Here is a 461,373-nt window from a genome sequence, read left to right on the forward strand (position 1 = left end):
CTCGGCCGGCAGCCCGACCGTGATCACCAACGTTGGGGGCCTTCCCGAGATCATCGAGCACGAGCGCAACGGCCTGGTGGCGCGACCGGGCGACGCGGCCGACCTTGCCGACCGGATCGTTCGGATGCTCACGGACGCGGCGCTGTCCGCACGGCTAGCCCGGCAGGCCGCCGCGGACTGCGAAGCCCGCTACCACCCCAGGGTGGTCGCCCAGGCCACGGTTGACTACTACAACAAGGTTCTCTCGGGCACCCTTGCACACGGGGACTCGGCGTGAACATCTTCGGATACCTGGCGCTCTTCGGCTGGTACGCGGTGATCGTCGCGCTCTTTGCGGTCCTCCCGGCGCGTCGGGCGATTGTGGCGGCGTACGTCGCGGGCTGGCTCTTCCTTCCGAACGAAACGGTGATGATGTCGGGGATCCCGAACTTCACCAAGGGGTCGATCCTGGCCACGGGGGTGCTCGCCTGCGCCGCCGTGTTCGACTTTCGAGGGCTCGCGGCCCTGCGGTTGCGGCTGTCGGACCTTCCGATGGTGGTCTTCTCGCTCTCCCCGCTCGCGTCGTCGTACAGCAACGGCCTGGGGTTCTACGACGGCATCTCGCAGGTGATGTACTACAGCTTCCTCTGGGGCATCCCGTATCTCCTCGGGCGGGCGTACCTGAACGACTGGAGCGCGATGCGGGACCTGGCCGTGGGCGTGTTGCTCGGCGGGGTCGCGTATGTGCCGCTCTGCCTGTTCGAGATGCGGATGAGCCCGATTGTTCACCTGCGCGTCTACGGCGTAAACCCATTTGTCGGTGCGATGGATACCTTCCGCTTCGGCGGGTGGCGGCCGATTGTGTTTCTGTCCAACGGGTTGGAACTGGGGCTCTGGATGAGCGCGGCCACGCTTGCGGGTGTCTGGATGTGGCGGAGCGGGACGATCAAGCGGATCGCCGGTGTGCCCGCGATCTGGGTGGTCGGCGTGCTGGGAGCGACCACGTTCCTCTGCCGGTCGCTCGGCGCCCTGACGCTCCTCGCCACGGGGATGGGCGCGCTGTTTCTGGTCCGATGGACCAGGATCCGCACCATCGCCGCGGCTTTGGCGGTCATCCCGTTCTTCTACATTACGGCCCGGTCCCTCGATCCGAGCACCTGCGGCCAGTTGGTTGATGTGGCGGCGATGATCAACCAGGACCGCGCCGAGTCGCTCCTGTTCCGGATGCAGAACGAGGACATACTGGTCGCGAAGGCCCTTGAGCAACCGTTGTGGGGCTGGGGCGGGTGGGGGCGCAACCGGGTCTACAACGAGGACGGCAAGGACATCTCGATTACCGACGGGTTCTGGGTCGTCATCATTGGAATCAACGGGACAATCGCCCTCGTGGCGGTCTTTGCGGTGATGGCGCTGCCGATGCTGCTGGTGTGGCGCCGCATCCCCGCGGTCTACTGGTCCGCGCCCGCGTGCGCGCCGGTCATCTGGGCCGCGACCATTTCCGCCCTGTTCGCGGTCGATTGCCTGTTCAACGGGATGATCAACCCCGTTTACGTTCTGGCGATGGGCGGGGCGGTATCCGTTACCCGGCGAGGGGTGTTTGGCTCAGCCCGGCCGCAGCCGCGGCAGGGAGGCCCGGCTCGGCGCACGTCCGCGTAAAGGCCCCGCGAAGAGTCTGTGCGGGCTCCGGGGCGCGCGCAGGGGTCGAATCGCTCGCCGTGCACGCGCCATTGAGCCGATGCGATGGTGCTGGATACAGTCTGTCATTCGCGGGAGGCCACATGGTTATTATGCCGTTTGATCGGGATGCGCTGCGAGCCAAGGTCAGGTCGGCGAAGCCGTATCCGTTCTTCTGCCTCGACAACTTCCTCGACGAGTCATTCGCCGAGGAGGTGCGGTGCTCGTTCCCGTCGTTCGAGCAGGCCGAGAAACTCGGCCGCAAGTTCTCCGCGGTGAACGAGAAGAACAAGATCCAGATTACGGATTCGACAAAGTTCACGCCGCCGGTCCTGAGACTCCACGAGGCCCTTGCCTCGCAGGAGTGGCTCGACACGGTGGGTTATGTCTTCGACATGCCCGGGCTTCTGGCCGACGCCTCGCTCGGCGGCGGCGGCATCCACGAGACCGGACCGCGGGGCCACCTGGACGTTCACGTCGATTTCAACGTGCTCGACGAGAACGGCTGGCACCGCCGGCTGAACATCCTCGTGTACTTCAACAAGGACTGGAAGCCGGAGTGGGGCGGGAACATCGAGCTGTGGGACAAAGACGTGAAGGTCTGCCACCACTCGCTCTCGCCGGTCTTCAACCGCTGCGTCATCTTCGAGACCAACGAGATATCGTTCCACGGCGTCTCGGCCGTCAAGTGCCCCGAGGGCAACAGCCGCAAGTCGTTCGCCGCGTACTACTACACCAAGGAAGCCCCGGCGCACTACCCGGGCTTTGCCCACTCGACGATCTTCAAGGCCCGGCCCGACGAGAAGATCAAAGGGAACGTGCTCATGCCGCTGGAGAACGCCTCTCGGGCCGCCAAGGGTGCGTTCGAGTCGCTCAAGAAAGCGGTCAAGCCGCTCATCAAGCCCGACAAGAAGGACTGATCCCGCCGCGGCACAGAGCCCCGCGCGAGACCGGACGCAACGGCATGCCGCTGCTCGTCGTGATCGTCAACTACCGGACCGCCGACCTGGTGATCGACTGCCTCCGGTCGCTCGCGAGCGAGGTCGCCGCGCTCCCGGGGACGCGCGTGGTCGTGACCGACAACGCATCCGGGGATGGTTCGGCCGAGAAGATCCGCGCCGCCATTGATGGGCAGGGGATGGCCGCCTGGGCCCGCGTTCAGCCGCTGGAGCGCAATGGGGGCTTTGCCTACGGCAACAACGCGGCGATCCGCGGGGCGCTCGGCGGCCCTGACGCACCAGAGTTGGTCATGCTGCTCAATCCTGACACCGTCGCACGGCCCGGGGCGCTCACCGAACTGGTGGGGTTCCTTCGGGCCAATCCGAGGGCGGGGATTGCCGGTGGCCGGCTCGAGGAGCCCGACGGGACGCCGCAGTGCTCCGCGCACTGGCTCCCGGGTCCGATGAGCGAACTGGAGCAGGGGGCGCGGACAGGCCCCATCACCCGGCTGCTCGGCCGGTTTCGTGTCTCTCGCGGTGTGAGCGACACGCCGCACCGCTGCGAGTGGGTATCCGGCGCCAGCATGATGATCCGGCGCGAGGTGTTCGAGCGGATCGGGCTGCTCGACGAGGAGTACTTCCTGTACTTTGAGGAGGTCGATTTCTGTCGGCGCGCGGTGGACGCCGGCTACGAGATATGGTTCGTTCCCGGGTCCTGTGTCACACACTTTGAGGGCTCGGCAACCGGGATCGCCGCCGCTCGCCGCCGCCGCGCCGGGTACTGGTACGACTCGCGCCGGAGGTACTTCGTCAAGAGCTACGGCGTGCTCGGGCTCATCGCGGCCGATGCGCTCTGGCTCGTTGGGCGCACCATCCTTCGGGTCCGTCGCCTCGTCGGCCTCGGCGGCTCGACGGCGCAGGACCCGCTGCGGTTCACCCGTGACATCGTGCTCGGCGATCTCGGGGCGGTGTGCTCGGGCAAGGTGTGGTCGATCGATCGCCGGGTGCGACCGTTATGAGTCGCATAGGGGTTGTCGTCATCGGGCGCAACGAAGGGGATCGGCTGGTCCGTTGCATTGAATCTCTGCTCGGACAGGGCGCGCCGGTGGTGTTCGCGGATTCGGGATCGACCGACGGGAGCGCCGAGCGGGCCCGTTCGCTGGGCGCCGACGTCGTCGTGCTCGATTCCTCGGCAGCGCACACCGCGGCGAGGGGACGGAACGCGGGCTTCGCACGGCTGAAAGAAATGGCGGCCGGCGAGCCCCCCGAATACGTCCAGTTTGTGGATGGGGACTGCGTCATCGACCCGGGTTGGCTGCAAAGCGGCGCCGCGGCGCTCGACGCGGATCCCTCGCTCGCGATCGTCTGCGGGGAGTTGCGGGAGAAGGACCGCGACGCCACCGTCTATGCCCGGTTGCTCGACATGGAGTGGCACGGCCCGGTCGGACGAATCGACACCAGCGGAGGCATCTTCATGGTCCGCGCCCGGGCGTTCGATGAGATCGGCGGCTTCCTGGTCGGGCACGCGGCGGGAGAGGAGCCCGACTTGTGCGCCCGTCTCCGGGGTGCCGGGTGGGGAATCGCCCGGCTGGAGGCGAGCATGGGCATCCATGACTCAGGGATGACGCGGTTCTCCCAGTGGTGGCGGCGATCATCCCGCGCCGGATGGTCGTACGCCAAGGCGTGTGCGTCGGGGAGTGTGCAGCGTTCGCTCAAGGGCCGGCTCCGATTGATGATGACCGGGGTCTGGGCCATAGGGCTGCCGCTGTTCGCGCTTGCCGTGACGCTGTTCTCGGCGTGGGTCTGGCCGATCGTTGTCGCGTGGGTTGTTGTCGCGGCGCTCTACGGAACACTGCTGTGGCGGATCTACCGGTTCCGGCGCGGACTCGGGTCGCCGCCGCGGGACGCGCGGCTGTATGCTGCGTTCTGTGTGCTCTCCAAGTGGCCGGAGTTGTGCGGCCAGGTCCGGTTCTGGGCGCGGGGCTGAGGCCGGGGCTTGACGATCCGCTACGCCATCGTCTGCGATCCAAAGTGTCTTAGGCAATGGCATGCGCGCTGCATCGAGGAGTTGCTGGCGGTGGCCGGGCCAACGTGCATCGGCGTGCTGGCGCGCGGGTCACGGGCCCGCCCGGATGGGGCATGGAGCCGGTTCGAGCGGCGGATTGCGAGTGTTCCGGGCAGCGCGATGGCGCCCGCACAAGGGTCGCCAACCAAGGCTCTTGATGTACTCGATGATGCCGGGGTGGCGGGGGCGGACCTGCTCGTGGTCCTGGGTTCGATTGACGACCGGCACCTTCCATCGCCGCCGAGGCTGGGAGTCTGGGCATTCTCTCACGATCGACCCGACTCGTTCCCGGTCGGGCTGGGCCCGATGCTCCGGGGTGAGCATGTTGTGCAGATCTCGCTTGTGCGGATCGATAACGGGTCGACGGTTCACACCGGGGCGAGCGGCGTTATCGCCAAGTCGTACCCGCGCACGCTCGATGCGGCGCTTCTTGGCAGCGCGGGGTTCGCAGCGCGGGCGCTGCGTGAAGCGATGGTGACTGGACAGTGCCCGCGTGTCGACCGGCCGGCAGTCCAGGAGGCCAAGGGCGATCCCGATGCGGCTCTTCCCCAGCTTCGCCGCATGACTCGGGCGGCTCGGATCCGCGATGCGGCGAAGTGGCTTTTCAGGCACGAGCAGTGGGGGGTCGGCGTCGCGGATCGGCCGATCTCGGACTTCCTTGGCGATGGGGAGCTACCGCCGATCCGCTGGCTCCCGCGCTCGCGGCGGTCGCACTTCATCGCGGACCCCTTCGCCCGACGCCGCGGGGACACGCTGTGGATTCTCGTGGAGGAATACGAGGCGCGCGAGGCCCGGGGCGTGCTCTCGATCGTCCAGTGGCGCGACGGGGGCCTCCCAGCCCCACCCCGCCGCGTGATGGAGCAACCGGTTCATCTCTCCTACCCGTTCCTGGTCGACGACGGAGATGAGATCTACTGCATCCCGGAGACCGGCGAGGCGAGAGAGGCGGCGCTGTACCGCGCCGATCCGTTTCCGGATCGCTGGGTGAAGGTCTGCACCCTTGTCGAAGGGCCGGCGCTCCTCGACCCGACTGTTGTCCGGCACGAGGGGACCTGGTGGCTCTTCGGCTCCATCGAGGAACGAGAGCGGGTCATGGCCCTCCACGCGTGGCACGCCGAACACCTGGAAGGCCCGTGGAAGCCGCACGGGCTTAACCCGCTCAAGTCCGACATCCGCAGTTCTCGGCCCGCCGGGACTCCCTTCATGCACGCCGGAAGGCTCTACCGGCCCGCCCAGGACGGCTCGCGGGAGTATGGAGGGGCCGTCGCCATCTGTGAGGTGGAGTCCCTGACTCCGGCTGCGTTCCGCGAGCGGGTGGTCCGGGTGGTGCGTCCGGACCCTCGCGGGCCGTACCCTTGCGGGCTGCACACGCTGTCGGGAGTCGACAGCCAGACCGTGATCGATGGAAAGCGGCGCGTGTTTGTGCCGATGCTGTGTGCTCGGCAGCTCGCAACGCTGGCCAGGAAGGCGTTTGGTGTCCGCGGGTGAAGCGTCCGGTAAGTCGTACTCTCAGAACATGCCAGCAACAGCGCAGGACAATCCGGCACAGATGCGGGCGCACACCGCGGCCGAGCCTGTTCGTTCCGAGGGAGCCGGGACCGCGAGGCGGCTGCGCCTGGCCTATCTGACGAACCAGTATCCGGCGGTCAGTCACACATTCATCCGGCGCGAACTGCTGGAGATCGAGCGACTCGGTCACTCCGTCCTTCGGCTCTCGATCCGCCGTCCGATGTCCAAGATCGTGGACCCGCAGGACCACGCGGAGCAAGAGCGGACGATCACCTGCCTGTCGCAGCCGGCCTGGCGGCTCATTGGGTCGGCGGTGATCGTCGCGACGACGAGACCACGGGCGTTCGTTCGGGCGATCGGGACGAGTTTCCGGGAGGGATGGGGCAGCGGGCGGGGTGTGCTCAAGCGGGTCGCGTACCTCGTCGAAGCGTGCTACCTGTTGCGGACGCTTCGCCGTGAGCGAATCCAGCATGTGCACGTCCATTTCGGCACGAATGCCGCAACGGTGGCACGCCTGGTTCGGCACCTTGGCGGACCGGGCTTCAGCATGGTCTGCCACGGCTCGACCGAGTGGGACGAGCCCAAGCAGCTTGATGTCGGAGGCAAGTGCTCGGAGTGCGTGTTCAGCGTCGGCGTGAGTCGGTACACCGTGTCGCAGATGATGCGGTGGACGCCGCGGAAGCACTGGGATCGCATCCACATGGTGCGCTGCTCCGTGTCCGAATCGTTCTTCGAGGAACCGGCGCCGATGGCCGACGATGCGTCGTCGATCGTGTGCGTCGGCCGTCTCAGCGAAGAGAAGGGGCAGCCGCTGCTGGTGGAGGCCTTTGCACGCGCGCTCGAGCTTGGGGGCGAGGCGACCAGCCGCGCCCGATTGATCTTCATTGGTGACGGGCCAACCCGGCACAACGTCGAGGAGCGCATCGCGCGATTCGGGCTTCAGTCCCGGGTCGAACTCCTCGGCAACCAGCCCGAGGATGAGGTTCGGCGGCGTCTGCTCGCCTCACGCGGCCTCGCCTTGCTGAGTTTCAACGAGGGCCTGCCCGTCGTTCTCATGGAGGCGCTCGCCCTCGCCCGTCCGGTGCTGGCGACCTTTATCGCCGGCGTGCCCGAGCTCGTCAGGTCGGGCGAGAACGGCTGGCTGGTTCCGGCCGGGGATATCGAGGGTTCCGCGCAGGCCATTGTCGAGATGTTCCGCACCCCGGTCGCCCGCCTCCGGGAGATGGGGACGCGCGGGCGGGCCCTGGTCGTCGAGCGGCATGACCCGCGCATCGAGTCCAGGCAGTTGGAGAGCCTGTTCCTGAGGTACGTGCCGGGGTCTGACTAAGGAGACAGGCCGCGCTGCCGAGTCGACTCGCGCTGCGCGGCTCTACGATGTGCGGAATCGCTGCAGCCATCGGACGCCTCGATGACGCCACGATCGCCGGCGTGGGCCGCGCGAACGACGCGCAGGTCCGTCGCGGACCCGATGCGCAGGGCCGCTGGCGGAGCGGCGACGCCGATCAGGTCGGGCGAGGTGGCGTTGATTTCGCGTTCCGCCGCCTCAAGATCATCGATCTCTCCCCGGCCGGTAACCAGCCGATGGTGGACCATGCCAGCGGCAACGTGCTGATCTTCAACGGCGAGATCTACAACTTCCGCGTGCTGCGCAGCGAGCTGGAGGGGCTCGGGCACCGGTTCGCCTCCCAGGGCGATAGCGAGGTCATCCTCAAGGCGTACGCCCAGTGGGGGGAGGAGTGCATCGCCCGGCTGCGGGGGATGTTCGGCCTCGCGATCTGGGATCCCACCCGCCGGAGTGTGCTGGTGGCGAGAGATCGCCTCGGCATCAAGCCGGTGTACTGGTCGCGGGTCGCCACCCGCAATGGGCACGCGGTGCTCATCGCGTCCACGCTCCGGGGCCTCCTAGCCACCGGGCTCGTCTCGCCGCGGCTGGACCGGACGGGCCTGGCGACCTACCTCTGGAACGGATTCGTCGTCGGCCCGGGCACCATCGTCGAGGGTGTCAGCCTGCTGCCCGCGGGGACGACCGCAACGGTCGATATCACGGACCCGAGGATCGAACCTCGCCGCTACTGGTCGATTCCCGCGGCCGTCCGCCGTACCTCTGATGCCACGGCCGCCGCCAGTTCGCTTCAGGAGGCCGTCTCGCAGCACCTGGTCAGCGATGTTCCGCTGGGGATCTTCCTCTCCGGCGGTAAGGACTCAAGCGCGGTGGCCGCGCTCGCCGTTCGCGGATCGACCGCGCCCGTCCGGACCTTCACGATCACGTTCGAGGAGGAGCAGTACGACGAATCCACCTACGCGCGCCGTGTTGCCGAGGCTCTGGGCACCGAGCACCACGAGGTCCCGCTCACCGGCCGGGTCTTCCGGGATGGGCTGGAGGGTGCGCTCGACGGGATCGACCAGCCGACGTTCGACGCCATCAACTCCTACTTTGTCAGCCGCGCGGTCCGGCAGGCCGGGTTGACGGTCGCGGTTGCGGGAACCGGCGGCGACGAACTCTTCGGGGGCTACCGCTCCTTCCGCGACATCCCGCGGGCCGCCGCGTGGGCCCGGCGGCTCAGCGCCGTTCCGGCCGTTGCGATGATGCCAGCGGCTGAGGCGGTCGCCCGGGTCAAGGCGATGTCGTTCGGGCCCTTCCCGCCGCAGACGCGGTGGGGGCGCTTCGCCGATGCGATCGGCACCCGCGGGCGGACCGTGGAGTTATACCAGGTTGCGTACGGGCTCTTCACGCGGCGGTTCCTGCGGCAGCTTGATCCGGAGGCGACGACCCTGGCGCCGTTCGGTCTGCCGCCGGGCCGGCTCGAAGAACTGCGATCGATCGCCTGTGGGCGGGGCCAGCTGGAGGCCATCTCGGCCCTCGAACTGGAGATGTTCCTCGGCGAACGCCTGCTGCGGGATACCGATGCGGCGAGCATGGAGGTCTCCCTTGAGGTCCGCGTCCCGCTCGTCGACCACGAGTTTGTCGAAGCGATGTTCCACCTGGATCAGGTTCGGAGGTTCGAACCTGTCCGCTCAAAGGCACTCCTCTCGGAGATCGCGCTCGGCGACATCCCGCCTGAGGTCTTCGACCGGCCGAAGCGGGGATTTGAGCTGCCGCTGGACCTCTGGTGCAAGGAAGAGCTCCGCGGTCCCATCAGCGATCTGCTGGCCAATCGGTCCCTGTGCGAGTCCGTCGGCATTTCCGCCGACGCGGTGCAGCGGCTGTGGCACGCCTATCAATCCGGCGCTCCGGGTCTGTACTGGTCGCGTGTGTGGAGCCTCTTTGTTCTGCTGTGGTGGTGCCGCCGCCACGGGGTAACGCTCAACTGATGGCCACGACGATGCCCCGCCGTTACGCTCTCATCTCGCCCTGCCGCAACGAAGCGCAGTACATGCGACGGACGCTCGACAGCACGATCGCGCAGACCGTGCCGCCCGCGCTGTGGGTGATTGTGGACGACGGTTCGACGGACGAGACGGCGGCGATTCTGGATGAGTACGCCTCGAGGCACCCCTTTATCCGCGTCGTCAAGCGCCCGGACCGCGGGGTCCGCAGCGTCGGGCCCGGCGTGATCGAAGCGTTCTACGCCGGCCTCGACACGGTGGCGCTCGACCAGTTCGACTATGTGTGTAAGTTTGATCTCGACCTGGAGATGCCACCGGGATACTTCGAGATCCTGATGAAGCGCATGGAGGCGGAGCCCCGCCTGGGCACCTGCAGCGGAAAGCCCTACTACCCGGACCCGGCGACGGGCCGGCTGATCAGCGAGAAGTGCGGCGACGAGATGTCCGTCGGGATGACCAAGTTCTACCGTGTCGAGTGCTTCCGCGAGATCGGGGGGTTTGTCCGCGAGGTCATGTGGGACGGCATCGACTGCCACCGCTGCCGCATGCTCGGCTGGATCGCCGCTTCCTGGGACGACCCGGACCTGCGGTTCAAGCACTTGCGAGCCATGGGTTCGAGCCACAAGGGCATCTGGACGGGCCGGGCGCGGCACGGGTTTGGCCAGTATTTCATGGGCACGTCCCTGCCCTACATGACGGCCAGCGCCCTGTTCCGAATGACCCGCCCGCCGCTGGTTGTCGGCGGGGCCGCGATGTGGTGGGGCTATGTGTCCAGCATGCTCGCGGGGAAGCCGCGATTCGGCGACGCCCCGTTCCGCCGCTTTCTCAACTCCTACCAGTGGCGATGCCTGCTCCGCGGCAAGGCCGCCGCGACGCGGGATCTCAATCGACGGCAGGGGGATCTCTGGCACAAGCGGCGCGGCATGCACGCGGGGACGTCGCCCCAATGATCGCGCCGGATCCACTCTCTGAGCTCTCGTTCATCGAGTTGATGGGCTTCACGCTGCACCGGGTCAGCCTCGCCGCAGCGGTCGACCACATCGCGAAGGCCATTGATCGCGGTCGGGGCGGATGGGTGCTCACACCCAACCTCGACATCATCCGGCGGATCGTGACCGATCCGTCGTTTGCGGCGCTCGTGAGCGGCACCACGCTCCGTCTTGCCGATGGCATGCCCCTGGTCTGGGCCAGTCGTCTGAAGGGGACCCCACTCCCCGAGCGGGTCGCGGGATCAGACATGATCTGGTCGCTGAGCCAGCGCGCGGCGGGGGAGGGGCGATCGGTTTTTCTGCTCGGGGGTAACCCCGGCGCGGCCGATGACGCGGCGAGGATCCTCGCGGAGCGGTACCCGGGACTGAAGATCGCCGGCACCGAGTGCCCGGCACTTGGATTCGAGAGAGATCCCGACGCCATGGCCGCCCTTCAGGCCCGGCTCCTCGGGGCGCGGCCCGACATCGTCTACGTCGCCCTCGGGTCGCCAAAGCAGGAACGCCTGATTCAGGTGCTCTGGCCGGCGATGCCGTCGGCCTGGTTTCTTGGCATCGGCATCAGTTTCAGCTACGTGAGCGGGGACGTGAGGCGGGCACCGATGTGGATGCGCCGGACCGGTCTGGAGTGGGTCTACAGACTCTCACAGGAGCCCGGGCGGTTGGCCAGGCGGTACCTGGTGGAGGGTGTCCCGTTTGCCGTTCGGCTATTCTGGCGGTCGCTCAAAGAGCGACGCCAAGGCACCCTAGTTTCCCTGTGAAAGCCCCTAGTTGTATTCTCCTGAGAAGGTGGAATGCCTGCTTTGGGGGTGGGACTGGACCGGTTATTCGTTCAGGGTGCGCCAGTCTTTGCTCACCTGACTAGGTGGCGCTTCCACTTCGGCCTGCGCGTTGTATAGTTGCCCCTATCAGTGATCGTCTGCCGGCGAGGCCAGGGAGCGGGACCGGTGATGTGGTGAGTTACCGGAACCAGGCCGACATTCGTTGTCAGGCGATGGGAAAGGCAGGATGGCTGTGCGTATCGGTGCTGCGAGTCTTGTGGGGGATTCCTCCGCAACGGAGGCCGGCGGTCGGATTCGACGCGTACAGAGTGTCGTTCTTTTGGCCGGGACGGTGCGCCATACGGATTTGGGCCGGGCGATCAGCCGCTCGCTGGTTGACCTACCAGTCCGTTCCGGCGAGACCGTGCTGACCTTCTGGCGTGACCAGGTCAGCCGATTCGGCGAGCGGTACGGCCTTCAGAATACTCCCTTGCGGGTGGTCGTGGATCGTGCTTCGACGCGCCCGGCGGTTCGCGATGAGGGCGGCCCCTTGGGCGTCGTGATCGAGAACGATGTTGCCGAGTTCCGCGGCACGGGCGGCCTGCTCCGTGACCTTACAGCCGGGTACGAGCCCGATGACTACATCGTGGTGGCCAATGGTGCACAGGTATTGCTGCGGCCGCTCCCCGATCTCATTGAGTTGCTGGCGCAGGCCCTTGGGGACATCAACCTCCTGGCCCATGACGACGGCTCGCCCGTGGGGCTGATGCTCGTGTCGTGCAGGGCGCTCAGGGCGATCAAGGACCGTGGCTTCGTCGACTTCAAGGAGCAGGCGCTGCCCGAACTTGCCAAGTCGTTCGACGTCCGGGTTGTCACCGTCTCCTTCGCCGCGGCCAAGCCGATCCGCAATGCCAGCGGGTACCTCACCGCGCTCTGGCACCTGCACCGCAGCGACGAGGGGCTTCCGGACGAGCCGGATCCGTTCCTTGAGGATTGGTTCGATACTTTCGGCATCATCGAGCCCGGCGCCTCGGTCGATCCGACGGCTCGCATCCACGACTCCGTCGTTCTGGATGGCGCTCGGGTTGGCGCGGGCGCCGTGCTGGTCCGCTCCGTGGTCTGCCGCGGCGGTGTCGTCCGTCCCGGTGAAGTCGTTACGGACCAAGTGGTAGGGGCGGGTACAAAGCTCCGGCGGCTGGTAGGTCGCTAGCAGCACAGCATGAAGCTCAGAGCGGCGGCAAGGAATGGCTGGAGATCGTGGCATCTCGCCCTGCTGCTGGTGTACTGCTCCGCCGGTATCGCGCTCACCTGGCCGGCATGGCGCGACCTGTTTGAGGTTGCGGTTGAGGACGAGGAATCGAGCCACATCCTGCTCGTTCCACTTGTTGCCCTCTGGCTCGCTTGGGTTCGGCGTGCACGATTGCGCAATGTTCGTCCAACCGGCACGATGATTGGTCCAGTGCTCGTCGCTGCCGGATGGATCCTGGGGGCCTTCGGTTTCAATAACGCTTACCAGTCCCTGTGGCAAGCGGGGGCTGTCGTGCTCGTCGCTGGCTGCGCCCTGACGGTTCTCGGGACCGGGGTGCTGTTCCGACTCTTTCCGGCATTCGCGGTGCTCGTGTTTCTGGTCCCGGTTCCCGGCCAGGTCCGAGAGACGATCGCCCTTCCCCTGCAGACGGCGACCGCGGCGACCACCCAGATGGTGCTGGAGGTCTTCGGCGTGGCGGTTGAACGCTCGGCCAACCTGATGATCGTGAATGGCCGCGAGGTTGCAGTCGCCGAGGCGTGCAACGGCTTGAGGATGGTGTTCGCGTTGTTTCTGGTCGGGTACGCGTTCGCCTTCGCCCTGCCGCTTCGCGCTTACGCCCGAGTTCTGGTCATTGCATTCAGCCCGATTGCGGCGACAGGGTGCAACGTCCTGCGCCTCGTGCCTACCGTTCTGCTGTACGCGTATGCCCCGCAGTATGCGGACCGCTTCCACGCGGTCAGCGGCTGGCTGATGTTGCCGGTCGCCTTCGGGCTGCTTCTCGGGCTGATCAGCCTGCTGCGCTGGGCACTAATACCGGTGTCCAGGTACACCCTGGCTTACCAGCCGACGACGGCCTAGAGCCGCCAGAAAGGGGGACCGTGTGGCGGGCAATCTGGCGAAGATCCTGACCGCTGTTCTCCTCCTCGGCGTCATGATCGACGTCAGCGGTCGTCCGCCGGCGGTGGATGCCGACCCCTACCACACCCAAGTCAGGGCCGCGGTCGCCCGCATTCCCACACGTATCGGCGTCTGGAGCGGCGTCGACGAGCCGGTTCCACCCGCCGCGAGGGCCCTGCTTCGCCCCAACGCCATCTTCTCTCGCGCGTATTCCGACCCGGTCACGGGCCAGACTGCCACCCTAGTTCTTGTCCAGTGCCGGGATGGCCGAGGCATGATGGGCCACTACCCGCCCGTGTGTTATCCGGCCCATGGGTGGGAGGAGGGTGAGCCCGAGATTCCGGTCGACGTTCAGGTGGCTGGTCAGACGATCCCGATGACTCGCTATTCGTATGTGCAGGGAGGGTTCAACCGCCGAAAAACAAAGGTGATCTATGGGTTCTTTGTCATCCCGCGTACGGGATTGGCACGGGAGATGGACGGTGTGAGAAGGGCAGCCTCTGATTACCGAACGCGGGGACTTGGCGCTGCCCAGGTGCAGGTCATCCTCGGCGACGGGCTGTCACGGGCCGAGGAGGCCGCGATGGTCAGGGAGCTGCTGGCCCCTGTGGTTCCCGTCATCGACCTGATCCGATCGGGCGAGGTGGAGTCGACGCGTTGAGCACGAGCATCGAGGTTGTTGATCGCCGCCGCGATGGCGAACTGGCCCCGGCCGGCGGCTTCATGCCGCCCGCCGCGCCAGCCGGCGGCGGCGCCAACGGCCTGGCGATGATCCATCGGCTGCTGCGGGGCCGCTACCTCGCCGCGCTCCTGCTCGCGATGGCCGGCGCTGTCGCCGGCGCCTCGGCCGGTTGGATGCGGGGGAGCGAGCTCTACACGAGTGAGGGGCAGATCTACGTCCAGACGGAGCTGACGCCGCTGCTCTCCCAGATTCCGGAGAACCGATCCAGCAATCCACGCAGCTTCGTGGAGATCCAGATCAAGCGGCTCAAGTCCCCGGCGGTCATCGAAGAGGTCGTCGATGGCGATGGTTGGAAGTCGCTCAACCGCCCGGGTGGGCCCGAGGGGCAGCGGTGGATCAAGCGGATGCTGTTTGTGAACTCGGATATCCGAGTGCCTGAACTCATCAACGTGGTCTTCATGGACCCCAACCCGCGGGCCGCGCAGCTTGTGGTTGAGCAGGTCATCCGGGCGTACGAATCTCAGTATTCCGACAAGCAACGGATCGATGACGCCAAGAAGATCGAGGAGCTCAAGGCCCTCCGCGAGGAGAAGTCGCAGAAGATCGAGGACCTCAACAGCCACATGCTCGCCGAGGCGATGGAGTTCGGAACCGATGACCTGACGGCCCGCAAGGAGATCACCCAGAAGCGGGTCCGGGACACCGAGGAGGAGCTCGACCGGATCGACCGCGAGCTCGCCAATCGTGCCGCCGCCGCCGAGCGAAACCCCGGCGACAGCGAGAACGCCAACGACCGCTCGCCGAGCGAGATCGCCGCGGTCGACAACCAGATGCGGCAGTACCTCCAGGATCGCATCACCCTCGCCGGAGAGATCGACAGCCTCCGGCTCAGGCTCGGCGAGAATCACCCGGATCTCCGCTCCCGGCGGGACCGGCTTGAGCTCATCGAAGACAACATCAAGAACTACGCCAAGATCTGGAACGACCGGGCCCGTGCCGGGGTCGCCGCGCCGGCCAACCCGGCCGGCGCGGTCGTCCCGCTTCTGGAGAGCACCAGCCAGCTCCAGGCGAAGCGAGCGTCGAACGCGAAGCTGCTCGAGGCCTATCGCGCCGAAGACCAGCGTGTGGGCAACGCCAAGCTCCGAGTCGATCCGCTGCGAGACCAGCTCGCCTACGAGCGGGGCCAGTACAAGGAAATCAACCAGCGCATCGACCAGCTCACGATCGAGTCGCGCAGCCTGAACAACCTCACCGGCAAAATCCAGATTGAGAGCTACGGCTCGCTCCCGGACCAGCCCAAGGACAGCCGCAAGAAGTGGGCCGCGGTCGGCCTCGTGGCCGGTGGGGGGTTTCCCATCGCCGTCATCCTGCTCATCGGGCTCCTCGATCGCCGCTACCGCTATTCCGATGAGGCCAGCGAGGCTAACGCCAGCGTCCCGTTGCTCGGCATCCTCCCTCACCTTCCCAGGCACCTGGGCAGCCCGGAGGACGCCGCCGCGGCCGCTCACTGCGTCCACCGCATCCGCTCCCTGCTGCAACTCGCCGGCCCGGCGAGAAAGACGTTCGCCGTGACCAGCTCGGTCGCGGGCGACGGTAAGACCAGCCTCGCGCTTTCGCTGGGCCTCTCGTATGCCGCGGCCGGTTCTCGCACGTTGCTGATCGATTTCGATCTCATCGGGGCCGGGCTTACCTCTAGCCTTTCGGCCAAAACCGACCACGGCATCGGTGACGTGATCAGCGGCGCAGCGCCGGACGCCGCCGCTCGTATCGTCCAAACCCGCACCGAGAACCTCTGGCTCCTTCCCTGCGCGAGAGGCGACGACCGGCACGCCAGCCGCCTCTCTGCGGCCCTCGTTCGGCGCACGATCGATTCTGTTCGTGACGCCTACGACGTCGTCATCATTGATACCGGCCCGATCCTCGGCAGCCTGGAGGCGGCGTTCGTCAGCGCCGTCGTCGACGGTGTGATCCTTGTCGTCGGACGCGGCCGCCACCGCTCTCACGTCGAGCGGGCGCTGGCCCAGCTCAACTCCGTGGGGGCCAACCTCATGGGCCTGGTGTTCAACCGCGCCTCGTCCTTCGACTTCCGCAAGTCCGTGACGAGCGGCTCGATGCGGTCGGTCGGCGAGCACCACGTCCCCGCGGGCCCCGACCACCCCGCCGCGAAGCGTGACAAGGAGCTCCGCCGTCTCAGCCCTGTCGCCCAGACGGTCGTCATCGATGTGCAGACCGTGCCCGACGACCCCAACGGGACGCCGCATGCCAACGGAGCGCCGAACGGGGCCTCGGGAAACGGCCCCTCCGCCCCTCCGCCCCCAGCCCCCCCCGCCCCGGCCGGCAGCGCGGGCGGAGGCTCACGCGATCGGTAGAGTTGAACCATGGTCGGACTCGCCGGAACAGGCAGGGAGCACACGGTCTGGGGTCTCGACGCGGTCGCGCTCCAGGCCCGCTTCTGGGCGTCGCGCGGCGTGCAGGTGGTCCGCCTCGGGGAACCGTCGCAGATCGTCGATCACGCCGAGCTCTTCCTCCTGACGAGCCAATCCACGCTTGCGTTCTTTGACCTTCCCGCGCTCCTCGAGTGGCTCTCTTGGACCGAGCCCGACCTCACATTCCTCCGCCTCCACGACACCAGCGACCAGGGCTACCGCGAGGTCCTCGCCACTGGGAAAGACGGTCGATTCGCGGGGTTCCGTCGCGTGTATCGCGGCGGGCCGCGCGAGGTTGCCAGGGTCGCCGTGACAACTGACGCCCGCCTGGCTCAACTCTGGCAAGGCTCGCCGGATCCGCTGTCCGGATGGAAGCTCCTCCGCCGGATGGTGCGGCGCGGCAACCGCGCTGCGACCAGTGTTGATGCACGTGTCTACGACTCGCGCGAGCCCGAGGATGTCGCGCGGTACATCCGCGACCTGGTGCAGGTCTGGCGACGCCCCGATGCGACGATCCCCAGGGTGCGGCGGATCGCCAGCGGTGTGTGGGCCGACGAGGGCGTCAGCGTCCCCTCCGGCGTCAGCATGAGCGGGCCATTGTGGATCGGCGCCGGCCGCACGCTCGAACCCGGCGCTTCCGCCGTCGGCCCGGCGGTGATGTGGGATCGGCCCGAAGCCCGGCCGCCGATCGATGAGATCAAGTGGCTCGAACTCGAGGCCCTCAACCCGCCGGACCAGCCCCGGCCGAAGTACAAAGGCCGCCCGGCGCGGGCCGTCAAGCGGGTGTTCGATCTTGCGTTCGCGTCGCTGGCGCTGCTCGCCTCCCTCCCGCTCTACCCGCTCATTGCGCTGGCGATCTACCTGGAAGACGGGCGTCCGATTTTCTTCGGCCACCTGCGAGAGTCCGTGGGCGGCCGCGAGTTCAAGTGCCTGAAGTTCCGATCGATGCGGCGCGATGCGGAGCACATCAAGGCCATGCTCAAGGAGAAGAACCAGGCCGACGGGCCTCAGTTCTACATGGAGAACGATCCGCGTCTTACAAGGGTCGGACGCTTCCTCCGTAAGACGCAGCTCGACGAGATCCCGCAGTTTATTAACGTGCTCAAGGGTGACATGGCCATCGTCGGGCCGCGGCCGAGCCCGTTCGACGAGAACCAGTTCTGTCCCGCGTGGCGCGAAGCCAGGCTGAGCGTGCGCCCTGGCGTTACCGGCCTCTGGCAGATCCGCCGTACCCGCGCCGCCGGGTCCGATTTCCAGGAGTGGATCAAGTACGACATCGAGTACGTCGAGAAGCAGTCGCTCGCCCTGGACCTGTGGATCATCTGGCGGACGATCGTCCTCGTGTTCCGCGGGGTGGCGAGGCAATGAGGCTCAAACCCAAGACGGTCCGCCGGCTGCTGCTCGGTGCCGGTGTGATCGCCGTCGTCATCTCCTCAACCGTGTGCCTCGTCGTCGTCCGCAAGTGGCAGCACCGCCGTCAGGGCGACCGCCTCCGTGCTCAGGGTCTGACGGCGTACGCGGAGCACCGCTACACAGATGCGATGAACACCCTCGGGCCCTACCTCCGCGGGCTCACGTCCTACGCCGGCGACGGAGAGTCCCTCCTGGCCTACGCCCGTTGCCGCGAGATGGTCCCTCTCCCGCGGGACGCCCACTTGCTGGAAGCCGTGACGGTCTACGAGACCTACCTGCGGGGCCACCCGGCCGACCGCTCTGCCTCCCTTCATCTGCTGTCGCTCCTCATGAGCACAGGGCAGTTCAACGACGCCGCCGAGTACGCGGCAACCCTCCGGCCAGGGGACCTCGCCGCGGCCACGCCCGAGGATCTCCCGGTGCTCAGGCGCGAGGCGGCTGCGCTCCTCACACTCCGGCGCTTCGACACCGGATTCGCCCGGGTCGTCGACCGCTGGATCGAGTTGGAGCCGGAGTCACTCAAGGCCCACCTGATGTACTCCGCCTACCTCGTGGCGTCGGGCCAACCGGCGCAGGCCAAGGCCCGCGCCGACCGACTGCTGGAAGAGCACCCCGGTGACGTCCGATTCCGCCTTCTCTCGCTCCTGTCGCCCGGCTCGCACGACCGCCCGCTGGTGGATGAACTCTGTGCTCTCGCCGGGCTCGACCCTCGCTCTGCCGCGCGTACCGGCGAGGCGAACTACCCCGACGAGTTCTACGTCGAGCGACTCGTCGAACTCTTTGACACGCTCGGCCGGCACGACCATGCCGCAGCCGTCCTGGCCGACGCTGCGACCCGGATCGATGATCCGCAAATCCGGTTAGCCTCGTTGCGACGAGCGTGGCAGTCCGGCCAGCCCACCGAGGTCAACGACCGTCTCGCGGCCATGGGTGAGCCCGACCCCGATGCCTCCGCCGAGTGGCTTGGGATCAGAGGGCTGTGCCTGCTGACGCTGGACGACCCCGGCGCTGCATCGGCGATCGCTTCGGCGCTCCGCGCGAAGGCCGACATGGCCTCGAGCGCGTGGGCAAGAGCGATCGAGTCGTGGATGGCGACGCCGCAGCGCCGATCACTCCCGCTTGAATCCATGCGTCTTGCACGCCGGGATCTCCCCGGGTCACCCGAGGTCGCGTTCCTGTACGGCGAGATGCTGGCCGAGAACGGTCTATCCGAACAGGCCAGAGTCCAATGGCGCTCGGCCGCGATTTCCCCGCGTGCACCCGGTTGGTCCCGTCCGTGGATCCGGATCAGCGAGAGCCTTCTCGCCGACGGCCGACCCGATGAAGCGCTCGATGCGGCGGTGTCGGCGCTCGCGGCCTCGCCCGGCAGTCTGCCGGCACTTTCCGCCTGGGTCCGCGCCCAGGCTGCCCAGGTCATGGCCGGGCACCCAGGAGCGCCCGATGCCGACACCGTTCTAACGAGGATCGAATCGGCCGTCCGTCAGGCCAGCGCCGGCGACAGATCCCAGAGGGATCCACTCCTCGCCGACCTTCTTCCCATGAGATCGGTCCTGCTCGCCGCGATCGGGCGTCGGGACGAGGCAATCCGCGCTGTTACCGATGCGATGGTGTCCTACCAGTCCAGCCGCCACATCCTGGAGGGACTCGCCGAGGCGAGCCTTCGCGCAGGTTTCGGCGTTGAGATTGAGTGCCTCGACGCCGCCGAATCGATGGGTGGCCCGACTGCTCACAGTTCCGCTCTTCGAGCCGCCGCGTACCGGAACGCTGGTAATCCGGAACGCGGTCTGACCGTTCTGGCGGCAGGTGCTTCCGCGGCCAATCCTGCCGACCGTGTCGAATGGGATATGGCCGCGGCCAAGTACTTGGAAACGATCGATCCTGAACAGGCAGCGCAGCGCTGGCTTGCCGTGGCGGATGCTCACAACGAGGACGTTCTCGTTCAGGTCCTCGCGTCTCGCTCTGCGGCCGTGGTTGCCCGGCCTTCCGCCCTGTCCCGTGTTGCGCAGCGGCTTGGGTCGATGCGGGGGCCGTCAGCCGACAGCCCAAGCGAGATTCTCCGCCTGGTTGAGGCCGATCAGGTGCTGCAGGGCGCCGTCACGCCGTCATCGCGAGACAGGGCGGTCTCCATCCTTCAGGGTCTGGTCACGGAATCTCCAAGGGATATGGAGCCGCGCGAGCGGCTCATCTCGGTCCTTTTGCTGAGCGATTCGGCAAACGGCGTTGTCCCGCACACTCTCGACGCCGTCGAGCAGCTCCGCGCCGCCGCCGCGGTGGCCCCCGCCCCAGCGCCCTACCTCCTCCGTGCGGCGGTGCTGCTCCAACGCGAACGGGATTTCGAGGCCGCGCGCCAAGAGCTCGTCGCCATCCTGTCCCTGCCCGCTCTCGATCCCGGCTCGCGGCGGCACGCCGTCGAGCTGCTGGTGCAGCAAGGCGATTGGCTGACAGCCCTCCCCGCGATGGAATCCATGGTTGGGCCGGACGGGGAGGCGCCGGGTGAACTGCAGCTGATGCTCGCCAATGCCTACGCCGCCATCGGTCGCGAACACGATGCGAGAGCAGCATACCGGCGCGCCGCGGCCAGCCCGCCACGCAGCCCGACGCAGATCGTGTCCCTGGCGGCCGCCTTGTACGATCGTGGCGACACCGACCTCGCCGCGCGTCTGCTGTCGTGCCTTTCTTCCCTCGATGGGATCTCCCTCGCGCGGCAGCGACTCGCTGTGGGCGAGTTCCACGCCGCCGTTGAAGAGCCAATAGAGGCCGTTGCCGCCGCGGAAGCAGCGCTGGCGCTTGAGCCGGGCTTGGCTGATGCCGAGCACCTTATCGCCCGGTCACATGCCGCGATGGGCGACCGCCAAGCCTCGTTGCTCGCCGCCGACCGCGCAATCTCCGCGGGCCACCCGGACGCATCCCTCTCCGTCTTCCGCGAGCAGGTACGACTCACATTGGGCGGCGATCAGGCCACACTGGCGCTACTCGCCGACGCCATGGCCGCCTCCCCCGCCCACGCAGCGGATGTCGCCGCGGCGCGGGCCCTGGAGTTGCTCCGTGTCAACGGCCGGTCGATGGAGACCGAGGCGCTGCTGCAGGTGGCTCGGGACAACCCGGCTTCGCTGTTCGCCCAGATCACGGTGCTGGAACGGCTCATCTCTCGCCCGGCCGATGCCGAAGCCGCCCTCCGTCTTGGTCGGACGGCGATGGCGGCATTCCCGCAAGACGCCGAAGTCGCGAGGCTCACGGTGACAGCTGCAAGGCTCGCGGCCGAGTGGAACCTGATGTATACGGTCGCCCAGCAGTGGCGCCATCGGGCTCTAGGACGCTCCGTCGAGGCCGATGCCGCGGCCGCCCAGGCGCTCTTGCAACTCGGTCGACCATCGGACGCGCTGAGCCTTCTTCAGTCTCGTCTTGATCAGTCACCCCGCCTCGCATCGATGTCCGCCGGGCTCGAACTCCTATCGCTTGCGGCCAGGGCGATGGTCCGAGTTGGTGATGAGGCACGCGCCTTTGCCCTGCTGGCGCCACTCCTCAACGCACCCGGTCCGATCCGAGAGGCGACCTGGCCGCAACTTGCGTCCCGAGAGGTCCGCCCACCGTCCCGCGCCGCCGCATGGCTCAGCCGACTTGAGTCCTCGGTCCCCGCCGATCTGACCGACGAGCGACTTGACGTCGCCGCGGCATGGCTGGCGCTCGCCTCCAGGTCACAGGATATCGCGATTGAGTGCATCAACCGCGCCGAAGCGATCATCGAACCGGCTCTGAAAGACGACGGCCTTTCCGCGGCGTACGCCCACGAACTGTGGGCCGATTGCCAGCGGCGCCGCGGCCGTGCCGACGCCTCGGCCCGCAGCCTTGCCCGCGCCGCCGACCTCTACGAAGCCCACATCAGCCTCTCGTCGGATGCCACTCGACCGCGATTGCTCCTGGCCGCTGTCCGTGAACGGCAGGGCGACAGGAACGCCGCGATCGCCCTCTACGAGGGGCTCCTCGCGGATCCCGCTGTACCGGTCGCGTTCCTACCGATCATCGAGAACAACCTCGCGTTTGCCCTCCTCGCCGCGGGCAGCTCTCAGCAGATTGATCGCGCTCGGTCGCTCGCATCGCGGGCGGCTTTGCAGACCCGCTCCCCATGGGCGCTCGATACCCTCGCCCGCGCCGAAGCCATGGCAGGCCGTCGCAATGCCGCGATCGACGCCTACCGCGCTGCGCTGTCGGCATCCCCGGCCTTTCCGTCGTCGCTGATTGGCCTTGCCGATCTCCTGAGCACAGGATCGCGCGAGGAGCGGCGAGAAGCCACGGACCTGCTCGCGCGACTGCCCCAGGACTCGCCTTGGCAGTGGCAGACTCCCACGCCCGCCGATCTCGCCGAGCAGCTCGAACTCGTGCGAGCACGGCTGAGGTCTGATAACCATTGACATATCGCAAGTATTGAGACGACAAGAGCTTGCCGAACCAGAGGTGGCTCGTCTCAGATCATGCCAGAGCTACATGCGATTCCTAGGGTGACTCGCAGTGACACGTCGTGCTCTGATCGCGCTTCTCATTCCGAGTCCATCGGCCGAAACCCCGTGTTGGGAACCGATCAATCCCTGCCGGAATGTCTTGAATCTGCTTGTGCCGGCGGGTATTGTGGGCCTTGGCTGAGTGCGGTGGCCTGCGGGCCGCGGCAGGACTCGCCGGCCGGGTATGGCACCCGTTGTTTTGCTCCATCCGCGAGAGAGGTACTCGCGGCTCGGGTTCGGGCGCGCCGTGCGGGGTCCGGACACTTTCGAGGGGAGCATCGCACAACTCGTGCGGGTGGCGGGGAACGAAGGGAGGAATGCCATGTCGTACGGTCTTGTACCGTCGATTGTCGCCTCCGGGGTGCTGGTTTCGTCCGCGATAGCCGAACCTGTATCGCTGCGCGACGTTGGGGGTGTACCTGGGGGTGCACCAAGGGGCGGTGGGTCGACTCAAACTGATACTGCCAACCGTCCGGGCGAACCTGCGCCATTGGTTGCCGCCGCCCCGCTGGTCGGTCCGACCCAGTGGGCCGATGCATTCGGCGTCACACGGGTCTCTCGCAGCGCCTCCGGCCTCGCTGGCGAGGAGGCCTATGTCGACCTGATGACCAGCCTCGTGGCTGCTGATGCGACCTCGGTCCACCCCTCCGCTTCGATGATCCCCGGAGTTCACGTGGCCGATCCGGTTGTGGTCGTGCCGCTCCCCCCGACCGTTTACGCGGGCGCCGCGACGCTCGGCGGAGCCATGGCCGTCACTGCCTGGCGCCGTCGCCGAACGCACCACCGCACGGTCTGAGAAGGGAATTTGGTTCGCAGCGATTACGCGCTGCCCCGACCGTATTGACGGTCGTAGTAGTCTCGATACGCGCCGCTCTTCACCCGATGCCACCATTCGGGGTTGTCGACATACCACCGCACGGTGCTCTCCAGCGCCTCCGGCCACGCCGACCGGCTCGGCTTCCAGCCCAGTTTCGCCGCGATTTTGGACGCATCGATCGCGTAGCGAAGGTCATGCCCGGGCCGGTCCGCCACAGGCTTGATCATCTCCTTCCCCTTGCCCATCGCGTCGAGGATCGCGTGCGTCAGTTCCAGGTTGCTCCGTTCGTTGTTCCCGCCGACGTTGTACACCTCGCCCGGGATTCCTCGCTCCAGCACTGCCAGTACCGCCTCGCAGTGGTCGTCCACGTGCAGCCAGTCGCGCACGTTCCGGCCGTCGCCGTACAGGGGCACCTGCTTGCCTTCCAGCAGATTGGTCACGAACAGCGGGATCACCTTTTCGGGGAACTGGTACGGTCCGAAGTTGTTCGAGCACCGGGTGATCATCAGCGGCATGTGGAACGTGTGGAAGTACGCCCGGACCAGGCAGTCCCCGGCCGCCTTGCTCGCCGCGTACGGGCTGTTGGGCTGCAGCGGCGTCTCCTCGGTGAACTTCAGCTCCGGGTTCCCCAGCGGAAGCGACCCGTACACCTCATCGGTGCTCACGTACACGAACCGCCCGACGCCCTTGCCGCCTTTGGCCTTCCTCGCTGCGTCCAGCAACACCTGCGTCCCGCCCACGTTGCTCGCGATGAAGGGACCCGAGTCGAGGATCGACCGGTCCACGTGGCTCTCCGCGGCCATGTGCACCACCGCGTCGCACTCCTCCATCAGCGGAGCAACCGCCGCCGTGTCGCGGATGTCGGCGTGCACAAAGCGGTAGTTCGGGTCCTTCTCCACATCGGCAAGGTTCTCGAGGTTGCCCGAGTACGTCAGCACGTCGAGGTTGGTCACCCGCACGCCCGGCCGGTGCCGCAGCAGGAACTTCACGAAGTTGGAGCCGATGAACCCCGCGCCGCCGGTGAGAAGGATGTGAGTGGGAGTGGGGGGCATGGCGCTTTCCTTGGGCTACGCGAGCCGACCCATCACGTCGGCCAGATTGTCCTTCCAGTCCGGCATGCGACCCACCAGACGCTCTGCGCGTGAAAGGTCGAGCACGCTGTACGCGGGCCGTCGCGCGGGACGAGGATACTCCGCCGATGTACACGGAGCGACTTCGCAGCGGTGAGCCAAGCCGGCGAGACGCACGATCTCGGTCGCAAACTCGAACCAGGTGCACTCACCCCCATCCGTGACGTGGAATGTGCCGCGAGCCTCTCGAGCGATGAGACTGAGCGCGGTACTCGCGAGGTGGTCGCACGATGTAGGCCGGCCTCGCTGGTCGTTCACGACGCGAAGGCAAGGCTTGTTCTTCGCCAGATCCACGATCGTCCGAACGAAGTTCTTGCCCGACGTCGCATACAGCCAGCTTGTACGGATGAGCAGGTACTCGCAGCCCGAGGCCTCGATCAGTTCCTCTCCAACCACCTTGGTCCGGCCATAGGCGTTGATGGGTGAGCGAGGGTGGTCAACGGGATAGGGTGTGTCGGAGTCGCCATCGAAGACGTAGTCCGTGCTGAAGTGGACGAGCAGTGCTCCCTCGTCGCGACAAACCTTCGCGAGAGCTCCGACGCCCTCGCCGTTGACGCGGCGTGCCGCGGCTTCATTCGCCTCCGCGCCGTCCACATCGGTCCAGGCAGCACAGTTGATATAGGTGCGGTATCCGCCGACCGCGAGGCGTCGGATGCTCTCGGGGTTCGCCAGGTCGACGGAACTCCGGTCTGGTACATCGACTCGAACACCGTGCAACAGATCGGCCTGCTCAAGCAGGCCGTGCCACGACCAACCCAACATGCCGGTGAACCCAATGAGGACCACTGGCTGTCGCGCCCGTGGCCCGTTGTTGACCAGACGCGGAATCATCCGTGGCGAACCCCCCACGGAAACCCCTCGATACTGTCGTGCGCCCGCCGATCCTCATCAGGGCTCGCCGCGTTGTACGCGTGCGTCACGTAGTACAGCAACCCCGCCGGTGTATCGCCCACTGTTGCCGCCCCGTGCCACAGCGGCGGCGGGATGATCATCACCCCGGGCCGCTTCTCGCCGATCACCCCCAGCCAGGCCGTGCGGTCCTCCTCCCGGTACACCCCGACCTTGATGTGGCCCTGAAGGCAGATCCAGAAGTCCGTCTGAAGCGAGTGCCGGTGCCACGCCTTCACCACGCCGGGGTACTGCACCGAGTAGTTCACCTGCCCCTGCGGAGTCATCACCCCCTGCAACTGGTTCATCATCGACCAGCCCCGGTCGTCCGCAAACAGCGGCTGCGGCACGAACACCGGTTCGCGCCCTTCCCTCGCCGCCTCGAACGCCGCGGTCACACCGCCGTTCACGATCCGTGGAAACTTCGGGGTTAGCACGCTGGTCCTCTCGCCGCAAATCCGCGGCTACGCACGCCCGGCAACCTTTTTCCGGGCTGGCGTGCCCGCCGCCCCTTTGCCCGCCGCGGCGCCGCCATCACGGGCCGCGCCGATCCCATCAACATGGTTCGCGCCGCTCTGCGCGATGAGCGTGCTCGCCCGGTGCAGGCTCTCGAACGTCCCGGCATCCGTCCACCACCCCTCCAAAATCTCGTGCGTCAGATCGCCGCGTTCCAGGTAGTAGTTGTTGACGTCGGTGATCTCCAGCTCGCCCCGGCCGCTCGGCTTGAGCCCCCCGCATACCTTGAACACATCCGCATCGTAGAAGTAGATCCCGGTCACCGCGTACCGGCTCGGCGGGCTCTGCGGCTTCTCGATGACCTCCACGATCCGGCTGCCCGGGTCGTCATTCTCGAACTTCACCACGCCAAACCGCTCAGGATCCGGCACTTCCTTCAGCAGGATCTTGGCGCCCGTCCGTTGGGTAAAGAAGTCCCCCGCCGCCTTGCGGATGTTCTTCTCGATGACGTTGTCGCCGAGCACCACGCAGATCTTGTCGCCATCGGCAAACTCCTCGGCGAGTTTGAGGGCATCGGCGATCCCTCCTTCGCCCTCCTGGTACGCGTACTCCAGGTGGCTCACGCCAAGGTGCTTCCCGTTCTTCAGCAGCTTGAGGAAGTCGCCCGCGTGCTCGCCGCCGGTCACGATCAGGATGTCGCGGATCCCCGCGTTGAGCAGGCACTCGATCGGGTAATAGATCATCGGCCGGTCGTACACCGGCAGCAGGTGCTTGTTGGTCACCAGCGTCAGCGGCCTGAGCCGCGACCCCAGTCCACCAGCGAGGATGATGCCTTTCATCGAGCGCCCTCCACACCGGCACCGGGGCTTATCGGACCCCCGCGTCCACCACGATCCGCCGATGGCGGAAGAACCTCGATCCGCGGTGCACGAAAACCGGCTGACTGTTCATCGGCAGTATACCCCAGGATCGTTCGTCCCCGGGGCGTGCCGGCCGTCAGGTTTCCGCTAACCGGTCCGTCCACGGCGCCGGTGCCGTCCGCAGTGTCCGCAACGCCAGTTGGATGTCAAACGTCAAGTCTCGCGGCCGTGGGGGGGCAAGAGACACATCGCTCTGTCGCATCGGGACGATCGGCGATGCATCAAGACCGTGCGCCCGGGCAATGCCCAATCCGATCTCGTACCTCGACGCCGCCACCGGCCCCCCAAGGTGCAGCAGACGCGGCGGGTTCTCGATCGTAAGCAACTCCGCCACTGCGCCGGCAACATCGCTCACGTGGATCGGCGACCGCACCTCGTCCGTGAACAACTCCATCCTCTGCCCGCCCGCCAGGTTCCCCACGACCTGGTCCGATGCCGACTTGCGTCCGGAGGGGCTCCGGCCCAGGCAGAGCGCCAATCGAAGGACGACAGCGTTGGCGCCCGATCCCAGCACCGCTGCTTCGCCCTCGAGCTTGGTCTGGCCGTAGACGTGCAGCGGCCGCGGCTGGTCGGTCTCGGTGTACGGCGCGGACCGCCCGTCGAACACCTGGTCCGTCGAAAAGAAGATCATCCGCGCACCGGTCGCCGCGCACGCCTCCGCGATGCTCCGAGTCGCCTCCGTGTTCACCAGGCGTGCCAGCACCGGATCCCGCTCGCACGCGCGGATATCGGGCATCGCGGCGCAGTGCACCACGGCATCCAGCCGCGAGGAGGCCACGGCTCGGCGGAGTGACCCCGCGTCCGCGAGGTCGTACGCCACGACGCCGTTCCCGCTTGCTCCCGCGGCCGCTCGAACGCCCCGCACCACAAAGTGCCCGCGCCGCTCCAGCCACGATGCGATGTGGCTCCCCACAAACCCCGTGCTGCCCGTTACCAGAACCCTCAGCGGTGCGCCCATGGCCCCATTGTTCCATGTTCCCCGGCCTAGAACACCACCTCGATCCGCAGCAGCCCGGCGACCGTCGAGTCCACATCCGGCGCGTTGATCGGCGACCAGATCACCTGCAAGTCCGGCTGCACTGTCAGCCACGGTGTGATCGAGATCCGGTAGTACAACTCCATGACGGTCTCGTCCGCATTCCCGCCGTCCGGTGCGCCCCCATCGAGCTGCGTCCAGGAAAAGTACAGCCCCGCCGAGTCATCATCCCGGCCCGGGAACGTGCCGTTGAGCAGCAGCCCACCGCCCGCTTGCCAGTTGGTATTGGTCACTGCGGCGCTCGCCCATCCGGCCTGCGCGAACACGTACAACCCCTGGTCGTCGGTTTCGGCGGCCCCCGGTCGTCGCAGCACCTGCTGCTGACCCAGGAAGTACATTCCGGCCACCCCGTTGACATCCGATCCATCCGTCTCGACGAAGTCGCCCGATTGGTACCACCCGCCGAGCGACATGTGGCCCGCGCCCAGCTCGCCAACCCGCTCCCATGAGAGCCCTCCCTGCCCGACCGCGTAGAACTCGTCCGCGCGGAACAGCGACGAGAATCCGATTGCCCCGGTCTCGACGCCCTCCGCCCCGGACCCATCGAAGATCCCGCCGCTGATGTACGAGTGCTCGCTCGGGTGCACGAAGAAAACGAATCCCATCGCCGGATTGGGGTACGTGGGCATGCCGAAGGCGGTCGGGCTGATCGACGAGCTCAGGTTGAGGAAGTTGGCCGTGGCCGGCATCAGATCGAACTCGGTGTTCGCATCGATCTTGCCGATCTTGAGCCGCAGCCCATCTTCGAACAGCCTCTGCTCGTACCACGCCTCGTCGACTTCGGTCACGTGCTCGGGCGCCGCCAGCCAGGAGATGGTCTGGAACGCGCCGCTCGGGTCTGGTGTCTCGGGCACATCGTTGGACTGCACATCGACAAAGAATGAACCGCCGCTGATTCCCAGCAGCTTCTCGAAGTCGAGCGTCGCGTCCACCTGCAGCAGCCCGTACGACCCGGCTGTCTTGTCCAGGCCCCCTTTCCAGATGCTAAACCAGTCGAGCGTGTACGACCCCTCGACAGTGACGCCGGCATCCTCGAGCCACGTTCGCGCCCCGCCCCAATCCCCCGTGGCCTGCTGCCACGCCCACCATGGTCGCCCCCCCTCGCCGAACCAATCACGCTGCTCGATCGCCGGGGCTGCCTCCTTTATCGCAGTCCCATCCGCCGTCGGCTGCGCCGCCCCCAGCGCGGCCGCGTTGATGCCCGCCCCCAGGAACCCCGCAAGCACGATCACCGCCGTCCCCCCATGCAGGCACCCGCCTATCGGGGCATGCGCTTCCAAGCCGGGACCAAGGCCGTCGCCGCCATCGTTGCCCATGCAAGACTCTTCGATCCGCCACCGTTCCTGTCGCCACCAAACGCCGCAGCCCTGGTGGTCGCCACGGGGCGACCCACAGTCCTGTGGCTCAACCGCCCTCCGACTACGGAAGCGGCGCACACCACGTCTCTGGAATCGATCGGTGCTCCCGCGCCGACCCGTCAAGCATCACCGCGTTGAACCCATTCGCCCGCCCGTGAAGCCGCGCCAGCCGGTCCGCCGCGTGGAGCGGCTGCCGGAAGTCAAGCATGCTCCAGCATCGTTCCTGCGGACGGCCATCGTCGCCCGGCGGGGGTTGGGACGAGTCTACGACAAGCGGGGCCACACCCGGGTCCTGCACCGCGTCGAATCGGATGCACGCCATCCGCGCCGGCGGCGCAGTGTCATAGTTGTCCGGATCGCCGGGCTGCCCGGCGTGGCCGGTCGCGTTCATGGCATAGGTCCTCGTCAGGGTCTCTCCATGCTCCGCATCGTTCGTCGGGCACACCAGCACGCCGCGGGCTGAGTACAACTCCGTCGGTGTGCTCCCGCCCATCCCCGCCGACTGCTGCACCACCAGCGCCCAGTTCGGCGGCTGAGCGTACGGCTGTCCGATGGCCGGCCCGGTCCCGCGGTTCTCATCGGCGTACCCCTGGCAGATGATCCCGATCTGCCTCAAGTTCGACAGGCACACGACTGCGCGCCCCGCCTCCCGCGCCTGCCCCAGCGCGGGGAGCAACACGCCCACGAGCACCGCGATCACCGCGACAACCACCAGCACCTCAAGAAGCGTGAACCCCGCCCCGGCGCTCCCCCGGCCGTCGGCTCTAGAGTTCATCATCACCCGGCCTCGTCGCTCACGGTACATCCTGGATCGAGCATACCGGAGTCTTTACCTGATGGCACCACGCTGGTTCGTTCCTTTGATCTCATGGATCCTTGCGCCCGCCCTCGCCCTCGCCCAGCCCGGGCCCGAGGCAGAAACACAGCACTGGGCCGGCACTATCCAGCTCCCCGGTGGCGCCGCCATCGAAGCGGTCTTTACGCTGATCCCCGTTCCCCCCCAGCCGGACTCACTCGACGCCGGAGCGTGGGTCGGCACGATGGACATCGCTCCGGCCCCGGGCATCGGCGGCGCAGTCGCCGTCCCCCTCGAACAAATCGAGATCACCCCTACCGAACTCCGCTTTGCCATGCGTTCCCCCGATGGCAGTCGCAACCTGGTCAATGCCACCCGCGCGGACGGGGCCGAGACCGCCGAGGGCAGCTTCGTGGTCGGAGAGGCAACCGCCCTTCGTCTCGCGATGAAGCGGGTCTCACCCGAGGCCGCCTTGCTCCTCGTCCCTCGCAGGCCCCAGCAGCCCCGGCCCCCGTACCCCTTCAGGGCCGAGGACGTCGCCTTCGACCAGGGCGACGTCTCTTCCTCCATTGCGGGCACATTGACTCTTCCCGACGGCCCCGGCCCCTTCCCGGCGTTGATCCTCCTGAGCGACGAGGGCGCCCAGGGCCGGAACTTCGACACCGAACTCCACCAGCCCTTCACGGTCCTCGCCGCCTCCCTTGCCCGTTCCGGGTTCGCGGTGCTCCGCTGCGATGATCGCGGCGTCGGGCGCTCCGCCGGCGACTACTCCTCCGTCACGACAAGCAGCCTCGTCGACGACGCCCTCTCGATGACCCGCTTCCTCGCGGGCCGCAAGGACACCGACCGCTCACGCATCGGCCTCATCGGCGTCGGAGAGGGGGCCACCGTCGCCGCGCTCGCGGCCGCGAAGGCAGCCGACCCGTCCATCGCCGCCCTCATTCTCATCGCGCCGCCGGCACTCCCCGGCGCCGAGCTCGTCGCCGCGCGGGAACTGCGAGCCATGCTCGGCCAGGGCGAGGACCCCGACTACGCCGCGGCTCGGCGCGACCGCCGCTTGGCGCTCTTCCGCGCCGTCGCCGAGGGCGCCGACGAGACCACCCTTCTCGCCATGATCAAGGCCGATCTGCAGGCCATGATCGACACCAACCGCGCCGACATCGTCGGGCTCAACGCCTCGACCATCAACGAGTTCGCCAGCGAGTTCTACATGTCCTCGACCCGCCCGCACCGGCGCGAGTGGCTCGGCGCCGATCCGCTCCCGGCCTATCGGGGCATCCGCTGCCCCGTTCTTGTTCTCGCGGGAGAGCTCGACACCGTCATCCCAACCGACGACAACCTCCCCAGGGCCGAGGCCGCCATCCGCCAGTCGCCTGCGAAGGACGTCACCGTGACCCGGCTCCCCGGTCTCTCCCACCTGTTGCAGCCCGCGGTCACCGGCTCTCCGGAGGAAGCGATGCAGATCGAGACCACCATCGACCCCGCCGCGCTCGACGCCGCCGCGTCGTGGCTTCGCGCCCGGATGATGCCCCGGCAGCCCTGAGCCCTCCGCCTGCGTGTACAGTTCGCCGCCGCCCAATCCCGTCTGCCCCGGAGACCGACCTTGACCCGATACGTGCTCCCGCTCGTCCTCGCCGCTGTGTTCGCGTCGTTCCCGGTTGCCGCGAACGCCCAGCTCCTCCCAGCGGTCGTCGACGGCTTCAAGGTCCGCCCGGGCTACGAGGTCACCGTCGCGGTCCAGGACCTCCCCGGGGCACGCTTCCTCGAGGTCGACGACCAGGGCACCGTCTACTGCTCCCTGCCGCGATCCGGCCAGATCGTCGCCCTCAAGGACACCAACGGCGACGGCACATTCGACTCGCGCACCATCTTCGTCGCCAACAAGCCGCTCGTCCATGGCCTCTGCTTCTTCGATGGGTGGCTCTGGTTCGCCACATCCGGTTCGATCCACAAGGCTCGCGACACCAACGCCGACGGCGTCGCCGACGAGGTTGTCGACATCGTCCCCGCAGGCTCCATGCCCCGCGGCGGGACGCACTGGTGGAGATCCCTCCTCGTCACCCCCGACGGCCTCTACACCTCCATCGGCGACGGCAGCAACATCTCCGATCAGACCAAGACCGACCGACAGAAGATCTGGTCCTTCTCCCTCGACGGCTCCGGCAAGCAGCTCTTCGCCAGCGGAATCCGCAACACCGAGAAGCTCCGCATCCGCCCCGGCACCAGCGAGATCTGGGGATTCGACCACGGCTCCGACAACTTCGGCGAACCCCTCGGCGACCGCCCCGGCATCGACCAGCCGATCACCGATCTCAACCCGTCCGATGAGTTCAACCTCTACACCAAGGGTGGCTTCTACGGCCATCCCTTCATCGTCGGCGACCGCATCCCCCGCTACGAATACCGCGATCGCGCCGACATCCACGACCTCGCCAAGAAGACCATTCCGCCGCAATGGAAAGTAGGGGCCCACTGGGCCACCAACGGCTGGTGCTTCATCGATCCGGCCATCAACGATCGCACCGGCGCATTCCCCAAGGACCACAACGGTGACGCCTTCGTCGCCTGCCACGGCTCGTGGAACTCCTCGCTCCGCGTCGGCTACTGCATCGCCCGTGTCCTCTTTGATCCCACCACCGGCCGCCCCTACGGGCTCCTCAAGGTCGTCGACACCATCGATGCCGGCGACAACGTCGCCGCGCGACCCGTCGATTGCGTCCAGATGCCCGACGGCTCCATCCTCTTCAGTTCAGATCAGCCCGGTCGTATCTACCGCCTCCGCGCCACCCCCTCGAAGTAGGCCACCCTCCTCAGCCGATGCCCCGCCACGCCCCAATCCGCGAGACCCGACAGCGCCAAGCCATCCGTGAGGTGCTCGACGCGGCCGACCGTCCCCTCTCGCCCCTCGAGGTGCTCGGGCACGCCAAGTCCAAGGTCCCCCGCCTCGGCCTCGCTACCGTCTATCGCACCCTCAAGGCCCTCGTCGATGAGCGGTGGCTCGTCCCTGTCAGCATCCCCGGCGAATCGCCCCATTACGAGCGAGCCGGCAAGGCCCATCACCACCACTTCCATTGCCGTGGCTGCGGCGGCGTCTTCGAGGTCCACGGCTGCCCCGGAGACCTCAAGCCCCTCGCCCCGCAGGGTTTCCGCGTCGAGGGCCACGAACTGATTCTCTACGGCGTCTGCCGCCGCTGCCGCGCCGCCTCCTGATTCCCGCTCCGCCGAAACCCGCCCGCTAGAGGTCGATCGACTCCCCATACACCGGCAGGTGCGTCCGAAACCCCAGGTCCCGCTTCAGCCGCGCCGCGAGCGCCTCGCGCTGGCGATCCTCGCCGTGCGTCAGCAGCGTCGGCGGCTTCGACGCCTTCATCGCTGAGGCCCACTCCACCAGTGTCGACTGCCCTGCGTGCGCCGAGAATCCGCCCAGCGTGTGCACCTTGGCCCGCACCTCGATGTCCGCCCCAAGCACACGCACGTTCTTTGCTCCATCCACCAGCCGCCTCCCCAGCGTCCCGCGCCCCTGGTACCCGCAGAACAGCACCCGCGTGTTCGGATTCGCCAGCCGGTTCTTGAGGTGGTGCACGATCCTCCCGCCCGTGCACATCCCCGATGCTGAGATGATGATCGCCGGCCCCGAGATCCCGTTGAGCGCCTTGCTCTCATCCGCAGTCCGCACGTAGTGCAGCCCGCGATACTTCAGCGGCCTGATCCCCTTCGCCAGCAGGTCCTGCGTCTCCTCGTCCGCCCCGCTCGCGTGCGACCGGTACAGGTTCGTCACCTCCAGCCCCATCGGGCTGTCGACGTAGATCTCCAGCTGCGGCAGCGTCCCCGCCCGTTCCAGTTCCCCAAGGTGGTAGACCAGTTCCTGCATCCTCCCCACCGCAAACGCCGGGATCAGCACCACACCCCGATCCGCGGCGGCCTCCGACAGAACCCGCGCGAACTCCTGAAGCGTCGCATCCAGCCCCTTGTGGTCCCTGTCGCCGTAGGTCGATTCCAGGATCAGCCAATCCGCCGCGGTCGGCGGCACCGGGTCCCACAGCATCGGCGCCCCGATCGGTCCGAGGTCCCCTGAGAACACCACCACCACCGACCTCCCTCCCTCCCTCAGCGTCATCTCCACGCTGGCCGCCCCGGCGATGTGCCCCGCACGCAGAAGCCGCACCTGAACCCCCTCGGCGACCTCCACCGGCTCGTCGTACCTGGCCGTCGAGAACCGTCTCATGAACCTGGCCACGTCGGCCTCACCGTACAGCGGCCGGTCCGCCATCGCCGATTGCGTCGGCTTCCCGCGCGACCGCCGCTCCGCATCCATCGCCATGATCCCCGCCGAGTCCTTCAGGATGATTCCCGTCAGTTGCTCCGTCAGTTCCGTCGCCCACACCCGGCCACGGTCCTTGCTCGGCTCCGCATACCCGCCCTCCTCAAGGATCGGCATCCGTCCGCTGTGATCCAGGTGCGCGTGCGTGAGCACGACCGCATCCAGAGCGCCAAAGTCGATCTCCGGCAGCCGGTGGTTCTTCTCGTCCGCGTCCTGGTCACCCTGAAAAATCCCAAAGTCCAGCATGACCCGCGACCGGCCGCACTCGACGGAGTAGCACGACCCCGTCACTTCCCCGGCCGCACCAAAGAAGGTCAATCGCATCCTGCTCTCCTTCACCCGGCCGTTGCCCTACCGAACCTTCCGAACCTTCGCCGCCTCACAACGTATCAGATGAACGCGTCGAGCGCCCCAATCCGCTCCACGCGTCCCGCCGACGGGAACCGGACGATAATGTCCTCCGGAGAACGTCACCTCGTGAGCCCACACCCCAAATCGACCGACGTTCCCAAGCAGAACCGAGGAGTTCGTCTGAACGGGAACCGACTGCAGCGTGCCGCCGCCATGACCGCCTCCGGCATGCGCCGCTATCCGAAGGAGGTCATCGCCTCCCTCCGGCGTCGCGCCGGCGTCGGGCCCTTCGGCCTCTCCCCGCTCAATCAGGCAACACCACTCGCCGACTGGGCCTCCCACGATCTCGCCGCCGTCTGGCTCGGTCACGCCAGCGTGCTCCTGCGCATCGGTGGTCCCGACGGCCTCACGATCCTCACCGACCCGGTCTTCTCCGAGCGCGTCGGCGTGAAACTCGGCCCCGTGACCGTCGGCGTCGGGCGATTGGCCCCCGTTCCGATCCCCATCGATCAACTCCCCGCGGCCGACCTCGTGCTCCTCTCCCACGCTCACTTTGACCACCTCGACCGCCCGACCCTCAAGCGGCTCGTTTCCGACCAGACCGCCGTCATCACCGCCCGCAAGACTTCCCGCCTCATACCCCGCGGCTTCGGACGGATTGTTGAACTCGACTGGTCCCAGCAGATCGACCTCCCGGCCCCCGATGGCCGCTCGGTCTCCATCTCCGCCCACCGCCCGGCCCACTGGGGCGCCCGCTTCGCCTGCGACCGCCGCCGCGGCTTCAACTCGTACCTCATCCAGTCCCACGGCCGCCACTCCACCCGAGTTCTCTTCGCCGGCGACACCGCCCACACCCACGCGTTCGACGGCCTGGGCGCCGTCGATCTCGCGATCTTCGGCATCGGCGCCTACGACCCCTGGGACCACGCCCACGCCAACCCCGAGCAGGTCTGGTCCATGTTCAGCAGGATGTCCGCCTCCGATCCCGCCCGCGGCGTCCTGCTCCCCATGCACCACTCGACCTTCAAACTCAGCGAGGAGCACGTCGACGAGCCGATGACCCGCCTCCTCGCCGCGGCGGGCGAGCAGGCCCACCGCGTCGTCGGCCGCAGGATGGGCGACCTCTGGTCCGGCCTCTCCCACGCGACCAGCACCATCGGCCGTCTCGCCGCCCGCGTCTCCAGCGCCATGCCCACCTCGGCCGCCGCTTGGCTCTCCCACCTCCGCCACCACGCGTAGTCGCCGATCAGCGTCGGCCGACCCACACACCGGCGAGCCTGTCGTGCAGGCCTCGGGCAGGACTTCGGAGTGCCGAGACGGCGATGACGATCGCAACCGAGAAGGCGACGGCGCCGAGTATCGCGGCTTGATTGAATGGGATCCAGGTCCCGTTTGCCATCGCGATGACGCCAAGCACGCCGGTGGGCACGACAACGGGGAGCCACATGATCGCGCTCCTCGCGAGCATCCGCGACCGCGAGGCCCGGCCACACTCAGTCACCACCTCCAGGCCGAAGGTGGTCAGTCCGGTCGACTTGCGCCAGAACGCAAGGATGAAGTCGAACAGGGCTATGGAGTTCATCATCACCAGCACGGCGATCGCGGCTCGTCCCGCCCAGGTCATCGGTCCCGCGGACGGGTCGGTGTTCGCGGCGATTCCCAGGAATGTCGCGACGGAGGCGTAGCCCGGGATCACGAACAGCGATGCGCCGCGCAGGCCGCGGCTGATGTCGGCCGGCTTGTTGAGCAAGCCCTTCAGCGTGCCCGCGAGAAACGTGAGCTTCTCGAATGAGCGAGATCGCAGGTTCTGCAGCGCCGGCCGGGCATGCAGGGGCACGCTCAGGGGGTCAACATGATCCGCGACACGCTGAAGGAACTGCTGCTGGCCGTCGAGACTGTCCACGGCGACCGACTCCCCGGGGTCACCGGCGCATGGCCACGGTGAATCGAGCAGCATCGCGCGCCCATCATCAGTGATCCAGACCTGGCCAAGGCTGTACGACGCGGCCAGCGTGTCATCACGCTCGGCCGATCGGAGTTCGACGGCGAGGTCGTGCAGCCAATACCTCATCGTGGACCATGGCACAAGGCCTTGAGCCACCCGCTCGCAAAACGACGCGCCGCGATCGGCCTCATAGGCATCCCAGACTTCACCTTCTGTTTCGATTTCCTGCAGCCAGCGCGCTCGGCCCGGGCGAGCCGCCGCCCGCCGGGCTTCCGATACCGGCCTCCCGTTGTGACGGATGAGCCAAACCTGCCGGCGCAGCTCCGGGTCGTTTGCCTGGAGCCACTCTCCCGGTGTGACGTTCGAAGTGACGCGGAACGGGCCGATGCACAGCCCAGAGTCGGCAGTCTCTTCAGGGTCAGCCGCAGCGGCCTCGGCGGGCCGCCGGCTGCCCCGCGGCCGAACAACGACTCGCGTTCCGGTAAGCAGGTCCCACGCCGTCGCGAAGCCGTTGCTCCGGCGGGCGGGCATCCAGAGCAGCGCCGCGATCCATGGGCAGAACGTCGCGAGCCCGATGAACAGCATCAAGTTGAGGGCCGTCCATTCGCCGTCCGGCAACAAGGCGACGGAAAGCGGAATGCGGACGCACTCGATGGTCGCGATCGGGATTGCAATCCGGGCCAGCGCCCGGCCCATCCCGGGAGCGCGCCCATCCTTCGTGACCACACGGAGGCTCAAGATCCACTTGCCCAGACCCGCGCCCCAGATCCCCTCGGTCACCGCGAAGTAGCCAAACCCAGCCGCGAACACGAGCAGGTAATACCGCCAAGCCGCGAAGCTGAACTCGTACAGCGGCCGGATGAAGAGCCTCTCGGGACCGACGGCGATCATCAGCGTTCCGTAGGTTGGCATGAACGCGGTCAGGTAGTCGATCCAGCCCGCCGCGGTGCGCTGTGATTGCGTCGCCGGCTCGGGAACGACCGAGCTGAACGGCAGCAGCGCGTTTCGGAGCGAGGCGTAGTCCGCAAACCTACCGGCAGGCTCCTTCGCAAGGCATCGTGCAATGACCTGTGACAACCCCGGCGGCACGCCGTCGCGGAGCTCCGCCACGTCCGCCGGCGGTGTATCGATCACGTTCGCGACCACCTGCACGGCATTCGCGCCCTCGAACGGTGCACGAGCGGTCAGCAGCGCAAAGAGTGTCGCGCCGACCGAATAAATGTCCGATCGTGCATCGACATTGTCGCCCCGGAGTTGCTCCGGTGAAGCGAACGCCGGCGTTCCCATGACCCCGCCGGTCTGCGTCATGAAGCTGTCTGCAGACGGGAGTGTCGAGACGGACAACCCGAAGTCACCGACCTTGACGGTTCCATCCGGCGATACGAAGCAGTTGGACGGCTTGATGTCCCGGTGCAGAACCCCCCGATTAAGCGCGGCTTCGAGCCCATCGATCACGCTCAGTGCCGCGTCAACGGCTTGCGTCACCGGGAGCGGGCCGCGCCGGTCAACTGCGTCCTGCAGCGTGCCACCGGCGGCGATCTCCATCGTGATCACGGGCATGCCGCCGATCTCCTCGCTGCCGAACACATACAGGCTCGAAGGGTGGTTCACGCGAGCAGCGAGCCTGCCCTCCCGAAGGAACCGCTGGCGCATCTCGGGCGAGTCCAGGCTCTGAGCGAGCAGCTTCAGGGCAAGGCGCCGGCCGCTTGAACGCTGCACGGCTTCGTACACCGTTCCCATGCCGCCGCGTCCAAGGATCGCGACAAGCGTGTAGCCGCCCAGCTCGTACGGGAGTTCAAATGAGGCCCGGCCGCGATCGTGCCGCGGAGCCGTTGGGCCAAGGGGCTGCGTCTCGGCGTCGTTGTCAACCGGAGCGGTGCGGGCACCGGCCCGCAGGACCCCCGACATCAGACAGGCTGCGCACATCCCCTGACCGCCAGGAGCGTCGAGCACGACCCCGCAGCCCGGGCATCGGTTCGGGTCAGTTGTTTGGGTTGTGCTATCCATGGTGCGCCTCCCAGTGGGTTGGTTCACCACTTCCTGACGGGGCCGAGACCAGAGATTACAGACGCTCGCTCATTTTTCTCTGAGCACCGCGATGAGATACCGCAGCTCGTCATCAACGTCCGCCTCATGAGCAACGGTCCGCGCGACGGCCTCACGCACGAGGGCGGCGTACCGCTGCCGGAGCCGATGGATGGCCACTGCGGCAGCGTTCTCGGTCATCCCAAGCCTCCCGGCGACGCCCGATCTGTCGGCGATCTCACCCGTCAAAGCCGGCCGCAACGCCGCAAACTGGTCCGCCCTGCCTCGGCCCGACCACTCGGCTTCAAGTGCCTTGAGCGCCGCGGCGGTCGTCTCCTGGGCCCAACTCCGATCGAAGGCCCTGTCCGCATCCGCGGGCGACGCCGAGCGTGCACCCGCGCTGATGCGGGACTCCATCTCGGAGATGTCGCCCTCGATGAACCGCCGCCCGCCGCCGCGCTTCTTGGACTCTGCCTGCTCCCGCGTATTGGCCATGAAGTGCTTCATGGCGCCGAGGAGATACGAACGAAATCGCCCACGCTCGCGATCTGCTCCGCCCAGGCCGCCGGTCTCGATGATCCTGGCCAGAAAGGCCTGCGTGATGTCCCGAGCATCCTCGGCGGCGTACCCGCTGAGTCGGGCAAAGGCGTACAGCGATCGCCAATACGAGCCGCAGAGGTGCTCAAGGGCCTCCCGGGCACGCCCATCGGCGACGTCATGCCGTCGCGGGAGTGCAGCAATGAGGCTCCAGTGCGTGGTGTGGAACCGGGATGAGCCATCGGGCACCATGGAGAAGCCTAGTGGCACGGAGCGGTCGGCGTGACCGCGCGCAGCCGGCTCTGGTCGATGCGAGGCCAGCCATCGCATCGCATCTCGACGTGCCCTGTGATCGCAGTCTTCGCGCACAGCGACCGCTCAACCAACAGACGGCGCCGGTCAGCTTCCCTTCTGCTCGTTCGACTCTTCCTGCCCCCTCCCCGCCAAGGAGTCCCGCAAGGACGCCCATTTCAACAGCGCATCCAGCGCCGGACACAGCGCTTGCCCGAAACGCGTCAGCGCGTATTCCACTTTCGGCGGCACCTGAGGATGAACCGTGCGCCGAACGATCCCATCGCGCTCCAACTCACGCAGCTGCTGGATGAGCATCTTCTGCGAGATGGCCGGGATGGCTCGTTCCAGCTCTGAGAAGCGGAGCACCGGATTCACGAACAGGTGAAAGATGATCACCAGCTTCCAACGGCCCTCGAGCATCTTCAGGGCCCTTTCGGTGTCCTGAGCGGCATCCGCCGCGGCGGATGGGCCGCGATATACCTTACCTTTTGGACTGTACCATACCTTTTTGTTGGTACTTGTCATTCCAGCAGTGTATCTCTAGCCTGCGTTGGTCGCAACGAGGCGTGAAGGCCTGGCTCGACCAGCGCGGCAAGGAGCACCAGCATGCCACCAACCCTGCCCCCGTGTGTTGCCGACTACTTCGACGGAGCGAACAAGCACGACGTCGATGCCGCCGTCGCCGCGTTCGCCCGCGATGCAGTGGTCACGGACGAGGGCCATCGATACAGCGGACGCGATGCCGTGCGCGAATGAATCGAAAAGACAACCGCGAAGTACCGCCCGACATTCGTGGTCAAGACGGTTGCTGACCAAGCGGAGACGACGGTCGTCACGGCCGGTGTGTCGGGCACGTTCGCGGGAAGCCCGGTTGATATCCGCTACCAGTTCATGCTCAATGACGGGAAGATCACCCGACTGGAGATCCGATGATGGCCGATACCCCACAGTTCGCGACCGACCCGAAGGAGTTCGCCGGCAAGCGAGCTCTGGTTACAAGCGGCACGCAGGGCATGGGCGAGGCGATCGTTCGCCGCCTCACCGCCGGCGGGGCGCTCGTCGCGACGACTGCCCGCTCCGCCTTGCCCGAAGGACAGAAGCCGTCCCTGTTCGTCCAGGCCGATGTCGCGACTCTCGAGGGGGTGGAAACGGTCATCGGCGAGATCGATGCCCGCATGGGCGGGGTGGACATCCTCATCAACAACGTCGGTGGATCCTCCGCGCCCAGTGGAGGGGTCCTAGCGATGAGCGATCAGCACTGGCAGGTCGCGTTCAACCTCAACCTGATGGCAGCCGTCAGGTTCGATCGCCACTTCATTCCGGGAATGCTCCAGCGCCGCTCCGGCGTCATCATTCACATCACTTCGATCCAGCGCCGCCTGCCGCTGTACGAGGCGACGCTCGCATACGCCGCGGTCAAGGCCGCGCTCACGACCTACAGCAAGGGGTTGGCAAACGAGGTCGGACCCAAGGGAGTTCGCGTCAACACGGTTGCGCCGGGCTTCATCGAGACCGCGGCGGCAAAGCGCCTCGTAACCCGCCTCGCGAGCGGATCCGGGACGACTGAGCAGGAGGCCCGCCAAGGCCTCATCGATTCGCTGGGCGGAATCCCGATCGGTCGCCCGGGACGGCCGGAAGAAGTCGCGGAACTCGTGGCGTTCCTCGCCTCCGACCGGGCCGCTTCCATCCACGGGAGCGAATACGTGATCGACGGCGGCACCGTGCCGACGGTCTGATGATGAGCACATTCGGGGATGCGTGCTACGGTTGACAGGATGACCAGCACGGATTCATCGAACTCGCCATGGGCTGCGCTGGGACGAACCATGCGGCCGCCCCTTCTTCCTCTGTGCATGCTTCTGCTGTGCATGCTCGCCGCGGCCGGTTGCTCAACAGCGCCATCCGTTGGCGGCGGGACTGCAGCGCACAGCACAAGCGAGCGCACAGACGCGCAGAGTCGCTGCTCAATGAGCTTCCGCGATCTGTTTGTTGCCGCCAAGGGGCGCGAATGGACCGAAGAAGAAGTGCTGGAGTTTCAGGCCTTCGACCAGGAAGGCAAGAACCGCATGGTCAAGCAGCTCGCGGCCGAGGCGGGCGGTATCCGAACCGAAGATCAAGTCGGGACCGACGGCGTGGTCTATACCGCGTTCTGGAGGGAGTAGAGGCTCTCTGGCAGCCCCCCTCGCGCCGCCCCAAGCGGCAAGGCTCCGAGTGACATGTACGCGCTCTGCTGGAACTATTCGCACATTGGGGCTCAAGACGACGTACTACCTGCACTCGCGAGCCGCGATGCCTCACGACTGTCAGGTGGAGAAGTCATCGACCGACATGAATCAAGCATGGGGGAGCGGGGGACGCAGCCGAAGTGGATGAGGAACCGGTCGGTGTCGGCGAGCGTGCCGGGAGGGGCGCAACCACAATCGCCGTCATCGTCCGAGCCTTCGTCTGCATCATCCGGAATCGAGCCAAGGCCGAGGCAGAGATGGCCGTCGTCGACCCCGATGTCGAGAGCCAGCCCCATCATCGATCTCGTCTGCAATACATGCCAGTAGGGCACCCGCGGGGAAACACTCCGGCGCAGTCGACCTTCTATTATTGTGCATGCGGTACTACGTGTATGTGTCAAAAGCGAAGATCGACATGCTGTATCCCCAAATGGACCCGGGGATCACCAAGACAATCAAGTCGTCGCTCGAAGCGTCGATTCCAGGAATCTTCAAGGCCGCTCGTGAGGAACAGCGGACCGCCAACGCCCGACCGACTGAGTACATCGCCAAGCTTCTTGTACTCGAAGAGTACATGAAGCGAGTGTATACACCGGGCAAGCCCGGCGAGAACTGTCGGTTAATGAGCGGCAGTTTTTCCGCAAGGGTCTTCAACTATCGGTGGAACAGCATCCTATTTGTTGGCCAGGCAAATGGCCAGACCATTGCGCTGTCTGGATCCCGCGATCATCTTGTTGGGGCACGACCACTAGCTAGCAAGGACGACAAGGATGACGGATTCCTTCCGTCCTTTGGACAGCACGTTCTCAGTGTGATTGAGGAAATGGGAAAAGAGCACCATCCAAATTGGAATATCGATGACGCGGGGAAGATGCTTGAAGATCGCTCTTGCGTTACCCGCGTGGAGCGGCCTGCTTGGGCTCGCGTTTTGGATGGATACCGCAATCAATCTGTGCCACAGGCCCAGACATTCCAGTTTTTTGCCTATCAGTTTGCAGGCCACTCGGGGTACTGGCTAGGCACGCCGCTTTACCTCGCTCAAGGTGCCGACACACGCCAATAGGTTTGGTGCCACTGGCGGCGCTTTGTCTGCAATGCAGGGGCTACCGTCCCTGCAACCCCGCCCGGAGAAAAAGCCGGGGGTCGCGGCGGTGGTCGGCGCGGCTTGGTCTTTTCGGGGGATAGAGGTGCCGGAGGAAGGGGCTTCCCCTTCCTCCGGCATCAGCGGACCCTTGAAAGCGACCGTCGACGGGGCTACGGCCTTTATTGGGCCTGTTCCACGACGAAGCAGAGGTTCCCCCCGGCGCAAAGTGGCCGCCCGATGTGTTGTCGTCTTGATCGTCGATGCGGCCTTCCCCGCTCTCTGCGGCGAGGCCGCAGCCTCCGGGCATGATCACCGATTGCGCGACAGAACATCCCGCCAGTTCTAAGGAGCGTGCAGACGCAAACCGTGCGGGCGAACGGTGCCCAAGACGCGTCCGAATCGACATCGCTGCTCGACGACGTGAGCGCGTCGAAGGATGTCGGCGGTCGCCCTAGCCGGCCGCTCTGCTACAGCAGCGGCCCAAGCATCCGCGCCGCGTTCTCCATCGCCTTCCGCGCCAACGGCCGCCGCCGCCACGACTCCAGGTCCAGCTCCACGCTGCGGTTCATGTAGTCCGTCTGCAGGAACCGCATCACGCTCGCGAACTCCGAGTCGTACACCAGCAGCGTGATCTCGAAGTTCAGCCAGAACGAGCGGATGTCGATGTTCGCCGAGCCGATGATCCCGAACACCCGGTCCGCCGTCAGCATCTTCGAGTGCAGCAGCCCCCCCTGGTACTCGTAGATCCGCACGCCCGAGTCCATCAACTCCTGGTAGTACGACCGCGCCGCGGCTCCCACCACGGGCGCATCGAGCACCGCCGGGACCACCAGCGTCACCCGCACGCCGCGCATCGCCGCCGACCGCAGCGCCGACACCACCGCCGGGTCCGGCACGAAGTACGGAGTCGTCAGGATCAACTCCTCGCGCGCGGTGTACATCGTCCCCAGCAGCGCCTGGTGGATCACCTCCGGCGACGGCCCCGGCCCCGACGGCACCACCTGCACCACCGAATCGTCCGCCGCCGGTTCCGGAAACTCCGGAAGGTACCGGCGCAGCTCCCGCACATCCTCATCACCGTCCAGTTGCCAGTCCATCAGGAATGTCAGCCCCAGCGCCTGCGCCGCCGGCCCCGTCACCCGCACCGAGGCGTCGATCCACGGGCCTGTCTCCCGGTGCGGCTTGGCCCGGAACGTCTCGTCCGTGATGTTCTGGCTCCCCGTGTACGCGATCTTCCCGTCGATCACCGCGATCTTCCGGTGGTTCCGCAGGTCGATCCGCGCGAACAAAAACCGCAGGAAGCTCACCGGCAGCGATTCCACCACCTGCACCCCGGCGCTCCGCATCATCTGCGGCAGTTCGCTCTTGAAAAACGCCCATCCCCCGACCCCGTCCACCAGCACCCGGCACGCGACCCCCCGCCGCGACGCACGCATCACCGCCTCCGCCACCGCGTGCCCCGCCGTGTCCGGCATCCAGATGTAATACACCAGGTGGCACGACGACTCCGCGCGGTCGATGTCCGCGATCAGCGCCGCGATCATCTCCGCGTTCCGCCCGAACAGGTCAAGGTGATTGCCCCGCAGCGGCGGCAGCCCCGTCACAGCCGTCCCGAACCGCGCCACCTGGTCGAAGACGTTCTCCCCCTTCGCCCACGGCAGGTTCCGGTGCAGCCACAACCCCACCGCCATCCGGTCCATGCCCGCCGAGAGTTCCTCGTGCCGCCGCAGCCGCAGCCGGCCCAGCCGGCTCTCGCCTACCAGTAGGTATACGAACGGCCCAACCACTGGCAGGAACAGCAGCACCGTGATCCACGCCAACGCCACCGACACCGGCAGCCGGCGCGATACCACCCTGATCAACAGGACGATCCGCACCGCCGCGTCGATGAGCCAGACCTGCCACGGGATCCACGTCAACACCGTATTGACCCCGTGAGAGCCGACCTTTCCCGCAACCCCTCGCCGAGCGCACCCTTATCGTACATGGATGCCGCGACTGCTGCTCATCGCCGCCGCACTGCTCCTGGCCGTCTTCCCCGCACCGTGCGACGCCCAGCGGGTCTTCAACGTCGCCAGGTCCAGGCCCGAACGGGTCGTCGTCTCGCTCTCGGAGCAGGACCCGCTCCCCTTCCTCGATTCCTCCTCCACCGAACCGGGCATGACCGCCCGCCTCGCCGGCATCCTCGCGGTCCTTGAGTCGCAGGACGATCTCCGCCGCCTCTACGCGTGCGTCGGTCCCGACTCTCCCGCGGCGAGGACCCGCCAGGCCCAGAGCGACGACACCTCCACCCGCCTGTACGTCTTCCACCTCTACGCCCGCGATACCCGCCGCCGCATCGAGATCCGCCGAACCTTCGACGGCCAGATCTTCGCCCAGCCCATCGACGTTGACGACAACGAGTCCTCCTCGCCCCACCGCCTCAAGGTCGATGCCTTCTCGCTCCTCGCCGCGCAGTGGAACCCGTACCGCGGCGACCTCGCCTCCTCACCCCCAACGCCCGCGCCGGCCCCCTCCATCGAGCCCGGCCGCCAGGCCACGCTCGACCAGCCCTACGAGCCGGGCCTGTTCACCATGGACCAGCCCACGCTCAGCGAGCGGTTCTTCTCTCGCCGCTCCTCACGTTTTCCGCCCGCCAAGCGGATCCTCGCGCACGAGACCATCAACATTCGGCTCCCATCAGGCGGCGTCGACCCCCGCTCTCCGGCCGGTCTGCTCGTGTGGATCGATCCCAGCCCCGGCGGCAACATCCCCCAGTCCCTCGGCCCCGCGCTCGATCACCTCGGTTTCATCGCTGTGGCGCCGATGAACGCCGACAACCAGCGCCCCGTCGGCGACCGCCTCCAGCTCGCGCTCGACGCCGTCGCGACCGCCATGGACCGCTACCACATCGACAGGCGCCGGATCTACGCCTCTGGCCTCTCCGGCGGCGGCAAGATGAGCGCCCTGCTCTGGGCCGGCTTCCCCGAACTGTTCGCCGGCGCCATCCCGGTCGTCGGCTTCGAGTTCTGGGAGAAGATCCCCTCCTCACGGCCCGGCCAGCCCTACCGCGCCCTCATCGCCCGCCCCGAGCCCCAGCGTCTCGACCTCATCAAGACGCACCGCCTCGCCCTCATGACCGGCGCCAAGGACTTCAACCACGAACCCATCGCCGGCGCCGCCGAAATCCTCGGCAACCAGGGGTTCGCCTCCCACCTCTACGACTTCCGCGATATGGGCCACGAAGTTCCCACCGCCGACCGTTTCACCGAGGCCATGCTCTGGCTCGATCACCCCCGTCGCTCCCTCCTCGAGCAGCAAGCCGGGGAGGCCCAGTCCCTGCTCGATGCCTACGCCAAGGGCTCCGCGCCGCCTCCCCCGACCACCGACGCGCAGCGAGAAGCCCTCATCAACATCACGAGAGTCGGGCCATGGAGCCCCGCCGCGTGGAAAGCCGCGGAACTCCTCGGCGCCGCCCAGCCCTCACCAATGAACGCCACCCCGCCCGCGACTACCGCCCCCTGAACTGCTCCGGCACCCTCCCGTGCTCGGCGCGGATCACCGACCGAATCCCCCCGCGCCCACGCCAACTCGTCGCCACCTGCAGCCACACCGGATTCATCAGCCGCACAAGGTCCTCGCGGATCCGGTGCGTCACCGCTTCGTAGAAAATCCCCTCGTTGCGGAACGACTGGTAGTACAGCTTCAGCGACTTGAGCTCCACGCACCCCCGGCGACCCGCCTTCGTCCCCGCCGCCGCCGGGCAATACCGCAGCGTCACCTCGCCAAAGTCCGGGTGCCCTGTCTTCGGGCACAGCGACGTGAACTCCTCCGATACGTGCTCGATCACGATCGAACTCGCGCCGCCAACACCCCGCGGCGTCTCGAACGCCTCGAGCACCTTCACATCAGGCATCCGCGCACCTCAGCGATTCGTGTACCGCGTCACCAGTTCCAGGATCTTCGGCTGGTTCGGGCTCACCTGCAGCGACTTCTTCAACGCCGCAATCCCCTTCTGGTGCGCCGTCGCGTTCTTGTAGTCCGACTTGATCCACGCGTTCAGGTACGACACCCCGACCCCGTTCAGCCCCGGCGTGTAGTCCGGCGCCATCGCCACCGACTTCTCGAACGCAGTCAGCGCTTCGTCGTACTTTCCCAGCTGGAACGCCACGTACCCCAGCCGCTCCCACACCGCGCCCGACGGATCGCTCTCCGCCAGTTGGATCAGCGTGTTCCGCATCTCCTCGAACCGCCGCAGCCGCCCGTAACTCTCCGCGAGGTTCAGCAGCAGCGACGGCGTCAGCTCCATCAACTCCGCCGCCTGCTGGTACTCCTGCACCGCCTCCTGGTGCAGGTTCATCGCCGCGTAGATCGCCCCCAGGTTAAACCGCGCCGGCCCGTTCCGCGGCTGCAGCTGCACCGCCTTCCGCCCGTACTGCAGCGCCTGGCTGTTCTCGTCCAGCTGGTAGTACGCCGCCGACAGGTTCAGATTCGCCTTGAAGTCGTCCGGCTTGAGGTTCAGCGCGAGCAGATACGCAGAGATCGCCTCCGACACCCGCTCCATCATCTGCAGCATCAGCCCGTTGAGGTACTGCGCATCGAAGTTCCGCGGGTCGGTCGAGGCCGCACGCTCGTACAACTCCTGCGCCCGGCCCCAGTCCTTCTCGGTCCGGAACAGGTCCCCCATCCCCATGAACGCCGACGTCTCGCGAGGATTGATCTCGATCGCCCGCCGGAAGTCCGCCAGCGCCGTCTCGCGGTCCCCGCGCCGCACCGCCTCCTCCGCCTCCTTCACCAGCACCTTCGACCGGTCCTGCGGCGACTTCGCGATCAGCCCGCCCCCGCCCGACCGATCCGCCGTCGACGGCGACGCCGTCTCCCCGTTCCCGCCGCACCCCACCGCCACGACACACCACACCGCGGACGCCAGCCACCCGGCTCGAACCGCACGCATCCGAGCCCCGCTGGTGTGTCGCTGCATCATGGTCGTCTGAGCCCTTGCCTCTTCCGTCCCCTCCGTCCCCGCCCTACGTACTGCCCCATCCGCCCCCGGGGTCGAAAATATACGCCCCGCCCTCGCTCCCTCCGCCCGGACACCCGGTTATCGACCGACCGCCCGGCTCTTCCGCACTCCTGCCCCGCCCTTGGCCCCCGATACGGGTGCCGTCGCCGCCTTCTTTCCCGCCACCTCCCGCACCCCCGCCGCCTTCCTCAGCACCCGCAGGTTCACCGTGTCCCACGCCACTCTTTTGTCGGCCTCTCCCTTGGGCGTCTCAAGGATCATCGGCAGCGCCGCCAGCTCGGTCCGCCCCAGGACCCCCGCAAACCCCTCCTCGCCGATCGTCCCCTTCCCGATGTGCTCGTGCCGATCCAGCCGGCTCCCGCACGCCCCCTTCGAATCGTTCAGGTGCAGCACCCTCAGATTCTCGATCCCGCACACCCGGTCAAACTCGTCCAGCACCGCGCCCGCTTTCGCTCGCCCCGCCATGTCATACCCCGCCGCGTGCGCATGACACGTATCGAAGCAGAACCCCACCCGCCCCGCCTCCCCCGTCGCCTCCACGATCATCCCGCGCAGCCTCGCCAGGTCCTCAAACCCCCGCCCGATCGTCGATCCGCCCCCCGCCGTGTTCTCCAGGCACGACACCGTCGCGTACCCCTTCGTCCGCCGGAACAACTCCCGATACGCCGCGGCGATCCGCCCCAACCCCTCCTCCAGCGTGCTCGTCGTGTGCGCACCGGGATGGTGCACCAGCCGCCCGATCCCCAGCCGCTCGCACCGCTCGATCTCCTCCTGCATCGTGTCGATCGACTTCTTCCACAGCACATCATCCGGGCTGGCCAGGTTGATTAGATACGACGCGTGCGACACCAGCCGCGCCGGCTCCTCGCCCCACCCCAGCCGCTTCACCTCGCCCCGCCACTCCGTTACCACCCCCTCGTTCAGCGGCGGCGGTGTCCACTGCTGCTGGTTCTTCGTGAACACCTGCACGCAGTCCAACCCCAGCCCCTCGGCCTCCCGAAGGGCGTTGCTCATCGAACCCGCGATCGACAGATGTGATCCAAACATCCCTCACTCTACGCCCACGCCGTCCCCCGCCACCCGCTTCCAGTGGCTCTGTTGGACATCCCCGCCGCCTCCGGCCGATCTTGTCAGCATGCCCCGCCCGCTCCTCATGCTCCTCGCGGCCGCCCTCTTCGCCGCCGCTCCCGGCTGCAAGTCCACGCCCACCACCGGCCCCTGCCCCATTGTCTACCGCTTCGAAAACGTCCACCGCCAGGGCGCCAAGGACGAGTGGCTCGACATCATCAAGGTCCTCAACCGCTACACCGTCAAGCCCGTCCCCGCTCCCAAGGTCACCGACGTCAAGACCCTCCCCGGCAAGGCCGAGGTCCGCACCTGCGAGGTCGCCGTCACCCTCCCCTCCATGGCCGATATCGCCGATGTCGAGCTCGAACTCCAGAACCTCAACGAAGCCCGCCGCGGCGCCCACAAACTCGAGTTCTCACTCGACCGCGCCGTCATGACCTACCGCTCCAACTTCGTCGCCGCAGGCCTCGACGTCACCCTCCGCGGCATCACCAACCCCGGCTTCATCGTCGGCGTCTTCCTCGACCCCGCCGACTACCCCGTCGTCACCCGGGCCACCCGCTCCGGCAACTGGTCCATCCCCATCTCCGCCGTCCCCGAGACCCGCTCCATCTACGGCTACTCCCGCGACCCCGACCGCTCCGCCCGCACCCGCTACTTCGTCATCGACGTCAACACCATGCGCCAGGAGTTCGTCAGCAAGTCTCAGTACATGGCCGCCGTCGACTTCGACCCCGACAACCAGCCCCCGCCCAAGCCCACCGCCAAGGCCGACGACTGGTAGCCCCGCCCGCCCCGCGTACGCTCCTTCCATGAGCGACCTCTCCAACCGCACCGCCATCGTCACCGGCGCCACCGCCGGCATCGGCCTCGCAATCGCCCAGGCCCTCGCCCTCCGCGGCTGCCGCCTCGTCATCAACGCCCGCCGCGCCGACAAGCTCAACACCCTCGCCGACCAACTCAATACCTCCCCCTCCGCCGGCCCAGTCCCGCGCGTCGCCCCCGTCGCCGGCGACGCCGCCGAGCAGCCCGTCATCGACGCCATGCTCGCCGCCGCCTCCCGCCTCGCCCCCTCTAGCCCAGCCGCCGCCCCCATCGGCGTCGATGCCGTCATCGTCAACGCCGGCCGCGGCCTCGCGGGCTCGGTCGTCACCTCCGACCCAGGTCAGTGGGAGGAGATGATCCGCACCAACGTCCTCGCCGCCGCCCGCCTCATCCGCTCCGCGGCGACCCGCATGCTCGAATCCCTCGCCGCCACCCCCTGGCGGTCCCACCCGCGCGACATCATCGTCATCGGCTCCATCGTCGGGAAGCACGTCTCCCCCTTCTCGTCCATGTACGGCGGCACCAAGTTCGCCGTCCACGGCATGACCGAAGGCGTCCGCCGCGAACTCGCCCCCAAGGGCATCCGCGTCACGCTCATCGCCCCCGGCTTTGTCGTCAGCGAGTTCCAGGGCGTCGCTGGCTACGAGGAGCAGTGGTTCAAGACCGTCGTCGACAAGATCGGCCCCGTCCTCGAACCCGCCGACGTCGCCCGCGTCGTCCCCTTCATCCTCACCCAGCCCCCGCACGTCCACATCGGCGACGTCATCATCCGCCCCACCCGACAGGACTACCCCTGAGCCTGCGAACCCTCTTCTGTCGCTCTCCTGTCGTTGCTTTCCTTACTTCCGACTCTCTTCCTCCGTCTCCACTTCGTGTACCGCATCCTCAGCCCGAAGGGCTGCCAGTCCGTAGCCTGGGGTGAAGCGAGAAGTCCTCGACGATCGACACCCCAGGCCCGCTGTCTGTCCTAAGCGGGGGGTGCCGGGGGGCGGCAGCCCCCGGCATCTGAAACCCGCTCGTGCCCCCCGCATCAGTGGTTCGTGCGCGACCCGGCGTCCGGTATGCTCCATCTCCAAGCACGCGTCTCTTCAACACCGGAGGCACGCCCATGCCAACACCCCGCCGCACACATCATCAGAGAATCCTCGCCGTCCTGATCGCCGCCGCCCTCGCCATCCTCGCCCCTCGCTCGACGATGGCGACGCTTGTGGACGGCGACGCCGCGGCAATCCTCAGCAAGAGCCGCGAGCAGTACGAACGCGCCATGGACGACATCCGGCGGGCGATCTCCGCCCAGTTGGAATCGAAGAAGGAGCAGGCGAAGAAACTCAAGGACAACACCGAGGCAACCGCCGAGGTCCTTGAAGAGATCAAGGAATTCATCGCCACGGGCGCGATCCCGGACACGAAGTCCCGCGAGAAACTCGAGCAGGCCTACCGCAAGGCCGCCTCCCAGATGAAGAAGGCATACAACGACGCCCTCCTCTCGCCCGATGGTGAGCGGCTGTTCGCGGCCGATGCGGCCCAGTTCTGGTCCCAGTGGGACCTCGTGCCCTGGGGCCCCGACCTCGTCAACTCTGAGCGCACCCTCGCGTCGACGGATGACACGCTCGTGGTCGACGCCGAATCAGAGGGCGAGTACCGCGTCGATGTCCACGGCACGTGCCGCGGCAAGGGGTGCGTGGTCCTTCTCGATATCCCGTTGGCGGACGGCAGGCGGCTGAGGCTCCCTTCGCTCCCCATCGACGACGGTCCCGTTCGCCTCCTGCTCTCCGTGCGGGAGGATCACGTGAGCGCGGACCTCGGCTTCGCCCGCCCCGTGGATCTCTCGACCGCATCGAATCACGAAACCAAGGGCATCGAGGTTTCCGCGGCGAACGGCGCGGTGGTGATCGAGTCCGTTCGTGTCAAACCGATTGTCGCCGGAAGCCCACCCGAACCGATGGACCCGGCAAAGCGGCCTGCCGATAGCAGGCAGCCCGACAACGCGGACCCGCTGCCGCTGAACGCATCCGGGAGCGGGAACCTCTACAACCACAACTCGCAGAACCCCGTGAATGCGCAGGTCACCGTGATCGAACGCGATGGATCGACTGTGGTGCTACGCGTCGTGCGGCCCGGCACCGGCGAAACCTTCCGCGTCTCCTGCACCCTCTCCCGCGGCAACCTGGCGGTGAACTCGGTGGAGCAAACGCAGCCCCCGCGCGGAGCCCCCAGGTTCAATATCAGCCGAACCGAGGGCGGCAACGGGACTATCCGAAACGGCGTCCTCGGACTCAGGTGGACCGTGCGCGGCAGTTCACCCCCCGCGAAGGCCAACAACCGCCCATGGACCGTCACCCTCAAGAACGTCAAGATCCGGTAGGCGATTGCCGCCGGTGGGTGGTTCTGGTTCTCCAATCTCACCCGAGCGTGCCGCTTTACTTGGGACAGATCACCGTGCACGTCCAAACCGTCCACACTCCGGGCACGGTCCTCCCCCGGCAACGATCGGATAGGCACATTCCTCGCACAGCAAGTGAACGCGTCGATATCGACTCCGAACCGCGCGGCGGACCGACGAGGCCAGCGCGAGAGCGCCTGCCGCTACCATCGTGTTGGCCGCCAGGCCGAGCGGCATCGGCTGCAGTGGAAGCCTGCGAGTCCAGTAGCAGTAGCCTCGGTCATACCACGACAGCAGCTCGATACCCGCTCTAGACGAGCAGAATGGGCCTACGTACACGAAATCGACGTTGCCCTGCGGATACTCCTCTGAGTTGAGCGTCCACATCATGCACTTCGCCGGCCATCCGACTTCATAGTGCACCTCCTTGAAGTGCAGCGGCTGCTCCACCGCGCTGGACCAGACAGTGTTGATGCCGATTGCGGCTGCCAGGCATTGCTCTGTCGGCTGCCGCGGCCACTCCGGCGGGTGGGGCGTGGCCCAGGAGAGGCTGCTCTGAGGGATCGTCGTGTCAGCAATCAGAGGAAGTGGAGCCCACAACGCCAGCATCCACGCGAGAATGAGCGATAGCGCGCACCCGGCGCCGATCGTGATCAGAGTCCGAATCACACGTGTCCTGTTTCTCCCGAGAGCGAATGGCCACACCGAGTGGGATATCGACCAAGGTGTCCCAGCGCACCGAAACCTGGGCTACCGCAGGTGGCACCGACATCGTGCCACCGACTCAACCGGCTCTGCGGTTTAGTCGGTGCATCTTGCCCTCCGGCACCACCGCGCATCGCCCCATGATCTCCCCGCCGGAGGGAGTCGCAAAGGGAACCAGCATGGTTCCCTTTGCACCTGCAACCCTCCGCCCCTCGAAACCGCGCGTAACTCTGCACCAATGCACCACTTAGACAACTTGTGCATATTCCTATCAAAACCCTATTGACACACCGTCAAAAACCCGTATCCTGCTCGGGTCATGCTCAACCTCCCTTCCTTCAACCCCTCCCCCGACCTCGCGGCCAAGATCCTCGATTCCGTCACCGACCCCACCCTCACCCTCCGCGACGTCGCCGACCTCCACCACACCACCGTCGAAGCCCTCATCCTCTGGTTCGCCGAGCCCGAGATCGCTGAACGGCTGGACCAGATCGAATCCACCATCGCCCGCCGCACCCGGATCGTCGCCTCCAACTTCCTCCCCGCGGCCACCATCGCGCTGGGTCGCTCCATCGACGAGCACAACGCCGACGAAGCCCACTTCCCCGTCCGCCCCGGCGACCAGCGTGGGCTCGAACTCCGCCGCCGCTCCCGAGAAACCGCCCGCCGCGCCGCCGCCCTCCTCCTTCGCCTCGCCAACTTCACCCCAGGCCCGCTCCGCTACGTACCCCTCCCCGCGCGGCCCCGCTCCCTGTCCGACGCGGCTCCCCCAACCCCCATCCCAAGCCTTCCCACCGATGCCGCTGCGCCGACCCCCCTCGAACCCGGCGACGGCGGACGTCTCCGCCCGCCGCCGCCGAATTCCGGGTCGAAGTCCGGGTCCATCGAACCTCAGCACCCGTTCGAAAGGGCCTCCACCCAGGCCGCGATGTACGCCGCGACGTCGGCTGCGTCGACGGCGCCGTTGGAGTCAAAGTCAGCCGCCAGCGTTCCGTCGGCGACCGATCCGATCCACGCGTTCACGTACACCGAGATGTCCGCAGGCTCGACCACCCCGTTGTGATCCGTGTCGGCCGGGCACCCACCGCCGAACTCCATGGCGAAGAAGATGCTCTCCTGCAGCCTCGCGATCCCCGTCGTCCGCCGGAGGATGGTCGAGAGCCGGGTTGACTCCAGTTCGCGCACCTCCTCCCGGGAGAACTGATCGTTCTGATACCAGAACCGATCTCCGTCCCTCAGCCGCGTGAACTGGTCCAGCAGGATCGCCGTGTGCGTCGGCCCCATGCTCGACCCGGGAAGGTGATCCTCGGCCAGCAGGCCCACCCACGCATCGATGGAGTCCACCGATCCGTACAGCGTGCGCAGCCGATCCACCAGCGACCGGTCCGAGGTGATGTCCGAAAAGCGCCGCACCCGCGCCAGCCCGAAATCCCGCCGCATCGTGTTGTAGTCCGCCAGCCCGTGGTCGCGCCCCCGTTGGATGTTGAGCGCCGCCAGGTCAAACCCGCCCGCGCCCGGAGGCCCGAACAGGAAGTTCCGCAGCGGATCGACGATCATCGTGTCCGTCTCCTGCTGCGTGCTCGCCGCAAAGTACCGCACCACCGGCTCGATCCCGCCCGCCTCCGCGATCGCGTACGGATTGAAGAACGCCTCCGCCAGTTCAATGACCCCGGCCTCTTCGAAGTCGGCGTCAAGCAGGTCGATGTCCTCCCCGACCATCGAGTGGCCGATCCGGAACCCCGCCGTGGCAAAGGCGTTGCTCAGCCCCGGGTTCACCCACGGCTTGTACCCCGAGTACTCCGGCATCCGCCGCCCAAGCAGCGCCGGCAGCCACTCGTTCGCCACGATCACCTGCATCTCCGCCCCCACCCAGCGGCGGGCCTCCTGGTACAGCCGCTCGTCGCTCCAGTCCGGGTGCCGCGCCCGCAGCCGATCCGCCTGCCAGTTGTGCTCCCGCACGAACGCGCAGTGCAGCGACGTCAGCCCGACCTGCTCGTTCGCCCGTACGTCCCCCGCGGCGTACATCGACGTGGCCGGATGCCCCAGCGGATTGTCGTTCTCGAGGGTCCCATCGTTGTACGGCAGCATCTCGCCGTACTCGGTCTGCACCGACTTCAGCCGCCCACCGACCCCGCTCCGGAGCCACCCGGCCCGCGCCGCATCGGACCCGTAGATGTGGGACGCATCGATGAACGCCGTCACCGTGTTGACCTGCTGGCGCGCCGAGTTCCCACCCGTCGCCGGATCAAACCCCGACCGCGTAAACCCGATCACCATCGTGCCCGTGGAGTTCGGATCAAAGAACGGGTCGCCGGTCGGAACCGGGATGTTCCACACCTCCGAGGACCCGCCGCGTGCCAGGCCGATGTCGTGGTCCAGGAACTGCCCGAACTCGTAGACGCACGTCGACAGCCCCCGCGAATCAGCCGTCTCGAGCCCGCCCTGCGCCACGACGACGTTGCTGATCAGCCTCGCCGCCGGGCGCCCCGCGCCCGCCGGGGCCGACCGGCCGTCCCCGTAGTGAGCCCCGCTCGACTCTCGAAGATAGTTCGACCCCGCCATGCCCCACGAGGGCCGATTCCGGTTGTTCCCGGAGCCGTCATACGAGCGATACTCGCGGAATCGGGTATCGATCTCCTGAGCCCGCACCCCGCCGGCCCCAGCGCCGAGTACCAGCGCCGCAACAACCATCCCGGCCCCCCGCGCTGCGGGAAACCCGGAGCCAACCTGTGCCTGCCGCATCTCTCTTTCCTCCATGGAAAAGGGGTGAAGTGCCCCAGCGAGATGTGGATGAGTGCCCCGGCCACCGGAGAATCCGACGCCGGTCCAACGAAGCCGTGCGGTGTCAGGCGCAGGTCGGTTTTGCAAAATCCCGCAGATGACGCAGGTTGCCTATCTTCCCGTGCTTCCCCGAGCCTAATAACAAACGACTTAAGAAACCTAAAGTTAGTACCAGCGTGGCCAGCAGCGTGGGGCGCGGCGGAATGCGGCCACTATCGGCGAACCCTGGCCGCTCTACTTGCCGTCGAACCAGTTCATCGCCACCGCCGAGTCCGCCTTGAGCGGCACCGTCAGCGTCATGGCGCTCTCCATGCGCTCGACGATCAGCCTCCGCGCCCGCTCGGCAACCCCCTCCACCGCCTCGAAGACCAGCTCGTCGTGGATCTGCAGGAGCATGCGGACACCGGCGATGTCCGGGGGTTTTCCGCCTCGCCACGCCGCGGCGCTCGGCGACGGGCTGAGCCGCCGGTGCAGGTCGATCATCGCCAGCTTGATCAGGTCCGCCGCCGACCCCTGGACCACCGAGTTGATGGCGGTCCGCTCCGCAAGCGACCGCCGCGCCGGGTTCCGGGACTCGATATCCGGGATCGGCCGCCGCCGCTTGAGCATCGTCTCGACATACCCGGTCGACCGGGCCTGCTCGATGCACTCCTGCAGGAACGTCGTGATCCCGGAGAAGCGACGCTTGTACGAGTCGATGATCTCCGCCGCGGCCGAGTTGTCGATCCCCAGCCGCCGCGCCAGCCCGAAGGCCGTGATCCCGTACACGATTCCGAAGTTCACCATTTTGGCGCTGTTGCGCTGCTCCTTGGTGACCTCCCCGATGGGCACATGGTGGATCTGCGCGGCGACCGCCGCGTGGATGTCCTCCCCCCGCATGAACGCATCAATGAGCGCCGGGTCGCGGGAGAGATGGGCCAGAATCCGCAACTCGATCTGGGAGTAATCCGCCGTGACCAGCACGTGCCCCGGCTCGGCGACAAACGCTCTTCGGATCTCGCGTCCGATGTCCGATCGGATCGGGATGTTCTGCAGGTTCGGGTCCGAGGAGCTCAGCCGCCCTGTGGCGGCGACCGTCTGGTTGAACGAAGCGTGGATCCGCCCCGTCGCCGGGTTGATCGCGTCCTTCAGCGCCACGAGGTACGTGGAGACCAGTTTCGTGAGTTGCCGGTAGTCGAGGATCAACTGCGGAATGGGGGTCAGAATCGTGGGATCCGACGCCAGTTGCTCGAGCACTTCCGTGTCCGTGGAGTACCCGGTCTTGATTCGCTTCACGGGCTTGAGCCCGAGCCCGGGTTCGGCGGCATCGTCGCGCCGGTTGAACAGCACCCCGGCGAGTTGCCGCGGCGAGTCCGGGTTGAACGGCCGTTCGATCGCGTCGTACGCCGCACTCTCGATCTGCTTCTTCAACTCGCCGATCCGCGTCTGCAGCCGGTCTCGCTGCCGGTCGAGCTCGGCCGGATCGACGCGGATTCCGTTCCATTCCAGTTCCGCCAGCACTTCCAGCAGGGGCGTCTCGACCTCCGACAGGAGGGGCATGAGCCCCATCGCCCGCAGGTGCGGCAGCATGACCTCCCGCAGCCGCAGAGCGATATCGGCGTCCTCGGCCGCGTACTGGGTGGCGAGATCGACGGGAACGGTGTCGAAGGTTCGCTGCGAGGGGCCCGAGCCGATGAGTTCGGTGATCGAGATGTTCGTGTGGTTCAGCAGGGCCAGCGCGAGCGCATCGAGCGAGTGCGAGGAGCGGGAGGAATCGATCAGGTACGAGGCGATCATCGAATCAAAGGCGATGCCGGCGAGCGGCGCGCCCGCGGCGCGGAGGACCATCTGGTCGAACTTGAGGTTGTGCCCCGTCTTGGGCCGATCGGCGTCAGCAAGGATCGGGCCGAGGGCCTTGAGCACCGTGCCCGCGTCCAAGTGCTCGACCGGTGCCGGCGACCGGATCGGGATGTACACGCCGGTGCCGGGTTCGATCGAGAGGGAGATGCCGCACAAGGCGGAGGAAATCGGCGAGAGCCCGGTGGTCTCGGTGTCGATGGCGATGACGGGCGCAGTGCGGAGTTGGCCGATGAGCGAGTCGAGGTCCGCGTGGGTGGTGATGGAGCGGTACCCGGGGTTGGGGGGGCGAGTAGAGCTGGAGGAGGGAACAGACGATGGATCCGGCTCGAGGTGGTCGAACAGCCCGCCCGCAGCGAGCGGCCGCGCCGCCGCGCCGGATGCGGCCGGTTTCGGCGCGACGGGAGTGGGGGAGCCCCCGGCGGCGCCGAGCAGAGCGCGGACCTCGTCCTGGTACCGGTTGAAGCCGAGTTCACGCAGGATCGGGAGGAGCGAGTCGAGATTCAGCCGCTTGGTATCGGCCGCCTGGAGGTCAAGGGAGACCGGCGCATCGTGCCGGAGCGAGACCAGCTCGCGGCTGAGTGCCAGCCGCGGAATCGCCTCGCGGAGCCGTTCGCCTCGCTTGCCCTTGATCTTGTCCGCGTGGGCGATGAGGTTGTCGAGCGTTCCGTACGTCGTGATCAGTTCCGCCGCGGTCTTGGGGCCGACGCCCTCGACGCCGGGGACGTTGTCCACCGAGTCGCCCATGAGGGCGAGCATGTCGATGACCTGCGGCGGCGTGAGGCCCGAGTCGGCCTTGAGCGTGTCGGCCGTGATCAGGAGATCGGTATGGATGTCGTACATCTCGACCGCGTTGGCGGCGAGCAGTTGCTTGAGGTCCTTGTCCTTGGAGATGATGCGGATCCGCAGGTCGGGGTGCGCCGCGCGGAGGGAGGTCACGAGGGTGGCGATGGTGTCGTCGGCCTCGAAGCCCTCGACGCCGACAACGGGGACGCCGATGGCGCGGAGCGCCGCGAGGCAGCGGTCGACCTGCGGGAAGAGGTCCTCCGGCGGCGGCGGGCGGTTGGTCTTGTACTCGGGGTAGAGCGTGGACCGAAAGGTCTCGGTGTCGCCCGAGACATCGATGGCGACGGCGAGGTAGTCGGGCCGGCCCCCGTCGGCGCCGATCTGCCCCTCCGCGCGGAGGAGTTTGAGGAGCATGCCGAGGAACCCGAACGACATGTTCGTGGGTTCCTTGGTGACCGGGGAGGTCATCGGAGTCCGGATCGCGTGGTACGCGCGGAAGAACTGGGCGTAGCCGTCGATGAGGTAGAGGGTGGGCATTGGAGAGCGGCCGGTGGTCGGCGTTCAAGTGAGGAGGAAACGAGCCGCAGGCTAGCGAGTCGGCGCGGGGAGGGCGCGGAGCAGGGCGAGGTATTCCTCGCTGGGCCTGGCGCTTCGGCGCGCCATGACGGTGCGGGCGATCTCGATGAACTTGTCGGAACGGAAGGCGCGGGCGCCGGCATCGGTGACCCACGAGAGCGGCGCGATGGTGCCCGAAACCGGGGCCGAGGCGGCCCACATCGTGCCGGTGCCGACGATGGCGCCGGTCATGATGCGGGTGCAGATGGCGAACTTGGCGTGGTCGCCGATGATGGCGCCGAGGAACTGCTCGCCGGTGCGCTCGTTTTGGCCGGGCGTGCCGTCGCGATGGAGAGCGCGACAGATGACCTGGTCGTAGGTGTTGAGCAGGTTGGAGTTGGTGGTGCCGGCGCCGAGGTTGGCCCACTGGCCGACCCAGGAATCGCCGAGGTGGCCGTCGTGGGCCTTGTTCGCCCAGCCATGGAAGATCGTGCCGCCGACTTCGCCGGCGACTTTGCAGTGAGGACCGATCGCGGTGTTGGCCTTGATAAGGGCGCGGTCGAGGATTGTCGAGTGCGGCCCGACGTACACCGGGCCGCAGAGCGTGACGCCGGGCCGAATGACGGCGTGGTCGTCGATGTAGACGGGGCCCGCCTCGGCGTCGAGGATCACGCCGGGGTAGATCTTCGCCGTCGAGGAGACGTTGACCGGGTGCTGGCCGAAGGCGGTCGCGTTCGGCCGGGTGGGCGATGGCGCATCGATCGCGGCCGCGGGGCGGCCCAGGAGCAGGGCCAGGTCGTGCCGGAGCAGTGCATCCCGCGCCGAGCGGATGTGCCAGGGGCGGGTGAGGAGTTGGAGGCCGTTTGCTCGCGTGGCGCCAAGGCCCGTGAAGTCGCCGGCCAGGACGCGGTCGACCTGCGTCGGGGGGATGCGGGCGGCGATCAGGTCGCCGGAGTGGTCGAGCAACGCCGCGCCGGGCGACAACCCGGCTACGGCCTCGATGTCCGTGCCGATCCAGCGGCCATTGATGACGAGCACGGGCTCGGTCGTGTCGATCGGCGCGTTGACGGGTTCACCGTTCTCCGCCGCGAGCGCTGCGAGCAGGGGCGAGGTTACCCGCAAGTGGGTCGCGCCGGGGGACGCGATGGAGTGGACCATGAGCCGCTCGAGCAGCGACAGCGCGCCGGTGCGGACATGGAACGCCGGGCGCAGGTCGGTGAGCGGGCTGAGCAGTCCCTTGCCGTCGTCGAAGACAATCACCGGGTCCATGGCGGGCAGTGTAGCGGGCTACTGCATTCGCCTGGAGAATCGGCGCTGGTTGGCGTCGGGGAAGCCGAAGATGCGGACCCAGCGGATCATCGGGAATGCCAGGAGCAGCGCCGGGAGACCGGTGTAGACGGCGGTGCCGCACCGCGAGACGAGCTCCGCGAACATCCCGCCGCCGCCTCCTTCGTAGAGCGAGCGGAAGGCGGTGAGAGAGACGGAGATGATCGCGGCAACGACTCCCGCGATGATCGTGAGGGCCACGACGCTGCGCGGATTGCGGCGGATCACGGTGTTGCGCACCTGGTACACGGCGAAGGCGCCGGCCATGTACCCCAGGGCGTTGGGGCCGAGATGGACGACGGTCGAGAGGGCGTCCGCGCCGCTGCCGATAGGCCCGAGCAGGTCGAGCGTGGCGCCGATGATGAGGGCGAACCAGAGGGCGTGGTGCAGCGCGGCGTGCATCGCGACGAAGACGACCAGCGGCATCACGAAGCCCGGCACCATGAGCGGCATGGTGCCGAAGCGGATCCCCAGCGCGGGGGAGAGCCCCAGCTCGAGGCCGAGCAGCAGGTACGCGGCGATGAGCGCGGCGGGCCAGCTCATGGCGCGCCCCCGGCGCCGGGGGTGTCGGGCTCGAAGTCGGGCGAGTCGGCGGTGACGCGGATGATGACCTCGGTGGCGCGGTCGAGCCGGGCCTGCGGGCGGACGACGACCTGTTGCCGCTGCGCGGAAGTGGGCTTGGGGCCGACGCGCTCGACGACGCCGATGACCAGGCCGAGCGCGTGGGCGGGCCACTCGTCGTCGCTAAGGCGGACGGTCATGCCGGGCTCGACGGTCGGCGGCTCGGTCATGCCCTGGGGAAACTCGAGATCGCCGATCAGGGTGCCGTCGCCGACGGGCATGAGGTTGCAGGTAGGGCCGCGGACGAGGTCCGAGAGCATGACGACGCCCTGGACCTGGCCGGCGCGTCGGTCGGTGATGGGGACGACGTCGCTGAGCGGTGCGCCCGTGGGGAGCGCGCGGCCGACGAGCATGACGCCCTGGACGACCGCCACGGCGTTGAGCGGCGTGATGCCCTTGTTGCGGCCGGTGCGGACCTTGAGGACGGTGCTGCCGCGGTCCGAGCCGGTGCCGATGACCGGCGCAGCGAACTGGTACACGGGGAGTTCGGGATGAAGAGCAAGGCCGCGCTGGAGGAGTTGGATCTGCTTCTGGAGGCGTTCGATCTCGCTCGTGCGCTGCTGGTAGGCGACCTTGTACTGTGCGATCTGCTCCTCGAGGTGCAGGACCCGTTCGTCCTCCGAAGAGGGCGGGGTGACGGGGCCGCGGGTGGAGCGGGCGAGGTAGGCGATGGGGCGCTGGATGGGGCTGACGATCAGCTCAAGGGCCTCGCGGCCCCAGGCGGCCCACGGCGTCCACGAGGCGGGGAGGAGCGAGTGAAGGAACATGAACGCGGCCGCTGCCGCCAGCGTTCGCCTCGAACCGAGCCAGGGGATTCTCTCGCGGGCCATGCGTCAGTGTGGTGCGTCGGCCGGCGCGACTGGGTGGTGAGCGGCTGGGGTGGACCGGCGGTGGGGGGGCGGAGATCAGACGTCGTTGTCGGACTCGAGGGTGTCCTTCCATTCCTCGATGTGCTCGAGGTAGATGGCGGTTCCCCGGGCGACGCAGGTGAGGGGATCGTCGGCGATTCGGGCCTCGAGGCCGGTGGCGTTCTGGAGGACGACGCCCATGCCGCGGAGCAGGGCGCCGCCGCCGGCGAGGGTGATGCCGTTCTCGACGAGGTCCGCGGCGAGTTCGGGCTCGGCCTTCTCGAGGGTGCGGGTGACGGCCTCGACGATGGCGGAGACGGGCTCCATGAGGGCCTCGCGGATCTCCTCGCTGGTGATGATGGTCTTGCGCGGGAGGCCGGAGATCATGTCGCGGCCGCGGACCTCCATGGACGTCTCGTCGCCGACGCGTGCGGCGGAGCCGATCTCGATCTTGACCCGCTCGGCGGTCTGCTCGCCGATCATGAGGTTGTAGGTGCGCTTCATGTGGTTGATGATGGCCTCGTCGAGGTCATCACCGGCGACGCGGACGGACTCGCAGACGGCGACGCCGCCGAGGGAGAGGATGGCGACCTCGGTCGTTCCGCCGCCGATATCGACGATGGCGGAGGCGGTGGGCTCGGCGAAGGGGAGGCCGGCGCCGATGGCGGCCGCGACGGGCTCCTCGATGAGGTAGGTCTTCCAGGCGCCGGCGCGCTTGGCGGAGTCCCAGACGGCCATCTTCTCGACGGCGGTGATGCCGGAGGGGATGGAGATGACCACGCGCGGGCCGACCCAGTTGCGGCCGTTGACCTTGCGGATGAAGTAGGAGAGCATCGCCTCGGTGATCTCGAAGTCGGAGATCACGCCGTCCTTGAGCGGGCGGATGGCGGTGATGTTGCCCGGGGTCTTGCCGAGCATTTCCTTGGCGACCCAGCCGACGGCCTCGCCGTCCTTGAGCACCTTGTTGGTGTTCTTGACGACGGCGACGACGCTGGGCTCGTTCAGAACGATTCCCTGGCCGCGGACGGCAACAAGCGTGTTGCACGTCCCGAGGTCGATCCCCATGTCCAACCTGACAAGGCCAAGCACGCGATCAAGCAGCACGTTCAGTCCGTCTCACGAGACCCCGGTGGGCGACTCCGGTCTCCGACCGGCCGGCAAGCGATCGCTTGGCCCTCCTGGCTCCTATTAGAAGCACAGGTTATCGGCGCTGGGGGTCGTTTGCCAGTCGCGGAACAACCGACAGGCGATTGGGAGACACAGCCGCCGCGTCTCCACGGGTGGAGGCGCGGCGGCCGCGAAGGCGGCGACCGGCCTTGGGGAGCCGGTCGCCGGGGGCGTCAAAGCCCCGATGGTGAGGCTCGTGGCGAGCGATCAGTTGACCTTGACCGTGGAGGCGACGGGCTCGGCGGCTCTGGAGGGGGACGACGCCTCGGCGCCGCGGTCGGTGCGGATCGCCTTTTCAGGGTGGATCTCGATGACTCGCCGGGCGGGCTTGAGCGAGGGCCGAGCGGGCGCGGCGGCCGGCCCGGCGGCCTCGCGGTCGAGTTGCAGGCGGGCCTGCTGCTCGTAGTTGTCCTGCGAGGTGCTCTGGGCGAAGCAGTCGAGCTTGGCCTCCTGGCGGGCCCGGACGTCGGCGAGGCGGGCCCGGACCTGGTCGAGGCTGCCGGCCTTGTAGCGGCTCTGCTCATCGATGGACTGCTGCCACTTGCCGACGATCGCGATCATGCGCTCGTTGCGGGCGATGGCGTCGACCTCCTGGTCGATGGTCCACAGCTGGGCCTGGAAGTTGGTGCGCTCGGACTCGAGTTTCTCGAGGATGGCGACGAGCCGCGATTCCTGCTTGGCGAGCAGGTCGAGGTTGCGCTCGAGTTCGACGCACTTGGTGGAGTAGGCGTTGCTGGTCGCCGCGGCCTGGTCGGCCTTGGACTGGGCGGTGGAGATGTCGATCCGCCCGTTCTTGTAGGCGATGACGACGTCGGTGGGCTCCTGGAGCGCGACGGTGCGGATCTGCTCGGCCTGGGCCTGGTCGATCGCGGCGAGCAGGGAATCGCGGTCGCCGTCGGCGAGGGCCACGACCTTGCCGGAGATGGCGATGTCGCGCTGGATCTGGGCCTTCTGCTCGCGGAGTTCGGCGAGGTCGCCGCGGACTTCGCTGATGCGCTTGGGGTACTGCGACTCGAGGTCACGGAGCTGGGCGCGGAGGGCGACCGGGTCGGTGATCGCCTTGTCGATCTTGTCGTTGATGGCGGAGCGGGTCTGTGTGAAGAGCGCCCCGACGCGGTCGGGGCCGGCGATGACGACCGCCGCGCCCGTGGCCAGCGCCCCGATGACCCCGATTCGGACAACATGCTTGGTGATGCAGGCCATGGTGAATCCTCCTTGGCACTTCGTGCGGGCTTCGCGGCGACCGGGCCGCTCACAGTGACGGGCACGGCGCCATGCCGAGTGATTGGGAGGATGGGTCGGCGGTTTTCGCGCGGGCTTGACGGAGCGGATCGGGAGTTACCGGAACGGGGCGCGCGTGCGGCCGTGGCGGGCCGCGAGAGGAGGCCGGGATATCCTCAATACAAGAGGTTGGAACCGGGCGGCGGTCTGTCGGAAGAACGTGGCGGTGGGGGTTGGCATATTGAGGAGCGCGGGCGTCGCGGCAGCCGAACGATTAGCGAACGGATGCGGGCGAGTCGGCGGGAAGACGATGCTCAACTCTCTGACCACGAGTTTCATCGCGAGGCTTCGGGCCAACGACCAGGGGGCGTGGTTCGAGCTGTGGGAGACGTTCGGGCCGGTGCTGCGCGCGCAACTGACGAAGTGGGGGAAGGGACGGATCGGGCCTGAAACGGTGCGGGACCTCTCGCAGGAGACGCTGGCCGCGTTGTCGGACTCGATCGACCGGTACGACCCGGGGCGTGGGGCGAGGTTCTCGACGTGGCTGCTGGCGATCGCGAAGCACGTGCTGGGGGACGAACTGGACCGGAGGTCGGCGCTCAAGCGAGGGGGAAACAAGCGGGCGGCGGTGCTGGACGAGACGTGGATGCGGGCGGCGCCGGGGCTCGGGGCGGATGCGGAGTACGAGGCGGCGATCTTCCGGGCGAAGGTGGAGGCGGCGATCCGGCTGGTGGAGAAGGCGAGCGACTTCACGGACTTCTCGATCTACCGGCTGCGCGTGCTGGACGGCAAGAGCGGCAAGGAGGTGGCGGGCGCGCTGGGGATGAGCGAGCCGACGGTGAGCCGGCGGCTGTCGCGGGTGCGGGACCTCCTGCGGTCGCGGCTGGCGGAGGTGATCTCGACGTATTCATTCACGGAGGACGAGCACGCGGAAGCGTCCCGAAACGGTCTTGAACTGAATCCCACCAACACGGACGACTCGCTGTTTGACGAGGCGGTGGCGGAGATTTACCACCGCCACATGGAACTCAAGCGGGCGGACCGGGTGACGAGCACGGGGTGACGGATTCCCGGCTGCTGCCCCGGGCGCCGCGTACGGAGGGACGACCGCCATGATCAGCCTTGGAGCACCCATCCTGGTCCTGCTGGCGTTGGTGGCGATCCCGCTGGGAATCGTGGCGCTGATCTACCTGATCATCCCGGTGTTCAAGGGCGTCGCGTGGTTGGTGCGGCAGGTGCTGCGGTTTGTCATCGGTGAGATCTCCGATGTGCTGCGGCTGATCGGCGCGATCGTGACGGGGATCGTGCTTGTGCCGCTGGTGATCGGGAACATCGTCATCGGGCGGTGGTCGGCGTCGGCGCACTTCGGGCGGGCGATCCGTTCGGAGTGCCACACGGGCGCGATGGCGGTGTACCGGATGCTGATCGGGCACCCGGCGCGGCTGCTGTGCCTGACGCCGCTGGTGGACGGGATCGAGCGGCGGATCCCCGAGGCCGTGGCGGCGGCGCCGGGGGCGGACCGGCCGCGGGGCCGGGAGGGGCAGTTCCCCGGGTACACGATCGTCGGGTCGCTGGCGGGCGGGGGATCGGGCGGGCGGCTGTACGTGGCGGAGCCGAGCACGGAGAAGGCGGCGGCGCTGTCGCGTCAGGGGATGAACGGGGTGGAGCGGGTGGTGATCAAGTCGTTCTCGCTGCGCGATGGGTCGACGCTGCCGCAGATCGTGCGGGAGAACCGGGCGCTGGACGCGGCGAAGCGGCTGGGGCTGATCATCGAGCACGAGCTGACGCAGGAGCGGTTCCACTACGTGATGAAGTACGTGCCGGGGGACTCGCTGTCGCTGGTGACGCAGCGGATGCACGCGGCGTCGGGGGACGGCGGGCTGGACGGCGCAACGCTGGCGAGGGCGCTGGAGTACTCGTGCGACCTGCTGAGGACGCTGTGTCATTACCACTCCGGCGGGCTGTGGCACAAGGACGTGAAGCCGGACAACATCATCGTGTCCGACGGGCAGGCGCACCTGGTGGACTTCGGGCTGGTGACGCCGTTGCGGAGCGCGATGACGCTTACGACGCACGGGACGGAGTATTTCCGCGATCCGGAGATGGTGCGGATGGCGCTGCGCGGGGTGAAGGTGCACCAGGTCGACGGGGCGAAGTTCGACGTGTACGCGGCGGGGGCGGTGATCTTCTCGATGATCGAGAACTCGTTCCCGGCGCACGGGGGGCTGTCGCAGATCACGCGCCGGTGCCCGGAGACGGTGCGGTGGATCGTTCGGCGGGCGATGACGGACTACGACAAGCGGTACGCGAACGCCGGGGCGATGCTGGCGGACCTGGAAGTGGTGGCGGCGGCGCGGGATCCGTACGCGCTGCGGCCGGCGGACCTGCCGAGCGTGGGCGAGACGGGCGGCGAGGAGTCGGCCGCTGCGGCGGGAGCGGCCGCCGGCGGTCGTGGAGCGGACGGCGCCGAGCCGGACTGGGTCTTCGCCCGCGGGGCGCGTTCACCCAGGCCGCCGGCGGAGCCGGCGCCGGCGCGGGCCGGGCGCACGCCGAAGGTGAAGGTGACGTCGTGGTGGTCGGGCCGGTACCAGGTTGAGCCCGGGGACGCGGGCGTCAAGGCGCCGGGGCCGATCGGTGCGGCCTTTGGTGCGATGGGCGCGGCGGCAGCCGCGGTTCCGCACGAGCGGCGGCGGACGCCGTCGGCATCGGCGGCGGAGCAGGTGCGGTCGGCGCGGCGGCGCGCGGCGGAGGCGCGCAAGCGCGCCCAGAGCCGGATGCGGTCGCGGCGCGGGGTGCCGGACGATGTGGCCGGGATCAACACCGGGGTCGGCGTGGCGCTGGCGGCGTTCATGGCGCTGATGGCGTGCGTGGGGCTTGCGGTGTACCTCATCAACTCTTCCAAGGCGACGAGGGCGATGGCGACCGCGGTGCAGACGCCGGTGGTCTCGGTCGGCGATGGAACGATCTCGGTGCGGACCTCGACCGCGTCGGTGGTCCGCGTGGGAGAGCCGGCGACCGGCGCTGCGCGGGTCGCGACAACCGTGAGGGGCGCCGCGCCGGCGTGGAGCGCGAAGCCCAAGGGTCGGATGCTCGTGCTGCGGGATGCCTCGACGCTGAGCCCCGAGATGGCCGAAGCGACGAAGCGGCAGTTCAAGGACCTGGCGAGTGCGGGGTTCGAACTCATCGGGAACGTGCCGGGCAACGAGGAGATCGAGAGCGAGGAGCGGGAAGCGCAGGACGCGATGATCGCGGATGTCCGCAACGCGGTTCGGCTGCTGCCGTTCCAGTCGGCGGAGGCAAGGTCGGTGATCCGCGGCTGGCTGGATGCGAGCCCGGATGTTGACCTGCTGCTGTGGGTGGCCCGCGGGGATGATCCGGCGGAGGCGTCGTGGTGGATCGTGGGGCCGTCGGTAATCGAGAAGGGCGTGCTGTCGGCCGCGGCGGACGCGATCCAGGCCAAGCCCGCGAGAACGGCGGGGCGTTAGGGCGGGCGTGTGCGGCGGCCGTTTCAACCCATCGGCCCCGTGAAACGTACAATCTGGTATGAGCCGAACGCACGAGGTGGCACGAGCCGCACGCCGCAGGCTGGGGGTGCGGGATCTGGTGAACAGGCTGGGCCCGGCGCTGGTGGTGGGGAGCGCACTCGGGCTAGGGGCGGTGGTGGCAGAGCGGGTGCTCGGCGCGAGCGGGCTGGCGTGGTGGGTGGTGGTCGCGGTGCCGGTCGCGGGTTCGGCGGCGGGCGCGGCGGCGATCGCGGCGTTCCGGCGGCGGTCGCTGCTCGAGGCGGGGGGCGAGGTGGATGCGGCGCTTGGGCTGAGGGACCGATTGTCAACCGGGCTGGCGTTCTCGGGGGCGACCGCGGGGCCGTTTGCGTCGATCGCTGTTGAGGATGGGGAGCGCGCGGCGGGGGGTGTGGCGCTTCGGCGGGCGATTCCGGTGCGGTTTGGATCGTCGTGGTGGGCGTGGCCGGTGCTGCTGGTGGGGGCGGTGGGGGCGGGGTGGCTGCTGCCGGAGTGGAACCTGTTGCGGCCGGCAGCGGTGAGCCCGCTGGTGCTCGCCGAACGGGAGCGGGCGCGGGTTGAGGCGGCGAAGGACGTTGTCGCGGCGGTGGAGTCGATCCGGGCAACGCACGATGCGCCGACAGTGGATGTGGCGGGGCGTGAGCAGTTGGCGGTGCTGGAGCAGATCGAGCAGGAGTTGGCGGATGGTCGGGTTTCGCCCGAGGAAGCGCGGCGGGTCGCGGCCGCGGCGATGGATGAGGTGGCGAAGGAGAAGGGCGAGGCGGCGGAGGAGGCGCAGCGCCGGGCCGATGCGCTTCGGGAGCAGTTGGCGCAGGCGGGGGCCGGGGGCGGGAATCCGTCGGGCGGTGGATCTGGGTCGGTGCTGAGTGATGCGCTGCGGCGCGGAGATGTGTCGGGGGCGGCGAAGGCGGCTGAGGCGATGTCGCGAGAGTTGGCGGAGATGACGCCGGAGGAGCGGGCGAAGGCCGCGGAATCGCTCGAGCACCTGGCGGAGGATCTTGAGGCGTTGAGCCGGCCGGAGGAGAAGGCCGCCGGGGAGACTGGCCAGGAGCAGGCGCGGCCGGGGGAGGATCCGCGGGAGCAGAAGGCCGTCGAGGCGCTCCAGGATCAGGGGCTGTCGAAGGAGCAGGCGTCGCGGCTGTCGAAGGAGACGGACGGGGAGAAGATCAGGGAGGAGTTGGAGAAGAACAGGATCGATCCCGAGACGGCGCGGCGAGCCGCGGAGAAGATCGCGGAGCAGAACCGGGAGCGGCGGGCGGAGGAGCAGGCGGCGAAGGAGCGGGAGAGCCTGGCTCGGTCGCTGAAGAGCGCTGCGCAGTCGCTGCGCGAGCGGGAGCAGACGAACGAGGCCGAGGCGACGAAGGAGGGCGGTGCCTCGCAGCAAAGAGAGGAGAGGAACGGGGCGGGGCGGGGCTCCGAGAAAGACGCGGAGAAAAGGCCGGAGAAAAAGCCGGGCGACTCAAGGCGGGAGGAAGGATCATCCCAGAAGGACCGGGAGGGAGGGAAAGGGGCGGGCGAGGAGGAGCGGGCGAGCGGGAACAAGGGGGACCAACCCGGATCGAAGGGCGCGGAAGGGAGCGCCGGGGCGGAGGGTGAGAAGGGGGGCCAGGAGCGGCGGGAGGAGGGATCAAAGGGGCGTGGCGAGAAGGACGGTTCTCGCGCGCAAGGCGGCGACGCCCGGCCGAAGACGGATCAGAAGAAGACCGGTGCCGGCGAGGGCGACAAGAAGGAGGAGGCGGCGAAGGGCGAGCAGCCGACGGGGGGCGACGGCCGGCAGAAGAACGAGGCGGGCAACGGAGCGCCCGATTCGCCGCGGCAAGGGGCGGATGAGCAGCGTGGAACGCAGCCTGGAGAGCAGGGGCGACCGAGCGAGAAGGACCAAGGGAGGGATGAGAAGAAGGAGACGGGTGACGCAGGTGGAGGTGAGAAGGAGCAGGGGCGGAATGCACGGGCTGGGGAGAAGAAGGATGGGACCGAGAAGGGCCCGGGAACAAAGGACGAGAGGAACGCGAGAACAGGTGGCGAAACACCAAAGGGCGGAGAGACGCCGGGCGCTGACGACGCGAAGCGCATTGGTGACAAGCCAGAACCGGGCGCCGGCACGACTCCAACGGGTATCGAAGCGCCGAAGGGCCTCCGATCCGGCGGCGAGAAGGCCAGCGACGGAAAGACGGGCCGGCCGACGGCTGGCAAGCCGGGGGAGACGTCGGGGGGCGAGGCGGAGGCAACGGACACGTCGAGGGATGGTGCGGGCGGCGAGAAGCCAGTACCGGGTGCGGCGAAGCCGGGCGGAGGGTCGCCAGAGGGGGCGACGGATGGGTCGCCCGGCGAAGGCGTGTCGCGACTGACCAAGCAGTTGAAGGATCTAGAGAACTCGTCGCGCGGCGCGGAGCGGGATGGGAAGTCGGCGCAGGAGTTGGCCGACAAGGCCCGTGAGATGTGGGATAGGGCCGACCCGGAGACGCGGGAGCGGATGAAGGACTGGGCGCAGCAGATGTCGCGGGAGCAGGGGAACAAGAAGGGGTTTGCGCCGGGGGACAACGCGCCGGTGGACCAGGCCGGGGGCGGCGGATTCACGGGCACACCGAGCGACCGGCCGCGTGGGGCCGAGCCGTCGCCGCCGCTGCCGGCGAGGACCACGGTGGTCGACGGCCGCTCGACGCCACCGCAGGGCGATGTCGACCCATCGCGCGAGCGGGTTGTCGCGGAGTGGTTGGGCGACGGCAAGTCCGGGGAGCGCGTGTCGCGCCAGGAGGTCGAGGCGAGGATCTCCGAGGCGGCGCAGAGCGCGGAACGGGCGATCGGCGATGACCGGACGGTGCACTCGAGGTACGACAAACTGATCCGCCGGTACTTCCGCCGATTGCCGGACAACATCGTGCCAGCCGGGGAACCGCCGGCCCCGTCGTCTCCGTAGCCGCCGCGCGTGCGGGCGCGAGTTCGGATGGGCGGGTTTCGCGTGAAGGTGGGGCTACCCGCGGAGACTATGCTGCGATCGTGAGCATCCGATTCGATCAGCCTGTGTGGCTCCTGCTGCTCGCGCTGAGCGTGCCGGTGGCTGTCATTGGTGTACGGTGGCTCACGGGGATGAGCCCGGTTCGTCGCGCCACGGCGATTGTCGCGCGAGTCGTGCTGGTGGCACTGGTGTCGGCCATGCTGGCCGGGGCGACGGCGGTGCGGACGACCGAGCGGCTGGCCGTAGTCGCCGTGGTGGATGTCTCGGGGTCGGTGAGGCGGCTGGCGGATCAGGCGGGGACTGGAGAGGTTGGGAGCGGGGACGGACGGCGGGCGCTCGAAGCGGTGAGACACTTTCTGGAGGCGGCCGCGGCGGATCGGAAGCCGGACGATCTGCTGGGGATCGTCGTCTTCGACTCCTCGGCGGTGGCGGTCGCGACGCCGACGCGGGCGGATGTGCTGCAGCGGTCGTTGGACGTCAGCACGGGTGAGGGGTCGAACATCGGCGAGGCGCTGCGGTTCGCGGCGGCACTGTTCCCTCCGGATGCGACGAGGCGGATCGTCCTGTTTTCGGATGGGAACGAGACGGCGGGGCGCGCGATGGAGGCGGCGAAGGAGCTGTCGGCGTCGGCGGGGCTTGGGGGCGTGGCTAGCGCGGGGCGGGAGTCCGGGGGCGTCGTGGTGGACGTGGTGCCGATCGCGTACCACTTCTCGAACGAGGTGGTGGTGGAGGCGGTGGAGGCGCCGCCGACGGCGCCGCCGGAGGGGACGATCAACGTGCGGGTGGTGCTGAGCGCGACGTCGCCGGCATCGGGCGTGCTCAGGCTGCTGAACGAGGGGGAGGAGATCGACATCAACGGCGCGGAGGCGGGATCGGCGCGGCGGGTGACGCTGGCGCCGGGGCGGAGCGTGGAGTCGATCGCGGTGAAACTCGATGCGTCGCGGGTGCACCGGTTCGAGGCGATCTTCGAGCCGGATGCGGGGCCCACCAGGTCCGGCGGCGCGGCGGCGTACGCGGGGGACACCGTCCTGACGAACAACCGCGCGGAATCGTTCACGATCACGGCGGGCCGCGGGAGCGTGCTGGTTGTGGACGGGGTGAGCGGCGGCGATGCGCAGGGCGCGGGGGCGACGCTGGCGCGAACGCTGTCGGGCGCGGGCATCGATGTGGAGACGGTGGCGCCGGCGGGGCTGCCGGGTGATCCGCTGTCGCTGCAGGCGTACGACCTCGTGATCCTGCAGAACGTGGCGGCCGATGCGCTGCCGCGGAACTCGCACGCCTTGCTGGCGAGTTACGTGTCGGACCAGGGGGGCGGGTTGATCATGGTGGGGGGGCCGGACTCGTTCGGCGCTGGGGGCTGGAAGGGGTCGGACCTGGAGGCGGTGCTGCCGGTGCGGCTGGACCTGCCGGAGAAGCTGGTGGTTCCCGCGGCGGCGATCGTGCTGGTGCTCGACGATTCGGGGTCGATGTCGCGGAGCGTGATGGGCTCGTCGAGGACGCAGCAGGAGGTGGCGAACGAAGGGGCCGCGCTGGCGGTGCAGTCGCTGGACCGGACGGACATGGTCGGGGTGATCGCCTTCAACTCGGACTACGTGGTGCTGGTTCCGCTGGACCGGAACACGGAGCCGGACCGGACGTGCTCGATCATCCGCTCGATCCGGCCGGACGGGGGAACGGAGATCGGACCGGCGCTGGAGGAGGCGTTCAACCAGCTCAAGGATGCGGAGGCGACGGTCCGGCACGTGATCCTGCTGACCGACGGGGTCTCGGGGGATCGGCAGAGCCTGCCGGACCTTGCGGTGCGGATGAAGGAGGAGGGGATCTCGCTGTCGACGATCGCGGTGGGCGATGGAGCGGATGCGCAGACGCTGCAGGTGATGGCGGACCGGGGCGGGGGCGCGTTCTACCGGGTGACGGACCCGAGCCTGTTGCCGCGGATCTTCCTGAAGGCGGTGCGGGTGGTGCGGACGCCGCTGATTCGGGAGGCGCCGTTCACGCCGGTGGTGCTGGCCACGGGTTCACCGGTGACCGAGGGGGTCGGGGCGGGGATGCCGCCGCTGCGGGGTCTTGTGCTGACGCAGCCGCGGCCGGAACGGACAGTGACACTGGCGATGACGACGCCGACCGGCGAGCCGCTGCTGGCGTACTGGAACGCGGGGTTGGGGCGCGTGGCGGCGTTTACATCCGATGCGCATTCGAAGTGGGCCCAAGGGTGGATCGGCTGGCCCGGGTATCGGCGGATGTGGACGCAACTGGAGCGGGAGATCGCGAGGCCGGCGACCGATCGCACGGCGGAACTGACGACCGAGGTGGTGGGGGATTCGTTGCGGCTCCGGCTGGACGCGGCGGACAAGGACGGGAGACCGCTGGATCTGCTGTCGGTGCCGGCGAAGGTGTACGGGCCCGATGGGAAGGTGATCGCGACCCAGTTGGCGCAGACGGCGCCGGGGGTGTACGAGGGATCGGTGCAGGCGACGGGGAGCGGGAACTACGTGGCGGTGCTGACGCCCCGGCAGGGGACGCGTCGGCTGCCGCCGGTGCTGGGCGGCGCCTCGCGGGCGTCGGGGGTAGAATTCCGAGCACTGTCGTCGAACATCGGGCTGCTGCGGGACGTGGCGGGCGTGACGGGAGGGCGGGTGTACGACCTGCGTGATCCGTCCTCGGCGAACCTGTTTGACCGCACGGGTGTGAGGCCGAGCGAGGCGCGGCAGCCGCTGTGGAGGCCGCTGCTGCTGTGGACGATCATCGTGCTGCTGATGGATGTGGCGACGCGGCGGATCGCGTGGGACCGGTTTTTCAGCAGCCGGTACGGCGCGGACGTCAAGGCGGCCGCGGCGGATGCGGTGCGGGACCGCGGGGCGCGGGCGGCGGCGGCGTTGTCGTCGCTGCGCGGAGCACCCGCGGCGGCGCCGGCCGGGGGAGCTTTGTCCACCGACGATGCACGGCGGATTGTCGCGGAGCAGGCGAGGCGGCGGAAAGAGGAGCGGGCCGCCGCGGCGCGGGGCGGCACCGCGGCAGGAGCTGGGGCAGCGTCGGCAGCGCAAGCGCCGCGGGACCCGGGGGAGGCTGGGCAAGCGGAAGATCGAACTTCGGGACTGATGGCGGCCAAACTGCGTGCGAAGCGGCAGTTCGAGGAGAGGAAGGAAGGCGGCGCTGGAGGCGCCGGGGAGTAGGAATGGAACGGGAACGGGTCGACCACACCGCGCCGCTGCACACGATGAACCCGACCTCGCGGTTCGGGGCGCGGGCGGAGGATTACAAGAAGTTCCGGCCGTCGTATCCGGGTGCGGCGATCGATGCGGTGCTGGACGGGCTGGGCGAAGCGGGGAGGGTGGTGGCGGCGGATGTCGGGGCGGGAACGGGGATCTCGTCGCGGCTGCTGGCGGAGAAGGGCGTGCGGGTGATCGCGGTCGAGCCGAACGCGGCGATGCGGGAGGCGGCCGAGGCGCACGGGCTGGTGGAGTGGCGGGATGGGACCGCGGAGGCGACGGGTCTGCGGGATGGGGAGGTGGACCTGGTGGTGTGCGCTCAGGCGTTCCACTGGTTCGAGCCGGTCGGCGCGGTGCGGGAGTTCTGGCGGGTGCTCAAACGCGGCGGGCGCCTGGCGCTGGTGTGGAACTCACGGGACAACCGGGACGATCTGACTCGGGGGTATGTCGAGGCGATTCGCACCCACGGCGGGGAGCACCCGGCGGAGCGGCGTCCGTTCCGGCCCGACGGGGTGAGCGAGACGGGGCTGTTCACGCCGTTGCGGCTGTTCGAAGTTCCAAGCGAGCAGGCGCTGGACGAGGAGGGGCTGCTCGGGCGGGCGGCGAGCGCCTCGTATGTGCCCAAGGCGGGGCCGGATCATGACCGGCTGATGGAGGCGCTGCGGGTGCTGCACCGGGCGCACCGCGGGGCGGATGGGATGGTGAGGCTGCGGTACATCACGCAGGTGTGGACGGGGGATCGGGTGGGGTGACGCCAAAAACAAAGCCGCGGGCCGCGCATGGTGCGCGGCCCGCGGTGGGTTGGTTCGTGCGGGTTGTTACTCGCTGGCCTTGTTGTTGCGCTGGGCCGCCTCGAGCTTCCTGATGTCCTCGGGGCTGAGTTGCGGGCGATCGATCTTGAGCGTCAGCGTGTTCAGCCTGGCGGTGAGCGGGAACGGCGGCGTGTAGTCCTCGTCGTTCACGCCGGTCAGCGTGTCGGAACCGATGTCGAAGGACTCGTCCCATTGAAGGATCATGGGGAGGGTGTGGGGCATCTCGTGCGTCGCCACGGCCTTGCCGTCGACCTTGAGGGTGCCGGTGCCCGGGCGTCCCAGGCCGCTCATGTTGTTGAAGGCCAGCGTTCCCACGCCGAGGCCGTCGTACTCGAAGTCAAACTCGATGGTGTGGCGGCCGGGCGAGAGGGCCTCGGGGCCCTCCCATTTCATGCGCCTCAGGTCGAGCAGGTTCCAGAGGAAGACGGGCTTGCCCTTGAGCAGGTAGAAGCCGTATCCGCCGAAGCGGCCGCCGGAGGTGAGGATCATTCCTTCCGCGCCGCCCGCGGGCACCTCGATGTCCGCCGTGATGGTGTACGAACTGTTGAGGAGGAAGGGGGAATCGCCCTGGGGCAGGCCGACCATCGGGTGCTTGTACACGAACTCGGTTCGGCCGGCGGTGATGTTGGGGCGCGGCGCGACGATGCGGCCCGCGACGGAGGCGTCCATCGGGAAGACCTGGTACTTGCGGGCCTCCTCGATGAACAACTGCCTGAGCTGCTTGACCTTGTCGGGGTGCTTGTCGGCGATGTTGTTGGACTGGCTGAAGTCGGTGTTCAGGTCGTAGAGCTCGAAGACCTGGTTGTTGAGCGGGTCGGGGTTGGCGGTGCCGAATGCCTCCCAGGGCGCACGGTTTACCTTCGTGCTCAGGAGCCAGCCCTCGTGGTAGAGGGCGTACTGGCCCATCATCTCGAAGTACTGGGTCGTGTGGCGGGAGGGCGCCTTGGCGTTCGCGGGATCGAAGGTGTAGAGGAGGCTGGTGCCCTCGATCGGAGCCTGCTTGATGCCGTCGACCACCTCGGGGGCGGGGATGCCACAGGCCTCGAGGATGGTCGGGACGATATCGATGATGTGGCAGAACTGCTCGCGCAGGGCGCCCTTGTCCTTGATCCGCGCCGGCCAGGAGATGCACATGCCCTGGCGGATGCCGCCGAGTTTCGAGGCGTTCTGCTTGAACCACGTGAAGGGGGCATCGAAGGCCCACGACCAGCCCGCCGACATGTGGTTGTACGTCTGCTCAGTGCCCCAGACGTCGTACCACTTCATCTGAACGTCAACGGGCACGCTGACGCCGTTGAAGAAAGCGACCTCGTTCGGAGTGCCCAGGGGTCCGCCCTCGGCGCTGGTGCCGTTGTCGCCGTTGATGTAGATGATGAGCGTGTCGTCGAGCTTGCCCATGTCCTCGATGGCCTGGATGACGCGGCCGATCTCGTGGTCGCTGTAGGCGACGTAGGCAGCGAAGACCTCCACCTGCCGGATGTAGAGCTTCTTCTCTTCGGGGGTGCAGTCGTCCCAGTTCTTGATGACCTCGGTCGGCCAGGGGGAGAGGTTGGTGTTCGGGGGGATCACGCCCAGGCGCTTCTGGTTCTCGTAGATCCGCTCCTGGACCTTATTCCAGCCCTCGTCGAAGAGGTGCATGGCGTGGATCTTGTCGACCCACTCCTTGGTCGGATGGTGGGGCGCGTGCGAGGCGCCGGGCGCATACTTGACGAAGAACTTCTTGGTCGGGTCGATCTGGTTGAGTTCGTTGAGGCGAGCGATGGCGTCATCGGCCATGCCGGTGATGAGGTTCCATCCCGGCTTGCCCTCGAACGGGTAGATCTGGGTCGTGTTGCGGAAGAGGTTCGGCTGCCACTGGTTGGCATCGCCGCCCACGAAGCCGTAGAAGTATTCGAACCCCATGCCAAGCGGCCACTGGTCGAAGGGACCGACCTGGCTCGCGGCGAACGCGGGGGTGTTGTGGTCCTTTCCGAACCACGCGGTCGAGAAGCCGTTGTCCTTGAGAATCCGACCGATCGTCGCCTTGTCCTCGGCGATGATGCTGTTGTACCCGGGGAAGCCGGTGGCCTGCTCGGAGATCACGCCAAAGCCGGCCGAGTGGTGGTTGCGGCCGGTGATGAGGGCGGCCCGCGTCGGCGAGCAGAGCGCGGTGGAGTGGATGTTGTTGTAGCGCAGGCCGTTGTTGGCGATGCGGTCCATGGCGGGCGTGGGGATGACGCCGCCGAAGGTGCTGGGGACGCCGAATCCGGCGTCGTCGGTGATGATGAGCAGGATGTTGGGGGCTTCCTTCGGCGGCACGATGCGGGGCGCCCACCAGAACTTGGACTGGAGCGCATCGTCCTTGATCACGCCGCCGAAAGCCGGGTCGGGCGCGGGGAGTTGTTTGCCGTCGATGGTAGTGGTGGCGCTCGGCGAGCCGGGTGTGCCGGTGGTCTGGATGGGCGCGGGCTTGGTGGGTGGTTGCCGTGATTCCGCGTGGCACGCGAAGGTGATCGCGGCGACGAGGGCGCCAGAGAGCAAGGACGAGGTGGGCCGGTCCATTTATTTCTCCTGAGAAAGAATCGGTGGGTGGGCAGTCTACGCAAACTCGGGGGCTGGTGCTTTCCCCGGGATCACGGCGCTTTCGACATCAGCACGGCCGATTGCATGCTGTGGATTCACACGCTCGACGTTCGATCGACCATCATCGCGTTTCGACAACGCCCTTGAGCGCCAGCGTGGAGGCCTCGACGATGCGCAGGGGAATGATGCGGCCGATGAGGTCATCGGGGCTCGAGCCGCGAGGCGCATCGAAGAGGACGATCAGATCGCCGTCCGTCCGGGCGGACATCTGTGGCGGTTCGGAGGACGGGTCGGCCGCGGGCGCGGGCTGTCGAGCCTCGCGGCCGCCGATCGTGAGTTGGAGCGTGCCCGGCGCGGGGGCGGCCGACTTCTGCTTCTTCTGCTCGCGCGGCGAGAGGCCTGTGACGAACGCGGGAACCGTGGTTCCGACGTACTCGGCCGAGACCGCGGCGCTGATGGAGTTCTGCAAGGCGAGCAGGGCGTTGTTGCGGAGGCGCTTGGTTGCCTCGGGGACGTCGTCGGCGAGGCGGTCGTAGGCGGAGGTGCCGGGGCGGGGTGAGTACTTGAAGATGAAGCAGTTCTTGTAGCGGGCGGCGCGGAGGAGAGACTCGGTGGCGGCGAAGTCGTCGTCGGTCTCGGTGGGGAAGCCGACGATGATGTCCCCGGCGATGGTGACGGGCCTGCCGAGTTCGGGCTGGTGCAGGAAGGAGTGGACGCGGGCGAGGAAGTCGAGGTACTCGGCGACCGAGTAGCCGCGGTTCATGAGCTTGAGAATGCGGTCGGAGCCCGATTGGCCCGGGACGTGGAGGTAGCGGCAGATTCGCGGGTGGTCGCGGATGACCTCGAGGACGTCGTCGCCGAAGTCGCGCGGGTAGCTGGTGACGAAGCGGAGGCGCTGGATCGCGTGGACCTCGTCGTGGATGCGGCGGAGCAGGTCGGCGAAGGTGGTCGTGCGATCGCCCGCGAACGGGTCGCGCCGGTGTCCGCCGAGGTAGGAGCGGCCCTTCTGCGGCTGGGTGATGCCGTTGACGCTGACGGCGGCGCCGTGCTCGAAGCGGTAGTGGTTGACGGTCTGGCCCAGGAGCGTGATCTCGATGACGCCGGAATCGGCGAGGCGCTTGCACTCCTCGATGATGTGGTCGGGCGGGCGGTGGACCTCGGCGCCCCGCGTGAAGGGGACGACGCAGTAGGTGCAGAACTTGTTGCAGCCGCGGGTGATGCGGACGTAGGCGGTGCGGGTGTGGGGTGCGGCGCCATCGGGAGCGACGGCGCGGGAAAGATCCAGCAGTTCGAGGGAGTCCTGGGCGGCCGCGAGGGTGCCGCTGCGGCGCGAGGTGTTGCCCTGGAGGGCGAGTTCGCCGGCGGAGCGGAGGCGGACGCGGCCGGAGGGATCGAGCGAGGGCTCGTCGCCGGCGAGGGCGGCGCGGGTGCGGACGGCGTTGTCGAGCAGGGTGGGGAGCTTGTCCAGTTCGCCCGGGCCGCAGAGGAGATCGACGACGGGCATCCGGCGGATGAGGGTCTCGCCGTCGCGCTCGGCGAGGCAGCCCAGGACGCCGACGACCAGCGACGGATCGGCCTCCTTGCGCTCCCGGAGTTCGCCCAGGCGGCTCCAGACCTTCTGCTCGGCGTGTTCGCGGACGGAGCAGGTGTTGTAGAGCACGACGTCGGCCTGGGCGCGGTCGGGAGTGAAGCGGTAGCCCAGGGAGCGGAGCTGGCCGGTGACCAGCTCGGAATCGAGCTCGTTCATCTGGCAGCCGAAGGTCTCGATGTAGACGGTGCGGGTAGGCATCGGGAGCGGGAGTTTAGGTCGGCGGATGAGCGAATCGCGGGGGACCGTCGCCGCGGCGGGTCCGGCCTCGTGCGCTGGGCACCCGGGCCGACCGGTACACTTCGGGGCATGTGGCGCGGGATCTCACTGGCGAACAAGTGTCTGCTGCTGTTCGGTGCGGCGGTGGTGCTCATCATCGTCTCCGCGCTGGCGGTGCCGTGGTTCCGTCTCAACTCGATGGTCGAGGAGGGACGGCGGGACTCCGCGTCGCGGCTGGTGTTGGCGTGGGAGCGGATCGTGCAGCGGGACGCCGCGGCGGGGAAGGGGACGCCGCCGGGGGTGGTTGAGCGGCTGGGTGGGGCTGACATCGTGATGCTGTCGGCGGCGATGGCGCAGGAGCAGATCGATCGACCGGATCCGGATGACACCTCGCGGTTCGTGAAGCGGGCGTGGAACCGTTTCGCGGCGGACGACAACGCGGTAGAGTCGTTCTCCAGCCAGTGGCGGCGCTCGGGCCGGCTGGAGTGGTACGCGAAGGCGGTGCGGGCCGACGACGACTCGCTGCAGGGGATGATCCTGCTGACGCAGACCAACAGCGGCGCGGCGTGGCAGCTGGTGCAGAACACCATCTACCTGCTGGCCGCGGGCCTGATTGCGTTGGGGCTCGCGGTGCTGGTGTTCTACCTGATTACGAACCGGCTGATCCTGAGCCCGGTGCGGTCGCTGAAGGAGACGGCCGAGTCGGTGCGGCTGGGGAACCTCTCGACGCGGTCGTCGATCGACACCGGGGACGAGTTCGAGGAACTTTCGGATACGTTCAACCAGATGCTCGAGGGGCTGCAGGCGGGGTCGGACCAGCTCAGGGCGATCAACACCGCGCTGGACGTGAGGGTGGGGGAGTTGGCCGAACGCAACCTGGCGCTGCACGAGGCGAACCGGGTGAAGGGCGAGTTCCTGGCGAATGTCAGCCACGAGTTGCGGACGCCTCTGAACTCGATCATCGGGTTTGCGGAGTTGCTGCTGGAGATCGCGGAGAAGGAGGCTGCGGCCGGGGACGACTCGACGCGGCTGACCAAGCGGCGGCGGTACCTCGAGCACATCATTACGGCGGGCAAGACGCTGCTGGAGATGATCAACAGCCTACTGGAGATGGCGAAGGTGGAGGCGGGGCGGACGGCGCTGCACCTGGAGACGATCAACGTCGCTGATACCTGCAACGCGCTGGCGGCGATGCTGCGCCCGCTGGCGGACAAGAGTGGCGTGGACCTGGCCGTGGAGATCTCGCCGGACCTTCCGCTGGTGGAAACGGATCCGAAGAAACTGCAGCAGATCGTGTTCAATCTGCTGTCAAACGCGATCAAGTTCACGGGCGACCCGGCGCGGGCCGACGAGGCCGCGGCGGAGCTCGCGCCCGGGGCGCCGAAGGGGGGGCGGGTGGTCCTTCGGGCCGAGAAACTGGTGGGGCGAGCGAGCGAGGGGGCGGAGAGCGTGGACCGGGTGAGGATCAGCGTGCTGGACACCGGGCCGGGGATCGCGGAGGAGGACCTGCCGAAGATCTTCGAGAAGTTCCGGCAACTCGAGTCGGGCATCACTCGCCGGCACGCGGGGACCGGGCTTGGGCTGGCGATCTCGAAGGAGTTGACCTCGCTGCTGCAGGGCGAGATCCACGTGCAATCGGAACTCGGCCGGGGCTCGATGTTCAGCCTGATCCTGCCGCTGCACCCGGATCCGACGCGGGCCGCGGAGATGCGATTGGAGATGCAGTTCCGCGGCGCCTTGGCATCACAGAAGGTTGCAACGGAGACAGCGTGATCGGGGCGTGGTCAGTGGTCCGATGCAGGCGGTGTCACGGCGGCGGGCGGAGCGATCGGCTGGGCGGGCGCGGTTGGCTTGGGGGCCTCGGCGTCGCGCACCAGGCGGATGCCCACGTGACTCATCCCGGTATCGGGCGTGCAGCCCATCCGAGCGCTGACGCGATAGCTGGCGCAGTACGAATCGTTGCAGAGGAAGGATCCGCCGCGCTGGACGCGGACATCCGGGGCATGCGGGTTGCGGGGATCATGGGAGGCCGGTGGCCCTTTGGGGTTCGCGGCGACGCCATCGGGGCCGAGCGACCGGGCCATGAGCGCGTAGGTGTCATCCCGGAACAAGTCGCTGGTCCATTCCCAGACGTTCCCGGCCATGTCGTAGAGCCCGTATCCATTGGGCGGGTACGACGCTACGGGGGCGGTCCGCACGAATCCGTCCTCGTGGGAGTTCACGCGGGGGAAGCTGCCTTGCCAGGTGTTGGCGCGGGTCGGGCCGATGGGCTCGTTGCCCCACGGGTTCACGGCGTCCTTCAGCCCGCCGCGGGCGGCGAACTCCCACTCGGCTTCGGTCGGGAGGCGGCCGCCGGCCCAGGCGCAGTAGGCCAGCGCGTCCTCGTAGGAGACCTGCACGACGGGGTGGTCCATCCGGTCGGTGATGTCGGAAGCGGGGCCCTCGGGGTGGCGCCAATCGGCGCCGATGGTCCATTGCCACCAACTGAGGTCGGCGCACGATTCGCCGGGCTGTCCCGGCGGCGGGACGAAGACGAGCGAGCCCGGGCGGAGCATGTCGTCGGGCGGCTTCGGGGTGCCCGGGGCGACCTGCTGGCGGAGTTGTTCCCAATCAACCGCCCGCTCGGCGGTGGTCGTGTAGCCGGTCGCCTCGACAAAGTTGGCGAACTGCGAGTTGGTGACCTCGGTGGGGCTGATCCAGAAGCCATCGACGCGGACGCGGTGGATCGGCGCTTCGTCCCGGCGCGCGAGCGGATCGGTGCTCCCCATGTCGAACTCGCCGCCGGGAATCCAGACGAGTGATGCGAGCTTCTCGGGTGCGGGGCGTGCTGGTGGAGGAGAAGACGGCGGTTGGGCGAGCATCGGAGCGGCGAGCAGCAAGGGCACCATTCCGGCAGCGATCATTCGGCAGGCTGAGCGAGGTGACGATCGCTTCATAGCGGGCTCCGTGACAGTGAGGAGGAGCCGGATTGTAGATCTGTCAGGCAGGAGCGCTGCCGATCCGCATCACACCGCGGCGATGTGGTGGCGGAGGATCGGCTTGCCGCGGGCCGGCCACTCCACGGCGACAACATCGATTCGAACGGGGCGATCGTTCCAACGGTTGGCGGCGGCGAGGTGCCTGGCGACGCTGAGGAGTTTTCGTCGCTTGTGCGCGTGGATGTTGGCCTCGGGAGGGGGTTGGATCCGGCCGGGGATGGTGCGCCGGGTCTTAACCTCGACGACGACGATCGTCCGTCGGTCCGGCGCGACGCAGACGATGTCCGCCTCGCCCATAGGGACCCTGACATTGCGGGCGAGGATGCGGTAGCCCGAACGACGCAGGAGGCGGGCGGCGGCTCGCTCGCCGGCGCGACCGAGGCGACGCTCGGCGGCGGCGGGGGTCTCCGGGGGGCGGCGAAGGAGTGCGGCCCAGGTCCTGGCAAAGAGCGGCGACAACAACGTGGGCCCTGCTCAGGACGGGGAACCGTAGAACCGCTGGTACGCGATGATGACCAGCCGCTCACTCATGACGTTGAGATCGCTGTAGGAGCCTCGCTCGAGGAGCGAGTTGAAGTAGCGGTTCATCTCCGCGTTCATCCGGCTATTCTGCAATCGGTCCGCGATGGAGAGCTGAGCATCGTAGAACGATACCGGCTCCGGCTGATCAATCTTCTCCAGTTTGATCCAGTAGAGATCGTTGCCGAGCGTCACGGGGCCAGCGACTTCGCCGACGCCGATCGAATGGGCGGCGTCGTTGAGCGGCTTGGGGCCGAACAGTTCGGAGGCCTGGTACGTGCCGGTCAGGTTCGCGGTGTGCATTCCGCCGCCAGCTGCAAGGTTGATCGTATCGTCTTCGGCCAGCGTGTCGAAGGGCGTGCCGCTGGCCAGCGCGACCGAGACCTTGTCGGCGCTGATGGAATCAGACTTCTTGATGCGGATCATGCGGAACTGAGCGGTGCCAGGCGGGCTGAGGCGATCCTTGTTCGCCTGGTAGTAGATCCAGACGTCGCGAGGGCTGACGTTGACGCGGCTGGCGACACGCTGCGAGAGCTCCATGGCAATGAGACGCTCTTCGAGCTTCTTCTTGGCCATCTGATCCAGCGTGGTCTGCTCGGTCTCGATGAGTTGCTGCTCGGCGACGAGTTCCGCGCCCCCGGACTGTCGTATGTAGTCGCTGCGGAGTTGCCCCAGGAACTGACGAAGGCCGATTTCCTTCATCTCGGGCGTGAGCTTGGACATCGCCTCGGCGAGCAGCAGTTCGTCCTTCACCTTCTGGAAGAGTTCGTCCCGGATGATCCTCGTGGCCTCGGCGATCCACGCGGCCGGCGCCGGGTACTGGTTGCTCAACTGGCGGAGGCGGCCCTCGAGGTTGCTCTTCTCGAAGAACGCCGAGGCCACGATCGGGTGGCCGTTGATCTGCCCGACGAGGGAATCGACAAGGATTGACTGTCCGGCCGCTTTGGGCGCGGGGTCGACATCGCGAGGCGGACCCGCGTAGGACGAGATGTCGATGGCGCCCTCCGAGGCGGACGATGCGCTCATCGTGGGAACGCGAGAGGCGGAGAGGCTGGCTGGACTTGGAGGGGAGGCGGATGAGGGGGCCTCCACGGTCGGAGCACCCAGCGAACGGACCGGCACGGACTGCTGGAAGTCTGAGGCGCTGACCACCGACTGGTTCCCGCCGCTGGTGGAGCAGGCGGCCAAGGCCGCCGAGCCGAGGAGGGCCACGGCCAGCAAAGTCAGACGCGCCCCCGACGCCTGAATCGGCCGGTTTGTGAGTGCTCGCATCGCGTACTCCTCGGCTCACAGGTTAGGTGCAAACCCGACACTCCGCCAACCCCTGCATATACTCGGTCAATCCCCGGAAAGGGCCCCACCAATGGCCGACCAGCCGACCCCGCAAGCCCCCAAGATCATCGTGGACAGCGACTGGAAGGCCCAGGCCCAGGCCGAAAAGGCCCGGTTGGCAGCCGCGGAACAGGAAAAGGCGAGCAAGGCGGGAACCGGACCGGATGCCCGCGGCGTGCCCGGCGGGCCGGACTCCGGTCGCATGCCCCCGGCGGACTTCCAGACGCTGCTCGGGACCATGGTGACCCAGGCCCTGATGTACATGGGGGCGTTCCCGGATCCGGAAACGGGCCGGGCGGTGGTGTCGTTGGAGCACTCCAAGTTCCACATCGACTTGCTGGAGGTTTTGGCGACTAAGACCAAGGGCAACCTGACCGAGCAGGAAGACCACGACCTCACCCAGACGCTGAGCGAACTGCGGATGCGATTTGTGGAGATCTCCAAAGCGGTCGCCGCGGCGATCGCGAAACAGGAGGCGGGCGGGAAGATCGGCGGGTCGCCCGGCGGATTGAAACTGACCTGAGGATGGGGTGGGAGGGTGTGAGGGTGACCCGCTCCCCGTTCGAGTGGGGGGGTGATTGGGCTCTGGAGGGAACCGTTGGTGGGACAGTCCGAGTCGTTCCTTGACAAGCACTACTACCTGCTCCGCCGGCTCCATTCGCTCTCGGGCATCGTTCCTATCGGCGCGTTCCTGATCGCGCACCTCACGACGAACTCCACCATCCTGTGGGGCCACCTGGATTCGCGCAAGCGGGTGCACGGGCATTCCGCCGCGGCGGCGTTCCAGGAAGAGGTGAACTGGATCCACTCGCTGCCGGCGCTGATCCTGATCGAGATCTTCGTGCTGTGGCTGCCGATCGCGTTCCACGCCGGCTTGGGCGTGGTGTACGCGATAAGCGGGAAGTCGAATACATCCCGGTACGCGTACCAGGCGAACTATCGGTACTGGCTGCAGCGGATGACCGGCTACATCGGGATCCTGTTCATCTTCTACCACATCGCGACGCTGCGATGGCACTGGACGTTCCTGGTGCCGGGCGGGACGGAGTGGTCAGCGACGTTCGCGGCGTCGACGCTCGGGGCGGTGCTGCAGGGCGGCACGCAGGGAATGACGCTGGGCGGAGCGATCGTCACCGTCGGATACATGGTGGGCGTGACGGCGCTGGTGTTCCACTTTGCGAACGGCCTGTGGACGGCCGCGATCACCTGGGGGGTGACCCAATCGCGGATGGCGATGCGGCGTTGGGGGCAGGTGTGCACGGCGATCGGGGCGGGGCTGATGCTGATGGCGTGGGGGGCCGTCATCGGGTTTGCGACGCTGGACATTCGGCGCGCGGAGTCGGCCGAGCGGAGCGTGCACGGGGGGCACGCGGAGGGCATGCACGCGGGTGAGACTGCGACGGTCGGCCAATCCGGCGAGTGAGGCTGATGCGAATCGCGGCCGTCCGCGGCCGCGGGAAAGAGTCGGAGCATGGTGAAGCAGCGTGTGATTGTCGTCGGTGGTGGGTTGGCGGGGCTCGCGGCGGCGGTGCGCCTGGGCGAGGCGGGGGTTCCGGTGGACCTGTTCTCGCTGGTGCCGGTGAAGCGGTCGCACTCGGTGTGTGCGCAGGGCGGGATCAATGCGTGCAACGACGTGGCCCGGCAGCAGGGGTACTCGGAGTACGAGCACTTCGACGAGACGGTCTACGGCGGGGACTACCTCGCGGACCAGCACCCGGTGCTGGAGATGGCCAACTGGGCGCCCCGGGTGATCGACCTGCTGGACCGCATGGGGGTCCCGTTCAACCGCACGGCGGAGGGATTCCGCGACCTGAGGCTGTTCGGCGGCTCATTGTTCAAGCGAACCCACTTTGCCGGGGCGACGACGGGGCAGCAGTTGATGTACGCCCTGGACGAGCAGGTGCGGAGGTACGAGGCCGAGGCGAAGGTCACCAAGTACGAGTTCTGGGAGTTTCTGTGGCCGGTGATCGACGAGGGGCGGTGCATCGGCATCGCGGCACAGGATCTGCGAACGATGCAGATCCGCGCGTTCCGCGCCGACGCGGTGGTGATGGCGACCGGTGGGTGCGGGCTGGTGTACGGCAAGTCGACCAACTCGATCATGTGCACCGGCGCCGCGGCCGGACGGTGCTACCAGGCGGGGGTGTGGTACGGGAACCCGGAGATGATCCAGGTGCACCCGACCGCGGTTCCCGGGGCGGACAAACTGCGGCTGATGTCCGAATCGGCGCGCGGCGAGGGGGGACGGATCTGGGTGCCCCGGTTGCAGGGCGACTCTCGCCCGGCCAGGGACATCCCGGAGGCGGAGCGGCTGTACTTCCTCGAGGAGAAGTACCCAAAGTACGGGAACATTGTGCCCCGGGACATCGCGACGCGTGAGATCTTCGACGTGTGCGTCAACCAGGGGCTCGGCGTGGGCGGCGAGAACGCCGTGTACCTCGATCTGACTCACAAGGACCCGGACGAGCTGACGAGGAAGCTGGGCGGGATCCTGGAGATCTACGAGAAGTTTGTGGGTGTCGACCCGCGTCGCGAACCTATGAAGATCTTCCCGGCGGTGCACTACTCGATGGGCGGGCTGTGGACCACGTACGTGAAGGGGCGGTACACGCCGCCCCAGCCGCTGGAGAAACACCGCTCGGGGGCTGCGACGCCGATCGGGGCCGACATCGGGCTGGGCATGGCGCCCGGCGAGATGACGAACATGCAGACCAACGTGCCCGGGCTGTACGCGTTCGGGGAGGTGAACTTCGCGTACCACGGGGCCAACAGGCTGGGGGCGAACGCGCTGTTGTCGTGCATCTTCGACGGGCTGTTCTGCGGCGTGAGCGTGGTGAACTACCTGCGGGACGGCGAGCCGTCGAAGCGGCCGGCCGAGTCAGCGCGTGCGACGGTGTTCGAGACGGTCGAGCGGCAGGAGACCGCGAAGTACCGCGCGATCCTGGAGACGGCGGGCAAGGGCGGGGGCGAAGCGGCGACGAATCCGTACCTGATCCACAAGGAACTCGGGGACGAGATGACCGCCGCGTGCACGGTGGTCAAGAGCGGGCCTCGCCTGGAGCAGTGCCTGGGGAAGATCTCGGAACTGAAGGAGCGGTACGCAAGGGTGTGCCTGCCCGACGCGGCGATGTGGACGAACCAGTCGCTGACGTACACGCGGGCAGTGGGGGACATGCTGGTCGTGGCGGAGGCGATCGCGATGGCGAGCATCGAGCGGAAGGAGAGCCGCGGGGCCCACTACCGCACGGATTACCAGCAACGCGACGACGCGAACTTCATGAAGACGACACTGGCGAAGTTCGATCCCCGAACAAGGACGACGAGCATCGAGTTCGTGCCCATCGACGCGTCGCTGACCAAGGCGACCGCGCGCACGTACGGAAAAGTGGAAGACAAGAGCGGGGCGAAGACGGGCAGCACACCGGCGGCGGCCGGGGCCGTGTGAGTGAGGAAGGGCAACGCATGAGCAACGCCGGCACTACCAATGGCCATGCCCGTCGAGCATCCGCGCGACCGGGGCGGACGGTGCGCCTCCGCATCAAACGGTGCGACGGACCGGGCAAGCCGTCGTACTGGGAGACGTTCCCCGTGGCGGTCGATCGCGGGGCGAACATCATCTCCTGCCTGCAGAAGATCGCAGCGAACCCGGTGACGGCCGAGGGGAAGAGGACGACGCCGGTGGTGTGGGACTCGGGGTGCCTCGAGGAGGTGTGCGGTGCGTGCAGCATGGTTATCAACGGGAGGGTGCGGCAATCGTGCTCGTGCCTGATCGATGAGCACGCGCCGGGGGACGGGGACGAGATCACGCTGGAGCCGATGAGCAAGTTCCCGGTGGTTCGAGACCTCTGGGTGGATCGCTCGCGGATGTTCCACAACCTGGAGCGGATCAAGGGATGGGTGCCCATCGACGGCACGTACTCCCTGGGCCAGGGGCCGAAGGAGACCTCCGACAGGCAGGAGGTCCGTTACAAGCTCTCGGAGTGCATGACCTGCGGGTGCTGCCTCGAGGCTTGCCCGCAGTACACCCTCGAGAGCGATCCATCGAAGTGGGACTCGTCGTTTGTCGGGGCGCAGGTGATCTCGCAGGTGCGGTACTTCAACATGCACCCGACCGGCGAGCGGCTCGCGTCGGACCGGCTCGACGTGATGATGGCTCAGGGCGGGGTGTCGGACTGCGGCAACGCGCAGAACTGCGTCGAAGTGTGCCCGAAGAACATCCCGCTGACCGAGTCGATCGCGGCGATCGGCCGGGCCGTGACCATCCACGGCTTCAAGCGGTACTTCCACCGGTAACGGGGTCAGGCCTGCACGTCGATGTTGGGGGGAGGCTCGCCCTGCTGCGGCGGGCCGTAAGCGGGGTGCTCGCGCCGGTCCTCGCGGGCCTCTTCGCGGTCATTCGAGGCCAGGTTGCGGACGGCCGAATCGGTCTGGGTCTGTGAGACCTCGAGGTCGATCTCGTCCTGCGGCCGACGGGATTCGGCGGGGCCCTGCCGCCGTCGGGCGGCGTCGCGGGACGCGATCCGCTCGGCCCCCGGGGCGCCGGCGACAGACTGCGTGACGATCGAGTTGCCCGGGCCGAGCACGCTCATACTGGGGTATCGGCACGGCCGGCGATGGTCCTTGACGGGGCCGGTCTGGCGGGCTCCTGGAGCGGTCCGTATCGGACGCGGTGGGGGCATTGGACGTTACTGGCGGTGCTTGCCGGGGCCGGGGGAACGCATCCCCTGGACGATGCCGACCAGCAGCGCCGTAGCGGCATAGCCAAAGCCCGCCGCGCCAAGCCCGACGAACGCGGACTTGCCCGCGGGGTAATGGCCGGAGAAGTAGGCCCAGACGCCGACGGCAACGCCGATGATGCTCGCGGCAACCCAGATCAGAACGTGTGGCTTAAGCATGGGGGCTCCCGTTGATCGGGAGGCAGCATACACGGGCGACACCGGATCGGGCGGTCAGACCCCGACGATGTTGATGCCGCAATCGACGTAGATGGTCTCACCGGTGACACCGTCGGAGAGGTCGCTGGCGAGGTAGACGGCGGTCTTGCCGACGTCGGAACCCTCGGTGGGGCGGCGGAGGGGCGCTTTGATGAGTGCCTGGTTCGAGAGTTCCTCCGCGCCGCCGACGGCGGAGGACGCGAGCGTCCGCAGGTAGCCGCCCGAGATGATGTTGACGCGGGTCTTCTGGGCGCCCAAGTCGAAGGCGAGGTAGCGGGCGGTGCACTCGAGGGCGGCCTTGGCGACGCCCATGACGTTGTAGCCGGGGACGACCTTCTCGCCCCCGTAGTACGACATGGCCATCACGCTGCCGCCACCGGCCTTGGCAAGCAGATCCTTGGCGCGGCGCGCCATGGCCAGCAGGGTGTAGGCGGAGATATCAATCGCAGCGAGATAGGCCTGCCGGGGGGTCTCGACAAACTTTCCGGCCTGGAGGAACTCGCGGTCGGCAAAGGCGATGGAGTGGACGAGGAAGTCCATCTTGTCAAAGGACTCGGCGTAGCGGGTGAAGGCGGCGTCGATCTGCTCGTCGCTGGAGGCTTCCATCGGGAAGAGCCAGGGGTCGGAGACGCCCAACTGCTCGACCGCCTTGCGGGTGCGTCGCTCGTTCTTCTCGCCAGGGAGGTGGGTGAAGGCGCACTTGCCGCCGTTGTCGATGATCGACTTGGCGATGTACCAGGCGTACGAGCGGTCGTTCGCGACACCGACGATGAGGCCGACCTTGCCATCGAGAAGACCCATGAAGACCTCCTGGGAGCTGGAAACCGGGAACAGGCGGAAGGATACGCACGGCCCGGCGGAACACGACGCGGGTCGCCGCCCGGGCGGCGTGGGGCGGCGGCTACTGTGTGGTCATGGCCGAGACCATTTTCTCGAAGATCATCCGCGGCGAGATCCCCTGCCACAGGGTGTACGAGGACGAGCACGTGCTGGCGTTCCTGGACATCGGCCCGCTCTCTCCCGGGCACACCCTGGTTGTCCCGAAGGAGGAGGCCGCCACGCTTGACAGGCTCTCCGATGAAGCGGCCGCGGCGGTCGGTCGGGTGTTGCCGCGGGTGTGCCGGGCGGTGATCGAGGTCACCGGGTGCGAGGCGTACAACGTGCTGCAGAACAACGGCGCTGCGGCCCACCAGGCGGTGTTCCACGTGCACTTCCACGTGATCCCGAAGACGGATGATGGCCGGGGCCTGGGCATGGGGTGGAAGGCGGGGTCGCTGGAGAAGAGCACCGGCGCGGAGCTGGCCCGGAAGATGGCCGAGTCGATCGCGCGGGACTGATTCGGGGGGAGCTGACCGTGGTCGATCTGAACAAGTTGAGTCTGGGTGAGCTCTACGCCGAACTGGCACGGGATGGGCTCGTGCGGCGGCTGGTGGAGTTGGCGCGGGATGAGGACCTCGGCGCTCGGGGGGACGTGACCAGCGGGGTATGCATCGACGCCGGCCGGGTGGGCCGGGCGGTTGTGGTTGCCCGTGAGGCCGGCGTGCTCGCGGGCCTCGCGGTGGCTTCGACAGTTGTCAGCGTCTTGGCACCGGGCACACGGCTAAGCGTGCTTGTCTCCGACGGGCTCACCGTGAGCCCGGGCCAGGAGGTCGCTCGTCTTGATGGGCCGCTGCGGGAGATTCTCGCAGCGGAGCGGACGCTGCTGAATGTCGTGGGGCGGCTCTCCGGGGTGGCGACAAGGACGCGGGAGTATGTGCAGGCGGCGGGGGCGCTCGGCGGCCGTGCGGGGGTGTACGACACGCGGAAGACGACGCCGGGGATGCGGGTGCTTGAGAAGTACGCGGTGCGGTGCGGGGGTGGGCGGTGTCACCGGATCGGGCTGTACGACGCCGTGCTGATCAAGGACAATCACCTTGCGGGGGTGCCGCCGGATCGGCTCGCAGGGTTCGTCGGCGCGGCGGTGGAGCGTGCGAAGGCTGTCCCCGGGGGAGTGCGGTTCGTGGAGTGCGAGGTCGACTCCCTGGACCAACTGGCGGCGCTGCTGGCGGGCGGGGGATGCCGCGTTGACGTGGTACTGCTGGACAACATGGGGCCGAAGGAGTTACGCCGGGCGGTCGGGATGAGGGGGGAATCCGCGGTCGCCGTTGAACTGGAGGCCTCCGGCGGGGTGACGCTGGAAACCATCGGGGAGATCTCGGCGACCGGGGTGGAGCGGATCAGCGTGGGGGGGCTCACTCACCACGCGGTTTCGCTCGACCTGGCCCTGGATGCTGAGGGTTGAGGCGGGCGGGCGATCGAAACGAGGCGGCGTAGGATCGCCCGATGACGCCACCTGACGGTCGAGAGAGGCGGATCCGAAAACTCCCCGCGCTGCTGGTGAACCAGATCGCGGCGGGCGAGGTGGTGGAACGTCCCGCATCGGTGGTGAAGGAACTGGTGGACAACGCGCTGGATGCGGGCGCGACCAGGATCACGGTTGACCTGGAAGGGGGCGGGATCGAACTGGTCCGCGTGACCGACGATGGGTGCGGGATCGCGCCCGAGGACCTGTCGCTGGCCCTTGCGGACCACGCGACGAGCAAGATCACCGAGGCCGCTGATCTGGACCGCATCGGGACGATGGGCTTCCGGGGGGAGGCGCTGGCGTCGATCGCGTCCGTCTCGAGGCTGTCGATGCGGTCGCGCCGGGCAGCCGACACGGCCGCGAGCCAGGTGGAGGCGGAGGGAGAACGGATCGGCCAGGTGACGCCCGCAGGGGGGCCGGTCGGGACAAGCGTCACGGTGCGGAACCTGTTCTTCAACACGCCGGCGAGGCGGAAGTTCCTTCGGACTCCGGCGACTGAGCAGGGGCATTGCCTGGACATTGTCGAGACGCTGGCCATGTCGCACCCGGCGATCGGGTTCGCGGCGAGCACGGATGGGAAGCGCGGCATCGACCTGGCGCCTGGGCAGTCGCCGCGGGAGCGGGTGGTGGCGGTGCTGGGGGCGGAGATCGAGTCGCAACTGGTTGAGGTGCATGCGGACCGGTTTGATGACTCGCGCGGACTGGCGATGTGGGGGGTTGTCGGGCTGCCGTCGATTGCGCGGGCGACGGCGAAGGCGCAGTGGGTCTTCCTGAACGGCAGGCCGATCCGCGACAAGAGCATCCAGCACGCGATCAAGGAGGCGTTCCGGGGGCTCATCGAGCCGGGGCGGTTCCCCACTGCGGTGCTGATGATCGAGATGGACCCGGGGGCGGTGGATGTCAACGTGCATCCGCGCAAGACCGAGGTGCGGTTCCGCGATCAGAGTGTGGTGCACTCGGTCGTGCTCAGGGCGATCCGCGAGGCCCTTGCGGGGGCGGACCTCACGCCGTCGGTAGCGGGGATCGGGTGGCGAGGGCAAAGTGGGCATGGATCGGCCGGAGAGGATCGGGCGGTGGTGGGCGTGGGTGGCTCGCCGGCGCCAGGCGGCTTCGTGGACTATTTCCAGCGCCAGCCCGCGGCCCCATCGGGAGAGCGGTTGAGCTTCGAGGCGATCCGCGAGGCGGTGCAGGGCGGATCGACCGATCCCGCGGCATCGCCCCGGGCCGCGGAACCGGGACCGATCGACCAGCCTCGGCCGGCGGAGCGGGTGCTGCAGGTGCACAACTCGTTTGTGGTCACGCAGGACGAGCAGGGGATCGTGATCGTCGACCAGCACGCTCTGCACGAACGGGTGATGTTCGAGGACCTCATCGCGAGGATCTCGGGTCGGGGCGGGACAGATGGTCAGCCGGCGCGTCTGGAGAGCCAGCGCATGCTGGTGCCGCCGGTGGTGGAGGTGACGCGTCGGCAACTGGACCGGCTCGGCGATCTGGCGCCGTTGTTCGAGCGGCTGGGGATCGAGGTGGAGCCGATCGGCCCCGCAGCGGTGGCGGTGCAGGGGTTCCCGACGTTCCTGTTCGACCGTGAGGTCGATGCTGGTCCCTTCGTGAAGGAACTGCTGGAGAAGGCGGAGGCCTCGGAGTTCGTGCCCGGGAGCGAGGAGGCCCTGCACGAGGTGCTGGACATGATGGCGTGCAAGGCCGCCGTCAAGGCGGGCGACCGGCTGACCGAGTCGGAGCTGCGAGACTTGCTGAAGATGCGCGAGGAAGTGGAGCGGTCGAGCAACTGCCCGCATGGCAGGCCGACGTCGATCCGCGTCACCATCCGCGAGCTGGAGAAGCGGTTCGGGCGCGTGTAGCGGCGGTTCAGGCCTCGTCGAGCAGCTCGATGCTGGCGAACTTGTCGCCGCCGAGCATCTCCAGGCTGGCGCCGCCGCCGGTTGAGACATGGGAGAACTGGTCGGCGAGGCCGAAGGCGTCCGCTGCGGCTGCCGAGTCTCCGCCGCCGACGATGGAGGTCGCGCCGGACTTGGTGGCGGCGACGATGGCATCGGCGATGGAGCGGGTGCCGACGCTGAATGCCCGCCATTCGAAGACGCCCATGGGGCCGTTCCAGACAATGGTCTTGGCACGCCGTATCCGTGTGCCGAACTCAACCTGGGTGCCCGGGCCGATATCGAGGCCCATGAAGCCATTCTGGATGGGGCCCTCGAAGGTGCGGACCTGTCCGCCCTCGGCCGCGAACGAGCTTGAACAGATGTGATCCTTGGGCAGGTGCAGCTCGCACTTGAGGCGGGCGGCCTGGTCGATGATCGCCTGGGCGTCCTTGATGCGATCGGTCTCGACGCGGGAATCGCCGACGTTTTGGCCAAGGGCGCTCAGGAAGGTGTAGGCCATGGCGCCGCCGATGAGCACGGCATCAGTCTTGGGGAGCAGGTTGTGGATGACGGGGATCTTGTCGGCGACCTTGGCGCCGCCGAGGACGACGACGAACGGGCGGGCCGGCTTCGCGAGGGCCTCGCCGAGGAACCGCAGTTCCTTCTGCACCAGGAGGCCGGCGACCCGGGGCTTGCCCTGCATGGCGACCGGGACGGCGACCATGGACGCCTCCTCGCGGTGGCAGGTCCCGAAGGCGTCGTTGACGTATACGTCTCCGTAAGCGGCGAGTTTCGCGGCGAACGAGGGGTCGTTCTTCTTCTCGGCCTTGTGGAAGCGGAGGTTTTCCAGGAGGAGGACATTGCCGGGCTGGAGCGCGGCGACCGCGGCCGCGGAGGCGGCGTCGACGCAGTCGTTCGAGGGGAGCGGGACCGGGATGCCGAGCAGTTCTGCGAGGCGAGTCGCAACCGGGGCGAGGGAGAACTCGTCCTCGAATCCGGCTCCCTCCGGGCGCCCCAGGTGGGACATGAGGATGCAGGATCCGCCGCGGGAGAGGACGGACTTGATGGTGGGGAGGGCCTCGGTGATGCGACGATCGTCGGTGATCCTGGTGCCGTCGAGTGGGACGTTGAAGTCAGCCCGAATGAGGACCCTCTTTCCGGAGACGTCAACGGCGTCGATGGTCTTCTTGGGCATCTGAAACCTCGGGCAGGGTGGTGGTGCTTGGGCGGGATGGTAGCCGCGAGCGTGCTCGCGCGGGCGCCGCATGCAACCGTCCAGCAGACCGACGTGAGACGGGCGGAAGCCGATCAGTTGCCGTTGTTGTGCTCGTCGAAGATCCGATCAAACCGGCCGCGGAGGGTGGCCGATCCTCGCTCGGTCAGCTGCTCGTGCAGCTTGCGGAGACGAGTGGAGATCGAGGCGTCGATGAGCTGGTCGCCGATCTGGAGGCGGAGGCCGCCGATCATCTTGGGATCGGTGTAGGGGTGCACGACAGGCTCGCGGGAGAGGACGGCGCGGAGGCGATCGCGGATCGCGGCGAGTTCATCCGGGCCGATGGGCGAGGGCGTAAAGACGTCGACCTCGATGCGGCCGAAGGCGTGCTGCGTGATCTGGTCGTAGGCGGAGACGATCTGGGCGAGGTGGCCAAGCCTGTCCTTGTGGTTGAGGACGAGGAGGAAGTTGAGCGTGACATCGCTGATTCGCCCGGCGAAGATGCGGCGGAGACCCTCGGCGCGGCCCTCGGCGGGAACGATGCGTGAGGCGATGAACTCTCCGAATCGGGGATCCTGGCGGGTGAGCTCGATGATGTCCTCGAGCTCGGCGAGGAGTTCCTCGACGCGGGCCTGCCCGCCCTGCTGCTGGGCGAGTTCGAAGAGGCTCGTGGCGTAGACGCGCGACACGGCATCCGGGGCGTTCTCGGTCATGGGCATTGGACGGTTCCGATGAGTCGGGCGGGGGAACGAGGGGTGGTCGCGGGAGGGGGGTATCAGGCGCGGCTGACGTTGCTCAGCTCGCCGATGGCCTCCTGGACGAGCTGGTGCTGGTCGCCGGAGGAGATCTCGCGGCGGAGGATCTTGGCCGCGATGCTGGTGGCGAGGTTGCTGGCCGCGTCGTGGAGTTCGATCACGGCGGAGCGCTTCGCGGCCTCGATGTCGCGACGGGCCTTCTCGCGCATGGCGGAGAGGTCGGCGTCGGCCTGGGCCCTGAGCTGGGCGGCGAGGGCGGTCTGCTCGGCCTTGGTCTGCTCGAGCATGCGCTGGGCCTCGGCGCGGGCGTCGGCGAGGTTCTTCTCGTACTGGGTGAGGGCGGCCTTGGCCTGGAGTTGGGCCATCTCGGCGGCCTCGATCTCGGAGCGGATCTTGTCGGTGCGGTCGGCGAGGCCCTTGACGACCTTGGGCCACACCTGCGTGCCGAGGATCGCGAAGACGATGATGAAGACGATGATCGAGGTGATGGCGGGCGCCAGGCCCTGCGAGACGGTCGGGGGCAGCTCACCCTTGTCGTGGGAGCCGTGGGACGCCGCGGCCTCGTGGGCTGCGGACGGGGCGTGGGTGTCCTGGGCCAGGGCCGCGGCCGAGAGGCCGAGTGCGAGGCCGATGCTCAGGGCGATGAGCGCGGTGCGGAGGAAGGCGGGGATCTGGAGCATTGGGTGGAACCTCATCGGGAGGCGGGTGGGGACGGATAGGGACGGTGCAAGCCGCGGGGACGCCTGTCGGCGGCCCGGCGGAAGAATCGATTACTTGAGGACGATCGCCAGCAGGCCGACGACGACGGCGAACAGGGTCGCGCCTTCGACGAGGGCCGCGGTGAGGATCATGTTGGTGCCGATCGGACCGCCGGCCTCGGGCTGGCGGGCGATGGACTCCACGGCACCCTTGCCGATGAGGCCGATGCCGAGACCGCCGCCGATGACGGCGAGGCCGGCGCCCACGGCGGCGAGGCCGTGACCGGTCGTCGCGCCCGCGGTGGCCTGCGCCATGGCGAAGGAGGGAGCGGCGCCCATGGCGGCCGCGGCGAGAAGGAGGGACTTGATCTTCATGCTGAATCAACCTTTCTGAAACGGTGCCACGAGGGGTGCGGCGGCCGGGCGGGCGAGCCGCGCGGCCGGGATCGATCCGTTGTTCACGCGTGGGCGTGCTCGTGATCGTGTGCCTCATCATGCCCGTGGTCATGATGGTGGCTGAGTTGAGCGATGAATACGGTGGTGAGGAACATGAACACGAACGCCTGGAGGAAGGCGACGAAGAGCTCGAGGAAGTTGATCGCCACCGCGACCAGGGCGGAGAGGGCGGTGACGGGGATGCCGACCAGGTAGCTGCTCGCGAGGGACTGGCCGACGAAGATCAGGAAGAGGACCGCGATGAGGGTGTGCCCGGCGGTCATGTTGGCGAAGAGACGGATGGCGAGCGCGACGGGCTTGATGATGGTGCCGAGGATCTCGATGGGGATCATCAGAGGCCAGAGGTAGGCGGGGGTTCCGGCGGTGAGGTGCTTGAGGTAGCCGCCGATTCCGAGTTCGCGCACGCCGGAGAGGTTGATCACCACCGCCGCGATGAGGGCGAGGCTGCCTGTGACCCAGATGTTCTGGGTGGCGGTGCCGCCGACCGGGGCGATGTGGTGCTCGCGCAGGTAGGGGAACAGCAGGTGGAGGATGTCGATGATCGGGATGAGCCCGAGGAGGTTGTTGATGAGGATGAAGAAGAAGAGCGTCCAGAGGAAGGGCATGAAGGCATCGGTGCGAGAGCCGAGGAGGGGCCGGACGGTGGCGTCGCGGAGGTAGGTGCAGATGACCTCGAAGGTGTGGGAGAACGAGCCGCGGGTGACGTAGCGGTCGACGCCCTCGGACTGCGGGCCGGTGGAGATCCGCCGGGCGAAGAGCGGGAAGAGGAAGATCATGATCAGGCCGCTCAGGACGAGCGTGCCGACGTTGGACGACCAGATCCAATAGCCGGACGCCGAGGTGATGAACGGGTGGTCCACCACGTGGTCGAGGGGGTTCACGGAACCGCCGGCGGCGAGGGTGAGCGTGGGGATCATCATGGGCGGGACGACTCCGGGGCGGCCGACGGTGCGGCGGGACTGGTCGAAGAGAGCAGCACGGGGCGGAGCAGGATGTGCTCAACAGCGAGCGTGCTGAAGCAGGCGAGCAGCAGGGCGGTCCAGAACGGGCCGGGGGATGGCGATCGGGAAACAAAGAGACCCGTGGCGATGGCGGTCGCAAGGACCAGCCGGATGCTGGACGCGGCGATGATGACGAAGGCCCATCCGATCGCCGGCCGCGGCTTGAACATGGACATGAACCCGACGCTCGCGATCGATGCCCCGAGGACGGCGGAGGCGGCGAGGAGGCCAGCGGCAAGGCCGGGCCGGTTGACCACGACACCCGTTACCACGGCGCCCACAACGGCGATGATCACAGCGACTGCGGGCATGGTCAGACCCAGGCGAACCATCGGCATGCGCAGCATGGGCTGCGTCGAGAACGAAGGCTGTGGAGTCGTGTGGGCGGGTGCGTGCACGAGGCGGTCCTGATCGGGAGACGTACGGAGTCCCCAATGGGGGTGGAAGGATAGCGGAATGCAGGCGCTTCGGCGAGTGGGGGCGCTGAAGGAAGTTGTGGTTCTTGGGCACCGGATTTTGGAAACTCGGTCAGTGCCTGGAGTGGCGGCGGCGGGAGTCCTCAATCGCCTGGCGGTTGGCCTTTAGAGCGTCGCGGATGAAGCGGATCGTGCCGTAGACAAGGCCGATGCCGATGCCGACCAAAAGGAAGACCGGGGAGACCCCCTGCCAGCGGTCGATCAGCCACCCGAGAAACCCCAGGGCGAGGATCGCCGCGATGAAGTCCATCCCAATGCCTGAGAGGCGGGCCAGGTTGGACCGCATCGCATCGAGGTCCTGCTCCCTCGCCCTCCGCTCCTGGGGGGTAGCGGGAGGGGCGAGGGTCTCGAAGGGGGGGGGCTCCCCTAAATCCGGGTTCCGGTCGTCCGGGTCGCCGGGGGCGGATTGAGGGTGACTTGGTTTCATCAGGAACCCAGCGGGCAGTCAGGTGAGTTTGCGGTGGGCAAAGACCTCCGCCGCATCGATCGCGGGGCGGAGCTTGGAGAGGTCGGTGCCGCCGCCCTGGGCGGAGTTGGGCTTGCCGCCGCCCTTGCCGCCGAGGACCTCGGTCGCAGCGCGGATCCAGTCGGAGGCGCTCAGGCCGCGCTTGACGAGGAGATCGGGCACCGAAGCGAGCACCGAGACCTTGCCCTGCTCCGAATCGGGGCTGAAGAGCATGACCGCCGCCTTGGGGCAGGCGGACTGGATTGCATCGATCGCGGCCTGGAGGGCGCCGCGGTCGGAGCCGGCCTCGATGGAGTGGACCACGACGTTTGCGAGGGATGCTGCGGAGGACTCGCCGATGCGGCGGGCCATGGCAACGACTTCCTGCGTCCGAGCGGCGAGGGCCTGCTTCTGAGAGGCCTTCACGCGGTCCTGCAGCGATGCAAGTGTGGCTCGCAGCTCGTGCTTGCGCACGGTGGGAAGTGTGAGTTGGTCGATCTCTGCGGCGATTTCCGCGGCCTCAGCGGCGAGGGCGTCACCCTGGAGTGACGCGTTGTCGGCGATCCGGCGGGCAAGGTTGTCGGCGGACTGGATGGCGGCGCGTGCCGGGACCCCGGTAAGCGCGACCAAGCGGCGGACCCCTTTCGCGACGCCTTCCTCGGAGGCCAGAACGAACTGGGCGATGTCCCCGGTATTGGAGACGTGCGTGCCGCCGCAGAACTCGATTGAGTAATCACGCCACTTGGGATTGCCCGCGTCATCGAGCAGGACCTGCACCGGAACACCGATGGAGACGATCCGGACGGGATCCGGGTAGGCCTCGCCGAAGACGGCGCGGAGGCCGGTGATGGATCGGGCGAGCGTCTGGGGACCGGCCTCGGCAAAGACGGTTTGCCGCGCTGTGATGCGGTCGCGGACGATCGACTCGATCCTGGCGAGCTCTTCTGGCGAGACGGGCTTGGAGTGGGAGAAGTCGAAGCGAAGGCGATCCGGGGCAACGAGCGAGCCCTTCTGGTCCACGCCGTCGCCAAGAGTCTGACGGAGCGCGAGGTTGAGCAGGTGGGTCGCGGTGTGGTTGGCGGCGATGGCGGAACGGCGGTTGTGATCGACGCTCAGCACGACGTCGTCGCCGACGCGGATCTCGCCGCGAGCGACGTGCCCGATGTGCAGCACGTAGCCGGCAACGGCATGGACCGAGTCAACCCTGAACTCACCGCCCTGGTGTGATCCGTCTCCGCCGGCTTCGCGGGTGACGACGAATCGGCCCGAGTCGTGCTCCTGGCCTCCCATCTCGGCGTAGAAGCTGGTCCGGTCAAGGATGATGGCGACGGGGACGAGAGATCCCAGGGAGGCTCGGGCATACTCGTCGAAGTTCTGGCCGTTGAAGACGGCGCGGACACTGGCGCGCAGGTCTTTCGCGGCGAACTTTTCGGAATCGTCGGTGGGTTCGACGCCGAGGCGGGAGAGCTGGGCGACGGTCTCGGTCGTCAGGGTGAGCCGCCCGCCGCCCTGGGCGGAGAACTTGCCGCCGGCGCGGGCCTTGTCCTTGGCCTTGGTCATGAGGGTGTCGAAGCCGGCGAGATCGACCTGGAAGCCTCGTTCCTCGGCCATGAGCCGGGTCAGGTCGGTGGGGAAGCCGTAGGTGTCGTAGAGGAGGAAGACGATGTCGCCCGGGATGATGGGCGGCTGCTTGAGGAGCATTGCCACGGAAGAGGGAGTGAGCGTCCGGAGATCGACTCCGGTGGTCTTGCCGGACTTGCCGGACTTGAAGACCAGGTCGAGGTGGTGGCCGTCGCGGGATTTCTGATCGGTCTTGAGTTCGGCGGAGGGGTCCTCGGCGACGATGCGGGCGGAGAGCGCCTCGACCATGGCCTTCTCGGTAAGGGAGATGCCGCGGTCGAGGGTCTTGCCGAACGAGTCTTCCTCTTCCTTGAGGATGTCGCGGACGCGGGATGGGTTGATGGTGAGTTCGGGGAAGAACTCGCCCATGCGATCGACCACGACCGGAACGAGGTTGGAGAAGAAGCCGCCCTTGGCGCCGAGCATCTGTCGCCCGTACCGGACCGCGCGGCGGAGGATGCGGCGGAGGACGTAGCCGCGACCCTCGTTGGACGGGACGGCGCCGTCGGTGATGGCGAACGTCAGCGCGCGGATATGGTCGGCGATCACGCGGTAGGCGGTGTCGACGCCGTCGTTGTCGGCTTCGCCGAGGCGGCCCATGTACGGGCGGGCGCCTGTGGCGCGCTCGATCGCGGCGAAGATGGGCATGAACAGATCGGTGTCGTAGTTGGAGAGCTTGTTCTGCAGGACACTGACGAGTCGCTCCAGGCCCATGCCGGTATCAACGTGGCGGGCGGGCAGGGGGCGGAGCGAGCCCGCATCCTCGCGGTTGAACTGGATGAAGACGTGGTTCCAGATCTCAAGGACATTGGGGTCGCCGGCGTTAACCAGGCGGCTGGCATCGCGGTCGCCGATGCGGTCGTAGTGGATCTCCGAGCAGGGGCCGCAGGGGCCGGTTTCTCCCATCTCCCAGAAGTTGTCCTTCATGTTGCCCGGGAGGACGTGTCCCCTGGGAAGCAGCGAGGACCAGAGGTCGCGGGCTTCGAGGTCCGGCTCGAGACCGGAGGCGGGGTCGCCCTTGAAGTAGGTGGCGTAGAGGCGGCCGGGGGGGATGCGGTAGACCTTGGTGAGCAGCTCGAAACCCCAGGCGATGGACTCGGCCTTGAAGTAGTCGCCGAAGGACCAGTTGCCGAGCATCTCGAAAAACGTGTGGTGGTAGGTGTCCTTGCCGACATCCTCGAGGTCGTTGTGCTTGCCGCCCGCGCGGATGCACTTCTGGGAGTTGGTGGCGCGGCTGAGACCCGCGAGTGGGCTCCCGGGCTGGACCTGTCCCAGGAAGATCGGCTTGAACTGGTTCATGCCCGCGTTGGTGAACAACAGCGTCGGATCGTCGTGCGGGACGACCGGCGACGAGGGCACGAAGGTGTGGCCAGCGGCGCCGGGCCCTGGCCGGGACCGGAAGAAGTCGATGAACTGACGTCGGATTTCGTCGGCGGTCATGTGGTGGGGGATCGGCCGGGGGCCGCGGGTTGGTGAATCGGGGGCGGAGCCGAGTGAGGGTGGCATCGGTGTCTCCCACGAGCGTGCGGAGGGAGAATATCGTGGCGAACGGCGTCACGGACCGAACGCAATGCTATTCGGGCACCGGGGCAGGCGGGGGTTGTCGACCGCCGCACATGGTACAGTTGCCCCCTGTGATGTGCCGGTTCGGGGTGGAGTGGGGTTCCGGTTCCGGCCCGGCGGGCCGGGTTTGAGGGCCACGGATGCGCAAGTATGACCTGTGTGTGATCGGGAGCGGGCCGGGCGGGCAGAAGGGCGCGATCCAGGCCGCGAAGCTGGGGAAGCGAGCCTGTGTTGTCGAGAAGATGGAGTTTGTCGGGGGCGTGGCGATCAACACCGGCACGATCCCCAGCAAGGCCCTGCGAGAGGCCGTGCTGGCGGTGACCTCGCTACAGGAGCACGCGGCGGAGGTGTCGAACATCGTGATGGATCAGGCGACGCGCCTGAAGCGGGTCGCCGACTCGTGCAGCCGTGTGATTCGCGCCGAGGTGGAGATCGTTCGCGGGCACCTGATCTCCAACGGGATCGACCTGTACTCGGGGACGGGTAAGTTCCGCGGGCCGACGACCATCGAGGTTGAGGGGGCGCAGGGGACCGAGGTGATCGAGGCAGCCAACTTTTTGATCGCGACCGGGACAACGCCGGCGCGGCCGAAGTCCATCCCGTTCGACACGACGGACGTCATCACTTCGGACGAGTTGCTGCGGCTGCCCTACGTGCCGCGGACCATGATGGTGGTCGGCGGCGGGGTGATCGGGACCGAGTACGCGTCGATGCTGACATCGCTGGGGATGCGGGTGACACTCATCGAGGGGCGGAACCGGCTGCTCGACTTTGTGGACAGCGAGATCTGCGAGGCCCTGCAGTATCACCTGCGAAAGGCGGGGTTGACGCTGCGGATGGGCGAGAAGGTCGTGAGCATCAAGCGGATCGATCCGCCGGCAGGGGCGCGGGTGGGGAACGACGCGATGGTGGAGGCGACGCTGGAGAGCGGGAAGACCCTCCGGGCCGATGCGCTGATGTACTGCGTTGGCCGCCAGGGGTGTACGGATCTGCTGAACCTGGGTGCGGCCGGGCTCGAGGCCGACGATCGCGGGCGGATCAAGGTCAACGAGCGATTCCAGACCCAGCAGCCCCACATTTACGCCGTCGGCGACGTGATCGGGTTCCCGGCGCTGGCGAGCACGTCGATGGAGCAAGGCCGGCTCGCGGCGTGCGCCATGTTCGGAGAGCGTGCTGATGCGGTGCAGCGGTTGCTGCCCTATGGAATCTACTCGATCCCGGAGATCTCGATGGTCGGCTGGACCGAGGACCAGTTGACGAAGGAAGGGATTCCGTACGAGGCTGGGGTGGCGCAATACCAGGAGACGGCCCGGGGCCACCTGCTTGGCGACGACATCGGCATGCTCAAGCTGCTGATCCACCAGGAGAGCCACGCGATCCTTGGGGTGCACATCATCGGGACGCAGGCTACGGAGTTGGTTCACATCGGGCAGGCCGTCATGGCGTTCAACGGCACCGTCGAGCACATCGTGAACACCGTGTTCAACTACCCCACGCTGGCCGAGTGCTACAAGATCGCGGCCCTCAACGGGCTCAACAAGCTCAAGAGCATCTGAGGTTTATTCCGGGCTATGCTGGGGGCGTGGCGGCCCGAAAGAACAAGCCGAAGCCCGATCGGGGTGTCGCGGATGCGGCGCCGGCGGCCGCGGGCGCTGCCGTCGTCGTGCCCACGCTCGAGGGGCTGCTTGGCCAGGATCGTGCCGTGGCGACGCTCCGGCAGGCGATGGACTCCGGGCGGATCCACCACGCGTGGATCTTCAGCGGCCCCGCGGGAGTCGGCAAGTTCACGGCGGCAGTCGCCTTCGGGGCGTTGCTGCTGGACCCGACCCTGGCGCCCGATCTGAGCGGGGCCCTCGCGGCCGAAGAGGGCAGCGAGACTCGGCGGCTGATCGAGTCGGGCACGCACCCGGACTTTCACATCGTGAACAAGGAGTTGGCAGGGATCAGCCGCGAGCCGAGCGTGCGGAGCGGCAAGCAGCGGGTGATCCCGGTGGACGTGGTGCGTGAGTTCCTGGTCGAGCCGGCTGTGCGGACGCGGAGAGTTCGGGGGAAGACCCTTGCGGGCAAGGTGTTCATCGTTGATGAGGCGGAGTTGATGCGTGATGATGCGCAGGACACGCTGCTCAAGACGCTGGAAGAACCTCCCGAGGGCGCGGTCATCATCCTGGTAACCGCGAGCGAGGAGCAACTCCGCCCAACGGTGCGGAGCCGATGCCAGCGGGTGGCCTTCGGAACGCTGGGTCAGCGGGAGATGGACCGATGGCTCAAGGCCTATGCGGATCGGATGGCGTCGACCGGGAGTGAGACGGCCAGGGAGATCTCGGCGAAGGAAGCCGAGTGGCTCGCTGCGTACTCGGGCGGCTCGCCGGGGTGGGCGGCCTCAGCGATCGAGAACGGGCTGTTCGGCTGGCACGAGGCTCTGGCGCCGCTGCTGGCTCAGGTCGATGCGGGGAGGCTGCCGCCGGAACTGGGCGCGACGATGTCGCGGCTGGTGGAGGAGCGTGCGGCGGCCTGGGTGAAGGCGAATCCGGAGGCGAGCAAGGAGTCCGCCAACGCGCACTGGGCCCGCCGGATGTTCTCGCTGCTTGCTGAGCACCAGCGAGGATCGATTCGTCGAGCAGTGGTCAAAGGAGATGGGACCGGCGCCGCGCTGCGGGCGATCGATCTGCTGCAGGCGGCTGAGCGGCAGATCGCGACGAACACCAACCCGTCGCATGTCATGGAGAATCTTGCGGCGCAGCTCGTGGTGCGGGACTGGTAAACTCGCGGCGGGAGCAGACCTGGGCGGCTCAGCCCTGCACGCTCAGCGGCCGGTGCTCGGCCGCGGCGGGGGGGGGCGGCGCCGGACGGGATCGATCGGGGACGTTGGCTTGCCCTCGTTCACCGGCGAGCTTGTCCATCAGCATGCGCCATGTCTCGCGTTCGTACTCGAGCAACTGGATCACATGGTCGGCCTTTGTCTGGTCTTTTTCCAGACTGGCCGACGTGAGCTCGGTGTACATGTAGGTGTACAACGATGACACCTTGGCGCAGAGATCGGGATCGACCTCGGGGCGCGTTGAGGTGATGAGCTCGACGAGGATGTCGCGGCAGCGCTGGAAGCCGTTGTACACAGCCTCGTAGTTCTTGGTGCCGAGCGCATCACGCCCCTGTCGCGCGAATCGCACGGCGCCATCCAGGAGCATCAGCCGCAGCTCCTCGGGACTGGCGGTGAGGATCTTGGTGCGGAGGTACGGATTGACGTTTGCGGTTTCACTGCTCATGGGCGACGGAACTATCGGGCCATGGGAGGGGCGGCTTGAGCAACGGGCGGCCTGGAATCGTCGTTGCGGGTTATCGGGCCGCCAGGGCGGCGAGGCCGCCGAGCGAGGACTGCTGGGACTGCAGCGAGGCGATGGCCTGCTCCATCTGCAGGAACTGGCGGGAGAGAACGATGCGCTTGTTCTCCAGCTTCTTGTCGATGTCGGCGATGCGGTCGTTCTGGAGCTTGATCTGGGCCTCGAAGCCGTCGGCACGGGACTTAAAAAGGCCCGCGGCGATATCCACGTAGGACTCCGCCAGCCGTCCGATCTGTTCCATGACGCCAAGGGTCGTGTACGTCGGGGTTGTCGGGTTGCTGTCGACAACCACGGGCTGGTCCGGCGTGGGCGTTGTCGGATTGGTCGGCGGTGTTGCCGCGACCTTTGCGGAGAACAGGTCGGCGACAGCCTGTGCATCCTGGTTAAGCGCCGCGCGGAGCGCATCAGTGTCAAGGGTGACCGAGGCGCCAGAACCGATCTTGATGCCCACCTGCGACAGGAACTGGAATGTCCCGGAGACGCCGATGGCCTTGGCCTGGATGGAGCTGAACAGCGAACTCCGCAGTTGCACAGCAGTCGAATCGCCGAGGAGGGTTCCTTTCTTCTTGGTCGCCTCGTCGTACTTGGTGTAGGTCGCGATGCGGGCGGTGATCTCGTTGAACTTGTCGACGAACTCCTGGACCGCGGTGACAATCGCGTCCGTATCCCGCGACACCGTGAGGGACACGGGCGTGGTGCTGGTGGATACGGCATCGAGGCGGACACCCGGGACAATCCCATCGAACGTGTTGGTGGTGCTTTCGAGCAGCACGCCGCGGGCCGGGTCGTCGACGCCGTAGAACATGCGGGCGTCGGAGCCGCGGCTGAGCGTGACGAAGGACAGGTCGACGCCGCCGGTATCGAGCGTGAACCGGCCGGCCTTGCCGGTCAGTTTGCTGGAGAGGCTGAGCCTGAAGGGCGTCGCGCCGTTGCCATCGCTGATGACAGCCGCGGAGACGTTGATGTTCGCGGAGTTGATCTTCTGGGCGATGGTGTCGAGGGTATCGGCAGCCGTGAAAGCGACCTTCCGCTCGTAGGAACCGTCGATCGTGTTGTCGTCGCCGGTGCCGGCGGCCTCGCCGGCGATGTTCAGGCTCTTGGCGACCGTGCCGGAAGCGTCTGTGATCCGGATCTTGGATCCGCCGGTTTCGCCGGCTCGCTCGCGGATCAGGATGCCGTCGCCGTTGGCGTTGATCACCGCCTCGACGTTCAGCGTGGCGCCGTTGATCTGCGCCAGGACATCGCCGATCGTCCGGGTGGACTCGCTGATGGTGATGGTCGCACGCCGGCCGTCGCTGCCGGTGATCTCGAACGATCCCGTGCCGATGCCGGACCCGCCATTGAGCGTCGACAGCGATGTGCCCAGGGCGATGTAGCGGTGCTGCAGGCGCTGGCCGCTGAAGGTGGCCGAGGCAACTCCGGCGGGATCTGTGGCGAGCCCCAGGGCGGTCGCTCCGCCACCAGAAACAATCAGGTTGCCGCTGCCGCCGGTGGAATCGGTGAGCTTCAGGCCGGTGCCGGTCGCGTCGAGGGAGGCCCGTACCTTGACACTCCCGCCGGCGGTGGTGGCGGTATTGATCGCGTCGATGATGTCCGAGACCGAGCCGCCGGTGGGGACGGTGAAGCTGTACGAGGCGCCGGTCCGATCGGTGATCGTAATATCACCGGCGGCAAGGCCGAGGCCGCCGTTGAGATTGGAAGCGAGGGTCGAGTTGATGCCCGCGACCACACGGGCGCCGGTGATCGTGCTGGACGCGACGTTGGCTTCAAGGCCCAGGTCCGTGGCGGCGGTGCTCGCGGCGTTCCCGGTACCGGCATTGGCGACGACAAAGTTTCCCGTGCCGCCGGTATTGTCGGTCAGGGTCAGGCCCGTGCCGTCTGCGGAGATCGCCGCGGTGACCGTACCGTTGGACTGGGTATTGATCCTGGTGATGACGTCCTGGATCGACGACGATGCGGAGGCGATCTTGACGCTCTGGCCGTCGTACATGTCACCGAGGTCGATGAGCACGGAGGCGCCGTCGCGGGTGGTGATCGCCAGGTCGGGCGTGCTGGTGCCCGCGGCGGCGTTGAAACGGACGCCGTTTCCATCGCGGACGGCCGAGAGCGACGTGCCGCCGCCGACATAGTGGATGCGGGAGCCGGTCAGGACCTTGCCGGCGGGAGTGGTTGCGGATGTGCCCGCGATGCCGAGGCTGGTGGCCGTGTCGTACCCGGGGGCGTTCGCAACGACAAGCTGGCCGGCTCCCCCGGCCGTGTCGCTGAGCACCAGATGGTCGCCCTGCGCCGAGGCCGTGAACCTGCCGTTCCCGGCGGCGTTGATCGCTTCGAGCACCTCGCCGACCGTGGCGGTTCGCGAGAGGTCGACAGTGACCGCGGTTCCCGCGGAGTCCGTCACCGTGATCTTGCCACGGGCAACGCCGGCCCCGCCGTTGAGGTCGGAGAGGCTGATGTCGCGGTCCAGGCGGCCGCGATCGGACTCGAAGATGAACTGCGAAGCGCCGAGGCCGGAGATATTGCGATCGGCGAACCCGCGGGAGAGCACCTGCTGGCTCGAGACCACGCGGTCCACGATGAACGTGTAGTTGCCCGGCAGAGCGCCGGTGGTTGCGGCGGCGCTGAGCACGGAGGGATTGCTGCTGGTCGCAACGGCGGACTGGAAGATCTTCTTGGTTGAGAACGACGTGGCGAGGGTCTTGAGCGCGCCGACGCGGGTGTTCAGATCGAGGAACGCGGCTTGCTGGGCCTGAATCTGGATAAGCCGCTGCTGAGCCAGGGTCTTGGGCCTGGCCTCGATCTGGAGCAACTGCTCGATGAGCTGGCCGCTGTTGATGCCGCTAAACAGGCCCGTGGTGCTGGTGATTCCGCTCATGCGCCCTCCATGGCGTGCGAAGGTCGAAACAGATCAAGGTGGAGCGTGGGCGGTGGGACGAACGGGTCGGCCTTACGACGCGGCCCGGGTCTGCGAGCGAGAACCCCGGTGCAGCCCGGACCGCACGTGGAACTGCGGCACGCCGCCGCGGGCGCTCGGTCGTTCCAGGCCCTTTCGGCCGAGCCGAAGGCTGTCCATGACCCAGCCGTTGAGGGTGCGCTGGAACATGGCTTTGGCCTTCGCCTCAGTCATTCTGCGACCGGTCGAATCCTGCTTCACGGCCAGGGCTCCTTCCCGCCGAACGCGGCCGACGCGTGTAGATCGGCCCTGCTCTGTAGTCTGCTGTAATTCGGGATCCAAACAAAACAGGTACAAAAGTCGCGGTCCCGGAACGACCGGTGTACTCATCGGCTTCAGCACCGGGCGTCTTGCCCGTGCAGTCCATTTCATGCTCGAAACCGCCAGCGTTCACGCACCCGAGCCCCCCGGTGAGCGTTGTTACGCAATCAGCGAACGACGCAGGGCTACGCGCCGATAATGAGGCGCGGCAGTTTGCCGGGTATTCGCCGCGTATCCCGGGAAAGTTCAGGAACCGGCAATCGACGGAGTTTAGTTGTGATGCAGGACTGGTGCCCCACGATTCTCCGGCGAACGGCGACCGCCATCTCGGCGCTCCTCCTCCTTTCCGCGGTCGGGGGCATCATACTGACAGTTGTCAACACGCCCAAGCCGGCGTGGTTTGCCCTGTCGTTTGAGGTGGCCATTTTGGGGGCAACTGCGGTCGGGTTGGCAGCGGGGTTGCGGCGGACGGGGCGGTGCACCGCGATGGCCTACGCCTGTGTTGCCGGAGTGGTCATGGCCGGGTCGTTCCTGTCGGGGCTCAGCGCCCATTGGACCCTTGGGTCGCTGGACTTACGGTTGATCGTGATCGCTCGGATCGCCGCGGCGGGCGTGCTGGCGCTGATCGCGGCGTGGGCCATCCTGGGCCGGGCGCCCACGCGCACGGTTCCGATGCTGGCTCGAGCGGGTGCTGCGGGTGTGGTGGCGTCGGGCTTGCTCGTTGGGGTTTGGTTGCTCCGCGCCCAGTTCGCGGGGATGTCCGAGGTTGTGCGGTTCGTGCTGGGAGTCGTTGTGTTTCTGATTCTGACGGGCCTCGTTGCGGCGGCAGTCGATCGACTGATTCGTGCGTTCGAGATCGGCGTCGAATCGCCGCCTCCCGGAGCGCCGCCCGCAACCCGCTGACAATGCAGCACAGGGTCTGTGGTGGTCTGGTAGGATCGTTGCGGAATGACCGCGAAGCGATCCAAGGCCGACTGGCGCGTTCGACTCGGATCGGCGATGGCGACGTACGGGTCGGTTGTTGCCCTCGCGATGCTCCTGCTCGTCGGGTCACGGCTCAGCGAGTCGTTCATCTCGATCGCGAACTTCAACAACATCCTGCGTCAGAACTCGGTGGTCGGCATCATTGCTGTTGGGATGACGTTCGTCATCATTCTGGGCGGCATCGACCTCTCGGTCGGCTCGCTCGTGGCGATGCTTGGCGGGCTGGGAATCCTCGCGATGAACACGGCGAGCGCCGCCGGAGCGCCGGATTGGCTCGCCATCGTTGTTGGAGCGTCGGTGATGGTGCTTGGGGGGCCGCTGGTGGGGATGGGGAGCGGGGTCCTGATTGCAAAGGGACGGATCGCACCCTTTATCGCCACGCTTGGGGGCATGGCGGCGTTCCGCTCGATCTCGCTCGCGGCGGCCGACGGGGGGGAGTTCCGGTCGGCGGTCTCGGCTTTCGGGGTCATTGGGTCGGGGGGAATCGAGATTCCCTTTGTTCAGATCAGCGAGGGCGTGGCCATGCGGGTGCATTACCCCGTCCTGGCCTTCCTGATCGTCGCCGCTGTAGCCCACGTGGTGCTCAGGCGCACGACGCTGGGCACGTATATCCACGCCATCGGCGACAACGATCGCGCGGCTCGCTATGCGGCCATCCCGGTCGATCGGGTGCGGATTGTGACGTACGGGATCAGCGGATTGGCGTGCGGAATCGGGGCCCTGCTGATCGCATCGCGGCTCAACTCGGTGAGCAGTTCGCAGACCGGGACACTCTATGAACTCGACGCGATCGCCGCCGTGGTGGTCGGCGGGACTCGGATGCAGGGGGGAGCGGGTCGGGTATGGGGGACCGTGGTGGGCGTCCTCCTTCTGGGGGTTGTCAATAACATGCTCAACATGGTCTCGAGCAGCGAGACGCTCAGGTGGCTCGGACTTGGAAGCGTGAACATGATCCACCTGCAAGGGCTGGTCAAGGGGGCGATCATTGTGGCCGCGGTGCTGGTGCAGCGGCCGGGTCGGCAGGCCTGAGCGGTCGACAACTCAGGCGAAGGAGCGAGGCGATGCGTGGATGGGCGAGTCTGGCGGCGGCGTGCATGGTGGTAGTTGCGGGTGCAGCGGTGCTTGTTGGCGCGGGGGGCGAGGTCTCGGCGCAGCCGAAGGAGGCGGCGACCTCAAAGAAGCTGCGCATCGGTGTGTCCGTACCGGCCGCCGATCACGGCTGGACGGCTGGAATCGGCTGGTGGGCGCAGAAGGCCATGGAGCTGCACCCCGAAATCGATTGGGTGTACGCCACCGCAAACAACCCCGAGAAGCAGACCGCCGACATCGAGGACATGATGGTCAAGGGGGTCGACGGGCTCGTGATCCTGGCGACGGAATCGACCCCGCTCACGCCCGTGGCCAAGCGGGCTCATGACCGCGGGATCTTCATCGTCAACGTTGATCGCGGGTTCACGGAGCCGGTGGCTGACGTGTTTCTTGAGGGGGACAACAAGGCATTCGGTCGTAAGGCCGCCGAGTTCATGGCGCAGAAGCTTGGTGGCAAGGGGAACATCGTGATCCTCTCGGGCATCCCGTGCACGGTGGATACAGACCGTGTCACGGCCGCGATGGAGGTTTTCTCGCGGTACCCGGGGATCAAGGTCCTCGGCAGCCAGCCGGCGATGTGGAGCCGCGAGAAAGCGCTGGCTGTGATGGAGAACTTCCTGACGCAGTTCCCGAAGATCGACGCTGTTTGGGCCGCGGACGACGACATGGCGCTTGGGGCCATCCAGGCGATCAAGGAATCGGGACGCCAGAAGCAGATGTGGGTGTTCCCGGGAGCCGGCATGAAGGAAGTGGTCAAAATGGTCATGGACAAAGACCCTATGGTCCCGGCCAATATCACCTACTCGCCGTCGATGATCGCGGCGGGGATCCACACGGCGGTTTCGGTGCTGCGAGATGGCAATCGTGAGAAGGTGATGCAGTTCATGCCCCGGCACCTGATGATCGATGTCGAGCTCATCACTCCGGAGAACGCGGCGCAGTACTACTTCCCCGACGCCGTGTATTGATCACGGGTGAGCCGCCGCATGGATGCACCATCGAGGCCGAGCGGATGGCTGAACAGCCTGTGGCGGGCGGCGAGACACCGCCCCGCCGCGGCGGTTGGTGCGGTGTGGCTGGCGCTGGTGGTGCTGTGTTGCGTTGGGACGCTGCCTTGGACTCTTGGATCAGGACCCAGTGGTCCGCGGTACGACGTGCAGGACCGACTTGCAAGGAGCCTGCCTCCGTCCTGGGCGCCCGGCAACGAGATCCCGCAAGGGCCAGGGGTTGACCGACTCCCGGATTCACGTGCCAAGCGCCTCCATGATGTGGCGGCCAGAGAGGCGATCAATGCGGAGGCCCGGCGGCGGGGCACGACTTCCGGGGAGATGGCGGCGAGCGGCTTTGTCCCAAGCGGCGACCAGCTTCGCGATTCGGCGCCGACGATGCTGATGGGCACCGATGTGCTCGGGCGTGACTTATTTGTGCGGATCATCGCTGGCGGTGGCGTATCTCTTGGTGTCGGGCTGGCGGCGGCGCTGATCTCCGTGTTCCTCGGGACGCTCTACGGCGCTGTGGCGGGCTACGCCGGCGGGCGAGTTGACTCACTGATGATGCGCCTCGTCGATATTCTCTATGGACTGCCATACATCCTGCTCGTGGTGCTGCTCGCGGTGGCATCAGATGCGGTCGTCCAGCGGCTCCAGATCGAACGGGCGAGGAGTGGGCTGCCCGAGCTTCCCTCGTCGCGTGTCGAGATGCTACAGGTTGTCACGCTGCTGGTCGCGATCGGTGGGGTATCGTGGCTCACCATGGCGAGGGTGATCCGTGGCCAGGTTCTCAGCTTCAAGGCACGGCCGTTCGTTGAGGCGGCGCGAGCGGTCGGCGCAACGCCGACGCGGATATTCCTGCGGCACCTCTTGCCGAACCTTGTTGGGCCGATCGTGGTCTACGCCACTCTCACCGTGCCGCAGGCCATTCTGCAGGAGAGTTTTCTCTCGTTTCTCGGAATTGGTGTCCGACCGCCGCTCCCGAGCTGGGGGAGTCTCGCGGCGGACGGGCTGAGCGAACTGAACCCGTATCAATCGAACTGGTGGTTACTCGCGTTCCCCTGCCTGATGCTGGCCACCACATTGCTCGCCCTCAACTTCGTCGGCGAGGGGCTCCGCGAGGCCCTCGATCCAAGGAGGGCCGCGCCGTGACCCTGCTCCGCGTGAACGACCTGAGCGTGTCGTTCCGATCGCGCGCCGGCTCGTGGCGGCGCGTGGTCGATGGGGCATCGTTCATCGTGCATCCCCGCCAGACCCTGGCGATTGTCGGCGAATCCGGGAGCGGCAAAACCGTCACCGCGCTAAGCCTCATGCGGCTCTTGCCCGAGGACTCGGCGCGGATCGACACCGGGTCTGCCGTCCTGGAATCGCGAGAAGGCCCGGTTGACCTGCTGCGTTGCCCCGAGCGTCAGTCCAGGCGGCTCCGAGGCGGCGACGTCGCGATGATTTTTCAGGAGCCTATGACGAGCCTGAACCCGGTGTTCACGATTGGAGAGCAGATTGTTGAGGCAGTGCAGTGGCATCAGTCGGTGAGCCGGGCCGAGGCACGCGACATCGCCTCTGCGGCGCTTGAAGAAGTTGGTATCTCCGGCGCCCGTTCCCGGCTGGGTCACTACCCGCACCAGTTCTCGGGAGGGATGAGGCAGCGGGTGATGATCGCCATGGCGCTGGCCTGTCGACCGCGGCTGCTGTTGGCCGACGAACCGACCACCGCACTTGACGTCACCGTTCAGGCCCAGGTGCTGGACCTGCTTCGCTCACTCAAGCACTCGCGAGATCTCTCGATGGTGCTGATTACACACGCCCTGAGCCTGGTCGCTGAGCACGCCGATACGGTGTGCGTGATGCACGCCGGTCGGATCATCGAGTACGCTCCGGTTCGCCTCCTTCTGTCGAGACCGATGCACCCATACACCCAGGGACTCTTGGCGTGTGTACCGACGGTTGGCGGCGCTCGTGGGAGATTCCAGACGATTCGTGAGTTTGTTGACGATCCAAGCCGGTATGCTCCATTGGCCGACGGCCATGTACCCTGGTGGCCGGGACGTGTGGCGCCGCCGGATGCCGGTCCCAGTTCCGATCTCGCAGAGATTGGTCCTAGCCATTGGCTTCGAATCTGGTCGAACCGTGCAGCCCGGGGTGCCCGTTTCGACTCCGACAGCGCTCGAGCTGTCGGACCGACTTAGAGAGATGGGACGCCACGTTTTCAACAGGCGGGATTGGAACGGCATTGACTTATCGCCTGCGGGTCCGACGATCCTGGAGATGGGACAATTCGAAGTATGTAAATTCTTGCAGTATCTAGACTTGTACAGAAATAACGATTGCCCAACAAACCCACGATTGGCGTACGTGGAGCGTGCCCGGGACGGCAGCAAAGACTTTTCCACATTCAACTCACGGCGGACACGGCAGGAGTTTGCGACTACTTACCTGGAGCTGCACGCGTGCGAGCCCTGATCCTTGCGGATGAGAGTTTCTCGGGGCGTGAGCAGGGCATGCTCACGCGCCTGGAGGTCGGGTTGGTCGCCGAGGGGGTGCGCGTCGTGCGGGCGGTGCCCGCCACGGCGCTGGATTCGGCGCCGGGCGCTGTGTATTCGCCTGTGGTGGGGTACGACGTTGGGTTGATGGGACTCAGGCGTTCGAGCCGCGCCCGAGCCCTCGTTGACCGGGTGCAGGGCGCACTCGAGTCCTCGGCCGGGGCGCAAGGGAGCAAGGCGCTGCAGGAAAGTCTGGTCGGGGAGGCCGCGCTCGTCGACGTTGTGCATTGTTTCGGCGACGCCGCGTGGCCGCTCGGGATTGAGCTGGGGCTGCAGACCGGGGCTGGTGTTGTGCTCGAAGTCACATCGGCCCGTGCGGTCGCGCGTGCGGCGGAACTGGCGGCGCATCACGGGTGGGGGAGCGAGCCGCCGGCCGTCGTGCTCTTTGCGCCCGATCTGGCGATGGCACGGGCCCTTGAGGAGGCAGTTGGGCGGGTGTCGGTCTCGTCCGGTGGCAAGACTGCCGGAGGGCGAATCGCGCTTTCCCCCTGGGGCGTGCACGCGCCCGGCACGCTTCCCGCGCACCGACGAGTGCCGCTGGACCCTGCCGCACCGATCTCCATTGCGGTGCTGCTCAGCGACGAACGAGGCGATCACGCGCTGACGCCGGTGATCACGGCCCTATCGGAAGTTGCCAGGAGATGCCCGGAACTGCTCGTGTTCTTTGATGCAGGGTGCCAGCGCCACGCGCAGGTCTGGCGCCGCTCATCAGAGCTTGGGCTGCTGCCCCGGATCTCGATGGTGGGAGACATGGAGTCCCATCGCGAGCCGGTGTTGCACGTGGATCTGCTGCTGCAGCCCGGAGCCGGGGCCGAGCATCGCTCGCTTACACTCGACGCCATGGCGGCCGGGGCATTGGTGGTCGCAGCCGCGGACCCGCTTGTCGATTGCCTGATCGGGGGCACGACGGCCACGGTCATCACCGAGGACCGGCGGGCGGATACCGCGTCGTGGGCGGAGGCGATCATGTCGCTGATTGCGGAGCCCGACCGTGCCTTGCGCCAGCGGGAAACAGCGCTGGCATGGGTGCGGGACCACCGATCGGGCGCCGGGCATGTGGCGGCGGTGCTGAAGGGCTACGAGCAACTCGTCGGTCCGGGGGCACGCGCCGAGAAGGACTAGGCGGAAGGGCGACGGCGGGTGCCCAGGCAGGTAGGCTGTGCACATGGGACGACTCCCGTTTGATCCGCAGCGGATGGCCGCGGCACCGCAGCACGGGCCGCTGAGTGGGGGGGGGGAATCGCGGCTCACCGTGAGCCAACTCGCCTCATTGATCGAAGGGGTGTTGCGAGACGCGTTGCCCGCGAAAGTGCGGGTCGTTGGCGAGGTCAGCGGGTTTCAGGCCAAGGGACACTGGTACTTCTCCCTCAAGGACGCCGCCGCGGTCATCGGCTGCGTGATGTGGGAGTCTGCCGCGCGACGCTCGGTGTTTGAGCCGACCGACGGGCAGGAGGTTGTTCTCACCGGCAGAGTCGAGTTCTGGGGCAAGGGCGGGCGGACGCAGTTCTACGTCGAGCGGATTGAGCCGGTCGGGGCAGGGGCCCTCGATCTCAAGTTCCGGCAGCTCTGCGAGGAACTGAAGGGACTGGGCTGGTTCTCTCCGGATCGGAAACGACCGGTGCCGACGTTTCCGCGGCGGGTCGCCGTTATCACCAGCCGGACCGGCGCAGCCTTGCAGGACGTGCTCGACACCATGCGGCGTCGCTGTCCGGCTGTGGGCCTCGGAGTGATCGATGTTCGCGTGCAGGGGGATGGAGCGGCGGCGGAGATTGCCGCCGCAATCCGGTGGGTATCGAGGGTGCACGCCGCCGAGGGGATCGACGCGGTCCTCCTTACGCGTGGCGGAGGTTCGAAAGAGGACCTCTGGGCGTTTAACGAGCGAATCGTCGCCGAGGCGGTCGTGCAATCGGCCATTCCGGTGGTAGCGGCGATCGGTCATGAGACAGACACAACCATCGCAGAGCTGGTTGCGGACGAGCGGTGCGCGACGCCGACGCAGGCCGCGATGCGGGTCACGCCCGATCGGGACGCGCTCCGTGAGCAGATTGGGACAATGGGGGGACGGCTGGCCTCGATCATGTCGCGTGCCTGTAAGCATGAGCGTGAGCGTCTTCGGTCGGCCGCCCGCCACCCATTTTTCAGCGATCCCGGCGTCATCGTTGCGGATCGACGGGACGACGCCGCCGACGCCGCGGTGCGGCTGGCGTCGGTCGTTCGGCGGAGGGTATCCGACGCGGGTGTGCGGCTTGAACGGGCGTCTGGGGCGCTGGAGCGGCACCGCCCGGCAGCGGTGTACGCACGCCGAGCGGCGGAAGTCGCGAGGTTCGGCGCCGCGCTTCGGGCCGCGATGGCCGGCAGACTCGTCCGAGCACGGGCCGAGGCGGAGGCGGCCGCGCGACGGCTGGTCGGGGCGGTCCGTGTCGTGCTGCCACGAGAGGGAAGCAGGGTGGCGGCCGCGGAGCGTGCCCTGGAGCTCGTCGGACCGATCAGCGTTCTCCGCCGGGGGTTTTCCGTGACGTTGCGCGGCGATGGGAGCGTTGTTCGCTCAATCGGCGACGTGCGAAGCGGCGAGGTGTTGGATACGCGACTTGTTGATGGAACGGTCCGGTCAACGGTTCAGGGCGATGCGAGCGGCCATGGAGCAATCCCCGTGGAACGCGTTGCTCAGGCGGAGACCGCGCGGGCACGGCGCAAGGCGGGCCGGGCGGGCGCGGTCTCCAAGGGGCAGATGGACCTGTTCGGGGGTTGATGCTACGTTGGACCACGGCAGCTGCCGGCAAGCGAGGTGGGATCGATGAGCCCAACACGACAGGGATCGGGCGAAAAGGGAGCAACGGGCGACGCCGCCGAGCCGGCGTTCGAGGAAGCGCTCGCACGGGTCGAAGCGATCATCGAACGAATCGAGGGAGGTGAAGTCGGCCTCGAGGAGTCGTTGGCTCAGTACGAAAAAGGGGTCGAGATGATCCGTCGCTGCCGCGTGCTCCTCGAGAGGGCCGAACAGAAGGTCGAGGAGTTGACCGCAAAGATGAAGCAGGATCGTGGCGGCGAGTAGATCCGCAACATCTCCGACTGGCGTCGGTAGACAGTCGGGGATGGTGGTAGCGAACCGATGAAGTGCTTTCGACTTGTCATCGTGATTGGCGGGCTCGTCGTCTGGGGCTCCTTGTTCTCGTGCTCCTCGGCCTCGAAGGCGCCCCCATCGGCGGGAACTGCCGAAACCGCCAGCCCGCGCCACGCGCTCCACAATGTTCACCGGGTCAACGATCGCATTGTCTCCGGGTCGGTCCCCGAGGGCGGACCGGGATTCGATGATCTCCGGGACATGGGCATCCGGACGGTCATTTCGGTCGATGGCGCCACCCCCGACATCGAGGCCGCACAGGCCCGCGGGATGCGGTACGTCCATATTCCGGTTACCTACGCAAACGTGACCAATGCGCAGCGGCTGGAGATCGCCAGGGCGATCCGGGATCTCCCCGGGCCGGTGTATGTCCACTGCCACCACGGCAAGCACCGCGGGCCCGCGGCGGCCGCGGCGGCTGCTGTGGCACTGGGGATCATGACGCCCGACGAGGGGATCGCGTTCATGAAGGCGGCGGGCACCGCGTCGAACTACCAGGGGCTGTATGCCTGCGTGTCAACAGCCGTCGTCGCCAGCGCCGCAGAAATCGACTCCGCGCCAGCGGACTTTCCGCAAGTGCGGCGGGCCCACGGACTGGTCGCCGCGATGGTTGAGGTGGATCAGGCGTACGAACTTCTGGGGGAGATCCGGGCTGCCGAATGGCAAGTGCCTAAAACCCACCCGGACCTGGTTCCCGCAGCCGAGGCGGGGCGGCTTACGGACAACCTCCGGATCGGCGGCGAGGATCCGAAATGCCGGGACCTGGGGGACGACTTCGTGAAGCGGCTCGCCGCGGCCGTTGAGGAAGCGTCGGCGCTTGAGGAGGGGATCGTGGCGGGCGAGCCGCCGGAGTCCCTCGATGCCAAGTGGAAAATCGTCGCCGCCTCGTGCAAGGATTGTCATGCGACGTACCGGGACCGCAGGTAGGCAACCGGTTCAGCCAAAACGGGGGATTCGCCTCGGGCGGGGCCGATAGAGGGGGCCATGCCGGACTACGAGGTGTACCTGCTGATTCTCAAGTTGATGTGGGTGTTCTTTGTCTTTGCGTTTGGGGCGTGTGTCGGGTCGCTCATCAACGTGCTGGTGTACCGGCTGCCGCGTGGGCTCAACGTGGTGACGCCGCCCTCGGCCTGTCCGGCGTGCGGCACGACGCTGACTTGGCGAGAGAACATCCCGGTGCTCGGGTGGCTGGTGCTCGGCGGCAAATGCCGGTTCTGCAAGTCAAAGATCTCGGCGCGGTACCCGATTGTCGAGGCGTTCGTCGGGCTGCTTTTCGCGGGGCTCTTTGTGCTGTGGTACATCGTCCCCGCGTACGCGGTCGAGTTGTCGTGGGACGGTGAGAAGTGGTCCTCGCTTCGTCCCTACTGGTTTCTCAACGACCCGTGGGACACCTGGCCCACCTTCATCATGATTGTGCTTATGCTCGGGGCGTTGACGGCGATGACCCTGATCGACGCCGAGACGTACACGATCCCGCTGGAACTGACCTGGTTTATCGCCATCCTTGGGCTGGTTGTCCATACGGCTCACGCGGGTTGGGTTCAGGCGTACGCCCCGAATGGCCGGCTGCCATGGCCGGCGCCGCACATGAAGGACCACATGGGGTGGGTGTGGTGCATTGCCACGCCGACGAGTTGGAGGTGGATGGGGGCAGCCTTTGGCGGCGCCGTTGGGCTCGCCGTGTCCGGGCTGCTCTTGCGTCTCGGGCTCATCCGACGCAGCTTTGCGGACTACGACCAGTGGGAGGCTCAGGCACGTGCCGCGGCGGAGGCCGAGGGGGATATCGCGCCCCAGGCGACCGCACCGGAGATGTGGCTCATGTACCCGCACGCAAGGCGGGAGATGTTCAAGGAACTGGTGTTCCTGTCGCCCCCGATAGCCCTGGCGTGGATCGGGGGGGTCGTGTGCCACCGGTGGCTTGCCAGCGACACCTTAGCGGGGAGGGTCGGCGTCGTTCCGGACCTGTGGCTTCAGGTTCTTGCCGGGGTGCTCCTGGGGTTTCTCGTTGGCGGCGGCGTGGCGTGGGGGATCCGGATCCTGGGCACGATTGCCTTCGGGAAGGAGGCCATGGGACTCGGTGATGTGTACCTGATGGCCGGAGTCGGGGCATGCCTGGGCTGGATTTCCGCCGTACTGGCCTTTTTCCTGGCGGCGTTCGTCGGGATCTTCTGGCTTGTCATCGGGCTGGTCGCGGGGGGCAGGGTTCAACGGCAACTGCCATATGGCCCGTACCTGGCGGTTGCGACCCTCCTGCTGGTTATCCTCAAGCCGGTTCTGCAACTGGGATTGACCCTGCTTTTTCGGGTTCCCGCGGGCGATCCGCCGATCTACCTGCCGTAGACCCCTCTGTCCGCGATGGATCGCGGCGAACCGCCGGGAGGCGGAAACTGGGGCGGTGAGTCGGACGGGTTTGACACCGGCGGCGTTTCGGATAGCGTTGCCACTTCTTGACCCGTCGGGCGGAGCCGGCGGACTGGCTTGGATGCACGGAGGATGCGCGAATGAACGTGTCGAACGGCTTGATCGGTCAGGTTGCGAAGCTGGTGGCCGGCGGGGTGATGATGGCGGCGTTGGCCGCTGGACTGGGGGGCTGTAACAACGATCTCAAGGATCAGAACGCGGCACTGACGCAGGAGAATCAGGAACTGCGCGACCGCAACTCGCAGCTCGAGAGCCAGCTGCAGACGGCGGACACGGCGAGGTCGGTTGCCGACGGCATGCCGACAGCGACTTATAGCACGGGCCGCCCCTCCGCTCGTCGGAGCAGCTCTCCCGACGACTTCGGTGCGGGCACGCAGATCTCCCGCCAGGGCAACGACATCGTGGTGACGGTTGCGGGCGACGTGCTCTTTGACTCGGGCCAGGCGACGCTCAAGCCGACTTCCAAGAAGACCTTGGACAAGGTCGCGGCGGCGCTCAAGTCCAAGTACAGCGGGAACCCCGTCCGCATCGATGGGTACACGGACACGGACCCGATCCGCAAGAGCAAGTTCGCGAGCAACGAGGCCCTGTCCGCCGCCCGGGCCGAGTCGGTCGAGAACTACCTGATCTCCAAGGGTGTCCCGACGTCCCGGCTCTCGATCCGGGCCATGGGGTCGTCGAACCCCAAGCCCACGAAGAAGGACTCGAGGCGGGTCGAGATCGTCGTCATGGACGGCGGGATCTGATCGCCGCGGCAAACCCGAAGATCCATTGACCGAGGGTGTAGCCCGCGACGGTACGCGGGCTACACTTTCGGCGTTTTATGGGCGATTGGCGCAGCTGGCTAGCGCGCATGCATGACACGCATGAGGTCACTGGTTCGAGTCCAGTATCGCCCACTTTCCACGGTTGCAGGCGGCTCGCATCGGTCGCACCGGCCCGCAAAACCCCTGCAAGACTCGGTGATTCGGCCTCATCCGGCGAGCCTGTGCAATCGGGTGCGATCGGGTACTTCGCCGCTTTTGGCGCCACACTCGGCCGCTTTCCGGCACGACCGCCTTCTTCTTGCTTCGGCGCCCCGGAGCAGTGGTTCTCGGTCCTAGCGAGAGCAACGGCTGACTTGTAGCCCGCTGATTTCATGAAAAGGCGAGGATAGTGCCTTGCGTCCGGCGGGTTTGCTGTATCCTCGCGGACCAAGACCTGAAAAAACACGATCGGTGTTCCCAGCCATCGTGGCTGGCTGGATTCTGTCCAAAGTGATGAGTTTGGAGGTAAACAATGGAAGACGCACGAGCCACGCGACCGAACACAGCCGCCAACACCGCTCGCGTCGTCCAGTTTGCCATGGTGCTACTGGCAGTGCACGTTGCCGCGCCTGATCTGAGTGCCCAATGCTGGCTGAGCGGCGTTGGCGCCCCAGGGCTTGGCGGCGACGCTGCCGCTGCGGTCAGTTGGGATCCGGATGGGTCCGGCCCAATGCCGGCGGAACTGGTTGTTGGCGGCTCGTTTATCACCGCCAGTGGCTCAACCGTAAACCGCATTGCGCGATGGAACGGCACCACGTGGTCGGGGTTTGGAACAGGAATGAATGGCACTGTTAGCGCCCTGACGGTCCTGCCCGGGGGTGACCTCGTCGCCGCGGGGTCGTTCACCACGGCGGGAGGCATCACAGTCAACCGCATCGCACGATGGAACGGGGCCGCTTGGTCCGCGCTGGGCACGGGAATGGACGACCTTGTCAACGCTGTGACGACGCTATCCAATGGCGACCTTGTGGCCGGCGGGAGGTTTACCACGGCGGGCGGCGCGGCGGCAAGCCGCATCGCGAGGTGGGACGGGACGGCGTGGTCCGCCGTCGGTGGTGGGGTCGGCGGGACGCCCCCGTACTACGTTGTTTCGCTCAAGACGCTCGCCAACGGCGATCTGATCGCGGGCGGCTACTTCTCGACGGCGGGTGGCGTCCCGGCGAGTTCGATCGCGCGGTGGGACGGCTCGGCATGGGCGCCGCTCGGCGTCGGGATCAGCGGGGTTGTCAATGCGCTGACAACCATGTCCAACGGCGATCTGATCGTCGGAGGACAGTTCACCAATACGGGCAACCTCGGGCTGGTGGTGCGGCGCATCGCGCGATGGAACGGCACGGCGTGGTCGGCCATCGGCACCGGGATGGATGGCGCCGGGTTCCCGTTGGTGTGGTCGGTGTGGACGCTGCCGCAGGGCGACTTGGTTGCGGCCGGCGACTTCAGCAGCGCCGGGGGAAACGTCGCGAACAATGTCGCTCGCTGGAACGGCACCGCCTGGTCGGCGCTCGGTAGCGGCACCAACAACGTCGTGCGTGCGCTTACGACGCTCAACGACAGTACGCTTGTGGCTGCCGGCAACTTCTCGCTCGCGGGTGGAGCGACAGCGAATCGGGTTGCCCGGTACGCGACCGGCTTCACCGGTCCGCACATTCTGCAGCACCCGCAAGACTCCATTGCCTGTCCCGACCACTCCGTCGAGTTCCACGTGAGCGCCAACGGTCTGAGCCCCTTCACCTACCAATGGCAATGGCAGCCCGCCGGGACGGCCACCGCCTGGGTCGACCTCGCGGTCGGGGACAACGCCGATACCGGAGGCGTGCTCGTCGTGAATGTGACCAACGAGGCGACCGCCACGCTCGAGGCGCGCCCGCTCGCCGGGTACACCAACTTCGCGCCGCGTGAGTTCCGCTGTGTCGTCACCAATGCCTGCGGCGACAGCGTCACGAGCGACGCTGCAACCCTTACAGTGTGCCCGGCGGACTTCGACTGTGACGGTCAGATCACGCCTCTCGACATCGCCGCGTTTGTCAATGCGTGGTCCACCAGCCTTGCTACGGGCACTCTTGCCGGCGATTTCGACTCAGACGGGGCGGTAACCCCTACGGACATTGCGGTCTTCGTGTCCGCGTGGTTTAGTGCAGTTTCCAACGGGTGCTAAGGGACAATGGAGGGCTTGGTCCGGACCCTGATGTGAGTCCTCCGCTGGCTCGGTGATCTGGGCCGACGGCTGCTGTGGTACCCTGATGTTATGGACTCGCCTTCCCAGGTCTGGAGCGAGAACATCGTGCCAGCGGCATCAGGTATCTTGCCGTCCGCCCCGCCGACCCGGGCGGGGGCATTGCCTGCGAGACGCACCGTCTGGCCGTCGGTGGTCGGTATCGTCGCGTTGGTCATCGGTGCCTTAGGGGTGCTGATGAACGCGTGGGGCGTCCTCATGATGCTGGTGCCGGCGGTCTCTCCCGGCATGTCGTCGGTCAACAACGCGACGATGCAGGCATTTGAGACCTACGCACCGCTCCTCCTGCCCTGCTATCTCGCCGGCGTCGTGCTTGCTGTGACGCTGGGCGTTTCCGGGGTCGGGTTGTTGCAGCGGCGGCGGTGGGGGGCGCGGCTCGTGTGGGGCTGGGGATGGGTGAAGATCCTGCAGACGGTTGCCGCCAGCATCGGCGCGGCGCTGATGCAGCGGGCGCAGATGGTCGGGATGGTCTCGTCGACGCCAGTGCCGGCCGGAATGCCAGCCGGGATGCCCGATGTGGTGATGGTGCTGACTCTCATCATGTCCATGGCGTGGGGGCTCGCGCTCCCGGTGTTCGTGCTGGTATGGCTGAGCCTTCGGACGATCAGGGAGCAAACGGCCACCTGGCGCTGAGGTGATCAGCGGCAGATGACGGAGCGATTCGCGATGCGGTGCAAGATGTGCAACTACTCGCTCTGGAATCTTCCCTCACGGACCTGTCCGGAGTGCGGGACGCCCTTTCGGCCAAGCGACTTCGACTTTGTGCCCAACAGCGTGCGATTCTGCTGCCCGGGCTGTCGCCAGGATTACTACGGCACGGGCTCGCGCGGTCATTTGGTTCCAGGGGAGTTTGCCTGTGTGCGGTGTGGCCGGCATCTTCACATGGATGACATGGTGCTGCTACCCACGGAAGGCCTGGTCGAGGAGCAGACGCAGGTCGACGTTGTGCCGTGGCTTGACCGCAAGCGGCGCGGCCGGCTCGTCGGGTGGATTACGACCGTAGGGCTGGCCCTTGGCATGCCGCGGCGGTTGGCAGGTGCAATCCCCGTGGGGCGAGGGACGGGAGCAGCCCTCGGGTTCCTTGTCGTCACGTCATTTGTCTACCTGGCCATCGGCCTTGCGGTTCCGGCGCTCGCCATGGCCGCGTTGACGGTTGCGGCGGGCCAGTTCGGGGCGCTCGTGTTGCTGCTGATCGGTCCGCTTCTTCTCATCGTTGCGATGGTGCTGTGGGCTCTTTGCACCCATCTGATCCTCGCGCTGACAGGAGGGACCCCGCGGGGTGTCTCAGGCACCCTTGCGTGCGCCTGCTACGCAAGCGGGGCAAATGTGCTTTTGGCCATCCCCTGTCTCTCGTTCTACATGATCCCTCTGGCGTGGATATGGAGCGCGATTGCTCTCAGCATCATGCTGATCGTGGCCCAGCGTGTCTCAGCTCTCCGCGGCATCCTGGCGGCCGTCATCCCGCCGCTGCTCCTGGTTTTGACAGGTGTAGGGCTCGTCGGCTTCGCCATCTGGACCACCACACAGCAGGTTGCTGCTATGGCGGCCACACAGTCTGGATCCGTCGCGGCGACCATGGCGATCGAGGCTGTAACCGACGGGATTATGGAGTTTGTGGAGGACAACGAAGGGTCGCTGCCGCCCCACGGTGTGGCGCTCGTTGCGGATCGGCATCTCTCGATTTCGGACTTGTACTCCAGTGGGATGCCGGCGGCACCGGACCGAATGGTGGCGGGCGTCGATCTGATCGACCTGGTCACGATGAGCCAGTCCGACAAGACGGCAGCGGTAGAGCGGGCGGCGGGGATGTTGCCGGATGGGGTCATTGCCCATCGGGTCGGTGACGTCGTGTTCGCCTACCACGGGATTGACATGGTCGATGAAGCAACTGACCCGCGGCTGTGGATCTGTGTGCTCGTACCAGAGAGTGGGGCTGGCCCGGCTACCCTCAGAATTATCCGGCGGATGGTTATGGTCGGGAGGGTTGACGGACAGACAGAAGGGTTCTCCAGCGATTCCTGGCCAGAGCAACTGAACCTTCAGAACGCCCTGCGCGCCAAGCACGGGCTTGCACCGCTGCCCGATCCACTCGGTGTGTCGCAGGATGCGCCGGTCGCGGCGACCACTGGGTTACCGTCTGGGTTGTAGCTAAATGGGGAAGCTACGCGTTCGCCTGTCCATGAGCCTCGACAAACCAAAGGGCCTTGTCCGTTCCTCGGGAGACCTCGGTGAAGATGTCCGCGGTGTTCTTGTCGCCGAGGCGGTCAGCCTGGTCGATGGCCTTTCGTGCTAGGGCGCCGAACGAGGCCAAGGCGGCAGAGAGCGCCGCAACATGCTGACGCCCGCCGGAGATGTTCAGGGGATACTCCCCCAGCGAGCTCTTCGCCGCCGCAACGCGGGCGGTGCCGAGCGGAGTGCCACCGAGTTGCGCCGTCCTCTCGGCGATCAGGTCGGCGAACTCGCTGACCTCACCCGAGATCCGGTCGAACAACTCGTGGAGCGCGATGAAGGACGGGCCCTTCACGTTCCAGTGGGCCTGCTTTACCTGTGTCTGTAGGTCAACGCAATCGGCCAACCGGGCGTTGAGCAACTCCACAACGGCTGTTCGAACCTTGAGCGGAAGGTCATTCTTGGTCTTGTGCATGGGCAAACTCTAGACCGGATCGGCACGCGGCGATCCCGCATCAGTGCCGGTCGGTACACTGTGACCGCATGCCCGATCGCCCATGGTACGAATCCGCTTTGAACCGCCTTCCCAGTCGTCCGGAGGGTGGAAGCGATGTGGTCGACAGCGAGCGTGCCCCTATGGGCGCGGTGCTCTTCGAGTTCTCATGGGAGGTCTGCAACCAACTCGGCGGTATCTACCAGGTTCTCCGGTCGAAAGCCAAGCGGATGGCCGAGCGGTGGCGCAATCGGTACTTCCTGGTTGGTCCCTACGTCGAGGCGCGGGCGGCGTTGGAGTTTGAGCCGAAGAAGCCGACGGGATGGATCGCCAAGGTGGTCGATGACCTCGGCGCACAGGGAGTCATCGCTCACCACGGACGGTGGCTCATCCCCGGACGGCCGCGAGTGCTGCTGCTGGAGTTCAGGCCCGGGCCGGCGGAGCTTCAGGAACTGAAGTACTTCGTATGGGAACACCATGGCATCGAGACTCCGGGTGATGTGTGGATGATCGATGGCGTCGTCGCCCTCGCCGAGGCGAGCCGGCGGCTCTTGCACGCTGTATCGCGCCGTTGGGCGGCGGCGAGTGAGGCCGATGCCGGCGCCGATGAGGGGCACCCATCGACGAGCGGGCCGTTGCGGCCCGGCCGTCGGGTCGTGGCGCATTTCCACGAGTGGCTGGCGGGTCTGGCGATTCCGATGATCCGCCGCGATGGGCTGCCCGTGGCGACGGTCTTCACCACGCACGCGACGATTCTCGGCAGGTCGATGGCGTGGAACGATGAAGCGTTCTACGACCACCTGCCTTGGGTGAACCAGGCCGAGGAGGCTGGGCGGTTCAACGTCCGATGCCAGCACGCAATCGAGCGGGCGGCGGCGCATGGGTCGGACGTGTTCACCACCGTCTCGCCGATTACGGGGGAGGAGTGCACGCATCTGCTCGGGCGCGGGCCGGACCTGATCCTGCCGAACGGGATCAGTGTCGAACAGTCTACGGTGAGCCACGAGTTTCAGAACGCGCACGGGCAGTTCAAGGACCGGATCCACCGGTTCGTTATGGGGCACTTCTTCCCGAGCTACTCGTTCGATCTGGACCGAACCCTCTATTTCTTTACGAGCGGCCGATTCGAGCCTCGGAACAAAGGATTCGATCTCTGCCTGGAAGCGATGGCCCGGCTCAACGCCGAACTCAAGGCGTCGAATCTCGGGGTGACCGTGGTCTTCTTCGTCGTGACACAGCGTCCGGTCGTGTCGCTCCAGCCGCGGGCGCTCGAGAACCGGGGGATCCTGCGTGAACTCCGCGCTGCATCGGATCGGATTGCCGGTGATATCGGAGAGAAGCTGTTCCGGGCGGCCGCATCGGGCTCTTACACGCGCCTGGACGACCTGGCGGACGAGTACTGGGCGTTGAGGTTGCGGCGGACGCTGGCGGCGATGCGTTCAGATCGGCCGCCGCTGCTGTGCACGCACGTGCTGGAGGACGAAGCCAACGATCCGGTGCTGAATCACATCCGCTCGCTCTGGTTTGCCAACAGCGCGGATGATCCGGTGAAGATCGTGTACCACCCGGCGTTCATCAACCCGGCGAATCCCCTGTGGGGCCTGGAGTACGAGCAGTTTGTTCGAGGGTGCCACCTGGGCGTGTTCCCGAGCGCGTACGAGCCGTGGGGCTACACGCCGGTGGAGTGCGTGATTGGCGGCGTGCCGGCGATCACGAGCGATCTGGCGGGCTTCGGAAGGTACGTCGAGGAGTACTACGGGGATCACGATCGATGGGGGCTCCGCGTGCTTAATCGCCGCGGCCGCTCCTATTCGGACGCCGCGGCGGACCTCGCCCGGATGCTCCTTGCCTACTGCCGGCTCGACCGCCGCGAGCGGGTCCTGCTGAGAAACGAGGTTCAGCAGCGATCCTGGGCATTCGATTGGGGCATGCTTGGTCAGGCCTACGACTGGGCGCACGACCTGGCGATGGCGCGAGCCGCGGCGGGCGCGGGCGGGCAGTAGATTCGTTCAGCGGTCGCGGGCCGCGGTGCCAAACGGTGGCTCGGCGAGTACGAGCCGAAGCGAGGCAATGACGCCGCGTTGGAGGTCGTTCCAAGGGCGTCCGGCGCGCCGAACGAATCTCTGATTGATCTCGAGCTCGATCCCGGCGTAGCGATCGGCTGGGAATCTCGTCCGCAGATGGGTCGTGAATCCGTCGTCCGTCCCGCGATAGGGGGCGTTGGGGCGGATGCGGAGACGCGGAAACTCCGCTCGCAGAGCCGCGAGCCAGCGGCGACACAAGACCCGCTCGGAGTCGCGACTGGGGTCGAAGAGGATTCCGACGTCGACAGACCGGCGCTGGCCCCGGATTACGGGCGTGAACGAGTGGACCGAGAGATGGACGGCGCCGGCTGAGCGCTGCAGGAGTCGAGCGATGTGGAGTTCAACCTGCCGGCGGTAGGGCGCGTAGTAGGTGGCGAGGATCGCCTTGGTCGCCTTCGCCGGGAGTGAAGAGGTGGCCGTCGAGAACAGGCCGTCATTGCCGATGGACCGGTTGAGGTCAACCACGAGGCGAGATGTGGCCGAGTAGAACAGCCGGGAACCGGTTGCCGAGCTGAGCCGACGGGCAAGGACAAGGGCTCCGGGATCCCAAGCACGGTGGGTGCGGAGCAGGCCGCGTCGGTTCGCGAACAACGGGGCACAGCGGGCGGGGATCCTGTTGCCGCCGTGCTCGCAGGTGACAACCAGGGCCCACGCCGAGTCGCAATTATCGTCCGGCACGGAACATCTCTCCCCGTGCCAGGCAATCGCAGAGCTCTGAATAGACGGCCCGAATCTCCTCGGCGGCTGGGTGCTGGCCCAGGGCGCGACTCAGTCGTGTCGCCAGCGTGCCCTCGCGCGTGATGACACCCAGCGACGGTATCCAGAGTGGAGCGTCCGGCGCGGGCGCCAGGCAGGACTCGATGAGGTGTGCCCAGAGCTCGCTGCCGGTCGCTCGGTCTTGCTTGTATCCGAGCGCGGCGAGATAGTCCCGGTCGGTAACGACTCCAGTGCCCGCCTGATGGATCATCGTCGTCAGGATCGGTTCGAGCCGCTCCACCGGCCACTGCTTCTGGTTCTCTGCAGGCTGCCAACGCTCTCCCACGATGTCGCGGAGCACCGCGACGATCGCGGCACAGATGGAAAGGTCGGCAAGCGGGCACTCCTGCACATCGAGAACCCGGATCTCGATGGCGTTCCGCATGAACCGCGCAATAGCGCCGCGGGCGTTGACCCACTCGAATCGGACGATTCCCTCTGGGTCAAGAGGCTCCAGGTCGCGGTAGATCCCCTCGAGCAGCTCGCCCTCGTAGCGGTCCTTGGTATAGATCGGCTCGGGGATGACCCGGCCGCTGACTGAAGGCACCCGGCGTGCGTTGGTCCGGTAGACCGCGAGGCGGTTGTCAGCGACTCCCGTCAACTTCCCGTCCATGATGGGAGAACTGGCCGCGAGCGCCGGCATGATCGGGAGCAGGAGCCTGATCGCGGCGTGCAGGCGACCAAACTGGTCGTCGCCGGCTTCGTGCGGGTCGGCAAACGGCAGGTTGAGGTGGACGCTCTGGAGGTTGGCCCAGCCGTGGCCGGACGTGCCGAAGATGCGGTCGAAGGCCGAGTAGATCGGTCCGTTGTCGTGGGGCCAGAGGCGCATCTCCTTGAGCGGATTCATCAGCGGGTGCATCGCCGAGGGCATCAGGCGGGCGCCGAAGGCCTCAAGGAGCGAGTTGACGCGGCCCACGCTGTCGCCGAAGCGAGCCGGCAGGGGAGCGAGCGACGCTTCGGGGCCGAGCGTCTTGAACTCGACGACGTGGAGCGCCAGCTCATTGGACCAGCCGAGCCCGGTCTCGGGCAGCTCGACGTCGGAGACGAACTCGGGCGAATCAATGTGCTTGCGAAGCAGGAGGTCCGCGATCGGCATCACGATTCCGGTGCGGGAATCGGTGATCATGTACTCCAGTTCGACCCCGAAGCCTTCGAACAGTCCTAGCGACACGATTCGACCTCGCTTTCAGAAGAGTGCGAACCGATCTAGCGAGCGGCAGGCTGGGGACTACCGGGCCCACGACGGCCGGCCATCGCCCGGTCGAAGAGCACCTGCATGACCGCGAGGTAGAGGTCACCCTTGAGGTACCGGTCCTCGTAGCCCGAATCAATATTGGGATTGTCGTTGACTTCCATGACGTAGCACTTCCCCTTCACCTGCTTGAGATCGACACCGTAGAGCCCGTCCCCGATGAGGTTAGCGGCCTTGACGGCCAGATTGACGACCCGTTTCGGGGCCTCCGACACCGCCATGGTCTCCACCTTGCCAAAGTCCTTCTTCCCGGCGCTGTCGGTCTGGACGATCTGCCAGTGGCCGCGCGCCATGTGGTACTTGCTCACGAACAGGGGTTTCCGGTTGAGCACGCCGACGCGCCAATCAAACTCGGAAGGGAGGTACGCCTGGGCGATGACCAGGTCGGACTTCGCCAGCATGGCCTGAAGAGCACGGTCCAGCTCGTCGGCCGTGCTCACCTTGACGACTCCGCGGGAGAACGCCCCGTCGGGAGTCTTGAGGACACATGGATAGCCAACCCACAGCGGGACCTGATCGATATTGTCGCGGTGGACGATCATGGTGCGAGGGCTCGGTACCCCGTGGCGGTCGAGCAGCTCGGCGAGGTAGACCTTGTTGGTGCAGCGGACGATCGACAGTGGGTCGTCGATGACGGCGAGCCCCTCGGCCGCCGCGCGCCGGGCGAAGCGGTAGGTGTGGTGGTTGACTGCGGTCGTCTCGCGGATAAAGAGGGCCTCGAACTCGGCGAGCCGCCCGAAGTCATCCTTTCCGATGATCTCTGGATCAAACCCGACGGCCTTTGCCGCCTTGACAAAGCGATCGATGGCACCCTTGCTCGACGGGGCGCTTTCCTCGTCGGGGTTGTAGAGGATGGCGAGATCCAGTCGCGGGCTCTCGGGTACTTTCTTGGGAGCCCGGCGCGTGAGGAAGTACTGGTTCGCCGCGTAGAGCATGAACAGCCAGTGCTCGGTCGGGATCTCGCTCGCGGGGATGGGGTTGATGCTCCGCAGTTCCCAGCGGCCCTCGTCGTGTGTGAACTTCGCGCGCAGGAGTGGGGCTGGAAAAAGGTTGAACAGGGCGAGCGCCAGGCGGTCGTACCGCTCCGCGATGTTCCGGCCAAAGTAGATACTGAGATCGAAAGTGGGGGACTGGATGTGCGAGAAGGATTTCTGGATCAGCGAATCGAGATCATCGCCGGCCAGGCGGATCATCGTCTGGAGTTTGAGGTCCTGGATGGTGGTGATGCTCGGCAGTGGTTTGTGGCCGCGAGCCGCGGCGAGGAGCGATACGTAGTAGCCGAAACTCTGGTAGCGATACGATCGGCAGAGGTTGAAGACCTTGGCGCCGCGCAGGTCGCTGTACTGAGGGTCGGACAGGTAGGCGCGTGCCGAAACCAGTTCCACGCCCGGGGTGTCCAGCGGCCAGTCGTTCGGGTTGTTAACGACGATCAGGATGTCCATCGGAGTCCCCCGCGCCTCGTGCTCGTGTCCCGCCGCGGGAAGATTGGGCTTCCGCCGAGCGTGGGACCGGTTTGGTGTCCTGCCTGGCTGCCTTGCCTGCTTTGGGGGCCGTGCCCCGGTCGGTCGCGCTGCCCTTGCTAGCGTCGGGCGAGCCTCTGCCTAGTGGCTCGAGGATTACCAGATCCGGGTCGTAGGTGACGATCCCGAGGAGGATCGAGCAGATGACCCGTTCCACATCGATCTCGTAGAGGTGGCTCTCGAACCACGGGTTCGGGTGCAGCGGGTCGGCCACCAGCACCTTCCGGCTGGCTTCGTCGTAGCCGCAGAGCACGACGAAGTGGCCCGCGGGGTCGCCCCGGACGTCGTCGTAGTCCGACTTTGGCCCGTACTCCCGTGGTGCTCGGTAGAGGTAGGTCGCGCTCAAGCCGGTGAGGATGGGAACACCCCGAGAGAGGTGCCGGACCAGCAGGTCCGTCGTCAGGTCCTCGAACTCCAGCCGGCCTCCACGTGTCAGGAACTCAAGGTACCCCTCGGTTGCGGCCTGGAGCCGCTTTTTTTGCTTATAGCGGGCCTGCGCGGCGAGCTTCGCCGCGAGTCCGTCCTGACCTGATTCAAACCAGGTTGGGTCGAACATGCGGACGTTGTAGGTGTAGATCGTCGCCTTGAAGCCCCTCCGGAGGGCATGGCAGGCGAGGATGACCGCAAGGGTGCCGCCATTTTCAAGTCGACGGACTTCGCGGAGCAACTGGTCCAGGGGCAAGTCGCGGCGGAAATACCGATAGACAGCGTGCAGGCAGGTTGGGCCGCAGGCGGTCTCGTCCGGTTGCGGGAGGATGTCGAGGCGGAGCTTGTTTTGCATCCGGCGTGGCGTCCGAGCGTCGGCGGAGAGTGTAGCTGGTCACAGCCACACCAAGCCCGGGTGCCAGCCTGCCCCGGACTCGCTGCCGATGCGGGGATTGGACACAGCGGCGGCAGGCAGCCGACAAGGGCGGGAATGCGGGCCCGGATTGGGCCACCCCGGCCGTGCGGGGAGCGAAGACGGTTGGTATCGTGGAGGGATCCGGCGTCCTGCCGGGAGAAGAGGATTCCATGGCGGATACGAAGAACCCCGGTTTGGGCGTCGGCGTGCAGCAGAGCGGGAGCACCATCATGGGGCACCCGCCGGGCTTGTTCCTGCTGTTCCTGGTCGAAATGTGGGAGCGGTTCAGCTATTACGGCATGCGGGCGCTGCTCACGCTGTACCTCGTCGCGGTGATCTCAGCGAAACAGGTGGGGCCGGGGACATACGAGAACACCCTGGTCTTCGAAGAAAAGCCTCTCCAGCCCACGCAGGCCATCGCCGCGCAGGAGCGGACGATCCTGCTGGACATCGGCGACGCCAAGCCGGCCGTTCCACCGGCTCCAAAGCCGACCGGGAACCCGGTTCTGGTGATCCGACCGGCCAAGCAGGTGGCGGATCCCTCGGATGCGAGCAAGCAAGTCTGGGTCGCGGCGGACGATGCGGACTCGGGGTATCACACCGTGAGCGGCCCGGAGGGCGGGCCGTTTGTCGGCGGCGAGTTCGGGTATGTCGTGACGAATCCGACCGATGTGCCGGTGTCCTGCGTGATCAAGCTCGAACGTGGAGTGGACGGCACCAAGCAGACATTCTTTACGATCAACGACAATGCCGAACTGGTGACGGCGGAGATCAAGCCCGACAAGAGCCTGGGCACTGATCGTCCGTTCGTCGCGGTGCTGGCCTTGAACTCCCACGACAGCGGGCGAAACTGGAGCGAGGGCTCCGCAAACACGCTCTACGGCTGGTACACGGGCCTGGCGTACCTGCTGCCCATCCTCGGCGGCCTGCTCGCGGACAAGCTCATCGGTACGCACCGGTCGATGGTCATCGGGAGCATCCTGATCGCCATGGGGCACATCATCCTGGGCGTATCCGGATTCGGCGAACTGGCGCTCAACGCGGTGGGGATGTCAACCTTCATCGGCGGACTCGCGGTGATTGTGCTCGGCACCGGCTTCTTCAAGCCGACGGTGTCGGTGATGGTCGGGCAGTTGTACGGTCAGGACGATCCACGCCGGGACGGTGCTTTCACCATTTTCTACATGGGCATCAATCTCGGTGCGTTCCTCTGCGCCTACGTGTGCGGCACGCTTGGTGAGAAGGTCGGCTGGCACTGGGGCTTCGGGTCTGCCGCGGTCGGGATGCTCCTGGGGATGTGCCTCTACCTGTGGGGGAAGCCGCGGTATCTCATCGGTATCGGCGAGGCCCCCCGGGCGGGGGCGTGGCGGAATGCGATGATCTTCCTCCTCCTTTCGCTCGTGGCCTCGGCGCTCTTCGGCTACCTCTACCACTCGGGGATGACCCGCACACTGAACAGCGGCGTCGAGTACCTGCAATCCAGGCCGCCACTCGGCTGGGCAGTCGTCGCGGCGCTGTTGGCGATCATCCTCGGGTGGGTCGGCTGGTTCCTCGCGAACAACCGGCCCGAGGATCGTGGCCCGGTGATCACGATCTTCGTGTTCATGCTCTTCAACGCCGTGTTCTGGATGGGATTCGAGCAGGCGGGATCGAGCATCAACCTCTTCACGAAGCAGAACACCGATCGCGATCTGTTCGGATTCGAGATCCCGGCCTCGTGGTTCCAGTCCGTGAATGCCGGACTGATCTTCATCATGGCGCCCTTCTTCGCCTGGCTCTGGACCGCTCTGGGCCGCAGGAAACTCAACCCGAGCCAGCCCATCAAGATCTTCCTTGGCATCTTCTTCCTCGGCGTCGGCTACCTGTTCATGGTGCGTGCCGGGGCCATCGCCGCAGGCGGCGCGGCCAAGGCCGGCATGATGTACATCTTCCTGCTCTACTTCTGGCACACCGTCGGCGAGTTGTGCCTCTCGCCGACCGGCCTGTCGTACGTCACCAAGGCCGCGCCCGTGAAGTTCGTCTCGCTCCTGATGGGCATCTGGTTCGTGTCGTCGTTCATTGCCAATCTCGGCGGCGGATTGGTCGCCGCCCAGGTGAAGGCTGTTGAGCAGGGCGACTACAAGCTGCCGTGGAACTTCGGCGGGCAGGGGGACTTCTTCTTCCTGTTTGTCGTGGCGTGCTCGGTTGCGGCGGCGCTCATGCTCGTGCTGACCCCATTCCTCAAGAAGCTGATGCGGCCGGGAACCTGATGATGCAGCAGGCCTGATTGCCTGATCACTCAACCGCCCCGATTCCCCGCGGTATCCTCCATGGGGAAGACCCACAGGGGACACCCATGCAGCGAGCGTGGCTTTTTTGCATCGCCGTACAGTTGTGCTGCACCCCATTGTGGGCCCAGCCCGTCAAGGCGCCGGGGAATCTCGACTTTGAGTCGGGGGCTCCCGGCAGCGCGCCGCCAGGGTGGTTCGTTCCTACTCCCGGCATCAAGGCCTCCATCTCGGATCACGGCGCCGTTGAGGGCGCACAGTGTCTCCAGATCGTCGGCAGCCGGAAGGGCCGGGAGGCTCCGTTCGGCAACGTCATGCAGATGTTCGACGCGGCCGCGTTCCGCGGCAAGCGGGTCGCTCTCTCCGGCCAAGTCAGGATCGAGCGGCCCGAGGGCTCGGATGCGAGAGCCCAGCTCTGGCTGCGGGTGGATCGGGCGCCGGAAGCCGGGGGGAATCCGCGGCCGGGATTCTTCGACAACATGAACGACCGTCCGGTCACCTCCGATCTATGGTCGCAATGCGTGATCGCCGGTCCCGTTGCCGATGACGCCACGGCGATCGCAATCGGATGCCTTGTCATCGGGGCCAACGAGGGGGTCACCGTCTGGGTCGATGGGCTCTCGTTCGGCGTGGATGACACACCCCGGATTGTCGATCCGCCCGCTCCGGTCTCCGACCGCGGCATGGAGAATCTGATCGCGTTGGCCAGGCTGCTCGGCTACGTGAGGTACTTCCATCCCTCCGATCAGGCCGCAAAGGCCGATTGGGACGCGATCGCGATCGAGGGGGTACGCAGGGTCGAGGCCGCCCGTGATGCCAACGACCTCGCCGCGAGTCTCAGGGCGTTGATCTTGCCTTACGCGCCGACCGTCCGGATCGAGACGGAACCTGTCGAAGCACCCGACGCCGACGCTCTGAAGCAGCTCGCAAACGGCGACCGCGAGCCGCGTGAAGGGGAGAGTGGCGTCCAGGAACCGGGATTCGTCATCGCGTGGCGGCACCACGGCCTCGGCCCGCAGCTCGCGGGGCTGGGGAAGGACGCCAAGACGATCTACCGAAGTTCCCGTGTGCGCCGTCCAATCGGGGAGGATCCCGGGTCTTCTCCGATTCCGCCGCTCGGCGCGGCCATCGCCGCCGACCTTGGCGGCGGGGTGTGGTGCTCGGTGCCGATTACTCTGTGTGCCGACTCCCGCTCCACCCTGCCGGTCGTCGATGAGCCGGCGAGCCCGCGTGACGCATGGCCCGTCCGCTGGCGCCCCTTGGGTGACGATCGCGCGGTTCGCCTGGCGGATGTGATCCTGTGCTGGAATGCGCTCCAGCACTTCTATCCGTACTTCGATGCGGTCGACTCCGACTGGGCCGCTGAACTTCCTGCCGCCCTCCGGCGGGCCGGGATGGACGCGGACGAGGGGGCATTCGTGGACACGCTGCGGCGCATGCTGGCCGCCCTTCACGATGGGCATGTGCATGTGGGGCACGCCTCCCGGGCCTCCGCCTACACCCTCCCGATCGCGTGGGATTGGGTTGAGGACCAGCTGGTCGTCACCCAAGTAGCCGAGGCCGCGGATGGGCCGGAGAGGGGCGATGTTGTTGTCTCAATCGACGGGGTGCCAGCAAGGACCGTGTTTGACGAAGCCCGGGCGCTCACCTCTGGGGCGACGGCGGGCTGGATCAACCACCAGGCGCTCCAAGAGATGCTCAGGGGCGATTCTTCGCGGCCGGTCCTGCTTGTTCTTGAATCCCCGGGTGGAGCGCAGCGTGGGGTGGCCCTGCCGCGGGCTGTCCGGGAGACGCCGGTCGTTGAGCCTCGGCCGAAGCCGATCGCCGAGCTGAGTCCGGGGATCTGGTACGTGGACATCGATCGGATCGACGATGCAGCGTTCCGAGGGGCCCTGCCGGACCTGGAGAAAGCCGCCGGGATCGTCTTCGATCTGCGTGGATACCCGGGCAAGCTCTCGACAATTGTCCTGGCCCACTTGATCGACACGCCGATCACCTGCTCGCGTTGGAATGTCCCGATCATCACGTGGCCAGATGGGCTCCACCGGGATTTTGAGTTCTCGAACTGGACGGTTCGGCCAGCGCGGCCGCGGCTGAAGTGCCCGACCGCATTCATCATCGACGGTCGGGCGATTTCCTATGCCGAGACGTACATGGCCATGGTCGAAAACTACGCCCTTGCACGCATCGTCGGCCAGCCCACGGCAGGGACGAACGGCAACGTCAACTCGCTCCTCTTGCCCGGCGGCTACTCCGCCTCGTTCACCGGTATGAAGGTACTGCGTCACGACGGCTCCCAGTACCACGGCAAGCCCGTCCAGCCGACGGACCCGGTCAATCGCACACGCACAGGGATCATCGAGGGAAGGGACGAACTGCTTGATCGGGCTGTCGAGATCGTGTCGCCCGATTAGTCGCCGGCTAGCCGGCATCAGTCTTCCGGCCGTTCACCCTCGGGCGCCATCTTGACGATCCTCGGGTCGAAGCGGGCGATGACCTCGACCAGATCTGACTGGTGCGACATCACCTCGTGGATGTCCTTGTATGCCCCCGGCACCTCGTCCGAGCCTGCTGAAAGGACTTCGACCCCGTGAGTCTCCAGATCCTTGGCGACTGTCTTGATTCGGTACTGCTCGCGGGCCCTTGTGCGAGACATCGCCCGCCCCGCGCCGTGGCTCGCCGACAGCAGCGATTCACGGGAGCCCCGCCCCCGCACCACAAACCCCGGCGAAGCCATCGTTCCAGGGATGACTCCCAGCACGCCAACTCCGGCCGGTGTTGCGCCCTTTCGGTGCACAATCAGATCTCGCTCCCCACGGCCGTCTCCAGGGTCGTGGCGCTCCTTCCACGCGAAGTTGTGGTGATTCTCGATGGACGCCAGCGGGTCCGCGCCAAGCTCTCTAAGGATTCGCCGGTGGATGACCTCGTGGTTCGCCGCGGCGTACGCGCCCATGAGGTTCATCGCGTCCCAGTACTCGCGGCCTTCCTGCGAGTCCAGGTCGAGCCAGGCAAGATAGCGAAGGTCCTTGGGCAGGTCGTCGTGCAGGCTCATCGCCAGGCGAGAGTAGTGGTTGCAGACCGCCGCGCCAGTGCCGCGGCTGCCGCTGTGGGAGAGCAGGGCGAGGTACTCGCCCGCCACCAGCCCAAGGTCGGGCTTCTCCAGGGTGAGCGTGCCATACTCGACGAAGTGGTTGCCGGATCCGCTGGTCCCCAGCTGCGACCAGGCCTTGTCCTTGCCCTCGCGGGTGACGCGGCTGACGGTCCAATCAAGGTCAAGAACCTCGTGCTCGGCCCGTCGCTGGAGTGTGCCGCCGACGCCGAAACACGTCTTGGACTCCAGCGCATGGATCAACTGCTGCCGTTCGGCGGGCTTTGCCAGGCTTGTCGACGGAATGTCGAGAACGGTTAACCTCATCCGGCAGGCGATATCAACCCCGACCGCGTAGGGAATGACAGCGTTCTCGGTCGCGAGAACTCCCCCGATGGGCAGGCCGTACCCCTGGTGGGCGTCCGGCATCAGCGCGCCAACCACCGCTACCGGAAGCCGGCAGGCGGCCTCCATCTGTGAAACGGCGCCCTCCTCGAGGCCGGCACCCCAGACTCTCCATTTGGCGCTGCCAGTCATGCCGGCGGAAACTCAGTCGACGATTTCACCGCTCTCGACTTCGCTGCCGTCAACAAAGCCCTCAAGCTTGCGCGCACGCACGGGGTGCTGGAGCTTGCGGATCGCCTTCGCCTCGACCTGCCTGACGCGCTCGCGTGTGACCTTGAAGATCCGCCCGACCTCCTCGAGCGTGTACGTGTACCCGTCGCCGATCCCGTATCGAAGCTTGATGATCTCCCGCTCGCGATAGGTCAGGCCGCGCAACACGTGCTCGATCCGGTTGCGGAGCATCTCCTGCGCCGCCGTATCGGATGGGGAGCCCTGACGCTCGTCCTCGATGAAGTCACCGAAATAGGAGTCCTCGCTCTCGCCGACGGGACGGTCGAGCGACACGGGGTGGCGGCTGATCTTCATTACGCGCCGGACTTCCCACACGTTCATCCCGGCCTTTTCGGCGAGTTCCTCGATCGTCGGCTCCCGGCCAGTCTCCTGGAGCAGCAGTTTCTGGATGTTCCTCAGCCGCGTCATCGTCTCGATCATGTGGACGGGAACGCGGATCGTCCGCGCGTGATCGGCAATCGCCCGCGTGATGGCCTGGCGGATCCACCACGTCGCGTAGGTGCTGAACTTGTAGCCCCGCTTGTACTCGTACTTGTCGACCGCGCGGAGCAGGCCCGTGTTGCCCTCCTGGATCACGTCGAGGAAGGGCAGGCCGCGATTGCGGTACTTCTTGGCGATCGACACGACCAGACGGAGGTTGCCCCCGGCGAGGTCCCGTTTAGCCTGCTCGTACTCCCAGAAGACGGTCTCGATGTCCTTGATCCGGCGGGCCAGGTCGTCGGGCTCCTCCATCAACAGCGACCTCAGGCCGTTCAGCTCGTCCCGGATCACCTGCACATCGTCGGCCTCGTACCGCTTGGGCATCCGCTCGGCGCGGCGAAGTTCCGACTGGAGGTCCCGCATCTTGGTGTTCATGCTCCGCAGCCGCTTCATCAGCGGGATGATGCGGCCGGTCCGGAGGCTCAACTCCTCGGTGAGCGCCGCCATCTTGCGGCGTCTTGTCGAGATCCGCTCGCGCAGCTCGGTCGCCCGATTCTGGTCGCCGGCTTGGCGCGCCTGTTCGAGAGACTCCCAGTCCGTCCGGTTCAGCGAGAGCAGTTTGTCCAGTGTCCTGAGGTTGTACGGGATACGGAGCGTGATCTTGCCCTTCGCGTTCTCCTCGGCCGTTGAGATGCGCATCGTCCGGTCAAACGGCAGGGAGCCGTCTGCGACTTGCCGCAGCATGTCCACAGCTTGAACGACCGCATAATCGTTCTCGAGCACGCGCCGCCGGAAAATCATCCGCGTCGTCTCGATCTTCTTGGCGAGCCGTACTTCCTCGTCACGGGTGAGCAGCGGGATCGATCCCATCTGCGAGAGGTACATCCTCACCGGATCGTCGATTCGCTTGGCATGCCCCCCCTCCGCGAGCGCCGCAGCGAGTTCGTTTCGGATCGCTTCCTCTTCAGGGTCTACCGCCGCCTTCGCCGGAACAGGCCGCTCGGCGACGATCTCCTGGCCGTTCGGGAGTGTCATCCGGAGCCAGCCCGGTTCCTCCATCCGCTCGCCGCCCGGGACGCTCATCGCGCGGGCGCTCCTCGCCAGCGCCGCCGGGGTCTGCCGCGCCTCGGGCGATGCGACGCTCGCGCCGCCGCGCTTCTTGCTCTCCCTCCACCGGCGCGCCCTGTATTCCATCTCGTCGATCAGCTCAATGCCAAGCTGGTCCAAGTGCACGAGCAGTTCGTGCAGACGCTCGGGGTCGACCATCTCGTCGGGGAGGGTGTTGTTCAACTCCTCATAACTGAGCCACTTGCGCTCACGGCTCACGTCGACCAGCTGCGCCATCGCTGGATGAAGATCACAGATCACATGCGTCTCCTGACCGTTCCGCTGCAGACCAACCTCGTCCCTGTATCCTTCGCGGTGGACCGCTCACGCGTCGGCCCACCGTGCATTTTTCTTTGCCCCCTACGACGCCCTGGGCATGGCTCTCCGGTCCGTGCCAACGTCCGCCGCGCGACGCCGGAGCGACTCCAGACGCGCGGCCGCATCGTCCCATCCAGAAGAAGGAGGCGCCGACACGCCATCGTGCCCGCGCCGTGCCTCGTCCAGCCATTCCTTCCACAGCCGTCGGACGGCCTCCAGGTTCCGTTCCGCCAGGCGATCCACCTCGGAGGCCAGCCACGTCGCGATGTGCTGGGATTCGACGTCCTCGAGTCGCGACAGGACGGCTGCAAGCGACGGGGGCTCACCCTCGTGCACCAGCTGCTCGACAGCCCCGGACACCGCCATGTCGTCCTTCGTCGCTCGCGAATCCGGTGGCCAGATCAGCCCACGATCACGATCAGACAACGCGTGGACCAGTTGTGGATCGCAGAGCAGACACCCGATCAACCGCTCTCTTCCGTTCATCCGGCGGCGACGCTCGGGAGGCTCGTGGGTGCTGTCCGACACCGAGCCCGCGGAGCGCCGCTGGCCCCCGGCTCGGTCGGTACGGCTCCCAATGCTGCCGAACAGCACGTCCGATTCCACTCCGGTGAGTTGCGAGAGCCGCCTGACGATCATTTGCCGGAATGCGGGCTCGATGCGATCCAGGCCGAGGTCGGCAAGGCGGGCAATAAACTCCTCGACGATCCGGCTCTGGGCCGCCACCCCCCGGTTTGACATCTCCGATTCGACCCGTGAGAGCAGCATCCGGAACGGGTCAACGGCGCGGGCGATCGCCTCCCTGAATGTCGCGGCGCCACCCTCCCGTTTGAGGAGTTCATCCGGGTCCTTGGCGTCGGTGACATCTGAGAGCCTTGCAATCCGGAGGTCCACGCGCTCCGAGAAGAAGACCTCAACAGCCCGCTGTGCTGCGCGCTGACCCGCCTCGTCGCCGTCGAACAGCAGCACGATCGCCTCGCACTGGCGGCGGAGCAGGCGGGCGTTGCCCGCGGTCATCGCCGTGCCCAGAGTTGCGACCACGTTCCGCACTCCGGCGGCGTGGCACGCAATGACGTCGATATACCCTTCGACCACGATCGCCGTGCGGGACGATTGGATGGCGCGAGCGGCCTGGTGCAGACCGTAGAGCGTCGCGCCCTTGTCGAAGACCGGTGACTCCGCGGAGTTGAGGTACTTCGCATCCTCGGTGCCGTCCGGCCGTTTCGCATCGCTCAGCCGGCGACCGCCGAACGCGATGACGCGGCCGATCTGGTCATGGATCGGGAAGATCAGGCGGTCCCGGAACGCGTCGTACGAGCCGCCGTTTTCCCGTCGCTTGAGCAGGCCCGCGGCGACGAATGCGTCATGCTTCATCCGCTTCGCATCGATCGTCTTGACGAGCCCGTCCCACATCGCCGGAGCGGCGCCAAGGTCGAACTCGCGGACCATTTCCGGCGGGATCCCGCGCCGAGCAATGAGATCCCTCGCCCCCTTCCCGTGCTCCTCGTGCCGCAGGATCGTCCTAAAGAAGTCGCACGCGGTGAGGTTCGCGGCCAGCAGGCTCTCGCGCGCGGATCTCGCGGCCTCATCGGCCCCTGGCGACGAGTGCCGCCGGGGCGTGAGTGTAATGCGGGCACGCTGCGCCAGATGCTCCAGTGCCTCGCGGAAACTCATCTTGTGGAAGTTGCGGACGAAGGTCAACGCGTCGCCGCCGGCGCCGCACGCGAAGCAGTGGAAGATGCCCTTGTGCGGCACAACGTGCATCGACGGAGAGTGATCGTCGTGAAACGGGCAGAGGCCGACGAACTCCCGCCCCTTCGGCCGGAGTGCAACGTGCTCGCCCACGAGCTGGACGAGGTCTGTTGCCTCCAGCACGCGCTGCCGATCGTCTACGTATCCCGGTCCTGTCGTCACGGGGATCAGTCTTCCTGACATTCCGGGCCGCTCGCCGTCTCCGACATAGACGCCTGAGCGCCGTCCACGCGATTCTTCCTCAGCCCGCGTTCTGTCCGCACCGCGCGGGCACGACCTCAAACCCGAAGGCTGCTGGATCCTTGAAGGCCGCGTGTGCGAAACGTGTAGCGCCCGAATCTCCGCGGCCGGATCGGCCGCATTGCCTGCCCCAGTTGTGGCACATGATCTGTGCCTACAGACGCTACCGCTCGGCTCGCTCAAGATTCGTGTTTATCCGCGTGGGTTATAGGGCCTTGCGGCCGGGACCCAGGGATACCGGGTTGAGCGACGCTGCCCCAAACGTAGCACGCCTGCGGCACCGGTCAAACCCGGACCAACATTCTGAGCACAGTTCGCCCAGCTTCACCCGCTACCCAATGGCAGCGCTAGCCGCTCCTCTTGGCCGGCATACCTTCTGAGCGTGCGGCAGAGGGTTGTCTATTCCGGTCGTGTGCAGGGTGTCGGTTTCCGGGTCACCGCCCGCGGCGTGGCCCTGCGGCATCCGGTCTCGGGATTTGTTCGCAACGAGGCCGACGGCTCTGTGATGCTGGAGGTGCAGGGGGACCACGCGACGATCGAGCTGTTCCGCCACGAGTTGCGGACCGCGATGCACCGGAATATCAAGGGCGAGCACGAGGCCTCGATCGCCGAGGTTTCGGGAGAGAATGAGTTTGTGATCCGGGCCTGAGGCGTGCTCCACCCATGTTGATCCTCTTTGACATCGACGCCACCCTCATCTCCACCAGTGGCGCCGGCATTCGGGCCATGGAAGACGCGGCTCGGTCCGTCTTCCATCCCGACTTCGCCGCGGATGGCATCGACTACGCCGGGCGCCTCGATCCCCTGATCATTGGGGACTTCTTCAACGTGGCGAAACAGTCTCGATCAGCCGTCGCCGTCGCGGAGTTCAGAGCCGCGTACGGCCGGAACCTGGCAACGAGGCTGGTCGAGCCGGGGGTCATCGCCCGACCGCTCCCCGGTGTTCCGGAGCTGCTTCGTGCGCTCCAAGCCTCATCGGAGGTCACGCTCGGCCTGCTCACGGGCAACTTCCCTGAGACCGGCACGCTGAAGCTCAAGCATTGCGGGATCGATCCCGAGGGGTTCCGGATCAGGGTCTGGGGCGACGAATCACCCCACGATCCACCATCCCGGGAGCATCTGCCTGCGGTCGCCCTTGAGCGGTACCACGCGATCCACGCCAGGCGGGTCGATCCCTCGCAGGTCACCGTCATCGGCGACACCCCGCACGATGTTCGGTGCGCGAGGGTCAACGGGTGCCGGTCGCTGGCGGTTGCCACGGGTCGGTTCGGCACCGCCGAGCTCCGATCTGTAGGCGCCGACCTTGTGGTCGAGGATCTTTCATCGACGCAGCGGATCCTTGAGTGGCTGCTGTCGGTATCGCCCGAGTCGCGCCGGGCGAGCTAGAGCCCGCGTAGGCGGGGCCCATGCGGCGCCCGCTGCTACACTGCGTCCACGCCGCCGAACGATGGAGCCCTGTGGCCATGTCGAACAGCTACCGCGCTCTGTGCGCCGACTTCTATATCAACCAGCGACTCAACCTCAAGATGGACCTTCCGATGCGGCGGGACACGGTGCTGTCGCTCTTTGACCGGATCCGCCGCGAGATTCCCTCGCTCGATAAGTTCCGGAGGTACCAGAACGAGCTCTCACTTGAGTCCGGTTCCCGCGAGCCCGCCCAGCAGTGGCTTGGCGTCCGGCGCACGAGCATCCGGTCAGGTTCGGTCAACCCGGAGTCGCCCGAGGACTCCTACCGGCTCCACCGCCTCGTTCTGGAGACGGCCCCGTATTTCCTGGACATCAGCCCGCTGGACATCGAGTACCTCGAAGTTCTGTACGGGTTCGATCTTCTCGCCTCGGGCAACCATGACGCCATCGTCTACGAGGCCCTGTTTGCCGGGTCGCCCATCGCCCAGCTCGTTGACTCGCCGAACACGATGCCCACCGATTTCCAGCCGGTCTTCGGGGTCTCCCTTACGCCCGAGTGCGATGTCCATGCCCAGTTCGAAGTCAAGACTCGCACGTCCGCCCGTCAGGTGCGTTCGGGAGACTTCCGAGAAGAGCCGATCAGCGTCTATCTCACGGTCCGCCGGCAGGGGCCGGTTTCCGATATCCATGATCTTGCCACCGCGCTCGCGTCATTGACCCACCACGCTCAGGACCTGCTCGACAACCGCGTGGTGCCGCACCTGATCGTGCCAATTCGGAACACGATCGCCTCTGGCAGCGCATAACCTCCCGCTCCGGTTCGAGGCCCATCGCATGGGAGCCTGCCTTACAACTCTTCACTCGATCCTGACGCCAGCCCAGGCGGGCGTGGATCGAGGGATGCCGACGGGCGTGCTGCTTGTACTGGTCGGCGGCATGATCGTGCTCGCGATCATCGGCGGGGTGGTCGTCATGGTCGTCCGGAACCGGCTGCTGGCCAAGTCGGATTCGCGCGCGGAGTCGGGTTCGATGCTCGACAGCCTTCGCCGGGCGAGGGATCGGGGCGAGATTTCCCCTGATGAGTTCGACGCCGCGAGGAGCGCTTTGATCGCCCGGACGAGCTTCGGCGAGGGAGTCACCAAGCGCCCGGTGACCAGGAAGCCGTGGCAACCGGCCAGCACGCCTGCCGACGAGCCGCGATCCCGCGTTGCACCCCCGGGCTTTGACCTCACGGGGGCGCCCCTCCCGCCAACGCCTCCGGAGGGGCCTGGTACCGAATAACGGATAACAAAACTCGGACGCGCCGCGGCGGCTTTTCGGCGGCGAACGCCGCGCCTACCTTGCTCTCACGCGGACGAACCCCGGACTGCAGTGCAGGGACCTTCGACGACCGCCGATACACTCAGACGTTCGTCTCCGGACCGAGACCGTTACCGGACTTTGTTGCGAGAACGCTATGGCAAAGAACCGCCAGGATGATTTCGATTCCAGCTCCCCCGGCTCTCGCGGCGATGCGCCCTCTGGCGGCGGCGGAGGAGGTGGTGGTGGGGGGGGAGGCGCAGGCGGTGGTGGCGGCGGCGGATTCAAGGGACGGAAGGTGACCACCTGTTCCTTCTGCGGCAAGACGAGCCGCGAGGTGGGCCCCATGGTCGAGGGTCCCAACGTCTACATCTGCTCGAACTGCACCGACCTCTGCCAGAACATCTTCAAGCAGGAACGACGGAGAGTGTCCTCCCCCGGGGCGATGTTCTCCGAGGTCCCCGCGCCGCGACGGATCAAGGAGTTCCTGGACCAGTACGTCGTCGGTCAGGACATGGCCAAACGGGCCCTGTCCGTGGCCGTGCACTCGCACTACAAGCGGTTGCTGCACGCTGAGAAGGACGAGACCGACGTCGAACTCGACAAGTCCAATATCCTGCTGATCGGCCCCACCGGCTCGGGCAAGACCCTCCTGGCTCGGACCTTGGCGCGGATCCTCAATGTTCCCTTCGCCATCGGCGACGCGACCACGCTTACGGAAGCGGGCTACGTCGGCGAGGACGTCGAGAACCTGCTGCTCAAGCTCCTGCAGGCGGCCGACTTCGACGTGGACGCAGCGCAGCGCGGCATTATCTACATCGACGAAATAGACAAGATCGGCAAGACCTCGAACAACGTCTCGATCACCCGCGACGTTTCGGGCGAGGGTGTCCAGCAATCGCTGCTGAAACTGCTCGAGGGCACGATCTCCAACGTCCCGCCGCAGGGCGGGCGCAAGCACCCCGAGCAGCAGTACATCCAGATGGACACGACGCACATCCTGTTCATCTGTGGTGGCACCTTCGTGGGTCTCGAGGACATCATCCGCCGCCGCATCGGCAAGAACCGCATCGGGTTCACCGTGGGAGACGGCGTGACGGACGAGGCCAGGACGCGGGCCGAGGTGCTGGGACAGGTCATCCCGGATGACCTCATCGAGTTCGGCATGATTCCCGAGTTTGTTGGGCGTCTCCCGATCATCGCCCCGCTCATGCCGCTGACGCTCGAGGCGATGATCAACATCCTGACCGAGCCGAAGAACGCCCTGATCCGTCAATACCAGCACATCTTCAAGCTGGAGAACGCCAAGCTGACGTTCACCAACGGCGCGCTCCGCGCAATCGCCGCCAGAGCGATGAAGCGTGAGACCGGGGCTCGCGCCCTCCGCGCCGTGCTTGAGGAGGTCATGCTCCCGCTGATGTATGAACTCCCCGACCGGGATCACGCCGGAGCGGAGTACATCATCGACGGCGACGATGTTGAGTCGGCGTCAACCCGACGGCTCGGTGACCTGCGGGTGAAGCGGAAGGAATCAGCCTGAGTCGAGGTCGTGTCCCTAGTTGAGCGGGCGGCAGACCCACCCGGTCTTGCCGTCCACCTCGACGCTGGCGAGCACGTGGACCCTGACATCCGATTCCAGCAGGCCGCGAACGTCCCGCGGCTCATCGGTGAGCAGGTGCTGCACGACGCCGGACTCGGCCGTGACTCCTTTGACCGCCATGGCGATCAGCGAGGCATTTGCTGTTGCCCATGCCGAAGCACTCAGCAGCGACCCGGTCACGTCCCCCGCGCCCGCAGTTCTGTGACCAAGCGCGTGGAGGCTGCCGGATTCCCCTACGGCGAAGTCGATGCTCGGTGCACCCGGGCAGCGGATCGGGAGGGGCGTCAGCCCTGGAATGTGCCGTGCAAGAGACGCCGGTATTTCGGCCGTCGAGCGGTCTGTGGGTGCCGCGGCTGTATGGGGCACCGGGGGCTCGATGCGAGCGTCCTCATGCGTGTTCGGCGTTGAGCCGGCCACGGCAAGACCGATGAGATCCATGACGCGGTCGGCCCCACCCTCGACCTTTCCGCTGAACAGCATCGTCGACGATCGGCCGGGTTTGATCCTGGAAGCCCCCGGCGCTCTCCGAAGCGGACGTCGCACAAAGGTTCGAACGGCGCTCGAGATCTTCGAGTAGGCCTGGTCCGCGGCGTCGTCGGACGAACCCATCACCGCGACCCGCACCATCGCCCCCAACGGGCGTTCCGCCTCCAGTTCGGCGCCTTCGCCTCCAGCCAGGCGGGCAATCGCCCGGTAGGCACCGACGACCGCGACCTCGTCCGCGCTGGTCAGAAGCGTGACCCAGCGGACCTCGGGCCGCTGGGACAGCCCCGGCTCGTCGGTCTCGTCCGCCCGGATGATCCACCGGTCAGAGATCGCCGCGGCTTTGGCAAGAGCGTCCTCAATGCCCGTGCCCTGAATGCTGGTCGCACAACCGACCAACTCGACGACAACGTGACCGCTGCGAACCTGCACAAAGCAGATCGTCGATTCCTCGGCCTCGGCGGCCGTGCGGGCATACTGCGACGCCCAGGCAGAGCCAAGCACCGGAAGGTGGCCCATGACCAGAAGCTCGATCCCCGCGGCCGCCTCCGACCCGTCGATTGCAGGTGACGGTCCGTCGGTTCGCTGCACTCCTCGGTTGGATCGTCCGCCCACTTCGCCGAGAAACAGGTCGGTCAGCGCGTCGTAAGCCTCCTCGGGCATGTCCCCGATACCCCAGTCGCGCTTCGGCGACACCGCCCCCCCGGGTCCGACTCGGCCGAGAATGTCCAGATCTCCCTCGTTCTTCGGCATCGTCGTGCTCATGCGAGCCTCCGGCCCACCCCCTCGGGTCGTCCTCATCAGTCCCTGCGGATGACGACCACGCTGTTCACGTCGCCGTACGGGTTCGTGACGGAAATCGGGTTGAACGGATCCGCCACCCAGCGCCCGTCGACCACGAGGCGGTACTGAACGGTCCCAGTCCGCAGCGGCAGGCACAGCTCGAACACCCCGAGTTCGCGATTGAGGCGCATCACCGACGCCTCGGCGGACCACCCGTTGAAGTCACCCGCAATGCTGATGACTCGGCCGAGCGTTGCTGGTTGCACAAACCATACCCCCTCGCTATCCATGCTCACGCCCAGCTTGCGGGCAAGCCCTGTGGGGGTCTCGATGTGTGCTTGTTGGGCCGCGCGGTCCGGGGCCGCCGCAGGCTGGGGCGATGCGTGCGATACCGGGATCGACTCCGTGACAGGGCTGTCGCACTTGGCTTCGATAATGACCGATGGCGTTTCGCCAATCTGGATGGTTGGAATCGGTCCGCCCTTCGGGGCGAGCGATCGCTGGCGATCCACTCGCTTCTGGAGCTTCCGTGCCTTGTCCAACACGTCGGCCGAGCGGCTGGAAGCCTCGACTTCGGCTGGGCCCGGTACGCTCTCAGGGGCCGCGACTTCGAATGCCAGCGCCTGCTCCGCCACGCCCGGAACGATGTGCACCGGGATCGGATCCTCGATCGGCGGCGAGATGAGCGGCGCCGCCAGCGTCCCATCACCGATGAGCCATGCTGCGAGCGCGGCGTAGTCCGCAGCGCCGACTGACCCGGGGGCGTACTCGCAGATCGGCTGCCCGAATGAGGCCGCCTCTTTCAGGCCGGGGTCAAGCCTGATGACGCACGGGGCAACCTTTCCCGGAAACCGCCGATGCAACTCCTCAAGCACGTCGCGGGCGAGAACCCCATCCTCGTCATGCATGGTTGCCAGGAGACGATACCTAGGGGATACACCCAGTCTCTTGGCAATCGACTTGATTGTGCTGATCTGCTTCCCAGCGCCCTGCAGCGCAAAGAACCCTGTTTCGACCGGAATGAGCACCTCGTCGGCCGAGACCAGCGCGTTGTATGCCAGCAGGCCGATCGCCGGAGAACAGTCAACAAAGCAGTGTTGGTAGCCGCCGTGGGCGGCAAGGAGCTCCAAGGCGGCCTTCAGTCGGCCTTCGGCCCCTTCCATGCCAGCGAGCGAACCGCGAGGAGCCTCAAGCCCGGCAAGCTTCATCGTGCTCGGCGCCAGGTCGAGATTCCGGCCCACCCGCCACAGGAGCCGCGAAGGATCGATCGCCGTCCGCTTGGCACCGGGCTCACCGGAGGCAGCCAGCATCGCATCGCCAATGGTCAGGTCGATGCGTTGCTCCGGGATCGCCAGCCCGGCGGCGCAGTGCCCCTGGGGATCCATGTCGACGAGCAGTGTCTTGCGACCCTCGGCCGCGAACGCACCGGCAAGATTGATCGCCGTTGTGGTCTTGCCACACCCGCCCTTCTGGTTGATGATCGCGATCGTTCTCACGCGCCGCCCCTGCGTTCTTGGAGGTCCTCCCGTCTGGCCCGAGCCGGCGACCACAGTCACCAACGCGCACCTTCCGCGCCTCGCCCCGAAGTTATCGGGATCTTGCGGTCCGACCCTTGAAACAGGCGGGGCTGTCCATCGGACACCCGAGGCTGTGGACGGCTCATCCGCGAATCGAGTCGATCGCGAACGAGACCGCCTCCGCCGGCGGATCGGTGACGACATGCACCTCCCCGGCACCGTCCGCGATCACGAGTCGGAGCTTGCCCCCCGCCACCTTCTTGTCGTCCAGCATCCGCTCGATCACGCGCGGCGTAGGCGCCAGGCCCATGATCCGGGTTGGCAATCCAACCCCGGATTCCCCCAGCAATGCCTCAAGCCGGGTCCGAAGGCCGGGCCTTACCCTTCCAAGCCGCTCACCGAGCGACGCCGCGGCGAGCAAGCCGAGCCCAACCGCCTCCCCATGGGAGAGCCCAAGGTCGACCTGCGACTCCAGGGCGTGGGCGAAGGTATGGCCAAGATTCAGGCTCATTCGCCCCGGCCCTGCCGCGGCCGACTCCCGCTCGTCCTCCACCACCACGTTGGCCTTGACCTTGACGTTTCGTGCGACGAGCTCCGTCAGGATCCGGCTGTCCCGGCGATGAATCCCCGCGAGGGACGATTCCGTCCATGCGAGCAGACCGGGGTCCCCCCGTGCGGGAGCGAGCAGGCCGTGCTTGACGCACTCAGCGAGCCCGCTTCGAAATGCGCGATCGGGGAGCGAGGCGAGAATGGCGACATCGCACACAATGAGCAGAGGTTGATGGATCACCCCTGCCATGTTCTTTCGCAGCTCCTCCGAGTCGCCGCCATGCCGAGCCCGGACGTTTACGCCGGTCTTGCCGCCGACGCTGGCGTCGACCATCGCGAGCAGCGTCGTCGGTACGTTGATCCACGCGATCCCTCGTCGGTAGATCGCCGCGGCAAAGCCCGCGACATCCCCCAGGATTCCCCCGCCCAGGGCAACCAGGAGGTCAGACCGCTCCAGCCCGGCTGCGACCAGCCCGGCGACGATCCGCTCGACGGTTGGAAACGATTTGGAATGTTCGTTGAGGTTCTCTCCGAGCGCCGTGGGCTTGAGTCCGGCGCGTCGCAGGGAATCGATCACGGCGGCAGAGTGTTCCGCGGGCACCCGCTCGTCATGCACCAGCGCGGACCGGCCCGCGGCCGACAGGAACCGGGCCCGCTCACCCACTTCCTGAACAAGCTCGGAACCGACAACGACGTCGTACGCTCGTTCGCCGAGTTCCACGCGGACAATGGTCCGGTCCGGACGAGCCTGGGCAGCCCGGTCATGCATGCGTTCGCTCACTCGTACCGCATCACCCTGTCGACGGAGTTGTCGGGGTTCATGACCAGCACCGTCGGGCTGTGCTTGGCGTATTGGGCATCGTCGAGCAGCACATAGTGCATCACGATCAGGGGGTCGCCGACCTCGACCAGATGGGCCGCCGCGCCGTTGATCTCAATGGATCGCGAACCAGGCTTGCCCCTGAGGATGTAGGTCTCGAAACGCTCGCCGTTGCGGCAGTTGGCGATCTCGACCGCGTCGCTCGGCCTCATTCCGCTCTGGGCCAGCAGTTCGGGGTCGATGGTGATCGAGCCGACGTAGTCGGGAAGTGCCGCCGTCACCACGGCCCGGTGCAGCTTGCTGTGAAGCACCTTGCGGAGCATTATTCCTCGGCCTCCCGGCCATCATCCCCCCGGCGTCTCTCAGGCTTGCCCAAGCCGGCTCGATCACGGTTTCCCGCGACCTTCGAGCCGTCACCGGCACGCTCCCATGCAACCCGCTCGGCCTCTCCCCACAGCATCTCCAGATCGTAGTGCGCACGGACGTTGGGCTCAAAGATGTGCACGACGACATCGACCATGTCGAGCACAATCCACGTTGTCCGATCATCAATCGAGCGTCCAAAGACGCTGCTCCCGGTCTGGGCCGCGGCCTTCGCGACGTCGTCCGCGGCGCTCCGCATCTGGCGGTCGCTGGATCCGGATCCGATGACCAGAAAATCGGACACTTGGCTCAGCCTCCGGACATCCAGCACGACAACGTCCTCGCACTTGTCGTCGTGCAGCATCCGAGCGGCGTCAATCGCCAGGGCCTTCGCGGCGGCCTCGGCCTCCTCGTTCGGGGTGTAGACGATGCTGGCTTCAGGCGGTAGTTCGCCCGGGGATTCCCGGCGGTTGGTCGGCATCGGGGGAGCGTAGACCCGGGCCATCCAACCGACCATTCACCCGAGGTACTATCGGTCGTGACCCGAATGCCCGTCGCCAACAGACCGCCCGCCTCAACCCGGCTCCGGACACTGGGGCTGTTTCTCGAACGGGATCACTTTGCCGATGAGTTGTGGAACCAGTGCGACGGCCCGATGGGCCGGGACGGAGACCTGCAGATCCGATTCTCGGATCCCCACGCCGACCATGTTCTGGTCATGACCGGTCCCGTGCTGCCCAACGGGGGATCACGCCTCTCGAGGTGGCGGAAGCGATTAGCAAGGCTCCGCGGGGCCTCGGTCGCCGCGGCCAAGGCCCAGCACGCCTGGAAGAGGCTCGGCCTGCCCCGTGACAAAGTCACGGTCATGTTCTACGAGCCTCCGGGGATCATCTCCGACGAGGTCTTTGAAGTGGCCCGGAGGCACGCATCGCGTGTGTTCGCCCCGGACCCGCGGGCGACCCATCCGATCGTCCTCCCGGCCACCTGGTGGATTCATGAGCCGCTTGCGAGCCTCAGGGAGCTGGAGGCGCCCACCCTGGAGTCGAAGCCGATCCCGCTCGCGGCGGTGTCCTCGGGCAAGGCCCTTATCCCTGGCCACGCCGAGCGCACCCGGTTTTTCGGACTGCTCCGGGAGGCAGGCATCCCGCTGGAACTCTTCGGCAAGGGCCTTCCTGCTGGGCTCAGCCCGCGCGGGCCGGTGCACGCCAAGTCCATGTGCTTCCGCCCCGCCCAGTTTGCGCTCGCCATCGAGAACTACGCCCAGGGTGACCTGTACGTTTCGGAGAAACTCTGGGACCCACTTCTGTGCTGGACCGTTCCGCTGTACTACGGCTCTCGCGCCGCCGATTCCATTATCCCGCCGGAGTCCTTCATCCGCCTCCCCGACCTTGGGGTCCGTGGAGTGGAGACCGTGCGGCAGGTCCTCTCGACTCCCGGTCTCTGGGAGGCAAGACTTCCGGCTCTCGCCGAGGCTCGGTGGCGCGCGCTGACGGACCTCAGGCTCGTCGTCTGGGCTCGGCGGACGCTTTTCTAGGGCGACCGCCCGGCGGCCCACAGGATTCCTCGTGACGACACCGCAACAGCCCGTGCCCCCCGATTCCGCGTTCGTGATGCCGCTCCTGCTGGTCATCGGCTCGGTGCTGCTCCTGATTCTCGTGGTGCTCCTGCTGCGGATGAGCAGGCTCGGTGCCCGCCTTCGCCGGTTCGATGCTCGCGTCAAGCGGGCAGAGGGCGATCTGCTCAGGACGCGCCGGAGCATCGGCGCTCTCCGCGTAGCACAGTCCCTCGCGGCCGCGGGCCGCGCTCCGGCGCTCCCGTTTCGGTTTGCATCGCAGTACGGTGAGGATCTGTTTCTCTACGATCTCTTTGAGGGAAAGACGGACGGCCTCTACATCGAAGTCGGCGCCTATGACGGATACACCTGCAGCGTGACCTACGCGTTTGAGGCGATGGGGTGGTCGGGCGTTCTGATCGAGGCCATTCCAGAGCGGTACAAGGCGTGCCTCGAACGGCGCCCGGGCAGTCAGGTCGCCCACGCCGCCCTCGGTCGACGAGGGTCCACCGGGAACACCACGTTCACCGTCGTCGGCGATGCGGGCGATCCCGGTTCGGAGATGCTCTCGTTCCTCTCAAAGAGCCCCGCCCACGCCCGGCTCCTGAAGCGCTCGAAGGCACCCCGCCGGGAGGTCACGGTCCCGCTGTCCACGATGGACGAGGTCCTTGCCGCCGCCGAGCGTGCGGCCCCGCCGGGACGGCCGTCGATCGCTGGTCGGCCGATCGACTTTGCCGTCGTCGACGTTGAGGGGGCCGAGATCGAGGTGTTCGAGGGCTTCGATCTCGAAGCCCGCCGCGTCCGAGTGCTCGTGGTTGAGGACATGGAGCCCCGGAATGCGGCAAGCCCCTCCGCGTACCTCTCGCGGCGGCATTACACCATTGCGGCGCGGGTCGGGGTGTCGAGCGTCTTCATCCGGTCCGATGAGCCCGATCTCATCCGGCGAGCCCGCATGCTTACGCAGCCGGCGGATTGACGGGCGGCGGGGCGTTCTCCGCGCGTGGCCTGTGGGCCGACGCGGTGAAGCCATGCAGCAGGCTTCGGCGTGGAGCGTGACCCGGTTCGCCGGGACGCAGGCCATCGATCTCCGGGGTCCTCCAGATCAGCATCGCCAGCCCGGCAAGCCCGAGCGTGATCCCCATCGCTCCGATGGCGACCTGCACACCCGGTCCATCGTCGGGCGATCCGCTGGCCAGTTCCGAAATCCCCCCGGCGATCAGCGCGCCCAGTGGAGTAGCCCCGAACGCCGCGGTGTTGCACACGGCCATGGCCCGACCACGCATGCGGTCATCGACGAGCAACTGGATCGCCGAGAAGGCCTGATTGAAGACCAGCAGCCAGAACAACCCGATGAAGAACAACCACAGCCCGCCCATGACAAACGACTCGGTCCCCGCAAAGAGCGTGATCGCTGCGCCCGCCCCGAGAACTGAGGCCGGTATCGAGTGGTGCCGCGGGTACCACCCCGGGACAATCCGCAGCACGAAGACGCCCGCGACTGCTCCCGCGCCCATCATGGCCAGCAGCGTGCCGTAGGTGTCCGAGAGTTTGTGGTAGACGCCGGTGATGAACAGCGGCAGCATGGTGAGCATTGGCCCGCCGAGCGCCGCGAATATGACGATGGCGAGGAATACGGCGCGGGGCCCGCGATTGCGGAACATCCACGAAACCGCCTCCGCGGTTTGTCCGGCCGCGCTCACTCCATCCCGCTGTGGGGCGGGAGCGTCCGGCGTAAGCCACACGGCCCAGAGCACGCCGATGAATGAGGCCGTGTTGATGAGGAACAGCACCGTCGCACCGTGCGAGGAAGACCAGAGGATCGTTCCAGATATATTCAGTCCGGCCAGAAACCACCCGCCCAGAGCCGGTCCGATGACTCGGGCGAGGTTGAACTGCAGCCCGTTCAGTGCGATGGCGCTGGAGAGTTCCTCCCTCGGAACCAGCCGCGGCGTAAGCACCTGCCACGCGGGAACATTGAACGCCATCGTCGTGCCTTGTGCGAGGCTCAGGATCAGGAGCACGTTAGTCAGGTCTTTCTGACGGGTGGGTAGCCCTGCGAACAGGTAGCTGGCAAGGGCCATCCCCGCGGCGATGACCATCATGATCGCTTGGGTCACGATCAGAAGTGTCTTGCGGTTGACGCGATCGGCCACCACCCCGCCCGCCAGCCCAAGCAGGAGCATCGGGACCATCTGCGCCGCGGCGAGCAAGCTCAGGGTGAGGGCCGAGCCCGAGAGTCCGACGATCCAGCGGACACCAGTGCTCTCCATCCATGATCCGATGCTGGATCCCATGGCGCCGATCCAGACCACCCGGAATGTACGGTGCCGCAGCACGGTCCAGGAAAACGAGCCCCTGTGCACGGGTTTGGCGGCTGGAGTGGGGTTCGGGGCAGCCGACGGAAGGGCCGCCGGCCGCGGGGAATTGGCCTGCGCCCCCTCCGATCCCGGATTCTGCTCCGGCCTGCTCGCCTCCGCCTGCTTCACGGGACGATGCTATGCGTCCGCGGGCTATCCTCACACCGATGTTTGTCGATCAGGCACGAATCCGGGTGAAGGCGGGCGACGGCGGGAACGGCGTGGTCTCGTGGCGCCGCGAGAAGTATGTCCCCAAGGGTGGTCCCACCGGAGGCGACGGCGGCCGCGGCGGCGATGTCGTCTTCGTCGCCGACGAGAACATCAATACGCTGCTGGATTTCCGCGGACGGCCGGAATGGGTCGCCCAGCCGGGCGAGCCGGGTCGGGGCAAGCAGCAGCACGGCGCCGATGGGACAGACTGCATCATCCGTGTTCCCCCGGGCACCATCATCTACGACGACGACACCGGCGAGGTGATCGTGGACCTGGGACCTTCGCAGCGAGAGGTCATCGCACGCGGCGGCAAAGGGGGCTTCGGAAACGAGCACTTCAAAACGTCGACCAACCAGGCGCCCAAGTCGGCCAGTCCGGGCCAGCCCGGCGAGCAGCGAGCGGTCCGGCTGGAGCTCAAGCTCATCGCGGATGTCGGCATCATCGGGATGCCCAACGCCGGCAAGTCGACGCTGCTCTCGGTGCTCACGGATGCCACGCCGAAGATCGCGGACTATCCGTTCACCACGCTCGCCCCGCAACTGGGTATCGCGAGCGTCGATGAGAGCCGTCGCCTGGTGCTGGCCGACATCCCCGGGCTGATCGCCGGTGCTTCAGACGGCGCGGGACTCGGGCACGACTTCCTCCGCCACATCGAGCGAACCCGGGTGCTCCTGCACCTGCTCGACCTGTCGCCGCTCGACGGGTCGAATCCCGCGCAGAACTACTCCGTCGTTCGCGCGGAGCTGACCCGCTACTCACCCCAACTCGCGGAAAAGCCCGAACTGGTCGTGCTCTCCAAGGCGGACCTGGTCGACAGCGACGAGGCAAGCCGCAAGGTGAAGACGATCTGCGCCGAGATCGGGCTCGTCCCCGAGCGAGACGTTCTCGTCATTTCTTCGGCGCAGCGGGCGGGGCTCAAGCCGCTGCTCCAGCGGCTGTGGGCGATGGTTCACCCCAAGAGCTCTCAGCAGACCGACGGGTGGAAGCCCTCCGCCATCAACCAGCCGTAGTGCAACGCTTCACCGGCTGGCGCAGCACCGTCCGCTGGTTCTCGGGCGCCACGCGACTCGGATCGGTCAGGTAGATTTCGTGGTGGTGTCCGTCGGGAACCAGATCGTGCGCGGGGAGGTACTCCCTGTGCAGCCGGTTGATCGTCGGGACCTCGGCCTCTGGCGGGCCGACATGCATGGTCTGTACGCTGAGGCCCTCGCGATAGACCTCCAGCCGAAGGCCCGCGGGCGACTCGCCCAGGCGTGCCTGAGCCGCGGAAACAGCGTCCTCAAACATCGGCACGGTCAGCCAATCTGGCTCGTAGACGATCATCATCCGCCAGTTCATCTTTTCCCGGTTGCCGCTGACGAAGTCCGTCGGGTCGTCCGCCCACCAGAGGCACTCGAGCGGCGGCTGGACGAAGCTCTTCCCCATCCGCTCCCGGGCGACACGCTTCAGCGGATGGATCGCAGCAAAGAGCCACTTCGCCGCGTGCTCGAGCGGCGAGCGGTCCGCGGCCCCGTGCCCGTCGATCATGATGAACCGCATGTCGGGCACGTCCACCTGCACGAACTCGTTCGGTCGCGGCAGGTACAGTTCCTTCAGCCTGGCTTGCAGATCGGGTTCTCTCATATTCTGCCCCCGGATCGCGCCCACTGTCGTCACTACTCGCTCCTGGCTTCGCGATCGACGGAGCCGTTGACGACCACGGACGTTCCCGCGGCCAGGTCGGCGATGTGGCGGCCCATCGGGTCAGAGAGCGCAAACACGCACAGCGGTGGGGCCGACCACTTGACGAAGTTCCGCACCGCCGCCTGCCAGATCGTGGGCCGGAACAGGCCCGACGGCGGCCTGCCGGAGGCGGGGAGCGCGTGGGTGGCCGGAGTGGTGGGGGGGCGGAGGTTGGCCACGCGGCAGCCTGTTGCCAGTTTCCCGATCGATCCGCCCACAGCCCACTCTCCGATCGTCCCCAGCGCGCCGGCGATGCCGAGTGTGGTGAGCAGCGGCCAGATGTCGTCGATCGGCGACAGGATGGCGGAGGGACCGATGATCTCCAAGACGTTCACATCGTGGATCCGGCCCGCGATGATCGCCGCGAGGCTCACGTCGATGGCTGTGGCAACGAGGCGCCGCATGGGCGGGGCCACCGCGCACCGTGCGGGCAGCGACGGCGACAGGACACCCCTGGGTCGCAGCAGCGAAACGATCACCGCCGCGGTTACGCCCACCATCATCACAGCCAGCAGCCCAAGCTCACGCTTTGACAGGACCGTGGCCTGCACCGCCGGTCCCTCAAAGAGCAGACGGCCCGAGGCGAGCGAGACCTCGCGGATCTCAAACCGTGCGCCGCGGTGTGGATCTCCCTCGGGCCGCTCCTGGCACCAGAGAATCGCGACCGAGTCCGTGCTCGGGAGGGCGACGATCGATGCTGACCGCGGCACCCCCTTCACCACAGCACGCTGCACCGGCCCCGCCGGACGCAATAGCGAGAGACTCACGTCACCCGCGTCCGTCCAGCGGGCCATGACCGGTGTGTCGTCAACAACTAGAAACCGGCAGTCGTGCAACTGGGACGGCTCAAGCGGAAGATTGATTTGCTGTTTCGTCCACGCGACGAGTGGGCCCGCCGGGCTGTCCCCCGAGGGGGTCGACGGTCGAAGCTGCGCTGTCCACAGATCACGGGGTTCGCTGCGGTCAGCGGGCACAACGAGAAGTCCGACGCCCTGCAGGCTCGGCAGGAGCACTGCCGCATCACGTGGTCCGGGCGGCTCCGGGGGCAGTTCGGGGAAGGCCGCACTCTCGTGCCACGGCAGTGGGACCTCTTCCCACCGGTCGCCGCCATCGATCAGAAGCCGCAGCCCAGGATCCTCACCAGAACCGATGACCAGAGCCGCCGGCCCGGCCAGGGTGCCGACAAGCCCCTTGACCGTGATCTCACCGGTGAGCGGTGGGAGCGACTCGTAGCGACCCTCCGGGGTGTTGTACCACGTGCTGCCCGTGCCCCGGGCCGCCTCGATCGTCGAAACGGCGAGTACCGGCGGAATGCGGGCGTCGACCGGGGGTTCGGTGATCACATAAACGCGGCGACCCCAGCTTGCGGTTGCAATCGGCGGCTCGTCGAGCCATCCGGCGATGCGAACCGACCCGCGTGGTACTCGGTGCTCTCCCTCCCGCGGCGCCAGGTGGATCAGGACATACCGCGGCTCCGGCGCCGAGAGCGCCAGCCCAAGCCCGGTACCCTTCTTCTCCGGCGCGGGGCCCGTGTCGAGCACCACCCATCCGTGGCCGGCAACGGGTCCTGTTCCGTCACCCGCGCCAAAGGCCACGGCCGCCGCGAGCGCAGAAGTCAGAATCAGGATGAACGCGGCCAGATGCAGTCTCACGCTGCATCATTGCCTCGCACCGGCACCCCAGCCGGACCAGTCACCGCTTTGGGGCAGGCATCCCAGGCACTGCTTAACGCGGAGAGTCAAGATCGGTCACCGATTCCACCTGGAACACCCTGACCAGTTCGTCGAAGTTGAACGCATCGGGCTTCATGACCCGCCGGCCGTCCTGCAGGTCGTAGAGGTTGAGCCGGATGAGCGAGCCGCTCGGGACATGGAGCACCGCGAGCTCCGACGCCATCCGCGGTCCCGAACTGGCGCCGGTGATCCGCACGTAGGCATACTCGTTCAGGTCGGCGATGATCTCGACCGTGCGGTCCGGCGAGAACAGTTCGACCTTCCGAGGTTCGAACGATTCCGGATCGAGCCAGAGCCTCTGCAGACCCCCAGAGTCGGTGCGGGTCGTCACGCCAACCAGGCGGCCGTCGGCCGACCACTGCGTGGCGCCCAGTACCTGTCCGCCACCCGGCCCATTGGCGCCGACGGGGAGCGGCACAATCCCCAGGACCCGAATCACATCCAGCGGCCGAATGGTCAGCCCTGGCGTACGGGGATCAAGCCTTGCGGCATCGAACGTTGCGTGACGGCCGACGTGGGCAACCGGCGTGTCGACGACATCGAACCACCAGTAGCGATCCGCATCGCACCCAAACCAGAAAAGCCGCTTTCCTGCCTTGTTCAGGCTGAGCGCCAGGTGGTCGGGGCGGATAACTTGGAGGGTGCCCTCACCCTGTTCCGTGCGTTGTGTCCCGTCCTCGGAGAACGTCAGCCGCACCGTCGCGGGCGCGTACACCTGACTCAACAGCGAGACGCGGTTGTTGTACGCCTCGGCCACCGTCGCGTAGGCCGGCGGCGGCGATTCTCGTGCCACCGACGACGGCGCCTTCGGCCCATCCCCGTTGCAGCCGGATGCCGCGGCCGCGAGGCAGGCCAGGCCAAGCCTCATCCACCCGCGCCGGTTCATCATGGCGCCGCATTCCCCGGCGATTCAGGCCCCGGGGTGCCGGTCTCGCCACTGCCTGCCATCACCGCCGTCAACTGCTCCGTGACATCGAGAATCGTGGCATCGTCCAGACCCGGATCGATGACCTCGGTCGCTGCTGGCGTGCCTTCATCGCGGGGCCCCTTGGGCCTGACCAGCATCGTCGACCCACGGGTGGCCTCGCAGACGAGCAGACGCTTGCGGATCAGAATCAAGGCCAGGACGTATCGAAACGCAAGGCGTCTCGGCTCGGTTGTGTCGGCAAGTTGCTCGAATAGATCGACCAGGGCGGCATCGTCGACGAGCACCCGCCGTTTCGCATCCGGCGCCGCAACGACCGCCCGCCACGTCGCGAACACCAGATCCGGCCGCGGAGGGCGCGCCCCGGAATCCCACGCGTCAGCCGAGTAGTCCACACGGACCAGTTCCTCGGTCTCGTCGTGCTCCAGCAGCACCGCGACAAAGCGGTCCCCGGGACCCAGCGCCGACCCGGTGGCCGCGCACACACCCGTATTCGAGCCGATTTGGAAGTTGCCCCTGACCATCCGTGTCATGCGCACAGTGTAGCGGCGGGCAACCCGGGCATGCTCAGCATGACACCTCGAAACGGCGCTGCGACGTGCCACCGGCACCCACCCCGAACCGCACCTGCCTGGCGCACTTCGGGCAACGCCCCGTGTAGGCGGTGCCGGCGGCGTTCCTGTAGGCCCTCGCGTAGTGGTTCGAACAGCGGAACCATAATGACAGCCACGGCCTCGAACGGTCTGCCGAGGCCTCCGCTGGTTCGCGCGGAGTCGGGGATGACGTCAGTTCAACGCGGTCTTCCGGTTGCGGCACGTCGTCCATATCGGCTGACGGCCCGCTGGGCCTTCGAGCCGGTTCAAACTCCGAAAAGTGCCCCTGGCGGCGTGCCAGGCCGGTCTCACCCCGATTGCTGGGGGCCGGTCCAGGTGTTTATCATGTCCGGATTGCTCGTGCCTGCGCACTGGGAGCGCCGATGTGATTCTGCTCGACGGCCGATTCGATGCCCAACACCCTCACCATCCTGCCGGACCCGCCCCCTCCTCCTACGCCGATCGGCCTGATCGCCGGCGGCGGCCGGCTCCCGATCATCATCGCCGAGGGACTCCGCCGCGCCGGTCATCCCATCCACGCTCTTGGACTGGCGAACCAGTTCGATGAGGCCCTCCCCCGCCTGTGCGAGACGTTCCGCGAAGTCGGCGTCCTGCGGGTCGGCAGCTGGGGCCGCCTCCTGCGTCGCCGCGGAGTGGGCCACGCGATCATGGTCGGGCGGGTCGACAAGGCCCGGTTCATGTACAGCCCGGGCACCATTCTGCGGAACATCCCGGACTGGCGCACCATCATGGCGTGGTACCGCCATCTGCGGCACGATCGGCGCTCGCATGCCGTCCTCCAGGCGATTGCGGATGAGCTCGGCAGATCGGGGGTCCACTTGATCGACTCGACCGCTCCCATTCCAGACTCGCTCGCCGAGGCCGGCGTCCTGACCCGCTGCCAGCCGACGGCCCAGCAACGGGCCGATGTCGCGTTCGCCTGGCCGCTGCTCATCCAGACCCTCCGGCTTGATATCGGGCAGTCCATCGCCGTTCGGGACCGCGACGTGATCGCCGTTGAGGCCGCCGAGGGTACGGATCGCATGATGGAACGGACCGGCCAGCTCTGCCGTCTGGGCGGCTGGACGCTCTGCAAGGGCGCCCGCGCCGGCCACGACCGCCGCAGCGATGTTCCCACCGTCGGGGTGCAGACGATCGAAAACCTGTACCGCTACGGCGGCCGGTGCCTGGCCCTTGCCGCCGGCGATGTCATCATGATCGACAAGCCCGACATGCTCGACCTTGCCGATCGCCTCGGTATTTCCGTCATCGGCGTCCCTCCCGCCCAGGCCTGACGCGGTGGCTGCCTCCAGGCAGGACGAGTTCCAACATGACGGCCGATCCAGCCCACACCTACGTTGGCCGAGGCGGGTTGAAGTTGCGATTTGCGCTCGACCGTTTCGGCGTGGACGTCTCCGGATGGACCTGTGCCGACTTTGGCTGCAACGTGGGGGGGTTTACGGATTGCCTCCTGCAAGCCGGCGCCGCGAGCGTCGTGGCGGTTGATACCGGCTACGGCACCCTGGCCTGGCGGCTGCGGAACGATCCCCGGGTCCGGGTCATGGAGCGGGCAAACGCCCTCCACGCCGCGCCCCCTCCCGGGCCAGGATTGGACCTCGTCGTCATCGACATGGGCTGGACGCCCCAGCGACTGTGCATCCCCGCCGCGCTGAGGTGGATCGGCGCGAGTGGAAGCATCATCTCCCTTCTCAAGCCCCACTATGAAATAACAAAGAGCAACCGCAGCGCCCCGGGAGGCCGCGGCGGGGTGCTCGATGAATCCGCCGCAAGGGATGTCGTCGACCGGGTGGTGACCGAGATGCCTTCTTTGGGCGCGTGCGTCCAAGCGCTGGCCCGGTCCCCTGTGCAGGGGGGGAAGGGTGGCAACACTGAATGGCTCGCGTGGCTGCGCCCCGCCGGATCTGCCTAGATCGATGCGCAATGGCGCAGATGGTGCGCGGATCCGTGAAGGGGGATCACCAGCCCGCCCGATAAGCAGACCCATGCCCGCTGCGGCCGGAGGATCCGGCCGTTCCCACGGGAGGCGACGACGGTGAGCGACAGCGCCAACAAGCCGGTGGAATCCGGCGAGCCCCAATCGGCAGGACCACGCACGCCGAACCTGCGCGCGCTCCGCCCGTTCGCCCTGATGACGGTCGCCGGGGGGCTCCTGGCCGCGGGCGTGGTGGCGGCGTTCCTGAACAAGCCGAAGGCGGATCCCACGGCGCCTCTTAAGGAGGCCCGGGCCCTGATCGAGAAGTCGCAGTTCAAGGAAGCCGTGGCTGTCCTTAACGAGCGAATGGTGCCCGTGGTCAACAGCGGCACCGTCGGGCCCGAACTCCAGGCCGAGATGCTCCGGATGCGGGCCGACGCATCGTTCCGCTGGCAAGAGGCGGGCGGGATCGATGTCGACGAGAACAACCGCCAGATCGTGGCGGACTACGAACGGGTTGAGAAACTCGGAGGCACGCTCTCGCCCCAGGAGGTCTTCCAGACGGGCTGGGCACAGACGAGTCTCGGCGAGTTCACGGCGGCGGCTCGCCGGGCGAAGTCGCTGCCCGACTCCGAGCGTCCCCTGCGCCACCGGATCGTGCGCCGTCTCGTGGATTCCGACCTGGCGAGGGGCGGCGGCGGGTCGGCCCTGACCCTGGACCTGCTCACCGATCTGCTGGCCGAGCCGGCGATCGAGGAGAACGAGCGGGCGTGGGGCGTGGCCAAGCAGGCTCAACTCATGCTTGCCGAGGGGCGCGCGGACGAGGCAATCGGCAAGTTGCTGCGGGAACTGCAGCGGATCGAGCACGCGCCGGCGAGGCAGCGGGCGGAACTGCTTGCGCTGCTCGGCCGCGCGTACATGACCACCGACGACAACGCCGCGGCGCTCCGGCAACTGGAACTCGCTGACGGCATGCTCGATCCGGCGGATCCCATGCGGGGGGACATCGGTGTGATGATCGGCCGGATTATTGAGGTGACGGGGGGTGACCGCCAGGAAGCGATCGATCGGTACCGCTCGGTGGTGTCGGACTTCGGCAAGTCGAGGGCGGCTCTGCCCGCCAAGCTGGGCATCGCTCGCCTCCTCCGGGTCCAGGGACAGAACGAGGAGGCGATCACCACCTTCCGCGAGGTCGTCATGGCGGTGGTCCGCGGCGAGCCGGGGGCGACCGCCGACCAGGTGAAGACAGCCCTCATGGGGGCCTACACCGATCTGGCGACCGATGGCGAGTACGAGCAAGGGAAGCGGTACGCGGAACTTGCCGAGTTGCTGTATTCGACCGGCAAGGCGCCCGGAGATGTCATGCGGGCGCTCGGCGAATCCCAGAAAAAGCTCGCCGCGGCTCGGCTGGGCGCGACGCCGTTCGACGAACTGAGCGCCGTCGCCCGAGAGGAGGTCAAGCGGCTCCTGCTGGGTGCCGGCCGCGCGTTCCACGAGCACGCCCAGCGCGAGCAGGACCCCGGGGCCTTCGCCGAGTCGCTCTGGGAGTCCGCTGACGCCTACGACATCGCGGGAGAGCCTAGAGAGGCCATTGCCGCCTTCACCGAGTACATCGATCACGCGACCGACAACGACCCCCGCAGGCCCGAGGCCAAGTGGCGTCTTGCTCAGGTTTTGCAATCCACGCGCCAGTATGCCTCGGCGGCCGAGCGATACCGCGAACTGCTCGGTGGCCGCGTCCCAGCGCAGGCCGTCCAGGGTGGCGCCTGGGCATCGCGGAGCATCGTGCCGCTGGCGCAATGCCTGCTCCGCGACGACGATCCCGCCAACGATGCAGAGGCCGAGAGCCTGCTCGTCTCGGCCGTGGATGGTCATGTCCTCTCCCCCGAGGCCCGCGAGTTCCGGGATGGTGTTATCGAACTGGGTCGCCTCCTGTACGAGACGCGCCGGTATCCGGAAGCGATCGAGAGGCTGACCGAGGCGCTCGAGCGATACCCAGGCGACCGCGCGGCGGACTCGGTGCGATTCCGGCTCGCGGACAGCTACCGCCTCTCCGCAGCACAGATCACCAAGCAACTTGAACAGGCCATGCCCGCTGCGGAACGAGCCCAGCTCGAGAGTGTCCGTCGAGAACGGCTCCGCAAGTCGATGGCCCTCATGGAGCAGTACCGGCGTGAGATCGACGCGAAGTCGGCCCGCGTGGGGCCGCTTGATCAGGCCCAGAAACGCAACGCCATGTTCTACCTGGGCGACTGCGCGTTCGAACTCGGCGACTATCCCGGCGCCATCGCCGCGTACGACGCGGCCCGGCAGATGTACCCGAACGAACCCGCATCCCTTGTCGCGATGGTGCAGATCGTGAACTGCTATGTCGCCCAGGGCGAGTACGACAAGGCCCGCACGGCGAACGAGGCCGCGAAGCGGCACATGGAGCGGTTCCCGCAGTCCGCCTGGAACTCGCCCGACATGCCGATGGAGCGTGAGCACTGGCAGCGATGGCTTGATTCCAGCATGCTCCTGCAGCGACAGGCCAGCGCGGAGCACTAAACGAGCACGCGGGGGATCCCGCAAAGAAGGGTCACGGATGACCGCACGGCAGGCAACGCCAGACGCAGCAACACGGGAGTGGTCCCCGGCGGACGATCCGCGCCGTTGGCTGGACGCGGTCTCCGGACTGGTCAGCGCACAGTGTGAACTTTGCCGCGAGATCGAAGCGATGGGAGACGACCAGTCCCGCATGGTTCAGGAGGACCGGACCGAGGACCTCATCTCCTTGCTCGCGAAGCGGCAGAAGCTCGTTGACCGCCTCGGCGCCCTCGGCGGCGAGCTCGCTCCGCTACGACGAAAGTGGGAGGTCTTCGAGCCCCGCTTGTCGCCGTCGCAACGGGCGACCGTGACGGGCCTGGCCGATCAACTCGCCGGCTTGATCGATCGCATCTCCCGCCGTGATGAGTCGGACCGGCTCTGCCTCGAGGAGCGGCGGGGCCGCATCGCCGCGGAGCTGGGTGGGGTGTCGGTCGGGCGCGGCGCGGTCAGCGCCTACCTGCCGGCCGAGAATCGATTCGGCGGTTCATTCCACGATGGGGAGGCCTGATCGCATGGCCGCCGTGGATACCCCCACCGTCAGCATAGCCGGAGCCGGCTTGGTCACCGAGGCCGATCTGGCGGAGATTGTCGGCGCGTTCCAGGACGCGGCGGGACGACTCCAGTCGGTGCACGAGTCGTTGCGTGCCGAAGTCGTGCGCCTCAAGGAAGAACTCCGAGAGGCGAACCTGCAGATCGAGCGGTCGGCCCGCCTTGCGGCGCTGGGCGAGATGGCGGCCGGCATTGCCCACGAGGTGCGCAACCCGCTCGGCTCCATCCGGCTGTATGCCAGGATCCTCGAAGAAGAGCTCGCCTCCAGGCCGTCCGAGCGGGACATCGCTCGAAAGATCCAGACGTCGGTGGTTGGGCTGGATGCTGTAGTAACCGATGTGCTTGCATTCTCCCGCGAGATGCGGCTCCGACCCGAACCGGCGTCAGCAAGCGAGCTCTTCGAGCACGCGCTGGCCGATTGCGCGGCTCTCCTCGATGGAGAGCCCCGGGATTCCATCACCGTGAAGCGGGACGCTGCCCCGGGGCTCCTCGTCGACTGCGACGCCACGCTGGTGCACCGCGCCCTGGTCAACGTTATCCGCAACGCCATCGAGGCGATGCGCCAGCTTCCGGACCGGAAGCACGCTTTGGCCCTCGATGCCGCGGTACGCCGCGTGCGTGGACCCAAGGGATCGCTGAGCGAAATGACCGCGTTGATCGTCTCCGATACCGGGCCCGGGATACCGCCCGAAGTCGCGAGCCGGATGTTCAATCCGTTCTTTACGACCCGCGCAACAGGGACGGGGCTCGGCCTGGCGATCGTTCACCGAATCGTCGATGCCCACGGCGGCCGGGTCAGCGTCAAGAACCGGGGAGCGGGCAAGGGCGGTCTGCCCGGCGGGGCTGTTGTCGAACTGCTGTTTCCGGTGACGCGGGGGCCCGCCTCCCTGCAGCCGGTTGAAGAACGCACGGATGGAGTTGTGTCGCGCACGGAGGCCAAGGAATGAGCACGGTATTGGTGGTGGACGACAAGGAGTTGATGCGCGACAGTGTGGCGGCAACGCTCACCCGCGCCGGGATGACGGTCATCACCGCCTCAAGCGGCGAAGCGGCCGTTGAACTGGCGGCGAAGCGGCGGCCGGACGCCATCGTGACCGACCTTCGCATGCCCGGGATGACCGGGATCGATCTGCTCGAGCAGGTCCGGCTCATCGACGAGGATCTCCCGGTCGTCATGATGACCGCCTTCGGCGCCGTTGAAACCGCGGTGCAGGCGGTGAAGCTCGGCGCGTTCGATTACCTCACCAAGCCGTTCGAAGGAGACGAACTCGTTGTCGCTGTCAAGCGAGCCATCGAGCACGCCCGCCTCGTCCGCCAGAACGCCGTGCTCAAGCGTTCCGGCGAGAACGGCGGCAGCGCAGAGGGAATGGGACTCCCGCCGGGCCCCGCCGGGCGCCGCGGCATCGACCGCATCATCGGTGACTCCCCGGCCATCCGCCGGGTGAAGGAGCAGGTCCTCGCCGTTGCCGAGTCGCACGGCACGGTCCTGATCTACGGCGAGTCCGGCTCCGGCAAGGAGATCGTGGCGAGGGCGGTGCACGACCTGAGCCCGCGCCATTCGGAGGCCTACCTGGCGGTGAACTGCGCCGCGCTGAGCGAATCGCTGCTGGAGAGCGAACTGTTCGGGCACGAAAAGGGCGCTTTCACCGGGGCCGAGAAGCTCCGCAAGGGGCGGTTCGAGCTCGCCGACCGTGGCACTCTCGTTCTTGACGAGATCAGCGAGGTGAGCCCGCGCGTTCAGGCCAAGCTTCTCCGGGTGCTTCAGGAGCGGACCCTGGAACGGGTCGGATCAAGTCTCTCTATCGGGGTCGATGTGCGCGTCGTTGCCACCAGCAACCGCGACCTGCCCCGGGCCGTCGGCCGGGGCGAGTTCCGGCAGGACCTTTTCTTCCGCCTGAACGTTCTCCCCATCCACCTCCCGCCGCTCGCGGACCGGCTGGACGATGTCCCGCTGCTTTCTCAGTACTTTCTCGGAAACGTTTCCGAGCGTGAGGGCCGCCCGGCGAAGAGGTTCGATGATGAAGCTCTTTCCGTGCTCATGTCCTACTCCTGGCCCGGAAACGTGCGGGAACTGCAGAACATCTGCGAACGAGCCGCGGTGCTCTCCCGGGATCCGGTCATAGGCCGTTCGCTCATCGAATCGTGGCTCACGACGCCCGCCGCACTCGGGGCGCCCCCCCCGGCCGCGACGCCCGGCGCCGGCGCGATGATCGAGGCCAAGTCGCTCGGAGGTCTTGTCGCCAGCCACCGATTGAGCGGGCAGGCAACGGACTTCGTCGCCGTGCACGATCGGCCCCTCGAGGACATCGAGCGTGACGCGATCGTCCGAACCCTCGGCCGCTTCAACGGCCACCGCCAGAAGGCCGCCAAGGCGCTCGGAATCGGGGTCCGCACCCTCGGCCTGAAACTCAAGAAGTGGAAGTCTCTCAACCTCGTCGAGCAGACGCTCTAACCACAGCACGGCAGACCCCGCTGGCCGCGCACGCCTTGCGCGGCGGCACCGATGCAACCGGTCTCGGGGATGGCATCGCCCTTGCGGAGCGGCGTACCGTGATCAACGACCTCACCACGTCTGGCGCCCTGCCCGCCCTGGAGATGGTCGTCCGCTTTGCCGGGCAGCGGCAGCGGCTGATCGCGCACAACATTGCCAATCTCGATACACCCAACTTCCAGCCGCGGGAGGTTTCGGCCGCCGGATTCCAGCGAACCCTTCGCGATGCCGTCGAGCAGCGCCGAGCAACGACCGGCGGCGAGGCCGGCGAACTCCCGTGGCGGGAATCGAGGGAACTTCGGCGCGACTCCGACGGCGGCCTGAGCCTCCAGCCCGGGACGCCCTCCAGCGGCCTCCTCTTCCACGACCGGAACAACCGCGACATGGAAAGGCAGATGCAGGCGATGGTCGAGAATGTCAGCGCCTTCAGGATCGGCACCGACCTCCTGAGGTCACGGTTCGCCATCCTCCAGTCGGCGATTCAAGAGCGGGCCTAGGAGCACGTAGCGGATGTTCGGCGCCCTCGACATCTCGACCAGCGGCATGATCGCACAGCGGACTCGCCTTGAGACGCTCGCCGCGAACATCGCCAGCAAGGACGTCCTGGAGGACGCCAACGGCAACTACGCCCCATACCAGCGCCGCATCGCGGTCTTTGCCCCCGGAGACCCCTCCGCTTCCAGCCCCTCCGGCCGTGCCCTCGGCGTGCACGTTTCCGAGATCGCACTCTCCGACGATCTCCGCCGCCGGTACGACCCGACAAGCAAGTGGGCCGACGCCGAGGGGTATGTGATGACCCCGAACATCGACCCGGTGATCGAGCAGATCAACATGATCGAGGCATCACGGGCCTACGAGGCCAACGTCGCCGCCGCCGAGGCGACCAAGGCGATGACCGCCCAGGCCCTGCGCCTGATCGCATAGACCCACGTTCGTTGCGGGTGACCGGTCGGCACGACCGATGAGCAGAGGGGACCGAGGAACGCCATGACCGATCCACTTGGGCTGATTCGCGGTGCGGGAGTGGGGGGGGCCGCCGGCGTCGGCGGGCCGTCGCCGTTCCGCCCGCAGACCTCGACGCCCGCGACCACGCCCGACGGCGCCAGCTTCAAGGACGTGCTGATGGAGAACCTGCGGCAGGTCAACGAGCTGCAGCAGGAAGCGACCACCGCCATCGAGGACCTCTCGACCGGAAAGCGGAACGACCTTGAGGGCGTCCTGCTCGCCACGCAGAAGGCCGACACGGCGTTCCGCATGATGCTCGCGGTCAAGAACAAGGTCGCCGCGGCGTACGACGAGATCAAGCAACTCCGCGTCTAGGACCGCTCGTGCTGGTGCCCGGTCGCGCAGAGATTGCGCTCGGCACGCGCAGTTCCAGCGTATCTCAAGGCTTGCGTCCGTGCCGTCCGAAAACACCTGTCGCGAACCGCCCCGCGGAGCCGGGGACTGATCGCACCGGCGCCCGTGCGCCGGCCGTACCCAGGCACGGAGGCCACGGTCCATGGAGCAACTGCGTCGGGCGCTGACGACGATCCAGCAGCAGCTGGCGCGCCTGAACGCGAGCCAGCGGCTGCTGATCCTCAGCCTGTGCGTCGTTGCCGCGATGGCGTTGGTGGTCGTCAGCCTCATCTCCGGCCGGTCGCAACTCGTGGCGCTCCCGGGCTTCTCGCCCGCCGAGCAGGACCAGGCCGCCGCGTTCCTCCAGGGCCAGGGGATTACCGCCAAGGTGGTCTCCGGGACGCTGATGGTCCACCCCGACAGCCGCTACATCGCCCTGGCCCAGCTTCAGCAGGGCCAGAAGCTCCCGGGCGACAAGAAGCTCCTGTTCGAGAATCTCGCCCAGTCCCAGAACTGGATGATGTCTCGCCTGCAACTGGAGCAGCAGGCCAACGTCGCGCTGCAGAACGAACTCGCCAAGGTCGCGGCGAGTTTTCCTGGCATTGAAGCCGCGGATGTGTTCATCAGCAGCCCGCCCCCGTCGGGGCTGGGGACCTCCTTTCGCAAGCCGACCGCCACCGTGCGAGTCCATACCCGGGCGGACCGCACCCTGACGCAGGACATGGTCGACTCGCTCGCCGACCTGGTCGCGGGCTCGACACCCGGGCTGGCCGTCGGCGAGGTCCGCGTCATGGACAGCGCCAAGGGCCGCCGCTACCGCCCCCGCAGCGCCGACGACATTGCCGCGACTGGCTATCTCGAGCAGGCGATGAAGGTCGAGCAGCACGTTCAGGACAAGCTGCTCGAGAGCCTTCGGTACATCGACGACGTCATTGTGACCGTCAACGCCCAGGTCGATCTCACCCGCAAGGAGATGAGCGAGCGGCAGGTGCTCCCCAAGGGCAAGGGAACCGAGGCGCTGGTCTCTTCGGAAACCACATCTACCAGCACGCAAACACAGCCATCTGGCGGCGGTGAGACCGGTGTTCGGCCCAACACCCAGGCGTCGATCGGCATCTCATCTGCCACGTCGAATGGCGGCTCCACGCAGGAACAGACCGAGACAAGGATGGAGAACGCGTTCGGAGCACGCGAGACGCGGGAGATCGACCCCAGCGGCCGCCCCATCCGGATCAATGTCACCATCGGCGTGCCGATGAGTTGGGCCGCCTCTATCGCCCGGCAGCGAAAGGCCGCCGCCGCCCCCGCCGGTGGAGCCGCCGCGACCACTTCCGATGTCTCCGATGCCGAGGTCCAGGCCGCGTGGGGCGACGAGAAGAAGCGGCTGGAGCAGGCCGTGCAGCCGCTGGTCGATACCGAGGCCGGTCGCGGCGGGCAGTCGGCCGGAACCGTCATCGCCACCCTGATACCCGTGCTCACGCCTGCTTCGTCCACCGGCGGCGCCGCACAGAGCGCCGGTGTCGCCGGCACGTTCGGCTCTGTCACGAACCTCGTCGGCAGCGGCGCCGCCAAGACCACGGCCCTCGGGGCCCTCGCGGCGATCGCGATCGGCATGATGGTCCTCATGGTCCGCAAGGCCGGCCGCGCCGAGCCGCTGCCCTCCGCCGAGGAACTCGCAGGAATCCCGCCCCAGATCACCGGCGACAGCGACCTGATCGGCGAGGCCGGCGAGGGAGACACGGCCATGGCGGGCATCGAGATCGACGACACCGCTCTCAAGACCAAGAAGATGCTCGAGCAGGTCTCCTCGTTCGTGAAGAAGGATCCGGCAGCCGCGGCGTCGCTGTTCAGCCGGTGGATGACCCCGGAACTCTGACGACCGGGAGACCCGATGCCCCGCAAGCCAAACGACAAACTGCCCGATTCTCCGAGCGAGCTCGACGGGCTCACCAAGGCGGCGATCCTGCTGATGACGCTCGAAGCGGCGGTGGCGGGCGAACTCCTCAAGAAGCTGCCGCCCGAAGCCATCGAGGAGGTCACCCGGGAGCTCGCCGGCCTGGGCCGGGTGCCGGACCACCTCCGCCGCGCCGTGGTCGAGGAGTTCTACAGCGTCTCGATCGCAAGCGAGTACGTGAACGAGGGCGGCCTCGACTACGCCAAGGTGCTGCTCAAGCAGTCACTGGATTCCACCGTTGCCGACCGGGTCGTCCAGCAGATCCAGACGCAGGTGCAGAAGACCCCGTTCTCCTTCCTTCAGAAGGCCGAGAGCGAGAACCTCCTCACGTTCATCCAGGAGGAGCACCCGCAGACCATCGCCCTGATCACCTGCCACCTGGCGCACCACAAGGCCGCGGAGATCCTCAGCGGCCTCCCGCTCCAGAAGCAGATCGAGGTCATCAAGCGCATCGCCAACATGGAGCAGACCAATCCGGAGGTCATCCGCGAGGTGGAGAAGGGACTGGAGAGCCGTCTCTCCAACATGCTGCTCCAGTCGATGGAGAAGGCGGGCGGCATCCCGACGGTCTCCGAGATCCTCAACCTCGCCGACCGCGCCACAGAGAAATCGATCATGGAGGGCCTCGAGGCCGAGGACCCGGAACTCGTCGAAGAGATCCGTCGCCTGATGTTCGTCTTCGAGGACATCAAGCTCGTCGACGACAAGGGCATCCAGACCATCCTTAAGGAGATCGACAACGACGAGCTCTCGCTGGCGCTCAAGACCGCATCCCCCGAGCTCCAGCAGAAGATCTTCGGCAACATGTCCGAGCGGGCCGCCGCGCTCATCAAGGAGGACATGCAGTACATGGGCCCGGTCCGCGTCAGCGACGTCGAATCAGCGCAGCAGCGGATCGTCGACATCGTGCGCCGGCTCGAGGACGCGGGCGAGATCATCATCGCGGGCCGCGGCGGCGAATCGGAGCTCATCGTCTGATCGGCACTCGCCGGCGAACCCATGGCTCTCATCAAGCACTCCAGGGCGAAAGAGATCACGCGAGAGGCCATCGTCCTCGACCTGGGGGACCTCGCGCGCCAGGGCGATCAGCTCGTTCGTGCCGCCCGTCTCAAGGCCCAGGAGATCATCCGCCAGGCCGAGTCCGAGCGGGACCGCCTCGTGGCCGGCGCCCGCGAACGCGGCCACGCCGAGGGCCTCGCGGCGGGCCGCGCGGAGGGCCTGACGCAGGGCCGCGAACAGGGCCGCACCGAGTCGCTCGCCCAGTGGGAATCCCAGATCCGCGCCGCGACCGAGGCGTGGTCCGCCGCCGCGGACTCGTTCCTCCGGCAGCGGGACAGCATGCTCCACGAGGCCCGCACCGATGTCGTCCGCCTCGCGGTGCAGATCGCCGAGAAGGTCACTAAGCGCACGATCGAGCTTGATCCCGGCGTCGCTGCGGCCCAGATCGCCGAGGTGCTCGCCCTGATCGTGCGACCCACCGCGGTCGTTGTCGCGATCAGCCCCCGGGATCGAGGCGCGGTGGAGACCGCGCTGCCCGGAGTCATCGCCCGGTTCTCCAGCATCATCCACGCCGAACTTGTCGACGATCCCCAGCTCTCCCCCGGCTCGTGCATCGTGCGGATGCGCGGCGAGCAGGCCGGGGCGGCGAGCCCGCCCGGCGGCGAGGTTGATGCCACTATCGAGTTGCAACTGGACCGAATCGTCCGGGCCCTGCTTCCCGATTCCGCGAAGGGCGGCGACCCCGACGCCCCGCCCACAGCAGAGAGCGCGACGCCATGAGCGTCCTCTCGCCCCAGATCGAAACAGTGGCCCGCCTCCAGCCGATGCGGGTGACCGGCCGGGTGATCGCGCTTCGCGGCTTGGTCGTCCTCGTCGGCGATCTCCCGCTCCCGGTTGGATCGCTGGTCAACGTCGCGGGTGCTCTCGGCGAAGTCGTCGGATTCGACGGCAAGCACTCGGTCATCATGATGCTCGCGGGAACATCGGGCATCCGCGCCGGCGATCGCGTGCTCGGCCTGCAGTCCGCGCCGACCGTCGCGATCGGGCACCGCCTGCTTGGCCGGTGCATCGACGGACTCGGGCGTCCGATCGACGGCGCCGGACCGGTCACCGGCACCACCCCCCGCCTGATCGACCCCGAGCCGCTGGGCGCCATGTCCCGCCGCCGCATCACCGAGCCGATGCACACCGGTGTCCGCGCCATCGACCTGTTCACCACCATCGGCCGCGGCCAGCGCCTGGGCATCTTTGCTGGGCCCGGTGTCGGGAAATCAACGCTGCTCGGCTCCATCGCACGCAACGCGGCCTCCGACGTCAATGTCGTGGCGCTCATCGGCGAGCGCGGCCGGGAAGTCGGGGACTTCATCGCCCACAGCCTCGGGCCCGCCGGTCTCGCCCGCTCCGTCGTCGTCGTCTCCACCAGCGATGAATCTCCCCTGATGCGGATCCGCGCCGCCATGGTCGCCTGCGCCGCGGCCGAGCACTTCCGTGATCAGGGAGCCCAGGTCCTGTTGATGATGGATTCCGTCACACGCCTGGCCCACGCGCAGCGCCAGATCGGGCTGTCTGTCGGCGAGCCTCCCGCCACCCGGGGCTACACGCCCAGCGTTTTCTCGTTGCTCGCGAGGCTGCTCGAACGCGCCGGAGCACTGGCCCCTCGACCCGGTCACCCAGTCGGCGGATCGATCACCGGGCTCTACACCATCCTCGTCGAGGGGGACGACATGACCGAGCCGGTCGCCGACGCGGCCCGCGGCATCCTCGACGGCCACCTCATGCTCTCCCGCTCCCTCGCTCAGCGGGCTCACTTTCCCGCGATCGACGTGCTCGACTCGGTCAGCCGCGTCGCCGACGACGTCACCGACGACATCCACCGCGCGGCCAGACGCCAGATCATCCGGCTCATGGCCGCCTACCGCGAAGTCGAGGACCTGGTCCAGATCGGCGCGTACGCCAAGGGCTCCAGCACCGAATCGGATGTGGCAATCCGCTACCACCAGGTGATCGGCGACCTGCTCCGCCAGGGTTCTGGCGAGCGGGAGGCGTTCGAGGCGGGGCGCGCCCGGATGGTCAAGATCGCGCTGGAGGCCGGCGCTGCGCTCGCCGCCCCGACTCGAAAGGCATGATCGATGAGCCGCTTTGTCTTCGAGCTTGAATCCGTTCTTGCCCTGCGGCAGCGCCAGGAGAAGGACCGCCAGCGGGCAGTTGCCGCCATTCAGAGGGAACGGGTGGTGATCGAGGAGAAGATCTCGGGATACCAGCGGCAGATCGCCCTCGCCAAGCAAGCAATGCGGGCCCAGCTCTCATCCGCCAGCCCCGCGGGCGGTGTCGCGGTGAGCAGCGTGCGGATGGAGGCCGTCGCAGTCTCCCACATGATGGTGCTCGCGCAGCGGGCGGTGCTCGACCTCGCCGCCGTGCACGCCCGCCTCGAGGCCGCCCGGACCGAACTCGTCCGCGCCGCCACGGCGCGCAAGGCCGTAGAAACCCTGAGATCGCGTCGATTCGAACGCTGGAGGCTCGAACAATCCCGCAAGGAGACCGCGGCCATGGACGAGATCGGCAGCCTCCTGACCGACCGCCGGCGCCGCGAAGCGGAGGGCACCACATGAGAACGATCTGGTCCATCGTGTCCGTCCTCGCGGTCGCGAACCTGCTCGCGCTCGCCGGCTTCTTTGTCTGGCTCAAGACCTCGGGCCGCCTCAGCACGGAGCGCATCGAGCAGGTCCGCCTCGCCTTCCGCGAGACCCTCGAAGCCGAGCAGCAGAGGGCATCCATCGAGCTCGCCCAGAGGCTCGAGGAGGAATCGAAGCAGGCCGAGGCGGCGCGGCTGGCCTCGCCGCCGGAATCCGCGGCCACGGTCATCGACCGCAACGTCGAGGCGGAGCAGGTCCGGATGCAGCACATGCTGCTCCTCCAGCAGGAGCAGCGCACGCTCCGCGCCTCGCTCGAGCGAATGCGCACCGCCAACGAGGAAGAGCGTCTCCAACTCGCGAGGGAGAAGCAGGAGTTCGCGGAGTACCGCGCCCGTCTCGCCGATACGGAGGGCGCCGAGCAATTCAAGAAGGCCCTCGACACTCTCCAGGGCCAGAAGCCCAAGGACGCCAAAGACGTTCTCCAGTCGCTGTTGGCCGAGAGCAAGGCCGAGCAGGTGGTCTCCTACCTGAGCGCGATGGACGACCGCGCCAGGTCCCGAATCGTCGCAGAGTTCGTGAAAGTCGATCCTGCCGTGGCAGGCGACTTGCTGGAGCGGCTCAGAACCCGTGGCGTCGCTGTGCCGCCCGGGACTGAGATCGCTGGTCGATGACGGCAACGCCCATCCAGGTGACAACTCGATTCGCCCTGCCCCACCGGGCCAGTTCCGCGCCGTCTCAGGCCGCGGTAGCGCCCATGCCCCGGTTTGATGAAACGCTCGCCGCCGCCTCTGAGCCCTCCGAGAAGCTCACTCGCCCCCAAGTCGAAGAGGCTGCTCCCTCCGCAGAAACCGACGACCCGGCGCAATCCCCGCTCGATGAAGCGCAGGAACAGGCAGAGGCCACCCCCATTGATGCGGACACGCCCTCCTCGTCCACTGAGCAGCCCAGCAAGAGCGAGCCCGATGCGGCCGCCGAGCAGCTCCAGACAGAACCCCAGCCGGAGTCCTCGGCCCGTCTTGAGCAGCCGCTCACCATCCAGGGCCTGAATCGGCTTCTCCTGAGCGGCCTGCACCCCGGCCCCGCGCCGAGTCGACTCGGCTCCACCGTGCCAGATCAGACGCCGGCGCCAAATGCTCGCTCCACACGCGAGCGGGAACCTGCTCAGGCCTCGGACTCTCGCAGCCATCCGCCCGCGCCGGAGTCTTCCGCTTCCAAGGAGGACACGGCCCAGTGTGACACCCCCCGCGAAGCCGAGAGCGCCGCGGCGCAGACCGCCGAATCCGCGCCCGGGCGAACCGCGACAGAGCGGCGCGACCCCTCGGATGCCGAGCCGCCGAGCAAGAGCCTGCCACCGCTCGAATCCGCAACGCGCTCCCCTTCGCTCCCGCCCCAGCCCGCCGCCGCGGCAGTCCTCCCCGCCGCGACCCCCAAGGCCGTGACTGCCTCGTCGCGGGCCGAGAGCCTTCCGGCGATCGGCGCCCCGTCAGCCGCTTCTCGCCTTCGTTGGATCGGCGGGGCTCCTCCTAACCAGCCCACTGCCCCCGCGGCGCCCCAGAGCGACGTCGAATCCGCCTTCGCCGCGCAACTCTCCCGCGGCCTCACCGCCGCGATGGCGCGCAAAGACGGCTCCGTTACCCTTCGGATCGAGCCCGAGCACCTCGGCCACCTGCGCATCCAAGTCGGCATGAAGGGCGGCTCGGTTACCGCCCAGTTCGAGGCATCCACGCCACAGGCACGCGACTTGCTCGGGAAGTCAATGGCGATGCTAAAGTCGTCGCTCGAAGCCCGCGGTCTGGAGGTGGACCGCCTTCATGTACAGGTCGCGGTCAGGCCGGAGGCCCCCGCGGCCACCTCCCCGCACCCGGCACCCGGTGCGGTGGATCCTGAGCCCGCGTGGAACGCGGCGCAGCAGGCGCCCTTCTGGTCCGATGCCGGCACGGGCGGACACGCAGGGAGCCAATCGGAACAGCATCAGGGCGACGCGGAGCGGAGCCACGCGTCAAGCGAATCGTGGTCGGACGACGGCGAATCGCCGCCGCGCCCCGGTCCTACCGACCGCTCATTCGCTGATGCCCGCCTGTACCTGGGGATCGACACGCTGGCCTAGGCCGCCGCAAGAGGAGCCTCTCGATGGACGCGATCTCGTCGCTCGGATCCAACCAGGCCCAGGCCTCCGCCACCCCCGACGCGTTCAGCGCGCTCAACAGCGAGCAGTTCGTCAAGATCATGTTCACTGAGCTGACCCGCCAGGATCCCCTCAAGCCAAACGACACCTCCAATCTTCTGCAGCAGATGTCGAGCCTCCGCTCGATCCAGTCCAGCCTCGACCTCTCCAAACGGCTCGAATCGCTCGTGCTCCAGAACCAGACCTCCGCCGCCGGCACGCTCATCGGCAAGAGCGTCAGCGGTCTCGATGAACGCAACCTCCGCGTCACCGGCGTAGTCGAGAGTGTCAGCATCACCAAGGACGGCCCGGTCCTCGGCCTCACCAACGGCTCGCGCGTCTCGTTCGATCGCGTGGATTCCCTCGCCGCCGCCTCCCAGTCCGCTCGCTAGCACGCCGATCCACGGAGACCGCTCATGTTCCTCAATCCGCTCGGCCTGCTCGGAATCCTCGGCGGCATTGTCAGCGCCGCCACCAAGCCACACGCTCCCGCTGCCGATGGGCCACAGTTTGCCGACAAACTCGACGATGCACGAAGCGCCGACGTCGCATCCAACCTGCCGGTTCATGTCGACGCCAGCCTCGGCCTCAACCTCACCGGCGACCAGGTGGAACGACTCAGCATCGCCGCCGACAAGGCCGAGGCCGCCGGCCTCCGCCGCGCCCTCGTGCACCTCGATGGCAAGGCGGTTGTTCTCGACGTCAAGTCACGCACAGTCCTCCGAGCCGCCGACCGCGAGGCGCCGCTGCCGGCCGACGTCGATGGCGTGGTCACCGCACCCGCCCTCGGCGAAACCGGCCAGGGCGTGATGCGAGTCCCCGGCGGCCTCGCCGCCAACACCTCGGTGAACGCGCTGCTGGAGCGCATGGAGCAGCAGACCAGCCAGCCGGCCATCGCGGCCTGATCGACCCACAAGGAACTCCCCGATGTCGTCCACCACCACCCTGTACACCGGGCTCTCCGGCCTCAACGCCAACAGCGCCTACCTCAACGTCATCGGCAACAACGTTGCCAACGTCAACACCACCGCGTACAAGTCTAACCGCATGCTCTTTGCCAGCGCGTTCTCGCGCACCCTGAGCATCGGCACCCCGCCAAGCGCCGACACCGGCGGCTCCAACCCGACCCAGGTCGGCCTCGGCACCGTCATCGCCGGCACCCAGCGCAACTTCGGCGGCGGATCCCTCTCGCCCACCGGCGTCAAGACCGACCTCGCGATCGAAGGCGACGGCATGTTCGTCGTCGACCGCGGCGGATCAACGTACTTCACCCGCGCCGGCTCGTTCGGCCGCAACTCGAGCAACCAGCTCACCACGATCGGCGGCGACATCCTCCAGGGGTTCGGCGTCGATAGCGACTTCAACATCATCCCCGGCCAGCTCACCGACCTGTCCATCCCCCTCGGCTCCCTCGGCCCCGCGCAGGCCACCCGCAACGCCGACTTCGCCGGCAACCTCAACGCCGCCGGCACCATCGGGACCACCGGCACCAACATCGTCTTTGGCGCACTCGCCCTGATCACAGGCCCCATCGGCGGCCCCGGCGGCAACGCCCTCGACCCCGGCAGTCTCCTCGTCGACGTCGTCAGCAGCACCGCGCCGACCCAACTCCTCTTCTCCGCCGGTCAGTCCATCCTCATGAGCGGAGCCGAGAAGGGCGGCCAGACTCTCCCCGACGCCCGCCTCGATATCTCCGCGGCGACCACCGTCCAGAACTTCCTCGACTTCCTCACCGGCGCCCTGGGCATCACCACCAGCGGTGGGGCCAACCCCAACGGCCAAACCCCCGGCGCCCAGCTCAACCCCGCCACCGGCGTCGTCACAGTCGTCGGCAACACCGGCACCGTCAATGACCTCGACCTCGCCACGTCGGACCTTCGCCTCATGAACGCCGATGGCAGCAGCGCCGGCCAACCCTTCACCACCACCCGCCCCGTTCAGGCTGACGGCGAATCCGTCCGCACCACGTTCATCGTGTACAACTCCCTCGGCACACCGGTGAGCGTCGACGTCTCGATGGTCCTCGCCGGACGCTCCAACCAGGGCACGCAGTGGCAATACTCGATCGAATCCGAAGATGACACCGACGCCGACCTTCTCGTCGGCAGCGGGGTGCTCTCATTCGACACCTCCGGGCAGCTCATCGGGCCCAAGTCCGTCTCCGCGACGATCGACCAGAACAACACCGGCGCCCTTTCGCCCCTGACCTTCAACCTCAACTTTGATTCCCCCGCCGGCCGCGTGACCGCCCTCGCGGATACCCCTTCGGCCCTCGCCTCGACCTACCAGGACGGTTTCCCTCCCGGCACCCTCAATGACTATGCCGTCGGTATCGACGGCATCATCACCGGAGCTTTCAGCAACGGTACCACCCGAACCCTCGGTCAGGTCGTCCTCGCCAAGTTCAACAACCCCGAGGGGCTCGTCGACGTCGGACAGAATCTCTACTCTGTCGGCCCAAACTCTGGCACCGCCGTGATCGCCGCGCCGACAACCCTCGGCACCGGCCGGATCGTCGGCGGCTCGCTGGAACTCTCCAACGTCGATCTCTCGCAGGAGTTCATCAACATGATCCAGGCCTCGACCGGCTTCAGCGCCTCGTCGAGGGTTATCACGACCACGGATCAGTTGATGCAGCAACTCCTGGTTCTCGGCCGGTAGCCATCCGGAGCCCGCCCAGGCAGGACCGAATAAAGGTGACCCCGCTTCGGGCCGATGACTCGCCCGTGGGCGATCGACCGCCCCGCGGAGCCCGAACGTGAGCCTGGCCTCCTGGCTGTCCATGCCGATCGTCCCCTTCCTGGTCGCCGCCGCCGCGGTCCCCGCCGCGTTCCTGGCCGTCCGACTCCTCGGCCTCGACCGCCGCTGGCGTCGCGTTCTCATCCGCGAGAGCATCGACCTCTCCGCCACCATCGACCATCTCACCCTCATCGCCCGCGCGGCAGAAAAGAACGGCGTTTCCGCACTCCAAGGCCACCTGGAGCGCCCCGCCGATCCGTTCCTTGCCAACGCGATCTCGCTGGTTTCCCGCGGTGCCACCCCCGCCCACCTGCGTGCCATCCTCGAGCACGACCTCGACACCCGCCTCGCCAGGCACGCGGGCATCAACCGCTGGCTCGCCGTCGCCGGACGAGTCCTTCCGGCGATTGGAGTCTGCGGCGTGGCGCTCGCCATCACCCTCCTGGTGTCATGGTCCTCCTCGCCCAGCGGTGTGACCACCCTCCACGCCTCCTCGGTCTTGGTCATTGTCTTCTTCTCCCTCCTCGTTCTGGGGGTGAGAGTCCCGGACGCCGACTCGCTCGCCCACACCGAAGCACAGCGGGCCCTCGCCCACACGCTCGTCGTCGCCGCCATGACCGGAATTGCCTCCGGGGAGCACTCGGTCGCCCTCAACCAGCGACTCCGGGCGATGCTGACTCCCACGCCACCCCGTCCCGCAGACGCCGTCGCCGCGTAGCGCCAGTCCGAGAACTTCCCGCGGAGTTCCCCCCTCGCTACACACCGAACCAGGGGGGGGTGCCCGCTCGCTACGCTGTTGCCCGCCGCCTCCCACCGGTCGATGTTGCTCTGCCGCCCTTCCCCGCGGCAACCAAGGACGACACGACCATGGCCGACAAGAAAAGCGAATCCAAGCCCCAGGCATCCACCACTGAGGAGGCCCCCAAGCGGGGCCTGCCGATCAAGACCATTGGCATCGTCGCGGGGCTCATGATCGCCGAAGCGGCCGGCGTCTACTTCCTGCTCGGCGCGACCAGCCCCGCCACGAGCGATGCCCAGGTCACCCACGGCCTGCACGACGACGAGTCCGAGAAAACCGCCGAAGTCCTTATCGTCGAGGACAAGTTCCAGAACCTCCAGACCGGCAAGGTCTGGCTCTGGGATGCCGCGATCTACGTCCAGGTCAAGCAAAAGAACGTCGAGCGCGTCGAAAAGGAACTCGAGCGCCGCAACGCCGAGATCAAGGAACAGGTCAGCCAGATCTTCAGCCGAGCCCAGCACGCTCAGCTCAAAGAACCCGACCGCCAGACCCTCAACCGCCAGCTTAATAACTACCTCCAGGATCTCTTCTCCTCCAAGTCCGATGAGCACCCCGTCATCGAGCGGCTGATCATCGCCCGCTGTCGCGGTTTCCCGGCCGAGTAGGCCGCTGCCTACGAATGGGCTCGGCACATTCTGCGCGTTTCTCGGCAGCCCTCGTCCCAAGTCGGCGAAATCTGCGGACGGTGCGTCCGGGCTGTCGATGTGACTCGCCCGGGGTGATGCGCCGTCGCGGGTCGTCCGCCGGCTCGGTCGCAGGCAGGATGCCCGCGTCGATGCCGGCTCGCGGCGGGCACCCTCGCCAGGGGCCACGGATGGCCGATACGCAGCCAACACCCGACCCGGCTCCCCAGCCCGAGGTACACGAGACCGAAACCTCGCCCGCCGAGAACACGGCCGAGTCCATGGCCGCCGAAGCCCTCCGCGCCGCGCAGGACGCCGTCGCCGCGCTCAAGCAGCAGGTGCCGCAGGGCGGCGACGCCGATCCGCTCGGAATGGGATCCGGCGCCCCGACCTCACCGCTCGACTTCCCCGCCCTCTCGCCCAGCCTCGGCGCCGGTCGCGCCGAACCAATCGACCTGCTCGCCGACGTCAACCTCAACGTCAAGATCGAACTCGGCCGCACCCGGATGCTCGTCGAGGACGTCCTGCGACTCGGCGAAGGCTCAGTTGTTGAACTCGACAAGCTCGCCGGCGACCCCGTCGACGTCTATGTCAACGAGCGTCATGTTGCCCGTGGCGAGGTGCTTGTCCTCAACGACAACTTCTGCGTGCGCATCAACGAGATCATTCCTCAGACGTCTGGTTCAACCAAGCAGTGACACGTTCGTGCCGGTGTTCGTAGATCCAGCCTTCGCGGCGGCGGAGCCCGCCTTGGACAAGCCAGGATGGCGATGGCGACCAGATCACAATCCCGCGCCTTCTTCTCGCGGCCACGATGCATTGCCGCGGCGGTCATCGCGCTCGCGTCGCTCGGAGCCGCTGCCCCCGCTCAGACCGGTCCCGACCCCGCGACCGTTCTCTCGGACGTATCCACTCAGTCCAGCCAGGCGCCCGCGAGCGAGACCCGTCCCATCGGCCCCCGCCGCGCGGCGGATTCGGCAGGCATCGCCGCCCGGCAGGACGCCCAGGCGTCGAGCGTCGGCATCCTCAAGACCGGCGTCTCGCTCGCCACCGTCGTGTCGCTGATCTTCGCCTGCGCGATGCTGCTCAAGCGGTTCAGCCGACGCGGCGGCGGCCTTGCCGCCGCATTCGGACCCGGCGGCCCGAGCCCCGCCGGCGTCCTCGAAGTGCTCGGCCGATACCCCGTCGCACCAGGTCAATGTTTCATCCTCCTCCGCTGCGAACGGCGGATCCTGCTGCTCGCCCAGAACAGCCCTCGTTTCGGCCGCGGCGGCGCCGGGTCCATCACGCCGCTCACCGAGATCACCGACCCCGAAGAGGCCGCTTCGATCATCTCCTCGACTCGGCACGCCGACGGCGAGTCCATCGCGGCGAAGTTCACATCGCTGCTCTCCCGCTTCGGTGGTCCGGCCGAACCCCAGAGTCCATTCGACGATGCGCCCGGTCGCAACCTCGTCGCCGAGACCGACGAGGGCGATCGCGCCGAAGTCTGGAGCGACGGCCGCGAGCCCGTGCGCACGCCCGCCAGCCGTCCGGCCTCTGCCCCGGCACCGATCGACGATGCGGTCGGCTCCCTCCGCCGCCGCCTCGAAACGATGAAGAGCGCGGGAGTCGGCGCATGACCGCGTCGGCCACCACCCCTCGATTCCTCACCGCTATCGTGATCGCGGTCACGATGGCCCTCGCCCCCGCATCCCTTGCCCAGGGGCTCTACGGCCCATCCCCCACCCCGCAGACCCCGGCCGTGAGTGGGGGAGCGGCGCTCGCAGACCTCGGGGCCGACCCCGATGCCCCCTTCTCGCTCAACCCGGCCTCGATCCTCGGCGCCGCGGCCGGCGCCCTGCCGGGTCAGTCCGGCGCCGGCGCCCCCGCCGACGCCTCCCGCTCAACCGGCCTGTCGACGGCGATCAACATCGTCATCCTGCTCACGGTGCTCACGCTGGTGCCGTCGATCATGCTGATGACGACCTGCTTCGTGCGCATCATCGTCGTCCTCGGGCTGCTCAAGCAGGCCATGGGCACCCAGCAGCTTCCCCCTCCACAGGTGATCGTCGGCCTCGCCATGTTCCTCACGCTCCTGGTGATGGCGCCGACGATCGACCGCATCAACACCGAGGCCATCGCTCCCTACCGCGCCGGCCAGATCAAGGACTACGAAGAACTCTGGGACAAGGCCAAGCAGCCCGTCCGCGACTTCATGTTCGACCAGATCGAGGCCTCCGGCAACTGGTCGAGTGTCTACATGGTCCTCAACTACCGCGGCATCGACACCTCCGAGCCGGACCGCCTCACCCGCGCCGACGTCGACATGGTCTCGCTGATCCCCGCGTTCATGCTCAGCGAACTCAAGATCGCGTTCCTGATGGGGTTCCGCGTCTACCTCCCCTTCCTCGTCATCGACATGGTCATCTCCAGCCTGCTGATTTCCATGAGCATGATGATGCTCCCGCCGGTGCTCATCAGCCTCCCCTTCAAACTCTTGCTCTTCGTCCTGGTCGACGGTTGGCAGCTCATCGCCGGAAGCCTCATGAACAGTTTCGTGACCCACGGCCCAGCCGTCGCCGCGGCCGCCGCGTCCTCTCCATAGGGCCGCACCGGAGCAACACCGCATGCACTACGACGACTCGACAGTCGAACTGGTCCGCTGGACGCTGGTCCTCACGCTGAAAGTCGCCGCGCCGATCCTGGCCGCGGGCGTTGTCGTCGGCCTTGTGATCAGCATCTTCCAGTCCGTGACCTCGATCCAGGACCAGAGCCTGTCGTTCGTCCCCAAGATCATCGTGATGGGCCTCGTGGCGGTCCTGCTCACGCCGTGGATCGTGCAGCGGCTGGTCGAGTTCGCCTCCGAGATGTTCACGCTGATGTAGGAAGCATGAGGGGTGATCCGTGACCGGGATTCCGACCGAGTTGGCGACGCACGCCGTTGCGTACACGCTGGTGCTGGCGCGATTGGCCGGGCTCTTTGTCTTTGCGCCCATGCTCGCCAGCACGGCCGTCCCGCTCAAGGTCCGGTCGCTCTTCGCCGTGATGCTCGCCGCCGCGCTCTACCCCACCATCGCCACGATCGTCGTCCCCCCGGCGACCGACATCTTCGGCCTGCTCCCGCTGGTGATCGGCGAGTCGCTCGTCGGTGTCACCATCGGCCTGCTCGCCGCCATCCCCATCTTCAGCGTGCAGCTCGCCGGCCTCATCATGAGCCAGCAGATGGGCATCTCGCTCGCCGCCGCCTACAACCCCGCCCTCGACACCGAGTCCGACGTCATGGGCGAACTGCTCCTCTATGTCGCCTTCAGCGTCTTCATCTTCTCGGGCGGCCTCGAATCGCTCTTCCTCTGCGTCGGCCACTCGTTCCAGACCCTGCCGGTCGGGGGCTTCGTCCCGGCGATGGCGCCGGCCACCCTGCTCATCTCCCTGATCTCCGCCGGGTTCGAACTGGCGATCCGCGTCTCCGCCCCGGTCCTCGTGATCATCCTGCTCGAGACGCTCGCCTCCGCCTTCGTCATGAAGACCATCCCGCAGATCAACATCCTGACCATCGGGTTCGCCATCAAGATCGTCCTCGGCCTGCTCGGTCTCACGCTCGCCATCGCCACCATCGACCGTGTCGTCGGCGACGACGTGACCGGCGTTTCACGGGTGATCTTCAACTGGGTCCAGTCGCTCGGCCCAGCCCCCGCCCCGTCCGCTGACTGAAGGAACACATGGCCGAGGAACTCGGAGAACGCACCGAACAGCCCACCGGCCGACGCCGGGCCGATGCCCGCGAGGACGGCAAGGTCGCCAAGAGCACCGACCTCGCCGCCGCGGTCGAACTCGGCGCCGCGCTGATCCTTATCGCCCTCTACGGCCCCGTGCTCATGGCCGGCTTCTCCCGCCTCCTCCGCGACGTGCTCGATTCCCGCGGCCTCGACGCCGTCACCACCCCGGACTCCATCGGCGAACTCCTCAGCGGCGTCCTCACCCGCTCCCTCTGGCTCGCCGCTCCCGTCGCGGGAGTCATGTTCGCCGTCGTCATGCTCGCCCACGTCGCCCAGATCGGCTGGTTCATCACCACCAAGCCGCTGCAGCCCAAGCTCTCCAACCTCAACCCGCTCTCGGGGCTCAAGAAGCTCGTCGGCCGCCGCAACTGGATCAAGACCGCCGTCAGCAGCGTCAAGCTCGTCGTCGCCATCGGCGTCGCCGCCGCCGCGGTCGCCCGCGATGCCCCCGCCATCGCCGCGATCCCCGCCCTCGACCTCGGCCCCGCCATGCAGGCCGGCGCCGCCATCGTCCTCCACGCCGCCATCTGGATCATCGTCCTGATGCTGGTCATCGGCATCATCGACTTCCTCTTCCAGCGCTGGCAACTCACCCAGGACCTCAAGATGACCCGCCAGGAGGTCAAGGACGAGCGCCGCTCCATGGAGGGCGACATGGAGACCCGGGCCCGCCGCCTCCGCATGGCCCGCTCCATGATCTACCAGCGCATCCAGCAGGCCGTTCCCACCGCCGACGTCATCGTCACCAACCCCACGCACTTCGCCGTCGCCCTCAAGTACGACGCCGACTCCATGGACGCCCCCCGCGTCGTCGCCAAGGGCGCCGACCTCCTCGCCTTCCGCATCCGAGAGATCGCATCCCTCCACCAGATCCCCATCGTCGAGAAGCCGCCCCTCGCCCGTGCCCTGTACGCCAACGTCGAGGTCGGCCGCTCCATCACCCCCGAGTTCTTCGAGGCCGTCGCCGAGATCCTCGCCTACGTCTACCGCCTCGAAGGCCGCGCCGCCTGACCCGTTCGCCCCCTGAGAACCACCGCCCGCCGTGCCAAAGTCACCCGTCATCATGGCTCCCCAGTCCGGCTTCACCCTCCCAAGGTGGGTTCTGGGCGTGAACCGCTACCGCGGCCTGCTCGTGCCGCTGGCGTTCATGAGCCTGCTCGTGGTGATCCTCGTCCCCCTCCCGCCCTGGCTGATGGACATCCTCATCTCGGCCAACATCAGCCTCGCCGTCATCGTCCTCCTCACGACCATCCACATGCAGGAACCGCTGGACTTCAGCGTCTTCCCCTCGCTCCTGCTCGGCACGACGCTCTTCCGCCTCGTCCTTAACGTCGCCTCCACGCGCCTCATCCTCTCCGCCGACGCCAGCACCCCGCAGGAGGCCATGGGCGTCGCCGGCGATGTCATCAGCGCCTTCGGCAACTTCGTCGCCGGCGATTCCCTCGCCGTCGGCATCGTCATCTTCGTCCTTCTCATCATCGTCCAGTTCGTCGTCATCACCAAGGGCGCCACGCGCATCTCCGAGGTTGCCGCCCGCTTCACCCTCGATGCGATGCCCGGCAAACAGATGGCCATCGACGCCGATCTCAACGCCGGCCTGATCAAGGAGGACGAAGCCCGCCGCCGCCGCGAACGCATCTCCCAGGAGGCCGACTTCTTCGGCGCCATGGACGGTGCCAGCAAGTTCGTCCGCGGCGACGCCGTCGCCGGCCTGCTCATCACCGCGCTCAACGTCGCCGGCGGTTTCGCCGTCGGCGTCCTCCAGCGCGGCTGGCCCGCCGGACAGGCCGCCGAAGTCTTCACCAAGCTCACCATTGGCGACGGCCTCACCTCCCAGATCCCCGCCTTCGTCGTCTCCATCGCCGCAGCTCTCATCGTCACCCGCTCCGGCTCCAAGGCCGACCTCGGCACCGAACTCACCGGCCAAGTCCTCAGCCAGCCCACCGGCCTCTACATGACCGCCGGCTTCCTCGGCTTGCTCTCCCTCACCCCGCTCCCGACCATCCCCCTCCTCGCCACCGCCGCCCTCCTCGCCGCCATCGCCTATGGCACCACTCGCTCCCGCCGCGCCGCCGCGGCGGAGTCCGCCAACGCCATCAACCCCGCATCCGGCCGCCCCGAGCCACCTCCGCCCGAGCAACTCCTCAAGGTCGACACCCTCGAACTCGAGGTCGGCTACGGCCTCGTCTCCCTCGTTGACTCCAACCAGGGCGGCGACCTCCTCGACCGCATCTCCTCCATCCGCCGCCAACTCGCCGCCGAGATGGGCTTCATCCTGCCCCCCGTCCGCATCCGCGACAACATGCGCCTCCCCGCCAACGAGTACCGCGTCAAGATCCGCGGCAGCCCCGTCGGCAAGGGCCAGACCGTCCCCGGCCGCCTCCTCGCCATGGATTCCGGTATCGCCTCCGGCCCCATCGACGGCATCCCGACCAAGGAGCCCGCCTTCGGCCTCGATGCCTGGTGGATCGATCCCTCCCTCAAGAACCGCGCCGAGACGATGAACTACACCGTCGTCGACCCCAGCAGCGTCCTCGCCACCCACATCACCGAACTCGTCAAGCTCCACGCCGACGAACTGCTCACCCGCGAGGAGGTCAACAACCTCACCACCCAGCTCGCCGAACGCTGCCCCAAGCTCGTCAAGGAAACCGTCCCCGAGGTCGTCAAGCCCGCCGACCTCCAGAAGATCCTCCAGAACCTCCTCCGCGAGCGAGTCCCCGTCCGCGACCTCGAGACCATCCTGGAGACCATCGCCGACTGGGGCGCCAAGACCAAGGATCTCGATGTCCTCACCGAATACGTCCGAAACGCCCTCCGCCGCACCATCTGCCTCCAATACGCCTCCGCCGTCGACGACCGCCCCGGCGCCGCACCCGGAAAGGGCGCCGGCCCCATGCTCTTCAGGCTCGTCTGCGTCACCCTTGACCCCGCGCTGGAAGACCGCATCAACGGCTACATCGAGCGCACCACCGCCGGCACCGCCGTCACCATGCCCGCCAGCGTCGCCAACCAGATCGCCGGCCAGATCCTCAGGGCCCTGCAGCAGGTCGCCGCCGCCGGTCACCACCCCGTCGTCCTCTCCTCCCCGCAGGTCCGCGGCGTCGTCCGCCAGTTGATCGCCCCGCAGGTCCCGACCGTGGCCGTCCTCTCCTACAACGAGATCGTCCCCGGCGTCGAGGTCGAATCGCTCGCCCTCGTCGGCTCGCCGGATGCCGAAGCCGCGGTTGCCGCGGCATGATCCGAGTCCCTCCAGCACGCGGAGCGAAGTTTGTGTAGGATGGCCACACATTCCGATCATTGAGACGGGCAGGACGCCCATCTGTCTCGCTGCCATGGACGGCGTTCATGAGACTCAAGACTTTTCGTGCTCCCACCATCGCCGACGCTCTCGCCGCGGTCAAGAAAGACCTCGGCCGTGACGCTGTCATTCTCCACACCCGGACCACCAAGTCCGGCGGCTGGCTCGGCGGCTGGCTCAAGATCGGCGCCAAGCCCATCGTCGAGGTCATCGCCTCCGATGACGTCAACGTCCGCGCACCGCGCCTCCGGCAGGCCCCTCCCGCCGCCGCGCCCGCTCCGATGAACAAGCCTCCCGCCGTCGCCGTCAGCCCCGCCTCCGTCGCAAAGGCCTACGGCGACACCGCCGCTGCCACTCCGGCCCGGACACAGCGTCCGGCGCCCGCCGCGCCGCCCCCGCCCGCGGAGGTCGCCACGCTCCCCGTCCGCCAACGGTCCCGGCCCGATCCCGCGGCTGCCAGGGAACGGACCTCTCGCCTTGCCATCCCCGCCCCCTTCGCTCCCCAGGACGCCACCGCTGCCTCCTCGCTCGAGGCCGAACTCGGCGCCATCAAGCGCATGGTCGGCCAGGTCCTCCAGTCCGCGTCCCCGGCCCAGCACGCCGGCATCATGCCCGAGGCCCTCTTCCGCCACTACCTCCGGCTTCTCGAATGCCAGGTCGCCCGCGACCTCGCCGACCAGCTCGTCGGCGCCGTCCGCGACGAACTCACCCCCGCCGAACTCTCGGATGAGTCCATCGTCCGCCAGACCGTCCTCCGCCGCATCGCCGAGATGATCCCTGTCTCCCCCGGCATCTCGACCCCATCCCGCGGCCCCGACGGCCGGCCGTTCACCATCGCCCTCGTCGGCCCCACCGGCGTCGGCAAGACCACCACCCTTGCCAAACTCGCCGCCACCTACCGCCTCCGCCACGGCCGAAAGGTCGGCGTCATCACCAGCGACACCTACCGCATCGCCGCCGTCGAGCAGCTCCGCACCTACGCCGACATCATCGCCGTCCCCCTCAAGGTCGCTCTCACGCCCGCCGACATGGCCGCCGCCTGCCAGTCGTTCGCCGATTGCGACGTCGTCCTCATCGATACCGCCGGCCGCTCCCAGAACGACGCGACCCGCCTCGACGAACTCCGCGCCTTCATCGAGTCCGCCGACCCGCACCAGACCCACCTCGTCCTCTCCTCGACCGCCAGCGAAGCCGTGTTGCTCAAGACCGCCGACCGGTTCGCCGCCACCTGCCCCACCCACCTCATCCTCACCAAGCTCGACGAGGCCGTGAACTTCGGCGTCCTGCTCAGCGTCGCCCGACGCACCAACGCCGCCCTCAGCTTCGTGACCACCGGCCAGGAAGTGCCCGACCACATCGAGCCCGGGCACGCCGACCGCCTCGCTCGCCTCGTGCTCGATGGGGAACTCGCGCGATGACCGCCGGCGCCCTCCGGCCGCCCACACTCGCGCCCACGGGCGCCGACCAGGCCTCCCGACTGCGGGCCTTGATGGAGGCGATGTCGGCTCCCCCAGCCCCCGCGGCTGCCGACGAGCCCTCCGCGCACGCGCCCACGCCCGCCCCGCCCCGCATCCTGCCGCCGCACCCCCGCGCTGCCCGCCTCGTCGCGATCGGGTCCGGCAAGGGCGGTGTCGGCAAGTCCAGCCTCGCCGTGAACCTCGCGATCGCCGTCGCTCGGCAGCGCCTCCGCGTCACCCTCCTCGACGCCGACCTGGGCACCGCCAACGCCGATGTCCTCTGCGGCGTCATGCCCCGCAACCGTCTCGAGCACGTCCTCCGCCACGACTCCGAGTCCCGGCCGTCGCTCGCCGACATCGCCATCGACGCACCGGGCGGATTCCGTCTCGTCCCCGGCACTGCAGGAATCGCCCGTCTCGCCGATCTCTCGCCACACGACCGCGCCGCCATGATCGATTCCCTCGATGAACTCGAGGCCGGCGCCGACCTGGTCCTGATCGACACCGCCGCGGGCGTCGGCTCAAGCGTCACCTCCTTCCTCCTCGCCGCCGACTTGTCGCTCATCGTGACCACCCCCGAGCCCACCGCGATCGCGGACGCCTACGCGTTGATCAAGTGCCTCGCCACCGTTCCGGAAAGCGATGGTGGCGGACGATCAGCGAGTGAGTGGGGGGGACGGGGAGAGCCGTGGGACCGGGGGGGGCGACTCCCCTCCCTTCGACTGGTCGTGAATCAGGCCAGGGACCAGGACGAGGCGGCCTCAGTCCACGCCCGGATCTCCGGCGTCAGCGAGCGATTCCTCGGCCTGACCATCCCGCTCGCCGGCTGGATTGCGCAGGATCTGCGGGTCTCCCAGGCCGTCCGCTCGCGCCGGCCGCTGCTCCTCGAACACGAGGCCTCCCCGGCCGGCCGGGCCATCACCGATCTCGGCGGGTTCATCACCCGGAATCTGGGGATCGAACCCCCACCCAGGCCCGCCGCCGCCGCTTTCTCCGGACGTAGGAGCCTGTTCGCACGGCTGTTTCGCACCTGATCGCGCCATTCGTGCGCGTTCTTGCTCAAGTCCCGCCGCGCGCCTTGATTTGGCCCGGCCTGAATCCGATATCCGATGCATGCCCAGGCCGCGTCGCTCGACCGCGTGCCTTCCGAGGAGTGTTCGTGACACGCGGCGTACCGACCAGAGTCATCGCAGCGTCGATGGGCCTCGCCGCGTTCGCGGTCGCCGTGATCGCCGGCCTCGCCGTCAACAACCCCGCCGACTTCATCCTGGCACGCGCCCTGCTGAGCATGTTCGTCTGCTGGGCCGTCGGCCTTGCCGTCGGCGCCGTCGCCGAGCGGACCATGATCGAATCGCTCACCACACCACCCGCGACGGGGTCGGACTCCCAATCCGCCACCCCGTCCATGCCGCAGGAGGGCTCCACCGTTGAAGCCGTCGCGGCCTAGTTCTTCCACAGGTTGTTCACGTTCGCGCAGGAAAGTGACGGACCACTTGCTTGCGTGCGCGACTCTCAGGTATAGTGACCGCTTCGCCGCTCATGGATCGAGAGGCGGGTCAAAGACAAGCCCGTTGCTTCAGCAGCAGGCAGATTGATCAGTGGTCAAGGAGCCGACCATGTCGACACGGACCAGTCGCAGGGGCGCGGGCGGGGTACGAGCAAGCACGAAATCCACGGCCGAACAGGCCGAGTCACGCCGCCTCATGGTGGCCGCTTTCGATGAGATGCCCATCAGGGAAGTCTGGGAGGAGTACAAGAAGACCCACTCCCAGGACATCCGCAACTACCTCATCGAGAAGTTCCTCCCGCTCGTCCGCTACGCGGCCGAACGCATCTCCACCCGCCTCCCCGACGAGGTCGACACCAACGACCTCATGCAGGCCGGCCTCTTCGGCCTCATGGACGCCATCGACGCCTTCGATCTCGGCCGCGGCGTCAAGTTCGAGACCTACTGCGCCCCCCGCATCCGCGGCGCCATCCTCGACGAACTCCGCGCCATGGACTGGGTCCCCCGGCTCGTCCGCCACCGCACCGCCCGCGTCGAGTCCGCCCGCCAGAAGTTCATCATGGAGAGCGGCCGCGAGCCCACCGAGGATGAACTCTCCGGCAACCTCCAGCTCGAGGGCGAGGAGTTCGACAAGTTCCGCCGCGATTCCTCCGCCGTCGCCACCTTCAGCCTCACCCGCCGCTGCTTCCAGTCCGATGGCTCCCGCGACGTCCGCGAGATCGACGTCATCAAGGACGAGTCCCAGCGCAACCCCTTCGCCGACGTCCAGCGCAAGGACATCAAGGACCTGATCACCAAGGGCCTTTCCCGCGCCGAGCGCCTCATCGTCATCCTCTACTACTACGAGGAACTCACGATGAAGGAGATCGGCGCCACCCTCGATCTCTCCGAGTCCCGCGTCAGTCAGATGCACTCCAGCATCCTCGCCCGCCTCAAGGCCCAGATGCAGCACCGCGTCCGCGAGCTCGAACCCGCCGAATAGCCGGCCTCCCGGCACAACCAGTGTCTCCACTCAGGCCTGCGTCGCCCCTCCACGGGACGGCGCAGGCCTCTACGCTTTCCGCCAGATGACGACGCCGCACGCATCCCCCGCCTGCATTGGCCTCGGCTCCAACCTCGGCGACCGCGCCGCCCACCTCGACGCCGCCCTCGCCATGCTCGCCCGGCTCCCCGGCACCGCCCTCTACGCAGTCTCCCGCCGGATCGAGACCCCACCGGTCGCCCCACTCGGGATCGAAGCCGGCGGCCCATACCTGAACGCGGCGGCGCTCCTCCATACTTCTCTGCCCCCGCGCGACCTGCTCCGCCATCTCCTCGCGATCGAAGCCGCCCGCGGCCGCGACCGCGTCAACGTCCCGCGCTTCGGCCCGCGCACCCTTGATCTCGACTTGCTCCTCTACGCCGACGCCGTCATCGACGAGCCCGGCCTCCACCTCCCGCACCCCCGTCTCGCCGATCGCCTCTTCGTCCTCGAGCCGCTCGCGGAAATCGCCGGCGCCATGCCCGTCCCGGGCGTGGGGGGCGGCCGGTCCGTCGCCGACCTCCTTCAGGCCCTCCGCTCCCGCTCCATCGTCGGCCGTGCGTCGCGGCAAGGAAGCGCCCCATGATCCTCCTCCGGGTCCCGATGCTTCGCGCCCTCCCGGTACTCGCAGCCGCGATTGCCCTCGGTGCTGCGGCGCCCGCGCCGGCCCCGTCCGGACCGATGCCCGTCCCTGTCGAGTCCGCGTTCCGTGATCTCCGCGCGGCATACCGCTCCGCACCGACCACCGAGCGCATCACCCTCTCGCTCCGGCGGCCCCCGGCCCCCAGCTTGCCCGCGATCGACCGCTCCGAAACCTACATCGTCACACTCAATCCGTCGGCGCTCGCGCCGGCCGATCCGCCCCCCGCTGCGCCGCTGCTCCACATCGACTTCGGCCCGCTCCAACTCTGGGCCACCCAGCGCCGCGTGATCGGCCTCCTCGCATCAGACTCCGCACGCTACGCCGACCTGCCCGTTTCCCCACCATTCTCCGCCGAGTCCCTCGCCCGCGCGATCCCCCCGTTGGCCCTGCCGCAACTGGACCTCGCCCTCTCCGACTCTGCACGCCCACCCACGACCATCACGCCGTACGCACGAGGAATCGCCTGGACCCAGGCCACGGTCGACGACGCCGACGATCCCACGGAAGTGACCATCAACGGCGCCACGGATGCGGGCCCGATCACGCTCGTCTCCGACGCCAAGTCAGGCATGCTTCGCGAAGTCAGGATCAACAGCCGCGGCACCCTGCTCCGGCTCACCCTCGAGCCGCTCGCCACCCAGCCGGGATCGCTGACCCTTCCCAACGTCGACGACCGGCAGCGCCTCGACTCCCTCGCCGATCTCCGATCCTCGATCGAGCCGGCAAAAATCGGCGCCCGCACACCGCCCCTCTCGCTGATGAGGACCGACAACACGGCGTGGACACCGCCCCCGGCTCCGGTCGTACTCATCATGTTCCGCGCCTCCGCGGCAGGTCCCGATCCCGGCGACCCCGAAGCGGTCGCCCTGGCCGCGCGCCGCGCATGGACCGACACCACCCCGGCATCATCCCCGCTCGACATCAGGCCCGTAGCGGTCTTCGATCTCGCGACCGCCGGCTTGTACGACCGCGTCCGCGAGACCGCCCGCCGCTGGACCCAGCCCCCGGCCGATCGAACCGCCGAGAGCGGAAACGCCGCGGACCCGGCGAAGGGGGAGGGGGGGATGGGGGGGGTGCTGTGGAGCCACTCGGAGACCACAACCCTCGCCTACTTCGCTCCCGGCTCGACCGCCGCCGCCGTGGTCATCGATCCCCAGCAGCGCCTTCGCGCCGTGATCCCGCTGACGCGAGAGATCACGCCCGATGCGTTGAGAGACCAGGTTCGCCGAAGCCTCGCCGCGCCCGACCCCGACCCGTGATCCCAAAAACAACCGGAGCCCACGCGGCGAGCGCAGGCTCCGGATACGCATTTCATTAGACCGGTCGATCAACCCGCTTCCGCTCGCGGGTGGGCGCTGTTGTACGCATCCTTGAGCCGCTGCGCGGTCAGGTGCGTATACACCTGCGTCGTGCTCAGCGACTGGTGGCCCAGCAGTTCCTGCACGCTCCGCAGGTCGGCCCCGTTCTCCAGCAGGTGCGTGGCGAACGAGTGCCGCAGCGTGTGCGGGCTGATGTCCGCGTCCAGGCCGGAGGCCTTCAGGTACTTGTCCAGTTTGCGGCGAACCGACCGCGTCGACAGCCGCTTGCCGTGCTTGTTGACGAACAGCGGGCCCGACTGCCCGTGATCGGGCCAGAACTTCGAGTACCGCGGGTCCGCCCGCAGCAGCGCGACATACCGCTTGATCGCCGCGAGTGCGTGCGTGCCCAGCGGCACCAGTCGCTCCTTCTTGCCCTTGCCCCGCACCCGCATCGCCTCGCCCGCCTCGTCGAGGTCCTCGACGTTCAGGCCGACCAGCTCGCTCACCCGGATGCCCGTCGAGTACAGCGTCTCGAGCATCCCGCGGTCGCGCATCCCCAGCACGTCCCGGTCGCTGGGCGTCGCCAGCAGCCTCTCGATCTGTTCGATGCTGATTGCCTTGGGCAGCCGCTTGCTCTGCTTGGGCGTGCGGATCGCCGTCATCGGGTTGGACTTCGCGATCCCGCCCTTGGCCGCCCACTTGTAGAACGACCGCAGCGTCGCGATCTTCCGCGCCATGGTCGCCGCCGAATAGTCCTTGGTGCCGAGGAAGTTCAGGAAGTTCCGGATCGTGTCCGGCGTCGCCTCGCAGATGATCCGCGTCACCGACTGGGGCTGCGTCCCGGATGGCGCCTGCGGCTGGGGCTGCGGCGATCCACCTGACCGCAGCTGGAACGCGGTCTGCTCCCGCGCATCGGCCAGGTCAAGCCCGCTCTCGTCGGCGAGGAACTCCACGAACTGTCGGAGGTCGGCCCCGTAACACCGCGCGGTGTACGGGCTGAAGTGCCGCTCATCGATCAGATACGTGGTAAAGGCGTTGGTCAGTGGAAGTGTTGACATGCGAGTCGCTCCGTTGTCCCTCGGCGCCCTTCGGCGGGAGGCGTTCCTGTCTGCGTTATCTGACCGAGTCCCCTGCCCCATCGACCCTTCTCAGGCCGGGCTTGAGCCGCTGCGCAATCTGGTGGCTCACCAGCGCCGCGTCGAAATAGTCAAACGGCACCCCCGCCGCCGCGGCCAACTCCGAGAGAGAGGCCAGCAACGAAGATTCCTCGCCCGGGCCGCACGAGAACAGCCAGCGGTGCGCCCCCTTAACCAGGGTGACCGTCTGACCGCCCGTCGCCGCGGGCGCCGAGTAGGCGCCGTGCGACCCGGTGTGCTTGGCCTGCTTTGGTGAACCGCTCATTCCGTCGCTCCGTTCCCGCGTCCCGCGGGCCGAAGCCGGCGGTCAGCGGGAGGATTCCATCGCTGTCGACGCTGTCCGCGCGAGCCGGAGTCGCTCTTCATCGAGCAGCCGGTTCACCGTCCAGAACGCCGCAAACTCTGTGTACAGGTCCATGCTCGCCAGGTATGTCCGCCACCCCATCGGGCTGTTCTGCGGGTTGTGGCGTCCCTCGGCGTAGTTCTTCAGATCAAACTGCACCCCGTGGTTCGAGCCGTCCAGGTAGTCGCTGACCACCGCCGACGGCTCGTCCTCGTTCCGTTGCTTGAGAGAGGGATCCTGATCCGAGTACGCCTTCTGCAGCGACGACGGATCAAACCCGCGTGCGGGGACCGAGCGTCCCGGCGCTGCGTACAGCGCCAGGGCCATCCCGACCTTCGGCGGGTTGTACGGATCCCAGGCCGTGATCACGCCGACGATCACGCCGTCGGCGCCGAGCGCCTGGGCCAGGCGCCTCGCGTCGGACCCGGACCGCACGCCGTTCATCCCCAGCGCCCGCATCGCCAGCAGTGTCCGGTTCATGGGAACCGCTGCCAGCCCCTGCGTCGCCGTGACGGTGTTCACGACGGTGTCGCTGACCGCGAGCGAGTCCACGGATGATGTCCCGGACTCGTTCATCAGCGGGGCCACCGCCCACAGCACGTCACCCCTGGTCGTGTCGTAGGGCGACACGGCCACTTGAGGTGGGACCAGTTGGGGCTCGCTGCACGCCGTCGCCGCGAGAACCCACGCCGCCGCCAGCACGCACGCGGCGAACGCCGCGGGCGCACGACGGCACCTGAGCATGTTCTGCACACTTGTCATGGCGTCCTGCCGTGACGCCGGGGCTCAGCCCCGGCCAACGATCCTGCTCGCCCACCGCCCGGCGGCTCCTGCCTCCGGTGGTGCGGTGGGCGAAAGAAGCAGCCCCGCCGTCAGGCGAGGCCGCTCGACGATCAGTGTTCCGCGGCCGGAGTGTGCTCCGGCGCGGTGGCCGTTTCGGTGTGGCGGGCCCGACCGGTGCCCGTCGCAGCAAACACAGCCTTCTCGGTCCCGATCGACCAGATGTTGTCGACACCGCCGCGGTCGGAGACGAAATAAATCCGTCCGTCCGGGCTCCATGTCGGCATCAGGTTCACGAACCGGCCGGCCGTGAGGTTCACGCGTCCGCCGCCGGTGATGTCAGCCATCCAGAGGTCCGCCATCTGCGGGCGGGTGGCGCCGCCGGTCGCGGCGCCCGGGTTGGGGACCACGCCGAAGACGATGCGCTGCCCGTCGGGGCTCCACGCGGGATTGATCAGCGCGGCGCTCTGGCTGCTGGCGATCTCGGTCGGGCTGCTGGTGTCGCCGGGCTTGTAGTCGAGCGTCCACACGCTGAAGGCGCGGTCGCCGCGCTCGCGGCTGCGCTGGAACAGGATCTTGTCGCGCCCGCCCTCGCCGCCCGCGGCGACGGGGGACCACGAGGGGAACAGGCCGTAGCCGATGAACTCGCTCGAGGCGGTCTGGTTCACGTCACTGACCCACATCTCCCAGCGGCCGCTCACCTCGCCCAGCCGGCAGAAGACAAGGCGCGTGCCGTCCGGGGACCACGACGGGTGCAGCTCGTGGGTCTTGTCGCTGGTCACCTGCACCGCCTGGCCGCCGTTGACGGACATCACGTAGATGTCCCACGATCCGGCCCGGTTGCTGGCGAAGGCGATCCGCTGCCCGTCGGGGCTGATCACCGGCATGATGTCGTGGGCCGGATCGGCGGTGAGCTGGGTCAGCGTGCGGCCGTTGACCGGCTTGATGTAGATGTCCGCGGTGGGGCGGTGCTGCGTGCTGGTGAAGACAATCATCTTGCCGTCGCGGGAGACGCAGGGATCGAACGCGCCGCCCTCGGCGGCGAAGGTCACCTGGGAGAGGCTCTCCATGCCGTCGAGCAGCAGGGCCTCGTTGGTCATCGCGGGGTTGCCGGGCGTCTCGCCGTACATGTTGACGGCGGGCTCGGCTTGGCGCCGGGCGGCGGGCGCGGCGGCGAAGACCGGGGCCTGCGTGCCCTGGGCCTCCCACTCGCTCAGCGCGTTCTTGGTCATGCGGTCCAGTTCGAGCGGATCGGGGTAGGCGCCGGGCGCGGCCGCGATGGCGCCGTTCTGCCGGTTCAGCGGTTTGCCGACAATCGTGTCGCTCGGATTGGTCGCCGGGGACGTTGCGATCGAGCCGCCCGTTGCGAGCGGCGCCTTATCGGGGGGGACCGTCGAGAAGACGGATCGAGAGTTGTTCGAGCACCCCGAACCCGCCATCAGGCCCGCAACAGCAACCAGGGCTGCGGCGGAGCCCACGCCAACGGTCTTCCTTGAAGTCTTCATTCGGCCAGGCCTCCCGGTCGGACCATCACCACGTCCGACCCTCTTCCCGCGGCACACGCGGGCGAGGTATTGCCCGTGCTCCGCGACTGCGGTCCCCGCCGAGACTCCGCGGCGGCGGGTTCCGACACGAGTTCGTCCGGCCCGGCCTCCGGCCGTGCTTCCGTTACGCACGCGGCGTCCTGCCGCGCCTGGCCTGGGTTTATCGGACTGCCCTGGCCCGGCGCTTGAGGACCACCGCGAATGCGCACCACAGCATCGGACCAAACAAAGGCCCGCATAAGCAGCCGGTGGAATTTCGGACGCTCCCCTGCCCATCCCCTCCCCCTTCCCCTCTGACAATTCCGCTCCCCCGTCTCTCTCCCCCTGATTGAGTCGCTATTCGTCGCGGCCGGCCACCGGGACGCTGAGGATGGCTGGGGTATCACCCGGGCGTTCCCAGACGGCGTCGCGGCCGCGGGGGCGCTGGGCGCTGACCAGGTGGTCGAGGTAGACGGAGAGAGCGCGGTCGGTGAACCGGTCCAGGAAGCCGGCGGTGGCGGAGGGGTTCATGGAGAGGATGCGGTCGACGATCTGCGGCCGCGTGAGCGTGCGGGAAGCGAGCGTTTCTCGGATTGAGCTCGGACCCTCATCGCCAGCCCAACGCCCTGCACGATCGTTCTCGGTCACCATTGCTATGGACTCCACGACTCGCCCAACCCGCCCAGCCTCGGGATCGAGGCGGCAGGTCATCGGACTGACGTCATCGGGGAACCCAGCATGTAACCCCGAGCGGTCCTTGCAGGCGGTGCGAGCAAGCGACGGGCCAGGGCTGAATTGCGCAGAAACGGCGCGTTTCAATCCGGGTGCGGCGGTCATAGGCTCTGCGATCGTGGCACTCCTGCTCTCTACAAGGAATGGCGAGATCCGGTCGGCCGGGGGTGGTGGCGCGGTGTGGGGGCGGTGGTGGGCACGGAACGTGGCGGGCGGCGAGGTCGTGCGCGGGGAGGAAATGAGCCGGGACGAAGTGGCGGTGGCGTGGTCGGGGACGGTCGCCGACGGGTTGTTCGAGGCGGATCCGCGCACGTGGGGGGCGGCGGGGTGGGGGGCGCTGAAGGCGGGGTGCATAGCGCTGGCGCCGACGGCGATCGGCGCGGGGGCGATGGTGGCGCTGCGGACCCATGCGATGCACGTGCTCTCGGATGCGCCGTCGTGCCGGCGGTTCGGCGAGTGGTGCCGGGAGCAGTTCGGCGCGGAGAGCCCGTTCAGGATCGTGGTGGATCCGGAATCGAACCTGACCGAGTCCATGCTGGGCGCGGCGGAGGACCACATTGCGCGGCTGCTGCAGTGGGTTGCGGACCTGGACGTGGTTGCGGCGATCGTGGTGCCGCGGATGGCGGTGCTGCCGGGGCCGGTGGTGGTTGATCTGCTGCGGGCGCACGCGCCGGCGGGGGCGCCGCTGATGGTGACCGACGAGCAAGGGGATCCGGCGGAGGTGCTGGCCCGTCTCGCCGCTGGGGGGCTTGGCGCATAACCTTGCGGGTCTGCCTGAGGGAGCCCACGCGCATGCCACCTGCCCCGCCCGTTCTGGATCACCCCGCGTTCAAACTCGTGAAGGAGGCGTTCCCCGACGCCGCGTTTCGCGCTACGGAGTTTCGCGGGCAGTCGACGCTGATCGTGGAGCCGGGGGACCTGCACAAGGTGATGGCGTTCCTCAAGCAGGACCCGCGGGCGAACTACTGCTTCCTGAGCGATGTTGTCGGCATCGATTACCTGAACTACCCGGCGAAGACGATCGGCCGGTTTGCGGTGGTGTACAACCTGGTCTGCTTCGACCGCGACGACCGGTTCTTTGTGAAGGTGTTTCTCGATCCCTCGCTCCCCACGGACGGCATCGTCGAAGACCCGGCGCTGTATGTCGACTCGGTTACGGACCTGTGGCCGGGGGCGGAGTGGCTGGAGCGGGAGGTGTTCGACATGTTCGGCATCCGCTTCCGCAACCACCCGGACCTGCGGCGGATTCTGACGTGGGAGGAATACCCGGCGCACCCGCTGCGCAAGGACTACCCGCTCCGCGGGCGCGGCGAGCGGGAGACATACAAGATTGTCGATCGGTCGACGGCGTGAGCCGCGGGGGGCGCGGGGCGGGGTGAACCTAGCCGGAGTCGGTGGGGCAGGGGGTTTGCGGTGTCGGTGCGCGCGTCGCGAGGGAGGAGCGGTGGGGGAGCGGGGGTTGGCGGGGGGAGTCGGCGTGGTGAAGGGTTGAGGATGAGGGGCCGGCTTGAGCTGGCGCTCGCGCTGTGGCTGCGGGAAGCGGCGAGGTGGGCTGAGGGAGAGGGGCGGGTTCGAGGGCGCGCGACGGAGAGGGTGCGGAGGAGGGGGCGGGCGTGAGAGGTGGGGTGGGGGCCGGGCGGGTGGAGTAGAAGATGCGGCGCGGGCCTGGGGTGAAGTTGGCGAGGCGAAGCAGGAGGGCGGCGGCGCGGCGGGCGGTTTCCCGGGAGCGGCGGCGGAGTTCTAACCCTCGCTGGTCGCCGGGGCGGACGGGGAAGTGGGCTTCGTCGGCGTTGTGCTCGTCGATGGAGCGGCCCAGGGCGATGGTGGCCGCGGGGAGGAAGTTGCTGGCGACGATGCGGGTGCGGCGGGCGATGGTGGACTCGATCTGGTCCAGCCGTTCCGCGATCTCGGGCTCGGCGAACCAGAGGACGAGGGCTTCGACGGTGGTGTTGTGGAGGTCGGCGACGTCGCGGAGGGTGAGGGTGGGGTCGGTGACGGAATCGAGGATCTTCGCCGCGAGGTCGGGGGAGGGGTTGAAGGAGGAGGGGAGGGTGAGCATGACCCGTGCAGCATACGGGTTTTTGACGGTGTGTCAATAGGGTTTTGATAGGAATACGAAGAATGCCGCAAGTGGTGGGTGGGGCTTGGGTTGTGTGATGTGGTGGAGATGCAATGCCAGGGGGCTGCTGCCCCCCGGCACCCCCTGCCGGGACACGGCAGGTCCGTCGCGACTGCTGAAGCGGGCGGAGGGGGAGGGGGAGGCCGCAGATGGCCAAGGGCGGAGGGTTGCGGGTGCAACCCTGCTACTCCCTCCGGCGGGGAGTGGCGGGGTGGTGCCGGAGGGCAGGATGCACCGACTCAACCGCAGAGCCGGTTGAGTCGGTGGCACGATGTCGGTGCCACCTGCCTGCTCGGCGAGCCGGTGACGGTTGGCCGAGTCTTCTTCCGTGTTTGCTCGTGGCCGCGATTGTTGGAATCAAAATCACGACACCCACGGTGGTGACATGAACTTGCGGCTTGAATCGACCAGGAATCTCTCACGGAGAACACTTTGATGTACATACCTCCGGCCTTTCGAGAGGACCGCATCGAGGTCCTGCATGTCGCCGTCCGGTCGCACCCATTGGCATTGCTGGTCACGCATGGGGCGTCCGGCCTCACCGCGAACTTGATTCCGTTCACTTTGGTTGCGGATCGGGGCGACAAAGGCACGCTTCAGGCGCACCTGTCCAAAGCGAACCCTCAACTCGCCGACCTTCGCCTAGACGCGGAAGTGCTCGTGGTGTTTCAGGGGCCACAAGCGTACATCAGCCCATCCTGGTACTCGACCAAACAAGAGCACGGGAAGGTGGTACCTACATGGAACTATGTGATTGTTCAGGCTCGTGGAAGACCTCGGGTCATTGACAATGCGGACTGGTTGCTGGATCAGATAGGCGTGCTGACCGCGCAGCAGGAAGGATTATTTGAGGAACCTTGGTCGGTCAACGATGCACCTCACTCCTTCATCACGAATCAGTTGAAAGGAATCTCTGGCGTCGAGATTCCGATTGACAGCATCATTGGCAAGTGGAAAGCGAGCCAGAACCAGCCCGCTGCAAACCGGGCTGGTGTCGTCGCCGGACTGCAACGAGTCGATCCTGCGTCGCCGATGGCCGAGATTGTCAAACGAGCGAAAGAGTAACGAAGGAACACACGATGAACCAGCCTATCAGCACAGGACAACCCCTCTCTCCGGCAACGTGGCTCATCTCCGCCGGTCGGCCTTCGGGGATCGGCGATCCCTTGAACCCTCCCCTTATGCCCGCATCGAACTTCGTCCTGGGCGGCCCACGCGCCTATTCCCGCGATGATGCGACCCCGGCATGGGAAGCGTTTGAAACAGTGGTTGGTGGGTTGGAGGGTGGAAGCGCTGTCGCGTTCGCGTCTGGAATGGCCGCTGCTGCCGCGCTGTTCGGCACGTTGAAGGTCGGAGCGTCGATTGTCCTCCCGACCGATTGCTATACCGCCGTGGCGGGCCTCGCAGAGCAAGGGGTATCCCGTCGCGGCTGGAAGTGCGTTCGTCTGCCCGTGATGGACACAGAGGCATGGATCGAACATGCGCGGAGCGCGGACCTTATCTGGCTCGAATCGCCTACGAACCCGATGCTGGATGTGGCGAACCTTCCTCGCATTTGCGCAGCGCCCCGAAAGTCCGGGTCGCTCTTGGCGGTGGACAATACCTTCGCTACGCCCCTGAATCAGTGTCCGCTCACTATGGGCGCGGATGCCGTCATGCACTCGGCGACGAAATACATGGGCGGACACTCCGACTTGCTGGCGGGCGTCGCAGTCGCGCGTGACCCGGCGCTGGCGCACGAGCTGCGCAAGGCCCGCGAGCTGTCCGGCGGAACGCCCGGCACGCTGGAAATGTTCCTGACACTTCGCGGGCTTCGGACGATGGCGCTGCGCGTCACGTCGAGCCAAGCAAACGCACAAATCATCGCTACGCGGCTGGGTGAGCACCCGCAGGTCCGTTCGATCCGCTACCCCGGCTTGTCGTCGCATCCCCAACACAAACTCGCTTCGACGTTCATGCGCGGCTTCGGCGGGGTAGTGGCGTTCGAGATTCATGGTGACGCGGCGCAGGCCGATGTGGTCTGCGCGTCGCTCAAGATCGTGCGTCACGCAACCAGTCTGGGCGCTGTCGAGTCCACGATTGAACGCCGTGCCGCCGTGCCGGGCCAAGAGCACCTGCCGCCCAGCCTGTTACGGATGAGCGTCGGCTGTGAGGATGTCGAAGACCTGTGGCACGACTTGGAGCAAGCCCTGGGCACGACTCGCAAGTAACCTACGCGCCCGATACGCGCGTCCGCCTGCCGCACGCGCCGGGATCGTCGTGCCAGAGGCGTTTTCAAGCGAGGCGGACGGGACTCGAACTCGCAACCACCGGATCGACAGTCTCGCCTTATCCGTTACAGACGATGCACACTGATGCACCTATGCGGGGCCCGGGTTCAGAGGAGTCGTGCCTGGTCCGTCGCTCATGGCCGCATGCAACCAAAGAAGGGTCCATCGCCGCGGCAAACAGGCGGCGCCGAACGACGTCGCTGTCTTCACGGGAAGGGGCGGAACGAGGCACTGGCGGCGCGATCGTCTGTGTCGCCCGATGCCGAACGGTCTTGATCTGGCCGTTCATGTGGGGAGGGGCGGGGCCTGGGCGACGGCCCGGCTCGGAGATCCGGGCCACCAGGGGGGAGTCTGCAGATGGCAGGCGGGACGCCTGCCCCACCTAAGGACGCAGAGGTTCGGCACGTCCTAGCGTGGGGCTGGAGTTTGGAGGACACCGAAGTCGCCGCGAAGTTCTGCGGGCGCAGCGCCGGAACTGGAGTGAGGACTAATGGCACGACGAGCGGCGCGGCGAACCGAGGCGGCGGGGACGATCGGGTTCACGGCGGCGCTGCTGCGGCCGGCGCGGGAGGCGGGGGCGAGGGCTGTTTCGTGGGCTTTTGTGGTGCTGCCGGCGGCGGCGAGTGCGAGGTTGCCGTCGCGGGGTATGGTGTCGGTGGCTGGGTCGTTCGGCGGCGTGCCGTTCAGGGCCACGCTTGAACCGGATGGGGAGGGCGGGCACTGGCTGAAGGTGACCCGGGCGTTGCGCGACACGGCGGGGGTGGATGTCGGCGACGTCGTGACGCTGGAGATTGCGCCGGTGCCGCTCGAGGAGGAGCCGGAGCCGGGGGTGCCGGCGGACTTGCGGAAGGCGCTGGCGGGGGCTTCGGCGAGGGCGCGGGAGGTGTGGTCGGACATCACGCCGGTGGCGCGGCGGGATTGGATTCAGTGGATCACGTCCGGCAAGCGGGCCGAGACTCGTATGAAGCGGATCGCCGCGGCGTGCGACATGCTCGGCAAGGGGAAGCGGCGGGCGTGCTGCTTCGATCGGTCGGGGATGTATGGGAAGAGCCTGAGCTGTCCAACGCCCGAGCCCCCCATTTCCCCGACTGGCGGGGCGATGCCGGGCGCTGGTCGGCGTTCGCGGGGGTCGGGGCGTTAGCATTGCGCGTGCGCCTCTGGACGCTCCATCCCAGGCACCTCGACACAAAGGGGCTTGTCGCCGCGTGGCGCGAGGCGCTGCTTGCACAGAAGGTGCTGGCGGGCGGGACGACGGGGTATCGCCATCATCCGCAACTGGTCCGGTTCCGAGACCACGTCGATCCGGCCGGGGCGATCGGGGCATTTCTTGAGGGCCTGCTGCACGAGTCCGTGCGCCGCGGCTATGAGTTCGACGGCCGCAGAATCGCTGAGCACGTGCGGCCGCGGCGGATCGTCGAGACACGCGGGCAGGTAATGTTCGAGTGGGAGCACTTGAAGCGCAAGCTTCGAACTCGCTCGCCGGAGGCGTATCGGAGGATCAGGGGGGTGGACGTGCCCGAGGTGCACCCGCTGTTTCGGGTGGTGGAGGGGGCGGTGCGGGATTGGGAGCGGGGGTGAGGGAGGGGTATGAAACGACGATTCGGCGCAGGTTCCGCTCTCATGTCCGGCTCTGCGATTCGCTCAGGGCTGCCCGGACCAGGGCGGCCGCTGCCCAGCTCTTGACCTTGCGGGCTGACTTGGCGTCCATCCCGAGCACATCACCGAAGACGATCATCGATTCGACCCCGAAGAGGAGGGCGAGGGAGGCGCGGAGGCGGTGGTAGGCGGGTTGGGTGAAGCGGTGGCGCGCGGGGGCGAGGGCGGCTTCGATCAGCGGGGTGCGTCGGTTCTGGCGTACCGGGACGCCGGTGTCCCCGGGGCTTGCGCGGGCGACTTGCTCCAGGCTGGCCGCGAGCATGATCCGGAGTTGGGCTTCGTTGCGGACGCACATGTCGTGGAGGCGTGCCTCGGCCTTGTCGATGCGGGCCACGGGGTCGGTCGAGTGGTCGTCGGCGAAGACGGACTCCGGGTCGGGGGCGGCGCCGTCGAGGGGGGCTTCGACCAGCATCGATTCGATGCTGGGGAAGTAGCGGTAGGCGGTGGCGCGGGAGACCATCGCCTCGTCGGCGACGGCGTCCATGTCGGGGGCGCGGCCGCCGCCGCGCTTGAGGAGACGGGCCGCCGCGGCGAGGAGGTCCTTGCGCGTGCGCCGGCGCTGGTTGATGCGGCCGGCCGGCGGGGGTGACTTGCTGCGGGGCCTGGGCATCGCTTAGTCCTGCGGCAGTTGCTGCATGATTGAGGCCATGTCGAGCCAGACGTTTTCGCGCTGGATGCGGCCGTCGTCGGAGAACTCGACCACGTGCAGGAGGCGGAACTTGAGGGGGCGGTTTCGCCCTTCCAGGCCGAAGGGTGTTCCTGGGGCGCGGCCTTCCCACATGGACTCGTCGACGAGGAAGCGGTCGCCGTAGAGGCGTTTGATGACAGTGACCTTGCTCTCGGCGAGGTCGGCGAAGGTCTGCTCGTAGAACGCGCGGGCGGCTTCGCGGCCGCGGGTCGGGCCGGCCGGCCAGCCGACGATGTCGTGGACCGCATCGGGCGCGAGGGTTTCGAGCACACCCTGGACGTTGTCGGCGGCTTCGAATGCGAAGTGCTCGTCGATGGTGCGGTCCATCTGTTCTCTGGTCAGGGGCACGCGGGCCTCCATTTTCTGTGTTGCGGCGGGGTGTCGCGGGGGGCGAGGGGATCAGTTGAGGATTGACGGCAACCAGACCGAGCGGGGCGTCTCGAAGGGCCCGACGGTCATGTAGCTCATGACCTTGAGCGTTCGGCAGCCGCGGCTCAGGAGTTCGCGGAAGAGTTCCCGCTGGCTCAGCGGCACGAGAATCCGCTGGAACGGCGCGGGGGCGTTGGCGCTGGCGTGCCCGATGAGATCGGCCATGTCGGGCACGGAATCGGCGAAGCCGTGTCCGAGGAATCCGGGGATCAGGTAGCCGGCGGTGCGGCCGTTCCGCTCGCGGACGAACGCGGGGAATCCCGCGGCGAGCGCGGATGCGACTTCGTTTCGGCGCGTATGTCCGTACTGGGCCTCGGAGCGTGCGTGGACGGCGGGCAGGTCGGACTCGGTCATCGCGCGGATGCCGTTGCTGTCCGCCGCGCCCGGCGCGGCCTGCATGATGGCGACCGAGTCCTGCCAGTCGAAGCCGAGCGCGGTGTACAGGGAGAGGGAGGTCGTGTTGATCGCCTCCTGGAGCAGTCGCACGCGCGGGACTCGCCGCTTCGCGGCCTCATCGAGGACGGCCTGCATCAGCGCGCGACCGACCCCGCGGCCCTGGCACGATGGATCGACGGTGATGGGCCCGACGCCCGCCACGGGATCGGTGAAGGCGATGAAGTTGGAGCCGACCGCTTTGCCGTCGAGGGTGGCGACGAACCCTGCGAAGGTCGAGTTCCGCACGATCATGCCCACGAGGTGGGTCGCGGTTTCGAGCGTCTCAAAGTCGCGCGGGGTGCTGTGGCGGTCGTGGAGGGAGCCGAAGGCCTCGAAGCAGATGCGGGCCAGGTCGGGGGCGTGGTCTGGCGTTGCGGGGACGAGTTGGAGGGCGCTCTTCATGGGGCGTGTTCCTAGGTGCGTGGCGAGGGCGTTCGCGGGCGTATCGAGACAGTGGTATTATCATTAGACTCTCGTCTCATGTCAAGCGCCGCCGGCGCGGCGGGCGAGGGCTGGGCGTGGGGACCGAATACCGTTTGACGTGAGGGCCGGTTGTAGCGGCCGCTCAGGAGTCCCGCCCGATGCTCGAAGGTCCCGAGATCACCCAGTCCACGGCCCAGGCCGCGGCCGTCATCCGGCTCACGATCCCGCGGGATCAGATCCAGCAGGTGATGGGGCCTGCCATCGGGGAGTTGATGGCGGCGCTTGCCGCGTGCGGCGTCTCGCCCGCGGGGCCGGTGTACTCGTATCACCATCGGATGTGCCCGACGGTGTTTGACTTTGAGGTCGGGGTGCCGGTGCGGTCGGTGGTGGAGGGGACGGGGCGGGTGCGGTCTGGCGAGCTGCCCGCAGCGCGGGTGGCGAGGGCCGTGTACCGCGGGCCGTATGAGGGGCTGGGCGATGCGTGGCGAGAGTTCGATGGATGGATCAAGGCGAACGGCCACGCGACGGGGCCGGGGCTGTGGGAGTCCTACATCGCCGGGCCCGAATCGAGCCGCGACCCGGGGATGTGGCGGACGGAGTTGAACCGGCCGCTGCTGGGCTGACGCCGGGCGGGGCCGGCTTGCTAGCGGATCCGGCGGCGCTGGCCGGGTGAATCGTCGCCGGCGGGCACGGTGGCGTGCTCGTGGCCGTTGTCGCTGCTCTGCCGGTTCAGGTAGAGGGTCTGCGTCGGGAAGGCGAACTCGATGCCGCGCTCGCGGAAGGCCCGCGCGATCGCGAGGAGGATCTCCTGCTGGACATCCATGTGGACGTTGTATTCCGGGGAGTTGACGAAGTAAACGACCTCGAAATCGAGCGATGAGGCGCCGAAGCGGTGGAAGTGGCAGCGGTCGAACCGGGTGCGGTCGATCGATTCGATGCGTTCGCGCACCAGGCGTGGGATCTGTTCGAGGACATCCGGCTCGGTGCCGTAAATCACGCCGAAGCCGAACACGATGCGGCGCTCCTTCATCCGCTTGAAATTGCGGATGCGGCTGGAGAGCAGGTCGGAGTTGGCGAACACCAGTTGCTCGCCGGAGAGGCTGCGCACCCGCGTGGTCTTGAGGCCGACGTATTCGACGGCGCCGACTTCGGAGCCGACGACGAGGAAGTCGCCGACGACAAAGGGCTTGTCAAGGGCGATGGTCAGGGACGCGAAGAGGTCGCCGAGGATGTTCTGCACGGCGAGCGCGACGGCGATTCCGCCGATCCCCAGGCCGGCGACCATAGCGGTGACATCGACGCCCAGGTTCTGGAGCGAGATGAGCAGGATGAAGGCGTAGAGAACGAAGAGAGCGAGCCACCGGAGCCCGGTGAGCGTGCTGCGGGCCGCCAGTTCGGCTTCCTCGCTTCCGCCGTTGCCCTTCGACTTGGCGCGCCCGATGCGGTGGATTCCCCACTCGACGAGGTCGCCGGCGAAGAGCATCGCCTGGAGCGTGAGCGCCACGATCAGCGCGATCCGGGCGATCGCCATGCCGGGGGGGGCCGGCTGGAACACCATGACCGCCACCGCCGCCGCGATGACGAGCGTGACGAGCCGGAACCAGCGGGCGTTCATCCGACCGATGAGGTGCCGCCAGGAGCCGGGCTCCTGCCGGGCGGGATCGAAGCGGCGGCGGATCGCCGCCCGGATCAGTGGCACCAGAATCGCGATTGCGAGGAAGGTTCCGATCGCGAAGATCCACGACGACATGTTCTGCTCGAGCAGGCCCCACCACGCTTTTACCTGCTGGTCGATCTGATCCCAGCTCATACCTGACCCTACCCACCTCGGGCGGAATTGAAAGCACCCGGGTCATGTTTTTTGTTGTGATCCCGGGCGGCGGCACCCGCGTGCACGGCCTGATTGCGGTCGGTTCGCTACGATGGTGGAGGCTGGCGTCGACGCGGCGCCGTCAAGGTTTTGCGGACTGTCGACGCCGCCCATGGCCAACGCCCAATCACCAGTCAAGGCCGGTTCCGGAGCGCGTCTGGGCACGTTCGCGGGCGTTTTCACGCCGAGCATCCTGACGATCCTCGGGATCATCCTGTTCCAGCGGTTCGGGTTTGTCGTCGGCGCGGGCGGGCTGCTCAGGGCGCTGGGGATTGTCGCGCTCGCGACGTGTGTCTCGATCCTGACGAGCCTGTCGCTGGCCGCGATCGCGACGAATCTCCGGATCAAGGGGGGCGGTGATTACTACCTGATCTCCCGCACGCTCGGGGTGCAGTTCGGCGGAGCGATCGGCCTGGTGCTGTTCCTTGCCCAATCGGTGTCGGTCGCGTTCTACTGCATCGGTTTCGGCGAGGCGGTAGCGGCCCTGTTTGGCCAAGCGGGCGAACCCGCGGTGGTGGCGGGGATCGCGGCGGTGGCGACGCTGCTGGTGGGCACGATCGCGTACGTGGGGGCCGACCTGGCGACCCGCTTTCAGTTCGTGGTGATGGGGGCGCTCGTTGTCGCGCTGGGATCGTTTTACGTGGGCGCGTTCGGGCTGGCCTCCGAGCGGACTCTCGTCGCCTCGCTGACGCCGCCGGAGGATGGCTCGGGGTTCTGGATCCTGTTCGCGATCTTCTTCCCGGCGGTCACGGGGTTTACGCAGGGGGTCAGCATGTCGGGCGATCTCCGCGACTCGGCGAGGAGCCTGCCGCGGGGCACGTTCTGGGCGGTCGGGGTCTCGACCGCGGTGTACGTCAGTATTGCGCTGCTGCTTGCGGCGTCGATGCCGCTGAGCGAACTGGCGTCGGACTACGGGGCGTTTCGGCGGGTCGCCGCGGTCCCGTGGCTCATTGACGTCGGCGTGATCGCGGCGACGCTCTCCTCGGCGATGGCCTCGTTCCTCGGGGGGCCGAGGATCATGCAATCGCTGGCCCGGGACGAGGTCATCCCCCCGCTGCGCGCGTTCGCCAAGGGATCGGGGCCGTCGGAGAATCCGAGGCGCGCGGTGCTCCTGGCCGGGGCCATCGCGCTCACGACGATTTCGCTGGGCAATCTCAACGCGATCGCGTCGCTGGTGGGCATGTGCTTCCTGCTGTCGTACGGGCTCATCAACTACGCGACGTTCTTCGAGGCGAGGGCCAACAGCCCGGCGTTCCGGCCGCGGTTCAAGATCTATTCCGCGTGGCTGAGCCTGGCGGGCGCGTTGCTGTGCGTTGCCTGCGGGGTGGCGATCAGCCCGTTCGCGGCGGCCGTGGCCGGGGCGCTGATGGTGGCGCTGTACCAGTACCTGTCCCGCACATCGCCGCAGTCGGCGTGGGCCGACAGCCGGTACGCCAGCCACGTCAGGCAGGTGAGGGACCACCTGGTGGCGATCCGAGATGGCTCTTCGCACCCGCGTGACTGGCGGCCCCATGTGCTTGCGGTGTGCAACGAGCCGTCGGACCGGGCTCGCCTGCTGCGGTTCGCTTCGTGGATCGACGGCGACAGCGGATTCACGACCGCCGTTCAGATAGTCGTGCAGACCGATGCGGGCACGCCCGCGAGGACGGCCGCCGCGGAGGAGTCGTTTCGCGCGGAGGTCCGCGGCGCGGGGTTGCAGACGTTCACGCGTGTGGTCTCGGCGCCGAGCATCCTGGACGGGTTCACGATGGTGACGCAGGCGCACGGGCTGGGTCCGCTCAGGGCGAACACCATCTTGATGAGCGCTGATGAGCACCTTGGGGAGCCGGTCTGGGCCGGCGAGGCCCCGCCGGCGGAGGCGCTTGATGCGGCGCTGCACCAGGGCCGCAACGTGATCCTGCTCGAGGCTCGGCCCGAGGCGTGGGAGCGGATGCTGGCCGTTCCCGAGGACGACCGAGTCATCGACGTCTGGTGGCAGGATGACACAACGAGTTCGCTCTCGCTCATGCTCGCGCACCTGATGACCCGCAGCGCGGGCTGGCGCGACGCCCAGATCCGGATCCACGCCATTGCTCAGGGCTCCCACGACCAGCACACCACGCTGCAGAAGGTCGAGGAGATGCTGGAGAACGTGCGGATCGAGGCTCGCGTCGACGTGGTGGAGTTCGAGGGTCCTCGAACGCTTCTCGAGCACTCGCGGAACGCCTCGGTCGTGTTCATTCCGCTGCGGATTCGCGGCCGGCGTCTGGTGGGGCCAAAGGGAGGCTCGCTGTCGGCGGTGCTGGCGGACCTTCCGGTCACGGCGCTCGCCGTTGCCGGAGAGGACATCGACCTGGACGCCGAACCGGAGGACCCACCCGCGAAGACCGGAGCGGACCGGCCGGTGTCCGGTGGGGCCGAGGTCGTCGGCGCCTCGCCCCCGTAGCGTGGCCTAGGCGGCGACCCAGCTGACGAGGCCGAGTGTCATGGTGAATCCGGTCACATCGGCGAGCGTTGTGATGATCGGCCCGGAGGCGAGGGCCGGATCGACTCCAAGGCGCCGGAGCGCCAGCGGGCAGAGGGCGCCGAGGCCGACCGCAACGAGCGAGTTCCCGGCCATGGCGACTCCCACCGCCGCGCCCACCGCGCCGTCCGCACCCCCCAGCCGGGCGAGGATCGCCACGGCCAGTCCGAGCGGCAAGGACATCAGGATCGCGAGCAGCACCTCGCGGGCGAGCACACGCCGCCACGCGGAAGGATCGATGATGCCGAGCGTCAGTTCGCGGATGCTCACCGCGGCGGCCTGGATCGCGGCGTTGCCGCTGGTGGCCGAGATGATTGGTAGCACGGCGACGACGACGAGGGCCTTGGCGATGGTTCCCTGGTTCAGGGCGATGACCGCGGCGCCACCCAGGCACAGGACGAGGTTCACGCCGAGCCAGGCCGTTCGACGCCGCAGGCGCAGCAGCACCGGCATGGACCGCAGTTCCTCACCGCCGACGATGCCCTGGCTTACGCGGTAGCGCTCCTCGCTCTGGTGATGCTCCGCCTCGGTGACGTCGGCGCGGCTGACCACGCCGAGGAGGACGCCTCGCTCATCGACAACGGGAAGCCCCTGGTAGCCGTATTCGGCAAAGAGGTCGTCGACTTCCTGCATGGTGGCGGTGTCGCGGACGGTGGCGGGCTCGCCGCGCAGCAGGGCGTCGAGCCGCGACTCTTCGGGAGCGAGCAGCAAGTCCCGGATGGGGGCGACTCCCAGGAGTCGGCGCTCATCGTCGAGGACGTAGAGGTATTGAACCCCGATTGTGGAGTACCGCATCTGGTTTGCCCGCACATCGCGGATGACCTCGCTGATCTTCGTGGAGGCGGGGAACGCGAGGACCTCGGTTTCCATCAGGCCGCCGGCGGTGTCGGGGGCGTACTTGAGCAGCCGCGCGGCGTCGTCGCGGATCAGTTCCGGGAGGCTCTCCTGGATTTCGGACCGGGCCTGGTCCGGAACGGATGCAAGCAGGTCCGCTCGTTCATCGCTGGGGAGCCCGCGGAGCACCCTCGCGGCGACCGGGACGGGGAGTTGTTCGAGCACCGCGGTCGCCTGCTCGGCCGGGAGCCAGGAGAGGAGTTCGCTCGCCTTCTCATCGCTGAGCAGGGACACGAGTTCGGCGGACATGGCCGGGGATACCAGATCGAAGAGGCGGCGAACGCCTGCCGGATCGAGGTCGACCTCGGCGTAGATCCGTGCGGCGACCGCGGGCTCCCCGCCTTCGAGGGCGTCACGGATGGAATCGACGGGGGTTGCGCTTTCCGCATGCATGCGGCCATTATCGTAGGATGACGCCCTCGCGCCCCCTACTCCTCCGAGAGCGCGTTGAAAGAGATGCCACTCCATGACGTTCGACGAAGACAAGACGCCGGGAATCCTGCAGCAGTTGCGCGCCTCGGTTGCCAGCGGGAACTACAAGGACGCCGTCCTGCTCCTGCGGCACGCCGATGCGGGAGGCCGGATGAGGGCGGACCCTGGTGTGCTGCGGAGCCTCCGGAAGGCGGTCGGGGAAAAGAAGACGTCGGGCATCCTCGACGCGATGGCGTTCGAGGTCTGCCGGTATTGCCAGGGCGGGCGGGGCTTGTGCGAGGAATGCGAGGGCAAGGGCGTTTTCAGCGACGGCCGCGTCTGCCGGGCCTGTGCGGGGTTCGGACTCGTGCGCTGCCCGTTCTGCAACGGCACCGCGCTCGCGGGCTACGACTTTGTACCCCGCGGCCTGCGGCCGGCGGTGCTGGCGCTGCGGCTGGCGCACGGGGACAAGCGGATCAACGACCTGTCGCGGGTCGATCCGGACGCGGATGCGTCGCCGAAGGATCTTGTGCGGCTGCTGCTCGAGATCGACCGGTACCGGGGCATTCTCGCGAACGCGATCGAGCAGGTGCGGATCCAGGGCTCTGGTGCTTCCGGCGAGACATCGATGTACTCCTCGCCGATCCGTTCCCGGATTCTCGCACGATGCGAGAAGGCAAACGACCGGGCTGAGGAGGCGCTCCGGAGTGTCCTTGACCGACTCGCCAAGCGGTGCGCTTCAAAGGCGGAACGGCTGGGAAAATCGACGCCGAAGGGCTCTGTGTACGCCCGCCGGGCGACCGCCTTTGGTCGGCTGAGCACGACGAAGCGATTCGACGACTCGCCGCTTGCGACGCCGCGGGCGCTCCGCGGACCGGCTGTTTCCTAGCCGCGTGCGTCCAGAGGCCGAGGGGGGTTGCCGGCCACGCCGGATTCGAGCGGAAGGCGCGTGCGGCGCTGCGCGATTGCCGCGGCGGTGTACGCCGCGGCACAGACCATCACGGGCAGGAACGGAACAGCGAACCTGTCCGAGGGCGCCGCGACCGTGATGGCCGTTATGGCGATCGACAACAGGACGAGCATGGCCGCGACGAAGATGGCCCGGTCACCGCGCCTCCACGCGAGCACCGGGCACGCGAGGACGCCGATCGCGATGACGGGGCGCATCGCCTGCGACACCCAGAACCACTCGTTCAGGGGCCTGGTCCATGGCTGGTACTGCAGGAACGCCGTCGGCGCCTGGACCGGGTCGAAGACCGCCTTCAGTCGCTTGGCATCGTCGGGCTTGCGCGTGCTCGTGATGTCCCAGTCGTAGTTGAAGCAGAAGTTGGTCTTGTAGGGGAAGGGCCGGCCGCGGATCGGGCGCGACCACCATTCGTTCGAGGGCGCCCCCTCGATGTCATAGAAGTTCCAAAGCCCCAACTGGTTCATGAAGGCCGCGGCGACGGCGGCGGTGCTCCGCAGCGGATGCCTTGCCAGTGCTTCGTTCGTCAAGGAGCGGCTCACGGCTTCGCTGTCCCGTACATCAAGGACGTCCCGCTTCTTCACGGCCCCGGCGTAGAGGCGGTCTCGCTCCGCCGCGAACACGCGGCCGACGAAGTCGTAGTCTGACACCTTGCCGGAGGCTTGCGCCGCGCGGAGGGCATCGAGTTGCTCTCGGCTGAAGATCGCCGTGTCGTTGCCGTCGGCAACGCCGTTGGACCAGGCGTTGAGCGCGCGGTTGATCTGGAGCTTGGGCGACACGATACCGAAGGCGCCAAAGCCTGCGTAGTTCCGGTAGGACCATGGGAGGACCATCGCGACCGCAACCACCGCGATCCCGGCCCCGCGCCCGATCCGCACGAGCCACGGGGTGGCGGCTCCGCCGATGGCGACCGCCAGGACCGGGAGAAAGAGGATCAGGAGCTGGAAGTTCTCCCGAACGTGCGAGCCGAATGCGATCAGCAGGCCGATCACGATGCAGCACCAGGCGGCCAGAGACCGCGGCGACCTCCGGTCGATCGCCTCCAGCCAGCAGACGGCTACAGCGATGGCCGTGAAGCAGAGCGCGGCGAGCGACTCACGCAACAGGTAGGTGTGGTAGGTCAGAAGCACGGGGTGCAGGCCGACCACGAGCGCGGCGGCGAGCGCCCATGAACGGCCGGCGCGGCGCCGGACGACGGCGTAGGCCAGCGCCGCGGTGCCGATTCCCATCACAGCATGGATCCACGCCAGCGCGATGAGGAAGTCGGGGGTGATGGCCATCGCGCCGGCGACGACCAGGGCGAGCGCGGGCGCCTTGTAGGGCACGAACTTGGCGAACGAGCCGGTCGCCACCAGCCAGTCCGCCGCATCGATGTAGTCCATCCCATCGGACGTCACACAGCAGGGAACCACCAGCGCCACCCAACAGGTCACGGCTGCCACGGAGGTCCACACGCACGCAGGGGCGAACCACCGGCGGTGTGAGAGGATCGGGAGCGCGATCGCGAGAGTCGCGGCACCAAGGACGGCACTCCCTATCGCAAGTGTGACGAAAAGGACGCCCATTGTGCCGAGCGAGAGCCGACCGACAAGGCGAAGGGTCGGGCCTGCGTCTGTCGAAATCCACCGGTCATCGGCTCGTTCGACGCCCGAGATGGGCTCGATGCCGACGGCCCGCTGCAGGACGGTGAACCCGAGCAGCCGGAACTCAAGGATGGGATTCTCGATGCGCACCCACGCACCGGGCTCGGCCTTCCACTGAACGACAAGACTCCGGAGCCTGTAGGACGGGAGGAACACGCGGAACGGCGGGGCCGCATCGGGCACTGGCTCGGCATCGACGGCTTGGGTCGGGGCGTTCGTGGTCGTGTCCGGCTCGATCCACGCCCCACGAGGCGTCGGATTCCCCTTGGTTGTCCACTGGACCGACACATCGGACGCGCCGGGACCGATCTCAAGCCGTCCGGACAACTCGCGCTGAACAAGTCCGGGGCCTGCGAACTGCCACAGGACAACAGCCAGCGAGAGCCACACCACAAGCCACACGGCCAGTCGGAATCGAACGTGCATGCGTCGGGGGGCGAGTCTAACGGTTTTCCGTTGTGCCTGCGCTTTAGGGCGTGTGCCGCGATCACATTAGCGAGCCCCGCGCGGCGGTGGGTCGGCCGGGGTGGTTCAACGAGAGGGCTCGATCTGTATTGCCTCGATGACTCCAAATTCCTGAAGAGCGCAGCGGATGTCCCCGATGGGTGGTTCAGGGGAGGCCGTCCGGATAGACTGAAATCGAGCGGCATCAGCCGTTCCCGCCGCGGATTGGGCAGTTCTGTTCGCCGCAGGCATGGTTGCGGCCGGAATTGCTCGGCGAGTTGAACGTGTGATCGGCCTTTGATGGGAATCGGCGTCGCGTTCCGTGCGGCGATTGCATGCCACTTTGAACCACCAACCTCGGAGCCCGCTCCATGACCCGAGTCCTCAAGGCTGCCGTCAACCGGGCGACGGACCCGCGGCCAACCGGGGTAGGGGTCGGTGACGGGGGCCGGTCCCGTGTCGTCATTGAGTTGGTCTCGCCGTGCGTTGACAACGGGCGCTTCCCGGCGAAGCGGGCCACGGGGGAGTCGGTCCGTGTGACAGCCGACATCTTTGCTGATGGGCACGATCGAATTACGGCGGTCGTGCGTCACCGGCATTCCGGGGCCTCGGACTGGCTCGAGTCGCCGATGTCGGGTGTGGGGAATGACCGATGGGTCGGGGAGTTCATCGTCCCGGCCGCGGGCCGGCACGAGTACGTGGTTCAGGCCTGGATCAACCCCTTTGTGACGTGGCGGGCGGACCTGGAGAAGCGGCTGAAGGCCGCGCAGGACGTGTCGGTCGACCTGTTGATCGGGGCCGACTTGGTCGCCGCTACGGCTGCTGCAATCGATGGCGATGACAGCAGGGCGCTCGCGGAGGCGGCGCGGCAGTTGCGTTCGGATTCGGCGTCTGATGAGCGCGCGGAGGCGGCGCTGGACGAGCGGATCCTGCAGTTGATGCTGCGGCATGCCGAGCGGTCGTATGCAACGACGTCGCCGACCATGAGCATCGTCGTCGACCGGCTCCGCGCGCTCTACAGCACGTGGTATGAGCTGTTCCCCAGATCCGCATCACCGGATCCCTCGCGGCATGGCACGTTCAAGGATGTCGAGGGGCTGCTGCCGGATATTGCCCGCATGGGATTCGACGTCCTCTACCTGCCGCCGATCCATCCGATCGGCAGGTCCTTCAGGAAGGGGCCGAACAACTCGGCCACCGCGGGGCCCGATGATGTGGGAAGCCCGTGGGCGATCGGGGCCAAGGAAGGCGGGCACAGGTCGATCCATCCGGACCTGGGGACGATGGCCGACTTTGAGGGCCTGGTCGCGGCCGCGGGCCGGCATGGGATGGAGATCGCGCTGGACCTTGCGTTCCAGTGCTCGCCCGACCATCCATATGTACGGGAGCATCCGGAGTGGTTCCGCAGGCGGCCGGACGGCACGATCCAGTACGCGGAGAACCCCCCGAAAAAGTACCAGGATATCTATCCCTTCGACTTTGAGAGCGAGGCATGGGAGTCGCTCTGGGCGGAACTCCTGGGTGTTGTGCTCCATTGGTGCGACCGCGGCGTACGGATCTTCAGGGTTGACAATCCGCACACTAAGGCGTTTCCGTTCTGGGAATGGCTGATCGAGAGCGTCAAGCGGAAGCACCAGGACGTGCTCTTCCTTGCGGAGGCGTTTACCAGGCCGCGTGTGATGCAGCGGCTGGCCAAGCTCGGCTTTACGCAGTCGTACACGTACTTTGCGTGGAGGAACCTGCCCTGGGAGATCCGCGAGTACTTCACGGAACTGACGCGGACGGGAGTTGCCGAGTACTTCCGCCCCAATGCCTGGCCGAACACGCCGGACATTTTGACCGAGTACCTGCAGCACGGGGGCCGGCCGGCGGCGATGGCCCGGATCGTGCTCGCCGCGACGCTCTGCGCCAGTTACGGTGTGTATGGACCGCCGCTCGAAACCGGGGACTGCACGCCGGTCGCGCCGGGCTCCGAGGAGTATCTGAACTCGGAGAAGTACCAGCGCCGCGTGTGGGATTTCTCGCGGCCGGACTCCCTTCGCGAGTTCCTGACGCGGATCAACCGGATCCGGCGAGAGAACGCGGCGCTCCAGCAGGATCGGACCCTGACGTTCCACGATGCGGACAACCCGTCCGTGGTGTGTTACAGCAAGTCGGCCGGGCCGAATCGGGTCCTCTGCATCGTGAATACCGATCCGCACCGAGTGCAGTGGTCCGGCCTCGGGCTGGATCTCGGAGCGCTGGGTCTGAAGCCGGATGAGCCGTTCCAAGTGCATGACTTGCTGACGGATGCGCGGTACCTGTGGAAGGGGCCACGGAACGTGGTAGGGCTCGATCCCGCCGTGTGCCCGGCGCACGTGTTCGCCATCCGGTCCCGCGGGCGGTCCGAGCGGGACTTTGAGTACTTCCTCTAGAGCGGAGATTCGTGATGCCGGCAACACGACGACGAGGCTCCACGGCTCGTACCGCTCCGGCGGGATCGCCAAACGGCACCGGCTCCACGGGCGAGCAGGACCCGCTCTGGTACAAGAACGCGATCATCTATGAGCTGCATGTCCGGTCGTTCTGCGATTCCACGGGGGACGGGATTGGGGACTTCAACGGCTTGATCTCGAAGCTGGACTATCTCCAGGATCTCGGGGTCACGGCGGTCTGGCTGCTGCCGTTCTACCCGTCTCCGCTCAAGGACGACGGCTACGACATCGCGGACTACATGAACGTGAACCCGTCCTACGGGACGTTCCGCGATGTCGAGAGGTTCATCAAGGAGGCCCACCGGCGCGGGCTGCGGGTGATCACCGAACTGGTCGTCAACCACACGTCGGATGCGCACCCGTGGTTCCAGAGGGCACGCCGGGCTCCGAAGGGGAGCGCCCACCGCGACTACTACGTCTGGAGCGACACGCCGGACCGATACGTCGGGACCCGCATCATCTTCAAGGACTTCGAGACGAGCAACTGGGCGTGGGACCCGGTGGCGAAGCAGTACTACTGGCACCGGTTCTATTCGCACCAGCCCGACCTGAACTTCGAGAACCCGGCCGTGCTGGCCGAGGTGCTGAAGGTGCTGGATCACTGGATGAGCGCCGGCGTCGACGGCATGCGGCTTGACGCGATCCCGTACCTGTTCGAGCGGGACGGCACGAACTGCGAGAACCTGCCCGAGACGCACGAGGTGCTGCGGAAGATCCGCTCGCACGTAGACAAGACCTGGCCCGGCCGCATGCTGCTCGCCGAAGCGAACCAGTGGCCCGAGGATGCCATCGCGTACTTCGGCCAGGGCGATGAGTGCCACATGGCGTTCCACTTTCCGCTCATGCCCCGGCTGTTCATGGCCCTGCGCATGGAGGACCGTTTCCCGATCATCGACATCCTGGAGCAGACCCCGGAGATCCCCAAGTCGTGCCAGTGGGCGGTGTTCCTGAGGAACCACGACGAACTCACGCTCGAGATGGTGACCGACGAGGAGCGGGACTACATGTACCGCGTCTACGCGGCCGACCGCGACGCACGGATCAACCTTGGCATCCGGCGCCGCCTTGCCCCGCTGCTCGCCAACAACCGACGCAAGATCGAGCTGATGAACGCGCTGCTCTTCTCGCTGCCGGGCACGCCGATGCTGTACTACGGCGACGAGATCGGGATGGGCGACAATGTGTACCTCGGCGACCGGGACGGGGTCCGGACGCCGATGCAGTGGTCCGCCGATCGGAATGCGGGGTTCTCGCGCTGCGGCCCGCAGCGGCTCTTCCTGCCGATCATCATCGACCCCGAGTACCACTACGAGACGGTGAACGTCGAGTCGCAGCTCGCAAACCCCTCCTCATTGCTGTGGTGGACCAAGCGACTGATCGCTCTGCGAAAACGTCACCCGGTGTTCGGCAACGGCGACATCGAGTTCATGTCGCCGACCAACCCGAAGGTGCTGGCGTTCGTTCGATCCGGGTCCGACGAGACGGCGATGGTCGTGGCGAACCTGTCCCGCTTCGCCCAGCCGACCCACATCGACCTGTCCAAGTTCGCGGGGCTAACCCCGGTCGAGATCTTCGGCCAGACACCGTTTCCTGCAATCGACGACAAGCCGTATTTCCTCACGCTCGGCCCGCACAGTTTCTACTGGTTCCTCTTCAAGCCAAACGAGGCGTTCGCCGTTACGAGCGACGGGACGGACGCACGGTTGCTCCCGGTCGTCGATTGTCCGCGCGATCCGGCCGCGTGGCTCCCGACTCGGGAGGGGTGGCCCACACTGGGACGCCTGCTGTCGGGCGACGTGCCTCATCGCCGCTGGTTTGCGTCGAAGGCCAAGACGTTCCGCGCCCTGCACGTCACGGACTGCGTTCCGTTCAAGCACGCCGCGGGCTCCGCGGGGGCGTGGATGCTCCTGTGCCAGGTCGACTACGCCGACCACGAGCCCGAGACGTACGCGATACCGATCGTGATGTACCCGAAGGACGATACGGCGAGCCCGCTCGCCGATCGCCCGGCCGGCGTCATCGCGACGGTCGCGGACCCATCGGGAACCCAGTGGGTGCTGGCGGACGCGATGAGCACGCCCGACATGCCGGCGTTGCTCCTGGACTGCATCGCCCGCGGCCGGTCCCACCCGGGCACCCGCGGCGAACTCATTGCGACCAAGACCCGGGCATTCGGACCGACGGGTGATGTGAAGTCGCTGCCGGTCAAGATCAGCCGGGCCGAGCAGAGCAACTCGTCGGCGATGTTCGGTGATCGCTTCGTGCTCAAGCTCTTCCGCAGGATCGAGGCGGGGGTCAATCCCGATCTCGAGGTGCTCCGGCACCTCACCGAGAGGGCGCGATTCGGCAATACCCCGTCGCTCACGGGTTCGATCGAGTACCGAACCGGGTCCGACGATCCGCGGACGCTGGCCATCCTGCAGGAGTTTGTCGAGAACCAGGGGGACGCATGGTCGTACGCGCTCGACCAGGTCGGATTGTTCTACGAGCGTGCGCTCGCCCTGGGCGATTCCCAGATCACGCAGATCCGATCGCTGCTGCCCGAGTCGCCGCTGGACTCGTTCACGGACGCCCTCACCAAGGAGTGCGCGGACCTGCTCGGGGACTTTGCGGTCGCCGCGGCGCTGCTGGGGAGGCGGACGCTTGAGTTGCACGTGGCCCTGGCGACCGATCACGGCAACCCCGAGTTCACACCGGAGCCCTACTCGGCGCTGTACCAGCGTTCACTCTCACAGTCCATGCGGAACACGGTGCGCCGGACGCTGCAGATGCTCCGGAAGAAGATGGACAGGATCCCGGCCGATGCCCGGTCGAGCGTCGACGAGCTTGTCGGCCGGGAGGCGGATGCCGTTGCGTTCTTCCAATCGGCGAGCACAATCCCCGTCAGTACGCTGCGGATTCGGTGCCACGGTGACTACCACCTTGGTCAGGTTCTCTGGACGGGCAAGGACTTTGTCATCATCGACTTTGAAGGGGAGCCCAACCGATCGCTCGGCGAGCGTCGGCTGAAGCGATCGCCGCTGCGCGATGTGGCGTCCATGATGCGATCGTTCCAGTACGCGTCGGAGACGGGCCTGCGGCGGCACCACGACCGCGGCGGCAACGGTGCTCCGGCGATGCACCGGCTCGCGGACCTCTGGCAGGTTGCGGCGACCAGCGCGTACGTGGGCGCCTACGTGTCCATGGCGAGGAAGACTGCCCCGTCGCTGATCCCGGAGAGTGACGATGCGGTCCGTACGTTGCTGAGGATCTGGCTCTTCGAGAAGTCGCTCTCGGAGATCAACTACGAGCTGAACAGCCGCCCCGACTGGGTGGGGATTCCGCTGGCCGCCGCGTTGTCGCTGCTGTCCGGAGGCCACTGAACCGATCCGATCGGAGGAAACACCATGGCACGGCAGACTCACGCTGGACCCTCAACGCGGCAGCCCGCCGTCGTGGACCCCCGCGGACAGGCCGGAGCTGACAGCCCCAGTCTTCTTGGCGCCGATGATCTGCATCTGTTCAACGAGGGCACGCACTATCGGTTGTACGACAAGCTTGGGGCGCATCTTGTGCGATCGGGGGGCGAGAGCGGGGTCCAGTTCGGGGTCTGGGCGCCGAACGCGCGGTATGTGGCGGTCGTGGGCGATTTCAACGGGTGGGACCGGGGCAGGAATCCACTCAAGCCGCGGGGGAGCGCGGGCCTGTGGGAGGGCTTTGTGCCCGGTGTCGCGGCGGGCGCGCGGTACAAGTTCCACGTCGCCTCGCGGGAAAACTCGTACACCGCGGACAAGGCCGATCCCTTCGGCGCCATGCACGAAACGCCGCCCAATACCGCGTCGATCGTTCACGGGCTCGAATATGCATGGGGGGACGCGGCCTGGATGCGGGACCGCGGCTCTCGCCAGACGCTCCGCTCGCCGATGTCGATCTACGAGGTGCACATCGGGTCGTGGATGCGAAGCGACGAGGGGGACGGGACACGACCCCTCTCCTACCGCGAACTGGCCCCCCGGCTGGCGGACTACGTGAAGTCGCTCGGCTTCACGCATGTTGAGTTCATGCCGGTGATGGAGCACCCGTTTTACGGGTCGTGGGGGTACCAGACGACCGGGTACTTCGCTCCGACAAGCCGGTACGGGACACCGCAGGACTTCATGTTCCTGGTGGACCACCTGCACCAGAACGGGATCGGCGTCATTCTCGATTGGGTGCCGTCGCACTTTCCCAGCGACGAGCACGGCCTCGGGTACTTCGACGGCACGCACCTCTTCGAGCACTCGGACCCCCGCCAGGGCTTCCATCCCGACTGGAAGTCGCTGATATTCAACTATTCGCGGCACGAGACGCGGGCATTCCTGATCAGCAGCGCCGTCTTCTGGCTCGACAAGTACCACGCCGACGGGCTCCGCGTCGACGCCGTCGCCTCCATGCTCTACCTGGACTACGGGCGCCGCACCGGCGAGTGGATCCCCAACAGGTTCGGCGGTCGTGAGAACATCGACGCGGTGGAGTTCCTCCGCCAGCTCAACTCCGAGGTGTACCGCTCGTTCCCGGATGTGCAGACGATCGCCGAGGAATCAACCGCGTGGCCCATGGTGTCCAAGCCGGTCTATGTAGGCGGGCTGGGCTTCGGCATGAAATGGGACATGGGGTGGATGCACGACACCCTGGGCTATCTCCAGCAGGACCCGGTCTACCGCAAGTTCGCCCACAACTCGCTGACGTTCCGCAGCATGTACCAGTTTGCGGAGAACTACGTGCTGCCGCTGTCCCACGACGAGGTTGTGCACCTGAAGGGCTCCCTGCTCAGCCGCATGCCCGGCGATGTGTGGCAGAAGTTCGCCAACCTCCGGCTTCTGCTGGCGCTCCAGTGGCTGGAGCCGGGCAAGAAGCTGCTGTTCATGGGGGGCGAGTTCGGCCAATGGGGAGAGTGGAATCACGACTCGGGCCTGGATTGGGCCCTCGCATCGCCGGGCTCGCCTCATGACCGGGTGCGGGCGCTGGTGACCCAGCTCAACCGGCTCCATCGCGAGCTGCCCGCTCTGCACGAGTTTGATTCGCAGCCGCAGGGGTTTGAGTGGATCGACGCCAACGATGCGGACCAGAGCGTGATCAGTTTCCTGCGGCGGGGCGCCGGCACGGACGAGCTTGCCGTTGCCGTGATCAACTGCACGCCGGTTGTCCGACGCAACTACCGCATCGGTGTGGACCGGGCCGGTATCTGGCGCGAGGTGTTGAACACCGACGCAATGGAGTTCGGCGGCTCCGGCCAGGGAAACATGGGACAGGTAGAGGCGGCCCCGGTGCCGTGCCTGAGGCGGCCGTTCTCGCTGAACCTCACCCTGCCACCCCTGGCGGCCCTGCTGCTGACACCGGAGCGAGGGGCGACGGCCGGGAGTGACCCGACGAAGTCCCAGCCCACGCCGTGACCCGCCGTGTTCGGGCAGAATCTTCTGCCGGAACGCCCGACCTACCCTGAGGCTCGCATGCTCTCGACTTCCGCACGCGACTGGTCAAAGACAACGCAGCCGCAACGGCCGCTGCCGTCGGTGGTCGAGGTGCGTGCGATACCACTCGAGTCCCACGATTCGATCGATTCCACGAGTCTCGAGGCACGACGGATACTCGCGGCGGCGCCGGCCGGCGGGGAACCGCGGGTTCCAAGGCTCATCGTGGCCAATACCCAGACCGCGGGGGTCGGTCGGCTGGGCCGGACGTGGGTAAGCCCGAGGGGCGGGATCTGGTTCACGCTCATTTGGCCGCTGCCGCCTGAACCTTCGGATGCCGCGGCGGTATTGGACGGGCTTGGGCTTCGCATCGGAGTGGCGGTCTGGGAAGTGATTGCCCAGGCCGTTGTCCGCCGCTGGGCGGAGAGCGCGGTCACGATCAAGTGGCCCAATGACATCCTGATCAACGGACGGAAGGTGTGCGGCCTGCTCACCGAGATTATCGGTTCACCCGGGGCGAGAGCCGCTCTTGTCGGCGTCGGGATCAACGCCAACTTCACGGCATCGGAACTCCCGGATGACCTCCCCACTCCCGTTACGACACTGCGCGATGAACTGGCGACCGATGCCAACGCCGCGGGCGTGCTGGACGAGGTGCTGCGGCGACTCTACCGGGCCCTGACCGGGCGGGGGCTGGACCATATCACGCTGATGCGGGCCCGCCGCCAACTGCACGGCGTCGGCAAGCCCGCCAGAGTGACTCTCCCTGACGGTTCGTCGCTCGAGGGGACCATCGTCGGCTTGTCCGATTCGGGCACGCTCATTCTGAGAGCACCGACTGGCGAGCACATCCTGCCGGCCGGGAGCGACGTCATCACCTCGCCCGGCTAACCAGTTCGGTGCTGTACGAAACTCGTCCTGCGACGATCGTGTGCTCGATCCAGCGATCGTCCCAGGCGTAGAGGAGCATCGAAAGAGGGTCGACGCCCGTTGCATCCCGGTCCAGCCATCGCGGCGGCAGGCCACGGGGTCTGACGAGCACGATATCAGCCGCGGAGCCGACAGCCAGCCTGCCGGTGTCGCTCCAGCCCAGGGCGTCGGCGTTCCCCGCGGTGATGAGCCACCACATCTGCGCGCCGGCCGGGACCTCGGAACCGCTCCGCTTGGCCGTTTCGATCATGCCGCGAGCGACACGAACCATGGAAATGTCGGGACCGCCTGCGATATCGCTCCCAAGCGCCAAACGGACACTCCCGCGGCGGTGGTCGTCAAGACTCATTGCGCCGGACCCAAGGAACAGGTTGGCGCCCGGGCAATGGGCCACAATGCTCCCGGACCGGGCCAGGATTGCCCGCTCGTCGTTGTTGAGCCAGACGGCGTGGCCGAGGATGGTGCGGGGATTCAGCAGGCCGGCCTTCTCGTACACGGCGGTGTAATGGACGGAGTCGTGAAGAGTGCGGACAAGGTCGCACTCGCTCCGGGTCTCGGACAGGTGTGTCTGGACAGCGAGCCGGCGCCGCCGCGCGATTTCGCCGCTCCCAGCAAGGAGATCCGGTGAGCAGGAGACGGCGAACCGGGGGGTTACGGCGGCCTCCAGACGTCCCCCGCCGCTCTCCCCGGCGATCCGATCGGCAAAGGCCTCGGCTTCCGCAAGCAACTGGACCGCCGGCCGGAGGAGTTCGGTGGGCGCCTGCTGGTCCATCAGCACCTGCCCAACCAGGGCCCTCAGGCGGTGATCCCGAATGACCGCGGCCGCCGCGAGCGCCCCCTGGTGATGGACCGTGGCGTACGCGGCGACCCCGGTCGTGCCATGGGAAACGAGGCGGCGGCAGACCCGGTCGGTCATGGCGGCGGCGTAGTCCGGGTCGGCCCAGCGGACCTCGGCAGGAAAGATCACTCTGGAGAGCCATTCGAGCAGTTCCAGGCCATCGGCCCCGACAGAATCGAACTGCGGCAGGTGGACGTGTGCGTCAATAAACCCTGGGAAAATAAGGTGTTCTGGCGATCCGAGGTCGGGGGATGCGGGGCAGTCTCCCAGGCCGAGCTCCGCAATGGCGCCACCCTCAAGGCGGAGCCAGCCGGGCGACAGCGACAACTCGGACCGGTCGGGCAGGGGAAGGGCGAGCTGGCCAAGAATGATCATGGGCGGAATGTAGCGCGGGGAGAACGGGCTCGGGCCGGGCGGACCGCGGAGTGCCGACCAGCGCCGATCACCGCGTTTTCGAGGCATTTTTGAGGGGGGCGAGTTGCTTCACCCGACAAAAGTCGCTACAAACCGCGTCAGCGGTGGACCTGCGGGTACTCGGCGAGGAGCGCCCCCGCGTTGTCGGATGACCGAATACGCCCCGCAGTTCCGCTACGAATGGAGACGACGATGGCGAAGAAGATGATGAAGAAGGCGGCCAAGGCGAGCAGCAACGGCAAATCGGCCGCCAAGAAGCCCGGCCGGGTGGCGCCGGCCTCAAAGGTCCGGACGCTGGGCGACCTCTGTCGCACGATCAGCGAGCACGTCGGAGTCAAGGCCAAGGAGGTCAAGGGTGTCTTTGAGACCCTTGGAGCCGTGATGGCGGCCGATCTCACGAAGGGCCCCGGTGTGTTCAAGGTTGGGAACCTGATGAAGGTGACGGTTGTTCGCAAGCCCGCGACGAAGGAGCGAGAGGGCACGAACCCGTTCACGGGTGAGAAGATGGTCTTCAAGGCCAAGCCCGCCCGGAACGTTGTCAAGGTGCGGCCGCTCAAGTCGCTCAAGGCGATGGTGTAAGCCGTACTCCGGCGGCCCACGATGGGCCGCAGCGAGCTTGATCGAAGCCGACGTGGCTCTCTTGAAGCGCCACGTCGGTTTTTTCGTGGAACCTCCGAACCCACCGAGTCAGCGAATCTCGAGGCCGCGCCGTATAAACTGCTTCGGCAGTTCGTGTGGAGGAACCGCGACACGGTCGGAAGGCGAGGGTGGCCCCGTTGAGCACGTCAACTGTCATCAACAGCCCGGGTGAGCCGGGCCCTGAAGCCCGCGCGAAACGAGCGTGGTGGCGGCGCCGGTGGCTCAAGGTGATTCTGGCCCTGGTGCTTCTGTACACCCTGTTTGGTTTCTTCGGTGTTCCGTACCTTGTGCGGAGCGTCCTGATCCCGAGGTTCTCGCGGAGCATCAATGGAACGATCACGCTCGAGAAGGCCAGGTACAACCCGTTCTTGCTCTCGATGCGGCTTGACAAGCTCGAGGTCCGAGACTCGTCTGGCGATCGCATCGCGGGGTTCGCCCGATTCGACGGCGACTTCCAACTGGTCTGGTCGATCTGGAATCGGGGCTGGGTGTTCCGCGAGGCCGTGCTGACCGAGCCGTTCATCCACGCCGTCCTGACGCCCGACGGCGAACTGAACTGGCAACACGTTATGAAGGCCTCCCCCACTCCGACCGAGCCTACGAAGGCGATTCCCCGGATTGTGATCGGAAAAATCGCCCTGGATAACGCCTCGATTCTGTTCCGTGATGAGACACTCTCGCCCCCGCTCGATCTGGCGCTCCAGAACCTGGCGTTTGCGATCGATGGGTTCGATTCTCAGCCCAAACACGAGAACGTTCACACCATGGGCGCTGTCTCGCCCGACGGCGCTACGGTCAAGTGGGGCGGGGTGTCCTACTTCGATCCGCTCACGACTTCCGGTCGGCTCACGATCAGCGACTTCCACGTCGCGGCTCTCTCGCCGTACCTTGAGCGCCCAACACGTGCCGGCATCTCGTCCGGTGTTGCTCGGGCGACGATCGAGTACGACCTAGCCCCAGCCCTCCGCTCACCTCGGGCCACGGTGAACATCTCCGATGTGATGGTGACCGACCTGCACGTCGAGCTGGACGGCCATCAGGTGCTGCGAGCACCGAAAGTCGTATTCGACGCCATTTCGGCGGACCTTGCCGGCCAAGTGCTTGAGGTAAAAGACATTATCGTCACGGGAGCAGACGTCCGGCTCAGCAAGAGCGAATCTGGCGTCATGGATGTTGCCAAGATTCTGCGGGCCCGGACCGAGGCTCCGGGGGCGGTGCAGACTCCGACCGGGACACAGGCCCCTTCTCCACCCGCCGAGTATCCGATCGAGAAGATCCTGGCCGGGTTCAACCAAGTGCTGCAGGGCGCGGCGGGATCCTGGGCTGTCAACGCCACCAAGCTCCAGGTCCAGGAGAGCTCGCTCCGCTTTGAGGACCGCTCGGTCAACCCGGTCGTCCTCATTGAACTGCACGGCGCCAACCTGGAGGCGGGCCCCATCGCCAGCAAGGACAACTGGGTTGTGCCCCTCCAGGCGACCGCGGGCATCGCCCCTGCGGGCACGGGATCTGCCAGTGGTACCCTCGGCATCGGCGATACGTCGGTTGACCTTGCCGTGGAGGGCAAAGGGCTTGATCTCGCTGCGATCGCACAGTATCTCCCAACCACGTGGCCCGAGCCGCTGGTCTCCATGCACCTCAAGTCCGGTACTGCTGGGGCGTCCGGGCGATTCACGTCAAGCCGGGATCGATCCGGAGTCAGGGTCGCAGGTTGGTCCGGAGTCCTTCAGGTTGACACCCTTGTCGCATCCGGCTCAGAGGCGGAGTCGGGGGTAACCCTGGACCGAGCCCGGCTGGACGGCACGGCGTCCGCCGCGGCGACCGGCGATGAACTTCACTCGCTCTCGTGGGAGGTAGATGTGCAGATCACATCGCTGACCACGAATGCCCCGCTGCTCGGGCCTGTGTCGTTTGAGGGGCTGCATGTCGAACTCCCCGGGCGAGAGCCGGCCAGTATCGGCGCGCTGCACCCTTTGCTCATCACGACGGCGACCGTCAGCACCGCCGGCCGACTGCGTGCCGAGTGGGCAGAAGGCGGGGCGCTCCGGGCCTCGTGGGACGGTGGGGCCGAGGTCGCCGCGTTCCATGCCGAGTCCGGCGCCTCGAGCGCATCGCTCCAAGGCTTGAAGACTCGCGGCATACTTCGCCTTGACTTGGGTCCAGGTTCCGCGTTGGAAGACCTCGTGTGGAACGGCACCGCGTCGCTGCAAAAATTGACCTGCAAGGAGCCCGCACGGGATGCGATCAAGATCGCGGGACTGGAACCGCTGATCGTCCGGGAGGCGACAATCAGCGCGGATGGGTCGCTTGACCTAAAGGTCAACTCGGAACTCCACACCGAAGCGGACTGGACCGGCCGTGTCGCGGTCGACAAGTTCATCGGAAGCGGCGCATCCGGCGATGAGACCTTCGGGGTTGAGCATGCGGTCCTCGATGCGGGCGTACGCCTCCGCGTTGATGAGGACTTCCTCAAAACGGTGGAGGCCACGGGAAAAGCCGAGGCTCGCGGGGCCCGCATGGTCGCGCCGATTGCCGGTTCGGTCGAGGCGAGTGTTGACGAGGCCCATGTTGACGGCGAGTTCAGCATCGCGTTCAGCGGCTCAGCGATCGACACCAGCAGCCGGGGTACGGCTGCCGCGAAGGGCGTCGGATTTGAGGCGAGGGACCAAGGTGGCCTCGCCGCCAGGGTCGAGAGCGCCGAGATGTCGGGGTTTGCTTTTTCGTCGCGGGAGAAGAGCGTCTCCGCCGAATCCCTGGTGATCGAGGGACCCTCTTTCGAGAGGACGCTTCAACTCGCCGCGGCCCCGGGTCAGAACGCTGGCAGTCCATCCGGCCAATCAAGCCCTCCGCCGGCTTCGAACGAGCCCTCGGCGCCGAGCCAGGCGCTCGTGACGGCGTCTCCGTCATTGCCGTTCCGGGTACGGATCGGGTCGGTTGCTCTCCGGAACGGCTCGCTCGTTGTGCATGACGCAGAGAACGGCGGGCGGGCGGCCCTCGAGGCCGACCAGATCGCCGCCACAGCAGCCCCGTTCGATACCAACGGACAGGCTTCGACGGAAGTCACGATGTCCGCCCGCATCCAGCAGGCTGGCACCGCGGGTGCGAAGGGAACGGTTAATCTGTTTGCATCGCCGCCGAACGGCTCGATCACCTTCACGCTTGATGCGGTGCCGCTCCCGCCGTTCGACGCATTCGCCAGCCGCTATGTGGGGTACCGGATCGACACCGGGCGGATGAGCGTGGATATGCCGCTGACGCTCGATGCGGGCACCGTCGGTGGCACCCTTGCCGTCAACTTTGATCGGTTGCACCTCGGCGACAAGGTCGCGAGCCCCGATGCGCCCGATGTACCAGTGAAACTGGGGCTGGACCTCCTACGCGATTCGAACGACCGGATCGAGGCGAGCATCCCGGTTTCCGGCAATGTGAATGACCCGCAGTTCAGCATCACCGGCCTGATCTGGAAGGCGTTCTTCAACCTCTTGCTCAAGGCGGCCACCTCGCCGTTCCAGCTCATCGGCTCGATTTTCGGCGGCAACGGCGACCAGGACCTGTCCATGGTCGTGTTCGAGCCGGGCTCCGCCGAATTGACCCGGGAAGCGAAATCCAAGATCGATGTCCTCGCGAAGGCGCTCAAGGAACGTCCAGCCATTTCTCTCACAGTTGTTGGCAGGATGGCTCCCGAGCAAGACACGGCAGCGCTCAGGCCGGTGCTGCTCCGCGAACAGGCCGCCGCGGCCATCGGGTTCGGAGAGGACACGGCGACCCTAAGCGAATCCGAGTACCACCGCGGCATTGACCAGTTGTTCAGGGATCAGTTCCAGCTTCCCGCGTTGCGGCGCAACGCGCCGGTCCCGCAGCCGCGTTCGCTGGAAGAAAAGGAGCTCGCGCTGCTCGATCGCATCAGCGTTCCCCTGGAGCGCCTCGCCGATCTCGCGGCCCACCGCGCGGCGGCCGTCGCCGCGGGCTTGATCCGTGATAACGCGATCGGCGAGGGACGCGTGACTGCGAGCTCGAGCGAATCCCCAGCAGATGCGCCGATTGCGGAGTTCAAGCTCGAATAGCCCGCGCGGAATGCGGATGGGTCAGGGTTTCGGCTGCGAGAGCCGAGCCAGAGACAAGAATCCGATCGGATGTCGGGTGGCCCCGCTTTGCGCCATGTCCGCGAGGATCTCCCCGACGACGCTCGCGAACTTGAAGCCATGTCCGGAGAAGCCGCAGGCGACCGAGACGTTGGGATGCTCAGAAAGGCGGTCGATGATGAAGTGGGAGTCCGGAGACATCGAGTACATGCACGTCCGAAGGCCCAGCAGGTTGCCGTTCGCATCCGGGATGTACCTCGCAAGGCACTCACGGATTTCCGCCTCATCCTCCTTGTCCGGCCGGTTCGCGGCGGCGTGGAGGCGATCGGGGTCGATGGGGCGCCCGGGACGATGGAGCGCCACCTTGAAGCCAGGGGCTTCTGGTCGGATCGGAAATCCGTAGTACTCTCCGCTCGCAACGGCGGCCTCGGGCTCGATCGCCCACACCGGCATCTGTGGGTGCCGGAACCGGTCGGAATCGGCGGGCCACACCCACGCGAGAACCTGGCGGTGCACTCGGATCGGCAGCCAGTCGACACAGCGTGAGGCCCATGCCCCGCCGGCAATGATCAGTTTCTCGGCGCGGTACATCCCTCCGTGTGTGCGGACGCAGACACCGGTTGAGTCGGCTTCCCAACCCATGACCGGTTCGTGCGCCTTGAGCTCGGCGCCATACTGAAGGGCGAGCCCGGCCTGCGCGGCGACTACCGCCTCAGGGACAAGCAAGCCAGCCGCCTCCTCATAGACCGCCTCGTACGATGACGGTACTTCGAACTGGGGATATCGCTGGGCCAGTTGCCGACGAGACAACACCTCATGGGCGAGACCATGGTTCTGAGCCGAGCGGAGCGAGCCGGGGACGAGACTCCCCGATCCGGGACCGATGTACACGCCCCCGGTCACGTGGAGCAACGTCGATCCCGCCTGCACCTCCAGGTCCCGCCAGAGTTCGTAGGCCCGACGCAGCAGCGGCACATAGTCCGGGTGCTCGAAGTACGCCATCCGGATCATCCGTGAGTAGCCGTGGGAGGAGCCATTTCCGTGGGGGATATCGAACTGCTCCAGGCCGAGCACCCGAACCCCTCGCCTCGCAAGATGGAGCGCGGCGGATGAGCCCATCGCACCGAGTCCGATGATGATGGTGTGGTACTCCGGGGTCACCGCGCACCGCCAAGAACCCGCCATCGTGGGCAGGTCACCATGTGGTCGTTGACCATCCCGACCGCCTGCATGAACGCGTAGCAGATGGTTGTCCCAACGAACGTGAAGCCGAGTTTCCGAAGATCCCTCGACATAGCGTCGGAAACCGGGGAGGAAGCGGGGACATCCGACATCCGCCGGCGTCGGTTCACAATCGGCGACCCGCCCACGTATCGCCACAAGCACCGATCCAACGATCCGTACGCCTCCGATGCTGCGATCGCGGCTCTCGCATTGGTGATCGCTGAGGCGACTTTGAGCCGGTTCCGGACGATCCCGGGATCGGCGAGCAATGCTTTGACCTTCCTCGCGTCGTAGCGGGCCACGGTCTCGATATCGAACTGGTCAAAGACCTCGCGGTACCGCTCCCGCTTGCGGAGGATCGTGTCCCACGACAGACCCGCCTGCGCCCCTTCGAGGACAAGAAACTCAAAGAGTGTGCGATCGTCGTGGACCGGCACCCCCCACTCCTGATCGTGATAACGGAGCGACAGCTCGTTTCGGGCCCACGGACATGCCTTCTGTGCAGGAGTTGGCACGCGACCAGTGTACTCCGGGTCCAAGCCGCGATCATGCGGGGATGAAGAGGCTCGCGACCGCGCCCGTCATCCAGCAGGCGAGTGCCCCGGCCACCATGGCCCGCAATCCAAGGGACGCCAGGTCCGAACGACGCTCGGGCGCCATCGCCGATAGCCCCCCGATCTGGATAGCGATCGACGGGAGGTTGGCGAACCCGCACAGCGCGTAGGTCGCGATGTGGGCCGATCGCTCGCTCAGACGCCCGACACCGAGATCCTCGGCGAGCCGGATGTACGCTACGAACTCGGTTGCGACGACCTGTGTTCCGAGCAGCGAACCAAACGCGTCGCACTCTTTCCAGGGGATACCGAGGGTCCAAGCGAGCGGCGCCAGGGCGCGGCCCAGGAGGACCTGCAACGACACCGCCTGTCCATCTATAGTTCCCAGCAGCGACAACGGGGCATTGACCAGCGCAATCACGGCTACGAACGCGATCAGCATCGCCGCGACATTCAGCGCCAACCGCAGTCCGTCCGACGCACCCACGGCCAAGGCATCAAAGAGGTTGCGGGTCTCGGTCGTCCGGCTTGTCAGCAGAGCAACGTACTCCGCACGGGGCGTCTCGGTCTCGGGTAACATGATCTTGGCCATCACGAAACCGGCGGGGGCCGACATCACCGAGGCCGTCATGAGGTGCTTGGCAAAGAGCACCCGCGACGCCTCCGACTCTCCACCGAGAAGGTTGACGTACGCGGCGAGCACCGATCCGGCTATGGTCGCGAATCCGCCGGTCATGACCGCCATCAACTGGGACCGGGTCATCGTGGGGATGTACGGCCGGACACAGAGCGGCGCCTCGGTCTGCCCAACGAAGATGTTCGCCGCCGCGGAGAGCGCCTCGGCCCCGGTAACGCCCAGCGATCGGCGCAGGACCCACGCGACAGCCGCCACGAGCCGCTGCATGACCCCGAGGTGATACAGTGCGCTCATGATGGCGGCGAAGAAGATGATGACGGGCAGCACCTTCACCGCGAATACGAAGCCCCATGGCTGCGATGCGTCGGCCAACGAACCAAAGATGAACCTCGTTCCCTCATCGGCGCAGGAGATGACCCTGGTGACGCCGAGTGCAAGCAGGTTGAAGACCTCGACGACCGGAGGGAATCTCAGGAACAGGAACGCGAGGGTAACCTGGAGCGCCAGCCCAACGCCGACGATCCTGCCGCTGATCCGGCGCCGATCGGTCGATAGGGCATACGCAACGAACAGGAGCACGAGAACTCCAAGCAGTCCGGTGGTGTTGGGCATGGGATCTCCCGGGCAGGATCAGGATGCTACTGGAAAGTTCCAGCCGCGGCGTGCGTTGGAGGTTGGGGGCCCATGGACGGGCGTGTAGTCGAGTTTTCGGATGCGCCCCAGGCGATCCTGCTCGCGGCCCGGGGGGCGATAAGCGCGAGGGCGGGCGCGGTGCTCATAGGCATCTCAGGCGCCGTCTGCTCGGGCAAGTCCACCCTTGCGAGGCGGCTCTCGGGGTGCATCATCTCGACCGATGACTACCTTCCCGACTACGAGACCGTCGAGTTCACCGAGCGTGACCTGCCCGAACGGTCCGATCTTGATCGGCTGTGCCTGGATCTGCAGCGATTGAGGACGACGGGGGAAACGGCAACACCGATCTGGTCGTTCAAGACTCACAGGCGGGAGGGAGACCGCATTGTCACCGCGGACCGCGGCACGGCTGTCTGCGAGGGGATCCATGCCCTGCACACACAACTCTCGCCGCTGTATCACGTTCGTGTCTTCGTCGAGGCGTCAAGAGACGAGCGTTGGCGCCGGTGTCTTGCGCGGGAGTTGGCCGGGGAGCGGGGCTGGTCCTCAGAGCACGCCCGCGAGCACTTCGAAGCCGTCGCCGAGCCGACGTTCGACCGGTTCGCGACCGACTACCGGTCGAGGGCCCACCTGATCGTGATGAATCAAGACCCCGAGACGATGTGAGCAAGAGTCCTGTCAGAGCCGGCGCCTACCCCTGCAGCTCCGCCATCTCGGATTCGGGGATGTCGTAGTTTGAATAGACATTCTGAACATCGTCGTTGTCGTCGAGCGTCTCGATGAGCTTGAGCACGAGGCGGGCATTGTCCCCTGAGACAGGAGCGGTGGTCGTCGGAATCTGGTCGATACGGGCGTCCACGATTGAGCACCCATAGCGGGACTTCAGGGCTTCTTCAATCGACGCCCTGGCCGCCTGAAAACCAACGGGCGCCGCGTACACGAGCCAGGTCGCGGCGCCCTCGTCGTCGGACCCCAATGCCTTCACATCCTCGGCGCCCGCGGCGAGCACAATCTCCATCACATCATCTTCGGAGAGCCCGGTAGTCGAGAGCGTGATGCTGCCGCGGGTCTGGAACATGAACCCGACGCAACCCGTTGCGCCGAGGTTGCCGCCGTACTTGGCGAAGGCGTTGCGAACCTCGGTGGCGGTTCTTGTTCTGTTGTTCGTGAGGGCATCGACCACGATCGCGACGCCATTGGGCCCGTAGCCCTCGTAGCGGACCGTCTCCCAGTCCTCACCCCCGATTTCCCCCGCACCCTTCTTGATGTTCCGCTCGATCGTGTCCCGAGGCATGTTGCAGTACCGCGCCTCGTCGATCGCGTACCGGAGCGTGAGGTTGGTCTCCGGGTCGGCACCGCCGTTCTTCGCGGCGACCATGATGGCCTTGGCGCACTTGGTCCACAGCTTGCCGCGCTTGGCATCCACCGCTGCCTTGCGGTGCTTGATGTTGTGCCACTTGCTGTGCCCGGCCAATGCAGTACTCCTTCTGCCTGCGACTTTTCTCCCTACCACTTCCTAGGGGAAAGTGGGGAGATTCAATCCTGAACTCCTGTTGTAGGCTGGGCGAGTGGGAATCGCGGCGCGATCTTGGGTTGGGATCCCCGGCTGGCCGCACCCAGTTTCGCCTGCACGGAGCGTAAGACATCCTGTGCCTTGATCGCCGCGGCCTGGATCCCCGCGTTGGTCATGGCGCGGTACCAGTCGTTCGCGGCCTGCATCGCGAGCCGCCAGGTCCTGATTGCCTCTTCGCGATCACCGGGCCCATCGCGAAGCCACAGCGCATCGGCGAGGTGATCAGCAAGGGTCCCGTCGTTCCGCGCTCCTCCGAGTTGCACGGCTCGGCGTAAGAGCGAAACCGCCCCCTCGCGCGTGATCTCGCCCGTGGCATCACGCTCGTCATCCAGAACCCCGAGCTTGTAGCGGAGCCAGCCGATCGAGTCCGTAACGTTGGGATCATCGGGGAGCCCGTTGTGCGCGACCTCGAGCAGCCGCTCGGCGCGATCGATGTCCCGCCCCTGCTCGACCAGTGTGTATCCCAGGTTATTGCAGGTCAGCGGGTGCGTGGGGTTGTACTCGAGCGCCAGTTCGTAAAGCGGAACGGCCACCTCGTCACCCCCGGTTCGCCGTCGGGAGGCCATCGCCACGCCCATCTGGTACGCAAGATCCGCTGCGGTCGGCGGTGAATCCGCTGCATCCGCGCGATCCCCCCCGAGGAGCGCCGGCGCCAGATCACGTTCTACGGCGGCTCTCACAAACTCGACGGCGTCCGACGGTGTCCCGCCGATCGCCACGACCTCAAGCCAGGCTCTGAACAGCACGGGAGCAGAGGCGGGAGACGCGGCCAGCGCCAGCGTCCGCACAACGGGAATGGCCTGCTCGGGATCGCTCTGCAGGATCGCCGCGATCGAGCTGGTGATCGCGCTCGCCTGATCGGGTGTCAGCTGTGCCGACGGCGGGAGATGGTCTCGGAGCACCTCGGTCGCTCGCTGGGCCGAACCCGTGCGGAGCAGGGCCGCCGCGAGCCCGATCGTGTTCGGGATGTTCGGCTCGGACGCCGCAAGACGGGCTACTGCCCTGACATCCGCCTCCTTGGCACGATCGGATCGCCTGAGGATGTCCTCCGCGCTCGCGGAGAGCGCCTCGGCGTCGGCATGCGTGGCACCGCTTGCCGCCTTGGCCAGCCGGGCGAGCCCGGCATCCGGGCCCGATTCGGCCGCATCGAGCCTGGCGAGGGCAACGACAGGCCAGATCGATCCGGTGCTCCGCTGTGCAATCGCCGTAAGCCTCTGCCGGCCGCGAGCCAGGATAGCGTCCCGCCCGACGCCCGACGTCGACACGAAATCCCAAACAGCTGCGAGGGTCTGAAAGGTCTCCCGATCAGATGGGTCTTCTTCGGCAAGGTCCAGCAACTCGGGCTCGGCGACCGCGAACTGCCCGGCGCGGGCGAGTTCCTGCGCCCGGAGCAGGCGAAGACCTCGCGAAGACGGTATGTGCTCCCGCACGGTTCGTACCGCCTCGGCCACCTTCATCTGGTCCGCCAGGGGCCCCGAATCCGCGTACAACCTGATCAGCGACAGGTACGCAGGCTCGAGGTACGGGTCGGCATCGACGGCTCGCAGGAGGAACGATTCAGCGTCATCGTACTTGGCGAGCAGTCCGGAAAGGTCCGCAGCGAAAATCAAGTTGTCGACCGCCGACGGCGAGGCATCCGAGGTGTCGGGCAGCACCCGCCGGACAACCGCGAGCGCTTCGCTGAAGCGCTGACATGCGGCGAGCGCCTTCGCGTAGGCGACCTGGATATCCGGGCTTGCCGCCGGACTTGCGGAGGCGGATGCAAGGACGGACAGCCCGGCCTCGACGATGTCCCATTGTCCCGCCCTTGTACCGACCGATACCGCCAAAGCCGCGGCGGGCAGGTCGTGAGGACGACGAACCTGGAGCGATCGCACGAGGCCGATAGCTTCGTCACCCCGACCCGCACGGCTCAGAAGGGCTGCAAACAGCAGCCGCGCTTCCCACGATTCGTCGGTCGACAATGCACCAAAGACCTGGTCGGCCTGGTCTCGCAAGAGATTGTCCAGAACGGACAACGCGTACCGATCGGCTCCAAAGGGCGTCGAGCCAACGAGACTCGCCAAGTCCCTTGCGATCAGGTCACCTTGCCGCGCACCATACGTCTTGAGGAGGGTGGCCATCGCCTCGCCGTCGGATGGGGCGGACGAGAGCCGCTGGATCAGTATGCCCCGGGCTGTACCCGGATCATGCCGGCTGAACGCCGCGGCCGCGGCGCGGGCAAGCCGGCCATCCAGGGAACTCGGTGCCGGAGAGGCCCGTGAGGTTCTCAGGTATTCGATCGACTGGCCAAGCAACGGCGCCGCCTCAGGACCAATCTCCGCGAGGTAACTGATCAACTCGACGTGCCGGTCCTGAACGTTGGCGTCTTGCGCCGCAATGTCGCCAAGGATGACCAGTGCCGCCCTCGCGGACTGTCCCTGACGCAGGCACGCGTAGACCTCGCGGGGCAGGAGCGATCCGGCATCGAGCGAGGGGAGTTCAGACGCTGCGGAATACGCTTCGATCGCGGCGTTGTAGTGCCCAACCCGGCACGCCGCATCGCCGATGGACCGCCAGAGTTCGGCACGACGACGGTAGAGGTCGGAGAGTTCTTCGCGGTAGCGGGTCGGCTCGGGAAACGGATCCGGCACTCCAACAGCCAGCCGGAGTGCCTCGGCCCCCGCGTTCGAACGCCCGGTATTCAGGAGTGACTGCCCCAGCAGGGCATTGACAATGTACGGGAGTGCCGGGTCTGTTGTAATCGATTCGCTTGCCCACAGGCGCGCGAGCACGGCAGACGCGGCCTCGTCATTTGACCTTCGGTGGTGCACTCTCGCGGCCGCGAGCAGCCCGAGCGGATCGACCGAGCCGAGCTCCGCTGCCCGAACGAACGAATCCTCGGCCGCCCGCATGCTCCCCGATCGGAGTTGGGCCTCTGCGAGCGCCTCGACCGGCTGCGGGGATGTTGGGTCCAGCCGAGCCGCCGATTCGAGGTCGTCCACCGCCGACGGAAGATCATCCTTGAGCAGCGCCAGCCGGCCCGATGCGTACAGCCTCAGTGCGGTGTCGGCCGCGAGCGCATCGGGCGTTGGCGCCTCGGGCTCGGGGCGTGCGGCATTGAGTTCGCTTACGACCTCGTGCAGGCTCTGCGTGGCCCCGGACGTCGTGGGATCGGGCAGCGGCTTCACCTCGTCCGGATTCAGCCCCGGTGGCGGCGGAACATCTCTGGCATGCGCCGCGACTCGCCAGGTTGACGCCGGAGTCCGGGCCTGTTCCGCGGCGAGCCGTTCCAGGGCCGGTCGGCTGTCGACGACCTGAGAGGCCGACGAGTAACCCGGTGCACTTGAGGCACAACCAACGCATAGCCCCGCCGCAATGCAGAGGAGCGGAGCCAGAATCCGCCAAACCGACAGGTTGAAGGGCGCGCCGCTCTGCGGTTGCGTCACTTTTCCCCCCGTTCGCCAGCCCGGCCAGCCGCTCGGGGAGGACGTGCCTTCTGGACCGGCCCCTTCACCTTGCCGTTGGATCGCTTGGAACTCGCTCGGGTTCGGGATGCGGCTCCGGCAACGTCGACTGGATCGTCGTGGTCGGACCACAACTGGAGCACCCGGTGAGCCTCAGCCAACTCGCCGGCTCGGATACGCCTCTCAAGCAAGGTGGCCGCGGAGCGAACCGTCGCCCCCTCCTCGACCACACGGGAGGCGATGAGCCTTCCAAGGAGCCGCTCGTCGACGGGCGCAGTGTGTCCTCCCAAGGAAACGAGTGTCACCCGCGACGCGACGTACCCCGGTACACCGTCGAGCGTCGCAAGGTAGTCAGCTGCCTCCCGCTTCGGGGCCTCGGCCAGACGCTGGAGCGTTACTGCATGCTCGCGGAGATAGATGGCATTCAGTGCGGCTCGCAGGCGCTGGCACCGCTCCTGAACCCTGGGAAACCGCTCTCCCAGAATGGCCGCGAGCTCGTCCGGGAGGCAGACTCGCAGTTCATTGAAGTCGACAACCCCCTGGGAGATCCGCTTCATGGCCGCCGCGGCCTTGGCCGACGTGCACTCCCACATCATGAACGAGCGAACGAACTCTTCGACCAGGGGCTCGGCGGGGTCGATGAGTGACACGACCGGTTCGACAACCTCTGGGCGAGGGTGGGCATCGGCCAGTCGCTTGAGGAGCGTGCTGAGTGCCTTATTCTGATCGACGGCGCTCATGCCTTTGGGTCCTCAACATCGTGATCGGAAGGCCATGCCGGCTCGTCGCCCTCGCGCCCTGCGGCATCGGAGCCACCGGCGGCCTTCTCCCGGGCACGGTTCTCTTCCGCCACCTTGGCAAGAACGTCTAGCACTTCCGCCTCTCGCTTCGTGCTCTTGTCCACGCGGAAGTTCAGTTCCGGCAGCACGGAGAGCGCCATCCGCTCGGCCGCCTTGCGGCGGATATGGCGGGCGGCGTCGCGGATTGCGTGGATCGTGAGATCCTGGTGCTTCTCGGGGTAAACGGAGACCATAATCTCCGCGTGCTTCAGATCCGGCGAGACGGTGCACCCCGTGATCGTGATCATGCCCCGAGCCCTGGGGTCGCTTAGGCCTCTGGCCATCACTTCCTGCACTGCCCGCTGTAGCGTTGATGCGAGTTGCTCGGTTCGCCTGGTCATGCGTCCTTCTCCCCCGCGTCGCGGGCCTCCTCGGAGGTCCACAGCGGCGAACCATCATCTGCGGCCTCCCCCAAGATGAGCCCGGCGTCCGAGATTACCTCTCGCGACAGTTCGCCCAGTCTGGCATTGCCGAGGTCGTGCAACTTTCGAGTCACGCTATCGAGCACCTGGATCACCCGCCCGACCTCGCCCGCGACGCATGCAAGCCCGAGCCTCGCCACGCTCCGATGGTCGAGCAAACCCACCTCAGCGATCGAAACCTGGTGCTCGCGGTGCAGCCTGTCCTTGACTGAACGCACGACCCGCCGTTTATCCTTGAGCGACTCGCTGTCGGAAACGTGAAGCTCAAACTGGAGGATGCCGATGTGCATGGTGTGAGCCGCGGGGAAGAGGCGAGGCATGACCGAGCCGCCGATCGAGCGTTCTTGGCTCACCGACCTCACAGTGTCCGCTTCACCTCGATGTTCTTGTAGCACTCGAGCACGTCGCCCTCCTTGATGTCGTCATAGCCGACAATCTTCATGCCGCACTCGGTCCCGTTCTTGACCTCTTTCGCGTCATCCTTGAACCGCTTGAGCTGCTCCAGGACCCGATCGTTCTCGATCACCACGCCGTTGCGGGTCACGCGGATAAGTGCATTTCGCTCAATAACCCCGTCGGTGACGTAGCAGCCCGCCACGGCGCCGAACTTGCTGAGCTTGTACACGCGACGCACCTCGGCGTGGCCCAGGACCTCCTGCCGGCGCTCGGGCTCGAGCAGGCCCTCGGCGGCCTTGCGGATGTCGTCGGTGATCTCGTAGATCACCTGGTACGTCCGGATCTCGACGCCCTTGGCCTCCGCCAGCTGACGGGCCTTGTTCGCCGCGATGACATTGAAACCGATGATGATCGCGTTCGACGCGTTGGCCAGGAGCACGTCCGATTCGTTGATGCCGCCGACGGCGGCGTGCAGGACGCGGGCCTTGACCTCCTTGGTGGCGATCTTCTCGATCTCGTGCTTGATCACGTCCACGGAGCCCTGCACGTCGGCCTTGAGCACGACCAGGATCTCCTTGACCGCGCTCGCCGCCATCTGCGAGAAGAGGCTGTCCAGCGTGACCTTCGGCTGGGCGAGAGCGGCCTGGCGCATGCGGTGCCGGCGCTGCTCCGCGGCTTCCTGCGCTTCCTTGAGCGAATGGACGATGAAGAACTTGTCGCCCGCGTCCGGAAGCTCGTCGAACCCGGAGACCTGCACGGGCGCCGGCGGCGTAACGCTCTTGAGCCGTTCGCCCCGGTCATCGACGATATCACGCACCTTGCCGAATGCCCGCCCGACAACGATGAAGTCGCCAACCTTGAGCTCGCCGTCCTGGACGATCACGCTGGCCACCGGGCCGCGTCCTTCTTCCAGTCGGGCTTCGACGACGGTGCCCCGGGCCGGGCCCGCACAGTCCGCCTTCAACTCCAGCAACTGTCCCTGCAGGTCGAGGATTTCGAGGAGCTTGTCGATCCCGACGCCCTTGGTGGCGCTCGTGTGGACCACCTCGGTCGTCCCGCCCCACTCGACGGGGTTGAGCCCCTGATCAGCCAGCTGGGAGAGAGTCTGGTTGATGCGGGCCTCGGTCGCATCCGGACGATCGACCTTGTTGAGCGCGACGACGATGGGCACACCCGCCGCCTTGGCGTGGTTGATCGACTCCACCGTCTGTGGCATGACCCCCTCGGGCGCCGAGACGACGAGCACGACCACATCGGTGAGCGCCGCACCGCGCGAGCGCATCTGGGTGAACGCCTCGTGACCGGGCGTATCGAGGAAAACGATCGTCTTGGTCTCGCCGCCGATCGTCACAGGCACCTTGAAGGCGCTGGTGGCCTGGGTGATCCCGCCCGCCTCGCCCGCCGCCACGTTCGCGTTGCGGATCTTGTCGAGCAGGCTGGTCTTGCCATGGTCGACGTGACCGAGGATGGTCACGATCGGGCCCCGCGGCCGCAGGTCGATTGCCTCACGATCGACGAACCGGTCCGTGACGACCTGCTCGGCCGTCCGGGCTTCCGTCGTCTCGAGCTCGATGTTGAAGTCGATCATGATCTCCTGGGCCTTGTCGGTGTCGATGCCCGAGTTGGCAGTCGCCATGATGCCCTGGAGAAGGAGCTTCTTAAGGATCTCGGACGACTTGACCCCCGTCGCCGCGGACAGGTCCTTGATCGTGAACGGTGCGGCGATCCGGACGACACCGCCGCCCACCTGCGAAGCGGTCGCACGGGACTCACCGTGGGACTGCTCCCGCATCTTGAGATCGTGGCGACGCTTCTTGAGGTACCCACCGGCCCGGGCAAGACGGGCCTCTCGCTCGGCGAGGTCCTGCTCGGAGAAGACGCCGGCCGGCGGCTCATCGGCTTTGCGGCGTGGAGTCTTTGTAGGGGTTGCCAGCCCATCGGTGCGCCGCTTGTTCCCGCCCGCCCGCCGGGCAACCCGCCCGCGGTCATCATCGCTCGCTCCACTCCCTCCACCTGGGGCCATCGGCCCGCGCGGGCCTCCATCCCCAGTGCCGATCCGCCTGGGCTTCGGCCGGTCAATGACCTCGGGCGCTTCGATCCGGACCACGCGAGGACCGGAGAGTTTGACGGGAGTCTGGATCTCAAGCCGCTTCCCGGCCGGGGCCACCACCTTTGGACGCTCGGGGACGTTCATCGGCGCCGGGCTGACCGTCGCCCGCCCGCCGCGAGCGGGGCCGTGCCCGGGCGCCCGTGGCGACTCCTCTCGCGGCTCTTCCGGCACCGGCCTCGCGGACGGCTGAGGTTCGGCGGGCGGAGCAACCGCTTCGGACTCTTGGACTTCTTCCTTGGCGGCGCCGGCGGCCGGCGTGTCCTCGACGGGCGTTGCTCGTGGCGCCGGCGCCTCGGTCCGAGTCACATCCTCGGCGTCGGTCGGCTCGTCATCGCCGTGGCCATGACCAACCGGCGCGGCCTTCGCGGTTTCCTGCACGTATCCCGGCTCGACCGTTTCGGTGGATTCCGCGTCGGCTTCCGCGACCGAAGTCGCCGATGAGTCGCCGGCGGAGGCACTGTCCTTGCTCGCGGTGCGTCGGCGCGGCTTGGCCCGCACCTTTTCGATGTCGACGTGAGCGGTGGTCTCCACGGCGGTCGCGGACGGCGCCTCGCCGCTGACGGACGCGGCGAACCACTCGCGGATCGACGCTTCCAGACCCGGCGAGAGCACGGCCATGTGATTCTTCACCTTGTCGGAGGGGATCCCCTCCGCAAGGCACTTCTCAATGATGGCCTTGGACTTGATGCCAAGTTCCTTGGCAATGTCATGAATGCGCTTGGCCAAACCGCTCTCCGTTAGACTCGAACTCAAACCACTTCAACACTGGCAAACCGCGAAAACTCAGATCACGTCGTCGACTGACCCGGCTGGTCGGGAACGCCCAGGATGTCGGCGGCCCGTGCGTCGTCGGTCGGCTGGATCTGGGCATCGGCACCCGGATCCATCCCGAGGATTGCAGACGCCCGCGCCTCGGCATCAGCCGGGACACCCGACGTGTCCCCTGCCAACAGCCGGCGGGCCGCATCTTCCTCCTCACGCCGCTTGCGCTCGGACTCTTCCTTCTCCTTGGCCTGCTGCTCGGCGACCTCGCGGGCCTTGACTGCCGCCGTCTGGACCATCTGCTGGGACGCGGCCTCCTCGATTCCGAGTTCCGTCACGAGCACCTCGGCCCCGACTTCCTCAATGTCGAACACACTGATCATGCCGAGCGCCGCCAGCCGGTCGACCATCTCCTCGGTGACACCGGGGACCGTCTGCAGCGTTGCCGAGAGCGTCTCCAGCCCCTTGTTGAACTCGACGGGAGTCAGGATGTCGATGTCCCAGCCGGTGAGCCTCGCGGCAAGCCTGACGTTCTGCCCCCGCTTGCCGATCGCCAGCGAGAGCTGATCGTCACGGACGACGACGGTCGCCCGGCCAAGCTCGAAGCACAGCGAGATCTCGGCAACCTCGGCCGGCTTCAGCGCGTTCTGAATAAGGATCTGCGACGACTCGTTCCAGCGGACAATGTCGATCTTCTCGCCGTTGAGCTCGTCGACGATGTTCTTGATCCGCGACCCTCGGACGCCGACGCACGCGCCGACCGCGTCAACCTTGGAGTCGATCGACGACACCGCGATCTTCGTGCGGTAGCCTGCCTCCCGGGCCATCGCCTTGATCTCGATGATCCGCTCCGCCACCTCGGGCACCTCGACCTCGAACAGCCGCTTGATGAAGTCCGGGTGAGAGCGAGACAGCACAATCTTGACCTGGTTCCCGACGTCTCGAACATCGAGCACCAGGCACCGGACACGGTCGCCGGGCTGGAACTGCTCGCCGGGGATCTGCTCCGAACGCGGCATGAAGGCCTCGGCGCGATCGATCGTGACGACCATCGAGCCGCCCTCGTAGCGCTGAACGGTGCCCGTGGCGATATCCCCGACCCGCTTGGAAAACTCGTCAAACACCGACTGGCGTTCATCGTCGCGGAACCGCTGGATCATCACCTGCTTGAACGTCTGCGCCGCGATGCGGCCGAAGTCCTGCGGGTTCATCTCCAGCGGCTCGCCGTGGCGGGTCAGTCTCAGTTGCCCCGACAGCGGATCAAGGACGCAGGCGAACTCCTCGGTGTCCAAGGTGTTGAAGTACTTTCGAGCCGCCGAGACCATCGCCTGCTCGAGATCACGCACCAGAACCGACTTCTCGATCTTGCGATCCCGGGCGATCGAATCGAGGATGCGCATCATCTCCTGTGTGTTCATCATGGCTTACCGCTCCGAGTTCCGAGTTGGTTGGTTGTCTGGATGTCGAGGCCCAATCAATCCGCCTGTCTTGTCTGATTTCCTGTCTGGCCGAACCGTCCGATACCGGCCTGTTTCCACCGTCCGAGCGCCCTTGAAACAACGAAGCCGCAAGCTGCAGATGCACGCTCGCGGCCGGAACCTCCCATGCTGGGAGTGGTCCGCTCCACCGGTACAGGTACCGGGAGGAGCCGGCAGGGATCTCGGTGAGAGTCAGGTCATGACACCCTCCGACAGCCCTGCCCGCGTCCGCTGGCGGACACCCAAGGGAACCCCGCACATTCCGCCGGAATCCCGGCGGGACGGGGCGCCCGGGCCACGGAACCGGGGCAAGCCCGGGTCGCGCGCCTGGGTTGGGCGAGCATCAGCCAACATGATCGCGAGCCGTGAACATGCGACGAAAACCCTTCTTCAAGGACGCAAGGTCGCTCCGAAATGTCCCCGAATCCTACGGGTCCGACCGGATGGCGGTCAAACGGGACAAGCCCGAATGACCACTCGCGGCCGGGAACTGGCCGGGTTCCAGGAAGTCGGGTTGACGGCCGCTGCCGCCCGGAAACACCACCATCACCCAAATTTAGACGCGGTCACCGGCCTGGACAGCCCGGGCGATCTTGAGGGCCCGGGTCCCCTTGTACTGCCCGATGTTCGCGAAGAACGTCTTCCGTCCCTCGACGCACAAGAGCACGGGCGATCCGGCGGCCCGCTCGGTCACGATCAGGTCCCCTTCGCTGAGCGACATCAGATCCCGCAGCGTGATCGTCGTCTCGGCAAGCAGGCCCGTCACGCTCAACCCCGCCCGGTTCAGCGTCGCCGCGATCCGCCCCTGGATCTCCCTCGACAGCCCCGACCGGGGCGTGTTGAACCAGTTCTGTGCCGAGAGATCCTCGATGAGCGGCTCGATCACGTTGTACGGGATGCACAGGTTCATCGTCCCCGCACGGTTGGCCATTTTGAGTTCGAAGCCGACCACGACCACCACCTCGTTCGGCGGCACGATCTGCACCAGTTGCGGGTTGCTCTCCGTAGCCGTGATCGTGAACGTCAACTGCCTCACGCTCGCCCACGCCTCGGAGAGCGCTGCCTGCCCCCGCGAAGTGACCTTGCCGATCAGTCGTGTCTCGATCAGCGTCATCGGCCGCTGCGGGATGAACAGCTCCTGGTTGGTGCCGCCGAGCAGCCGATCGATGATCGGGTAGATGATCAGCGGGCTGATCTCCAGGCACATCTGCCCTTCGAGCGGCTTGGCGTCCATCAGGTTGAAACAGGTCGGGTTCGGCAGCCCCGAGATGAACTCGGCAAAGGTCATCTGCTCGCAGGTTGCGACCTTGACCTCGACAATCGTTCTCAGAAAACCCGACAGCGCCGCCCCGAAGTTCCGGGCAAACGACTCGTGCAGCGTCTGCAGGGCCCGCATCTGGTCCTTGCTGACACGCTCTGGCCGCTTGAAGTCGTAGTTGCGAACCTCGACGTGCTCCAGATCGCGCCGGTGCCGGCTGAAGATCTGGATCGGGTTCTGCTCCTCCTCGACCTCGCCCGAGTCGACCGCGGCGAGGAGGGCGTCAATCTCGCTTTGGTCAAGAACGTCGGCCATGGTCGGGGTGTATGTTCCGTTGAGGGGCTGAATCCGACTCCCGGAGTATCGGACCGAGGGGTTTGGACCCTTGAAGGAGTGGAGGGCTCCCCGAATTCCCGGCCGCGTTGGCAACGCCCCCTCTCGGCGCGGGTTAAATAGGCACCCCATGACGATGTCCAATCTCACCCCACTCCACCATCCCGTCCGTACCCTCCGATTGGTCGCTTTGGCCTTTGCCAGCCTTCTCCTGCTGGGGGTTCCGGCTCCGGCTGCCCAGCCGGCACCGTCCGACGACGCCCCCGTGGCCATATCGGCAATCGCCCAGCGGACCACGACCCAGCCCGGCGACCGGTTCGCCGTTGCCGTCGTCCTTGAGTTCGCGGAAGGGTGGCACGTCTGGCCCCACGTTCCCGTTGTCCCGAAAGAGCTCGACGGGGTCACGGCCACTCCCACCGACCTTGGCATCCCATCGGAAGGGACGTCCAAGGGGATCACCGCTTTCCCAAGCCTCGCACAGTGGCCCAAGCCCGCGGCCGTGGAGACCGGCGCGTTCACCGGCGACCCGATCCGGCTCCTGAGTTACGCCCAATCCGCGGTGATCTTCCTGCCCGTCCGCGTCGACGACAACGCCACTCCCGGACCAGCCCACGTATCGGTGGAAGTGAGTTTCCAGGCCTGCAACGAGACGACCTGCCAGCCGCCTACTTCGCTCACGGCTACGGCCGCGTTCGAGATTGTGGCGGCCGGAACGCTGAGCACCGATTCTCCGTCTGGAGACGCCTTCAAGGGTTTCGATCAATCGGTGCTGGCGGAGATCACCGGAGTTCCGAGCACCTCGGTGCAGCTCGAAGCCAGTTCGCCTCCCCGCCAACTCCCCTCCCTCTTCGGAGTCCAACTCCCCAGCCCTGACAGTGCGGTCGGCGTGTTCGTCCTGCTGCTGGTCAGCATCCTCGGCGGCGCCTCGCTCAACCTCACCCCGTGCGTCCTCCCGGTTATCCCGATTAAGGTCATGACTCTTGTGCAGCACGCCAACTCACCGGGCCGCACATTCGCACTCGGTGTGTGGATGTTCCTGGGTGTGGTCGCGTTTTGGGTCGCCGTCGGGCTTCCCATGGCCGTCTTCAGCGCCGTGCTCGATCCCTCGCGGCTGATCTTTGGAACGTGGTGGGTCACCCTCTCGCTCGGGCTGATCATCACCGCGATGGGCCTGGGGATCATGGGCCTCTTCACCTTCAACCTCCCCCAGTCTGTCTATCTCATCAACCCAAAGGCCGACACCCCCGGCGGCTCCTTCTTCTTCGGGGTGATGACCGCCGTACTGGGCCTTCCGTGCTTCGGCTTTGTTGCCGGAGGGCTCCTCGTCGGGGCTCCGTCCCTCGGCGGCTTCCGCATTATGGTGATCTTCACCGGGCTCGGACTGGGGATGGCAGTCCCGTACCTGGTCCTTTCCGCCAAACCCGGTCTCGTGCACAAGATCCCTCGTACCGGTCCGGCGAGTGACCTTGTGAAGCAAGTCATGGGGCTGCTTCTCCTCGCCGCCGCCGCGTTCTTTGTTGCCGCCGGAATTCAGACGCTGCTTCACGAACGGCCGTATCTCTCCAAGAGTTTCGGCTGGTGGGTCGTCGCGTTCTTCGTCACGCTTGCCGGTGGGTGGCTCGCTCTCCGCACTGTACAGATCAGCAGAGCCGCATTGCCGAGAGTTGTCCTGCCCTTCGTGTCGTTGCTCGCCGTCGGCGTCACGATCGCATTCGCGGCGGGCATGTCCCGGACGGCAAGGGAGGACTGGGAACGATCGGAGATGACAACCTCCGGCCCCGGAGCCCTCATCACCGGTGCCTGGCACGAGTACTCGGCCGCCCGCTTCGAACAGGCGATCCTGGCGGAGAGGGTCGTTGTCGTCGACTTCACGGCTGACTGGTGCATCAACTGCAAAGTGCTCAAGCAAACCATCCTGGACACCGAACCCGTTCGATCCCGCCTGCAGCAGGACGACGTAGTGCTGCTCGAGGTGGACCTCACCTCGAGCTCCGCGCCAGGCTGGACCTTCCTCCAGTCGCTCGGCCAGACCGGCGTGCCGACCCTCGCGATCTTCGGCCCCGGCGCTTCCAAGCCGATCGTCTACAACGTGTACACACCAAGCGTCGTCATCGCGGCCATTGAAAGGGCCAAGGGCCCGCCGGCGACCGCCGCCGCGGCCCCGACCATCCCGACACGGCCCTGAATGGTCCCCTGTGCGGGTGCGATTGACTGGCCGCCACGAACCGTCTACCTTCATCCCTCGACCGGGATTTGCCGATGAGGTTCCCGGTAGGCATCGCGGGTGTAGCTCAGTGGTAGAGCGACACGTTGCCAACGTGTAGGTCGAGGGTTCAAGCCCCTTCACCCGCTTTTCCCAGGCCGGGTTGCCGATCTCACCGATCGGCCACTCGGCCGTTCGGATTTTTGGGACCTTCCGGTGACGCGCCAGCCATGCCCCCACCCGCCCCATCTGGTCGCCTCGAGGTTATCGCCGGCTGCATGTTCAGCGGCAAGACGACCGAACTCATCCGCCGCGTCGCCTCGGCCGTAGCGGACGGCCGGCGGACCGTCATCATCAAGCCCGCGGCCGACACGCGCTCGGGCGGCCATATCCGTTCCCACACCGGCCAGTCGATCCCAGCGGTCGAGGTTCCCGATGCAATCGCTGTCATGGCTGCCTGTGAAGGGGCCGACGTGGTCGTGATCGACGAGGCCCACTTCTTCGGCCCGGCTCTGACACCTGTCTGCTGCCGCCTGAGATCTGCCGGCGTCCGCATCATCGTGGCGGGAGTCGTCCGCGACCACTTCGGTGATCCCTTCGAACCAATTGCCGGCCTTGCTCCTCTCGCAGACGAGTACACCACGTTGACAGCGCCCTGCAGTTCGTGCGGCTCACCGGCCATTCACTCCCAACGACTCATCAACGCCGCCAAACGGATCGCCGTCGGGGGCGCCGAGTCCTACGAAGCGAGGTGCGACCGCTGCTTCGTGCCGACGCGCCGTTGATCGCGCCTACCCGCGCCTCGCTCCGAAGAACATCCCGACGACCGCCGACGCCGCGGACGGCATGTACCCCATGACCCACGACCGGGCGGCGCCCGCGTGCTCCTTCGCCCACTCCACCCCCTGGTCGACCTGCCCCTCCACCGTCGACCAATCGAACACATCAACCCCGGCCTTGCGGAGCCCGTAGATGCCCAGGGCTGCCAACCCCGCGACCAGCAGGGTGATCTTGATGAACTTCCTGGCGACAACCGCAAAGAAGTATCCCACGATAAACGACAGCCCCAGCCGGAAGACGGCCGGGGCCGAATCGTCGATCAGGCGGCTCTTCGGTGCGGCGTCAGAAGGCGCCGTCGCCGACAACTGGGACGAGAACGCCGAGGCCGCCGAACTCTCAGGCACGGCCGGAGAAGCGGTCGCCGCGGCGTACACCCACATCGCCGCACCAATCGCAGTCACCCCGATGGCTGCCAGCAGCACCTTGGAGCGCCAGATCGACGTTGCCGTCGCGGTCGCCTTCTCTTGAAGGCCTGGGGCAGGTTTCTCGGTCATGGTCATCCTCCTCGCGGCGAGACCCACCGGGGAGAGCCAGACGCCCTCCCGAGCCATAAGTGTACGAGTTCTGCCTCCCTCTTCGTCACCAGATCATCGAGCATCAATCCACGCCTCAACTGCCGCTTCGGCCGCTCCCGCCTGAGACGCCATGCCGCGAAGGTCGATCACCGGCATCCGCCCCCCATCGAGGAAGCCCGTTGTCGTCAGGGACACTTTCCAGGCCAGCACGTCCAGACGGCCATCGCGGGATCCAACCGGGACGCGCATTCCCATCGAAGAAACATCAGTCAGACGGACCGCACCGAGCCTCAACCCGAGGGCCGTTGCCGCCACGACCGCATCGCCCCCCGCAGCAACGATGCGAGCCGGGTCGAGGCCGATCCGCACTCCGGGCACCCCTTCGCCCCCATCCACCGGCCATCCAAAGTCAGCCAGGACCACGCCCCTCTCTAGTGCCCGCGCGCCGAGCGACGCGACCACCGCCTCCGCCCCCTTGGGCGGAAACGTCGTGCATACCGCGATGGCCGAGCCACCAAGAGCGTTGCCCCCCCACCTCCCAAGGGACTCCAGTTCTGCAGCAAGCTCGATCGCCGCGAGCACGGCTCCGGTGGCCCGGTCCGCCGTGGCGTTCTCCGCGAAGTGCTCGGGGGGAATCCACAGGTCCAGCCCGCTGCATCGCAGGCCGATCCGACGGAACGACGCTGCAAGGTCTCGCCTCGCCGACCGCCCAAGGTCCCGCGGCCGGATCTCTGCATCTCTCGCATCGAGCTGGGCCCCGGCGACGCCAACCTCTCCGGAACGAATTGACTTGATCCAGTCCAACCCGGCGCGCACTCCCGCCTCGATCCCGATTGAGGCACGATCGAGCCCAGACATCGCAACACTGAGATCCTCGATGCGCATGGCCTGTTGTATCCGGTCATCCGATCAAAGTCTCGCGCTGGTACGATCGGTGCATGAAGCCATGGAGGCCATTCTGCGAGGCCCTGCACGTCTCGGTCCTGGGCCTCTGGCTCGGCGCCCTGGGGATGGGTGCGGCCAGCGCGGGCGTGCTGTTCCCGACGATGAAGCGTCTGGCCCCTCGACTTCCCGATTTTTCGGCCTACTCGGGCGATCAATGGCTCATCGCCGCGGGCCATGTGGGCCAGAAGGTGTTCCTGATTCTGGACGTCGTTCAGTTCGCCTGCTCGCTCATCGCTGTCGTGACGTTCACGGCTCTGGTGATGTTGAGGCCTCGGGCGAGGATTGGCGCATCGTTCATTCTGCGAGCCGTGGCGCTGAGCATCGCTCTCGCGAGCGTGGCCGGCGAGATCTTTATCCTGGCCCCATCCATGAACGCAGCGCTCCAGGCATACTGGTCGGCCGCGAGGGCGGGGAACCTGGACGCCGCACTCGAGCACCAGCAGGCCTTCACGGCGATGCATCCCATGGCAACCAAGCTCATGGTCCTGACGGCGATAAGCGTGCTTATCTCGCTGGCTCTCGGAGCCTGGGCCGCCGCGACGAGCCGGCCCGCTGGGGAGCCCGGTTCGCGTGGCCTGGAAACGCCCGCACTACTGAATGCGAGGACCTGAGTGGCACGCCCGCGGATACAGGCTGAGCCCGACCTGCCCTTCTCGCTCCCCCAGGTCACCCAGGCACAACGAGCTCGAGCGCTCGAACTCCTTGCCGCCCTCAAGGGCCACTATCCGAACGCCAAGTGCGAACTGGAGTACTCGAGCCCGCACGAACTTCTCGTTGCGACGATTCTCTCCGCCCAAGCGACGGATGCCGGCGTCAACAAGGCCACCCCGGCGCTCTTCAAGCGATTCCCCGCTCCATCGGACTACGCGAATTCCACGCCCCAGGAGATCGAACCGTACATCCGGACCATCGGACTGTTCCGCAACAAGGCCAAGGCGATTCACGCTTCAATGAAGGATGTCGTCGAGGTCTTCCACGGCGAGGTTCCCCGCACGATGGCTGAACTCCTCACCCTGCACGGGGTCGCGAGAAAGACCGCCAACGTCGTCCTCGGAAACGCATTCGGAATCAACGTCGGAATCCCGGTCGATACGCATATCCAGCGTCTAAGCGTCCGCCTCGGGCTCGTGAAGGACGGGACCAGTGTCCAGATGATCGAGCGCCGATTGATGGCGCTCTTCCCCCGCGACCAGTGGTGCGAGGCGGGCCACCGCCTGATCTTCCACGGACGCTACGCCTGCAAGGCCCGCTGCCCGGCGTCTGGCGGCTGCCACCAGCACCCGATCTGCGCCCAGTTCGGTCGGTCGTGCGAGTGCCGCAAAGCCAGATGACCCTGCCAACTCGGTTGAATACTCGATGTCATGAACATAGTATTTTATTATTGACCGTTCTATTACTATTGAAAGGCCTGATGATGGCAAACAAGTCATTCGACGAGAAGTTTCTGCTCGAACTCGATCTCTCCGGACTCCTCGACCTCCGCGATGCCGTCGTGAAACGCCTCAAGGCCGAGCGAAACCGCATGGACGGCCTCATGGAGAAAGTCACCCACGCCATCGGTGAGGCCTTCGATTCCCACGATGGCGCCCCCAAGCGTGGCCGCACCAGAGCATCGCGCCCCGGTCGCGGCCGGGGCCGGCGCGGCGAAGGCTGGGAGATTGTCCGGTCGGCCATCGAGAGTAAGGGCGGCAAGGCCAAGGCCGCGGACATCCGCCCGTCCTGGGGGAACCGCTCCACACCGCTCTCCGTCGCCCTCGCGTCCTATGTCAAGAGCGGCCGGCTCAAGAAGTCGGGCAAGGGCCGCGACGCGGTCTTCACTCTCGCAAAGGGTGAGTGAGTAGGCTGGGCCGCCCCCCCCCAGCGCCGGCTCGCGGCTCCCGACCCGAAACGTGCCCGGCAGGAGTCGAACCTGCAACCTCTGCCTTCGGAGGGCAGCGCTCTATCCAATTGAGCTACGGGCACATGCTCCAAGCGCCGGCCTGCGCCGGCACCTGAATCCCAACGGCCCGATGCTACGATCGGCCACACCGTTTGGCAACGGCCACACCCCCGCAAGTCAACTACACACCCACCCAGAGCCGACGGCCCCTCCCACCGCAGGTTCCGATGACGACGCTGGACGCCACTCCCACTCGCCCGAAGCACCCGGCACTCTCCGCCAAGCCCTCCCCCCTCTGGTCCGTTCTGTCCTGGACCTTTATCAACTCCGTAGGCACTGGCATCCCAACCACCGGGATGGTCTTCCTGACCACCTCCGCCTATTCCTTCAGCGCTACCGAGAACTACGTCCTGGGCGTCATTCAAGGGCTCACCTACATCGCAGGAGCCCTGCTTGCGGGCCCCGCCCTCAGGCGACTCTTTGCGAAGTTTCCCCGCCTGAATGAGCGTCTGGTTCTCGCAAGCCTGATGGTCCTGCTCGCCGCGATCTGTGTCCTGCCAATCGCCGCCCGCACCTTCTCAGGCGGCGGCCGGGCCGGATCGTGGTCCGTCTGGGTCGTCATGGCCTGTTACAGCCCGCTCACCGGCGTTCTCTGGCCCGTCACGGAGTCCTACCTCTCAGGCGGCCGCCGCGGCGAGAATCTCCGCTCATCCATCGGCACCTTCAACGTGGTCTGGAGCAGCGCCCTCGTCGCGTCCTACTGGTGTATGGCCCCGCTGATCAAGAACCACCCCCTGGAGGTCATCCTCGGCGTCGCATTCGTCCACCTCCTCAGCGTCGCGCTGCTCCGCCCGATGGGTCCACGACCGGCCCGGCACATCGCCGAGCATCACGAGCCACACCCGATCATCTACACCGCGCTCCTTCGTGTCTTCCGGCTCCAACTCCCCGTGAGTTACCTCTTTTACGCCGCTCTGACTCCGTACCTCCCCTCGGCTCTGCGACAACTCGGCATCGAGATCACCTGGCAGACACTGATCGCCTCAACCTGGCTCGTCGCACGCGTCCTTACCTTCTTCGTCCTCCAGCGCTGGCAGGGGTGGCACGGACGCTGGCCCGCCTCAATCGTGGGCGGCATTCTCCTCCTGGTCGGTTTCAGCGGAGCCGTCCTCTCGCCCGGACTCGGCTCCGGCGGAGTCGGGCTTGGCCTCTTCGTGCTCTCCCTCGTGGGATTCGGCATCGGAATGGGCACTATCTACACCGGCGCGCTCTACTACGCGATGGAGGTTGGTTCAGCCGAGGTCGACGCCGGCGGCGTCCACGAGGCCCTCATCGGAGTCGGGTACGCGGCGGGCCCGCTGTGCGGCCTCGGGGCGTATTGGGCCGCTGCGGTTGGCCTGATCTCCGAGGACGCGCGGGAGATCGTCATGATCGCGCTCGTTTCGGCGCTCAGCCTTCCGGTCGTCGTCTTCGCGCTGCTCAGCGCCACCCGGACAGCCCGCCGCGGAGATCCATCCGGCACCTCGCCCCCTTCGCTCAATGGGAAGGGATGACTTGCTCCGATAAGGCCCCTGCAACGGCGTGACCCGGCGCGGGTATGCTGCTATGGAGGCCGGGAGGCCGATTCACTTATCTGTGGGAGGACGTGTGCCGATCGCCAAGAGTCGTCAATCGACCACAAGCCAAGGGAAGAACCCGGGCCCGTGGCGGGCGTACTGGTGATACGTGATCGGTATGGCACCGCACCACCTTGCAGGCCGGCACGGCCTCAGAAAAGGATCGATTCATGAGCGTGGAACGCACCGTTCGTGCACTGCTGGCCGGGTGCATCGCCTGGTCCGTCGTCGCCCCCGCTTCCCTGATCGCCCAGACCTCGGCCCCCACCACCGTCGCCTCCGCGGCGAGTTCGCGGGCCGCAACAGATGTCGCCAACCGAGTCTGGGCCCAGGCTCTCGCGGGCAACGGTGACGCCGCGCTTGACGTCGTCCGCTCCCTCCCAGCTGAGAGCGCTGATCCGACCCTCGTCCACCTCAAGACGCTCCCCGATCAGTACGACCTGCACCTCGTCAAGCAGGCCCAGGCTCGCGACGAACGTCTTGCCACCCTCCAGAAGGAACTCGACGAGCAACTCGCCAAGCCCCAGTCCGCAACGACCCTCAGCGAGGCCCTCAAGACCACAGTCGAGTGGTACATGCTCTCGCTCGACAAGTCCAAAGTCCTCAGCGACCCGCGGATCGAGAAACTGGTCGCGGCCGCGGACACCAGCGCCAAGGCCGCCGAGGCCGAGGGCGACTGGCTGACCGCAAACGAGCTGTTCGTCCGCCTCAGCCTCCTGTTTGACGAGCAGGGCCGGTACCGCGACGACGTCAAGCGCCTGGGTCACCGGCTCTCGATGCTCCGTCTGTTTGTCCCACAACGCTTCTGGGAGATGCGCAACCAGCAGCGGATCGCTTCAGGTAAGGACCCGCTCCCCCCGTACAACGCGCTCGGCGAGGACTACGCCGAAAAACTCAAGGGTGTCTCCCTCTCGCTGGTTGAGACTGCGATCAACCGCGCCGCCGAACAGCACGTCGACCGCGCCCGGATCGGCCGTCGCGACCTGCTGATCGGAGGGCTTGAGTTCGTCCGCACCATGGTCACGACGACAGACCTCAACCCCGTCTTCCCCGGTCTCGCCGACGCGCAGGCACGCACCCGGATGGTCGCGTATCTCGACGACAAGATCAACGACCTCTCCACCAACGCCGCCCGCTACTCCCGGTATGAGGTCCCCAAGCTGATCACCGATCTGCTCACCGTCAACTCCGAAACCGTGCGTCTCCCCGAGACGGCCGTCCTGCGCGAGTTCGGCGATGGCGCCATGTCCCGCCTCGACGATTTCTCGGCGATCATCTGGCCCGACGACCTCGCCCGCTTCGAGCGGATGTATCAAGGCAAGCTCAAAGGCATCGGCGTCCAGATCCAGATGGACGAGGCTACGCAGCTCATCAAGGTCGTTACTCCCCTTGAGGGAACTCCCGCTCAGCGAGCCGGCATCCGCGCCGGCGACCTCATCAAGAAGATCGACGGGCAGGCCGCGCTGGGCCTCTCGCTGAACCAGGCCGTCGAACTCATCACCGGCCGCGAGGGCACCAAGGTCAACATCACCATGGAACGCGACGGCGACGAGGTCGACTTCAACCTCGTCCGCGCCGTCATCCCCATCCGCTCCGTCAAGGGCTGGAAGCGCACCAACGCCCGCGAGGACAAGTGGGACTGGTTCGTCGACCCCGAGAACAAGATCGGCTACATCCGCCTCCTCCAGTTCCAGGAGGACACCACCAACGAACTCAACGCGGCGGTCCGCGAGATGAAGGAGCAAGGGGTCAAGGCCCTGGTCCTCGACATGCGGTTCAATCCCGGCGGGCTCCTCACCCAGGCCGTCAGCGTGGCCAACTTCTTCATCGACCACGGCACCATCGTCTCGACCACCGGCGAGAACGCGAGCGAGGAGGCCGTCGCCCGTCTCGCCAAACTCAAGGGTCTGCCTCTGGCGGTCCTCGTCAACGAAGGCTCCGCCTCGGCCTCGGAGATCGTCTCGGGCGCCCTCAAGTACTACGCGGACAAGGGCGACATCCGCGCGGTCCTCATCGGTGATCGCACCTACGGCAAGGGCTCGGTCCAGAACGTCTTCGACCTCTCCCGCAACGCCCAGATGAAACTCACCACCCAGTACTACAAACTCCCCAGCGGCGCCATCATCCATCGCCTCCCCGGCGCCGCCGATTGGGGTGTCAGCCCTCACGTCACCTGCGCCATGCTCCCCGAGCAGATCTCGCAGTCTCTCACCCTCCGTCAGGATGCGGATGTGATGCCGATCGACGAGAACGGCAATCCCGCCCCGGGCGCCACCGCGGTCGATCCAAGCAAGCTGCTCACCGACGGCATTGACCTGCAACTCGAGTATGCCCTCGTCCTGCTCCAGACCCAGACCGCCTCGCAGCCGACCGACCGCCAGGCGCGGCTGAATAACTGATCCCGCAGGTCAACCGCGGCTACGCCTCTGCCTCCTTCGCCCCGCTCCGGACCTATCCGGTGCGGGGCGTTTGCTTGGCACGCCCCGCGGCCATCCGCCCCATGTCGGATTCGCCCCTACTATGGCGATGATCACCGCTTTCATTTTGTTTGGATTCCGATAGCAATGTGGCCGGAAGTTCAGGTCGATTGCGTTCCCTACGGTCCGGCCCTACGAATCCCCTACGGGACAAGCGCACCGCGGCACAATCCGCCGCCATGAAACCAGAGACCCAGATGCGTCACGCGACCGAGCCAGCAACGCCCCAACCGTCAAAGCACCCTCGTTCCGGCCGCCCCGGTTCCGGGCGGCCCTCCGAGGCGCTCCCCGATGCCACGCTCATCGGATGGCTCCGCGACATGGTCCTCATCCGCGAGTTTGAGGTCCGCTGCGCCCAGTCCTACCAGCAGGCCAAGATCGGCGGCTTCTGCCACCTCTACATCGGGCAGGAAGCCTGTGCCGTGGGCACCATTGGCTCGGTCAACCCCGATGACCCGGTGATCACCGCCTACCGCGACCACGGCCATGCCCTCGCCCGCGGCATGTCCGCCCGGGCCTGCATGGCCGAGATGTTCGGCAAGGCCGCAGGGTGTGCGAAGGGCAAGGGCGGGTCGATGCACATGTTCGACCGCCCCCACCACCTCTACGGCGGCCACGGGATCGTCGGCGCCCAGACCCCGCTGGGCGCGGGGCTTGCCTTCGCCACGAAGTACGAACGTGAAGTGCTCAAGACCACCGACAAGAAGCGGGTCGCCCTCTGCTACCTCGGCGACGGCGCCCTCAACCAGGGAGCCTTCCACGAGGCCCAGAACCTTGCCGGCCTCTGGTCGCTCCCCGTGATCTACGTCCTGGAGAACAACCGCTATTCGATGGGCACCTCGATCGAGCGCGGCACGACGATGGCCCACAACCTCCTCTCCAAGTCGGCGGGGTACGGGATCGAGGGCCTCAAGATCCCCCACGACGAGGCCATGGACATCCTCCGCCTCTACGACCGCTTCAAGCCCTTTGCTGATGAGTGCCGCGAGAAGCAGCGCCCGGGATTCGTGGACCTCCACACCTACCGCTACCAGGGCCACTCCATGTCCGACCCGCAGAAGTACCGCACCAAGGAGGAGGTCGACCAGGTCAAGTCCCGCGACTCGATCGACCTGCTCGCCCGCCACCTGCTCGACTCCCACGAGCAGGGCGGCCGCGCCTGCCTCAGCGAGGCGGATTTCATCGCGATGCAGAAGGAAGTTAAAGCGGTCGTCCACGACGCCATCGACTTTGCCGACAAGGCCGAAGCCCCGGGCCTCGACGAGCTCTACACCGACGTCTACGTGAACATCCAGCCCAATCTCAGTCCCACCCGCGACTACGCCAAGGGCGAGAAGAACCCGCTGCTGTAGCCTGCTCATGCATCGCGTTACCGACATGACAAGGGAAACCTCTGGCTCGGGCTCGGCACTCTGGGCATCATGAGCTCCGCGCTATTCAAGTTGAGTTACGAAGTTCGTCCGCTCGTCGCCTCGCCTCACTCCTGTCTCTTCTGGGTCCTTGTCACCGCATCGTCCATCGCCATCGCCAAGGGGGTCAACAAGACCGTCTGCTGAGCACTGCAAGACCACGCACTCAGGAACCGACCCGATGCCCGCCACGCTCGACCCAACCACCTCGCACATCCTCCCCGAGGACACCCGCGAGATCTCGTTCCGCGAAGCCCTCCGCGAGGCCATGACCCTCGAGATGCGCCGCGACCAGCGTATCTTCCTGATGGGCGAAGAAGTCGCTCAGTACCAAGGGGCCTACAAGGTCTCTCAAGGCATGCTTGAGGAGTTCGGCCCCGAGCGCATCATCGACGCCCCGATCTCCGAGAACGGCTTTGCCGGCCTTGCCGTCGGCGCCGCCATGTACGGCCTTCGCCCGATCATCGAGTTCATGTCCTGGTCCTTCTCCCTTGTCGCCGCTGATCAGCTTCTCAACAACGTCCCCAAGATGCTCTACATGTCCGGCGGTCAATGGGGCTGCCCCATCGTCTTCCGCGGCAACAACGGCGCCGGCGGCCAGCTCGGCTCCACCCACTCATGGACCGTCGAAGCCCTCTACTCCAACATCCCCGGCCTCAAGATCGCCATCCCCTCCTGCCCCGCTGACGCCAAGGGCCTCCTCACCACCGCGATCCGCGACGACGACCCCGTCTTCAACCTCGAGTCCGAGCGCATGCTCTCCGAGAAGGGCCCCGTCCCCGAGGGCGACTACGCCATCCCCTTCGGCCAAGCCGCCCTCCGCCGAGGTGACTGGTCCGGCGAGCGCGACAGCGACTGCACCCTCGTCTCCTTCGGCCGCCCCGTGAACTTCTGCACCGACGCCGCCGACGAACTCGCCAAAGAGGGCATCGCCTGCGACGTCCTGGACATGCGCACCGTCCGCCCCCTCGACATTGACTCCATCATCGAGAGCCTCAAGCGTACCGGCCGCATCGTTGTCGTCGACCAGTGCTGGCCCTTCGCCAGCGTCGCGAGCGAGGTGGTCACCCAGGTCTGCGAACGCGCCTTTGACTACCTTGATCACCAACCCCTCCGCGTCAACACCGACGATGTTCCGACGCCGTACGCCAAGAACCTCGAAGCGGAGTACCTGCCTCACAAGGGCAAGATCATGCGGGCGGTGAAATCGACGCTCAATCTCGGGTAGGTCCGCCCCCCACCCTTTCGCCGATGATTGCACCCGGGCGACACCCAAACCCGACACCTATCCTTGAAGCCGCCGTGACAACGGTGAACCCGGAAGAACCGCACGATGCCCATCGAGATGAAAATGCCCCGGCTGTCCGACACTATGGAGGTCGGCACCGTCGTCAAGTGGAACGTCAAGCCCGGCCAGGCGGTCAAGTCCGGCGATGTCATCGCAGATATCGAAACCGACAAGGCCACCATGGAGCTCCAGACCTTCGACGAGGGCACCGTCGCATCGCTGGCCATCCCCGAGGGCAAGTCCGTCCCCGTCGGTACCACAATCCTCGTCCTCGCCGAGGCAGGCGAGAACGTCGACACCGCCTCAAAGCCCACGCCCGCGGCCAAGTCTTCTCCGTCGCCTGATCGCACTTCCTCCCCCGCGCCCGACGCCGTCGCCCGCCCTGCACCCCCCCCCCAGCCCGCCAAGGCCGCAGCAGCCCAGCCCCGCGACGCCGACCGCGTATTCGCCTCCCCGCTCGCCCGTAAGATCGCCGGCGAGCGCGGCGTCGACCTCGGCGGCGTCCGCGGCACCGGGCCCTCCGGCCGCATCGTCCGCAAGGACGTCGAATCGGCCCCCACCACCGCGGCTGGGTCCCGCTCATCCGCTCCGACCTCCCCGGTTCGCCGCGAGACCTCGAAGGTTTCGTCCCTCTCTGCCGGCACGATCCCGGGCGTCGCCCTGCCGCCGGCCGATGCCTCCCTCCAGGCCCGCACCATCGATCTCTCGAACATGCGGGCGACCATCGCCAAGCGGCTCGTTCAGTCCAAGTCGACCATCCCCCACTACCAGGTCACTGTCTCGGCGCGGATGGACGCCCTGCTGACCCTCCGTTCCCAGCTCAACGATCAACTCGCCCCCCAAGGGGTGAAACTCTCCGTCAACGACTTCCTCGTCCGTGCCTGCGCTCTGGCGATGCACGCGCACCCCTTCATCAACTCCAGGTGGAAGGACGCGGCCGACAAGTCCACCTCGCCTTCGATCGAACTCCTCCCCGAGGTCAATATCGGTGTCGCGATCGCTCTCCCGATCGACCCCAAGACCCTCTCCGGCGGCGGTCTGGTTGTCGCCACGATCCGCAGCGCCGATCGCCTCGGCCTCCGGCAGATCTCCCAGACCTCCCGAGCCCTCTCCGAGAAGGCCCGGTCCAAGGGCTTGACCATCGAGGAAATGGGCGACTCCACGTTCACTATCTCCAACCTCGGGATGTTCGGTGTGGACCACTTCACGGCGATCATCAACACCCCCAACGCGGCCATCCTCGCCGTCGGCGCGGCGATAGAAAAGCCGGTCGTCAATACGGACCCCAAGTCCGGCGAGAAGCACCTCGGCATCGGCCACGAGATGTCCATGACGATGTCCATCGATCACCGTGTGATCGATGGCGCCATGGCCGCACAGTACCTTGCGACCGTGAAGGATCTCCTCGAACGGCCCGCGACCCTGCTTGTCTAACGGTTCCTACCGGCGTCGCCTCGCGGCAAACACACCAGCCGCCGCCAGCAGCGGCAGCGTGCCCGGTGCCGGCAACTGCGGGAAGGTGATCCCGGTCGCCGTAATGATGTAGTTACCCGTCTCGCCCTCGCCGGTCCAGTCGATATGCGGATTGAGTCCGCCGATGCCGTCGGCCCGCGAGATCTCCGTGGTCGTCATCTGATCGAAGATCGGTCCCGAGATGCTCACCGGGTCCCGATTGAATCCGGTCACGGCCAGCATGTAGTCACCCACCGCCGGAACCACGACCGGCCCCGGGCCATCGGTCGACATGCCCGTCAGCAGGGGGCGGAAGTCGCTGATGCTGCGATCATCGTTCGCCAGCAGGCCGTACGCCTGATTGGTCACCGTGATGTTGAACAGGAACAGCTGGGCGTTGAAGTCGGAGGTGGTGATCGAGATCGAGAAGTTCACCGGGTCGATGATTCGGATGAGATAGCAATCCTCAAAGTCAGGAAGCAGGTTCGAGCCGCTGAGCGCGCCCGTAATGGTGTTCAGCACCCCGGCCGTTCCGAACGGCACCTGTGCTGTGCCCAGGTTGAATCCGGCATCCCCCACCTCGGTCCAGTCCGGACCGGCAAGAGCCGAGGCCGATACACAGAGCGGAACCGCTATCGCTCCTGCCTGAAGACAGGCGCGGAGTCCCGACCGGACGGACTGGTGCCGTTGCATATCTCTCTCCTCGCTTCTCGATCAGAGGACCAAAACACGAGCCCGTGGGGGCTTCAGGTACAAATGCCGCTTTCTGCGAAGCTCCCCATCCCGGGGGAACCCCCAACCCAGCGGTCAATTGTGTGTCTCAGGTCCAGAATTGCAAGCGTTATCTCAAAGAATCCCGAGCGATCGCACGGAAACCAAACACCAAGCCGACCGTCACTCCCGGGCAATGTGGGGAAACGCGACCGGGCTGCGGTACCCGTCCCGGTCATAGGCCCTGATCCCGAAGAAATAGTCGTCTTTGTTGAGCCGGATCGTCGCCTGGGTGACATCGCCGACATCCTGCGACTGCTGCCACACCGGGCTTGTCGTCTCCCGCCACACCACCTCGTATCCGGCCACATCCGGCTCGGGCGGCTTGGTCCATCGCAGCGTGGTCGTGCTGGTCAACTCCCCGGTGAGAATCACGGCATCCCCAGGCGGCGACGGCGCATTGGCCAGGCACACAATCGCCGCCGCGTTCAGCCGGCACACATCCGCCAGATAATCCGTGTCAACGAACGACGCCATATCGCCGTACGGCGCACCGTCTTTTTCCGTCACATTCTGGTGCTGCCTGGAGTAGTCCTCATCAAGCTCTGTGAAACGGACAGCCGGAAATCCGGCTTCGTTGAACGCCAGATGGTCCCCGCCCCGCAGGAACCGATCCGCGCGGAAAACCAGTTTCGGCTTCACCGACGTGTTGTATGTCTGAGCAACATCGTAGATGTACCTTGCCAACTGACGGCTCGGCGAATCACTCTCGGCCGACAGGGCCCGCATCTTCGCGTACTCCTCCGCGCTTGCCTCCCGCGGCAGTCCCTCTGAAAAAACCCGGACCAGCCGCCGGGCGTTGGCCGTGGCTGCCGTCCCCGCCGGAGCGCTCGGGTCGCCAACGATGTCGTTGTTCAGCACGCCCAGAATGTGCTCCCCACGGGCCGCCGCCTGCTCCGCGTGGAACTTTGCCCCAAGCAGCCCCTGCTCCTCCCCCGCGGTTGCCAGGAACACGATGGTCGCATCGGGGCGCTGCATCGGGGCCAGCGTTCTCGCTACATTCAGCATCGCCACGACCCCTGAGGCGTCGTCGTTCGCACCCGGCGCATCCCCAGTCGCATCCAGCCCGTCGCCGTTCCGCGAGTCGTAGTGCCCGACGATGTAGTACCGCCTCCCCTCCGCCTCCTTCATGGCCCCGGGCAGCACCGCCACGACGTTGTAGATCTCGGTATCCGCCGGCACCCGATCGCTCCGTCCCGCCGGCTGCGTGAACGTCTCGTATGACACTTGGAGATCACGCGATCCATCCTGTTTGCCCAGTTCGTCGAACTGAGCCTTGAGCCACGCCCGCGCCGCCCCGATCCCGCGCGTCGCCGACGCCGTGTCCGACATCGTGTGCCGGGTCCCGAACCCGACTAGGGCATCCAGGTCGGCACGGATCTGCACCGCATCGATCCCGCCCATCACCTGCCGGGGGAACGGCGCTGGAGGTGGGGGAACCATCGAAACCACCGCGGAAATCGCAAGAGTTGGAATCAGCATGTCGAGAGGATACGTCTGTCCCGTGACATCCGCCCCGGCGTGCGACCGGCCGCCCCGTGCACAGGCCCCTCGCCGGATAACATGAGCCATGAGCGACGACCAGACCCACCCGGGACAGGATCTCCGCCGTCTGATGGACACCAGCTGCGTTGCGGCGCCCGGGGCCTTCAACGGGCTATGTGCCCGCGCCGTCGCCCGTGCCGGGTTCAAGGCGTGCTATGTCTCCGGTGCGGCGACCAGCGTGTGCGCCGGCGTCCCCGACGTCGGGGTGCTCACCATGGACCACTTCTGCCGCGTGATCCGCGAGGTACGCGACGGCAGCGGGCTTCCCGTTCTCGTCGATGCCGACACCGGCTTCGGCGAAGCCGAGATGGTCCGGCGGACCGTCATTGAATACGAGCGAGCCGGAGCTGCCGGTCTGCACCTCGAGGATCAGGTCTTCCCCAAGCGCTGCGGCCATCTCGATGGGAAGACCCTCGTGCCCACCGACCACATGTGCGAAAAGGTCGCGTGGGCCGCCAAGGCCGCCGAACAGTCGGGCTGTGGCTTCATCATTTGCGCCCGCACCGATGCCCGCGGCGTCGACGGATTCGAGGCCGCTGTGGAGCGGGCTCGCGCCTACGTCGAGGCCGGAGCCGACATGATCTTCCCCGAGGGCCTCGCCACCGAGTCCGAGTTCTCCAGGTTCGCCGAGGCGATGGGCCGCGGTTCCGGCAAGCGCGCCGGCCCCTACCTCCTCGCCAACATGACCGAGTTCGGCAAGACCCCCATTATCCCCGTCGACCGCTTCGCCGCCATGGGCTACTCGATCGTCATCTTCCCGGTCACGCTGCTCCGCATCGCCATGGGCGAGGTGATGAGGTCGCTGGAGATCCTGAAGAAGGACGGCTCGGCCGCCCGCCTCCTCGAGGAAATGCAGACCCGCCAGCAGCTCTACGACCTGATCGACTACACCCCGGGGTCTCCCTGGGAGTGGCCCAGCCGCAACGCGTGATCACGGTCAGCGGGGCCCGGAAGCCGCCAGGATCTGCCCGCGCCAGAACGGCCTGCGACCCTTCTGAATCTGGACGAACCCAGGCATCCCACCCTCCGATGTGTACGCCCCCTCGATCGCCACGACATCCGCATCCGACAGCGGGAACTCGAAATAGGGTTTCTCAAACGCGTTCCTGACGGTTTCGAACCGCTCGGCCGCCGCGGCGAGAATCCGGTCCCCATCCGAGAGATCCGTCGCAACCGGGAAGTACAACGTCCCCCCCGGCCGCAGCCGATCTGCCGCTCTCGCCAGCAGCGTCAGGATCGGCCCCGTACCGTCAATGCCTCCCGTCGGCACCTGGTCCGAGTACCACCCAAGAGCCCGGGCAACTCCGTCTGCAATACCCGAGACATCCCCGATGATCACATCCGCCATAACGCTGCGGAGTTCCGCCTCGCGGTCAAACGGGTCAAACCAGTCCCCCTGGTAGACGCTGATCCGGTCCGCGAGGCCGTACTTCGCCGCGTTGAGCCTGGCGAGTTCGCAGTGGAGCGCTACCGGGTCGACGGCGACCACCCGCTCCGCTCCGTCCAACCCGGCCTTGATCGCCAGCGGCCCAATCCCGGTTCCGATGTCAAACACGGTGTCGCCAGGGGCAACCTGCACCGCCCGGCCGAACCGAACGGTCGTCGGGTTCGGGCGGAACGCCTTCTCCGAGATCAGCAGCTCAAGGGGAGGGTCAGTCACCCGGCATGTAATCAGGGGCAACGGCTCAGCCGCTTCGGGACCAATGATCAAGGGATTCCCTTCCGTGGCCCGACGAGCCGAAAAAGCACCGCCCGAGGTTATGGTAGCAGACCGCGCCCTCCAACGCTCGCAGCAATCCCAAGCTTCCCGTCGTTCGCGATCTCGCAAACTCGGCTCATTTCCCCGCCTCACCGGTCTACAGTAGCCAAGCGGAGCGAATCGGCCGCGGCAGGTACGTGACCACGCTCCGCTCCCGTCAACCTGCCCCAGTACTTTGAGGGAGCCTGTTCATGTCCACGGCGTCATCGTCGGCGTTTGCTCGGGGTCTCGAAGGCGTTATCGCCGGCCAGACCTCCATCTGCTCGGTCGAGCAGGGAGCTCTGATCTACCGCGGCTACGAGATCCACGACCTCGCCCAGAACGCCACGTTCGAGGAGGTCGCCTTCCTCCTTCTCGAGGGCCACAAGCCCTCCAAGGACGAACTCTCCCGCTTCAAGGGCGAGGTGATCAGCGAGCGAGCACTCCCCGAGCCTGTCGTCTCGTTCCTCAAGCAGAGCGGGCCTTGGCTCAAGGCAGGCACCGCCGTCCCGATGGACGTCCTCCGCACCGCCGTCTCCATGCTCGGTCACCTCGACGAGGACTGCCAGAAGGTTGACGCCAAGGCCAACCTCCGCAAAGCCAAGAGGCTGCTCGCCAAGATCCCCACCGTCATCGGCCACATGCAGAACGTCATCGACGGCAAGCCCATCGTCGCCCAGGAGACCGGCGGCGACCCCAGCCTCTCCCACGCCGCCAACCTCCTCTACCTCATGAGCGGCAAGAAGCCCAGCGACGACTACGCCCGGGTCCTTGACATCTCCCTCATTCTCTACGCCGAGCACGACTACAACGCCAGCACTTTCGCCAGCCGCGTCATCGCCGGCACCCTCAGCGACATGCACGGCGCCGTCACCGGAGCCATCGCCGCCCTCAAGGGCCCCCTCCACGGCGGAGCCAACGAGGCCGCCATGGAGATGCTCAAGGAGATCAACCAGGCCACTGGCGGCAGCGCCGACGCCGCCAAGATCCAGGCATTCATGAAGAACGCCTTCGAGACCAAGCGCAAACTCATGGGCTTCGGCCACCGCGTCTACAAGAACGGCGACCACCGCGCCCCGATCCTCAACAAACTCGGCCGCGGCATCGCCCAGAAGCAGGGCCCCGACTTCGTCAAGTGGTTCGATATCGGCGATGAGGTCGAGCGCATCATGCTCCGCGAGAAGAACATCCACCCCAACGTCGACTTCCCCTGCGGCATGACCTACTTTGTCATGGGCATCCCCGTCCCGCAGTACACCCCCATCTTCGTCGCCTCGCGCATCACCGGCTGGGCCGCCCACATCATGGAGCAGCACGCCGACAACCGCATCATCCGGCCGCTGGCCCAGTATGTTGGTCCGGCGCAGATGAAGTGGAAGGCGTAGGCAGCGACCTGCGACCTTCAGAGGGAGGCGCTCACCATGTCCTCCTTCGAGTTATTCATCCCACAGAAGGGAGGCAAAGGGGCGCTCGGCGCCTTCTTACCGTTCCTCGCCGCGGTTCCAGGCTGCGACTGGAGAACTGACGAGGGGGGAGCACTGTGGACGGTGAACGACACGCGCCTCCTCAACCTGGACTTTGGGCTCTACCCCGGTGACCAGATGAACGCGGTGCTCGCGGTCGTCGAGCTTGCTGTGACCCACACAGCAGGCTCGATCAACATTCCCGGATCAATCGTCTATCTCAGTGTTCGTCCAGTCGACTTCCACCACGCCATGTTCTGTTACGACGTTCGCCGCGACCGTTCACGCGACGCCGAGCACCGCGAAGTCGTCGCCCTGATCCGGGATACAGCTCAAGGCGTTTTGGAGTCCTTCGAGTCCATCTTTCAACACCTCGATGCAGTTGCCCCGCCCTACCCCGCGCATGTTGCCCCGCCCCCCGGCCACGGCCGGAACCAACTCGGCGCCGAGCTCCTCGCCCGTGTCGAACGAGTCGCGGCCGCGCTCACGAACTGGGGCGCCGGACGCTCTCGGCGCACTCACGGCTAGCTCTGCCTGCTCTCTGCCATGGGCCGCCATACAGTACCTCTTCTTCCTGGAAACCACTCATGAACCCCAACAAGGCCCTCTGGGAAAAGGGCGATTTCACCCGCATCGCTAGCTTCATGCGAGACTCCGGCGAGGCTGTCGCTCGCTCCTGCGGCGCCACATCCTCCATGCGGGTCCTCGACCTTGGCTGCGGGGACGGCACCACCGCCCTCCCCATGGCCGGCCTCGCCGCCGAGGTGGTCGGGATCGACATCGCGAAGAACCTCGTCGACGCCGGCAACGCCCGCGCCAAGGCCGCCCGCCTCACCAACCTGACCTTCCAGGAAGGCGATGCGTGCGCCCTCACCGGCGTCCCCGACTACTCCTTCGACCTCGCCATTTCCATCTTCGGCGCCATGTTCGCCCCCCGCCCCTTCGACGTCGCCAAAGAACTGGTCCGCGTCACCCGCCCCCGCGGCCGGATCATCATGGGAAACTGGATCCCCAACGATCCGACCTTCGTCTCCCAGGTCCTCCGCATCAGTTCCGCATTCACACCCCCGCCCCCCGAGGGCTTCATCAGCCCCATGACCTGGGGCGTCGAGTCCCACATCACCGAGCGGTTCACCAAGGCTGGCGTCCCCGCCGCGAAGATCGCCATGGCCAGGGACACCTTCCACTTCACCTCCCCCGACAAGTCCCCCGCCGAGTTCATCGACCTCTTCCGCCGCTACTACGGCCCAACCATGAACGCCTTCGAGGCCGCCCAGAAAAACGGCAAAGAGAACGAACTCCACGCCCAACTGGTGGACCTCGCCAACTCGCAGAACACGAACACCGCTGGCGGCACCTCGATCCCGGCGACATTCATGCGAGTGACGGTTACACTCTAACTCGCTCATGAAATGCTGAACAGACGGCTTGTTCCTGTCGATTGGGACGCAGGGCCCGCCATCTGTCGGCGCTGCATCATCGTATAAATCAAGCGGTGCGCCCAAGGGTTCTCGACCAGCCGCATCACCGCCCGGTCCCAGAAACTCACACGGCCGATCGTGTGCTCGCACAATCGCTCGATATCGGCCGCAGTGACTTTGGTGACGATCGCTTCTTCCGCCGCGAGCGCCCGGCGCAGCGACTCACGATCTTCGTGCTCGACAGCCAAGGCGAAGACTCTGAGCAGCTTCTCCGTCTGCTGTTTGGGCTCGAGTTCGGCCCGCACCCACTCGCGTGCCTGCATACCCAGTCGTCGGCGCAGACCGTAGTCGTCCATGAGTCGCCTGAGCGCCACCGGAACGCTCGCCAGATCCGCGCATACCAGACCGCCCCGCTCGTGGCCCACGATCTCCAGTTGTGCGTTGGACTTCGTCGGCGTGCTCAGCGTCACCACCGGCGTCCCGCACAGCATCGCCTCGCAGAGCACCATTCCGAATGTCTCGCCGATCCGTGTCACGTGCAGGAACACGTCCAGCGCCGAGTAGGCTTCCCTCAGGCTCTGATCGTCGTGCAGGAACGGCATACTGAGCACTCTTGCCCTCACGTCAGGCCGCAGGTCGGCCATCGCGCGGTCCAGCGCCGGAGCCCGTCCCAGCAGAAGCAGGTGCGCCCGCGGCTCGGTCTTCGCGAACGCCTCGAACGCAAGCAGCAGAGTCCGCGGCCAGATCGGTCGCTGCGGCTGCCCGAACCGTCCCAGCAGGAACGCATCAGGCGCCAGACCGAGCCGTGCCCGGAACGCCTCGCGCTGCTCGACCGACGACGGATAGAACGAGTCCGGCCGCACAAAGGGGCGAACAAGTGCATCCACAGGCGGCGGAGACAACGGACGCGCCCATCGTCGCCACCTCCACATGCACCACTGGGATATCTGGACATGCACATCCAGCAGGTTTCGGTCCGGCGTCCAGTCAACCTGGGCAAAGTGCTTAGTGGCGACGATCGGCAAGCGATGGGCGGACTTCGCCTTCAATTGGCGCAGGACAACCCCGAGCATTGGCCTCGCCCCCCCAAAGCGGTGAGCATGGATGATGTCGGGGTTCCAACCCGATGCCTGGGCCGTCACGTGGCGAATCTGATCCAAGCCGGTTCCACCGACAAACGTCGAAACGCCCGCGGCCTGAAGTCGTGCAATTCTCGGTCCGCCTGCCTCGTAGGCCAGCACTGCGGAATCATGACCGGACTCGCGGAACGCGATGGCGCACTCCTGGGCAATCCGCTGCATGCCGCCAGGACCCAGATTATGGATGACCGTCAGGATTCGCATCAGGGAATCAACGGGAACACCGGATTGGCAACCGCCCGCGTTCCCTGCGGAGCAGCACCCAGACCATCGCCATACGCACGATTCCGCGGATTGTTGCCTATCGACCAATCTGTCCCCAATACCGAGACTATCTCACAACTTGAGTATCCATCGGTGGTTGCAGTCGGGCGAACCCGATGCCCACCTCCTGAAATATGGGACCGACCAACGCGTTTGTCCTGTGCGAGTCGGCATCCTGCCAGTGGGATTACCCATGGCCCGACCCGCTTTGGAGCGGTTCCTATGCGCACGGCCAGAGTGTTGGTTTCCTGCGTTGTTGTCGGAGTCATGTCCCTACCGGTACTCGCCCAGCCGAATCAGGGTGGCGGCCGCGGGGGCCAACCCCAGCCGCGGGAGCGGCAGGGCGGCGGCCCGCAGGGGGCGGGTGGCCCGCGTCAGGCCATGTCCCCGGAGAAGGCCAAGGCCGCCTGGGAACTCGAAGCCCAGAGCGTGGCAAAGAAGCTCGGCCTGAGCGAGAACGAAACCGCCGCGCTCGTCAAGGCCTACACCCAGGCCCGGGAGAGCCACAACGCGGCGACCCAGGCCTTGCGGGAGCGGGCACGCGAGGGCGGTGGCGGAGAAGGTGGCGACGAAGGCGGTCGCGGCCGCATGCGTGAGGGCATGCGAGAACTTCAGGAACTCAATGCCGCCGAACGGACCAAGCTGGAGAAGTCGCTGGGATCGTCCCTCTCGCCGGAACAGACGCAGAAGGCCGTCGCAGTGCTCGGGACGTTCAATCGGCGTTGGGACCAGATGGTTGACACCATCGCCGGGTTCAACCTCGAGGGCGCCAAGCGCGACCAGGCCCTCGACGCGATCGAGGAGTTCGTGACCGCGCAGGCCAAGGCGATGCCCGGCCCGGGCGCAAACCGCGAGGACATCGATCCCGAAGCACTCCGCAAGACCATGCAGGAGTCCCGGCAGAATCTCACCACGGCTCTCAAGCCCGTGCTCTCCGAGGACCAGATGAAGCAGTTTGAGACGATGCTGAATCCTCGCGGCATGGGCGGCCGAGGCGAGGCCCAAGGCGAAGACAACGCTCCGCCACGCCGTCGCGGCCGCGGCCAGCCAGGCGGTGGCGACGGAAACGGGGGCTGATCGCGAAGCCGGATTCCAACCAGGTGCTTCCGAAAGCGGCGCCGTTGGGCGCCGCTTCTTTACTGCGCACACACTGTGTAGAAAAGTGGCGCCACCGGCTGCGGTCCTACCGCAACCAATGGCGCCGGATGGAGGCGCTCCCTACTCAATCACGCATGCGGCTGCCGCACGCGAACTCACCTCCCTGTCCCAATCACTACTAGACTCAGCGCGAACCGCAAGCCCTGCGCGACCCTAGTTTGCGTCTCAAGATTCACGATTCCTGGCGCGCCGTTTGCTTCCACTGGCACAGAGCGATTGTGTCCATTGTTGAGCTTGTCGGGCGGGTGAGAAGGTGAACCGGACACTCACCGATGCACTCGCCGCTCGGGCATGATCGCCGACAACGCGACCGATGCTCTCGCCCTCGCCTGTCCCCTGTTCGTGCTCTCCGAGAAGGGTGAGGTTGTAACGAAGGCCGACGCGGCGGGCGTCATCCCCGGAGCCACGCCCGATCAATGGATCATCGCTCAACTCCGCACACTCCGGCCGCACTGGTGGCCGAAGTCCGCGGGTGGCGGAGCAAGCGGCGGTTCACGGTCGCGGCGGTTGCGATCGTGTCGGCGCTGCTGACCAAGACCCCAGAGGCGGAAGCCCTGATCGCGGAGCGGACGAAGGCGCTGACGGCCGAGCGGGACGCGGCGGTAGCAGAGGCCGCGAAGGTCCGGGGCGAGCGCGCGGCGGAGCGGATCGACGCGGCGCTGTCCGATGCGTTCGCCAAGTGCGGGGCCAAGCCCGAGCACAAGGCCGACTACCTGACGCTGGCCCGTGGTCTGTTCACGGTCGATGAGTCGGGCCGCGTCGTGACCCGCAAGGATGCCGCCGACACCCTGCCCGGAGTGGAGCCGGCCGCGTGGATCGTCAGTCAGTTGCGCGCCCAGCGGCCCCACTACTGGCCGGTGAGTGTGGGCGGTGGAGCCGCCGGCGGCCGGAACGGCATCGCCCTGGGCGATACGGGCTGCTACAACCCGCGCAGCCCCAAGTTCAATCTGAGCGATCAGTCTCGCTACGAAAGGCGCTATGGGAAGGCCGCCGCTGACGCCGCGATCCGGCAGTACGGGGGCCGGGCATGATCGGCGACGGCCTGCTTGACCGTATCAACAAGTTCGCCCAGCGGGTCCGCCTGTCCAATGCTGACCTGTGGGCGATCGTGGAACTGAATCGGTTCATGGCGGACGACGTGCGCCGGCCCCCAACCGAGGCCGACGTGGAAGCCTGCTGCCGGCACGTCGGCGCGGACGCGAACAAGGTACTGCTGTTCTACTTCGGCGCTCGCCCTGGGCGGTGGTGGCGGTGGATGCACCGGGTCAGGCGGGAACGATGATCCTCGTACAATCGTCCCCATGACTGCGAAGATTCCGCCACTACCGACGCACAACATCCGCCGACACGTCGTCATCATCGGTGCTGGTGCTAGCCGCGCCTGCTGCCCGAAGGGCGACGCTGCCGGTCGGAAACTGCCTGTCATCGCCGACTTCATCGAAACCCTCAAGCTTCGGCCGAAGTTGGAGGCGGCCGGTGTCTACGTCGATGGGGAAAACTTCGAGGCCCTCTACTCCCGGCTCGTGGCCGGTGGGAAGCACGCCGCGTTGGTGAAGAACCTGGAAGACGAGGTGTTCAACTACTTCACCGAGTTACGGTTGCCGAAGGAACCGACGATCTATGACCACCTCGTGCTGTCACTTCGATCGAAGGACCTGATTGCGAGCTTCAACTGGGACCCGTTCCTGATTCAAGCGGTGCGCCGGTGCATCCCGATCGCAAAGCCCCCTCTCTGCCTGCACCTGCATGGGAACGTGGCGACTGGTTACTGCGTTCGACACGAGCGGCCAAGCATCGGCGACCGGGGCAACAACTGCCGGCAGTGCGGAGAGCCGTTCGTGGACAGCCGGCTGCTGTACCCCGTGGCCCAGAAGAACTACACGGCTGATCCCCTGATCGCTCTCGCGTGGAAGTCCGTGCAATCGGCGATGAAGAACTGCTTCCTGCTGACGATCTTCGGATATGGCGCGCCCGCCACCGACGTTGAAGCCGTGAAGCTGATGAAAGAGGGCTGGGGCGACGTGAACGTGAGGCAGATGGAGGAGACGGAGATCATCGACATCCGCTCGGAAGACGACCTGTGCAAGACCTGGGACCCGTTCATCCACTCCCATCACTACCAGACCCACACCACGTTCTACGACTCCATGCTGGGCCTGCTTCCCCGGCGATCGGTGGAGATGATGTTCCGTCAACTGGTCGATGCCGAGTTCATCGAACACTTCCCGCTGCCGAAGGAAGCGGACTGGTGGGAACTGCGGGAGTGGGCGCGGCCGTTCGTTGAACAGGAGGAAGCCGCCGCGAGCGCCGCTGCTGCCGCAACGCCAGCCGGCTCCGCCAAATCCCCGGCTCCGAAGCCGAAGCACAGCGTGTCCAAGAAGGCTAAGGCAAAGCCGAAGGCAGGAAAGAAGGCTGCCGCGAAACAGCCGAAGGCAAAGAAGAAAAGGGCGAAGAAGAAGAAAGCGTAATCAGCGGGGCCGCCAGATGGACCAAGAAAACCTGCCTGAATCCGCAGAGCCGAAGTGGAAGCAGTTCGAGCGCCTCGTGACGGCGATCCACAAGGCCGAAGCGAAGGGCGGCAAAGTTACATGGAATGATTCGATCGACGGCCGCCAGTTCGATGCCACCATTCGGTTCGAGCACGCGCTATACAGCTATCTGACGGTCATTGAGTGCAAGGACACCGCGAGAGCCGTCCCCGTTGACGACGTGGAAGCGTTCGTTACCAAGTCCCGAGGCGCAGGGGCGAACAAGGCGGTGATGGTCAGTTCCAGCGGATACCAAGAGGGCTGCTACAAGGTGGCCCGCGAGAATCGAATCGGCCTCTACACACTCACGGAACTTGACGAGGCCCCCGAAGGGTATCTCACGGATGACTTGACCCCGGCGGTTCAGGTGCTCGACGTTGAACTTCAGGCAGCCAATGGGGCATGGGTACGGCTGCGCGACGAGGGAGGCTCACTCTCCTACTACGTGATGCACACCCGAGTTCTGATCGGCCGCACCGATCGTCCGCTTTGGGATTGGATCGACGGCACGGTTCGGCAATCTCTGCGGCGGCTACGTGGCACACCAGCCGAGTTCAGCGCGAAGTTCCCACCAGCCACCCGAGTCCGTCTGCCGCACAACGATGGGGAGTTCAACTCGTCAGAGGTGCGGTTCAAGTCCGCCATTGTCGAAGCGCGGGTGATGCGGGACCCTATGGACCCTTCTTTGGTGCCCAAGGTCTACTCGTGGCGCGATGAACTGGAGGGGACCGAGCGGAAGCTGGCTCCGCATCCGATGGCGCTTGGCCACGAGACGGTGATGACTGGTGGGAAGTTCTACGTGAATCCGATGCCGTTCTACTACTACTGCCGGGCGGTCACGAACGGGATGGCTCGCCTCGTGCTCTTGGAGTCCTACCAGCATGGAACTCTGATCCGAGCCGAGCTTGACCAAGAGGCGAAGTACGCCCACTTCTACGTCGAGGTGAAGGATCGGCCGACGTTGAAGCGGCTCCGATACCTGCTGGCCGACTATGACCGCCTGGACGCCGAGCACGAGGCGAAAAAACGGCGGAAGGCGCAAGGCCCTGAGAGCCCCAGCTTGTGACCCCGCTGTGACCCACCAATAGAAAAGGGCCGGTAAAAACCGGCCCTAGAAGCGAGGCGGACGGGACTCGAACCCGCAACCACCGGATCGACAGCACGATCCTGATGACGAAATTCCCCCTCCCACGTGATCAAAAACGGCCTTGGGAGCTTCCTGGAGGGGGACAACAAGGTCCAGTGTTGGGTGTCTCATATGCGTCTTTGGGGCTAGTCAGGACGCATTGTTGGACGCATTTCGACGCATTTTCAGGGACAACCGGACTGATACAAGGAGTGCAGTCCGGTCGTCGAGCGGCGTCGTCCGAGACACCGAGTGCGCCCGACGCGATGTTAGGTGGTGTAGGGCTCGAACCCACAACCACCGGACCAAATGTCCGGTGTTGCCTGACCTTGTCCGAATCTCTGGGTGCTGGGACGCGATTCAGGACGCGTTTCAGGTGGCTGCCTAGGACGCATTTCAAGACGCACTGGCTTTGACGCCTTCTCGTTGGATTGTCTGTCCGGTGCTCGCGTCTGGCGTGCGCCCACGAATGCCGGGACCACCGGCCCCCGGGGTAATCCAGACCGGCGTCGCCGACCGCTGGGATAATCCACGATGAGGCGACGACGGCAGCAGGCGACCGAGCCCGAGCATCGGCTGCACCAACAAAGACAGCGGCTGCACGACCTGGTGCTTGTGAACGTAAATGCCGGCGGTGCGGCATGAACTTCGACGTCCTGCTGAGCCGTGTGCCCGGCATCGGAGAGCACCTGTCGAAGGGCGGTGACACCTATCAAGTGACCGCGGTGCAGCACGTGCCGCTGGATGAGGACGGCAGGGCCTCGTGTGGTTGGCACGCTCTTCTTGACGCGGTGCTCATTCCGGAGCCGCCTCCCCAACGGCGGCGAAAGACGAAGCAACGACGATGATGCTCTGTCGGCTTCGGACCGGGCGTCGGGGCTCTCGCCTTCGGCGGAGCCCCGCGCCCGCACGCCGAAGCCAAAGGCCGCCTCTCCCACAACCCCCTGTTGGCTCGGTTCAGGGGCTGAGGGGCCAGCCAAGCCTTGTGATGTCGACATCGGCGCTCCCCACTCGGTCTGACTGACCCCGCCGCGTACAAACAACGGTGACTAGCAGAGGGACCAGAGCCCTCTCAGTGCCGTTGCGGTCCATACCCTCGCTCATGCCGGAGATCTGCCTGTATCACCCTTGGATCGAGCCACCGTACCACCGGACTGTTGCGAGCCTGATGCTCTACTGGGACCAGCTTCAGACCATCGTGCCATCGAGCATTGCAACTCCCTACCGTCGATTGCACAACCGCAATGCAGTGGATCTGGGGTTTCTGCGTCCGAGGGTAGTTTCCCCCGAGATGGCATCGGTGGTCAGCGCCGGCGACCAGTTCGTCGCCACGATCGATGATCCAGCGGTCCGGGCCGAGGCAAGACGTTGCAGAAAGTCCCGCAGACTCAAGGACGTCATGACCGCCGATGTTCACCGCGAGAAGCTCTCGCACGAGCTCCGTTACCGGATCCTCGGCGAGGGTTCTGGCGCCCAAGACGATTGGGTTGGCATGTCCCACGGATTCGCCTCTTCCTACATGACGGTTCTGGCAGGATGCGTCGCGGCCGAGGACGGCTCGGCACCGGTTACCGACCGCCCGACGAGCCTTCCGGTGAGCTTGGCACGGATCGCGGATACATCCGGTGCCAAGGGCGCAGAGGGTGTCGTCGCCCTGCTTTCGCTCAACTGCATCCACATCAATAACACGACCCCGCTTGTTCGAATCATGAGGTTTCGAGACAAGCACCACGACGCCCTGCTGCGATACCGCAAAGCCGTTCGTACTGCGTCACGATCGGTGTCCGGAGCCCGCCCTCCAGAGATACTGATTGCGGATGCTGAGGCCCTGGTGCGCGACGAGTTGACACCTACTGAAGTCGACCTGAGCGGCTATTTGCGCGACCACAACATCGACTTCGGGCTCGCAGCGCTCCAGATCGCGGTGAGCACATTGACGGGCGGATTGGTCGGAGGATGGCCTTCAGCCCTTGGCGGGGCTGGAGTGAGCGCTTTCTTCACCGCCGTGAACTGGAGGGTGAAGGCGGATAGAGCTCACCAACGCGATGCACTCGGTTACCTGGTTGCTGCCAAACGCACATTCGGTACACCTCGCTCGTGAGCACACCAGGCTCGGCGCGCCTTGAACGCATGCTGCTCAGCCCCCACGCGTGGCGAACGAGTTTGCCGCAAGTCCAAAGAGTGCCAAGCAATGGGCAGTTGGCCGCAATACCCTCGGACGGGGCCACAACCGGCTCGCGTCCGAAACGCCGCAGGCATCCTGGATCCGGCAGGTCTCGATGGAGCACACTGAACAACGCATCACGATCGCATCAATAAGGATCGAGGGCCTGGCCGACGAACTGGCCCAGAAGGCCGATGCGGAGATCCGAGGCCTCCTCGTTCCGTTCGAGCAATCAGACTTGGAACTGGTCGCGCCCGTGCACCTGTCGGTGCTGGTCACGGATCGAATGGCCGAGCACGTCGACCGGATCAACCACGAGCACAAATCGCGAGCCGGTCCGTATTGCCGCCAGAAGGCGGCGGTCGCGTCGGGTGGGATCATGCTTACCGCGCCCGGTGGGCCCCCTCTCCAGATCACGCTGGTGCTCGACAACTTTCCGTGGGGACGGAGCGACTCCGCGGCAATAGTGGAACGCGTGTACATGCTCGCGTTTATGTTCGGGCATGTCCTTCGTCGAGGGCAAATGGAAGCTGAGGAACAGCCCGGACTGGGCAGAGTCACCGGCTTGCACGCGCGACAGGTTCGAGGCACGGTGGCGGCTGTTCTCACCGCATACGACATCGACCGCACGGCGATCGCTCTCTGCCGGCACTGGCTGCGGTGCGACAACGGCGACCCTGTCCCCGTTGCCGACTTTCTGAGCGCGGGCTTCATTGACGCGGCGCACGCACTCGGGGAGCGGCTGAGTGTCTTCGCGACGATCGACGTCCAGTTCTACCGGTTCACCGGCGTGGGTCTGGAGGATCTGCACCCTCGAATCGGGCCGCTCCTCGCGGAGACCATCCTCATCTTCGTGCACGCCTTGGCCCTCTGCGAGACTGAAGAGCACATCAACTCACTCTTGCAGGCCGCCTCGCAAAGCCCCGGCTTGAAGGAGTATCTCTTGCCCGAGACCGACGCCATCTTCAAGGCGATCAGCGCGAACGAGCAGGCGGATCGGGAGGGGCAGATGGCCGCCGTCTTCGAGCGGATTCTGGGCCGCCTGGGCCTTTGCATCGAGGACCTGCCCGAGGACGGCCTGCACGTCCACGTGTCCGAGCCGGTGCTGTGCCCGCTCACTCCCCGTTCGGAGGGGGCTTGATCTCCGATTTGGCGCCGTCGCCGGGTGCTTGTTTCGATCGCCCCTTCCCGTCCCGTAGGTCCTTCCACCCGTTGCGGGCCATCTCCGCCAGCTCGACTTCCGAGATCAGCGGCTCGCCGGTGCCGATTCGCGCCGCGTACTCCGATTCCCGATCGGTGCATTGACTGGCGAAGAACACCGCATCGCTGAGCTCTACCGAGGCGACATTGATTCGCTCGTCGGAGAGCACGCCGTCGATCGGTCTCGGAGAAGCGACGAGCACGGCGCTCGAGCTGATGGGGCAGTACACAGCCTGCCACGTGTCCTTGAACACAAACGGCGACGAGATTCGACCCTCCATCGAGATCGCGAACACACACCCGTCGCCGAGGAGGAAGGTACCCTTGGGGCGTCTGATGACCTCCCAGTGCGAGGGCGCGAAGGACGCGGGCGCATCGGCAAGGTCGAGCAGGGCCGAGAGTCCGCGGATTTGTCCCTTTGCAGCCACGTTGGTGAAGTCGAAGAGCTGGCCCGCTTGCTGGCGGGCCCATCGAAGAAAGCCCTGCAGATCCAGGGTGCCGACATGACGCGTCAGCAAGTCGCGGAAGGCGTCCACGCGGGCGGGGTTCTCGAGGAGTTCCAGCGCCCGCGTCGCGTAGGGCGTGGGCAGCTTGGCGAGGTCTTTCCGGAGAAGGTCGTCGCACTCGCGGTGCGCTTGGGCCAACATCGCGGCCTTCGCTTCGTCGCTCCCCGCGGTGCGCTCGAGCTGGTCCATCATCGTGGAACCGGTGGCCGCAAACTGTTGGCGCGTTGCGTTGGTGCGGACGGTGAGCATCCAGATCAGCTGCCGGAGCGTTGCCGCGTGCTCCGCGGGGGATTGGCCCTGATCAACAGCGACAAGCGCTCTCGCCTGGGTCTCCTCGACTCCCTGAAGACGCTCTTCGACTCCGTTTTCGGGCTTGCCGTAAAAGAACGAGCTCACTCCGACGTCCTTTGTGCTGAGCTCCTTGGGCGATCTGTCCTTCGAGAACTGCCACACGAATCGCTTCTTGCCATCTGCTCGCGACGCGAACCGATTGAGCAGAAACCGCGGCACATAGTGATTGCGTTCCTTCGTGGCGGACATCGATTCACTCCTGACGGTGCCCCATTAGAGGTCGCGAAACTCGTCACGCCGGCCCTCCGCGTCACGCTGCTTGCCGGCGGTCTCGTAGCCGTCGGCGACACTGCGGAGGACCGCGGCGGTGCGGGGTGAATCCCGCTCGAGCTTCGCGGCCATCGCGCGATACGCATCACGCATCTTGCGCTCGGGGGCGCCGGTGGGCCCGACGTAGTGCACGCCGCGCCTGTTGTGGATGGCGATGGCCAGGCCCGACTCGAGCCTCTGGCTCGCGAGCCGCTCGATCCGCTGTCGAACCGGTGCACAGGGCCAGGCTCCATCCTCGTCGGCGGGCGCGAAGGCGAGGACCTTGCCGATGTGGGAATCGCACAGGTCGAGCCGGTCGCAGTCGCCTGCCAGTCGGCGGGCGCTGTCGATCCACTCTCCCAGTGCTTTTTCGTCGACGGTCCCCTCCACGGCCGGCTTGGTGGCCGCGTCGTCGGAGCTTGCAGCGCTTGCGGGCACCGTGGGCCTCGCAGTCCGGAGGTCCAGACCGGGGACGACGTGCCACGCCTCCAGCAGCTTCCATGCCTGTCTAGCACGAAGCCGGCGCTGATCCGCGTTCGAGGATGGGGTTTCCGGCGTCGCCGGCTCGTCGGGAACGGCCTCACCCTTGGCACGATAGACAAGTTGGAGGAGTTCCACGAACAACTCCGGCGATCTCGCCAGCTGTCTGCACAGCGCCCTTAGACCCCGGCCAGAGTGCTCCAGCACGGGCAGCCAGTGCCACTCCCAGTTCACGAGCAGTCGTTCGACGTCGTCGCCCGACCCCGCGTGCTCCTCGATGAAGGCCAGAACTTCCGAGACGCTGTGGGCCAACCACGACAGAGAGGGTGCGCCGAGCTCCGCGGCGGGATCGTGCTGCGGCAGCTGCCTGGTGACGAGCTCGCAGAGGGCAAGGACGCGAGCGACCGAATCTTCGCCCGATTTGCTCCTCACGGTGTCGTGCGTCAGCAGGGCTGCGAGCGAGATCGCGGTGTAGGGCCGTCCCGCCTCGATCAGCCGGGACAGAGCGACCTCGGCCTCTTCAATCCGCAGGAAGCGGAGACTCGCCTGGGTCCAGTACCGTGCCGCCAGCTCGCGGTCCATGTCGTCCAGCGCCTTCCACAGGTCCACTGAGGGGGCCAGCGAGAGCGCGAAGCGGACCGCAGCATCGCGGGGACCAGCCTCACGGATCCGTTGGAGGTGGCCAGCGCCCCACGCTGACCCAACGCGTTGTTCGCGCCTTCGCACGAACCCATCGCCGAAGCGGCGGTTGGTGGTCCATTGCACGTCGGTTGCGCCGGAGATGAGGGTCTCATCGATCATCGCGATCTCCTCCTCGTCCGTCAATACGAGCTCGGCGAGCGTGGCGCCGAGCGCCTCGGGCGATTCGACCTCCTTCGACCAGTCCACCACACCGCGGAGGCCCTCCTCCACTCGAACGGCCTCGACGGCCGCCACCCGCGCCCGGGTGACCTCGTCCTGCTCCTCCTTCCAGGTGGCCTTGCGATTCCCGAGGCCGCGGGGGTTCGCGACAAACAGCCAACGATGCTGGTCGCGGGCGCGGTCCGACTCGAACTTCTTTGCGAGCGGACGGAGCACCTCCAACTCGGCCGGCTCCAAGGCCCAATCCGCCTCCGGGAACTCCTCGTGGTGCTGGATCAGCTCGCGCAGCCCCTCCGCGAGCGCCAGCCGTTCCTCGTTCGACCACCCTCGCGCATCCAAATTCATCAGTGCATTGGCCGCGGCTCCCGCATGCGCCGGCACGGATCGGAACAGCACCGGGAGTTCGCGGACGAGCTCCTCCCATCTCTGCGGGAGGTGACCGGCCATGGTGATGACCCGATCAACGAGGGACTCGGTGAACTCGCGGTAGTCGGCCATGCTGGGCTGCTTGAAGTCCGCCGGCCGCCAGTCCCGGAACTGCGGCTCGGCGCTCGGACTCGAGACGTCATGATCCGACGGCAGAAGGGCGAGGGAGCACCGCCACGCGGCGTCGGGGCATCGACTGCTGACGTGATCGAACGCGTCCAATCGTTGCGACAACGATGCGGCCGTCCCGGGGTGCCAGGGCAAGAGGATCTCTCGGAGGCTGTTCTTGGGCCGGTTGGCCAGCCGGCCCCCCGGATCGGCCTCCGCGAGCCGGCCGAGCAGAACCGCGACCCGCGACACCAGTTCGGGGCTCCACGCCAAGCGTTCGAGCGCCCACAGGAGGTAGGTATGCGGGCTGGAGCCGAACATGCCGCCCTCGGTGAAGATCGAGGTGAGGACGGCACGGTCCTCGACGACGCGCTCGGCCGCGGCCAGGAACACCTCGGGGGCGGCCTCGGCCAGATCCGGGAGCCAGGGCCCGAGGGACAGCCACGAGTCGGAGAGGGATTCGGTGTCCAGCAAGGTCCGAACGAGGCCGGCGGCGATGCCGGGACCATCCATGTCGCGAAGTCGGTCGCCGCGAACGGCGAGCATCGCAATTGAGCTGACCAGCCCCTCTCGCAGTTGGGTGGACTCTTGATGTGTCTTGTTCCGCAGCGACTTCATCCACCGGTCTTCCGGGGCAAGATCCAGCGCAGGATCGCGGGTGCCGAGCACCCGGAGCGCCACCTCAGAGAATCGCTCCATCAGGTCGTGCGTGAAGTGGGGTGCAAGGTGCTCCCAGGCCACCCGCCAGGCCTTCCAATCCCAGTGTTTGCCGGCGACCTGGAGAGGACCGCCGGGCTTGCGCCACTCTGCGGCTGTCACGAAGACGTCCCGGTATTCGCGGTCCGCGAGCCTGGCGACGGCCGTGTGATCGGGGTGTTCGGCAACAGTCCAACGACGAGCAAGAACGAGCGGCGCGAGCAGGCTGGCCGCAGGTTCCTGAAGCCAGGGCAGATCCTGGAGGCCACTGTGCCCTAAGGCCCACAGCACCGCTTGAAGGCTCCCGCGCGATTCTCGTGCGATCCGTGCGGCCTCATCGGGCCGGTACCCGAACGGTGAAAGTTCTCTCTCGATCGCCTCTCGTCGGAGAGGCGGCAGGTCCAGTCGCGAGCCGGGGCGCTCCGCCGCACCACCGAGGTCGTTCCGCTGCGGAACGACCAGGTGAACATTCCGCAGTCGTGCCGAACGCAGGTCCGGGACGAGCGTGGGGTCGGCAACCACCACGATGTGCGGCGAGTGCAGAGCTCCGAGGTGGTGGATGGCCCCCGCCCCTCGTGCAATCAGCGTACGGGGCGCAAGGTCCACGGCGACGGGCCCCGATTCCGAGCCCAGCACGACTGCATCTACAAAGCAAACGACCTCATCGGCGGACTCCGCGGTCACAGCGAGGTCATCCCGGGGATCGGCGAGCCATGCCCTAAGCGTGGCGGCCTCTTGGTCCCGGCCGCCGATGATCAACGCGGGGGTTGCCGGCTTTGTCAGCGGGGTCAGGACGTTGCGGCGCCAACTGGTGTCGACATCATCGAGTTCCGCGACGGGCGTCCCCCGCTCATTGTTGAACCAGACGGCGACCGCGGGGGCCAGGTCGAACCACTCGGAGAGCACCTGCCCGTCGACAACACGAACATCCAGCCAGGCACCCTCCGCCCTTCGCGCGGCGATCCAGGCGTCCTTTCCGGCCCAGACGTTCGGCGTAACAAACACAAACGTCGTTGCGGTGGGATCGACGCCCGCCGGCGCGGCGGTGCGCTTCTTAAAGTCGCTGTCCGCCTTCAGTTCCGGGTCCTGCCCGACACCCATCTCCCAGGCCGAGGCGCCGGTCGGGATGTACGGGTGCCTGGAAGCCGATTCGACGCGCCCATCCCATCCGGTCAGGCGGATGTCGTCGCCCGCTGGAATCGTCAACGATCCGAGTGTGCCGGGTATGGTGGTGGCCACGATCAGCCGGCGGACGACAAGGGGGAGGAGTTCCTGCGCATCACGGCGCGTCGATACGAAGTACGCCGCAAGGTCGAGGGAAGTCACGAGTTGTCGAGCCACACTGAGCTCCTGGGGCTCCCGCGTTCCAAGGCGGCGAACGGGTGGTGCGCGGCCGTGCAGGGCACGGTTGGATCAGGTCTGGAGGGGGATCTGCACGATCGGATTGATGGGTTCGAGTTGGTTCCTGTAGCGGCGGAGAACCTGGTCGTACAGGTCCGCCACACGCGGCGCCTCGACCGTGACGACCAGGGCGTATCGGATCTTCGGCGCCGAGGACACGCTGTGGCTCTCAGCCCTGGCGTTGTAGTGCACATCAAAGACCGGTCCGTTGAGACTCCGACCAAGCTTGGTAACCTCGGCGTGCAAGCAGGTCTCCCACTTGTGGGCGTCGCGGCGGAGCTTGTCCTCGGTCGGGTACAGCGCACCCGGCCGGAAGAATGTGTCGGTCTTGGCGTGGAGCGCATCGGGCGGATCACGGTTTTCCTTGTCGGGGCGGAAGAACACCTCCAGTCCGCTGCGGGTGTAGTTCCCGGAGTGGCCGGGGTCTACGGGTGTCGAGAAACAGAATGTCGCCCGGATCGACACGCGGCCGGCGAGCTGCGCACCGGGCATGGGGATCGGAGCGCGGACAAACTTGCGGGCCTCCATCTTGCCTTGGTAGACGACGGACACCATGCCCGGCGGGCAGATCACCATCGCCTCGATGGTCCGCGCGATGCGCCCCCACCCGATGTCGGTGCGCGAGAATCCTGGGTTCTCGCTGCCGTGGATCAGTAGCGCTTTGATCGCCAGCGGCGAGAGATTCTGGCCGAAGTGCGCGCGGATCCCCAGCGCCGACCGGAGCGCATCGGGCGAGGCGAAGCTGGTCCCGGTGACTCCGACAACCCTAGGAACGGCGTCGGCGTCCAGCACCAGGTAGGGCTCGCGGTCGCTGCCGCCGAAGGCGAGCAGGTCTGGCTTCACGATCCCGGGGCTTCGTCCGGGGCCGATCGAGCTGTACACGGCACGCTTCCATTTCACACCGGCAGAGTCGCAGGCGCCGATGGAGAGGCCGTTGACGCAATCCGCCGGGACCTGGATGCGGTTGTGCCGGAGCTCGGCGTCATCTTCGCCGCCGTTGCCGACGGCGATCGAAGCGATGGTGGTTCCCTCCGACAGGTACTCGTCAAGGACACTGGTCCACGCGTGCACGTCGTCGTCATCGACCGGCATCGCCGGGCCCATGCTGAGGTTGATGAACTCGTACTGCTTCGTCTCCAACACGGACTTGATCCGCTGGAGCACGTCGTACAGCTCGTAGGGGTCGTGGTGAGACTTCTCGTCCAGCACCCGATAGTGGTCGACGGCGGCGAAGGGTCGTTCGGCCGCGGCATCAGGGTCGATGCTCCCGAACAGCAGGGCGGAAGTGACGGCGTGGCCGTGGAGGTGCAGCTCCTTCAGCGGCCTGCCAACCCCGTCAGTGTCGTGGGCGACCGCCCAAGGCGACAGCGGGGAACGGTCGGGCAAGCCGCCGTCGAAGACTGCGACCCGGAGCGACGGATCCAGGGGCGGCTGCGTGGGGAGCGAGACCTTGCTCCCCTTCGGCGCAAGACCGCGGATGATCGGCCTCATCACGCGGATCCTGGGCATCTCGCGGGCGGCGCGGAGGAACGAGAACTCCGCGATCTCACCGATCCGGGCCTTGGGGGCCTTCATCCGAAGGAAGCAGAGCCCGCCGGCATAGAACCGCAGGTCCATGTCCGCCTTCACGCCCAACGGCCTAAGGAACGCCCGGAATCCCTCCAGGATGTAGTCGTCATGGCGGCGATCGCTGGCGTGGAGCACCACCTCGAACAGGACCTCGTCGTGCTTCGAGAACACGGCCTTGATCTTGCCTGCGGGCTCAATCGCCGCGAACTTCTCAACGGCCGCGAGGTCATCGGCCCCGACGGTTTTGATGGTCCACCGCGGGAGCTTGTCGGCCCAATCGCGGAAGGCGCCGCGGGGCCCAGCCACGAAAACCTCCGTGCTGGGCTTGGGCTCGGGCACCCTGCCCATGCTGCGACGCTCGGGCGTGACCTCCACCCCGCGGCTGCCAACCGTGCGGAGGCCCACGGCGTTGATCAATCGACTGGGAAAATAGCTCTTGGCGATGTACTCCGGATGCAGCGTGATGCTCGCCACCGTCTGGTCGTGCGGACACGCGAGATCCGGGAGCGCTTCCAGCCGGCGGACCGCGGCGACAAGCATGGGCTCGAGCCGCTCACGGGCGGCCGGGATGGAGTACGGCGCCTCGCGTTCGACCGGACGGCCCGGTACCACGATGGGCTCGACGAGGTTCTCGCCGCGACCGAGCAGGAAGTTGGGGCGCTGCGGCATGGTGGGATGCTCCGGCCGTCATTCATCGTGATGACGAACCGCCTTGCGTATGGTGTCGCGGCTGATGCCGGTCAGTTCATGGGCGTCCCGTTGGGAGACGACGTCTGACTGCGTGAGGATTCTTGCCAGGTCGATCCGATCGGCCTTCCGGAGGCCCTCGGCGTGCTGCCGGACGATGCCGCGGAGCCGATGATCGAGCGGTTCGCCGCTCACGGCGGCGGCGCGTCGGGCCGCGATGATCGACCTGTAGATGTCGCTGAACGACTTGCCCTGGAGGACGATCCCCAGTGCGTGCTGCCACGGCGCGTCGTGGGGCATGGCGTCCCCGACGAACTGGTGCACCGCCTCGGCGACCTGGTCCGCAGTCGGCAGGCCGAACTCGACGACCATGTCGAACCGTCGCCAGACCGCCGGATCGAGCAGATCGGGGTGGTTGGTGGCGGCTAGCAGCAGGCCGGTCGACGGCCAGTCATCGATCTCCTGCAGGAGCACCGTGACAAGGCGCTTCAACTCGCCGATCTCGGTGCGATCATCCCTCCGCTTGGCGATCGCGTCGAGCTCATCGAGCAGCAGGACGCAATCCTGTGTCTTGGCGTAGTCCAACACCTGACGGACATTGCCGCCGGTCCGGCCCAGGAAGCTGCTCATGACCGCGGACAGGTCCAGGACCAGCAGCGGCTTGCCCAGCTGAACGGCCAGCCACTTGGCAGCGAGCGTCTTGCCGACACCGGGGGGGCCGGTGAACAGGGCCGACCTCGTCGGATCGAGCCCTGCCTCTCTCAATCGCTCACCGGCCTGTCGCTCGGCAACAAGCGTCTCAAGCTGTGATCGAACCGCGTCGCTGAAGATGGGGTCCACCTCCAGTTCGGCAGCGTGCTCGACGCGGAGCAGATGGAGCTTGGAATCGAGATCAACCGGGACCGCGTGCTCGGCCTGCCGTCGCAGCGGCGATGCGCGGGTCGGCCCTTCCTTGAGGAGCTCGGCGACCCCAGCGGCCATCTGCGGCGCCGTGTCCCGGTACCGCTTGGACAGCTTGTAGAGGAAGAGATGCACGTCTTGGGGACGGCCGGCCATCGCTAGCCGGGCCAAGTGGACGAAATCCTTGGACAAGTCATGTTTCTGTTCCGGCTGTGCCATTTCACCTCTTACTCAATGGTAGCATTGACTGGACGATTTCGCAACGTCTACAATGGTTTTCGTCCACATGGCCCGAGAAGGCGTACTTTTCCGGTCCTGCGGGATGGCCGAGTCGGGGCATAGGGGAATGGAGATCGTCATGGCGAGCAAGAACTACAGCGTCGGACCGCACGAGGATGGCTGGCAGGTGCGGCGCGATGGCGCGCATCGCGCTTCGGAGGTGTTCCAGACCAAGGCACCGGCCATCGAACGCGGCAAGGAACTGGCCAAAGAGTCTGGAGGGGAGTTGCGGATCAAGGGGGAGAACGGCCGGATCCAGAACCCCAACAGCTACGGGAACGATCCCAATCCACCCAGGGACCGCCGGCACTAATCGCAGTTCGCCGACGATCAGATGCGATGCAGGCGGACGGAGCCGCAACGTCACAGCGGATGTGTTCAAGAACGAGATGCGTGGGCAGAACGAGCAGGTATGGTGAAGGAGCACAAACGATGGGCTGGGATGAACAGAGTTCACGGGACCGGGTCGAGCAGCACAGTTTCGAGGACGAGGAGATCGAGGTGGCGGACCTGGCCCGCACGATGGACTTCGCGAACCTCAGCACCAAGCAGGTGCGGCGCGCCGAGGCCGCTCACCTGTACGCCGATGTTCCGAACTTCCACGCCGCGGTGCTGGATGCCGGCGCGGACAAGCAGAAGCAGAAGAAGCTGATCCGCGCGGCCAGCGTGCTGCGCAAGGTGCAGTCGGACCTGCTGAAGGCCCCCGAGATCATCGGGGACGATCAGATCGGCCGGATCCAGCTGCAGGCGGCGCGGCTCCACGCTCTTTGCTACAAGCCCTACTCCGACGAGGCGCAGCGGGCCCTCCGCGCGGTCGTGATGGGGATCACGCTGAACACGTACATGTACGACGTGTTCAACGGCGTCTTCGATGACGTGCGCAACTTCCAGAGCGCCGTCGGTGTTGCCGCGGGGACTAGCCTGATCGCCAACATCGGGACCCACGGCGACCGGGAACGCATCTGCCTGGGGAGCAGCGCGAACCTGGCGGCTAAGGTCCTGGGGGCCGGGAACACGGTGACGGTCACCGAAGAGGTGTACGACCATCTCCCGGAGTCCCTACAGGCTCGGTTCGACAAGGCGGGCGTGGTGGCGGGCCATCAGACGTTCAAGAGCCGGGGGCTCCGATGGAGCACGGCGCCGGAGGTGGCCGAGGAGCTCGACATCGATTGGGACGAGCAGTGGTGGCGGGAGCAGACCGAGGCATACCGCGACGAACTGCCGCTCGCCGACATGGAGGTGTCCGAGGCAGAGGTCGCGATCGACGTCGGTTCGTTGACCGAGCGGAACAGCCGGCGCACGGAGGCGATCGCGGTGTACGCCGACCTGGACGGCTTCACACGGCACGTGCAGAACGCCGAGGAGGACGACGAAGTCGCGGCCCTGGTGCAACAGCTGCACATGATCCGCCACGAGTTCCACGCGATCCTCAAGGACGACTACTCCGGCGTGGTGCTGCAGCATCAGGGTGACCGGGTCTTCGCGATCCTGCACGAGCCATGCGGCGACGATGACACGAGTCACGGGCGTCGGTGTCGGAAGGCCATCGATGCGGCGATCGGCGTGCAGTCGTCCATGGAGCAGGTGCTGAGAGGCCGACTCGGAGATCGGAAGGACCTGCGGGTGGCCGTCGGCCTGGCCGTGGGTCGCGTGCTCGTCTCCCGCCTCGGGAAGAAGGGCCAGCGGGAAGTGATCTGCCTGGGGCCGGAGGTGATTATGGCCGAGGATCTGCAGCTCGAATCGACCGGCGGGCAGGTCCGGCTGACAGAGGAGCTGTACGAGACGATCAACGACGAGGTGCTCAAGGGCGAGTTCAAGGAGGATGATGGGTCGTTCGTGGCGGACGGCCTCACGTTCCGCCGGCTCGACGACCTTCGTGAAGAGGCGGCGGCGAGGAGCGGCAAGCTCGGCGCCGTCGCAGAGGCAGGCCGCGTCCGGGTGGTCACCGACAATCCCCGTCCGCAGAAGCCCTGGATGCCCGAGCCGTGACGGCGTGGTTCGAGTCCGATCCGGCGCGGTGGGCCGGCGAGCAGGAGATTGCACACCGCCTTATGGAGGGCGTGACCGCGACGATCGACGAGTCCGGACGGTCCGTGATCCGCGGCACGTTCCGGCTCCTTTCCGAGCACGGCACGGAGCTTGATCGATTCGCGCTTCGGTTCGTCTACCCGGATGGGTTTCCGTCCCGTGGACTGCACCCCAGCGTCTACCTCGACAGCCACCGCGACCGCTGGCGGAACACGGTCGACAGCCACATCGAATCGGACTGGAAGCTCTGCCCCTACGTCCCGGGAGAGTCCGAGGTGAACTGCCTGCGCCCGGATGCGCTCGCGACGATCCTCGCCCGCGTCCATGTGTTCCTTCGCCTGGAGACCATCTACCAACGGGACCTGGTAAAGGAACTGACGACCGGGATCAAGGCCCGGTGGCCGGGGCCGCAGCGATCGCACGGGGACCTGGGGCTGTTGGAGGCCGCCCGCGAGAGGCGCCCCTCTCCCAACGGCCCCTGCATCTGCGGGAGCGGGAAGAAGTACAAGAAGTGCCACCTGTGGAAGCTGTCGCGGCCGAAAGGTCGCCGCTAGATGGCGCCGAGTTTGCGGGTAGCTTGGCGCAGTTCGTGGCACGCCGGCCCCAGTTCGTCGGCCAGCGAGCAGCCCTCGCGGCACACGTAGGTGATCGGGGTCACCCCCAGCAGGTCGGTGGGTATCTTGAGATCGCCCCCATGCTGCCGCATCAGGAACACGCGCTCGCGGCCGAGCTTCCCCATGAACAGGCCGAGCTCGAACACCACGTTGTCGCGGGGTCCCTGGTACTGCTGGTCGCGGCTCGCGATCTTGTCATCGGGGCCGAAGACGAACAACGCGAAGTCTGCCTCCGACACCTGCCGTATCAGGTCGTCGACGGGAATGCCGGACGGCCCAAAGACCCCAGTGGTCCAGATTTTGACCACCAAGGGGTCGTGTTTGAGCTGTTGCTGGACCTCCCGCGCGACACTGAGCCCCTCGACGGATGACCCCAGGAACAGGACCGGCATCGGGTTCGCGGGCCGATGGAACTTCTCGCGTTGCCGGAGTCGTTCCGCCAGGATCCTGCTGGCCGCCTTCCAGAGACTGCCTGACGTCTGCTCCGCGATCGACTCGAACGTCTCCCCTGCCAACTTGAGGACCGTCACCGCGTCCCGCGCCTTGACCGTCGCCGACCTCGGCGCGGCCGGTTCAATCACCGCCATCTCCCCGATCGTCTCCCGCGGACCGCGCGCGGCAACCGCACGGTTATTCACAAACACGTCCGCAACCCCGGTGAGAATGAAGTAGACGGTGTTGTCGGCGGCTCCCTGTTCGATGATCGTCTGGCCCGGTTGGAACTCAACCAGCTCGCCGTGCTCGGCGAGCAGCGCCGCCACACCCTCATTGTGCTGAACAAGCCGGCTGTCGAGCAAGGCGTCGACCAGCCGTTTGCGGCCCGCGTCTCCCACGAAACGATCCTTCATGACGATCCTCCCGGCCCGCATGCCCGCGGCACGACCCCGTCGCGTGAATCAATCGATCCCCCAGTGCCAGTTCGAACGGTAGATCACCGCTCCCTTCATGCCGGCCCACGGCACGGGCTCCCACATGGGCCTTCCCGCCGAGATCCTTGTCGAGTCGTTCATGCCATCGTACACGGCCTTGGTCATCCAGGAGGAAAACCCGCCCTCTCGCATCGCGCAGAGTTTGGCCGCGTAGTTCGCTGGCCGCCCGATCCACACGAGGTCGTTGTACTGGCGAATCCCGGTCTTGACCACCATGAGGGGACCGGCATCGATCCCGACGACCTGACGGAGCTCGAAGTCCGTGCCAGAGTACTTTGCCTTGATGGCAGGGTTGATGATCTCGCGGACAGCGTGGTTGATGCGGAGCGCCGCCCGAGCGGCGCGGGTGCACTTGGAGTCGTCAACGAAGACTGCCATGACACGATCGCCGTCGAACGCCGTGATCTCGCCGGACTCCGCACGGATGATCCTTGAGGCCGCCACCAGGTACATCTTGTAGACCTTGGCGGCGAATCGGTCGTTCTGGCTGTCAACGAGCGCCGTCGACGCCACAAGGTCGGCGTACAGCACCGCACCATCGATGTCGACAGCCTCGTTGCCCAGTGTGAGGTCCACAGTCTCCGGGACCTTGCGGCCCTGCCTGCGGACGAACTCTGAGTTGATGATGCTCGTGACTTCGCTCTTCAGGTCGTTTGTGAACCCCATAGTCACCCTCGATACAGGTACGCGACGGCTGCGGCCCAGAGGATGACACCGCTGAACAGGTAGCCGAGTGCGTACTTCATCGCGCCGTGCTTGCCGGCGGCGATCTCTGCGTTGACGTGTGTCTGCGCGATCAGGTCGTTGAGGTACTCGGCTGGCCCGCACGCGAGCACCGCCTCGCGGTATTCAGAAGCGTTGCGCTTGCAGATCTTGCCAAAGTAGATCAATGACCCGGGCCCCTCGGTTTGTGGAAATGTGGCCACCCAGCAGAAAAACAGACTGACGACACAGCCAGCCGATCCGCACAACGCAGCCAGGATCTGATCCCAGGTGACCGCCGATGGCTCGGGCACCACGGCGGCGATGACCCCAAGGAGGGCGGTGTCGATCGTCGCTGCGAAATTGACCTTGCTGTCCACCGATGCGATCGCCTCGATGTTCCGATCGAGGATCTGCTCCTGCCGCTCGATGAGCCCCTGCAGTGTGCTGTCGTCCATAGTGGCTGGAGGATAATCCCTGAAGTCGCCCACAGACGGACGACCAGCAACAATCTGGAAGGACTATTGGTGTTGCTTATAGGTTTGGGGGGGTGATTCAGCGCACTTTTGTCGGGTTCACGGAGGGCGATTCAGCGCATACCGGAGGGCGATTCAGCGTGGACAACTCCCGCTGTCCCTCACTTATCCACAGGCCCAGTTAGCTTCAACGATCGCGGCATCGCGACCCACCCGCGTGACAGCGGCGGCAACGACGGCCGCAGCACCAGCCCCCCTATCACCTCGTCGATGCGGGCATCTGGATACACGGCGCACACCTGCCGCAGCGCGTGCCGGAACTCCTTCTTGAAGTCCTTGGACCGGGCGTAAGCCGGCCCGAACTGGTCCTTGAGGTTCTGCCAGCTCAACTTCACACCACCCGGTTTGGTCACGCGGCAGAGCCGATGCGCCAGCCATGTGTACACGTCCAGAGCCAGCGACGAGTGCTTGAGAGCACCGAGCGCCCGGTAGTCCAGCGGCACCGCGTGCCCCACGAGCGTGTTGTAGAAGTCTTCGGAGAGTTCGAGAACGCCCGGCCACAGCGTCCGCTGTGACCCATCCTGGTCCCCTTGGTGAAGCCAGGCCTCGAACCGCTTGATCGGCTTGGCATCCAGCGTCACGGCCTTGCCGTGCGCGAACATACCGATGGTCATGCGGCACGCCGCGAGGGCTTCCATCTGCCGCTTGAGGGCGGTGTACCCACCGCGGGGGCCCCCACTGGTCTGCATGCCCAGCCGCGTGAGGAACTGCCGCATGCTGTCGCCGATCTCAACGGACCGGTTCCGCGTCCGCACAGCTTCAGAGGAAACGTGGACCAGGACGAGACGGGGCGTCGCTCCATAAGGCAGAGGCTGATCCACCCAGTCGAGCCCGTTGTAGAGCTTGCCGGCCTCCAAGAGCAGGCTCGCGTGCCCGCTCCGCCGCTCGTAGATCCGCTCCACCGTCCGGCTCCTGGGCATCCCGATCTGGCAGAGCACCGAGTGCAGGAAGTCCATGCGGTCCGGCGGCTCCTGCCGGATGGCCGTGGCCGCATCGATCAACCGTTCAATCGTGCGCGGGATCCTGACCAGCTCGCGGCCGCGGCCGTCCCAATCCGGGGGCTCCGAGTCCCTCACCGGATCAGCCCGTTGCTCCGAAGCCACGGCTCGATCGCCGCTTCGAGCATGTCCTGCAGGGTGTTGGGCTCGGTCCCGCTCAACTGGCGTTCGAGCGATGCCCGCTTCAACGCCTTCGCGAGATCCCCTCTGATCCGTGTCGTGATCGACACACGCTCCACGACCGGGCCGGCGTTGGCAATAGCCGGCCGGTTCGAGTACACGAACTCCCGCTCCTTGACGGGATCCACGGCATTGCCAGCGGCCGCCGCGGCCGGCGGCTTGATTCCCTCAGTCAATGTCCTCCTGTCCACCATCTCCCCTCCCCTCACTTCGCTTCGGCGGGCTCTTTGCGTCCCGCCTTCGCCGGTTCGTGCAGGAACACATCGGGCAACAGTTCACTGAACAACTGCTCGACCTCGATCGCGGCGTCCCTGGCACGCGATCCCATATCCCAGACGACACTCCCCTGCCCCGGTGCATCCGCGTAGATCTGCCGGAGCGTCATCGCGGTCGTTGCCAGCGGCAGCGACAGCGCCTGGGCCGCATCCTTCATGTCCTTGGTCAGCCGGTAGTTCTTGCCGACCATGCTCAGCACGATCCTCGCCTCCGGGGCACCGCCCCGGATGTCCTGGGCCTGCCGCAGCACTTCGGTGACTTTGGCCAGTGCCCGCACTTCGAGCATCGACGCCTTGCACGGCACGATGGCAAAGTCCGACCGGAGCAGCAAGGCCCTGCTGGTCTCAGTCTGGCTGCCGGGGCCATCGGCGATGACGAAGTCCGCCTCCTGCCCCAGCGATGGGAGTTCATTCAAAATGGTGTTAGCATCCGCGAGCGTCACCGCCCGCACCTCGGGCGCCGCCTCGCGAACCCACTCCGATGACGATTGCTGGGTATCGCAGTCGGCCAGCACCACGCCGTGCCCATGACGGCACAGCCAGGCGGCGAGGTGGACGGCAAGCGTGGACTTACCGACCCCTCCCTTGCTGTTGGCGATGGTGATGATCATCCCCGATCCGTACCACGGATCGAGCCTTACAGGCAAGCAGTATTTCACGACGGCTCGCAAGCCCCCATGCTCGCCTGCTCGAGAGCAAGCGTGCACGCAGGCCAGCAAGCATGACGACCACCATGCACGACGACGTGCCTGCAACACGGGTGTCCATCTGGCAAGTCTGCCATCACGCTGTCGTGCCGGCTGGCCAGCATGCCGTCAGGCTTGCTGGACAGTCGGACGGCCGGCTGGTTTCACGGTGCAATCCGATCGCGAGCAGCGATCGGGGAGATGTCTGCACACAAAATGGTTCAAGTTGGCAATCAGCAAGTGGTCGGATGAACCGGGCGTCAGGTCAAGTTCTCAAGCTCGATGCCACGGTCAGGCGTTCGGATGAAACGGCCGCGAGAGGGCGGAGCTGGTCCGGGTTGCGGAGCCCCGAGCGGCCGGAGGCCGGCCTTCCTGGGTGTCGATGTTTCCGCCGAGTCGACTCGATTCGTCGACCCTATGTCGAACGCCACCAGCTACACTCGTCGATGCACGACGCCGCGACAATCATCCGCTCCTGGCGGGACACCTTTCTAGCCCAGAAGAGGCTCGCAGAAGGAGCCATGGCCCAGGTCTCCGACGAGCAGCTTCACTCGCCTCTGGCGGCGGGGCTCAACAGTATTGCGGTCATCGTCCAGCACTTGGCGGGCAATTTCGAGTCTCGCTTCGGCTCTGGATGGCTGGAGGTCGATGGCGAACGACCCACGCGTGACCGCGACACCGAGTTTGCAGATCGCCGCCTGCCCCGAGATCAGCTCATGGCCCTGTGGGACCGCGGCTGGCAGACGTTGCTGAGCGCTGTGGACGCTTTGCGCCCGGAAGACCTTTCTCGAACGATTCACATACGCAACGAGCTGCACACCCTGCCGCTCGCGATGGCGCGAGCACTCGCACACGCCGCCTACCACACGGGCCAGATCATGCAGATCGCCCGCGGATTGGCTGGAAGCGAGGGATGGCGGTGGCAGACGGTTCGACCGGGCGGGACGCGAGAGTTCAATCGTACGAAGGGGCTGCCGTACTGACGGCGGGGTCGCGAGCGGGAAAAAAGGAAAACCGCCGGAGCGGGATCGCTCCGGCGGTCGTCCGCGTTCGGTTGGCGCGGCGCGTCAGTCTGCATCACGTTTCGGAGTCCAGGCGTTGACCCGCTCCGCCAGCGTCTTGTCCTCAAACCCCTTGGGTTGGGTCCTGGCCTGGCTGAACAGTGCGGCCAACTCCTCGACCAGCGCCGACTTCTTGCGGCTCAGGGCGGCCGATCCGCGGGCCTTTCCTCCCAGCGTCCCGACCAGGTCGGCAAGCTGGATCTTCTGGTACCCCGACAGCCACTCGGCATCCGGCGTCCAGTGATCGCGGACCGCGACCTTCAACTCCGTCGCCAGCATGCCGAGCAGGGCCGTCTCCCGCTGGCCGTGCCCGGTCAGGCAGTCGGCTAACAGCACCACGAGAAGCTCGTCCAACGCCTTCTCGTTCAGCTTGCACAGCCGCTTGTACGCGTCCTCCTCGTACACGATCCTGTCCTTCTTGAACGGGTCGATCGCGTCCCGCTCCTTGCGGAGCGCGGCGAACACGTCGGACTTGAACGTCTCCGACGCCCCGGCGTGGAGAGTGGTCCCGTTGGCCTCGCGGCGGAGCGCGATCGCATCGCTGGTCACCTTGTCGTGGAGGGCCAGCACGAGCAGCCGCTTGCGGACGATGGCCGGGGCCGTCCGGACCGCCTGCCGCACCGCGATCGCCTCGTGATGCCGAACCGCTGCGGCCTGCCGGTCCGACAGGTCGTTGGCCGTGGGGGGAGGGGGCGGGGCCTCCGGCTTCCCGCCACCGCCCGCCGTCCCGTTCCGCCGCTCGTCCTTGCCGATCCTCGGCACCCGGTAGTGCCGCTCGACCCGGCCGTCCGGCGAAAGCACGAGGAACGCCGTCGCCCGGCACTTGGTCTCTTCGTCGTACCGTCCCTGGGCCTCGCGGACGATCTCATCCTCCTCCTGGTCGAGCGCGTCCAACTCGGCCGATGCCTTGTCGTCGTCCGCGTCATCTTCGCCGATCTCGATCTTCTCCCGCTTCTCGGCCAGCTTGTCGAGCCTCGCCCGCTCGGCCTGGGTGAACCTCGGCTCCGGCTCGCTCATGGAGTACAGCCGGTCCTGCACCTCGGCCCGCTCGCCAACGATGACCTCCTTCCATCCGTCCTCGATCAGCGTCTCCCGCTCCCTGGTCAACGCCGCGGCCTGGGCCTGCATGAACGCCTTCCGCTCGATCAGGACACAGTCGCGGAACAGGTCGGTGCTGACCGCCTCCGCCGGGAGCGAGTCCACGTCGAACAGAGCGTGCTTGGCGTCGATCCACCGGTCCTCGATCAGGTTGCGGACGTGCTGGGCGTGCCTCGGCCGTCCATCCGTCTCCTTCCACACCTCCATCTGCCTCGCCTCGGGCACCGCCGCGAACGCCTCGGCCGTCGCGGTGTCGATCTGGTTCGCCCGGTACGCGTCCTTCACCGTGCGGCACAGCCCGGCCAGCTTCATCCGCTGCCGGATGTACGCCTCGCTCACTCCGAAGTGGGCCGCGATCGCGTTGACTCCCTGGCGGTCGACGCTGGCCATCCGTGCGAACGCCTCGGCCTCGTCCAAGGGGTGCATCCCCTCGCGGGTGAAGTTCTCGGTGAGACTGAGTTCCTCGGCCTCCTCAGCCTCGACCTTTCGCACGACGCACGGGATGGACACTGTCTCATCCTGGTACACCGCCCGGAGCGCCTCCAGCCTCCGGTTCCCCGCGATCACCCGGAAGTGCCCGTTCTCCGGCCGGACCACCAGCGGCTCCAGCAGCCCGTGGGCCCGGATGGAGGCGACCAGTTTCCGGTGAGCCTCCCGCTCCGGCTTGACCCGCCTGGGGTTCCGGAGGTTGGCCACCAGCTTGGACAACGGGACGGTTACGCTCGCCTGACTGTGGCTCGATTGATTGGCCTGCATCGCCAGTCTCCTTGTGCCGAGACGGGCCAAGTCGCTCGGTCGAACCGATCGCACGGGCGCTTGCCTCTCGACGGAGGTGGGCTGCTCTCCTGGCGCGGGGGTCCCCCGCGCGTACAATCACCCCGGCGAGAGGCAAGGGGCATCCACTCATCTCAATGAAGACACGCCCGGCCCCGCGACGCCCCGCGGGGCCGAACCGTCTGTTGACCTGATCCGGCCCGGACCAGCCCCCGCGGCACCTGAGCGGACCAGTGCCCGGCTTGATAGGGCGGGCCCGGCACCACTGGTACGATGTCGGCGTGCCACGCAGGAAGATTGCGAAATACGGGCAGCACGCGCTGAGCGTTCACCGGGAGGGGCTTCCTCGGGAGCCGCAGCTTGTATACATCGCGTGCGCGAATAGGCGCGTGAAGTACCCGGCAGGTCTCAAGTCGAGAGTGGTGTACATCGGGACCACCGAACGGGGCGTGGCGCGGATCGCCGAGAGCGCGGCCAAGAAAACTACCGAACTTCTGACGGAGCACGGATTCAAAACGCTCCACTTCTTCGTGGTCAAGTGCCGTGGAGTCCAGAGCATCGCCATGTGGGAGAAGCTGGAGAGTGCGCTGCTCATGGAGTTCCGGGACATGTACGGCGTGTTGCCTAGGGGCAATCACAAAATCAGCAAGAAGTTCACGTGGGCGTCGATCGAGGAGCACTTCGTCAGGTCAGCGCTCCGGGACACCCTGCTGGCGTACGACTGATCCGAGGTACAGGGAGAGTCATGGCAATCTCAGAGAGGGATATCAAGCTGCTGTGGGGGCGTGCCGCGGGACATTGCTCGGCTCCCGGTTGCCTGGTCAGCCTTCTTCCGCTGCTCGACAACAGCGGAAGCGTCGTGATGGGCGAAATGGCGCACGTGATCGGGCGACGCCCGGGATCGGCGCGGAACGACAGCGGCGCTGGAGAGGGGGACGGCTACGACAATCTGATTCTCCTCTGCCCCAATCACCACACCGTTGTCGACAAGGCGGAGGCGGATTACCCGCCGGCGACGCTGCGGCAGTGGAAGGCGGTGTGGGAAGCCCGGGTATCGCGCCGCGTCCTGAAGCGGGTGTCCTCCCGGAGCGACGACATGCTGGACACGCGCCTCTGGACTTATTTCAACTTCGGGCTTGTGCTGAAGCTGCATCGGGAGCACTGCGCCGATCCGCCCCTCGGTTCACTCTCCCGCCTACGGCAGGGAGGGATCGTCGACGACGACGGCTTGCCACGAAGCGGGGATGGAGAGAAACGGTTCGGCCCTCCCCGAACGGTGTTCGAGACCTGGGCCCAGGACAAGGCGCGTCAGCTCCAGCAGTTCTACTCGGGGATTGTGGAGGGGCTGATTCATGAGACCCCGCCGCTTGACCTGGACGAGGTCTGGGGCATCCGCAAGCTGCGAAGCCTGCTCTACCCGATGGCCGTCGTGTCGTTGAATCGCCGGTGCCACTTCAAGACAGTGCGGAAGCAAGGCGAGAACGAGGAACGACGGGTGCGGTGCCGGGCGAAGGGCATCGAGGTCGTGTTCCAGATGGACTCGTGGAACGTGTTCAGCAGTTCGTCGCTCGACCTTCACTTCCGGGGGAGCACTCGGACCCTGGCGCTGTTGCTGGTGAGGAGCGTGGAGGCGTCGCCGGGGTCGGGCCCGATTCGCCTCGTCGTCAAGACGACACCAATCGCCCTTGGGGCGGGGTTTCCTCCGAGCAGCGACCGGACGCCGGCGATCGCATGGCGCAAATGCGAGAGCGACGAGGACGAGGCTTTCTAGCATTGGGGCGTCACCGTGGTTGTCGAGGACGCGGCCTGCCGCACATCATGGTCGGCGTGGCTGATCAACTTCGCGATGATCTCTGCCGCGGTCTTCTGGATGCGGTCGAGCGACGCGGCCAGCGTCTCGGTCTTCCCGTCGTAGAGCTGGATGTAGTCGCTCGCGGCGGTTCCGGTCTCCAGCCCGATGGCGGAGGACACGACGAACGCCACCGCCTCGGCCTCGGTCTCCCGCACGGTCTTGGAGATCTCTTTCCGGTCCTCGCCTCGGTGCAGCAGCTCGTGGGCCAGCTCGTGCACGATCACTGCGAACTCACGGGCCGGCGGCAAGCCGGGCCGCACGCTGATCCGCCCGCCGCGTGAGACGCCGTCCGCCCCCATCGGCAGGTCCTCGGTGTCCAGCGTGATGCCCCGCTCCGCGACGAGGGCCTTGATCCGCTCCAGGTGCACGCCCGGATCGCCGGCGACCTGCGGCGGCTCGGGCAGCTCTGCGCCCTCGGTCTGCGCCACGTCGAACACGTGCACGCCGCGGAACCGGAGGACCGGACGGGACTTGCCCTCATTGCTCTCGTCCTCGTCCCTCGGCTTGATCAGCATCGGCGCCAGGATGGCGATCCCCTTCTCGCCCTTCTTGACGAACCGGCCCAGCGACTTCCAGGTGTGGAACCCGGCGACGTGGGTCGCCTCCGGCCGTTGCCAGAGGATGAGCATCACGTTCCCGAAGCTGTACTTGTGGAACCGGGCCAACACGGCGAGGTACTTCGTGAGCGCCTCACTCTTGCCTGCGGCCAGCGCGGTGGCGAGTGATTCGAGGGCCTGATCGGCGATCTTCTTGACTTGGTCGGCTTTCATGGATTCTGCTCCTGGTGCGGGTCCCGCGACGTGCGGTCCCTTCACCGGGCAAGGGACCACTCGCGGGTGCACCAGGGAGCAAGCGGCGCGGCCGTTCCTCTACACCGTCGCTTCCTCCACCCGCCCGCCGGAGAGCCCGCCTCTGCACAGCCGAGTGCCAGATCCAGTCCCGTCCCTGCGGGACCTGGCGCGAGGCGTGCCCGGCTCGAAGGCGGGCAGAGCCAGCCGCGACGGCGGCCGCGCCGCGTCCGAAAGCCGACTCAGTCAAAGGGAAACCCGCCCCGGTCACACTGCCGCAGCTGCACCGATCGTGCAGCACTCACAGCGCCGTGCGGAACGTGCCCGGCCGGGAGGAAATGGGACGAAAGGCCAACTTGTCAGACGCTCGCGGGGTCCACGTCAGTCGCGACGGTGCAGGCAACGCGGGAACGGGATGCCCCGCGCGATACGAGCCGGTCAGCCAGTAGGGACTGTGGTGAAGTCGACCTCTTCGCGCCTGTTCGATGCGGTGAACTTGCCGCTACTGAGCGACCGTCACGGCCCGCCGGAGCATGGAGATCGGATCGGCCATCGTCGGCAGCACCGCGAGGATCTGCACCGCCTCGGGCGTGACGCGGTAGAGCACGCCGAAGGGGAACCGATGCGTCAGGGCCCGTCGCACACCCGGGTGCACCTCGGGGCACGAGAGGGGGAACTCCTCGATCCGCACCGCGGCGCCGCGGATCTCGGCGAGGAACTCTCGTCCGAGTCCGGGCCTCGTGGCGTCGTACGCGGATGCCGCATTGGCGATCTCGAACACTGCCGGCGGCGCGATGACCACCGGCAGGAGGCGGGTCTGGTGCGGGAGGGGGGTCATCGCCGCGCGATCCGGACGATGGCGGCGTCGAAGGGCTCACAGACCATGAGGCCCGAGTCGATCGCTGCGATGCGGCCCTGGATCTCGATGACCTCGGCATCTGTCAGCAGCGCGGCCTCGACGGAGTCGCGGACGCTCTCCCAGAGCCGCTGGGCAAGGTCGATCCGCTCGGTGACGGACAAGGCCGAGAAGTCAAAGTCGTGGTGTCCCGTTGGGTGCACGCAATCCTCCATCTGTGTGGGTTTGGTGGGGAGAATGACACGCTCGATTGACCTTGTAAAGGGCGGAGTTGCCAGTGCAGGGTGACCGCCAGGCCTCTACGTTTCCCTGCTAACCTTGCTACCGATGCCACCTGCCCGGCCGACTACGAAGGGGATCCTGCAGCGTGGGTTTCTTCCCAAAGAGCTGCCTCCCTGTTTTGACTCCACGACCTTCGCGGTGTTCGCGCACGCAAGGGCGAAGTCTCTCTCGGGGGCCTACGCCGGGAAGTGGACGAGGTCGGTGCGGTACAACCTTGTACGCCCCGGGGGTGGAAGGCGGGTGCTGTCGATTCCGAATCCGCTCGGGTACGCCTGTCTGGCAGCGACGCTGCTGGAAGACTGGCCGGCACTCTCGCGGCAGTGTCAAGGATCACCGCTGTCACAAAGCACGCCGCGGGCGGGACTTGAGGGAGAGCGGGAGGTCATGCCCGCCAAGGAGCTCAGGTCACTCTTCGACTTGCGGCTTGGGAACCGGGCAGAATCGGGCTACATGGTTCGGGCGGACGTGCTCGATTTCTATGGGTCGATCTACACGCACAGCGTTCCGTGGGCGCTTGTAGGAAAGAGCGTGGCCAAGGGTCGGGTGCGCGGGAAGGCGGCGAAGGGATCCAAGCCTTGGCCGGACCGACTCGACGAGGCGTTGCGGAATGTCCAAGACGGACAGACGAACGGAATCGACGTCGGGCCGGACAGCTCGTTCGTGATTTCCGAACTGCTGCTCTCGGTGGTCGACACGGAATTGAAGAAACGAATCCCTGGCATTCGGGGGTTTCGGTACTACGACGACTATGAGCTCTACTTTTCGGAGCGGAGCGAAGCGGAGGAGGGGTTGGCGGCGCTGCAGGACGCGTTGCTCGAGATGGAACTGGTGCTGAACCCGCGAAAGACCGAGGTTGTCGCGCTCCCGCAACCTCTCGACTTCAGATGGGCGATGGAGCTTCGGCAAGCCGCCCGCGGGATCGGAGGCCGACGCACGCAGCGGGATAGCTTGGTCGACCTGTTCGAGCGGTCGTTCTCGCTCATCGCAGGGGGCACCAGGGAGCACGTTCTCCGATATGCGGTGGGCCTCGTGCAGGAGGAGTTCCTGCACCCCGACAACTGGCCGGTGTATGAGAAACTGCTCTGGCAGGCCTCGCACGTCGAGCCTGCGATTCTCCCCGCGGTTCTGGGCGAAGTCCTGAGGTATCGCGATATGGGATTGGCAGACGGCGGCGAGGCTCCGATTGACCTCGAGATGGCCGGCGACGTCCTGAACCGCCACATCATGCGGTCGCTGCGACAGGCCACTTCGCACGAGGTGGCGTGGGCGGTCTGGGGACTCGCGGCGCTGGAACGATCTATGGAGAAGGACGCAGCGGTCGCTGCGTGCAAGTCGGTGGATGCGGTCGTGGCGGTCATGATGTTGCTCGCGGACGAGCGGGGGATCATTGACAAAGGCTTCACAACCGACGCATGGACGGATGCCGCAGCGCCGGAGGCTCTCGCGACCGGCGTCTGGTTGCTGGCGTACGAGGCTGGCGTCCGCGGCACGAAGCTCGGGAGCTTGGCAGCCGGGCAGGGCTGGTCGGCAAGCCCGTTCGAGGAAATGTTCGAGAAAATGAAGCGGGCCGGCGTGACGTTCACTGCGGATCGCTTTGGATACTCGGAGGAGGATTTCGATTCCGATGAGTACGACTACTCGTTCGATGACGACGACGAGGACGACGATGAGGAGGATGTCGATGAAGACTGGGACGACGACGACGATGATGGAGGCGTGAGGTTCTAACTGGTCACATTGCGAGTGCCGACGTGTCACAGCCGCGAAGGAACCCGGACACCGCTACGCTTCGGGCTGGGGCAGTGTGTATCCCCCGGAATGAGAGCTCAACGTGGACATGTCGTTTCGCCGTCGGTGGCTCGGACTTCCTCGAGTGGTGTGTGTCGCCCTCGCCACCGCCGCCCCGGCTTCGGCGGGTGTGCTGTTCAACAACGGCCCCATCGTGACCAATCCCACCGGCGGCACCGGCGCCATCGCCGGGCTGCCCATCAGCCAGGCGGACGGGTTCACCGTCCCGGGGTCGACGTTCATCTTCTCCACCACCGGCATCGGTGCGACGGTCCCCGCCAACGTGTCGGTGGCCGAGGATTTCACGGTCCCCGCCGGGCCCGGCTGGGATCTGGACAGCGTCACGCTCTTCGCCTTCCAGACCTCGCAGACGACGCCGACGGTGACGAGCGTCCGCCTCAACCTCTGGACCGCGGCCCCGTTCTCGGCCGGCTCGCCGGCGCCGCTCCCCGATCCCTTGCCGCAGCCGGTGCTCTCGGTGCCGCTGACCCTCGCGGCCGGGCCGGGCACATTCGTCGCGCACCGCCAGAGCCCGACGAGCACCTCGACGGTCCGGCCGGTCTTCTCGTACACGGTTTCCCTGGACAGCCTGCCCAACGGCGGCGTCCTCGCGCCGGGGACGTACTGGCTGGAGTGGTCGTTCGAGGGGGCGGCGACCCCGTCCTCCAACGTGTTCGTGCCGCTGGTGTCTCCGCGGACCGCGGTGCCGGAGCACAACGCCCGGCTGTTCAATGCGCTGAACTCCTCCGATACCCGCGACTGGTTCGAGGGGCGCGAGGGGTTCGTCGCCGGCGAGTCCGAGGGCCGGGCGTACTCACTCCCCTTCGTGCTGGGCGGAACCGTGGTCCCCACTCCCGCCAGCGGGATGGGCCTGGCGATCGGAGCCGCGGCGGCCTTGCGCCGCCGACGCCGGCCGATCTCTTCCGGGCCCCGGGCTTGTGAACCCCAGGCGTGAAAGAACGGACCCGCCCCGTCAAGGGCGGGCCCGCCCGGTGGGTCGAAGGCGCTACTCCTTCTTCTCGGAGTCGACGCGGAGGGTGAGGCGGCCGTCCAGCGGCACGCACTCGACCTGGACGTTGAAGCCCTTGCCGTCGGCGTGCGCCCACGCGGACCCGATGCGGGTCCAGAAGGACTTCTTCTGCTCGCCGGTCCCCACGTCGCGGACGTGGTAGACGGTGTGGCTGGGGGCCTTGCCGGAAGCGCCCTGGGCCTGGCTGGTGGTGCTGGTGTTGCTGTTCATACGAGTCTCCTTTCGAGAGGTTGTGAGGCCGCGACTATCGCGACCTGATGGCACTCCTCGCGAGCCGGACGAGACGGAGACAGATCGCTGTCGTTCCGTCAAGCGGAAACTGGGAGGGACCCGTCGAGCTGCAGCCCCCTCGCGGGCGAAGCGAGCGGGAGGAACCGGGTTTCTGCTGGACGGACCGGCGACGGCTCGACCGTGCCAGCAGCAGCGTCGCGACTGGTCGGGCGGCCTCGATCTCGAAAGGCCCAAGACTCGCAGAGCACCACGCACCCGCAGCGGCCCGGCGCCGACCAGTCCCGCCACATCGTCACTCTTCTCGCTCCCGCGAGGACCGGAGAGCACAAGTCTCATTCGGCCCGCATCCGCGTGGGTGATCGCCAGGCAGGAGTTCCAGGTTGCACCGTGCAATCTGCGACGGTCACCCCACATATCGCGCATCGCCGAGAACCGCAGCGCCGAGCCTCCCGTAGGGCGGGCCAGTAGCCGCGGGTCACGCTCGCGTTTACCGGTTGGTAACTACTTCTGTGGTAAGGTCGAAGATGCTCCGCATCGTCCAGAACACCTCCGTCGGCGGCGCCAAGAGCTACTACTCCACCGCCGATTACTACACCGAGGGCCAGGAGCTCACCGGCACCTGGCGCGGCCTGGGCGCGGAGCGCCTCGGCCTCTCGGGTGCAATCCAGAAGTCAGACTGGGACGCTCTCTGCGACAACCTCGACCCCCGCCCCCCCCACGCCGGCGAGCAGCTCATGCCCCGCAACCGCCGAGTCCGCCGGGTCGGCTACGACCTGAACTTCCACTGCCCCAAGAGCGTCAGCGTCCTCTACGGCCTCACCAGCGACCAGCTCCTGCTGGACGCCTTCCGCGACTCGGTCAACGCCACGATGCAGGACATGGAGGCAGAGATGCAGACCCGCGTGCGCTCGCAGGGCCGCAACGAGGACAGGACCACCGGGAACCTGGTCTGGGGCGAGTTCATCCACTTGACTGCAAGACCAATCGACGGCGTCCCCGACCCGCACCTGCACGCGCACTGCTTTGCGTTCAACACCACCTTCGACCCCGAAGAACAGCGCTGGAAGGCGGGGCAGTTCGCCGGCCTCAAGCGGGACGCCCCGTTCTTTGAGGCGGTCTTCCACTCCCACCTGGCCCGCCGCATCGAAGAGCTCGGCCTCCGCACCGAGCGCACCCGCACCGGCTGGGAGATTGCCGGCGTCCCGACCACCGCGATCGAGAAGTTCTCCCGCCGCACCGCGGCGATCGAGGCCGAGGCCAAAGACAAAGGCATCACCGATCCGCACGCCAAGGGGGAACTCGGCGCCCGGACCCGCGAGCACAAGGTCAAGGACCTCCCGATGGACCAGCTCCGCCAGCAGTGGCACTCCCGCCTCTCGGCGGACGAGCAGTCAGCGCTGGAGAACATCCGCGAGCGGACCGGCTCCAAGGCCCTCCCCGAGGACGAAGCGGCCACCCGCGATGCGGTGCTCCAGGCCATCGACCACTGCTTCGAGCGGAGCGCAGTCCTCCCGGAACGCACGCTCCTGACCGAGTCCCTGAAGCGCTCCGTCGGCAAGGCCGCCCCCGACCGGGCGATCGCCCGGACGAGAGGCCAGCCGCTGATCACACGCACGCGGGACTCCCGCCGGTTCGTGACCTCGGCCGAAGTGCTGAGGGAAGAACAGGGCATGCTCGCCTTCGCCAAGTCCGGCCGCGGCGCCTGCCGCTCGCTCGCCCCGGCGGGGTACCAGCTCACCCGCGACTGGCTGACCGACGAACAGCAGGCCGCCGTGCGGCACGTGCTGACCAGGCACGACCGCGTGATCCTGGTCCGCGGCGCTGCAGGGACTGGCAAGACCACCATGATGCAGGAGGCTGCCGACGGCATCCGAGCTGGAGGCCACGATGTGCTCACCTTCGCCCCCTCCGCCGCCGCCAGCCGCGGCGTACTCCGCCACGCCGGCTTCGGCGAAGCCGAGACCGTCGCGCGCCTGCTGGTGGACCCACAGCTGCAGGACCGCGCCCGCGGCCAGGTGATCTGGATCGACGAAGCGGGCCTGCTCGGCTCCCGCACCACCGCGCAGGTCTTCTCCCTCGCGGACCGGCTTGATGCCCGGGTTGTGCTTTCGGGCGACCGCCGCCAGCACGGCTCGGTGGAACGCGGCGGCGCCCTGCGCCTGCTCGAAGACGAGGCGGGTCTGATCCCCACCGAGCTCCGCCAGGTCCGCCGCCAGACGGGTGAGTACAAGCGAGCCGTCGAGGCCCTGGGCGAGGGGCGCACCGCCGAGGGATTCACGCGACTTTCCGACCTGGGCTGGATCAAAGAGATCGGCGATCAGGAGCGCTACAGGGTCCTTGCCGCCGCGTACCTCGACAGCACTTCCAAGGCCGGCAGCACGCTGGTCGTCTGCCCGACGCACGCCGAGTCGGACCGCATTACCGCCGAGATCCGCGACGGCCTCAAGGCCACCGGCCGCCTGAGCACAGACGAACGGGCGTTCACCAAGCTCATCCCGCTGCAGCTGACCGAGGCCCAGCGGGCGGACAGGCTCTCCTACCAGCCTGGCGATGTGCTGGTCTACCACCAGAACGCCCGCGGCCACCGCAAGGGGGACCGCCTCATCGTCGGCGCGGATCCGGTCCCGACGGAGCAGGCGAATCGCTTCTCGGTCTTCCGACCGGGCTTCATCCGCCTGGCCCCCGGCGACCGCGTGCGGATCACCAAGAACGCCACCTCGATGGACAAAGCGAAGCGCCTCAACAACGGCGACCTGGCGGGCGTGGAGGGTTTCACGGCCAGGGGCGAGATCATCCTGGACTCCGGCGCGGTGCTGGCCCCCGGTTTCGGCCACCTGGACTACGGCTACGTCGTCACCAGCCACGCGTCCCAGGGAAGGAGCGTGGACCGCGTGATCATCGGCCAGTCGGCCGAGTCCCTGCCGGCTTCCAGCCGCGAGCAGTTCTACGTCAGCGTCTCCCGCGGCAAGAAGCAGGCGACCATCTTCACCGACGACAAACGGGCTCTTCTGGACGCCGTCAGCCACGGCGACGAGCGACTCACCGCGACAGAGCTGATCCACGAACGCGAGCGCCGCGAGCGCGGCAGCACGCTGCAGCGTCGGGAGCTGCTGGCCGTGACCCCGCCCCCGGCCCGGGAGCCGACCACCGTCCATGAGCACAGGGAGATCGACCATGACCGATGAGAATCGCCCCGGCGAGAGCCTCCTGGAGCGGTACACCGGCCGCCGCCCCGCGGGGGCGGGCGGGCCGGGAGAGCGCGGCGGCGAACCCGGAGCAGCGGATTCGCCCTTTGGATCGGCCTCACTCTCCACCGCTCAGGAGGAAGGCACAGCGGAGGACCTGGGCGCCTTCGGTTGGCTCCGGGGCATCCGCGACCGGGCCGTGATGCTGGAGCTGCGGAAGTCGGACGGGACGATCCTGGCAATCGGGTACGGCTGGCTGGAGCGGGCGGAGTTCCACCCCTCCGACGGGATCGTGCTGCACGTCCTGGGGCGGACGATCAAGATCAGGGGCCGCAACCTCAACCGCGACACCCGCCCGGGCATCCGTCTCTACGAGGGCATCGTTCGGCACCGAGTGCCGTGGCTGCGCCAGGCAGATGCTCGAGAAGATTCTGCCGCGGGTGACAGCGCGGCCGTGATCGAGGACATCCAGTTGTAGTGCGAATCGAGCGAGCAAACTGGGGAGCACATGGCGTGTAGCATTGCCGGGAGGGCGGCGAGAGATCGCCGCATCGGCCATTTGTCCGGAGAACGGGCCGCCATCCCGAGGTACGCTTGCACTCATGAGCAGTTCGCGAACCACGATCGACGCCAAGACGGCCGAGTTCATCCGCTCGCAGAGGCTGTTCTTCGTGGCCACAGCGCCACGGAAGGCGGACGGGCTGATCAACCTGTCTCCCAAGGGGCTGGACACGTTCGTGGTACTGGACGAATGCACGGTCGCCTACCTGGACCTGACGGGAAGCGGCATCGAAACGGTGGCGCACCTGAAGGAGAACGGACGGATCGTAGTGATGTTCTGCGCCTTCGAGGGCGCGCCCAACATCCTCCGGCTGCACGGCCGGGGCGAGGTCGTTGAAATGGAGAATCCCGAGTTCGCGGCGATCGCGGCCGTCTTCCCGCCCCGGCCTGGCGCCCGGGCGGTGATCAGGATCCACGTGAAGCGTGTATCGTATTCGTGCGGCTTTGGTGTGCCGCTGATGGAGTTCCGGGGACACCGCACGCGGCTGGAAGAGCACTGCGAGCAGAAGGGGGAGGCAGGATTGCGAGAATACCGCGAGCGGAAGAACCGGACGAGCCTGGAGGGGCTGCCCGGTCTGGGCTAGCGCCCCGGCCCGCGGTAATCGCGGGTGCGTTTCTCGTCCCTGGCTTTGAGGCCGCGCAAGAGGGGCTGGAGCATCCCGACCACCGACGCCGCGGCCATGACGCCCATGCACACCATGGCGACCTTGTTAAACACCGCGGCGTCCCGCTCCGGGGCGTGCTTGGCCATCTGCTGCGCATCGCGGGCAATGTAGAAGGGGTTGGGCTGGTTCATCATGCGGTCCTCACCCTTCGACCCTACCACAACTCGATGCCGAGAAGTGTGACAGTTTGATGACATTCGGAGGGGCTCGCAGCGATCACCTGCCCTGCGCGCCTGCACGCATCAACTCAAGCCGCCCCCGTGCCACGTACGCCAAATCCACCGCTTCGGCGTTCCGTTGGACACACTGCTCAAACCGCTCAATAGCAGCCGGCTTGTCCCCAGCAAGCATGAGCACCATACCCGCATAGAACCTTGCTCGGGTTTGCTCTGTCGTGCCCTTGGCCACCTCTAGTAACTGCTCCTCGCCGACGGATCCTGAGGCCAGTTGCAGAGCGACCCTGGTGAACTTGTCGGAAGCGATCGCGATGCTGTTCTTGAGGAGCCTAGCGGCGAGTTCCGTCCGGCCTGCCTCAGCCAGAACGAAGTACTCCAGAATGGCAGACTTGTCCGCAGACACACCAGTCTGCCCCGACTGCTCGTCCAAATCCTGCAGCGCCAAGTCCCACTGTCCCAGCATCGCATACGCGTGGGCGCGTCCTGTGAAGCAGTTCGTCTTGGTCCCATCCAGCTCGATGGATCGCGTGAAGTCCGCGATTGCCATCTCCGGCCTTCCGAGTGCAATGCGCAGCCACGCCCGGCTCCCAAAGTCTCCCGCGTTGCGACCGTCGATCGCGATGGCGTGCGAGAGCGCGTCCTCGGCTTCCGCGAGTTGGTCGATCTTCTGGGTCAGGATCGCCCGCATGCGGTAGCGATCCGCGCTGTTCGGCTCAAGTCGGATGAGCTCGTCCACGTCCGGGATCGCTTCGGCCGGTCGATTGAGGTACACCAGTGCCGCGATGCGGTTGTTGCGGGCATTGAGATTCGTCCGCCGCAGCTCGATCGCGCGGTCACAGTCGGCGAGGGCGTCTTCCCACAAGTTCAGCCGGGACAGGACGATCGCCCGGTTGACGTAGGCGTCGTCATAGCGAGGGTCGATCTCGATCACCCGGTCGAAGTCGGCCTTGGCGTCGGCGAGCTGACCCGCCTGCAAGTTCGACCACGCCCTGGTGAGGCACGGCTGAATATCGGATGCCGGAGCGAGTTCAATGGCTCGTGTGGCATCGGCGATCGACTCCTCGTGCTTGCCGAGCACGGAGCGCACCTGGGCCCGGCCGACGTATCCCGCGACCAGCTTGGTATCGAGCATGATCGCTTTGGTGAGCACGTCCTCCGCGTCCATGGGCCGGTTTAGTCCCTGGTACGCCTGGCCCCGCTGCAGCAACAAGCCCACTCCATCGGGTACCCGTGCCGACACCTTCTCCAAGTCATCCAGCTGCGACTGGTGCTCTCGAAGATTGCCGTAGCGGTGCGCCCTGTTCAACAGCGCATCGGTCCGGTTCGGTTGAAGCTCAAGGGACTTGGTAAACAGCGATATCGCTTCGCGATCGTCCGTTGCGATGACGCCTCTGGCGAGAAACGCGTCCGAGCTCCCGGGCGCCAGCCGCACCACCTGCGCAGCCTGTTCGCGGAGTTTCGCGGAGGATTGCGCCTCGCCCCACTGATACACCGCCAAGAGGTAGAGATGCGATCGGAGGTCGTCGGGGTACTTCGCGCAGACTTTCTCGAGCACCTCGGCGGCTTCTCGGCCCCTCTCCTTGGCATGCAGTGCCCTGCCACGTTCTCGGAGTAACGCCAGATTGCCCGGATCGAGAGCGAGCCCCTGATCGGATGCGGAAAGAGCCCGTTCCGGCTGCCCCGCTTCGGCCGCGGCAACGGCTTGGTTGAAAAGGAGCGTGACTTGGCTGGCGCGAAAGTCCGCTGCGCTCTTCTCGGCTTGATCGGATGCTCGCCAAGCCCGCACCCCCAAGACTCCGCCTGCAGAGACCGCTAGCACCATTGCGAGCGTCAACCCCGACATTGCCTTCCGACGCCTCACGAAGTTCAGCGCCCTCACCATCGCCGGCGGTCGCCTCGCCAGGATCGGCATCCCCAGGACCCACCGCTGTAAGTCGTCCGCAAACGCCTGCGCCGATTCGTACCGCTCCCTCGGCCGCTTCGCCAAGGCCTTCTGGCAGATGATCTCCAACTCCGTCGGGACTTGGCGGACGATCGCCCGCGGCCGCATCGGTTCGGTCGAAATCACCCGGTGCAGAATCTCCCGATCGTCCTCCGCCGCAAACAGGGGCTTGAAGGTGAGAAGCTCGTAGAGCGTTGCCCCTAGAGCGTAGACATCGCTGCGCCGATCCACCGGTCCCACAGTCGCGTCCACACTTTCGGGGCTCATGTATCGCGAAGTGCCGATAAGCGCCTGCGTCATCGTCAGTGGGCGGTGCCCGTCCACGCCGTTCGGCGATCCAACCATCATGGATCGAGCGAGCCCGAAGTCGCAGATCATGAGCCGACCAGCGCGGCTCAGCAGCAGGTTCGCCGGCTTGATGTCCCGATGCAGCACTCCTTGTTCGTGCGCGTAGTGCAGCGCCTCGGCGACGTCGGCGATCCACCCCGCCACACGCTTGAAGTACTCGGCGCCACCGGCGTGCCCGCTGCTGCCGCCGCGAACAGCAGCGGCGAGCTTCGTCACCGCCGATGTCGACGGCGTCGGCGTCTTGTCCGTCGCCGACGCCACGATCGTCAGCGCCGCTTCCAGCCCGCCTGCCTCTCGCATTTCCTGGATCAGATCACGCAGAGACCGCCCCTCGACCAACTCCATCGCGTAGTACAGGGTCCCGCCCACCTCCCCGAAGTCGTAGACGCCGATGATGTTCGAGTGCTTCAGCCCCGCGGCCAGCGCGGCTTCCCTTCGGAATCGCTCCATCGCGTCAGGCCGCACCGCCCCGAGCAGTGCCGGCAGCACCTTCAACGCCACGTGCCGGTGGAGGCTTGGCTGCCACGCCTTGTACACCACCCCCATCCCGCCCCGTCCGATTTCGCACTCGACGCGGTACCCCGCCTTGCCTCCTGCCCCCGCTCGGGCGCTTGTTGATTCAACTCCCAGTAGCTCGTTGAGCCGATCCACTGGCGTGGCAATGTTCAGCGGCATCTCCCGCCACACCCTCTCCGCGGCCTTCAGGTCGTCCGCGAGCATCCCCAGTCCGCCGATCCTGGTGCTCTCTTCCAGCCAGCGTCGGCACACTTCACAGGTTTCGACGTGCTCCGCCAGTTCGCTGAACTGCTCCTCGCTGAGCGGCTGGCTCGCGTTCGCTCCCAGCTCCATCTCCGCAGCTCGGCGGCATGTCCGGGTCGTCGTCATGATTGAGCTTCCTCGTCCCCCTCCACAAACGTGTCCGTAATCTCGGCATCCCCAGTTGCCGCGTCACGTTTCTTGGCGAGTTCCGCCATGCGCGTTCGGATCATGCGCAGCACCTGGCTGCGGGTGACGTACACGTGCCCGATCGTCATCCCGAGTTCCTTCGCCACCACCGCCGCGGGAACTCCGCGAAGCACGTACAACCGGAAGGCCTCCATCCGCCGCGGCGCGATATCCTCCGCCACCTCCTCCAGGCAAAAGAGCAGATCCTGCATCCGCCACTGCTCATCCCAGTCTCGCCGGTCGTTTTCCCCTCGGCGCTGCGCTCGGTTGCCCGCGTCCCCTGACTCATCCAGGCCTGAAGGGCCGCCGAGAGGCACCTCGCCGCAGGCTCTCCGCTTTCGGTACACATCGAGGATCTTGCGTTCCGCGATCCGCAAGATCCAGTTGCGGAAACGCCCACGCGTGGTCTGGTATTCGAACTCGCCGATGTGCCGAAGGACCACCATCATGACCTGCTGCACGACGTCCTCGGCATCGGCTGCACTCAGGCCGCGGAGCATTGCCACGCGGTACACCGGCGACGAGTACATCTCGTAGAACCGCTGCCAAGCGGCATTCCCCACTCCAAAGTGCGCCGTTCGAACGTCAACCCGGGGCTGGCCGTCGGGTCCGGTCATTGAAGAAGGAGCATTCGCGAGTTGCCGGAGTTGAAGGAGGAGTGACGGCCGAGTGTCCGACAGGTCGCGTCCGGAAACGACTGGGAGGCTTGCAGAACGCGGAGAGCCGAAGGCCTGCTGACCCGGTACGTTCGGCGGCTGCAGATCCCGAGGAAGCCGCGGGGGTGGCGTTGGGGGAGTTGGCGGGGTCGCGGGCATGTTCTCTCCACCAAACGCTATCACACGTGTGGCTCCGTCCCCCCCCCGCTCGTCGTGCCCATCAACTGCTGCCCAAAGGCAAACAGACAGCGTCGCCAAGCTCGCTGGCGCACCATAGCGTCTTCTCCCCACTACGTTGGCAGCCCCCCGTTCTAAACGGGACAGCCGGGATTCGGCGAAGGATAGGGGCAGTGGAGTCAGTCAGTGCCCGCAATGGCCCTTCTCGCAGCCGAATCAAGTACTGCGTTGGCAGACCACAGAAGGAGTCCCAAGTGGAACCCGCTCCACAAAATTGAGGGAAGTCGATTCAGATTCGGCCGCGGCAGCCGTATTCACCACGGACCGGGAGCGTCCTGGTGGCCACACACTGGCAAACGCTTGTCTTGGCGCGGAAGGTCCGCCGCATCCGGAGGCGTGGATCTCTGGAAGTTCAGAGTGTGTCAACCCGCATGACTGCGGGAGAGAGGGAGCCGTCGTGTCCAAGAATCTGAAGAGCCGAAACGTGATTGTCGTTGTTTCCGCCACCGTTCTGGTCGCGGGCCTTGGCGTGTCCGCCGCCAGCGCGGATGTCTTGTGGAACAACGGCAGCATGGTCACGCGTCCGGGACAAGGTCTCGGAGGAGCGGATGTCAGTGAGGCCTCGCAGAGCAACAACCGCGTCGGCATTAACTCGTTTCGGGTGCCATCCAACGGTCTGCAAGACGCGAAGGTCGCCGATGATTTCACAGTTCCCGCTGGGGGTTGGACTGTTGCAGGGATCACCGGGTATGCGCAGATGAGCTCGTCGTATTCGAGTCCGCCCTCGGTCTCTCCGATTACTAGCGTGCTGTTCCAACTCTGGAGTGCATCGCCCTCCGATGCAAACGACCCTGGCGCGGTCATCGCGAGTAGCACGACGATTTTGAGCAATGAGTGGTCGGGGGTTTACCGCATCAGGAACGGGTTCTCAGTCACGACTTCCAATCTGCCAGTGTGGGCTGTCACGGCGGACTTCGGCGGCCTGACACTGGCTCCGGGTAACTATTGGGTGTCGTTCAATTTTCAAGGCACAAGCCCAACGGGAGGCACGACAGGTACTACACCATTTGTGATGGCCATCGACGGCACTGGTGCCCCGGTGAACGTCGACGGGAACGGACGCGAGTGGACGATGACGTCAGAAGGCACGAGTGGATGGAGCCAGACCCAACTGGGCACGCCAGTGCAGGGCGTCGAGTATCCGTTCATCGTGAGCGGGACACCTGCTCCGGCACCGGGAGCAGCGACCCTGCTCGGTCTCGCTGGCCTGGCGATGGCGAGACGTCGCCGCTAGGCAATGGGGGGAGTTCGCGTAGCCAAGCCGCTGGCCAGTCGACCGATTCGATGGGTCCAGCGCATTGGACACTCGCACGCAGAGTGTGAACGGTCATAGCGTGAGGCAACTAGAGAACATGCCTAACCATACGTCCATTATGCACGTGATCATACAACGGAGATATTGTGCCATGCGGTCGAGTAAGCACTGCCACGTGATGATGTCCCGCCTTGCAACACAAGTCGTAATCGCCGTGACTACACTGACAGTTGCTGTGCCCACATACGCACAGTACGTGAGTGACACTCTCTCCACGTGGGGCGGACCCATCAACTGCTTCCTCAAGGTTGGCAATGTCGCCTACTGCGGCATCGGCTCGCGGCTCGTCGTGTTGGATCTGTCCGACGAAGCAAACATCCACGAGCTCGGCTCGGTCACGTTCCAGGGGTGCATAACTGATGTGGTCGTCCGCGGCTCCTACGCCTACGCCTGCGGCCGGGCCGAGACTTGTCTGATGAACGTCGTCGACATCGCCAACCCCGCCTCCATGTCCATCGTGTGGCAGGCGTCGTATGGCCCAACCGCCGTGCGGAGTCCGAAGAAATTGCAGGTCTACAGCAACACCCTCTTTGTGAACGGCGCCGGCGGCCTGGATGCCTACGACCTCTCCAATCCCGCCGCGCTCGACAATGGGGTGCACGTCAACCTTCCGAGGCCCGTGCAGGACCCAACCGTGTCTGTGGCGGACTTTGAGGTTGCGGGCGACCTCTTGTACGTCGGTGATGAGAACAACCGCCTTATGGTCTACGACCTCCACCCCGCCGACCCCACGCATCCGACATTCCGCGGCCAGTGCTCGATCCAGAACGATTCGGACGCGCAATGTCGACACTTGGCGGTCAACGGGACCCGCGTGGTGCTCACTTCTAACTGGCAGTGGCGCGACGGGATCAACACCGGATCATCCCACAACACAGTGACGATGTTCGACGTGGCCAATCCTTCAGCACCCGTCCCTCTCGGGACGTTAGATGACTTCTACATCGGCTGGGGCGTGGCGTTACGGGGGAACCTGGCTATCGTGGCCGACTGGTATCCGTTGCCTGCCCAGCCGCAGTACACGCCTTTGACTCAGCTCAAGGGCTTGGCCATTGTCGATTTCGCGAACCCTTTGAGCCCAACCACTGTGGGCACATACAACACCGACCACAGCTCCATGTACGACGCGAAGGTGATTGGCGATCGCGCCTACGTGCTCGACGTGGGCCAAGGCTTGGTCGTGCTGGATATCTCGGACCCTGCGAATCCCGTGCGTGTTGGCGGTTACTACTCGCCCGGTCACCTCGGTCAGATGACCAAGGTCGGCGACCTCTTGTATGTCGCCGATGTTTGGAACGGCTTCACCATCCTGAACGTATCTAATCCCGCGGCGCCGAGCGTGGTGGGGGTGTATCGCAGCGTCGGCGACATCCGCCACCAGAATAACTGGATGGTCGCCGTGCACGGGAACCTTGCGTACCTCGCCGCGGGCTACGGCGGCATCCAGGTCGTGGATGTCTCCAATCCCGCCAACCCCACGCTGGTGACGCAATACACCGGCACATCGGGCGCAGCACCTGCGAGTGTGCAGGCGCTCGAAGTCGATGGAAGCGTCCTGCACACCGTACAGGCTCGGTTCGAGGCGCTCACGTGCAGCTTCTCGGCGCCTACGTACGTCAACTACGACCTCTCTGCCGGACCCCAGAGTCTCAGTGTGTTGGGCTACGGGTGCCTCAACAACGCGGCGCAAAAGCTCATGACCCGATCCGGGATCACTTTTACGTCGTACGCCCAGTCGCCAATCGACGATCGCGATCCTGCGAATCCGGCATTGAGACCCTCGTTGCCGCTCATCACATCGCCTGATCTCAGCCGCGTGGACGACATCGCGATCGACGGCGACTACCTCTACGTGGCCAACGACAGCAGCGGGAACGGCTATCCGGTGACCATCTTCGATATCAGCGACCCCCTTTCGCCGGTGCGACTGGGCATGGCCACGAACTTCGCCTACAACCGCCACGCCGTGGCGGCGTCGGGGAACTGGGCGTTCTCGTCGGACTCCGGCTACCTGTACGTGCTCAACGTCACGAATAGAGCGGCGCCTTCGCTTGAGTTCGCAAGCCCTACTGGCGGCGGCACGAACCTCTTGGCCGAAACGGGCCCGAGTGGCTTGCCCATCATTTACTCGACGTCAACGGGCGATTACAGCCCCAGCGGTGCCGTGTACACCTTCCAAGGCCTGAAGGTCCGCCGTTTGCGCTGCAAGGCCGACTTCGACGGCAACGGAGAAATCGCGCCCGCCGACATTGCGTCATTCGTCAATGCCTGGCTCAACGGCCTGAACACCGGTGGCCTTGCGGCCGACTTCGACGGGAACGGGCGCGTCGAGCCCGCCGACATTGCGGCGTTCATTAACACCTGGCTCAATGGCCTGCAGACAGGATGCCATGTGTGAGAGCGCTGGTGGCGGCGGAGTGGCGGTGTTGGATGTGGTTCGCCCGTACTTGCCGTGTGCCTAATCATCGCGTCACGGGATGACACGAGTCTTGCAGGGCATGAATTCCTGCACCTGGCTCTCCGTACCGGTTCCGGTCGTCCATGAGGACCTCACCTACGGATGGCGCCGCTTGGGTCTACGCCGGCCGGCAGTGGTCCAAGGAAGACACCGCCGCATCGCATAGCGGGGGCGGAAGGACATACGAGGGCGTTGGCAGCTGGCGGCGCGACAACTCCTCACCCTTCCCGCCTCTTCTCTCCGGTAACCCTCCGAGCGATTCCTCAGTCTGATGACTTCGACGCTGCCCTCCCCAACGCCTGCACCCGTCGTCGTTGCACCGAGCCCGGGAGCGACGTCAGCGCTCTCTGATGGGTCGCACCGAGTCGTCACGGTTGGCTTCGGATCGCCAGCCGACGCAGTCGCTTGGTTCTACGTCGCCCGAGACCCGCACCCTGGGATCACCATCGTCTGCGTCGGCGATGACCCCGGCGATCTGCTCGGGATGCTCCGCCATCGTCGCCGGGCCCCAAACTTGATCGTGATCGACGCCCGCACTCGCCTCGGCGCGGCGACGCTCGCTGCGTCGTCCCTCCGATCCCGCGGGTTCTCCGGCGCCATGCTGGGTGTGGTACCGGTCCGTGAGAACGGGGGTGGGCTCGCGGCTCGGCAGCTGATCCGTGCCGGGTGCAACTGCTGCACGAGCCAGACGCTCTGTCCATCGGACCTCGGCTTGTTGACCGATCTGCCGGCCGAGTGGCGGGCCAAGGGGTCGCTGTTCGCCAAGCTGATCAGGTAGCCGCCGATACGAGTCGATTCGGATCGAGACCCGCGACTCTTGCTCGACTAGCGCCTTCTATCACCACCACGGCTTCACCACGGCGCCGCAAGGCCAACGCCGCGACCTTCGATTGTTGAGTCACCACCACCGTTCTCTTCCTCGATCGCTTTAGATTCGTTGACGCCGAGCGTATTGCTGACGATCGCTCGCGGCGGAAGGCTCGATAGAGCAGTGTCCGTATCGGCACGTGGTTGTTCAAGCTGGTCCTCTTTTCGACCCCGGAGTACACCTCCCTCCAGGGAGCCCACCCGTCGCTTACGCGACGCGGCGTGGTGGGCTTGGCACGGGAACCCCGCCGCTCCACGCGGGCGGCGGGGTCTCTTCCAGATCACGCCCGCCCCACCGACCGCCCCAAGGCGAGCGGCCAACGGAGTGCGGGGCGGGCAGTCAGGGAGGACGCCGGGCCGAGACGCTCGGCGTTCTTTGTGAAGGGCAGGGCAGCATCCATGGACCAGACACTGCCGCAGCAAGGATTCCACCCCGCTCCCCCCACCTGTCGAACAGCCCGCTGCCGGGGCAGCCGCGTGGCAACGCTCGGACCCGGACCGCAGAGCTCGTCAGTCGCTTGGTTCTACATCGGGCCCTCGCGCACCTCGCGCCGGGGTGTGACGATCGTGCACACTACCAGTGAGGATCGGGGCGGGACCACCGAGGCGAGCGTGCTCGGCATGCTGCGCAACCGCGGCCGCACGCCGGCTCTGGTGATCATCGACGCCCGCGCCCTCCCCGGCCGCGCCCTGCTCGCCGCCTCGTCGCTGCGGGCCTACGGCTACCGCGGCGACATGCTGGGCCTAGTCCCCTCCGGGCCCACCGGTCACCCGACCGAGCGCCAGCTCCTCGCAGCCGGCTGCGACTGGTGCACGGGCTCATCGCTGTGCCCGTCCGAGGTGGCCTCGCTGCTGCATGATCCTTCGGGGGGACCCAGCACCGGACTCCGCCTACGCGAGCGCGCCCGCGTGCACGGCGGCGCTCCCGGTCATTGCGGGTTCACGCTCGTAGAGCTATTGGTAGTGATCGCGGTGGTCGCGGTCCTGATCAGCCTGCTGGCGCCTGCGATCTCCGGGGCACGTCTGGCGGGCCGCAGGTGCGTCAGCGCCGCCAACCTCCACTCGCTCTATGGCGTCCACGCGGCGTACTGGAACGAGCATAAGGACTCGCTCCTCAATCCCTTCGACGCGGGCACTCCCACGATGTACCCCGGGCTGCAGACGCTCACGGGCCCGGTTGCCTGGTCAACAGTGATCGCCCCGTGCACCTCTCAGACCGCGTCGCCAGGGGGGCTAACGATTTGGGACGCAAGTCGAACGACCGAGGCGTACTGCCACATCTGGGGCTCGTACGTCGCCGACTATCTGGAAGGGATTGACGACGGACCGGCGTGGATGCGCGATCCCTCCGACCCGGTCCTGGCTCAGCGAACGGCGGAGCTGCGTGCGTCGTCCTGGCCCCAGAACCTTCGCCTGTACGACACCTCCTACTGGTACCCGCCTGTGTTCTGGCTCAAGAGCGAGCGGTACCAGTCCGAGACGTTCGTCCCGATCGGACCAGCGCCGGGCGAGTCGCAGTGGCTGGCACGCCACACCATCTCTTCGGTGCCGATGTCCTCCCACAAGGCTCTGCTGTTCGAGCGGATGGACTGGTCGGGGAGGCGGCCGGTCCAATGGAACAACCTCAGGGCCAGGCCGCAGGTCGCGTTCGTCGACGGGAGCGTGTCGGTGGTCACCATGGCGGACGTGCACGCGCTGGCGGAGTCCGCCCACCCGAACGTGACTGGCACATTTCGCCCCAGCGGGTATTTCGATCCGGCGGCGGACTTCGCGCAGACCTGGCTGATCGGGCCTCCCGTGGGCCCCAGCGACGGGACCGACCCCTACGAGACCGGCGGCGCTCCCTACGCGGGGACAACGGCCTGGCGGCAGTACCTCTACGCCACCCGCAAGGGTGTTGGCGGGATGGATGTGGGGAAGCGATGACGCCGCGTCGCGCGTTCCATCCCGATTTCGTGGAGCACATGCGGGTTCATGAGGGCTGGCCGCTGACGGAGCGGATCGCAGAGGTGGTGAAGGCCAGGGGCCGGTTCATCCAGCAGGGGATGTACACGAAGCTCAAGAACGGCGAGCCCGGCACGCGGCGGCAGATCGGGGTCATCATTTCGTACATCCGAGCGCCGGAGCAGCGCGTGGACCGGGAGCGGAGGGTCCTGGACGACTTCCTCCGGAGCCGCGGCGTGGCGGATGCGGCCTCGACTAGCGATGCGAAGGTCATTGAAATCGTCAGTGTGCCGGCGCCGCCGGCGACCGGAGTGGGCGGCATCGAGCTCTACAACCGGATCTTCGACCGCATCCTGTTCCCCCTCAGTTACGTGAGGCTCTTCGAGACCGAGGAGCAGGTCTGCGAGGCGGTCCGCTGGATGTTTGTCGAGGCGGGCCGGCAGACCACCCCGGGCCGCAGGCTCGGGACGCTGGACGCCAGCCTGCGCGGCCAGGAGCGGGTCGGCATGCGGATGGCCGAGTACGAGCGGCTGGCGGCAAGCTGGTGGCGGCGGTGCCGGTGGACCGTGATCAAGGTCGTGGGCACCCGCAAGTCCGTCGGCATGTGCATCATGCTCCCCGTGAAGCCCGAGTGGTACGACCTGGTGCGATCCGGAAGCAAGCGGACGTACGAGTGCGGCCTCGACGATCTGCAGTTCCCATCGGCGCATCTGATCGCGGAAGGGGCGGCGATGAAACCCTCCGAGGTCGGCGTGGCCGAGGAACACAACCCGCGGTGCCTGGACATGGCGATGATCTGCCAGTCGGCGTGGCTCTCCCGCGTGGCCGGCTTCGGGGAGGATGTGCCCGTGCGGTGGCTGACCTTCAAGGGCACCCCGAAGAACACCAAGCGGGCCCTGTCGTTCGGCTTCAAGCCGACCGGGACCTCGCAGCGGGACATGGGGATCGAGTTCCTGGAACGGACGATCGACCTGGAGGAGGACGATCGCGACGCACGGGTCGTCGGCGTCATCCGGCGGCTGCAGCGGCGGCTGGAGAAGGTCTACGGCGACACGGACTGTCCGACCGGGTGAACTCGCATGGACTACGAACGAGAACAGCGAGCGCTCGTGGCCCGGCTCAACCGAGAATGCCGGGAGGGCTGGTACTCCGGGGAGGTAGCCGCCTCCCCAGCCGATTTCGAGGCAGACCAGCGGGTGTTCTTGGCGATCGTCGCCGTGCCCCCGATCGGCGTACTTGAACAAATCCGCTCGAACCAGAGAAGGCTGGCGGCCCTGCACGATCGGGCGTACCGGGTCCCGGAGCGGGCATGGCACCTGACCATCAAGAGCGTCCGCACGATCAGTGATCCTCCGTCATTCACGGAGGATCAAGCGGAGCTGGTTCTGGGAATGATGGACCGCGTCGTGCCCCGGCATCGGCCCATTTCACTCCGGCTGACCGAGGTCCTGTGCACACCGACGAGCGCCGGCATCGCCGCATTCTCGGGACCTGAGCTGGGGCGTCTGGTCGCCGACTTGGACTGCGGTCTGCGGGAAGTCGGCGTCCCCGACAACAAACGGCACGCTTCGACGGGTGTGCACTTCACGAACCTGACGCTGCTCCGGTTCGCGGCGATTCCCACGGATTGGGATCGACTCACGTGCGAGCCGGTGGAGCCCGTTGAGCTTGAGGTCACCCAGGTGCAGCTCGTCTCGGCGAACCTGGCGTACTCGCCGGGCAGAACAGTCGTTCACGGGCGGGTGGAACTGGGGTCTACCGGGATGGCGAACGGCTCGGATCGGGAGCGGACGTGACCCGCTGGACCCAGGGCCTTCTGTCCGCCCGACACACCCCGCCCGCCCGGGCGAGCAGCACGGCCGCGGGTTCGTACTCCGCCCCGGCCGCGAGGTCGAGCGGCGTGGTGCCGCGGCTGTCCTTGGCGTTCACATCGGCCCCGGCCCGGATGAGGTTGTCGATGGCCGCGGCAGACGTCTCGCTGGAGCCGATCGCGGCGTAGTGGAGGGGTGTGCGGCCGATGTCGTCGCGGGCGTCGGGCGAGGCCCCGTGCTGGATGAGCAGGGCAATGTACTCGGGCTGCCCGAGCATGGCGGCCAGGTGGATCGGCTGCACGGCCTCCCCGCGACCTGTGGGGTCAGCCCCACGCTCGAGCAGCTTCGTCAGCGCCGCGATGTCGCGGCGGACGATCGCCGCCGCGATCGATTGGTTGTCGTCATCCTCCATGAAGTCCTCCCACAGTTGCTGTGATGCTGCATGGGTCCGTGCATAGCACAGCCCGGGAGCGTTGTCAGCACAATTCGTGAGTCAAGGGAAGCGGCCCATCCCCATCTGTCCCCTCCCAAGCGCGGCAGCGCGGGCGCGGTGACCCAAGCCGCGCTCGACCCATCTCGTTTGAACCTGCAGGCAAGGCCGTAGGTGTGGTCGGGAGGGCCGGGGGGCGACGGGGTTCACCGCCGCTTGAGCCCAGGAGCCTTCCGATGCTGCCGCGCCTGTTCCAGTCCATCGCCCCCCGTCGTCTGACCAACTCGGCCCAGGCGGTCGCGTATGTGTGCGTGTGCCCGAGCCTGATGCCGCCGCCGCTGCCCGACTGGGAGTGGATCCTTCAGGCCGGCCGGGCCGCGCTCGACCGCGGGCTGGAGCTGCTCAGGCTCCGCCGCCGGAGGCCGTAGCCCTCGCAGACACCCGCACCCCCACCACCACGGGTGCGCTCCACCCCACACCCATCACCACCACTTTCGCCTGGAGGAACCCGCCATGATCGACCTTGCCAAGAGAGCCGGCCGCGCCGAGAGCATCCACTGGCTCACGCTCGACGCAATCACTGTCCTTCCGCAGACCCGCAAGCGCTTTGACCAGGCGCTGATCGCCGTGCTGGCCGACAACATCCGCGAGCACGGGATCATGCACCCCTTGATCTGCTGCCGCCGCAACGGCCGGCTCGAACTCCTCGACGGCGAGCGGCGCCACCGCGCGGGCGGGCTCCTGGGCCTGGACCGCGTGCCGGTGCGGATCATCGACGACCCGCTGACCGCGACGCAGATCCTCGCCCGCCAGCTCTCCTGCAACATCCACCGCGAGGACCTCTCGATCGTGGAGCGCGCGGAGGGGATCCAGCTGCTCATGGACCAGGGGCAGCTCTCAGCCGAGCAGGCCGCAACTTGCCTGGGCCTGTCCCCCTCGACCGTCAGCCGCACCCTCCCGGTGCTCCGCCTCCCCGAGGACCTGAAGGCCAAGGCCGCCTCTGGCGAGCTGTCCGCCGACGGGGCCTACCTGCTCACCCGCGTGTCCGACCCGGCGCAGCAGGCGGCGCTCGCCGCCCGCGTCATCGCCGGCGAGCTCACCCGCGATGCGCTCGCTCTCCAGGTCCGCGCCCTGGAGTCGGGAAAGCCGGCACCCGCGACGCCCGCCATGAGCAAGGCGACGTCGCCAGGTTCAAAGAAGACGCCGGTCTGGCGCATCACCCGCACCATCGCTCCCGGCATCTCGCTCTCGGTCACCGGCGCCGGAGCCGCGAGCACGCTCGACGGCCTCGTGAATGTGCTGGCTCAGTTCATCACCCGCGGCCGCGACGCCTGCGTCCGCGGCGCCACCTCGGTCCCCCGCTTCCTTTCCACCTTCCGGCACGACCAGCCCGCCGGGGGGGTGACGCCATGATGGCGCTTCCGAAGTGGCTCCGATCGCGGCGTGCATCGCCCAGGCCGGGCGTCCATCCCTGGGACGTCTCCGTCCCGCTCCTGCAGCTGTCCCCAACCGACTACTGGGGCATCGGCGACAGCGTGGAAGGGCTCTGCGCCCTGGGCCGAAGCGGTGGGGGCAAGTCGCGGGGCACGGCGCTCGCCGTGTTCAGCGCGATGCTCGACCACGGCTACGGAGCGATCTTCCTCACAGCAAAGCAGGACGAGGTCGCCAATATCGAGCGGCTGTGCCGCTCCAGGGGCCGCGCCGACGACCTGATCATCATCCGCCCGGGCGGGCCCTGGCGGTTTAATCCGGTCGACCACGAACTGCGCCGACGCGGCGACGGCGCCGGCCAGGCGGACAACGTGGTGGGAATGCTTACGGAGGTGCTGGACCTGGTGGACCGCTGCGGCAGCGCGGCGGGATCCTCCGCATCGTCTCGCGACGGCGAGGCGTTCTGGCGGCAGGCGACCATGCGCAAGCTCCGCATGTTCGTGCACCTGCTGGTCCTGGCCTTGGGCACGGTCCGGATCGACGACCTGCACCAGGCGGTCCTCTCGGCCCCGCAGAGCCTGGAGGAAGTCCGCTCGGAGCGCTGGCGGCAGTCGTACTGCTACCGGCTGCTGGAGCAGGCCAACGCCAAGCCCATGAGCCCTACGCAGCGGCGGTCCTTCGGGCTGATCTGCGACTACATTCTCAAGGAGCACCCGGCCATGCCCGCCAAGACGCGGGGATCCGTGGACATGATGTTCACGTCGATGACGGATGTGCTCCAGCACGGCGTGATCCACGAACTCTTCGGGCAGGACTCGACGTTCACGCCCGAGGCGACCGAGGAGGGCCGAATCCTCGTCGTGGGGACGCCGGTCAAGGAGTGGGGCCTCCTGGGGGTGGTCGCCAACGGCCTGATGAAGTTCGCCTGGCAGAAGGCGATCGAGCGGCGCGCCGCCGGCCCGGAGACCAGGCCTGTCCTCCTCGCGGCGGATGAGTGCCAGTACTTCGTGTCCCCCTTCGACACCCGGTTCCAGGCAACCTGCCGCAGCGCCAAAGCGGCGACGGTGTACCTGACCCAGAACCTCAGCGGGCTCTACGCGGCGCTGGGTGGGGGTTCGGGGGACCGCGGCAAGGCGGAGGCCGATTCGCTGCTGGCGCTGCTGAACACCAAGGTCTTCCACTGCAACGGCGACAGCATCACCAACGAGTGGGCGGCCGCGCAGGTCGGGCGCACCCGCAAGCTGTTCCTCAACACCGGGAGCAGCAGGAGCGGCGACGACTGGTTCCCCACGGTGACCGGCCTGGGCCGCAACGAGCAGCGCAGCACCGGCATGAGTGAGCAGATGTCCTTTGAGCTCGAGCCGTCGGTTTTCACGACGCTCCGCACGGGCGCACCGCAGTGCGGCGGTCTCATCGATGCGGTCGTTCACCAGAGCGGCCGCCGGTTCGCGGCGACCGGCAAGACCTGGCTCCCCGTCGTCTTCCAGCCGCCGCGGTCGTCGTGACCCGCCGGTCCCCATTCATCCCCTCCCCAGCGCGCCGGCGCCGAACCGGGGCGCGCGCACCCGTCCTGTCCCCCGCCTTCAGAACGCAGCGAGCCGCCCGTATCAGCGGTCAGAAGGCCAGCGATCCACCCGCCACACCTGAGCCACTCATCACGCAGGAGCCCCACCCAATGCAGCAGCACATGGATCCCAACCCCCCCTCCTCCTTCGACCGCCTGCGCACCGCCTCGGACTGGCTGAACTTCTTCATTCGCGCCTGGGCGTTCGTCCTGGAGGTCTTCCTCCGCACCGGCTTCGGGCCGCGCTACTTCGGCCTGCAGGCCGTCGCGGCCATCCTGCTCATCCTGCTGTTCCCCGCGCTGTGGCCCGGCCACAACCCCGTTCCCATGCTGGGGCTGCTCTGGCTCTACCTGGGGATGTGCCTGCTGGCCCGGATCGACATGATGGCCCGGGCCCTGCGCCGCAAGTCGGCGCACAGCCGGTACGACGGCCGCCCGCGCCTCGGCCGCCTGCTCCCCCGCATGGACGAGGTCGCGATCAAGGCCAAGGTCGAACCGGCCCTGGGCCTGGCCGTCGGGATCGGCATCGTCTTCCTCAACGCGCCGCTGGGCGTGTTCCTCATCGGCGGCTCGGTCTGTCTGGCGGCCTCCATCGCCGCGGGCCAGGCCTACGAGCAGGCCCGCGCCCAGGACGCCTTCGACTCCATCCTCGAGGCCCGCCTTCACGCGGAGCGTGTCCGCGCCATGGCGGGCGATTCCTTCTAGCACCGCACGGGCCTCGGCCCGTGCACAGGAGACATGCACATGTCAGGCAAGTCCAGACCCAAGTTCGGGGCCGGCTCATTGGAAGCGATGGGCCGCCAGGGTTTGAAGGAGATCCGGGCCGCCATTTTTCCTGAATCGAACATCGCCCGCGACGCGGAGATGGGCACGTTCGGCACGCTCACGCACGGCGAGGTGGCCGACCAGAAGCACGACGAACGCTCCGCCGAGGGACGCGAGACCGACCGGCACGTCTCCGTGCTGGATGAGCGGATGAACCAGGTCCGCCAGATGTCCCCGGGCGAGCGCGAGCCCGCCAAAGAGGAACCCCAGCACGAGGTGGAGTAGCCGCAACACCGTCCGCACCCACACCCCCCACCCCACCAGCCCACGGACCGCACGGCGGTGTCCGCCGTGCACCTCCGGGGCACACTCATGAGGAGTCCAGCATGTCCGGCATCGCACTGTTCATCGTCCTGATCGGGATCGGCATGGCGGTCAAGAAGACCGTCAACGCGGCGAAGGCCAACCCCGAGGCCGCGTTCAAGGTCGCGGGGATGGCCAAGCGGCTGCTCACAAAGTGAGCCCCTTCCGCCAGCCACGGCGGCCCGCCGCTGACGCGGCGGGTCGCCATTCTCACCTCCGAAGGAATGACCATGCACCTGAACAGCGAGTTTGGACCGAGGTCCGCCGAATGGCTCCCCACCGATCCTCCCCGCCCGGCGCCGGCGCTGATGACCGCGGCGGAGGCGGCGGCCTACCTGCGGCTCACCGAGGATGGGCGCGACGTCGGCGACGCGATGACGTCGCTGAACTACCTGGTCAACACAGGTCGCGTGCGGCCCTGTCGCGTCGGGCGGCACAACCGGTTCACGCGTCTCGAACTCGATCGGTTCCTGCACGAGCAGACGGAGCGCTACGCTCCAAAGAGCCGGGAAACTCCGAACCGCGGCGGCGCCGGGCGCGAACAGAGAGACGAACCAGGGGGTGACTCGTGAACATCAAGGTTGAGCTGCACAAGCGGAAGGTCAAGTACGGCAGCGGGGAGTCGGCGGCCTACTGGACGCTGCGGTGGTTCGGCACCGACGGCAAGCGGTATTCCGAATCGCTCGGCCGCGTCGGCGTCGTGACCAAGAACGCCGCCGAGAGCGCCCGCCGAGCGAAGGAGCAGGCGTTCGGCTCCGGCACGCTCCGCCGCGATCGGCCCGTTCCGATGACGTGGACCCAGTTCGTAGCGCACGACATCGAGATGGTCCGCGGGACCGTCAAGCCCAACACAATCCAGGCGATCCAGCACGCGGCTGCCCACGCGGAGAAGGCGTGGGGCGGGGGTGTGCACCTCACCAGCATCGGTCCAGCGCACATCGGCAGGCTCAAAGCGTACCTGCTCGACACGGCGCAGGTCTCCGAGACAACAATTGGTAAGACGCTGCGGATGATCCGGGCCATGCTCAACCGGGCCCTCAGGGAGAGCCGCATCGACCGCAACCCGCTCGCGGGCGCCCGCCTCCCCAAGACCCCCTCGCGGGCCAAGCGGATCTACTCGCCGGATGAGACCCTCGCCATGCGAGCGGTCGCGAGCATGGAGTGGTGGAGGACGTTCATCCTGCTTGCCGAGACCACCGGGCTCCGCAAGGGTGAGCTGCTCAGCCTGCACTGGTCCGACATCGACTTCGAGCGGCGGACCGTGCGGGTGGTCGGCAAGCGTGCCGGCACCTTCTCTGTGGCGGGCAAGGGAGAGTTCCCGATTATCGCCTGGTCTCCCAAGAGCTACGAACAGCGTGTGCTCCCGATCCCGGATACGGCAGTGACGGCGTTGGCGAAGATGCAGTCCGAGAGCGACGGCTCGCCCTATGTGTTCTTGTCGCTCGACCGGCTCGGCCATCTCAAGTCCGAGCTTCAGCGGAAGGGAAGGCTCGGCCCCAACTACGAACTGGCCAACAACCTCAAAGCACGGTTCGATCTGATCCAGAACAACGCCCGCAAGCTCCTGGCCAAGGAGCGCAAGGTGAACGTCGATCAGGTCCCGTGGGCCATGGGCTCGATCCACGATCTGCGCCGAACCTACGGCACGCGCATGGCGCGAGTCGTCCCGATGCACGTCCTCAAGGAGTTCATGGGTCACGCCAAGATTCAGACGACGCAGGAGTACTACCTGGCGGCCGAGACCCAGGACGCGGACCGCGCCCGAGAAGCCCTCGCGGCGATGACAACAGAATGCGCGAAGCCGGACGCACGTTCAGGACGCATTTCGGACGCATTCGGGCCAACGGAGCCCGAATCCGGCGAAATCCGTCGTCATGCAAAAAGCAATAAACCCCGGAACTACCGGGGTTTACGCAAGCGAGGCGGACGGGACTCGAACCCGCAACCACCGGATCGACAGTCCGGTACTCTAACCAATTGAGCTACCGCCCCGAACAGCCGCGTCTGCACGCGGCAACAAGCCCACAAATGTACGCTTCTCGCCCTTCGGGTCAAGCCGGATCGGTCCGGCCGCGTGCCGTTCCAGCCCTACGCCCGCGGCAAGGAGTCACTTCTTCGGCAGCGAGATCTGCTTGCCGTCCTGCAGGGCGAACGCCGACCCATCCTTGCCGACCTTCGACGCCTGGATGAACACGAACACGCACGCCGCCGCCAACGCGATCGTCGAGGCGAACAGCAGCCCCGTGTAGACGTTCATCGACGCCCGTCGCTGCAACTGCCCGCCGGGCATCTGCATGCCAAACTGACTCATCCGGATCCCTTTCCGCTCGCAGCCTGAAATCCCGCCGGCACCCTGGCCCGAATCTCTCTAGCCCTACTGCAGTTTGCTCTGCACACCGTCGCCGCGGCTGACCGACACATCACGACCAACCTTGTCCACGCGCCCAATCGACTGCCCCGGGTCGGCCTTCGTGATGACGAGGTTGGCGACGAACGAGCTGCCGCGCACGATCGCCATCTTCATGTTCTCCTGCACGCCCTTGTTCGAGCCGACGTCGATCACAACCAACTCATCGCCCGCCGGGCTCTGGACGACATCGGTCACCATGCCGCGGATCAGCGGGCCGGTCGACTCGAACGGCTGGCCACGCGTGTCGCCGCGGTTGCCCGACTGCACGTTCTGCATCGCCAACTGCACTTCCGCCAGCTGCTCCCGCAGGGCGCGGGCCGTCTGCTCGAGAACCTCTCGCTGGCTCTGCAGGTCGTTGATGCGGTCGACGAGGTCGATCGCCTGCCGGCTCATCGTCTGCTGCTCGGTACGGAGAGTCGTCACCTCTTCGCGGTACGAACGGATCAGGCCCGCCTGGGTATCCGTCGTCGCGCTCAGCTGGCCGATCTGAGCCCGAATGGCGGTGGCGTCGGAGACCGCCTTCTCCTTCTCCGCCTGCTGGGCCGCGAAGGCGCTTTGCAGTTGCTCGATCTGAGCCTTGAGCGCCGAGTTCGCGTTGTTCGCCGCCTCAAGGTCCTTGGCCATCATCGCTCGAACGTCCGCCGTCTCGGCGATCTGCTGCGACGCCGATGCCTCGGCCCGCTGGCGCTGGGCCCTCTCGGACTCAACACTCCCGATGATCCGATCCGCGTTCGCGGAATAGGCCACCGTCAATGCCGCCAGCAAAAGGCACAACACGGCGCTCGCCACGATCAGAAACTTGGTCATCAGGTGCACAGTTCACTCCTGCGATGCTCTCGCCAAGAACACTCTCTGCCATCCCCCAAGACCGGTCCTGCCGGTGCAGCGGGGCCGTCGCCGGCCATCGTTCACATAACGCCGTTGCACGTCTCGGGTTAGCCACGGGGTCTCCGCGGCGGGGGGCGTATCATCGCCCCAACACCCCCCTCCTGTCAACCTCCGCACTGTACGCCTTGCCACCACTACCCGGTTTCAGGAGGGCGTCAGGTTCCCTTCGCAGCAGGCCCCGGGCCCACCGAGAGCCGGTCCGTGATCTTCACGATCGCGTACGCCGCCGAGAGCCGGACCTGCTCATCAGGGTCCTCCAGCATCTGGGAAAGGGGCGTGAGGTTGGCCGCCTGTCCGGTCTCACCGAAGACATACGCCGCCTGGGCCCGGATTGCCGGATTCGTGTCCTTCACGTGTTCCGAGGCGATAAACGAGCCCCGGGGCAGGCCCAGTTTGGCCAGCGAGCCCGCGGCCGCCAGACGCACCTCAGCCGGCATGGGCCTCTTGGTCTCGTCGATCCGGGCCGTCAGGAACACCAGTTGGTCGATCGCCCCCTTGTCGTTGACCTCGCCGATGATCTGCGCCGCCAGCGCGGTGGCCTCCAGGTCCTCGGGGCGACTGGGGTAGAGAGCAGCCCGAATCTCGTCCACGGCCGTGTTGTCGCCCAGCTTGACCCGCGCCTCGGCGATCTGCAGCTGGGCCAGCCGCACCTCCCCCGCTGAAGCCCGCGGCATGGAGTCCCGGGCCGCCTCGGTCAGCATGCCGAGCGCCGATGGGTCACCCAGGTCCCCGATCAGGAACGCCGCCTGGGCCCTGACCCTCGGGTTGTTGTCGGTCAGGTAGATCGACATCGGCGTCGGGTCGAACGACTCGTCGCACCGCCGCATCGCATACAGCGCGCTGATCCTCACCATCGGAGACGGGTCCACGAGGAGCGGTTGCACGTTGTCGATCTGCTCGGTTAGTCGCGACCGCCCAACCGCGGTCGCGGCGACCGCCCGCACCCCGAGATTGGGATCCGCAAGGGCCTTGGGGAGCACGGTCTTAAGCCGGCCCGGCGTCCGATTCAGGGCCTCAAGGGACATCGCTCGACAGTCCGGCCGCGAGGACGTCGTCTCCTCCAACAGGATGACGATCGCCTGTTCCCGGAGCTGCGTGCGGGCGACGGGGTCCGCCGCGATGGTCCCCGGATCCTGTCCATCCGACAGCGACTTGCCCCCTCCGGCACTCGGACCCCCACAGCCGGTCCCGGCCGCGGTCGCCCCTGCTACAACCATGGCCAACCCAATCCTCGAGATCTGTGCCGCCATCCTCATCGTTTGCTTCTCCGCCCCCGATCGCGCCATGCCCCCCACACTTGGTGAGTCTATCGGCGCGGCCCGCGGCTGAAGGCCAATCACGGCTTGTTCCGCCCGCCTCGCCGTGCCCGCCAGCCGGATGTCAGACCGTACCCCCACAGCCCCGCCGCGCCCACCAGTGTCACCCACGCGAAGAGATTGCCGATTCTCCCGAAGACAGTCCCTCGATGCTCGACACCGATCGGCACGGTCGCGTTCAACACCCCGTCTGTGAAGGCGGGCGAGTCCGCCCCGTCCGGGCCCTGCTTGACCAGTGTTCCGTGGGAGTCGATGTCGGCTGAGATCCCGGTATTGACCGATCGCACCATCGGCAGCCCCAGTTCAACGCAGCGCCATCGGGCGACCTGGAGGTGCTGTTCCCTCCCTCCCCAAGCCGAGCCGAACCACCCGTCGTTGCTGAGGTTCACGAGGGCGTCCACGCGGGGGCGCCCGTTCTCGTACGCAAGCAGCCGGCACAGGCTCGACCGTGTCACCTCGAAGCAGATCGGCGTGGCCAGGCTTACCTCCTCCCCACCGGGCCTGATCCGGAAACGGATGACCTCAGGACTTCTGCCCGACGCCAGGGTGAACTCCATCCCCCTGGCGCCTATGCCCAGGACCCAGTTCTGCAGCGCCGGCCACCGCCATACGTACGGGATCATCTCGCCAAACGGCGTGAGCCGCATCTTGTCGTAGGTCGATGCCGAGATCGCCCCGTCGTCCAGCAGCACCGCGCTGTTGAACTTCGCCCGGTGCCGGACCCGGAGCGCCCCCGCCTCCCGCTCGATCCGCATCCCTTCGATGCGCGTCGCCCCGACGATCATCGGCACCCCAAGAGACTTCTGGAACTTGAGCAGCACATCCGCGAACGCCGCCATCGGCGTGAATGGCTCGCCCGGCGATTCTCCCTCCCATCCAAGCCCTCCCTCGTGCATGACTCGCAGAGCCTCGGGGTTCAGGCCGTCGACAGGGAACATCGTCTCCGGCCAGATGATGACGTCCGCCGCGGGCGCCGCCAGGCGGGTCAACTCGCAGAACCTTGCAAAGTCCTGCAGGCGAGATCCCAATGTCCACCCGAGCTTGTTGTCGGTGGGCACGTTGGTCTGAACAACCGCGAGCTGCGCCACCCTGCCGCCTTCTGCCGGGCGGCCCTGGTGCCACCCCCAGGCGCCGATGCCGACCCACGCGACAACCACCGCGCCGGCGCACAGGCCGCCGATTCGCGCGGAACCGCCGGACAAGCCGATCGCGTCGATCCCTGCCCCGACAAGGGCTGCAACGAGGAACGACACGAAGTACGCCCCGGCCACCGCGGCGGGCGCTGCGAGGGCCGGCCACTCAATAAGCGGATGCCCCACCAGGAACCACGCGTACCCCGTCAGCAGCACCTCGCCCCGAAGGACTTCGAGCCCGACCCAGAGAATGGGGACAACAACGCACGCCGGGGCACGAGGGATCGCACGGACGACGATCGCCAGCATCCACGCGAACGCGCCGCCGAACGAGGCCATGTAGGCCGCGAGCAGCGGGTACCCGACAGGCGTCACCTCAATCAGCCATCGCTCTTCGAAAAACCGCGCCGGCAGCAAGCCGACGACGATCAGGATTGCAACCCGCAATCGGCGCGACGGCCCGCGCCCCGCGGCGATCCCGACCAGGGCCAGCGGCGCGATCGCCAGCGGAGCCAGCGGCCAAACGCCCACCGGCGGGAAGGCGAGCACGGTCAACAGCCCTGAGAGCAGTCCCGCTCCCACCACGGCCCACCACGAGAGCAGCCACGCCCCCGGATCTCGACCTAACTTCGTATCCGCATCGGGCATCGGGAGGCGATCGTAGTTCCCACGCTCCTGTTGCGCCCGAAACCGGCGCCGTCTACTTGCCGGAGTAGTCGATGATCCGCGCCAGTTCGCTCCGCAGTTCGCCGCGCGGCACGACGCGATCGACCATCCCCGTCCTGAGCAGGTACTCGGACCGCTGGAACCCCTCGGGAAGTTCCTGCTTGATCGTCTGCTGGATGACCCGCGGTCCGGCGAAGCCGATCAGGGCCTTCGGCTCGGCCAGGATGACATCGCCGAGCATCGCGAACGACGCGGTGACACCGCCCGTGGTCGGGTCCGTCAGCACGCTGACAAAGAGCCCGTTGGCGTCGCCGTGCCGTGCCAGCGCGGCCGACGTCTTGGCCATCTGCATGAGCGACAGCCCGGACTCCTGCATCCTCGCCCCGCCCGAGCACGACACGATAATCAGCGGCAGGTCCCGCTCGGTGGCCGACTCGATGGTCCGGGTGATGGTCTCCCCGACGACACTCCCCATCGACCCCATCATGAACGTCAGGTCCAGGCAGCAGAGCATCGCGGCCCGGCCCTTGATGAACGCCGTCCCCGCCTTGACCGCGTCCAGCGACCCGGTCCGGAGCTGCTCGCTCATCAACCTGTCGGGGTAGGTCTTCAGGTCCTTGAAGCGCATCGGGTCCACCGGGGAGATGTTCGTGAACATCGCCTCGAACGAGCCGGGATCGGCCAGTTGCTTGATCCGCTCAGCGGCCCCTATCCGGTAGTGGTGGCCGCACTCGGGGCAGACGTGGAGGTTCGCCTCCATCTGCTTCCGGTAGATCATCTGGCCGCAGCCGGGACAGCGCAGCCACAGCCCTTCGGGAATGACGGACTTCTTGGCCGGCTTCAGCTCGGTCCACGTCCGCGTTGTCGCCTGGGTCATCATTAAGTTCCTGCCACGCCCCCATGCATGCAGCCCGGTCGTTCAGCAGCCGGGCCCGCGAACGCGAATGGGGAGTTTAAGCGACGGTCATCGGTCAATCAAAGCCAGTTCCAACACTACCAATCGAAATCCTTACTCTCCCCGGAGCGCCCGGATGATCCGTGGTCGATCGCCCGCCGGCACGCCAAACACCGCCGAAGCCGCCACCATCACGTCACACCCGGCCCCCCGGACCTCGGCGGCGTTCTCCGGCCGAATGCCGCCGTCCATTTCCAGCCGCTGGGTCGTTCGGAGCCGCGGACGAATCTGAGTCGCCTTGTCCAGCGTCTCGGAGATAAACGCCTGACCGCTGTATCCGGGGTTGACCGACATCACGAGGATGAGGTCCGGCTCCGCGAGCACGCCCAGGATGTCGGAGACCGGTGTCGGCGGGTTCAGCGCCAACCCGGCGGTGCACCCCGCGTCGTGGATCCGCCGAACCAGGCTCGCCACCCCCTGGGCCCCCACCGCCTCGATGTGAAACGTGAGGTTGTTGGCCCCCGCCCTGGCAAACGGCTCCACGAACCGATCCGGCTGCGACACCATCAGGTGAACATCAAGGAACGCGTCTGGAAACTCCCGCCTCAGCGACCGGCACATGTCCGGCCCCATCGTCAGGTTCCCCACGAAATGGCCGTCCATGACGTCCAGGTGCAGCAGGTCGGCGCCGCCATCAAGCACGCCGCGGCAGTCAGCCCCCATGTGCGCAAAGTTCGCGGAGAGGATCGACGGAGCAATAAGCGGCAGTCGATCCGGCAGGACGTCCGTGAACAGGTTCCGCATGACCGCAGTCTACCCGTCGCTCCCTCGCTCCGCCGTGCACCGCCGCCGCGCGCAGCGCCCCGGGCCCGTAGAATCTGCGGTCAGGAACACCGATATTGGATGGAGTCCGATTCATGCCAGGCCAGACCGCCAAAGCGGGCCCGACTGCACCGACCCTCGAAGCCATGCGGGCACGCCTCGCCGAAATCGGCCAGGACCACGTGCTCCGCTTCTACGACTCGCTCTCGCCGGCGGAAGCGGCTGGGCTTCTCGCCCAGATTGCCCAGATCGATCTCGCCACGATTCCTTCGCTTGTGAGGGACTTTGTCCTCGGCAAGCCGGCCACAGCGGACCATTCGCATATCGAACCCGCGCCCTTCTTCCCCGCCGATCCCTTGAAGCCCCACGGCGGAACGTCCCGAACCTGGGATGCCGGCGCCTGCCGCAAGTCCGGCGAAGCCCTGCTCCGCGCCGGCAAGGTCGCCTGCTTTACGGTCGCGGGCGGGCAGGGCTCCCGGCTCGGGTATGAGGGTCCCAAGGGCTGCTATCCCGCCGGCGCCGTTACCAACAAGCCGCTGTTCCAGATGTTCGCCGAGCAGATCCTGGCGGCGTCGAAGCGATACGGGCACGCCATTCCGTGGTACATCATGACCAGCCCGCTGAACCACGAGGCCACCGTCTCGTTCTTCAGCGAGCGGGACTACTTCTCACTGCCCCGGGCCGACGTCCGATTCTTCCCGCAGGGCGTCATGCCCTCCTTCGACATGGCCACCGGCAAGATGCTGCTCGCTTCGCCGGGCGAACTCGCCACCAACCCCGACGGCCACGGCGGCGCCGTCAAGGCCCTGCAGGTCTCCGGCTCGCTCGCCGACATGCAGCGCCGCGGTATCGAGCACCTGTCCTACTTCCAGGTCGACAACCCGCTTGTGCGATGTGTCGACCCCGCGTTCCTCGGCCTCCACGTCGGCGCGGGGGGCTCGGACTCCTCAAAAGAGGTCTCGAGCAAGATGATCCCCAAGGCCTACCCGGAAGAGAAGCTTGGCGTCTTCTGCTCCGTCCACGGCCGGGTCGAGGTAATCGAGTATTCCGACCTCCCGGAGCGGCTGCTCAGCGAGCGGACGGAGCAGGGCGAACTCCGGTTCCTCGCCGGCTCGATCGCGGTCCACCTGTTCTCGGTCAGCTTCCTCCAACGGCTTGCGGCCGATGCCGGCCTGCGCCTCCCGTACCACCGAGCCGAGAAGAAGATCCCGCACGTCGACCTGTCCACCGGCAAGGTCGTCAAGCCATCGCACAACAACGGCGTCAAGCTCGAGCGGTTTATCTTCGATGCGCTGCCGATGTGCAGGCGATCCATTGTCCTGGAGACGGACAGGATCGAGGAGTTCGCCCCGATCAAGAACGCAACCGGCGTGGACAGCGTCGAATCGTGCCGGCGAATCCAGACGCAGCGCAACGCTCGGTGGCTCGCGGCGGCCGGTGCCGCGATACCGCGCACCGCCACGGGCGAGCCGGATTGCACCATCGAAATCAGCCCCCTCACCGCGCTCGAGCCGGCGGATGTCCGCCCCCCGGCCCACGCCATCGGGCCGGGCACGAGCCTCGCCCTGTGACAGCCCGCCTGCGGCCACCGGCAACCGGTGCGGCGCCCCGCCCATGATCGACCGATTCGCCCGATTCCCGGCCGACCTCGCCCGCCGCGCCCGGCACGCGCACCTCGCCGGCCACATCCCGGCGCTGCTTGCGCACCCTGATTGGAGCACCCCTGCTCCGACAGTCATCTGGCTCCACGGCAGGACGGTCAACAAGGAACTCGACCCCGGCCGGTACCTGCGCTGGATCCGCGCCGGCATCGCCGCCTGCGCGATCGATCTCCCGGGCCATGGGGAGCGAGCCGACCCCGACCAGCAGCAACCCGATCACACCCTGGATGTTCTTGGGCAGACCGTTGCCGAGATCGATGCGGTCATCGAGGCCCTCGCCGACCCCTCCCACGCCGGGGTCTTCGACCTTGATCGCCTGGCGATCGGTGGCATGTCCATGGGCGGCATGGCCACACTGCGGCGGCTCTGCGAGCCCCACCCGTTTGCCTGCGCCGCCGTCGAGTGCACCACGGGCGACCTGCACTCCCTGTACTTTGGGCCCCGCGCCGATGGCGAGACACCATGGCCGGTCCGCCACGACCCGGCGCGCGTCGAGCAGGTCGACCCGATGGCCCACATCGATGACTCACCCGGGTGGTCTCCTATTCCCCTCCTGGCCTTGCATTCTGAGGCCGACAGGGTCGTCCCCTTCAACTCGCAGCGGCGTTTCATCAGCGCGCTCGCCGATCGCTACCGCCGCATCGGCGCCGATCCATCCGTGATCCGACTCGTCTCGTGGCCTCAAACCGGGGCACCGGAAGAGCACTCCGGGTTCGGCCGTGTTGCGAACGAAGCCAAGAACGTCCAGACCGAGTTCCTTGTTGAGCACCTCCGGCCCGCCCCGCGCGCTGAGGAAGCCCGCCCGAACCCCGCTGCCGAGAGACCCTGAGATGCCCCGATACACCAGGACCCGTCGTGTCGTTGTCGCCGCCCTGCTGCTCGCGGCCGCCGTGCCGTCCCTCGCAGCGCCCCCGACCGATGAGCAGATCACCATCGCCATCGAGCAGTTCCAGCGGGCCTCGTCCGAACTGGCCGGCTCATCGCCCGATGGGCAGATCTCACCCAAGCAGCGGAAGGAGCTGGCGGACAAGGCGATGGCGCAGATCGACCTCGCCCAGATTTCGACCGAGCAACTCGAAAGCCTCCAGGCCGCCGATCTCATGGGGCTCTCATCCCGCCGGCCCGAGTTTCTCGCCCGCCTCAAGGAACTCTCCCAATCTCCGGACGCCTCCGGCGCCGCGGCGGCCTCCATGCGCCTCCATTTCCTCCGGGGGCTGCCGCGCCAGGAACAACTCGAGATGCTCCGCGCCGCCCTCACCCACCCGGGCCTTGCCGACGCCTACAGGGCCGGTCGCGCCGAGGAGACCCTGATCGCGATGCGCGGCATCCCGAAGTCCGTCCTCGATGATCTTCGCGATGTCGTCCTCGGCCTCGGCCCCGTGTTCACCGGCGAGACCGCCCCTGAAATCGTCGCCCGCACTCGGGCCCTGCTCGACGCCGCCCTGGCACTCTCGCCCGAGGACGCGGCCGCCCGCGAGCCCCTGCGATCGAGCCTGAGCGCCGCCATCGCTGCCGCGCAACCCCGGGTGCCCGCCGAGGACAAGTCCCTTGCGAACTCCCTCGACAACCTCCGGACCTATGTCGACGGCGCCTACGCCAAGGGGGAGCTCATCGGCCACCCCGCGCCAGACCTTGACATCACCTGGTGCAGCTCCGATCCACCGATCACCTCCCTCTCGCAGTTCAAGGGGAGCGTCCTCGTGCTGGAGTTCTGGGCCAACGCCGACCGCCACTCCATCGAGAGTTTCGCCGACATCCGATCGCTCCTCGACCACTACCAGGGCTCCCCGGTGGTCGTGCTCGGGGTCACCGGAGTTCAGGGCTTCTTCGCAACAGGCGAGACCGACGCGGACGGCAAGGCGGTGCGGATCGACACCTCCGGCAACCCCAGCCGCGAGTTTGAACTCATGCCGTCATTCATGAAGGCAAGGGGGGTCACCTGGCCGGTGGTCGCCGCGAGCCAGGGCGTCTTCAACTCCGACTACGGCGTCAGCGCGGTCCCGCACCTAGTCATCATCGACCCCAAGGGGATCGTGCGCCACCGTGCCGTTCACCCCAACTCGAAGATCACGCCCCTCGCCGAGAAAACCGCCATGATCGACACCCTGCTGATCGAAGCCGGTCTTCCCGCTCCCCCACCGCCGGCGTCGCCGCCGTCCGAATCGCAGCCGGCCGCCGGCCCGGACCAGCCCAGCCCATAGACCGCTTCACACGCTCGGCCGCCGCCCCGCGCGGCGCCATGCGCTGACCTGCCCCAGGTGCCCCGACTCGTGATCGATCATCAGGTGAACGATCGCATCGCCCACATACGGGAACCTCTGCTTCCACCGTTCCAGCGGAATCGGCGCCGCCAGCACGGCGGACTCGGCCTGTTCGAGCACCCGTGCCAACTCGTCGTGCAAGCGCAAGTACGTGTCCATCAGCGCCGCCTTGCGCGGATACTCCGCGATGTCGTTCAGCGGCCTGGAATCGCGCCCATACCGATGCTTGATCGGATCCTCGAACGACTGCCCCTGCAGGATCGCGGCGAGCACGGGCGGGTACACGCTGATGTGGGAGAACACCCACGCCGGGTGGTTCATCGTCACGCCCGGCACCGGCTGCGACACCATGTCAGCATTGGAGAGGTCCGCGACAAGCCTCGCCGCATAGTCGCGTTGACGGTCCCACGTCCGCAGAATCGCTGAGACTAGTGGATCGCTCATCGATGCCCCCTTCGGTTAGCGACGGGCCGCCTTCTTCTTGGCCGCCGTCGTCTTTGAAACCCGTGCGGCCGGCCGCGTGCGACCCGCCGACGACGTCCTCTTCCCTGAACCGACCCGCCCGTTGCGCGACGCCTTTTTGGCGGCACCCCCGCCGCCCCCTTTCGTCATCAGCCGCATGAACCTCCCCAGGGTCTTCTCGTTCTCGATCGACATGATCACCCGGCCCAACTCCGCGCAGCGTTGCCTCCCCACCACATCCTGCCCCAGCGCCGTGAACTTGACGCCGATCTCCTCCTCGGTCATCGGATCCCGCGGGTCGCCCTTGGGCACATCCACCCGCTTGGAGAACGACCGCCCGTCCGTCGTCGTGATCGTCACGCGGCTGGGCTGGAACTTCGGGAACAGCGCCTCAAACTCGTCGTTCGCCACCACCTTCACCTTGTCCATCACCGGGATCAGGCCCCGGTCCATCACCCGCTCCTCCTTGAACTGCAGCGGAGTCACCATCCCGTCGACCAGCCCCACCGCCATGCAATACGGCAGCGAGTGGTCCGCCGTTTCCTTCGAATCCGGGCGGTACTTGTGCGGATCGCCGAGGATGTCCGCCGCGCGGGCGATGACCTCCACCCGGATCTCCGCCACCTGCTCGGCCCGGACGCCGTTCTCCTTCACGCACTTCATCATCGCCGTCAGCGGCGCGTGCGACAGCGCCTCGATCGGGTACGACTTCATCCCGCAGTCGATGATCTTGTAGTGATCACCGCGGGTCCGCGGCAGCCCGCCGACCAGCTTGTCCGAATCAAACCGCGCCGCCTGTCCCTTGTACTGCACGTGGCCGAACACCGCGTACAGCCCCTCCTTGCCGTCGATGATGTGCTCCGGCCCGGAATACCCGCGCGCCGCGAGCATTGCAGACTCCACGCCCATCCGCGTCGCCCACGGGTCCACCGTGTTCTTCATGTTCGTGAGCTTGCCCGCCGTCACCGCCCCGGGAGAGAACGTGCGCGCCGCGCTGATCCCCATCGCCGCGACGTGCTGCGCCGGCGTCAGCCCCAGCACCCGCCCCGCGGCGAGCGGCGCCGCGAACGCCGTCAGCGTCGCGTGGTGCCAGCCGTACTCCCGCACACCCGGAACCCCCGCTTCGCACAGCCGCATCTCAACCTCGTACGCAATCACCGTCGCGACGATCAGGTCCTTCCCGCCGAGCCCCTTGTACTCGCACAGCGCCAGCGGCCCCGAGATGATGTCGCTCGGATGGCACGGGTCCGCCTTCCAGTAGATGTCGTTGTAGTCCATCGCCCGGATCATGTGCCCGTTTAGGAACGCCGCATCCACCGGGTTGGTCTTGAACCCCGACACGAACGCCGTGCATCGACCTCTTCCGGCCGCGGCCATCTCCTTGTGGTGCGCGAGCAGGATGTGGGCGTCTTCCTGCTGGCTGCCGCCCAGCGCGCACCCGAACGAATCGTACAGGAAGAGCTTCGCGGCCCTGATCGCCGCGGGGCTTAGGTGCTCGTACCGCAGGCCGCTGGCCCACTCCGCCAGGTCCATCGACAGGTAACGCTTGCTCTCGGTGTGGCCGGAGGCCATCGTGCTGCTCCTGGTTTTCTCGCGTGTGCCCGGTTCTCGCCGCGACATGCTCGCCGGCGCGTCGCGGAACATGGTACACGGAGCGGCATCGGGCGCCTATCAGCGGCTCACCGCCCGATCATGAACACTCGTCGCCAGCCTGCATCGGCACAGGATCGCCGCTTCCGCCTACCCCGCATACCTCGCGACCTCCTTCGCCACCTCGATCGTCGTGTTCTTCCCGCCCATGTCGTACGTCTTGACCTTCCCCTCCTTGATGACACGGGCCACCGCGCCCTCAAGCCGGGTGGCCTTGTCCGACTCCTTGAGCCAGTCCAGCATCATCTTCGCGGTCAGCAGCATCGCGTGCGGGTTCACCTTGTACTGCCCGGCGTACTTGGGCGCGCTCCCGTGCGTCGGCTCGAAGACCGCGTACGTATCGCCAAGGTTCGCCGACGGCGCAAAGCCCAGGCCTCCCACCAGCCCCGCGCACAGGTCGCTCACAATGTCGCCGAACATGTTCTCCGCCACCAGCACCGAGTAGTCCTGCGGGTTCTTGAACATCCACATGCAGATCGCATCGATGTTCGCCTCGTCCGCCCAGATCCCCGCGGCCTTGTACTCCTCCCCCAGCTTGCGGAAGATCCGCGTCATCAACCCGCCCGTCTCGCGGAGCACGTTGGGTTTTTCTACCAGCGTCACCCGCTTGCGCCCCGTCTTCTTCGCGTACTCGAACGCCTGGCGGCAGATGTTCGTGCACCCCTGCACGCTCACGATGCGCGTCGACAGCGCCACGTTCTCCAGCCCCTTGTCCTTCCACGGCTTCATCTTCGGGTTGGCGCACAGCGCCGTGTACACCCCCTCGGGCAGCGGGAAGAACTCCACGCCGCCGTACGACCCCTCGGTGTTCTCGCGGAAGACCACATGGTCGATCATCACGTCGTTGCCCGATGGATTGGTGATCCGGCTGCCGCGGTAGTTGAGCGGGTTCCCCTCGTAGCTCTTGCACGGCCGCATGTTGGTGTGCAGGTTGAACATCTGCCGCAGCTTCACGATCGGCGAGAAGTAGACGAGCTTCTTGTCCTTGAGTTCGGGGGCCAACTCCTCCTTCGCCTCGTCCTGCGGCTTGCTCGTGATCGCCCCGAACAGCCCGCAGGTGGTGTTCTGCAGCACCTTGATGCTGCGGTCCGGCAGCGGGTTCCCCTCCTTGCACCAGAACTCCCACCCGATATCGCAGTGCACGTACTCCGCATCGAGCTTCATCGCGTCGAGCACGATGCGGGTCGCCTCCATCACGTCGTTGCCGATTCCGTCACCGGGCATCCAGGCGATCGAGTACTTGGCCATTGAACGTCGCTCCGCGAAGGGGTATCGGGACGGAAACAGACCGAGGAACCAGTATACCAGAAGCGAGACTCTCGCCCCCGCTACCGCGCCCGCTGCATCCGCCACGATTCCGACGCCGCCGCCCCGTCGCGCGTCCCCTCCACCCGCACATCCATGAACCCATCGGGCCGCATGGAGTACGAGATCCGGTTCGGGAAATCGTGCTTGGGATTCTCAAAGACCAGCCGCGCCGGCGAAGTCCCCCGTTCCACGAGCCGGAACGGCGTCGGCGGGCACCGGCCCACCGGGCTCGCCAGGTACACCACGCCATCGGGCCGCCACTCGATCCGCAGGTACTCGAAGAACACCGTCTTCGCCGCCGTGCTCGGCGGTGCCGGCGAGATGGTCCGCCCCGTCCCCAGCATGGTCCCCGCGCTCGGCGCCGTCCAGTGCTCCTCGACGCGGTCGCCATTCTCGTCGAACGCCACCCAGGACCCGGCGAGGAACGCCAGATCGGCAAGCCTCGGATCGTCCGCGACCAGGGCATTGGTCGCTACCTCCACCCCCGGCTGAGACTTCGCCGGCGATGAGCACGACGGCCCCGCGGCAAGAACCGCCAGAATCGCGAGTCCGAAGCCGACACAACACCTCGACACGCCGTAGTTCATCGCAGAGTCCTTTGGCATACCACCCCCCCGAGCGTCATTCAGATCTTCAGTGGGAGCCGCGTCACTCAAGTTTGCCGTTGCAGTCGCCCCTTCACCACCGCCTCGGCGCCCCCCGCCACTACCAGTTCCTGCGCCGTCGGGCTCAGCGCCGGGAACGCGAACGTCCTGCCGTCAAACGCAACCGTCGACCGCCGGTAGTCCACCACGATCTCCCCCGCGACCACGGTCGGCGCCGACCCCCCGCCGCCCATCGACCGCAGGTGCTCCACCAATCCCGGGCACTCGAACACCACGAACCCGTTGTTGAACGCGTTGCGCTTGTACGTCTCCGAGAACGATGCCGCGATCACGCACGGGATCCCGAAGAACTTCAGCGCCGTCGCCGCCTGTTCCCGCGACGATCCGGTCCCGAAGTTCCTCCCGCTCACCACCACGTCCCCCGCCCGGGCCACCGACCGCAGCCCCGGGTCGTAGTTCTCAAAGATCACCGCCGCCATCTCCTCCGGCGTTAGCTTGTCGTTGTACGTGTGCTTCCCCGCGAAGATGCCGTCGGTGTTCAAGTTGTCCCGGTCAAGCCACAACACCCGCCCGCGGATCGTCTCCGGGAAACCCTCGATAATCGTCACCGATCCCGCGCCGGCCCCCGCGCCCGCCGCGGCCACGACCCGCGACGACCCGCCCACCGCAACATCCGCGAACCGCTCCGGCGCACACACGTACCCCGCCACCGCGCTCGCCGCGACCACCGCCGGCGACCCCAGGTACACCTGCCCGTTGCGGTCCCCCATCCGCCCCTCGAAGTTCCGATTCGTCGATGAGATCCCCACCTCCCCGGCCTTGATCGTCCCGGCGCCAAGGCCGATGCACGTCCCGCACCCCGGCGGCAACTCGACCGCCCCCGCCTCCAGCAGCGCCGCCCAGTGCCCATCCGCCTGCGCCCGCGACTGCACCTCGGCACTCGCCGCGGCCAGGTAGAACTCCACCCCCGACGCCACCTTCTTGCCCCTCACGATCCGCGCCGCCTCCGCGATGTCCTCGTACCGCGCGTTCACACACGACATCAACCACGCCTTGTTGATCCGCACCCGCCTCGCCTCGATCTCCGGCAGCGAGTGCATCGTCTTCACATCGTTCGGCCCCGACACGTGCGGCACGATCGTCGACAGGTCGATCTCCAGTTCCACCGCGTACACCGCGTCCGCATCCGCGCTCAGCCTCGCCCCGTGTGACGCGGCCGAATCGGGCGCACCCCCGCCGCCCGCTCCCGACCACCACCTCTCAACATCCTCTCGCGTGTACGACCCCAGCGACCCCGCTCGCCTCACGCCCGGCCGGCGTCCCCGCGCGAAATACTCGGCACGCCCCAGCAGGTACTCCCGCAGCACGCCGTCGAACGGGAACACCCCCGCCAGCGCCCCCCACTCCGTCGTCATGTTCGCGATGGACATCCGCTGATCCATCGAGAGGCACCCGACCCCCTCCCCCGCCGGCGCCCCCGCAGCGCTCACGAACTCCACCGCGTGGTTCAGCACCTCGTCCTTGTTGAACAGCCCGCACAGCGTGACGATCACGTCCTTCCCCACCACGCCCGACCTGAGCCTCCCCTTCAGCACCACCCGCGCCACCGGCGGCACCTGCCACCACGTCACACCCGTCGCCCAGATCGACGCCGCATCCGTCCGCACCACCGGCGTCCCCAGCGCCCCCATCGCACCGTACAGGTTCGAGTGCGAGTCCGATCCCACCACCAGCGACCCCGGCACCACATACCCCTGCTCGACCATTACCTGGTGCGAAATCCCCGTCCCCGCCGGGTAGAAGTCCACCCCCATCTCGTTCGCGAACGACTCGATCTTCGCGTACTTCCCCAGGTTCTCCGGCGTCCGGTTCTGGATGTCGTGATCGATCGCGAACACCGGCTGCCTCGGGTCATGAACGCGCAGCCCGGCCCCTCCTCCGCTCCCCTTCATGATCTCCTTGAACTTCGGGATCACCGCGCCCGTGTTGTCGTGCGTCATCACGTGCTTCGGCCGGATCGTGATAAAATCCCCGGACCGCACGCCCGACCCCGGCCCCAGTCCCACGGCGTACCGGCTCGCAATCTTCTCAACAAGCGTCTGCGGCATGTGGTGTCCCCGAAAACCGGAATGGTAATCGAAGGAACCCTTCGCGGGCAGCCCGGCCGCGCACAGCGCCATGCCACCGCCCACCCGCACCGCCTCAAAATACTCAGATCGTCAACCGGACGTGCTACCGCACCGTCCGGAACCGCCCCAGCACCGCCCGCATCCCCACGCCCGACGGCTTGACCTCCACCACCCGCCGCCGGCTCGGGAGCGCTGCAATCGCTTCGACCACGGTCTCGAACCCGCCCGCCGGATCCAGCCCATGGGCCAGCCACCGCGCCCAGTGTGCATCGAGCTTCTTCACCAGCCGGTCCGCAGGGATCAGCGGCGCCTCGGCCCGCAGCCCCGTAATCAGCTGGTACCCGATCTCCACCACCGACCGCACCTCGTCCCGCGCCAGTTCCGCGTCCCCCGGCCCCATCCCCCGCATCGCCCGGTCCAACCCGTACAGCTCAACCAGCAGGCTCCCACGCCGATCAATCAGCACATCCCCCAGCCCGATCGGACCGTGCCGCACACCCACGGCGTGCGCCGACTCGACCGCTTCCAGCAACTGCGTCACCGCCCGCTCCGCCTCATCCGGCGACAGCTGGCCGCCCTTCTCCCTCACGTGCCGCGCCAGCGTCAGCACATCTCCCGCAGCGCCGGGGAACGGCGTCACCAGCCACGGCCGGTACGCGATATCAAACGCGAACTGCTCGATCGGAAGCACATGGGCATGATCGACCCGGGCGATCTGCTCCACCGCATCCAGGAACCGCCGCTGCGACGCCTTGTCGCGGCACGTCGGGAACCGGTACAGCAGGTGACTCGTCTGCTCGACATCGTGCAGGGCCAGACACCGCTCCGCCAAGTCACAGCGCTCAAGGTCTCGTGTGAGGACGTACGGCCCGAGGCGTGGAAGGTCTGTCAGATCAACCATTCGGCCATAGTCCCTGGTGCCCCACGGTCCCGCCGCGTCACCATGACGCATATCGGAACCCATCCGGACGTCCCGCCAAAACTCGAGCCCTGACGGGCGTCCAAATGCACCGACCCCAAGCTTATGCTCTACAGACTTCGAAGTGTAAAGACCCCTTCAACTTCCGAACGCCCCCCGATCCATACCCCCACCTCACCGGCCAGTCGCCAACCCCGCACGTAGACTTGTACCAAGGCCTCGCCCCCGCGGAACGGCCTGCCCGCCCCCGGCCACGACAGGAGCCTCCTCATGACCCCCCCAACCTCCTCCGCGACCCCCTCCACCCCCACCCGTCCCGCCGCCGCGGCCGGCAAGTCCACCGATCCACTGCAACTCATCGACGTCGACCACGTCCGCTTCTACTGCGGCAACGCCAAGCAGGCCGCCTACTTCTACGCCCACTGCTTCGGCTTCACCTGCGAGCAGGTCAACGACCAGACCACCGGCTCTCGCGACTCCGCCCACTACTACCTCACCCAGGGCAACATCCGCTTCGTCCTCACCTCCGGCCTCACCAAGGATCACCCCGCCTCCCGCCACGTCGCCCTCTACGGCGACGGCGTCAAGGACGTCGCCTTCACCGTCCACGATGCCGCCGCCGCCTACCACCAGGCCCTCAAGAACGGCGGCGAATCCGCCCAGGAGCCCACCGAGCTCCCCAGCAAGGACGGCACCATCGTCACCGCCGCGATCAAGACCTACGGCGAAGTCATCCACACCTTTGTCCAGCGCCCGAACTCCGGCCGTCTCTCACTCCCGGCCGTCAAGCAGGCCCACGGCACCGGCGATGGGCAGTTCATGCCCGGCTTCGCCCAGACGCGACTCTTCAAGAACCTCAACGACTACAACGCCAAGAGCCCCTGCGGCCTCAAGTTCACCGACCACCTCGTCGGCAACGTCGAACTCGGCAAGATGAACTACTGGGTGAAGTTCTACGAGGACGTCCTCGGCTTCAAGATGTTCATGTCCTTCGACGACAAAGACATCTCCACCGACTTCTCCGCCCTCATGTCCAAGGTCATGGCCAGCGGCTCGGGCCTCATCAAGATGCCCATCAACGAGCCCGCCCCAGGCAAGAAGAAGTCCCAGGTCCAGGAATACCTCGACTGGCACAACAACACCCCCGGCGTCCAGCACCTCGCCCTCCGCACCGACGACGAACTCCACTCCATCGCCGCCCTCCGCGCCCGCGGCGTCGACTTCCTCGCCATCCCCGATACCTACTACGACCAGGTCTGGAACCGCATCGAGCCCCTCCTCAAGCAGGCCGGCAAGTCCGTCAAGGAGGACCACCAGAAGGTCCGCGACCTGGGCATCCTCGTCGATGCCGACGACGAGGGCTACCTCCTCCAACTCTTCACCAAGCCCCTCCAGGACCGCCCCACCCTCTTCTTCGAGATCATTTGCCGCCGCGGCAGCCAGGCCTTCGGCAAGGGCAACTTCAAGGCCCTCTTCGAGGCGCTGGAACTGGAGCAGGAACGGCGCGGGAACCTGTAACAGAGGACTGAACGATCATGCTGTTGTGCAGCGCGGCACGCTCCGACTTGGCGCGTGCCCGCTGCATCTGATATCGTACTCCCCGGCGCCCCTGATGCCGCCCATCGCAGCACCGATCAGCCGCACTCACAGGGGTTCCACCACATGAAGCCAGTCGCAACGGCCCTGCTCCTCTCCGCCACGCTCGCGTTCCTGCCCGGCGTCTCAACGATCGAGGCCCAGGCGAGGCCCTCCGACCTGCACGCCGTAAGCCCCACGCCGCTGGCCCAACCCGAACAGCCAAAGGCCGAGCCGGAGGACATCCTGCCCAAGGGCCGGCGTTGGCGCGGCGTCGATTCCAAGAGCATCACCCGCAACGTCGTCGTGACCGAGCGTTCGGTGAAGGACAACACCGCCACACTGGCCATCAAGAACTCGCGAGAGGTGTACACACTCTTCCTTGCGGTGAAGGGATCGGAGATTAAGGTGATCCGAGCCGAGCGAAAGGTCAACGGCCGCTTCACAGACGGCGACCCGGCGCCGGAGTACTCGGTCCGCATCGATAAGAAGGGCGTCCTCTACATCTCGGGCAACGGCCACTTCGACGCCCCGGGTGCCAAGGTCAAGAACAAGGTGTTCCCGCTCAATCTCACCTGCAAACCCGTCAGCGCGGACGATGACGGCAACGCAGGCAAGGGCAAGAAGGGCAACAAGAAGAAAAAGGGCGGCAACGACAGCGACGCCGGCACGCAGGACTGATTCCGATCGGGGATTGCTTCCACCTCGACCGCTCGGCTCTCACCGCAGCGTTTCGCCAGTGGTTGAGCAGCCGCACTCGCTGCAAACACCCCCGCTCCGCGGGTACGCACACCTCTCGCACAGCCCGCGCCGTCGGCGGCTCCGCCGACAGATCGCCCCGCACACGGCGACGACCGCGAACAGCGACAGGCCATACACAAGCGTGTTGACCACAAACCCGCCCCACAGCGGCCTGAGCGGCAACCTCACACTTCGAACCGCAACACCCCGGTCATATGGGCCCAGCCAGCCGTCGGACTCGAACCACGACTCCGGCACAAGCCACAACACCGATCTTCGATCAAAGTACACCATCGACAACATCGGAAGCCCGGCGCAGTCAACGATCGGCTCTGGCGGGAGTGGCAGTGGAATGTCACCCGGCACGTGCCGAATCCGTGTAGTGCCGCGGTACACCGCCCGCCCAACCCCCTGCTCCACACGAATGCCCGTGGCCTCCGCCCACTTACCCTGAACCGCAACGGGCCAGCCCTCGACCCCCGTGCTGCAACCGACCCCTGGCGCTGCCATCGATGCGCACGCCCACGCCACCAGCACATTGACCACCGCGCCAAGCGCGAGGCAGACGCTCGCAATGCGGATCATCTTCATCAACGCCCAGCCTACCACAGCCCACCGCGCATCCGACGTCGCGATCTACAGTGTGCTCAAGGAGAACATTCTTCTACGCCCATGCCCCCCACCCCCACCACCCTCGCCGACTCCGCCGTCGCCGCCGCCTCCAGCGACCCCAAGGGCGACCTCGACCAGGCCCGCCGCGACATCGCCCAGGCACTCGCCGCCGCGCCCACCGACCTCCACATCCTCTTCCTCGCCTTCCAGTTCTACTTCCGCTCCGGTGACACCGACACCGCCGAGCGCCTCGCCCATCGCCGACTCGATCTCGCCCCTCCGGACTCCGCGCACGCCGCCCGCGCCCTCGCCAACCTCGGCGTGCTCGCCCACCACCTCGCCCGCCTCGACGAGGCCGAGTCCCACCTCACCCGCGCCCTCGACATCGACCGCCGGCTCGGCAACCAGGAGGGCACCGCCCGCGCCCTGGCCAACCTCGCCCTCGTCCCCGAATCCCGCGGCGACCTCGACCGCGCCGAATCCCTCTACCTCGAGTCCATCGCCATCGCCGAGCGTCTCGACGGCCCCGCGCCCCAGAAGATCATCGCCGGCGCCCTCGCCAACCTCGGCGACATCGCCCAGGCACGCTCGCTCCCCGACAAGGCCCGCGACCTCTGGACCCGCTCCGCCGCGATCTTCGATCACCTCGGGGTCACCATGTGGCGCAAAGACTTCGAGCGCCGCTGGTCCGAACTCGACCGCTCCGACCTATCGTGACGGGCCCGCCACCTCATTAACACCACGAACCGGAGCCCCGCCATGCCATCCTCCGTCGCGGCGTACGCAGCGCAGTCCGCCACCACCCCGCTCGCGCCCTTCGGAATCACCCGCCGTGATCCCGGGCCCACCGACGTCCAGATCGACATCCTCTTCTGCGGCGTCTGCCACAGCGACCTCCACTTCGCCCGCAACGAGTGGGGCATGACCGCCTACCCCGTCGTCCCGGGCCACGAGATCCTCGGGCGCGTCACCCGCGTCGGCGACAAGGTCCGCAAGTTCAAGGTCGGCGACACCGCCGCCGTCGGCTGCCTCGTCGATTCCTGCCGCACCTGCCCCAGCTGCTCCCGCGGCCTCGAGCAGTTCTGCCAGAACGGGCCCGTCTTCACCTACAACGGCCCCGACACCCACCTCGGCGGCATGACCTTCGGCGGCTACTCGCAGCAGGTCGTCGTCGATGAGGCCTTCACCCTCAAGGTCCCCACCTCCCTCGATCCAGCCGCGGCGGCCCCCCTGCTCTGCGCCGGGATCACGACCTACTCCCCGCTGCGGCACTGGAAGGTCGGCAAGGGCCAGAAGGTCGGCATCGTCGGCCTCGGCGGCCTCGGCCACATGGGCCTCAAGTTCGCCCACGCGATGGGCGCCCACGCCGTCCTGTTCACCACCTCTGCCGGCAAGGCCGAGGACGCCAGGCGATTCGGCGCCGACGAGATCGTCATCTCGAAGAACCCCGCCGAGATGACCCGCCACACCGGCAGTTTCGATTTCATCCTCGACACCGTCTCCGCCGAGCACGACCTCAACGCCTACCTCTCCCTGCTCAAACTCGACGGCACCCTCGCCATGGTCGGCGCGCCCCCCAGCCCACTCCCCGTGAACGTCTTCAACCTCCTCATGCCGCGCCGCCACCTCGCGGGCTCCCTCATCGGCGGCATCGCCGAGACCCAGGAGATGCTCGACTTCTGCGGCTCAAAGAAGATAGCCTGCGACGTCGAGATCATCCCGATCCAGAAGATCAACGAGGCCTACGAGCGGATGCTCAGAAGCGACGTCAAGTACCGCTTCGTGATCGACATGGCCTCCCTCAAGAACTGATATCCCTCGGCACTCGTTGAGCGACCCACCGCTCCCGCCTCCCGGCCTCAGCGGTCGGTCAGGCATGCCACGCGCACCCCACCTCTCAAACCACCCTCCCTTCTCGAACGTAGAATCCAAGGCATCGCCACCGACACGGGAGTCCAATCATGCCCCCGACCAACCCCCCACTCGGCGAAAAGCACTTCTTCACCTGGCTCTCCGAGCAACGCGACCGCCACGACCCCGTCGGCGCCTTCGCCAAGGACGCCTGGCAGGACGCCGCCTTCCCCCGTGGCGTCAGCAGCGGCCAGGACCTGATCACCTACATGGAAAGCCGCGGCGCCAAGCAGAACGCCGTCGAGGCCGCCAAGGAAGCCTGGATCGAGTTCGGCGGCGCCGCCGAGGACTTCACCAAGCCCGACGACGCCGTCGACTGGAACGAGCCCGACGAAGAACTGATGTAAACAGGGCCGCCCCTCTCCTCGGCAATACACACACCGTGCGGATGTGTTGCACACTGCTACGAGAGTCAGTCGCCCCCTGCGAATCCCTGTTCTCGCATAAACAGGACCACCGCAGCGACAGAGTGAGTGCGCCGTGCGCTGGCAGTACGAGGGAGGGGGTGCCGGGGGAACCGCAGGTTCCCCGGCATCAGTGACAGTGTCACGACTACTCACCACACGCCGGACTCAGGTCGCTGTTCTCTGCAGAATCCGCGACCAAGCCACCTGATGCTACTCCCGCTACCACGCACCAAACAAGGGGTTAGTCCACCACGCAACGGTCACGAAGGATAGCGCCATGGCCACAGCCATCTCCAAGTAAAACCTCCTGCGCCAGCTTGATGACACCTTCTCGTTGCGATGCGCAAACGCTCGCAGAGACACATACGCCAGAAGCACGAACGACAAACCAGTAATGGCGATTTGTGTCATGCTCTTGCGCAGCAGCACACGCTCCATTCCCTCGGATAGCGGCCTCGCCACTGCCGCGCCGGGCGCGAACAAAATGGACTTCGCTTCGTCCTGTCGGCTTCCGGCACTCCTCCAACTAACCGCCTTGTATATCGCAGTCTCCACGGCCGTCTCGCGATCCCCCACTTGCCACATGGCGATTGTGTAACGAGCTTCCGAGACGAATACCACCGAGACCAGCGTAACGAGCGAAAGCAGCACAACCAGACAACAAAGCGACAACCACGCTCCACCGAGGAGAAGCACATCCGTATCAACGACTCGAATTGCAACCGTCGATCCGCATTCGGGACAGCGGTCAGTCGAGTCGACCAACTGGTACCGACACTTCGGGCAACGCCAGGCAGAGGGTCTGGTGGATGATTCGTGCAAATGAGTACCCGAGCTGTGCCCGCTTCCTGAAGGTCCCCGCCTGTTGCCGCTGGAGCAGTCGCGGCGAAGAACACTGCGCATAGCGGGTCAGCCATCCACGCGAGTTCCACTCCGTGTACAGATCCGGTCCCGGGGGGGGAACACGGCATCAGCATACCCGCCCTGCCGAACCCTCCAAGGCCTGCTGTCGTGCGGAACACAACTCTTCCCCTTGCATATCGTCATCCGTGCGCCAAATCGCGCCACTACCCCCCTTCCCCCTTGCATCCTCGCCGTCACCCACTATGTTCCTCACATGCACCTTCGGGGAGGACCGGGACCATGGACGACTCGCAGCACAGCCCGCAACCGCAACCCTACAACTTCATCACCGAGTACCTCGCTGCGATGGACGAGGCCGACCGCCGCCAACTCGCCCGCGCCGTGCCTCGACACGAACTCGACCCCGTCCCCCCACCCTCCACCGACACCTTCGATTCCGACCTCCGCGCCGCCCGCGCCGAGTCCCTCTACCTGCTCCGCACCATTCTCCGAGTCTCCGACCACCCCGACAGCCCCGCCGATCGCGCGGCGATCCGCGAATCGCGACTCGCCGCGTGCGCCATCCTGCGCATCCGCCCCGACGGCTCAGACCCAGGCGACCGGCCGTTCCTTCGTCGGCCCCCACCGGATCCGGCGGGTCCGACGCCCCCAATTCCCGAGCAACTCGGCGACTCACCCCGTGCCTCTCCCCCAGTTTGCCAGTATCCTGCCCAGATCGGCCCCGGACTTCCCCCTGGCCCTGTGAGACCACCACATGCTCGCCTGGAAGCGAACACTGCGAACCCGGTCTTCGGAGCGATTCATCGCAACACGGGACGGCCTCGAAGTCGCCGCCGTCGACCTGCACTACCTCGACGACGGCACCGTCAGCGGAACCGTCATCCTGCTGCGGGAAGCCGGCTGGAGCGAGGAACAGGTCCCCGATCTCCTCGCCTCACTGGACGAGGATTTCCTTCCCAATGTCGATCTCGAACGCGGCACCCTGACCTACACCGTCGTCATCGGCGATGTCGTGGCGGCCTACGAAGCCACCGAGGACGACCCGGCCGAATCCTGAGCCCGGCCGCCCGCGGTGCCGACGCCATCTCCTGGACCGCCAGGGTCACCCGTTCGTCCGCTCGAACTCCCTCATGAACTCCGCGAACGCCTTCGCGCCCGCGGCGGGGAACGCGTTGTACGTGCTCGCCCGCATGCCCCCCGTCGCCCGGTGCCCCTTGCACCCGTCGAAGCCCGCCGCGCCCGCCGCCTTGACGAACTTCTCGTCCAGCGCCTCGCTCGGGCACCGGAACGTGATGTTCATCAGCGACCGCGACGCCTTCTCCGCGTGCCCCGTGTAGAACGACGAGGAGTCCAGCACGTCGTAGATCTGCTTCGCCTTTGCCTGGTTGTGCTTCGCCATCACCTCCAGCCCCCCCTGCGCCTTGATCCACTTCATCACCAGCCCGACGATGTACACCGCCGACACCGGCGGCGTGTTGTGCCGCGACCCGTCCTTCGCGTGCACGCGGTACTGCAGCATCGTCGGCACCTCCTTCGGGCACCGCTCCAGCAGGTCCTCGCGGATCACCACGATCGTCGTCCCGGCGGCGCCCAGGTTCTTCTGCGCTCCCGCGTACACCAGCCCGAACTTCGTGAAGTCGATCGGCTTGGAGTAGATGTCGCTCGATGCATCGCACACCAGCGGCACGCCGGCCGGCGGCGTTGGGTCCTTCCAGAACTCCGTACCGTAAATCGTGTTGTTCGAGCAGTAGTGCACGTACGCCGGCGACGCCGAGTACTTGGTCTGCGCCGGCGAGGGGACGTACGAATGGTTCTTGTCCGCGCTCGTCGCCGCGACGTGGAGGTTCCCGAACTTCTTGAACTCCTCCGCCGACTTCTCCGCCCAGTACCCGGTGACGAAGTAGTCCGCCGTCGGCGCCGCCCCGCCCGCCCCGCGCGGCGCCAGGTTCATCGGAATCATGTAGTTCTGGCTCGTCGCCCCGCCGGTCAGGAACAGCACCCGGTAGTTCTTGGGCACGCCCCCGATCTCCCGGAAGTCCTGCTCCACCTCGTTCCAGATCCGGTCCACAACCTTGCCGCGGTGCGAGTGCTCGAGGATCCCGATCCCCGTGTGATCGATGTCCCACACCTCCTGCTGGACCTGCCTCAGAACCTCCTCGGCCAGGCACCCCGGGCCCGCGGACAGGTTGTACGTACGGCCGGCGCTGATGCCGGTCTGGTTCTTGCTGCTCGTGGTCATCGTCGCCATGCCTGCGCTCCGGGTAAGAGTTCAGTTCACTCGATTCTCGGCCCGCCCCGTTTCCTTGTACACCCGCACGATCCGGACGACCTCCTCCGCCACCGCCCGCTGCGCCTGCTCCGTCGACGCCCCCACGTGGTGCGAGCAGTACACGCCGCCCAGCGACGCCACCTCCGGACGCCACGACGCCACCCCCTCGCCCGGTTCGTTCATGAACACGTCCAGCCCCGCCCGGATCTTCCGCCCCGCCACCGCCTCACGCAGCGCCCCATCGTCCACCACCGACCCACGCGACGTGTTGATGAAGTACGCGCCCTCCCGCATCGCCCCGAAGAACGCCCCGTCGCACATCCGCTCCGACTCGGGGTTCGCCGCGACGTGGATCGTCACCGCGTCGCACTGCGACACCATCCGCAGCAGCTCCTCCCGCGTCCGCCCCCCGTACCCGACGCCCAGGTCCAGCGCCCGCTCGGGCGTCATGTTGAGCGAGTGCGCCTGCACCTCCATGTCGAACGCCCTCGCCCGCTTGATCACCTGCCGGCCGATCGCCCCAACGCCGATCACCCCGAGCGTGAGCCCCTTGAGCCCCCTCGCCTTGGAGTACTCCTTCTTGTTCCACTTCCCCTCGCGAGCATCGGCCGTCTGATCCGGCACCCGCCGATCGCACGACAGCAGCAGCGCGAACACCAGTTCGGCCACCGCCACCGAGTTCGTCCCCGGGCAGTTGCAGACCGCGACCCCCTGCTTGGCCGCGGCGTTCGTGTCGATCGTGTCGTACCCAGCCCCCGCACGGATGATCACGCCCAGAGACGCCCCGGAGGCGATCGCCTGCGGCCGCACCTTCTTGGACCGGACGATCAGGACCTTGGGGTCCACCTTGGCGATCGCATCCGCCAGAGACTCGGGCGTCAGCTCCGGCGAGAAGACGACCTCGCACCCAAGGGCGGCGAGCCCGTCGCGTCCAGACTCCTCGAACTGATCGGCGATGAGGACCTTCACGAGCGATTCTAGCCGACGCCGGATTGAAGATGGCGATCCCGCCGGGCACAAGCCGGGCATAAACAAACAGGGCCCCGATCCTGAGGACCGGGGCCCGTTGATGCGTGGGAGTGCCGTCCGTCAGGACGCGGGCATCACCGTTATGACGAACCGCCGACGGGTGGGGTGCCACCGCTGGAAACCTCACGGCCGCCGAAGTCAACCCCACGAAGGCCGGCACGGGTCCACTTGTAGTATCCAGCCAAATCTCGGTCGGCATCGCCATTACGAGCAGGCGGATCCCAAGCAGCGGGCACATAATCGTACAACGTAATTCCCGAAGTATCAGCAGGACCCGATGGATACGCTGTTGGGCTGTTTGGCTGGAACCCTCGATTCGTATTAGCAGTCTTAACGGTCCGTACTGACGAATCAAAGAACAACATCTCGTTTACTGACCCAGGCAAAGCATGATAGCGAGTAAACTTTGTGTGATGCCTCTGAAAATCATCAAAGAGAAGCACCTTTGACCCAGGAAAATCCACTTCAGTCAGCTTGCGCCCGCCCAGGGGGGTATTGCCAGGGATCAGCATGGCGCCGTGATTAGTACGTACCTGCTCAGGCGCTGACACGGTCGAGTTTCCCTGGTCAATTGACCACGAAGCAGGAGACTGGAAATAGGATGACATGAATGGGAAGCGGTGCGCTTGTGCGTCATCCAGTCCAAACGCAAGCCGGTATGACTCAAACTCGGCGCGAGAGGAATGTGCCTGCCAATCCACGAGAGTCCTGTCCTCGGGGCAGACGACCATCTTCTCCGGGAGACGCTGCTGCAGGTAGTCATTCAGTACCAAGTGCCCGTACCGCACATGAGGAAAGAAGTTCGTGAACCGAGGTGTGGTTGGCTCCACCCGTTCCCTCAAGATGTAGGCCGCCTGATCAGCGGCGGCCTGCGCGGCCGTGTTTGCAGTGCCAAACGGATTACCCGGCTGATTACCGGCCCCGACCCTCCACGAGAACGAACAGATCACGTCCTTAAAGTCCGCCCCATACAGATTGTACGCGATTGCGTACTGGTGAAAGTTTGACAAACACTGGGTCTTTCTGCCGGCCTTACGCGCCTCGGCCAATGCCGGCAAAAGAATGCCGACCAGCAGAGCGATGATCGCGATCACTACCAGCAACTCAATCAGTGTGAAAGCGCGGTCTCGCTTGGTTTCCTTGACCATTTTCAGCTCCATGGCACCCCCCACCCCATCCCGGCGAGAGAACTCCCGCCCCTATAACCTACCACACCGTAGGCACGGTGTCCAATGGCACAAACCCGACAACGAATCCCTACCCGACAACATCGGCACGGCACCCGCCGCCAATCGAGCAGGAAGACTGAATTCAGGGCTTCAGCAACCACCGTACTGTTCGCGGCCGGGCCCCTGGAAGATCCCTTCCTGCTGGTGACTTCCACTCCGGAAATCGTTAGGTATACGTCTTGGCTCTGGAGCGCCGGAGCGTCTATCGTGCATGATGAACAGGTGTGGATGGTGGACCCGCCGAGGCCCGGTTTTAGCACGCATCGTTGGAGCCGGGATGTTCCTCGGCATAGCGCTCCTCGTCACAGGGATTGAACAACCACGAGACAAGCCCGCGGCCATCGTCGCGAACGAGTCGATCGAGTGGTCGGAGTTGACGCCCAGGCTTGCCGAGGCGGCGGGGGGCGTTGTGCTTGAAGAGGTCATCCTGGAGCGGGCGTTGGCCAGAGAACTGACCTCCCTTGGGATGTCCATCGACAAGCAGGACATCGAGGAGGAACGGCGGTTACTTGCCGAGTCAGTCGACCGGACCGCCAAGGTCGGATCCGATGAGCGGGTGCGGCTGATCGAGCAGATCCGCGAGGCGCGGGGGCTGGGGCCGGCTCGGTTCGGCGCGTTGCTGCGACGTAACGCCATGCTTCGCCGGCTGGCCCGGGACTCGGTCAAGATCGAGGAGCAGGATCTGCGGCAGGCCTATGAACTGCGGTACGGGCCGCAGTTTCGAACCCGGGCAATCATTGCCAAATCCGAGGTCGAGGCCGCCGCGGCACGGAGCCGGGTGATCGGTGATGGAGGCCGGGCACCCGAGCCCTTTGGCGAGGTGGCCATGCAGGTTTCGATCGACCAGTCCCGATACCGGGGCGGCTTGCAAGAGCCGATCAGCCCCGCGGATCCGGAGACTCCGCTGGCGGTCAGGCAGGCTCTGGCTGGGCTTGCCGCGGGAGAAGTCAGCCAGCCGATTGCCGTCGGTGGGGCTTTCGCCATCATCAAGCTTGAGGAACAACTGCCTGGATCAGGACCCGGATACGACGCGGCGAAGGCCGACCTGGAAGCCGAGGTTCGGTTGGTGAGGGAGCGGGTCGTCATGGATCAGATCGCCCGGAGGCTGCTGGGCGCCAGCAACCCGACGGTGTTCGATGCGGGCATTGACTGGTCGTGGCGGGTGCGGTCGTCCACAAGGAATCCCTAGGTCCAATCCCCAGTGAGGGCACGTTGTGGGCATCCCAACACAAACTTGACACTGGAATGGGGGATTCCCACGTTGCCTTCGGCCGGCCCTCTGGTAGCATGGAAGCCCGCTCGGTGGGCCTGAGGCCACCGGAGCGGGGCGGCGAGCGGTGAAGTACCACGATTGGGAACGGAATGGAAGGCGAGCGCGGCGGGCCCGTCCGGCGCGCGGGTATCAGGCACAAGCATTCATCGTGTTTGGAACACCAACAGGAGGCAGGAAGATGAGCAATCGGATGAAGGTGGCAGTGCTGCTGGCGGCGGTCGGCTTTGCCGCGCCCGCGATGGCGCAGGACAGCGTGTCGGCGCTGACCGGCCTTGCGAACACGGACGCGCTCGATGCGTGGTCGGCGAGCGACCAGCTCAAGACGTACGTGGTCGACATGCAGACCATCACCAGCTCGTGGGGAACGAACTTCGGCTTGGCGCCGATCATCAAGTCCAGCCGCAGCGAGGCCAACTTCACCAACTCGTTGTTCAGCTGCCAGTCCCTGAGCAACATGACGATCACGGCGCCAGCGCCGTACGCGTCGTACTCCCGCTGGTCGAACCCGGGCTTCGGCGTGTTCCCGAACGCGTCGATCAACGCACCGGGCAAGCCGGTCGTGGTCTCGGGCAGCACGTTCCAGATGGCCACGATCTTCTCCGAGTTCGGCACGACCGTCGGCCCCGGCCACAACGCGGTCATCGGCGGCTTCATCAACTACCAGGCGAGCAACCCGATGCGGCTGTATGTGTCCCGCATGGGGATCGCGATCAACGGCGCGAACAACACCGAATCGACAGCCCAGATCGGCACCGGCGCGGTTGACGCCTCGGGCAACGCTCTGTTCCGCGTGGACGACAACGGCGCTGGCACCGCGAACGAGATCCAGCTTCAGAACCTGATACGGGTCCGCATGCGGACGCTCGGCGCCGGCCTGCTGGGTCGGAACACGAGCATCCTGAACGTGCTCAACAACAACATCGATACCGGCCTGACCCAGGCCGACAACCCCGCGCTGGACTGGATCCTCAAGCGCAACGCGACGACGCACAACTGCCCGAACGCGATCCCCTTCGAGCGGGGCCTGGGCGTGACCCGCTCGGTGCTGCTCGATACCAACTTCGGGACCAACTTCGTCAACGAGTCGTCTCCGCTGACGCTCAGTTCGAGCGTGGCGCACCACCCGGCTCCGTGGGTGGACCAGCGGGGGAACACGGCGTACTCGCAGTACACGCTCTTCCCGGGAACGGTCGGCACGTGTGCCTCGGTCCTGAAGAACACCACGACGAATCCGGACGTGGCCCAGGGCATCGGCATCTGGGGCGTCGACACGAACGGCAACATCAGCGGCACCCAGCAGCTGACGCTGCCGGCCTCGGTGACCGACACCGGCGTCTCGCCCAGCTACACCATCAACTTTGACAACACCTACGTCGCGTCCGATCCCTCGGACATCGTCGACGGCTTCGAGGGGCACCGCGGCACCAACGCGTTCCGCGGCGGCCCGCAGGCGGCAGTCGGCCAGGACCAGAACGGCAACCTCATTGTGAGCGGGCTGGTCTTCAAGGACCGCTCGGTCGGAACGTACAACGCGGGATCCAACACGTCGAAGAACTGGCCCTACCAGGTTCTGACGGCGGCCCGGATCGCCTCCGCGGGAGCCCAGCCCCAGTGGCAGGCGGTCGCCTGGGTTCTTCCGGACCAGAGCGCCCCGTCGGGAACCAAGGGCAAGGCCTTCGAGGACGGCAACGGGGTCGCCCTGGGCGAGCTGCGTCCGTTCATCGAAATGGGAGTCGCGGGCGCCTTCGGCCCATCGATCTCCTGCCCGGCGATCGACTCGGTGGGCAACGTGTGGTTCATCGCGTGCTACGACCGGTACGACGAGGTCGGCAATCTGCGGGGCAACCCGAACACGGGCGTGTTCCGCGGCGTGTACAACCCGGCGGCGCACAATTATCGGCTTGAACTGGTCATGCCGACGGGGATCGTGGCCCACGGTGTGAACTCGAACCGCGATTACAAGATCATCTTCCTGAGCATGGTGGACTCGGGCTCGGCCCCGGGCGGCAACTCCTCGTCGTCGCTGTTCTCGAACAACATCAACCAGAGCACGTGGGCCGGCGCCAACCGGGCCTCGCTGCAGACCCGCGATCCGCGGACGATGGGCGGCATGGTGCTGTACGCCAGCCTCATCTACGACGTAAACAACGACGGCACCTTCACCGCGTTGACCGGCGCTCAGGGCGATCCGAACAGCCCTGACCAGAACTACAACGCCCTGATCTTCATCGGCGGCACCGCTCCGCCGGTGATCGGCCCCGACTGCTTCAACAAGACCGCTCCGACGCAGGGCGGGTTCTTCGTGGCGGGCGGCGCGGACGGCACGGCGGACAGCACCCAGTGTGTGGGTGACTGGGACCGCAACGGCACCGTCGAGCCGTCGGATATCGCCCAGTACATCCAGTCGTGGTCCTTCGCGGTGGCGAATCCGGGAACGCCCGGCATCGCGTTGTACGCGGATATCGATTGCAACGGCTTGGTCGAGCCGTCGGACATCGCCGTGTTCATCCAGAACTGGGTCGGCGGCACGACCCCCGGCAACCTGGGCTGCCCATAAGCCCGGCAATCCGGTCTCCTGACTGATTTAGACGCCCGCGTGCGACCCACGCGGGCGTCTTTCTTTTCCAGCGCCCGGCCGCAATGATGTGAGGGAACTGGACGGCAGCACGGGGAGTAGATACTGCTGGGGGAAACCGGGATGAGGCGGCCGTGAACACGATGGATGGGGATGCCGAACCGGGTGTGCCGCCGACCGAGGATGGGGCGACGCTGGTGCACCGCATCCGTGCCGGGGACCGGCACGCCGCCGCGGAGTTCATCGTCCGCTACGGCCCGCGCCTGCGGCGCCGGATCCGGTCGAAGCTCGGCCCGAGCATGAGGCGGCTGTTCGACTCGCACGACATCCTGTCGACGCTGAGTCGCCGGCTGGACACGTTCGTGCGGGACCGCCGACTGAACGTGGAGAACGAAGCGCAGTTGTGGGCGTTCGTCCAGAAGATGGCGGACAACGCGACCATCGACAAGGGGCGGTTGCTTAAGCGGCTGCGATCGGCCGAGGCAGAGGACTCGCGGTTTGCTCGCGAGTTCCTGCGCCGGATCGAGGATGCCGAGAGCACGGAGCGGGAGGGCGGCGAGGTGGTGATCGAGCGGGCGCTGACGCTGATCGAGGACCCTGTCGATCGGCAGATCCTGCTGCTGTGGTTGGCAGGGACGCCGCACACGGTCACGGCGGAGTGCGTCGGGTTGACGGCGGCGACTGTTCGGAAGCGGTGGCAGACGATCAGGGAATGGCTGCGGGGGCACCTTGACCTGGAGGTCGAGCCGTGAGCGTGGCCGGCGTGCTCGAGGAGTTGCGCAGCCGATACCGGCTCCGGCGCGAGGGTGCCGGGGAAGGCGAGATCAATCTGGCCGCGTTCATCAGTGAGATGGAGGTTGCCGACTCGGACCCGCTCGCGGAAGTGATCGAACTGGACGGGCAGTTGCGGTTCGACGCGGGGCTGGCGGTCGACCTGGAGCGGTACCTTGAGGCGGTGCCGCGGCTGGCCGATCGAGATGTGCCCCTCGATGCGGCGATCGAGTACTCGCTGCGGGCACTGACCGCGCGAACGGGGAGCATGGCCCGAGCGGTCGAGGCGCTGACGGCGAAGCATCCAGCGCTGGCATCGGCGATCCGGGACGCGGCGGTGCTCGGCGAGAGCGTGGTGCTCGCAAGCGACCTTGCGGAACTGGATGGGACCGGCGAGGTGCCGGAGTTTCCGCGGGGCTTCGGGCCGAGGCTGCCGACGGGGCGGCCGCGGTACGTGCTCCGGGAGCGGCTGGGGCAGGGGAGCCACGGGGCGGTGTACCTGGCAGTCGACCGGCAGTTGTCGCAGCAGGCGCGGCCGGCACTGGTCGCGATCAAGGTGATGACGCAGGAGAACGACGCCGGAGCCCGCAAACGCTTGATCGAGGAGGCGGCGAAGGCGAGGCGGATCGAGCACCCCAACGTGGTGCGGATTCTGGACCGCGGCCGCTCGCCCCGGGGCGAGGACTACGTGGTGTTCGAGTATGTGCCTGGCGGGGATCTCGATACGTGGTTCAGGAACCATGTCGGTGCGCTGCCTGCCCGGGAGACGGCTGGGCTTGCTTCCAAAATCGCGCGAGGGGTGCAGGCGGCGCACTCGGCGGGGCTGGTGCATTGCGACCTCAAGCCCGGGAACATTCTGCTCGGCGCGGATGGATCACCGAAGGTGGCCGACTTTGGCGTTGCGGCGCCGCACGAAGAAGGCAAGGGCGCAGAGGGGATGGAGGGGCGACGCGTGGGAAACCTGGCGTTCATCGCACCGGAGCAGTACCGGGCGGAGCCGGGAGCGATCACGCCGGCCGCGGATATCTACGCCCTCGGGGGGATGCTGTACTACCTGCTGACCGAGACACTGCCGAACGGCAGGACAGCGGAGCAGATCGCGCAGACACACGCGAGCATCGGCGGGCGCCAGGTTCCGCCTCGGCTCGAGCGTCGCCGGGGGATCGATCGAGACCTGGAGGCGATCGTGCACCGGGCGATGGCGGTGCGGCCGCAGGCGCGGTACGCCTCTGCGGAGGCATTCGCCGGGGACCTGGAGTCGTGGCTGGCGCATCGCCCGATCGAGTGGACGCGGCCGGGGGTGCTGCGGACGGCGAGGCTGTACGCGCGGCGGCAGCCGACCGTTGTGCTGGTGGCGGCGCTGCTGGTGATCGCGGCGCTCCTGATCGGCGGGCTCGCCGGGTTTCAGTTGGCGATGAGCCTGACGAACCGGGACCTTGGGATTCCTGCCGCGGGACGGTGAGCGGGCGACGGACGGGCGGGATTAGAGCCCGAAGATCCCGACGAGAGTGGCGGTAATGGCGAGGGCGGCGGCCATGAGCGACTCGCCGGCGATGAGGCCGGAGGCGAGACCGACGTTGTACTTGTCGGCAGAGCGGCGGTGGAGCAGGTTCCAGACCATGATGATGACCGCGCCGATGAAGAACGCGAGGGCGTTCTGGAAAGGGAGCACCCAGGCGAGTCCGATGCCGGTGGCGGAGGGCATGAACCGGCGTGCCTTGGGCGGGAGGAACTTCTCGATGAGCGGAAGGACGATCCCGACTCCGGCACCGATAAACAGCGACCAGACGGCCGAGGCGGGGAGTTCGCCCACGCCCTTGACCAGCCCGCGGGCCACTGTTTCCCAGACCCGCGTTGCCGGGAGCGCGAAACTCTCGAGTTTGGCGCGGGTGGGGACCATGAGGTACCAGATCGGGACGATGGCGATGGTGCCGAAGAAGACGCCGTAGAACTGGGCGAGGAACTGCTTGCGGGGGTTGGCGCCGAGGAGGTAGCCGGTCTTGAGGTCGGTCAGCAGGTCGGCCGATGATGAGGCGCTGTTGGCCGCGATCCCGGCGGAGGCGAGGTTGGCGGAGATGTTCTGAGGGGCGAGGGCGGCGAAGAGCAGTTGCATGACTTTGCCCATGGCGCCGACGGGCGTGGTGTCGGTCTCGCCGGTCGCGCGGCTGGCGACAAGCGAGAGCACGAACGACATTGCGACGGCGATGAGGCCGGCGTACCACGAGACGTTGAAGGCCTGGATCTGGAGCCAGACCATGGCGATGGTGATGGGCACCATGCCGTAGATCATCCAGGATCCCGGCACTTCGATCTCCGCGTGTGATGCAGTGCTGCCGCCGGCGGCACGCTTCACACCCATGAACGCGCGGGCGATCGTGCGCCACTGCAGGGCCACGCTCATGAGGCTCGCGAAAACCATGACGGCGGTTCCGCCCCAGAGCGACCACCGGGTGATCGTAATGGTGCCGCCGCCCCAGTTCCAGATCAGGTTCGGCTTGTACCTCTTCCGGTCGAACTCGGTCTCCCACGCCGTCTTCGCCTCGGCCTCGGAAGCGCCCGCGGCGAGAACCTTGGACTTCTCGGCGTCGGCTGCGGCTATGGCGTCGCGGTTGGAGTAGGCGGTGGCGGCGAGGGGTGCAGCGGCGGCGCCGATGGCCTTGCCGACATTCTCGGCGCGTTCGGCCGCGGGCTTGGTCGTCGCACCGGCGGCGGCGATCGCGTCCTCGACGGATTGCTCGGCGGCGGTGCGGATCGGGGCCGGGTCGATCTTGAGTTCGGCGGCGGCGGCGGCGACGGCCTCGACGGCGGCAGTCGCGGCGGCCTCGGGGGTGGCCTGGCCCTTGGCGGCTACGAGCGCCGCTTCCTGTACGACGATCGCGCCTCGCTCCATGTGCCGGGCGTCCATCCTGGCCAACTCAGGGCCCACGACGGCGTAGAGGAACAGCGAACTGAGGACCAGCGAGAGGCTGATGCGCATGCCGACGATCATGCCCGCGGCGATGAGGAGTGCGGAGGGTTCGAAGGCGAAGCCGTTGGCGTGGCGAGCTCCCGGATAGGCCCTGTCGAGGAAGTTGAATTGAACATCGGTGGGAATGCGGAGGAACCAGATCTTCTCGAAGAGGCGGCGGAGGAAGCCGACAGCGCCGAGGACATCGTCACCAACACGGAGGAATCCGATGAGCAGCCCGGCGGCAAGGCCGGCGATCAGGACGTAAGCCTTGCCCACGGCGTCCTTGCTCTCCGAATAGAGGCTCTTGAGCGTTTCGGCCGCGGCGGTGCCGGTGGGGAAGGGGAGTTGCTCGTGGTTGATCTGCTGGCGCTTCATCGGGATGGCGAGGAAGACGCCCATGAGCCCGGTGCAGAGCGTGAAGACGACGACGACCCAGACGGGCGTGACGTCCCAGGTGTGTAGGTTCTCCTGCCACTTGCGAAGGGCCTCGCCCTGAAGCCCTGCGGGCGGGTCCTTGAGCAGGACGAGGGCGCCGAACATGGTGGCGATGGTCGAGCCGGTGGAGTACCCCGCCGCGGAGGCGGTGGAGGCCATGCACGCGTTCTCGAGGATCGACATCTGGCTGATGTTGCCGCCCGAGGTGAAGCGGACAAAGTTCCAGATGACGAACGAGAGGACGCAAGCGGTGATGGCGATGCCGAAGGCCCAGCCGATGCTGAGCGTGGTGTAGAGGTTGGCGGCGGACATGATCATGCCGAGGAAGCCGCCCATGATGACGGCCCGCCAGGTAAGCTGGGGCATGCGGTCGCCCTGGTACACGTACTTGTACCAGTGGGCGTCCTTTTCCTCGGGGGTCGCGTTGTCGGGGAGCGGCGGAGGCTTACCGCCGCGGAGCATGTCCTGCTCGTCGATCATGTCGCTGGTTTCGACGGGTTGCCTGGACATGTGCTGTGGTACTCCGCTCGCTCTGGGCCCCCCATTGGGCCCGTTCAAACGAAAGACCGATCGGCATTCGCTGCCGATCGGCGTGAGCGGAAGGTACGCGATGCGTGCGGTGGTCGCAAGCCGGGAAACGGCCGGCCGAGAAGCCGACCGTTCGCCATACAGCGTTCGATGCTACTCGGTGGGGCCGACGGTCGTCGTGATCTCGATCGACCCGTTGGACGTCTGGATCGTCGACGGGGCGATCGCGTCGCCGAACTGCAGGCGAGCGGCGTTCTTGGTCTTGGACACGACCTTGGCCGCGGGGGCGTTGGCGAGGTTGATCCCGCCCTGGGATGTGGAGAGGTCGAGAAAACCTGCGAAGGCCTGGCCGACGGAGAGGCGGACGGCGCCATTGCTGGTCTTGATACGGACAGGGCCCTCGGCGGAATCGGTCATCGCGACGGTGATCGCGCCGTTGCTCGAAGTGCACTGGACGCTCGATGGGGCCTGGTCGACCTTGATGGAGCCGTTGGAGGTGGTGGCGTCGATCTTGCCGCGGCTGCGCGAGACCTCGACTGCGCCGTTGGTCGTTCGGGCGGTCACGTTGCCGTCGTGGTCGGTACAGGTGATCCGCCCGTTGGACGTGGTGATCGAGGCGTCGCCGGCAAGCCCGGTGAGGGAGACGGCTCCGTTGCTGGTCGTGAGGGTGACCCCGCCGGCGTCGGGTAGCTGGATCTCAAAGGAGCAGCTCTCGCGGTTTCGACGCTTGCCGTCGGGCCACTTGGCGTAGATCTCGAGCGCGCCATCGGACTTGCGCTCGGCGACGATGTCCGTTGCCTTCAGCCGGTCGTCGTCTTCGGCGCGGATGACGGCGGTGATCGAGACCGGGCCGTTGGGGACCGCGGTGACGGAGATCCCGCCGTTCTGCGTGGTCACCGCGAGGGGGCTCTGGGGGACGTGGTCGGCGGTCACAGTCCGGGTCTCCTCCTTCAGGGCGGGCTGCGCGATAACGCACCCGCTGAGGAGGGACCAGATCGTGAGGGTCGCGGCGGCAATCGGGACGGCCGGACGGGCGCTGCGGGCGAGAGTTGCGATCACGAGTTGTTCTCCTTGGGGGCCGGCCGTGCCGGGCACCAGCGTGGTTGGGAGGATGGCTCGGCGGGTTTCGCGGGCTACGCGGGGAGTTTGGCGAGTTCGGACTCCACATCGGTCCAGAGCCGGGCGATCGTGGCCGGCCCGAAATCGAAGACGAGGTTCGCGGCGGCGAAGAGCTCGGGCAGCGGGCGGGAACCGCCGAGCGAGAGGGCGCGTTTGTAGGCGTTGATGGCCGCGGCGGGATCCCGGCGGTAGTTGCTCCAGAGTTGCAGGGCGCCGAGCTGGGCGATGCCGTATTCGATGTAGTAAAACGGCACGCCGAAGAGGTGCAGGACGCGGTGCCAGCCGGTCTGGTGGTACTTCTCCAGTCCGGAGTAATCCACGGCCGGCCCAAAGCGTGCGGAGAGCTCGGTCCACTTGGCGTGGCGATCGTCTCTGGAATGGTCCGGGTTGGTGTAGACCCAGTGCTGGAACTGATCGATGTGCGCCACCCACGCGAGAAGCGAGACGATTGCCTCCAGGTGGTTGCGGCGGGCGCGGTCGGCGTCCGCGGGCGAATAGAACTCGTCGAGGAATGGATGGGCGGTGAGTTCCATGGACATCGAGGCGACTTCGGCGAACTCCAGCGGGATGTCGGACCGGTAGGAGAGCAGCGGGTCGGTCCTCGCCAGCAGGGAATGGAAGGCGTGGCCAGCCTCGTGGACGATTGTCTCCACATCCCGCTGCAGGCCCGCGGCGTTCATGAAGATGAAGGGGAGGCGGATCCGGTCGCGGTTGGACTGGTAGCCGCCGGGTGCCTTGCCGCGACGGGACTCGAGATCAAGGCACACCGCGGCGCCGGTCGGCGCCGACTTGTCGCTGCGGAGGGCCTCGAAGAGCGTTGCAAGGGAGGGATCGAGCCGGCGGAAGAGGCGGCTGGTGCGTTCGACCAGTTCGGACGGGGTCGTGAAGGGACGGAGGGGGGCACGTCCCTTGATGTCGACCTGCATGTCCCAGGGGCGAAGGGATGAGAGGTTGAGGGCGGCGGCACGCTGGGCGTTGAGCCGCCGCGCGGCGGGGACACAGACTCGCTTAACCCCCTCGGCGAAGGCGTTGCAGGTCGCGGGGGTGTAGTCGAAGCGTCGCTTGGCCTTGAACGCGTAGTCGCGGAAGTCGGGGAACCCGGCGTTGCGGGCGAGGCGGGTGCGATCCGCGATCATCCGCTCGTAGATCGTTTCGATTCGATCGGCGTCCAGGAACCTTCGCTGCGCGACAGCACGCCACGCGTCCTCACGGACGGCCCGATCGGTCTCTTCGTTGAAGCGGGCCATCTGGGGGAGCGTGCGCTCCTCGCCCTGGTACGAGACGGTCATGGCGCCGCAGATCCGGGAGTACTCCTGGTCGAGCTTGGTCAGCCCGGTCTCGATCGGGATGTTCTCCGGGCGGAAGAGCTCGACACCGACGCGGAGATCGCGGAGATAGACGGTGTACCTCGCTTGGTCGAGTTCTTCCGCGAAGGGACTCTGCACGATCTTCTTGTCCAGTTCGAACGAGACCTCCTTCACCTTGGGCTGGACGTCCTCCACGAACCCGAGGTAGGCCTTGGAGACAGCCTCGTCGTCGGTGTGGCAGGTCATGGTGATGTAGAGGACCGACGCTGCCTCGCTGACGGCAGAATCGAGCTCGCTCCGGTCGAGGATCAGCCGCTCCAGGTCGGCCGCGGAGTGGAGGTCGCGGTCGATCAGTTCCCGGTACAGGGGCTCCAACGCCTCCCAGCGGGCGGCATCAAGATCCTGGGGCACGATGGCGGACGCTGGGGCGAAGGATGGCAGCATGAGGTATTTGGTGCGAAGGGAGCGGTTGGCGGCGATGTGAACGGGATGGTATCGGTACGAGGTCCGAATACCCCCTCCCCCGGGAGGGTGGGGCTCAGGGTATCAGCCGCCGATCTCGCTGGCACCCCGGACCGGCTGCACAGTGAAGACTTCGGCGTCCCGTCCATGGATCGTCGGGTACTGCCCCGCGACGGCGGATTGGATGCGAGAGACGGCTGCGGGCTCCGCGATCGCGATGGCGCAGCCGCCGAACCCGGCGCCGGTCATCCTCGCCCCATACACACCAGGCGTGGAGCAGGCGATCGCGACCAGCGTATCGAGTTCAGGGCAGGAGACCCGGAAGTCATCGCGGAGCGACTCGTGGGACCGCTGGAAGAGTTCGCCGATGGCGGACAGGCCGGCGGGGGCGTCGAGAGAACCCGCCGCAATCCGATCTAGCAGGTCCGCTGTTTGACGCACTCGGTCGATTTCCGTGACGACATGCCTGGCAAGCCGCCGTTTGTCAGGCGGGATGCGTTCACCTGCCGCGGCGAGCATGGACTCGTCCGCATCGCGGAGGGACGGGAGGCTGAGGGCGGCCGCGGCGGCCTCGCAGGCGCGCCGGCGCTCGGCGTAGTCGACGCCCGCGAGGGAGCGGTGGGTGTTGGAGTTCATGACGACAATCGCCAGGCCCTGCGGGAGGGGCACAAACCGGGTGGCGTGATCGCGGCAGTCCAGCAGCATCGCGTGCCGCGCGCGGGCGAGCACGACCGCGCACTGGTCCATGATTCCGCAGGGAACACCGGCGAACTCGTGCTCCGCTCGGCGGCAGGCCATGGCGAAGCGGCGTTTGTCGACGTCGGCGCGGCCGGCGGCCGAGAACGCGCCGGCGACAGCGGCCTCGATCGCGGCGGAACTGGAGAGCCCGGCGCCGATGGGGATGCTGGAGGTAAGGACCACGTCGAGATTTGGCAGCGGTCGGCCATTGGTGGCGGCTTCGGCGCGGATCGCCTCGGCGGCGCCGATGGCGTAGGCCGTCCAGTGCGGGGGTGAACGCGCCGGAGGCGGCGGGAGGAGTGGAGTGGGGATCGGCGCGCGAATGTCAAAGGTTGCCTCGCCCGGCAGGTCCGTGGAACGCACGCGAGAGAGAGCGAGATTGGCCGCGGGCGCCACGGACGCGACGACCCAGCGATCGATGGCGATCGGGAGCACGAGGCCGTCGTTGTAGTCGACGTGCTCTCCGATCAGGTTCACGCGACCGGGTGCGGCGAAGGCGGGTCGAGATCTAAAGGCCGTCGAGAACGCATCGGCGGCGCGGGCCGCGAGCGTCGCGATCGACGGCCCGCTCATCATGGGGCGATCATGCCGACCACGGCCGCTACGCCACGGGCCGACTGGACCATGGCCGAGAGCTGCATGCCGAGTTGGATGATGAGCCAGAGCACGACGTGGCAGAGCACAATGAGGGTGGTGATGGTCCGGCTCTTGCGAAACAGGGCCCAGATGAGCACCCAATAGGCGGCCGGGCCGATGACAAACGCCGCCCAGACGCCGACGGCCGGGATGCGGAGGGAGAGCTGGAACGCGAGTTCGAACGCAGAGAACGCGGCGAAGACGCGGGAAACGGCCAGCTCGAAGTTGCCGAACTTCTGCTCGCAGATCCGGGCCGAAACAGCGACCGCCACGACGCCGGTGCCGGTGTGGACCAGCACCTCGTAGATCACCAGGAGCACCGAGCCGACGATGAGCCAGAACGACTTGCCCGCAGGAACGTTGACGCCCGCGGTGATCATCGCGGCCAGGAAGAAGACGGATCCGAGGATCAGCAGGGCCTTCGGGGAGCCCCACGTGGGCACGACGAACGGCTGCGGTTCATCGGGCTGGTATTCCTCCGCCTGCTTCGTCGACCGGGCGACGTTGGCCCGCATGTCGTAGCCACACTTGAGGCAGACGACATCGTCGGGACCCATCGGGGCGCCGCACCGGAGGCAGGTGTTGTCCTCCAGTTCCAGGATCGGGGCCGCATCGATCTTGGGCGCCTCGGGGGGGCGGGTCGGGGCGGCGGGATCTGGCGTGCTGGGGTCGGGAGTGGTGCTCACTGGAGTAGTCTATGGGGAAGTCGGCGCCGCAGTTCACCGCGGCTGGTCGAGGTGCGGACCGTCCCACCTAGACTGGGCCCATGAGCACGATGATCGATTTTGATCCCGACGCGGCGGCGCAGCCGGGCACCGGTGTCTTTGGTCTTCCTCACTCCCGCGACGAGTCGAGGATTGTGCTGATTCCGGTGCCGTTCGACGCCACGACGTCGTACGGAGGGGGGGCCTCGAAGGGACCGGCCGCGATCCGCGCCGCATCGGCGCAGGTCGATCTTCACGACCCGCAGTTCGGCGAGATCTACCGGCACGGCATCTTCATGGAGAAGGAGCACGCCAAGATCCGGCGCGCCAGCCGCGAGGCTCGGAAGGCGGCCAAGCCGGTGATCGAGGCCGGGGGCGCCGGGCCCGGCGCGAAGGGCCGGATGGGCCGGGCGCTTCGCGAGGTGGATCGCGCGGGTGAGGCCGTCAACGCGTTCACCAGGGAGCGTGTGAACCGCGTCCTGAAGGAGGGGAAGATCCCGGGGCTGGTCGGCGGCGACCATGCCACGCCTTTCGGCGCGATCCAGGCGTGCGCCGAGTTCACGGCGGCGACAGGGGAGCGGCTGGGGATCCTCCACATCGACGCCCATATGGACTTTCGGGAGGCCTTCGAGGGCTTCGCGTGGTCGCACGCATCGATCATGCACAACGTGCTCACGCGGATTCCCGAGATCGGGTCGATGGTGCAGGTCGGGCTGCGGGATGTCGGGAAGCGGGAGATCGAGTTTGCACAGGCCCGATCGGGGCAGGTGTTCCCGCACTTCGACCTTGACTGGACCCGCGAGATGCTCGATGGGAGACCGTTCGGCGACCTGTGCGCACGCGCAATCGAGCCGCTGCCGGGATTTGTCTACGTATCGTTCGACATCGATGGGCTGGACCCTTCGCTGTGCCCGCATACCGGGACGCCGGTGCCGGGAGGGCTCTCGTTCGCGCAGGCGTGCCTGTTGCTGGGCGCACTCAAGGCGTCCGGGCGGCGCGTCGTCGGGTTCGACCTGGTCGAGGTCACTCCCGGGCCCAAGGCGGGGACGAGCGAGCCGGAGTGGGACGCGAACGTCGGGGCGAGGGTGCTCTACAAGCTGTGCGGGGCCTGCGTGTGAGCGGGCGGGCTACGGGGGCGTGAGGCCCGCGACGTTGCCGCCGGAAAACAGGCTGATCATCGCGAAGTAGAAGGCGCTGCTCACGCTGGTGCTCAGCGCTTGCAGCGGCCGCATGCCGAGGATGAAGTAGAGAATAAACAGCAGCGACAGGGCGTGGGCGGCGGAGGGATTCGAGTAGAGGCGCCGCAACGGTGGAATGAAGTCGGCGAGGATCCGGGAGCCGTCGAGGGGCGGGAGCGGGGCCAGGTTGATGACGAAGAGGATGGCGTTGAGCATCCCGCCGGTGAAGAGGAACGTCGACATGTTGCCGCGGAACGTCGAAGTGGGGAGGTAGAGGTTCCACCCGTTCACGTCGGTGGCGACGATCCATGCCGCGCCGCTGGTGAGGAGCAGCGCCGCGAGGAGGAGGTTGACCATCGGGCCTGCCGCGGCAACGAGGGCGCCCGAGTAGCGGCCGCGCGTGCGGGAGAAGTCGACCGGCATCAATCCCCAGGCGATGCCGATCAGGGCGAACATCGCAAGGCTGAACGGACCCATGTGGACCAGGGGATTCCAGGTCATGTGGCCCGTTTCAATGGGGGTGCGGTCGCCGAGACGGATCGCGGCCCAGCCGTGGCCGAGTTCGTGGAGGCAGATCGAGAAGATCACCCAGAAGACCCAGGAGATGAGGGTCATCGGCCCGGCGTGCTCAAGGACTGTTGTAACCCACCAGTTCAACTCAGGGCTCCGTGCTTCGCGGTCGGGAGTGCATGGGCAGAATATTCGGGGCGGATCGCGGTGTCACGGAAAGAGAACGGGCCCGGAATCGCTCCGGGCCCGCGAACGAACTTGGGGGTGAGGTGGCGTCAGGCGGCCTTTGCTGCGGTGGCGCGGGCGGCCTTCTGGGCCTTGGCCATGATCTCGTCGAAGACCTTGGGGTCTTCGATGGCGATCTGGGAGAGCATCTTGCGGTTGAGGAGGATGCCGGCGAGCTTCAGGCCGTTGATGAAGCGGCTGTAGCGTTCGCCCCGCATCCGGCAGGCTGCGGTAATGCGGGTGATCCACAGGCCGCGCATGTCGCGCTTGCGGTTGCGGCGGTCGCGGTAGGCGTAGCAGCCGGCCCGCTTGATGGCGTGCTCGGCCTGGTATCGGTGCTTGCTGCGGACGCCGAAGTAGCCGCGGGCCTCTCGGAGGATGCGCTTGCGGGCTTGGGTTCGGGCGGCGCCTTTGCGAACTCTGGGCATTGGAGGACTCCGTCATTGGCGTCCGAACGGGGCGTCGCGTCAGGAGGCGGCGTCTTGGGGCCCGGCGGACAGCGATTGGGCGTGAACTACTTGGTGGCTTCGGCCTTCGCCGCGGCGGCCTTGCGGGCGGCCGGGGAGGGGCTGCGGCGGCGGGCCGTCAGGGGCTGGTCCCGTCCGCGCAGACGGCGGTACAGGAGCCGCTCGAGCCGCTTGGCCTCCGGGTTGGAGAGGAACTTGTCCTGGCGGAGGTGGCGGAGGCGCTTGGCGCTCTTGCTGGAGCGAAGGTGCTTGCCGTAGGCCTTGTTGTGACGGACGAGACCGGACTTGGTGATCTTCATCCGCTTCAGGATGCCCTTGTGGCTCTTGTTCTTGGGCATGGCGAACCTCTTGGACACCGCGTCAAGGACGCGGGGGCTTGGTGCTGAACAACCCCCCACCGTGAATGGGACGGGAAGCATAGACACCACCCCGGGGGCCAGCAAGTTGGCGTGTTTCGGGGGCGGAAACGGAGGAATTAGGGGCCGACGTGGGAGTCCTCGGCTGAACCGGGAACCTCCTTGCCCGTGATCGGATCGGCCTGGCCAGGATCGGCAAGGCGTGCGACCAGATCCTCGACACACCGTGGGAGCCAGATGTTGTCGCCCTGGGCGTCGACCGGCGACCGCATCCACACGACGGCGCCATCCCCCATGAGCACATTCTGGCCACGCTCGTTGTGGTTGAACGAACTGCCGAAGGGGTTGAAGGTCAGGGTGTGGAACGAGCGAACGACGACCGGGGAGCGGTCGGCGAGAATGACGGACTGAGCATTCCCGGTGGCGCTGCGGTCAATGCGGCCGAAGAGCACGATCGGGCTGTAGGAGACGTGATCGAAGGACTGCCAATCGAACGCGTTCGGTGGCGCTTTGCCACGCTTGGCATCCGGATTGCCCGAGCACGCAAGGTCGTCCAGTTTGGCGTAGCCGGTGCGGATGACGGTGTAGGCGTTGGCGGAGTTGGAATGCTCGGGCTTGCGGCCGACAAACCACCAAGGCTCGCCCGCGCGAGAGGCGGAGGCGAGCGGAAGCGAGTCGCGGCTGTCCTTCGAGTACTGCCCGAACGCCAATCCCGCCGCCATGAGATTGGTCGAGCAGGCCAGCCGACGGTTCGTTTCAACAACGCCCGACATGACCGGAACCACGACGGCGGCGCCGATCAGGAGGAGCGCGGCCACCGAGAGCAGATCCGAGAAATGAAACCGGCGAATGTTGGGGGTATCGGCGGGCGGGCGAAACCGGAGGCCGCTTTCAGAACGCCGGGCCTCGGAGGCGACCGCTGAGAGCGTTCGTGCGATGAGCGCATCGGGCGACATGGCGTCGAGGCTGACCGTTTCCGGAGAGACCAGTTCGAAGATCTGCTGAGAACGAGCAGCCCGATCGCGCAACGGCGTAGGCACGGAATCGACGTCGAATCGGGACTCCAGAAGGGCGTCGACGGCGGCGATGTCCGGCTCGCAGAGGACTGTGGCATCCTCGCCGATCGCCTCAAGCCGGGCGATGCGGAGGAGGGTCATGTCGGCCAACAGGCCGTCGCCGCTGGTATCGCAGGGCGTATCGAGGAGAGAAAGCAGGGCGACCGCTCGCTGAGCAGCGGGCCGGCAGGATTCTGAGACTGAGTCGCAGTTCCAGCCAGCATTGATGAGAGCGTCGATGGCCGCGGCGTCGTGCTCGGCCAAGCCCGGAAGGTCGAGGGGTGACTCCATGCCGTCAATGAAGTCGGGGCTGTCAGGAGAGGGATTCATGAACCGGTCGATTCCTTCGTTACCGTCTGCCATTTCCTAGCGAACGCGGCGACAGCTGAATGCAGGCGGGACTTGACCGTTCCGAGAGGGATCTCGAGGGACTCTGCGATCTGGTTGTAGCTGAGCCGCTGAAAATAGGCGAGCACCAGAATTTCCCTGAGGGCGTAGGGCAAGCGGTCCAAGACCTCCTGCACATTCCTGTCGCGTTCCCGGATGTCGAGAGCGGCTCCCGGAGGGTCGACATCGACCTCCATGAGGTCCACGTACGTCCGGCGATCGCCGTCCGCACCGTGGCCGCCCGCGATCGGCGCGGACAAGTCCAGGGTCCGGCGCCGGGTTGTCTTACGTAGCGCATCACGCGCCTTGTTCGCGGCGATTGTGAAAAGCCATGGTTTGAACCGGCGGCTGGCGTCGAAGGACTCGGCCGACAGGTGAACCTGGAGAAAGGTGTCCTGGAATGCGTCCTCCGCCGCGGCTCGGTTACCGGTCAGGCGGACAAGAAACCGGACAAGGTCGTCGTGGTGTCGCCGGACAAGGATGGGGAATGCGGACGAATCGCCATCCCGATAGGCTGAGACCAGTTCCTCGTCGGTTCGTTCGTTTGGTGCGGGCATAAGGGGTGAAAAACCCGGGGGGAATCCCGGAAGCGCGGGTGAGGGGTTTTATCGGGCGATTGGTGTCAACGTGCTGGAAAGGGGCTCTGGCGACGTCCCGACAGCAGTCTCGACCGCCGGTAGAACGACGCGGACGGCAATCGTACCATGCCAGCGAGAAGTTAGGGATCACAAATCTATACACGGGCCGGGATGGAGCGGGTGGCCGGCCTTGGGGAAGTTCATGGGCGTTCCGATCAGTCAGATGTGGACGGTTGCCACGTACGTTCTGAAGCAGAAGCTCCGTGGCAACCGGCGGTACCCGCTGGTGCTCATGCTTGAGCCCCTGTTCCGGTGCAACCTGGCCTGCGCGGGGTGCGGCAAGATCCAGTACCCCCCCCACATCCTGAAGCGCCAGCTCACGCCTGAGGAATGCGTGAAGGCCGCGGACGAGTGCGGGGCGCCGATGGTGTCGATCCCCGGCGGCGAGCCACTGCTGCACCCGCAGATCCGCGAGATCGTGGCCGGCCTGACGGCTCGCCGGAAGTACATCTACCTGTGCACCAACGCCCTGCTGCTCAAGGAGAAGCTGGAGGCGGGGTGGTTCAAGCCCAGCAAGTACCTGACGTTCAGCGTGCACATGGACGGGCAGGAGGAACACCACGACTTCGCGGTCTGCCGCGAGGGGACGTACAAGACGGCGGTCGAGGGGATCGCGCTGGCGGTGAAGATGGGGTTCCGCGTCACGACGAACACGACGCTGTTCGACGGTGCGGACCCGAACTCGGTGCGCCGGTTCTTCGATGAGATGATGGGGCTCGGGGTCGAGGGGATGATGGTCTCGCCGGGGTACGCGTACCCCAAGGCGCCGGATCAGAAGAGCTTCATGCGGGAACGGCAGAAGACACGCGACTTCTTCCGCATGCTGCTCTCCAACCGGAAGGAGACGTGGAAGTTCAACCAGAGCCCGATGTTCCTCGAGTTCCTGATGGGCAAGCGAGAGTTCGAGTGCACCCCCTGGGGCATGCCCACGTACAACATTTTCGGGTGGCAAAAGCCGTGCTACCTGCTGCAGGACGGGTACGTGGACTCGTTCAAGGAACTGATCGAGACAACATCGTGGGATCGCTACGGCCGGGCGAGCGGCAACAAGGCGTGCCAGCAGTGCATGGTGCACTGCGGGTACGAGACGAGCGCGAACGACTACACCTTCGGGTCGGTCCGGGGCATGCTCGCGACGGTGAAGGCGCTGGTCACGGGCCGCTACGCCGACGAACCCGCCGCGGCGATGCTCGCGGAGGAGTCCAAGCGTCCGCACGGACCGCTCGTACAACTGGGAATCAGCGTCGAGCCCAAGGCCGGCGTCAAAGCCGACGGAGCAGTCACGGCGGCGTAGTGTTCTAGCGGAAAAACCCGGGTGTACTCGCGGTGGGCTGCCCGTAGAATTCGGGGCGCGGCTGTGAGTGCATGCCCATGAACGATGACGCCAATCGAAGACTCGCATCGGAGTTGGCCGCGAGGCGGGCCTCGGCGAGCCATGCGCCGCCCGAGGGGCTGCCGACATCGAGGGGGGCGGAGTTGTCCACCGTCAGTGTCCCCGAGCCGCTGAGGCCGATGTTCCAGCGTGCCCAGGAGTACGTGCAGCGGTACTTCTCGCACCGGATCGAGGATCCGACCCGCAGCACGATCACGATCTCAGGAGAGCGGTACATCCTGGTGCGGGCGGCGTCGATGTCGGTCGAGTTCTTCGATCTTGTGAAGTCGCTGTACCAGGACCACGGGGCGGAGGAGGCGAGCGCGGTCGCAGGGAACCTGCTCTTTGACATCGCGCACGCGATCGGCCGGGCCGATGCGAAGAGCTTTCATGCGCGGATGGGCGTGACGGATCCGATCGCCCGGCTGTCGGCGGGGCCGGTGCACTTCTCGTTCTCAGGGTGGGCGTTCGTGCGGATTCTTCCGGAGTCGATCGCGGCGCCCGACGACACGTTCTGCCTGGTGTACGAGCACCCCTTCTCGTTCGAGTCCGATTCATGGATCAAGCAGGGTCGTCGCGCGCCGGGTCCGGTGTGCATCATGAACAGCGGGTACTCGGCGGGGTGGTGCGAAGAGTCGTTCGGGATGCCGCTGGTCGCGGTCGAGGTGGAATGCCAGGCGTGCGGTGACCCGTGTTGCCGGTTTGTCATGGCGCCGCCCGATCGGATCGAGGCGCACCTCGCCGCTCACCGGGACAAGAACCTGGGCCTGGGCCCCACGGCGACACGGGCTGCGCCGCGCGTGCCGAGGTTCTTTGAACGCAAGCACATGGAGCAGTCGCTGCGCGAGGCCAACCGCATGCTGGAGTGGCGGGTGCGGGAGCGAACCGAGGAGTTGGAGCGAGCCAACAAGGACCTCGCCGCGAAGGTCGCCGAACTGGAGAAGGCGAAGCGGCGGCAGTCGCGCCTGATGCAGGAGCTGGACCACAGGGTCAAGAACACCCTTGCCGGAGTGATCGCGGTCGCGGAGAGCACTCTGGCCGGCGCAGCCTCGATCGAAGACTTTCGCGCGGCGTACCTGGGCCGGATCCATGCCCTCGCACGGGTCCACGAGTCGCTGACACAGTCTCACTGGATGGGGGCCGATGTGGCGGAACTGGCGGAACTGACACTCCGGCCGCATGCGAGACCCGATGGTACCGGAGTGCAGACCCGTGGCCCATCGGTCTTGCTTCGCGCCGAGGCGGCGGGGCCGCTGACGATGATGCTGCACGAACTGGCCACCAACGCGCTCAAGTACGGCGCGCTGTCGGTTCCTGACGGTGAGGTCGTACTTGAGTGGTCGTCACGCGAGACCGCGGGCGAGCCGGACGGCATCGCGCTGGAGTGGCGCGAATCAGGGGGGCCACCGGTGGCCCCCCCGGCGCGCGAGGGATTCGGGTTGTCACTGATCCGCGGAATGGCCGAGTACGAGTTGCGCGGCACGATCAGCGTCGGCTTTGCCGCGGACGGACTGACGTGCCGCGTCGTCCTTCCGGCCTCGGCGCGTGCGACGGAATCAGACGACAGCGATGAGTGATCGCCACACTGGGTTCCAGCAAGACCGCCAGACCGCTAAAGAATGTCGCTGGGCAAGCGGTGGAGACTCCCCCGTTGAGCCGCCGCGTGACGATGCGATGATGCCTGGGCACACCACCTCGCTGCCGGAACCACCCCCACCCCTCATCCGTAGCGCTCCGCGAACAGCCCGCTGCGCCCCATCCCCGATCGGTGGTGACAATACCCCGTGAGCCGTCCCCGCCAAACCCGTTCCCGCCGCCGCTACCACCTCCGCGGCCCCGGCCTCGCGTACATCGGCCTCTCCCTCCTGATCGCGCTGGGCGCCTTCAACAGCCAGAACAACCTGCTCTTCTGGGCGTTCTCATTCACCCTCGCCCTGCTCATCGTCTCCGGTTTGCTCAGCGGCGGCATGCTTATGGGGATTGCAATCACCCGTGAGGCCCCCAGCCGCGCAGTCGCCGGGCACCCCATCTCCATCGCCTACGCGCTCTCCAACCGCAACCGCCTACTCCCGGCGTTCGCCATCGAGATCGTCGATACCGCTCTGCCACCCGCCCCGGCCGACACCCGCTCGATCATCGCCTTCGCCCCATCAATCGGAGCCCGCGCCGACGCGACGGCCCGCGCCTTGCTTCGCCCGATGATCCGCGGCCGATGGCGCCTCGTCTCGGTGCGGCTCGAGAGCGGATTCCCTTTCGGCATCTTCCGCAAATCGATCGAGTTTCCCCTCACCAGCGAGATCCTGGTCCGTCCGGCGCCCATTGCCCCGGATCCCGCCATCCTCGCCCACCTTGACGATCTTCGGCGCCTGGGCGAGCGCACCCGCGACCGTCCCGGCTCCGACGGCGAGTTCTTCGCCCTCCGCGAGTACGTCAGCGGCGACTCCCCCCGCCTCCTCGCCTGGCGGGCCTCTGCCCGCCGCGGCGAGTTGCTCGTTCGTCAGCCGGGAACCGTGGCACGCGCCGGCGTCCTCGTCGACCTCGACCTCCCTTCCGCCGGCCTCCCTGCCGACGCCGAGCACGCGATCTCCCGCGCTGCCGGGCTCATCATCGAGAGCGCCCGCCGCGGGATGGAGGTCGGCCTGGTCGTCCGTTCGTACGGGATAGCACGTCCGTGCCGCCTGACCGAGGCTCACGCCGCCCGCCTCCTGGACGACCTGGCACAGATCGACCTGGCGAACCCGGCCCTCCCCTATCCCACGCCCTTCCGCATCCGGCCGCAACCGTCGCTCCCCTCTGGCGTCCACCGGCTCGTGATCTCCGCCGCCGCGCCAGCCCCGGCGACGCCCGCATGAACCACTCTCACCGCCTCAACTCGATGCTCTTTGCGACCGCAGCCGCGGCGGCGATCGCGTACTGCGTCGCCGAGCCCGCGCCGCGGCTGGGACTGTTCTCCGTCGCTTGCATCATCGGTGCGTACGTCGCGGCCCGCTCGCGGATCACGTCGGTGCCCCGCATGGTCACCGGCCTGGTGGTCCTCGGCGCGATCGCTCGCGTCACCCTCCAGGTCCTTGCGGACAGTCATCAGGAGAACCTCGTCTCATACCTCGCCCAGTTCCTCGTGCTGGTGATGCTTATCAAGCTGTTTGACCGCCGGACCCCGCGCGACGACGGCCAGCTCCTCATCCTCACCCTCTTCATCGTTATCGGCGCGCTGCTCACCTCGAACGCTCTCCCCGTCGGCCTGCTCGCCCTCGCCTATGCCCCGCTGGCGACCGCCACAGCGATGCTCCTGCAGATCCAGTCCGGCGCCGTCCGCGCGGCCGATGCCGCCGCGCTCATCGGAGCCCCTCTCCCGCCGACCGCTCACTCCCGCCCGCTTCTTGGTCCCTCCGGGCGGCGCCGATTCGTCGGCATCGTCGCAACCGCGGTCGTGATGTCGCTCACCCTCAGCGTCGCCGGTTTTCTCATCGCACCCCGCGGATTCGGCCAGGGTGCCCTCGGCCGCTTCGGCCAGGTTAGTTCCGGCGCCACCGTCGGCTTTACCGACCAGATCCGCCTCGGCTCGCCGGGGCTCCTCGATCCCACCAACACCACGCCCGTCATGGACGTCCTCGCCTCCGACGGCTCTCGCAACGTCGGCAGTCTGGCCCGGCCGCTGCACCTCCGCGGCAGCGTCCGCGACCGCTGGAACTCCGGCCAGCGCACGTGGGAGAGTTCTGGTCCGTCCACCCGCGAGCCGCCCGGGCCAATCCCCGTCCAACTCCCCGGCATCGTCGGCTCCGGCCCCGCCACCACGCTCGATGTGGCGATGCGGAACGCCCCCGGCGACCGCGCCACCTACCTGTTCACCCAGTGGCCCCCCGTCACGATCGAGTTCGAATCGCCCGAACGCCTCTTCCCACCGGGTCCCTCGCTCGTGCTCCAGCGGGTTGGCCGTCCGGGTCGCCTGGAGTACCGCGTCGTCACGCAACCGCTCTCCCACTCCGCCGGCGCGTCCCCAGCACGCCCGACCGCGTTCGCCGATGGCCCCATCGCCGCGCTCGCCCGCGGCACCGCGGGCCTTGGCGACGACACGTCCCCCGTTCCTTTCGAACAGGCCGCCTCTATCGCGTCCCGAATCGAGCAGCACCTCCGCTCCGACTACGCGTACACACTCGAGATGCAGGCTCCCCCCGCCGGCGAGGACCCGATCGAGTTCTTCCTCTTCACCCGCAAGGCCGGCCACTGCGAGTACTTCGCGTCGGCGATGGTCGCGATGTGCCAGTCGCTTGGCCTCCCCGCCCGCATCGTCAGCGGCTACCTCGCCGCGGAGTTCAATGCCGGCACCGGCCGCTACATCGTCCGCGAGTCCAACGCCCATGCGTGGGCCGAGGTCTACGTCGGCAACGGTCGCTGGCGAACGTTCGACCCATCCCCCCCGGGCGACATCGAACGGCTGCACCGCCCCGCGTCGGGCTTGTTCGCGCGGCTCCGCGCCTACTACGAGGCGATCGAGTTCAGTTGGAACAAGTCGGTCGTGCTCTTCGACGAGCAGAGCCGCTCCGACCTGCTAACCAGGGTTCGCTGGTCCCGGCTCTCTCCCGGCAGGCTCGGCGACCGCCTGGCCACCTTCGCTCGCGGCGCGATCGCGAAGATCCTCTCCGGCGACGTCCGCGCCTGGGTCGAAGTCTCGGGCTGGATCGCCATCGCCGCGGGGGTGATTGGCGTTATCGTCCTGGGCGCCCGCCAGTTCGGGCCTCGCCTGCTCGCCCGAGTGTCCCGGCTCGGCACCCGCGCCCGCGACACCGATGAGGCAGAGATCGCAGCCCAGACGACGTTCTACCGCCGCATCCTCCGCGCGCTCTCCCGAGCCGGCGCCGCCAAGCCCCCGGGCCGGACCGCCCTGGCCCACGCTGCGGCAATCAGCCACGACCTCCCGGACCTTGCATCCACGCTCCGCGACGCCGCCATCCTGTACCACCAAGTCCGCTTCGCTCGCCGGCCGCTCACCCCCGAGCAGCGGTCGGTCGCACTGGCCCTCGCGGATCGTGCCTCAACGGCCGCCCGCCGACCGAGAACACCGGCCTCGCCACCACCCGGCCGATAAGCACGCCCATCCCGGTTCGATCGCGCCGATCACGCCGGACCGCACGCCTGCAAATCCAGCCTGTCGCCCCACTTGCTGAAGGGATCGATGCGCCGGCCCGATGCTCTCATCCGCCGGGACGCGCGCCCGAGTCCGCGTCCCACTCTTCCGAGCCATCCCGTCATTTGTTGAGAGGGCACGAGTGCCAGCCTCACGATCACGAACCGAGCACTGGTTGGACTGTCTGCGCAAGATCCACGAGCGCGGCGGCGCCATCGAGATCTCCGTCCGCCGCCCGGAGCACGACTCCGCCAACCCGGCGCCGGGGGGCTCCGACATCGTCTGGCGCGTCAAGATCGTCTCGCTCACCGCCTCAGAGGTGGTCGTCGAGCCCCCGTCGGTCTGCGGCGCCAACATCGAACTGAGCCAGGGCGTCGCCCTCATCGGCGCTATGACCGTCGGGCAAAACCGCTGGATGTTCACCACGCTTGTCCGGGGCCACCGCGTCGGCACGGGTCCCGATGGCCAGCGTCTCCGCCAGCTCGTCCTCGCCTCACCGCAGGGCGTCGAGCGATGCGCCCGCCGCCAGTTCTACCGCCTCGGCACAACCACACTCAACCTCACCCCGGTCCAGTGCTGGCCGCTGCTCAACCCCTCCACCGTCCTCACCGCGGAGACTGCCAACCGTCTCCTCATCGAGCGGCTTCTGGCCGACAACTCGCTCGCGGCAGCGGACCAGGCCGACGAGGCCGCACCCGAATCGATCCAGCTCCCCGAGGCCGCGCCCCCCTTTACCGCTCACCTGGTCAACGTCAGCGGCGGCGGCCTGGGCCTGCGCATCCTCCGTAAGGACGCCGCCGCCCTGGAGCGCCGCCACTTCTTCTGGGTCCGGGTCGACCTGCGGCCGCACATCCCCGCCCCCGTCGCCGTCACGGCCCGTCTCGCCCACACGCACATCGATTCCGAGCAGAATGTCTACGCCGGCATGGCGTTTGACTTCGCCTTCAACCCCGCGCACCGCAAGTTCGTACTCGACCTCTTCACCGGCTACGTCGCACGACTGCAGTCGCTGCAGCGTCCACACACGGCCAGCGCCTGATCCCGCCCGCGACCGGCGTCTACTTCCACTTGTTGGTGTACGACTCGGGGTTCTCGATCACCATTGCGCACACCGTGCCCTTGTACGACCTCAGCAGGATCGCGTTCGTCCCGCCGTTGATCTGCGCCCGCGTCGTCTGACCGTCGCTGGTCACGAAGTTCGGCCGAATCGTGGTGCTCGCCAGTTCAACCGAGCCCTCGCCCGACGCCAACTCGAACATCCCCATCGACGCCGTCGGGATCTGCAGCAGCACCGTCCCCTCCTCCGTCGTCAGCGCCACGGGCGAGGTGACCGGCTTGTCCGTCCTCACCCTGATCGGGCCCGACGAATCCGCGAACCGCCCGTTGTCCACCTGGATCGCCCCCGTAACGCCGATCAGTTCGACCGGCCCGCCGCGGTTCCAGATCATCGCACCCGAGCACGACGGCACCCGCAGCGTGATGTCCGCCCAGACCTCCGCCGGATCGTGCCACGTGGTGCCCGACCGTACCTTGAGCACCCGGCCCCCCTCCTGCTCCAGCCACTCGAACACGACGTTGACCGTCTCCGTGCCGCGGGAGTCCATCATCGAGTCCGGCGGCGGCTTCGCGCCCGCGACCACGTTGGGCACAAGGTTGGTCACCAACGGATCCACGATCACGGTGACCGACCCATGGAAGTTCCGCACGTCGATCGCCGTGTTCGGTGACCACCCCTCGGCCGGCGTGGCGACCTGGGGCTCGATCCCGCGGCGCAGCGAACACCCGACCGCCATCACCCCCACACAAACCGCAACCCCCGCCGCCATCCACCATCGCCGAGACACCTGGATCATCAGTCATCCTCAGAATTCCCGCCAGCTGCACCCTCTCAGGGTCCATCGGCAGGCTGGGTAGTGTATCGGACACCGGTCCCGACTGCCGTTGAACCGCTGCCCCACCCAAGCCTTACCCCAGGTTCCCACCCCGCGGGGGAGCGCTCACCACCCCGATCCCCACTTGACCCAAACTCCAGCGTTTGGTTAAATGCAGCAACTCCGGTGTCGTACCGGGGTGGTACATCGGCCCTCCTGCATGCTCGGAGTTCGGCCGTTAATGGCGGAGTCTCGGGCGGCTCCCGCGGCGACCTTTACAGTCCCGCAACAGCCGACCGGAGAACAACGCCCGTCCGGCTTGTGGATCAATGCCGGATGTATAGATCCAATCGAGTCCTGACCGTGCTTCAGCAGTTTCAAGACCAGCCGCTCGACACCGGGGCCCTGCCTTATCCGGTGACGCTGCCGCCTTGGCGCGCCGCACCGCGGTCCCGGGGTGGCCCCTTCTTGCTGCAGCACACGCGGACCTGATTGGAAACGGCCACGCGACGGGGCCATTCGCCCCCCGCACACCCACGCACGCAGGCGAGGCCAACTCGCCGGCGCGATGCCGCGCCCCGGGTGGATGCGAAGGGATGTCGCCATGCTTGGTCCCGCCGTTCTCGTGTTGGCAATCTCGGATGCGGCCGCCATCGGGATCGGCCTCGCCGGGCTGGCCGTCGGCGCCATCGCCGGAGTGGTCGCCATCCGTTCGATCTCCGGCCGTACGCTGGCGAATGCGACCCGGGAGTCGCAGAGTCTCCTCTCCCGCGCCAAGGACGAGGCCCGGGTCATCACCGAGAAGGCCGCGGTCGATGCCGACAAGCTGGTCCTGGAGCGCAAGGAGAAGTTCGACACCGAGACCGAGGCAGTCCGGCGAGAACTCCGGGAAACGGAGAAGCGCCTCGGCAAGCGGGAGGACCTGCTCGATCAGAAACTCGAGAGCCTCTCCGCCAAGGAGGAGTCCCTTACCAAGGCCACCGACTCCGTCCGCGCCCGTGAGCAGAAGGCGGCCCAGCGCGAGGAGGAACTCGAGGGGGTCATCCGCGAGCAGCGCGACAAGCTCCTCCACATCGCCAAGATGACCGAGGAGGAGGCCAAGCGCGACCTCCTGCTGCGGGTCGAGGAGGACGTCCGCCTCGACATGTCGAAGGTGGTCCACAAGATCACCGAGGAGGCCGAGGCCGATGCGACCAAGCGGGCCCAGGAAATCACCCTGATGGCCATCCAGCGCTACGCAGCCGAGCACACCGCCGAGTCCACGGTCCGCGCCGTCCCCATCCCCTCCGACGACATGAAGGGCCGCATCATCGGCCGCGAGGGCCGGAACATCCGCGCCATCGAGAAGGCCACCGGCGTCGACATCATCGTCGACGACACCCCGGGCGTTATCGTCGTCTCGTGTTTCGACAAGATCCGCCAGGCCGTCGCCGTCGAGTCCCTCAACCGCCTCATCGCCGACGGCCGCATGCACCCCTCCCGCATCGAAGAGGTCGTCGAGAAGGTCAAGAGCGAACTCAACGAGCGGGTCATCAAATCGGGCAAGGAGGCTGTCATGGAGGTCAACCTCCGTGGCGTGCACCCCAAGGTCGCCGAGGCCATGGGCAAGCTCTCCTTCCGCACCTCCTACGGCCAGAACGTCCTGCGGCACAGCGTGGAGGTCGCCTTCCTCTGCCAGATCATCGCCGAGCAACTCGGGCTCGACGGCGCCGTCGCGCGCCGCTGCGGGTTCCTCCACGACATCGGCAAGGCCATGGACCACGAGATGGAGGGCGGACACCCGAAGATCGGCATGGACTTCGCCCGCCAGTACGGCGAGAAGGAGCCGGTCCTCAACGCCATCGGCGGCCACCACGCCGACATCCCGTCGACGTCCTTCTACACCCCCATCGTCATGGCCGCCGACGCCATCTCCTCCGCCCGCCCCGGCGCCCGCCGCGAGTCGATGGAGAAGTACGTCCAGCGCCTCAACGAACTCCAGGACATCGCCCTCAAGCAGCCCGGAGTCACCGAGGCCTACGCCATCCAGGCCGGCCGCGAGGTGCGCGTCATGGTCGATGCCAAGCGCATCAGCGACGACGAGGCCCACAAGATCGCCTACGACATCGCCAAGAAGGTCTCCGAGGAAATGACCTTCCCCGGCGAGATCCGCGTGACCGTGCTGCGCGAGACCAGGGCAGTGGAGTTCGCACGCTGATCAGTGTCCCCAAAGACCCGACATGATCGCTCGTCGCAAACGACTTGTCGGCATCCTCTTCGCTTCGGGACTCGCCGCGTTAGTGCTTGCTTGGATTCTCCAAGTTCCCCAGTCAACGATCTTCAGCGACCGAGCATTCAACATTTTCTGGTTCCGGGATGCCAACGGCAAGTACGTGTTCTCGGAGACTGATCCGCCCACCCGCGAGGGCGTGGTCACCTACGTCGGCTCGATTGCGCGGCTGAGCAATATCAGCGGACGCACGCCGTGGATGTCCGCGTACTTCGAACGCCACCACCAATCCATCATGTTGGATTGGCAGGCCACCACGGCTAGCAGTGAGCCTCGATCGAGGTGGCAACGGGCAACCGATGCGGAGAATCTCAAAGTTCGTGCGGCATTCCTGGATCACGTCATCGAGCACAACCCACAGCTCGATGCGACAACTGCAAGTCGCATGCGCAGCCTGGCGGACGACTCCAGGACGCGAGACTTCCTGCTCCCTCGCGGCATCGCCTCAATATCGCTCCAAGCGGTCGGGATAGCGGCGTGGTCGGCCGTCTTCCTGTACCTCTTCTTCCACATACTCCGCGGCTGGTGGAGACGAGGCATGAGTTCCAGGCCCATCGGCTTCTGTTGCGCTCGGTGCAAGTACGACCTCGGCGGATTGGAGCTCTCCGAGTTGCACCACTGTCCGGAATGCGGACTGACCCTACCCAAGCCGGTTGTCTCCTCCAAGGCCAAGACCTAATGACCTTCCGTAATCTCGCTGCCGCCAATCAGTCGCTCTGCCTGTTCTATCCGCCAGCGGTCACAGTTTGTAGATAGTGCGGTGTGTGTGGTTGCCGCTGACGTTGGCATGAAGCCCGCTGCGGTCCTGCTGATCGGCGCGGGTCAAGGTTGGCACGAGCAAGCGGGAACGGGTCAAGACGCGGATCGTGGTGGAGGATCTCGAAGGGCGGGTGATCGACCTGCACGCCCTGAGGACGACGCTGGGGACCCAACTGGCGCGAGCCGGCGTGACGCCCCAGGTGGCGCAGCGCATCATGCGGCACGGAGACGACCGAACCACCCTGAAGCATTACACCGTGTTGGGACTGACGGACACGGCGGCCGCGATGGACCGCCTCCCCGCCATCGCCCCCGAACGGCAATCCGAGGCGGCGACGGGGACCACGGACGCGGCCCCGATCGACCCCCAGCTATTCTGCCAGCAGTTGGAGCGCGGAACGGGGCGGAATCGCGCGGCATCGCGCGGCGAAGCGACGTTCGGACGTGACCGGTCGGAAAGCCGAAAGACCCCGCAATCGCCGGGGTTTTTGCACGATTCCGCTATACGTTCTACAAAGCGGGCGACCGGACTCGAACCGGCAACATTCAGCTTGGAAGGCTGACACTCTACCATTGAGTTACGCCCGCAGGCGTGGTGAGAGTGTAGCGTCCACCCGGAGCGGGATGGGGACGGGAGGCCGCCTGGCCCGGCGTCTTGTACGCTGTCCAGACCATGGCCTACCTCGCGATCCTCGGTCGATTCCACCTGGTTCTGCTTCACTTGCCGATCGGGCTGATCGCTGGTCTCGCGGCGGTCGAGGTGCTGGCGATGCTCGGGCTGCTGGCGTCGGCCAGGCCGGTGATCCGCGTGCTGGTGTGGCTCGTGGCCGCGAGCGCCGCCGCGACGGCCGCCACCGGGTTCATCCTCAGTTACGAGGACGGCTACGGGCCAGGCGTCACCGTGCACATGTGGCTGGGGATCGCGGCGGCAGTGCTGGCGGTCACGACGGCGGTGCTGCTGGAGGTCTCGATGCGGCGGGGCGGAGCGGGGGATGGAGGGGGGAGGAGGGGGTACCGGTTGGCGCTGCTGGCCACGCTCGGGGTGGTCATCGCGGCGGGGCACTTTGGCGCGACGCTCACCCACGGGGAGGGGTTTCTCTTCGCGCCGCTCTCGGCCGCCCCCCCCGCCCCCCCCATCGCGGGCCCCGCGCCAGAGCCGTCGCCGCCGCGGGAGGTCGCCCCGCCAGCGGCGCGTGAAGGGCCGCGGTTCGAGGCGGATATCCAGCCGGTCTTCGCCTCGCTCTGCTACAGGTGCCACTCGGATGCGAGGCAGCGCGGCGGGCTGGCGCTGCACACGCCCGAGGCGGTGTTGGCGGGAGGAAAGTCAGGCCCCGTCGTGGTGCCGGGCAAGCCCGATGGGAGCGAGATGGTCCGGCGTCTGCACCTTCCGCTCGATGATGACGACCACATGCCGCCGTCGGAGCGTCCGCAGCCGACGGCGGAGCAGATCCGCGCGATCGAAGAGTGGATCAAGGCGGGGGCGCCCGTCCCGGCGCCGCGCGTCGGCGGGGGCGGCGGCCAGTAGAATGCCCACCAGGCCGGGGCGGAGCGGGTGATCGGGCGGCCCTGCCGCCGCGGAGAACGGACGTGATGCAGAACCGCGCGGGCGCCAGCCTGTGATCCCGAGCCGCCGCCGGAACGCCCTGCCGTTCGTCGTGCTGGCCCTGCTCGCCGGGCTGGGCCCGATGGTGGTGGTGCTGTGGCTGTCGTACTCGAGGGCGCTGGAGCGATCGAGGGAATCGCTGCAGACCGTCGTCGATTCGGCCTTCCACAGGGCCGAGCGGATCCTGCAGACCGCGGAGGTGCTCCTGACCCGTCTGGCGACGCAGACCCAGGGGAAGATGACGGCGGAGACGCAAGGCCTGCTCCGGCAGGCGGTGTACAACCAGCCGTTTTTTCGCGAGGCGGGCCTGATCGATGAGGATTCGATGCTCGTCTGCACGAGCCTCGGGCCGGTGGAGCCCCCGGTGAGGGTCGACTCGGCTTCAAAGTCCGACCCCGATCGGCGGGCGATGCAGGTGGTCGGGGTGCTCAAGACCGAGGTGATGAAGGAGCGTTCGATCATCGTGTCGCTACCGACGATCGGCAAGGGAGAAGTCAACCTGCTGATCGACCCCGCGGTGCTGATCGACCCGTTCGTGGACACCGATCTCGGGCCCAATGGATCGGTGGTGTTCACAAGCGGCGGCGGGCAGGTGCTCGCGGCGAACACCACGATGGCCGGCGATGAAGCCGAGGACCCCGCCCGGTCGCGCGATGTGCGCGTCGAGCGGCGGTCGGACCGGTTCCACCTGACCGTGACCGGGCGGATCTCGCGGCCGTGGGCCCTGCGGTACTGGCTCGGCGACCTGGCGCTCCCGGTCAGCGTCGGCCTGCTCTGCTCGGCGGCGATGGTGACGGCGGTGTTCCGGCTGTCGCGGCGGAAGCAGACCATGGACGCCGAGCTGCGGATCGCCCTGGCGAATGATGAGTTCGAGGTTCACTACCAGCCGACGGTCGAGACGACCACCGGGCGCTGCGTGGGGGCCGAAGCACTGATCCGCTGGCACCATCCCGAGCAGGGGTACATCCGGCCGGACATCTTCATCGCTGTCGCCGAGGAATCAGGCCTGATCGAACCGATGACCGAGGCCCTGATGCGCAAGGTGGTGATCGACATCGGCGTGCTGCTGGTGGCCAAGCCGGACATGCACGTCGGGATCAACCTCGCCCCGGACCAGTTCACCACCACGCGGATCCTGGAAGCCGTGAAGGAGATCTTCCGGCCCGACGGCGTCCCGCCCTCGCGCGTGATCTTCGAGGCCACCGAACGCAGCATGATCGAGGACGAGGCGGGGCTGCCGCACCAGGTGATGGACGGGCTCCGGGCCCTCGGTGGCGCACTGGCATTGGACGACTTTGGAACGGGGTACTCGAGCCTGGCGTACCTGCACAAGTTCCGCTTCGACTACCTGAAGATCGACGCCTCGTTCGTCAAGCGCATCGGAACGGGAAGCGTCAACGCCGGCGTGATCGATTCCATTATCGAGCTCGGGCACCGCCTGGAGGTCAAACTGATCGCCGAGGGGGTCGAAACCGAAGCCCAGCGTGCCTACCTCGCCGAGCGCGGCGTGCACTACTGCCAGGGCTGGCTGTTCGCCAAGGCGCTCACGCCGCGAGAGTTCCACCGGTTTGTGGAGGCTCGCGCCGGGATCGAGCCGGCGAAGGCAGCCGCGACCGAAGCGAGGAGCGCATGACGAATCGAAGAGTGCTTCGAGCGTGGTTCTTCCCGGTCGCCCTGCTGGGCATCGTCGCGCTGCACCCGCTGCTTGTCACCGATGTTCAGAAGGTGATACTCGGCGTGTACCTTGTCGCGGTGCTCGTGGGCAGCCTGCTGATGCTCCCTCACTCGCGCCACTCGAGGAACATCGCGTTTCTCCTCGGCGGCGCGGCCCTGCTGTGCCTGGGGATCGCCGGGGTTGTCGGGACTCAGCCCGCTCGGGTGCTCGCGATCGCCGGGCTGACCGCCCTCCAGATGTATGTCGTGTGGCACACTTACGCCCGGGTGGTTATACGGTCGCACCGGGTCAACGCCGAGGTGTTCTACGCGGCAATCGCGGTGTACGTCATGCTGGCCCTGCTCTGGGCCGGGCTCTTCGAGTTGACGGAGAGCCTGATCCCCAACTCGTTCGCGTACCAGACGGCGACCAAGGACATCGACGAGGCCATGCTCTACTTCAGTTGCATGACGCTCACCACCGTCGGCTACGGGGACATCACGCCTGTCAGCACCACCGCGCAGACTCTGGCTTCGCTCGAGGCGATCACCGGGGTACTGTACATGGGCGTCACGATCGCCAAGATTGCGTCACTGTACAACGCCGAGGCGGAGTATGACTGACTCGGAGCTACTGCTGAGCGGCGTCCCGTCCTGCTGCCGCGGGGCGATCTGCGCCCTCGGGCATCCCGGCGAGTTCGCTTGACAACTCCTGGGCCATCTGCTTCTCGGCGGTATCGTGCAGTCGCGTCTCGAGGCCATCGAGCATCCGCCGGGCTCTCTGCGGGTCTCGCACGTATCTCACGCAAATCAGCGCTGCCATCAGCCGGATGCTCGGCACGTGCGGATCGGTCCGGTACGCCTCGATAAACCTTTCATACGCGGCGAGGGCCGGTGTGTACTGACGATCGCGGAAGAGTTGGTTTGCGATGTCGTACATGTACTGGCGGCTCAGCGTGGCGGCGCCCGGGATGTCCCCGAAGCGATCCACAAGGGGCAGGTACGCCCGCGCCGCCTGCTCGTGCTGGCCGGCGGCGATCAACGATCCCACTTCGGCCCGGGCGGCGGCAAGGCTGTCGAGCCGGGCGGCCGTCTCCGGTACCGCCACCGACTCCGCACGGCGTTTCACGGCCCGCTGGGCTTCCGCAGCCGCGGAGCGGATCTGCTTGCGGCGGTAGGCCTGGCGGCCCATGGTGAACAGGTCGTACTGCTCGCGAGGGATAAACCGCGCCCAGAGCAGGAAGAGGGAGAGTGAGATTCCCCATGCGTATCCGCCGAGGTGAGCAAAGTGGGCGATGTTCCCGCCTTGCCCGGTCATGGGGGCGAAGAAGTCCCACAGCACGCCGAACGCGATGATGTACCACGCCGGCACCCACACCATCCCCGCAGTCAGGATGTAGAAGCACCGGATCGACGTTCGCGGAAAGAGGACGAGGTACGCCCCGGTCACCGCGGCGATCGCGCCGGAGGCGCCGATGGCCGGGGATGCCGACATCGCCACGTGCAGCGCACCTGCCGCGTAGGCCCCAACCAGGTAGAACGCGAGGAACCCGACCCGGCCGAACCGGTCCTCGACGTTTGGCCCGAAGGCCCACAGGAACAGCATGTTCATGAGCAGGTGAAACCAGCCACCGTGCAGGAAGGCGCTGGTCAGCGGCATCCACCACCGGAAACCACTCCGGATGAGCCAGATCTGTTCCAGCACCTCGCGCCAGCGGGTCGGGTCCGACCGCAACCAGGCCGCTTGCACAGCAAAGATCATGACGCACGCGCCGATGAGCGCAAACGTCACGACGGTGCCCCGGCGAAGCGGCCGATCGGTACTGACTGGGAACAGCATGCCACGATCCTAATCCGGCACAGTCAGGCGCGGGCGTCGTGCTCATTGATCGGCGGTGAGTTTGCTGGCGCTGCGATCGATTCCTATAGTCCGCCTCGTCGACCGGAAGTCTTCAAACGGCCAGGGTGACCCTGCCGGGACTCGCTGTTCGTGTTTTCGAAGGATCAGACCAATGCCAGTCACCGCGAAGGGCCTTGAAGGAATCGTTGCCGCCGAGTCGAAGATGTCGTACATCAACGGCGAGAAGGGCGTTCTCGAGTATGTCGGGATCGCGATCGACGATCTGGCACGAAACTCCACGTTTGAAGAGACCGTTTTCCTTCTTTGGAACACCCGCCTCCCGACCAAGGCGGAACTGGAGCGGTTCAGCTCCGACCTTCGCTCCCGGTACAGCCTGCCCAAGGGCATGCTCGAGCGCATCCAGAGCCTCCCCAAGGATGCGAAGACCATGCACATGCTGCGGACGATGGTCTCATCCCTCGCCCTGCACGACCCCAATCCCGATGCCAACGACGTCGCCTCGGCCCGCGAGAAGGCACTGAACATCCTGGCCTGCGCCCCCACGATCGTGGCCGCGTTCGACCGGCACCGCAAGGGGAAGCCGTTTGTCGCCCCGCGCCAGGACCTGTCGTTTGCCCAGAACTTCCTCTACATGCTCAACGGCGAGGCCCCGACACCGACGATGGCCCGCGCCTTCGACGTGTGCATGATCCTCCATGCCGACCACGGCCTGAACAACTCGACATTCACTGCCCGGGTCATTATCTCCACGCTCTCCGACATGTACTCGGCCATCACGGGCGCCATCGGCTCTCTGCGCGGCCCGCTCCACGGCGGCGCCAACGAAGAAGTCATGGTGATGCTCGGCAAGATCCCCACGGTCGATGCGGCCGAGGCATTTGTTCTTGAGCGGCTCGCCAAGAAGGACAAGATCTCCGGCTTTGGCCACCGCGTCTACAAGGCCTACGACCCGCGAGCCACCTACCTCAAGACCCTTGCCAAGCAGCTTGCCGCGGATACCGGGAACATCGACCTCTACAACAAGTCTCAACGCATCGAAGAGGTCATGCTCCGCGAGAAGGCCGCCAAGGGCATCTACCCCAACGTCGACTTCTACTCGGCCACAACCTACCACAGCATCGGGCTGCAGCTCGACCTGTTCACCCCCATGTTCGCGCTCTCCCGCATCGGCGGGTGGGCCGGGCACGTCATTGAGCAGCTCTCTGATAACCGGCTCTACCGCCCCACAGCCGAGTACGTCGGCCCGCACGGCGTGCCGTACGTGCCGATCGACAAGCGGTAGGCCGGCCCATCAGACGCACCCTCGACCCTTTTGACTGTTCTAAGCACATCGAGCAATCATGAAGTATGATCCCCGGGCCGCACGGCGGCAGGAGGTCTTCCATGAGTGCATCGATCGTCGTTCGGGTGCTGGTTTCGATCCTCTTCTCGTGGCTCCCGATCTGGATGGCCGCCTGTTCCGGCGGCTCTTCATCACCGTCCGCGTACGCGGGACGTGAGCCGAGCGAGGTTCGCAAGCCCGTTTACATCACCGATTTCATGGTCGCCCCTGGTGCGGCCCCGGCAAACACCAACGTACTCGGCCGTGAGCCTGTAGCGGAGCGGCTGGGCATCGTCCCCCATGAAGACCAGGAAACCAGAAGCCGCAAGCTTGTCGAGCTCTTCTCGAAGACACTCGCCGAGGACCTCTCGAACGCCGGCATGCGGGCGGTGGTGGTCGGGGCAGGTCCGATCCCTCCCGAAGACGGGTGGGTTGTCCGCGGAGAGTTCGTCCGTCTCGACGAGGGCAATCGGCTTGCGCGGACCGCCATCGGGCTCGGCGCCGGCGCCGCCGAAGTCCGTGTCATTGCCACGGTTGCCGATTCTGCGCACGACTCCAGGAACGCAGGGCAGCACTACGACCTTGAGAAGAAGGCCGGGCTGCTCCCCGGCGCCGTGTTCCTGATGAACCCCTATGCCGCCGCTGCAAAGTTCGTGATCTCCAAGGCTGCGCCCGATGTCGATGTCAAGCGTGCGGCCCAGGCTCTCAGCGATCAAATCGTTCAGGGGATCAGGGACGGCTCACTCGAAAGGCAGCTGGCCGAGGCGTCTCGCTAGCCAACTCACCTCGAAGCGGCGCCGGTACACCGGATCGCGACCGCGGTCATGTCGTCCGGTTGCTGCGTTCCGGCAGTAAACGCCTCGACGTCGGCCCGGATTCGCTCGATGATCTGCTCCGAAGGCAGCGCCGCTGCTGCGAGGAACGACGCCGTCAACCGCTCGACCCCGAACTGCTCGCCTTGGGTGCTCATCCACTCGAAGAATCCATCGGAAACAACCAGCAGAATGTCACCGGGATCGAACCGAAGGTCCGTCCCCGGGTCATGTTCGGCATCTTCAACGATCCCGAGCGGCAGGCCGTGCGTCGCCGGCTGCTCGATCTCCCGGGTTGCCGCGCGGTAAAGCAGCAGCGGCCCATGCCCCGCGGACAGGATTGTCATGGTTGACAAGCCGGGGTCCAGGATCCCGGCGAAGAACGTGACAAACTGTCGGCCATGGGTGTCTGCGCACACCAACCGATTCATCCGATCGATGATCTCGACAAGCGGCCGCCGGCCGTGCAACGACGCCCTGGCGTACGCGCGGCACACCGCCGCCATGATCGCGGGCCCGATCCCGTGCCCGGTCACATCCGCCACGGTTACAATCACCCTGCCCTCAGAGGTCATCGACCAGTCGTAGAAGTCCCCACCGGCCTGCTCGGCCGCCTCGCTCCAGCCGGCAATATCGAACCCGTCCGCGGGTGGTGGAGCTGAGGGCAGCAGACCACGCTGGATATCCCGGGCGATCTCGAGTTGGCTGGTGATCCGCTCCTTCTCCGCGGTCACGCGCGTCAGGTCATCGATGTGCCGGACGAGCTGGTTCCGCATCTCCAGGAATGTCCCGGCAAGGTCTCGCGTCTCTCGCCCGCCGCGAGAGGCGAGGCGACCCAGACTCGCCAGGCTCTCGTCATCATTGCTGAAGTCGCCGTCGGTGAAGGTCTTGACGTCCCGAGAGAGGGTCGCGATCGGGCGTGCAATCCGGCGTCCGGCGACCACCCCGACCAGCCCAACCACGGCGGCGACCCCGAGCCCGGCCATCGCATACCACCGCAGATTGGCGCTGGCGACTTCGTGGAGATCGTCCAACCGGACGTCAGCGCCAACCACGTAGCGTCCGACGGCATCGCCGGCGGGCACAAAGACCGATCGAAACGAACCGTACTTGTCGGTGTAGGACGCGAACCGCGGCTGCCCCGTCTCCAGCGCGTGGGTGATCGCGGCGGGAGGCTGCTCGTAGGGCTCAAGAAGCCTCGCCCAGTCGTGCGCCAGCAGTTCCTTCTCCGTGGCGCTCGAAGCCAGCATCAGAATTTGTCCGTCGCGATGCTCGCAGGCGTACAGGTACCACACCTCGGCTTCACGGGCCAGGCGGGTGAGCTTCGTCACAAGCGCGTCGTACTGCGCCTCGGTCACCTCCCCACGCAGGACTCGCCCGGAATAGTCCGCCGGCAGCACATCCGGCACCGCCGATGCGATCGCACGCAGCCTGGCATCCACCTCGCGGTGCACCGACTCCATCTCCGCCCGAAACCCAAGCCAGGCAACCAGCGAGGTCGCTGCGATCGCCGTCAGCACCGCCAGCGCGATCAACTGCCATGTCAGGCTCAGGCCGCCGCGAGGGCGGCCTGGTCGGCCCACGGAATGACCCTCGACTGTGGAGTGACCCATCGTGAGGCAACGATAGACCCGTCTGAGTGCCATGCGGCGGCGCGGCTATTCTCTCTGGCACCCTTCGGGAGTCCTGAACGATGAGTCTCATGTGGCTGTTCAACCTTCCGACATGGCTGTTCTGCATCGGGACCATGGGCGTGTCGGTCGCATTCAGCGTCGGGGGCTTGATCGCGTCCCGCCCCTTGGTCCACCGATGGCTCGGTGAATCCCACGCCTCGAACGAGATGGTCAGCTATTTCCTCTCGGCGATCGGTGTCTTCTACGGCATCACGCTCGGCTTGATCGCTGTTGGTGTCTGGGAAACCTATTCGAGCGTGGGTGACGCCGCGTCCCGCGAGGCGGCCTCGATCGCCGCTCTGTACCGTGATGTGTCGGCGCTCTCCGAGCCGCACAGCACCGAGCTGCGCGAGTCGCTCCGTTCCTACACACGTCACGTCATCGACGACGCGTGGCCGATGCAGCGCCGCGGCGAGATACCCCACGGCGGCACCGTCCACATCTCGGCGTTCTCGAACAGCCTCACCAACTTCGAGCCGGGCTCGATCCGGGAGCAGACCGTGCAGGCCGAGGCTTTCCGACAGCTCAACAACCTCATCGAACTTCGACGCCGGCGGGTCGAGGCCGAGTTCGCCGGTATGCCGCTGATGCTCTGGATGGTCGTGCTGATCGGGGCGGTGCTGAATGTTGTCACTACGTGGCTATTCGTTGTCCCACGACTTGGCCTTCACATCGCTCTCGTCGCCATCATGTCCGCGCTCATCGGCCTGCTCATCTACATGATGGCCGCGATGGATCACCCCTATCTGGGAGACATGAGCATCACGTCCGAGGCGTACGAAATCGTCTACAACGACCTGATGATCAGCGAGACATAGCGCGGAACTCTCTCCATCAGCGAGACGCCTACGCCCCGGCGATCACAATGCTCTCGATCCGCTCCGGATCGTTGTACCCCAACGCAAAGGGAGTGCTGTCGAACATCTCCAGTGAGCACTGCTCCTGGCGGATCAGCCCCGTCTTCGGGAGTTTCCCAAGCCGGTGAAGCTCGACCATCCCGCACACCCCGGCAGCGGTCGTCAACTCGATCGCCGGCCACACCCGCCCGGCGATCCGTGTCGCCCGCACGATCCGTTTGAAGTTGACCTGCTCACGCCTCCCGGACCGCATCCCGATGCCGTTGATGAACACCACGACCAGATCCTGCAGCGTGTAGGGCACGGCATGCTCCAGCAACTCCACCGCAAGGGCACGGGTGAACGGAGTCCCCGACTTCCCCCGGCTGGAAGCATCCGCGTGTTCGGCGCCGAGGCGGAGGTCTTGCAACAAGAACTTCATCAAATCCCGGTGGCCCGGATAGCGGATCGTCTTGTACGCCACCGCTGTCTCGGGAGTGACCTTGCCCTCTGCTTCAAGCGTCTCGATCAGCGTACCGACCCCGCCGGACGTGTAGAACGCTTCGTACTCCACGCCCTCGAAGGAGAACCTCTCCAGCCCTTCCAGCGCAGGCACCTTGACATGCCGGCCGCCGAGCATGGCGTTGCACGGTTCGCAGTACTCGTTCACCACCCCATCGGCTGACCAGGTGATGTTGTACTTGAGCGCATTGGTGGGGAACTGTGGCAGGGCGCCCACGCGCAGCGTGAGCCCGTGGACCACGTCGAACCGGCGGGCAACATCGTGCGCTGCAATCGCGACGTACCCCGGCGCCAGTCCACACTGGGGCGCCAGCGCCACCCGGCCGTGCCCCCCATCGGCGATGGCGCGGACACGATCTGTCGTTTCGACGTCTTCGGTCACGTCGAAGTAGTGCACGCCTGCCTCGTTGGCCGCCTCGGCGATCCCGGCCACGAAGTTGAACGGCAGCATGCAGATGACATAGTCCTGGCCCGCCAAGGCTGCGCGTACCGATTCGGTGCTCGCCACGTCCACCCGGCGAATCGCGTGCTGCCCGCCCGAGGCCAGGACACCGGTGAGCGACTTGAGGTTGGCTTCGACGCCTCTCAGAACGGCCTCATCCCGGTCTGCGATCGTCACGCGGTACTCCCCGCGACCGAGCACCAGGAGCAGCTCCGCAACGGACTTGCCGACCTTGCCGGCCCCCAGCACGAGCACGTTCTTCATGCGTGATACCTCCGCCACCGCCCGCGCGGCCGCGTGCCGACGGGCCCCGATGTTAGCGCACCGCCCACCACACTTGCGTATCGACCTTCGCCAAGCTGATCTTGATCCCCACCCGGGCCCGAAGTCTGTGCGCCCTTGTCGTCGTGCGTGACGGGCAAGACTCGCCGACTGCAGTACTGGAGTTCACGCACGGTCAATCGGGCTTTTCCGCCACGTACACGAACCGGGAGAGCCGGCGCTCCCTCGCGATGCGGGCGGCGACCGCGAGAAACTCCTGGTTGGCGCGATACAGAGCCTCGCCCTCGAGTCGCCGCAGTTCGACTTCCCGGACCTGCCGAGCCGCTTGCCATGCTGAAGCCGCGAGAGCCACGGCCTCGGTCACGTCCTCCTTGACGATCAGCCGCAGACCTGCGCGCGCGAGCATCTGGTCGTTTGTCTCCCTTGCGACAAACAAGAAGAAGCCAATCGAGCTCCGTGCCGCGATCTCGGCATTGGTGAGCGGACCTGTGATGACAATCGGATCCGTGAACAGGAGTCGGCCGCCGGGCTTGAGCACGCGGGCCCATTCGGCGAAGATGCCGGCCCGGTCGGGCAAGTGATTCACGGCGTCGATGCACATCACGGCATCGAATGTCTTCTCCGCAAAGCGAAGCGGTTGCCCCGCATCGACCACCTCGAAGACTGCCTGATGCGTGAGCCGCCGCCTACCCGTCTCACGGCGCGCGGCCGCGATACCGTCAGCATCGATGTCGACTCCCGTCATCCTGGCACCGGTTCGCTCGGCGACCCGCAGGGCCGGCCCACCCGAGCCGCAAGCGACGTCGAGCACCTCGCACCCCGGAATGATGGATAGCCACTGGATGAACTGATCCTGCTCCGGAACGGTGATCCAGCCGTTCTGTCCCATGTCCTCACCCCAGGTCGCACGCCGGATATCTTGGTAGATCGCATCGTCGAAGTGCTGGTAGGTCGAGTCGTAAAACCCGGCCGTTTTGACACCCATGGGCCAACTCCTTGAACGAACGGCCACATCCTATGTCCATCTCCTGGAGCCTTTGTGACAGCACGGCCGCGTGCTCATGCGGTGTCGAAATGACTCCCCGACAGCACTACAAAGACACATGGAATACCGCCCCATCGCCAACTACGGCGTCATCGGCGACATGCACACGGCCGCGCTCGTCGGTTTGGACGGCTCTATCGACTGGCTGTGTCTGCCCCGATTCGACTCACCGAGCGTGTTTGCGCGGATCCTGGACGCTGAGAAGGGCGGGCACTTCTCCATCTCGCCCGTTGACGACCAAGCCGCCGCCCGTCAGTTCTATTGGCCGGACACCAACGCACTCGTCACCCGGTTCTTATCCGAGGCTGGTGCCGTGGAGCTGACCGACTTCATGCCGGTGGGATCGGCCGCCCGTCCGTACCGCCAACTGATCCGCAAGGTCTCGGGCGTCCGTGGCAGCGTCCGGCTGCGCCTTGCGTGCAGGCCAGCGTTCGATTACGCGAGGGCGAATCATGAATGCCGACTCACCTCGCACGGCGCGGAGTTCGTTGCGGCGACCGCCTCGCTGCGGCTGATCAGCCCGGTTCCCCTGACTGTCGATGGAGACGCCGCGACATGCGATCTCGTCGTGAACGAGGGTGAGACACTGATCTTTGCCATCGAGAGCGCCGGCGAACAGGGTCGCGAGTCGGAGGGCCCCCGCCTGCTGACCGCCCACGAGGGCGAACGGCTGTTTCGACAAACCGTCGACTACTGGCGACGCTGGGTGAGCCAGTGCCACTACACCGGACGCTGGCGGGAGATCATCATCCGGTCGGCACTGGCCCTCAAACTCATGACCTACGAGCCCACCGGAGCGATCATCGCCGCGCCGACCTGCTCACTGCCGGAGGAACTGGGCGGCACCCGCAACTGGGACTACAGGTACACCTGGGTCCGCGATGCCGCGTTCACGGTCTACGCCTTCCTCCGCCTGGGCTTCCGCTCCGAGGCCAAGGCATACATGGACTTCCTCGCCCGAGCCGGCGCCCAGCAGCGTAGCGACCGTCCCCTGCAGGTCTTGTACGGCATTGACGGGAGGACGACGGTCGATGAGCAGACGCTGGACCACCTCGATGGCTACCGCGGCTCGAAACCGGTCCGGATCGGCAACGGCGCCGTCAGCCAGCTCCAGATGGACATCTACGGCGAGTTACTCGACGCTGCGTATCTGTTCAACAAGTGGGGCGAGCCGGTGTCGGCGGCGATGTGGCAGACTCTCCGCCACATTGCCGATTGGGTCTGCGACAACTGGAGGCTCGCCGACGAGGGGATCTGGGAGATCCGCGCCGATCGCCGGCACTTTGTCTATTCCAAGCTGATGTGCTGGGTCGCGATCGATCGGGCGCTTCGGCTCGCGGACAAGCGATCGTTCCCGGGCGACCGTGCCCGCTGGCTCAGCACCCGCGACGAGATCTACGCCGAGATCCTGGCCAAGGGCTGGAACCCGCAGGTCGGCGCATTTACGCAGTCGTACGGGACCGACGAACTGGACGCCGCCAACCTGATGATGCCGCTCGTGTTCTTCCTGGCGCCCAGCGATCCCATGATGCTCTCGACCCTCGACGCAATCATGCGGCCGCCCTCGGCTGGCGGGCTGGTCTCGAACAGCTTGGTGTTCCGCTACAACACCTCCCGCGGGGCCGACGGCCTGCCAGGGGACGAGGGAACGTTCAACATCTGCACATTCTGGCTGGTCGAGGCGCTGACACGGGCCGGGAAGTTCGATCACCGGTATTTGGACGAGGCGCGTCTGATCTTCGAGCGCATGCTCGGGTACGCCAACCACCTGGGGCTCTACGCCGAAGAGACCGGCCCGTCGGGAGAAGCTCTCGGGAACTTCCCACAAGCATTCACCCACCTTGCCCTGATCAGCGCCGCATTCAACCTTGACCGCTCCCTGGGGGGCGGAGCCTGATCGCCCACCATGAATTGGGCAGGTATTCAACGCACACAATCTGGCGTGAAGAATTCTACCTGGATGGGCGTTTCCAATCCGGGCGGGCACGAAGCCGCGCCTCGAAGGCTTTGAGGAGACTCTCAAAATGGTTCACCCGGCTCGCCCCCTCCCCGCCGTGCTGCTCGCGTGCGCTGCCACACTCTGGGCTGGGTGCGGTGAGTCACACATGACGATGGATGGCGATCTCAAGACCGCGGTGAAGGCCGACCTGAACGGAACTGTTCGACTTGAGGGACCGATCCAGATCCAGATGCAGGGACCGGTGATCCGCTACGAGGGGATCTACATCAGCGACGAGCTCCTGGATCGCGTTCGGATCGGCGAGACGACGGACGAGTGGCTCCTTGCCGTCTTCGGAGAGCCGACGTCGAGAACCGAAATGAAGGACGGATCGCAGATCTGGCGATGGACGTACGGCCCCACCGAGCAGCAAGCCTCTATCGTCGAGGTATTCGGCTCTACCGAGAAGGAGCCCAAGCTGGCCGTTCGCAGCGTCTTTGCCCACCTCCGAGGCGGCATAGTCATCGAAAAATGGAAGGGCTAAACGGTACCGAAACTAGGGTTTTCACCAGTTCACAGCACTTCACGCGGTCACGCCAATTCGATTCGGATAGTGTTTGGCCATCAGATCGCAACCATTGGCTTGCAGTCCTCCAAACATCGTGTACATTCTTCATCAAGCGAGCGGAGAGAGAGACCCCCGCTAGCGAGTTCGTAACAGCTCCCCGTCGTCACGTGACGCCGGCGGGTTGTTGGCCGAAGACGGTCCCGGTCTTCGCGGCGCGTAACCCGCGCGGAACACTGCGGGAAGAGAGAGAGAGAGAAGACTATGAACATGCGTCGTTTTGTTTTCTGCCTCGCGGTTCTCGCGGGGGCCGCGGCGTCGGCGAGCGCTGAGCTCTCGTTCGTCTCGGCGGTGGGCAACCTGTCCGACGGAATCTCGAGCAACATTGGCAACGTGCAGTCCATGCGGAGCAGCGGCGGCCTGCGCGATATCACGGCCGGTGATACCTACGGCGCTGCGCTGCTCGGGCAGAGCCCGGCTGGCGCCGCCTTCGTGACCAACGCAGCCGGTCGCATCACCAGCTTCGTCTACGACAACGCGGCGTCCTTCCACGGCACGCTCGTTGGCAGCGCCGCAACGGTCAACATGGCCGAGCTCACCATTCCAACCGGCCCGAACTCGGTGCGAGTGATTGTCGGCGCCTTCACCACCGACAGCAGCAACCTCTGGATTTCCGGTCTCAACATCGGTGGTCAGGCGATGAACCAGGGACGTCTGGACGTAGGCGCCGGCGCGTTCACCGACGGCCTGCTGTGGGACAACCTCCCGGGCGCTATTACCAGCGTGTCAATTACCAATGCACTGTTCATCGATGGCAGCCTGGTTGCCACGAGCGCCCCTCTGACCAACGGTCGGGTGCTGCCCGAGATGGGTTCCTTGGTGGTATGGAACGGTGTTGTCAACTCTGGCGTCGACGAGACCCAGATGATCTTCGACATCACCTACGTCCCCGCCCCGGGCTCTGTCGCCCTGCTCGGCCTCGGCGGCCTGCTCGCAGCCCGTCGCCGCCGCTAGTCTGTATCCGATAGCCAGTCAGTCTCTCGCCTCTTGCCCCCGGCGCGTCCCACGCGGCCGGGGGTTTTTTTCTCGGCGACTACTTCAGCGGATGCCCCCCCTTGGCCGCCCGCTCGCGGTTAACCCTGACAAATGCGGGTGGATGGTCCTTCACCAGTTTGACCAGTTGACTGGCGGTCACGTCAAGCCGCAACGCGGCCTTCCTCGGCTCCCACCCACTAGCCCCAAGCACATCCATCGCCTCGGCCAGCATGGCGGGAAAGTCCTCGTGCTCCGGGTTGCACGCGATCCTGCCCCCGCCGGTCCGCGATCGCCAAAGCCTCGATCCAATCTCGCCCACCGGAACAGTCGACCTCACCTCCACAGCAAGCGTGAGTCGCAACCGGAACACCGCCACACGCTTGTTCTCGGCCTGCGATCTGCGTTCTCCGGCATGGGCCTGGATGCCCGAGGGCACGTGGCTGATCGTCACCAGCGTCTCGACCTTGTTGCGGTGTTGCCCCCCGGGGCCCGAGGACCGCCCACGGTCGAGCGTGCACTGCCTGAGCAGATCCTCTTCCGGGAGGCAGGCAGGGTGTGGCCAAGAGTCGATCATGGGGGCCGCCCTAGCCACGAACCGTTGGGGTGGCCGCGAGCGAGAGCGGATCGCCCGCGGGCTGGTACCGACTGAGCAAGTGTCCACCTAGGCCAGCAATCATCGCGGCATTGTCGACGCAGAGCCCCGGATCACAAAGGCGAACACAGACACCGCGCCGGGCCGCCAGCTCACCCAACTTCCGCCGCAGCAACGAGTTTGCACTCACCCCCCCACCAACGAGCACTGACCTCGCTTCAGGAACCGCGTCAATCGCTCGCTCAAGCTTCAGCATGACGGCGGCAATCGCCGCGGACTGAAAGGACGCCGCCAAGTCCCGTCTCCTGGCGTCATCAAGCGCAACCGCGGGCTTGGCCAGCCCCTCTCGATCTGGAACCCCGCGCGCCGCGTAGAGGATCGCCGTTTTGAGCCCTGAGAACGAGAAATCCAGTGACTCGCGTGAGAGCCGGCTTACCGGCAGGTCGACGGCCCCAGGATCACCCGCGGCGGCGAGTCGGTCCAGATTCGGTCCGCCGGGAAAGGGAATCCCCAGGATGGCGGCTGCCTTGTCGTACGCCTCGCCTACGGCATCATCCACGGTGGCGCCGATCCGCTGGGGATCAGCGAAGTTCTCGACTCGGTACAGGGACGTGTGCCCGCCGCTGACAACCAAGCCAAGGGCCGGCAGCAGCCCATCCAACGAATCCTCGCAGCACAACACGGGGGCGTAGAGGTGCGCCCGAACGTGGTCAACGCCGATGATGGGCACCCCAAGTGCCCACGCCAGCCCCTTGGCCGCGGCGACCCCGACCAGGAGCGAACCGATGAGCCCCGGCCGATTGCCGACGGCCACCGCGTCGACCTCATCAAGCCTCAAGCCCGCCTCGGCAAGTGCAGCCCTGACTACGGGCAGTACCCGCTCCGCGTGGGCCCTGCTGGCGATCTCCGGCACCACGCCCCCATACTCCTCGTGCAGGTCGTTCTGGGATGCGATGACGTTGGAAAGGACCCGACGCCCGGCCACAACCGCCGCCGCGGTCTCATCGCACGAGCTCTCGATTCCCAGAATGGTGTGGAGTGCACGCCGCACAGGTTCAGGATAGTGAGGCAGGCGGCTCGCCGGGGGCGATGGACAGCGGGATGGGTTCCCCTCTACCGTTGGGTTCGCACCGCTGTCCCCAATCGAGGTTCAACATGGCTATTCGCGTCGGCGTCAATGGGTTCGGTCGGATTGGTCGTCTGTTCTACCGCATCGCCGCGGAGAACCCGGGAATCGAGATCGTGGCTGTAAACGACCTGGTCCCCGCGGACAATCTCGCGTACCTGCTCAAGTTCGACACGATGCATCGCCGGTTCATGATCAACGGGAAGCCCGCCGAGGTGTCCGCGACGGAGAACTCCTTTTCGGTCAATGGCCGCACGACGAGGACGATGGCCGAACGGGACCCCGGCAAGCTGCCATGGAAGGACATGAAGGTTGACTATGTGCTGGAGTCCACCGGCCTGTTCACAGATCATGAAAAGGCGGGCCTCCACCTCCAGGCGGGCGCGCGGCGCGTCGTGATCTCGGCTCCAACCAAGAGCACCGAGCAGGTTCCCACGATGTGCTACAAGGTCAACCACGAGTCGTACGACCCTGCCAAGCACACGATTATCTCCAATGCCTCGTGCACGACGAACTGCCTGGCGCCGGTCGCCAAGGTCATCCACGACGAGTTTGGGCTTGAGGAGGGGCTGATGACGACCGTCCACGCCGCGACGGCGACGCAGCCCACTCAGGACGGTCCCTCCAAGAAGGACTGGCGCGGCGGGCGCAACGCGTACCAGAACATCATCCCCTCCAGCACCGGCGCCGCAAAGGCGGTGACGCTCTGCATCCCGGCCCTGAAGGGAAAACTGACGGGCATGTCGTTCCGCGTCCCGACCGCGGACGTCTCCGCGGTCGACCTGACCTTCAGGACCGCCAAGGCGACCAGTCTTGACGCGATCAACGCGGCGATGAAGAAGTGGGCCGACGGCCCCATGAAGGGCGTCCTGGCCTACACCGATGAAGAAGTGGTGTCGAGCGACTTTGTCGGCGACCGCCACTCGTCGATCTATGACTCGCTCGCGGGGATCGAACTCAACAAGAACTTCTTCAAGATCGTGTCGTGGTACGACAACGAGGCGGGCTATGCCGCCCGCTGCGTCGACATGATCCGCATGCTGGCCGACAAGGACGGCCTGCAGTAGCACCCAGCCAAGCCGCCTCGATTTCCGCCTTTTAGGACCGCCGGCGCGCCGACCCGAAGTGCAGCTCCAGGTATCGCGCGACATAGTCGACGATGCTCTGCGCTTCGGGAATGTCTGCGTTGCTCGTGGGGCCCATCGGCTCGAATCGCATGCCCTTGAACCGCTTGACGGCGTCGTCCAGCGTCAGGCCGTACTGCAGCGAAAGGCTGAAAGCCCGGCAGAACGCCTGGCACATGCCCGACATCGTCGAGCCTTCCTTGGACATCTTGATGAAGAGCTCGCCCGGGCGGCCGTCGGTGTGGAGCCCGATTGTCAGATACCCCTCATGACCCGCCAACGAGAACTTGTGGGTGATGGACGAACGGGTATCCGGCAGAACTTCGCGATTGGCAATCATGCGACTGACACCCTTGTCGCTCCACGCGACGCTTCCGTGCTGGCGTGATCTTCAACGATCCGTCATCAAGCGAACAGCCCATGCCCACGATCTGTAGAATGACCGTGGCGCCCTGCACACAGGCGGTAGTGGGTATCGGCCCTGCTGGACCGAGGTCGCCACAATATCTCGGACCGGTATCGCTGGCAAGCCGGCTGTCAAGAATTGATCAAAGCGACCAGTTATCCACCGTTTGGCAGCCTACGACACCCCACAGGCCTGTCGCATCAATCACGGCAGCTGGCTTGCCGTTTGCGTGCCAAATCGTCGATACACTTCGTTCAGCCACGCATGACGCACCCTTGTTCAAACCCGTTTGGAACTCGCCGCGCCGCCCCTGCGCTTGGCGGCCTGACGATGCTGCTGCTTGCCACGCTCGTCGTGGCGCACGCGGCCGCGGGTGTTGACCCCGGATGCCTCGCCCCGGGCACCATGTCGCTGACGGACCGCGTCCCGACGCGGGTGCTTCCGCTCCTGGCCCGCGCCGCGCGGCGGTCCGCCGCGCCGCTCGAAGCGCCGCGCCTGCCCGCTGCCGAAAGGGCCGCCGCAAGCCGGTGGGCGTCGAGCATCCTTCGAACCAAGGCGCCACTCGATCCAGCTCGTTGCAGCGTGCGTGTTGAGCACCTGGACCTCCCCCCCCCGCTGGCGTAATCCTGCGTCGGCCCCACGATTGCGGGCCGCCCGTCGCGCCAGCCCTCACCGCGGCCGCTTTAGCGGCTGCATCAAACCATCCAGTGCTCCAGGCGCCGTCTCGTTGAGGTGGCGCATCCTTCGTTCCAGTCGGTTGAAGCCGGCGGCCCGTCTTCGCGGCCACGGCGTGCAGAAAGCGAACTGAATCACCATGGCCAAAGCCGCAACTCACCAGGGAATCCCCCTTATCGGGCCGATCCTGAACAAGATCATCGGGACGCGCAACGAGAGGTTTGTCAAGAAGTACACGCAACGGGTGCAGGCGATCAACTCGCTCGAGCCCGAGACCAGGGCGCTGACCGACGGTCAGATTCGAGCCAAACTCCAGGAGTTCCGCGACCGGCGGGCCAAGGGGACCTCCGCGATCGATCTCATGATCGAGGCGTTCGCCGTGGCAAGGGAGGCGATGGACCGCTCGGTGGGAATCCGAAACGTCCTCGACCCCGCCCGCGGGTTCGATGTCTCGCTGCTGCCGGCGTCGGCCCGGGAGGTCTACGCGACGGTCCGAGCGCAGGCCGAGGCGCTTCCCCCGGCAATGCCCGAGGGGTCGTTCCTGGGAATGACCGAGCCGTCGCCCGGCTGGCGGCAGGTGGACATTCCCAACGAACTTTATGACGCGGTCCGTGAGGCGTTTCCGGAGAGCCGGCCGCCGTTCCGAGCCCGCCCATTCGATGTCCAGCTGATCGGCGCCATGGTGCTCTACCAGGGCAAGATCGCCGAGATGAAGACGGGCGAGGGCAAGACCATCGTGGCCCCGCTAGCGACGTACCTCGCGTGCATCGAGAACCTGAAGGTGCACGTCGTCACGGTGAACGACTACCTCGTTCAGCGGGACCGCGACTGGACCTTCCCGTTCTTCCATGCTCTGGGCCTCACGGTCGGCGCCATCCACCCGATGCACATGCAGAACGAAGACGTCAAGCGCCGCATGTACCAGTGCGACGTCGTCTACGGCACCACCGCCGAGTTCGGCTTTGACTACCTGCGCGACAACATGAAGCGGACGGCCGAGCAACAGGTCCAGCGCCGCAGAGAGTTCGCCATCGTCGACGAGGTCGACTCGATCCTGATTGACGAGGCGCGGACGCCGCTCATCATCTCGGGTCCGGCGCACGAGGACGCCCCCCGTTACGAACTGGCCGATCGCCTCGCGCGGCACCTGGTCGAGAAGCAGCGGCCCTGGCAGCAGGGCGACGATGCGGTGCAGGCCTGTTTGCGCCGCATCAAGGGGCTCGAGGGCGACATCCGCAATGTCCGCGACAAGGCAAGGGTCCCGGCGCTCCAGGAGCAGCTCAAGCAGACCCGGGCCGAACTCCCCGCGCTGGAGAAAGCCCGGGCCGCCCACGTGCAGTACTACGAGGTGGAGATGGAGCGCAAGTCCGTCCATGTGACCCACCAGGGCACGGCGGAGGCTCAGCGAGCCGCGGGTATCGGCTCGTTCTACGTCGGCGAGAACATGGACCTCCCCCACCTCCTGGAGCAGTCCCTGCGGGCGCACGTGGTCTACCAGCGTGATCGCGACTACATCGTCATCCCGCAGGAAGACCCGATGACCGGCAGGATGGAGGATTCCGTCGTCATCGTCGACACGTTCACCGGCCGGCCCATGGTGGGACGCCAGTGGTCCGATGGGCTGCATCAGGCATGCGAGACCAAGGAGAAGGTGCCGATCAAGCAGGAGACGCAGACCGTTGCGACGGTCACGATCCAGAACTTCTTCAAGATGTACAAGCGTCTCGCGGGCATGACCGGCACCGCGGATACCGAAGCACAGGAGTTCCACGACATCTACCAGCTGGATGTGGTGTCGATCCCGACCAACCGCGCCGTCGTCCGGCGCGACCACGACGACCTCATGTTCATCTCCGGCAAGGACAAATGGGGCTTTATCGTCGACGAGATCAAGGCGTTCCACGATGTCGGCCGCCCCGTGCTGGTCGGCACGACAAGCGTCGAGAAGAGCGAGACGCTGAGTCAGATGCTCGCCAAGGCGCACCAGGTCAAGCACGAGGTGCTCAACGCCAAGCAGCACGAGCGAGAGGCGAACATCGTTGAGAACGCCGGCCAACTCGGCGCCGTGATGATCGCCACGAACATGGCCGGACGCGGCACCGATATCAAGCTCGGTCCGCTCAGCCGCGAGGCCCTGCTTGACCACTGGCTCAGGCGGGGGCTGGCTCCTCGGACCGTGACCGTTGAATCGACCGACGACCAGCTCAAGGAGGCGGTCTACCGGAAGATCGCGCCCGGTGAGCTTGATGTTCCCAAGCGCGAGGTCGAGGCGATGGAGTTCGCCAAGCTCGAGCTGGACCTGCTCCGGCATTGGGCGACAAAGCACACATGGCTGTCGGAAAAGAAGGTCAACACCCTGGACGCCGAAGGACTCCGCAAGGCTCTCGACGAGCACGGCCGATTCCTGCTCCACCGTATCCGCTGGTTCAAGACCATCGAGGACCTGGGCGGACTGCACGTCATCGGCACGGAACGCCACGAGTCACGCCGTATCGACAACCAGCTGCGTGGTCGCGGCGGCCGCCAGGGCGACAAGGGGTCTTCGCGGTTCTTCGTCTCCTTCGACGACGACCTCATGAAGCTCTTTGCGGGAGACCGAACCCTCAAGATCCTCTCGGCGCTGGGCATGAAGGAGGGGGATGCCATCGAGCACCCCATGCTCTCCAAGAGCGTGGAGGGCGCGCAGCGCAAGGTGGAGGAGCGGAACTTCCAATACCGCAAGCAGGTGCTCGAATACGACGAGATCATGGAGCACCAGAGGCAGACGTTCTACGGTCTACGCCAGCGGGTGATCGAGGGGGACAACGTCCGCGGCCTGATCTTCGACTACGTCGCCGATGCCGTTGACGACGCCGTCGACACCTACCTCGGGCGCGATTACCCGGCGACCTGTGCGGTCGAGTACGCCGCCGAGGCCCTCGACTGCGCCGTGCCGATCGAGCGTCTCCGTGGGCGCGATGGGCCCGACCTGATCGCCCGCATCCGCGAGGACGCCAAGAGTGATGCCCGCGCCAACATCGCGATCACCATCGGCGAGTACATGCCCGACGACGATGCGGATTCGGCCTCGCGGGACATCGACTTCGACGCGGCGGGCCTCGTGGCCTGGGCGAAGTCTCACTTCGGCGTCGACCTGGACATCGAGCAGCTCCGCACGGCCGGCGTTGCATCGCGACGCCAGATCGAAGAGAAGCTCGTAGAGGCCGCGATTCACCGCATCGACGAGGCGGACCTCTCGAAGGTCGAGACCTTCGTCGCCGAGGGATACGGGGCCGAGCAGCTCGCACGCTGGGCCGAGCGAAAGTTCGGAATCACCCTCGACACCGCCCAGATCGGCCGGGTCATGCAGGACAAGGGCGCCGACGGTGTCGTCCAGATGATCGTCGAGAAGACCGATGCGCTCTACCGCGACCGCGAGGTGGAGCTGCCCGTCGATTTTGCCCTGCAAACGGCCATGATGGTCATGCGGCAGGACCCGCAGGCCGGGCTCGACCGGCTGGTGCAGTGGGCCAACTCCCGGTTCAGGCTCGGTTGGACGGCGGAGACAGTGAAGGCAACCCCGCCGCAGAAGGCGAGGGAACTGCTGCTGGAGGCTTCCAGAAAGTGGGTCGAATCCGACCAGCTCTCCAAGGAGATCCACGACGCCGTCGCCATCACGGATAACGAGGCTCTTGACGCCCACTTCCGTGAGCAATTGGGCTTTGGGATCACGGATGAGATCCGCCGCGCTTCCGGGCCGGATCGCGAGCAGGCGATCCGAGCCCGTATCGAGACCTCGCTCCGCATGGAACTGCTGTTCTTCGAGCGCACGCTGCTGCTCAACACGCTCGACCCGCTCTGGAAGGACCACCTGTACGCGATGGACCAGCTCCGGGGCGCCATTTCATTCAGGGCCTTCAGTCAGCAGGACCCTCGCATCGAGTACAAGCGCGAGGGGGCGCGGATGTTCAAGGACATGCTCCAATCGGTCCGCAACCGCGTAACCGACGATGTGCTCAAGGTGCGGCTCGCGATGCCGTCGCCTGGCCTTGGGGGCGCCCGGGCCCCGGCGCCGGTTCAGCAGCCGCCGGCGATCCGGCAGGCCCCCGCCAACGGCCGTCCCCAGGGAGCCCCCATGCCCTCCGCGAACCCAGTCGGTTCGATGATCATGGGGCCCGGCTTGGCTCCTATGCCGGTTCCGGCCCGCGAGCAGCGGGACCTTGAGGCCGCTCAGCTCGCGGGGACCGACCCCGCGGCCAAACCCGCCCAGGTGGTCAAGAGCGAGAAGCGGCTCGGACGGAACGACCCCTGCCCCCAGGGCTCGGGGCGGAAGTACAAGAAGTGCTGCAACCGCCCCGACGGCGTCTGCACCGGTGACGGGCTGAACACCCCCCCACCCCAGGGCGATTCGGAGGGGGATGACAACTAGCCGTGGTTCCCCCGGCAGGCTCCGGGGTGCTGACGAAAGGCGAATCCGGAGGAGACCCGCGGGCGTATCGGATTGGGACAGGCCACGCGCCTCGGTGTATCCTGCCCTGCCGAGGCCCACGACGGTGCAACCCTTCCCTGCGCGTCCGGAGAACGACCCATGAAGACTCAGGCTGCTCAGGCAAGACGGAAGCTCGCCGCGTTCACGTTGATCGAGATGCTCGTGGTGCTGGTGATCATCGGCATCCTCGCGGCCATCACGGTGGCCGTCTCGGCTCATGTGATGGGAACCGGCAAGCAGCGAGCGACGGAGCAGGTACTCCGGGCCCTGGACCAGATGCTCACCTCCTACCAGGCGGAGAAGGAGGCCAACCCGCCGTCGGAGTTCGTGGACGGCCAGGGAAAGCGCTTTCCCATCATCGACGGCCGCGCGGTCGTGGCGGCACCGACCGACGCGGCGGAGCCGTCGCTGGCCCTGTTCGCCCTGGCTGTGAGCGACCAGAATCGCGCCGGCGACATCTTCAAGAGCATCGATTCGAAGTTTATCGAGCGGGTGCCGTCGATAACGACGGCGTGGGGCCAGCCGCGGGACTCGGGCGGAACGGCGCTGGCGACGGTGATCGTGAAGGACGCCTTTGGCCACCCGATCCGGTTTGTCCACCCCAAGTACGACGGCGGCTACGGCGAGTATTACTGGCTCCAGGACGGCGTCCCGACCGGCGAGCCGACCGCGGCCGACCCCTCGGGCAACCCGCTCTGGACGAACGCGGACAACCCGATCCACCCAAACCGGAACCCTCGGACGATCGATGGCGTGCAGGTTCGGCGCTCGTACCTTCCCTTCGCGCTCCGTCCGCCCGGCACGCCCGTCAAGGGCTCGGTGGGCGACGCCGATGAGGGCGTCTGCCCGGGGAAGCGCCCGTACTTCTATTCGGTGGGCCCCGATGGTGATCCGGGCACCCGCGACGACAACATCTACGTGACGACGCCGACGTTCCCGGAAGAGAACGCCCGCGAGCCCAATACCTCCGGACGGCACTAGGGCCCGTGAGTCAGCAAGCAACGTCCAAGCCGCCCGGAAGACCGGTCGGAGAATTGCCGATAGTCCGTGGTCCGGTGTCGTGGAGCCCTGCCCGCACGGGGGCTACCATGACCGCACAGATTCCGGGGTGTAGCGCAGCTTGGTAGCGCGTCTCGTTCGGGACGAGAAGGTCGAAGGTTCAAATCCTTTCACCCCGACTTGTTTCAGAGTAAAGCCCTTCGATGAGCACATCGAAGGGCTTTCTCGTTGAAAACACAGCACTTGCGCCATCCAGGGTGCAGTTCAAACAGACGATTTCGAGGATTCGCCGCTTCGTGGCGTAATCCGCAGAAACCCACGTGTTTTGCAGTGTTTGCGAGAGTTCAAACACCTTGGCCGCGAGCTCGGCCGTTTCGTCGTGGGAACGGTCCAGAACGTCCAGTTGCAGCTTGATGGACGCGAGCCGGTCCCGAAGCTCGGTGTGCTTGCGGGCGAAGGTGTCCTGATCCACGTCATCGCCGAGCCGGAGGTTCAGGAGTCGGTCCTGCTGGGCCACCAGGAGCGAGGACTGCCGCAGGAGTTCCTCCCGCTGAGCCCGGGCGTCGGATTGGGCGTCCCGCGTCTGTGACGCGAGGACAGCCCGGAACCAGTCCCGAACGTCGGGATCGTCCACCTTCATACGAGCGAAGAGTTCCAGCACCTGGCGCTCAATCTCGGATTCCGGCACCCGCACCCGCGGATGCCCGTCGGTGGTGTACCGGCTGCACCGGTAGTACACGTACCGACGATCGCCGGACTTGGCCCGCTTGATGATTTGCTCACCCGTGATGGCGTGGCCGCAGTGCCCGCAGGTCATGAACTCGCTGGCGAAGGTCATCTGGTGGGCGTGGTAGACATGCCCGCCGAGGAGGGCTTGCACTCGATCCCAGGTTGAGCGTTCGGCCAGTGGCGTCTGCTTGCCCGGATACCACTGTCCCTTGAACGGGATTTCTCCGATGTACGCCCGATCGGTGAGAATCGCGTGCAGCTTGCTGCGGGTGAACTTCGGAGCCTCCGGCCGGTACGTCAAGCCCTCCGCATGGAGCCGGTCACGAAGGGCGTCAAGGGTCAGTGGCTCATAGGCGTAAAGGTGGAAGATCCGTTTGACGTTCTCGGCTGCCGCCGGATCAACTTCGGTGACGCACCGACCATCCCTGCGGACGTTGCGGTAGCCATAGGGAGCCTTGCCGACGAACCAACCCTCCTGAACCCGACGAGCGAGGCCTTCGCGGACATCGACTGACTGTTGCTCGGTGTAGAAGCTCGCCATGTTGGCGAGTGTCCGCCGCATCATGCGGCCGGCGGGGTTGTTCTCTGTCGGCTGCGAGACGGAGATGAACCTGACGTCGTACTCCGATTCCAGACGTTCCAGTTCAACCATGTCGTAGAGGTTGCGGACCGCACGGTCCACCTTATAGAAGAGCAGCCCGTCCAGCTCTTCTGCATGCTTCTTCGCATAGGCAATTAGCTCGCGGAATGTTGTTCGCTCGTCTGCCTTTGACGCAGTTTCCGCGACCCGAAACAAGCGAACGATTTCGCCGCCAGCGGATGCGGCATATCGACGGAGAGCATCCTCCTGCACGGCAAGCGAGAAGCCTTCGCGTTCCTGTTCCCGGCTGCTGACACGTGCCAAGGCGACGAAGCGTTTCATGGCGTCACTCCCGCTTGAGAAGCTCGAACAACCGTCCTGCCGTCTGGACAATTGTAATCGCTTCTTCGACGGAAAGGGGCTTTCCGTAGCGGGGTTCCCACACTTTTCGCGTGAGGAGCACGAGCTCCGGCGTGATCCACTCGGGCGTACCGACAGGAAGCGACGCCGGGGCATCACGCCGCGCAACCAGTTCGTCAAGATGGAGCGTCCGTCTCGCCATGTGCTTGCCGGTTAGTCAGCGCCAACTCACTTCATGCAGCAGTCGCGGCGAATTTCGCCTTCTCACGCCTGTATGCCTCTGTCACCTGTTGGAACTTTCGGGATGCGGCTTCAACATCCGGCGGTGAAGCACCGGCGAGCCGATCGGGATGGAATCGCAGGCACGCCGCGCGGTACGCGGCCTGTACATCCTCCATCGAAGCGCCAGGCGATAAGCCGAGCAATTTCAGATCGTCAAACGATGCGTCTCCACCATCGGTCGTCGAAGGAATTGGTTCTGGCTGTTGCTCCGCCGCCACTGCTCGCATCCACGCTGCGATGCTGTCGCATTCGTCCGCCGCGCACTCGCAGAACGTATTCATGGCAGACGGTGAATAGGTCACGCACGAGACGGGCTCGATCCGGAACTGGATGAACGTGCTGCGGCCGTCATCGCCGAAGCCCGCGACGGCCAGTGCCGGAATCTCTCGCCACGACAGCGGGCGCTGTGCAGGGACTTGCAGAACACTCGTGTCGCCTCGAAGGAATACGTCCATGATTTCGTCCGATGCTTTCAGCACGAACCCGCGCTCCGCCATGTTCTGGCGGAAAAGGCGACGGGTCGTCGGGCCGGGCACGGGGACGCTCAGAATCCGGGTCAATCGCAGTCGGACTTTCATGGTCTCGGTCTTTTTCAGCCAGCGGTGAAAATAGATCGCGGCAGCAATGAAGCCGACAAGGGCAAGCAGGTACATGGTGATCTCCTGGTACTCAAGTGACGCTCAATCCCTTTCGAGTTCCTGTTGTGGAGGCTGCGGCTCGCGCGACTCGACATCGCGCTCCGCCTGCTGCAATCGCTCACCGAGGATCGACGGCCGTTCGTCCGGATCGCGCGCCGCCTTTTCCTTGTCTTCCATGACTTCGCCCGGCGTCCGGGTGCCATAGATGCCATACTGCGGAGGCTGCGCGACGTTGGATGAGGGGTACATGGCGGCCCGCAGTTCCGCGAGGCCTTGCCTTGCCATAGCCGCCGCATGACCAGCACCGATCTTGGGAGTGGATTTCTCTTGCTTCATGACTGTCTCCTTTCAGGTTTGATTACTCACCGCGCAGGTCGCGGAATCGGTCCGACGCACCACGCTGTTCGATGAAGGCATCGTGCATGTCTAATGCCCGCTTCCGCTCGTATCCGAGCGTCAGGTTGGTTGAGACAAGAAGGCCGAGGCTTGCGAGGATCAGGTAGCAGCCGAGCGTCTGGCTCAGACCCAGCGCAAGAGCGCCGACCAGGAACGTGAGCAGCGGCTCCACGATCCCTTTGACCTTCTCTTCGGGCATTCGCCGAAACACCCGCATCAACCTTGGCGTGCCGGTGTACAGCGTGTGCGGCTGCGATCCGCCCCGCTTGCGGCGTAGATGCACGCGAGCGCGAACACAGATGCACATGAAGAGGAAGCACGCCAAGAAGAACAGCAGCGGCTCGGCGCTCTGGCCTTCGCAGCAGATCGGGAAAAAGAGCATCAGCAGCACCGCGGCGCCGGCTTGAAGTCCGATGTACCGCTCGCCGAACGATTCCAGTCGGTGAAGGAATACCTCCACCGACAGTGCCAATGCCCGGCACAGGAACACGAAGATGCTGACGCCGTTCTGAAACTCCATCTTGCGGCTGCCGGGAAGAGGTTGCTGGTGCATGTACGTCTCCTTGGGCGCGCAGTGATCGCGCCCGGTTTGTTCGTGCCGTCAATCCGCCATCCACTTGTCTTCAGGCTTTCTGCCTGAACGTCACGGGGAGCCAAGTGCGCCCCGAGCCTTCAAACACTCTTCCGTTCTGAAAGACGATCGCATCGACGACACCGCGATTGGCCGTGCCGCCAGTGCGAAGCCGTGTGAACTCCCTTGGTTGAACTTCGTACTCCCATGTTTCCGAGAAGCCGCCGCTGGTACTGCCCGATGCACCGAGCCACGAGAGGCCCAGCACGGCATTTGCCTGCTCTTCCGATGAATAGCTGCTGCTGCCGTTGGCCAGGCACTGCCGCGACCGCCCGATGAGGCCGGAGGCCCATTCGTTGGTTACGGGATCGCCGTTGGCGTGCAGAATCTTGGTGTTGAGATTGGCCAGAAGCGAATCGGTTTCGGCCCGTGCCTTTTCTCCACCGCCCAGAGCCGCGATGAAGTTGCTGTAGTTCTGTGAGAGCAGGACCGTTGCCACGCGGGCAGCACGGCAAGTGGTCTGGAACTGCATGTCGTATGAGGTGACGAAGTGCTGTGCCTCGTCGGTCCACAGAAACGCCGGACGCGGGCTCTGCCTCACGTCGCGCCGCTCGATGTCGCGCTGCACAGCGTATTTCCAGAGGACCTGCGCGAACTGGCCGACCTCGGCGTACTCCTTCACGGGCAGGTCGATCACGATCACCTTCCCGTGCGGGATCGCAGCAGGCGTGATGTTTGTCTCCGTGCAGAAGAGTTCACGCAGCAGGCCCCGATTCAGAACATCGACCATCGATGTGAACGTGGACACGATGACGCTGCGCGTCTTGTCGCTCAAGGCGGGGAACTCCTGCATGAAATAGTCGGCGACGATCTCGAAGTCTGTTTGCTGGCGAGATCCCTTGCCACGCCTATCTGCATCCGCCAAGCACTGGAAGCAGAACGAGGACTTTTTCCATTCTTCTGAGGCAAGCTGCTCGCGTGATGTGGGAGCCGACACCACCAGCCGGTACAGATCGGGAATGGTGACTCTGCCTTTCGCGAACACCAGCAGATCGACGAGATTGCGGCAGAGTTGACGGTTCGCTCGCTTCCAGTAGCCAGAGTCTTCACGGCCATCCCCACCAGCGGCCGTGCTTCGCTCAGCCACTTCAAGCACGGTCGAGAGCAGATTGACGATGTTCTCAGTCAAACCAGCGCCGCCACCGTCACGCTTGAGTTCGTGATCCAGGAAGGAAAACCGCCAGGGAGACGACGGCCCGAAGACGATCAGGTCATCATGGCGTCCGGCTTCGCGGCAATATGTCTCCCAGAGTGCCCGTTCATCGGGCTTGGCGGTGAGTACAAGCCCACCGAAACCAGCGCGGAGCATCGCCAGGGCCAGCGTACGTCCGCTGCCGGATGACTTGCCTGATCCCGTAGCTCCGAGTATGAGCGTTCCTTCCACCGCGTCTCGCAGTGTCCAGAGATCGTGGTCGTTCCAGTGGAGCAGAGGTGACCCGAGATCCCATGAAGGTGCAGGCGCGGAGGATTTGCGGAATAGGCCAAACATCGGTGCCTCCAAAGATCAGTGACCCTGTTTGCGCTTCGCGTCCTGTCCCGCCTTCCAGGCGAGCGCGATGAGGAAGAGAATGAACACGCGAACGAGTTCCATGCCTGTCTCCTACTTGCGCTTTGAAGAGACCAGTGCTACTGCATCGCTCATCGCTGTTCCGTCGGCACTGACAGCCCGCAGGCGCTCGACGAGATCGGTGAGCCAGTTCACCACCGCATCGATCGAGAGCGTCGGCGCGGACACGATGACAGAGCGTCCTTCACCGAGAGGAATCACAACTCGCTCACGCGGTGAAGCCGTTCGCCGACGGGGCATGTGGCCGCCCTTGGCCTGGCTTGCTGATCGAACTTTGGCGACCACCGCTTCTCGCGACAGATGACCGTTCACGGCCTCAGCGGTAAGCCGCTCACGTTCAGTCGAATCGGCGACCTTTGCGACTTCGTACGCGGTACTCATCGCGAGCCTGCCGGCAGTGAGATGTTCCTTTACGTCGGGCGGAAGGACGAGGAGAGCGAGGAGTTTGGAGATACTTGCCGGCGACAGGCCGAGCTTCACCGCGACTTGGGCCGCCGTCCATCCGGTTTCAGTCATCAGCCGATTGATCGAGGTCGCCCGTTCGATCGGGCTGAGGCCGACTCTCTGAGCGTCGATCACGAGTTGACGGTGAGTGACATCCGCTTCGGTCAAAGATTGCTCCTCGACGATGATCGGGACGGTGGTTAGACCGGCAAGCTTCGCAGCCCGCAACCGCCGTTCGCCGTCTAGAACTACGAGCAGGTCTCCGTCACGACGTACCAGGAGCGGTTGATGAATGCCGCCGGACTCCGCGATGCTGCGAGCAAGCCCCGTGATCTCTTGGTCCGAGTAGCCGGAGGACTGCCGTACCTGCGGGCGGCAGACGAGAGCGTCAACCGGCGCATGGGACAGTGTCGTGTTCACTGGCGCTCCCCCTTTCGCGCCTGACCCTGGAGGTTGTTGAGTTCGATCTCTTCGTAGAGCTTCCGCTTCTTACCGTCAGCTATGGCTGACCGGGCTGCGGCTATGGCTGCGATAACGTAGCCACAGTCATCGAGCCATCCGACCAACGGGATTGCGTCAGGCGCAAGGTCCAACGGGCTGATCGTCAGGAGGGCCAGACCGATGCACATCGCCCACTTGGATATCTCTAGACCGACGCATCTCAATCTGCTGGCTGGGAGTGCGAGCAGGCCAAGCATGACGATGAACATCAGTGACCCACACAGGACGAAGACTTTCAGGAACGAGAAGAACGCTTCCATGATGCACTCCGGTGAATGTCATGAGCACGGTCAGGTCACATAGCCCGACTCGTTGTGCTCTCACCGAAGTATGCGACACGTAGCGCTGCGATGATGCACTCAACCTTGCGCATAGTCTGCGTGCGCCTGAGGTACTTTGATGCAGTGTGCGGTAGTGTGCGAGAGTATGTACATGCAGTCACGCGCGCGTATGCGATTGGACGTGTTGGAGCCCTAGCGGAGCGGCGCGATATTGCCTCCAGCCTTTTCGAGGGCCATGATCACGCACGTGTACAAACTCGGCCGCGATCAACTCAGCAAAGAGTGTCTCTGCATCCTTTCGCTCACGGCGCAATCCAGCAAGTTCGAGCCATTCGCACTTGCCGATCCACGCCCGTTCGCGGGGACCGGACCGACACTTTGCGTAATGCGAAGCAATGGCCTCAAGCAACTCTTCGGCTTCGAAGGACAGATGCACGGGTGATGCATCCGGGGAAAGCGAGTGACAACTTCTTGCACCGTCTGGCGCCGTGCCATCTGCTGTGTTCTCAAGCAGGTTCGCGAGGCATCGCAAAGCAGCAGCGACATCGTGAACAGAAACGCTGCGGTTGTCGCCCGCTGTACTACTCGCGCACGGCACAAGAAGACCCGCGAGTACTTCAGCGAATGGAGGGAGGAACTCAGTTCGCGGATTGACGCTCAGAGAACGTGCGCGGTTCTGCGATGTCTGAAGCAAGTGCGCACCGTGAGTGGGGCCTGGCATAGAGCCGTGCCTTTCTGATCCCAGTCACGGCAAACCTCTTGCCGGTCTTCTGGGAACCACGTGCGGTGCTGATCGCACACAGGGTGCGACCGCAGTTCAGGTTGTCATGGGTGGCCACGACCCTTCGTCTGATCGGCAGGAGGACGTGGGTGCGGGACGGTTGGAGGCGTCATCCGACACCTCTAGCGAGTGCCTTCGCCAAACTGGCCGATCCACAAACTGACGGCGAAAGAGGACCACGCCCGTCACTGGAAGGCGACCGAAGATCTCAATCAAGTGTTTCTCATTCGAGAAGCAAGCCGCTTCTCCCCAAGGAGAAAATGCCGAACGCGAAGGCACTTCGATCCAGCCACTTCGGGCACTATGCATGTGTCGCATCCGGCCTCCTTGGGAACTGCTCCAAACAGCATACCGCTTCCTCGGCTCCAAGGTGTACGCCAGCAAACGGGTTGCCAGACATGGGCAAGCCGTGCTAGTCATTAGATTATTCTTGAACCACTCATGAGTGAGCCTGTGTCCGGACGAGTCCTGGGGAATGTTGAAGTTGCCATCCTGACCAAACTGAACGAACTAGCGGAACGTCATGGGCTTTCGCCACTCGACATTGCTGCCGAATTTCACGGCCAAGACGAGAAGTCCAAGCTGGTCTTCTACACGCTGCCGCAGGAAGCGGTTCCCTTGGAGAGATTCGAGCGCATGATGCAAGGGCTCGGAATCACTGATCGCGAAACGCTGCACATCACGGGCACCGAACAGCAGGTTTACGACACCATCCAGTGGGCCATCGAAAAGGCTCCCCGGCGTGTCCGTTAAGCGCCTGTCACGCTCGACACGCACGCCGTCGATCCGATAGCGCAGACGCACCCTGCGGCACACGTTTGGTCCCTACAAACACGTATTCCGCCGGGTTTCACCATCCCCAAGGCGTTATGCCAAAGTCGCCAATAGCAGCGGTGACACCCAGTCGGCCAACACGACATCACCAGCCACGCTGAGCTCGCGAACGGCGTACCTGCACCCGATGCGCTTCGGGGCGGATAAGCGCCGTCGCAGGCGGTGTTCTACAACGGCCTTGGCCTTTGCCACGTTCGCATCGCCCACACGTACCTCTCGAAGTGGCGCGCCGACGCGACCATATCGGATGGTCACCACCCAGTGCTCCAAGAGGTCGCGATCCACCGACACCTCATACCGCCTGTGGTGATTCCGCTCTTCGCTATGAGCTTCCAGCCTGAGCACAAATACCTCGATCATTTCTCCCCCCGTCTGCTGACTTCGCGAAGGTATTGGTACAGAGTCTCGCGACTGATACCGAACTCGCGGGCGAGCCGTGCCTTTTTCTCGCCCGCAACCGCCCGTAACCGAAGCTCCGTGACCCGATCCGGCGAGAGCTTACGGCTCCGTCCCCGATAAACGCCGCGCTGTTTCGCAAGGGCAATGCCATCCCGCTGGCGTTCCTTGATAAGGTCCCGCTCGAACTGCGCCACGGCTCCCAGCACCGTGAGCATCAAGTTCGCCATCGGCGACTCCTCGCCGGTGAAGAGCAGGTTCTCCTTGATGAACTGGACCCGTATGCCGCGTCGTGTCTGCTCCTGGACGAGCCGACGAAGGTCGTCCACGTTGCGGGCCAGCCGGTCCATGCTGTGAATGACGATCGTGTCGCCCTCGCGCGCATACGCAACCATCGCCCTGAGCTGCGGCCGATCCGTGTCTTTGCCGGATGCCGCCTCCGTGAACACGCGGTCGAGAGCGACGCCTTCGAGTTGCCTCTCTGTGCTTTGGTCGTGGGTGCTGATCCGCACGTATCCGATCCGCTGTCCTTTCCCCGTCACCCGCCCTCCATGAACTGTCAGGTCAGGTCTAAAACTTCGCATCGCAACTGTCAAGGAATTGTTGAAGCGACCTCAACCTGACGGACTGCGGCGGAACTGTCTGACATCAGGCTGGGGTACACCCCAACCTGACAGTCCAGATTGCACTGTCACACAACTGTCATACCGTCGCGCCTCGAATCGTGGTACGGTCGGGAAGGAGTACACACAGTCATGACCGCACCGAACCCGCTGCACCTAGCCAACGCCGCTCAACAGATGGCCCGCAACGCACCATCCGCGGACGCCGCTGTGTTCAACAAGGTCGCGATGATCTCGATGGGTGTCATGGCCGCCGCCTCCGTGCTGCAACTCTTGCAGCCGCTGTTGAAGGAGCTCAACGCGAAACACACCAAGCAGATGTATCGCGATGATCACGGCCGAGGCCGGTAGTCACCACTTTATCTGCTCGACAACTGTGGCCTCTTCCGGTGACTCCAAGCTCTCTGGTTGGTCGGCCTCTTGCACCCACGACACCCTGTGCCGCGCGATCCCCTCGAACAGTCGGACCGTCGATCGTACTTCCGAGTTGAGGTTACGCCCTTTGACTTGGATCTTCCGGCCGGCAACGGAGAGCGTGATTCCATCAGATGGATTGAACTCGACATGGTCGAGGTAGCCATATCCGACGGCAAGGATGTTCCCATCCTTCTTGCGAAGTTCGAGCATCACGGCACGATCGCGGATTCCGCGGAGCCAGCCGAAGCACCCGCAGTCCTCCGTTGTGTCTGACTCCGAACCGTGTGGCGTGTCTTCATTCTTGCCGGAGTACCGCTGAAGAATCGATCTATCGGTCATACGTCATCCCTTCTCTTTCGTGCGGCTGATCCGTCAGAATCGGCAGCAATCGCTCAAGCCGCCATTGGTGCCGGCCCCGCTCACGAAGGTCGGCCCCCATCAGGTCGCTGGCCGCCAGCTTGTCGTCTGAGTGGCTGACCGCTTCGAGGAGCGCCTCCTTGTCGTCCGTGTAGATGGTCGCGCCAACGCGACCGCGCGACACAGACACGTAGAACTGCTCTCGCGATGATGCTGGAAGTGAATGGGACGACTGAGCGATGAACACTCGCTTCACTGTCTTTCCCTGGGAAGCGTGCGAGGTCACGACATAGCCGTGCGAGAGATGCCCGAATGCCCTGCAGATGGTCCACTTGTTCGTGAGCCGGATGTCGCCGCTGCTCGTGAATCCCGCGACGGTATAGAGCGTGCCATTGTTCAGGTCATGCAACCCGTCAGCCGTCTTGCCGTTCCGCGTGATGCGTATCCGGTCGCCGGGAGCAAGCGGCAGAACGCTTCGCCTGAAGACCTGGAACTTGCTCGCGTCGGCAAATGGAATCGCGTCAACTCCGACCGTGAGCCGCTGACCCTTCCGTACGCCCTTTGCATTCTGGTGAAACACCAGCACGTCACCGGGGGCATAGTTGAGCGGGTCCATTCGCTCGGCCTCTGTGAAATTGACGGCCTCCAGGGATTCCACGCGATGCTCGCCGCTTCCGAGCTTGCCCATAGTCTTGAGCCGTGATCGAATCTCATCGGTGATCCACTCGCCCTCCAAGTGTGTCGGCGAGACGACGAGAGCGGCCTTGTCAGACGGGTCCTCCGACACTGCCTTCACGTAGTCTTCCGCGAGCACCCTATACCGATCCACATCGGACACTTCCTTGATCCATCCCAGGTCATCCAGTTGCCGGAACCCGGCGGGCGTGTTTCCGCTGCTCAAGGCCTGGACGGCGTCCCGGTATTCACCGCTCTGCCTCTGAATCTCGCGAAGTTCCGCAGGAACCAAGCCAGCTTGGTCCTCCAGGAGACGCAAAGCGGCCCCGCGTTCCACCGATCCGTGCTGCCGACGGTCGCCCGAGAGGATGACGCGGGTGTGCAGACGATCAGCCAGGTCGAACACCCGACCCATCGTGCGAGTCCCGAGCAACCCCGCTTCGTCGATCCATATCACCTGGTCGCGAAGCTCTGCCTGCATGCGATCGTCGGTCAGCAGCCGGGCAACGGTCTCTGCCTTGCTGAATCCCTCCTCTTCTCGGAGCACGCCGCGGCTTGCGCCGGCCGACGGAGCGAACGTGAAGACCTCCTTGCCCGTCGCCTCAATGGCCTCGATGGTCTCTTTCATCATGGTCGTCTTGCCGGTTCCAGCACCGCCACGAACCAGAATGACACGGTCTCGCGAATGGAGCACATGCTCGACAGCGCGGCGCTGGTCATGGCTGAGGTGTTGACGCTTGAAGGCGTGGATGCCTCGCACCAACTGACGGCACGCGCCGCGACCATTGCGGGCAAACACGATCATGTCTCGCTCCTCGGAGAGCACGCGCCGCGTCGTGACAAGACGACGCCCATCTCGCTGCGCAGTCAGCACGTCCGCGACCGCGACCTTGGCTACGACTGTTTCCGGAGATGCCGCGCCGACCGCCCGCCGCAGAGCCTCTGTCAGCAGTCGGCGCTCCGGCACAACGGAAGCCCGTTCGAAGGTGTGGTCGAGAGCGTTCCGCACCGCCTCACTCGCCAGACGATCGTCTTCGGCCATCTCCTCGCGCCCGATCCGCGCTCGGACGGACTGCATGGCCGTGAGTTCTTCCGCCGACATCCGCGCCGTCCACTGCTCTTGCAACTCATCGAACCGAAGGTTCTTCTGCTTCTTCTCCCTCGTCTTCGCGCCCAGCTCGCCCTTAGCGTCCGGGTCGGTAATGCCGAGCTCTTTCGCGAGTTCCTCAATCTGCCTCGTGCGCCGCGAGAACTTTGTGATCGCCGAGGATGGCACTCCGCACAGATCCCACCCTTGTTTCGTGCGTTCAACCGCCAGCCCGAGTTCCTCGAGCCGGCGAGCCAGCCGCGAGTGAAAGACCGCCTCAAAGAACGGAGCATCGCGCTTGATGCCGGCGAACTGTCCGGCCTTCCAGCGCTGTTCGACCGGGTCCCATGTGGAGTTGAAGACGAAGCAATGGACGTGCAGCTGCGGATCAGGCAATCCATCGACCGGCCTGCCGGTCGTGTGCAGGTACTGGCCGTAGACCATGTTGCCGGTTGTCCGATCCTCGTTCCGACCCCCGGACCGCACGCGTGTCTGCATCTCCGCTTCGATGTCTTCCATCGTCGCGTCTACAGAATCACGGATCGCGTCGGCAATCCGCTGATCTTTAGACACCGCGTAAAGGAGCGAGACGCTCTTGGGCACGTTGAACGTGAAGTCGTAGCCCACTCGCCTGTCTCTCTTGATGCGCTGCGTAAGCGGCTCCCCGCTCCATGGGTCGCGATTGTCGCACAGCGCGTCCCATTGCTCCTGTCGAATCACACCGCCCAATCCCAGTCGCCTTGCACCCTCGCCCCGCCAAAGGCCGACAAGCTCCTGACCTTCGCTGTAGTAGTCAGCCGTACTGAAGTACGACTGCGCGCCGGCGGACGACGTGTTCTGGATGATGCGCAGCATCCACTGAATCTACGTCGCAAAGGTTGAAAAAGCGTTACTGCCTGCACGTGCCGCGCGCTTCTTTCACCGTTTCACGATGCCCTCGCGACGATTCCCGGAATCTGCGGCTCGCCCGTAGTAAGTCAGTCGAGCCATCGAATCGCCGCAACGCCCGCGGCAACCTGTCGCGGCAGAACAGTGCGACGGGTCCATTGCCGTTTCGCGTGCTCCAGGGTCAACGCCCTGCGCCACGGAGTGCTCTCCGCAGTCGATGTAACGGCATTGGGCGTTGGGCGGTACGTGTCCCGGCTCGCCCCTTTCCTTCGTGTTTCCTGCACCCACTCACGGCCTGATTCACGGCACTGCTACAGCCGTCGCCGGGCCAGTCAAGCAGAAAAGCGGTTCCTCCCAATCTTCACTGCGTTGCAGACCGGGTCCCTCCCATTTTCCGCTGTGACCGGTGCGCTTCGCCCCGTCTTGCCCGGCTGTTCTCCGCGTGCCATCAGGCCGCGATGGGCGCGGCCGGAAACAAGAAAAGGAGACTCACATGACTGACACGAACAACACCGCCTCCAAGGCTCCCACGCACATCGCCTACCAGGTGCGCGACCGGGAAGGACGCAAGGGCTTCTGGACCCGTATCGGGGCCGCATGGCAGCACGCCGACGGCAAGGGCTTCAACGTCCAGCTCGAAGTTGTGCCACTCGACGGCCGCATCACGCTCCGCGTTGCCACCGAGAAGAAGGACTGATTTACAACCGCGGGCGGGCGGGCCGCAAGGCTCGCCCGTCCATTCATCGAAAGGAGATCGACATGACCCACGAACCAACCAACAACGACCGCGCCAAGCGTTTCGGCCGTCTGCTTCAACTGTACGACACCGACGATTCGAATCACTACCGCCTCATCGACCTGCTCGCCGACGCGCGCCATTGGTGCGATCGTCACAACAAGTGCTATGGCGACCTCGACCGTATGGCCTACGACCATTACGTCGCGGAACTCTGGGACGAACGGAGGGCATCATGATCCACTCCGTCAATCCGTTCTATGCTGCCCGATCGACGGTTCGAGCGTCTCGGACACCATCGCTTCCCACGGGTATTACGAAGCGCGTCATCGGTGATGCCACGCTCTACCGCGCCGACTGCTTTGACGTGCTTCCCATGCTGGAACCCGTCGGCGCCGTCATTACAGACCCGCCGTACGGGATCGGATTTCGCTACCGAACCTGCGACGACAGCCCGCGCGACTATGACGGCCTCATGACCCGACTCGTGCCGGAACTCACGCGCCTTGCCCGTGGCGGGCCGTGTCTCGTGTGGCAGAGCCTTCTCACCCTCCCTCTCTGGCCCCGGTACTTTCCCAAAGGATTCCGTGTCATCGCCGCGTGCAAGGCCTACTCCCGCTACGGGTCGCCCGCCTGCCTGAGCTGGGACCCGGTGATCTTCTGGTCGGAAAGCAACGTCATCCGCGAGCACCTGCCGCGGAACTGGCACATGCAGGAACTCGGCCCGGCATATCTGGACCTGAACGTGCGGGGCAATCCCGTGCCATGCCCAAAGGCACTGCCGCAGATTCGCTACTTCTGCGACCAGGTCCGGTCCGACGCCATTCTCGACCCGTTCATGGGCAGCGGGACCACCGGCGTCGCGACGATCCTTGCGGGAAAGCGCTTCGTCGGAATCGAGCGCGATCCGGTGTATTTCGAGTATGCCTGCAAGCGCATCGAGGCAGCATGGAAGGAGCGGAGCCATGCGGAACACTGACCAAGACAACCACCACGATGTTGAGGCCGGACACCGAGAGATCGTCGCCACATCGGGAGCCCGTGCTTATGCCGCCATCACCGTCGCGCTCTGCGACGACAAGCTGTTTCGCTATGGCCTCGACATGCACTACTCGTACGGCGGGTGCGGCTTTCCGATCTTTGCACAGAGTCTTGGCTATGCGACCCTTGAGGCCGCCCGCACGGCCGCGCTGGAGCACCTGCTCAGAGCATGGCACAAACCGTTTCCTTCCGACCCAGAAAGCGTGCAGCGCGAACTGAACGAAATGCGCCGCCAGATTGAAGCACGTTTGGCTCAGCCGACACTCTTCTAACCGATGTGTGCCTGAAACGGCACGCTGAGGTGTGCCCTCTTTACTTGCTCCAGGTTCAGAACATCCGGGCACGCATTCCGGAAGTCGCCTGATGTTCACCGGCGCACGCTCCGCGCCAGTCGTGGCATCGCCTGTCACGTCCCGTGCTGATGCACCAAAGAGCTTCCCACCGGCCAAGAACCTTGCCGGCAGATGTATCGCTGACCGGATGCCCGGCCTTTCGCATCGGGTTCCGGCTCATGCGAGAACCCGACGGCGACGGCCTTATACGGCAGATTCTTCCGAGCCTGTAACCCTGCTTTGACTCCACAGCAGTTTGTGTGCGCACAACTACGCCGAGACAGAAAGTGCCAGCAGACGTCTCCCCTAAGCTCTGCTTAGGCCAAGTTTCACCGTGAAAGCCTGCATGACAGCTTGCCAGCCATCCAGCTTGCTGTCCGTCATGATTGCTGGCATGACGGACAGCCTGAATGCGTGCATGACAGCTTGCAGGCCAGCAAGCTGGAAAGACAGCATGCCAGCTTGAAGGCTTGCTGGCGTGCCCACAAGAAATACTGCTTGCCAGCCAGCATGAAATCGTGCTAGCAGTCAAGCATGATCATCGCCGTCGCGAACTCGAAAGGAGGAGTCGGGAAATCGACCCTCGCCGTTCACCTCGCCGCGTGGCTCCACAAGCAGGGCCACCGCGTCACGCTCGCCGACTGCGATACCCAGCAGTCATCCTCGCAATGGGCTCGCGAGGCGGCGCCGCAGGTCAAGGCCCTGTGCCTCCGCGACCCGGACGAGATCATCAACGAACTCCCCATGCTCGCCCAAGACACTGACTACGTCGTGGCCGATGGCCCAGGTAGCCTCGCCGAGACGAGCCGAGCCCTGCTCCTGGTCGCTGATTCGGCCATCGTGCCGTGCAAGGCGTCGATGCTGGAGATACGCGCTCTTGACGCGGCAACCAAGGTGCTCCGCCAGGCGCAGAAAATCCGAATGGGAATGCCCAAGGCCAAGATCGTGCTGAGCATGGTGGGGCGGCACTACCGGCTGACACAGGACATGCGGGAGGCCGCGGCGCTGCTCGCGCTTCCAATTTCACCGACCTTCATGACACTCCGGCAGATTTACGCCGACGCGCCGGGCCAGGCGGCGGTCGTGTGGAACATGGGCTCCCGAGCCCGCGAGGCCGCCGATGAGGTTGACAGGCTCTTCCACGAGCTCGTCCCGGAAGCTATCGCAAAAGCGGCGAAACCGTCAGGTCTACGCCGACAGAACACCGCAACGTAGGGAAGGGGCATGGCCGATCGACGTTCACTTACCGAAGGACTCAAGGCAACGCCGGCTGTAGATCCGGCCATCGCCCGGGAGTTCATACACAACGGGAAGCCTCCCGCCGAGGTCGGGCGCACACAGCCACCAGTTTCCGATGCTTCCCCGCCAGCGGTGAGCCGCGTATCCATCAGCACGCGCATCCGCACCGACTACGCGGCAGCTTTGAAACGGGCTTCGTTGGAACGCCAGTTGAAAGGCATCGAACCCAACACGCTCCAGGACATCCTGGAGCAGGCCATCGAGCCGTGGCTCCGCTCGAACGGTTATCTTCCCTGATCGCTATCGTCGCTGCCTCGATCGGCTTCCGCGAGAGGAGGCGAGAGGAGCGATGGCGTATCCCCAAGTTGAAGCTCCTGCTGCCGGCTCGCACCTTTGAGGTGGTAGGTCCTTACGAACGCCAGACGATCGCCGTTAAACATGAAGCGGATGTTGACGAAAAACACGCCGTCGCTCGGGCTTCGGAATAGGAACTGTTTTTCGAGAAGCTCGCGGACCCCGCGCTGGTAAGTCCGGTCGCTGATCCCGTGATCCTTGGCCAGATACTGGTTGAGCTTGATCTCGTCAGAGCCGGGATTCGCCCGCATCTCGTGATACACGAGTTCGAACACCTGCATGCCCGTTTTGGAGAGGTCGGCGGCCTGCTTGATCCCGTCGAGAAAGAGCTTCACGAACCGGCTGCTGTCCACCTCCTCTTCCCACCAGAAGCCCATGCCGCCGATCCCCTTGATCTCGCCGCTGCTGTTGTCCACGATCACCGATGCCTTGCCGCCAGGAACTTGGAACCGCTTTGTTCGCGTTGTGATACCGGTCGCCGCTGGCACGCTCGGGTTTGTCCGGTACACAGGGAATCCACGTTTGGTACTGACCTGGTTCGCGGGCAAAGCCGCAATCTGTCGCGCTTCCGTCATTTTGTGCCTCCGATTTTGTCACTCGACAGACAGCACTTTGACAGGCAACCGACAAAGGCGCAAGCGGTTTCTGTCGGTCGCCCGACGCACTCTGACGGTTGTCCGACACATCGTGACGGTCCGGATTCAGCGAGTTCAATGGGTTGCGCCCATCCTCTTTCTTATACTAAAAGGATCGAATCGAGTGACCGCCGTCGGAGCGCGCCACACGGCACGCTAGCGACGACGGCGGGAGCAGGGCTCCTCAAGACACCGCCCAGCACTTCAACCGAGAGGAGAAGGCGAGGCGTAGCACGCACGTCGAGCGCGACGAATGAGTCGCTGTGGCTTCGAGTTTTCGGTTATGCCCTCAGGCATTCAAGGATCATTCGGCATAGCTTCAATCCTTGCGGACAAGGCGATAGCCGGATTGTTCTCCTTCCCGAGTCAGTATCAGACCGACCCCATCGAAGCTGTAGACGTACCGGATGGACCCAAGGCCCCTGGTGGAAATATCGATGCGACCGCCGGGTAAGAGCGAGTAGGTGCCTTCAATGGACATCAGCGACTCGTTGAGAAACGTGCCGTCACTTCCGAATCGCCAGTTCTCCATCGTGCCGTCCACATGCCAGAGACCAGCAAAGCGATGCCGATCAATGGCTCGCAAGGCACCAGGAAGAACGAGAGACCCGACGATGAGGACAACCGCGGCGATGCCGACGACGTACATCGCGTCCTTGCTCCACGTCTTGACCTTTGCAAGCATCACTGCTCCTTTCACCTTTGGGGATTGACCTTGGATTCGCGTTGAATCGCATACTCGCGAGCGCACTTGGACAGGAACCGACTCGCGGCGATGATGAGGACACTGACCCCGATGCCGATGAGGATCTTCCTTCCGAGGCCATCTGGTTGAGCGGGCTTGGTTGACATGCCGTCTGCCTCCTTTGGCTCCAGTAGCGCCCGCTCCAAGCGGGATTGAACCTGGGCCATATTCCAACTATAGTTGGCAGACTGCCCCGAGGGCGACCTTTAGCCTTCAGGCGGTGCTAGGCGATGAACTGCGTACAGAGCGAGTCCGGGCGAAATTGACGCAGGAGACCCTTGCGGCCAAGGCGGGGATTTCGCGCAACTACGTCAGCCTGCTGGAACAAAACGCCAAATCGCCGACCGTCCACATGCTCTTCAAACTCTGCAAGGTCCTCAAAGTTCGCCCGTCTGTTCTGATCGCCCGTGTCGAGGCGGAGCAGTAGTCGGCCGGCACTGCCGTCGTCAGGGAATCTCACGCGCTCGATGCCCACGCCGTCAATCCGGTAGTGCGGTCGTATTCCGTCAAACTCAGCGTGGGGTGACATCGGGATAGGGTCGGATGCTGTGGCACCGTAATGCCGACAGCCGTGTTATGCGGCGAGCTTCGTCGAGCCAATCGTGCGGACGTGCAGCTGGGTCTTTCCGAGGCTCGATGGTTTGCTCTTGCACTTCTCTCTACCGCGTGCCATACCAAGCTGCATGATTGACCATGCTCACATCCCGCCGTTTGGCCTGTGAACCAATCCCGTGAACACCTGCCCTACCTGACAGGGGCTCGGGCTATCGCAGCGTACTTGGTGCTGCTCTCCCACAGCGCTGACACGGCGTTCGTCTACGGCGGGGTGTCAATCGCCCATCCCTATGTCGAGTGCCTTGCCTACCTGGGCATGTCTCTGTTCTTTGTACTGAGCGGCTTCGTAATCACCTACACGTACCAGGACCTATTCAGCACGAACCCATGGCATCGGGCATCTTGGTCGTTCTTCGTCGCACGCTTTGCCCGGCTGTATCCGCTGTACTTCCTCTTCGTGATGGGCGAGGTGCACAATCGAAGCGCCCTCCTGAGCGGCAGCTTCCTGGAGCAGGTCAGCTTCCTGACACTCACCCAGAGTTGGTGGAACATGCAGATGCTGACGTTCCCTCCCGGTTGGTCGATCAGCACGGAGTGCTTCTTCTATGCCTGTTTCGCGCTCTGGATGCTGTCTGGTCGCACAACCTCGCGCGGTAGTCCGTCGGTCCACGCGGTCATCACGTGCGCTGGCATCTTCGCGCTGCTGACTCTCGCATTTCTGAATGAGGCGTGGCTGACACAACTGATGCAGCCAGTGGCCGGGCGATCATCAAGCCCCAACGTCTGGGGCTGGTTTCAGTACTTCTCACCCTATGTCCGGATCGGTGAGTTCATCGCCGGTGCTTGTGCCGCCAAGGTCTTCATGGCAAAGAGGTATGAGCCTGTCACAAGCGAGCAATGGGGACGTGCCCGCGCCCTGAGCCTGTTCTGCTGCCTTGTTGTGGGTCTGCTGACGATCGGCAACGCCGCGGGCTGGTGGTCGGCCGCGCCTTTTGTAGCCTTCCTTGCCAAGAACTTCGGCTATGCACCCTTCCTGGCGTACCTGCTGTACGCGTCTGGGCGATATCCGGGCAGACTCGCGGCATGGTGCAGCACGCGCTGGATGCAGAGCGCGGGCGAGATCAGCTACTCCGTCTACATCCTCCAGTTCTGGGTGTTCCGCCTTTACCAGTCGCTCGCCTCTCCACCGATCGCTGATGAGCCAACGGTCGCGCTGCTCGTCGCGTCGGCGTCACGCGTCATTGTCTATGTGCTTGCCACCACAGCCATCGCGTGGGTGAGCTACCGCGTGATCGAAGTTCCGTGCCGTCGTTGGCTCCGAAGACGACTTGATCCGCGGCCTGCAAGTCCGGTGCCGACACTGCTCCCTGCATGAGCGCCATCGGCCGTCTCACTTCGTCCGCATCGAGTGAGGCGAAGCTCTCGCCCTTGACTGGCCCGTAGCTTCCAGTGAACTGGGCGCACCTCGTGTGTGATGAGGGATGTTGCGAAGCGGCACAAGCCGCCATCACGAGTCCTCGCCCCGAGAGTGCCGCTGCATGGCTCGGGTTCACTGCGGCAGCCGGCTCCTAGGCCTATCGGCTTTCAATCGCTTCGCTCCCGCCGTCACCGCTGCGCTTCCGGTCTCCGGGCCTTGCACACCTCACGCCAGACCCGCCGAAGACGGCGCCGCCACCTTGAGGGCTGGCGGGAAGGTCTGTCATTCGTTTGTGCAGCTTCGCTGGCCCTCCAACCTGCTGCCGTCTCCGCTCCGCTCGCTCCATTGCACCCGCGAGTGGCCCCTGTCTGTGCGAAGGGGCCGCACGTCGCGGGACCCGCAAAGGAGCAAAGACATGAAAGCCGAAGAAGCCAAGAAGATCGCCGACCAAGCCTTGCAGAACCTCACCGATGCCCTCAAGAGCGGCAAGAGCGAGCGACTCACACAGTACCTCGCGATGCTCGCCAAGTTTCACCGCTACAGCTTCGGCAACGTCCTCCTCATCCTCTCGCAGATGCCCGCGGCGACCCACGTCGCCGGGTTCAGCACATGGAAGCAGATGGGCCGCTTCGTCAAGAAGGGCGAGAAGGGCATCGTCATCATCGCCCCGATGAGCATACGTCCGAAAGAGGACAAGCCTGAAGATCAGGAGCAGTCCGACCGAGCAAAGCCCATCCTCCGATTCCGCGGCGTATACGTCTTTGACGTGAGCCAGACCGACGGCCAGCCGCTCCCGGAGCCGGCACGAGTCAGCGGCGATCCGCAGTATTACCTCGCCGCGCTCAAAGCACAGATCGCGGAGCGAGGCATCAAGCTTGATAGTGACGACCTTCCGCGAGGAGCCGACGGCGTTTCGCGCGGCGGACGGATCAGCATCCGCCCCGGCTTGGAGCCGGCCAACGAGTTCTCAGTCATCGTCCATGAACTCGCCCACGAGCTTCTGCACCGTGGCGATCAGCGTCCCGGCAGCAAGACCGTCCGCGAAACCGAGGCCGAGGCCGTCGCGTTCGTCGTATGCCAGGCGATCGGACTTGAGACCGGTACCGCCGCGAGCGACTACATTCAGCTCTATGACGGCAAGAGCGAGACGCTCGCCGCATCTCTGGATCGAATCCAGCACGTCGCCGCGGACATCATCACCGCCATCCAGTGCCCCAACGAGCAGGCGATTGCAGCCTGACTCATCGGCACCCCGGCGGGAAACCGCCGGGGTTTCTTTCCATTCAGGCGTGAAACCCACCGCGTTGATGGAGCGAGAGACGCGCCCCCTTTCCCGCTGCAATCCTCACCATCTACCCCAACGAGCAGGACTGCAAATCCTCCTTGACAAGTCTATCATGTGCCGATAGAGACGGAGGATGCCCCCAAGGAGCCTTGCCGTGCTGTACGCGAGATCTCTCGGAATCGAGCAACGACTGCAATCTGTGTTGGACCTCATCCGGTCCGGTCGCTACTCCACACCCGTCATCGCTGAAAAGCTCGGGGTGTCGGTACCCACAGTGTCACGCGACGTGACTGCTCTCCGAGAGCGAGGCCACGACATTCGTGCCGAACGGCGGGGTGATGGCTGGCGATTCGTGTTGGACGAGCGAGGTGCTGGCAATCGACGCGGAACCACCCACTCCAGAGGTCGAAAGGCGGTGACAGCATGAACGCAGAAATCCTCAAGAGACTCGTTCGTGCCATCGCAGAAGGTTCTCAGCCTGATCTGGATCGCCTTGCACAGAAGGTTGTGGAGACGGAACGCAAGACTGGCCACACACGCTTGGCTGATCAACTCGAATCGATTCTCGGTGAATCCAAGCGGCGTTCGACGGGAAATGGGCACCACGCAGCGGACAAGGCTGGATCGCTCCGTGAACTACCACAGAGCAAGCGTAACGGCGAGCAACTCGCCACGCTGATCCCTCGCGACGAACTAGAGCACGACATGGTGCTTCCACCCGAGATTGAGGCTCGCTTTGCACGCATCGAATGTGAATACGCCGCTAGGGAGAGGCTCGGTGCCTACGGGCTTCGACCGCGGAAAACGATTCTCTTGCACGGTTTACCCGGTTGTGGAAAGTCGCTTGGTGCCAAGCGTCTAGCCTGGAACACCGGCCTACCACTCATGAAGGTCAGGTTCGACGCACTGCTTTCGTCGTACTTCGGGGAGTCGGCATGGAATCTCCGCAGCATTTTCGTCGCTGCTAAGGAGCGACCTTGCGTGTTGCTCTTAGACGAGTGTGACTTCATCGCTCGTTCGCGAGCAGGCAGCAAGGACATTGGCGAGGCAAGCCGAATCGTCAATTCCCTTCTCCAACTGATGGAGGAGTACGACGCCCCAGGATTGCTCGTGGCGACGACGAACGTGGAATCCTCACTGGACGAAGCGCTTTTCCGCCGCTTCGATGACGTGTTCTTGGTGCCGCCTCCGGGACCGGACGAAATATCTCGCCTGCTCCGAATGACGCTGGCGGCCGTCGCGGTGGACGAACACTTGCCTTGGCAGGCTATGACGGATGCGCTTGCGGGTGCATCGGCCGCGATGGTGGTCAAATCCGCGCGTGATGCGGCAAAGGCAGCAGTGCTCAAGGGCCGCAAGACCGTCACAGAGTCCCACCTTCGTGAGGCAATCGCAGAAGCACGTCGCCACAGATCGAGCGAAACCAAGGTGTAATCCATGCCAGGAGCCCACCAATTCGAGCATCTTCCGCTTTTGCTTCGCTATCGGGGGCGTGCCAAGCTGCGCGGCGGTGGCAGTACATCCCCGCAAACCGTCGCCAACCGGGCCGCGAGAGCGACGCACAGTGCCACGCTCGGCTCATCCGCAACCACCCTTTCCGCGAGCTGGAAGGCTCAGCAGACGTTACGGGAGCAGCAGAACCTTCCTGTCCTGCCAGCAGGGAAGCCGATTCTCGTCAAGGTTGATCCGGGCCTTGACCTCGACGTGCTCCGCGACAAGTTTGATTTCGAGATCGTCGCGGAACAGGAGGAAGGGTTCGTCCTTGTCGCCTCCGAGGACATCGACCTTACCGAGTTTGCCAACATGGTCAGGGCGTTCGCGGTGAAGGTACACGGATCGGCGACGATTGCTTCCGTTCACAAGTTGTACGACGATCCCAATCAGGCCGACCGCTTGCAGCGAGTGCTCTCCGAACGGTTGCTTCAGCAGTGGCCGATGATCCAAGACAATCAGATGTTCGTGGTGGATGTGGGCATCGCGTGCACGGGAACGAAGGAGATCCCGGACATGCCGGTGCGCGGCAAGCGGGACTCGGATGCGGCTTGGGCGAGGAAAGAGAGCGAGTGGGCTCAGCGACGGACTGATGCGTACAACACCTGGGAAACGCTGTGCTCGGAGCGTCAGTCAGAAGTCATCACGTTTGTTCGAGCCTACGGCGCCGACATTTTGAACATGGTGCAGGATGATCTGTCCGGCGCTGTGATGCCAGACAGTTTCACGGTCCGGCTTAAGATTAGGGGCGTTGGTTTCAAGGACCTCATCCTCAACTACCCGTATGTGTTCGAAGCCGTTGAACCGGAAGACATTGCCTTACCGCAATACGCAGACGCTGGCGGTGCGGCACCTTTACGCGCGGTTACTCCGGTCGCGCCGCCTGCGGATGCTCCCACTGTTTGCGTGATTGACAGTGGTATTCAGGAAGGGCACGCTTGGCTCGCGCCGGCGATCGACACCACCAGTTCGCAGTGCTTCTTGCCCGGCAAGGCCCCGACCGATATCGGTGACTTTGTCGCCCCTGGCGGTCATGGCACACGCGTGGCCGGTGCTGTCGCATACGGAGAGTCGGTTCCCCCGGATGGATCACCGCAGTTGCCGGTCTGGGTGCAAAATGGTCGGGTGCTTGACGAGCACTGCCGCATGCCCGAGGAACTGTTCCCTGCTGCCGCGACGCGTGCGGCGGTCGAGCACTTCCACCTTGATGGCAGACGGACCCGCATTTTTAACCAGTCGATCAACTCGGCGGGCACATCCCGCACACGGTACATGTCTTCCTGGGCTGCGGAGATCGACCTCCTGAGCAGTGAGCACGATGTCCTCATCGTTCAGAGCGCCGGCAACCTTCCGACCTCTGGCAACCCCCCGTTCATCGGACCGAAGGAGCACCTCGCTGCTGACCGTCAGTATCCACGCTATTTGAGTGAGGACTCCTGCCGCGTTGCCAATCCTGCGCAGAGCCTTCAAGCACTTACCGTGGGGTCTGTTGCCTACGGCGCATTCGACGCGGCCGGTTGGAAGTCGTTCGCCGAGCACAGAGGACACCCCTCTGCGTTTTCGCGCAGCGGGTTTGGGATCTGGGGCGTGATCAAGCCCGAGGTGGTGGAGTATGGCGGCGACGCCGTTCGCACCGACGCGCATCCGCCCGACGTGATTGTCGGAAGCCGCGTACCTGGTGTTTGTCCCGAGCTTGTCAGATCAACGATGCATCCGCCATCCCCGGCGTACGCACGCGATGATGCTGGCACGTCTTACGCAGCCCCCAAGGTGTGCCGCACGGCGGCTGCAGCACAGCGGGTCCTTCCTGACGAGCCTGCGCTGCTCTACCGGGCACTCGTGGTCCAGTCTGCTCAGTGGCCGGAGTGGGCCGAGAGCATCCTTTCCGAGCTGCGCAACCCAGAAACGCGCCGCAACGCCGCGCGACGACAAGCACTCTTGGATCAAGCCGGAGAAATCGTCCGTTGGATTGGCTTCGGCATCCCCGATGAGGTCAGGGCGTCAACGAATTCAGACCATCGAACCACACTTATCACAGCCGGAACAACCGCTATTCGGGCCCGGGAATGCCACATCTACCAGATACCCATTCCCGCGCAGCTTCGCCGCCCAGCCGATGAGTTCGACGTGCGGATAGATGTGACCTTGTCGTACGTGGCCCAACCGCGCCGCACGCGTCGCAACCTTCGTCGTTACCTGTCCACATGGGTGGACTGGAAGAGCAGCAAGCTCGGTGAGTCCATCGACAGCTTCCGCGTCCGCGTGATGAGGGACGATGAGTTGGATGGCGCGGCGAATGATGGCAGCGTTTTGCCCTGGACGCTTCATGAAAAGGAGAGCGACGGGCTCGTTCGCAGTGCGCGCCGCAACAGCGGCACGGTTCAGAAGGACTGGGCGGTCGTCAAATCCAACACGCTTCCCGAGCATTTCTGTATTGCGGTAGTCGGACATGAGGGTTGGAACCACGACCCCGATGCCACGGCGCATTACTGTCTTGCCGTGACGTTGGAGATTCAAGGACAGGAGATCGTGATCTATGACCCGCTCCGCGTCGCGATCGAAGAGCTGCGGGCCGAGGTCGAGGAAGTCGAGACAGAAGCCACCGTCGAAGTGGAGGAGTGATGGGCTGTCGAGTACCGTGAACTTTGTACCCAAGACTGAACACGCTTATGCCTTCAGTTCCCGTAGCTCACGACTGGCGCCTTTGAGGATTTCGAGAGCCGATGCTAGGAACAATCCAGCAATCAACGCGGCGGTGACGATGTCCGGCCACGGACTCCGCGTCCAGTACACGAGCCCGGAAGCGAGAACGACCGCGAGGTTCCCGATCGCGTCATTGCGGCTGAATAACCAGACGGCTCGCACATTCGCATCACCCTTGCGATGAGGAACCAGTAGCAGTGCCGCCCCGACGTTCACCACAAAGCCGATGAGACCGAGTGTGGTCATGACGCCGGCTTCGGGGAGTCGCTGCTCGAACGCTCGGTACGCGGCGGCGCCGAGGACGCCGAGCGACAGCAGGACGAGGAACACCCCTTGAAGCATGGCTGTGCGGGCCCGCCATCGCGGCGTGTGCGAGACGGACAGCAGGCCCAGGAGCGTGATCGCACCATCGCCGAGAAAGTCGAGGGCATCCGCCTTGAGGGCTTGGGACATCCCGAAGACTCCGCCCGCAAGTTCAATGACGCCCATGCCAAGGTTGAGCGCCACCACCCACGCTAAAGCGCGGCGATAGCTCTTCGTGGCGTGCGTCAGGTCGCCCGTTTCGCAGCAGTCCTTGCAGCCGATGCTCATGCTTGCTCCGTCGCGGTGTTCACTTGCCGTCCTTGGGTTTCATAGCCTCAAACTTCTCCTTCAGTTCCGGGTTGCACAGGATGCACTGTGATTCGGGCAGATCGTGCTCCTTGCACCAATCGCCCTTTTTCTTGAACTCCGCAATCAGTTTCTTGTTGCATCGGGTGCAGATCGACTCTGGCACGCCGTGCTCCCCGCACCAGTCGGGCTCTGCCGCGGCCGTCTGTTGGGTGGTACCGGCCTTGCTCTGCTCGGCCGGCTGTTTCTTGTCGCACGACGAGAGAGCCAGAAGGCAGGGGAGGACGAGAAGAGAGGCAAATCGGGTGTACTTCATGACACGATGCTCCTTTACAGGGTTGAGGGAACAGGAACCGCAGGACCACCCGCTGTGGTCGAACCGTTCTGCGGAGGGACTGGGTTATGGACGAGCGGCCGGTGTGAGTCCGCCTCCTCAACGGATGCGTCGGGCACGACGCGGGGCTCGAACCACCGGTAGAGCACGGGGAGAACAAACAGCGTCAGGAATGTGCTGCTGACCACACCCCCGATGACCACCGTGGCTAGTGGCCGCTGCACTTCGGCACCCATGCCCGTGGCAATCGCCATCGGAATGAAGCCGAAGGCGGCCACCAAGGCAGTCATCAACACCGGGCGAAGTCGAACCAGGCTCCCGGAGATGACCGCCTCATCGACCGCCGTGCCTTGCTGCCGAAGCTGCCGAATAAAAGTCACCATCACGAGACCGTTCAGCACCGCGACGCCGGAAAGTGCGATGAATCCGACCGCCGCGGAGATCGAGAACGGCATGCCCCGCAGCCACAGTGCGGCTACGCCGCCAGTCATCGCGAGCGGAACCGCCGTAAAGACCAGGATCGCCAGCCGCACGGACCCGAAGGACAGGTACAGGAGAAGGAAGATGAGCAAGAGGGCGACCGGCACGACCACCAGCAGGCGCGTGCGGGCACGTTCCAGATTCTCAAACTGCCCGCCCCATTCCAGCCGGTACCGGCCCTCTGGCAGGCGAATGTCCTGGGCAATCACCCGCTTGGCTTCATCGACGAACGAAGCCACGTCGCGCCCGCGGATGTTGGCCTGAACGGTGGTTCGTCTTTGTCCCCATTCACGGGTAATCGTGGAGGGGCCTTCAACCTCTCGGATTGTGGCGAGCCGGGCAAGCGGGATGCGCTCGCCGTGCGGCGTCGGCAAGAGGATCGCACCGACCGCGGCAGGGTCACGACGGAGCCGCTCCGGGAGACGAACCGTGAGCGGAAAGCGGAGTTGCCCTTCGGTCACTTCCCCAAGCTCCATGCCGCCGATCGATTCAACAAGATCCAACACCGACCGCGCCGGGATGCCGTACCGGGCAATGGCTTCCTGATCAATCTGCACCTGGAGAATCGGTTGCCCGGTCAATTGCTCGGTGCTCACGTCTTCCGCTCCGTCAAGGCCCGTAACGAGGTCAGCAATCTCGGTACCCTTCTCCGTGAGCACCGCCAAGTCGTCACCGAACAGTTTGATCGCCACATCCGCCCTCACGCCCGAGCCCATCTCGTTCATCCGCATCTCAATGGGCTGAGTGAACGCGATTCGCTGACCCGGAAGGTCCCGGAGTTCCTTGTTCATGGCCTCAATGAGCTCGCCTTGCGTCGATGCCTTGGTCCACCGGTCTCTGGGATGCAGCATGATGAATACGTCGGTCAGTTCGGTGCCCATCGGGTCTGTGGCGACTTCGGCCGAGCCGATGCGGCTCCAGACGTGCTTCACTTCGTCCGGGAAGGCTTTGAGAATGGCCCGCTCCATGAGCGTGTTGTACCGCACAGATTCGTCTAGGTCGGTGCCGGCCAATCGCACCACGTTCGCGATGATCGAGCCCTCAGTAAGCTTCGGCACAAACTCGGAGCCGAGTCCGTGGGCGACGATCAACGTGAGCAGCAGCAGCGCGACGGCTCCGATGACGACTGCGGCTCGCGCCCGCATCGCCAGCCGGAGCGCCGGTGCGTAAAGACGCTGGGCAAGCCGGACAACAAGCGGCTCTGTCTCTTTGACCCGCTTAGGGAGAAGGAGGCTCGCAAGCACTGGCATGAGGGTGAGCGAGAGGACGAGCGACCCGACCAGGGCGAAGATGAACGTCAACGCCATCGGGCGGAACATTTTCCCTTCGATACCCTCCAGCGTCAGGATCGGTAGGAAGACGATGATGATGATGAGTTCGCCGAACATCGTCGGCTTCCGCACCTCGATTGCCGCATCCCGGATCACGTCAATCCGACTCCGGCCCGTCGTGTTGTGGGAAAGCTGGCGTACGCAGTTCTCGACCATGATGACGGAACTGTCTACAACCAGGCCGAAGTCAATGGCGCCGAGGCTCAGCAGACTGCCGGCGATGCCGAACCGCAGCATCGAGTCGAACGCGAAGAGCATCGAGAGCGGGATCGCGGCGGCGACGATGAGCCCGGCTCGAAGGTTCCCGAGGAACACGAACAGGACGGCGATCACGAAGAGGCCGCCCTCAAAGAGATTGGCTTTCACCGTTCCAATGACCTCATCGACAAGCTCGGTCCGGTCATAGACCGTTTCGACCGTGACGCCGGCCGGAAGCGACGGCCGCAGTTCCTCGAGCTTGGCCTTGAGCCGCGAGGTCACTTCGTGACTGTTCTGGCCCATGAGCATGAAGCCGAGGCCCAGGACCGCCTCGCCCTTGCCGTCCGCTGTGACGGCACCGCGGCGAATCTCGTACCCGAGTGTCACCTCAGCAACGTCCTTGACCCGGATAGGCACGCCGTCTCGCGCTGCGATCGGGACGTTGGCTATCTGCTCGATGCCCGACACGCGGCCAAGACCATGCACCAGCAGCGTTCCCCCGCCGCGAGCCATGTTGCCGCCGCCGACGTTCGCGTTGTTCGCTCGGAGCGCGTCCGTCACTTCGCCAAACGAAAACGCGTGTTTGACGAGACGGTCGGGATCGACTTGGACTTCATAGACCTTTTCATAGCCGCCCCAACTGTTAACCTCCGCCACTCCGGGCACGGCCCTCAGTGCGGGCTTGATCGACCAATCGTGGAGTGTCCGAAGTTCGGTCAGGTCATGGCGATCGCTCCGTACGACGTAGTGAAACACTTCCCCCAAGCCGGTAGCGATAGGACCCATCTGCGGTCGCGACAGGCCTTCCGGCAGTTCAACCGTCGAGAGCCGCTCCGCCACAAGCTGACGAGCGAAGTAGATGTCGGTGCCGTCGGCAAACGTGACGACCACCTGTGAGAACCCGAACTTGGAGACGGAGCGGAGGTTCTCCAGCCGTGGGATGCCTGAGAGCGATTGCTCAACCGGGAACGTGATCTGCCGTTCGACCTCTTCAGGCGAGAGCGAGGGAGCGATGGTGTTGATTTGCACCTGCGCCGGCGTCGTGTCGGGGAAGGCGTCGATATCGAGTTGCCGGAGTGCCAGCACTCCGAGGCCCGCGAACAACAGCGATCCCACGATGACGAGGAAGCGGTTCTTGAGCGACCAGGTGATGATCCAGTTCAGCATGGTGTATCTCGCTTAGTCGTCGGTGCAGCCGGCCCCGAGCTTTTCATGGTTGAGTTGCGCGACCAGGACATAGCTGCCCGCCGTGGCGATCTGCTCGCCGGACCGAAGGCCCGACCGAATCTCAACACGGCCATCCTCTTGAGCACCGATCGACACAGTTCTCGCGGCGAAGACGGTGCTGTTCACTCGCACGAAGACCACGTTGGACGTGCCATCCCATTGGACCGCCTCGCTCGGTACTACGACCGCGGCTTCCGCTCGGGCGACCGCAATACGAGCACGCCCGAACGTGTGGGCCAGGACGCGGCCATCCGCGTTCGGAATCTCGGCACGCACCTGGACGGTTCGGGTCTTCTCATCTACCTCCGTGCTTGTCCACACCACGCGACCGCTCACCGTCTCATCAACAACGCCGTCCGGCGTGAACGTCAGTTCCTGTCCGACGACCACGCGCCGTGCGTCCGGGGGCGCGAGCGACGCCGTCACCCACATCCGCGACGTGTCGGCGACGACGAAGAGTGCCTTGCCGGATTCGACCAGTTCACCAGGGACTACGCCTCGTGAGATCACCACGCCGTCAAGCGGCGACACGATCGGAAGCAGGTTTGCTGTAGTGCGGTCAGCGTCTAGGTCCGCGACGATCGCGGACGGAAGGCCGAGCAGCCGAAGGTCCTTCGCCGACGAGACGGCGCCGGCGGCGAGCGCCGGCGGCGTGAATCCAAGGTTGATGAGGGTCTGCTGAGTGTTGAAGAGGCGAATCTCGGCTTCCTTCAATTCCGCCTCCGCGGTTACCAGGTCCGCTTGGTTGCGGAAACCCGCCGTCGTGGACGTGCGAAGCCGCTCCACTGCTACCCCGCGAGCTGAAACCTGTGCCGCCGCTTGGAGGTACTCGGTCTTGGCCGTCCCGACCGCTGCGGAGTCGATCAAGGCCAGCAGGTCGCCGGCTTTCACCCTGTCACCCGCCTGGACACGCACCATCGTGACGCTGCCGGCCGCACGTGAGCCGACCTGCGCGTAACGGGTCATGTCGTAGCCCACCTCCGCGTTTGCTGTGACGACAGAAGCGATGGGGCGGCTCTCTGCTTTCGCCGTAACGATGCCGGCCTTGCTCACGGACTCGGGCGTAGCGAACTGCACCGGCCGGGGTTTCTCTGGCGTCCCGTCCGCAGAACCCGCTTGGAGGGTCGGAGAGCTCCCTTCGCTATCTGGGACCGCCGCCTTCCCGCGGCAGATCAAGCACTGCGATTCGGGCACGCCGTGCTCCATGCACCAGTCCGCACGAGCGGGCTTCTCACTGGAGACCAGCGATGCCGCTGGCGGCATCTTCCAGTGCAGTCTGTGGCCCACCACAGCCACAACCCCGAGGAGGCCGAGCGTGAGAACGGTTGGAAGGCCATGCAGGAGTGACCGAGCGGTCTGAGTTGCGATTCGTTTCATGGGTTGCTCCCATTGTGCAGAGGTGTTGGAGACTCTGATTCTGGTTCTTTCGCGATGAGCCGCCAGACCGGAAAGCCGCTGAGTGCTTCAAGGTCAAGGAGCGCACGCCGGTACGCCGTGAGCGTGTCGAGATACGCGCGACGTGTTCGCAACGACCGTTGCTGAGCCGTTACCCAGTCGAGAACGTTTAGCTCGCGGGCCTGGAACGCCGAGCGAAAGAGCGTCTGATTCCGCTCCAGAAGCGGAATGACTTCGCGGTCCTGAATATCAATCTCTGCCTTCGATGCACGAACGCGCGCGAGGGTGGAGGCGGCCTCTGACCGCAAGCGGTGAAGCTCCGCAACGTACTCTGCCCGCACGTGATCGCGAGCCGCCGTTCTTTCGGCGATCTCTCCCTGATTGCGGTCGAAGATCGGGACTTCGATCGATGCGCTCACCCCGGCATAGTTGTCGCTCGCGCCCTCATGGCTGTAGAGGGGGCCGGCTTTCAGTTTCGCATACTGCCGGGACACCGCGAGCATTAACTCATCCTCCGCGACCTGGTATTGTGCTTCCCGGGCCTTCAAGTCGAGCCGGCTCGTCAAGAGCCGTTCACCAAGGGTGTCGTCATCGGGGAGCTCGACCAGCGGAATCTCAAGCGGCTTTCCAGACGCTTCAAGCCTCACGGTGGTGGGAGGGGGAAGTCCCATTGCTCTATTGAGTGCAATCCTCGCCTGTTCCAGTTCTGCTAGGCCAAGTCGCCGGTCACGCTGGACTTCAACCAACTCCAGATCGACAGCCGACACATCAAGGTCGTTGGCCTCGCCGACGACGCGTCTTTGCCGAAGCAGGTCCGATGCTTGCTGCCGCAACGCGACTTCCGAGTCCAAGATAGCGACGGCCTGCTCAGCGACCAGGACATCGAAAGCGAGGCGTCGCACATCGGCCGCGAGCGAGTATTCCTTCGCGAGAACCTCCGCGCGCGAGAGCTCGATCCGCGATGCCGCCACAGCTTGCCGCGCCGACCGTTCACCAGGTTTGAGCAACTCAAATAGCAGGTCGGTGTCGAGCTTGAACCCATTGGTTCCGACGATACCGAGGCCGAATCCGACACCAATCTCTGGATTCGGCAGCGTCTTGGCCTTGATGAGTAATGCTTCTGACTCGCCGATACCGGCTCTCGCTGCCCGGAGATCCGGGCTGAGAACAACAGCGACGGCCATGAGTTCGCGGTCGCTCAAGCCGTCTGTGGGGTCAAAGACATCCGAGCCGTCTGCGGCTTCCGACGCGCCCATTTCGACTTTGGTCGCCGCGGGGATCGTGTGACTATTCAACGCGGCAAGTTCGGCGCGCGGGTCCAGGGGCCGCGGGCTATAGCTGACGCAACCGGAGAGGAGGCCAACGGCCGCGAGGCTCAGGCCGAGGATGATCGGGCTTCGCAAAGGAGTTCTCGTTCTAGATGCTGAGTGACGTAGACGCCGCTGCAAAGGCAGACAGCACGCGTGACCGTCAAATCCGTCCAGCGGGACAGATCGGCGGACCATCACCGTTCTAGATGCGCAGGATTACCGTCGCGATATGATCACGCGGAGGAGCGTGGTATGTCGGCAGAAAAGCCAAAGGCCGGAAGTCGGTGGCGAAGTCCGGGAGGACTGCAACGACCGTTAAGACCGCGACGAACACGTGCGTTGCCAGCTGGTCATTCACCCGCTTCGAGTCGTCTAGCCGAACCACAGAATCGTCCGCGGCCGGAACGTCCACACAGCCACAGCCACCATCAGTAAGCTGCGCATGGTCGGTCGGCACGGCCCGGTCTTGGTCGCATCCTTCAGACCCGTGGCAGCCCGGACAGTGCTCCGCGGGTTTCTGAGACCCCCCCGTGTCCAGCGTGCAGCAGGACAACGCCGCCCACTCCAAGTTCTGTGTCCCGTCCGCGTCCGTGCAAACCATCCGCGGCCCCAATAGGCCCACGGTCATGAGCTGGAGCACCAGCATCATCATGGAGATGTACGGGGAAATGGCTCGCACTGCCCACTAGCTTAGGTCAACGCTTGGCAACCCGCCATTTGCGTTCAGCCAGCGCCCGACCACTACGTTGATGAAGCGGGAGACGTGCCCCCTCTCCCGCTCCAAACCTCACCCTCTACCCCCAACGAGCAGGTTCAGATCGATCCGGCAATGTCGATAGACGGGTCAATCACCGTGACGCGCGGCGTCAGTGCCTGTGGGCTTTGCACCCTATCTGCCTTTCACGGTTTCACGGGTGAGCAAAGCCCGGATTCCGGGTTCCCAGTCCCCTATCCCCGCCACAAAAAGTTCAACTGGCGTACTGTCACCCCGATTGACGATCTAAACGCCCGCAGGCGAACACCCTGCGGGCGTTCTCGTTTTGGGGCTTGACTGATCGCTTGTTCGGCAGCACGTTCTTGCACAGCATTCAATGGCGTGATACACCGGTGGTATGGGTGAGTACACGGCCGTCATTCAATGGAAACGAGCCGGTGCGGCCTTCACAGATAACCGCTACAGCCGTGAGCACCTCTGGCGATTCGATGGCGGGATTGAAGTGCCCGCCTCATCCTCACCGCAAGTTGTTCCGGTTCCCATGTCGGCTGTTGCGGCGGTAGATCCGGAGGAGGCGTTTATTGCCAGCCTGTCCAGTTGCCACATGCTCTGGTTTCTGTCCATTGCTGCCAAGCGCGGATTTGTGGTCGACAGTTACCGTGACGAGGCGCTCGGAGTTATGGCCCGGAACTCGGCCGGCAGAATGGCCATGACGCTCGTCACGCTCCGTCCCGCGGTCGAGTTCGGCGGCGAGAGACTCCCCGCGGCGGACGACCTCATCACCCTGCACCACGAGGCGCACGAGCAGTGCTTCATTGCCAACTCTGTGCAAACCGAGGTCAGGTGCGAACCGATCCAATAGGCGGCCGTCTTTGTCATGCACTCTTGATCATCACAGCGGAGATCGCCAGGCTCCACTCGCTAACGCTCTCCAAGAAAAGTTCTATTGGTGTCCTGTCACCCCGACTTTTCGAGAGATCAAGCCCTTCGACGAGCGTGTCGGAGGGCTTTTTCGTTGTGGGGACATGAGTTGCAGCGCAGTTCTGATGGTTCAAATACCTGCGCCGCACGGGCGAAGAATCACCTGAAATCGGCTGACTCATGAGAGGATTTGAACTCTCCACCCCAGCGCACAGAGCAGTTTCGGTGCTGGACGGCTGCGGCCACCATCGGGGGTGCTCCCGGCGGTTGCAGCGCGGGATACGCCCGCTCCGGTCTCGTATCCTCCAGTGCAATGCTGCTTGAGATCTCCACGACGCATACCCCTGCCGGCGACCTGGGTTACCTGCTTCACAAGCATCCGGGCCGGGTCCAGACCTTCAAGCTGGCGTTTGGCGATGCGCACGTCTTCTACCCAGAAGTGACCGCCGAGCGCTGCGTCGCAGCCCTTCTCATCGATGTCGACCCGGTGGCGCTTGTTCGAGGCAAAGGTCGCGAGCGAACGCTTGACCAGTACGTCAACGATCGTCCCTATGTGGCTTCGTCAATGCTCGCAGTGGCCATCGCCCAAGTATTCGGAACCGCTTTGGCCGGGAACTGCAAAGACCGCCCGGAGCTGGTGACCACGCCGATCCCCTTGTCCGCTCGGATCGCATCGATTCCGTGCCACGGAGGCGAAGATTTGCTCAAGCGGCTCTTCGAGCCGCTGGGTTATCGCTTGGCCGTCACCTCGCATCTCCTCGATGAGCAGGTTCCAGAGTGGGGAGCGTCGTCGCTATTCGCGGTCACAATCGATGCAACGAAGACGCTGTCGGACCTACTAAGCCATCTGTACGTACTGGTCCCTGTTCTCGACAACGAGAAGCACTATTGGGTAGGCGACGACGAGGTTGCCAAACTCCTCCGTCACGGTGAGGGGTGGCTGGCGGGGCATCCGGAGCGAGATCTCATCGCCACCAGGTACCTGAAGTACCGACGCAATCTTGCGGACGACGCGATCAAGCAGTTGCGTGAACAGGACGGCGAAGGACCCGAGGAAATCGAAGCCGATTCGCCAGATGACCCCCGCGAGGAGGCGGCGGAGCGCCGGCTCAGCCTGCATCAACAGCGGCACGGCACTGTGCTCTCGGTGCTCCAGGCCAAGGAAGCCAAACGCGTCATCGACCTGGGGTGCGGCGAAGGCAAGCTGGTTCGCGAACTGCTCAAGCACCGGGCCTTCGAGAGGATCGTCGGGATGGATGTTTCCCACCGAACCCTGGAGATCGCCGCGGACCGTCTCAGGCTGGAGCAGCTTCCGCCGCTGGTGCGCCAGCGTGTGGAACTCTTCCACGGCTCGCTGATGTATCGAGACAAGCGGCTGGAGGGATTCGATGCCGCTGTGCTGTGCGAAGTGATCGAGCACATGGACGAGCCGCGGTTGTTGGCGATGGAACGTGTCGTGTTCGAGTTTGCCAAACCCGGGGTCGTGATCGTGACCACGCCCAACAGCGAATACAACGTGATGTGGGAGAGCCTCGACGCAGGGGCTATGCGCCATCGGGATCATCGTTTCGAGTGGACGCGTGAGCAATTCCGCACTTGGGCAAGCGCGGTCTGCGCTCGCTTCGGATACGGGGTGGAGCTACGGCCAGTCGGTCCGGAAGAGCCGAATGTTGGATCCCCTACGCAGATGGGGGTGTTCACCCGTGGCCGTTGAGATCAAGGTTCCTGAACTCTCCCTTGTGGTGATGATCGGCGTCTCCGGCTCCGGAAAGAGCACGCTCGCTCGCCGACTATTCAGGCCGACAGAGATCCTCTCCTCCGACACTTGCCGGGGCTGGGTGTCTGACGACGACAACAATCAAGAGGCCACCGGCGACGCCTTTGATGTGCTCCACTATGTAGCTCGCAAGCGGCTCGCACGGGGCCTGCTGACAGTGGTCGATGCCACGAATGTCCGAGCCGAGGATCGCAAGCCGCTGGTCCAGTGTGCGCGGGAGTTTCATTGCCTCCCCGTCGCCATCGTGGTCGATACTCCCGAGCGTACCTGCCACGATCGCAACGCGATCCGACCAGATCGCAGCTTCGGGCCTCACGTTATCCGCAACCAGAAGATGGCCCTTCGTCAGGGGATGCGTACGCTGGAACGTGAGGGGTTCCGTCATGTATTCTTCGTGAGCACGCCAGAGGATTGCGACGCCGCGACGCTCGTTCGCGAACCACTCTGGAACAACCTCAAGCACGAATCCGGACCGTTCGATATCATCGGTGACGTTCATGGCTGTTACGACGAGCTGGTCGAACTGCTCATGAAACTTGGGTACGGCCTGACGCAGATCCCCGGCGATCCAGAGGGACTTTGTGATCTGCTCGGCCCGCCAGGCATGTCGCGGAAGCTAGTGTTTGTCGGGGACCTGGTCGACCGCGGCCCCAAGACACCGTCTGTCCTTCGGCTGGTGATGAAGCTGGTTCAAGAGGGCAAGGCCCTGTGCGTACCCGGTAATCACGACATCAAGTTGCTCCGAGCTCTGCGTGGCAAGAACGTGCAGATCACGCATGGGCTGGCGGAATCACTGGCACAACTTGGGGCCGAGTCCGAGGAGTTTCGGAGGCAGGCTGCAACTTTCATTGACGATCTGGTGAGCCACTATGTCCTCGACGGCGGTCGCCTTGTGGTGGCACACGCGGGAATGAAGGAGTCCATGCAAGGACGGGGCTCGGGGGCAGTTCGAGAGTTCGCCCTCTTCGGCGAGACCACCGGAGAAACCGACGAGTTCGGCCTACCCGTTCGGTACAACTGGGCCGGCGAGTATCGGGGCAAGGCTGCCGTGGTGTACGGACACACCCCCGTGCCCGAGCCCGAGTGGCTCAACAACACCGTGTGTATCGACACCGGATGCGTGTTCGGCGGATCACTGACGGCGCTTCGCTGGCCGGAGAGAAAGTTCATCAGGGTCCAGGCTCACGCGAAGTACGCTGAGTCGAAGAAACCCTTCCTTCCCGAAGAGCAGCTTGCCCCGCTGTCGCTGCAACAGCAGCACGACGATGTGCTCGACCTTGACGACATCTCGGGCAAGCGGCATATCGAGTCCCGGTTGATGCGAACCATCACGGTGCGTCAGGAGAACGCCGCAGCAGCCCTGGAGATCATGAGCCGTTTTGCGGCCGATCCACGATGGGTCATCTACTTGCCTCCCACGATGTCGCCGTGCGAAACCAGTCGGGAACCGGGGATGCTTGAGCATCCGCGGGAAGCATTCGAGTATTTCCGAACCAACGGCGTTGGTCGCGTGATCTGCGAAGAAAAACACATGGGATCGCGAGCGGTGACGATCGTCTGTCGCGAGCCCGAGGTTGCCTGGAAGCGGTTCGGTGTCGCCCCGCCTGTGACCACGTCGAAACTGTTGGGGGCTGACGCGGCAGCAGACACGCTTGGCCTGATTTACACTCGCACTGGCAGGCCATTCTTCAACGACCGCCTGACCGAGCAAACCCTCATGCGGCGCCTTCGTAATTCGATCACACAGTCAGGACTGTGGGATGAACTCCAGACAGACTGGATGTGCCTTGATTGTGAGCTCATGCCTTGGTCTGCCAAGGCTCAGTCGCTGATTAGGGAGCAGTACGCCGCCGTGGGCGTTGCCGCCATGACCGGCCTCCAAGGCAGTGTCGCCGCGCTCGAACAGGCACAGGCCCGGCTTCCGGAGGTGAGGTCGCTGCTTGACCGCCATCGCGAGCGACTGGAGCTAGTCCGAAAGTACACGGCCGCGTACCGGCAGTATTGCTGGAACGTCACCACTGTTGACGACCTTCGGCTCGCCCCATTCCACCTTCTCGCGAGCGAGGGGAAGGTTCACATGGACCGCGACCATGTCTGGCACATGGAGTCGCTCGCCCGCATCGCCGCCGCCGGAGATCCGGTGTTTCTCGCCACACCCTCCAGGATCGTGGACTTGTCGAGCCAGGAGAGCGAGGATGAAGCCACGAGTTGGTGGACAGCCCTCACGTCTCGCGGGGGTGAGGGCATGGTGGTCAAACCGCTGGAGTTCATCGCCAAAGGACCCCGTGGCCTGCTCCAGCCAGCGATCAAGGTCCGGGGACCGGAGTACCTGCGGATCATCTATGGGCCGGAGTACACGCTGCCGACCAACCTCGACCGCCTTCGATCGCGCGGGCTTGGGGCAAAGCGGTCGCTCGCTATGAAGGAGTTTTCGCTCGGAGTAGAGTCCCTCGAACGGTTTGTGCGGCGGGAGCCTCTACGACGGGTTCACGAGTGTGTATTCGCGGTGCTCGCGATGGAGAGCGAACCTGTTGATCCGCGGCTGTGAGGCCCCTTGCCGCTTTCACGGTTTCACGGCGAGCAAAACCCGCGTTTCTAGCAGGCCGTTGAAGAATGGCGGCGAAGACCGGCAATGTCGATAAACGGTCTGACACCGTGAGGAGTGCATCGGTGCCTGTCGGCCTTACGACTATCGCACAACTCTTCGAAACCACCTTGGCGATCAGCAAACGGCATATCCTCGGCTCCCAGAGCCTAACGCCCTCCAGGAAAAGCTCTATTGGTGTACTGTCACCCCGATTCAACTCAGTAGAATCACGACCAGGCCACCGCACTATCTCACCCGCTCGAGGAGCACTCGCCGTGAAGCTGCTCGCATTGGAGGTCGAAGAACCCGGCACCTCGCCAGAGGCGTTTCGCCCTCACCTCAGGGAAGAAGCTAAGGCCCTCTGGGAACTCTACCTCTCCGGCATCGTGCGCGAGCGTACTTCCGCCCGGACCTTCACACCGCGGTGCTTGTTCTGGAATGCCCCGACGCGGAGCGTGCGAGAGAAGCCTTCGCGTCTTTGCCGCTGGTTCGTCACAATCTCATCCACTTCGAGGTCGTCCCGCTCACTCCCTACTCTGGGTTTGAAAGGCTATTTACGTCGAGCGCGTAAGCCTATCAGTTTGTTCGTCGCTTAGCCCCGCTGCCAAGCAGATGGCGAGGAACAGAGACAGAACAGATCTCGCGACCTGCAATCCGTTTACCGGACTGATTCAAATCTCTGTCGATGGGGCCAGTACGTTGTGGAGAATACTGAAGCCATGCCTGACGCGAAGGCACGAACCCCGATCAGTGAATCCGTCACCATCACACCATGTTCCCACGACGATTGGCCAGCTGTGACACGACTGCTTTCCGAAGTCTATGTCGGCGAGGGTTTCACCTCGGCGGAACGCGCCAACACGTTTTTTTGTCAAGAGCAGCTTGAGCCCGCGGGGGCAGTCCTTTGTGCGAAGATAGGAACGAGTACGGTTGGCGTCGTGATCCTGCTCCACCGCGACAGCCCGCTCAAGCAGGTCTCGCTGGATGAAGAGGCGGAGTTCAGGCTGCTTGCCGTGCATCGGTCGGCCCGCGGGAGGGGCGTTGGTGAGGCGTTGGTCGCCGAGTGCATTCGGCGATCCGCGGCGCCGCCGCTGGCCGCTCGATCGCTCGTGCTTTGGACGCAGCCGCGAATGACCGCCGCGCAGCGGCTCTACGAGCGGACCGGCTTCCGTCGCGCTCCGGAACGGGATGCGCTGCTTCCTCCGTATCCCCACGGCCCGGACGGATCGCTTGTGGAGCGATGGGTGTATTGCCGCGGTCTTTGGGGCCCGCGCTAGCCCATCCTGCTCAGCCGTCTCTCGAGTTGCGCCTTCACCCCCAGCCATTCGTCGTCCACGATGCTGTAGTGGACCCAATCGCGTACCGCCGGTTCCGTTCGATCCAAGGCCGCCGGCATGATCCTGGCCTTTCTGAGAACACCTTCCCGCACGGCTCCAAGCTTGGCAATGGCCGCCTGGCTGTGCATATTCGTGCCATTGGTGGTCAGTTGCACACGGATTGCGGTGGGTGAAAGTGACTCAAAGGCATGTCGCAGCATCAGATACTTGGCCTCGGGATTAGCGCGCGTGCCGTGATAGGCGCGTCCGATCCACGTCCGGCCGATCTCCAGTCCCCGATGCTCTGGCTTGATGTCCATGAACGTCGTTCGTCCGATCGCCTGTCCCGCTCGCTTGTCCCGGTCATCGCAGGCCAAGACGATCGCGAACGCCACGGTGCCTGGAAGAGAGATGACTTTCGTCAATTCCAGCTCAAAGCCTCGAACGGACCACTCCGGCGGCGCCTGCATGCTGTGCCGGAAAAGCTCCTTGTCAGCCACCGTGAAGAGATCGACTGCGTGATGGGCCTCCAGTGGAACCAAGCGAATTGTGCGAACCAAGCCAGGGCAATCGAGCGTCATCGGAGTGATCCACGAGACCGAGTTCGTCTGCGTCATGCTTGCAGTCCTGATCTGAACTGATCGACTCCAACGGTTGTCGCTTCGTCACCGACGCTCCGTACTCCTCGCGACATGGCTCTCGCAGAGGCTCAATAAGATACAACTCATACCAAGATGCTGCAAAGCGTATCGTCGGTGGGCGAGATGACCCAGTTGTCGAAGCAATCGCCGCGCATCAACGGGCCAATCGAACGCACTCCAAGCCCAAAGGTCAGCGGGAGTCCGGGTATCCCGTTTTTTGCGAGTCCACGGACGGCTCAGATCGGCTGGGTTCCGGGTGTATTCGGCCCGAAACTGTCGCCCTCCAAGAAAAGTCCTGTTGGCGTACTGCCACCCCGATTAGCACACGAGCGCCTGTGAGCTTCGGCTTACGGAGTCTTTTGTTTGACTGATGCCCAGCTGGAGCCGGGTTGCAGAAAACTCGATGGCTACTTTGCCGTGCTCAGTTTCGCTCGAATCTCTTCCATGAAGTTCACGACCAAGTCGATCCGGTTCGTCCGCTCGTTCTCTCCTTCCAAGATCACCATCAATCGTCCGTCGTGCGACCACGAAAAGTTCCTGGTCTTCAACTCCTTGATGCTGTACAGCGTCTTTGGCAGCGACGCGGAAAGCGTGGGCTCGGTCCGCATCTGCATGCTCATCACCTGCTTGTCGCCATCGATGAATCGGATCTCCTTGCCGTCTGGGCTCCACCAGGCAGCGCCATCATGCCCGCTCGTTGAAAGCTGAACGCGCCCGCCCGCGGCGTCCCGCACTCCCGATCCCGCACCGGTGAAGCGTTGCACGTACAGCTCGTGACGCCCGGACTCCACTGAACAGAACAACACCCACTCGCCATCGGGGGAGAACCGCAGGGCGTGCTTGTCAGCCGGGGAGTTCAGGTAGGGTGTGGCCTTCCACTGTTGGCTTCCCGCTTCTTGCTCCAGCATGAGCACGTCGCTCCGGTTAATCTTCATATCCGTCGGGACAATCGCGAGGAGTTTTCCATCGGGTGACCACGCCGAGGGCTGCAGGAACGTCTGTTCAGCGAGCGGCATTGTGAACATCTTGACCGCCTCGCCCGCTCCGCTTGCCGGCCGTTCCAGGATCGAGAACTGGTCTTTCGCGAACGAGCCGTGCACGATCCGCTGTCCGTCTGGGCTCCACATCAGGCCCATGGCAAAGCCCTGGATCGGGATTCGCGTCGACGTTCGGCGTGTCAGGTCCTGCACCCACAGTTCGGAGCTCAGGTCATCCGGGCTGCTCACCTCCAGGTTTGCCAGCACGCGCCCGCCATCCGGAGAGACCGAGATCTCCGAGAAGGCTCGCGTCGGCCCGGGGATTGGTTGGGGCTGGCCCTTGTCGTCGAGCCATGCCAGGCGCCGGTCCGACAAGTCGCTGGGCTGCGTCGACAAGGCAAGCGTACCGCTAATCGAGAGGCTGAACGCGCTGGCCGGGTTGCCGCTCCACGCTCTCACGGGGTCGCCGAGTGTGCGCAGTTCGCCCAGATCAAACCGCACTGCGACCAAGCCAGCCATGTCGGCTCTGAGCGCCACCAGCAGGTTTCCCCCTTGCAGGGTGTCAGTCACGAGTTGTGCGGTGCCGGCGTCGGGGAGCACCATCCTCCGTGCTCCCGTGGCGAGGTCGATGACTTCGGTATTGACCTTGATCTTCTCGCCCGCAATCGAGACATGCGTGACCAGCAAGGACCGACCTGGAACCAGCGGGGAAAACCTCTCCCAGCCCTCAATGCCCTCGGAGCGTTCTTCGCTGAGGATGACCCGTGGCTCGCCGCCGGAGGCGGCGACGGCGTAGATTGTCGTCCCCATCTCCGGCGCAAAGACCACTTCACGGTCCGATGTCCAACCCAGTTGGAACTGTCTTCCCTGGGTGAGATCACAAATCGTCTCGGGCTTGCCCGAAGATCGACCATTGTCGATTGCAACCTTCTTCAGGCTGAACTTGGTGCCCGCACGGTCCTTGGCGCTGCAAAACGCCAGCCATCGCCCGTCCGGTGACAGCGCGGCGGTCCTGGCTCCCTCTGTGCCTTGGATAATGCTCGTTTCGTCGCGGTCTAGGCGACGCACCACCAGCACCCCTTCGGGCTTGGTGCTGTCGGGGTCGAGTTCGGGCCACGCGGCATAGACCACGAAGCTCGCGTCCGGGGAGATGCCCACCAGCGAGCGGAATGGTGGCTTGCTTTGAACCGTCGTCGAGACGTGAAAAACCTGTGGAGGTGCAGCGGGCACGGCTCGCGTCAGTCGGCTGGCCGCGAGCCACCCGATTCCTCCGGCGAGCACCACGAGAACGCACGCCGCGCCGACCGCCCCGGTTCGCGACCTTTGGGGCGAGGCCGTCGATCCCGCGGCCGCAGACCACTCCCGCCCGCCGATGGCACGATCGAGTTCGAGCCGCGCATCACCGATGTCGTGCAGGCGATTCCTCTTGTCCTTGGCGAGGCAGTTCGTGAGCAGTTCGCGGACACGGCGCGGCGTGCTGGTCGGAAGCAACTGAGGGTCCGACTCCTTGTGCAGCGTCGCCCCGATCGCGTCGGCTACGGTCTCGCCGGCGAAGGGTTGTGCGCCCGTCAGCATTTCGTAGAGCACACAGCCAAAGGAGAAGATGTCGGAGCGTTTGTCGACTGGCTTGCCGCGTGCTTGTTCGGGGCTCATGTAGCCCGCAGTGCCCATAATCGCGCCGGGGATCGTCGGCGAATGCTGGACTCGCGCGGGCGAGGTCACCGTCGGCGAGTCGGGCTTGGCGAGCGTGGCAGAGGACGAGGGTGTGCCCTCCTCCGTCCGCGCAAGCCCGAAGTCCAGCACCTTCACCACGCCGTCGGGCGTGATCATCACGTTGCCGGGCTTGAGGTCGCGGTGGATGATGCCCTTCTCGTGCGCGACTTCCAAGGCCTCAGCGATCTGCTTGGCGAGCGGCAGCGACTCATCGACCGGAATCGGTCCCTTCGCCAGTCGGTCAGCGAGCGTTTCGCCCTCGACGTATTCCAGAACCAGATACTGGTGCCCATTCGCCTCTTCCAGCCCATAGATCGCGCCAATGCCGGGATGGTTCAGCGAGGCGAGAACCTTGGCCTCACGCTGGAAACGGGCCAAGCGGTCCGGGTCTTGCGCGAGGTGCGCCGGCAGAGCCTTGATCGCCACCTGCCGATCCAGCCTCGTGTCGCGGGCGAGGTGCACCTCACCCATGCCGCCACGGCCGAGTTCGCGTTCGATCTTGAATGGGCCGATAGCTGCCGGGCGCATGGGTGGCGAGTGTACGGGTCCGAGGGATCACCGTGCCGATTGAACCCTTGCGGAGATCACCAAACGCCGGGTCCGCGACTCCCATACCCCAACGCGTCCATGAGAATGCGAGTGGGCCCTATCGCCCAGACTCATCCCTAAAGCCCATCGAATCAAGGACTTGCGAGGCCATGTTTTCTTGAGAGTTTTGACTCTTGCCCTTGCGCGTTGCTCTCGGTGTGACCACAGTACCGCTCGGCGATGACGAAACCGGCGCCTCTATCGGTAGCATTCATCACATGAGCACGCGCGACACGATCGGCACAATCCTGGACATTCACGCGATGGTCCAGCGATTCCTCGTCGAGGCCGTCGAGGACGTTCCGGACTCCCGCATGACCAAGCAGCCAGGCTCGATCGTCAACCACCCGGCCTGGACGCTCTCGCATCTCAACGCGTACGCGGGCGTGTTGCTCTCGATGCTCGATGACCCGAGCGTACCGACGGCCGACACCGAGATGGAGCGGTTTGGGTATGGCACGACGCCTGTATCCGACCGCGCTGCCTATGCGACGAAGCTCGAACTCCTTGAACGGTTCAGAGATCGGAACTCGCGGCTTGCGGCGGTCGTCGCCGAGAGGCACTCAGACTACTTCCCGAGACCCTCGCCGGAGAAGTTCCATCCCTACTCGCCGACCATCGGACACATCGCCATTACGCTGCTTGTGGTGCACCCTCCGCATCACCTGGGCCAACTTAGACAATGGCGCCGCGCCGCCGGAATCGCGGAACGGGTGTGAAACGGTGAGTGACAAAAGAGAATCTCTTCAATGAAGACGACGTGTGCTGATTTCACCCACAGATGGGACGCTGGAGAAGTAGATGGCAAAGACGCCGGAGTTCAATCATCCACACCCGAACGCTCGCCAAGAGCGGTTTTATTGGTGTACTGCCACCCCGATCCGAACGGAAGTCCTTGGATGACAGAGCTTCCGCTTGTTGTTGCGCTCGGGTGGAGCGGTAGACCAAGGCCAAACTCTCTGAACCTAGCGCCTAGAGGCCGAGTCGGGCCCGCTTCTGGTCCCACTCGGCGGCTTCTCGCTTGTTGTCCGTCGCGATGCCGCCGCCGCGACCGGCCATCTGGCCGCGGATTGCTTCGATCTCGAGGCGGGTGAGGTGGACGCTGTCGAGCTCGTAGTCCCGCCAGGCCTCCATGGTGATGGGGACAATGGGGCTGATGAGCGCCGCCATGGCGCCGGCGTACTCGCGGATTTCGGACTGCGCGTGGGCATCCATCCGGAGCGAGAGGAACCGGAGGATGTTGTGCAGGTCGCACTTCCAGTACCACTCGGTGTAGACGCTGACGGGGAGGGCGATGCGGGCCATCTCGCGGGACACGCCCTTCTCGGTGAGGCCGAGGTACTTCTGGTACAGCGCCTCGGATTCGTCAAGGAAGGTCAGGAACTCCTCCGCGGTGCGCACCTCGTCGGCGGGAGCCTCGGGGGAAACGACGAACTTCTCCTCGCCGCCCTGGCGGTTGCTGCGGCTCTGCTTGCGGACGTTCTCCAGGGAGGGCCGGTAGAAGCGATCCGGGAGAATGGAATACCTGGCCGAGTACTCGTTAACGTTCGCTGTTCGGTGGCGGATCCACTGGCGGGCGATGAAGATCGGCATCGCGATGTGGAACTTGAACTCCACCATCTCGAAGGGGGTCGTGTGGCGGTGGCGGAGGAGGTAGCGGATCAGCCCGCGGTCCTCGGAGACCTTCTTAGTGCCCTGTCCGTAGGAAACGCGGGCGGCCTGGACGATGGCCGCGTCGGCGGTCTGGCCCTGCGGGACCAATCGGGGCATGGCGTCGATCAGCGCGACGAACCCGTGCTCGTGGATTCTCACCTCGCGGCGGGCGGCGCCGTTCATGACGTCGATGAACGGGGGTCCTTCGGCGGGGATATCCCGGATCTCAACGCCGTCGGCGGGCGTCCCGGGGAGTTGAGGATGTGGCACCGGTTGCTTCCCTTCAACCAGACTGTGGCTCATGGTCCGTCCTTGTAGGCCGCCCGCCGGTGGGTGTGTACCACAACGGCCAACCGACAGCAACCGACACGGTCTGCGGTGCACGCGGGCAGTCAGCGAGCGGTCACGAGCTTGAGCCTTGCGGTTCCGGTGAGCGTGCCGCGGCGGTAGGCGACTTCGACCTCATCGCCGGCGTGGTACTGGGAGAGGACGCGGACGAGTTCCGACATCTCCCGGACGGGCTTGTCGTCGACCGACATGATGACGTCCCGCATACGGAGCCCGCCGGTATCGGGCCGTGCCTGCGGACGCTGGCCTCGGCGCTGCGAGAACCCCCCACCGGTGGGCCCGGCGCTCACCAACGAAGTGATCACGATGCCGTCGCCGTCGCCCGCATCCATCTGGAACGGGAAGGTCGCCATCCCCGGCTGGATCTCCTCCGGGACTTCGGGCAGCACGCGCAGCCACGCGCGGTAGTCCCGCTCGACCTGGTCGACCGGCTTGCCGAAGACCCGCTCGAAAGCAAGGCGGCCTGATGGATCCTCGTCGTACCCACTGGTGTACTGCGCGTACCACTCCGCGAGTTTCTTCTTGTGGGCCAGGTAGAGGAAGATGGCCCGCGACTCGGCGTACCGCGAGAGTGGTTCGCCCATCACGAAGCGCTTCTGGCTCATCTCAAACAGGCGACTCCAGGGCATGAGAGACCCGGCTCGGGCACGCTTCTTCGCCTTGTTTGTCCGCCAGGACGGGAGCACGACCATCTCGCCGTCGGGGCCAACATCGACATCCTCGACGAGGCTGCAGAGGCCTTCCATGATCCAGGTCGGGTGCAGCTGGCCGCGGGCCCGCATGTCCCGCCAGTGGAGGACATGCCAGAACTCGTGGCGGATTGTGGGACCGAGGTCCTGGGCGACAAGCTGCTTCTCGTCGTCGCTGTAGGCGCCGCCGACGTTCTGCCAGATGGCACCGTACCGGTTCACCGCCCACTGCTGAAAATCGGCCCGTGTCGGGAGGACGACGAGCACCCACGGGGCCGGACGGTTGGCGGCCAGCGGGTCGTCGGGGCCGCGAACATCATCGATCCACCACTTCGCAAGCCGGTTCACTTCCAGCTTGGCCTGGGCGAAGGTCTTCGCGTTGAACGCCGAGGCGTACTGCAGCCGGAGTGACGGATCGGTCTCGAAGGTGTACGCCGGGCCAAACTGGGTGCGGGCCTGTTCGAGGCGTGCCTCGGCGCGGGCGTCGATGATCTCGTCCCATGAGCGGACAATTGTCTCGTAGAGATCGGTGCCGTGGAGGGCCCTGAGGTTCGGGTCGGACTTGAGTTGCCGGATGTCGCTGAACCCACGGGCGACGGACTCCTTGAGGAACTCGCCGGCCTCATCGAGCTTGCTCTGCATCGAAAGGGCGCACGCCAGGTTGTAGGGCGGGACGAAGTTGTCCTTGTCGATCGTGGTCAGGCGGCGGAGGGTGACCTCGGCGCCCGCCCAGTCGCCGGCGTCGTACTGGGCGTCAAACTCCCGCTCGAGCCGGCGGATTTCCGCCTTGGTCGAGCTGTCGGGGCCGGCTGCTGCCGGGAGAACCGCAGCATTCAAGGCGATTGCCGCGAACGCCAGGACGAGCCATCTGCTCCATCGGCGTGCGCATGCCTGCGGGTCCATCAGGGTCGGATCCTTGCTCGGGCTCCCTCCAGTTGGACGCGGCCGGAAAGGAGCAGTTCCAAGGCTTCCGGGTACGCCTCGCATTCGAGCCGGAAGACGCGTTCGGCAAGCGACTCGGGGGAGTCGTCCTCGCGCACTTCGCAGGCCCGCTGCACCAGGATCGGGCCGTGGTCGAACTCCTCGTCGACGATGTGCACCGTGCATCCGGAGACCCGGCAACCCGCCGCGAGGACCGCCTCGTGAACCCGGTGGCCGTACATTCCCTGACCGCCGAAGGCGGGGAGCAGGGCGGGGTGGATGTTGACGACGCGGCCGCGGTATTCAATCGGGACGTTGATGTACTTGAGGTACCCGGCCAGGACGGCCCACTGGGCTTGTGCCGACTGAAGCAAGGAGGCGAGATCAGCGCCGGGAATCACGCCCGGAACGATCCGGGTGTCGAGGCCGCGGTCGCGGGCCCTCTGCGCGCCGAGGCACTCCCGCGAAGCGATCACGATCGAGACGTGGGCGTTCAGTCGGCCGGATTCGATCCGATCAAGGATGTTGATCAGGGTCCGTCCGGAGCCCGAGAGCAGGATCCCGAGCCGCGGCGGCGTGCTTGGACCGAGTGTGTGAGATGGTCCGGTCATGCGGGCACACCCGGTGCTAACTCAGGGAACCCATCGCCTTGGCGCGGTCCGGGGCGATCGGGATGACCTTGTCGAGGTGCGTGAGTTTGAGCAGGTCCTTGAGTTCGGGGCGGAGGGCGTAGACGACCATCTTGCCCCCGTTCGCCTTCGCGCTCTTCATGACGGTGACGAGCATTCCGAGGCCGACCGAAGTCAGGAATGTCACGGCTGAGAAGTCGACGCAGAGGCGCCAGCCGTTCTTGGCGCCCGCGGCCGAGAGTTCCTCCTGGATGATCTCGGCCTCGCGGGTGCTGATCTTCGGGCAGTTCACGACCGCCGCGGCGATTGGCCCTTTAGCGGTGTGGACGGTTTCGACCGTAGTAAACGTGTGTTCGCTCATGAAGGAATGCTCTTATGCAATCGGTCCGCCGGCGCCTTCCAACCCGGCCGGGGGCTGGGCAAAGGGAACGGGCCTCCCGTGGTCGTCCACGGAGACCATGGTGAGCGTGGCCTCCGTCACCGGTACCACCGTGCCGGAATCGACCCGCTCGGACTCGACCTCGACATGCACCGTGACGCTGGTGCGGCCGACCCGGATAGTGCGCGTGTAGAGGGTGACACAGTCGCCGACGAAGACCGGCTGCTTGAAGATCACGCGATCCAGCGCGACCGTCACCCAGCGGTGGCGCCTGTGGCGCTGCGCCTCGACGAAGCCGGCCTGGTCAATTGCGGAAAGGATGACGCCACCGAAGATCGTTCCGTAGTGGTTGGTATCGCGCGGCAGCATTACCGTGCGCAGGGCCAGGTTGCGGGGATCGGCGTTTGGCGGACTACCGGACATGATGCAAGGGTACACGAACGGGCATGGGCGGGCGGAAGGTGGCGACGGGGACATGGCGATTGAACCCGCGGCGGCGCGGCCGGTACGATCCGGGATGGCAGGCACCCCCACGGCATCCGGTTCGATCGAGGCGGTCAAACTTGACCAGGTCATGGCGCTGAGCCAGCCGGAGCTTGTCGCCAGATTCGGTGCGGGCGTTGAGGCCTTTGATCGACGGGTGTTTGAACTGGATGACGCCGGTCTGGACACGGCGTTCCTTCCCTCTGCGGGGGTGGGGCGGTGGCCCTGCCGCGTGCTTCTCGGGCACCTTGCGGATGCCGAGTTGTCGTTTGTGCAGCGGCTTCGGCGGATCGTGGCGGAGGACGGGCCGGTGCTGGAGGCATGGGACGAGAACGCGTTCATCGACCGCGCCGTGATGTACGGAACCCCCCAGACGGGGTCGCGGTTCCCCATCGGGGCATTTGTCGCAACGGTCCACACCCTGCGCAAGTGGACGCACGAGTGGCTGGCGGGGCTTCCCCCGGAGGCTTGGGCGAGGACCGGAATGCACACGGTCCGTGGGGAGATGACATTCCGAACGGTCCTGGAATATGACGTGTGGCACCTCGAGCACCACGCGTGGTACCTGAATCGCAAGGTGGAGCGGCTGCTGGGACCCGGGGCGGTCGCACCGCCTCCCTAGACTTGCCCGAATGGACCCGATCTTCGATCAGCGCCGGTACTTGATTCCCTTCCGATCGTCGCTGCTGCCCCAGATCTTCACTGACGTTCTCGTGATCGGAGCGGGGGTCGCCGGGCTGCGGGCGGCCATTGCCGCGGCCGAGTCGCCCGAGTCGGGCTTGAACGGTGCAACGGCTGGCGCGGACGTCATTGTTCTTTCCAAGGAAGAGCCGTCGCTGTCGAACACCGCCTGGGCTCAGGGGGGCATCAGCACGGTTCTCGATTCGCAGGACTCCTTCGACGCCCACGTGCGCGACACGCTTGATGCGGGCGCCGGGTTGTGCGACGAGGCCGTGGTGCGGCGCGTCGTCGAGGGGGCGCCGAGCGGTTTTCGGGACCTCACGCGATGGGGCATGCGATTCGATGTTGATGAGACCGGCAGCCCCCGGCTCGGGCGAGAGGGCGGGCACTCGGCTCATCGCGTGCTCCACGCGGGCGGCGATGCGACGGGGCTCGAGTTGGAACGGTGCCTGCTTCAGCGGGCCCGGTCGCTGAGCACAATCCGGCTCTTCACCAAGTGCTTCTCGCTCGACCTGCTGACGCCATCACCGGAAGTCGGCTCTCCTGTGCTGGGGGCGATCACCCATCACCCGAGGTACGGCCTGCAGGTGATCTGGGCCAAGGCAACGATCGTGGCCTCGGGCGGATCGGGGCAGTTGTACCGCGAGACGACCAATCCGCGTGTTGCGACCGCAGACGGGATCGCGATGGCGTACAGGGCCGGGGCCAGCGTGGCCGACATGGCGTTCGTTCAGTTTCACCCGACCACACTGTACCTGGCGGGCGCGCCGCGATCGCTGATTACCGAGGCAATCCGGGGGGAGGGCGCCCACCTGGTCGACGAGTCCGGCCACCGCTTCATGCTCGAGTCGCACCCGCTGGCCGAGCTCGCCCCGCGGGATGTTGTCTCTCGCGCCATTGTCCGGCGGTTGTCGAAGCACGGGGGATCTCATGTCTTCCTTGATGTCCGCCATATCCGCGAGTTTTCGGCGCGGTTCCCATCGATCAGCGCAATGCTTCGACGCTTTGACCTCGATCCCGCGACCGACCTGATCCCCGTCAACCCGGCCGCCCACTACATGGTGGGAGGCGTGCTGACGGATTTGGACGGCCGAACCGACGTGCCCGGCCTCTATTCCGTCGGCGAAACCGCCTGCTCGGGGCTTCACGGCGCCAATCGCCTGGCGAGCAACTCGCTGCTCGAGGGACTGGTTCTTGGAGAAGCAGCGGGCCGTGCCGCGGCCGGCGTGGCCCGATCCGGACGCACGCCCAGCGCCCCTGTGCCGCTGGTGTCCGATATCCGGCCGTCGGATCACGGCGAGTTGGACCTTGGCGATGTGGTCTCGTCGCTCCGCTCGGCGATGTGGCGGAACGTGGGGGTCGAACGGAGCGGGTCGAGACTGTCAGACGTCGGCGACATGATCAACTTCTGGGCCCGGTACACGCTGGACAAGATCTTCGATGATCCCACGGGATGGCAGGCGCAGAACATGCTCCTGGTCGGCACGCTGATCGCCAAGTCCGCCGCGTGGCGGGAGGAATCCCGCGGCTGTCACACGCGTACAGACTTCCCGGAGCCCCGCGAGGGCTTCCGAGTGCACGACGCCTGGCAGCGTGGCGCCAGCAACCCTGAGTTGCGGCCGGCCGGGTCGGCGCCCGCAGTGCTCGAAGGGAGTAGCCGTGAGGATCGGTAGCACATGCCGGGTGGTCCTGGTGGTCGCCTCGGCGGTGCTTGCCGGGTGCGGCCAGGAGGAGCGGGTCGTCCAGTACAAGCCGTTCTTTGCGGGCCTGGAAGGGGCCAAGACCGGTGAGCCGGCGGTGCTCGGGAACGGATCGTCGGCCGCCGCGCCGACCGATGAGAGCGACCTGATCAAGACGCTCCCGGACGGGCGAAAGACGGTCAACGCGAGGACCGTCCGACAGTTGATCCTGGTGATCGAGCAGCTGCTGGCCGAGCCCGATGACGAGTTGATGTTTGACCAGGTGATCTCCGAGACCACCAAGCAGCACCTCATCTCCCAAGGGCGGGACCCGAAGGCCTACGTCCAGTATCTCCACGCCCAGCGCCGCGAGATCGCGAGGCTCTTTGCCCGCATGCCGCTGGGCGAGCACTCCCCGACCGTGATCTTCGAGGCGACCGACAAGAACCAGTTTGTGGTGCGTCTGACGGGCGCGGCGGCCAACGGCCTGTATTTCACCAGGATCTGGGTCGCGATGGACCGCGGGCGGTACCGGCTGGTGTGGATCTCGTAGCGAGCGATTGGCGTTACTGACGGCCGGATGAACGGGCCCTGAGCGTCACCGGGAGCACCATTTCCTTGCCGTCCCGATCAACGGTGACCGTTACGACGTCGCCGGGCTTGTGCTGCTTGAGCATCTCGGTCCAGGCCTCGACCGAGTCGATCAACTCGCCGTTCCACTTCATAAGGCGATCACCCTTCTTGATGCCCGCATCGGCCGCCGACGTGCCCGGAAAGACGTCCCCAACCGGCACACCGGGGTCGGTGTCTCCGTAGGAATCGGGCATGATGCCGAAGCGGATGCGTGTGCCGGAGACCGAGGAGCCCGCGGCCGGATCGGCGCCGGGGAGTGCCCCGTGGTCAACGGGCGCGCGTGCCTCGGTCTCCCTGAACGGGAGGCCATCATGGCGCATCGCGAGCGTCGTCGCGATCTTCTGCACGAGATCCGCGACTTGAACGCCGCCCTCGAAGTTGATGAGACGGCTGACATCTCGCGGCGTGTGGTACTCGGGGTGGAACCCCGTGAAGAAGAAGAGCACCGGGATGCCCCCCGCGTAGAAGGAGGCGTGATCCGATGGCCCGCGCCCGCCCGGGAGGATCTTGATATCCAGCCCCGAGGAGTCGAACAGTGGCTTGAGGATGGCGTCGAAGCCGTCGGCCGTGCCGGTGCCGTTGACCTCCAGCTTGGAATCCCTGAGCCGCCCGATCATGTCCATGTTGAGCATCGCGTAGATGGACGCGGCCTCGAGAGGAGAGTTCCTGACGAAGTACCTGGAACCGACCAGCCCGATCTCTTCGCCGCTGAATCCCATGAAGAGGATCGATCTGGCATTGGCGGTCTCCGGCAGCGCGGCGTACTCGCTCGCGATCCGCTCGGCGAGCAGCAGCATGCCGGCGGTGCCCGAGGCGTTGTCGTCGGCGCCCGGGTGGGTGGGCCCCTCCTCGTTGAGCCTTGAACCGCCGAGCGAGCCGTCTCCAAGGTGATCAAAGTGGGCGCCGATCACAACGTATTCCTTCGCCAACGAGCCCTTCCCGGCGAGGACTCCGGCTACGTTGGCCGACGACCGTGCCGGCCGATCAATCCGAGTCAACACCTTGGCGGTGACGCCGTTGAGAGGGATGACCCCGTTCCCCGCATCGGCGAGGGCACGCAGCGCGGCCAGCGAGCGGCCCTGCTCATCGCCCGCGCGGACGAGGGCCTCCGCGGTCTGCGTCGACAGCATCATGACCGGAATGTCGAGGGGCCGCCCGAGCCGGCGTGTTGACGCCGCGGTCTCGATCGTCTTTGACCTGGGATCGTCGACACCCGGGGGCGCCGCCACGAGGATCGCCGCCGCGCCCCGCTTCGCAAGCGCCGCCAGCCGGGGGTAGAGCGCCGCGGACGGGCTCCACTCTCCCCCGTCAGTAAAGGCGCTCTTGCCCACGGCATTGAGAGGCTCGAATCGCAGGACGAGCACGACCTTGCCGGCGACATCGTCACCCTCTCCGAACGATGAGAACGACTCATGGCCCGGCGGCCCCGATTCGATGCCGTAGCCGACGAACACCACCGGGGCCTCGAGCGACGCCGAGCCCGATACGGCAAGAGCCTGGAACGCGCCGGTGTCGCCCGCGGCATCGGCAAAGAGCACCGGGGAGTCGTCGGTCGCGCGCGTAATTGCGAGCGACTGCTCCGCGACCACCGTGTCTCGTCCGAACTCAAACGACTGCCGGAAGGATCCCCTCGGGGTGACGACCTCGGTGCCGTCGTGCGCGGTCTCGGTTACGGGAAAGGCCGGGGCCAGCCCGAACTGCCTGAACCAGAACTCGATGTAGTCCGCGGCGAGTTCGTTGCCCCTGGTACCGGAGCCCCGGCCCTCCATGAAGGGGTTGGCAAGGGTCGTGACATGCTCTCGATATCGGGCCACCGCGTCGTCGTGCGAGGCCATCGGGCTCGGAGGGGCGCTGAATGCGGCCGACGCGGGAACGGCCCACAGGACCAAAACGAGCGAAATGCGATACGGGTTCATTGGGGGTCCTCGTGGCGCGGGGAGTCATCCGAGACACGGTAGGTCCTCCAGGGAGCTGCCCCGGCGGCGGGGGCGGCACGGATCACCGTCCAGACCCCTTCCATTTCTAGCAATCGAAGGGCCCCGGCGCTACGATGGGGGTGTCGCCGGAACAACCCTGTTCCCGGCCTCGCATGCACCGCTCCACCCCCGATATAGGTCGCCAAGAACGACCCCACGCGAGCACCCATCGATGCCCGAGACCACAACCTCCGTCGGACGTTCGGCCGTTTCCAATGGATCGCACGTGCCGACGGCGACGAGTGCCGCCGCGCCGCCGCAGTCGGAGTGCTTTGCCGATCGCCACATCGGACCGAGCGACGACGAGATCGTGCAGATGCTGGGGGTGCTCGGGTACGGCTCGCTGGATGAGCTCACCAGCGCGACGGTGCCGGGGTCTATCCGCCTGGACCGGCCGCTGAACGTCGGCCCGGCCGCGGGGGAGTTTGAACTGATCGCCGAATTGAAGCGTACCGCGTCGAAGAACAGGGTGATGCGCTCGATGATCGGCATGGGCTACTCCGACACAATCACGCCGCCGGTCATCCAGCGCAACATCCTGGAGAACCCGGGGTGGTACACGCAGTACACCCCCTACCAGGCCGAGATCGCCCAGGGCCGGCTCGAAGCGCTCCTGAACTTCCAGACCATGGTGGCCGATCTGACGGGGCTTCCGCTCGCCGGCGCCTCGCTGCTGGATGAGGCGACCGCCGCGGCGGAAGCGATGGCCATGTGCTACGCCATTGCGGGCGGGAACGAAGGATCGAAGCGCGTGTTTGTCGTGGCGGAGGACTGTCACCCGCAGAACATCGCGGTCTGCCGGACGCGGGCGGAGTCATTGGGGATCACGCTCGTCGTCAGCGGCGTTTCAGCGATCGATTTCTCTCGCAGCGATGTCTGCGGCGTCCTTGTGCAGTACCCGACAACCGACGGACGAGTGATCGACTACTCGGGGGTGTGCGAAGCGGCGCACAGGGCCGGAGCCCAGGTCGTTGCTTCGGCCGACCTGCTGGCGCTCACGCTCATCACGCCTCCCGGGGAGTGGGGCGGGGGCGGGGCGGACATCGCCGTCGGCTCGGCGCAGCGGTTCGGGATTCCGATGGGGTTCGGTGGACCGCACGCGGCCTACATCGCGACACGCTCCGAACACGCCCGCAAGATGCCGGGCCGGATCATCGGGGTCTCGAGGGATGCCCACGGCAACCCCGCGCTCCGGATGGCGATCCAGACCCGCGAGCAGCACATCAAGAGGGAGCGGGCGACAAGCAACATCTGCACGGCCCAGGCCCTGCTGGCCATCATGGCGAGCATGTACGCCGTGTATCACGGTCCGGACGGCCTGAAGCGCATCGCGATGCGGGTCCACTCGAACACGTCGGCGCTTGCCTCAGGGCTCCGCGGGCTCGGGCACGACACAGGTTCGGCCCCCTTCTTCGACACGCTGAGGGTTCGGCTGGGCGCGGGCGTCGCCGCGGCCGACGTCCATGCTCGCGCTGTGGCCCGAGGGATCAACCTCCGACCGTACGAGGACGGGACCGTCGGCGTCTCGCTCGATGAGACCACCTCCGCGGCGGATGTCGCCGCGACGCTCGCGTGCTTCGGCGGCGATGGAGCGGCGGCGGCACCGGGGACCCGCGCCGAATACCCCCGGGGGCTCTCCAGGACATCGTCCTACCTCGCCCATCCTGTGTTCAACACGCACCATTCCGAATCGGAGATGCTCCGCTACATCTTCAAGCTGCAGAACCGCGACCTCTCGCTGGCGCACAGCATGATCCCGCTCGGATCCTGCACGATGAAACTCAACGCGACGAGCGAGATGCTGC

General features: G+C 66.3%; 393 protein-coding genes, 6 tRNA genes and 2 pseudogenes (2 of these 401 running past the window's edge). 227 read left to right on the plus strand and 174 right to left on the minus strand.

From position 1 onward, the window contains the following. The 17 genes from KF745_01500 to KF745_01580 all read left to right on the plus strand — a co-directional run. Positions 1–277, plus strand: the end of a protein-coding gene (locus KF745_01500) for a glycosyltransferase family 4 protein (GenBank protein MBX3357080.1). The gene continues 992 nt to the left of window position 1, outside the view; the window shows 277 of its 1,269 coding nt (coding positions 993–1,269); its start codon lies off the left edge, out of view; the stop codon is at positions 275–277. Then, positions 274–1,635: a hypothetical protein gene (locus KF745_01505; GenBank protein ID MBX3357081.1), complete on the plus strand. Its 1,362-nt coding sequence runs from the start codon at positions 274–276 to the stop codon at positions 1,633–1,635. Before KF745_01500 ends, KF745_01505 begins: the two co-directional genes overlap by 4 nt. A 122-nt stretch (positions 1,636–1,757) precedes the next feature. Continuing rightward, a complete protein-coding gene (locus tag KF745_01510) occupies positions 1,758–2,573 on the plus strand; it encodes a 2OG-Fe(II) oxygenase (GenBank protein ID MBX3357082.1) in 816 nt (271 codons plus the stop codon). Positions 2,574–2,617: 44 nt separating this feature from the next. Continuing rightward, the gene (locus KF745_01515) at positions 2,618–3,610 is read left to right on the plus strand and encodes a glycosyltransferase family 2 protein (GenBank protein MBX3357083.1); all 993 of its coding nucleotides are present in this window, start codon (positions 2,618–2,620) and stop codon (positions 3,608–3,610) included. Further along, positions 3,607–4,578, plus strand: coding sequence for a glycosyltransferase family 2 protein (locus tag KF745_01520; protein ID MBX3357084.1), 972 nt, complete (start codon positions 3,607–3,609; stop codon positions 4,576–4,578). Before KF745_01515 ends, KF745_01520 begins: the two co-directional genes overlap by 4 nt. Before the next feature lie 9 nt (positions 4,579–4,587). After that, complete coding sequence (locus KF745_01525) at positions 4,588–6,144, plus strand: hypothetical protein (protein ID MBX3357085.1); 1,557 nt, start codon at positions 4,588–4,590, stop codon at positions 6,142–6,144. 28 nt (positions 6,145–6,172) lie between these two features. Then, positions 6,173–7,492 (plus strand): glycosyltransferase, encoded by a 1,320-nt coding sequence (locus KF745_01530; protein ID MBX3357086.1) that lies wholly within the window; start codon positions 6,173–6,175, stop codon positions 7,490–7,492. A 47-nt stretch (positions 7,493–7,539) separates the two neighbouring features. Continuing rightward, positions 7,540–9,477 carry an asparagine synthase (glutamine-hydrolyzing) gene (gene asnB / locus KF745_01535; GenBank protein MBX3357087.1) on the plus strand — a complete coding sequence of 646 codons (1,938 nt, stop codon included), beginning with the start codon at positions 7,540–7,542 and terminating at the stop codon, positions 9,475–9,477. Continuing rightward, complete coding sequence (locus KF745_01540; GenBank protein ID MBX3357088.1) at positions 9,477–10,442, plus strand: glycosyltransferase family 2 protein; 966 nt, start codon at positions 9,477–9,479, stop codon at positions 10,440–10,442. The genes asnB and KF745_01540 overlap by 1 nt, the downstream gene beginning before the upstream one ends. After that, complete coding sequence (locus tag KF745_01545; GenBank protein ID MBX3357089.1) at positions 10,439–11,239, plus strand: WecB/TagA/CpsF family glycosyltransferase; 801 nt, start codon at positions 10,439–10,441, stop codon at positions 11,237–11,239. The genes KF745_01540 and KF745_01545 overlap by 4 nt, the downstream gene beginning before the upstream one ends. 424 nt (positions 11,240–11,663) lie before the next feature. After that, positions 11,664–12,449, plus strand: a complete 786-nt coding sequence (locus KF745_01550) for a hypothetical protein (GenBank protein ID MBX3357090.1) — start codon at positions 11,664–11,666, stop codon at positions 12,447–12,449. Between the two features lie 9 nt (positions 12,450–12,458). Further along, positions 12,459–13,346: an exosortase/archaeosortase family protein gene (locus KF745_01555; protein ID MBX3357091.1), complete on the plus strand. Its 888-nt coding sequence runs from the start codon at positions 12,459–12,461 to the stop codon at positions 13,344–13,346. A gap of 22 nt (positions 13,347–13,368) precedes the next feature. After that, positions 13,369–14,046 carry an exosortase-associated EpsI family protein gene (locus KF745_01560; GenBank protein ID MBX3357092.1) on the plus strand — a complete coding sequence of 226 codons (678 nt, stop codon included), beginning with the start codon at positions 13,369–13,371 and terminating at the stop codon, positions 14,044–14,046. After that, a complete protein-coding gene (locus KF745_01565; GenBank protein ID MBX3357093.1) occupies positions 14,043–16,436 on the plus strand; it encodes an AAA family ATPase in 2,394 nt (797 codons plus the stop codon). Before KF745_01560 ends, KF745_01565 begins: the two co-directional genes overlap by 4 nt. Before the next feature lie 9 nt (positions 16,437–16,445). Continuing rightward, positions 16,446–17,861 (plus strand): sugar transferase, encoded by a 1,416-nt coding sequence (locus KF745_01570; GenBank protein ID MBX3357094.1) that lies wholly within the window; start codon positions 16,446–16,448, stop codon positions 17,859–17,861. Next, positions 17,858–22,315 (plus strand): hypothetical protein, encoded by a 4,458-nt coding sequence (locus KF745_01575; GenBank protein MBX3357095.1) that lies wholly within the window; start codon positions 17,858–17,860, stop codon positions 22,313–22,315. Before KF745_01570 ends, KF745_01575 begins: the two co-directional genes overlap by 4 nt. A 577-nt stretch (positions 22,316–22,892) precedes the next feature. After that, positions 22,893–23,198, plus strand: a complete 306-nt coding sequence (locus KF745_01580) for a hypothetical protein (protein ID MBX3357096.1) — start codon at positions 22,893–22,895, stop codon at positions 23,196–23,198. Between the two features lie 23 nt (positions 23,199–23,221). Here KF745_01580 and rfbB read toward each other — a convergent pair whose 3' ends face one another. The 7 genes from rfbB to KF745_01615 all read right to left on the minus strand — a co-directional run bounded on the left by rfbB (position 23,222) and on the right by KF745_01615 (position 29,785). Continuing rightward, positions 23,222–24,271 carry a dTDP-glucose 4,6-dehydratase gene (gene rfbB, locus KF745_01585; protein MBX3357097.1) on the minus strand — a complete coding sequence of 350 codons (1,050 nt, stop codon included), beginning with the start codon at positions 24,269–24,271 and terminating at the stop codon, positions 23,222–23,224. Between the two features lie 15 nt (positions 24,272–24,286). Beyond that, positions 24,287–25,180 carry a dTDP-4-dehydrorhamnose reductase gene (gene rfbD / locus KF745_01590; protein ID MBX3357098.1) on the minus strand — a complete coding sequence of 298 codons (894 nt, stop codon included), beginning with the start codon at positions 25,178–25,180 and terminating at the stop codon, positions 24,287–24,289. Beyond that, the gene (locus tag KF745_01595; protein ID MBX3357099.1) at positions 25,177–25,674 is read right to left on the minus strand and encodes a dTDP-4-dehydrorhamnose 3,5-epimerase family protein; all 498 of its coding nucleotides are present in this window, start codon (positions 25,672–25,674) and stop codon (positions 25,177–25,179) included. The genes rfbD and KF745_01595 overlap by 4 nt, the downstream gene beginning before the upstream one ends. A gap of 27 nt (positions 25,675–25,701) precedes the next feature. Next, complete coding sequence (locus KF745_01600) at positions 25,702–26,532, minus strand: NTP transferase domain-containing protein (GenBank protein MBX3357100.1); 831 nt, start codon at positions 26,530–26,532, stop codon at positions 25,702–25,704. Positions 26,533–26,689: 157 nt separating this feature from the next. Then, entirely contained in the window at positions 26,690–27,571 is an 882-nt protein-coding gene (locus KF745_01605) for an SDR family oxidoreductase (GenBank protein MBX3357101.1), read from the minus strand. Positions 27,572–27,597: 26 nt separating this feature from the next. After that, positions 27,598–28,965, minus strand: a complete 1,368-nt coding sequence (locus KF745_01610) for a carbohydrate porin (protein ID MBX3357102.1) — start codon at positions 28,963–28,965, stop codon at positions 27,598–27,600. Between the two features lie 103 nt (positions 28,966–29,068). Beyond that, entirely contained in the window at positions 29,069–29,785 is a 717-nt protein-coding gene (locus KF745_01615) for a prepilin-type N-terminal cleavage/methylation domain-containing protein (GenBank protein ID MBX3357103.1), read from the minus strand. A 58-nt stretch (positions 29,786–29,843) separates the two neighbouring features. Between KF745_01615 and KF745_01620 the strand changes: the two genes are divergently transcribed. Genes KF745_01620 through KF745_01630 form a run of 3 tightly spaced genes read left to right on the plus strand, consistent with a single transcriptional unit; the run spans position 29,844 to position 33,013 of the window. Further along, a complete protein-coding gene (locus KF745_01620) occupies positions 29,844–31,346 on the plus strand; it encodes an alpha/beta hydrolase (protein ID MBX3357104.1) in 1,503 nt (500 codons plus the stop codon). 60 nt (positions 31,347–31,406) lie between these two features. Continuing rightward, a complete protein-coding gene (locus KF745_01625; protein ID MBX3357105.1) occupies positions 31,407–32,603 on the plus strand; it encodes a PQQ-dependent sugar dehydrogenase in 1,197 nt (398 codons plus the stop codon). Between the two features lie 17 nt (positions 32,604–32,620). Beyond that, the gene (locus tag KF745_01630; GenBank protein MBX3357106.1) at positions 32,621–33,013 is read left to right on the plus strand and encodes a transcriptional repressor; all 393 of its coding nucleotides are present in this window, start codon (positions 32,621–32,623) and stop codon (positions 33,011–33,013) included. A 25-nt stretch (positions 33,014–33,038) separates the two neighbouring features. Here KF745_01630 and KF745_01635 read toward each other — a convergent pair whose 3' ends face one another. Next, the gene (locus tag KF745_01635; GenBank protein ID MBX3357107.1) at positions 33,039–34,448 is read right to left on the minus strand and encodes an MBL fold metallo-hydrolase; all 1,410 of its coding nucleotides are present in this window, start codon (positions 34,446–34,448) and stop codon (positions 33,039–33,041) included. Between the two features lie 153 nt (positions 34,449–34,601). On the opposite strand from KF745_01635, the gene KF745_01640 reads away from it, so the two are divergent. Beyond that, positions 34,602–35,714, plus strand: a complete 1,113-nt coding sequence (locus tag KF745_01640; GenBank protein ID MBX3357108.1) for an MBL fold metallo-hydrolase — start codon at positions 34,602–34,604, stop codon at positions 35,712–35,714. Between the two features lie 7 nt (positions 35,715–35,721). Here KF745_01640 and KF745_01645 read toward each other — a convergent pair whose 3' ends face one another. The 3 genes from KF745_01645 to KF745_01655 all read right to left on the minus strand — a co-directional run bounded on the left by KF745_01645 (position 35,722) and on the right by KF745_01655 (position 39,801). Further along, on the minus strand, positions 35,722–38,427 hold the full coding sequence (locus KF745_01645) for a protein kinase (protein MBX3357109.1): 2,706 nt from the start codon (positions 38,425–38,427) through the stop codon (positions 35,722–35,724). A gap of 69 nt (positions 38,428–38,496) precedes the next feature. Further along, entirely contained in the window at positions 38,497–39,234 is a 738-nt protein-coding gene (locus KF745_01650; GenBank protein MBX3357110.1) for a hypothetical protein, read from the minus strand. Between the two features lie 147 nt (positions 39,235–39,381). Continuing rightward, on the minus strand, positions 39,382–39,801 hold the full coding sequence (locus KF745_01655) for a helix-turn-helix transcriptional regulator (protein ID MBX3357111.1): 420 nt from the start codon (positions 39,799–39,801) through the stop codon (positions 39,382–39,384). Positions 39,802–39,882: 81 nt separating this feature from the next. On the opposite strand from KF745_01655, the gene KF745_01660 reads away from it, so the two are divergent. The 5 genes from KF745_01660 (at position 39,883) to KF745_01680 (ending at position 42,564) form a co-directional block, all read left to right on the plus strand. Then, positions 39,883–40,032: a nuclear transport factor 2 family protein gene (locus tag KF745_01660; protein MBX3357112.1), complete on the plus strand. Its 150-nt coding sequence runs from the start codon at positions 39,883–39,885 to the stop codon at positions 40,030–40,032. Between the two features lie 36 nt (positions 40,033–40,068). Beyond that, positions 40,069–40,209 (plus strand): hypothetical protein, encoded by a 141-nt coding sequence (locus KF745_01665; GenBank protein ID MBX3357113.1) that lies wholly within the window; start codon positions 40,069–40,071, stop codon positions 40,207–40,209. After that, positions 40,209–41,012, plus strand: a complete 804-nt coding sequence (locus KF745_01670; GenBank protein ID MBX3357114.1) for an SDR family oxidoreductase — start codon at positions 40,209–40,211, stop codon at positions 41,010–41,012. The genes KF745_01665 and KF745_01670 overlap by 1 nt, the downstream gene beginning before the upstream one ends. A gap of 231 nt (positions 41,013–41,243) precedes the next feature. Next, complete coding sequence (locus KF745_01675) at positions 41,244–41,438, plus strand: hypothetical protein (protein ID MBX3357115.1); 195 nt, start codon at positions 41,244–41,246, stop codon at positions 41,436–41,438. Between the two features lie 439 nt (positions 41,439–41,877). Then, positions 41,878–42,564, plus strand: a complete 687-nt coding sequence (locus tag KF745_01680; protein ID MBX3357116.1) for a hypothetical protein — start codon at positions 41,878–41,880, stop codon at positions 42,562–42,564. A gap of 488 nt (positions 42,565–43,052) precedes the next feature. On the opposite strand, the gene cls is transcribed toward KF745_01680, so the two are convergent. Further along, complete coding sequence (gene cls, locus KF745_01685) at positions 43,053–44,507, minus strand: cardiolipin synthase (GenBank protein ID MBX3357117.1); 1,455 nt, start codon at positions 44,505–44,507, stop codon at positions 43,053–43,055. A 67-nt stretch (positions 44,508–44,574) separates the two neighbouring features. On the opposite strand from cls, the gene KF745_01690 reads away from it, so the two are divergent. Then, positions 44,575–46,089, plus strand: coding sequence for a prolyl oligopeptidase family serine peptidase (locus KF745_01690; protein MBX3357118.1), 1,515 nt, complete (start codon positions 44,575–44,577; stop codon positions 46,087–46,089). Here KF745_01690 and queF read toward each other — a convergent pair. From queF to KF745_01705, 3 genes are all read right to left on the minus strand, one after another. Then, positions 46,076–46,480 (minus strand): preQ(1) synthase, encoded by a 405-nt coding sequence (queF, locus tag KF745_01695; GenBank protein ID MBX3357119.1) that lies wholly within the window; start codon positions 46,478–46,480, stop codon positions 46,076–46,078. The two genes, KF745_01690 and queF, sit on opposite strands and share 14 nt — an antisense overlap. A gap of 9 nt (positions 46,481–46,489) precedes the next feature. Then, on the minus strand, positions 46,490–47,548 hold the full coding sequence (locus tag KF745_01700) for a tetratricopeptide repeat protein (protein MBX3357120.1): 1,059 nt from the start codon (positions 47,546–47,548) through the stop codon (positions 46,490–46,492). 117 nt (positions 47,549–47,665) lie between these two features. Continuing rightward, on the minus strand, positions 47,666–48,634 hold the full coding sequence (locus tag KF745_01705) for a deoxyribonuclease IV (GenBank protein ID MBX3357121.1): 969 nt from the start codon (positions 48,632–48,634) through the stop codon (positions 47,666–47,668). Between the two features lie 88 nt (positions 48,635–48,722). Here KF745_01705 and KF745_01710 point away from each other — a divergent pair, with 88 nt between their 5' ends. The 3 genes from KF745_01710 (at position 48,723) to KF745_01720 (ending at position 51,845) form a co-directional block, all read left to right on the plus strand. Next, the gene (locus KF745_01710; protein MBX3357122.1) at positions 48,723–49,439 is read left to right on the plus strand and encodes a hypothetical protein; all 717 of its coding nucleotides are present in this window, start codon (positions 48,723–48,725) and stop codon (positions 49,437–49,439) included. A gap of 28 nt (positions 49,440–49,467) precedes the next feature. Further along, complete coding sequence (locus KF745_01715; GenBank protein MBX3357123.1) at positions 49,468–50,277, plus strand: SDR family oxidoreductase; 810 nt, start codon at positions 49,468–49,470, stop codon at positions 50,275–50,277. A gap of 311 nt (positions 50,278–50,588) precedes the next feature. Next, positions 50,589–51,845 carry a hypothetical protein gene (locus KF745_01720; protein MBX3357124.1) on the plus strand — a complete coding sequence of 419 codons (1,257 nt, stop codon included), beginning with the start codon at positions 50,589–50,591 and terminating at the stop codon, positions 51,843–51,845. 1,614 nt (positions 51,846–53,459) lie between these two features. Here the strand turns inward: KF745_01720 and KF745_01725 are convergent. The 7 genes from KF745_01725 to KF745_01755 form a co-directional block, all read right to left on the minus strand. Beyond that, positions 53,460–55,310, minus strand: a complete 1,851-nt coding sequence (locus KF745_01725; protein MBX3357125.1) for a peroxidase family protein — start codon at positions 55,308–55,310, stop codon at positions 53,460–53,462. Between the two features lie 273 nt (positions 55,311–55,583). Beyond that, a complete protein-coding gene (polA, locus tag KF745_01730) occupies positions 55,584–58,508 on the minus strand; it encodes a DNA polymerase I (protein ID MBX3357126.1) in 2,925 nt (974 codons plus the stop codon). A gap of 51 nt (positions 58,509–58,559) precedes the next feature. Further along, complete coding sequence (locus tag KF745_01735; protein MBX3357127.1) at positions 58,560–59,795, minus strand: hypothetical protein; 1,236 nt, start codon at positions 59,793–59,795, stop codon at positions 58,560–58,562. 18 nt (positions 59,796–59,813) lie between these two features. Further along, positions 59,814–60,395 (minus strand): hypothetical protein, encoded by a 582-nt coding sequence (locus tag KF745_01740; protein ID MBX3357128.1) that lies wholly within the window; start codon positions 60,393–60,395, stop codon positions 59,814–59,816. After that, positions 60,392–61,303, minus strand: coding sequence for a hypothetical protein (locus KF745_01745; GenBank protein MBX3357129.1), 912 nt, complete (start codon positions 61,301–61,303; stop codon positions 60,392–60,394). Before KF745_01745 ends, KF745_01740 begins: the two co-directional genes overlap by 4 nt. Before the next feature lie 75 nt (positions 61,304–61,378). Next, complete coding sequence (locus tag KF745_01750) at positions 61,379–62,422, minus strand: rod shape-determining protein (GenBank protein MBX3357130.1); 1,044 nt, start codon at positions 62,420–62,422, stop codon at positions 61,379–61,381. 273 nt (positions 62,423–62,695) lie between these two features. Next, entirely contained in the window at positions 62,696–63,691 is a 996-nt protein-coding gene (locus KF745_01755) for a hypothetical protein (protein MBX3357131.1), read from the minus strand. Positions 63,692–64,019: 328 nt separating this feature from the next. Between KF745_01755 and KF745_01760 the strand changes: the two genes are divergently transcribed. The 5 genes from KF745_01760 (at position 64,020) to KF745_01780 (ending at position 74,147) form a co-directional block, all read left to right on the plus strand. Further along, entirely contained in the window at positions 64,020–64,772 is a 753-nt protein-coding gene (locus KF745_01760) for a sigma-70 family RNA polymerase sigma factor (protein MBX3357132.1), read from the plus strand. Positions 64,773–64,821: 49 nt separating this feature from the next. Continuing rightward, positions 64,822–67,194, plus strand: coding sequence for a hypothetical protein (locus KF745_01765; protein MBX3357133.1), 2,373 nt, complete (start codon positions 64,822–64,824; stop codon positions 67,192–67,194). 58 nt (positions 67,195–67,252) lie between these two features. Then, positions 67,253–70,147: a hypothetical protein gene (locus KF745_01770; GenBank protein MBX3357134.1), complete on the plus strand. Its 2,895-nt coding sequence runs from the start codon at positions 67,253–67,255 to the stop codon at positions 70,145–70,147. Between the two features lie 80 nt (positions 70,148–70,227). After that, a complete protein-coding gene (locus KF745_01775; GenBank protein MBX3357135.1) occupies positions 70,228–73,359 on the plus strand; it encodes a VWA domain-containing protein in 3,132 nt (1,043 codons plus the stop codon). Between the two features lie 2 nt (positions 73,360–73,361). Beyond that, positions 73,362–74,147 (plus strand): class I SAM-dependent methyltransferase, encoded by a 786-nt coding sequence (locus tag KF745_01780; GenBank protein MBX3357136.1) that lies wholly within the window; start codon positions 73,362–73,364, stop codon positions 74,145–74,147. Between the two features lie 66 nt (positions 74,148–74,213). On the opposite strand, the gene KF745_01785 is transcribed toward KF745_01780, so the two are convergent. Both KF745_01785 and KF745_01790 read right to left on the minus strand, forming a co-directional pair. Beyond that, a complete protein-coding gene (locus tag KF745_01785; protein MBX3357137.1) occupies positions 74,214–76,748 on the minus strand; it encodes an arylsulfatase in 2,535 nt (844 codons plus the stop codon). A gap of 142 nt (positions 76,749–76,890) precedes the next feature. Next, positions 76,891–78,558, minus strand: a complete 1,668-nt coding sequence (locus KF745_01790) for a radical SAM protein (protein ID MBX3357138.1) — start codon at positions 78,556–78,558, stop codon at positions 76,891–76,893. Between the two features lie 108 nt (positions 78,559–78,666). Here KF745_01790 and KF745_01795 point away from each other — a divergent pair, with 108 nt between their 5' ends. Continuing rightward, the gene (locus KF745_01795; GenBank protein ID MBX3357139.1) at positions 78,667–80,349 is read left to right on the plus strand and encodes a HAMP domain-containing histidine kinase; all 1,683 of its coding nucleotides are present in this window, start codon (positions 78,667–78,669) and stop codon (positions 80,347–80,349) included. A gap of 11 nt (positions 80,350–80,360) precedes the next feature. Here the strand turns inward: KF745_01795 and KF745_01800 are convergent, their stop codons facing one another. The 3 genes from KF745_01800 to KF745_01810 form a co-directional block, all read right to left on the minus strand. Beyond that, a complete protein-coding gene (locus tag KF745_01800) occupies positions 80,361–81,464 on the minus strand; it encodes a formylglycine-generating enzyme family protein (protein ID MBX3357140.1) in 1,104 nt (367 codons plus the stop codon). Positions 81,465–81,581: 117 nt separating this feature from the next. Next, entirely contained in the window at positions 81,582–82,013 is a 432-nt protein-coding gene (locus KF745_01805) for a YraN family protein (GenBank protein MBX3357141.1), read from the minus strand. A gap of 15 nt (positions 82,014–82,028) precedes the next feature. Next, positions 82,029–83,345, minus strand: coding sequence for a peptidyl-prolyl cis-trans isomerase (locus tag KF745_01810; protein ID MBX3357142.1), 1,317 nt, complete (start codon positions 83,343–83,345; stop codon positions 82,029–82,031). A gap of 91 nt (positions 83,346–83,436) precedes the next feature. Between KF745_01810 and KF745_01815 the strand changes: the two genes are divergently transcribed. The 4 genes from KF745_01815 to sdhB all read left to right on the plus strand — a co-directional run bounded on the left by KF745_01815 (position 83,437) and on the right by sdhB (position 87,698). Beyond that, entirely contained in the window at positions 83,437–83,928 is a 492-nt protein-coding gene (locus KF745_01815; GenBank protein MBX3357143.1) for a DUF1844 domain-containing protein, read from the plus strand. A 78-nt stretch (positions 83,929–84,006) separates the two neighbouring features. Further along, on the plus strand, positions 84,007–84,828 hold the full coding sequence (locus KF745_01820) for a hypothetical protein (GenBank protein MBX3357144.1): 822 nt from the start codon (positions 84,007–84,009) through the stop codon (positions 84,826–84,828). A gap of 48 nt (positions 84,829–84,876) precedes the next feature. Then, positions 84,877–86,850: a succinate dehydrogenase flavoprotein subunit gene (gene sdhA / locus KF745_01825; GenBank protein ID MBX3357145.1), complete on the plus strand. Its 1,974-nt coding sequence runs from the start codon at positions 84,877–84,879 to the stop codon at positions 86,848–86,850. A 17-nt stretch (positions 86,851–86,867) separates the two neighbouring features. Further along, on the plus strand, positions 86,868–87,698 hold the full coding sequence (sdhB, locus tag KF745_01830) for a succinate dehydrogenase iron-sulfur subunit (protein MBX3357146.1): 831 nt from the start codon (positions 86,868–86,870) through the stop codon (positions 87,696–87,698). Positions 87,699–87,703: 5 nt separating this feature from the next. Here sdhB and KF745_01835 read toward each other — a convergent pair whose 3' ends face one another. The 3 genes from KF745_01835 to KF745_01845 form a co-directional block, all read right to left on the minus strand. Continuing rightward, a complete protein-coding gene (locus KF745_01835; GenBank protein ID MBX3357147.1) occupies positions 87,704–87,994 on the minus strand; it encodes a hypothetical protein in 291 nt (96 codons plus the stop codon). Positions 87,995–88,090: 96 nt separating this feature from the next. Beyond that, positions 88,091–88,300, minus strand: coding sequence for a hypothetical protein (locus KF745_01840; GenBank protein MBX3357148.1), 210 nt, complete (start codon positions 88,298–88,300; stop codon positions 88,091–88,093). Between the two features lie 54 nt (positions 88,301–88,354). Next, complete coding sequence (locus tag KF745_01845) at positions 88,355–89,140, minus strand: SDR family oxidoreductase (GenBank protein MBX3357149.1); 786 nt, start codon at positions 89,138–89,140, stop codon at positions 88,355–88,357. A 113-nt stretch (positions 89,141–89,253) separates the two neighbouring features. Between KF745_01845 and KF745_01850 the strand changes: the two genes are divergently transcribed. From KF745_01850 to mutL, 3 genes are read left to right on the plus strand one after another with little or no spacing between them, the layout of a single operon-like run. Then, entirely contained in the window at positions 89,254–89,676 is a 423-nt protein-coding gene (locus tag KF745_01850) for an HIT family protein (protein MBX3357150.1), read from the plus strand. Between the two features lie 17 nt (positions 89,677–89,693). Beyond that, positions 89,694–90,620, plus strand: a complete 927-nt coding sequence (gene nadC, locus KF745_01855; protein MBX3357151.1) for a carboxylating nicotinate-nucleotide diphosphorylase — start codon at positions 89,694–89,696, stop codon at positions 90,618–90,620. 41 nt (positions 90,621–90,661) lie between these two features. Then, the gene (mutL, locus tag KF745_01860) at positions 90,662–92,542 is read left to right on the plus strand and encodes a DNA mismatch repair endonuclease MutL (protein ID MBX3357152.1); all 1,881 of its coding nucleotides are present in this window, start codon (positions 90,662–90,664) and stop codon (positions 92,540–92,542) included. Positions 92,543–92,549: 7 nt separating this feature from the next. Here mutL and KF745_01865 read toward each other — a convergent pair whose 3' ends face one another. The 8 genes from KF745_01865 to alaS all read right to left on the minus strand — a co-directional run bounded on the left by KF745_01865 (position 92,550) and on the right by alaS (position 100,730). After that, entirely contained in the window at positions 92,550–93,755 is a 1,206-nt protein-coding gene (locus tag KF745_01865; GenBank protein ID MBX3357153.1) for a phosphoglycerate kinase, read from the minus strand. 113 nt (positions 93,756–93,868) lie between these two features. Then, a complete protein-coding gene (atpH, locus tag KF745_01870; protein ID MBX3357154.1) occupies positions 93,869–94,492 on the minus strand; it encodes an ATP synthase F1 subunit delta in 624 nt (207 codons plus the stop codon). Positions 94,493–94,548: 56 nt separating this feature from the next. Next, the gene (atpF, locus tag KF745_01875; protein ID MBX3357155.1) at positions 94,549–95,208 is read right to left on the minus strand and encodes a F0F1 ATP synthase subunit B; all 660 of its coding nucleotides are present in this window, start codon (positions 95,206–95,208) and stop codon (positions 94,549–94,551) included. 90 nt (positions 95,209–95,298) lie between these two features. Beyond that, positions 95,299–95,541, minus strand: coding sequence for an ATP synthase F0 subunit C (gene atpE, locus KF745_01880; GenBank protein ID MBX3357156.1), 243 nt, complete (start codon positions 95,539–95,541; stop codon positions 95,299–95,301). A 143-nt stretch (positions 95,542–95,684) separates the two neighbouring features. Continuing rightward, a complete protein-coding gene (atpB, locus tag KF745_01885; GenBank protein ID MBX3357157.1) occupies positions 95,685–96,602 on the minus strand; it encodes a F0F1 ATP synthase subunit A in 918 nt (305 codons plus the stop codon). Further along, complete coding sequence (locus KF745_01890) at positions 96,599–97,081, minus strand: hypothetical protein (protein ID MBX3357158.1); 483 nt, start codon at positions 97,079–97,081, stop codon at positions 96,599–96,601. Before KF745_01890 ends, atpB begins: the two co-directional genes overlap by 4 nt. A 130-nt stretch (positions 97,082–97,211) precedes the next feature. Continuing rightward, positions 97,212–97,586 (minus strand): AtpZ/AtpI family protein, encoded by a 375-nt coding sequence (locus KF745_01895; protein MBX3357159.1) that lies wholly within the window; start codon positions 97,584–97,586, stop codon positions 97,212–97,214. 18 nt (positions 97,587–97,604) lie between these two features. Continuing rightward, positions 97,605–100,730 carry an alanine--tRNA ligase gene (gene alaS / locus KF745_01900; GenBank protein MBX3357160.1) on the minus strand — a complete coding sequence of 1,042 codons (3,126 nt, stop codon included), beginning with the start codon at positions 100,728–100,730 and terminating at the stop codon, positions 97,605–97,607. Between the two features lie 197 nt (positions 100,731–100,927). On the opposite strand from alaS, the gene sthA reads away from it, so the two are divergent. Both sthA and KF745_01910 read left to right on the plus strand, forming a co-directional pair. Then, a complete protein-coding gene (gene sthA / locus KF745_01905; GenBank protein ID MBX3357161.1) occupies positions 100,928–102,343 on the plus strand; it encodes a Si-specific NAD(P)(+) transhydrogenase in 1,416 nt (471 codons plus the stop codon). 26 nt (positions 102,344–102,369) lie between these two features. After that, complete coding sequence (locus tag KF745_01910) at positions 102,370–103,548, plus strand: hypothetical protein (protein MBX3357162.1); 1,179 nt, start codon at positions 102,370–102,372, stop codon at positions 103,546–103,548. Positions 103,549–103,576: 28 nt separating this feature from the next. Here the strand turns inward: KF745_01910 and fliS are convergent, their stop codons facing one another. The 3 genes from fliS to KF745_01925 form a co-directional block, all read right to left on the minus strand. Then, complete coding sequence (gene fliS, locus KF745_01915) at positions 103,577–104,050, minus strand: flagellar export chaperone FliS (GenBank protein MBX3357163.1); 474 nt, start codon at positions 104,048–104,050, stop codon at positions 103,577–103,579. A 70-nt stretch (positions 104,051–104,120) separates the two neighbouring features. After that, a complete protein-coding gene (gene fliD / locus KF745_01920; protein MBX3357164.1) occupies positions 104,121–106,997 on the minus strand; it encodes a flagellar filament capping protein FliD in 2,877 nt (958 codons plus the stop codon). A gap of 72 nt (positions 106,998–107,069) precedes the next feature. Further along, positions 107,070–107,276: a hypothetical protein gene (locus tag KF745_01925; GenBank protein ID MBX3357165.1), complete on the minus strand. Its 207-nt coding sequence runs from the start codon at positions 107,274–107,276 to the stop codon at positions 107,070–107,072. Between the two features lie 336 nt (positions 107,277–107,612). Here KF745_01925 and KF745_01930 point away from each other — a divergent pair, with 336 nt between their 5' ends. From KF745_01930 to KF745_02000, 15 genes and pseudogenes are all read left to right on the plus strand, one after another. Next, entirely contained in the window at positions 107,613–108,239 is a 627-nt protein-coding gene (locus tag KF745_01930; GenBank protein MBX3357166.1) for a hypothetical protein, read from the plus strand. Positions 108,240–108,284: 45 nt separating this feature from the next. Then, positions 108,285–109,349 carry an ABC transporter permease gene (locus KF745_01935; GenBank protein ID MBX3357167.1) on the plus strand — a complete coding sequence of 355 codons (1,065 nt, stop codon included), beginning with the start codon at positions 108,285–108,287 and terminating at the stop codon, positions 109,347–109,349. A gap of 32 nt (positions 109,350–109,381) precedes the next feature. Then, entirely contained in the window at positions 109,382–110,377 is a 996-nt protein-coding gene (locus KF745_01940) for an ABC transporter substrate-binding protein (protein ID MBX3357168.1), read from the plus strand. Positions 110,378–110,395: 18 nt separating this feature from the next. Continuing rightward, the gene (locus KF745_01945) at positions 110,396–111,550 is read left to right on the plus strand and encodes an ABC transporter permease (protein ID MBX3357169.1); all 1,155 of its coding nucleotides are present in this window, start codon (positions 110,396–110,398) and stop codon (positions 111,548–111,550) included. A gap of 68 nt (positions 111,551–111,618) precedes the next feature. Continuing rightward, positions 111,619–112,584: pseudogene (locus KF745_01950) on the plus strand (ABC transporter ATP-binding protein). 261 nt (positions 112,585–112,845) lie between these two features. Next, positions 112,846–114,060: a hypothetical protein gene (locus KF745_01955; protein ID MBX3357170.1), complete on the plus strand. Its 1,215-nt coding sequence runs from the start codon at positions 112,846–112,848 to the stop codon at positions 114,058–114,060. A 43-nt stretch (positions 114,061–114,103) separates the two neighbouring features. Beyond that, positions 114,104–115,687, plus strand: coding sequence for an exodeoxyribonuclease VII large subunit (gene xseA / locus KF745_01960; protein ID MBX3357171.1), 1,584 nt, complete (start codon positions 114,104–114,106; stop codon positions 115,685–115,687). A gap of 45 nt (positions 115,688–115,732) precedes the next feature. Further along, positions 115,733–115,990, plus strand: a complete 258-nt coding sequence (gene xseB, locus KF745_01965) for an exodeoxyribonuclease VII small subunit (protein MBX3357172.1) — start codon at positions 115,733–115,735, stop codon at positions 115,988–115,990. A 57-nt stretch (positions 115,991–116,047) separates the two neighbouring features. Then, positions 116,048–116,986, plus strand: coding sequence for a cytochrome c (locus KF745_01970; GenBank protein ID MBX3357173.1), 939 nt, complete (start codon positions 116,048–116,050; stop codon positions 116,984–116,986). A gap of 57 nt (positions 116,987–117,043) precedes the next feature. Beyond that, positions 117,044–118,399: a prepilin peptidase gene (locus KF745_01975; protein MBX3357174.1), complete on the plus strand. Its 1,356-nt coding sequence runs from the start codon at positions 117,044–117,046 to the stop codon at positions 118,397–118,399. A 161-nt stretch (positions 118,400–118,560) separates the two neighbouring features. Then, positions 118,561–119,226 carry an OmpA family protein gene (locus KF745_01980; protein ID MBX3357175.1) on the plus strand — a complete coding sequence of 222 codons (666 nt, stop codon included), beginning with the start codon at positions 118,561–118,563 and terminating at the stop codon, positions 119,224–119,226. A 79-nt stretch (positions 119,227–119,305) separates the two neighbouring features. Next, positions 119,306–119,379 (plus strand) — tRNA-Val (locus KF745_01985). Between the two features lie 685 nt (positions 119,380–120,064). Further along, positions 120,065–121,441 carry a hypothetical protein gene (locus KF745_01990; GenBank protein MBX3357176.1) on the plus strand — a complete coding sequence of 459 codons (1,377 nt, stop codon included), beginning with the start codon at positions 120,065–120,067 and terminating at the stop codon, positions 121,439–121,441. Positions 121,442–121,531: 90 nt separating this feature from the next. Continuing rightward, a complete protein-coding gene (locus tag KF745_01995) occupies positions 121,532–122,152 on the plus strand; it encodes a hypothetical protein (GenBank protein ID MBX3357177.1) in 621 nt (206 codons plus the stop codon). Positions 122,153–122,413: 261 nt separating this feature from the next. Next, positions 122,414–123,667 carry a YIP1 family protein gene (locus KF745_02000; GenBank protein ID MBX3357178.1) on the plus strand — a complete coding sequence of 418 codons (1,254 nt, stop codon included), beginning with the start codon at positions 122,414–122,416 and terminating at the stop codon, positions 123,665–123,667. Positions 123,668–123,680: 13 nt separating this feature from the next. Here KF745_02000 and dps read toward each other — a convergent pair whose 3' ends face one another. Continuing rightward, positions 123,681–124,163 (minus strand): DNA starvation/stationary phase protection protein Dps, encoded by a 483-nt coding sequence (gene dps / locus KF745_02005; protein MBX3357179.1) that lies wholly within the window; start codon positions 124,161–124,163, stop codon positions 123,681–123,683. Positions 124,164–124,231: 68 nt separating this feature from the next. Here dps and KF745_02010 point away from each other — a divergent pair, with 68 nt between their 5' ends. Beyond that, entirely contained in the window at positions 124,232–126,184 is a 1,953-nt protein-coding gene (locus KF745_02010) for a glycogen/starch synthase (GenBank protein MBX3357180.1), read from the plus strand. A 6-nt stretch (positions 126,185–126,190) separates the two neighbouring features. Here the strand turns inward: KF745_02010 and KF745_02015 are convergent, their stop codons facing one another. The 4 genes from KF745_02015 to KF745_02030 are packed head-to-tail and all read right to left on the minus strand — an operon-like array spanning position 126,191 to position 130,574. Then, the gene (locus KF745_02015) at positions 126,191–126,943 is read right to left on the minus strand and encodes an N-formylglutamate amidohydrolase (GenBank protein ID MBX3357181.1); all 753 of its coding nucleotides are present in this window, start codon (positions 126,941–126,943) and stop codon (positions 126,191–126,193) included. Next, entirely contained in the window at positions 126,930–128,192 is a 1,263-nt protein-coding gene (locus tag KF745_02020) for a hypothetical protein (GenBank protein ID MBX3357182.1), read from the minus strand. The genes KF745_02015 and KF745_02020 overlap by 14 nt, the downstream gene beginning before the upstream one ends. A 35-nt stretch (positions 128,193–128,227) precedes the next feature. Further along, a complete protein-coding gene (locus KF745_02025) occupies positions 128,228–129,715 on the minus strand; it encodes a RimK family protein (GenBank protein MBX3357183.1) in 1,488 nt (495 codons plus the stop codon). Further along, positions 129,693–130,574, minus strand: coding sequence for a C39 family peptidase (locus KF745_02030; protein MBX3357184.1), 882 nt, complete (start codon positions 130,572–130,574; stop codon positions 129,693–129,695). The genes KF745_02025 and KF745_02030 overlap by 23 nt, the downstream gene beginning before the upstream one ends. Before the next feature lie 230 nt (positions 130,575–130,804). On the opposite strand from KF745_02030, the gene KF745_02035 reads away from it, so the two are divergent. Together KF745_02035 and KF745_02040 are read left to right on the plus strand one after the other, a co-directional pair. After that, positions 130,805–132,883, plus strand: coding sequence for a peptide MFS transporter (locus KF745_02035; protein MBX3357185.1), 2,079 nt, complete (start codon positions 130,805–130,807; stop codon positions 132,881–132,883). Positions 132,884–132,969: 86 nt separating this feature from the next. Continuing rightward, entirely contained in the window at positions 132,970–135,315 is a 2,346-nt protein-coding gene (locus KF745_02040; protein MBX3357186.1) for a hypothetical protein, read from the plus strand. Between the two features lie 17 nt (positions 135,316–135,332). On the opposite strand, the gene KF745_02045 is transcribed toward KF745_02040, so the two are convergent. From KF745_02045 to dnaG, 3 genes are all read right to left on the minus strand, one after another. Then, positions 135,333–136,526: an RtcB family protein gene (locus tag KF745_02045; protein ID MBX3357187.1), complete on the minus strand. Its 1,194-nt coding sequence runs from the start codon at positions 136,524–136,526 to the stop codon at positions 135,333–135,335. A gap of 12 nt (positions 136,527–136,538) precedes the next feature. Continuing rightward, positions 136,539–138,389 (minus strand): RNA polymerase sigma factor RpoD, encoded by a 1,851-nt coding sequence (rpoD, locus tag KF745_02050; protein MBX3357188.1) that lies wholly within the window; start codon positions 138,387–138,389, stop codon positions 136,539–136,541. A gap of 123 nt (positions 138,390–138,512) precedes the next feature. Further along, a complete protein-coding gene (dnaG, locus tag KF745_02055) occupies positions 138,513–140,384 on the minus strand; it encodes a DNA primase (protein MBX3357189.1) in 1,872 nt (623 codons plus the stop codon). Between the two features lie 460 nt (positions 140,385–140,844). Between dnaG and KF745_02060 the strand changes: the two genes are divergently transcribed. The 5 genes from KF745_02060 to clpX all read left to right on the plus strand — a co-directional run bounded on the left by KF745_02060 (position 140,845) and on the right by clpX (position 144,708). Further along, a complete protein-coding gene (locus tag KF745_02060; GenBank protein MBX3357190.1) occupies positions 140,845–141,111 on the plus strand; it encodes an acylphosphatase in 267 nt (88 codons plus the stop codon). A 14-nt stretch (positions 141,112–141,125) separates the two neighbouring features. Beyond that, positions 141,126–141,848: a haloacid dehalogenase-like hydrolase gene (locus tag KF745_02065; GenBank protein ID MBX3357191.1), complete on the plus strand. Its 723-nt coding sequence runs from the start codon at positions 141,126–141,128 to the stop codon at positions 141,846–141,848. Between the two features lie 77 nt (positions 141,849–141,925). Next, positions 141,926–142,675 carry a hypothetical protein gene (locus KF745_02070; GenBank protein ID MBX3357192.1) on the plus strand — a complete coding sequence of 250 codons (750 nt, stop codon included), beginning with the start codon at positions 141,926–141,928 and terminating at the stop codon, positions 142,673–142,675. A gap of 28 nt (positions 142,676–142,703) precedes the next feature. Beyond that, positions 142,704–143,150 (plus strand): SHOCT domain-containing protein, encoded by a 447-nt coding sequence (locus KF745_02075; protein ID MBX3357193.1) that lies wholly within the window; start codon positions 142,704–142,706, stop codon positions 143,148–143,150. A 175-nt stretch (positions 143,151–143,325) separates the two neighbouring features. Then, positions 143,326–144,708, plus strand: coding sequence for an ATP-dependent Clp protease ATP-binding subunit ClpX (gene clpX, locus KF745_02080; protein ID MBX3357194.1), 1,383 nt, complete (start codon positions 143,326–143,328; stop codon positions 144,706–144,708). A 15-nt stretch (positions 144,709–144,723) separates the two neighbouring features. On the opposite strand, the gene KF745_02085 is transcribed toward clpX, so the two are convergent. The 5 genes from KF745_02085 to rsfS all read right to left on the minus strand — a co-directional run bounded on the left by KF745_02085 (position 144,724) and on the right by rsfS (position 149,764). Further along, the gene (locus tag KF745_02085; GenBank protein MBX3357195.1) at positions 144,724–146,016 is read right to left on the minus strand and encodes a hypothetical protein; all 1,293 of its coding nucleotides are present in this window, start codon (positions 146,014–146,016) and stop codon (positions 144,724–144,726) included. A gap of 35 nt (positions 146,017–146,051) precedes the next feature. After that, positions 146,052–147,530, minus strand: coding sequence for an AAA family ATPase (locus KF745_02090; GenBank protein MBX3357196.1), 1,479 nt, complete (start codon positions 147,528–147,530; stop codon positions 146,052–146,054). Between the two features lie 163 nt (positions 147,531–147,693). Further along, a complete protein-coding gene (locus KF745_02095) occupies positions 147,694–148,869 on the minus strand; it encodes a 3-dehydroquinate synthase (protein ID MBX3357197.1) in 1,176 nt (391 codons plus the stop codon). Positions 148,870–148,877: 8 nt separating this feature from the next. Beyond that, a complete protein-coding gene (locus KF745_02100) occupies positions 148,878–149,243 on the minus strand; it encodes an aspartate 1-decarboxylase (protein MBX3357198.1) in 366 nt (121 codons plus the stop codon). Continuing rightward, complete coding sequence (rsfS, locus tag KF745_02105; GenBank protein MBX3357199.1) at positions 149,243–149,764, minus strand: ribosome silencing factor; 522 nt, start codon at positions 149,762–149,764, stop codon at positions 149,243–149,245. The genes KF745_02100 and rsfS overlap by 1 nt, the downstream gene beginning before the upstream one ends. 57 nt (positions 149,765–149,821) lie before the next feature. Between rsfS and KF745_02110 the strand changes: the two genes are divergently transcribed. Next, a complete protein-coding gene (locus KF745_02110; protein ID MBX3357200.1) occupies positions 149,822–150,817 on the plus strand; it encodes a hypothetical protein in 996 nt (331 codons plus the stop codon). 31 nt (positions 150,818–150,848) lie between these two features. Further along, positions 150,849–151,811, plus strand: a complete 963-nt coding sequence (locus KF745_02115; GenBank protein MBX3357201.1) for an FkbM family methyltransferase — start codon at positions 150,849–150,851, stop codon at positions 151,809–151,811. Here KF745_02115 and KF745_02120 read toward each other — a convergent pair. Further along, complete coding sequence (locus tag KF745_02120; GenBank protein MBX3357202.1) at positions 151,792–153,171, minus strand: MFS transporter; 1,380 nt, start codon at positions 153,169–153,171, stop codon at positions 151,792–151,794. The genes KF745_02115 and KF745_02120 overlap by 20 nt on opposite strands. A 188-nt stretch (positions 153,172–153,359) precedes the next feature. Here KF745_02120 and obgE point away from each other — a divergent pair, with 188 nt between their 5' ends. Continuing rightward, positions 153,360–154,415, plus strand: a complete 1,056-nt coding sequence (gene obgE / locus KF745_02125; GenBank protein ID MBX3357203.1) for a GTPase ObgE — start codon at positions 153,360–153,362, stop codon at positions 154,413–154,415. Here obgE and KF745_02130 read toward each other — a convergent pair. The 4 genes from KF745_02130 to KF745_02145 all read right to left on the minus strand — a co-directional run bounded on the left by KF745_02130 (position 154,402) and on the right by KF745_02145 (position 158,318). Continuing rightward, positions 154,402–155,028: a GyrI-like domain-containing protein gene (locus tag KF745_02130; GenBank protein ID MBX3357204.1), complete on the minus strand. Its 627-nt coding sequence runs from the start codon at positions 155,026–155,028 to the stop codon at positions 154,402–154,404. The two genes, obgE and KF745_02130, sit on opposite strands and share 14 nt — an antisense overlap. A gap of 32 nt (positions 155,029–155,060) precedes the next feature. Continuing rightward, positions 155,061–156,779, minus strand: a complete 1,719-nt coding sequence (locus KF745_02135) for an RDD family protein (GenBank protein ID MBX3357205.1) — start codon at positions 156,777–156,779, stop codon at positions 155,061–155,063. A 73-nt stretch (positions 156,780–156,852) separates the two neighbouring features. Further along, complete coding sequence (locus tag KF745_02140; GenBank protein MBX3357206.1) at positions 156,853–157,749, minus strand: hypothetical protein; 897 nt, start codon at positions 157,747–157,749, stop codon at positions 156,853–156,855. Next, positions 157,746–158,318: a hypothetical protein gene (locus KF745_02145; GenBank protein MBX3357207.1), complete on the minus strand. Its 573-nt coding sequence runs from the start codon at positions 158,316–158,318 to the stop codon at positions 157,746–157,748. The genes KF745_02140 and KF745_02145 overlap by 4 nt, the downstream gene beginning before the upstream one ends. A 470-nt stretch (positions 158,319–158,788) precedes the next feature. Between KF745_02145 and lpxI the strand changes: the two genes are divergently transcribed. The 34 genes from lpxI to KF745_02315 all read left to right on the plus strand — a co-directional run bounded on the left by lpxI (position 158,789) and on the right by KF745_02315 (position 192,132). Next, the gene (gene lpxI, locus KF745_02150) at positions 158,789–159,673 is read left to right on the plus strand and encodes a UDP-2,3-diacylglucosamine diphosphatase LpxI (protein ID MBX3357208.1); all 885 of its coding nucleotides are present in this window, start codon (positions 158,789–158,791) and stop codon (positions 159,671–159,673) included. 35 nt (positions 159,674–159,708) lie between these two features. Continuing rightward, the gene (locus tag KF745_02155) at positions 159,709–160,308 is read left to right on the plus strand and encodes a hypothetical protein (protein MBX3357209.1); all 600 of its coding nucleotides are present in this window, start codon (positions 159,709–159,711) and stop codon (positions 160,306–160,308) included. A gap of 123 nt (positions 160,309–160,431) precedes the next feature. Then, a complete protein-coding gene (locus KF745_02160) occupies positions 160,432–162,858 on the plus strand; it encodes a tetratricopeptide repeat protein (protein MBX3357210.1) in 2,427 nt (808 codons plus the stop codon). Positions 162,859–162,895: 37 nt separating this feature from the next. After that, positions 162,896–163,405: a flagellar protein FliT gene (locus KF745_02165; protein MBX3357211.1), complete on the plus strand. Its 510-nt coding sequence runs from the start codon at positions 162,896–162,898 to the stop codon at positions 163,403–163,405. Between the two features lie 4 nt (positions 163,406–163,409). Next, the gene (locus tag KF745_02170) at positions 163,410–164,393 is read left to right on the plus strand and encodes a hypothetical protein (protein ID MBX3357212.1); all 984 of its coding nucleotides are present in this window, start codon (positions 163,410–163,412) and stop codon (positions 164,391–164,393) included. Next, positions 164,390–165,898, plus strand: coding sequence for a sigma-54-dependent Fis family transcriptional regulator (locus KF745_02175; GenBank protein ID MBX3357213.1), 1,509 nt, complete (start codon positions 164,390–164,392; stop codon positions 165,896–165,898). Before KF745_02170 ends, KF745_02175 begins: the two co-directional genes overlap by 4 nt. Positions 165,899–165,996: 98 nt before the next feature. Then, on the plus strand, positions 165,997–166,434 hold the full coding sequence (locus KF745_02180; protein ID MBX3357214.1) for a hypothetical protein: 438 nt from the start codon (positions 165,997–165,999) through the stop codon (positions 166,432–166,434). A gap of 13 nt (positions 166,435–166,447) precedes the next feature. Beyond that, on the plus strand, positions 166,448–166,861 hold the full coding sequence (flgC, locus tag KF745_02185) for a flagellar basal body rod protein FlgC (protein MBX3357215.1): 414 nt from the start codon (positions 166,448–166,450) through the stop codon (positions 166,859–166,861). Positions 166,862–166,924: 63 nt separating this feature from the next. Continuing rightward, positions 166,925–167,257, plus strand: a complete 333-nt coding sequence (fliE, locus tag KF745_02190) for a flagellar hook-basal body complex protein FliE (GenBank protein MBX3357216.1) — start codon at positions 166,925–166,927, stop codon at positions 167,255–167,257. 181 nt (positions 167,258–167,438) lie between these two features. Beyond that, positions 167,439–169,151 (plus strand): hypothetical protein, encoded by a 1,713-nt coding sequence (locus KF745_02195; GenBank protein ID MBX3357217.1) that lies wholly within the window; start codon positions 167,439–167,441, stop codon positions 169,149–169,151. A gap of 15 nt (positions 169,152–169,166) precedes the next feature. Then, complete coding sequence (fliG, locus tag KF745_02200; protein ID MBX3357218.1) at positions 169,167–170,207, plus strand: flagellar motor switch protein FliG; 1,041 nt, start codon at positions 169,167–169,169, stop codon at positions 170,205–170,207. A gap of 21 nt (positions 170,208–170,228) precedes the next feature. After that, positions 170,229–171,008, plus strand: a complete 780-nt coding sequence (locus tag KF745_02205) for a hypothetical protein (GenBank protein MBX3357219.1) — start codon at positions 170,229–170,231, stop codon at positions 171,006–171,008. Then, positions 171,005–172,354 carry a FliI/YscN family ATPase gene (locus KF745_02210; protein MBX3357220.1) on the plus strand — a complete coding sequence of 450 codons (1,350 nt, stop codon included), beginning with the start codon at positions 171,005–171,007 and terminating at the stop codon, positions 172,352–172,354. The genes KF745_02205 and KF745_02210 overlap by 4 nt, the downstream gene beginning before the upstream one ends. Positions 172,355–172,357: 3 nt before the next feature. After that, positions 172,358–172,837, plus strand: coding sequence for a flagellar export protein FliJ (gene fliJ, locus KF745_02215; protein MBX3357221.1), 480 nt, complete (start codon positions 172,358–172,360; stop codon positions 172,835–172,837). Further along, the gene (locus tag KF745_02220) at positions 172,834–173,532 is read left to right on the plus strand and encodes a hypothetical protein (protein ID MBX3357222.1); all 699 of its coding nucleotides are present in this window, start codon (positions 172,834–172,836) and stop codon (positions 173,530–173,532) included. The genes fliJ and KF745_02220 overlap by 4 nt, the downstream gene beginning before the upstream one ends. An 83-nt stretch (positions 173,533–173,615) precedes the next feature. Further along, positions 173,616–174,968 carry a flagellar hook-length control protein FliK gene (locus KF745_02225; protein MBX3357223.1) on the plus strand — a complete coding sequence of 451 codons (1,353 nt, stop codon included), beginning with the start codon at positions 173,616–173,618 and terminating at the stop codon, positions 174,966–174,968. Between the two features lie 23 nt (positions 174,969–174,991). Further along, entirely contained in the window at positions 174,992–175,417 is a 426-nt protein-coding gene (locus tag KF745_02230) for a hypothetical protein (protein ID MBX3357224.1), read from the plus strand. 24 nt (positions 175,418–175,441) lie between these two features. Further along, the gene (locus KF745_02235; GenBank protein ID MBX3357225.1) at positions 175,442–175,930 is read left to right on the plus strand and encodes a hypothetical protein; all 489 of its coding nucleotides are present in this window, start codon (positions 175,442–175,444) and stop codon (positions 175,928–175,930) included. A 22-nt stretch (positions 175,931–175,952) separates the two neighbouring features. Then, positions 175,953–177,686: a flagellar hook-basal body complex protein gene (locus KF745_02240; protein MBX3357226.1), complete on the plus strand. Its 1,734-nt coding sequence runs from the start codon at positions 175,953–175,955 to the stop codon at positions 177,684–177,686. 97 nt (positions 177,687–177,783) lie between these two features. Further along, on the plus strand, positions 177,784–178,482 hold the full coding sequence (locus KF745_02245; GenBank protein MBX3357227.1) for a hypothetical protein: 699 nt from the start codon (positions 177,784–177,786) through the stop codon (positions 178,480–178,482). Positions 178,483–178,631: 149 nt separating this feature from the next. After that, positions 178,632–179,168: a hypothetical protein gene (locus KF745_02250; GenBank protein ID MBX3357228.1), complete on the plus strand. Its 537-nt coding sequence runs from the start codon at positions 178,632–178,634 to the stop codon at positions 179,166–179,168. A gap of 209 nt (positions 179,169–179,377) precedes the next feature. Continuing rightward, positions 179,378–179,884, plus strand: a complete 507-nt coding sequence (gene fliN, locus KF745_02255) for a flagellar motor switch protein FliN (protein MBX3357229.1) — start codon at positions 179,378–179,380, stop codon at positions 179,882–179,884. 72 nt (positions 179,885–179,956) lie between these two features. Continuing rightward, positions 179,957–180,808, plus strand: a complete 852-nt coding sequence (locus KF745_02260; protein MBX3357230.1) for a flagellar biosynthetic protein FliO — start codon at positions 179,957–179,959, stop codon at positions 180,806–180,808. A 53-nt stretch (positions 180,809–180,861) separates the two neighbouring features. Continuing rightward, entirely contained in the window at positions 180,862–181,773 is a 912-nt protein-coding gene (gene fliP / locus KF745_02265) for a flagellar type III secretion system pore protein FliP (GenBank protein ID MBX3357231.1), read from the plus strand. Positions 181,774–181,795: 22 nt separating this feature from the next. Further along, entirely contained in the window at positions 181,796–182,053 is a 258-nt protein-coding gene (locus KF745_02270) for a flagellar biosynthetic protein FliQ (GenBank protein MBX3357232.1), read from the plus strand. Between the two features lie 19 nt (positions 182,054–182,072). Beyond that, entirely contained in the window at positions 182,073–182,879 is an 807-nt protein-coding gene (locus tag KF745_02275) for a flagellar biosynthetic protein FliR (protein ID MBX3357233.1), read from the plus strand. Between the two features lie 8 nt (positions 182,880–182,887). Continuing rightward, complete coding sequence (flhB, locus tag KF745_02280; protein MBX3357234.1) at positions 182,888–183,955, plus strand: flagellar biosynthesis protein FlhB; 1,068 nt, start codon at positions 182,888–182,890, stop codon at positions 183,953–183,955. 31 nt (positions 183,956–183,986) lie between these two features. Next, positions 183,987–186,185, plus strand: a complete 2,199-nt coding sequence (gene flhA, locus KF745_02285) for a flagellar biosynthesis protein FlhA (protein ID MBX3357235.1) — start codon at positions 183,987–183,989, stop codon at positions 186,183–186,185. Between the two features lie 107 nt (positions 186,186–186,292). Beyond that, positions 186,293–187,663 carry a flagellar biosynthesis protein FlhF gene (gene flhF, locus KF745_02290; GenBank protein MBX3357236.1) on the plus strand — a complete coding sequence of 457 codons (1,371 nt, stop codon included), beginning with the start codon at positions 186,293–186,295 and terminating at the stop codon, positions 187,661–187,663. After that, on the plus strand, positions 187,660–188,736 hold the full coding sequence (locus KF745_02295; GenBank protein MBX3357237.1) for an AAA family ATPase: 1,077 nt from the start codon (positions 187,660–187,662) through the stop codon (positions 188,734–188,736). Before flhF ends, KF745_02295 begins: the two co-directional genes overlap by 4 nt. A gap of 125 nt (positions 188,737–188,861) precedes the next feature. Then, on the plus strand, positions 188,862–189,149 hold the full coding sequence (locus tag KF745_02300; protein MBX3357238.1) for a hypothetical protein: 288 nt from the start codon (positions 188,862–188,864) through the stop codon (positions 189,147–189,149). A gap of 256 nt (positions 189,150–189,405) precedes the next feature. Next, a complete protein-coding gene (locus tag KF745_02305) occupies positions 189,406–190,191 on the plus strand; it encodes a FliA/WhiG family RNA polymerase sigma factor (GenBank protein MBX3357239.1) in 786 nt (261 codons plus the stop codon). An 85-nt stretch (positions 190,192–190,276) separates the two neighbouring features. Continuing rightward, positions 190,277–190,816: a 2-amino-4-hydroxy-6-hydroxymethyldihydropteridine diphosphokinase gene (folK, locus tag KF745_02310; GenBank protein MBX3357240.1), complete on the plus strand. Its 540-nt coding sequence runs from the start codon at positions 190,277–190,279 to the stop codon at positions 190,814–190,816. Beyond that, a complete protein-coding gene (locus KF745_02315) occupies positions 190,813–192,132 on the plus strand; it encodes a hypothetical protein (protein MBX3357241.1) in 1,320 nt (439 codons plus the stop codon). Before folK ends, KF745_02315 begins: the two co-directional genes overlap by 4 nt. A 68-nt stretch (positions 192,133–192,200) precedes the next feature. On the opposite strand, the gene KF745_02320 is transcribed toward KF745_02315, so the two are convergent. From KF745_02320 to KF745_02340, 5 genes are all read right to left on the minus strand, one after another. Beyond that, on the minus strand, positions 192,201–193,229 hold the full coding sequence (locus KF745_02320; protein MBX3357242.1) for a tyrosine recombinase XerC: 1,029 nt from the start codon (positions 193,227–193,229) through the stop codon (positions 192,201–192,203). 55 nt (positions 193,230–193,284) lie between these two features. Further along, positions 193,285–193,572, minus strand: coding sequence for a hypothetical protein (locus KF745_02325; protein MBX3357243.1), 288 nt, complete (start codon positions 193,570–193,572; stop codon positions 193,285–193,287). Positions 193,573–193,614: 42 nt separating this feature from the next. Continuing rightward, on the minus strand, positions 193,615–194,412 hold the full coding sequence (locus KF745_02330) for a hypothetical protein (GenBank protein MBX3357244.1): 798 nt from the start codon (positions 194,410–194,412) through the stop codon (positions 193,615–193,617). Positions 194,413–194,543: 131 nt separating this feature from the next. Further along, positions 194,544–195,935: a PD40 domain-containing protein gene (locus tag KF745_02335; protein ID MBX3357245.1), complete on the minus strand. Its 1,392-nt coding sequence runs from the start codon at positions 195,933–195,935 to the stop codon at positions 194,544–194,546. Positions 195,936–196,310: 375 nt separating this feature from the next. Then, entirely contained in the window at positions 196,311–196,604 is a 294-nt protein-coding gene (locus tag KF745_02340) for a hypothetical protein (protein ID MBX3357246.1), read from the minus strand. 199 nt (positions 196,605–196,803) lie between these two features. On the opposite strand from KF745_02340, the gene KF745_02345 reads away from it, so the two are divergent. After that, positions 196,804–197,445, plus strand: coding sequence for a hypothetical protein (locus KF745_02345; GenBank protein ID MBX3357247.1), 642 nt, complete (start codon positions 196,804–196,806; stop codon positions 197,443–197,445). Positions 197,446–197,477: 32 nt separating this feature from the next. Next, positions 197,478–198,038 (plus strand): NADH-quinone oxidoreductase subunit C, encoded by a 561-nt coding sequence (locus tag KF745_02350; GenBank protein ID MBX3357248.1) that lies wholly within the window; start codon positions 197,478–197,480, stop codon positions 198,036–198,038. A 28-nt stretch (positions 198,039–198,066) separates the two neighbouring features. Here KF745_02350 and KF745_02355 read toward each other — a convergent pair whose 3' ends face one another. Continuing rightward, entirely contained in the window at positions 198,067–198,744 is a 678-nt protein-coding gene (locus tag KF745_02355) for a hypothetical protein (protein MBX3357249.1), read from the minus strand. A 495-nt stretch (positions 198,745–199,239) separates the two neighbouring features. Between KF745_02355 and KF745_02360 the strand changes: the two genes are divergently transcribed. The 4 genes from KF745_02360 (at position 199,240) to KF745_02375 (ending at position 202,652) form a co-directional block, all read left to right on the plus strand. Further along, entirely contained in the window at positions 199,240–199,869 is a 630-nt protein-coding gene (locus tag KF745_02360; GenBank protein MBX3357250.1) for an FMN-binding negative transcriptional regulator, read from the plus strand. Positions 199,870–199,985: 116 nt separating this feature from the next. After that, entirely contained in the window at positions 199,986–201,014 is a 1,029-nt protein-coding gene (locus tag KF745_02365) for a PLP-dependent transferase (protein MBX3357251.1), read from the plus strand. Between the two features lie 550 nt (positions 201,015–201,564). Next, complete coding sequence (locus KF745_02370) at positions 201,565–202,215, plus strand: DUF1905 domain-containing protein (GenBank protein MBX3357252.1); 651 nt, start codon at positions 201,565–201,567, stop codon at positions 202,213–202,215. 8 nt (positions 202,216–202,223) lie between these two features. Beyond that, entirely contained in the window at positions 202,224–202,652 is a 429-nt protein-coding gene (locus tag KF745_02375) for a hypothetical protein (GenBank protein ID MBX3357253.1), read from the plus strand. 40 nt (positions 202,653–202,692) lie between these two features. On the opposite strand, the gene KF745_02380 is transcribed toward KF745_02375, so the two are convergent. Genes KF745_02380 through KF745_02390 form a run of 3 tightly spaced genes read right to left on the minus strand, consistent with a single transcriptional unit; the run spans position 202,693 to position 204,684 of the window. Continuing rightward, positions 202,693–203,340, minus strand: coding sequence for a TetR/AcrR family transcriptional regulator (locus tag KF745_02380; GenBank protein MBX3357254.1), 648 nt, complete (start codon positions 203,338–203,340; stop codon positions 202,693–202,695). 3 nt (positions 203,341–203,343) lie between these two features. After that, positions 203,344–203,766: an ester cyclase gene (locus tag KF745_02385; GenBank protein ID MBX3357255.1), complete on the minus strand. Its 423-nt coding sequence runs from the start codon at positions 203,764–203,766 to the stop codon at positions 203,344–203,346. A gap of 51 nt (positions 203,767–203,817) precedes the next feature. Then, on the minus strand, positions 203,818–204,684 hold the full coding sequence (locus KF745_02390) for a GNAT family N-acetyltransferase (GenBank protein ID MBX3357256.1): 867 nt from the start codon (positions 204,682–204,684) through the stop codon (positions 203,818–203,820). Between the two features lie 179 nt (positions 204,685–204,863). Here KF745_02390 and KF745_02395 point away from each other — a divergent pair, with 179 nt between their 5' ends. Continuing rightward, on the plus strand, positions 204,864–205,328 hold the full coding sequence (locus KF745_02395; protein MBX3357257.1) for a GyrI-like domain-containing protein: 465 nt from the start codon (positions 204,864–204,866) through the stop codon (positions 205,326–205,328). Between the two features lie 20 nt (positions 205,329–205,348). On the opposite strand, the gene KF745_02400 is transcribed toward KF745_02395, so the two are convergent. After that, positions 205,349–206,515 (minus strand): mechanosensitive ion channel family protein, encoded by a 1,167-nt coding sequence (locus tag KF745_02400; GenBank protein ID MBX3357258.1) that lies wholly within the window; start codon positions 206,513–206,515, stop codon positions 205,349–205,351. A gap of 172 nt (positions 206,516–206,687) precedes the next feature. On the opposite strand from KF745_02400, the gene KF745_02405 reads away from it, so the two are divergent. Beyond that, positions 206,688–209,000: an amino acid permease gene (locus KF745_02405; GenBank protein ID MBX3357259.1), complete on the plus strand. Its 2,313-nt coding sequence runs from the start codon at positions 206,688–206,690 to the stop codon at positions 208,998–209,000. A gap of 6 nt (positions 209,001–209,006) precedes the next feature. On the opposite strand, the gene KF745_02410 is transcribed toward KF745_02405, so the two are convergent. Continuing rightward, a complete protein-coding gene (locus KF745_02410) occupies positions 209,007–210,365 on the minus strand; it encodes a magnesium transporter (protein MBX3357260.1) in 1,359 nt (452 codons plus the stop codon). 73 nt (positions 210,366–210,438) lie between these two features. Here KF745_02410 and KF745_02415 point away from each other — a divergent pair, with 73 nt between their 5' ends. Then, positions 210,439–211,272 (plus strand): hypothetical protein, encoded by an 834-nt coding sequence (locus tag KF745_02415; GenBank protein ID MBX3357261.1) that lies wholly within the window; start codon positions 210,439–210,441, stop codon positions 211,270–211,272. Here KF745_02415 and KF745_02420 read toward each other — a convergent pair. Then, a complete protein-coding gene (locus tag KF745_02420; protein MBX3357262.1) occupies positions 211,269–213,416 on the minus strand; it encodes a hypothetical protein in 2,148 nt (715 codons plus the stop codon). The genes KF745_02415 and KF745_02420 overlap by 4 nt on opposite strands. Positions 213,417–213,805: 389 nt before the next feature. Here KF745_02420 and KF745_02425 point away from each other — a divergent pair, with 389 nt between their 5' ends. Genes KF745_02425 through KF745_02440 form a run of 4 tightly spaced genes read left to right on the plus strand, consistent with a single transcriptional unit; the run spans position 213,806 to position 222,228 of the window. Then, entirely contained in the window at positions 213,806–215,848 is a 2,043-nt protein-coding gene (locus KF745_02425) for an alpha-1,4-glucan--maltose-1-phosphate maltosyltransferase (GenBank protein ID MBX3357263.1), read from the plus strand. A gap of 14 nt (positions 215,849–215,862) precedes the next feature. Continuing rightward, positions 215,863–219,270: a maltose alpha-D-glucosyltransferase gene (treS, locus tag KF745_02430; GenBank protein ID MBX3357264.1), complete on the plus strand. Its 3,408-nt coding sequence runs from the start codon at positions 215,863–215,865 to the stop codon at positions 219,268–219,270. 24 nt (positions 219,271–219,294) lie between these two features. Then, positions 219,295–221,319, plus strand: coding sequence for a 1,4-alpha-glucan branching protein GlgB (glgB, locus tag KF745_02435; protein ID MBX3357265.1), 2,025 nt, complete (start codon positions 219,295–219,297; stop codon positions 221,317–221,319). A 57-nt stretch (positions 221,320–221,376) separates the two neighbouring features. Continuing rightward, positions 221,377–222,228: a biotin--[acetyl-CoA-carboxylase] ligase gene (locus KF745_02440; protein ID MBX3357266.1), complete on the plus strand. Its 852-nt coding sequence runs from the start codon at positions 221,377–221,379 to the stop codon at positions 222,226–222,228. Here KF745_02440 and KF745_02445 read toward each other — a convergent pair. Beyond that, on the minus strand, positions 222,212–223,480 hold the full coding sequence (locus KF745_02445; protein ID MBX3357267.1) for an amidohydrolase family protein: 1,269 nt from the start codon (positions 223,478–223,480) through the stop codon (positions 222,212–222,214). The two genes, KF745_02440 and KF745_02445, sit on opposite strands and share 17 nt — an antisense overlap. Before the next feature lie 231 nt (positions 223,481–223,711). On the opposite strand from KF745_02445, the gene KF745_02450 reads away from it, so the two are divergent. Continuing rightward, entirely contained in the window at positions 223,712–224,098 is a 387-nt protein-coding gene (locus KF745_02450) for an HU family DNA-binding protein (protein MBX3357268.1), read from the plus strand. A 197-nt stretch (positions 224,099–224,295) separates the two neighbouring features. Beyond that, positions 224,296–228,219, plus strand: coding sequence for a DUF748 domain-containing protein (locus tag KF745_02455; GenBank protein ID MBX3357269.1), 3,924 nt, complete (start codon positions 224,296–224,298; stop codon positions 228,217–228,219). A 21-nt stretch (positions 228,220–228,240) separates the two neighbouring features. On the opposite strand, the gene solA is transcribed toward KF745_02455, so the two are convergent. Genes solA through KF745_02470 form a run of 3 tightly spaced genes read right to left on the minus strand, consistent with a single transcriptional unit; the run spans position 228,241 to position 231,264 of the window. After that, positions 228,241–229,422 (minus strand): N-methyl-L-tryptophan oxidase, encoded by a 1,182-nt coding sequence (solA, locus tag KF745_02460; protein MBX3357270.1) that lies wholly within the window; start codon positions 229,420–229,422, stop codon positions 228,241–228,243. Then, positions 229,395–229,976: a DNA-3-methyladenine glycosylase I gene (locus KF745_02465; protein MBX3357271.1), complete on the minus strand. Its 582-nt coding sequence runs from the start codon at positions 229,974–229,976 to the stop codon at positions 229,395–229,397. Before KF745_02465 ends, solA begins: the two co-directional genes overlap by 28 nt. Positions 229,977–230,007: 31 nt before the next feature. Continuing rightward, a complete protein-coding gene (locus KF745_02470; protein ID MBX3357272.1) occupies positions 230,008–231,264 on the minus strand; it encodes a hypothetical protein in 1,257 nt (418 codons plus the stop codon). Between the two features lie 72 nt (positions 231,265–231,336). Between KF745_02470 and KF745_02475 the strand changes: the two genes are divergently transcribed. Beyond that, positions 231,337–231,951, plus strand: coding sequence for a hypothetical protein (locus tag KF745_02475; GenBank protein ID MBX3357273.1), 615 nt, complete (start codon positions 231,337–231,339; stop codon positions 231,949–231,951). A 25-nt stretch (positions 231,952–231,976) separates the two neighbouring features. Here KF745_02475 and KF745_02480 read toward each other — a convergent pair whose 3' ends face one another. From KF745_02480 to fliM, 8 genes are all read right to left on the minus strand, one after another. Then, positions 231,977–232,759, minus strand: coding sequence for a YebC/PmpR family DNA-binding transcriptional regulator (locus KF745_02480; GenBank protein ID MBX3357274.1), 783 nt, complete (start codon positions 232,757–232,759; stop codon positions 231,977–231,979). 62 nt (positions 232,760–232,821) lie between these two features. Further along, positions 232,822–236,028: a hypothetical protein gene (locus KF745_02485; GenBank protein MBX3357275.1), complete on the minus strand. Its 3,207-nt coding sequence runs from the start codon at positions 236,026–236,028 to the stop codon at positions 232,822–232,824. A 254-nt stretch (positions 236,029–236,282) separates the two neighbouring features. Beyond that, entirely contained in the window at positions 236,283–237,044 is a 762-nt protein-coding gene (locus tag KF745_02490; GenBank protein ID MBX3357276.1) for a hypothetical protein, read from the minus strand. After that, a complete protein-coding gene (gene rbfA / locus KF745_02495) occupies positions 237,041–237,484 on the minus strand; it encodes a 30S ribosome-binding factor RbfA (GenBank protein MBX3357277.1) in 444 nt (147 codons plus the stop codon). Before rbfA ends, KF745_02490 begins: the two co-directional genes overlap by 4 nt. Beyond that, positions 237,481–237,918: a DUF503 domain-containing protein gene (locus KF745_02500; GenBank protein ID MBX3357278.1), complete on the minus strand. Its 438-nt coding sequence runs from the start codon at positions 237,916–237,918 to the stop codon at positions 237,481–237,483. Before KF745_02500 ends, rbfA begins: the two co-directional genes overlap by 4 nt. A gap of 5 nt (positions 237,919–237,923) precedes the next feature. Next, entirely contained in the window at positions 237,924–240,797 is a 2,874-nt protein-coding gene (infB, locus tag KF745_02505) for a translation initiation factor IF-2 (protein ID MBX3357279.1), read from the minus strand. Positions 240,798–240,859: 62 nt separating this feature from the next. After that, the gene (nusA, locus tag KF745_02510) at positions 240,860–242,254 is read right to left on the minus strand and encodes a transcription termination/antitermination protein NusA (protein ID MBX3357280.1); all 1,395 of its coding nucleotides are present in this window, start codon (positions 242,252–242,254) and stop codon (positions 240,860–240,862) included. A gap of 613 nt (positions 242,255–242,867) precedes the next feature. After that, positions 242,868–243,884: a flagellar motor switch protein FliM gene (gene fliM / locus KF745_02515; protein ID MBX3357281.1), complete on the minus strand. Its 1,017-nt coding sequence runs from the start codon at positions 243,882–243,884 to the stop codon at positions 242,868–242,870. 148 nt (positions 243,885–244,032) lie between these two features. Between fliM and KF745_02520 the strand changes: the two genes are divergently transcribed. The 3 genes from KF745_02520 (at position 244,033) to KF745_02530 (ending at position 246,890) form a co-directional block, all read left to right on the plus strand. Continuing rightward, positions 244,033–246,087 (plus strand): thioredoxin family protein, encoded by a 2,055-nt coding sequence (locus KF745_02520; GenBank protein ID MBX3357282.1) that lies wholly within the window; start codon positions 244,033–244,035, stop codon positions 246,085–246,087. Between the two features lie 95 nt (positions 246,088–246,182). Further along, positions 246,183–246,254: transfer RNA gene (locus KF745_02525), tRNA-Gly, on the plus strand. Between the two features lie 81 nt (positions 246,255–246,335). After that, positions 246,336–246,890, plus strand: a complete 555-nt coding sequence (locus KF745_02530; protein MBX3357283.1) for a hypothetical protein — start codon at positions 246,336–246,338, stop codon at positions 246,888–246,890. A 6-nt stretch (positions 246,891–246,896) separates the two neighbouring features. On the opposite strand, the gene KF745_02535 is transcribed toward KF745_02530, so the two are convergent. Together KF745_02535 and KF745_02540 are read right to left on the minus strand one after the other, a co-directional pair. Then, a complete protein-coding gene (locus KF745_02535; protein ID MBX3357284.1) occupies positions 246,897–247,439 on the minus strand; it encodes a hypothetical protein in 543 nt (180 codons plus the stop codon). 93 nt (positions 247,440–247,532) lie between these two features. Then, positions 247,533–248,345, minus strand: coding sequence for a hypothetical protein (locus KF745_02540; GenBank protein MBX3357285.1), 813 nt, complete (start codon positions 248,343–248,345; stop codon positions 247,533–247,535). Positions 248,346–248,398: 53 nt separating this feature from the next. Between KF745_02540 and KF745_02545 the strand changes: the two genes are divergently transcribed. The 3 genes from KF745_02545 (at position 248,399) to KF745_02555 (ending at position 250,242) form a co-directional block, all read left to right on the plus strand. Beyond that, entirely contained in the window at positions 248,399–249,016 is a 618-nt protein-coding gene (locus KF745_02545) for a hypothetical protein (GenBank protein ID MBX3357286.1), read from the plus strand. 33 nt (positions 249,017–249,049) lie between these two features. Beyond that, a complete protein-coding gene (nth, locus tag KF745_02550; protein ID MBX3357287.1) occupies positions 249,050–249,736 on the plus strand; it encodes an endonuclease III in 687 nt (228 codons plus the stop codon). 83 nt (positions 249,737–249,819) lie between these two features. Then, positions 249,820–250,242 (plus strand): hypothetical protein, encoded by a 423-nt coding sequence (locus tag KF745_02555; protein MBX3357288.1) that lies wholly within the window; start codon positions 249,820–249,822, stop codon positions 250,240–250,242. Between the two features lie 51 nt (positions 250,243–250,293). Here the strand turns inward: KF745_02555 and KF745_02560 are convergent. Further along, positions 250,294–250,367 (minus strand) — tRNA-Arg (locus tag KF745_02560). Positions 250,368–250,511: 144 nt separating this feature from the next. Here KF745_02560 and KF745_02565 point away from each other — a divergent pair. From KF745_02565 to KF745_02585, 5 genes are all read left to right on the plus strand, one after another. Then, positions 250,512–251,837, plus strand: a complete 1,326-nt coding sequence (locus KF745_02565) for a hypothetical protein (GenBank protein MBX3357289.1) — start codon at positions 250,512–250,514, stop codon at positions 251,835–251,837. 233 nt (positions 251,838–252,070) lie between these two features. After that, complete coding sequence (locus tag KF745_02570; GenBank protein ID MBX3357290.1) at positions 252,071–254,299, plus strand: S41 family peptidase; 2,229 nt, start codon at positions 252,071–252,073, stop codon at positions 254,297–254,299. 257 nt (positions 254,300–254,556) lie between these two features. Further along, entirely contained in the window at positions 254,557–255,729 is a 1,173-nt protein-coding gene (gene pdhA / locus KF745_02575) for a pyruvate dehydrogenase (acetyl-transferring) E1 component subunit alpha (GenBank protein MBX3357291.1), read from the plus strand. Between the two features lie 238 nt (positions 255,730–255,967). Further along, the gene (locus KF745_02580; protein MBX3357292.1) at positions 255,968–257,014 is read left to right on the plus strand and encodes an alpha-ketoacid dehydrogenase subunit beta; all 1,047 of its coding nucleotides are present in this window, start codon (positions 255,968–255,970) and stop codon (positions 257,012–257,014) included. 105 nt (positions 257,015–257,119) lie between these two features. Continuing rightward, on the plus strand, positions 257,120–258,508 hold the full coding sequence (locus tag KF745_02585; protein MBX3357293.1) for a 2-oxo acid dehydrogenase subunit E2: 1,389 nt from the start codon (positions 257,120–257,122) through the stop codon (positions 258,506–258,508). Positions 258,509–258,514: 6 nt separating this feature from the next. On the opposite strand, the gene KF745_02590 is transcribed toward KF745_02585, so the two are convergent. Next, the gene (locus KF745_02590) at positions 258,515–259,219 is read right to left on the minus strand and encodes a hypothetical protein (protein ID MBX3357294.1); all 705 of its coding nucleotides are present in this window, start codon (positions 259,217–259,219) and stop codon (positions 258,515–258,517) included. 201 nt (positions 259,220–259,420) lie between these two features. Continuing rightward, the gene (locus KF745_02595) at positions 259,421–260,779 is read right to left on the minus strand and encodes a M28 family metallopeptidase (GenBank protein MBX3357295.1); all 1,359 of its coding nucleotides are present in this window, start codon (positions 260,777–260,779) and stop codon (positions 259,421–259,423) included. A gap of 88 nt (positions 260,780–260,867) precedes the next feature. Between KF745_02595 and KF745_02600 the strand changes: the two genes are divergently transcribed. Continuing rightward, the gene (locus KF745_02600) at positions 260,868–261,773 is read left to right on the plus strand and encodes an isocitrate lyase/phosphoenolpyruvate mutase family protein (protein ID MBX3357296.1); all 906 of its coding nucleotides are present in this window, start codon (positions 260,868–260,870) and stop codon (positions 261,771–261,773) included. Between the two features lie 6 nt (positions 261,774–261,779). On the opposite strand, the gene KF745_02605 is transcribed toward KF745_02600, so the two are convergent. Further along, entirely contained in the window at positions 261,780–262,502 is a 723-nt protein-coding gene (locus KF745_02605; protein ID MBX3357297.1) for a 50S ribosomal protein L11 methyltransferase, read from the minus strand. Positions 262,503–262,792: 290 nt separating this feature from the next. Between KF745_02605 and KF745_02610 the strand changes: the two genes are divergently transcribed. From KF745_02610 to KF745_02620, 3 genes are read left to right on the plus strand one after another with little or no spacing between them, the layout of a single operon-like run. After that, a complete protein-coding gene (locus tag KF745_02610) occupies positions 262,793–263,965 on the plus strand; it encodes a citrate synthase (GenBank protein MBX3357298.1) in 1,173 nt (390 codons plus the stop codon). Positions 263,966–264,001: 36 nt separating this feature from the next. Next, positions 264,002–264,571, plus strand: coding sequence for a hypothetical protein (locus KF745_02615; protein MBX3357299.1), 570 nt, complete (start codon positions 264,002–264,004; stop codon positions 264,569–264,571). Positions 264,572–264,630: 59 nt separating this feature from the next. After that, on the plus strand, positions 264,631–265,443 hold the full coding sequence (locus KF745_02620) for a class I SAM-dependent methyltransferase (GenBank protein ID MBX3357300.1): 813 nt from the start codon (positions 264,631–264,633) through the stop codon (positions 265,441–265,443). A 5-nt stretch (positions 265,444–265,448) separates the two neighbouring features. Here the strand turns inward: KF745_02620 and KF745_02625 are convergent, their stop codons facing one another. Next, a complete protein-coding gene (locus KF745_02625) occupies positions 265,449–266,807 on the minus strand; it encodes a glycosyltransferase family 4 protein (protein MBX3357301.1) in 1,359 nt (452 codons plus the stop codon). Positions 266,808–267,134: 327 nt separating this feature from the next. Here KF745_02625 and KF745_02630 point away from each other — a divergent pair, with 327 nt between their 5' ends. The 8 genes from KF745_02630 to KF745_02665 all read left to right on the plus strand — a co-directional run bounded on the left by KF745_02630 (position 267,135) and on the right by KF745_02665 (position 274,984). Further along, positions 267,135–267,944 carry a hypothetical protein gene (locus KF745_02630; GenBank protein ID MBX3357302.1) on the plus strand — a complete coding sequence of 270 codons (810 nt, stop codon included), beginning with the start codon at positions 267,135–267,137 and terminating at the stop codon, positions 267,942–267,944. Positions 267,945–268,480: 536 nt separating this feature from the next. Next, entirely contained in the window at positions 268,481–269,056 is a 576-nt protein-coding gene (locus tag KF745_02635) for a hypothetical protein (GenBank protein MBX3357303.1), read from the plus strand. Further along, positions 269,053–269,307, plus strand: coding sequence for a hypothetical protein (locus tag KF745_02640; protein MBX3357304.1), 255 nt, complete (start codon positions 269,053–269,055; stop codon positions 269,305–269,307). Before KF745_02635 ends, KF745_02640 begins: the two co-directional genes overlap by 4 nt. Before the next feature lie 19 nt (positions 269,308–269,326). Further along, positions 269,327–270,493: a hypothetical protein gene (locus KF745_02645; protein ID MBX3357305.1), complete on the plus strand. Its 1,167-nt coding sequence runs from the start codon at positions 269,327–269,329 to the stop codon at positions 270,491–270,493. Between the two features lie 16 nt (positions 270,494–270,509). Next, a complete protein-coding gene (locus KF745_02650; protein ID MBX3357306.1) occupies positions 270,510–271,619 on the plus strand; it encodes a restriction endonuclease in 1,110 nt (369 codons plus the stop codon). A 701-nt stretch (positions 271,620–272,320) separates the two neighbouring features. Next, positions 272,321–272,527 (plus strand): hypothetical protein, encoded by a 207-nt coding sequence (locus KF745_02655; GenBank protein MBX3357307.1) that lies wholly within the window; start codon positions 272,321–272,323, stop codon positions 272,525–272,527. A gap of 254 nt (positions 272,528–272,781) precedes the next feature. Then, positions 272,782–273,780 (plus strand): hypothetical protein, encoded by a 999-nt coding sequence (locus KF745_02660; GenBank protein ID MBX3357308.1) that lies wholly within the window; start codon positions 272,782–272,784, stop codon positions 273,778–273,780. 178 nt (positions 273,781–273,958) lie between these two features. Beyond that, entirely contained in the window at positions 273,959–274,984 is a 1,026-nt protein-coding gene (locus tag KF745_02665) for a hypothetical protein (GenBank protein ID MBX3357309.1), read from the plus strand. Here KF745_02665 and KF745_02670 read toward each other — a convergent pair. The 4 genes from KF745_02670 to KF745_02685 form a co-directional block, all read right to left on the minus strand. Then, entirely contained in the window at positions 274,959–276,089 is a 1,131-nt protein-coding gene (locus KF745_02670) for a DUF4238 domain-containing protein (GenBank protein ID MBX3357310.1), read from the minus strand. The genes KF745_02665 and KF745_02670 overlap by 26 nt on opposite strands. Before the next feature lie 24 nt (positions 276,090–276,113). Beyond that, entirely contained in the window at positions 276,114–280,061 is a 3,948-nt protein-coding gene (locus KF745_02675) for a hypothetical protein (GenBank protein ID MBX3357311.1), read from the minus strand. Positions 280,062–280,133: 72 nt separating this feature from the next. Beyond that, positions 280,134–282,359 (minus strand): S8 family peptidase, encoded by a 2,226-nt coding sequence (locus tag KF745_02680; GenBank protein ID MBX3357312.1) that lies wholly within the window; start codon positions 282,357–282,359, stop codon positions 280,134–280,136. Positions 282,360–282,377: 18 nt separating this feature from the next. Further along, positions 282,378–283,433: an AAA family ATPase gene (locus tag KF745_02685; GenBank protein MBX3357313.1), complete on the minus strand. Its 1,056-nt coding sequence runs from the start codon at positions 283,431–283,433 to the stop codon at positions 282,378–282,380. A gap of 202 nt (positions 283,434–283,635) precedes the next feature. On the opposite strand from KF745_02685, the gene KF745_02690 reads away from it, so the two are divergent. The 3 genes from KF745_02690 (at position 283,636) to KF745_02700 (ending at position 286,138) form a co-directional block, all read left to right on the plus strand. Then, a complete protein-coding gene (locus KF745_02690) occupies positions 283,636–283,869 on the plus strand; it encodes a DUF2188 domain-containing protein (GenBank protein MBX3357314.1) in 234 nt (77 codons plus the stop codon). A gap of 119 nt (positions 283,870–283,988) precedes the next feature. Continuing rightward, positions 283,989–285,545 carry a hypothetical protein gene (locus tag KF745_02695; GenBank protein MBX3357315.1) on the plus strand — a complete coding sequence of 519 codons (1,557 nt, stop codon included), beginning with the start codon at positions 283,989–283,991 and terminating at the stop codon, positions 285,543–285,545. Further along, complete coding sequence (locus tag KF745_02700; protein MBX3357316.1) at positions 285,542–286,138, plus strand: SEC-C domain-containing protein; 597 nt, start codon at positions 285,542–285,544, stop codon at positions 286,136–286,138. Before KF745_02695 ends, KF745_02700 begins: the two co-directional genes overlap by 4 nt. On the opposite strand, the gene KF745_02705 is transcribed toward KF745_02700, so the two are convergent. The 6 genes from KF745_02705 to KF745_02730 form a co-directional block, all read right to left on the minus strand. After that, positions 286,135–286,959 carry a nucleotide-binding protein gene (locus tag KF745_02705; protein ID MBX3357317.1) on the minus strand — a complete coding sequence of 275 codons (825 nt, stop codon included), beginning with the start codon at positions 286,957–286,959 and terminating at the stop codon, positions 286,135–286,137. The two genes, KF745_02700 and KF745_02705, sit on opposite strands and share 4 nt — an antisense overlap. Positions 286,960–287,094: 135 nt before the next feature. Next, the gene (locus tag KF745_02710) at positions 287,095–287,793 is read right to left on the minus strand and encodes an adenylate/guanylate cyclase domain-containing protein (protein MBX3357318.1); all 699 of its coding nucleotides are present in this window, start codon (positions 287,791–287,793) and stop codon (positions 287,095–287,097) included. A gap of 2 nt (positions 287,794–287,795) precedes the next feature. Continuing rightward, positions 287,796–288,287, minus strand: a complete 492-nt coding sequence (locus KF745_02715; protein ID MBX3357319.1) for a hypothetical protein — start codon at positions 288,285–288,287, stop codon at positions 287,796–287,798. Positions 288,288–288,466: 179 nt separating this feature from the next. Beyond that, the gene (locus tag KF745_02720; protein MBX3357320.1) at positions 288,467–289,321 is read right to left on the minus strand and encodes a hypothetical protein; all 855 of its coding nucleotides are present in this window, start codon (positions 289,319–289,321) and stop codon (positions 288,467–288,469) included. Between the two features lie 116 nt (positions 289,322–289,437). Next, positions 289,438–289,734, minus strand: coding sequence for a hypothetical protein (locus KF745_02725; GenBank protein ID MBX3357321.1), 297 nt, complete (start codon positions 289,732–289,734; stop codon positions 289,438–289,440). Positions 289,735–289,748: 14 nt separating this feature from the next. After that, positions 289,749–290,429, minus strand: coding sequence for a ParA family protein (locus tag KF745_02730; protein MBX3357322.1), 681 nt, complete (start codon positions 290,427–290,429; stop codon positions 289,749–289,751). A gap of 521 nt (positions 290,430–290,950) precedes the next feature. On the opposite strand from KF745_02730, the gene KF745_02735 reads away from it, so the two are divergent. After that, positions 290,951–291,487 (plus strand): DUF1572 family protein, encoded by a 537-nt coding sequence (locus KF745_02735; GenBank protein ID MBX3357323.1) that lies wholly within the window; start codon positions 290,951–290,953, stop codon positions 291,485–291,487. 84 nt (positions 291,488–291,571) lie between these two features. Here KF745_02735 and KF745_02740 read toward each other — a convergent pair whose 3' ends face one another. Continuing rightward, entirely contained in the window at positions 291,572–293,419 is a 1,848-nt protein-coding gene (locus tag KF745_02740) for a ParB/RepB/Spo0J family partition protein (protein MBX3357324.1), read from the minus strand. 299 nt (positions 293,420–293,718) lie between these two features. On the opposite strand from KF745_02740, the gene KF745_02745 reads away from it, so the two are divergent. Both KF745_02745 and KF745_02750 read left to right on the plus strand, forming a co-directional pair. After that, the gene (locus KF745_02745; protein ID MBX3357325.1) at positions 293,719–294,162 is read left to right on the plus strand and encodes a hypothetical protein; all 444 of its coding nucleotides are present in this window, start codon (positions 293,719–293,721) and stop codon (positions 294,160–294,162) included. Between the two features lie 20 nt (positions 294,163–294,182). Beyond that, entirely contained in the window at positions 294,183–295,208 is a 1,026-nt protein-coding gene (locus tag KF745_02750) for an HNH endonuclease (protein MBX3357326.1), read from the plus strand. On the opposite strand, the gene KF745_02755 is transcribed toward KF745_02750, so the two are convergent. The 3 genes from KF745_02755 to KF745_02765 form a co-directional block, all read right to left on the minus strand. Continuing rightward, complete coding sequence (locus tag KF745_02755) at positions 295,205–296,059, minus strand: hypothetical protein (protein MBX3357327.1); 855 nt, start codon at positions 296,057–296,059, stop codon at positions 295,205–295,207. The two genes, KF745_02750 and KF745_02755, sit on opposite strands and share 4 nt — an antisense overlap. A gap of 520 nt (positions 296,060–296,579) precedes the next feature. Beyond that, entirely contained in the window at positions 296,580–296,915 is a 336-nt protein-coding gene (locus KF745_02760; GenBank protein ID MBX3357328.1) for a type II toxin-antitoxin system RelE/ParE family toxin, read from the minus strand. Next, positions 296,912–297,136: an addiction module protein gene (locus KF745_02765; protein MBX3357329.1), complete on the minus strand. Its 225-nt coding sequence runs from the start codon at positions 297,134–297,136 to the stop codon at positions 296,912–296,914. The genes KF745_02760 and KF745_02765 overlap by 4 nt, the downstream gene beginning before the upstream one ends. A gap of 463 nt (positions 297,137–297,599) precedes the next feature. On the opposite strand from KF745_02765, the gene KF745_02770 reads away from it, so the two are divergent. Both KF745_02770 and KF745_02775 read left to right on the plus strand, forming a co-directional pair. Next, positions 297,600–298,943 carry an RNA-directed DNA polymerase gene (locus KF745_02770; GenBank protein ID MBX3357330.1) on the plus strand — a complete coding sequence of 448 codons (1,344 nt, stop codon included), beginning with the start codon at positions 297,600–297,602 and terminating at the stop codon, positions 298,941–298,943. Positions 298,944–299,052: 109 nt separating this feature from the next. Then, on the plus strand, positions 299,053–299,958 hold the full coding sequence (locus KF745_02775) for a hypothetical protein (GenBank protein ID MBX3357331.1): 906 nt from the start codon (positions 299,053–299,055) through the stop codon (positions 299,956–299,958). Positions 299,959–300,009: 51 nt separating this feature from the next. Here the strand turns inward: KF745_02775 and KF745_02780 are convergent, their stop codons facing one another. Continuing rightward, the gene (locus KF745_02780) at positions 300,010–300,243 is read right to left on the minus strand and encodes a hypothetical protein (protein MBX3357332.1); all 234 of its coding nucleotides are present in this window, start codon (positions 300,241–300,243) and stop codon (positions 300,010–300,012) included. A 545-nt stretch (positions 300,244–300,788) separates the two neighbouring features. Between KF745_02780 and KF745_02785 the strand changes: the two genes are divergently transcribed. The 3 genes from KF745_02785 (at position 300,789) to KF745_02795 (ending at position 304,594) form a co-directional block, all read left to right on the plus strand. Next, a complete protein-coding gene (locus KF745_02785) occupies positions 300,789–303,449 on the plus strand; it encodes a relaxase domain-containing protein (protein ID MBX3357333.1) in 2,661 nt (886 codons plus the stop codon). Then, positions 303,439–303,927 (plus strand): hypothetical protein, encoded by a 489-nt coding sequence (locus KF745_02790; protein MBX3357334.1) that lies wholly within the window; start codon positions 303,439–303,441, stop codon positions 303,925–303,927. Before KF745_02785 ends, KF745_02790 begins: the two co-directional genes overlap by 11 nt. Positions 303,928–304,051: 124 nt before the next feature. After that, positions 304,052–304,594, plus strand: a complete 543-nt coding sequence (locus KF745_02795) for a pyridoxamine 5'-phosphate oxidase family protein (GenBank protein MBX3357335.1) — start codon at positions 304,052–304,054, stop codon at positions 304,592–304,594. On the opposite strand, the gene KF745_02800 is transcribed toward KF745_02795, so the two are convergent. From KF745_02800 to KF745_02810, 3 genes are all read right to left on the minus strand, one after another. Beyond that, complete coding sequence (locus KF745_02800; protein ID MBX3357336.1) at positions 304,591–304,809, minus strand: hypothetical protein; 219 nt, start codon at positions 304,807–304,809, stop codon at positions 304,591–304,593. The two genes, KF745_02795 and KF745_02800, sit on opposite strands and share 4 nt — an antisense overlap. An 82-nt stretch (positions 304,810–304,891) precedes the next feature. Beyond that, positions 304,892–308,026 carry a protein kinase gene (locus KF745_02805; protein ID MBX3357337.1) on the minus strand — a complete coding sequence of 1,045 codons (3,135 nt, stop codon included), beginning with the start codon at positions 308,024–308,026 and terminating at the stop codon, positions 304,892–304,894. Beyond that, entirely contained in the window at positions 308,023–308,703 is a 681-nt protein-coding gene (locus tag KF745_02810; GenBank protein ID MBX3357338.1) for a sigma-70 family RNA polymerase sigma factor, read from the minus strand. Before KF745_02810 ends, KF745_02805 begins: the two co-directional genes overlap by 4 nt. 673 nt (positions 308,704–309,376) lie before the next feature. Between KF745_02810 and KF745_02815 the strand changes: the two genes are divergently transcribed. The 6 genes from KF745_02815 (at position 309,377) to KF745_02840 (ending at position 317,359) form a co-directional block, all read left to right on the plus strand. Continuing rightward, positions 309,377–310,213 carry a hypothetical protein gene (locus KF745_02815; protein MBX3357339.1) on the plus strand — a complete coding sequence of 279 codons (837 nt, stop codon included), beginning with the start codon at positions 309,377–309,379 and terminating at the stop codon, positions 310,211–310,213. A gap of 277 nt (positions 310,214–310,490) precedes the next feature. Next, positions 310,491–312,692 (plus strand): hypothetical protein, encoded by a 2,202-nt coding sequence (locus tag KF745_02820; GenBank protein MBX3357340.1) that lies wholly within the window; start codon positions 310,491–310,493, stop codon positions 312,690–312,692. A gap of 331 nt (positions 312,693–313,023) precedes the next feature. Next, positions 313,024–313,530, plus strand: a complete 507-nt coding sequence (locus tag KF745_02825) for a hypothetical protein (protein ID MBX3357341.1) — start codon at positions 313,024–313,026, stop codon at positions 313,528–313,530. A 656-nt stretch (positions 313,531–314,186) separates the two neighbouring features. Beyond that, a complete protein-coding gene (locus KF745_02830) occupies positions 314,187–315,545 on the plus strand; it encodes a prepilin-type N-terminal cleavage/methylation domain-containing protein (protein MBX3357342.1) in 1,359 nt (452 codons plus the stop codon). After that, a complete protein-coding gene (locus KF745_02835; protein MBX3357343.1) occupies positions 315,542–316,636 on the plus strand; it encodes a hypothetical protein in 1,095 nt (364 codons plus the stop codon). Before KF745_02830 ends, KF745_02835 begins: the two co-directional genes overlap by 4 nt. A 6-nt stretch (positions 316,637–316,642) precedes the next feature. After that, on the plus strand, positions 316,643–317,359 hold the full coding sequence (locus KF745_02840; GenBank protein ID MBX3357344.1) for a hypothetical protein: 717 nt from the start codon (positions 316,643–316,645) through the stop codon (positions 317,357–317,359). Here KF745_02840 and KF745_02845 read toward each other — a convergent pair. Next, positions 317,319–317,786: an ankyrin repeat domain-containing protein gene (locus KF745_02845; protein ID MBX3357345.1), complete on the minus strand. Its 468-nt coding sequence runs from the start codon at positions 317,784–317,786 to the stop codon at positions 317,319–317,321. The two genes, KF745_02840 and KF745_02845, sit on opposite strands and share 41 nt — an antisense overlap. 254 nt (positions 317,787–318,040) lie before the next feature. On the opposite strand from KF745_02845, the gene KF745_02850 reads away from it, so the two are divergent. From KF745_02850 to KF745_02875, 6 genes are all read left to right on the plus strand, one after another. Beyond that, a complete protein-coding gene (locus KF745_02850; protein MBX3357346.1) occupies positions 318,041–318,232 on the plus strand; it encodes a hypothetical protein in 192 nt (63 codons plus the stop codon). Between the two features lie 85 nt (positions 318,233–318,317). Next, complete coding sequence (locus KF745_02855) at positions 318,318–319,217, plus strand: ParB/RepB/Spo0J family partition protein (protein MBX3357347.1); 900 nt, start codon at positions 318,318–318,320, stop codon at positions 319,215–319,217. Further along, the gene (locus KF745_02860; protein MBX3357348.1) at positions 319,214–320,740 is read left to right on the plus strand and encodes a hypothetical protein; all 1,527 of its coding nucleotides are present in this window, start codon (positions 319,214–319,216) and stop codon (positions 320,738–320,740) included. Before KF745_02855 ends, KF745_02860 begins: the two co-directional genes overlap by 4 nt. Positions 320,741–320,910: 170 nt before the next feature. Then, positions 320,911–321,504, plus strand: a complete 594-nt coding sequence (locus KF745_02865) for a hypothetical protein (GenBank protein MBX3357349.1) — start codon at positions 320,911–320,913, stop codon at positions 321,502–321,504. Positions 321,505–321,543: 39 nt separating this feature from the next. Next, complete coding sequence (locus tag KF745_02870; GenBank protein ID MBX3357350.1) at positions 321,544–321,849, plus strand: hypothetical protein; 306 nt, start codon at positions 321,544–321,546, stop codon at positions 321,847–321,849. 308 nt (positions 321,850–322,157) lie between these two features. After that, positions 322,158–322,499, plus strand: a complete 342-nt coding sequence (locus KF745_02875; protein ID MBX3357351.1) for a hypothetical protein — start codon at positions 322,158–322,160, stop codon at positions 322,497–322,499. A gap of 58 nt (positions 322,500–322,557) precedes the next feature. Here KF745_02875 and KF745_02880 read toward each other — a convergent pair whose 3' ends face one another. After that, entirely contained in the window at positions 322,558–322,896 is a 339-nt protein-coding gene (locus KF745_02880; GenBank protein MBX3357352.1) for a hypothetical protein, read from the minus strand. A 40-nt stretch (positions 322,897–322,936) separates the two neighbouring features. On the opposite strand from KF745_02880, the pseudogene KF745_02885 reads away from it, so the two are divergent. Then, a pseudogene (locus tag KF745_02885) lies at positions 322,937–323,656 on the plus strand (site-specific integrase). Between the two features lie 189 nt (positions 323,657–323,845). On the opposite strand, the gene KF745_02890 reads toward KF745_02885, so the two are convergent. From KF745_02890 to rpe, 7 genes are all read right to left on the minus strand, one after another. Beyond that, positions 323,846–323,919 (minus strand) — tRNA-Asp (locus KF745_02890). Positions 323,920–324,034: 115 nt separating this feature from the next. Continuing rightward, on the minus strand, positions 324,035–324,238 hold the full coding sequence (locus KF745_02895; GenBank protein ID MBX3357353.1) for a hypothetical protein: 204 nt from the start codon (positions 324,236–324,238) through the stop codon (positions 324,035–324,037). A gap of 63 nt (positions 324,239–324,301) precedes the next feature. Further along, complete coding sequence (locus KF745_02900) at positions 324,302–325,144, minus strand: hypothetical protein (GenBank protein MBX3357354.1); 843 nt, start codon at positions 325,142–325,144, stop codon at positions 324,302–324,304. 236 nt (positions 325,145–325,380) lie between these two features. After that, positions 325,381–326,442, minus strand: a complete 1,062-nt coding sequence (locus tag KF745_02905) for a HEAT repeat domain-containing protein (protein ID MBX3357355.1) — start codon at positions 326,440–326,442, stop codon at positions 325,381–325,383. 119 nt (positions 326,443–326,561) lie between these two features. Beyond that, positions 326,562–328,322 carry an apolipoprotein N-acyltransferase gene (gene lnt, locus KF745_02910; protein MBX3357356.1) on the minus strand — a complete coding sequence of 587 codons (1,761 nt, stop codon included), beginning with the start codon at positions 328,320–328,322 and terminating at the stop codon, positions 326,562–326,564. A gap of 52 nt (positions 328,323–328,374) precedes the next feature. Further along, complete coding sequence (gene accD / locus KF745_02915) at positions 328,375–329,217, minus strand: acetyl-CoA carboxylase, carboxyltransferase subunit beta (GenBank protein ID MBX3357357.1); 843 nt, start codon at positions 329,215–329,217, stop codon at positions 328,375–328,377. A gap of 132 nt (positions 329,218–329,349) precedes the next feature. Further along, positions 329,350–330,039, minus strand: coding sequence for a ribulose-phosphate 3-epimerase (gene rpe / locus KF745_02920; protein ID MBX3357358.1), 690 nt, complete (start codon positions 330,037–330,039; stop codon positions 329,350–329,352). A 113-nt stretch (positions 330,040–330,152) separates the two neighbouring features. On the opposite strand from rpe, the gene KF745_02925 reads away from it, so the two are divergent. The 3 genes from KF745_02925 to KF745_02935 are packed head-to-tail and all read left to right on the plus strand — an operon-like array spanning position 330,153 to position 333,919. Beyond that, positions 330,153–331,628, plus strand: a complete 1,476-nt coding sequence (locus KF745_02925; GenBank protein MBX3357359.1) for a UDPGP type 1 family protein — start codon at positions 330,153–330,155, stop codon at positions 331,626–331,628. A 43-nt stretch (positions 331,629–331,671) separates the two neighbouring features. Beyond that, positions 331,672–332,547, plus strand: a complete 876-nt coding sequence (locus KF745_02930; protein MBX3357360.1) for a prolyl oligopeptidase family serine peptidase — start codon at positions 331,672–331,674, stop codon at positions 332,545–332,547. Between the two features lies 1 nt (position 332,548). Next, the gene (locus KF745_02935) at positions 332,549–333,919 is read left to right on the plus strand and encodes a TlpA family protein disulfide reductase (protein MBX3357361.1); all 1,371 of its coding nucleotides are present in this window, start codon (positions 332,549–332,551) and stop codon (positions 333,917–333,919) included. A 6-nt stretch (positions 333,920–333,925) separates the two neighbouring features. Here the strand turns inward: KF745_02935 and KF745_02940 are convergent, their stop codons facing one another. From KF745_02940 to KF745_02965, 6 genes are all read right to left on the minus strand, one after another. Then, positions 333,926–334,423, minus strand: coding sequence for a DinB family protein (locus tag KF745_02940; GenBank protein MBX3357362.1), 498 nt, complete (start codon positions 334,421–334,423; stop codon positions 333,926–333,928). A gap of 15 nt (positions 334,424–334,438) precedes the next feature. Continuing rightward, positions 334,439–336,013, minus strand: a complete 1,575-nt coding sequence (locus KF745_02945; GenBank protein ID MBX3357363.1) for an MmgE/PrpD family protein — start codon at positions 336,011–336,013, stop codon at positions 334,439–334,441. 168 nt (positions 336,014–336,181) lie between these two features. Beyond that, the gene (locus KF745_02950) at positions 336,182–337,339 is read right to left on the minus strand and encodes an isocitrate/isopropylmalate dehydrogenase family protein (protein ID MBX3357364.1); all 1,158 of its coding nucleotides are present in this window, start codon (positions 337,337–337,339) and stop codon (positions 336,182–336,184) included. Positions 337,340–337,419: 80 nt separating this feature from the next. Further along, positions 337,420–338,004, minus strand: coding sequence for a hypothetical protein (locus tag KF745_02955; GenBank protein ID MBX3357365.1), 585 nt, complete (start codon positions 338,002–338,004; stop codon positions 337,420–337,422). A gap of 47 nt (positions 338,005–338,051) precedes the next feature. After that, a complete protein-coding gene (gene lysF / locus KF745_02960) occupies positions 338,052–340,112 on the minus strand; it encodes a homoaconitase (protein ID MBX3357366.1) in 2,061 nt (686 codons plus the stop codon). Between the two features lie 124 nt (positions 340,113–340,236). After that, the gene (locus tag KF745_02965) at positions 340,237–341,034 is read right to left on the minus strand and encodes a hypothetical protein (GenBank protein ID MBX3357367.1); all 798 of its coding nucleotides are present in this window, start codon (positions 341,032–341,034) and stop codon (positions 340,237–340,239) included. Positions 341,035–341,322: 288 nt separating this feature from the next. Between KF745_02965 and hppD the strand changes: the two genes are divergently transcribed. Together hppD and KF745_02975 are read left to right on the plus strand one after the other, a co-directional pair. Next, positions 341,323–342,570 (plus strand): 4-hydroxyphenylpyruvate dioxygenase, encoded by a 1,248-nt coding sequence (gene hppD, locus KF745_02970; GenBank protein ID MBX3357368.1) that lies wholly within the window; start codon positions 341,323–341,325, stop codon positions 342,568–342,570. Positions 342,571–342,714: 144 nt separating this feature from the next. Beyond that, positions 342,715–343,308: a hypothetical protein gene (locus tag KF745_02975; GenBank protein MBX3357369.1), complete on the plus strand. Its 594-nt coding sequence runs from the start codon at positions 342,715–342,717 to the stop codon at positions 343,306–343,308. 39 nt (positions 343,309–343,347) lie between these two features. Here the strand turns inward: KF745_02975 and KF745_02980 are convergent, their stop codons facing one another. Further along, entirely contained in the window at positions 343,348–343,959 is a 612-nt protein-coding gene (locus KF745_02980) for a hypothetical protein (GenBank protein MBX3357370.1), read from the minus strand. 81 nt (positions 343,960–344,040) lie between these two features. Between KF745_02980 and KF745_02985 the strand changes: the two genes are divergently transcribed. From KF745_02985 to KF745_02995, 3 genes are all read left to right on the plus strand, one after another. Then, on the plus strand, positions 344,041–344,697 hold the full coding sequence (locus KF745_02985; protein MBX3357371.1) for a tetratricopeptide repeat protein: 657 nt from the start codon (positions 344,041–344,043) through the stop codon (positions 344,695–344,697). 42 nt (positions 344,698–344,739) lie between these two features. Then, positions 344,740–345,792, plus strand: a complete 1,053-nt coding sequence (locus tag KF745_02990) for an NAD(P)-dependent alcohol dehydrogenase (GenBank protein MBX3357372.1) — start codon at positions 344,740–344,742, stop codon at positions 345,790–345,792. A 149-nt stretch (positions 345,793–345,941) separates the two neighbouring features. Continuing rightward, positions 345,942–346,238, plus strand: coding sequence for a hypothetical protein (locus KF745_02995; GenBank protein MBX3357373.1), 297 nt, complete (start codon positions 345,942–345,944; stop codon positions 346,236–346,238). 279 nt (positions 346,239–346,517) lie between these two features. Here KF745_02995 and KF745_03000 read toward each other — a convergent pair whose 3' ends face one another. Further along, positions 346,518–346,736: a hypothetical protein gene (locus KF745_03000; protein ID MBX3357374.1), complete on the minus strand. Its 219-nt coding sequence runs from the start codon at positions 346,734–346,736 to the stop codon at positions 346,518–346,520. Positions 346,737–347,916: 1,180 nt separating this feature from the next. Here KF745_03000 and KF745_03005 point away from each other — a divergent pair. Continuing rightward, the gene (locus KF745_03005) at positions 347,917–348,219 is read left to right on the plus strand and encodes a hypothetical protein (GenBank protein MBX3357375.1); all 303 of its coding nucleotides are present in this window, start codon (positions 347,917–347,919) and stop codon (positions 348,217–348,219) included. A gap of 45 nt (positions 348,220–348,264) precedes the next feature. Here KF745_03005 and serC read toward each other — a convergent pair whose 3' ends face one another. The 3 genes from serC to KF745_03020 all read right to left on the minus strand — a co-directional run bounded on the left by serC (position 348,265) and on the right by KF745_03020 (position 351,620). Further along, positions 348,265–349,410: a 3-phosphoserine/phosphohydroxythreonine transaminase gene (gene serC / locus KF745_03010; GenBank protein MBX3357376.1), complete on the minus strand. Its 1,146-nt coding sequence runs from the start codon at positions 349,408–349,410 to the stop codon at positions 348,265–348,267. 21 nt (positions 349,411–349,431) lie between these two features. Beyond that, positions 349,432–350,400: a hypothetical protein gene (locus KF745_03015; protein MBX3357377.1), complete on the minus strand. Its 969-nt coding sequence runs from the start codon at positions 350,398–350,400 to the stop codon at positions 349,432–349,434. A 140-nt stretch (positions 350,401–350,540) separates the two neighbouring features. Beyond that, positions 350,541–351,620 carry a type II secretion system protein gene (locus tag KF745_03020; GenBank protein MBX3357378.1) on the minus strand — a complete coding sequence of 360 codons (1,080 nt, stop codon included), beginning with the start codon at positions 351,618–351,620 and terminating at the stop codon, positions 350,541–350,543. Positions 351,621–351,966: 346 nt separating this feature from the next. On the opposite strand from KF745_03020, the gene KF745_03025 reads away from it, so the two are divergent. From KF745_03025 to KF745_03040, 4 genes are all read left to right on the plus strand, one after another. Continuing rightward, on the plus strand, positions 351,967–352,878 hold the full coding sequence (locus KF745_03025; GenBank protein ID MBX3357379.1) for a peptidylprolyl isomerase: 912 nt from the start codon (positions 351,967–351,969) through the stop codon (positions 352,876–352,878). A gap of 262 nt (positions 352,879–353,140) precedes the next feature. Further along, entirely contained in the window at positions 353,141–355,519 is a 2,379-nt protein-coding gene (locus KF745_03030) for a hypothetical protein (protein ID MBX3357380.1), read from the plus strand. A 152-nt stretch (positions 355,520–355,671) separates the two neighbouring features. After that, positions 355,672–356,289 (plus strand): sigma-70 family RNA polymerase sigma factor, encoded by a 618-nt coding sequence (locus tag KF745_03035; protein ID MBX3357381.1) that lies wholly within the window; start codon positions 355,672–355,674, stop codon positions 356,287–356,289. Further along, positions 356,286–357,770, plus strand: a complete 1,485-nt coding sequence (locus KF745_03040; protein MBX3357382.1) for a serine/threonine protein kinase — start codon at positions 356,286–356,288, stop codon at positions 357,768–357,770. Before KF745_03035 ends, KF745_03040 begins: the two co-directional genes overlap by 4 nt. Positions 357,771–357,791: 21 nt before the next feature. Here KF745_03040 and KF745_03045 read toward each other — a convergent pair whose 3' ends face one another. From KF745_03045 to KF745_03065, 5 genes are all read right to left on the minus strand, one after another. Continuing rightward, positions 357,792–360,203: an OPT/YSL family transporter gene (locus KF745_03045; protein MBX3357383.1), complete on the minus strand. Its 2,412-nt coding sequence runs from the start codon at positions 360,201–360,203 to the stop codon at positions 357,792–357,794. A 171-nt stretch (positions 360,204–360,374) separates the two neighbouring features. Then, complete coding sequence (locus tag KF745_03050) at positions 360,375–361,280, minus strand: DUF4097 family beta strand repeat protein (GenBank protein MBX3357384.1); 906 nt, start codon at positions 361,278–361,280, stop codon at positions 360,375–360,377. Between the two features lie 74 nt (positions 361,281–361,354). Further along, on the minus strand, positions 361,355–363,091 hold the full coding sequence (locus tag KF745_03055) for a M3 family oligoendopeptidase (GenBank protein MBX3357385.1): 1,737 nt from the start codon (positions 363,089–363,091) through the stop codon (positions 361,355–361,357). A gap of 102 nt (positions 363,092–363,193) precedes the next feature. Continuing rightward, on the minus strand, positions 363,194–364,423 hold the full coding sequence (gene galK / locus KF745_03060; protein ID MBX3357386.1) for a galactokinase: 1,230 nt from the start codon (positions 364,421–364,423) through the stop codon (positions 363,194–363,196). Continuing rightward, on the minus strand, positions 364,420–365,169 hold the full coding sequence (locus tag KF745_03065; protein MBX3357387.1) for a hypothetical protein: 750 nt from the start codon (positions 365,167–365,169) through the stop codon (positions 364,420–364,422). Before KF745_03065 ends, galK begins: the two co-directional genes overlap by 4 nt. Before the next feature lie 80 nt (positions 365,170–365,249). Between KF745_03065 and KF745_03070 the strand changes: the two genes are divergently transcribed. Beyond that, entirely contained in the window at positions 365,250–366,305 is a 1,056-nt protein-coding gene (locus KF745_03070) for an agmatinase family protein (protein ID MBX3357388.1), read from the plus strand. A gap of 9 nt (positions 366,306–366,314) precedes the next feature. On the opposite strand, the gene KF745_03075 is transcribed toward KF745_03070, so the two are convergent. From KF745_03075 to KF745_03095, 5 genes are all read right to left on the minus strand, one after another. Beyond that, the gene (locus tag KF745_03075; protein ID MBX3357389.1) at positions 366,315–367,022 is read right to left on the minus strand and encodes a site-2 protease family protein; all 708 of its coding nucleotides are present in this window, start codon (positions 367,020–367,022) and stop codon (positions 366,315–366,317) included. A 128-nt stretch (positions 367,023–367,150) separates the two neighbouring features. Further along, positions 367,151–367,528 (minus strand): 50S ribosomal protein L20, encoded by a 378-nt coding sequence (gene rplT, locus KF745_03080; GenBank protein MBX3357390.1) that lies wholly within the window; start codon positions 367,526–367,528, stop codon positions 367,151–367,153. 86 nt (positions 367,529–367,614) lie between these two features. Beyond that, complete coding sequence (rpmI, locus tag KF745_03085; GenBank protein ID MBX3357391.1) at positions 367,615–367,905, minus strand: 50S ribosomal protein L35; 291 nt, start codon at positions 367,903–367,905, stop codon at positions 367,615–367,617. Positions 367,906–368,042: 137 nt separating this feature from the next. Next, positions 368,043–369,308: a hypothetical protein gene (locus KF745_03090; GenBank protein ID MBX3357392.1), complete on the minus strand. Its 1,266-nt coding sequence runs from the start codon at positions 369,306–369,308 to the stop codon at positions 368,043–368,045. Then, entirely contained in the window at positions 369,305–369,922 is a 618-nt protein-coding gene (locus tag KF745_03095; protein ID MBX3357393.1) for a sigma-70 family RNA polymerase sigma factor, read from the minus strand. Before KF745_03095 ends, KF745_03090 begins: the two co-directional genes overlap by 4 nt. Before the next feature lie 244 nt (positions 369,923–370,166). Between KF745_03095 and hpnH the strand changes: the two genes are divergently transcribed. The 5 genes from hpnH to KF745_03120 all read left to right on the plus strand — a co-directional run bounded on the left by hpnH (position 370,167) and on the right by KF745_03120 (position 377,539). After that, a complete protein-coding gene (hpnH, locus tag KF745_03100) occupies positions 370,167–371,297 on the plus strand; it encodes an adenosyl-hopene transferase HpnH (GenBank protein MBX3357394.1) in 1,131 nt (376 codons plus the stop codon). A gap of 77 nt (positions 371,298–371,374) precedes the next feature. Further along, a complete protein-coding gene (locus KF745_03105) occupies positions 371,375–372,952 on the plus strand; it encodes a hypothetical protein (protein ID MBX3357395.1) in 1,578 nt (525 codons plus the stop codon). A gap of 207 nt (positions 372,953–373,159) precedes the next feature. Next, positions 373,160–374,227 carry a DUF58 domain-containing protein gene (locus KF745_03110; protein MBX3357396.1) on the plus strand — a complete coding sequence of 356 codons (1,068 nt, stop codon included), beginning with the start codon at positions 373,160–373,162 and terminating at the stop codon, positions 374,225–374,227. Next, entirely contained in the window at positions 374,224–376,461 is a 2,238-nt protein-coding gene (locus KF745_03115; protein ID MBX3357397.1) for a DUF3488 domain-containing protein, read from the plus strand. Before KF745_03110 ends, KF745_03115 begins: the two co-directional genes overlap by 4 nt. A 214-nt stretch (positions 376,462–376,675) precedes the next feature. After that, on the plus strand, positions 376,676–377,539 hold the full coding sequence (locus KF745_03120; GenBank protein MBX3357398.1) for a hypothetical protein: 864 nt from the start codon (positions 376,676–376,678) through the stop codon (positions 377,537–377,539). A 19-nt stretch (positions 377,540–377,558) separates the two neighbouring features. Here the strand turns inward: KF745_03120 and KF745_03125 are convergent, their stop codons facing one another. After that, on the minus strand, positions 377,559–378,353 hold the full coding sequence (locus KF745_03125; GenBank protein ID MBX3357399.1) for a hypothetical protein: 795 nt from the start codon (positions 378,351–378,353) through the stop codon (positions 377,559–377,561). Between the two features lie 622 nt (positions 378,354–378,975). Here KF745_03125 and rny point away from each other — a divergent pair. The 3 genes from rny to KF745_03140 all read left to right on the plus strand — a co-directional run bounded on the left by rny (position 378,976) and on the right by KF745_03140 (position 381,962). Next, positions 378,976–380,568 carry a ribonuclease Y gene (gene rny / locus KF745_03130; protein MBX3357400.1) on the plus strand — a complete coding sequence of 531 codons (1,593 nt, stop codon included), beginning with the start codon at positions 378,976–378,978 and terminating at the stop codon, positions 380,566–380,568. Positions 380,569–380,590: 22 nt separating this feature from the next. Continuing rightward, the gene (locus KF745_03135; GenBank protein MBX3357401.1) at positions 380,591–381,319 is read left to right on the plus strand and encodes a hypothetical protein; all 729 of its coding nucleotides are present in this window, start codon (positions 380,591–380,593) and stop codon (positions 381,317–381,319) included. A gap of 184 nt (positions 381,320–381,503) precedes the next feature. Then, positions 381,504–381,962 (plus strand): tyrosine-type recombinase/integrase, encoded by a 459-nt coding sequence (locus tag KF745_03140; GenBank protein MBX3357402.1) that lies wholly within the window; start codon positions 381,504–381,506, stop codon positions 381,960–381,962. Here KF745_03140 and KF745_03145 read toward each other — a convergent pair. Further along, positions 381,916–381,987, minus strand: a tRNA-Gly gene (locus KF745_03145). The genes KF745_03140 and KF745_03145 overlap by 47 nt on opposite strands. Before the next feature lie 85 nt (positions 381,988–382,072). Here KF745_03145 and KF745_03150 point away from each other — a divergent pair. The 3 genes from KF745_03150 to KF745_03160 all read left to right on the plus strand — a co-directional run bounded on the left by KF745_03150 (position 382,073) and on the right by KF745_03160 (position 385,279). Next, positions 382,073–382,924 carry a hypothetical protein gene (locus tag KF745_03150; protein MBX3357403.1) on the plus strand — a complete coding sequence of 284 codons (852 nt, stop codon included), beginning with the start codon at positions 382,073–382,075 and terminating at the stop codon, positions 382,922–382,924. Positions 382,925–383,015: 91 nt separating this feature from the next. After that, positions 383,016–384,635 (plus strand): EAL domain-containing protein, encoded by a 1,620-nt coding sequence (locus KF745_03155; GenBank protein ID MBX3357404.1) that lies wholly within the window; start codon positions 383,016–383,018, stop codon positions 384,633–384,635. Next, entirely contained in the window at positions 384,632–385,279 is a 648-nt protein-coding gene (locus tag KF745_03160; protein ID MBX3357405.1) for a two pore domain potassium channel family protein, read from the plus strand. Before KF745_03155 ends, KF745_03160 begins: the two co-directional genes overlap by 4 nt. A 7-nt stretch (positions 385,280–385,286) precedes the next feature. Here the strand turns inward: KF745_03160 and KF745_03165 are convergent, their stop codons facing one another. After that, complete coding sequence (locus KF745_03165) at positions 385,287–386,495, minus strand: rhomboid family intramembrane serine protease (protein MBX3357406.1); 1,209 nt, start codon at positions 386,493–386,495, stop codon at positions 385,287–385,289. Positions 386,496–386,667: 172 nt separating this feature from the next. Between KF745_03165 and KF745_03170 the strand changes: the two genes are divergently transcribed. Further along, positions 386,668–387,798 (plus strand): citrate synthase, encoded by a 1,131-nt coding sequence (locus KF745_03170; protein MBX3357407.1) that lies wholly within the window; start codon positions 386,668–386,670, stop codon positions 387,796–387,798. Positions 387,799–387,899: 101 nt separating this feature from the next. Continuing rightward, positions 387,900–388,613 (plus strand): DUF4410 domain-containing protein, encoded by a 714-nt coding sequence (locus KF745_03175; protein ID MBX3357408.1) that lies wholly within the window; start codon positions 387,900–387,902, stop codon positions 388,611–388,613. A gap of 5 nt (positions 388,614–388,618) precedes the next feature. Here the strand turns inward: KF745_03175 and KF745_03180 are convergent, their stop codons facing one another. Next, positions 388,619–390,262, minus strand: coding sequence for a SpoIIE family protein phosphatase (locus KF745_03180; protein ID MBX3357409.1), 1,644 nt, complete (start codon positions 390,260–390,262; stop codon positions 388,619–388,621). 80 nt (positions 390,263–390,342) lie between these two features. Between KF745_03180 and KF745_03185 the strand changes: the two genes are divergently transcribed. Beyond that, complete coding sequence (locus KF745_03185; protein ID MBX3357410.1) at positions 390,343–391,140, plus strand: DUF4239 domain-containing protein; 798 nt, start codon at positions 390,343–390,345, stop codon at positions 391,138–391,140. Positions 391,141–391,168: 28 nt separating this feature from the next. Here the strand turns inward: KF745_03185 and KF745_03190 are convergent, their stop codons facing one another. Further along, entirely contained in the window at positions 391,169–392,386 is a 1,218-nt protein-coding gene (locus tag KF745_03190) for a saccharopine dehydrogenase NADP-binding domain-containing protein (GenBank protein MBX3357411.1), read from the minus strand. A gap of 193 nt (positions 392,387–392,579) precedes the next feature. Continuing rightward, positions 392,580–393,389, minus strand: coding sequence for a class I SAM-dependent methyltransferase (locus KF745_03195; GenBank protein ID MBX3357412.1), 810 nt, complete (start codon positions 393,387–393,389; stop codon positions 392,580–392,582). 118 nt (positions 393,390–393,507) lie between these two features. Here KF745_03195 and KF745_03200 point away from each other — a divergent pair, with 118 nt between their 5' ends. From KF745_03200 to KF745_03210, 3 genes are all read left to right on the plus strand, one after another. Beyond that, positions 393,508–395,346 carry a glycoside hydrolase family 15 protein gene (locus tag KF745_03200; protein ID MBX3357413.1) on the plus strand — a complete coding sequence of 613 codons (1,839 nt, stop codon included), beginning with the start codon at positions 393,508–393,510 and terminating at the stop codon, positions 395,344–395,346. Positions 395,347–395,554: 208 nt separating this feature from the next. Further along, positions 395,555–395,932: a hypothetical protein gene (locus KF745_03205; GenBank protein ID MBX3357414.1), complete on the plus strand. Its 378-nt coding sequence runs from the start codon at positions 395,555–395,557 to the stop codon at positions 395,930–395,932. A gap of 291 nt (positions 395,933–396,223) precedes the next feature. Next, entirely contained in the window at positions 396,224–396,967 is a 744-nt protein-coding gene (locus KF745_03210; GenBank protein ID MBX3357415.1) for a PEP-CTERM sorting domain-containing protein, read from the plus strand. Between the two features lie 79 nt (positions 396,968–397,046). Here the strand turns inward: KF745_03210 and KF745_03215 are convergent, their stop codons facing one another. Together KF745_03215 and tsaD are read right to left on the minus strand one after the other, a co-directional pair. After that, on the minus strand, positions 397,047–397,562 hold the full coding sequence (locus KF745_03215) for a peptide chain release factor-like protein (GenBank protein ID MBX3357416.1): 516 nt from the start codon (positions 397,560–397,562) through the stop codon (positions 397,047–397,049). Positions 397,563–397,572: 10 nt separating this feature from the next. Beyond that, positions 397,573–398,631 (minus strand): tRNA (adenosine(37)-N6)-threonylcarbamoyltransferase complex transferase subunit TsaD, encoded by a 1,059-nt coding sequence (tsaD, locus tag KF745_03220; GenBank protein ID MBX3357417.1) that lies wholly within the window; start codon positions 398,629–398,631, stop codon positions 397,573–397,575. Between the two features lie 104 nt (positions 398,632–398,735). On the opposite strand from tsaD, the gene gap reads away from it, so the two are divergent. Further along, positions 398,736–399,773, plus strand: coding sequence for a type I glyceraldehyde-3-phosphate dehydrogenase (gene gap / locus KF745_03225; GenBank protein MBX3357418.1), 1,038 nt, complete (start codon positions 398,736–398,738; stop codon positions 399,771–399,773). Between the two features lie 31 nt (positions 399,774–399,804). On the opposite strand, the gene KF745_03230 is transcribed toward gap, so the two are convergent. After that, positions 399,805–400,170 carry a hypothetical protein gene (locus KF745_03230; GenBank protein MBX3357419.1) on the minus strand — a complete coding sequence of 122 codons (366 nt, stop codon included), beginning with the start codon at positions 400,168–400,170 and terminating at the stop codon, positions 399,805–399,807. A 330-nt stretch (positions 400,171–400,500) separates the two neighbouring features. Between KF745_03230 and KF745_03235 the strand changes: the two genes are divergently transcribed. From KF745_03235 to KF745_03250, 4 genes are all read left to right on the plus strand, one after another. Continuing rightward, on the plus strand, positions 400,501–400,860 hold the full coding sequence (locus KF745_03235; protein ID MBX3357420.1) for a hypothetical protein: 360 nt from the start codon (positions 400,501–400,503) through the stop codon (positions 400,858–400,860). A 190-nt stretch (positions 400,861–401,050) separates the two neighbouring features. After that, positions 401,051–405,319, plus strand: a complete 4,269-nt coding sequence (gene secA / locus KF745_03240; GenBank protein ID MBX3357421.1) for a preprotein translocase subunit SecA — start codon at positions 401,051–401,053, stop codon at positions 405,317–405,319. A 159-nt stretch (positions 405,320–405,478) separates the two neighbouring features. After that, entirely contained in the window at positions 405,479–406,360 is an 882-nt protein-coding gene (locus KF745_03245) for a type II secretion system protein (GenBank protein MBX3357422.1), read from the plus strand. A 123-nt stretch (positions 406,361–406,483) separates the two neighbouring features. After that, positions 406,484–406,557: transfer RNA gene (locus KF745_03250), tRNA-Pro, on the plus strand. Here the strand turns inward: KF745_03250 and KF745_03255 are convergent. From KF745_03255 to KF745_03285, 7 genes are all read right to left on the minus strand, one after another. Further along, complete coding sequence (locus KF745_03255) at positions 406,539–408,029, minus strand: recombinase family protein (protein ID MBX3357423.1); 1,491 nt, start codon at positions 408,027–408,029, stop codon at positions 406,539–406,541. The genes KF745_03250 and KF745_03255 overlap by 19 nt on opposite strands. Before the next feature lie 251 nt (positions 408,030–408,280). Further along, the gene (locus tag KF745_03260; GenBank protein ID MBX3357424.1) at positions 408,281–408,982 is read right to left on the minus strand and encodes a J domain-containing protein; all 702 of its coding nucleotides are present in this window, start codon (positions 408,980–408,982) and stop codon (positions 408,281–408,283) included. A gap of 27 nt (positions 408,983–409,009) precedes the next feature. Next, a complete protein-coding gene (locus KF745_03265) occupies positions 409,010–409,303 on the minus strand; it encodes a hypothetical protein (GenBank protein MBX3357425.1) in 294 nt (97 codons plus the stop codon). A gap of 22 nt (positions 409,304–409,325) precedes the next feature. Continuing rightward, positions 409,326–409,916 (minus strand): hypothetical protein, encoded by a 591-nt coding sequence (locus tag KF745_03270; protein MBX3357426.1) that lies wholly within the window; start codon positions 409,914–409,916, stop codon positions 409,326–409,328. 70 nt (positions 409,917–409,986) lie between these two features. Beyond that, positions 409,987–411,378 (minus strand): TraM recognition domain-containing protein, encoded by a 1,392-nt coding sequence (locus KF745_03275; GenBank protein ID MBX3357427.1) that lies wholly within the window; start codon positions 411,376–411,378, stop codon positions 409,987–409,989. A gap of 216 nt (positions 411,379–411,594) precedes the next feature. Further along, positions 411,595–412,425 carry a ParB/RepB/Spo0J family partition protein gene (locus tag KF745_03280; GenBank protein ID MBX3357428.1) on the minus strand — a complete coding sequence of 277 codons (831 nt, stop codon included), beginning with the start codon at positions 412,423–412,425 and terminating at the stop codon, positions 411,595–411,597. Next, positions 412,422–412,766, minus strand: a complete 345-nt coding sequence (locus KF745_03285; GenBank protein MBX3357429.1) for a DUF1232 domain-containing protein — start codon at positions 412,764–412,766, stop codon at positions 412,422–412,424. The genes KF745_03280 and KF745_03285 overlap by 4 nt, the downstream gene beginning before the upstream one ends. Positions 412,767–414,009: 1,243 nt before the next feature. Between KF745_03285 and KF745_03290 the strand changes: the two genes are divergently transcribed. Continuing rightward, positions 414,010–414,321, plus strand: coding sequence for a hypothetical protein (locus KF745_03290; GenBank protein MBX3357430.1), 312 nt, complete (start codon positions 414,010–414,012; stop codon positions 414,319–414,321). Positions 414,322–414,435: 114 nt separating this feature from the next. Here KF745_03290 and KF745_03295 read toward each other — a convergent pair whose 3' ends face one another. Both KF745_03295 and KF745_03300 read right to left on the minus strand, forming a co-directional pair. Beyond that, a complete protein-coding gene (locus tag KF745_03295) occupies positions 414,436–414,762 on the minus strand; it encodes a WGR domain-containing protein (GenBank protein ID MBX3357431.1) in 327 nt (108 codons plus the stop codon). Next, the gene (locus tag KF745_03300; GenBank protein MBX3357432.1) at positions 414,759–415,382 is read right to left on the minus strand and encodes a recombinase family protein; all 624 of its coding nucleotides are present in this window, start codon (positions 415,380–415,382) and stop codon (positions 414,759–414,761) included. Before KF745_03300 ends, KF745_03295 begins: the two co-directional genes overlap by 4 nt. 171 nt (positions 415,383–415,553) lie before the next feature. Here KF745_03300 and KF745_03305 point away from each other — a divergent pair, with 171 nt between their 5' ends. Beyond that, on the plus strand, positions 415,554–415,772 hold the full coding sequence (locus KF745_03305; GenBank protein ID MBX3357433.1) for a hypothetical protein: 219 nt from the start codon (positions 415,554–415,556) through the stop codon (positions 415,770–415,772). Here KF745_03305 and KF745_03310 read toward each other — a convergent pair whose 3' ends face one another. Together KF745_03310 and KF745_03315 are read right to left on the minus strand one after the other, a co-directional pair. After that, positions 415,773–416,177 (minus strand): hypothetical protein, encoded by a 405-nt coding sequence (locus KF745_03310; protein ID MBX3357434.1) that lies wholly within the window; start codon positions 416,175–416,177, stop codon positions 415,773–415,775. Further along, positions 416,167–418,812 (minus strand): relaxase domain-containing protein, encoded by a 2,646-nt coding sequence (locus KF745_03315; GenBank protein ID MBX3357435.1) that lies wholly within the window; start codon positions 418,810–418,812, stop codon positions 416,167–416,169. The genes KF745_03310 and KF745_03315 overlap by 11 nt, the downstream gene beginning before the upstream one ends. A gap of 526 nt (positions 418,813–419,338) precedes the next feature. Between KF745_03315 and KF745_03320 the strand changes: the two genes are divergently transcribed. The 6 genes from KF745_03320 (at position 419,339) to KF745_03345 (ending at position 422,490) form a co-directional block, all read left to right on the plus strand. After that, positions 419,339–419,542 carry a hypothetical protein gene (locus KF745_03320; protein ID MBX3357436.1) on the plus strand — a complete coding sequence of 68 codons (204 nt, stop codon included), beginning with the start codon at positions 419,339–419,341 and terminating at the stop codon, positions 419,540–419,542. Between the two features lie 62 nt (positions 419,543–419,604). Continuing rightward, positions 419,605–419,820 (plus strand): hypothetical protein, encoded by a 216-nt coding sequence (locus KF745_03325; GenBank protein MBX3357437.1) that lies wholly within the window; start codon positions 419,605–419,607, stop codon positions 419,818–419,820. Continuing rightward, positions 419,817–420,560, plus strand: a complete 744-nt coding sequence (locus KF745_03330) for a site-specific DNA-methyltransferase (protein ID MBX3357438.1) — start codon at positions 419,817–419,819, stop codon at positions 420,558–420,560. The genes KF745_03325 and KF745_03330 overlap by 4 nt, the downstream gene beginning before the upstream one ends. Next, positions 420,547–420,894, plus strand: a complete 348-nt coding sequence (locus KF745_03335) for a hypothetical protein (GenBank protein MBX3357439.1) — start codon at positions 420,547–420,549, stop codon at positions 420,892–420,894. Before KF745_03330 ends, KF745_03335 begins: the two co-directional genes overlap by 14 nt. Positions 420,895–421,488: 594 nt before the next feature. Continuing rightward, positions 421,489–422,169, plus strand: a complete 681-nt coding sequence (locus KF745_03340; protein ID MBX3357440.1) for an AAA family ATPase — start codon at positions 421,489–421,491, stop codon at positions 422,167–422,169. A 9-nt stretch (positions 422,170–422,178) separates the two neighbouring features. Beyond that, positions 422,179–422,490, plus strand: coding sequence for a hypothetical protein (locus KF745_03345; GenBank protein MBX3357441.1), 312 nt, complete (start codon positions 422,179–422,181; stop codon positions 422,488–422,490). On the opposite strand, the gene KF745_03350 is transcribed toward KF745_03345, so the two are convergent. From KF745_03350 to KF745_03360, 3 genes are all read right to left on the minus strand, one after another. After that, positions 422,478–423,122 carry a replication/maintenance protein RepL gene (locus KF745_03350; GenBank protein ID MBX3357442.1) on the minus strand — a complete coding sequence of 215 codons (645 nt, stop codon included), beginning with the start codon at positions 423,120–423,122 and terminating at the stop codon, positions 422,478–422,480. The two genes, KF745_03345 and KF745_03350, sit on opposite strands and share 13 nt — an antisense overlap. 379 nt (positions 423,123–423,501) lie before the next feature. Further along, positions 423,502–423,867, minus strand: a complete 366-nt coding sequence (locus tag KF745_03355; protein ID MBX3357443.1) for a hypothetical protein — start codon at positions 423,865–423,867, stop codon at positions 423,502–423,504. An 11-nt stretch (positions 423,868–423,878) separates the two neighbouring features. Next, positions 423,879–424,034 (minus strand): hypothetical protein, encoded by a 156-nt coding sequence (locus KF745_03360; GenBank protein MBX3357444.1) that lies wholly within the window; start codon positions 424,032–424,034, stop codon positions 423,879–423,881. Between the two features lie 155 nt (positions 424,035–424,189). On the opposite strand from KF745_03360, the gene KF745_03365 reads away from it, so the two are divergent. The 6 genes from KF745_03365 (at position 424,190) to KF745_03390 (ending at position 431,297) form a co-directional block, all read left to right on the plus strand. Continuing rightward, the gene (locus KF745_03365) at positions 424,190–424,354 is read left to right on the plus strand and encodes a helix-turn-helix transcriptional regulator (GenBank protein ID MBX3357445.1); all 165 of its coding nucleotides are present in this window, start codon (positions 424,190–424,192) and stop codon (positions 424,352–424,354) included. A 354-nt stretch (positions 424,355–424,708) separates the two neighbouring features. Next, positions 424,709–425,857, plus strand: coding sequence for an acyltransferase (locus KF745_03370; protein ID MBX3357446.1), 1,149 nt, complete (start codon positions 424,709–424,711; stop codon positions 425,855–425,857). Between the two features lie 457 nt (positions 425,858–426,314). Continuing rightward, positions 426,315–427,139 carry a hypothetical protein gene (locus tag KF745_03375; protein ID MBX3357447.1) on the plus strand — a complete coding sequence of 275 codons (825 nt, stop codon included), beginning with the start codon at positions 426,315–426,317 and terminating at the stop codon, positions 427,137–427,139. Positions 427,140–427,338: 199 nt separating this feature from the next. Then, positions 427,339–427,611 (plus strand): HTH domain-containing protein, encoded by a 273-nt coding sequence (locus tag KF745_03380; protein ID MBX3357448.1) that lies wholly within the window; start codon positions 427,339–427,341, stop codon positions 427,609–427,611. Continuing rightward, positions 427,608–428,618: an ATP-binding protein gene (locus tag KF745_03385; protein ID MBX3357449.1), complete on the plus strand. Its 1,011-nt coding sequence runs from the start codon at positions 427,608–427,610 to the stop codon at positions 428,616–428,618. Before KF745_03380 ends, KF745_03385 begins: the two co-directional genes overlap by 4 nt. A 3-nt stretch (positions 428,619–428,621) precedes the next feature. Next, on the plus strand, positions 428,622–431,297 hold the full coding sequence (locus KF745_03390; protein MBX3357450.1) for a S8 family peptidase: 2,676 nt from the start codon (positions 428,622–428,624) through the stop codon (positions 431,295–431,297). A gap of 45 nt (positions 431,298–431,342) precedes the next feature. Here the strand turns inward: KF745_03390 and KF745_03395 are convergent, their stop codons facing one another. From KF745_03395 to KF745_03415, 5 genes are all read right to left on the minus strand, one after another. After that, on the minus strand, positions 431,343–431,969 hold the full coding sequence (locus tag KF745_03395) for a cation transporter (protein ID MBX3357451.1): 627 nt from the start codon (positions 431,967–431,969) through the stop codon (positions 431,343–431,345). A gap of 19 nt (positions 431,970–431,988) precedes the next feature. Further along, positions 431,989–432,303, minus strand: a complete 315-nt coding sequence (locus KF745_03400) for a hypothetical protein (GenBank protein MBX3357452.1) — start codon at positions 432,301–432,303, stop codon at positions 431,989–431,991. A 14-nt stretch (positions 432,304–432,317) separates the two neighbouring features. After that, positions 432,318–435,497 carry an efflux RND transporter permease subunit gene (locus tag KF745_03405; GenBank protein ID MBX3357453.1) on the minus strand — a complete coding sequence of 1,060 codons (3,180 nt, stop codon included), beginning with the start codon at positions 435,495–435,497 and terminating at the stop codon, positions 432,318–432,320. A 12-nt stretch (positions 435,498–435,509) separates the two neighbouring features. After that, complete coding sequence (locus tag KF745_03410; GenBank protein MBX3357454.1) at positions 435,510–436,610, minus strand: efflux RND transporter periplasmic adaptor subunit; 1,101 nt, start codon at positions 436,608–436,610, stop codon at positions 435,510–435,512. A gap of 320 nt (positions 436,611–436,930) precedes the next feature. Then, a complete protein-coding gene (locus tag KF745_03415) occupies positions 436,931–438,355 on the minus strand; it encodes a TolC family protein (GenBank protein MBX3357455.1) in 1,425 nt (474 codons plus the stop codon). Positions 438,356–439,374: 1,019 nt separating this feature from the next. On the opposite strand from KF745_03415, the gene KF745_03420 reads away from it, so the two are divergent. From KF745_03420 to KF745_03435, 4 genes are all read left to right on the plus strand, one after another. Further along, complete coding sequence (locus KF745_03420) at positions 439,375–439,839, plus strand: OsmC family protein (GenBank protein ID MBX3357456.1); 465 nt, start codon at positions 439,375–439,377, stop codon at positions 439,837–439,839. 372 nt (positions 439,840–440,211) lie between these two features. Beyond that, entirely contained in the window at positions 440,212–441,612 is a 1,401-nt protein-coding gene (locus KF745_03425) for a 3' terminal RNA ribose 2'-O-methyltransferase Hen1 (protein ID MBX3357457.1), read from the plus strand. Further along, positions 441,602–444,223, plus strand: coding sequence for a polynucleotide kinase-phosphatase (locus tag KF745_03430; GenBank protein MBX3357458.1), 2,622 nt, complete (start codon positions 441,602–441,604; stop codon positions 444,221–444,223). Before KF745_03425 ends, KF745_03430 begins: the two co-directional genes overlap by 11 nt. Before the next feature lie 836 nt (positions 444,224–445,059). Beyond that, a complete protein-coding gene (locus KF745_03435) occupies positions 445,060–445,539 on the plus strand; it encodes a GNAT family N-acetyltransferase (GenBank protein MBX3357459.1) in 480 nt (159 codons plus the stop codon). On the opposite strand, the gene KF745_03440 is transcribed toward KF745_03435, so the two are convergent. Together KF745_03440 and KF745_03445 are read right to left on the minus strand one after the other, a co-directional pair. After that, positions 445,536–446,195 carry a GNAT family N-acetyltransferase gene (locus KF745_03440; protein ID MBX3357460.1) on the minus strand — a complete coding sequence of 220 codons (660 nt, stop codon included), beginning with the start codon at positions 446,193–446,195 and terminating at the stop codon, positions 445,536–445,538. The two genes, KF745_03435 and KF745_03440, sit on opposite strands and share 4 nt — an antisense overlap. Before the next feature lie 431 nt (positions 446,196–446,626). Beyond that, positions 446,627–449,437 (minus strand): serine/threonine-protein kinase, encoded by a 2,811-nt coding sequence (locus KF745_03445; GenBank protein ID MBX3357461.1) that lies wholly within the window; start codon positions 449,435–449,437, stop codon positions 446,627–446,629. 278 nt (positions 449,438–449,715) lie between these two features. Between KF745_03445 and KF745_03450 the strand changes: the two genes are divergently transcribed. Next, positions 449,716–450,216, plus strand: a complete 501-nt coding sequence (locus KF745_03450) for a DinB family protein (protein MBX3357462.1) — start codon at positions 449,716–449,718, stop codon at positions 450,214–450,216. A 253-nt stretch (positions 450,217–450,469) separates the two neighbouring features. Here the strand turns inward: KF745_03450 and KF745_03455 are convergent, their stop codons facing one another. The 5 genes from KF745_03455 to KF745_03475 form a co-directional block, all read right to left on the minus strand. Next, positions 450,470–451,453 carry an FAD-dependent thymidylate synthase gene (locus KF745_03455; GenBank protein ID MBX3357463.1) on the minus strand — a complete coding sequence of 328 codons (984 nt, stop codon included), beginning with the start codon at positions 451,451–451,453 and terminating at the stop codon, positions 450,470–450,472. Between the two features lie 89 nt (positions 451,454–451,542). Beyond that, complete coding sequence (locus KF745_03460) at positions 451,543–453,090, minus strand: PDZ domain-containing protein (GenBank protein ID MBX3357464.1); 1,548 nt, start codon at positions 453,088–453,090, stop codon at positions 451,543–451,545. Continuing rightward, positions 453,090–453,719 carry a phosphoribosylglycinamide formyltransferase gene (locus KF745_03465; GenBank protein ID MBX3357465.1) on the minus strand — a complete coding sequence of 210 codons (630 nt, stop codon included), beginning with the start codon at positions 453,717–453,719 and terminating at the stop codon, positions 453,090–453,092. The genes KF745_03460 and KF745_03465 overlap by 1 nt, the downstream gene beginning before the upstream one ends. A 16-nt stretch (positions 453,720–453,735) precedes the next feature. Beyond that, positions 453,736–454,098, minus strand: coding sequence for an STAS domain-containing protein (locus KF745_03470; GenBank protein ID MBX3357466.1), 363 nt, complete (start codon positions 454,096–454,098; stop codon positions 453,736–453,738). A gap of 12 nt (positions 454,099–454,110) precedes the next feature. Continuing rightward, a complete protein-coding gene (locus KF745_03475) occupies positions 454,111–454,539 on the minus strand; it encodes an acyl-CoA thioesterase (GenBank protein ID MBX3357467.1) in 429 nt (142 codons plus the stop codon). Between the two features lie 94 nt (positions 454,540–454,633). On the opposite strand from KF745_03475, the gene KF745_03480 reads away from it, so the two are divergent. The 3 genes from KF745_03480 to KF745_03490 are packed head-to-tail and all read left to right on the plus strand — an operon-like array spanning position 454,634 to position 457,512. Beyond that, entirely contained in the window at positions 454,634–455,221 is a 588-nt protein-coding gene (locus KF745_03480) for a DinB family protein (protein ID MBX3357468.1), read from the plus strand. Between the two features lie 10 nt (positions 455,222–455,231). Further along, positions 455,232–456,953: an L-aspartate oxidase gene (gene nadB, locus KF745_03485; GenBank protein ID MBX3357469.1), complete on the plus strand. Its 1,722-nt coding sequence runs from the start codon at positions 455,232–455,234 to the stop codon at positions 456,951–456,953. Beyond that, positions 456,940–457,512: a hypothetical protein gene (locus KF745_03490; GenBank protein MBX3357470.1), complete on the plus strand. Its 573-nt coding sequence runs from the start codon at positions 456,940–456,942 to the stop codon at positions 457,510–457,512. Before nadB ends, KF745_03490 begins: the two co-directional genes overlap by 14 nt. A gap of 13 nt (positions 457,513–457,525) precedes the next feature. Here the strand turns inward: KF745_03490 and KF745_03495 are convergent, their stop codons facing one another. After that, positions 457,526–459,508: a M28 family peptidase gene (locus KF745_03495; GenBank protein MBX3357471.1), complete on the minus strand. Its 1,983-nt coding sequence runs from the start codon at positions 459,506–459,508 to the stop codon at positions 457,526–457,528. Positions 459,509–459,740: 232 nt separating this feature from the next. Here KF745_03495 and gcvP point away from each other — a divergent pair, with 232 nt between their 5' ends. After that, a protein-coding gene (gene gcvP, locus KF745_03500; protein MBX3357472.1) for an aminomethyl-transferring glycine dehydrogenase crosses the window boundary here: on the plus strand, positions 459,741–461,373 show its 5' portion. It continues 1,355 nt past the right edge of the window; 1,633 of the gene's 2,988 nt are visible here — the first part of the coding sequence; its start codon is at positions 459,741–459,743; its stop codon lies off the right edge, out of view.

This window comes from Phycisphaeraceae bacterium, from assembly GCA_019636655.1.
Taxonomy (GTDB): domain Bacteria; phylum Planctomycetota; class Phycisphaerae; order Phycisphaerales; family UBA1924; genus JAHBXB01.

What these genes read in the sequence shown, in the direction of transcription:
- KF745_01510 (MBX3357082.1), top strand. Translation starts at nt 1,758, where the DNA reads ATGGTTATTATGCCGTTTGATCGGGATGCGCTGCGAGCCAAGGTCAGG.
- KF745_01515 (MBX3357083.1), top strand. Translation starts at nt 2,618, where the DNA reads ATGCCGCTGCTCGTCGTGATCGTCAACTACCGGACCGCCGACCTGGTG.
- KF745_01520 (MBX3357084.1), top strand. Translation starts at nt 3,607, where the DNA reads ATGAGTCGCATAGGGGTTGTCGTCATCGGGCGCAACGAAGGGGATCGG.
- KF745_01530 (MBX3357086.1), top strand. Translation starts at nt 6,173, where the DNA reads ATGCCAGCAACAGCGCAGGACAATCCGGCACAGATGCGGGCGCACACC.
- asnB (MBX3357087.1), top strand. Translation starts at nt 7,540, where the DNA reads ATGTGCGGAATCGCTGCAGCCATCGGACGCCTCGATGACGCCACGATC.
- KF745_01540 (MBX3357088.1), top strand. Translation starts at nt 9,477, where the DNA reads ATGGCCACGACGATGCCCCGCCGTTACGCTCTCATCTCGCCCTGCCGC.
- KF745_01545 (MBX3357089.1), top strand. Translation starts at nt 10,439, where the DNA reads ATGATCGCGCCGGATCCACTCTCTGAGCTCTCGTTCATCGAGTTGATG.
- KF745_01555 (MBX3357091.1), top strand. Translation starts at nt 12,459, where the DNA reads ATGAAGCTCAGAGCGGCGGCAAGGAATGGCTGGAGATCGTGGCATCTC.
- KF745_01570 (MBX3357094.1), top strand. Translation starts at nt 16,446, where the DNA reads ATGGTCGGACTCGCCGGAACAGGCAGGGAGCACACGGTCTGGGGTCTC.
- KF745_01575 (MBX3357095.1), top strand. Translation starts at nt 17,858, where the DNA reads ATGAGGCTCAAACCCAAGACGGTCCGCCGGCTGCTGCTCGGTGCCGGT.
- rfbB (MBX3357097.1), bottom strand. Translation starts at nt 24,271, where the DNA reads ATGCCCCCCACTCCCACTCACATCCTTCTCACCGGCGGCGCGGGGTTC.
- rfbD (MBX3357098.1), bottom strand. Translation starts at nt 25,180, where the DNA reads ATGATTCCGCGTCTGGTCAACAACGGGCCACGGGCGCGACAGCCAGTG.
- KF745_01600 (MBX3357100.1), bottom strand. Translation starts at nt 26,532, where the DNA reads ATGAAAGGCATCATCCTCGCTGGTGGACTGGGGTCGCGGCTCAGGCCG.
- KF745_01605 (MBX3357101.1), bottom strand. Translation starts at nt 27,571, where the DNA reads ATGGGCGCACCGCTGAGGGTTCTGGTAACGGGCAGCACGGGGTTTGTG.
- KF745_01610 (MBX3357102.1), bottom strand. Translation starts at nt 28,965, where the DNA reads ATGGGCAACGATGGCGGCGACGGCCTTGGTCCCGGCTTGGAAGCGCAT.
- KF745_01615 (MBX3357103.1), bottom strand. Translation starts at nt 29,785, where the DNA reads ATGATGAACTCTAGAGCCGACGGCCGGGGGAGCGCCGGGGCGGGGTTC.
- KF745_01620 (MBX3357104.1), top strand. Translation starts at nt 29,844, where the DNA reads ATGGCACCACGCTGGTTCGTTCCTTTGATCTCATGGATCCTTGCGCCC.
- KF745_01630 (MBX3357106.1), top strand. Translation starts at nt 32,621, where the DNA reads ATGCCCCGCCACGCCCCAATCCGCGAGACCCGACAGCGCCAAGCCATC.
- KF745_01635 (MBX3357107.1), bottom strand. Translation starts at nt 34,448, where the DNA reads ATGCGATTGACCTTCTTTGGTGCGGCCGGGGAAGTGACGGGGTCGTGC.
- KF745_01645 (MBX3357109.1), bottom strand. Translation starts at nt 38,427, where the DNA reads ATGGATAGCACAACCCAAACAACTGACCCGAACCGATGCCCGGGCTGC.
- KF745_01650 (MBX3357110.1), bottom strand. Translation starts at nt 39,234, where the DNA reads ATGGTGCCCGATGGCTCATCCCGGTTCCACACCACGCACTGGAGCCTC.
- KF745_01655 (MBX3357111.1), bottom strand. Translation starts at nt 39,801, where the DNA reads ATGACAAGTACCAACAAAAAGGTATGGTACAGTCCAAAAGGTAAGGTA.
- KF745_01660 (MBX3357112.1), top strand. Translation starts at nt 39,883, where the DNA reads ATGCCACCAACCCTGCCCCCGTGTGTTGCCGACTACTTCGACGGAGCG.
- KF745_01670 (MBX3357114.1), top strand. Translation starts at nt 40,209, where the DNA reads ATGGCCGATACCCCACAGTTCGCGACCGACCCGAAGGAGTTCGCCGGC.
- KF745_01675 (MBX3357115.1), top strand. Translation starts at nt 41,244, where the DNA reads ATGAGCTTCCGCGATCTGTTTGTTGCCGCCAAGGGGCGCGAATGGACC.
- KF745_01680 (MBX3357116.1), top strand. Translation starts at nt 41,878, where the DNA reads ATGCGGTACTACGTGTATGTGTCAAAAGCGAAGATCGACATGCTGTAT.
- KF745_01690 (MBX3357118.1), top strand. Translation starts at nt 44,575, where the DNA reads ATGCCGCGACTGCTGCTCATCGCCGCCGCACTGCTCCTGGCCGTCTTC.
- queF (MBX3357119.1), bottom strand. Translation starts at nt 46,480, where the DNA reads ATGCCTGATGTGAAGGTGCTCGAGGCGTTCGAGACGCCGCGGGGTGTT.
- KF745_01700 (MBX3357120.1), bottom strand. Translation starts at nt 47,548, where the DNA reads ATGATGCAGCGACACACCAGCGGGGCTCGGATGCGTGCGGTTCGAGCC.
- KF745_01705 (MBX3357121.1), bottom strand. Translation starts at nt 48,634, where the DNA reads ATGTTTGGATCACATCTGTCGATCGCGGGTTCGATGAGCAACGCCCTT.
- KF745_01710 (MBX3357122.1), top strand. Translation starts at nt 48,723, where the DNA reads ATGCCCCGCCCGCTCCTCATGCTCCTCGCGGCCGCCCTCTTCGCCGCC.
- KF745_01715 (MBX3357123.1), top strand. Translation starts at nt 49,468, where the DNA reads ATGAGCGACCTCTCCAACCGCACCGCCATCGTCACCGGCGCCACCGCC.
- KF745_01720 (MBX3357124.1), top strand. Translation starts at nt 50,589, where the DNA reads ATGCCAACACCCCGCCGCACACATCATCAGAGAATCCTCGCCGTCCTG.
- KF745_01725 (MBX3357125.1), bottom strand. Translation starts at nt 55,310, where the DNA reads ATGCGGCAGGCACAGGTTGGCTCCGGGTTTCCCGCAGCGCGGGGGGCC.
- polA (MBX3357126.1), bottom strand. Translation starts at nt 58,508, where the DNA reads ATGCCCACCCTCTACCTCATCGACGGCTACGCCCAGTTCTTCCGCGCG.
- KF745_01735 (MBX3357127.1), bottom strand. Translation starts at nt 59,795, where the DNA reads ATGGACCCGGTGATTGTCTTCGACGACGGCAAGGGACTGCTCAGCCCG.
- KF745_01740 (MBX3357128.1), bottom strand. Translation starts at nt 60,395, where the DNA reads ATGAGCTGGCCCGCCGCGCTCATCGCCGCGTACCTGCTGCTCGGCCTC.
- KF745_01745 (MBX3357129.1), bottom strand. Translation starts at nt 61,303, where the DNA reads ATGGCCCGCGAGAGAATCCCCTGGCTCGGTTCGAGGCGAACGCTGGCG.
- KF745_01755 (MBX3357131.1), bottom strand. Translation starts at nt 63,691, where the DNA reads ATGGCCTGCATCACCAAGCATGTTGTCCGAATCGGGGTCATCGGGGCG.
- KF745_01760 (MBX3357132.1), top strand. Translation starts at nt 64,020, where the DNA reads ATGCTCAACTCTCTGACCACGAGTTTCATCGCGAGGCTTCGGGCCAAC.
- KF745_01765 (MBX3357133.1), top strand. Translation starts at nt 64,822, where the DNA reads ATGATCAGCCTTGGAGCACCCATCCTGGTCCTGCTGGCGTTGGTGGCG.
- KF745_01770 (MBX3357134.1), top strand. Translation starts at nt 67,253, where the DNA reads ATGAGCCGAACGCACGAGGTGGCACGAGCCGCACGCCGCAGGCTGGGG.
- KF745_01780 (MBX3357136.1), top strand. Translation starts at nt 73,362, where the DNA reads ATGGAACGGGAACGGGTCGACCACACCGCGCCGCTGCACACGATGAAC.
- KF745_01785 (MBX3357137.1), bottom strand. Translation starts at nt 76,748, where the DNA reads ATGGACCGGCCCACCTCGTCCTTGCTCTCTGGCGCCCTCGTCGCCGCG.
- KF745_01790 (MBX3357138.1), bottom strand. Translation starts at nt 78,558, where the DNA reads ATGCCTACCCGCACCGTCTACATCGAGACCTTCGGCTGCCAGATGAAC.
- KF745_01795 (MBX3357139.1), top strand. Translation starts at nt 78,667, where the DNA reads ATGTGGCGCGGGATCTCACTGGCGAACAAGTGTCTGCTGCTGTTCGGT.
- KF745_01800 (MBX3357140.1), bottom strand. Translation starts at nt 81,464, where the DNA reads ATGGTGCCCTTGCTGCTCGCCGCTCCGATGCTCGCCCAACCGCCGTCT.
- KF745_01810 (MBX3357142.1), bottom strand. Translation starts at nt 83,345, where the DNA reads ATGCGAGCACTCACAAACCGGCCGATTCAGGCGTCGGGGGCGCGTCTG.
- KF745_01815 (MBX3357143.1), top strand. Translation starts at nt 83,437, where the DNA reads ATGGCCGACCAGCCGACCCCGCAAGCCCCCAAGATCATCGTGGACAGC.
- sdhA (MBX3357145.1), top strand. Translation starts at nt 84,877, where the DNA reads ATGGTGAAGCAGCGTGTGATTGTCGTCGGTGGTGGGTTGGCGGGGCTC.
- sdhB (MBX3357146.1), top strand. Translation starts at nt 86,868, where the DNA reads ATGAGCAACGCCGGCACTACCAATGGCCATGCCCGTCGAGCATCCGCG.
- KF745_01835 (MBX3357147.1), bottom strand. Translation starts at nt 87,994, where the DNA reads ATGAGCGTGCTCGGCCCGGGCAACTCGATCGTCACGCAGTCTGTCGCC.
- KF745_01840 (MBX3357148.1), bottom strand. Translation starts at nt 88,300, where the DNA reads ATGCTTAAGCCACACGTTCTGATCTGGGTTGCCGCGAGCATCATCGGC.
- KF745_01845 (MBX3357149.1), bottom strand. Translation starts at nt 89,140, where the DNA reads ATGGGTCTTCTCGATGGCAAGGTCGGCCTCATCGTCGGTGTCGCGAAC.
- KF745_01850 (MBX3357150.1), top strand. Translation starts at nt 89,254, where the DNA reads ATGGCCGAGACCATTTTCTCGAAGATCATCCGCGGCGAGATCCCCTGC.
- mutL (MBX3357152.1), top strand. Translation starts at nt 90,662, where the DNA reads ATGACGCCACCTGACGGTCGAGAGAGGCGGATCCGAAAACTCCCCGCG.
- KF745_01865 (MBX3357153.1), bottom strand. Translation starts at nt 93,755, where the DNA reads ATGCCCAAGAAGACCATCGACGCCGTTGACGTCTCCGGAAAGAGGGTC.
- atpH (MBX3357154.1), bottom strand. Translation starts at nt 94,492, where the DNA reads ATGCCCATGACCGAGAACGCCCCGGATGCCGTGTCGCGCGTCTACGCC.
- atpF (MBX3357155.1), bottom strand. Translation starts at nt 95,208, where the DNA reads ATGCTCCAGATCCCCGCCTTCCTCCGCACCGCGCTCATCGCCCTGAGC.
- atpE (MBX3357156.1), bottom strand. Translation starts at nt 95,541, where the DNA reads ATGGCGCAGGCCACCGCGGGCGCGACGACCGGTCACGGCCTCGCCGCC.
- atpB (MBX3357157.1), bottom strand. Translation starts at nt 96,602, where the DNA reads ATGATGATCCCCACGCTCACCCTCGCCGCCGGCGGTTCCGTGAACCCC.
- KF745_01895 (MBX3357159.1), bottom strand. Translation starts at nt 97,586, where the DNA reads ATGAAACCAAGTCACCCTCAATCCGCCCCCGGCGACCCGGACGACCGG.
- alaS (MBX3357160.1), bottom strand. Translation starts at nt 100,730, where the DNA reads ATGCCACCCTCACTCGGCTCCGCCCCCGATTCACCAACCCGCGGCCCC.
- sthA (MBX3357161.1), top strand. Translation starts at nt 100,928, where the DNA reads ATGCGCAAGTATGACCTGTGTGTGATCGGGAGCGGGCCGGGCGGGCAG.
- fliS (MBX3357163.1), bottom strand. Translation starts at nt 104,050, where the DNA reads ATGAGCAGTGAAACCGCAAACGTCAATCCGTACCTCCGCACCAAGATC.
- fliD (MBX3357164.1), bottom strand. Translation starts at nt 106,997, where the DNA reads ATGAGCGGAATCACCAGCACCACGGGCCTGTTTAGCGGCATCAACAGC.
- KF745_01935 (MBX3357167.1), top strand. Translation starts at nt 108,285, where the DNA reads ATGACCGCGAAGCGATCCAAGGCCGACTGGCGCGTTCGACTCGGATCG.
- KF745_01940 (MBX3357168.1), top strand. Translation starts at nt 109,382, where the DNA reads ATGCGTGGATGGGCGAGTCTGGCGGCGGCGTGCATGGTGGTAGTTGCG.
- KF745_01945 (MBX3357169.1), top strand. Translation starts at nt 110,396, where the DNA reads ATGGATGCACCATCGAGGCCGAGCGGATGGCTGAACAGCCTGTGGCGG.
- xseA (MBX3357171.1), top strand. Translation starts at nt 114,104, where the DNA reads ATGGGACGACTCCCGTTTGATCCGCAGCGGATGGCCGCGGCACCGCAG.
- xseB (MBX3357172.1), top strand. Translation starts at nt 115,733, where the DNA reads ATGAGCCCAACACGACAGGGATCGGGCGAAAAGGGAGCAACGGGCGAC.
- KF745_01970 (MBX3357173.1), top strand. Translation starts at nt 116,048, where the DNA reads ATGAAGTGCTTTCGACTTGTCATCGTGATTGGCGGGCTCGTCGTCTGG.
- KF745_01975 (MBX3357174.1), top strand. Translation starts at nt 117,044, where the DNA reads ATGCCGGACTACGAGGTGTACCTGCTGATTCTCAAGTTGATGTGGGTG.
- KF745_01980 (MBX3357175.1), top strand. Translation starts at nt 118,561, where the DNA reads ATGAACGTGTCGAACGGCTTGATCGGTCAGGTTGCGAAGCTGGTGGCC.
- KF745_01990 (MBX3357176.1), top strand. Translation starts at nt 120,065, where the DNA reads ATGAATGGCACTGTTAGCGCCCTGACGGTCCTGCCCGGGGGTGACCTC.
- KF745_01995 (MBX3357177.1), top strand. Translation starts at nt 121,532, where the DNA reads ATGGACTCGCCTTCCCAGGTCTGGAGCGAGAACATCGTGCCAGCGGCA.
- dps (MBX3357179.1), bottom strand. Translation starts at nt 124,163, where the DNA reads ATGCACAAGACCAAGAATGACCTTCCGCTCAAGGTTCGAACAGCCGTT.
- KF745_02010 (MBX3357180.1), top strand. Translation starts at nt 124,232, where the DNA reads ATGCCCGATCGCCCATGGTACGAATCCGCTTTGAACCGCCTTCCCAGT.
- KF745_02025 (MBX3357183.1), bottom strand. Translation starts at nt 129,715, where the DNA reads ATGGACATCCTGATCGTCGTTAACAACCCGAACGACTGGCCGCTGGAC.
- KF745_02030 (MBX3357184.1), bottom strand. Translation starts at nt 130,574, where the DNA reads ATGCAAAACAAGCTCCGCCTCGACATCCTCCCGCAACCGGACGAGACC.
- KF745_02035 (MBX3357185.1), top strand. Translation starts at nt 130,805, where the DNA reads ATGGCGGATACGAAGAACCCCGGTTTGGGCGTCGGCGTGCAGCAGAGC.
- KF745_02040 (MBX3357186.1), top strand. Translation starts at nt 132,970, where the DNA reads ATGCAGCGAGCGTGGCTTTTTTGCATCGCCGTACAGTTGTGCTGCACC.
- KF745_02045 (MBX3357187.1), bottom strand. Translation starts at nt 136,526, where the DNA reads ATGACTGGCAGCGCCAAATGGAGAGTCTGGGGTGCCGGCCTCGAGGAG.
- rpoD (MBX3357188.1), bottom strand. Translation starts at nt 138,389, where the DNA reads ATGGCGCAGCTGGTCGACGTGAGCCGTGAGCGCAAGTGGCTCAGTTAT.
- KF745_02065 (MBX3357191.1), top strand. Translation starts at nt 141,126, where the DNA reads ATGTTGATCCTCTTTGACATCGACGCCACCCTCATCTCCACCAGTGGC.
- KF745_02070 (MBX3357192.1), top strand. Translation starts at nt 141,926, where the DNA reads ATGTCGAACAGCTACCGCGCTCTGTGCGCCGACTTCTATATCAACCAG.
- KF745_02075 (MBX3357193.1), top strand. Translation starts at nt 142,704, where the DNA reads ATGGGAGCCTGCCTTACAACTCTTCACTCGATCCTGACGCCAGCCCAG.
- clpX (MBX3357194.1), top strand. Translation starts at nt 143,326, where the DNA reads ATGGCAAAGAACCGCCAGGATGATTTCGATTCCAGCTCCCCCGGCTCT.
- KF745_02085 (MBX3357195.1), bottom strand. Translation starts at nt 146,016, where the DNA reads ATGAGCACGACGATGCCGAAGAACGAGGGAGATCTGGACATTCTCGGC.
- KF745_02095 (MBX3357197.1), bottom strand. Translation starts at nt 148,869, where the DNA reads ATGCATGACCGGGCTGCCCAGGCTCGTCCGGACCGGACCATTGTCCGC.
- KF745_02100 (MBX3357198.1), bottom strand. Translation starts at nt 149,243, where the DNA reads ATGCTCCGCAAGGTGCTTCACAGCAAGCTGCACCGGGCCGTGGTGACG.
- rsfS (MBX3357199.1), bottom strand. Translation starts at nt 149,764, where the DNA reads ATGCCGACCAACCGCCGGGAATCCCCGGGCGAACTACCGCCTGAAGCC.
- obgE (MBX3357203.1), top strand. Translation starts at nt 153,360, where the DNA reads ATGTTTGTCGATCAGGCACGAATCCGGGTGAAGGCGGGCGACGGCGGG.
- KF745_02130 (MBX3357204.1), bottom strand. Translation starts at nt 155,028, where the DNA reads ATGAGAGAACCCGATCTGCAAGCCAGGCTGAAGGAACTGTACCTGCCG.
- KF745_02140 (MBX3357206.1), bottom strand. Translation starts at nt 157,749, where the DNA reads ATGATGAACCGGCGCGGGTGGATGAGGCTTGGCCTGGCCTGCCTCGCG.
- KF745_02145 (MBX3357207.1), bottom strand. Translation starts at nt 158,318, where the DNA reads ATGACACGGATGGTCAGGGGCAACTTCCAAATCGGCTCGAATACGGGT.
- lpxI (MBX3357208.1), top strand. Translation starts at nt 158,789, where the DNA reads ATGCCCAACACCCTCACCATCCTGCCGGACCCGCCCCCTCCTCCTACG.
- KF745_02155 (MBX3357209.1), top strand. Translation starts at nt 159,709, where the DNA reads ATGACGGCCGATCCAGCCCACACCTACGTTGGCCGAGGCGGGTTGAAG.
- KF745_02165 (MBX3357211.1), top strand. Translation starts at nt 162,896, where the DNA reads ATGACCGCACGGCAGGCAACGCCAGACGCAGCAACACGGGAGTGGTCC.
- KF745_02170 (MBX3357212.1), top strand. Translation starts at nt 163,410, where the DNA reads ATGGCCGCCGTGGATACCCCCACCGTCAGCATAGCCGGAGCCGGCTTG.
- KF745_02175 (MBX3357213.1), top strand. Translation starts at nt 164,390, where the DNA reads ATGAGCACGGTATTGGTGGTGGACGACAAGGAGTTGATGCGCGACAGT.
- flgC (MBX3357215.1), top strand. Translation starts at nt 166,448, where the DNA reads ATGTTCGGCGCCCTCGACATCTCGACCAGCGGCATGATCGCACAGCGG.
- fliE (MBX3357216.1), top strand. Translation starts at nt 166,925, where the DNA reads ATGACCGATCCACTTGGGCTGATTCGCGGTGCGGGAGTGGGGGGGGCC.
- KF745_02195 (MBX3357217.1), top strand. Translation starts at nt 167,439, where the DNA reads ATGGAGCAACTGCGTCGGGCGCTGACGACGATCCAGCAGCAGCTGGCG.
- fliG (MBX3357218.1), top strand. Translation starts at nt 169,167, where the DNA reads ATGCCCCGCAAGCCAAACGACAAACTGCCCGATTCTCCGAGCGAGCTC.
- KF745_02205 (MBX3357219.1), top strand. Translation starts at nt 170,229, where the DNA reads ATGGCTCTCATCAAGCACTCCAGGGCGAAAGAGATCACGCGAGAGGCC.
- KF745_02210 (MBX3357220.1), top strand. Translation starts at nt 171,005, where the DNA reads ATGAGCGTCCTCTCGCCCCAGATCGAAACAGTGGCCCGCCTCCAGCCG.
- fliJ (MBX3357221.1), top strand. Translation starts at nt 172,358, where the DNA reads ATGAGCCGCTTTGTCTTCGAGCTTGAATCCGTTCTTGCCCTGCGGCAG.
- KF745_02220 (MBX3357222.1), top strand. Translation starts at nt 172,834, where the DNA reads ATGAGAACGATCTGGTCCATCGTGTCCGTCCTCGCGGTCGCGAACCTG.
- KF745_02225 (MBX3357223.1), top strand. Translation starts at nt 173,616, where the DNA reads ATGCCCCGGTTTGATGAAACGCTCGCCGCCGCCTCTGAGCCCTCCGAG.
- KF745_02230 (MBX3357224.1), top strand. Translation starts at nt 174,992, where the DNA reads ATGGACGCGATCTCGTCGCTCGGATCCAACCAGGCCCAGGCCTCCGCC.
- KF745_02235 (MBX3357225.1), top strand. Translation starts at nt 175,442, where the DNA reads ATGTTCCTCAATCCGCTCGGCCTGCTCGGAATCCTCGGCGGCATTGTC.
- KF745_02240 (MBX3357226.1), top strand. Translation starts at nt 175,953, where the DNA reads ATGTCGTCCACCACCACCCTGTACACCGGGCTCTCCGGCCTCAACGCC.
- KF745_02250 (MBX3357228.1), top strand. Translation starts at nt 178,632, where the DNA reads ATGGCCGACAAGAAAAGCGAATCCAAGCCCCAGGCATCCACCACTGAG.
- fliN (MBX3357229.1), top strand. Translation starts at nt 179,378, where the DNA reads ATGGCCGATACGCAGCCAACACCCGACCCGGCTCCCCAGCCCGAGGTA.
- KF745_02260 (MBX3357230.1), top strand. Translation starts at nt 179,957, where the DNA reads ATGGCGACCAGATCACAATCCCGCGCCTTCTTCTCGCGGCCACGATGC.
- fliP (MBX3357231.1), top strand. Translation starts at nt 180,862, where the DNA reads ATGGCCCTCGCCCCCGCATCCCTTGCCCAGGGGCTCTACGGCCCATCC.
- KF745_02270 (MBX3357232.1), top strand. Translation starts at nt 181,796, where the DNA reads ATGCACTACGACGACTCGACAGTCGAACTGGTCCGCTGGACGCTGGTC.
- flhB (MBX3357234.1), top strand. Translation starts at nt 182,888, where the DNA reads ATGGCCGAGGAACTCGGAGAACGCACCGAACAGCCCACCGGCCGACGC.
- flhF (MBX3357236.1), top strand. Translation starts at nt 186,293, where the DNA reads ATGAGACTCAAGACTTTTCGTGCTCCCACCATCGCCGACGCTCTCGCC.
- KF745_02295 (MBX3357237.1), top strand. Translation starts at nt 187,660, where the DNA reads ATGACCGCCGGCGCCCTCCGGCCGCCCACACTCGCGCCCACGGGCGCC.
- KF745_02305 (MBX3357239.1), top strand. Translation starts at nt 189,406, where the DNA reads ATGGTGGCCGCTTTCGATGAGATGCCCATCAGGGAAGTCTGGGAGGAG.
- folK (MBX3357240.1), top strand. Translation starts at nt 190,277, where the DNA reads ATGACGACGCCGCACGCATCCCCCGCCTGCATTGGCCTCGGCTCCAAC.
- KF745_02315 (MBX3357241.1), top strand. Translation starts at nt 190,813, where the DNA reads ATGATCCTCCTCCGGGTCCCGATGCTTCGCGCCCTCCCGGTACTCGCA.
- KF745_02320 (MBX3357242.1), bottom strand. Translation starts at nt 193,229, where the DNA reads ATGTCAACACTTCCACTGACCAACGCCTTTACCACGTATCTGATCGAT.
- KF745_02325 (MBX3357243.1), bottom strand. Translation starts at nt 193,572, where the DNA reads ATGAGCGGTTCACCAAAGCAGGCCAAGCACACCGGGTCGCACGGCGCC.
- KF745_02330 (MBX3357244.1), bottom strand. Translation starts at nt 194,412, where the DNA reads ATGACAAGTGTGCAGAACATGCTCAGGTGCCGTCGTGCGCCCGCGGCG.
- KF745_02335 (MBX3357245.1), bottom strand. Translation starts at nt 195,935, where the DNA reads ATGAAGACTTCAAGGAAGACCGTTGGCGTGGGCTCCGCCGCAGCCCTG.
- KF745_02340 (MBX3357246.1), bottom strand. Translation starts at nt 196,604, where the DNA reads ATGGTGACCGAGAACGATCGTGCAGGGCGTTGGGCTGGCGATGAGGGT.
- KF745_02350 (MBX3357248.1), top strand. Translation starts at nt 197,478, where the DNA reads ATGCCACCTGCCCCGCCCGTTCTGGATCACCCCGCGTTCAAACTCGTG.
- KF745_02355 (MBX3357249.1), bottom strand. Translation starts at nt 198,744, where the DNA reads ATGCTCACCCTCCCCTCCTCCTTCAACCCCTCCCCCGACCTCGCGGCG.
- KF745_02360 (MBX3357250.1), top strand. Translation starts at nt 199,240, where the DNA reads ATGTACATACCTCCGGCCTTTCGAGAGGACCGCATCGAGGTCCTGCAT.
- KF745_02365 (MBX3357251.1), top strand. Translation starts at nt 199,986, where the DNA reads ATGCCCGCATCGAACTTCGTCCTGGGCGGCCCACGCGCCTATTCCCGC.
- KF745_02370 (MBX3357252.1), top strand. Translation starts at nt 201,565, where the DNA reads ATGGCACGACGAGCGGCGCGGCGAACCGAGGCGGCGGGGACGATCGGG.
- KF745_02380 (MBX3357254.1), bottom strand. Translation starts at nt 203,340, where the DNA reads ATGCCCAGGCCCCGCAGCAAGTCACCCCCGCCGGCCGGCCGCATCAAC.
- KF745_02390 (MBX3357256.1), bottom strand. Translation starts at nt 204,684, where the DNA reads ATGAAGAGCGCCCTCCAACTCGTCCCCGCAACGCCAGACCACGCCCCC.
- KF745_02395 (MBX3357257.1), top strand. Translation starts at nt 204,864, where the DNA reads ATGCTCGAAGGTCCCGAGATCACCCAGTCCACGGCCCAGGCCGCGGCC.
- KF745_02400 (MBX3357258.1), bottom strand. Translation starts at nt 206,515, where the DNA reads ATGAGCTGGGATCAGATCGACCAGCAGGTAAAAGCGTGGTGGGGCCTG.
- KF745_02405 (MBX3357259.1), top strand. Translation starts at nt 206,688, where the DNA reads ATGGCCAACGCCCAATCACCAGTCAAGGCCGGTTCCGGAGCGCGTCTG.
- KF745_02410 (MBX3357260.1), bottom strand. Translation starts at nt 210,365, where the DNA reads ATGCATGCGGAAAGCGCAACCCCCGTCGATTCCATCCGTGACGCCCTC.
- KF745_02415 (MBX3357261.1), top strand. Translation starts at nt 210,439, where the DNA reads ATGACGTTCGACGAAGACAAGACGCCGGGAATCCTGCAGCAGTTGCGC.
- KF745_02420 (MBX3357262.1), bottom strand. Translation starts at nt 213,416, where the DNA reads ATGCACGTTCGATTCCGACTGGCCGTGTGGCTTGTGGTGTGGCTCTCG.
- KF745_02425 (MBX3357263.1), top strand. Translation starts at nt 213,806, where the DNA reads ATGACCCGAGTCCTCAAGGCTGCCGTCAACCGGGCGACGGACCCGCGG.
- treS (MBX3357264.1), top strand. Translation starts at nt 215,863, where the DNA reads ATGCCGGCAACACGACGACGAGGCTCCACGGCTCGTACCGCTCCGGCG.
- glgB (MBX3357265.1), top strand. Translation starts at nt 219,295, where the DNA reads ATGGCACGGCAGACTCACGCTGGACCCTCAACGCGGCAGCCCGCCGTC.
- KF745_02440 (MBX3357266.1), top strand. Translation starts at nt 221,377, where the DNA reads ATGCTCTCGACTTCCGCACGCGACTGGTCAAAGACAACGCAGCCGCAA.
- KF745_02445 (MBX3357267.1), bottom strand. Translation starts at nt 223,480, where the DNA reads ATGATCATTCTTGGCCAGCTCGCCCTTCCCCTGCCCGACCGGTCCGAG.
- KF745_02450 (MBX3357268.1), top strand. Translation starts at nt 223,712, where the DNA reads ATGGCGAAGAAGATGATGAAGAAGGCGGCCAAGGCGAGCAGCAACGGC.
- solA (MBX3357270.1), bottom strand. Translation starts at nt 229,422, where the DNA reads ATGGCGGGTTCTTGGCGGTGCGCGGTGACCCCGGAGTACCACACCATC.
- KF745_02470 (MBX3357272.1), bottom strand. Translation starts at nt 231,264, where the DNA reads ATGCCCAACACCACCGGACTGCTTGGAGTTCTCGTGCTCCTGTTCGTT.
- KF745_02475 (MBX3357273.1), top strand. Translation starts at nt 231,337, where the DNA reads ATGGACGGGCGTGTAGTCGAGTTTTCGGATGCGCCCCAGGCGATCCTG.
- KF745_02490 (MBX3357276.1), bottom strand. Translation starts at nt 237,044, where the DNA reads ATGAGCGCCGTCGATCAGAATAAGGCACTCAGCACGCTCCTCAAGCGA.
- rbfA (MBX3357277.1), bottom strand. Translation starts at nt 237,484, where the DNA reads ATGACCAGGCGAACCGAGCAACTCGCATCAACGCTACAGCGGGCAGTG.
- nusA (MBX3357280.1), bottom strand. Translation starts at nt 242,254, where the DNA reads ATGATGAACACACAGGAGATGATGCGCATCCTCGATTCGATCGCCCGG.
- fliM (MBX3357281.1), bottom strand. Translation starts at nt 243,884, where the DNA reads ATGGCCGACGTTCTTGACCAAAGCGAGATTGACGCCCTCCTCGCCGCG.
- KF745_02520 (MBX3357282.1), top strand. Translation starts at nt 244,033, where the DNA reads ATGACGATGTCCAATCTCACCCCACTCCACCATCCCGTCCGTACCCTC.
- KF745_02530 (MBX3357283.1), top strand. Translation starts at nt 246,336, where the DNA reads ATGCCCCCACCCGCCCCATCTGGTCGCCTCGAGGTTATCGCCGGCTGC.
- KF745_02535 (MBX3357284.1), bottom strand. Translation starts at nt 247,439, where the DNA reads ATGACCGAGAAACCTGCCCCAGGCCTTCAAGAGAAGGCGACCGCGACG.
- KF745_02540 (MBX3357285.1), bottom strand. Translation starts at nt 248,345, where the DNA reads ATGCGCATCGAGGATCTCAGTGTTGCGATGTCTGGGCTCGATCGTGCC.
- KF745_02545 (MBX3357286.1), top strand. Translation starts at nt 248,399, where the DNA reads ATGAAGCCATGGAGGCCATTCTGCGAGGCCCTGCACGTCTCGGTCCTG.
- KF745_02555 (MBX3357288.1), top strand. Translation starts at nt 249,820, where the DNA reads ATGGCAAACAAGTCATTCGACGAGAAGTTTCTGCTCGAACTCGATCTC.
- KF745_02565 (MBX3357289.1), top strand. Translation starts at nt 250,512, where the DNA reads ATGACGACGCTGGACGCCACTCCCACTCGCCCGAAGCACCCGGCACTC.
- KF745_02570 (MBX3357290.1), top strand. Translation starts at nt 252,071, where the DNA reads ATGAGCGTGGAACGCACCGTTCGTGCACTGCTGGCCGGGTGCATCGCC.
- pdhA (MBX3357291.1), top strand. Translation starts at nt 254,557, where the DNA reads ATGAAACCAGAGACCCAGATGCGTCACGCGACCGAGCCAGCAACGCCC.
- KF745_02580 (MBX3357292.1), top strand. Translation starts at nt 255,968, where the DNA reads ATGCCCGCCACGCTCGACCCAACCACCTCGCACATCCTCCCCGAGGAC.
- KF745_02585 (MBX3357293.1), top strand. Translation starts at nt 257,120, where the DNA reads ATGCCCATCGAGATGAAAATGCCCCGGCTGTCCGACACTATGGAGGTC.
- KF745_02590 (MBX3357294.1), bottom strand. Translation starts at nt 259,219, where the DNA reads ATGCAACGGCACCAGTCCGTCCGGTCGGGACTCCGCGCCTGTCTTCAG.
- KF745_02595 (MBX3357295.1), bottom strand. Translation starts at nt 260,779, where the DNA reads ATGCTGATTCCAACTCTTGCGATTTCCGCGGTGGTTTCGATGGTTCCC.
- KF745_02600 (MBX3357296.1), top strand. Translation starts at nt 260,868, where the DNA reads ATGAGCGACGACCAGACCCACCCGGGACAGGATCTCCGCCGTCTGATG.
- KF745_02610 (MBX3357298.1), top strand. Translation starts at nt 262,793, where the DNA reads ATGTCCACGGCGTCATCGTCGGCGTTTGCTCGGGGTCTCGAAGGCGTT.
- KF745_02615 (MBX3357299.1), top strand. Translation starts at nt 264,002, where the DNA reads ATGTCCTCCTTCGAGTTATTCATCCCACAGAAGGGAGGCAAAGGGGCG.
- KF745_02620 (MBX3357300.1), top strand. Translation starts at nt 264,631, where the DNA reads ATGAACCCCAACAAGGCCCTCTGGGAAAAGGGCGATTTCACCCGCATC.
- KF745_02625 (MBX3357301.1), bottom strand. Translation starts at nt 266,807, where the DNA reads ATGCGAATCCTGACGGTCATCCATAATCTGGGTCCTGGCGGCATGCAG.
- KF745_02630 (MBX3357302.1), top strand. Translation starts at nt 267,135, where the DNA reads ATGTCCCTACCGGTACTCGCCCAGCCGAATCAGGGTGGCGGCCGCGGG.
- KF745_02640 (MBX3357304.1), top strand. Translation starts at nt 269,053, where the DNA reads ATGATCGGCGACGGCCTGCTTGACCGTATCAACAAGTTCGCCCAGCGG.
- KF745_02645 (MBX3357305.1), top strand. Translation starts at nt 269,327, where the DNA reads ATGACTGCGAAGATTCCGCCACTACCGACGCACAACATCCGCCGACAC.
- KF745_02650 (MBX3357306.1), top strand. Translation starts at nt 270,510, where the DNA reads ATGGACCAAGAAAACCTGCCTGAATCCGCAGAGCCGAAGTGGAAGCAG.
- KF745_02655 (MBX3357307.1), top strand. Translation starts at nt 272,321, where the DNA reads ATGAACTTCGACGTCCTGCTGAGCCGTGTGCCCGGCATCGGAGAGCAC.
- KF745_02660 (MBX3357308.1), top strand. Translation starts at nt 272,782, where the DNA reads ATGCCGGAGATCTGCCTGTATCACCCTTGGATCGAGCCACCGTACCAC.
- KF745_02665 (MBX3357309.1), top strand. Translation starts at nt 273,959, where the DNA reads ATGGAGCACACTGAACAACGCATCACGATCGCATCAATAAGGATCGAG.
- KF745_02670 (MBX3357310.1), bottom strand. Translation starts at nt 276,089, where the DNA reads ATGTCCGCCACGAAGGAACGCAATCACTATGTGCCGCGGTTTCTGCTC.
- KF745_02680 (MBX3357312.1), bottom strand. Translation starts at nt 282,359, where the DNA reads ATGCCGCAGCGCCCCAACTTCCTGCTCGGTCGCGGCGAGAACCTCGTC.
- KF745_02685 (MBX3357313.1), bottom strand. Translation starts at nt 283,433, where the DNA reads ATGGCCGGCCGTCCCCAAGACGTGCATCTCTTCCTCTACAAGCTGTCC.
- KF745_02690 (MBX3357314.1), top strand. Translation starts at nt 283,636, where the DNA reads ATGGCGAGCAAGAACTACAGCGTCGGACCGCACGAGGATGGCTGGCAG.
- KF745_02695 (MBX3357315.1), top strand. Translation starts at nt 283,989, where the DNA reads ATGGGCTGGGATGAACAGAGTTCACGGGACCGGGTCGAGCAGCACAGT.
- KF745_02710 (MBX3357318.1), bottom strand. Translation starts at nt 287,793, where the DNA reads ATGGGGTTCACAAACGACCTGAAGAGCGAAGTCACGAGCATCATCAAC.
- KF745_02715 (MBX3357319.1), bottom strand. Translation starts at nt 288,287, where the DNA reads ATGGACGACAGCACACTGCAGGGGCTCATCGAGCGGCAGGAGCAGATC.
- KF745_02720 (MBX3357320.1), bottom strand. Translation starts at nt 289,321, where the DNA reads ATGGACTTCCTGCACTCGGTGCTCTGCCAGATCGGGATGCCCAGGAGC.
- KF745_02730 (MBX3357322.1), bottom strand. Translation starts at nt 290,429, where the DNA reads ATGATCATCACCATCGCCAACAGCAAGGGAGGGGTCGGTAAGTCCACG.
- KF745_02735 (MBX3357323.1), top strand. Translation starts at nt 290,951, where the DNA reads ATGCACGACGCCGCGACAATCATCCGCTCCTGGCGGGACACCTTTCTA.
- KF745_02740 (MBX3357324.1), bottom strand. Translation starts at nt 293,419, where the DNA reads ATGCAGGCCAATCAATCGAGCCACAGTCAGGCGAGCGTAACCGTCCCG.
- KF745_02750 (MBX3357326.1), top strand. Translation starts at nt 294,183, where the DNA reads ATGGCAATCTCAGAGAGGGATATCAAGCTGCTGTGGGGGCGTGCCGCG.
- KF745_02755 (MBX3357327.1), bottom strand. Translation starts at nt 296,059, where the DNA reads ATGAAAGCCGACCAAGTCAAGAAGATCGCCGATCAGGCCCTCGAATCA.
- KF745_02760 (MBX3357328.1), bottom strand. Translation starts at nt 296,915, where the DNA reads ATGACCCCCCTCCCGCACCAGACCCGCCTCCTGCCGGTGGTCATCGCG.
- KF745_02770 (MBX3357330.1), top strand. Translation starts at nt 297,600, where the DNA reads ATGCCCGCCAAGGAGCTCAGGTCACTCTTCGACTTGCGGCTTGGGAAC.
- KF745_02775 (MBX3357331.1), top strand. Translation starts at nt 299,053, where the DNA reads ATGTCGTTTCGCCGTCGGTGGCTCGGACTTCCTCGAGTGGTGTGTGTC.
- KF745_02780 (MBX3357332.1), bottom strand. Translation starts at nt 300,243, where the DNA reads ATGAACAGCAACACCAGCACCACCAGCCAGGCCCAGGGCGCTTCCGGC.
- KF745_02785 (MBX3357333.1), top strand. Translation starts at nt 300,789, where the DNA reads ATGCTCCGCATCGTCCAGAACACCTCCGTCGGCGGCGCCAAGAGCTAC.
- KF745_02790 (MBX3357334.1), top strand. Translation starts at nt 303,439, where the DNA reads ATGACCGATGAGAATCGCCCCGGCGAGAGCCTCCTGGAGCGGTACACC.
- KF745_02795 (MBX3357335.1), top strand. Translation starts at nt 304,052, where the DNA reads ATGAGCAGTTCGCGAACCACGATCGACGCCAAGACGGCCGAGTTCATC.
- KF745_02800 (MBX3357336.1), bottom strand. Translation starts at nt 304,809, where the DNA reads ATGATGAACCAGCCCAACCCCTTCTACATTGCCCGCGATGCGCAGCAG.
- KF745_02805 (MBX3357337.1), bottom strand. Translation starts at nt 308,026, where the DNA reads ATGACGACGACCCGGACATGCCGCCGAGCTGCGGAGATGGAGCTGGGA.
- KF745_02810 (MBX3357338.1), bottom strand. Translation starts at nt 308,703, where the DNA reads ATGACCGGACCCGACGGCCAGCCCCGGGTTGACGTTCGAACGGCGCAC.
- KF745_02825 (MBX3357341.1), top strand. Translation starts at nt 313,024, where the DNA reads ATGACTTCGACGCTGCCCTCCCCAACGCCTGCACCCGTCGTCGTTGCA.
- KF745_02835 (MBX3357343.1), top strand. Translation starts at nt 315,542, where the DNA reads ATGACGCCGCGTCGCGCGTTCCATCCCGATTTCGTGGAGCACATGCGG.
- KF745_02840 (MBX3357344.1), top strand. Translation starts at nt 316,643, where the DNA reads ATGGACTACGAACGAGAACAGCGAGCGCTCGTGGCCCGGCTCAACCGA.
- KF745_02845 (MBX3357345.1), bottom strand. Translation starts at nt 317,786, where the DNA reads ATGGAGGATGACGACAACCAATCGATCGCGGCGGCGATCGTCCGCCGC.
- KF745_02850 (MBX3357346.1), top strand. Translation starts at nt 318,041, where the DNA reads ATGCTGCCGCGCCTGTTCCAGTCCATCGCCCCCCGTCGTCTGACCAAC.
- KF745_02855 (MBX3357347.1), top strand. Translation starts at nt 318,318, where the DNA reads ATGATCGACCTTGCCAAGAGAGCCGGCCGCGCCGAGAGCATCCACTGG.
- KF745_02860 (MBX3357348.1), top strand. Translation starts at nt 319,214, where the DNA reads ATGATGGCGCTTCCGAAGTGGCTCCGATCGCGGCGTGCATCGCCCAGG.
- KF745_02865 (MBX3357349.1), top strand. Translation starts at nt 320,911, where the DNA reads ATGCAGCAGCACATGGATCCCAACCCCCCCTCCTCCTTCGACCGCCTG.
- KF745_02870 (MBX3357350.1), top strand. Translation starts at nt 321,544, where the DNA reads ATGTCAGGCAAGTCCAGACCCAAGTTCGGGGCCGGCTCATTGGAAGCG.
- KF745_02875 (MBX3357351.1), top strand. Translation starts at nt 322,158, where the DNA reads ATGCACCTGAACAGCGAGTTTGGACCGAGGTCCGCCGAATGGCTCCCC.
- KF745_02895 (MBX3357353.1), bottom strand. Translation starts at nt 324,238, where the DNA reads ATGAGTCAGTTTGGCATGCAGATGCCCGGCGGGCAGTTGCAGCGACGG.
- KF745_02900 (MBX3357354.1), bottom strand. Translation starts at nt 325,144, where the DNA reads ATGACCAAGTTTCTGATCGTGGCGAGCGCCGTGTTGTGCCTTTTGCTG.
- KF745_02905 (MBX3357355.1), bottom strand. Translation starts at nt 326,442, where the DNA reads ATGGTTGTAGCAGGGGCGACCGCGGCCGGGACCGGCTGTGGGGGTCCG.
- lnt (MBX3357356.1), bottom strand. Translation starts at nt 328,322, where the DNA reads ATGCCCGATGCGGATACGAAGTTAGGTCGAGATCCGGGGGCGTGGCTG.
- accD (MBX3357357.1), bottom strand. Translation starts at nt 329,217, where the DNA reads ATGACCCAGGCGACAACGCGGACGTGGACCGAGCTGAAGCCGGCCAAG.
- rpe (MBX3357358.1), bottom strand. Translation starts at nt 330,039, where the DNA reads ATGCGGAACCTGTTCACGGACGTCCTGCCGGATCGACTGCCGCTTATT.
- KF745_02925 (MBX3357359.1), top strand. Translation starts at nt 330,153, where the DNA reads ATGCCAGGCCAGACCGCCAAAGCGGGCCCGACTGCACCGACCCTCGAA.
- KF745_02930 (MBX3357360.1), top strand. Translation starts at nt 331,672, where the DNA reads ATGATCGACCGATTCGCCCGATTCCCGGCCGACCTCGCCCGCCGCGCC.
- KF745_02935 (MBX3357361.1), top strand. Translation starts at nt 332,549, where the DNA reads ATGCCCCGATACACCAGGACCCGTCGTGTCGTTGTCGCCGCCCTGCTG.
- KF745_02940 (MBX3357362.1), bottom strand. Translation starts at nt 334,423, where the DNA reads ATGAGCGATCCACTAGTCTCAGCGATTCTGCGGACGTGGGACCGTCAA.
- KF745_02945 (MBX3357363.1), bottom strand. Translation starts at nt 336,013, where the DNA reads ATGGCCTCCGGCCACACCGAGAGCAAGCGTTACCTGTCGATGGACCTG.
- KF745_02950 (MBX3357364.1), bottom strand. Translation starts at nt 337,339, where the DNA reads ATGGCCAAGTACTCGATCGCCTGGATGCCCGGTGACGGAATCGGCAAC.
- KF745_02955 (MBX3357365.1), bottom strand. Translation starts at nt 338,004, where the DNA reads ATGCCAAAGGACTCTGCGATGAACTACGGCGTGTCGAGGTGTTGTGTC.
- lysF (MBX3357366.1), bottom strand. Translation starts at nt 340,112, where the DNA reads ATGCCGCAGACGCTTGTTGAGAAGATTGCGAGCCGGTACGCCGTGGGA.
- KF745_02965 (MBX3357367.1), bottom strand. Translation starts at nt 341,034, where the DNA reads ATGGTTGATCTGACAGACCTTCCACGCCTCGGGCCGTACGTCCTCACA.
- hppD (MBX3357368.1), top strand. Translation starts at nt 341,323, where the DNA reads ATGACCCCCCCAACCTCCTCCGCGACCCCCTCCACCCCCACCCGTCCC.
- KF745_02975 (MBX3357369.1), top strand. Translation starts at nt 342,715, where the DNA reads ATGAAGCCAGTCGCAACGGCCCTGCTCCTCTCCGCCACGCTCGCGTTC.
- KF745_02980 (MBX3357370.1), bottom strand. Translation starts at nt 343,959, where the DNA reads ATGAAGATGATCCGCATTGCGAGCGTCTGCCTCGCGCTTGGCGCGGTG.
- KF745_02985 (MBX3357371.1), top strand. Translation starts at nt 344,041, where the DNA reads ATGCCCCCCACCCCCACCACCCTCGCCGACTCCGCCGTCGCCGCCGCC.
- KF745_02990 (MBX3357372.1), top strand. Translation starts at nt 344,740, where the DNA reads ATGCCATCCTCCGTCGCGGCGTACGCAGCGCAGTCCGCCACCACCCCG.
- KF745_02995 (MBX3357373.1), top strand. Translation starts at nt 345,942, where the DNA reads ATGCCCCCGACCAACCCCCCACTCGGCGAAAAGCACTTCTTCACCTGG.
- KF745_03000 (MBX3357374.1), bottom strand. Translation starts at nt 346,736, where the DNA reads ATGGAGCGTGTGCTGCTGCGCAAGAGCATGACACAAATCGCCATTACT.
- KF745_03005 (MBX3357375.1), top strand. Translation starts at nt 347,917, where the DNA reads ATGCTCGCCTGGAAGCGAACACTGCGAACCCGGTCTTCGGAGCGATTC.
- serC (MBX3357376.1), bottom strand. Translation starts at nt 349,410, where the DNA reads ATGGCGACGATGACCACGAGCAGCAAGAACCAGACCGGCATCAGCGCC.
- KF745_03020 (MBX3357378.1), bottom strand. Translation starts at nt 351,620, where the DNA reads ATGGAGCTGAAAATGGTCAAGGAAACCAAGCGAGACCGCGCTTTCACA.
- KF745_03025 (MBX3357379.1), top strand. Translation starts at nt 351,967, where the DNA reads ATGTTCCTCGGCATAGCGCTCCTCGTCACAGGGATTGAACAACCACGA.
- KF745_03030 (MBX3357380.1), top strand. Translation starts at nt 353,141, where the DNA reads ATGAGCAATCGGATGAAGGTGGCAGTGCTGCTGGCGGCGGTCGGCTTT.
- KF745_03045 (MBX3357383.1), bottom strand. Translation starts at nt 360,203, where the DNA reads ATGTCCAGGCAACCCGTCGAAACCAGCGACATGATCGACGAGCAGGAC.
- KF745_03055 (MBX3357385.1), bottom strand. Translation starts at nt 363,091, where the DNA reads ATGCTGCCATCCTTCGCCCCAGCGTCCGCCATCGTGCCCCAGGATCTT.
- galK (MBX3357386.1), bottom strand. Translation starts at nt 364,423, where the DNA reads ATGATGAGCGGGCCGTCGATCGCGACGCTCGCGGCCCGCGCCGCCGAT.
- KF745_03070 (MBX3357388.1), top strand. Translation starts at nt 365,250, where the DNA reads ATGAGCACGATGATCGATTTTGATCCCGACGCGGCGGCGCAGCCGGGC.
- rplT (MBX3357390.1), bottom strand. Translation starts at nt 367,528, where the DNA reads ATGCCCAGAGTTCGCAAAGGCGCCGCCCGAACCCAAGCCCGCAAGCGC.
- rpmI (MBX3357391.1), bottom strand. Translation starts at nt 367,905, where the DNA reads ATGCCCAAGAACAAGAGCCACAAGGGCATCCTGAAGCGGATGAAGATC.
- KF745_03090 (MBX3357392.1), bottom strand. Translation starts at nt 369,308, where the DNA reads ATGAATCCCTCTCCTGACAGCCCCGACTTCATTGACGGCATGGAGTCA.
- KF745_03095 (MBX3357393.1), bottom strand. Translation starts at nt 369,922, where the DNA reads ATGCCCGCACCAAACGAACGAACCGACGAGGAACTGGTCTCAGCCTAT.
- hpnH (MBX3357394.1), top strand. Translation starts at nt 370,167, where the DNA reads ATGTGGACGGTTGCCACGTACGTTCTGAAGCAGAAGCTCCGTGGCAAC.
- KF745_03105 (MBX3357395.1), top strand. Translation starts at nt 371,375, where the DNA reads ATGAACGATGACGCCAATCGAAGACTCGCATCGGAGTTGGCCGCGAGG.
- KF745_03115 (MBX3357397.1), top strand. Translation starts at nt 374,224, where the DNA reads ATGAACCACTCTCACCGCCTCAACTCGATGCTCTTTGCGACCGCAGCC.
- KF745_03125 (MBX3357399.1), bottom strand. Translation starts at nt 378,353, where the DNA reads ATGATCCAGGTGTCTCGGCGATGGTGGATGGCGGCGGGGGTTGCGGTT.
- rny (MBX3357400.1), top strand. Translation starts at nt 378,976, where the DNA reads ATGCTTGGTCCCGCCGTTCTCGTGTTGGCAATCTCGGATGCGGCCGCC.
- KF745_03135 (MBX3357401.1), top strand. Translation starts at nt 380,591, where the DNA reads ATGATCGCTCGTCGCAAACGACTTGTCGGCATCCTCTTCGCTTCGGGA.
- KF745_03150 (MBX3357403.1), top strand. Translation starts at nt 382,073, where the DNA reads ATGGCCTACCTCGCGATCCTCGGTCGATTCCACCTGGTTCTGCTTCAC.
- KF745_03160 (MBX3357405.1), top strand. Translation starts at nt 384,632, where the DNA reads ATGACGAATCGAAGAGTGCTTCGAGCGTGGTTCTTCCCGGTCGCCCTG.
- KF745_03165 (MBX3357406.1), bottom strand. Translation starts at nt 386,495, where the DNA reads ATGCTGTTCCCAGTCAGTACCGATCGGCCGCTTCGCCGGGGCACCGTC.
- KF745_03170 (MBX3357407.1), top strand. Translation starts at nt 386,668, where the DNA reads ATGCCAGTCACCGCGAAGGGCCTTGAAGGAATCGTTGCCGCCGAGTCG.
- KF745_03175 (MBX3357408.1), top strand. Translation starts at nt 387,900, where the DNA reads ATGAGTGCATCGATCGTCGTTCGGGTGCTGGTTTCGATCCTCTTCTCG.
- KF745_03180 (MBX3357409.1), bottom strand. Translation starts at nt 390,262, where the DNA reads ATGGGTCACTCCACAGTCGAGGGTCATTCCGTGGGCCGACCAGGCCGC.
- KF745_03185 (MBX3357410.1), top strand. Translation starts at nt 390,343, where the DNA reads ATGAGTCTCATGTGGCTGTTCAACCTTCCGACATGGCTGTTCTGCATC.
- KF745_03190 (MBX3357411.1), bottom strand. Translation starts at nt 392,386, where the DNA reads ATGAAGAACGTGCTCGTGCTGGGGGCCGGCAAGGTCGGCAAGTCCGTT.
- KF745_03195 (MBX3357412.1), bottom strand. Translation starts at nt 393,389, where the DNA reads ATGGGTGTCAAAACGGCCGGGTTTTACGACTCGACCTACCAGCACTTC.
- KF745_03200 (MBX3357413.1), top strand. Translation starts at nt 393,508, where the DNA reads ATGGAATACCGCCCCATCGCCAACTACGGCGTCATCGGCGACATGCAC.
- KF745_03205 (MBX3357414.1), top strand. Translation starts at nt 395,555, where the DNA reads ATGACGATGGATGGCGATCTCAAGACCGCGGTGAAGGCCGACCTGAAC.
- KF745_03210 (MBX3357415.1), top strand. Translation starts at nt 396,224, where the DNA reads ATGCGTCGTTTTGTTTTCTGCCTCGCGGTTCTCGCGGGGGCCGCGGCG.
- KF745_03215 (MBX3357416.1), bottom strand. Translation starts at nt 397,562, where the DNA reads ATGATCGACTCTTGGCCACACCCTGCCTGCCTCCCGGAAGAGGATCTG.
- gap (MBX3357418.1), top strand. Translation starts at nt 398,736, where the DNA reads ATGGCTATTCGCGTCGGCGTCAATGGGTTCGGTCGGATTGGTCGTCTG.
- KF745_03230 (MBX3357419.1), bottom strand. Translation starts at nt 400,170, where the DNA reads ATGATTGCCAATCGCGAAGTTCTGCCGGATACCCGTTCGTCCATCACC.
- KF745_03235 (MBX3357420.1), top strand. Translation starts at nt 400,501, where the DNA reads ATGACGCACCCTTGTTCAAACCCGTTTGGAACTCGCCGCGCCGCCCCT.
- secA (MBX3357421.1), top strand. Translation starts at nt 401,051, where the DNA reads ATGGCCAAAGCCGCAACTCACCAGGGAATCCCCCTTATCGGGCCGATC.
- KF745_03245 (MBX3357422.1), top strand. Translation starts at nt 405,479, where the DNA reads ATGAAGACTCAGGCTGCTCAGGCAAGACGGAAGCTCGCCGCGTTCACG.
- KF745_03255 (MBX3357423.1), bottom strand. Translation starts at nt 408,029, where the DNA reads ATGAAACGCTTCGTCGCCTTGGCACGTGTCAGCAGCCGGGAACAGGAA.
- KF745_03260 (MBX3357424.1), bottom strand. Translation starts at nt 408,982, where the DNA reads ATGTACCTGCTTGCCCTTGTCGGCTTCATTGCTGCCGCGATCTATTTT.
- KF745_03265 (MBX3357425.1), bottom strand. Translation starts at nt 409,303, where the DNA reads ATGAAGCAAGAGAAATCCACTCCCAAGATCGGTGCTGGTCATGCGGCG.
- KF745_03270 (MBX3357426.1), bottom strand. Translation starts at nt 409,916, where the DNA reads ATGCACCAGCAACCTCTTCCCGGCAGCCGCAAGATGGAGTTTCAGAAC.
- KF745_03285 (MBX3357429.1), bottom strand. Translation starts at nt 412,766, where the DNA reads ATGGAAGCGTTCTTCTCGTTCCTGAAAGTCTTCGTCCTGTGTGGGTCA.
- KF745_03290 (MBX3357430.1), top strand. Translation starts at nt 414,010, where the DNA reads ATGAGTGAGCCTGTGTCCGGACGAGTCCTGGGGAATGTTGAAGTTGCC.
- KF745_03295 (MBX3357431.1), bottom strand. Translation starts at nt 414,762, where the DNA reads ATGATCGAGGTATTTGTGCTCAGGCTGGAAGCTCATAGCGAAGAGCGG.
- KF745_03300 (MBX3357432.1), bottom strand. Translation starts at nt 415,382, where the DNA reads ATGCGAAGTTTTAGACCTGACCTGACAGTTCATGGAGGGCGGGTGACG.
- KF745_03305 (MBX3357433.1), top strand. Translation starts at nt 415,554, where the DNA reads ATGACCGCACCGAACCCGCTGCACCTAGCCAACGCCGCTCAACAGATG.
- KF745_03310 (MBX3357434.1), bottom strand. Translation starts at nt 416,177, where the DNA reads ATGACCGATAGATCGATTCTTCAGCGGTACTCCGGCAAGAATGAAGAC.
- KF745_03315 (MBX3357435.1), bottom strand. Translation starts at nt 418,812, where the DNA reads ATGCTGCGCATCATCCAGAACACGTCGTCCGCCGGCGCGCAGTCGTAC.
- KF745_03320 (MBX3357436.1), top strand. Translation starts at nt 419,339, where the DNA reads ATGACTGACACGAACAACACCGCCTCCAAGGCTCCCACGCACATCGCC.
- KF745_03325 (MBX3357437.1), top strand. Translation starts at nt 419,605, where the DNA reads ATGACCCACGAACCAACCAACAACGACCGCGCCAAGCGTTTCGGCCGT.
- KF745_03330 (MBX3357438.1), top strand. Translation starts at nt 419,817, where the DNA reads ATGATCCACTCCGTCAATCCGTTCTATGCTGCCCGATCGACGGTTCGA.
- KF745_03335 (MBX3357439.1), top strand. Translation starts at nt 420,547, where the DNA reads ATGCGGAACACTGACCAAGACAACCACCACGATGTTGAGGCCGGACAC.
- KF745_03340 (MBX3357440.1), top strand. Translation starts at nt 421,489, where the DNA reads ATGATCATCGCCGTCGCGAACTCGAAAGGAGGAGTCGGGAAATCGACC.
- KF745_03345 (MBX3357441.1), top strand. Translation starts at nt 422,179, where the DNA reads ATGGCCGATCGACGTTCACTTACCGAAGGACTCAAGGCAACGCCGGCT.
- KF745_03350 (MBX3357442.1), bottom strand. Translation starts at nt 423,122, where the DNA reads ATGACGGAAGCGCGACAGATTGCGGCTTTGCCCGCGAACCAGGTCAGT.
- KF745_03355 (MBX3357443.1), bottom strand. Translation starts at nt 423,867, where the DNA reads ATGCTTGCAAAGGTCAAGACGTGGAGCAAGGACGCGATGTACGTCGTC.
- KF745_03360 (MBX3357444.1), bottom strand. Translation starts at nt 424,034, where the DNA reads ATGTCAACCAAGCCCGCTCAACCAGATGGCCTCGGAAGGAAGATCCTC.
- KF745_03375 (MBX3357447.1), top strand. Translation starts at nt 426,315, where the DNA reads ATGAAAGCCGAAGAAGCCAAGAAGATCGCCGACCAAGCCTTGCAGAAC.
- KF745_03385 (MBX3357449.1), top strand. Translation starts at nt 427,608, where the DNA reads ATGAACGCAGAAATCCTCAAGAGACTCGTTCGTGCCATCGCAGAAGGT.
- KF745_03390 (MBX3357450.1), top strand. Translation starts at nt 428,622, where the DNA reads ATGCCAGGAGCCCACCAATTCGAGCATCTTCCGCTTTTGCTTCGCTAT.
- KF745_03395 (MBX3357451.1), bottom strand. Translation starts at nt 431,969, where the DNA reads ATGAGCATCGGCTGCAAGGACTGCTGCGAAACGGGCGACCTGACGCAC.
- KF745_03400 (MBX3357452.1), bottom strand. Translation starts at nt 432,303, where the DNA reads ATGAAGTACACCCGATTTGCCTCTCTTCTCGTCCTCCCCTGCCTTCTG.
- KF745_03405 (MBX3357453.1), bottom strand. Translation starts at nt 435,497, where the DNA reads ATGCTGAACTGGATCATCACCTGGTCGCTCAAGAACCGCTTCCTCGTC.
- KF745_03420 (MBX3357456.1), top strand. Translation starts at nt 439,375, where the DNA reads ATGGGTGAGTACACGGCCGTCATTCAATGGAAACGAGCCGGTGCGGCC.
- KF745_03425 (MBX3357457.1), top strand. Translation starts at nt 440,212, where the DNA reads ATGCTGCTTGAGATCTCCACGACGCATACCCCTGCCGGCGACCTGGGT.
- KF745_03440 (MBX3357460.1), bottom strand. Translation starts at nt 446,195, where the DNA reads ATGACGCAGACGAACTCGGTCTCGTGGATCACTCCGATGACGCTCGAT.
- KF745_03445 (MBX3357461.1), bottom strand. Translation starts at nt 449,437, where the DNA reads ATGCGCCCGGCAGCTATCGGCCCATTCAAGATCGAACGCGAACTCGGC.
- KF745_03450 (MBX3357462.1), top strand. Translation starts at nt 449,716, where the DNA reads ATGAGCACGCGCGACACGATCGGCACAATCCTGGACATTCACGCGATG.
- KF745_03455 (MBX3357463.1), bottom strand. Translation starts at nt 451,453, where the DNA reads ATGAGCCACAGTCTGGTTGAAGGGAAGCAACCGGTGCCACATCCTCAA.
- KF745_03460 (MBX3357464.1), bottom strand. Translation starts at nt 453,090, where the DNA reads ATGGACCCGCAGGCATGCGCACGCCGATGGAGCAGATGGCTCGTCCTG.
- KF745_03465 (MBX3357465.1), bottom strand. Translation starts at nt 453,719, where the DNA reads ATGACCGGACCATCTCACACACTCGGTCCAAGCACGCCGCCGCGGCTC.
- KF745_03470 (MBX3357466.1), bottom strand. Translation starts at nt 454,098, where the DNA reads ATGAGCGAACACACGTTTACTACGGTCGAAACCGTCCACACCGCTAAA.
- KF745_03475 (MBX3357467.1), bottom strand. Translation starts at nt 454,539, where the DNA reads ATGTCCGGTAGTCCGCCAAACGCCGATCCCCGCAACCTGGCCCTGCGC.
- KF745_03480 (MBX3357468.1), top strand. Translation starts at nt 454,634, where the DNA reads ATGGCAGGCACCCCCACGGCATCCGGTTCGATCGAGGCGGTCAAACTT.
- nadB (MBX3357469.1), top strand. Translation starts at nt 455,232, where the DNA reads ATGGACCCGATCTTCGATCAGCGCCGGTACTTGATTCCCTTCCGATCG.
- KF745_03495 (MBX3357471.1), bottom strand. Translation starts at nt 459,508, where the DNA reads ATGAACCCGTATCGCATTTCGCTCGTTTTGGTCCTGTGGGCCGTTCCC.